Origin of the sequence: Bacillus sp. FSL R5-0443, from assembly GCF_038608285.1 — a bacterium.
Lineage (GTDB): Bacteria > Bacillota > Bacilli > Bacillales > Bacillaceae > Bacillus > Bacillus velezensis.
Genome location: NZ_CP152013.1, coordinates 1,685,570 through 2,146,942 on the forward strand (window position 1 = coordinate 1,685,570; position 461,373 = coordinate 2,146,942).

Sequence of the window (461,373 nt, forward strand, 5' to 3'; positions counted from 1 at the left end):
TAAAATATTGCTTTTCGTTTTGGTCGATGGATGGTATTTAATCGTGAAATCTTTGCTTGACAGCTTTTAGGGTAGGTGCTAATTGTGAGTTCAGAATTTGTAATTTCCATGGCGGAAAAAGCCGTATATGTAACACTAATGATCAGCGGGCCGCTGCTTGCGATCGCGCTGATTGTCGGTTTGCTCGTCAGTATCTTTCAAGCGACAACTCAAATCCAGGAACAGACGCTTGCGTTCATTCCGAAAATCGTGGCGGTGATGCTTGGACTGATCTTTTTCGGTCCTTGGATGCTGTCGACGATTCTTTCGTTCACAACTGATCTGTTCTCTCATCTGAACCGATTTGCAGGGTAGAATCAAATGAATTCCATCATTGATTTATTTCCCGCTTTTTTATTGGTCTTTATCAGAATCTCTGCTTTTTTTGTAACGGTGCCGGTGTTCGGGCATCGGAATCTGCCGGCGGTTCACCGAATCGGCTTTGCTTTTTTTCTTTCGGTGATCTGCTTCAGCACGCTGAAACATGCGCCGGAAATAGAAATAGGGGAACAGTATATGCTGCTTGTCATAAAAGAGGCCGTTGTGGGCTTGAGCCTCGGGCTGATCGCTTTCATGATGATGACAGCCATTCAGATAGCAGGTTCCTTTATTGATTTTCAGATGGGCTTTTCCATCGCCAATGTCATTGATCCGCAATCAGGAACGCAAAGCCCGCTGATCGGACAATTCGTTTATACGCTGGCGCTGTTATTTATGCTCAGCGTAAACGCCCATTATCTTTTATTGGACGGGATTTATTACAGCTTTCAGTATATCCCGCTTGATCAGGCATTTCCGTCGTTTGGAAATGATCACTTTGGACTTTTTATCGCAAAAAGCTTCAATGCCATGTTTATTATCGCTTTTCAAATGTCTGCGCCGGTTGTGGCCAGTCTGTTTTTAGTTGATTTGGCGCTCGGTATCGTGGCGAGAACGGTGCCGCAGCTGAATGTTTTCGTTGTCGGGCTTCCTCTGAAAATAGCTGTGAGCTTTATTATGCTGATCGTTTGTATGGCGGTGATGTTTGTCGTTGTCCGCAACATCTTCAGCCTTACCGTTGAAACCATGCGGAATCTATTGGCATTGGTCGGTGTGACATGATGAGGCTCAGACTGAATCTGCAATTCTTTGCCGGTGAAAAAACGGAGAAAGCCACGCCGAAAAAACGGAAGGATACAAGAAAGAAAGGACAGGTCGCGAAAAGTACGGATGTGAATACAGCCGTTTCTTTACTGATTATCTTTCTTTCGCTGATCGCGCTCGGTCCTTATATGCGGGACAGGCTGCTGTCCTTTATTAAAACGTTTTATACGAAATCGATATCATTACATCTGTCTGCATCTGCCGTGCATGAACTGTTCGTGGATACGGTGAAAGATATCAGCCTCATCCTCGCGCCGATTATGCTGGTCGCGCTTGTGGCAGGTGTCGTGAGCAATTACATGCAGGTGGGTTTTCTGTTTTCTGCGGAAGTCCTCAAGCCTGACTTGAATAAGCTCAGCCCGCTGAAAGGATTTAAGCGGATTTACAGCATGAGGGCGATTGTTGAACTGGTCAAATCCATTTTGAAGATTACTGTGGTCGGTTTTGCCGCCTTTATGGTGCTCTGGCTGCATTATGGCGATATTCTCCGCCTTCCGCTTTTGACTCCTGCGGAAGTGCTCACTTTCGTTTCCAAGCTCACTCTTTGGATGGGGCTTGCGGGATCAGGGGCTTTAATGCTGCTGGCCGGGCTTGATTACTTATATCAGCGTTTTGATTATGAGAAAAATATCAGAATGTCAAAACAGGATATAAAAGATGAATACAAAAAATCGGAGGGTGATCCGATAATCAAGTCCAAAATTAAGCAGAAGCAGCGGGAAATGGCGATGAGGCGGATGATGCAGGAAGTGCCGAAAGCGGATGTCATCATTACCAACCCGACCCATTATGCGATAGCTTTAAAATATGATGAAAAGAAAATGGACGCCCCTTACATTGTTGCCAAAGGGGTCGACCATCTCGCATTAAAAATCAGACAGATCGCCAAAGAACACGATGTCATGACGATTGAAAACAGGCCGCTCGCACGTGCGTTATATGATCAGGTTGACATTGACCAGGCCGTGCCGGAAGAGTTTTTCAAAGTCATTGCGGAAATTTTGGCTTATGTATATAAAACGAAACAAAAAGTATAGTGAATTTCAGATTCAAAAGGAGAGAAAAACAGCATGTCAACAAGAGATTTATCGGTTTTAATAAGTGTTGTCCTCATTGTGGCAATGCTGGTGATTCCATTCCCTCCATGGTTGTTAAGTATTTTGATCATCATTAATATCTCTCTTGCGTTGATCGTGCTTCTCACCACAATGAATATGCAAGAACCGCTGCAATTCTCGATATTCCCGTCATTGCTGCTGTTATTGACGCTGTTTCGGCTTTCGCTCAATGTGTCGACGACACGTTCGATTCTTTCTCACGGAGAAGGGGGAAAGGTTGTTGAGACATTCGGGAATTTCGTTGTCGGCGGAAATGTGCTGGTAGGGCTTGTTGTCTTCATTATCTTGATTATTATTCAGTTTATCGTCATTACAAAAGGCGCCGAGCGGGTATCGGAAGTGGCGGCGAGATTTACGCTCGATGCGATGCCCGGAAAGCAAATGAGTATTGACGCGGATTTAAATGCCGGCATGATTACGGAGCAGGATGCAAAGCACAGACGTGAAAAAGTCGCCCGGGAAGCGGATTTTTACGGCGCTATGGACGGTGCGAGCAAATTCGTCAAAGGGGATGCCATCGCGGGGATCATCATCGTGATGATCAATATTATTTTCGGAATCGTAATCGGCATGCTGCAGCAGGGGATGAGCATACAAGAAGCTGCGTCTCACTTTACAATGCTGACGGTCGGTGACGGTATCGTTTCTCAAATGCCGGCCTTGCTCATTTCAACAGCTACGGGGATTGTCGTGACGAGAGCGGCATCTGAAGGAAACCTCGGTCATGATATTACAGGCCAGTTGTTTGCTTATCCGAAGCTCTTGTATGTAGCCGCGGGAACTGTACTTTTGCTCGGTCTTCTTACACCGATCGGCATTCTGCTGACGGGGCCGATCGCCGGTCTGCTTGCATTCGGCGCTTACATGCTGTCCAAAGCGGATAAGCCGAGCGAAGAAGAGGAAGAAATTCTTGAAGAAGAGGCTCAGGCGGATGAACTGAAAAGCCCGGAAAGCGTTGTGCAGCTTTTACATATTGATCCGATTGAATTTGAGTTCGGATACGGACTCGTGCCGCTTGCAGACGCGGGGCAGGGCGGTGATCTTCTTGACCGCATCGTCATGATCAGACGTCAGCTTGCGCTTGAATTGGGACTTGTCATTCCGGTTGTGCGCATCAGAGATAACATCGCGCTCCAGCCGAATGAATACAGATTGAAAATTAAAGGCAATGAAGTCGCTAAAGGAGAGCTCCTGCTGGATCATTACTTAGCGATGTCACCGACGCCTGAAGATGACGTCATTGAAGGAATTGAAACGATAGAGCCGTCGTTCGGACTTCCCGCAAAATGGATCAGCGAAGCTGCAAAAGATGAAGCGGACATGCTGGGATATACAGTTGTTGATCCGGCGTCAGTCGTATCTACGCATATTACAGAAAAAATTAAGCAGCATGCCCATGAACTGGTCGGCAGACAGGAAACAAAGCAGCTGATCGATCATCTGAAGGAAAATTATCCTGTGCTTGTTGAGGAAGTCACGCCAAATCCTCTTTCTGTCGGCGATATTCAAAAGGTGCTTGCCAAATTGCTGAGAGAAAAAGTTTCAATCAGAAACTTGGTGACCATTTTTGAAACTCTTGCCGATTACGGAAGATTAACGACAGATTCAGACCTTTTGACAGAATACGCGAGACAGTCGCTTGCCAAACAAATCACGGCACAATATGCGAGAGAGCATGAAACGCTGAAGGTCATCACATGCTCAGGCCGGGTGGAAAAAGCGATTGCAGACGGGGTACAGCAGACTGAACAGGGCAATTACCTGTCACTCGACCCTGAGGTTTCAGACAGCATCATCCGTTCTGTCGCTAAAGAGGCCGAGCAGCTTTCCATCCGCCAGGAGTCGGCGATTCTTCTTTGCTCGCCTGCTGTCAGAATGTATGTAAAACAGCTGTTAGAACGGTATTTCCCTGATCTTCCGGTTCTTTCTTATAATGAGCTGGAAGCAAATGTTGAAGTACAAAGCATTGGAGTGGTGGATATTTAATGAAAATAAAAAAATTTACAGCCGCTTCAATGCAGGATGCCGCGAAGCAAATCAAAAAGGAACTCGGCAATGATGCCGTTATTTTACATTCCAAACAAGTAAAGAAACGAAAATGGCTGGGGCTGCGGTCGCAGCAGGCAGTCGAAGTGATAGCGGTTTTAGATCGTGACGTCAGGGAAGCGAGAAAAACGCCGCCGGCTGCCGCTGAAGAAATGAAAAAGACGAAAACGGCGGAGAAAGCTGAGCCTGTTCAGCCGCCGCGTCTTCCGGATCAAAGTATTTCCGGCGAACTGGCGCATTTTAAAGAAGTGCTCCCTGAACCATTAAAAAAAGCCGAGAGACTATTGAAGCAAGCCGGGCTTCCTGATCATACGCAAAACGCCGTACTCAGTGAACTGCTCCGTTCTTCAATTGTTTCCGGAGATTTAACTGAAGATAATGTCAGCTCCAAACTGCAGGATTTGTTAGTGAAAAAACTCCCTTCGGCAGACAGGTGGCAGGAAGGGATTCAATCAAAATACGTCGTGCTTTTCGGTTCAACCGGGGCCGGCAAAACGACTACACTTGCGAAACTCGCGGCCTCATCAATGCTGACAGAGCATAAAAAAATTGCCTTTATGACGACGGATACTTACCGGATTGCCGCGGTCGAGCAGCTGAAGACATATGCGGAGCTGCTTCAGGCTCCTCTTGAAGTATGCTATTCAAAGGAAGAATGTCTGAAGGCGCTGGAAAAATTCGCTGAATATGACCATGTTTTCATTGATACAGCCGGTAGAAACTTTAAAGAAGAGCAGTATATTACGGAATTACAAGAGATGATTCCGTTTGAATCAGGCTTACAATCCTTTCTCGTATTATCGGCATCTGCAAAATATGAAGATATGAAACAGGTGCTGAAACAGTTTTCAGGTGTGCCGGTCAATCAATTCATTTTCACGAAAACGGATGAAACCGCCTCACTCGGCTCCGTGTTTCAAGTGCTGTCGGAATCAAGAATCGGCGCCGCCTATTTGACAAATGGACAGGATGTGCCTGAAGACATCCTATCGGCTTCACCAAAAGAGTTTGTAAGGATGCTTTTGACATGAAACCCGATCAGGCAGAGTCATTAAGAAGGAAAATGAGAGAGCGGCAAATGATCAAGCCGGAGCTTTATGAGAAAAAAGCGAAGACATTAGCCGTCATCAGCGGTAAAGGCGGCGTCGGAAAATCTAATTTAACATTAAACATGGCAGTTGCCCTGCAGGAAAAAGGAAAAAAAGCACTCATCATTGATCTTGACATCGGAATGGGCAACATTGATGTGCTGATCGGCGCTGTTTCTTCCCGCACCATTATTGATGTGATGGAGAATCGGCACGCATTGGCGCAATCACTGTCCTCCGGTCCGAAAGGCCTTCGCTACATATCCGGAGGAACGGGGCTTGAGGCGATCTATCAAGCAGACGGAGAGAAGTGGGCGGCTTTTATGAATGGTCTTTCCGCTGTATTAAGCGATTTTGATTACGTTCTGTTTGATATGGGAGCGGGACTTTCAAAAGAACAGCTGCCGTTTATTTTATCGGCGGAAGACATTCTCGCCGTGACAACGCCTGAGCCGACGGCCATTATGGATGCCTACAGCGCGATCAAACATCTCTTGCTCGCGGATGAACGGCTGACCGTAAACATTGCCGTCAATCGCGCCCGTGCCCAAAAACAGGCGCTGGACACGTACAACCGCCTTTCTCATGCAATTCACACGTTTTTAGGCGCGGAGGTGCGTTTCGCCGGCTCCATACCCGATGACCCGCTAGTAAGTCAAGCCGTCATTGACCAGGTGCCTTTTTTAATAAAAAGTCCTCAAGCAAAAGCCAGCAGGTCCGTCCGTCTTCTGACGGATGTCTTGTTTCAAACGGAAGAAAACAAACCAAGAGAAGAGAAACCGGCATTTATTGAGAGATTATCTTCTTTTTTATTGAGGAGGACTTTACAGTGATTCGTGTGCTTGTCGTTGATGACTCAGCTTTTATGAGAAAGATGATTACCGATTTTCTGGCTGCGGAAGTGCAGATAGAAGTCATCGGGACAGCCAGAAACGGGGAAGAGGCGCTGAAGAAAATAGAGCTTCTCAAGCCTGATGTTGTCACGCTTGATATTGAAATGCCGGTCATGAACGGAACGGACACATTGCGGAAGATCATCAGCATATATAAACTTCCCGTAATCATGGTATCGAGCCAGACACAGCAAGGGAAGGACCAAACGATCAACTGTCTGGAAATGGGCGCTTTTGATTTTATCACCAAGCCTTCCGGAGCGATTTCACTTGATCTTTATAAAATTAAAGAGCAGCTGATTGAGAGGGTGATTGCAGCCGGGCTGTCCTGCGCACAAAAACCTGAGGCGGCAGTGAAAGAGTCTTCTATCCCGGAACGTCCGGCTTTGGCGGGATTTGAAAGACCGAAAGCAAAATCCGCCAAGCAGGCCGTATTCATCGCGACCTCTACAGGCGGACCGCGGGCTCTGCAAAAGGTGATTCCGAAACTGCCGAAGGATTTAAAGGCGCCTGTATTTGTCGTTCAGCACATGCCTGAAGGCTTCACCGCTTCACTTGCAGACAGACTCAACCATTTGTCAGATATTCAGGTCAAAGAAGCGGAAAACGGTGAAGAAGCGAAAGACGGATGGGTGTACATCGCGCCCGGCGGAAAAAATATGACGGTTGCAGAGGAAGGCGGAAGGCTCCGCATCATTCTTGACGTTCATGATACCGAAAGCCGGCATAAACCGTCAGCCGATTATTTGTTTCGGTCGGCAAGCCGCTTATCCGATTACGAAAAGGTAGCCGTCATTATGACCGGCATGGGCAGCGACGGAACCGAGGGCGTAAAAGAAATGCTCAGAACAGGCGGCGTTAAAACGATTGCGGAATCGGACGAATCCTGTGTTGTGTTCGGAATGCCGAAGTCAGCGATAAAGGCGGGCCTCATTCATGAGATTAAACATGTGGAAGATATCGCGGCATCCATCACCGGATGTGTGAAAAAAGAGAGGGTGTGAATCAATTGGATATGAATCAATATTTAGATGTCTTTATTGATGAAAGTAAAGAGCACTTACAGACATGTAACGAAAAGCTGCTGCTGTTGGAAAAAGATCCGGCAGATCTTCAGCTTGTGCATGACATCTTCAGAGCTGCCCATACGCTGAAAGGCATGAGCGCAACGATGGGATATACAGATCTGGCGCATTTAACCCACCTGATGGAAAATGTGCTGGACGCTATCCGCAATGGAGAAATGCCCGTTACATCAGATTGGCTGGACGTGCTGTTTGAAGCGCTTGATCATCTTGAAGAGATGGTGCAGTCCATTATTGACGGAGGAGACGGCAAACGTGATATTTCTGAAGTGAGTGCGAAGCTCGACGTAAATGCGGTGGTGCATGAAACTGCGGCTTCAGCCGAAACAGCAGAACCGCCGGTTTCAAAACAACAGGCTTCAACTGAATGGAATTATGATGAGTTCGAACGGACTGTTATTGAAGAGGCGGAAGAGCAAGGATTCAGCCGCTATGAAATAACGGTTTCCCTGAATGAAAGCTGCATGCTCAAAGCCGTGCGCGTGTACATGATATTTGAAAAGCTGAATGAAGCCGGGGAAGTCGCAAAAACGATACCCGCCGCGGAAGTGCTTGAGACGGAAGATTTCGGAACGGATTTTCAGGTGTGTTTCTTAACAAAGCAGCCTGCTGAAGAAATTAAAGAACTCATCAGCGGCATTTCAGAAGTGGAGAATGTCGAAATTTCTGCCGGTGCGCCGTTAAAAACGGCCGAAAAACCGCAAGCGGCTGAACCGGTGAAGGAAGCTCCGGTTAAAAAGGCTGAGAAACAGCCTAAGCCGCAAGCGAAAACGGAAGAACAGCCGAAGCATCACAGCGGCTCGAAAACGATTCGCGTCAACATTGAAAGACTGGATTCTTCAATGAACCTTTTTGAAGAACTTGTCATTGACCGCGGACGTCTTGAGCAGATCGCCAAAGAGCTTGACCACAATGAGCTGACTGAAACCGTTGAACGCCTGACCAGAATCTCGGGCGACCTTCAGTCTATTATTCTTAATATGCGGATGGTGCCGGTAGAAACCGTCTTTAACCGTTTCCCGAGAATGATCCGCCAGCTTCAAAAAGAATTAAACAAGAAAATCGAATTGTCCATCATCGGAGCTGAAACGGAGCTGGACCGCACGGTGATTGATGAAATCGGCGATCCGCTTGTTCATTTAATCAGAAACAGCATCGATCACGGCATTGAATCGCCTGAAGTACGGGTGAATAAAGGAAAACCGGAATCAGGTCATGTTGTGCTTAAGGCATATCACAGCGGCAACCACGTCTTTATTGAGGTTGAAGATGACGGGGCCGGCCTGAACAGAAAGAAAATTCTTGAAAAAGCGCTCGAGCGGAGTGTAATCACCGAACGTGATGCTGAAACGCTTGAAGATAATGAGATTTACGAGCTTATTTTTGCTCCGGGTTTCTCGACTGCCGATCAAATTTCTGACATTTCAGGGCGGGGCGTCGGCCTGGATGTCGTAAAAAATAAACTCGAATCACTCGGCGGCTCTGTCAGTGTCAAATCCGCGGAAGGTCAAGGTTCTCTTTTCAGTATCCAGCTTCCGCTGACACTTTCAATTATATCCGTTCTTCTCATTAAACTGGAAGAAGAGACGTTTGCGATACCGATTTCTTCTATTATAGAGACGGCTGTTATTGATAAGAAAGATATCCTGCAGACGCATGACAGAGAAGTGATTGATTTCAGAGGCCAAATCGTTCCGATCGTCTATCTGAAAAAAGAATTCGGCATTACGGATTCAAAACAGGATGCCGATCAGTTCCATGTAATCGTCGTGAAAAAGGGCGATAAATCCACTGCTTTTGTCGTGGACTCTTTTATCGGACAGCAGGAAGTCGTACTGAAATCACTCGGCGACTATTTAACAAGCGTCTTTGCGATTTCCGGCGCTACGATTCTCGGAAACGGAGAAGTGGCGCTGATTATTGATTGCAATGCGCTGATCTACTAAAACGACACGAGGAGGTGCCCGAATGACTGCTGAAATCAAAACAGGTGAAAAAATGATTGTGTTTATGATAAACGGGAAAGAATACGCTATCTCAGTTTCCCAGGTGAAATCAATTGAAAAGTGGCAAAAACCGACGAGGGTCCCGGGTGTGGAATCTTATATCCGCGGCGTTATCAATCTGCGCGGAGTGATTACCCCGGTTCTTGATTTAAGAAAACGTCTGAATCAGCCTGAACAGGACATCACAGAAGAGACTCGGATTATCATCATTTCTTATCGTGACGCCGATGTCGGATGGGTCGTGGATGAGGCCAATGACGTCATCACCGTGCATGAAAATGAAATCGAATCCGCGCCTGAAAGCCAGACAAAGGAAACGGATGTGTGGATTAAACAGATCGTCAAGCAAGATAACAGGCTCCTCAATATTATCGATGCGCATGCGGTGCTGGATAAAGGTGCTTCGGCATCTGCGTCCGGAGAGCCTAATGCTTAAAGGGGAAAAGACAACATGAGTAAGTTTGAAGCGATCAAAGAAGAGCAGATGGATATTTTGCGGGAAGTCGGAAATATCGGGGCGGGTCACTCGGCTTCTGCAATGGCTCAGCTGCTGAACAGAAAGATAGACATGGAAGTGCCGTTTGCGACTTTATTGACATTTGATGAGCTTGCTGATTTTTTCGGCGGGGCTGAAACGCCGGTCGCCAGTATCTTTTTAAGAATGGAAGGCGACATGACCGGCTCTATCTTTCTCATCATGCCTTTCCATCAGGCGGAACAGTTTATCAGAGAGCTGATCGGAAATCCGGATTTTGATATTGACCAGTTGGGCGAAGATCATTTGAGTTCTTCTGCTTTACATGAGTTCGGCAATATTTTAGCAGGTTCCTATTTAACGGCATTGGCTGATTTGACAAAGCTTGAGATTTACCCGAGCGTGCCGGAAATCTCACTTGATATGTTCGGCGCGGTTATCAGTGAAGGGCTGATGGAGCTCAGCCAAGTCGGAGAGCATGCCATTGTCGTGGATACTTCTATTTTTGACCAGGGCAGCCGGCAGGAGCTCAAAGCCCACATGTTTATGCTCCCGGACTATGATTCTTTTGAAAAGCTCTTCGTCTCATTGGGTGCGGCTTTATGAGCCGTGCGGAAGCCGCAGTCGTTAAAGTGGGGATTGCGGATGTTCAAGTCGCGCGTTACCCGGATAAAATCCGAACCTCGGGACTCGGTTCATGCGTGGGGCTGGTTTTATACGATAAAGACAAACAAACGGCAGGACTCGTTCACGTCATGCTGCCGGACTCCGGTTTATCAAAAACGGCGGAGCTCAACCGTGCAAAATACGCGGACACCGCCGTTAAGATGACGATTGATATGCTTTTGAAAGCCGGCTGCCGCAAGTTTGCCCTGAAGGCAAAGCTCGCCGGGGGAGCGGAGATGTTTAAGTTTAAAATGACAAACGACCTGATGAAAATCGGTCCGAGGAATGTAGCGGCCATCAAAGAGCAGCTTTCATTGTATAACATTCCGGTCATCAGTGAAGATACGGGCGGCTCAAGCGGCCGGACGATTGAATTTGAGCCAAAGTCCTGCATGCTGCACATTCGAACTGTTAAACAAGGTGAAACAACGATTTAATAAAGGTATGAGGTAGGGGGATAACAATGCAATCCTTGAATTATGAAGATCAGGTGCTTTGGTCGCGCTGGAAAGAGTGGAAAGATCCTAAAGCCGGTGATGATTTAATGCGCCGTTACATGCCGCTGGTCACATATCATGTCGGCAGAATTTCCGTCGGACTGCCGAAATCGGTGCATAAAGACGATCTAATGAGCCTTGGTATGCTTGGTTTATATGATGCCCTGGAAAAATTTGACCCCGGCCGGGATTTAAAATTTGATACCTATGCCTCGTTTAGAATTCGCGGTGCAATCATCGACGGGCTGCGTAAAGAAGATTGGCTGCCCAGAACTTCACGGGAGAAGACAAAAAAAGTCGAAGCGGCGATCGAAAAACTTGAACAGCGCTACCTTCGGAATGTGACGCCTTCAGAGATCGCAGAAGAGCTGGGGATGACGGAGCAGGACGTAGTATCAACGATGAATGAAGGGTTTTTTGCCAATCTCTTATCAATTGATGAAAAGCTTCACGACCAGGATGACGGTGAGAATATTCAAGTGATGATCAGAGATGACAAAAATGTGCCGCCGGAAGAAAAAATCATGAAGGACGAGCTGATCGCTCAGCTTGCGGGCAAAATTCACGAGCTCTCTGAAAAAGAGCAGCTTGTCGTCAGTTTATTCTATAAAGAAGAACTGACTTTGACCGAGATCGGACAAGTCCTGAACCTTTCGACGTCGCGGATTTCACAGATTCATTCAAAGGCGCTGTTTAAATTAAAGCATCTGCTTGAAAAAGTAATTCAATAATGAACTCATGGTTAGCGAGTGAAAAACATGTCAACACTATTATGGCTTTTAAGCTTTGTGCTTCACGGCGTACTGCTTTATGCCGTCATTATTCTGTACACGAGGTTTTCAGCCCTCAAGGAGACGGAGCGCCAGCAGAAGAAGATTCTTGAAGAGACGGAAAACACCCTTGCAGCGTTTCTGCTTGAGCTGAAAGAAGAAAATGAAAGACTCGAAGACGCAAAAAGCCGTCAAGCGCCGGACGCAGAAGACGCCGAACCCCTGGCGGAACCGAAAGAAGAGCCTGATATTCCGGACCACATGGAAAAGCTCATCAGTGCAACGGAACGGGCTGAAAGTGATGAAAACAACGGTGCGCATTCGTTTGAAGAACGTGTTTCAGAATTATATGAACAAGGGCTCACCCCCGCGGAAATCGCCAAACGGATGCAGAGCGGAAAGACAGAAATCGAGCTGTTTTTAAAATTTCGCGGCAAAGCTGTAAAGGATTCTTGATTGTCGCATAAAGCTGTGTTATATTATGTCTTGGTGTTAAATACACACGCTTAACGATTTATGCAGAGGGTGCTGCAAACGGCAGTTCTGCACAAAAATGACCTAAGCGGAGGAAAAAAACCATTTTATTAGGAGGAAATCACATGTCAGTTATTTCTATGAAACAATTGCTTGAAGCTGGTGTTCACTTCGGCCACCAAACACGCCGCTGGAACCCAAAAATGAAGCGTTACATTTTCACGGAGCGTAACGGAATCTACATCATTGACCTTCAAAAAACAGTGAAAAAAGTAGAGGAAGCTTACAACTTCACGAAAAACCTTGCTGCTGAAGGCGGAAAAATCCTTTTCGTCGGCACAAAAAAACAAGCTCAGGATTCTGTTAAAGAAGAAGCTGTACGCTCTGGCATGTACTATGTCAACCAACGCTGGTTGGGCGGTACACTGACAAACTTCGAAACAATCCAAAAACGCATTAAGCGTCTGAAAGACATCGAGAAAATGCAAGAAAACGGTACATTTGAAGTACTTCCGAAAAAAGAAGTTGTTCAATTGAAAAAAGAATTAGAGCGACTTGAAAAATTCCTCGGCGGAATTAAAGACATGAAGGATCTTCCTGATGCATTATTCATCATCGATCCTCGCAAAGAGCGCATCGCTGTTGCGGAAGCTCGCAAATTGAACATTCCTATCATCGGAATCGTAGATACAAACTGTGATCCTGATGAAATTGATGTCGTAATCCCTGCAAACGATGACGCAATCCGCGCTGTCAAACTTCTTACTTCTAAAATGGCAGATGCTATTCTTGAAGCGAAGCAAGGCGAAGAAGAAGCGGAAGCTGCTGAAGAGACTGCACCTGAAACAGAAACGACAACTGCGTAACCTAATCAAAAGGTGATAAGAGGGACTGCCTTTTATCACCTTTTTTCAAGAAAAATGTATCTATACATATCTTGTTTACACATATAAGGAGGAATTCAAATGGCTATTACTGCACAGCAGGTAAAAGAACTGCGTCAAAAAACAGGCGCTGGTATGATGGACTGTAAAAAAGCATTGACTGAAACTGACGGAGATATGGACAAAGCAATCGACCTTCTGAGAGAAAAAGGAATTGCGAAAGCAGCTAAAAAAGCTGACCGTATCGCTGCTGAAGGTTCTACTCTTATTAAAACTGACGGCAACAAAGGCGTTATCTTAGAAGTAAACTCTGAAACTGATTTCGTTGCGAAAAACGAAGGCTTCAAAGAGCTTCTGAACACGCTTGCTGACCACCTTCTTGCAAACGCTCCTGCTGATCTTGAAGAAGCAATGGGTCAAAAGATGGAAAACGGTTCTACTGTTGAAGAATACATCACAAGCAACGTTGCTAAAATCGGAGAGAAAATCACTCTTCGCCGTTTTGCTGTTATTTCAAAAGAAGACAGCGAAGCGTTCGGTGCTTACCTTCACATGGGAGGCCGCATCGGCGTATTATCCGTTCTTAGCGGAACAACTGACGAAGATCTTGCAAAAGACATCGCGATGCATGTTGCAGCGGTAAATCCTCGTTACATTTCCCGCGACCAAGTGTCTGAAGAAGAAGCAAACCATGAGCGTCAGATTCTGACTCAGCAAGCTCTTCAAGAAGGCAAACCGGAAAACATCGTAGCTAAAATGGTTGAAGGCCGTCTGAACAAATTCTTCGAAGAAATTTGCTTATTAGACCAAGCTTTCGTTAAAAACCCAGACGAAAAAGTGAAACAAGTTGTGGCTGCGAAAAACGCATCTGTTAAAACTTACGTCCGCTACGAAGTTGGAGAAGGTATTGAAAAACGCCAAGAAAACTTTGCTGAAGAAGTTATGAACCAAGTGAAAAAATAATGGCGGAAAGCCTTGGCGAATCTTTCGCGGCTTTTCAGGCAGTATAGGGGACACTACTTGTGTTCCCTATTTTTAAAACTATATTTACAAACCTTTTTTTCTCTTGCATAATAGGAAACGGCAATGTTTACACTTGGAGGTTATTATGGAAAAACCAAAATACAATCGTATCGTTTTAAAGCTTAGCGGAGAAGCATTGGCAGGAGAGCAGGGAAACGGCATTAATCCAACTGTCATCCAATCCATCGCTAAACAGGTAAAAGAAATCGCTGAGCTTGACGTCGAAGTGGCCGTAGTCGTAGGCGGCGGCAACTTATGGCGCGGAAAAACGGGCAGTGACTTAGGAATGGACCGTGCGACGGCCGATTATATGGGCATGCTTGCTACTGTCATGAACTCACTTGCCCTGCAGGACAGCCTGGAAACGCTCGGAATTCAGTCCAGAGTGCAGACATCAATTGAAATGCGTCAGGTCGCTGAGCCTTACATCAGAAGAAAAGCCATCCGCCACCTGGAGAAAAAACGCGTTGTTATTTTTGCCGCGGGAACAGGAAACCCTTATTTCTCTACGGACACAACCGCAGCGCTGCGTGCCGCTGAAATCGAAGCGGACGTGATCTTAATGGCGAAAAATAATGTCGACGGTGTGTATAATGCTGATCCGAGAAAAGATGAGTCAGCCGTTAAATACGAAAAATTATCTTATCTCGATGTGTTAAAAGACGGGCTGGAAGTCATGGATTCTACGGCTTCTTCACTATGTATGGATAATGATATTCCGCTGATCGTCTTTTCTATTATGGAAGAAGGAAATATTAAGCGTGCCGTAATCGGCGAATCTATCGGAACGATCGTAAGGGGGAAATAACGTTGTCAAACGAAGTATTAACACAAACAAAAGAACGCATGGAAAAAGCGGTTGCCGCTTATTCACGTGAATTGGCGTCAGTCCGTGCAGGACGTGCCAACCCATCTCTATTGGATAAAGTGACAGTAGAATACTACGGTGCCCAAACACCTTTAAACCAGCTGTCTTCCATCAATGTGCCTGAAGCGCGTATGCTTGTTGTCACACCGTATGACAAAACGGCAATCGGCGATATTGAAAAAGCGATTCTGAAAGCTGATCTTGGCGTAACGCCGACAAGTGACGGCACAATTATCCGCATCGCGATCCCGGCTCTGACGGAAGAAAGACGTAAAGAACTTGTCAAAGTCGTGAAAAAATACGCGGAAGAAGCGAAAGTAGCAGTCCGTAATGTCCGCCGTGACAGCAACGATGACCTCAAAAAACTTGAGAAAAACGGAGACATTACAGAAGACGAGCTTCGTGCTTCCAGTGAAGACGTTCAAAAGCTGACAGATGAATATGTGTCAAAAATTGACAGCGTCACGAAGGACAAAGAAAAAGAAATCATGGAAGTTTAATGAAAAACTATGTACAATAGATAATGTGAAAAGACCCTCTCATGTTTACAGGGGGTTTTTTTGTTAATACTGTTGATTACATTGATCATCAGCAACGCAACCTTTTTGGGTGACGGAGGAATCTCATGCTCAACATACTCAAAAATTGGAAGAATCAGCAGAATGCGGCTTCCAACTTAGAACGGTATACAAAAGAAGACATACTGAAGGGTGAAATTCCCGCACACATTGCCATTATTATGGACGGAAACGGACGCTGGGCGAAGAAGCGCTCACTCCCTCGGATTGCAGGACATCATGAAGGAATGAAAGTGGTAAAAAGGGTGACAAAGCTCGCAAGTCAGCTCGGCGTTAAAGTTCTGACTCTTTATGCGTTTTCAACGGAGAACTGGAAGCGCCCGAAGATGGAAGTCGACTTTTTGATGAAGCTTCCGGAAGAGTTCCTGAATACGTATCTTCCTGAATTAATAGAGGAAAATGTACAGGTGAAAATTATCGGAGATGAATCCGCGCTCCCTTCTCATACGTACAGGGCGATTGAGAAGGCCGTAAAAGATACAGAACAAAATGACGGGCTGATTCTCAATTTCGCTTTGAACTACGGCGGACGCACGGAAATCGTCAATGCGGCAAAAGCACTGGCTGAACAGGTGAAAAGCGGCACGCTGAATATCGAAGACATTGATGAAGCGCTCTTTTCCGGGCATTTAATGACAGAATCAATCCAGGACCCGGAGCTGCTCATCAGAACGAGCGGAGAAATCAGATTGAGCAACTTTATGCTTTGGCAGGTGGCTTACAGTGAATTTGTTTTTACAGATGTCCTGTGGCCCGATTTTAAAGAAGATCACTTTCTGCAGGCAGTGGGAGAATTTCAACAGCGGGGCCGGAGGTTTGGCGGAATTTAGAGGATGGTGGAAATGAAACAAAGATTGTTAACGGGTGTTCTGGCAGCGGCACTATTTTTATTTTTGGTTATTTTCGGAGGATTGCCGTTCACCGTATTTGTTTACGTGATGGGAAGTATAGCGCTTTTTGAGCTTTTGCGGATGAAAAAGCTCAGATTTTTTTCTTTTCCGGGTCTGATCAGCCTCTTGTTGTTATGGCTGTATATGATGCCGGACAAGTATCATTTTTTCGATGCGAAAATGGAAGTAACGATTTTCGCCGTATTGATTCTGCTCAGCTATACGGTGCTCGTGAAAAACACTTTTACGTTTGACGAAGTCGGGTTTATCGTTCTCGCGACGGTATATATCGGACTGTGTTTTCATTATTTTATTGAAATCAGAAACATTGAAACAAACGGGCTTTTGTATATCTTTTATGCCTGCGTTGTCATATGGTCAACGGACTCAGGCGCATATTTCGTCGGAAAGTCGCTCGGGAAGCGGAAGCTGTGGCCCGAAATCAGTCCCAACAAAACGGTGGAAGGGTTTCTCGGCGGTATTGTCATCGCCCTTATTTTTACGGCTGTTTTTCAGCTGTTTGCGCACCTTCCGATTTCATACCCGGTTCTTTTGGTCATCACGCTTGTTCTGTCTGTGTTCGGACAGATCGGGGATTTGGTTGAATCAGCGCTTAAGCGGCACTATGATGTGAAGGATTCGGGAAAAATCCTTCCCGGGCACGGCGGCATTTTAGATCGATTTGACAGCTTTTTGTTTGTCATGCCGTTCTTATACTTTCTGCTTGCGCTTTTTTCATGAGAAAGGCTAATATGAAAATAAGACCGATCTGGACGCATAGAATGGGAGTGGCATTTTGAAGAATATTTGTCTTTTAGGAGCAACAGGATCAATAGGGGAGCAGACGTTAGACGTATTGCGCATGCATCAAGATCAGTTCCGTCTCGTCTCGATGACTTTCGGTAAAAACGCCGAGAAAGCGATCCCGTTGATCAGAACGTTTCAGCCGAAATATGTAGCAGTCGGCGACATGGATACATACCAAAAAGTGAAAGAAGCGTCTTTTTCTCATGACTGTCAAATCGGCATCGGAGAAGAAGGCCTGATTGAAGCGGCAGTCATGGACGAAGTGGATATCGTGGTCAATGCGCTGCTTGGAAGCGTCGGTTTAATCCCGACTTTGAAAGCGATTGAACAGAAAAAAACAATTGCGCTTGCAAATAAGGAAACTCTCGTCACTGCCGGGCATATAGTGAAAGGACACGCAAAACGATACGGTGTTCCTCTTCTTCCGGTCGACAGCGAACATTCCGCTATTTTCCAGGCGCTGCAAGGCGAACAGAGCAAAAATATCGAGCGCCTGGTCATTACGGCATCCGGCGGCAGTTTCAGAGATAAAACACGGCAGGAGCTTGAGTCTGTAACGATTGCCGACGCCCTTAACCACCCGAACTGGTCGATGGGTGCAAAAATTACGATTGACTCGGCTACAATGATGAATAAAGGACTTGAAGTCATTGAGGCGCATTGGCTGTTTGACATTCCGTATGAACAGATTGACGTTGTATTACATAAGGAAAGCATCATTCATTCGATGGTTGAATTTCACGACAGAAGCGTCATCGCCCAGCTCGGAAATCCGGACATGAGGGTGCCGATTCAATATGCGCTGACATATCCGGACCGTCTGCCTCTGCCTGAAACTAAAAGGCTTGAATTATGGGAGATCGGAAACCTCCACTTTGCGAAAGCTGACTTTGAAAGGTTCCGCTGCTTACAATTTGCCTTTGAATCAGGTAAAATAGGGGGAACGATGCCGACGGTTTTAAATGCGGCCAACGAAGAAGCCGTTGCCGCTTTTCTTGCCGGACGGATTTCATTCTTATCGATTGAGGACCTGATTGAAAAAGCATTGGACCGCCACAGCGTAATTCAGGATCCGAGTCTTGCGGATATCCAAGAAGTGGACAAAGACACCCGGGGATACGTTAATTCAATACTCACATAAGGTGGTATGTTCGTGAATACAGTTATCGCGTTTATTATTATTTTCGGAACGCTCGTTTTTTTCCATGAGCTCGGGCATTTATTGCTCGCCCAAAGAGCGGGAATCCTTTGCCGTGAATTTGCGATCGGCTTCGGCCCTAAAATCTTTTCATTTAAAAAGAATGAAACCGTGTATACGATCAGACTCCTTCCGGTCGGCGGGTTCGTCCGCATGGCCGGTGAAGACCCGGAGATGATCGAAGTCAAACCCGGTTATACCGTCGGGCTTCTTTTTAATAAAGATGACGAAGTGGAAAAAGTCATCATTAATCAAAAGGAAAAATATCCCGACGCTTTAATTATCGAGGTGGAGACGGCTGATCTTGAGCACGAAATGAAGATTACCGGGTACGAGCAGGGGAAAGAAGATGAACTGGCGGGCTTTACTGTCAGTCAGACCTCTTTTTTTATCGTAGACGGAGAAGAAGTGCAGATTGCGCCTTACAATCGACAATTCGGGTCTAAACCCGTATGGAAGCGGATTAAGGCGATTGCTGCCGGTCCGATAATGAACTTCATCTTAGCGTATGTCATTCTCGTCATGCTCGGATTCATTCAAGGCGTGCCTTCGAATCAGCCTGAGCTCGGGAAGCTGACAGACAATGGACGCGCAGCGGCTGCCGGTTTAAAAGAAGGCGACTATATCCAGAGCATTAACGGTGAAAAAATGAGGTCATGGACAGACATCGTGACAGCTGTAAAAGAAAATCCCGGGAAAAAAATCGATGTCGCCGTCAAACGGGACGGCAAATCGTTTCATATCTCGGTTACACCTGAAGCTGTAAAAGATGAAAATAAAAAAACAATCGGCCGCTTCGGCTCTTATGCGCCGACTGAAAAAGGCGCGCTTGCAGCGATTGCCTATGGCGCGACATCTACCGTTGATGTCACAAAAGCGATACTGACCAATCTGAGCAAACTTGTGACAGGCCAGTTTAAGCTTGATATGCTTTCGGGTCCTGTCGGCATTTATGATATGACGGATCAAGTTGCAAAAACCGGTATTATCAACCTATTCCAGTTTGCGGCGTTTTTAAGCATCAACCTGGGAATTGTCAACCTGCTGCCGATACCGGCGCTTGACGGCGGGCGGCTGCTGTTTTTATTCATTGAAGCAATCCGCGGCAAGCCGATAAACCGTGACAAGGAAGCATTTGTCGTATTTATCGGCGTAGCTTTCTTAATGCTTCTTATGCTGGTTGTCACATGGAACGATATCCAGCGTTTATTCTTATAATTGACTAGTAAAAAATCAGAGGTGCGAAGACATGAGACAAAGTTTGACGCTTATTCCGACCCTGAGAGAAGTGCCGGCTGATGCTGAAGCAAAAAGCCATAAGCTTCTGCTGAGAGCGGGATTTATCAGACAAAATACGAGCGGGGTTTACAGCTACATGCCCCTGGCTTACAGGGTCATTCAAAACATTCAGAAGATCGTGCGTGAAGAAATGGAAAAAATCAACGCGGTGGAAATGCTGATGCCGGCCCTTCAGCAGGCTGAAACATGGCAGGAATCAGGCAGGTGGTATACGTACGGGCCTGAATTAATGCGTCTGAAAGACCGCCACGGCCGTGAATTTGCTTTAGGCGCGACACATGAAGAAGTCATTACTTCTCTCGTGCGCGATGAGGTGAAATCTTATAAGCGTCTGCCGCTCACTCTTTACCAGATCCAGTCTAAATTCAGAGATGAAAAACGCCCGCGTTTCGGGTTATTGCGCGGACGCGAATTCATCATGAAAGATGCGTATTCTTTCCATGCTTCTGAAGAAAGTCTGGAGGAAACATACCAAAACATGTACGGCGCATACAGCAGCATTTTCGCACGCTGTGAATTAAACGTCCGTCCCGTTATTGCCGACTCGGGCGCGATGGGCGGAAAAGACACGCATGAATTTATGGCTCTTTCTGAAATAGGGGAAGATACCATCGCTTATTCCGATGGATCCTCTTACGCAGCCAATACGGAAATGGCGGAAGTTGTCATGAACAGCGAGCCGTCAGATGAAACCCCCGAGGCATTGGAAAAAATTGATACGCCGAATGTCAAAAGCATTGAAGAGCTCGCTTCGTTCTTGCAGATCGAGCCGAGCGCCTGCATCAAATCAATGCTGTTTAAAGCTGATGACCGATTTGTTCTCGTGTTAGTAAGAGGCGATCATGAGGTCAATGACGTGAAAGTGAAAAACCTTCTGAACGCGGAAGTGGTTGAGCTTGCGTCTCATGAAGAAGTAGCAGAGAAACTTGGCACGGAGCCGGGATTTGCGGGGCCGATCGGCGCTGCCGGCGACATTGAGATTTATGCCGACCAAGCCGTAAAAGTAATGGTAAACGCCGTTAGCGGTGCGAATGAAAAAGACCGTCATTACCGAAACGTAAACATCGAACGTGACGCGTCAGTAAAAGCGTATGCCGATCTTCGAATCATTCAGGAAGGCGATCCGTCACCTGACGGAAAAGGCACGATCCGTTTCGCTGAAGGGATTGAGGTCGGACAAGTCTTTAAACTCGGCACGCGTTACTCTGAAGCGATGAATGCGACATACCTTGATGAAAACGGGCGTGCGCAGCCGATGCTGATGGGATGTTACGGAATCGGCGTGTCCAGAACGCTTTCAGCCATCGCTGAACAGCATCACGACGAAAAAGGCTTGATCTGGCCGAAAAGCGTTGCTCCGTATGATCTTCATATTTTGGCGCTGAATATGAAAAACGAAGCGCAAAAAGAGCTTGCTGAACAGCTTTACGGCAAATTCCAGGCGGAAGGTTATGAGGTATTATACGATGACCGCGCTGAACGCGCAGGCGTGAAATTTGCTGATTCTGATCTGATCGGCCTTCCGATCCGCATCACTGTCGGAAAACGTGCCGACGAAGGCATCGTAGAAGTGAAAATCCGCAAAACCGGTGAATCTGCCGAAGTTTCAGTGGATGAGCTTTCTGAATTTATCAAGACGAAGTAATCACCATAACGAATCATACAAAATCATGTTAAAATAGAGAAAAAAGAAGGTACCTCATCACCTGCGGAGGTACCTTCACTTATGATGTTTTAAGGGAGGGATACTGTCTGAATGGAACAGTTATCAGTAAACAGAAGACAGTTTCAGATTCTTCTGCAGCAGCTTAATATGACAGATGATACCTTCATGACATACTTTGAAGACGGAGAGATTGATAAACTGACAATCCATAAAGCAGAAAAAGCCTGGCATTTCCAATTTCGCTTTAAGGCTCTTTTGCCGTATCAAATATATGATTCATTCATGATGAGGTTAACACAATCGTTTGCTCACATCGCCCGTGTCACATCGTCTGTTCAGGTCATTGATCCTACAGTGACAGAGGAGCTTGTACAGGATTATTGGACACGCTGTATTGAAGAGCTTGAAGGAACCTCGCCGCCGATGGTGGCTCTTTTGAATCAGCAGAAGCCGAAGCTCAAGGGAAACAAACTGATCGTGAAAACAAAAACAGATACAGAAGCATCTGCGCTCAAAAATAAATACAGCGCACTGATTCAGCACAGCTACCGCCAATTCGGCTTTCCGGAACTGCAGCTGGATACCGAAATTTTCGTATCTGACCAAGAAGTCCAGAAATTCCGCGAGCAAAAGCTTGCTGAAGATCAGGAGCGGGCGATGCAGGCGCTTATCGAGATGGAGAAGAAGGAAAAAGAGGGCGATGAGGATCAGGCACCGTCCGGACCGCTTGTCATCGGCTATCAAATTAAAGAGAACGAAGAAATCCGGACGCTTGACAGCATCATGGATGAAGAAAGAAGAATTACGGTGCAGGGGTTTGTGTTTGATGCTGAAACACGCGAGCTGAAAAGCGGACGCACGCTCTGCATTTTCAAAATCACGGACTATACAAACAGCATTTTAGTAAAAATGTTCGCCAGAGAAAAAGAAGACGCCGCTTTGATGAAAACGCTGAAAAAAGGCATGTGGGTGAAGGCGCGGGGAAGCATTCAAAACGATACATTCGTCAGAGACCTCGTCATGATTGCAAATGACGTGAATGAAATAAAAGCCAAAACCCGTGAAGACACCGCTCCTGAAGGCGAAAAACGGGTTGAGCTTCATCTGCATTCTCCGATGAGCCAAATGGATGCTGTAACGGGCATCGGAAAGCTTGTCGAACAGGCGAAAAAATGGGGACATGAAGCGATTGCGTTAACTGATCATGCCGTTGTGCAGTCTTTCCCGGATGCCTATTCCGCCGCGAAAAAACACGGCATTAAAATGATTTACGGAATGGAAGCCAATATCGTAGATGACGGCGTTCCGATCGCATACAATCCAGCTCACCGTCTCCTGGAAGAAGAAACATACGTTGTCTTTGACGTTGAAACGACAGGTCTGTCCGCAGTGTATGACACCATCATTGAGCTTGCCGCAGTCAAAATAAGAGGCGGAGAAATTATCGATAAATTCGAAGCGTTCGCCAATCCGCACCATCCGCTGTCAGCAACGACGATAGAGCTTACCGGGATTACGGACGACATGGTCCGCGACGCTCCCGATGTCGTTGACGTCGTCCGGGATTTTAAAGAATGGATCGGCGATGACGTGCTTGTGGCTCATAACGCCAGCTTTGATATGGGATTTTTAAATGTGGCGTACAAGCGACTTTTGAAAACGGAAAAAGCGAAAAATCCGGTCATTGATACGCTGGAACTCGCGCGTTTCCTGTATCCTGAGTTTAAAAATCACCGCTTAAATACGTTATGTAAGAAGTTTGATATCGAATTAACCCAGCATCACCGAGCGGTTTTTGACGCTGAAGCAACGGGCTACCTGCTGTTGAAAATGCTCAAAGATGCCGCTGAAAAAGACATTTTTTATCATGATCAGCTGAATGAGAATATGGGACAATCCAATGCTTATCAGAGATCAAGGCCTTATCACGCTACATTGCTTGCCGTGAATGAGACCGGTCTTAAAAATCTGTTTAAGCTCGTGTCCATTTCTCATATTCAATATTTCTACAGAGTGCCGCGCATTCCGAGGTCGCAGCTTAATAAATACAGAGAAGGTCTGTTAATCGGCTCTGCCTGTGACAGGGGTGAGGTCTTTGAAGGCATGATGCAAAAATCTCCTGAAGAGGTTGAAGATATCGCATCCTTCTATGATTATCTTGAAGTGCAGCCGCCGGAAGTATACAGACACCTTCTGCAGCTTGAGCTCGTCCGGGATGAAAAAGCGCTGAAAGAAATCATCGCCAACATTACGAAGCTCGGAGAAAAATTGAATAAGCCGGTCGTGGCTACGGGAAATGTCCACTATTTAAACGATGAGGATAAAATTTACCGGAAGATCTTAATATCTTCCCAAGGCGGCGCCAACCCGTTAAACAGACACGAACTGCCTAAAGTGCACTTCAGAACGACAGATGAAATGCTGGAGGCTTTCTCCTTCCTCGGTGCGGAAAAAGCGAAAGAAATCGTGGTTGACAATACGCAGAAAGTCGCTTCGATGATCGATGAGATCAAACCGATCAAAGACGATCTGTACACGCCGAAAATTGACGGGGCCGATGAAGAAATCCGTGAAATGAGCTATCAGCGCGCCAGAAGCATTTACGGTGAAGAGCTTCCCGAAATTGTGGAAGCGAGAATAGAAAAAGAATTAAAAAGTATCATCGGTCATGGATTCGCCGTTATTTATCTCATCTCTCATAAGCTTGTAAAACGGTCTCTGGATGACGGTTATCTCGTCGGCTCCCGGGGGTCCGTCGGTTCATCGCTTGTGGCGACCTTAACGGAAATCACTGAAGTGAACCCGCTCGCTCCGCACTACGTGTGCCCGAGCTGCCGATATTCCGAATTCTTTAATGACGGATCAGTCGGTTCCGGTTTTGACCTTCCGGATAAAAGCTGCCCGTCTTGCGGCACCCCTTTGAAAAAGGACGGACATGATATCCCGTTTGAAACGTTCTTAGGCTTTAAAGGTGACAAAGTACCCGATATCGACTTGAACTTCTCAGGTGAGTATCAGCCCCATGCCCATAACTACACGAAAGTATTGTTCGGTGAAGATAACGTGTATCGCGCGGGAACGATCGGCACCGTCGCGGAAAAGACGGCTTACGGATATGTGAAAGGCTATGCGGGCGATCACAACCTACACATGCGCGGCGCGGAGATCGACCGTCTGGTGCAGGGCTGCACCGGCGTTAAGAGAACGACCGGCCAGCACCCGGGGGGGATTATCGTTGTCCCGGATTACATGGATATTTACGATTTTTCACCGATACAATTCCCGGCAGATGCGACGGGGTCTGAATGGAAAACGACTCATTTTGACTTCCACTCCATTCATGACAACCTGCTGAAGCTTGATATATTAGGGCACGATGATCCGACCGTCATCCGGATGCTTCAGGATTTAAGCGGAATTGATCCGAAGACAATTCCGACAGATGATCCGGAAGTTATGAAGATTTTCCAAGGCACAGAATCGCTCGGCGTTACTGAAGAGCAGATCGGCTGTAAAACGGGGACGCTCGGCATTCCTGAATTCGGGACGCGATTTGTGCGGCAGATGCTTGAGGATACGAAGCCGACGACGTTCTCCGAGCTTGTCCAGATTTCCGGGCTTTCTCACGGAACGGACGTATGGCTCGGCAATGCGCAGGAACTGATACACAACAATACGTGTGAACTTAGCGAAGTGATCGGCTGCCGTGATGACATTATGGTTTACTTGATCTATCAGGGCCTTGAGCCTTCACTGGCCTTTAAAATCATGGAATTCGTCCGTAAAGGCAAAGGCCTGACGCCGGAATGGGAAGAAGAAATGAAAAAGAACAATGTGCCGAACTGGTATATTGATTCATGCAAAAAAATCAAATACATGTTCCCGAAAGCCCACGCCGCCGCATACGTGCTGATGGCGGTGCGGATTGCATACTTTAAAGTGCATCACGCGCTTTTATATTATGCTGCGTATTTTACCGTCCGCGCAGATGACTTTGACATTGATACAATGATTAAAGGCTCGACTGCCATCAGAGCGGTGATGGATGATATCAGCTCTAAAGGGCTTGATGCTTCGCCGAAGGAGAAAAACCTCCTTACCGTGTTAGAGCTTGCGCTTGAAATGTGTGAGCGCGGCTATTCCTTCCAGAAGGTCGATCTATACCGTTCGAGCGCTTCGGAATTTATCATTGACGGCAACAGTCTCATCCCGCCGTTCAACTCAATTCCGGGACTCGGAACCAACGCCGCTCTCAATATTGTGAAAGCGCGGAAGGAAGGGGAGTTCCTTTCAAAAGAGGATCTTCAAAAACGCGGAAAAGTGTCAAAAACCATTTTAGAGTATTTAGACCGTCACGGCTGTCTTGAGTCGCTTCCGGACCAAAATCAGCTGTCTCTGTTTTAAGCTTTGTGCACAGCCTCCGAGCGGAGTTTGATTTGCATTAAATATATGGTTATGGTATAGTTTTATTGGAAATGCTAACGATTACCGAGGCAAAGAGTGGGGAAACCCGCTCTTTTGTATTGAACAGGCAATTTTGCCTCGACATGTCCATCGTTTTCTCAATGCCCCTGCTCTTTTGAAGCAGGGTTTTTATGCAGAGGAACGGCTGATATGATATCGACAGCACAAGGAGGAAAAACATGAGCAAAAAAGTGACTGATACCGTTCAAGAAATGGCTCAGCCCATACTGGATGACCTTCAGCTTGAACTCGTAGACATTGAATTTGTCAAAGAGGGTCAAAACTGGTTCCTTCGCGTGTTTATTGATTCCGAGAACGGTGTTGATATTGAGGAGTGCGCCAAAGTCAGCGAAGCGTTAAGCGAAAAGCTGGATGAGGCCGATCCGATCACCCAGAACTACTTTCTTGAAGTATCTTCTCCTGGAGCCGAGCGTCCATTAAAGAAAAAAGCCGACTTCGAAAAATCACTGGGCAAAAATGTGTACATGAAAACGTACGAACCGATTGACGGTTTAAAAGTGTTTGAAGGCAAATTGGCTGAATTCGATGGACAAACTGTTACAATAGAGATGACGGTCAAAACAAGAAAGAAACGGGTCAATATTCCGTATGAAAAAATAGCTAACGCAAGATTAGCTGTAACATTTTAATGAATGAAGTATTAGTGTTTAAGGGGGGAGACCGCTAACATGAGCAGTGAACTATTAGATGCTCTCACTATTCTTGAAAAAGAAAAAGGCATCAGTAAAGACATTATCATCGAAGCAATTGAAGCTGCCTTAATTTCCGCGTATAAGCGAAATTTTAACCAGGCGCAAAACGTACGGGTCGATCTGAACCGTGAGACGGGCACGATCCGCGTGTTCGCAAGAAAGGATGTCGTAGACGAGGTATACGATTCAAGACTTGAAATCTCGCTTGACGACGCTCAGCACATCCATCCGAACTACCTTGTCGGAGATGTCGTTGAAATAGAAGTAACGCCGAAAGACTTCGGCCGCATTGCTGCGCAGACGGCGAAACAAGTGGTGACGCAGCGTGTCCGTGAAGCTGAGCGCGGCGTGATTTACTCAGAATTTATCGATCGTGAAGAAGACATCATGACGGGAATTGTACAGCGCTTAGACAGCAAGTTTATTTACGTGTCTCTCGGCAAGATTGAAGCGCTGCTGCCCGTCAATGAACAAATGCCGAATGAGAGCTATAAACCGCACGATCGGATTAAAGTATTTATCACAAAAGTCGAAAAAACGACAAAAGGGCCGCAGATCTATGTATCAAGAACGCATCCTGGTCTGTTGAAGCGTCTTTTTGAAATCGAAGTGCCGGAAATTTATGACGGAACGGTCGAACTGAAATCCGTTGCCAGAGAAGCGGGCGACCGCTCTAAAATCTCCGTCCGCACTGATGATCCTGACGTTGATCCGGTCGGTTCATGCGTCGGTCCTAAAGGCCAGCGCGTACAGGCGATCGTCAATGAACTGAAGGGCGAAAAAATTGATATCGTCAACTGGTCTGATGATCCGGTTGAATTTGTTGCCAATGCGCTCAGCCCGTCTAAAGTGCTGGATGTCATCGTCAGCGAAGAAGAAAAAGCCACGACTGTCATCGTTCCTGATTACCAGCTTTCTCTGGCAATCGGAAAAAGAGGGCAAAACGCCCGCTTAGCCGCGAAACTGACAGGCTGGAAAATCGATATCAAAAGTGAAACGGATGCAAGAGACCTTGGCATCTATCCGAGAGAGCATGAAGAAGATGACGATTTAGAGCCGCTCTTTATGGAGCCTGAAACAGCCGAATCGGATGAATAAGAGGTGACTTTAGGTGAATAAGCGAAAAAAAATTCCTCTGCGCAAATGCGTGGTAACGGGGGAAATGAAGCCTAAAAAGGAACTGATCCGAATTGTCCGTTCTAAAGAAGGAGAGATTTCAGTCGATCCGACCGGAAAGAAGAACGGGCGGGGTGCCTATATCACCCTTGAGAAAGAATGCATCTTAGCTGCGAAAAAGAAAAACACATTGCAAAATCAATTTCAATCACAAATCGATGACCAGATTTTCGAAGAATTGCTGGAACTGGCGGAAAAGGTGAAAAAATAACATGTCTGGAATGGAATGGTTTCCCTTGCTGGGTCTGGCCAATCGAGCTCGTAAGGTCGTGTCGGGCGAGGACTTGGTTATAAAAGAAATTAGAAATGCGCGTGCAAAACTTGTTCTGCTGACAGAAGATGCATCTGCGAATACTGCAAAAAAAGTATCCGATAAATGCAATTATTATAAAGTGCCTTATAAAAAAGTCGAAAGCCGCGCTGATCTCGGCCGCTCTATCGGCAAGGAATCACGTGTCGTTGTCGCCGTCACTGACCAAGGTTTTGCGAATAAGCTGATCAGCTTGCTCGATTAATATTTTTGGGGGTGAACGAATGGCTAAAATGAGAGTTTACGAATATGCAAAAGCCATCAATGTTTCAAGCAAGGAAATTTTGACTGCGCTGAAAAACATGGATATAGTAGTAAATAACCATATGGCAATGCTTGAAGAAAAGACCATTAAGCAGCTTGATGCGAAATTTAAAAAAGGCGGCGCCGGCGTTACATCTCAGAAGCCTGCGGAAACGAACAAAAACAAGCCGCAAGGGATTAATCAGCAGCCTGCTGGGAATCAACCAAACAAAATTCGAGACGGAAAGAAGAATGACGTGCAGAATAATCAATTTAACAAAAACAAGAAGAATAACAACAACAAAAACAAAAACAAACGCAATCATAACAACAAAAATCAGTATCAGCAAAAACCGCTGAAGCCGAAAAAAGAGCTTCCTGAGAAAATTACGTTTTCCGGCTCTTTAACAGTCGGAGCTTTAGCCGAGGAACTGGGCAAAGAGCCGTCTGAACTCATTAAAAAACTGATGCTTCTGGGCGTAATGGCTACCATTAACCAGGAGCTTGACAAAGACACAATCGAACTGATCGCATCTGAATACGGTGTAGAAACAGAAGAAGTGATTGTGCTTGAAGAAACTGAGCTTGAAAAATATGAAGAGGCTGACAAAGAAGAAGATCTTCAAATCCGTCCGCCTGTCGTGACGATCATGGGCCACGTTGACCACGGGAAAACGACCCTCCTTGACAGCATCAGAAAAACAAAAGTTGTTGAAGGTGAAGCCGGCGGAATCACCCAGCATATCGGGGCTTACCAGATCGAAGAAAACGGCAAAAAAATCACGTTCTTAGATACTCCGGGACACGCGGCGTTCACAACAATGCGTGCGCGCGGTGCGGAAGTAACTGATATTACCATTTTAGTCGTAGCGGCTGATGACGGCGTTATGCCGCAGACAGTCGAAGCCATCAACCATGCGAAAGCGGCTGAGGTTCCGATTATCGTTGCCGTGAATAAAGTGGATAAAGAAAGCGCGAACCCTGACCGCGTCATGCAGGAGCTGACTGAATACGGACTCGTTCCTGAAGCATGGGGAGGAGAAACGATTTTCGTTCCTCTGTCCGCTCTTACAGGCAAGGGAATTGACGAGCTTGTCGAAATGATTCTGCTTGTCAGTGAAGTGGAAGAGCTGAAAGCCAATCCGAACCGTCAGGCAAAAGGAACGGTTATTGAAGCTGAGCTCGATAAAGGAAGAGGATCTGTCGCGACACTTCTCGTTCAAACGGGAACATTGAATGTCGGAGATCCGATCGTTGTCGGAAATACATTCGGCCGCGTGCGGGCCATGGTCAATGATCTCGGCCGCCGCGTGAAAACAGCCGGACCGTCCACACCTGTAGAAATTACGGGCTTAAACGACGTACCGCAGGCTGGCGATCAATTCCTCGTCTTTAAAGACGAAAAAACAGCCCGTTCTGTCGGTGAAGCACGCGCTTCCAAGCAACTGGAAGAACAGCGCAGCGACAAAGCGAAGCTGAGCCTCGATGATCTGTTTGAACAAATTAAACAAGGCGATGTCAAAGACATCAATTTAATCGTAAAAGCTGACGTTCAAGGTTCAGCCGAAGCGTTAACAGCCGCTCTCCAAAAAATTGAAGTAGAAGGCGTAAAAGTGAAAATCATTCACACAGGTGTCGGTGCGATTACGGAATCAGACATCATTCTCGCATCTGCTTCAAATGCAATCGTTATCGGGTTTAATGTGCGCCCAGACGGAAATGCTAAGAGCACGGCTGAAGCTGAAAATGTAGATATCCGTCTTCACCGTATCATTTACAAAGTCATCGAAGAAATTGAAGCGGCGATGAAAGGAATGCTTGATCCTGAATACGAAGAAAAAGTCATCGGCCAGGTTGAAGTGCGCCAAACATTCAAAGTGTCGAAAATCGGCACGATTGCCGGCGGATATGTAACAGACGGCCACATTACACGTGACAGCGGACTCCGCTTGATCCGTGACGGCGTGGTCATCTTCGAAGGGGAAGTAGACGTTCTGAAACGCTTCAAAGATGATGTGAAAGAAGTTTCACAAGGATATGAATGTGGTATTACAATTAAGAAATACAATGACATTCGCGAAGGCGACATCATTGAAGCGTATGTCATGCAGGAAATCGAAAGAAAGTGATCGGATTTGCGGAATGTGAATGCATCATTTATGATGCGGGATCATTAAAGGAGAAACGAGCCGTTCTGAAGCGGATTATAACGAGGGTTCAGAATAAGTTTAACGTGTCGGTTGCAGAAATCGGCTATCAGGACACTTGGCAGCGGACCAGCTTCGGAATCGCCGTCGTCTCCTCCTCTCACGTTCAGGCGGAAAAGGAGATCCAGCGTGTACTCGCGTTTATTGACTCCTTTCCCGAAATAGAACGGACGATCACTAGAACAGAGTGGTTTTAACTTAGAGGTGATTGAATTGAGTATGAGAGCAAACCGTGTCGGCGAGCAGATGAAAAAAGAGCTCGGGGATATTATCAGCCGAAAGCTGAAAGACCCGAGAATCGGATTTCTCACTGTAACAGACGTACGTGTTTCAGGTGATTTACAAATAGCGAAGGTGTATATCTCCGTTCTCGGCGGAGAGAAAAAGAAAGAGGAGGCGCTGAAAGGGCTTGAGAAAGCGAAAGGATTTATCCGTTCCGAAATCGGCAGCCGAATCAGACTCCGCAAAACGCCTGAGCTTGAATTTGAATTTGATGAATCAATTGAGTACGGCAACCGTATTGAAACATTGATTCACGAACTGCATTCAGATAAACCGTCTGAATAACAAGGAAAGAGGATGGGCGAGTGTCGTCTGTCCTCTTTTCTGCGTTTTACGGGATACAATTGATAACAAAGGAGCGAAAGACAGATGGTTAACGGAGTTCTCCTTTTACATAAACCGGTCGGCATGACTTCTCACGACTGTGTAATGAAAATAAGAAAACTGTTAAAAACAAAGAAAGTCGGACATACGGGAACGCTTGATCCGGAAGTGTCAGGCGTACTGCCGATCTGTGTCGGACGGGCCACAAAGATTGTTGAGTACGTCACCGACAAGTCAAAAACGTACGATGCTGAGATCACTCTCGGCTTCTCCACATCGACCGAAGACCAGACTGGAGAAACGGTCAGCGTAAAACCTGTCAAGGAGCCGCTGAAAGAAGCGGATATCAAAGCCGTTTTAGACGAACTGAAGGGACCGCAGGAGCAAGTGCCGCCGATGTATTCCGCTGTAAAGGTCAACGGGAAAAAGCTCTATGAATACGCCAGGGCGGGTATTGAAGTGGAGCGGCCGAAGCGGAATATCACGATTGAAGATATCGCGCTCACTTCCCCTGTCACTTATAAAGAAGACACAGCATCATTCCGCTTTACAGTCACGTGCTCAAAGGGCACTTACGTGAGAACATTGGCGGTGACAATCGGTGAAAAACTCGGCTATCCCGCGCATATGTCGCATCTCATCCGCACCGCTTCCGGCGATTTCAGCCTTGATGAGTGTTTCACGTTTGAGGAACTTGAACAGCAGGTTTCAGACGGCATGGTTGCAGAGCATGCCGTGCCGATTGAAAGAGCGCTCAATCATTTGCCGAAATGGGTCATAAGTGATACATTAGCTAAGAAAGCTGAAAACGGGTCAGTGTTTGACATCCCGGCGGAATTTTCTGCAATGACAGCTGACGCCCGTATAGCGGTCTGTACTGAAGACGGAGAATGTGTGGCCATTTATATGCCGCATCCTTCAAAAAAAGGACTGCTGAAACCGGCTAAAGTGCTCATGCAAAAAAGCGAACAATAAGAAAAAAGGTGACCGTTCTGTGAAGACGATACATATTTCTCATCCGCATCATTTACAAAAAGAAGAGCAGCCGGCGTCTGTCATGGCGCTCGGCTACTTTGACGGCGTTCATTTGGGACACCGGAAAGTAATCGGAACAGCCAGACAAATTGCCGAAGAAAAAGGCCTGTCGCTGGCCGTTATGACGTTTCATCCCCACCCTTCCCATGTGTTGGGCAGGGACAAAGAGCCAAAGGATCTGATTACGCCGCTTGAAGATAAAATCAGCCAGATCGGGCGTTTAGGCGCTGATGTGCTGTATGTCGTAAAGTTTGATGAAGCGTTTGCGTCTCTGTCTCCAAAACAGTTTGCCGAGGAGTATATTTTAGGGTTAAACGCGCGGCACGCTGTGGGAGGCTTCGATTTTACGTACGGAAAATACGGAAAAGGCACGATGGAGACGCTGCCGGACGATTTAAACGGCAAGGCCGGATGCACGACTGTCGAGAAACAGACCGAGCAGGACAGAAAGATCAGCTCCACTTATATCCGGTCAGCGCTGCAGGATGGTGACGTTGAACTTGCGCACACTCTTCTCGGCCAGCCGTATTTTATCCGGGGCACTGTGATTCACGGAGACAAAAGAGGCCGCACCATCGGTTTTCCGACCGCGAATGTCGGCCTGCACAACAGCTATATCGTGCCGCCGACAGGCGTGTATGCAGTGAAAGCCGAAATAAAAGGCGAGGTGTATGAAGGCGTCTGCAACATCGGCTACAAACCGACCTTTTATGAAAAGCGTCCCGATCAGCCGTCAATTGAAGTTCATTTGTTTAATTTTCAGCAGGATGTATACGGAGAAGACGTTAAAATCGAGTGGTACAAACGAATCCGAAGCGAACGGAAATTTAACGGCATCGAAGAACTGACGGCTCAGATCGGGAAAGACAAACAAGAAGCGATCCGTTTTTTCAGCAAATAACGGAAAAAACATCAAAAGTACACAAATTTTCTTCTAAAAGATTTGCATATGGGCGCGATTTTTAGTATCATATGTTTCGTAGTCTTAAAACCATTGCTTGGCAATCCGAAGTCACCGACGGTTGCTAGGTAACTGGGGCTAATTATGATATGGAGGTGAAACAGGATGGCAATTACTCAAGAGCGTAAAAATCAACTCATCAGTGAGTTCAAAACACACGAATCTGATACTGGATCTCCAGAAGTTCAGATCGCTATCCTAACAGACTCAATTAACAACTTGAACGAGCATTTGCGTACTCACAAGAAAGATCACCACTCACGTCGCGGTCTTCTTAAAATGGTAGGTAAACGTCGTAATCTTCTTACGTATCTGCGTAATAAAGACGTAACTCGTTACCGTGAGTTAATTAACAAACTAGGCTTACGTCGATAATCGTAAAAAGCGGGAGGATTCCCGCTTTTTTATCGTATTAAAGCGAAAAAAATAATGATAAAAAAACAATGAAATCCTTTTACATACTACTTTGACATTGATATGTTCAATTCATTTCGTTCATAATAGGAGTAATTGATTATTTCACACATTAAGAGAGGAGCTCGTAATCGAATGGGACAAGAGAAACATGTCTTTACCATAGATTGGGCCGGCAGACAGCTTACAGTAGAAGCCGGCCAGCTTGCCAAACAGGCAAACGGCGCTGTCATGGTCCGCTACGGCGATACTGCAGTGCTCAGCACAGCAACCGCATCAAAAGAACCGAAACCGCTAGATTTTTTCCCGCTTACCGTTAACTATGAAGAAAGATTATACGCAGTAGGTAAAATTCCGGGCGGTTTTATTAAAAGAGAAGGCCGTCCAAGTGAAAAGGCCGTTTTAGCCAGCCGTCTGATCGACCGTCCGATCCGCCCGCTTTTCGCAGACGGATTCCGTAACGAAGTACAGGTCATCAGCATTGTCATGAGTGTTGATCAGGACTGCTCATCTGAAATGGCTGCAATGTTCGGTTCATCACTCGCTCTTTGCGTTTCCGATATCCCGTTTGAAGGCCCGATCGCGGGTGTGACGGTAGGCCGCATTGACGGGAAATTCGTCATCAATCCGACGGTTGACCAGCTTGAAAAAAGTGATATCAACCTCATCGTTGCAGGCACAAAAGACGCCATCAACATGGTGGAAGCCGGAGCGGATGAAGTACCTGAAGAAATCATGCTTGAGGCGATTATGTTCGGTCACGAAGAAATTAAGCGCCTGATCGCATTCCAAGAAGAAATCGTCGCAGCAGTCGGCAAAGAGAAAACAGAAATCCAACTGTATGAAATTGACGAAGAGCTCAGCGAAAAAGTAAAAAGCCTTGCGGAGCCGGATCTTCTCAGCGCCATTCAGGTTCACGAAAAACATGCTCGCGAAGACGCGATTAATGAAGTGAAAAATGCAGTTGTCGCGAAATTCGAAGAAGAAGAGCATGATGAAGATACGATTAAAAAAGTGAAACAGACACTGTCTAAACTTGTGAAAAACGAAGTGCGCCGTTTGATCACAGAAGAAAAAGTCCGTCCGGACGGCCGCGGCGTTGATCAGATCCGTCCGCTTTCTTCAGAAGTCGGCCTTCTGCCGAGAACGCACGGCTCCGGGCTGTTTACGAGAGGACAGACGCAGGCGCTCAGCGTATGTACATTAGGCGCCCTTGGGGACGTTCAGATTCTTGACGGTTTAGGCGTGGAAGAATCAAAACGCTTTATGCATCATTATAACTTCCCGCAGTTCAGCGTAGGGGAGACAGGCCCGATGCGCGGACCGGGACGCCGTGAGATCGGTCACGGTGCTCTTGGAGAGCGTGCGCTTGAGCCGGTCATTCCGAATGAAAAAGACTTCCCGTATACGGTCCGCCTCGTATCCGAAGTGCTTGAATCAAACGGTTCCACTTCACAGGCCAGCATTTGCGCGAGCACGCTTGCCATGATGGACGCAGGTGTTCCGATTAAAGCCCCTGTTGCGGGTATCGCGATGGGACTTGTGAAATCAGGCGAGTACTATACGGTATTAACGGATATTCAAGGGATGGAAGACGCCCTCGGTGACATGGACTTTAAAGTAGCCGGCACGGAAAAAGGCGTGACAGCGCTGCAAATGGACATTAAAATTGAAGGTCTTTCAAGAGAAATTCTTGAAGAAGCGCTTCAGCAGGCGAAAAAAGGAAGAATGGAAATCTTGAACAGCATGCTCAGCACGCTTGGTGAATCAAGAAAAGAACTTTCTCAATATGCGCCGAAAATTTTAACGATGAACATTAATCCGGATAAAATCCGTGATGTTATCGGACCGAGCGGTAAACAAATCAACAAAATCATTGAAGATACCGGTGTTAAAATTGACATTGAACAAGACGGCACCATCTTTATTTCTTCTACTGATGAAAGCAGCAACCAAAAAGCGAAAAAAATCATCGAAGATCTTGTCAGAGAAGTCGAAGTCGGCCAGCTTTACCTCGGTAAAGTCAAACGGATTGAGAAATTCGGCGCTTTCGTTGAAATCTTCAGCGGAAAAGACGGTCTCGTTCACATCTCTGAACTAGCGCTCGAACGGGTCGGCAAGGTTGAGGATGTTGTGAAAATCGGTGACGAAATCCTTGTGAAGGTAACTGAAATTGACAAACAGGGACGAGTGAATCTGTCGCGTAAAGCAGTGCTGCGCGAAGAGAAAGAAAAAGAACAGGAACAACAACAATCTTAAATGAAAACCTAACAAGGAGCCTGGGAGACCCGGCTTCTTTATTTTGAGAAAGACAACAGACGGGTTCTACCTTGTCCTCCTCATACATAATGTGTGGTGAGGGGGGAAGGACATGTTGAAAAAATTCGTGCCGTTTGCCGTTTTTTTATTTCTTTTTTTTGTTTCGTTTGAAATGTTAAAAAATCCGTATACAGTTGATTACATAGACGCAATGAAAAAAGACGCTGTAACTGTGTCAGCATCAAAAGATCCGCTCTATGAAGAATTACTGCAAAAAGCGTCAGAGTATGAAGTGAAGCCGCAAGACGCGCGGATTGATAAAATATGGAAGAGCATACCGGGATATAACGGTTTAAAAGTCAATGTGGAAAAATCCTATAAACAAATGAAAAAGGACGGAGAATTTCACGAAGACGGCCTTGTCTATGAGCAGGTAAAACCGAAAGTCCATCTTGATTCTCTCGCGCCCGAACCCATTTATAAAGGAAATCCCGACAAACCGATGGTCGCTTTCCTGATAAATGTCGCCTGGGGAAATGAATACGTGGAGCAAATGCTGCCTATTCTGAAGCAGCACCAGGTCAAAGCAACTTTCTTTCTTGAAGGGAAATGGCTGAAAAACAATCAGGAGCTGGGGAAAAAAATAGCGGCAGACGGACATGAAATCGGAAATCATTCATACAATCACCCTGATATGAGCAAACTGACTTCAGGAAGCATTTCCGAACAGCTTGACAAAACCAATGCACAAATCAGCGAGACGCTCGGCATAAAGCCGAAATGGTTTGCGCCGCCAAGCGGCAGCTTCAGAAAAGCTGTGGTCGATCTTGCGGCGGAAAAAGGAATGGGCACCATCATGTGGACCGTGGACACCATTGACTGGCAAAAACCGTCTCCGGCTGTTTTACAAACAAGGGTGTTGAGCAAAATACATAACGGAGCCATGATTTTAATGCATCCGACTGATCCGACTGCGAAAAGCCTGGATACACTGATTGCAAAAATCAAAGAAAAAGGCTACGCGCTCGGCTCAGTGTCTGACTTAATGGATGAAAACAGGCTGATGAAGTAGCAGGCGGCAGTTGCCTGTCTTTGAATAGGAGGAACAGACTTGATAAAACGCTATACATGCCAAAACGGTGTAAGAGTTGTGCTTGAAAATAATCCAACGGTGCGGTCTGTGGCAATCGGCGTATGGATCGGGACGGGATCACGTCATGAAACGCCGGATACAAACGGTATTTCGCACTTTCTTGAGCATATGTTTTTTAAAGGAACAAATACCAGGTCCGCACGTGAAATCGCAGAATCCTTCGATCGGATAGGCGGCCAAGTGAATGCCTTCACTTCAAAAGAATATACGTGCTATTACGCCAAAGTGCTGGATGAGCATGCAAACTACGCACTTGATGTGCTGGCTGATATGTTCTTTCATTCTGCTTTTGACGAAGATGAGCTCAAAAAAGAAAAGAACGTTGTATATGAAGAAATCAAAATGTATGAAGACGCGCCGGATGACATTGTCCACGATCTGCTGAGCAAAGCGACATACGGCAATCATTCGCTCGGCTACCCGATTCTCGGGACGGAGGAAACGCTTTCGTCATTTAACGGCGATTCTCTCAGACAGCATATGGATGACTTTTACACGCCGGACCGCGTCGTCATTTCTGTCGCCGGAAATGTAACGGAACAATTCATTAAAGACGTGGAGAAATGGTTCGGTACATACGAAGCGAAGGGCAAAGCAAGCGGCATCAGCGAGCCTGAGTTTCATTATGAAAAGCTGACCAGAAAAAAAGACACCGAACAGGCGCATCTCTGTCTCGGTTTCAAAGGCCTGAAAGTCGGAGATCCGGACATTTACGATTTGATCGTCTTAAACAATGTGCTGGGCGGAAGCATGAGCAGCCGTCTTTTCCAGGATGTGCGCGAAGATAAAGGACTGGCCTATTCTGTATACAGCTATCACAGTTCCTATGAAGACAGCGGTATGCTGACGATTTACGGAGGCACCGGCGCGAATCAGCTCGGACTTCTGTCTGAAACCATTCAGGAAACGTTATCGGTTCTAAAACGTGACGGTATCACCCCGAAAGAGCTGGAAAACAGCAAAGAGCAAATGAAGGGGAGCTTAATGCTCAGCTTAGAGAGCACAAACAGCAAAATGAGCCGGAACGGGAAAAACGAACTCCTGCTCGGAAAGCATAAGACCATGGATGAAATTATCACTGAATTAAATGCGGTCAGCCTGGAAAGCGTCAACGGCCTCAGCCGCCGCTTATTTACGGATGATTACGCACTATCGCTCATCAGCCCGACCGGCAATATGCCGGCCTCGTCTTAAGCGGAAAAGCAGAAAGCAGTCTGCCTCTATACGGGGCAGGCATTTTTTTTTGCTCCGGGTCATATAGTACAAGGGGGTGGCTATCATGAGGCTCAGTGAACTTTCAGGTAAAGAAATTGTAGACATTAAACGGGCAGAGCGGCTCGGCGTGCTCGGCCAGACCGATTTGGAAATTAATGAGCAGGACGGACAAATTACCGCGCTGTTGATACCGACGGTAAAATGGTTCGGATTGCGAAAACAAGGCCACGACATCCGCGTCCCCTGGAACCATATCCAAAAAATCGGGTCAGACATGATCATTTTAGACGTTCCGGGGGAGATCACGCCTCCCGAAGAGTAGATCTTATTCATTTTTAGCAAGCACCGGCTCATACAGCCGGTGCTTTTTTCATGAAAAAGACGCTGTACATTCACCGCCCTTTCTCTTTGCACATACGATGAAGAGGAGGATGACACTTAAAAGATCCAGTAACTGTAAAGAAGGTGAACGTTTCAGATGTTAACCGGATTGACAATTGCGATCATTGGCGGTGACGCAAGACAGCTTGAGATTATAAGAAAGCTGACAGAACAGCATGCCGATATTTATCTTGCAGGGTTTGACCAATTGGATGACGGTTTTACAGGAACCGTCAAATGCAAAATTGATGAGATTCCCTTTCAAAAAATAGACAGTATCATCCTGCCCGTATCGGCAACGACCGGAGAAGGCGTTGTTTCCACGGTTTTTTCAAATGAAGAAGTGGTATTAAAGCAGAGCTATCTTGAGCGGACACCGGAGCATTGCGTCATTTATTCAGGCATCTCCAACGCGTATCTTGAGGGGATCGCCAGCGAAGCCGGCCGCAAACTTGTGAAATTATTTGAACGGGACGATATCGCGATATTCAACTCGATTCCCACTGTTGAAGGAACAATCATGATGGCGATTCAGCATACGGATTATACCATTCACGGATCAAATGTCGCCGTTCTCGGCATGGGGCGCACCGGTATGACGATCGCCCGGACGTTTGCGGCGTTAGGGGCGAAGGTAAAAGTGGGCGCGCGGAGTTCGGCTCATTTGGCCCGTATAATGGAAATGGGGCTTTCTCCTTTTCAGCTTGAAGAGCTTACTGAACATGTAAATGATATTGATATCTGCATTAACACCGTACCGAGCTTGATTCTGAATCAAAGCGTTTTATCGCGCATGACGCCGAAGACCTTGATTTTGGATTTAGCATCCCGTCCGGGCGGAACGGATTTCAAATATGCTGAAAAACAAGGCATTAAAGCGCTGCTTGCTCCGGGTCTTCCGGGAATTGTGGCCCCGAAAACAGCCGGACAGATTATTGCGAACGTATTGAGCAAGCTTTTGGCAGACTTAAAGAAAGAGGGGAAATAACCATGTCTCTGAAAGGGAAAAGAATCGGATTCGGATTAACCGGCTCGCATTGCACATATGAGGAAGTTTTTCCGCAAATAGAGGCGCTTATCAGTCAAGGAGCTGAAGTCCGGCCGGTCGTGACATCAACCGTTCAATCGACCGATACCCGCTTTGGGGAGGGGGGAGATTGGGTCAGAAAAATTGAAGAAGCAACAGGCTTTGAGGCGATTGATTCCATCGTAAAAGCGGAGCCTCTCGGGCCGAAACTTCCGCTCGACTGCATGGTCATCGCCCCTTTAACCGGAAATTCAATGAGCAAACTCGCAAATGCGATGACTGACAGCCCCGTCCTTATGGCTGCGAAAGCCACGATCCGCAACGGCCGCCCGGTCGTGCTCGGAATTTCGACAAACGACGGACTCGGTTTAAACGGAACGAATTTAATGAGGCTGATGTCCGCAAAAAACATATATTTCATCCCGTTCGGCCAGGACGACCACGTGAAAAAACCGACATCGCTCGTCGCCAGAATGGATCTCCTTCCGATTACGGTAGAAAAAGCTCTTTTGCACCAGCAGGTTCAGCCGGTGCTCGTACACCACCAAGAATAAAAAATCATGATGACAGAAAATCATTCCGGAATAAAAAAATTCGATCAATCCGTGACTATTCTATGGTAAAATAAAACGTAAAATGCAAAGTCAATTCAACAAATGATGCTTAATTGGCGGAAGGAGTTTTACAGATGGGAAGAGGATTACACGTAGCAGTTGTCGGAGCGACGGGAGCCGTAGGACAGCAAATGCTGAAAACACTGGAAGACAGAAACTTTGAAATCGAAACACTCACACTACTATCCTCAAAGCGTTCTGCTGGTACGAAAGTAACGTTTAAAGGCGAAGAATATACAGTGCAGGAAGCTGTTCCTGAAAGCTTCGAAGGCGTTCATATCGCGTTATTCAGCGCCGGCGGAAGCGTATCACAAAGCTTGGCGCCTGAGGCTGTAAAACGGGGAGCCATCGTGATTGACAATACCAGCGCATTCCGTATGGACGAAAATACACCGCTCGTGGTGCCTGAGGTGAACGAAGGTGATCTGCACAAACATAACGGCATTATCGCCAACCCTAACTGTTCAACGATTCAGATGGTGGCTGCGCTTGAACCGATCCGCAAAGCGTACGGATTGAAAAAAGTCATTGTATCTACTTACCAAGCTGTGTCCGGGGCCGGCAATGAAGCGGCGAAGGAATTGTACAGCCAGACAAAGGCGATTTTAAACAATGAACCCGCAGAACCGTCCATTATGCCGGTTAAAGGCGACAAAAAGCATTATCAAATCGCATTTAACGCCATTCCGCAAATTGATAAATTCCAAGATAACGGCTATACGTTTGAGGAAATGAAAATGATTAATGAAACGAAAAAAATCATGCATATGCCGAATCTGGAAGTGGCTGCGACATGTGTCAGACTGCCGATTGAAACAGGGCACTCAGAATCTGTTTACATTGAGCTTGACCGTGATGACGCAACCGTTGAAGATATGAAACAGCTTTTAAAAGAAGCTCCGGGTGTTACGCTTCAGGATGATCCGGCGGAGCAGCTTTACCCGATGCCTGCTGATTGCGTCGGCAAACGCGATGTATTTGTAGGAAGAATCCGGAAAGATTTGGACAGAGCAAACGGTTTTCATTTGTGGGTTGTTTCTGATAACCTGTTAAAAGGCGCCGCTTGGAACTCAGTCCAAATCGCGGAAAGCCTGCAAAAACTGAACCTCGTATAAACAAACGTATTTTCTATAGGCGAACAGAAGAGAGTAAGGCTCTGCCTGCTCTCTTCTGTTACGTCAGACTAATTTGGAGTGAAAATAGTGAAGATCATTGTTCAAAAATTCGGCGGAACATCCGTAAAAGATGACAAAGGCCGCAAGCTTGCGCTAGCACACATTAAAGATGCCATCAGTGAAGGTTATAAAGTTGTTGTTGTCGTATCGGCGATGGGAAGAAAAGGAGACCCGTACGCGACAGATTCTTTAATCGGGCTCCTTTACGGCAGCCAGTCCGACATTTCTCCGAGAGAGCAGGATATGCTTCTGTCTTGCGGAGAAACGATTTCGTCCGTTGTTTTTTCCAGCATGCTGAAGGAAAACGGCATAAAAGCCGCAGCTTTAACAGGAGCCCAGGCCGGCTTTTTAACCAATGCCCAGCATACTGACGCCAAAATTATAGAAATGAAAACAGAGCGGCTTTTCGCTGCACTCGCCAGCCATGACGCCGTCGTTGTCGCAGGATTTCAGGGAGCGACTGAAAAAGGTGACACGACGACGATCGGCAGAGGAGGAAGCGATACTTCAGCAGCGGCGCTCGGAGCGGCGGTTGATGCTGAGTTTATCGACATTTTTACGGACGTGGAAGGCGTTATGACAGCCGATCCGAGAATCGTGGAAAATGCTAAGCCGCTTCCGAACGTCACATATACGGAAATCTGCAACCTTGCCTATCAAGGCGCGAAAGTCATTCATCCGCGCGCGGTGGAAATCGCCATGCAGGCAAAGGTGCCGATCCGCGTGCGCTCCACTTATTCAAAAGACAAAGGCACTTTGGTGACGTCCCATCATTCGTCTAACATCGGCAGCGATGTATTCGAACGGCTGATCACAGGGATCGCCCATGTGAAAGATGTGACGCAATTTAAGGTCCCCGCCAAAATGGGGCAATACAACGTTCAGACTGAAGTCTTTAAAGCAATGGCAAATGCCGGAATCAGCGTAGATTTCTTTAACATTACGCCGAGTGAAATCGTATATACCGTAGCCGGCAGTAAAACGGAAGCCGCGCGCAGCATTTTGGCTGAATTAGGATATGAGCCGACAGTGACGGAGAGCTGTGCGAAAGTGTCAGCGGTCGGCGCCGGGATAATGGGTGTTCCGGGTGTCACGTCAAAAATCGTCTCCGCACTTTCTGATAAAGGCATTCCGATTCTGCAATCTGCCGACAGCCATACGACGATCTGGGTGCTCGTTCATGAAAAAGATATGGTAACGGCCGTAAATGCGCTGCATGAAGTGTTTGAACTTTCAAAGTAAATGTGATTGAATCATGATGAGGTGAAAAAAATGAATGTCGGAAATATATCTACAGCGATGATTACCCCCTTTGACAGTAAAGGGAATGTAGACTTTCAAAAACTGTCTACATTAATCGACTATTTGTTGAAAAACGGCACGGATTCTTTAGTCGTCGCAGGCACGACCGGCGAATCTCCGACACTTTCAACGGAAGAAAAAATTGCACTCTTTGAATTTACAGTCAAAGAAGTGAACGGACGCGTGCCTGTTATTGCGGGTACGGGAAGCAACAATACGAAAGACTCCATTAAACTGACAAAAAAAGCTGAAGAAGCCGGCGTCGATTGCGTTATGCTTGTCACGCCGTATTATAATAAGCCTTCCCAAGAGGGGATGTACCGTCATTTTAAAGCCATTGCGGAAGAAACGTCTCTTCCTGTGATGCTTTACAACGTGCCGGGCAGAACGGTCGCTTCGCTTGCGCCGGAAACGGCCATCAGACTTGCGGAGATACCGAATATCTCTGCGATTAAAGAAGCGAGCGGCGATCTTGATGCCATTACGAAAATCATTGCCGAAACACCGGAAGATTTTTACGTCTATTCAGGTGATGACGGGTTAACGCTTCCTATTCTCGCAGTCGGCGGAAGAGGAGTCGTGTCAGTGGCCAGCCATATCGTAGGTTCTGACATGCAGCAGATGATTAAAAACTATACGAACGGGCAGACGGCAACCGCGGCACTGATTCATCAGAAGCTTCTGCCGATCATGAAGGAGCTCTTTAAAGCGCCTAATCCGGCTCCGGTCAAAACGGCGCTACAGCTGAAAGGCCTTGATGTCGGATCTGTGCGTCTTCCTCTTATCCCGCTGAATGAAGATGAACGTCTGAGCCTGAGCAGCGTCATCAGCGAACTGTAAGAAAAAATTTATACAGTTAAAATACGCGGTCATTCTCATTTTTATCGTGAGTTTGACCGTTTTGTATACATATTGGTTTTCCCTAAACCTTCCGCTTCTTCTTGTTTTCTAAAATTGATATCAGTTATAATAGGAACAAGTGATGATGGACGGGTATGAGACTAGGAGGATACAGATTTTGAAAAAGAAAAATACAGAAAACGTCAGAATTATCGCCCTTGGCGGCGTCGGAGAAATTGGGAAGAACCTATATGTCATTGAAATTGACTCAGACATATTTGTAGTGGATGCAGGGCTGATGCACCCTGAAAATGAAATGCTCGGTATTGATGTCGTCATTCCGGATATTTCCTACTTAGTAGAACGGGCTGACCGCGTGAAGGCCATCTTTCTGACACACGGGCACGATGAAAACATCGGGGGCGTCTTTTATTTATTGAATAAGCTGTCGGTGCCGGTATACGGAACGAAGCTTACGCTTGCATTACTGAGAGAAAAACTCAAGCAGTACGGGCATAATCGAAAAGCTGATTTGCGTGAAGTTCACTCTAAATCAGTCATTACATTTGATTCAACGAAAGTATCGTTCTTTAAAACGATTCACAGTATTCCGGATTCAGTGGGAGTCAGCTTCAAAACATCACTTGGCTCTATTGTATGCACGGGAGACTTTAAATTTGACCAGACGCCTGCTTATCACCAATCATGTGATATTGGCGAAATTGCCAAAATCGGAAACAGCGGCGTGCTCGCCCTGCTTTCTGACAGCGCCAATGCGGAGCGCCCGGGGTATACTCCGTCAGAAGCATATGTAAGCGGTGAAATTTCCGATGCGATGAACAATTCAGAAAACCGTGTCATCATTGCTGTATTCGCGTCTAATATCAACCGGATCCAGCAAGTGATACAGGCTGCCGTCCAGAACGGCCGCAAACTTGCAATCGCCGGAAAAAATCTGCAAAACGTGCTTCAGCTTGGGCGCAAGCTCGGCTATATTGAAGCCGAAGATGAAATGTTTATTCCTGTGCAGGATGTGAAAAAATATCCGAAGCGGGAAGTGGCAATTGTTACAGCCGGAAGCCATGGTGAGCCGCTGGCCGCTCTTACGCGGATGGCCAAGCAGGCGCATAAGCAGCTTAACATTGAAGAAGGAGACACCGTTGTCATTGCATCAACACCGATTCCGGGGCATGAATTGATATATTCCAAAACCGTCAACCTGCTTGCCCGCGCCGGCGCTCAAGTCATTTTCGCCCAAAAACGCGTGCATGTGTCCGGGCACGGTTCGCAGGAAGAATTGAAACTCATGCTTAATTTGCTGAAACCGAAATATTTAATTCCGGTTAACGGTGAATTCAGAATGCAAAAAGCGCATTCCAAAATCGCAGAAGAGATCGGCATGAAACGCAGCGACATTTTCTTGATTGAAAAAGGTGACGTCGTTGAATTCCGCGGCCAGAATGTGAAAATCGGGGATAAAGTCACGTACGGAAACGTGTTGATTGACGGCCTCGGAGTCGGCGACATCGGCAACATCGTGCTGAGAGACCGCCGCTTATTGTCACAAGACGGCATTCTCATCGTCGTAATTTCACTCGATAAGCAGAAAAAGAACCTCGTATCAGGTCCTGAGATCATTACGCGCGGTTTCGTATATGTCAGAGAATCAGAAGGTTTAATTGTACAAGCTACTGAGCTCGTCCGCTCTATCGTAACTGAAGCGACGGAAACATCTGCCGTAGAATGGTCCACGCTGAAACAAGCCATGCGTGATGCGCTGAATCAATTCCTTTATGAAAAAACAAAACGCAAGCCGATGATCATTCCGATCATTATGGAAGTATAATGTATACAAAGCCGGAGCGCATGATGCTCCGGCTTTGTTTTTGTTCATGTCCCGGATGGAAATCATCATCTTTGTTCATAATACAAAGAGACATTCGGAAAGGGTGAAAGATAAAATGGATCATCGTATGGAAAACACCGAAGAACAGCAGCCCGAAAAATCAGATGCGAAAGACAGCATTATGAGCAAAATTCAGCAGCTGGGAGAGACATCTCTGCCGCAAATGTCCCAAGATACCAATATTCACTGCCTGACGATCATCGGCCAAATTGAGGGGCACGTCCAGCTCCCGCCGCAAAATAAAACAACCAAATATGAACACGTCATTCCGCAAATCGTCGCCATTGAGCAAAATCCGAAAATCGAAGGACTTCTGATCATCTTAAACACCGTCGGAGGCGATGTGGAAGCGGGGCTTGCGATTGCGGAAATGCTCGCATCCTTATCAAAACCGACCGTCTCAATCGTACTCGGCGGGGGACACTCGATAGGTGTGCCGATCGCCGTGTCATGTGATCATAGTTTTATCGCGGAAACAGCGACTATGACCATTCACCCCGTTCGGCTTACAGGTCTGGTTATCGGGGTTCCGCAAACATTTGAATACTTGGACAAAATGCAGGAGCGGGTCGTCAACTTTGTGACCCATCATTCAAATATTTCCGAAGAAAAATTCAAAGAGCTGATGTTTTCAAAAGGAAACTTAACCAGGGACATCGGGACGAACGTAGTCGGGAAAGATGCGGCTGATTACGGATTAATTGATGCCGTGGGCGGCGTCGGACAGGCGATAAAAAAGCTGAATCAGCTGATTGAGGAACGAAAGGGCGAGGAAGGAAGGATGATTCAATGATCCTTTATACCGTCATGCCCCAAGAAGTCGTTTACGGTCAGGATATAGAGCAAAGCGTGCATGAACAGGTAGATTACGCCGGCGTGCCGCTGCTAGTTGAGATGAAGGGAAATGAAGCTGAAGTCGTACAGATTTTAAGTACGAACCCGATGGATTTTCTGAATCCGGACATCGCTCCTGGACAAAAAATCAAGCTGAAAATCTAACCGGCATTCAGTCCGTTTCTCGGGGGCAAAATATGCTATAATAGGGGAATCCTACAGAAAAATGCAGCCGGCAAAAGGCTGCTTTTCTTCATGATGTATGATTTTACATTTTTTAACGCAGTAAGGTGATGAGTGTGGCAAAGAAAAAACGGAAATCTAAAAAGAAACAAGAGAGTAAGCTCAATCTAAAATACGAACTAAGCGGACTGCTCTGTGTTGCAATTTCAATTATTGCTGTTTTGCAGCTCGGCGTTGTGGGACAGACATTTGTGTACTTGTTCCGTTTTTTTGCCGGAGAGTGGTTTATTTTATGCTTAATTGCGCTCTTCCTTCTCGGAATTTCGCTGTTTTGGAAAAAGAAGAGTCCAAGCCTTTTAACGAGAAGAAAGGCAGGGCTGTACTGTATTATCGCCAGTATATTGCTGCTGTCTCACGTGCAGCTCTTTAAAAATCTGTCTCATCACGGGTCGATTCGGTCGGCAAGTGTCATCGGCAACACGTGGGAGCTGTTTATGATTGACATGAAACAGCAGGCTGCTTCCCCTGATTTGGGCGGCGGCATGATCGGCGCGGTACTGTTTGCAGCTTCCCACTTTTTATTTGCATCAACGGGTTCACAGATCATGGCGATCGTGCTGATCTTAATGGGGCTGATTCTTGTAACGGGCCGTTCACTGCAGGAAACGCTTAAAAAGTGGACGAGCCCCGTCGGCCGGTTTATCCGCAGTCAATGGCAGGCATTTCTTGAGGATATGAAGACGGTCAGAACGAATATGTCTTCGCCGAAAACAAAATCGGGCAAAAAACAAAAACGGGTTCAAAAGAAAAAAGAAGAGCCTGATCCGGAGGAAGAGGATGAGGAAATCATTTCGCCGATCATCCATTCAGAGCCGATTATTTCAAGCTTTTCAGACCGTCAGGAAGAGCCCTCCGAACCGCTGATTCCGGAAAAAACGCAGGAGGCTGCACAAGCGGCAAAAGATGAGCCTTCCGGCGGCGCTCAAGACAGTGGCGAAACGGCTGCGGCTCCGCCGATGACGTTTACAGAGCTTGAAAATAAAGATTATCAAATGCCTTCATTGGACATACTGGCTGACCCGAAACATACCGGCCAGCAGACCGATAAGAAAAACATTTACGAGAATGCAAGAAAACTCGAACGGACTTTTCAAAGCTTCGGCGTAAAGGCGAAAGTGACGCAGGTTCATCTCGGTCCGGCGGTCACAAAATATGAGGTGTATCCGGACGTCGGGGTCAAAGTCAGTAAAATCGTGAATCTGAGCGATGACCTCGCGCTCGCGCTTGCCGCGAAGGATATCCGGATCGAAGCGCCGATTCCGGGTAAATCGGCAATCGGCATCGAGGTGCCCAATGCTGAAGTTGCGATGGTTTCGTTAAAAGAAGTGCTTGAATCCAAGCTCAATGACAAGCCGGACGCGAAGCTTCTGATCGGCTTGGGACGAAATATTTCCGGGGAAGCCGTGCTTGCCGAACTGAACAAAATGCCCCACCTGCTCGTAGCGGGGGCAACGGGAAGCGGAAAAAGCGTCTGTGTCAACGGTATTATTACGAGCATTCTGATGAGGGCCAAACCGCATGAAGTGAAGATGATGATGATTGACCCGAAAATGGTTGAGCTGAATGTGTATAACGGCATTCCTCATCTGCTTGCGCCGGTCGTGACAGATCCGAAAAAGGCCTCGCAGGCTTTGAAAAAGGTCGTCAATGAGATGGAGCGCCGCTATGAGCTGTTCTCCCATACGGGTACGAGAAATATAGAAGGCTATAACGATCATATTAAGCGGTCAAATGCCGAAGAAGAAGTCAAGCAGCCTGAGCTGCCGTACATCGTCGTCATCGTTGACGAGCTTGCCGATCTGATGATGGTCGCTTCTTCCGACGTGGAAGATTCAATTACGAGACTTTCACAGATGGCGCGGGCGGCGGGAATTCATTTGATTATCGCGACACAGCGGCCTTCAGTCGACGTTATTACCGGTGTTATTAAAGCCAACATCCCGTCAAGAATCGCCTTCAGTGTCTCATCTCAGACCGATTCACGGACGATTTTAGACATGGGCGGCGCTGAAAAGCTTCTGGGGCGCGGAGACATGCTGTTTCTGCCTGTAGGCGCAAATAAGCCGGTGCGTGTGCAAGGGGCATTCTTATCCGATGAAGAGGTTGAGCATGTCGTCGATCATGTCATTACGCAGCAAAAAGCGCAGTACCAAGAAGAGATGATTCCGGAAGAAGTTTCGGAAACACACAGTGAAGTAACGGATGATCTCTATGACGAAGCGGTCGATTTGATTATCGGCATGCAGACGGCATCAGTCTCCATGCTTCAAAGGCGGTTCAGAATCGGATATACGAGAGCTGCCCGTCTGATTGACGCAATGGAAGAACGGGGCGTCGTCGGGCCGTATGAAGGAAGCAAACCGAGGGAAGTACTATTATCTAAGGAACAATATGATGAGCTCTCTTCTTAAAAAGGAGAGAGTTTTCACTGAAAATGATATCACCAAAATCATTCCTATTTATTTTTTTATTAAAACATGATATAGTTGTCCCAATTGTTCAATAATTTATGAAAGTGGTTTACGGAGGGGAAACATGTCTACAAAAGCTGACAATCGTCACTTGTATCTAAAAGTGATTGAGCGAATCAAAGAGGATATACAAAACGGAATTTACACCGAAAAGGAAAAGCTTCCTTCTGAATTTGAGCTTTCAAAATCAATGGGTGTCAGCCGGGCAACTCTGCGTGAAGCTTTGCGTATCCTTGAAGAGGAGCATGTGATTATCAGAAGGCACGGTGTGGGCACTTTCGTCCATACAAAACCGCTGTTTCTTTCAGGTATTGAACAGCTCAACAGCGTGACGAAAACGATTCAGCAGGCGAACATGGTGCCGGGTACGATTTTTTTGTCGTCTCAGGTCATCACGCCGTCTGATGAAGATATCGCTAGATTCCGGCTTGAGCCTGAGCAGGAGCTTTTTTATTTGGAACGCGTGAGAACGGCAAGCGGCACTCCGGTCGTTTACTGTTTAGATACGATTCCGATGCACATTCTGCCGAATTCTTTCTGTCATGAACAGGAGTCTATTTTTGATCTTTTGGAAAAAAACTCCGGGTCTGTGATCAGCTATGCCGTTGCTGATATCGAACCGATCGGATATCACGATACGATTTCACCGGTTTTGGAATGCGAGCCGGAGACGGCGCTTTTATTGCTGAAGCAAACCCACTATAATCAGAATGATGAACCTGTACTGTATTCATTAAATTATTTCCGGGCTGATAAGTTCAGTTTTCATGTTGTAAGAAAACGTTTTTAAGACAGACGCGTCATGTGTCTGTTTTTTTTATTTGCCGTTTCAGTACATACTTTATTTTCTGCAAGGCACAATAAAACAGGAAACAACCAAGTATAGTGAATGGGTGAATAAGTTGAGTAAGAAGAAAAATGGAACGAAAAATATCATTGCTCTGGCTTCTGTACCGCTCGTGATGACACTCGGGAATTCCATGCTGATTCCTGTGCTTCCGATGATTGAAAAGAAGCTGTCCATATCGTCTTTTCAAGTATCGTTAATTATAACGGTCTATTCGATTGTGGCGATTATTTGTATTCCGATTGCCGGATATCTGTCCGATAAATTCGGAAGAAAAAAGGTTCTTCTGCCTTGTCTTCTCATAGCCGGTGCGGGCGGAGCGCTTGCCGCGATAGCTTCCACCGCGTTCAAGCATCCTTATCCCATTATCTTGGCGGGGCGGGTGCTGCAGGGAATCGGTTCGGCAGGGGCGGCTCCTGTAGTGATGCCGTTTATCGGTGATTTATTCAAAGGGGATGATGAGCGGATTACCGCGGGGCTCGGTGATATTGAGACGTCTAACACTGCCGGGAAAGTAATAAGCCCGATTCTCGGTTCGCTCTTGGCTGCATGGTTTTGGTTTATGCCATTTTGGTTCATTCCGTTTTTTTCGCTCATCAGTTTTTTTCTCGTATTGTTTTTGGTGGCAAAGCCGGAGGAACAAAAAGAAGCGCCTTCTATTTCCGAATTTGTGAAAAATGTCGGCCGCATATTTAAGCGTGACGGACGCTGGCTCTTTACGGTTTTTATCATCGGCTGCGTGATTATGTTTTTGCTGTTCGGGGTTCTTTTTTATTTATCAGACTCACTGGAGAAGAAATACGGCATTGACGGTGTGGCTAAAGGAGCGCTTTTGGCAATCCCGCTTTTATTTCTATCCGTCAGTTCATATATATCAGGCAGGAAAATCGGAAAAGACCAAGGCAAAATGAAGTTTTGCATCGTTTTCGGAATGAGTGCCGTGACACTGTCGTTTATCGGCCTATGGTGGAATCACAGTTTTTATTTATTATTTATCTTTTTGTGTGTCAGCGGTATCGGTATCGGAATGGCATTGCCGGCTTTAGACGCTGTCATCACAGAAGGCGTAGACAACGAGGAATCGGGAACCATCACCTCATTTTATAACAGCATGCGGTTTATCGGAGTAGCGGCGGGACCGCCGATCTTTGCTGCCCTGATGTCAAATGCAGGCTGGCTGATTTTTATTTTATCCGCTTTTTGCGGCATTGTGTCTGTATTTTTAGCGCTGTTAAATATCTCATCACAAGCAAAAGAAAAAAAGGAATCATTAAAGACGGTGTAATCTGCACTGTCTTTTTTTTATTTTATTTTGAAGATTGACATGATACCGTCAAGTCGTTATCCTTTTTAATAGTTAAACATATTAACTATCGGAAGGAGGGGGAAAAGGTGCATGAAGAAAAAGTAAAGCAGCTGATTCAGCGTTATTCCGATGTATACCTGCACGTCTTAAAAAAAATTGACAGCATTATCGCTGAAAAAGTGAACAAAGAACTGACATTGGATCAATATTACATCCTCCGCTATATTATGCTCAATCCCGATTGCAAATCAATTGAACTGGCCGCGGTGTGCCACGTCAATAAAAGCGCCATTACATCTATGACGAACCGCCTGTATGAAAAAGGCTACATCAATAGAGAACGCAGCCAAAGCGACCGCCGGAGCATACTTTTAAATGTCACGGAAAAGGGGACGGAAGTATTTCACCGTGTGGAGCGGCGGATTGAGGAACTCGTCCGATCATATATTATGTATTTTGATGAAGACGAGGCGGAGATGTTCGTGAATACATATGAAAAATTATATCGATTGATGATGACTGAGGAGGATCAGCAGACATAATGAAAAACATTATCCGAGCCCGCTGGATCATCGCCGCGGTGTGGGTCGCCGCAACGGTGATATTTATGCTTACAGCGCCTGATATGGCTGAATTGACACGGGAGAAAGGGCAGATTTCCGTACCGGACGGATATTCCTCTTCTTACGCCCATGAATTGCTTGATGAAATGTCTGATTCCGATGCACCGTCTTCTTCTGCCGTCATCGTATTTCACGAAAAAGGCTTAATGACAGACAAAAAAGATCGTCTGGAAGAAGCCGTCAGCACTTTGTCTGAACATAAAAAAGCGCTTCAGATTAAAACGGTGACCTCATACTTCGGGGAGAAAAATGACGACATTAAAAAACAGCTGCTGTCAAAAGACAGACAAACGATGCTCGTTCAGCTGCAGCTTGATACATCCAAAAACGATATCATCGAAATAAAAAATAAAATTGATAAAGAGCTGAAACCGTACGGCGTATCATACGGCATTACAGGCCAATCGCTGATCGACGAAGATGTGTTAAAAAGCTCACAGGACGGCTTGAAAAAGACTGAATATATAACGGTCGCTTTTATTCTGATCGTGCTGATCCTTGTATTTCGGTCAGTGGTCGCTCCGTTCGTGCCGCTTTTATCAGTATTGATATCTTATTTAGTCAGCCAGTCGATTGTCGCATTTTTAGTCGATCAGCTGAATTTTCCGCTCTCAACTTTTACTCAGATTTTTATGGTTGCGATTATGTTCGGGATCGGCACAGACTACTGCATTCTGCTTCTCAGCAGATTTAAAGAAGAACTGTCGCATGGCGCTGATATAAGAGAAGCGATCGTCGTCACCTACAAAACGGCCGGAAAGACGGTTTTGTACAGCGGCGGTGCGGTGCTGATCGGATTTGCCTGCATCGGATTTGCGACATTTAAGCTGTATCAGTCGGCAGCAGCCGTTGCGGTCGGTGTCGCGGTGCTGCTGCTTGCGCTCATGACGATCGTGCCGTTTTTTATGGCTGTTTTAGGAAAAAGCCTGTTTTGGCCTGTTAAGGGCGATATTTCCCATCCTCAAAGCAAAGCATGGGAAACGTCAGGGCGGTTTTCATTTAAAAGGCCGCTCATCAGTCTTGCAATCGTTGCGGTATTCACCGTCCCGCCTATCCTTCTTTACAAAGGGTCGCTGTCTTACAACAGTCTTGACGAAATCGGGGATAAATATGAATCCGTCCGCGCGTTTCATACGATTTCAGACGCCTTCGGCCCGGGAGAACTTCTTCCGGCCACAGTCGTCATCAAAAATGATGAGACATTAAATACCGAAAAACACCTGATTGATATCGAAAAAATCAGCAGAGAACTTGAAAAAACAGAGGGTGTAAAAACGGTCAGAAGCGCCACGCGCCCTGCTGGAAACGGATTGAATCAATTATTTGTCACAAATCAGGCAAAGCAGCTTCAAGAAGGGCTTGATAAAGGCAATACAGGACTTGAAAAAATCACGGACGGATTAGGGCATGCCGCAAAGTCGTTAGCTGATTCACAGCCGCAGATCGAAGAGTCGGGGAAAAGCGTCAATCAGCTTATTGACGGAACATTGTCTCTGAAATCCGGGCTTTCTGATATAGGAGAAAACCTGAATAAACTGCAGGCTGGCGTGAACGAGAATAAAGCCGGCGTCGCCCAGATGAGAAAGCAGATTGAAGAGCAAAAACAAATGCTGACTTCACAGCTCAAACAAAACAGCGGTCTCGCTTCAGAAACGCAAAACGCTTTAAAATTGGTAAAAACCGTCCTGCCGATGAAAGATGAAGCCAGCAGACAGCTTGCCGATTTGAACAAGCAGCTTGCCCGGCTGCCGTTTGCAAAATTGGAAGCGTCAATACCGTCAGTCAAAACCGATCCCTCTTACCAAGAAATCAAATCAGCCTTTACGGGTGTACAGTCAGCCGTTTCCAAGGCAAACGCGGATGCAGAAGCGTTTTCTAAACAGGTCGACAGTCAAAAGGCTCATCTGCAGCAAGCGGAAAAACAATTTGCCCGACTGGCAGCCGCTCAGAAGAAGATTGACACTCAAATTAACGCAATGATCAATGGTCTGACCAGTATTGAAAACGGTCTGCAGCAAGTGTCAGACGGACAGGGGGCTCTCGCGGGACAAATGCCGCGCCTTGAATCGGCGGCAGGACAGCTCGCGGAGGGCCAGAAAAAAATGAAGAGCGGCCTTGGTGATTTTTCTTCCCGGCTCAGCGATCTTTCTTCAGGCCTTAACGATAGTGTAAAAGGGCTTAAGAAAGTATCAAGCGGCATGATGGGGGCGAATGATTACCTAGGTGAGCTTCACAAGGCGTCAGACAAAGAAATGACAGGCTGGTTTGTGCCGAAAGACGCCTTGAAAAACAGTGATTTCACAAGCGTGTTTAATACGTACATGTCAGATGACAGAAAAACGACAGAATTGACCGTCGTTCTTGATAACAATCCTTACTCAAATACGGCCATTCAAGATATTCAAGCGATCAAAGCGAGCGTAAAAAGAGCCATTCCGAACACGGATCTGAAGAATGCTTCCTTCGGCGTTTCGGGAGTCTCCAGCATGAATGCCGATCTGAAGGAAGTATCGGATTCAGACTTCAAACGGACGGCCATGTTTATGCTGGCGGGAATTTTTCTGATTCTCATCGTGATGCTGCGCTCCCTCATTATGCCTGTTTATTTAGTGGCGTCACTCGTACTGACGTATTTCGCATCCATCGGCGTGACGGAATACATCTTTACACACTTCTTCGGGTATCCGGGCGTAAACTGGGCCGTGCCGTTCTTCGGCTTTGTCATTTTGATGGCTCTTGGCGTAGATTATTCCATCTTTTTAATGGACCGCTTTAATGAGCTGAAAAAAGAAGGAACGGAACCCGCAATGATCAGCAGTATGAAAAATATGGGTTCCGTCATCATTTCTGCGGCGATTATTTTAGCGGGAACCTTTGCGGCCATGCTGCCGTCAGGCGTTCTTTCCTTATTACAGATTGCAACCGTGGTATTAACAGGCCTTCTCATGTACGCAATTGTCGTCCTTCCGTTTTTTGTACCGGTCATGGTGAAAATATTCGGAAGTGCCAACTGGTGGCCTTTCAATTTGAAAAAATAACGTTCAATGCCTCTGCCTGTTTTCGGGCAGAGGTTTTTTGTTTCCTTATAAATCCTCCAGTTGATATAATTACATCTGCGCACTCTTTTTTGCGAATGCTGAAATTTGGTCATAATACATACTATGAAAGAATGAACGAAGGAGGTTTCACATGACTTACGTAAATGAAATGAAGTCAAAGCACGGCGGGATCACCGCCCACATCGTAAAGACCGAGAAATTTAAAACCGTTTCGCTGACGTTTAAAATGCTGGCTCCTTTAACGAAAGAGCTCGTAACAAAAAGGGCGCTGTTTCCGCATGTGCTTCTGCGCGGAACAGAAAGCCGCCCGAAAACCGCTGATCTGCGGTCTTATTTTGATGAGCTGTACGGCACATCCGTTTCAGCTGATCTGACAAAAAAGGGAGAACGTCATGTCATTACGTTTAGACTTGAGATTCCTAATGAAAAGTATCTGAAGGACCGCACACCGTTATTGGAAAAAGGCCTTCATCTTTTATCAGAGCTTGTCTTTTCGCCCGCTTTGGAAAACGGCGCCTTCCTGCCCCTTTATGTCACGCAGGAAAAACGGACGCTGAAACAGCGGATTCAAGCCGTATATGATGATAAGATGAGATATTCTAATCTGCGTCTCGTTCAGGAAATGTGCAAAAGCGAACCGTATGCCCTTCACGTCAACGGCGAGTTCGATGATGTTGAACACATTACACCGCAAGATTTGTATGAAGCCTATCAAAAAGCCATACGCGAAGATCAGCTGGACCTGTACGTCATCGGCGATGTTGATACAGATCAGGTGAAAACGGCCGTTGATACGTATTTTAAAACGGAAGAACGGGAGCTGCAGCCTTTTGAAAGAAGCGCGGCGAATGAACAGCCCGATCCGAAGGAAGTCATTGATGAAGAGGACGTCAAGCAGGGCAAGCTGAATATCGGATTCCGGACCAATACGACATATACAGATCCGGATTATCCTGCATTGCAGGTGTTTAACGGGCTGTTCGGAGGTTTCTCTCATTCAAAGCTGTTTATAAATGTCCGTGAAAAAGCGAGCCTCGCCTATTATGCAGCCTCAAGGGTGGAAAGCTTCAAAGGGCTTTTGATGGTCATGTCGGGCATTGAGGTGAAAAATTACAAGCAGGCCGTCACCATCATTGAAGAACAGTTTCAGGCTATGCAAAACGGTGACTTTTCAGAAGATGATATCGCCCAAACGAAAGCCGTTATTAAAAATCAAGTATTAGAAACCATTGATACGGCATACGGCTTAGCGGAATTTCTGTATCAGCAGGCCTCAGCCCAAGTAGAGATACCGATCGAAAGATTCCTTGACAATATCGAGAAAGTGACAAAAGAGGACATTATCAATGTCGGAAAGAACATTAAGCTGGATACGACTTATTTCTTAAAAGGGACGGGGGGAGCATCTTGACTAAACCGATAAACTTCGAACAGCTTCAGGAAACGCTGTATCATGAAAAAATGGCAAACGGCCTTGATGTCTATGTGCTGCCGAAACAGGGCTTTAATAAAACATACGCCGTGTTTACGACAAAGTACGGTTCCATTGACAATCAATTCGTTCCTTTAAATAAGGAAGAAATGGTACACGTCCCTGACGGAATCGCGCATTTTCTGGAGCATAAACTGTTTGAAAAAGCGGACGGCGACGTGTTTCAGGACTTCAGTAAGCAGGGGGCGTCGGCAAATGCCTTTACATCATTTACACGAACCGCTTATCTTTTCTCCAGCACTTCTAATGTGGAGAAAAACTTGGAAACACTCGTAGATTTTGTTCAGGACCCGTATTTCACGGAAAAATCAGTTGAAAAAGAAAAAGGCATCATCGGCCAGGAAATCAATATGTATGATGATAATCCGGATTGGCGGCTGTTTTTCGGCCTTATCGAAAATATGTATAAAGACCACCCCGTGAAAATTGACATTGCCGGAACGGTGGAGAGCATCTCTCATATTACGAAAGATCTGCTGTATGAGTGCTATGAAACGTTTTATCACCCGAGCAATATGCTGCTCTTTATCGTCGGTCCCGTAGATCCTGAAGCGGTCATCAGCCAGGTGCGGGAAAACCAGGAGAAAAAGCCGTTTACAGACCAGCCTGAAATCCAACGTGAAGAAGTTCAGGAGCAGGAAGCGGTTTTCCGCCGGGAGCAGGAATTAAAAATGAACGTGCAAGGCTCAAAATGTCTTGTCGGCTTAAAGGCGAAAGACCCTTATAAAACGGGGCAGGATCTGTTGAAGCACGAGCTCAGCATGAACCTCATGCTTGAATGTCTTTTCGGAAAAAGCTCACCGCATTACGGTGACTTGTACGACAAAGGCTACATTGATGAAACCTTCAGCTTTGATTACACGGCTGAATACGGATTCGGTTTTGCCTCTGTCGGAGGAGATACACCGGAGCCGGATAAGCTCGCTGACGAATTAAAACACATGCTGCTTGATGCAGAATCAGCCGTGACTGCGGAAAAACTTGATCTTGCAAGAAAAAAGAAGATCGGGTCATTCTTAAAAGCGCTCAATTCGCCTGAATATATTGCCAACCAATTCACACGCTACGCCTTTTTAGATATGAGTCTGTTTGATGTCGTAACCGTACTGGAGCAGATTACGCTGGATGACGTAAAGCGGGTCATTAAAGAAGAAATATCAGAAGACAGGCTGACAGTCTGCAAAGTCGTGCCAAAATCATAACAAAAACATCCCTCACGCGCTGAGGGATGTTTTTCTGGGGAAAGAAGGAGTATTGATTGATGAAACAGACAGCGCTCGTAACCGGAGCAAGCGGCGGAATCGGACAAAGTATAAGTGAAGTCCTCGCAAAAAACGGGTATGACGTCCTTTTGCATTATCATTCTAATAAGGAAGCCGCACACAGGCTCGCGGAAAGGCTGAGCGCATCATTCGGCGTAAAAGCCTCCGTTATTCAGGCGGATCTGTCCTCACCGGATGGCGCGGAGACACTCAGCCGTTCCGTTAAGCAGCCTGTGGATGCTCTGATATTAAACAGCGGCAAAAGTCATTTCGGCCTGATTACGGACGTTACGGATGACACGGCGCGGGAGATGGTGCAGCTGCATGTAACGAGTCCGTTTCTTTTGGCGCGTAATCTGATGCCCGGCATGATCCGGAAAAAAAGCGGGGGCATCGTCGCGATCGGTTCCGTCTGGGGAGAAACAGGCGCATCGTGCGAGGTATTATACAGCATGGTCAAGGGAGCGCAGCATTCGTTCGTCAAAGCGCTTGCCAAAGAGCTTGCTCCGAGCGGCGTCCGCGTGAATGCAGTCTCGCCGGGTGCCGTTGATACAAATATGCTTGATCAGTTCACGTCTGATGAAAAAGAAGCGTTGGCAGAGGAAATTCCCGCGGGCCGGCTGGCAAAGCCGGAGGAAATCGCCGAAGCGGCGGCCTTTTTATTATCGGACAAGGCTTCCTATATTACGGGGCATATATTATCCGTAAACGGCGGCTGGCACTGCTGAAAAAAATGTGTGTATAGTTTGCATCTGTACGGACAAAATAATTTTGTAACAACAGATGAAATGGAGGAACCCAACATGTCAGTATTAGAAAACTGGGATAATTGGAAGAATTTCCTTGGCGACAGATTGAACTATGCGCAGGAAAAAGGGATGAGTGATGAAACGATCACTGACCTCGCTACAGAAATCGGCGGTTACCTTGCGAACGAAGTCGACTCGAAAAACCATCAGGAAAAAGTGCTTGCTGATCTTTGGAGCGTTGCTTCTGAAGATGAACAGCGCGCCATCGCAAATATGATGGTGAAGCTTGTTGAAAATAACAGCACTCATTAAGAGGGGGGATTTCTCCTCTCTTTTTTTATGTTTTCCTCTATAGAGCAACATTCTTCTTTCTAATTAGAGAAAAATGTTTTATGATAAAGGAAGGTAAAAATTTGCCACAATGGAGGGGGTATATCATTTGGCAAAGCTCGAATGGTATTTTGAATATGAAATTCAAGTGAACCGCCCCGGCCTGCTCGGGGATATTTCATCTCTTCTCGGGATGCTGTCAATTAATATTGTCACAATTAACGGTGTCGACCTTTCCAGAAGGGGAATGCTGCTCAGATGCCGGCATATAGATCAAATTAAACGATTGGAATCAATTTTAAAAACAATGGAGACCATTAAAGTAACGAAGCTGAGAGAACCGAGGCTTCGCGACCGTCTCGCAGTCCGCCACGGAAGATACATTCAGCGTGATGCCGATGACAAAAAAACCTTCCGTTTTGAAAGGGACGAGCTCGGTCTTCTGGTTGACTTTATGGCCGAGCTGTTTAAAAAAGAAGGGCACAAACTGATCGGAATCCGGGGAATGCCGAGGGTCGGAAAAACGGAGTCCATCGTTGCGTCAAGCGTTTGTGCCAGCAAAAGATGGCTTTTCGTATCATCAACGCTGCTAAAACAAACGATCCGGAGCCAGCTGGTTGCCGATGAATACAGCACGGAAAACGTGTTTATCCTCGACGGCATCGTTTCGACAAGACGGGGATCTGAGCGCCATCTTCAGCTCGTCAGTGAAATTATGCGGCTTCCGGCGACAAAGGTCGTGGAGCACCCCGATATTTTTGTTCAAAATTCGGAGTATACGCTCGATGATTTCGATTATATTATCGAACTCAGAAATGATCCTGACGAAGTTATTACATATGAACATGCAGAAGAACCGCAAATATTTGATCAGACCGGTTTTTCAAGCTTTGATTTTTAATATTGGAAGGTGTTTGTTGTGACAGAATTAGCAATCCGGCTTAAAGAAGCCAGAGAGGAAAAAGGGATGTCATTGGATGAACTCCAGGCGGCGACGAAAATTCAGAAAAGATACTTAACCGCTCTGGAAGAAGGCAATTATGACGTCATTCCCGGCAATTTTTATGTGCGGGCGTTTATCAAGCAATACGCTGAAGCTGTCGGGCTTGATTCAGATCAGTTATTTGAAGAATATAAAAAAGACATCCCTAACACGTACCATGACGATGTGTCGGAAAAAATCTCCGGTCTCGCCATGCAAAGGGAGCTTCCTAAGTCCGCTTCAAAGGCGGCGGAATGGCTTCCGACCGTCCTTGTCGTCATCGGTGTCATTATCGTCATCGCGATCATTTATGCGATTATTCAGCTCGGAATGAGCAAATCCGGGCAGACAGACGGAGATAAGGCAGTCACCCAAAGTGAGAGCAAGTATGAGATTCCTAAGGATTCTGCGCTGAAAAACGACGGCAATACAAATGACGAAGCGCAATCTGACAGCAAAAAAGACAAAAAGGACACAAAAGCGTCAGAGCAGAAAAAGAAAGAAAAAAGCAGTGAAAAGACGGAGATCAAAGCGGCCGGAACGGAAGGCTCGGCTTCTTCATACAACGTCTCCGGGGCAGATAAGTATAAGCTTGAACTGATTGCTTCTGACAGCGCATGGATCCGCGTCCGTGATGACAGCGGCGGTTCTTTAAAAGAAGGAACGCTGCAAAAAGGCGAAACCTTTAAAAAAGACGTCACGGATCAAAAGCAGATTGAAATCCGCACGGGCTATGCCCCTAACCTGAAAATTAAAATCAACGGAGAGGTTCTGTCCTATGAACTCAATCCGCATGATGTGATGGCGCAGACCATCACAATCAAGATGAAAAAATAAAAGGGGAAAAGTCATCTGAACGATTAAGATGACTTTTTCTTCACGTCCGAGTACATATATTGGAGGGGCTTTATGTTTAACTTACCGAATAAAATCACACTGGCAAGAATCGCTTTAATTCCTGTATTTATGATTATCATGCTTGTTCCTTTTCAGTGGGGCAGCGTTCATATAGGGGATGAATCGATTCCGGTCGCGCATCTTACGGGAGCTGTTTTGTTCATTATCGCATCAACGACTGACTGGGTGGATGGCTACTACGCCAGAAAACTGAACCTCGTGACAAATTTCGGGAAATTTTTAGATCCGCTGGCTGACAAACTGCTGGTGTCCGCGGCATTAATTACGCTTGTGCAGTTTGACCTTGCGCCGGCGTGGATGGTCATCATCATCATCAGCCGCGAATTTGCCGTAACGGGATTAAGACTTGTGCTGGCGGGAACGGGGGAAGTTGTAGCCGCCAATATGCTGGGGAAAATTAAAACATGGGCTCAGATCATCGCTGTTGCCGCGCTTTTGCTGCATAATCTTCCGTTTGAGCTCGTTTCTTTCCCGTTCGGCGATATCGCTTTATGGGTGGCCGTGCTGTTCACAGTCATTTCCGGCTGGGATTATTTTGCGAAGAACTGGGATGCGTTAAAAACATCTAACTAAGAAAGAAGGACTTAAAGATGGAAATAGCAAAAAAAGCAGAAATCATTGCAGTCGGCTCGGAGCTTCTGCTAGGCCAGATCGCCAATACGAACGCGCAGTTTATCAGTAAAGAGCTGGCGGAAATTGGTGTAAACGTGTTTTATCATACCGCTGTCGGTGACAATCCGGAGCGGCTTAAGCAAGTCATCCGCATTGCCGAAGAGCGCTCAGACCTGATTATTTTTTCAGGCGGCCTCGGACCGACCAAGGACGATTTGACGAAAGAAACCATTGCAAACACACTGGGGCGCCCGCTCGTTCTGAATGACGAAGCGTTCCGGTCGATCGAAGAATATTTCGCGAAAACAAAACGGACCATGTCGCCGAATAACCGCAAACAGGCGCTCGTCATCGAGGGCTCAGACGTTTTGGCGAATCATTTCGGCATGGCGCCGGGAATGCTTGCAGAGCACGGCTCAAGGCTTTATATGCTGCTTCCCGGGCCGCCGAGCGAGCTGCGTCCGATGTTTGAAAATGAAGCGAAGCCGCTGCTTCTTAAAAAGCTCGGTTCTAATGAGAAAATCGTTTCAACCGTGCTGCGGTTTTTCGGAATCGGTGAATCCCAGCTTGAAGCTGATTTAGAAGATATCATTGATGCGCAGACGAACCCGACGATTGCGCCGCTTGCTGCTGACGGAGAGGTCACGCTGCGTTTAACGGCGAAACATGCTGACGAAAAAGAAACAGAACGGCTTTTAAAAGAAACGGAAGCCGCCATTTTAGAACGTGTCGGTGAATTTTTCTACGGATATGATGATACGTCTCTGGTGAAGGAGCTTTCAAAAGCATGCAGACAAAACAAAATCACGATTTCTTCTGCCGAAAGCTTTACAGGCGGCCTGTTTTCAGAGTGGGTGACTGATTTAAGCGGTGCGTCTCAACTATTTGCAGGGGGTGTTGTCTGTTATTCCGACAGCGTGAAACATCATGTGCTCGGCGTGAAAGCTGAGACGCTCGCAGCAAGCGGAGCGGTCAGCAAAGAGTGTGCGAAAGAGCTTGCAGCCGGTGTGAGAAAGCTGACCGGAAGCGATATCGGCATCAGCTTTACCGGGGTGGCGGGTCCCGACCCGCAGGAAGGGCATGCGCCGGGCCGCGTCTTTATCGGCATTTCGGCAGAAGGAAAAGAAGAGGTGCACGAATTTAACTTTGCCGGCTCAAGAACCGGAATCAGAAAGCGCGCCGCTAAATACGGCTGCCATCTCATTTTGAAAATGCTGGATCAAAAATAAAGTTTTAAAGAGGCGATTTCTCTGATTTTTAAGTTTTACAAGGGAAATTATGCTCTTTTGCAGAAAAGCGAACGCGGAAAAAATCCGAATATGCGTTCGCTTTTTTCTTGGCAAATGCCAGTAAACAAGGTATAGTATATGTAGTGGCAAGATAAAGGAGGAAAAAATAAATGAGTGATCGTCAGGCAGCCTTAGATATGGCTCTTAAGCAAATAGAAAAACAATTCGGCAAAGGTTCCATCATGAAGCTCGGAGAAAAAACAGATACAAGAATTTCAACGGTGCCAAGCGGTTCCCTTGCACTTGATACCGCTCTCGGAATAGGCGGATACCCGCGCGGACGGATTATTGAAGTATACGGACCTGAAAGCTCAGGTAAAACGACTGTAGCGCTTCACGCAATCGCTGAGGTTCAGGAAAAAGGCGGACAGGCAGCATTTATTGATGCTGAGCATGCTCTTGATCCTGTTTACGCGCAAAAGCTCGGTGTCAATATCGAAGAGCTTCTGCTTTCTCAGCCGGATACGGGAGAGCAGGCGCTAGAGATTGCTGAAGCGCTGGTGCGAAGCGGAGCTGTTGATATCGTAGTCGTTGACTCTGTTGCGGCGCTTGTTCCAAAAGCTGAAATTGAAGGTGACATGGGTGATTCACACGTCGGTTTACAGGCGCGTCTTATGTCTCAGGCGCTCCGTAAGCTTTCCGGCGCCATCAATAAATCTAAAACAATCGCAATCTTTATTAACCAGATTCGTGAAAAAGTCGGCGTTATGTTCGGAAATCCGGAGACGACACCGGGCGGCCGCGCGCTGAAATTCTATTCTTCCGTGCGCCTTGAAGTGCGCCGTGCCGAGCAATTAAAGCAGGGCAACGACGTCATGGGGAATAAAACGAGAATTAAAGTCGTAAAAAACAAAGTCGCTCCTCCGTTCCGTACGGCTGAAGTGGACATTATGTACGGTGAAGGAATCTCCAAAGAAGGGGAAATCATCGACCTTGGAACTGAACTGGATATCGTGCAAAAAAGCGGTTCGTGGTATTCTTATGAAGAAGAACGCCTCGGTCAGGGCCGTGAAAACGCCAAGCAGTTCTTAAAAGAAAATAAAGACATCATGCTGATGATTCAGGAACAAATCCGTGAATATTACGGTTTAGACAATAACGGTGTAACGGACAAAGCGGAAGAAGTTCAGGAAGAGATGGAATTAGAAGAATAAAAACACGATCAAAAGAGCGGAATAAGCAATTTCCGCTCTTTTTTTGTGTGTTTCAAAAAAACACTGGCTGTTTCGGAAAATTTTATCTGGAATGTTACAACTTTTTTCACCCTTCACTCGTCTAACATCATGGCGAAAGTTGAAATTATATCTGAGGAGGAAAAAAGATGACGAGCCCCCGCCGCACAAGAATAAATAAAAAAAGAAAGAAGAAGCTGATGAAAACGGGAGGGCTGTTTCTTTTTCTGCTGCTTGTCACTGTTTTTATTATGATCTGGACCGTCACGGCGCATCATCGGGAGAAGGAATCCGTTAAAAGCGCTCCCGCCGCTCAATCTGATACTTCAAAAGACCAGACTCAACAGAAAAAAGAAAAGACGCAAAAAGAGAAAACACCTAAATCAATCGATCACAATAAACAGATCAGCAATTACTTGCAACAGATCGGGTTCAGCGGCACAGCAATGATCGTAAAAGATGGAAAAGTTGTGCTGAAAAAAGGCTTTGGCTATGCGGACCGAAAACAAAAAATTAAAAACAATCCGGAGACATCATATTATATCGGTTCTTCACAAAAAGCGTTAATCGCGACGGCTGTCCTGCAGCTTGAAGAAAAAGGGCTGCTGCAGACGAGTGACCCCGTCAGTACATACTTGCCGAATTTTCCTAACGGCACGCGCATTACATTGAAAAACCTGCTCAATCATACGTCCGGCATAAACGGGCATATTGAGGGTCAGGGACCGATTTCTCCAATTGATTTAATCAAGGATATAGAATACCGCGGAATTAAACGGCAGCCCGGGGTTTGGGATTACAGGGATTCCAACTATTCAGTGCTTGCTTATATCGTATCTCAAGTCAGCGGGGAGTCTTATGAACAATATATAAAAGAACACGTGTTCAAACCGGCCGGAATGAAGCATGCCGGATTTTACAAAACATTTGTCAAAGCCAAATATCCTGCCGTCGGCTACAAAGTCGATGAGAGCGGCAGTCTTGTAACGCCGCACCTTCTGGACTTATCACAGCTGTACGGGGCGGGCGACATGTATATGAGCGCTGAAGATCTCTATAAATTTGATAAAGCGATCGTAAACGGCACGCTCCTTTCAAAAGAAAGCTTCACAAAAATGTTTACAGCAGGAAGCAGTGCCGCTTACGGCATGGGGTTTTACATTGATCCGGGAAGCTATTCCAATCACGGTGTTATGCCCGGTTACAACATTTTGAACAGCTTCAGCCATTCGGCAAGCAAATATGTCATATTACTGTCAAACATTCAGAATAACGCCAAATTAGGACAGGTGAACAATAGAATTTACCAATTGCTTAACCAGCCGGACTAACAGAGCCGTCATTCACGAAAAGCGGATCTAGGTATGGTATGATATATACATGGGCGAAGATCCGAGCTGAAGGCGAATCGTTAAGCTGGCAAGCTTGACAAGTATTTCCGACACAATTACAATGAAGTTGTAACATTTGTTTTTTTAACATGATTGTTAAACCATTTAAACTTGACAAGGGCATGAGAGACTCATTCCCTGTGAAGGTTCTGTATGTTGAGAAAATCAGACAATGTACATGCCGGCACTTATTTAAGCAAAAACCAAGTTCATAGCAAGAGGAGGTGAAAGTATGACCCCAATGACGGTTCTCATCTCCATTTTGCTGACTCTGCTCGGTTTAGTTGTTGGCTACTATGTTCGTAAAACCATTGCCGAAGCAAAGATTGCGGGCGCACGCGGTGCTGCCGAGCAAATCCTTGAAGATGCAAAGCGTGATGCTGAAGCACTGAAAAAAGAAGCTCTGCTTGAAGCAAAGGACGAAATCCATACACTTCGAATAGATGCTGAACAGGAAGTTCGTGAAAGACGAAATGAGCTTCAAAAACAAGAAAACCGTTTACTTCAAAAAGAAGAAAATCTTGACCGTAAACATGAAGGAATTGATAAACGGGAAGCGATGTTGGAGAAGAAAGATCATTCTCTGAATGAACGACAACAACATATTGAAGAGATGGAAAGCAAAGTGGATGAGATGATTCGTATGCAGCAGTCAGAACTCGAACGCATTTCGAGCCTGACACGGGATGAAGCGAAACAAATCATTCTTGATCGGGTTGAAAATGAGCTTTCACATGACATCGCCATCATGACAAAAGAAACCGAAAACCGTGCGAAAGAAGAGGCAGATAAAAAGGCGAAAAACATTCTGTCGCTTGCTTTGCAGCGCTGTGCAGCAGATCATGTTGCCGAAACGACGGTATCGGTCGTCAATCTTCCGAATGATGAGATGAAAGGACGTATCATCGGCCGTGAAGGGCGTAACATTCGTACGCTTGAAACGCTTACAGGTATTGACCTGATTATTGATGACACACCTGAAGCAGTCATTCTTTCCGGATTTGATCCGATCAGACGGGAGACGGCAAGAATCGCTCTTGATAAACTCGTTCAGGATGGCCGTATTCACCCGGCGCGCATTGAAGAAATGGTTGAAAAATCCCGCCGTGAGGTAGATGACTATATCCGGGAAATGGGTGAGCAGACGACGTTTGAAGTCGGCGTTCACGGACTCCACCCGGATCTGATCAAGATCCTCGGCCGGTTGAAATTCCGTACAAGCTACGGGCAGAACGTACTGAAACACTCTATGGAAGTTGCGTTTTTAGCCGGTTTAATGGCTTCCGAGCTTGGAGAAGATGCAAAGCTTGCCAAGCGGGCCGGTCTTCTGCATGACATCGGAAAAGCAATTGACCATGAAGTGGAAGGAAGCCACGTGGAAATCGGAGTGGAGCTTGCGACCAAATATAAAGAGCATCCAGTCGTCATTAACAGTATTGCGTCACACCACGGAGACGAAGAGCCGACTTCCATTATCGCCGTTCTGGTCGCTGCCGCTGATGCACTGTCAGCCGCAAGACCGGGCGCGAGAAGTGAAACGCTCGAAAACTATATCCGCAGACTTGAAAAGCTTGAAGAAATCTCCGAGTCTTACGAAGGTGTTGAAAAATCATTTGCGATTCAGGCAGGCCGTGAAGTTCGCATCATGGTGAAGCCGGACTCCATTAATGATTTAGAAGCCCATCGTTTGGCACGTGATATCCGTAAACGAATTGAGGACGAGCTTGATTATCCGGGCCACATTAAAGTGACCGTAATCAGAGAAACTCGAGCCGTAGAGTATGCAAAATAAAGTGATGCTTAGCGCATCACTTTATTTTTTTGAGTCCCTGAAAAGGAAGGAATGGAATGTATGAGAATTTTATTTATCGGAGATGTTGTCGGTTCCCCGGGCCGCGACATGGTAAAAGAATATGTCCCGAAACTGAAAGCGAAACATAAACCGCATTTTACAATTATTAACGGAGAAAATGCAGCACACGGAAAAGGACTGACAGAAAAGATCTACCACAGCCTGATGGAAGCGGGAGCAGATGCCATTACAATGGGAAACCATACGTGGGATAAAAGAGAGATCTTCGACTTTATTGATGATGTGCCGCATCTTGTCCGGCCGGCGAATTTCCCGGAAGGTACGCCGGGCAAAGGCATTACCTATATTAAATCGAACGGAAAAGAGCTTGCCGTCATTAATTTACAGGGACGGACGTTTCTTCCGCCGCTTGATGATCCGTTTGCTAAAGCGGATGAATTAATAGAAGAAGCGAAAAAGCGCACGCCGTACATTTTTATTGATTTTCACGCCGAAGCGACAAGCGAAAAAATTGCGATCGGCTGGTACACAGACGGAAGAGCCTCTGCCGTGGTAGGCACCCATACACACGTGCAAACGGCAGATAACCGCATTTTGCCGAAAGGAACGGCATATATTACTGATGTAGGCATGACGGGTCCGTACGACGGAATTCTCGGTATGGACAGAGAAACGGTCATCAAGCGGTTTAAAACCAATCTTCCCGTCCGGTTTACGGTGGCGGAAGGTAAAACTACGCTGAGCGGAGTGCTCATTGACATCGACGATCAAACGAAAAAGGCCGTAAATATCGAACGGATATTAATCAATGATGACCATATGTTCTTTGAATAGGTGATCATGTGTTTATTTTATAAAAATATTAAAAGGAAAAGCAGGAATATAGCAACTTCTTAGTGAATATAGTAGAAATGGAAGGTAGCCCGCTATTTTTGAAAAGCATTGTGGGGATGGCTTTTTGGATAGCAACATCTAATAATGATTGTTCTAATGAACACTCACTTATCCATTGTAAAACTAAGGGGGAGCAGAAATGGAAATCTTAAAAGTTTCAGCAAAATCAAGTCCAAATTCAGTAGCAGGCGCGCTTGCCGGTGTATTGAGGGAACGCGGAGCCGCCGAAATTCAAGCAATTGGGGCGGGTGCCTTAAACCAGGCTGTTAAAGCGGTTGCGATTGCCAGAGGCTTTGTCGCGCCAAGCGGCGTAGATTTGATTTGTATTCCGGCTTTTACAGATATACAGATTGACGGAGAAGAAAGAACGGCGATTAAGTTAATCGTCGAACCCCGTTAAAAACAAAAACATGACATTCTCAACCTGCTTGCGTAAGGCGAGCGGGTTGTTTTTATTGTTGTCATATTTTCTCACAATATTATATTGATAGTACGAAGAGATGATAAATGGCTTTATTCATATAATATTCAAAAAAAATCCCGCCCATTTTTCCGGACGGAAGCAGTTGTTTTCTCAGAGTGGACACTGGTGTTTACCTCCTTTTTATATCATGTTACAATCCAGTTATTACAGTGTTTTTTCGAGGAGGAGTGTACATGTTGGGAGGAAAGATGAAAGCTATCGTCAAAAATGAAAACGCTTTCGGAGTAACTCTGAAAGAAATTCCCATACCTTCCATAAATGAGAATGAAGTTCTTATTAAAGTACAGGCCGCATCTATATGCGGTACAGATGTGCATATTTATAATTGGGATCAATGGGCGCAGAAACGAATCAAAACACCTCAAGTATTCGGACATGAATTCAGCGGTATCATAGCGGAAACGGGCAAGCACGTCACAAATGTCAAAATAGGTGACTACGTTTCGGCTGAAACCCACTTCGTCTGCGGTACTTGTGTCCCTTGTTTAACAGGAAAACATCATGTGTGCACCCATACAAAGATCCTCGGCGTAGATACAGCCGGTTCCTTCGCTGAATATGTCAAAGTGCCGGCTCGAAATGTTTGGAAAAATCCCGCTGATATGGACCCCGCCGTCGCTTCTGTTCAAGAGCCGCTTGGCAACGCGGTGCATACGGTGCTGGAAAGCAGCCAGCTTGCGGGCGGTTCCGCTGCAATTATCGGCTGCGGACCGATCGGGCTGATGGCGGTGGCAGTGGCTAAAGCGGCCGGTGCATCCCGTATTGCGGCCATTGATAAAAATGATTACAGGCTGGCTCTTGCGAAGAAATTGGGAGCCACGATCACCATTTCAGCTGATAAGGAAGATCCGCTTGAGGTGATCGACACCTTAACAGGCGGAGAAGGGATCGACCTTGTCTGCGAAATGTCAGGCCACCCGGCAGCTATAGCACAAGGATTAAAGATGGCGGCCAACGGGGGAAGGTTCCATATGCTGAGTCTGCCGGAACGTCCGGTGACGGTTGACCTGACAAATGACGTGGTGTTTAAAGGACTTACCGTCCAAGGCATCACAGGCAGAAAAATGTTTGAAACATGGCGGCAGGTATCGCACCTGCTTGAATCCGGCCTTGTTGATCTGACGCCGGTGATCACGCATCAGTTTCCGCTTGAAGACTTTGAAAAAGGGTTTGACCTGATGAGAAAGGGCCAGTGCGGCAAAGTCATTTTGATTCCATAAGGGGAGGGTTCTATAATGAAAGAATTTGAATTTCTAAAAGCAGAGCTTGATAAAATGAAAGAAAATAAAACGTGGCAGCAAATGAAACAAATTGAAACGAAGCAGGGTCCGTCGGTGGAAGTCAAAGGGGAAAACGTGATACAGCTTTCATCGAACAATTATCTCGGTTTGACGTCGCATCCAAGGCTTGTCGAAGCGGCCAAACGCGCCGCGGAAGAATTCGGAGCGGGTACGGGGTCCGTCCGGACAATCGCCGGAACATTCACAATGCACAATGAGCTGGAGAAAAAATTGGCAAACTTTAAAAAAACAGAAGCGGCACTTGTTTTTCAATCGGGGTTCACAACGAACCAGGGCGTCTTATCAAGCATTCTTACAAAAGAAGATATCGTGATCTCTGACGAACTGAACCATGCTTCCATTATTGACGGGATCAGGCTGACGAAAGCAGATAAAAAGGTGTACCGCCATGTTGATATGGACGATTTGGAAAGGGTGCTGAAAAAATCAATGAATTACCGCATGCGCCTGATCGTCACCGACGGCGTTTTCTCAATGGACGGCAACATCGCTCCTTTGCCTGACATCGTCAAACTTGCGGAGGCGTACGATGCCTTTGTGATGGTCGACGACGCGCATGCTTCCGGCGTACTCGGAAAAAACGGAAGGGGAACGGTTAATCACTTCGGTCTTGACGGAAGAGTCCATATACAGGTGGGCACATTAAGCAAAGCCATCGGAGTGCTTGGCGGTTACGCCGCAGGGTCGCAGGTTCTGATCGATTACCTGCGCCATAAAGGGCGCCCTTTCTTATTCAGCACTTCTCATCCGCCTGCGGTAACGGCCGCATGCATAGAAGCCATTGACGTCCTGCTGGAAGAGCCTGAGCATATGGAAAAGCTGTGGGAGAACACGGCGTATTTCAAAGATAAACTGGTTCAAATGGGGCTGACCCTCACAAAAAGCGAAACACCGATCGTGCCGATATTAATAGGGGAGGAAGAAAAAGCCCAGGCATTATCAGACCTTTTATTGACCCGCGGCGTCTTTGCACAAAGCATCGTGTATCCGACGGTCGCCCAAGGAAAAGCGAGAATCCGCACCATTATTACGGCGGAGCATACAAAAGAGGAGCTTGACCGGGCCCTGGAAGTAATCCGTTCAGCCGCAAAAGAGTTTCAGCTTGTGTAAGGGGGAAATGATTCCCTCTTTTTTATTTCTGATTGATTCTTATTCTCAATAAGGTGTACAATAATAGGCTGGCGGTTGTGCCAAACGCTTTTAACCAGTATACTTGAGGGTGGAAGTTTCGGTTGAAAGGAGACATTCGAACATGAATGAAAAGCAAAAGCAGGAAAGCGGACAAGTGAATCCAGCGGACAAAACATCCGAAAAGGATTACAGCAAGTATTTTGAAGCCGTATATATTCCGCCTTCTTTAAAAGATGCGAAAAAACGGGGCAAAGAATCCGTTCAATATCATAACGATTTTAAAATCTCAGAAGAATTTAAAGGCCTCGGTGAAGGCAGGAAATTTTATATCCGCACGTACGGATGCCAAATGAACGAGCATGATACGGAAGTCATGGCGGGTATTTTTATGGCGCTCGGTTATGAAGCGACAAATTCGGTTGATGACGCGAACGTTATTTTATTAAACACTTGCGCTATCCGGGAAAATGCTGAAAACAAAGTGTTCGGAGAGCTCGGCCATTTAAAGGCGCTCAAAAAAAATAACCCGGACTTGATTCTCGGCGTCTGCGGCTGCATGTCACAGGAAGAATCAGTTGTAAACCGCATCCTTAAGAAGCACCCGTTTGTCGATATGATTTTCGGCACGCACAACATTCACCGTCTGCCGGAACTGTTATCAGAGGCATATTTATCAAAAGAGATGGTCATTGAAGTGTGGTCGAAGGAAGGGGATGTCATTGAAAACCTTCCGAAAGTCCGCAACGGAAAAATTAAAGGCTGGGTCAACATTATGTACGGCTGTGATAAGTTCTGCACATACTGCATCGTACCGTATACCCGCGGAAAAGAACGAAGCCGCCGTCCTGAGGAAATTATCCAGGAAGTCAGAAGACTTGCAAGCGAAGGTTATAAAGAAATCACGCTGCTCGGTCAAAACGTGAATGCGTACGGAAAAGATTTTGAGGATATGACGTACGGACTCGGTGATTTAATGGACGAACTGCGCAAAATTGATATTCCGAGAATCCGATTCACGACGAGTCATCCGCGTGACTTTGATGATCATCTGATCGAAGTGCTCGCCAAAGGCGGCAACCTTCTTGACCATATCCATCTTCCGGTTCAATCAGGAAGCTCAGCGATGTTAAAAATGATGGCGCGCAAATATGACAGAGAACGCTATCTGGAGCTTGTCGGAAAAATTAAAGCGGCGATGCCGAACGCTTCACTGACGACTGATATTATTGTCGGTTTTCCGAATGAAACCGATGAACAATTTGAAGAAACGCTTTCGTTATATCGCGAAGTGGAATTTGACAGCGCATATACGTTTATTTACTCTCCTCGTGAAGGCACGCCGGCAGCGAAGATGAAAGACAATGTTCCGATGAGGGTCAAGAAAGAACGTCTTCAGCGCCTCAATGATTTGGTGAAAGAAATTTCAGCCAAAAAAATGAAGGAATATGAAGGCAGGACCGTCGAAGTATTAGTTGAGGGAGAAAGCAAAAATAACCCTGACATTCTTGCCGGCTATACGGAAAAAAGCAAGCTCGTCAACTTCAAAGGGCCGAAAGACGCCATCGGCAAGATTGTACGCGTCAAAATCGAACAGGCGAAAACATGGTCGCTTGACGGTGTGATGGCAGGAGAAGCAATCGAGGTGAAATAATAATGACGCTTTACTCAAAGAAAGACATTGTACAGCAGGCTAGGAACCTTGCGAAAATGATTTCTGAAACAGAAGAAGTTGATTTTTTCAAACGCGCCGAGGCGCAGATTAACGAAAATGAAAAAGTCTCTGCGATTATTAATCAGATTAAAACCCTGCAAAAGCAAGCCGTTAACCTGAAGCACTACGAAAAGCTTGAAGCGCTGAAACAAGTGGAAAGTAAAATTGACGCCCTGCAGGAAGAGCTTGAAGGGATTCCGATCATTCAGGAATTCAGAGATTCCCAGATTGAGGTCAATGACCTTCTTCAGCTTGTCGCACATACGATCTCAAATCAGGTGACAAACGAAATCATTACATCTACCGGAGGCAACCTGCTGACGGGAGAAACCGGTTCAAAAGTAAAACATTCGAATAACAGCTGTTCTATTTAAACACGGGGCCTTCATCGGCCCGTGTTTTTTTGTTATTTGAGAACTAATTGTAATATGTACTAAATTTTCATCGTCTTATCGTTTTGTCCCATTTTACTGGAAAGTTTTATCATACTTAAAAGTAAAGTTTCTGGGCAGGGCTGCATACAATGAAACAGAAACTTTGTATTTTTATATTTTTATTATAAAAATGCACATGAGACAAATGCCCAGCATAAGATAACACGAAGAAGAACAAGGAGGCCTGCCGGAATGTCTGAATACAGGGAAATTATTACGAAAGCGGTAGTTGCGAAAGGAAGAAAATTCACCCAATGCACCAACACGATCTCACCTGGAGAAAAACCGTCAAGTATATTGGGCGGCTGGATTATCAACCACAAGTACGATGCCGAAAAGATCGGGAAGACTGTAGAAATTGAAGGGTATTATGATATAAACGTCTGGTACTCTTACGCCGATAATACAAAAACGGAAGTTGTAACCGAGAGAGTAAAGTATGTCGATGTGATTAAACTCAGATACAGAGACACAAATTACTTAGATGACGAACACGAAGTCATTGCCAAAGTGCTGCAGCAGCCGAATTGTCTTGAAGTCACCATTTCTCCTAACGGAAATAAAATCGTGGTTCAGGCAGAGAGAGAATTTTTAGCAGAAGTGGTCGGTGAAACGAAAGTCGTCGTCGAAGTCAATCCTGACTGGGAAGAAGACGATGATGATGATTGGGAAGACGATCTTGATGAAGAATTAGAGGACATTAACCCTGAATTTTTAGTCGGAGATCCTGAAGAATAAGTTGAGGCTAGGGGAGTTTAACACCCCAAGTCTCTTTTTTATATATAAAGATATCACTCTTTTGTTTATGTTATAATGGGATTCGGATAAGAGAAGATACATAGTGAGGGATTAAATGATGGCTAGTTACACGCCTATGATACAGCAATACTTGAAGATAAAGGCAGAGCACCAAGATGCCTTTTTATTTTTTCGGCTTGGTGACTTTTATGAAATGTTTTTTGAAGATGCAAAAAAAGCGTCACAAGAGCTTGAAATTACACTGACAAGCAGAGACGGAGGTTCGGCTGATAAAATTCCGATGTGCGGCGTGCCGTATCATTCCGCGGCGGCTTATATTGAACAGCTGATTAAAAAGGGCTATAAAGTGGCGATCTGTGAGCAGACGGAAGATCCGAAGGCGGCTAAAGGCGTTGTAAAAAGAGAAGTCGTCCAGCTGATCACACCGGGAACCGTGATGGATGGAAAAGGCATTCATGAATCGGAAAACAACTTTATCGCTTCCGTTTCCAAATTCCGTGACGGATACGGTCTCGCTTTATCGGACTTAACGACCGGAGAAAACCTGGCCGTATTTATTGAGCGGATTGAAGATGTCATGTCAGAAATTTACTCAGTCGGCGCAAAGGAAATTGTCGTATCGAGCAAGTTTAACGAACATACAGCTGCTCAGCTGAAAGAACGGTGCGGCGCCACGATTTCCATCGAAGACGGGGAAATAACAGAACGCATTGAAATCGCAAAGCACTTGCCGGGCGAAGAGCTGACAGAGACGTTTATGCGTTTATATACGTATTTGCAGAAAACGCAAAAACGGAGCCTGGATCATCTGCAGCCGGTTCAAGTATATGAATTGGAAGAAGCGATGAAAATTGACCTGTATTCAAAACGGAATCTTGAGCTGACGGAAACGATCCGTTCGAAAAGCAAAAAAGGGTCATTGCTTTGGCTTTTAGACGAGACGAAAACAGCGATGGGCGGCCGGCTTCTCAAACAATGGATTGACCGCCCGCTGATCAGGGCATCCCAAATCGAAGAACGCCAGGAAATGGTCGAGACGCTGATCAATCATCTGTTTGAGCGTGAAGATCTGCGAGAGCGCCTGAAGGAAGTATACGATTTAGAACGTCTGGCGGGCCGGGTCGCATTCGGAAACGTCAACGCAAGGGATTTAATCCAGCTGAAAGAATCTTTAAAACAAGTGCCGAGCATCAAAGAGCTTGTAGGGTCTCTTAACCATAAAAAAGCAAAAGAACGCGCCGGCTTGATTGATCCGTGCGGAGATTTGCTTGACCTGTTAGAAGAAGCCCTTCATGAAAACCCGCCGTTATCGTTAAAAGAAGGCAATTTAATTAAAGACGGCTATCATCAGAAGCTCGATGAGTACCGTGACGCCAGCAAAAACGGTAAAGACTGGATTGCCAGACTGGAGCAGCAGGAACGCGCTTATACGGGCATCCGTTCATTAAAGGTCGGTTTCAATAAAGTGTTCGGCTATTATATTGAAGTCACAAAAGCAAACCTTCATCTGCTTGAAGACGGACGGTATGAGCGGAAGCAGACCCTCACAAACGCCGAACGGTACATTACGCCGGAATTGAAGGAAAAAGAAGCGCTTATTTTAGAAGCGGAAAACAACATCTGCGAGCTGGAATATGAGCTTTTTGCCGGACTGCGTGAAAAGGTGAAACAATTTATTCCGCGCTTGCAGCGTCTTGCCAAACAAATGAGTGAGCTGGACGCACTGCAATGCTTTGCTACGATCAGTGAAAACAGGCATTACACAAAGCCCGTCTTTTCTGATAATGAAGTAAAAGTCATTGAAGGGAGACACCCCGTCGTTGAAAAGGTGATGGACAGTCAAGAATACGTGCCGAACAACTGCCTGATGGGCGATTCGCGGGAAATGCTCCTGATTACGGGTCCGAATATGTCAGGTAAAAGCACGTATATGAGACAGATCGCACTTCTATCGATCATGGCTCAGATCGGCTGTTTTGTGCCCGCAAAAGAAGCGGTTCTGCCGATTTTTGATCAAATCTTCACGAGAATCGGGGCAGCGGATGATTTGATTTCCGGACAAAGCACCTTTATGGTGGAAATGCTGGAAGCGAAAAACGCGATTGTGAACGCCACAAAAGACAGCCTGATCCTGTTTGATGAAATCGGCCGCGGGACATCAACGTACGACGGAATGGCGCTGGCACAGGCGATTATTGAGTATGTCCATGATCATATCGGCGCTAAAACACTGTTCAGCACGCATTATCATGAGCTGACGGTGCTTGAAGATAAGCTTCCTCAGCTGAAAAACGTTCATGTGCGCGCAGAGGAATATAACGGAACGGTCGTGTTTCTCCATCAAATCAAAGAAGGAGCCGCAGATAAAAGTTACGGCATTCATGTCGCCCAGCTTGCCGAGCTCCCGGACGATCTGATCAGCCGCGCGCAGGAGATTTTGAAACAGCTTGAGCAGACGGGAGATAAACCGGAGCTTCCGGCGGTATCTGAGAAAAAGTCCGCCGTCAGAGAAGAACCGGCACAGCTGTCCTTTTTTGCTGACGGTGAAAAAGAACAGAAGGCACCGGCTGTTTCTAATAAAGAAAAACAAGTGCTTGAAGCCTTTAAGTCAATCAATATTCTCGATATGACGCCGCTTGAAGCGATGAATGAAATGTACAAGCTGCAAAAAAAATTAAAATAGAAAGAGGTGACGGACTTGGCAAAAGTCATCCAGCTGTCAGATGAACTTTCAAATAAAATAGCGGCCGGCGAGGTGGTCGAACGGCCTGCCTCAGTCGTTAAAGAATTGGTGGAAAACGCCATCGACGCAAACAGCACAGTCATTGAAATCGACATAGAGGAAGCGGGGCTTTCGTCGATTCGGGTGCTCGATAACGGCGAAGGTATGGAAACCGATGATTGCAAGCGGGCTTTCCGCCGCCACGCGACCAGTAAAATCAAAGATGAAAACGACCTGTTCCGGGTGAGAACACTCGGTTTCCGCGGAGAAGCTTTGCCAAGTATCGCGTCTGTTTCTCATCTGGAAATCAAAACGAGCATCGGCGAGGGAGCGGGAACCCATCTCATTCTTCAGGGCGGGAATATCATTTCTGAGCAGAAATCCTCCAGCAGAAAAGGAACGGAGATTATCGTTACCAACCTGTTTTTCAATACACCCGCCAGATTGAAATATATGAAAACCGTGCATACGGAGCTCGGCAATATTACGGATGTTGTCAACCGGATCGCTCTTGCGCATCCGGAAGTATCGATCCGTCTCCGCCATCAGGGGAAAAATCTGCTGCAGACAAACGGTAACGGGGATGTGCGCCATGTGCTGGCCGCAATTTACGGGACGGCGGTTGCGAAAAAAATGATACCGCTCCATGTCAGCTCGCTTGATTTTGAAGTCAAGGGCTACATTGCGCTTCCGGAAATCACGCGTGCATCCAGAAACTACATGTCATCTGTCATTAACGGAAGATACATTAAGAATTTCCCGCTTGTAAAAGCGGTGCATGAGGGCTATCACACACTTCTGCCGATCGGCCGCCATCCGATTACGTTTATCGAAATTACGATGGACCCGATTTTGGTTGATGTCAATGTCCATCCGTCGAAGCTTGAAGTCCGCCTCAGCAAAGAGACGGAGCTGCATGAGCTGATCCGTGACGGGATAAAGGAAGTGTTTCAAAAGCAGCGGCTTATTCCGAGCGCCCAGCTCCCGAAAAAATCAGCGCCGGCGCCGGCCAAAAACGAACAGCAATTTATGACATTCGAGGAAAGCGCGCCTGAGCGGAAACTTCCTGAAAAAACGCCGGAGTCGTCTTACTCACCAATGAAGCTGAGTTCGGTCGTAAAAGAGCCTGAGCCGGTAATAATAGAAGAAGAGATCCTCCCGAATGAAGCGGATCACGGAGTGCCGCCGGAGATCGGTATGCCCGAAACGGCAGCGCCTGTTTCCGATACTCCGGAACCGGAAGCTGTCGCTGAAGAAATACGGGAGGGAAGGGTTCCGGTGATGTATCCGATCGGCCAAATGCACGGGACATATATTTTAGCCCAAAACGAAAACGGCTTGTATATCATTGACCAGCATGCGGCACAAGAACGGATTAAATACGAATATTTCCGGGAGAAAGTCGGGCAGGTCGAGCCTGAAGTGCAGGATATGATCGTGCCGCTCACCTTTCATTACGCGGCAAATGAAGCGCTGATCATTGACCAGCATCAGCATGAGCTTGAAAGCGTCGGAGTATTTTTAGAAGCATTCGGCACCAACAGCTACATCGTTCGCTGCCATCCGGCCTGGTTTCCAAAAGGGGAAGAAGCTGAACTGATTGAAGAAATCATTCAGCAGGTGCTTGACGCCAAACAGATCGATATTAAAAAGCTGCGGGAGGAAGCGGCCATTATGATGAGCTGCAAAGGCTCAATCAAAGCGAACCGCCATTTGCGAAACGACGAAATCAAAGCGCTCTTGGACGATCTGCGCCGAACGACAGACCCGTTCACATGCCCGCACGGCCGGCCGATCATTATCCACCACAGCACGTATGAGATGGAGAAGATGTTTAAACGTGTGATGTAATAACAACGTTTATGTGAGACTAAACCGTTATTTGCCCACAAGCAGCCTTACTAGTTTGAATGACCCAGCCTTTCAGAGATAACTTTTGAGTTTTTTAATTTCTGGCATAATTGTTGCATCGGTATGCCGTCAATCATGAAAATGATTGGTTTAACATCCAGCTGGTTTTCTGTCATATAAAAATTGTTTTTGGAGAGTATTTGGGGTTGGCGATGTAGTATCCTGTGTTTGGTATAACCGTCTATATCGTCAATTGACTGCATTAATAGTAAAATAATTGTAGAAAACGGTTCCTGAAAAATCTGTGAAGAATTTAAATCAAATTGGAATTTGGCGGGTTATACTATCCGCAAGTCAGTCAAGGGGGGCTAGTAATTAGCCCCCCTTTTAGTTCTTCCTGCGGTTTTTTCTATTTTTGATCAAACTGAAAACCACTAAGAGAACCACACCGATAGCAACAATATAAAATGAAATTTCTGCTGCTGCGGTATTAATATTCTTAAGAACAAGGATAAGTCCTATTAAACCTATAGGAATGATGAAAGTTAGAATTTTTATAGCTTTTGGGCTCGGTTCAGCATTACTTTTATGTTCCATAGTTACCTCCGATCTTAGCACTTTAGAAAATAATCACTTTAAAGCTTAACACAGGATAAATTTGTTAAACACCAACAATAGCCCCGTTTAAATGAAAAGCCTAAGAGTTTTAGTAATCCGCCAAGCGGCTGTTGGGTTGCCAGTTCTTTTAGAGCACCCGCATAGCACGCATCTTCAACTGCACCAGTAAAATTGTCGATCATATTAAGAATTATTTCAAAACGCCGATTCCGCCCATAGCAGCTTTAACTTTAGCAGGTATTGCATCCCAATCTGCTCTTAGTGCTTTTGCATCCCAGGGCAATTTACCTTGAGCAGTAAACTCCGACCCATATAACATAGTCTATTTGTCTAATGTTTAATATTTTATATTTACTTTTTACACTTAATGATTTTATGTTAGTTTTGTTTTTGCACAGTAAAAAGCTGCGCGGCGCTTTCGTGAATTGTTGCAGCTAGGGCTGATTTGAAAAGAGTGTAAATTACGCCGTACTTTTCTAAGTTCAATTATGTTAATGTCAACATAACGTTGAATTCGGTGTAAGAACTAAGGTATTCTGATATATTTCGAGAGCCCGTATGGTTTAGTTTATCTTGAAGAAAAGGATTGAAATAATAGTCTTGATTGCGGGTCATTTCTAAAAACTGATTATCCCCTTCGGCCGCTTCGGCAATTGCTTTTCAAAACAAAAGCTCAATTTGTTTTCTTTTTATCCGAAACCCATATTCATCCTTCATTTTCTGAATAAAATTACCTAAAGAATTCATCTAAATTAATATTCTGATTTACTTATATATCAGCATAGCAATTTGTAAAAAAGGTCCAGACTGGTGCTTTTGGCGGGAGCAGAAAGTTTTTTTAACTTTACCGGAAAATCCATGGAAAAACGTGGTGTCATCTGGTAAAGTGGTTACAGTCGGCTGGGCGGCGGCAGCAGTCTGCCCGGATCTTTTAAATGGGAATGGTGACAATGGATCATACATATGAAGTGCATCAAATCAAAACTTATCACCAGATGTGGTCCAACTATTGTTATATTATCGCAGACCGCTCAAAAAAATCTGCGATAGCGGTGGATCCGTCCTGGGAAATCGATAAAATAACCGATAAACTGCATGAATTGGATGTTGATTTATCCGCTATTTTATTAACACATTCGCATTATGACCATGTAAACTTGGCGGAGCCGCTTCAGCAAATCTATCATTCTGATATATACATGTCGTCGGCGGAAATCGATTTCTATCAATTCCGGTGCAGAAACTTAATAGCGCTTGAAGACGGCCAAACCTTTGCGGCCGGAGGGTTTATCATCAGAAGTATACTGACCCCGGGACATACGGCCGGGGGAATGTGCTATTTGCTATCTGATCATCTTTTTACCGGTGACACCGTGTTTACAGAAGGGTGCGGTATATGTGGGGACAGGGGCAGCTCAGCTGAAGATATGTTTCACAGTATACAGAGGATCAAAGCCTCCATTCCGCCGCATGTGCGTGTGTATCCGGGGCACTCCTTCGGGGAGAAGCCGGGTCAAAAAATGGAGAGTCTTTTGAAAAACAATATTTACTTTCAGATTGAAAAAAAAGAACATTTTGTGAATTTCCGCAACAGAAAAAATCAAAAAGGGCTGTTTCATTTTAAGTAATGTGTAATTTAGTTCTATCTAACTAGCTTTTCTTTTGAGGCAAGGAACTTCTGAAATGGAATGGAAGTTATTACTAGATTTCTGGTGATGAATGGCTGAGTAACGGGAGTTTGCGGAAGAGAACGCCGGGCAGGCCGGATGGGACATTCTGCTTACGCCTGTTCCGAAAGCCCTGAGTCCGCCTTTCGACAGGGAAAAATAGGCATTATTCAGGAGTTCGCATAGGATAAATTAACTTGACATGGTATTTTTGTGAAGTTACTATCAACTTGAACATGCTTCTTATCTGAATCCGAGAAAGGATGGCTGAGAAAATGATCACATACTTATTCCCCGGACAAGGTTCTCAAAAGCAGGGAATGGGGAGCTCATTGTTTGATGAATTTAAAGACTTAACGGAGCAGGCTGATGAAACACTCGGATATTCTATGAAACGGCTTTGTCTTGAGAATCCGTATTCCAACCTTCACAAGACGCAGTTCACCCAGCCTGCTTTATATGTTGTAAACGCGTTAAGCTATTTGAAAAAAATCCAAGACAATGACATAAAGCCGGATTATGTGGCCGGCCACAGTTTGGGAGAATATAATGCGCTGTTTGCAGCAGGTGCTTTTGATTTTATTACCGGTCTGCAGCTTGTCCGTAAAAGAGGCGAATTAATGAGTATGGCCACTGACGGAAAAATGGCCGCTGTTATGGGGTTAACTGCAGCTCAAGTGTCAGACGCCCTTCAAACGCACGGATTACATACGATTGATATTGCCAATATGAATTCTCCTTACCAAGTTGTCATATCCGGACGCAAAGAAGACATTGAAAGAGCCAAAAGCGTATTCGAAGGATTAAAAGACGTTACGATGTTTCATCCGTTAAACGTAAGCGGCGCTTTTCACTCGAGATATATGAGTGAAGCAAAACAAGAGTTCGAAAAATTTTTACAGTCATTTCATTTTTCTGCTATATCAATTCCTGTCATTTCTAATGTTCATGCCAGACCTTATGAGCAAGACGGAATCCACTCCGTTCTGGCCGATCAGATCGACCATTCAGTGCGATGGAACGACAGCATCCGCTATCTGCTGGACAAAGGGCGGATGGAATTTGAAGAAGTCGGCCCGGGCCATGTGCTGACAGGACTTATTCACCGCATCAAAAAAGAAACTGAAGCTTCACCCGCCATGTAGCGGAATGCAAGTCAAAATTCTTATCTCACACAATAGTGCCAGCCATACAACATCACGACCACTTCACCTGCACACGACATCACGAAAAACTCACAAATCAATATTTTGAAAAAATAAAGAGCAAAAAGGAGAACAAATGAACCAGCCAATTGTTTTCATGTTTTCTGGACAGGGTTCCCAATACTATCAAATGGGGAAAGAGCTGTTTGCACATAACGCCGCTTTTCGGCAGAAAATGCTTGACTTGGACGATTTTGCAGTCAGCCGTTTCGGTTACTCTGTCCTTAAAGAGATGTATCATACAGGCAATCGTCTGTCTGATCCATTTGACCGCCTTCTTTTCAGCCATCCTGCCATTTTTATGGCTGAGTACGCACTTGCATATGCTTTGGAGCAAAGAGGCATACGTCCCGATTATGTGATCGGAGCAAGCCTCGGAGAGTATGCAGCGGCCGCTGTGTCGGGCGTGCTGAGCGCCGAGGATGCTTTAGATTGCGTGCTGGAACAGGCCCGAATCGTTACGGAAACTTGCCGTAACGGCAGCATGCTTGCGATACTGGGAGATCCGGCTTTATATCAAGATGATCCGCTGCTCGGCGAACATAGTGAATTGGCATCTGTAAACTATCATTCTCACTTTGTCATCTCGGGAGAGCGGGAACATATCAAAAAGATCATGGACGATCTGAGAGAAAAGCAGATTCCTCATCAGCTATTGCCGGTATCTTACGGGTTTCACTCAGCGCTGGTTGATCAGGCGGAACAGCCGTACAAGCGCTTTTTAGCTCGGAAATCAATCCGGACTCCGTTTATACCGTACATCTCCAGTGCGACCGGAGAGGCTGAGACCGATATACAAGCGGACTTTTTCTGGGATATCGTAAGAAAGCCGATTCGATTCCGCGAAGCGCTTCAATTCGCAGACAGCCGCCAAAAAGGATTGTATATTGATGCCGGGCCTTCCGGAACATTGGCCGCATTTGCCAAACAGATTCTTCCTGCAGGATCGGCTGAACGCATCCGTGCCATTATGACGCCGTTTCATAAAGAACAAACACATTTGCAGCAAATAGAAGACAGCATTTTATCACCGCCCGGAAGGAGACTGTAAGATGATCAGCTTTGTTTTTCCAGGCCAAGGCTCGCAAAGAATAGGGATGGGGGAGGACCTGTTCGGCCGCTATCCTGAATTAACCGCAAAGGCCGATCACATTCTCGGATATTCCATTCAGGAGCTGTGCCGGGACGGAGAACGTCTCAATCAGACTCAATTCACTCAGCCGGCGCTCTATGTCGTCAATGCCCTCAGTTATTTGAAAAAAACAGAAGAAACCGGCTTGAAACCGGATTTTACCGCCGGACACAGTTTGGGCGAATATAACGCGTTATACGCTTCGGGCGCCTTTGATTTTGAAGAAGGCTTACAGTTGGTCAAAAAAAGGGGCGAACTGATGAGCCACGCCAAAGGAGGCGGCATGGCAGCGGTGATCGGCCTGACTCATGAGCAGGTGACGGATGTTTTAAGAGAAAATCACTTGGATATGATTGATATCGCCAACATGAACACACCGCAGCAAATTGTCATTTCCGGATATAAAGAAGATATTGAAAAAGCAGCATCCGTTTTTGAAGCCGTAAACGGCGTAAAAATGGTTCACCGCTTAAATGTCAGCGGCGCCTTTCACTCCAGATACATGCTGGAAGCGAAGGAAGAGTTTTCACGGTTTATTGAATCTTTCCATTTTAAGCCGCTGTCCATCCCGGTCATTTCAAATGTGACGGCAAGACCCTATGAGCAGAGAGAGCTGAAAGAGACACTCGCCGGACAAATAACGGGATCGGTGAACTGGACAGACAGCATCCGTTACTTAATGGGAAGAAAGAACATGAGCTTTGAGGAAATCGGTCCCGGAAAAGTGCTGACGGGGCTGATACAAAGAATTACGGCTGAAGCGGAGCCGATAACAGATGAAATCAAAGTCCCGGCTGAGGCTGGAAAAAGCTCAATTACGGCAGCGTCTTTAGGAAATGAAGAGTTTAAGCGCGATTATCAATTGAAATACGCCTACTTGGCCGGCGGCATGTACCGCGGAATTTCTTCGAAGGAAATGGTTGTCAAACTGGCTGAAAAAGGAATGATGGGCTTTTTCGGAACGGGCGGTTTGAACATCGCGCACGTTGAGGACGCCATTTTGTCAATTCAGCATGAGCTTCGTGACGGCGGTTCCTTCGGCATAAATGTTGTACATAATATGAAGCATACAGATTCAGAAGAAAAAATGATTGATCTTTTACTGAAGCATGGGATTCAGAACTTGGAAGCATCAGCGTTTTTAACGGTTACTCCCGCTTTAGTAAGGTTTCGCGCTAAGGGGTTAAAACGCGGTGCCGGCGGACAAATAATAGCGCGTCAGCGGATTATCGCCAAGCTGTCCCGTCCGGAAGTAGCGGAAGCGTTTCTCAGCCCGGCGCCTGATCACATTCTGCAGAAACTTGCAGCCGAAAACAAAATTACCGCTGAAGAAGCAAGTCTGATGAGAGAAATACCCGTTGCGCATGACATCTGCGTAGAGGCTGATTCAGGCGGCCACACTGACGGCGGAGTTGCTTACAGTCTCATGCCGGCGATCATCCGTTTACGAGATGACATGATGAAAAAATACCGATACGGCAAAACCGTCCGCATCGGAGCCGCAGGGGGAATCGGAACGCCCGAGGCTGCCATGGCTGCATTTATGCTCGGCGCTGATTTTATTGTGACCGGATCTATTAACCAATGCACCGTTGAGGCAGCGACGAGCGGCCTCGTAAAGGACCTCCTGCAGCAGATGAATGTGCAGGACACGGCCTACGCGCCGGCCGGCGATATGTTTGAATCAGGCAGCAAGGTGCAGGTATTAAAGAAAGGGCTGTTCTTTCCGACCCGCGCCTCTAAGCTGCATGAACTGTATCAGCGTCACCGCTCAATTGAAGAAATTGATGAAAAGACACTCAGACAAATAGAAGAGAAGTATTTTAAGGCAAGTGTAAGCAGTATTTATGACAAAGTGAAGGCTCATTATTCGAATGAAGACATTTCAAAAGCCGAACGGAATCCGAAACAGAAAATGGCGCTCATATTCAAATGGTATTTCAGGCAAAGTTCTGCTTCGGCGATTAAAGGAGACCCGGATGCCAAGGTAGACTTCCAGATTCATTGCGGCCCGGCATTAGGCGCCTTTAATCAATGGGTGAAAGGTACGGAGCTGGAGTCCTGGAAAAACCGCCATGCCGATGGTATCGGCATGCGGCTTATGGAAGAGACGGCCACGCTTTTGAATCAGAAGTTAGGTTCATTTTTGCAAACGTGTTGACAAGACGAAATGATAGATTGAAAACATGGAATATTCATAAAAGATGAAACAGGGAGGAACTGACAATGAGTAAAGAAAGAATCTTTGAATTGCTGCAGAACACAATCTACGAGGTTTTACCTGATTTAGAAGGCGAACAGCTTTCACAGGAAGACCGGTTAGTTGATCTGGGGGCGGATTCAGTGGACCGCGCCGAAATTATCACGATGATGCTTGAAGAATTATCACTGCAGATCCCGCGTGTTGAGCTGACGGGAGTGTCAAACATCGGCGAATTGGCGGAAAAGCTTTATGAAAAGGTACAGGCTGTCTGATAAAACGGTGAAATCGGAAACTCAAAATTCATATTGGAGGCGAAGTTCATGGCGGCTGCCGGAATAGAAGCGATAAATGTGTTTGGCGGGACAGCATACCTTGATGTCATGCAGCTGGCGGAGTACAGAAACTTAGACCCTGCCAGATTTGAGAATTTACTGATGAAAGAAAAAGCGGTGGCGCTTCCGTACGAAGACCCCGTTACATTCGGCGTTAACGCGGCAAAGCCGATTATCGACCGATTGACAGAGGCTGAAAAAGACAGAATCGAGCTGCTGATTACCTGCTCGGAGTCCGGCATTGACTTCGGAAAATCACTCAGTACATATATTCATGATCACTTAGGCCTCAACCGGAACTGCCGTTTATTTGAACTGAAACAAGCCTGTTATTCAGGAACGGCGGGCTTGCAGATGGCGCTTAACTTTATTTTGTCGCAGACATCCCCCGGAGCGAAGGCGCTTGTCGTCGCGACGGATATTTCCCGGTTTTTAATTGCCGAAGGCGGCGATGCGTTAAGCGAGGATTGGTCTTACGCAGAACCGAGCGCCGGAGCGGGTGCCGTAGCCTTATTGATCGGTGAAAATCCCATCGTATTTCAGGCGGATGCGGGCGCCAACGGCTATTACGGCTATGAGGTGATGGATACATGCCGTCCGATCCCGGACAGTGAAGCCGGTGATGCCGATTTGTCATTGATGTCTTACCTCGATTGCTGTGAACAGACATTTCGCGAGTACAAAAACCGTGTGCCGGGCGCTGACTACAAAGAGACGTTTCACTATCTTGCCTTCCATACACCGTTTGGCGGCATGGTCAAAGGGGCCCACCGGACGATGATGCGCAAGCTTGCAAAAGCGAAAAACGCTGAAATCGAACAGGATTTTCAAACCAGAGTAGAGCCGGGGCTCCGCTACTGCCAAAGAGTCGGAAACATTATGGGGGCAGCCTCTTTACTGGCTCTTGCAAGCACGATTGACCAAGGGGCATTCGACACTTCTAAGCGGATCGGCTGTTTCTCCTACGGCTCCGGATGCTGTTCAGAATTTTACAGCGGCGTTGTGACGCCTGAAGGACAAACGCGGCAGCATTCTTTCAAAATAGAAGAGCATCTGAACAACAGATACAGGCTGTCCATGGAAGAGTATGAAGAACTGTTTAAAGGCAGCGGTTTGGTGAAGTTCGGTACCCGGAATGTCAAATTGGATATGAATATGATTCCGAACATTTTAGACCATCATACCGGAAGCCCTCGTTTGTATTTGGAAGAAATCACGGAATTTCATCGGAAATACAGGTGGATATCGTGACCTATGAGACGATAAACGTCCGTTTTCAGCAAAATGTCTGCTTCATCACCTTTGATCGGCCTGAAGCCAACAATACGATTAATGAGCGTTTAGTGGAGGAATGCCTGCACGTTCTTTCTGAATGTGAAGACTCCGTGACCTCCGTAGTGCTTGAAGGGCAGCCGGAGGTATTTTGTTTCGGGGCGGATTTTGATGAGATGTACCGGAAAATGAGGCAGGGAATGCAGCATGCGGAATCGCAGGAGCCGCTTTACCGTTTGTGGCTGGCATTAAAATCCGGGCCGTACATCACAATCGCCCGCGTCCGCGGAAAAGTAAATGCGGGAGGTGTAGGTTTTGCCGCCGCGTGCGATATCGTCATTGCAGAGGAGAGTGCTTCGTTCAGTTTATCTGAACTGTTATTCGGACTTTATCCGGCCTGCGTTCTGCCGTTTTTAATTCAAAGAATCGGATTTCAAAAGGCGCATTATATGACGATCATGACAAAGCCCGTGCCGGCACGCCAGGCGCTTGAATGGGGACTTTGTGACGTATGCGTCCCGGACTCAGCAACAGAGCTGAGAAAGCATTTGCTGCGTCTTCGCCCGCTGTCGAAAAAAGCAGTCATCCGCTATAAAAAATACATGGATTCCTTAAACGACCTTGTTCATCGTTCGAAATCTATTGCTCTAGCCGAAAATCAAGCGATGTTTTCAGATCCGGATAACCAATCAGCCATCTTCCGTTATGCAGAAACGGGGCGGCTTCCTTGGGAAACGGAGAACAGTTAGGAGGATATCATGCCGAACGCCGCAGTTGAACTGCTCGAAATTGAACCGGATATTATCCAAGTGACAATGCAGGATAAAGCCCATAAAAACGCCTTCTCCAAAGAACTGACGGATGGATTGATGGAAGCATTCACCCGTATAAAAAAATCGTCAGTCTATAAAGCTGTGATTTTAACAGGATACGGCCATTACTTTGCTTCCGGAGGCACACAGGAAGGCCTGCTTAGGATTCAGCAGGGCATCACGAAGTTTACGGAAGACCGCATGTACTCTTTGGCGCTGGAATGTGATATTCCCGTCATTTCCGCCATGCAGGGCCACGGAATCGGAGGCGGGTTTGTCATGGGGCTTTTCAGTGATTTTGTCATTTTAAGCAAAGAAAGCGTGTATACCGCAAACTTTATGAAATACGGTTTCACCCCCGGAATGGGCGCTACCTTTATCGTTCCGGAGAAGCTTGGGGCAAGCCTCGGCCATGAAATGCTGTTAAACGGCGGCCACTACCGCGGCGGTGACCTGGAGAAAAGAGGGGTGCCTTTTCCGGTGCTTCCTCGGCAGGAAGTACTAGACTATGCGCAGGAATTGGCCCGTGAGCTTGCGGAAAAACCGAGAAACTCTTTAATTACATTGAAAAGGCACTTGGTGACGCCGTTTCGCGAGCAGCTTCCGGCCGTCATTGAGAAGGAGTTAATCATGCACGATGAGACGTTTCATGATGATGAAGTGAAAAAACGAATCACGACGATGTACGGAGTATAAGACATACATCTTACATACAGATGAAATGGAGGCAGCTCTATGAAAAGTGATATGAAGGCAAGCGGGTTACTCAAGCCATCTGTCAGCTATGGAAAATCATTGCGGCTTTCAGCGGATCAGCCGATGACGATTCCTGAAGTCCTGCACAAAACCGCCGCGGCAGCGGGAGATCAAAAGGGCATCACATATATACAGCCTGACGGCACCAAAGTGTACCAGACTTACAGCGGCCTGAAAAAGATCGCTCTTTCGATTGTGAAAGGGCTCCGCCAATCAGGAGTGAAGGCTCAGGATGAAGTCATATTACAGCTCAGTGACAATTCCCAGCTGATTCCTGCTTTTTGGGGCTGTGTTTTTTTAGGAGCGATCCCGGTTCCGCTTGCGGCCGCTCCGGCTTATACAGAAATGAACAGCGGGACGCAAAAACTGAAAGACGCCTGGACGCTTTTGAATCGGCCGTATGTCATCACAAGCCGTGACGTGCTGCCGGAGATGACTGAATGGGCGGAGGAGCAGGAGCTTTCCGGGTTTTGCGCTTTGGCGGCAGAAGATCTCAGTGCGCACGAAATGGATACGGACTGTCATCATCCCCGTCCCGAAGATTTGGCGATGCTGCTTTTGACCTCGGGAAGCACGGGCACGCCGAAAGCCGTGATGCTCAGCCATGAAAACATCGTCTGCATGGTCAAAGGAAATATTCAGATGCAGGGCTATACAAGTGAGGATGTCACGTTTAACTGGATGCCTTTTGACCATGTCGGCGGCATCGGAATGCTTCATCTGCGTGATGTTTATCTCGGATGTGAGGAAATCAACATACCGAGCGAATCCATTTTGATGGACCCTTTAAAATGGCTCGATCTGATTGATCATTACCGCGCTTCGGTCACGTGGGCCCCCAATTTTGCCTTTGGACTGCTTGCTGATTTTGCAGAAGAGATTCAAACGCGGAAATGGGACTTATCTTCCATGCGTTACATGCTGAACGGCGGGGAGGCCGCGGTTGCGAAAGTCGGACGCAGAATTATGGAGCTTTTAGAGCCGCACGGTCTGCCGGCTAATGCCATCCGACCCGCATGGGGAATGTCCGAAACGTCTTCAGGCGTTATTTTCTCAGATGAGTTTACACTGGAAAACACGAATGACGACGATCGTTTCGTCGAGATCGGTCTGCCGATCCCGGGATTTAATATGAGAATTACGGATGACCGCAATCAAGTGGTGGAAGAAGGAGAAATCGGCCGCTTCCAAGTGTCGGGTCTGACTGTAACGAGCGGATATTATGAGCGCCCGGACTTAAATGAGAGTGTCTTTACAGAAGACGGCTGGTTTGAAACGGGAGATCTCGGATTTCTGCGTGAAGGCCGCCTGACGATAACGGGGCGCACAAAAGATGCCATCATTATCAACGGTGTGAATTATTACAGCCATGCCATTGAATCAGCCGTTGAGGAATTGCCGGAAATTGAAACGTCATATACAGCGGCATGCGCCGTCCGGCCGAATCAAAGCACGACAGATGAGCTGGCGATTTTCTTTGTGACATCTGTTCCGTTGGATGAGAACCGCATGACGAAGCTTCTTCATCACATTCACCAGCACGTGACACAGAGAATCGGCGTTACCCCTGATTATCTGCTTCCGGTCGCAAAAGAAGACATTCCTAAGACGGCGATCGGGAAAATCCAGCGCACTCAGCTGAAACATTCATTTGAACAAGGGCAATTTGATTCATTACATAATAACAGACAAGAAGGCGGCAATTCAGACACGGCTTCTGCAGAGAAAGAAATTGAACGGGATTTTATCCGTTTTCTGAAAGAGGAACTTTCCATCGCGGATGAGCTCGTTGATCCAAATACACCGTTTCAAAGTCTTGGCGTCAATTCCATCAAGATGATGAAACTCGCCAGATCAATTGAAAAAACGTATCACATCCGGCTGACGGCAAGAGAGCTGCACAAAAACCCGACGATTGGCGCTTTAGCGGCTTATACTGCTGAAAAAGCGGCAAACATGTCAGCGGACCATCATCCCCAAAAAGCCGAACCGCCGGGAGAACGGGAGAGACGGCAAACGGCGCCAGCGCTTTCAGAAGTCCAAAAAGGGCTGTGGACATTGCAGAAAATGTCGCCTGAAACGACTGCATACCATGTCCCGCTCTGTTTCCGATTCACATCCGGAATCGACAAAGAGAAACTGAAACAGGCGTTTCAGCTCGTATTAAAGCAGCATCCGATGCTCAAAAGCGCCGTGAATGAAACAGACGGCGGGTTTTATTTCATAGAAGCGGCAGATCCTTTTGTATTCTCGGAAGAAGATATTTCTGACGTCAATGAATCACAAATATCCGCTCTGATACGGAAAAAAGTGAAAGATCCGTTTGTCAAAGAAGGCGGGCCTTTGCTGCGCGTGCAGCTGCTTTCAAAATCCGCCGAGGAACATTATCTTTTGACGGTCATTCACCACATCGTGTTTGACGGCATTTCATCCATTACATTTATTCACAGTCTGCTGGATCATTATCAGGCGCTGCTGGAGGGAAAAGAAGAGTTTACGGCTGCCGCTCCCGGCATTCATCCCGATTTCGCGGCTTGGGAAAAGCGGTATTTAGCGGGTGAAGAAAGCAAAGCTGCCCGCGCTTACTGGATGAAACAGCTCGGGGGCGATCTGCCTGACCTTCAGCTTCCGCCGATGCGCACGGACAGAAGTGTTCCGGAGTTTACAGAAGATACGCTGACACGCCGTCTTCCCGAACGGCTGCTGAATAATTTAACGGCGTTTGCCGCATCCCGTTCGATTCATTTGTCTACCGTCATGCTGAGCTGTTACATGGTGCTTTTAAGCAAATATACGGATAAGGAAGATATTGTGACAGGCATGCCTGCAATGGTCAGACCCGAAGAACGTTTTGACCGAGTGGTCGGCCATTTCCTCAACATGCTTCCCATACGGAGCAGAGCCGGACGAAAAGAAACGTTTGCTGACTTTGTTCAAAAGGTGCAGGATGCCGTTCTGGACGGACTGGATCACTCCTTTTATCCGTTTCCGAAAATGGTGCGTGATGTGCATGCGAAACCCCGGCAGAACGGTTCGCCTGTTTTCAGCAATGCCTTTTTCTATCAGAACTTTCTGCAGCATTCCAGCTATCAATCGATGCTTGATGAATACAAGGAATTCTCCTGTGAGTTTGTAAAAGACATTCATCAGGAGGGGGAATATGATCTTGTATTTGAAATGTGGGAAGAAGCATCGGGCATGGATCTTACGATTAAATACAGCACCGAATTATTCGACGAAGCAGGGGCGGCCAGACTTTTCAGCCAATTTGTACAGGCTGCTGAAGCTTTGACGGCGAATCCGGATGCGCCGCTTGAGAACGTTTCTCTCATGACAAAAAGAGAGGAGCACATGATTCTTAAGTCTTGGAATGAGACAAGCCGTGAATATCCGGATGCCTGCTTCCATGAATTATTCGAACGTCAGGCGGCAGAAACGCCGGACGCTTGTGCGGTCGTGTATGAACAGCAAAAGCTGACGTACCGTGAGCTTAATGAAAAAAGTACGAAGCTGGCGCTCTATTTGCAGGCGCACGGTGCAGGCCCTGATGATCTCATCGGCATTTATACAGACCGTTCATTGCATATGGCTGTCGGACTTCTCGGCATTTTAAAAGCCGGGGGAGCGTATGTGCCGCTTGATCCTTCTTATCCCGCTGACAGATTGGAATATATGATCGCCGACAGCAGGATTTCAATGTGCCTGACGACAGCTGATTTAGAGCACTCTTTGAACTGGGGAGGCGTGCAGACAACTGCCATTGACCGCGATTGGTCTCATATTGAAAGTACAGCCGCGGAAAGAACGTCGTTGAAGCGGTTAGTGACACCTGACGATCTGGCGTATGTCATTTACACGTCGGGCAGCACGGGCAAACCGAAAGGCGTCATGATTCCGCACCGGGCGCTGACCAATTTCTTACTCTCGATGGCGAATGAACCGGGGCTTTCGTCCGAAGACAAACTGCTTGCCGTCACGACATATTGCTTTGACATCGCGGCACTGGAGCTTTACCTTCCTTTAATCAAAGGAGCGGAGTGCAACATCTGTAAGACAGAAGTCACAAAAGACGCACGGAAGCTGAAAGAGCTGATTCAAGAGTACAAACCGACGATCATGCAGGCGACGCCGTTTACATGGAAAATGCTCTTTCATTCCGGATGGTCAAATGAAGAAAATGTGAAAATCCTTTGCGGCGGGGAGGCGCTTAGCGAACAATTGAAGCAGCAGTTTCTCGATACGAAAAGCGAGGCTTGGAATATGTTCGGGCCGACAGAGACGACAATCTGGTCCGCGGTGCAGCGTATAACGGAAAATGAGAGCGCGCTTACGATCGGGCGCCCGATCGCCAATACCCGCGTGTATATTATGGATTCCGGTCTCAACCCTGTTTTAGAAGGGGTGCCGGGAGAACTTTGTATTGCGGGAGACGGATTGGCAAGAGGGTATTTCAACAAGCCTGAGCTGACAGATAAAGCTTTCGTCAGCCACCGGCTCGAACTGGGATCAAAGCTTTATAAAACAGGCGATATGGCGCGTTTTCTCCCCGGCGGCCGCATTGAATACATGGGACGGATGGATACCCAAGTTAAAATCCGCGGCTACCGGATTGAACCCGGAGATATTGAGAGCAGGCTGAATGCCCATCCGGCCGTACAGGAAAGTGTAGTGGTTGTGAACAATCACTCCGGAAATGAGAAGCTTTGCGCGTTTTATATCCGGAAAAACGGAGAGCCGCTTCCGTCTGCAAAGGAATTGCGCAATCATTTGAAACAAGCGCTGCCGGCCTATATGACGCCAGCTTCGTTTATCCGTCTTGAAGAGCTGCCGCTTACGCCGAACGGAAAAGTGGACCGCAAGCTTCTTGCTGCCCGCGATCTGACGGAAAAGCAGCCGGACACACAAACATTTTCATCATCTCATATCCAGCAGGCGGTGCTGGCGATTTGGCAGGATGTATTGAAAAGCAAAGATATAGAGCTTGATGACCGCTTTTTTGATGCGGGGGGAGATTCGCTTCTTGCCGTGACTGTCACTGACCGGATGACGCAGGAATTGGATTGTGAATTCAGTGTAACGGAGCTGTTTGAATACGCGACGGTAAAAGACATCAGCCGGTATATCGCTGAACAAAAACCGAAAGAAGCCGTTTTGGCTCCTGTGCCGCAAAAGAAAGTGAATGCAGAAGACCGGGAACATCCGGCGGGAGAATTTCCCGATTATTACGAGGACAGCCTTGCGGTTATCGGTATATCCTGTGAGTTTCCGGGAGCGAAAGATCATTATGAATTTTGGAATAACATCAAAGAAGGCAAAGAAAGCATCACCTTCTTTTCAAAAGAAGAGCTCCGCCGATTCGGTATTTCTGAAGAACTGGCTGATCATCCCGGCTTCGTTCCGGCTAAATCAGTTTTAGAGGGGAAAGAAATGTTTGATCCCGGTTTCTTCGGCTTTTCACCGAAAGATGCGGAATATATGGATCCTCAGCTGAGAATGCTTTTGCTCCATTCATGGAAGGCAATCGAGGATGCGGGATATATCTCCAAAGAAATTCCGGAAACAAGCGTGTATATGTCTGCCAGCACGAACTCTTACCGCAGCCTGCTGCCGGAGGAGACGACAGCACAGCTGGAAACGCCGGATGGCTACGTGTCATGGGTGCTTGCCCAAAGCGGTACGATTCCGACGATGATTTCTCATAAACTCGGGTTGAAAGGGCCGAGCTATTTTGTCCATGCCAACTGCTCATCTTCGTTAATCGGCCTGCATTCGGCTTTTCAAAGCCTGCAGTCCGGCGAAGCCAAGTACGCCCTTGTCGGCGGTGCGACCCTTCATACGGAATCAAGCGCCGGATATGTTCATCAGCCGGGGCTGAATTTTTCAAGCGACGGGCATATTAAAGCGTTTGACGCGGATGCTGACGGAATGATCGGCGGTGAAGGGGCCGGCGCCGTGCTCTTGAAAAAAGCGTCTGATGCCGTTAAGGACGGCGACCATATTTATGCGCTGCTTCGCGGAATCGGCGTCAATAACGACGGAGCGGATAAGGTCGGATTTTATGCGCCGAGCGTCAAAGGACAAGCTGAGGTCATTCAGAAGGTCATTGATCAGATGGGCATCCATCCCGAAACGATCGCGTACGTCGAAGCTCACGGCACAGGAACAAAACTCGGCGATCCGATCGAACTGTCCGCACTTCAATCGGTGTACGGCCGATATACAGATAAAAAACAATACTGCGGCATCGGTTCAGTCAAAACAAATCTTGGGCATTTGGATACAGCGGCCGGAATGGCGGGCTGCATCAAGGTTGTCATGAGCTTATATCATCAGGAAATCGCGCCGAGCATCAATTACAAAGAGCCGAACCCGAATCTTCATTTAGAAGACTCTCCGTTTTACGTAGCGGAAGAAAAGAAAGAGTTAACTCGTGAGAACAGAGCGCACCGCATGGCTTTAAGCTCTTTCGGTCTTGGCGGGACAAACACACACGCGATTTTTGAACAATATCCGGATGCATCTGAAGCAGCAGACGCTGCGGGTCCGTTCATCATTCCGTTGTCTGCCAGAAAAAAAGATCGTCTGAAGGAGTACGCAAAACAGCTGCTGGCTTTTCTGGAAAGAAAAACGGACACAGACCTCGCTGATCTTGCCTACACGTTCCAAGTCGGAAGGGAAGCGATGGAAGAGCGCGCGGCCTTTATCACAAGCGGCACTGCGGAGCTGAAGCGGCAGCTTGCCGATTTTATCAATGATAAGCCGGCTGTAACAGGCTGCTTCAGAGGAGAAAAACAGCAGGCGAAAGATATTGCCTGGCTTTCTGATGATGATGACAGCGCTGAACTCATTGAGAAATGGCTTGCGAAAGGAAAAGGATCGAAGCTCTGTGAAATGTGGAGTAAAGGCGTCGCCATTAATTGGCACAAGCTTTACAAAGACGAGCATCCGAAACGAATCAGCGTGCCGGTCTACCCGTTTGCAAAGGAGCCGTACTGGCCGAAAAAAGCAGAAAAGAACACATCTGCCGCACACACCGGAGTCTCAGTTTTACACCCGCTCGTGCAGCAAAATACGTCAGATTTGGCCGTTCAGCGGTTCAGCTCACGGTTTACAGGCTCAGAATTTTTCCTGAAGGATCATGTGGTCAGGGAAAAAGCGGTGCTGCCGGGAGCGGCATATTTGGAAATGTCTTATGAAGCGGTAAAACGGGCGCTTGGCGGCTTATTAAAAGACCAAGACAGAATAACGCTCCATCATACCGTCTGGATGAAGCCGATCGTCGTTCACGAACAAGAGCGCCAAGTCCATATTGCGCTGTTCCCTGAAGAGGACGGCATCATCTCATATGACATTTACAGCGTCAACGCTGACGGCGAAGAAGTGCTGCACAGCCAAGGACGGGCCGAGATCATAAAGGCTGAACGAGAGCCTGAGGCCGACCTTTCTGCCATACAAAACAGGTGCACAGCGGACATTCTTGATCCGGCGGCCTTTTATCGGGAAGGCCGGAGCAGGGGGATGTTCCACGGAAAAGCCTTCCAAGGCATTAAGTCCGCCTTTATCGGCGAGAAAGAAGTGTTTTCGGACATACAGCTTCCGGATTCTGTTTCTCATACGAACGGACAATTTACGCTTCATCCGAGCATCATTGATTCGGCTATTCAGACGGCGACGATCTGCATTATGCAGGAGTTTTCCGGACAAAAGCTGATTCTGCCGTTTGCGTTGGAATATCTTGAAGTCATCAAAGCATGCACGCCGACTATGCGGGCGCATGCACGCTTCAGCGATGGATATCAAACCGGTGATTCCGTGCAGAAAGCCGACATTGACCTGTTCGACGAAACAGGAGCGCTTTGCGTGAAGGTGAGAGGATTCTCTACGAGAGTGCTTGAAGGCGATGCAGAATCGGCTCAGCCGCCATCAGGATCGGAAAAGGTCTTGTTTGCACCGGTCTGGAAAGAAGCCGCCGCATCCGAGAAAGCTTCTGTCCGTGCTGATGAGCATTTGATCATACTTTGTGAAGATGCCTGCCGTATAAAAGATGAAACGGCATTCGGCCTGAAAGACGCCGAACTGCTGATTGCAGAAGGTGAGGGTGAAACAGCCGCTGAACGCTTCCAAAGCTATGCGCAGACAATCGCCGAACACATCCGGCGGATCATCAGCGAAAAAAGGCAGGGCCGCATTCTGATTCAGACCGTTATTTCAGCAGACGGCAGCCAGCAATTGTTTGCGGGGTTAACAGGTTTGTTAAAAACAGCCGAGCTGGAATACGGAAAACTTGACTGTCAGCTCATCGAAATGGAATCAATCGGCGAAATGCCGGCTGTCGCTCAAAAACTGAAAAACGACAGTCATCGGCCGCATGATAAACATATCCGTTATAAAGGAGAAAAACGGTATGTGAAGGCTTGGGAAGAAATGCATCCTGCAGGAGGCGGCACCGTCTGGAAGGACGAAGGTGTATATCTGATTACCGGAGGCGCGGGAAGCCTGGGCTTGATGTTCGCAAAAGAAATCGCAGGTCGCGTAAAACACCCGAAAATCATTCTGACGGGCCGCTCAAATCTGGCAGAAGCCAAACAGCGTGAGCTTGCTATGCTTCAGCACTCAGGCGCAAATGTCGTCTACAAAAAGCTGAATGCGGCAGACCGGCGGGAAAATGAAGCGCTGATCAAAGAGATTACGGCGGAATTCGGAAAGCTTAACGGAATTATTCACGCTGCGGGAGTGATACAAGACCGCTTCCTGCTGCAAAAAACGAAGGAAGAGTTCAGGGAAGTGCTTGATCCGAAAGTCATCGGAACCGCTTATTTAGATGAAGCCAGCAAAGATTGCAATCTTGACTTTTTCGTATTGTTCTCCAGTGTTTCCGGCGTTCTCGGCAATGTCGGGCAGGCTGATTATGCCGCCGGCAACGCGTTTATGGATGCATACGCCGCTTACAGGCAATCCCTTACGGAGAATGGCCTTCGGCACGGAAAAACGGTCGCCTTTAACTGGACGCTGTGGAAAGATGGCGGTATGCAGGCGGGAGACGAGACGGAGAGAATGATGAAAAAAGTTTTCGGCATGGTTCCGCTTCAAAAGGCGTCAGGCCTGGCTGCATTTTATGAAGGAATGGCTCAGGAAAAGCCGCAGCTTTTAGCAGCTGAAGGACACGCAGCAAAATTAAAACAGTCGTTCCTGTCCGTTTCTGAAACTGAAAAGCCGCAGGTGCAGAAAATAGAGCCTGTATCCGCCGTTTCGGGAGACAAATGGCACGGTGCGCTTATCAGATTGGTCAGTTCAATTTTAAAAGTCGGCCAAGACGAGATTGATATTGATACGGAACTGAGTGAATACGGTTTTGATTCTGTATCGTTTACCGTCTTTACGAATCAATTAAATGAAGCGTATCAGCTGGAACTGGCGCCGACGATCTTCTTCGAACACGGGACGATCCGCAGTTTAGCGGAGTATTTGACGGATGAGGCAGAAGCCGGCCTTCCTTCTCAGCCGGAAGAAAAACACGATGCAGAAGAATCTCTTCAAACGCTTCACACCGCTTTGACAGCCATGGTAAGCGGCATTTTAAAAGTTGACCGTGAGGACATTGAGACAGATACGGAATTGAGTGAATACGGTTTTGATTCCGTATCCTTTACCGTCTTTACGAATCAATTAAATGAAGCGTATCAGCTGGAGCTGGCGCCGACGATTTTCTTTGAGTACGGAACGATCAGCGGTCTCGCCGGATATCTGGCAAAAGAGCATCCGGGCCGTTTCGGCGAAAAGAAGAAAGAGTCTCCGAAAAAAGAGCAGCCAAAAGCCCAAAAACCGAAAATGCAGCGGAAAAAGCGCTTCGCAACGGTAATGAACGCTGCGGCAGCGGCACAAGAGCCGCGCCGCTTTGACCCGGTTGCCATTGTCGGAATCAGCGGCCGATTCCCGGGTGCAAAGGATATAGAGGAATTTTGGCGCAATTTGAAAGAAGGAAAGGATTCGATCACAACCATTCCGAAAGAACGCTGGGATTGGCAAGCGTTTGATGGCGACCCGAATCTTGAAGGGAATAAAACGAATATCAAGTGGGGCGGCTTTATCGACGGAATAGCTGAATTTGATCCGCTGTTCTTTGGGATTTCACCGCGGGAAGCCCAATATTTAGATCCGCAGCAGCGGCTGTTATTGACTTATGCATGGCGGGCGATAGAAGATGCGGGCTGTAAGCCGGAAAGCCTTTCCGGTACAAATACGGGCGTCTTTATCGGCACCGGAAATACCGGTTATAAAGATTTGTTCACAAGGGCAGGTCTTGCGCCGGAAGGACATGCGGCGACAGGCAGCATGATTCCTTCCATTGGTCCGAACCGTTTGAGCTATTTGTTAAATCTTCACGGGCCGAGCGAGCCGATTGAAACGGCATGCTCAAGCTCGCTTGTGGCGATTCACCGGGCGGTATCCGCTATAGAAAACGGAGAATGCGACATGGCGATTGCCGGGGGAATCAACACGATTCTGACGGAAGAAGCGCATATCAGCTACAGCAAAGCAGGCATGCTCAGCAAAGACGGAAAATGCAAAACCTTCTCCAAAGATGCTAACGGGTATGTCAGAGGAGAAGGCGCGGGAATTCTGATGCTGAAGAAACTGACAGATGCAGAACGTGACGGCAATCCGATTTACGGCGTGATCCGCGGTACGGCTGAAAACCACGGCGGCCGGGCGAATACGTTAACCTCGCCGAATCCGAAACTGCAGGCTGATTTATTGGTGAAAGCATATCGGAAAGCGGGAGTGGATCCGAGCACCGTCACGTATATTGAAGCGCACGGTACAGGAACGGAATTGGGCGACCCGATTGAAATAAACGGTCTGAAAGCGGCGTTTCACGACCTGGCGAAAACAAATCAAGAGCCTGAAGTCTCCGGTCACCGCTGCGGCATCGGTTCGGTCAAAAGCAATATCGGCCATTTAGAGCTTGCCGCGGGAGTATCAGGCGTCATGAAAGTGCTTTTGCAAATGAAACATAAAACGCTGGTGAAAAGCCTGCATTGCGAGACGATCAATCCGTACATTCAGCTCGATGACAGTCCTTTCTACATCGTGCGGGAAAATCAGGAATGGACGGCAGGAAAAGATAGAAACGGAAATGCCATTCCGCGCCGGGCCGGGGTCAGCTCATTTGGCATCGGCGGGGTCAACGCCCATATCATCATTGAAGAGTATGTCCCGAAAGCAGCCGCTCAGCCTGAGCACAGCCCGGAAAATCCGGCAATCATCCTTTTGTCCGCCAAATCAAAAGAAAAACTGTTTGAACAGGCGCAGCAGCTGCAAAAAGCGATCCGTCAAACGCCGTATACAGATCAAGACTTGGCGGGCGTCGCTTATACGCTGCAAACCGGAAGGGACGAAATGGAAGAGCGCTTGGCCATTCTTGCAGCGACGATGGCGGAATTGGAAACAAAGCTGGAAGCATTTACGAAAAATGAGAAAAACATCGCCGGGCTGTATACCGGCCAGTCTTACCGCAATAAAGATACGTTTGCCTTGTTCACGGCAGATGAAGATATGGACATCGTCATTGACGCCTGGATCAGAAAAGGCAAATTCGCCAAGCTGGCAGAGGTATGGGTGAAAGGCGGTGTGTTGAATTGGAACCGGCTGTATGAAAAGGGTACGCCGCGTTTACTCAGTCTTCCGTCTTATCCGTTCGCAAAAGACACGTATTGGGTGCCTGAGAATCCTGACAAAAAGAAGGTCCATGCAGAGGAACGGATGAAACGTATTCTGAGGAAACAATGGGAACTGAGCCCAATCGAACTGGGTGAACCGTGCGCACGTTCCGTTGCGATTTTGACAGGCGGGGACACGATCAATCTCGCTGAAGAGATCGCAGCGCACATGCCGAATCACCGTATCATCACCGCATCAGACCTTATCGGTGAATATGACTGGCAGGCGTTTGACGGAGTTATCGACCTCCTCGGCGCAGCGAAAGAAGATTCTCAAGACATGGCCGGAATCAAATGGCTTCAGCAATTGATTGAGCATGGGCATAAAGAAGGGATGACACTGCTTTGTGTCACGAAAGACCTTGAGTCATTAAATAAAGAGGCCAATCAAACAACAGGAGCAAAACGGGCCGGTCTGTACAGAATGCTGGCATGCGAGTACGGTCACCTGTCTTCAAGGCATCTCGACCTTGAAGGAGCGCTTTCGGATGACAAACTGGCGAAGCAGATTGCCGATGAGTTTCATGCCCGCACTGATGACGCGGAAGTTTGCCGGAGGGACGGCTTGCGTTACCGCGCTGTATTAAGCGGCTCAGAAAATATGAATATGCAAGGCGAGAGAATTGATTTTCCGGACAACCATGTGCTTCTGATCACCGGAGGGACGAGGGGGATCGGTCTTTTATGCGCACGCCATTTTGCCGAACATTACGGAGTGAAAAAACTGGTGCTTACAGGCCGCGAGACCCTTCCGCCGCGAAGTGAGTGGACGGGCGGACTGAATGGGGTGACGGCTTCTGTAAAAGCGAAAATTGAAGCTGTTCTCGACTTGGAATCCAAAGGTGTACAAGTGAAGGTTTTGTCAGTCCCGTTAGCTGATGAAGCCGGGCTGAGACAGGAACTGAGTCAGATAAAACAGACGCTCGGACCTATCGGCGGCGTGATTCACTGCGCGGGTGTGACCGATAAAGAGACGCTCGCATTCATCAGAAAAACCGATGAAGACATACAGCGCGTGCTCGAGCCGAAAGTAGACGGGCTTCAGGCGTTATACAGTGTGCTCAGCGAAGAGCCGCTGAAGTTTTTCGTCTTGTTCTCTTCCGTGTCAGCTGCGATACCGGCGCTTTCGGCAGGACAGGCCGACTATGCCATGGCCAATGCGTATATGGACTATTTTGCAAACTCATACAAAGAGCAGCTGCCGATCGTAAGCATTCAGTGGCCGAACTGGAAAGAAACCGGAATGGGCGAGGTAACGAACAAAGCTTATAAAGAGAGCGGGCTATACAGCATCACGAATGCAGAAGGACTACAGCTCCTTGACGGCATACTTCTTGAATCAGCAAGGGGCCCGGTGCTGCCGGCCGTTCTGAATCCTAAACTGTGGAAGCCGGAGCGACTCCTGCGGCGGAGCAGGCAGGATCAGCCAATGAGTCCGGCTATGGTAAAACCGGCGGAAAAAACCGCTTATACTGCCGCAGACAACGATCAATTAATAAGGAAAACAGAAGAATGGCTGAAAGAATTATTTTCTGAAGAGCTGCGGATTGACCAGGATCAGCTTGAGACAGACGTATTATTCCAAGATTACGGAGTGGATTCCATTATTCTTGCTCAGCTTCTGCAGCGGATCAATCGGAATCTCTCGGCATCGCTTGACCCGTCCATTCTGTATGAATATCCGACGATTCAATCTTTCGCAAATTGGCTTCTCGAAGGATATACAGAAGTTTTGTCAGAACGATTTGATTTGGCGGCGGCGAAGCCTGTTCTGAAGAAGCCGGCTGAGCCGGTAATTGAAACACAAGCCGTTAAGGTGCAAGAAGAGCCGGCCGGAAAACAGATTCACCGGGAAGATATCGCGGTCGTCGGCATGTCCTGCCGGTTTCCGGGAGCGGCTTCTTTAGAGGCGTACTGGTCGCTTTTGGCTGAAGGCCGTTCGGCTATCCGTCCTGTTCCGGCTGAACGATGGGGGTTGAAGACGCCTTATTACGCGGGAATGCTTGACGGAATCAATCAATTTGATCCGGACTTCTTTTTACTGGCAGAAGAAGATGTAAAGGCAATGGACCCTCAAGCTTTGGCCGCTCTGGAAGAATGCCTTAACCTGTGGTATCACGCGGGCTATACGCCGGATGAGATAAAGGGAGAAGCAATAGGTGTGTATCTCGGCGGACGCAGCCGTCACAGACCGGGTGAAGAGAAACTGCTGGACGCGAAAAACCCGATCGTCGCGCTGGGCCAGAATTATTTGGCCGCAAATCTCTCTCAATACTTTGATATGCGCGGCCCGAGCGTTGTCCTCGATACGGCTTGTTCTTCTGCTTTAGTCGGAATGAATATGGCCGTGCAGGCTCTTGTAACAGGAGAAATAAAAGCGGCTGTCGTCGGCGGGGTGAGCCTGTTTGAATCAGAAGAAACCCATAAATTATTTGAACAGCGCGGCATATTAAGTAAAGCGCAGTCGTTCCATGTATTTGACGAACGCGCCGATGGAGTCGTGCTGGGCGAGGGTGTCGGAATGGTTCTATTAAAAACCGTGTCTCAGGCGATTGAAGACGGAGATTCTATTTATGCCGTAGTGAAGGCGGCATCCGTCAATAATGACGGAAGAACGGCAGGCCCGGCTACGCCGAGTCTGGAAGCGCAAAAATCCGTCATGAAGACGGCTCTTGAAAAAAGCGGAAAACAGCCGGAAGACATTACTCATATTGAAGCGAACGGTTCAGGCACGGTCGTGACGGATCTGTTAGAACTGAAGGCCATTCAATCCGTCTACCGTTCAAAAGACGCCGGCCCGCTCGGAATCGGATCTGTGAAACCGAACATCGGGCACCCGCTTTGCGCGGAAGGAATTGCAAGTTTCATAAAAGTTGTTCTCATGCTGAAAGAAAAGAGCTTTATCCCGTTTTTATCAGGCGAGCATGAAAACACACATTTTGATAGAGAAAAGGCCAATATTCAGTTCAGCCGCACTCTGGCAGACTGGCCGTCACCAATACCGGCGGCAGGAATTAACTGCTTTGCCGACGGCGGAACAAACGCCCACGTCATTGTGGAAGCGTGGCAGGAAGACGAAGGGCGCCGAATCAAGCGCCATCCTTTAACACCGCCTGCATTAAATAAGCGGCTGATTTCGCCGGACAGCAAAGAAGAAACGAACGAAAAAGCTGCGGCAAACATCTGGGATACCTATGAAGTGGAGGTTTAACGTGAAGAACTTCAATAAGCAAATCACTTTATCGCTGAAAAATCCGTTTATTTTACACCATGACGTTTACGGACAAAAAGTCCTTCCGGGATTGGCTTATATTGATATGTTTTATCAGATTTTCAAAGAGCGCGGCTATTCATACGACGGGCTTCAGCTGCGCCATTTATCCATATATCAGCCGCTTATTGCGAAAGAAGACAGCGCCGTCAAGCTTACGGTTGAATGTACAAAGGTAAAAGAAGGGCGCTGGAAACTTACCGCAAAAGGGGCTGAGGTCAGCGGCGGACGAGTACAGCCGGAAGAACGTATTTACGTCAAAGCGGAAATGCACGAGACGGCACCCGCAATTTTCAGTGACACGCTTGATCTTGACTCTGTCAAACGCGGGGCGGAACGCACCATCGATTTAAATGAGCTTTATGCACAATGCAGAAGCCAGGAATTGGTTCACAGCGGATATATGAAAGCAGAAGGAGAAGTGTTTGAGGAGCGGGACGGCGTCACCTTTGATGTATCGCTCGGAAAAGACGCGATGGGACAGGCCGGAGGGTTTTTGTTCCATCCGACTCTTCTTGACGGAAGCGGCGTCGGCGCAAACCTATTGATCTCATCGCTGTTAAATGGGGAAAAGAGGCTGTTTCTGCCTCTTTTCTACGAATCTTTTACAGCTTCCGAACCTTTGCAGGCCGGCTGCATCACGAGAATCAAACGTTCGTCGCTTCGGCAGGAAAAGGAGCTCATTTACATTACACTGGAGTTTTTTAACGCATCCGGCCGGAAAGTAGCCGAGCTGAAAGATTTCACAAGCAAGCTCGTGCGGGATGCCGAGCTGATCAATACAGAACGAAAGACTGCTGAGAAGTCTCCTGAAAAAGCCGGTTTACCGGAAGTTGCGGCATCGCTTGAAGGCGGACACCCGCATGAGGAAGCAGAGCGGTATGTCATGAATCTGATGGCGGAAAAAATCGGCAAGCCGCTTGAACAGATTGATTCTCAAGTCGGCTACTATGAAATGGGGCTGACATCGTCCGGACTGCTTGATGTCGTCGAAACGATCAGCGAAAAAATCGGCGAAACCCTTTCTCCGACTTTGCTGTTTGAATATACGACGGCAGCAGAGCTGGCGGCTTTCCTGACTGAGCAGTACGGGAGCCATTTCAGCGCGCCTCCGGCAAAAATGGCGAAGCCGGTTGAGCCGCAAACAGAAAACAGGCGGAAAAGCAGTGTTCCGCAAGATGAAGATATCGCGATTATCGGCATGGCCGGCCGCTATCCGCAGGCCGAAAATATTCATGAATTCTGGGAAAACCTGAAAGAAGGAAAAAACTGTGTCACCGAAATTCCGGAGTCTCGCTGGGACTGGCGCCGGTTTGAAAATGTAAAGTCGCCTTCCGGAAAGAGCATTTCAAAATGGGGCGGATTTATTGATGATACGGATTGCTTTGATCCCCAATTTTTCCGGATTACGCCGCGGGAAGCTGAAACAATGGACCCTCAGGAACGGCTGTTTTTACAAACATGCTGGGAAACGATTGAGGATGCCGGATATACGCCGAAGTCGCTCGCAGAGGCGCGCGGACGGAATAAGAGACAGCGCGTCGGCGTCTTCGCAGGGGTGATGCATAAGGATTATACGTTGGTCGGGGCTGAAGCTTCTTCTGAAGATCATGTATTCCCGCTTTCTCTTAATTATGCGCAAATCGCAAACAGAGTTTCATATTTTTGCAATTTTCACGGGCCGAGCATGGCGGTCGATACGGTCTGTTCATCTTCGCTGACTGCGGTTCACCTTGCTGCGGAAAGCATTCGGCGCGGGGAATGTGAATCGGCGGTTGCCGGAGGCGTCAACTTGTCGCTGCATCCGAATAAATATCTGACATACGGTTTATGGGACATGTTTTCAACAGACGGAGTTTGTCATACATTCGGGAAAGACGGAGACGGCTATGTACCGGCTGAAGGAATCGGTGCCGTTTTATTAAAACCGCTGCGGGAGGCGGTAAAAGACGGAGACCGGATTTATGCGGTGATAAAGGGCAGTGCCGTCAATCACGTGGGGACAGTGAGCGGAATTTCCGTGCCGAGTCCTGTCGCGCAGGCCGATTTGATTGAAGAATGCCTGGACAAAGCGGGCATCGATCCGCGCACGGTCAGTTATATTGAGGCGCACGGGACGGGAACTTCTCTCGGCGATCCGATTGAGGTTCAAGGCCTTGTCAAGGCGTTCCGCCAGTACACACAGGACAAACAGTTCTGTTCGATCGGATCAGTGAAGTCCAATATCGGCCATGCGGAATCGGCTGCGGGCATCAGCGGCTTAAGCAAAGTTGCCCTGCAGCTTCACCATAAAACTTTGGTGCCGTCTCTTCATTCCGAGGAGCTGAATCCGTATTTAGATTTTGAACAATCACCGTTTTACGTCCAGCATCATACCGAAGAGTGGCAGCAGCCTTCAGTAAAGGAAAACGGAAACGAAACCGTATATCCCCGGCGTGCTGGGATCAGTTCTTTCGGGGCGACAGGTTCAAACGTGCATCTCATTCTGGAGGAATTTATCCCTGAAGAATCACACGGAACAGCGTATGAACCGGCAGAAGAACAGACATTCATTTTCCCGGTTTCAGCCCGGAATGAAGAACGGCTAAAAGAGTATGTTGCGAAGCTGTCTGCATTTATTCATCCCGGCCTGCCGCTTGAGGATGCGGCGTATACACTTCAGATCGGCCGTGAACAGATGGAGGAGCGGGTTGCGTTCACCGCTCAGAATATGACACAGCTCAAAGAGCGGCTGGAAGGCTTTCTGGCGGGTAAAACGGTCAGCGGGTGCTGGCGGAACCGAGCCGATAAAAGCAAACAGGCAGAGCTTGCTCCGGACTTAATACATAAATGGCTTTCTTCCGGAACTCTGGAGATGATTGCCGAAAAGTGGGCCGGCGGAGGAACGATGGATTGGAATCTCTTGTACGGTGAAAACAAACCGAATCGGATCAGCCTGCCGACATATCCGTTTGAAAAAATCCGGTATTGGGTGCCGAAGGCGGAGAAAAGAGAATCGCTGCCGCAAAAAAATGCAGGCATGCTGCATCCGCTCCTGCATGAAAATGTATCAAACATGTCAGGCGTCCGTTTTCGGTCCTCGTTTAGCGGCGGAGAGTTTTTCCTGAAAGATCACGTCGTCAAAAACGAGCGGACGTTACCGGGCGCGGCTTATCTGGAAATGGTCCGGGCGGCCGTTGAACATGCGGCAGAAACGAAGGAAGAAGGAACAGTCCGGCTGAAACATGTCGTATGGATACGTCCGTTTACAGCGGCGGATGAGTCCGCAGAACTGTATCTCCGCCTTTATGACGAAGAAAATGGAGAGATGGGATTTACGGTTTACAGTGAATCGGCTTCCTCGGAAGAAGAGCCCGTACTCTATGCGCAAGGAAGCGTAGCGTTTGTCCGAGCGGGCGAACCGGCCAAAATCGAGATTGACAAATTAAGAGAGTCACGCCGTCTGATCACACCTGACGCTTGCTATCAGGCATACAAACAGATGGGGATTGAATACGGGGATGCTCACAAAGCGGTCACGGAAATCTATGCAAAAGACAGCAAAGTGCTCGCGAAGCTCTCACTCCCGTCATCTATTTCTCATACAAAAGATCAGTTTGTCCTCCATCCGAGCCTTTTGGATGCGGCCTTCCACGCGACAATCGGGTTAATGCTTGACAGAGACGGGACTGACATACGGCCGATGCTGCCGTTTGCTCTCGAACAGATTGATGTGTTGAAAAGCTGTAAAAGCGATATGTGGGTTTCCATTGCGTACAGCGGCGAAAGCAAGCCTGAAGATGCCGTGCAGAAGCTGGATATTGATGTATGTGACGAACAAGGCAATGTATGTGTGAAAATGACTGGTTATTCCGCACGGGAAATTGAAACGGATAAAACAGATACACTATATTTTGAACACGTATGGGAAGAGAAGGCCGCTGTACATGAAGAAGCGCCGATCCATTTCAAAGCCCGTCACGTGATGATATCTGACCGGTTTACGGATCAAATGAACAGCATACAGACGGACTTCAGCTGTCATGTGCTCCGTGATCAGCATAAGAGTGAAGACGAACGGTTTGAAGCTTGTGCGCTTCAGGCGTTCGAAGAAGTGAAGAAAATCCTCGCTTCAAATTCCGGCGGGCGCGAGCTTATACAGATTGTCGTGCCTCAAGAAGCGGATACGCAGCTCCTTTGCGGCTTAACGGGGCTTTTGAAAACAGCGGCGCTTGAAAACCCGAACCTGACCGGCCAGCTGATTGAATTGGAGCCGGACGTCAAGGCAGACATTCTGTCCCGATATGTAAAAGAATGCAGCGCTCATCCTGATGACAAGCATATTCGCTATGAAAACGGCAGGCGCTATACGGCACAATGGCAGGAAACAGGGCTTGAACAGTTCGGCGCCGAAAAGCCGTGGAAGGATAAAGGTGTTTATCTGATCACAGGCGGTGCGGGCGGACTCGGATTTTTATTCGCCAAAGAAATCGCCCGGCATGCAAAAGACGCCGTTCTTATTTTAACGGGGCGTTCTCTGTTGGATAACCGTAAAAAAGCCCAGCTTCAAGAACTGTCCGATCTCGGCGCGCAAGCTGTGTACAAACAAACAGACATAACGGAAAAACAAGAAGTTCAATCGCTCACAGCGGACATCTGTCGGCAGTACGGCGGATTAAACGGTATCATACACAGCGCCGGAACGATAAAAGACAACTATATTCTGAAAAAGCACAAAGATGAAATCCGTGATGTACTGGCGCCGAAAGTCTCCGGGCTGGTTCATCTTGATGAAGCGGCAAAGGACATTGAGCTTGATTTTCTGATTCTTTTCTCTTCCGGAGCCGGAAGCGCCGGAAGCGCGGGCCAGGCTGATTATGCGATGGCCAATGCGTTTATGAACGCCTTCAGTGAAAAAAGAAACCGTAAAAAAGCCCGAAATGAACGCTTTGGACATACCCTTTCAATCTGCTGGCCGCTTTGGAAAGACGGCGGCATGACGGTTGATGCTGAAACGGAAGCCATGCTGACAAAAGAAAGCGGCATGGTCCCTATGCAAACAGAAAACGGCATTCAGGCTTTATACCGCGGGTGGGCGGCAAACACATCCCAAGTCATGGTGACGGAAGGCTACGCCGCAAAAATCCGGGCGTTTCTGAAAAAATCAGCGGATGATCAGCCGGATAAGGGCAGCGAAACGGAAGAAACGGCAGGTCTTACAGCAGGCGGAGAGAGCATGCTTGCAGAAAAAACGGAGCATTTCTTGAAACAAGTGCTTTCGGAAGTGACCAAACTTCCTGTCGGCAAAATTGATGCCAAGGCGCCTATGGAAGATTACGGAATTGATTCGATTATGATTATGCATTTGACGGGCCGGCTGGAAAAGAGCTTCGGTTCATTGTCAAAAACATTGTTTTTCGAGTACCAGAATATCGAATCGCTGGCGCAGTATTTTATGAAAGCACACCGGGACACGCTGCTGGAAGTGACCGGGGTGAAAACAGAAGAAACCCCTGAAGCCAAACCAGCGCTGTCTGAGAAAGCGAAAGTAAAGCCCGTTTTCAAACGGAATGAAGGCAAAAAAGGCTTTGCGCAAGTCCGTCCAGACACGCGAAAAAATCAGCAGCTTACAGAGCGTGAAGATATCGCGATTATCGGTATATCAGGACGATATCCGCAGGCCGAAAATCTTCAGGAATTTTGGAAGAATTTGAGTGAAGGCACTGACTGCATAACCGAAATTCCAAACGATCGATGGGATCACAGTCTTTATTACGACGCTGATAAAGATAAAGAAGGCAAGACGTACGGAAAATGGGGAGGATTTTTGAAAGACGTGGACAAATTTGATCCGCAATTCTTCTCTATTTCGCCCCGTGATGCAAAATTGATGGACCCGCAGGAGCGGTTATTCCTGCAATGTGTCTACGAAACGATGGAAGATGCCGGTTACACGCGCAAAAAGCTCACGGAAAAATCGGGTGATTTGCTTGGCGCTAATGTCGGTGTTTACGTCGGCGTCATGTACGAGGAATATCAGCTTTACGGAGCCGAAGAACAGGCGCGCGGTAAATCGCTTGCGCTGACCGGAAATCCGTCATCAATTGCGAACAGGGCTTCCTATGTATTCGGTTTTAACGGCCCGAGCATGGCTCTGGATACGATGTGCTCTTCTTCTTTAACAGCCATTCATCTGGCATGCCAAAGCTTGCGGAACGGGGAATGCGAAGCAGCATTTGCCGGGGGCGTCAATGTATCCGTTCATCCGAATAAATATTTGATGCTCGGCCAGAACAGATTTTTATCAAGCAAAGGCAGATGTGAAAGTTTCGGAGAAGGCGGGGACGGTTATGTGCCCGGTGAAGGAGTGGGCGCCGTACTCCTTAAGCCGCTTTCTAAAGCAAAAGCGGATGGTGATCATATTTACGGCCTGATCAAAGGAACGGCCGTGAACCATGATGGAAAAACAAACGGGTATTCCGTACCGAATCCGAACGCCCAAGCCGCGGTGATCAAACAGGCGTTAAAAGACGCGGGAACCGATCCGAGGGCGGTCAGCTACATCGAAGCCCACGGCACCGGGACTTCACTCGGCGATCCGATTGAAATCACGGGTCTGACAAAAGCCTTTTCAGAACAAACACAAGATAAACAGTTTTGTGCCATCGGCTCAGCGAAATCCAATATCGGCCACTGTGAAAGCGCCGCGGGCATCGCCGGGCTGACGAAGGTGCTCCTGCAAATGAAGCATAAGCAGCTCGCACCGTCATTGCATTCCCGGACGCTTAACCCGAATATTGATTTTCTCGCTACGCCGTTTAAAGTGCAGCAGACGCTTGAAGAGTGGAAAAGACCGGTCATAAATGAAAACGGAGTAAATAATGAATTGCCGAGAACCGCGGGGCTTTCCTCATTCGGAGCCGGCGGCGTCAACGCTCATATCGTCATCGAAGAATATTCCGCTGATGAGGATAAGGAGACGGCTTTTGCCGCGCCTCATCCGTCGATGATCGTCCTTTCTGCGAAAAATGAGCAACGTCTTCAAAAACGGGCGAAACGTCTTCTTGATGCACTGCGGAGCGGGCGTTACCGGGAAGCGGATCTGAGCCGGATCGCATATACGCTTCAAATCGGCCGTGAACCGATGGAAGAGCGTCTCGGAATGATTGTCAGCAATTTGCGCGAGCTTGAAGAGAAGCTTGACGAATTTACGGGCGGCAAGGAGTCAATTGACCAGCTCTACCGCGGACAAGTCAAACAGAATAAAGACACGATGGCGCTGTTTACGGCTGATGAGGACATGGAAAAAACCATTGAGGCGTGGCTTGAAAAAGGCAAAGCCGCAAAGGTATTAGAGCTTTGGGTGAAGGGCCTTCCGCTGAATTGGGATAAGCTGTATCAAATGGGCAGACCGCAAAAAATCAGTCTTCCGGCCTACCCGTTTGCAAAAGACCGTTATTGGATCGACACATCAGCTGATGCAGCTGTCAAAAGACCGGCCGAAACACAGTCTGCGCCGATCGCACCGGCGGCCGCCCCGGAACCGGTCATTGAAGTAACAACTCTTCACGAGGAGACTGTCAAAGAAAAACCGTCAAACATTACACTGCAGACTTTGAGCGGCGCGAAACCGAAAAGAACCGTACAGCCCGCTTCCCGTCCGGCGGTTTCCGCTGAAAAAGTAAGTGCCGTATTGACCGAAAGTTTGGCAGACGTTTTATATATGGATGCCGACGATATCGACGCAGACGACACATTTATTGATATCGGCATGGATTCAATTACCGGTCTTGAATGGATAAAGTCTGTTAATAAAGCATACGGCACGTCCCTTACGGTGACGAAAGTATATGATTATCCGACAATCCGCCAGTTTGCGGCTTTCTTGCAAAAAGAGCTCGGGACAGAACCGATCCTTGAGGAAGCAACCGAACCGCAGAAAACAGAGGCCGTGAAAAAACCATCAAACATCATGCTGCAGCCTTTAAACGCTCATAAGCAGCATGTGACACAAGCAGAAGCGGATATTCTGGAGGCGATGTCTGAAACGGCAGCTTCCGCCGAACCGGAAGAACCGATTGAAGCGGTGCATGACGAGTTATCAAAAGCACTGGCTGATGTATTGTACATGGAGCGGCATGAAGTAGATATTGATGAGGCCTTTATTGACTTGGGTATGGATTCGATTACCGGTCTTGAATGGATAAAGGCCGTCAATAAACGGTACGGCACGGACTGTAACGTAACGAAAGTGTATGATTATCCGACAATCCGTCAATTTGCCGATTTTCTGCGTACGCAGCCGTCTGTCCGCGGAAGAAAAAAACAGGCGGTTCCCGTACGTACAAAGCCGCTTACGCAACATGCCCCGCAGGAGAAAACACCTGCCGAGCCGGAGAGATTAACGGTTCAAAAGGAACCTGAACCGGTGCAGGCCAAACGGGAGCCTGAAGACGAGATAGCGGACGCGATAGCCATCGTCGGCATGTCGGGCAAGTACCCGGATGCGCCGGACCTAAAGACATATTGGGACAACTTAGCCCGTGCGAAAAACGCCATTCGCGACATCCCGCTTTCCCGCTGGGATGTAAACAAATACTATGATCCGGCCTTAAACAAGAAGGGCAAAGTATACTGCAGATCAATCGGTATGCTTGACGGCATTGAAGAGTTTGATCCGCTGTTCTTTAATATATCTCCGTCTGAAGCGGAACTTATGGACCCGCAGCACCGGATATTTTTACAGGAAGGTTTTAAAGCCTTTGAGGATGCGGGTTACAGCTCAAAAGAATTAAACGGGAAAAATTGCGGCGTTTATTTGGGGATTATGAACAATGAATACGGCATGATGTTAAACAAACATCAGACAGGAGGAAGCGCGACGGGCAACAGTTTCAGCATCGCGGCGGCCCGCCTGCCTTATTATCTCAATTTGAAAGGGCCGGCCATTCCGATCGATACGGCATGCTCTTCATCTCTCGTCGGGACTCATTTGGCGCGTCAGGCGCTGTTGAATCATGAAATTGACATGGCGCTTGTCGGCGGTGTGACCTTGTATTTAACGCCTGAATCATACATCAGCATGTGTGAAGCAGGAATGCTGTCTCCTGACGGCCAATGTAAAGCATTTGATAACAGTGCGAACGGATTTGTGCCTGGCGAAGGCGCGGGGGCGCTCGTTTTGAAGAGGCTGAAAGATGCGGAAGCCGATCAAGACCATATTTACGGAGTCATTATCGGATCTGGAATTAACCAGGACGGAAAAACCAACGGCATTACCGCACCAAGCGCGAAAAGCCAAATGGATTTAGAGCGCCAAGTGTATGAAGCGCACAACATCCACCCTGAGAGCATCACCTATGCGGAAATGCACGGCACCGGCACAAAGCAGGGGGATCCGATTGAATTAGAAGCCCTGTCTTCTGTATTTAAGGAAAAAACGGATCGCAAACAATTTTGCGCCATCGGTTCGGTTAAATCGAATATTGGGCACACGTCGGCGGCGGCAAGTGTAGCAAGCGTCCAGAAGGTTCTGCTGTCGATGAAGCATCAGCAGCTTGTGCCGACCCTTCATTTCAGCACGCCGAATGAACATTTTGATTTCGATGACTCGCCTTTATTTGTCAATACCGAACTCAAACCTTGGGAAACAGGCGGAGCACCGCGGCGGGCCTGTGTCAGCTCATTCGGCTACAGCGGCACAAACGCTCATCTCGTTATCGAAGAGTATCAGCCGAAAGACCGGGGAAGCCGTAAGCCTGATGAGACAAACATTTTTGTGCTGTCGGCGAAAAAAGCGCCCCAGGTAAAAACCTATGCCGAGTCTGTGATCGAATTTGCAAAAGCCAATCAGAATATCAATCTTTCAGATATGGCGTACACGCTTCAAACCGGGCGTGATGCGATGGATTACCGTCTTGCGGTTACAGCCGGTTCGAGAGAAGAACTGATCAGCCGTTTAACCGATTTTGTAAACGGAAATACGGGTGAAGGGATATATGAAGCCCATATCAAAACGGCTAAAAAAGAAATCAAAGCATTTGAAACGGACGATGACCTGAAGCAGCTTGTGAGGTCATGGTTCGATAAGAAAAAATACGCCAAAATAGCGGAATTGTGGGCCAAAGGGCTTCAGATGGACTGGGACAGACTCTATCAAGGCGAAAAACCCCGCAGAATCAGTCTGCCGGCTTATCCGTTTGCGAAGGAGCCGTACTGGCTGCCTGAGCCGAAAGCTGTACCGCAGGAAACAGAAGACCGGCGCGAGGCTGTGCTTTTAGAAAAGCAATGGGTTCCTTGTGAGATCGATTCGGCCGGTGAGAAAAGCGGCAAGACGGTCATGATTCTGGCTGATGCAAGAACAGCGGAGCTAGCCGAAGAGACTGCAAAGCATTTCACTGACTCATTCATTCTCCCGGTCGATTCGGCTGACACTGCAGCTAGCGATTGGAATCACATAGATGGCGCAATCGATCTGACGGGATGCGGAGACGAAGACCCTTCACTGGAAGGGATCAGCCGGCTCCAGACTCTGATTGATACAAGCCGCCGGCAGGCGCGGCCGCTGACGCTGCTATATGTAACAAAAGGCTTGGAGCCATTTCAGCAGAAAACGATTCATCTTGCAGGAGCGGCAAAAAGCGGCCTGTACAGAATGCTTCAAAATGAGTATCAAAACGTGACGTCCAGACACATGGATGCCGATACAGATACGGATCAGCAGACGCTTGCCAAACAGATTGCAGATGAATTTGCGGCGGACAGCACAGAACCGGAAATCTGCCGCCGAAACGGACAGAGATACCGTGCTTTATTCAGGGAGATTCCAAGCGGGAAGCGAGCAGAACATAAGCCCGCACCGTTTCCTGAAGACCATGTGCTTTTCATTACCGGAGGCACGAGGGGACTGGGTCTCTTATGCGCCCGCCATTTCACAGAAAAACACGGCGTGAAAAAAGTAGTGCTGACAGGCAGGGAGCCGATTCCTCCCCGTCATAAACGGTCAGCCGTTAATACGAGGCTGAAAGAGAAGATACGGGCGATTGAAGAGCTTGAAGCAAAAGGAGTGCAAGTGGCGGTGATCAGTCTGAAATTGTCTGATCATGATGCGGCGGCAGCGGAAATTGAAACGATCCGGCGCACGATGGGACCGATCGGCGGCGTCATTCATTGTGCGGGATCTGTTAATTCAGTAAATCCGGCGTTTATCAGAAAGACTGCTGACGATATACAAGAAGTGCTGGAACCGAAAGTCGCAGGGCTTCAAACATTAAGCAGCCTTTTCACAAATGAGCCTTTGCAATTTTTTGTCTTATTTTCTTCAGTATCTGCAGTCGTTCCGGCGCTCGCGGCGGGACAGTCGGATTATGCGATGGCAAATGCGTACATGGATTATTTCGCGGCGGCTCATCAGCATCAATATCCGTTAGTCAGCATTCAATGGCCGAACTGGAAGGAAACCGGATTGGGTGAAGTCCGCACAGAAAGCTTGAAGCAGACCGGGCTGCTGGGACTGTCCAACGCGGAAGGACTTGACTTGCTGGACCGCATTTTATCTGAAAACATCCGCCCGTCCGTTCTGCCGGCTATCATTGATCGGAGCGAATGGCATCCTGACAGGCTGCTCTGTCAAGAGAAAAAACAAAAAGAGACTGAAGCCGTAATAAACGGCAAAGCCGCTGAAAAACATTCAGACAGAGAACTGCTTCTTGATACGAAGACGTGGCTTGTGAAACTGTTTTCCGATGAGCTGAAAATCGCTCCGGAAGAACTGGAAACAGACGAACCGTTTCAGGATTACGGGGTTGATTCGATCATTTTAGCGCAGCTTTTACAGCAAATGAATCAAGCGCTCAAAGAGGACTTAGATCCGTCTGTTTTATATGAACATCCGACGATTGACGCGTTTGCCGAATGGCTTGTATCCAATGGACAGCCGCTGCTTGCTGAAAGGGAGGAACCTGATACAGAAATCTTGGTTCCGGCTGCCGTACAAACGGTTCATACTGAACAAAAGCGTGATGCCGTAACTGAAGACATTGCCGTCGTCGGAATGAGCTGCCGTTTTCCGGGAGCGGAATCGTTAGAACAATATTGGGACTTGCTGAGAAGCGGCAGGTCCGCAATCGGCTCCGTCCCGGCGGAACGTTTCGGATATGCAAATCAATACGTTGCGGGATTGATTGACAATATGGATCACTTTGATTCCGAATTCTTTTTCATTCCGGAAAACGACGCGAAAGCGATGGACCCTCAGGCATTGGCGGTGTTGGAAGAGAGCTTGAAACTTTGGTGCCATGCCGGCTATTCCCGTGAAGAAATCAAGGGTATAGAGGCCGGTGTGTATATCGGAGGCCGAAGCCAGCATCAGCCTGATCCTGAAATTCTTGCGAATACCCGCAACCCGATCGTTGCGGGCGGGCAGAATTATTTAGCGGCAAACGTTTCGCAATTTTTTGATCTGCGCGGGCCGAGCATCGTGCTTGATACGGCTTGTTCATCGGCTTTGACAGGAATGAACATGGCCGTTCAGGCACTGAGAAGCGGCGATATCAAAGCGGCGGTAGTTGGCGGCGTCAGCCTGCTGAACACGGATGCGGCGCACCGGATGTTCCAAGAGCGCGGGCTGTTAAACGAAAAGCCGGCATTTCACGTATTTGACAAGCGTTCAGGCGGAGTTGTCCTCGGTGAAGGCGTCGGCATGGTGCTGTTAAAAACAGTAAGCCAGGCGCAAAAAGACGGCGACACGATACACGCGGTCATTAAGGCTGCCGCCATGAACAATGACGGCAGAACGGCAGGCCCGTCAGCTCCTAATATGCAGGCGCAAAAAGATGTCATGCAAAGCGCGCTTTTCAAAAGCGGCAAAAAGCCGGAAGACATCAGTTATATCGAAGCAAACGGATCGGGTTCCGCTGTAACTGATTTGCTTGAGCTGAAGGCGATTCAAGCCGTATACCGCTCTGGCCAGCATGTTCCGCTCGGCATCGGGTCAATTAAGCCGAACATCGGGCATCCGCTTTGCGCAGAAGGCATCGCAAGCTTCATTAAAGTCGTATTAATGCTGAAGCATAAACAAACGGTTCCGTTCCTCTCAGGAGATGAACCGATGCCGCATTTTGATATAACAAAGACAGATTTTCATTTTCATAAAACAGCCGGCGAATGGGATGCAGCCAGACCGTCAGTAGCCATCAACTGCTTTGCTGACGGCGGAACGAACGCCCACGTCATTCTGGAAGCTTGGGAAGAAAAAGATACCCGAATGAAAAGAAAGCCGCTGCCGGTACCGTCATTAAGACGTAAGGCTCTGGTAAAAGAACCTGACGTACTAGCGGAGAAACAAGAGCTTCCTGCGAAAAAAATGTTTTGGAAAGCATTTAAATGAGAGAGGAGTGGGAAGGAATGATATCGGAAAAAATCAATATCTCACTGGATCATCCCATCATGAAGGGCCATAAGGTCTTTGGTGAAGCGGTATTGCCCGGTCTTGCTTATATCGATTTGATTTATCAGGTTTTTCAGGAACACGGTTATGTATACAATGAGCTCGAATTGATGCACGTTACGATTTATCAGCCTTTAACCGTAAGTGAAACGGCTGCAATCATTCTGACCATTCAATGTTCTGATAGCGGAGATGGAAAGTGGCTCATCTCCCTTTCAGGGCAGAAACAGCAAGGTGACGAGCTGTCAGACAATATACAATATGCGACGGCTGAAATGGTGAAAAGAGACGCTGTGACATTTGACGAAACCATTGATTTCGGCGATGTGAAGCAGTCAGGCAGATCTCTGAATCTTGATGACATGTATAACCGCTGCCTGGATCATGACTTGGTTCATTCCGGCATGATGAAATCGAACGGACGATTGTACGAAACAGAAGGCGGCATGCTGGCTGAGCTTTCTTGTGAAGAAGGAAAGGATTTCTTTTTATTCCATCCGGCCCTTTTGGATGCGAGCGGAATCGGGGCGAGCGGTTTGCTTTCTGAAACAAACCGGCTTCATCTGCCTTTATATTATGAATCGTTCACGGCCGCCGACAGACTGCAATCTGAGTGCACGGCGCGTATCGCCGCTTCCGGCGTCCGTCAGGAAAAAGAACTCACAACGATGACGATCGAGTACTTCAGCCGATCCGGACAAAAGGTGGCGGAGCTTAAAAACATTACGGGAAAAGCGGTTCGGTTCGAAGAAGACGAGAATACAGCCGAACAGAATCAACAGGCTGCAACTGAGCCGGAAAGCGCAGATGAAAAAGACATCATTCTGTTTTTAAAGAAGCTTTTGGCTGATAAGCTTGGGCAGCCTTGGGAGACGCTGGACGTTCTTGCAGGCTACTATGAGCTTGGGCTGGATTCATCTTCTTTGCTTGAGATTGTACAGGATATCAATAAAAAGACGGGTGCGGACCTCGCGCCCACTCTTCTCTTTGAATATACAAATATAAAAGAACTCGCAGCCTATCTGAAAAAGACCGTTTCATTTGAATGTGCGGAACGTGCAGCCGAACCATCACGGTCTGAAGCTGAAGCGCCGGACGCGCCAGAACATCATAAAAACACCGGAGACATCGCGATTATCGGAATGGCCGGCCGCTATCCGAAAGCGAAAAGTGTGGCGGAGTTTTGGGAAAACCTTAAGGCAGGCACGGATTGCATCACTGAAGTTCCGAAGTCCCGATGGGATTGGAAAACATATCAAAACGTAACGTCCCCATCAGGAAAAACAGTATCAAAATGGGGCGGTTTCATTGACGATGCCGACTGCTTCGATCCGCAGTTTTTCAGAATCTCACCGCGTGAGGCGGAAACGATGGACCCGCAGGAGCGCCTGTTTTTAGAAACATGCTGGGAAACGATTGAAGATGCGGGGTATACGCCAGAAACGCTGGGAAATAAAGGGGAAAAACAGCATCCGATCGGCGTATTTGCAGGGGTGATGCATAAAGATTATTCCTTAATCGGCGCAGAACAATTATCTGAAACTGATCCTTTTCCGGTTTCACTGAATTATGCGCAGATCGCCAACAGAGTGTCCTATTATTGTGACTTCCACGGGCCGAGCATCGCGGTGGATACCGTTTGTTCCTCATCATTGACCGCCGTTCATCTGGCCATTGAAAGCATCCGCCGCGGCGAATGTGAGGCCGCGCTTGCGGGAGGGGTGAACTTGTCGCTGCACCCGGCGAAATATCTCAGCTACGGAAGCGTGGGCATGCACTCAAGTGACGGCCGCTGTCGTACATTCGGCGAGGGCGGGGACGGCTACGTTTCCGGAGAAGGAGTCGGTGCTGTATTGCTCAAGCCGCTGGAAAAAGCCGAACAAGACGGCGACCGCATTTACGCGGTCATTAAAGGAAGCGCCGTTAACCACGTCGGGAAAGTAAGCGGAATTACCGTCCCGAGTCCTGCTGCACAGGCAGAAGTCATTAAGGCCTGTCTGAAAAAAGCAGGTATCAGCCCGCGGACCGTAAGTTATGTGGAAGCCCATGGCACGGGTACTTCGTTAGGAGACCCGATTGAAATTGAAGGTCTGTCAAAAGCGTTCAGCCAAGGGACGCAGGATCAGCAATTTTGTTCCATCGGTTCGGTCAAATCAAATATCGGTCACGCAGAATCAGCGGCGGGGATCAGCGGGTTAACAAAAGCGGCGCTGCAGCTTCATCACAAAACGATTGTCAAATCACTGCATTCTGCGGAATTAAATCCTTACCTGAAATTTGAGGAAACTCCTTTTTACGTACAGCAGCAGACTGCTCCGTGGAAGCAGCCGTCAGCTGAAGAAAACGGTAAAGTCACACATTATCCGCGCAGGGCCGGGCTCAGTTCCTTCGGTGCATCAGGTTCGAATGCCCATATCATTTTAGAAGAATACATTCAGCCTGAACAAAAAGCGCCTGCACCTGAAAACGAGGCAGCAAAACTCATCCCGCTGTCAGCAAGAAATAAAGACAGGCTTCTGGCCTATGCGGAAAAACTAGCCCGATCGCTTTCAGAAAAGACGGTGCTGTCTGAACTGGCTTATACAATTCAGACAGGACGTCAAGCAATGGAGGTGAGAGCTGTCTTCCTTGTAAATGACATCCGCGACTTGAAGCAAAAGCTGAATGATTTCGTAAAAGGAAACGAAAACATCCCCGGTTTATGGCGCGGACAAGCTGAGCTGCCGGAGATGAGCGAAGCCGCTCCCGAGACGGACGATCCGAAACGGCTTGCCGCGTTATGGGCAGAAGGGAAAATAATAGATTGGAATAAGCTGTACGCTTCGGGTAAACCGCGTAAAACCAGCGTTCCGACTTATCCGTTTGCAAAAGAACGCTATTGGATTCCGCAGCAGAAAAAACAGGAGAAAAGCCTGTCAGGCACAGTACTGCATCCGCTTTTACAAGAAAATACGTCAGATTTTTCGCAGCAGCGCTTCACGTCTCTTTTTACGGGAGATGAATTTTTCCTATCTGACCATGTCGTCAACGGACAAAAAATACTGCCGGGCGTCGCCTATTTGGAAATGGCCGCAGAGGCGGTCAAAAAGGCTGCTGCCGTGACGGAAAAAGACCATAGCGTCACACTCAGACAGGTTGTTTGGGTCCGGCCGGTCATGATTGAAGACAAACCGAAGGAAATACATATTGCCCTTTACCCAGAAGATAATGGTGAGATTACCTATGAAATATACAGTGAGGCAGAAAACGGCGAAGATCCGGTTATTCACAGCCAGGGTGAAGCGGTCATTACCGAACCGGGAAGCGCCCAGATTGATATCGAGTCTGTCAAAACTTCCTGCAATTTAGGAATCGTGACTGCGGAAGAATGTTACGGTGCTTTTGAGAAGATCGGTCTGGATTACGGAGAGGCATACAGGGGCGTACAGCAATTGCTGATCGGAGAAGACCGATTATTGGCCCGTATTTCACTCCCAGCAGCCGTACATGACAAAAAAGAACAGTATACGCTTCACCCGAGTATGATGGACGCCGCTTTTCACGCTTCCGTCGGTCTGCTTGTCCGATCGATACATGATGATGCAGACAGCCACGAGCTTTCTTTGCCGTTTGCGATGCAGGAAGTGGAAGTGTTCGGACCGTGTCCTGAACATATCTGGTCATATATCCGGTACACAGAAGGCAGCAAAGCAGATGACAACGTAAGAAAATTTGACATTGATATGTGCGATGATGCCGGTACAGTTTATGTCCGGATGAAAGGCGCGTCTGTCCGGGCGCTTGACACAAGCCAAACAGCGGGCGGAGAAACCTCGGAGGCGCCTGTCGGCCATACGATGCTGATTCCGGCTTGGGAGCCTGTTGCGCTTGAAAAAGCCGGGGAAGCAGCGGCGGATAAGCAGACGGCAGTATTCGGAGGAACGGATTCGAGACATACGCGCATAAAAGAACACCTGCCGAACGCTTCCTATTATCCGATCAGAGGTACGGATGATATCACATCTCTTACGCACATGCTTGAAGGACAAAAAGAACTGGAGCAAATCATTTGGCTTGCTCCGCAGGCTGAGAGTGCGGACAGCCTCAAAGAACAGGAAAGAAACGTTCTTCATGTGTTCAAGCTGATGAAAGCATTACTTGCCTTAGGGTACGGAGAAAAACGTTTGGACTGGTGCATCGTCACAGCAAATGCCCAGCCGTTTTCGGATCAAGACAGCGCCGACCCGTCACAAGCCGCAGTCAGCGGACTTGCCGGAACAATGGCGAAAGAATATCCGCATTGGCATATCCGCATGATTGACACAGAAACGGACGGCAGCTGGCCGATCGAAGAGGCGCTCAGTCTTTCTGCCGGGAAAAACGGTCAAATTTGGGCGTACCGCAATCAGCAGCTGTTTGAGCGGCAGCTGATACCGCTTGACAATATGCCGAAAAACGGCACGCTGTACCAAACAGGCGGGGTTTATGCCGTGATCGGAGGCGCGGGGTATCTTGGCGAGGCATGGAGTGAATACATGATCCGCCGCTACAAAGCACGCATCATTTGGATCGGAAGAAGCACACTGAATGATTCCATACAGGCGAAACTCGACCGGCTCAGCGCATTCGGCCCGGCGCCTGAATATGTTTCCGCCGATGCCGCCGACAGTGCTTCCTTAGAGAGGGCTTATCAGTTCATAAAAGAGCGCCACACAAAAATGAATGGAATCATCCACTCGGCAATGGATCTGTCTGAGCAAAGCTTAAATAATATGAAGACAGAAGAGTTCAAATCGGTGCTGCGGGCAAAAGCCGATGTAAGTGTGTCCATGGCGGAGGTATTTGGACGGGAGCCGCTTGACTTTGCGCTCTTCTTCTCCTCGCTTGTGGCATTTATTCATAACGTGAAACAAAGCCATTATGCCGCGGGATGCGCTTTCAGTGACGCATTTGCGAAAGAACTTGATCAGACATGGAATTGTCCGGTCAAAGTGATGAATTGGGGCTATTGGGGCAACAGCGAAGCGGCTGAAGACGGGGATTTTATTCAGCTGATGGATCAGATCGGATTGGGATTGATCGAACCGGACGCTGCAATGGAGGCGCTTGAAACCCTTATGACGCTGCCGGTTGATCAGGCGGCTTTCATTCATACGACAAAACCGGTCGCAGTCGAAGGGATGAGTGAAAGAGAAAAGATTTCCGTTTATCCGCCTCAGCCGCTTGTCTTTTCACAACAGCCGAAGGTCGCTCCGCCCGGCGCACGTCTTGTTAGAGAGGCTGAACATCAGGAGCTCGATGATTATCTGTATCAGCTGTTGATCGCCCAGCTTAAAGAAGCAGACTTGCTGACGCCGCAAAGCCTTAAAGCGTATGAGCCCGAACATGAATACTTTAAAAAATGGCTCAATCAAACGATCGCTTTCCTTCTGGAACATGGCTATCTGGAAGGGAATGCGGATTCATATAAACTGTCGGCGCGAGCCGAAAACACAACCGCCGCGCTATGGCAAAAATGGGAGCGGGAAAAAGAGGAATGGCTCAATAACGCCGATACAAAAGCGATGACTGTTTTAGCCGAGACGATGCTTAAAGCACTGCCGGACATTCTGCGTGAAGACGTGCCGGCGACAGACATCATGTTCCCGCACTCTTCAATGGAACTTGTTGAAGGAATTTATAAGCACAATCAAGTCGCGGATTACTTTAACAGCGCCCTGTCAGATACATTAACGGCTTATGTGAAAGAAAACATCAGCAAACATTCAAAAGCCGAGATCCGCATACTGGAAATCGGAGCGGGCACAGGCGGCACAAGCGCAGGCATATTTGAAAAGCTTAGGCCGTATCAAAACCATATAAAAGAATACTGTTACACCGATGTATCGAAAGCTTTTCTCGTGCATGCGGAGACGGAATACGGCAAACGGAATCCTTATCTGACGTATAAGCTTTTTAACGCAGAAGCGCCGCTTGCCGGCCAGGACATAGAGCCGGGCGCATACGACATCGTCGTTGCGGCCAATGTGCTCCACGCGACGAAAGACATCCGACAGACGCTGAGAAACGCCAAAGCCGTTTTAAAAGACAACGGTTTGCTGCTCTTAAATGAAATGGCGGGAAACAGCCTGTTCCCGCATATTACTTTCGGACTGCTTGAAGGCTGGTGGCTGCATGAAGATTCTGCCCTTCGTATTCCGGGGTGCCCGGGCTTGTATCCGGAAAGCTGGAAGCGCGTGTTAGAAAGTGAAGGCTGGCATTCTGTCTTCTTCCCGGCAGAAGCGGCACATGAATTAAGCCATCAGATTATAGCGGCAAAAAGCAACGGCATTGTTCGCCAAAAAACGCTTAAAGCAGGGGCTGGAAAACGGACCTCTCCGCCAAAAGCAGCACATGCGCCGGAACTTCAGGCGCAAACAACGGTGCAAAAAGGCGACACGTCTTTAACAGAAAAAAGCACCGAGTACTTGAAAACGTTAATCGGAGAAACATTAAAAATTCCGCCGGCTCAAATTGATCCGAAAGCGCCGCTTGAAAAATACGGAATTGATTCTATCGTCGTCGTACAGCTGACAAACGCGTTACGAAATGTATTGGACCAAGTCAGCAGCACTTTATTTTTTGAATATCAGACGATTGAGGCGCTCGTCGCTCACTTAATCAAAACGAAAAAAGACGCGATGATCAAACTGACGGGACAAACGCCTGTTCAGGAAGAACGGAAGGCATCACCAAAACCGCAGGCTGTACAGCTTGCTAAGCCGCTTCACACTGGCTGGCGGCGGAGGGAAAAACGGGCAGCCAAAGAGACCGTCCGGCAAAGTTCGGTTCGCGACGTGGCCATCATCGGTGTTTCAGGACGCTACCCGCAGGCAAAAACAGCGGCTGAGCTTTGGGCTAATATTAAAAAAGGAAAAAACTGCATAGAAGAAATCCCGCGGGAACGCTGGAACTGGCAGGATTACTACGATGAAGAGAAAGGTAAAGAAGGCTCTATTTATACGAAATGGGGCGGCTTCATTGAGGATATGGACAAGTTTGATCCGCTGTTCTTTCAGATTTCTCCTTTGGAAGCGGAGCGAATGGACCCGCAGGAGCGATTATTTTTAGAAACGGCGTATGCGAGTATCGAGGATGCCGGCTATACGCCTGACAACCTGTGCCAGAGCAGAAAAATCGGTGTTTTTGCCGGCGCGATGAACAAAAACTACCCGACAGGCTACGGCTATTGGTCCATTGCCAACAGGGTATCTTACCTTTTTGATTTCCAAGGGCCGAGCATTGCCGTTGATACAGCCTGCTCCTCTTCTTTGACGGCCATTCATCTGGCGCTTGAGAGCATATACAGCGGTTCAAGCGAATGTGCGATTGCCGGGGGCGTAAACATAGTGACCGACCCGATCCATTATATGAATCTGTCAGTCATGAACATGCTTTCCGCAGGCGACACGTGCAAATCGTTCGGAGACCGCGCGGATGGTTTTGTCGACGGAGAAGGGGTAGGAGCGGTCGTATTAAAGCCGTTGGACCGAGCGATTGCCGACAACGATCACATTTACGGTGTGATTAAAGGAAGCACCATTAACAGCGGAGGCAAAACGAACGGATACACCGTTCCGAATCCGAATGCGCAGGCCGCCTTAATAAAAGAAGCTTTCGAAAGGGCAAACGTCCCGGCGCGCACCGTCAGTTATATTGAAGCCCACGGTACGGGGACCGCATTAGGAGATCCGATTGAAATCGCCGGATTAACGAAAGCATTTGAAGAGGATACAACAGACAAACAGTTTTGCGCCATCGGCTCCGCAAAATCAAATATCGGCCATTGTGAAAGCGCCGCGGGCATTGCGGGTCTGACAAAAATATTATTCCAGCTCAAAGACCGACAAATTGCGCCGTCCCTGCACGCGGATCAGCTGAATCCGAATATTGATTTCGCGTATACGCCGTTTGCCGTTCAGCAGGAGCTCGGTGAGTGGAAACGTCCCGTCATCGGCGGCAAAGAGCTACCGAGAAGGGCGGGGTTAAGCAGTTTTGGCGCGGGAGGAGCAAACGCCCACCTCGTCATAGAAGAATATACGGCAGACAAAGAACCTGATGAGACGCCGGCAGATCAGCCCGCCATCATCGTCCTGTCCGCGAAAAACAGCGAACGGCTCACTGAAAAAGCAAAACAGCTCAGAGACGCCATCCGTGAAAAAAGATACAGCGGCCGCGACCTTATGAGCATAGCCTTTACTCTTCAGACGGGCCGGGTGCCGATGGAAGAGCGTCTCGGTTTTATCGTCCATTCACTTCATGAACTTGAGGAAAAACTGAATGGATTTATCGCCGGACAAAACAGCGCCGGACTGCACCGTGACGGCACGGAAGAAAACAAACGGATGCTTGCCGTATTTTCGGCGGATGATGATATGGAAACAATCATAGACGCTTGGATCAGCAAACGGAAATATTCTAAGCTGCTTGAGCTTTGGGTAAAAGGATTGGACATCGATTGGGCGAAATTATACGGAGACCGTCCTCCGGCCCGCATCAGCCTGCCTGCTTATCCGTTTGCGAAAGAACGCTTCTGGCATCAGCAGCCTGTACAAAGCAAGACCGCACCCGTTAAGGCGCCGGCTGATGAAAATGATCCGGCGGAACAATTTGAAGTGATGGCTTTTAGAGAAGTTCTTAAAGAACAGGCTCTGCCGGCTGCCGGAGAAAAGCAAGTCAAAACGGTGATTTCTTTCTTATCTGATCAGAAGAAGCAGCAGGAAGCCGTCTCTGTGATCAAATCGTATGACAGTGGCATTGACGTTATTTTTATCGCTCAGGGAGACCGGTATGAGGCTCTGTCCGCCGGCCGCTGCCAAGTGGTGCGGGAAGATCCGCAATCATATGTGAACGCTTTTGCGGATATTCAAAAAGAGTACGGTGAAGCTTCTGCCATTTTGTATTTATGGGCGCTTGAAGATAAAAGCTGCATCGAAGATTATTCATGTATCGTCCATATTCTCAAAGCAATGGCTGAGACCGGTCTGCAGCCGGAAAGGCTGTTATTGGCGGGGGAATATGCATCCGGTCTGGAAAGGTGCTACTTGGAATCATGGATCGGCTTTGAGCGTTCGCTCGGCATTGTTCTCCCGAAAACAAGTGTTACCGGCCACTTCAGAAAAGCCGGTGCGGCCATAACGGACTGGATGAGGACCATTTGGGACGAGCTGAAAGCTGAAACAGACCAAACCGTTTTCTTGGAAGAGGGAAAACGATATGTCTATCACACCGAACCAACCGGACTAACGAAAGAAAACAGCAGGATCAGAACCGGCGGAACATATCTCATTACAGGCGGATTAGGAGGGCTCGGCTACTTATTTGCCCGCCATCTCGCCCGGAACTACCAGGCAAATGTCATTCTCACGGGGCGGTCGCCGATCAATGAAGAAAAGAAAGGAAAAATGAAAGACCTGGAAAATCTCGGCGCGGGTGTTCTTTACGCCGAAGCCGATGTTTGTGATCCGATCGGAATGGGCGACTGCATCAAGCGCGCGAAAGAACGATTCGGAGCCATTCACGGCGTCATTCATGCGGCGGGCATCGAAAGCAGAACATCCGTCTTTGAAAATGAAATCGGGAATTTCCGCAGTACGCTTGAACCGAAAATAAACGGAAGCCTGCTTCTTGACGAGTGGCTGAAAAACGAAACGCCTGATTTCATCTGCTACTTTTCATCCACATCGGCTGTTTTAGGAGATTTCGGCTGCTGTGATTACGCGGTCGCGAACAGGTTCCAAATGGCGTATGCCCGCTATAAAAACGAACAATCAGAAAGCGGAAACGCTTTTGTCATCAACTGGCCGGTCTGGAAAAACGGCGGAATGGCCGTCGGCGGTGAAGAGACGACGGGCATGTACCTGAAATCAAGCGGCCAGCGCCTGTTAGAAACAGATGAAGGCATTGAGCTGTTTGAGCGCGTTATTTCTCAAGACAACACCCAGTGCCTTATCATTGCCGGTAAAAGAAGCCGTGCCGAACGATTTTTAGGCATACGGCGGGACGATTCATCAAAACCGGAAGCGCTTTTGGAAACCGTGAGCCGCCGCATTCCGGAAGAAAGCACGGAAAAACGGCTCGAAGCGGATTTGAAAGAGCAGATACACAGTCTGCTGAAAATATCCAAAGATAAACTCGTCCTGCATAAAAACTGGGCGGAATTCGGATTTGATTCCATCTATTTAGCCAAATTTGCCGCTCTTTTGACGAGTCATTACGGCATTGAAGTCACTCCGGCGTTATTTTACAGCTATGCCACGCTCGGAGACGTCATCAGCTATTACCTGACAGAACATAAAGAAACGATCGAAACGTTTTACAGAACGGAAGAAACCGAAACAGAAGCCGCCGCTCCGGATAACAAGGAGTATACGGATCAGGAGATCATCGCCATGATGAAACAGGTCTCTGAGGGGACATTAGATTTTAAAAGAGTGCAAGACATCATAGAAGGGAGTAAGACCTATGAATCATAAAGAACTTCTCGATGCCTACAGATCAGGAACGCTCACCATCGCTGAAGTAGAACAAAAGCTTCAGGCTTTCAAGCGGACAACTGCAAAACGTCCGCTTTCTGAAGGCCAGAAAGGTTTGTGGATGCTTCAGAAAATGTTTCCGGAGATGAGCGCATATAACATTCCGTTATGCTTTCGTTTTCAAAAGCTGGATATCGAGACATTCAAAAACGCCCTTTTGTCCGTGCAGCGCCAGCACCCTATTTTGACCAGTGTGATAAAAGAGGAAAACGGCCTTCCGTATCAGATAGAAGATACGGATCGGCATTTTCCGATTGAAGAAATGGATCTTTCTGAATTAAGCGGGCGTGACGCGCTTTCGTTTATTAAAGAAAAAGCAAAAGAACCGTTCTCGCTTGAAACCGGGCCGCTCCTGCGTGTTCAAGTATTCCGGCGGGCGAAGCGGGAGCCGATTGTGTTAATCACCATTCACCATATCATTTTTGACGGCGTCTCTCTTATGACGTTTATGTCGGCGCTGCTGGACGCTTATGTAAAAGCAAGCGAAGGCAAAGAACCTGTCATGCTTCAGCAGGCCGCAGATTATCATGACTTTGTGAAATGGGAAAAAGAGCTGCTGGAAAGCGAAGCGGGAAAAACGCATCTCTCTTATTGGAAAAAGCAGCTGGAAGGACCGCTGCCGGTGCTTGAGCTTCCGTCGGATTATCCGAGATCATCGGTTCAAACTTGCAAAGGGCAGGCGTATCAGCGCTTGCTTCCTGATGAACTGAACCGGCAGATTAAAGTTTGCGCCAAAAAAAATAATGTCAATGAATCCGTTGTGTATCTCGCTATTTTCAAAGGACTGCTCTATCAATATACGAATCAGGAAGATGTCATCGTCGGCATGCCGACGATGGGGCGTTCTGAGGCTCAATTTGAGTCTGTCATCGGATACTTTATTAATATGATCGCGGTCAGAAGCAGGGAGACGGGCGCCAAATCTTTTACGGCGTTTTTGAAGGAGCTGCAGCTGACACTGGCAGAAGGGCTGGACCATGCCGCGTATCCGTTTCCCGCGCTTGTCAAAGAATTGAAGACGGAACGCTCGCCTGCGGTGTCGCCTGTTTTTCAAACCGCGTTTTTCTATCAAAACTTCTTCCGGACGGAAGGAGCGGAAAAGCTGGCGGAACTATATCAATCACTCGGCATTGAAATGATAGAAGACATTCATCAGGAAGGCGAATTTGAGCTTGCGCTTGAAGTCTATAAAAAAGAAACGGGAACCGTCCTGCAATTTCTGTACAACCCGGATGTCTACAGCCCTTCTTTCATCGAACGAATGGCGGAGCATTATATGAAACTGGCAGAAAAGGTGCTTTCTGATCCGGAGATCGCTTTTGAAGCCTGTTCCGGCCTGCTCAATCAAAAACGGGATGAAAGCCGTTCATCCCATCAGCCGAATGAGCGCTGCATTCATGAAGTGTTTGCGGAAAAAGCCGGACGCCACCCTGACAGAGAAGCCGTCACATTCGGTGAAAACAGTCTTACATATCGCGAATTAGATGAACGAAGCACGGCGCTCGCTGTGTACCTGCAAGAAAAGGGCGTCACACCGGAATGCCCGGTCGGCATTTGTACGGAGCGTTCTTTTGAGATGGTCATCGGCATCCTCGCCATTTTAAAAGCGGGAGGCGCGTATGTACCGCTGGACCCGGCTTTTCCAAACGAACGGATGGCCCACGTGTTGACTGACAGCGGCGTGTCAATCGTATTAACGCAGGAAAAGACGCGCGGCATGATTGAACAGTTGGCCATCGGCGGTGTAAGCACGGTGGAAATTGAAAACAGCGGACGTTCTGCGAGCGGGGCAAAACTGACGCCGCGTTCAAAACCGCATCATCTCGCTTATATTCTATATACGTCCGGAAGCACGGGAAAACCGAAAGGCGTCATGGTTGAGCACAGGGCCATCATGAATACGCTGCAGTTTTTGGAAGCTGAGTACCCGGTCGCACAAGAGGATGCCTATCTGTTAAAAACGAATTACGTATTTGACGTTTCGATTTCTGAATTATTCGGCTGGTTTATCGGAAACGGACGGCTTGTCATTTTGCCGCCTGGTGCAGAAAAAAATCCGCAGCTTTGCATGGAATATATCCAAACCCACCAGGTCACGCATCTGAATTTTGCGCCCGCCGTGTTTAATGTATTTCTGGAAACGGTAAAGCGGCATACGGCATTTACAGAAGACGGCCCTGTGAAATATGTGATGGTGGCCGGAGAGGCGTTTCCGAAAGATTTAGTTAAAAAGTCAGTTTCCATCTTCAAACATGCGAGAATTGAAAACATATACGGCCCGACGGAAACATCCATTTATGCCGCTTACTACAGCTGCGGCCAAAAGGAAATCACAAGCAGGAATACGCCGATCGGGAAACCGATTCACAATACGCGGCTTTATATCGTTGATGAAAAGCTCAGCCCCGTCCCTGACGGTGTGGCCGGGGAGCTTTGCGTGGCCGGCGCCGGTCTGGCCAGAGGCTATTACAATCAGCCTGAGCTGACGGCGGCATCATTTATTGATAATCCGTTTAGTGAAGGAGAAAAACTTTACAAGACAGGTGATTTGGCCAGATGGCTGCCTGACGGAAATATAGAATATGCCGGCCGGATTGACAGTCAGGTGAAAATTCGCGGCTTCCGCATCGAATTGGGAGCGATTGAAACGAAATTGAGCGAACATCCGGACATTCTTGATCAGGCGGTTGTGGTTCAGGAAAAGAACGGACATAAAAAGCTGATTGCTTATTATACGGCCCGCTCCGGTCATACGGCAGACGAAAAAGCGCTCCGCAACCATCTTTTATCGAGTCTGCCGGATTATATGGCGCCTGCCCATTTTATCCGCCTGGATGCACTGCCGTTAACACCGAGCGGAAAAGTGAACCGCAAAGACCTAAAACAGCGCAAGGTAATCGTTCACCGGTCTGAAAAGACGGGCAGACTGCCGTTATCAGAAGCGGAAGCGAAAGTGACCGCAATATGGGAAGACCTGCTGAATACGGCGGGCATCAAAATCGAAGACGGCTTTTTCGATGTGGGAGGCGACTCGCTTCTGGCTGTTGCGGCAGCAGAACGCATTAAACAGGAGCTGGAATGCGATTTTACCGTCACCGATTTATTCGAACACTCTACCATTCAGGCGATCAGCCGATTTATTGTTGAAACAAAACAGGCGGCTGAATCAGAGGCGTCCTGCCAAGATGAGAGAGAAAGAGAACAAACACCGCAAAACGGGGTGCCGTCTTACTTTGATGACAGTGTGGCGATAGTGGGGATTTCCTGCCAGTTCCCCGGCGCGAAAAATCATCATGAGTTTTGGAAGCAGTTAAGAGAAGGAAAGGAAAGCGTCCGGTTCTACTCGGAAGAAGAACTTCGGGAAGCCGGCGTGCCTGAAGATTTGATCGAAAATCCCGACTATGTGCCGGCATTATCGACGATAGAAGGAAAAGATCTCTTTGACCCTGAGTTCTTTCACATTTCTCCGAAAGACGCAGAATTTATGGATCCTCAGCTTCGGCTTCTGCTGCTTCATTCTTGGAAAGCCGTCGAGGACGCGGGATATGTATCGAAAGAGATTCCGAAGACAAGCGTTTATATGTCGGCAAGCAATAATTCGTATCGGTCGCTTTTGCCGGAAAAAACGACAGAAGGCCATGAATCTCCCGACGGCTATGTGTCATGGGTGTTAGCGCAGAGCGGCACGATTCCGACGATGGTTTCCCATAAGCTCGGATTAAAAGGGCCAAGCTATTTCGTTCATTCCAATTGCTCATCATCATTAGTCGGTCTTTATTCAGCCTACAAAAGCATAACGAGCGGAGAATCGGAATACGCGCTCGTCGGCGGAGCAACTCTGCATGCAGCGACCGGCATCGGCTATGTGCACCAAAACGGATTGAATTTTTCAAGCGACGGGCATGTCAAAGCATTTGACGCTTCAGCCGACGGTATGGCGGGCGGAGAAGGAGCTGCCGTCATTCTGCTGAAAAAGGCGTCACAAGCCGTTCAGGACGGAGATCACATATACGCCATGCTCAGAGGCATCGGTCTGAACAATGACGGAGCGGATAAAGTCGGTTTTTACGCACCGAGTGTAAAAGGTCAGACTGACGTCATCCAGCATGTTTTAGACAGCACGAATATTCACCCGGAGACGATTTCCTATATCGAAGCGCACGGCACTGGAACGACATTGGGTGATCCGATTGAAATGTCCGCGCTGCAGCAAGTGTATAAACGTTACACGGACCGGGAGCAGTATTGCGGGATCGGCTCCGTAAAAACGAATATCGGACATTTGGATACAGCAGCAGGTCTGGCCGGGTGCATCAAAGTCGCCATGAGTTTATATCATCGGGAGCTGGCGCCTACCATTAATTACACGTCACCGAATCCGAATATCAAATTCAGCGGTTCGCCGTTTTATGTGGCGGATAAGAGAAAACCGCTGCCGGAGAGAGAGACGCCGCACCGCGCAGCGTTAAGCTCATTCGGACTCGGAGGAACAAACGCACACGCCATTTTTGAACAGTATGAAAACAAAACGATCAGCGGATCAAATGACGGACAGCCGCCTTATATCGTTCCGCTGTCCGCGAGAAATAAGCAGCGTCTTACTGCCTATGCATCTTGTTTATCCGGCTTTCTGGATGAAGCCGAAAACGATGTTTCCTTGCATGATCTGGCATTTACGTATCAGACCGGACGTGAAGCGATGGAAGAGAGAGCCGTTTTTATCAGTCATGATCGTCACGATTTGAAGCGTCAGCTGCAGGATTTCATCAACGGCAATGACCAAAACATCTTACGGGGCGAAAAAGTGAGAAGCAGAGAAGTGTCAGCTCAGGAGATGGAAGAGCTTGCGGCATGTCAGACACGGGATGAAAAGCTGAAAGCACTCGCGGCGCTCTGGCTTGAAGGAGCGCGTGTCGATTGGGGCTTATTGTATCCGGATTCCGCGCCGCAAAGAATCAGTGCGCCGACCTACCCGTTCGCAGAGGAGCGCTTCTGGCCGGAAGAAACCGTGAAGCAAACGGATACCAAGCTTTTGCATCCGCTGGTACATCAGAATACATCCGTCTTGCAGGAGCAGCGGTTCAGTTCGGAATTCACGGGAAAAGAGTATTTTATTGCCGAGCATATCATTAAAGGAATGGCGATCGTGCCGGCTGCCGTTACCCTTGAGATGGCACGGGCCGCGGCGGAGAAAAGCATCGGCGGGGCAACAGAGGAATCTCTGGGCCTGCGCTTAAAGAATATTGTATGGGTCCGTCCGGTGATAGCCGATCAGGAGGCTGTCCGTGTCCATATCGGACTTTATGAAGAAGAGGACGGACAGATTCAATACAGAATGTACGGGGATAACGATTCTATCGGTGAAGAAGCTCCTCTTTATAATCAGGGCATCGCTGAAATCATCCGGAAGGAACCGGAGGAAGCGGCGGATATTGAGCAGCTGAAGCGCCGGTGCACACAGGGAACAATCGAATCTCAAGCGTTTTACAAAGGAATGATCGGTGCTGATTACGGGCCGGGTTACAAAGGGGTGCAGCTTGTATACAAAGGCGAAGACCGGCTGCTTGCTAAATTGAAGCTTCCTGAATCCGTCTCTCATACAAAAGCTGATTATATCCTTCATCCGAGTATGATGGACGGTGCGCTTCAGGCCGCCGAATATTTGCAAAACGTGACGAGAGCGCTGCTTGCAGAAAGCGGGGAACCATTCAAAGCCGCATTGCCGTTTGCTTTAGAGGAGCTGGACGTTCTGAATCCGTGCGCTGATGATATGTGGGTGCACGTCACGTTCAGTGCGAACAATAAAGCCGGCGATCCTATCCAAAAAGCCGATATTGATTTATATGACAATAACGGCGGGCTTTGTGTGCGGATGAGAGGTTTCTCAACACGGATCATGGAAGAAAACGCGGGTGCAGGCGATCCTGTCAGCCGTACGGACACATTGCTCGCTGAACCGGTCTGGAAAGAGCAGCCGGAACCGGCCGATCACGAGCCTTCGTATGAAGAGCATATTATTTTCCTTTGTGAGTACGATGAAGCCGTAAAACAGGCCGTGGAAGCAAAGCTTGAACATGCAAGCGTCATTATCTTGGACGATCGTCCCGCATCTATTGCAGAGCGGTATCATTCTTATGCGGGCCAGCTGTTTGACCATATCAAAACCATAATGAAAAGCAAGCCGAAGGGCCGCGTTCTTTTTCAGGCTGTTACGCGGTCAGCAGGCTTACAGCGGGTGTTCTCAGGCATTACCGGCCTCTTCAAAACCGCATGCCTTGAACATTCCAAGCTGATTTGTCAAATGATCGAAGCCGAGGAGAAAGAAAGTGCTGAAGGCATAGCGGAAAAAGCGTCCGAAAACCGTATGCATGCCGAAAGCGTCCATGTGAAATATGAAAACGGCAAGCGCTTTGCCGCTGATTGGGAAGAGATGGATATTTCTCAAGCGGAGCCGGACATTCCGTGGAAAGACGAAGGCGTTTATCTCATTACAGGAGGTGCGGGAGGTTTAGGTCTGATCTTTGCAAAAGAGATCGCAAACCGTACAAAAGACGCCGTCATCATACTAACCGGCCGGTCCGCTCTCAGAGAAAAGCAGATAGACATGCTGGAAACAGTACGTGCTGCCGGCGCTTCTGTTTTCTATGAGCAGACCGATGTCACGGACGAAGCAGAAGTATACCGATTGATCCGCAATATCCGCAAACGGCATGGCAGGCTGGACGGGATTGTTCACAGTGCCGGCATTACAAAAGACAACTACATGGTGAAGAAGACGGCAGAGGAATACCAACACGTTCTCGCTCCGAAAGTGAAGGGCCTTGTGTATCTTGATGAAGCGTCACAACAGGAGAAATTAGATGTCTTTATTGTCTTTTCATCCTTATCAGGTGTGCTTGGAAGCGTCGGCCAGGCTGATTATGCGTCTGCAAATGTCTTTATGGAGATGTATGCCGAGTACCGCCGTTCTTTACAAGCCGCAGGACAAAGATACGGAAAGACGCTTTCTGTCAGCTGGCCGTTATGGAAAGAAGGCGGAATGCAGGCAGGAAAGCAGACGGAAGATATGCTGATGCAGGAGGCGGGAATCGCACCGCTCGGCACAGATGCCGGCATCAAGGCTTTATATCAAGGCTTGATGAGCGGGACAGCCCGGATGACGGTTGTTGAAGGAGATGTGAAACACATGAAAGCAAAACTGTTCCGCAAAGAGAATGGTCATCCGGAAGCAGAGACCGGCGTACGTCATGACATTGATGCTGACAGCCTGCTTGAAAAAGTGAAGCATCTGTTAAAACAGCAGACGGCCTCACTGTTAAAAGTAAACATTGACAAAATTGATCCTCATGAAGAAATGACAAAATACGGGCTGGATTCCATCTCGATGACTGAGTTTACGAACCAGTTAAACAAAACGTACCGGCTTACGTTAACGCCGACGATTTTCTTTGATCATCCGACAATCCATGAATTTGCCGTTCATTTAATCAGTGAATACGAAGAGGAATTTGCCGGACGGTTTGCGGTAAATACAAAAACGGTTCAATCGGCAAGACCGGTAAAAGAGACTCAAATCACGCGCCCGGCCGTTAAGCGACGACGCACTCTGCCTGAGACACTTCCGCAGACAGTGCAGCGGGGCCAAGGGCCGGAACCGATCGCAATCGTAGGCATCAGCGGGATTTTCCCGATGGCAGAAGACATTGAAGCTTTCTGGCAGAACCTGAAAGAAGGCAAAGACTGCATGACCGAGATTCCGAAAGACCGCTGGGACTGGCGGGACTATTACGGGGATCCCGCAAAAGAAGCCAATAAAACAAACGTCAACCAAGGCGGGTTTATTGACGGAATTGCTGAATTTGATCCATTATTTTTCGGGATTTCACCCCGGGAAGCGGAGCAAATGGACCCTCAGCAGCGTCTCTTGCTGACGTACGCGTGGAAAGCGATCGAAGATGCCGGGTATGCGTCAAAGAGTCTCTCAGGCACAAAGACAGGTGTGTTTATCGGGACCGGAAATACCGGCTACGGTTCTCTTTTAGCCAATGCCGATGCGGCGATTGAAGGGTCATCCGCGGCGAATACAAGTCCGTCTGTCGGACCGAACCGTGTCAGCTATACGCTCAATCTGCACGGGCCGAGCGAACCGATTGATACCGCCTGCTCAAGCTCGCTCGTTGCCATACACCATGCCGTTTCTTCAATTGAAGAAGGAACGTGCGACATGGCTTTGGCGGGAGGAATCAATACGATTGTTCTTCCGGATGTGTATATCAGCTTTGACAAAGCGGGCGCGCTGAGTAAAGAAGGAAGATGCAAAACGTTCTCTGATCAGGCTGACGGTTTTGCCCATGGTGAAGGAGCCGGTCTCTTTTTCCTCAAAAAGCTGAAAGCCGCTGAGGCGGATGGGGACCATATTTACGGCGTCATTAAAGGAAGCGCGGTGAATCACGGCGGCCGCGCGGCATCTTTAACAACGCCTAACCCGAAACAACAGGCGGAAGTCATTAAAGCCGCATACAAAAAAGCGGGCATTGATCCGAAAACAGTCTCTTATATCGAAGCGCACGGCACCGGAACAGAACTGGGAGATCCTGTTGAAATTAACGGCCTGAAACAAGCGTTCAGCTCGTTTGCAGACGGAAAAGAGAAAGCGGCCGGCTATTGCGGTTTAGGGTCGGTTAAAACGAATATCGGCCATTTATCCCTTGCCGCAGGAGCAGCGGGCATTATTAAAATTTTGCTGCAGATGAAGCATCGGACATTAGTAAAAAGTCTCCACTGTGAGACGGTAAATCCGTACATTCAGCTTGAAGACAGCCCGTTTTATCTGATGCGGGAGACGATGGAATGGAAGACGCGGACGGACGAACGCGGAAACGAACAGCCTCGCCGCGCGGGCATCAGCTCATTCGGCATCGGAGGCGTAAATGCCCACGTCGTCATCGAAGAATACATCCCAGAAGACAGAGAGGAAGCAGATGATTTTCATATCGACCCATGTCTTTTCGTTCTGTCCGCCAAAAATGAAAAACGCCTGAAAGAGCAGGCAAAACAGCTGAAACGTGCGCTTACTGAAAAACGGTACGATCAATCCTCCCTCGTTTCTATGGCGTATACCCTCCAAATCGGAAGGGACGCCATGGAAGAACGCCTGGCGGTTATTGCCGGATCTGCAGAAGAACTGCAGGAAAAACTGTCACAGTTTATCACTGGAGATAAGCATGCGGATTTGTACAGAGGAAGAATAGACAAAGGCACGCTGCAAATGCTGACGGAAGATGAAGAAATTCAAGAAGCCGTTGAAAAATGGATGGCACGCGGCAAATACGCGAAGCTGCTTGAATTATGGGTCAAAGGGCTGAACGTCGATTGGGCGAAGCTGTATGGAGACCGGCCGCCTAAACGCATGAGCCTGCCGTCGTATCCTTTTGCAAAAGACCGCTATTGGGCGGCAAAAAGCACCGGAAAACACGAAAAAACAAGCACTGTATCTGCCGGAAAACAAGACGCGCTTCATCCGCTTCTGCACAGAAATACTTCAAACCTTGCAGAACAGCGGTTCAGTTCAATCTATACAGGAAAAGAATTTTACCTTGCGGACCATGTTGTAAAAGGCGTACCGATTTTACCGGGAGTGGCACATCTTGAAATGGCGCGCGCAGCAATGGAACAGGCATCTGAAGTTCCTGCCGGACAAGGAAGCGTCAAGCTTAAGAATACGGTTTGGGTGCGGCCGATCACCATTGAAGACGAGCCGGTTCATGTCAACATCCGTCTCATTCCTGAAACGGCAAATGACGTTCAATTCGACATTTACAGCGGCCGGGAAACAGATCAGCCGTCCGTTTACAGCCAAGGGGCAGTATCAGTCCGCCCTGACGCCGAGGCTCCGGTCATTGATCTCCAAAAGCTGAGATCACAATCCGCCGAGACACCGTTTTCTGCAGATGAAGTGTACGATATGTACCGCAAAATCGGTTTTGATTACGGCCCGGCTTTCCGGGGTGTCAAAGCGATTTATACAGGTGATGATTTCGTATTGGGCAGACTGTCACTTGATGCGGCTTGTGCGGACACGGTACAGGAGTATGTCATGCATCCGGGCTTAATGGACTCTGCATTGCAGGCATCAAGCATATTAACCGGAACAAATGATGAAAAACTGATGCTTCCGTTTGCGGTTCAGGAGCTTGAAGTATTCAGCGCATGCGCTGCCGAGATGTGGGTTTACGCCAGACTTTCTGAAGACCACAAAGCCGGCCAGATTGAAAAACGCGATCTTGATATTTGTGATGAAAACGGCAAGGTTTGCGTAAGGCTGAAAGGTTTGTCATTCAGAACGGCTGAAAAAGAACCTGAGAAAAAAGAAAAAGCTCCGGAAACGCTCATGCTTGAGCCGGTATGGACCCGAAGCGATGAAACCGCTACTCAAACGGAACCGGTTTTTGCCCGGCATATCGTGTTGCTTTGTGACACAGACGCCGGATTGAAACAAGCCGTTGAAGCCGCGGGAGCTGAATGTATTGAAATGACCTCCCGGCACGGGAAAGCGGCGGCGCGCTTCCGTGATTATACAGGGCGGATATTGGAGACGCTGCAAAAACTGCTGAAGGAAGAGACGGATGGAGACGTCCTCATCCAGACGGTTCTCTCTAAAACAGATAAGCATCAGCTGCTCTCAGGCATTTCAGCTTTGTTAAAAACAGCCGGCCTGGAACATAAAAAACTGAAAACCCAGCTGATTGAAATAGAACCGGCGGAAAACGGCAGAATCACAGACATCATCAGAGAAAATAAAACACGGGCTGATGACAGCCATATCAAATATGAAAACGGCATCCGATACAGCGCAGATGTCAAAGAAACGGCCGTGTCCGGCGGCAAAATACGCATTCCGTGGAACGACGGAGGCATATATCTCATTACCGGAGGAGCCGGGGGCTTAGGCTTTATTTTCGCAAAAGAAATCGCCCGCAAAGTCAAAGAGCCGACACTGGTTTTGACAGGCCGTTCCGCATTAAGCGAGAATCAGCGGATGCAGCTGCAATCGCTTGAATCACTCGGAGCAAAAGCGGAATACAAGCAGGCTGACGTAACAAACGCTCAAGCTGCGGCAGACTTGGTCAAAACAATTGAAACGGAATATGGCGGCCTTCACGGCATCATTCATAGCGCGGGTGTGATGAAAGATCAGTATATCGCAAAGAAAACAACCGAAGAGTTTTACAGTGTACTGGCCCCTAAAACGGACGGATTTGTCAACCTTGATGAAGCAACCGAGCATTTAGCGCTGGACTTTTTCATCGTTTTCTCATCCATTTCCGGCGTCACCGGGAATGCGGGACAGGCGGATTATGCGGCGGCAAACGCATTTATGGACAGCTATGCGGCATACCGCAACGCACTGGTTACCGCAATGTACCGCCACGGTCACACATTGTCGGTCAATTGGCCGCTGTGGAAAAACGGCGGAATGCAAGTCAATGAAGAAATGGCGAAGCTCACCGAAAAAAGAACCGGTGTAACGCCGATGCGCACTGAGACCGGAATAGAAGCTCTTTACAAAGCATGGAGCACGGGGAAAACAAGCGTGCTCGTCATGGAAGGAAACCGCGCCGTAATGCGGGAAAAGCTGCTTCAAAAGACTCCCGCAGCCGCTTTTGCACCGGTTAAGAAAACGGATGAAACGCCTGCGCCGAAAGACCTGACGGCAAAACTTCAGGAATTGCTGGCAAACGAGGTTTCCGGGCTTCTGAAAATAAACATTGAAGAAATCGATATCGAATTGGAGTTTAATCAATACGGATTTGATTCCATTACGCTGACGGAATTCGCCAACAAGCTGAATGACACTTATCAGCTTGATCTGACACCGACCGTATTTTTTGAATATGCGACGATTCAAGCCTTGGCGCATCATTTAGCAGAAGACTATCAAACACAATTTGCCGGCAGTACACAGCCGAAAGAAGAAAAACAAAGCAGCGTAACTGATGATGGCGGTATCAGACTGGCAGGGAACAAACGATTTGCAAAAACTGCCGTACAGCCTGTTCAGACGGCGGCTGAACATAAGCCGGAACCGATCGCTATTGTCGGCATGAGCGGAGTGTTTCCGAAGGCCGCAAATATTGATGAGTATTGGCGCAACTTAGAAGAGGGAAAAGACTGTATAACAGAGGTGCCGGCGGATCGCTGGGACTGGCGTGAGTATTACGGTGACCCGCTTAATGAAGCCAACAAAACAAATGTAAAGTGGGGCGGATTTATTGACGGAGTTGCGGATTTTGATCCGCTGTTCTTCGGAATTTCACCGCTGGAAGCCGAACAGATGGATCCCCAGCAGCGCTTGTTAATGATGTATGCGTGGAAGGCGATAGAAGATGCGGGATATTCCGCTAAAAGCCTTTCCGGCACGAAAACAGGCCTGTATATCGGCACGGGGAATACCGGATACGGCTCACTGTTTTCCGACCTGGATATCGGCGGTGCGTCAGCCGCGAATATGAGTCCGTCAGCGGGGCCGAACCGCGTCAGCTATATGCTTAATCTGCACGGGCCGAGTGAACCGATCGACACGGCTTGTTCCAGCTCGCTGGTCGCGATTCATCACGCCGTATGCGCCATTGAAAACGGGAACTGCGATATGGCGATCGCCGGCGGCGTGAATACCGTCGTCACACCGCAAGGCCACATCGCTTATGACAAAGCCGGCGCTCTGAGCAAAGAAGGGAAATGTAAAACATTCTCCGACAGGGCGGACGGATTTGCCGTCAGTGAAGGTGCCGGAATTCTGTTTTTGAAAAAGCTGTCAGAAGCGGAAAAAGCGGGCGATCATATCTACGGTGTCATTAAAGGCAGCGCGGTCAATCACGGCGGACGTGCGAACTCCTTGACGACGCCGAATCCGAAAGCCCAGGCGGAAGTCGTCAGAACGGCTTATGACAAAGCAGGCATTGATCCGAGAACAGTCACTTATATTGAAGCGCACGGAACCGGAACGGAGCTTGGCGATCCGGTCGAAATCAACGGCCTGAAATCCGCCTTTCAAAAGCTGTACGAAAAAACAGGCGATTCCGCCGTTTACGCGAGTCACTGCGGTCTGGGATCGGCCAAAACCAATATCGGCCACCTGTCACTGGCAGCCGGTGTCGCGGGTGTGATCAAAGTGCTGATGCAGATGAAGCATAAAACACTTGCAAAAAGCCTCCACAGCGAGGTCATCAACCCGTATATCAAGCTGAAAGACAGTCCGTTTTACATCGTACAGGAAAAAAGAGAATGGACGGCATTGAAAGACGAAAACGGCAATCTTCTGCCGCGCCGTGCGGGAATCAGTTCTTTCGGCATCGGCGGCGTAAACGCCCATGTCGTCATTGAAGAATATATCCCGAAGGAAGAAAGAAAAACAGCTGTTTTCACACACCCTCAAATCTTTGTGCTGTCGGCCAAAGAAGAAGAGCGTCTGCAGGAACAGGCGCAGCAGCTGGCGCAAGCTTCTTTTACGGATGCGGATCTTGCCGATGTTGCTTACACGCTTCAGCAGGGGCGTGATGCCATGGAAGAAAGAGCGGCCATTATCGCTTCCTCGGCTGAAGAACTGCGGGACAAGCTAAAGAGCTGTGCGAAAGGACGTTATGATATAGCGGGCATTTATAAAGGAAAAGCGGGTAAAACCTCCCTGAAATCCATTCTGGCAGGCGCAAACGGGGGAGCGGATATCGAAGAGCTGATAAGCCGCCGAGAGAATGACAAGCTTGCGGAATTATGGGTGCAGGGCGCGGATATCAAATGGGACGGCCTATATTCTGATATCAAGCCTCAACGGATGAGTCTTCCTGCTTACCCGTTTGCGAAAGAGCGGTACTGGATCACGGATAATCGGCCGAAAGCAGAGAAACCGCAAGCTGTGCCGACGTCGCGGGTGCTGCACCCGCTGCTTCACGAAAATGTATCAGATTTAACAGAGCAGCGGTACCGATCCGAATTTACGGGACAAGAGACGATTTTCACCGATCATCTTATTAAAGGCAAGCCGGTTATGCCGGGCGTTGCCTACTTGGAAATGGCTAGGGCGGCGGTTGCTCAGGCACTCAAAGGGCAAAAGGAACGTCCATCTGTCACCCGCCTGAAAAACATCGTTTGGGTTCGGCCGATCGAAGCGGGAAACCGCCCGATTGAAGCGCAGATCAGCCTGAACCCGAGGGAAAACGGTGAAATCGTGTATGACGTTTACACGGATTCACAAACAGAAGCAAGCGGCAGGCAGATACACTGTCAGGGGGCTGCCGGCATTCTCAGCGCCGGGGAGGCTCCGCACCGTGATATAGGCGCACTGAAAGCTCAATGCGGCCTCAGTATACTGACTTCTGAACAGTGTTACGGCTTATTCAGCAAAATCGGCATTGACTACGGTCCCGGACAACAAGGAATTCAGCAGATTCATATCGGAAGCAATCAAGCATTGGCTGAGCTCCGGCTGCCTTCCTTCCTCGAAGAAACGGCAGATCAATACGTTCTTCACCCGTGTATGCTTGATTCAGCTTTGCAAGCGACAATCGGTCTGAAGCTGCACGCAGATGATAACCAGCTGTCACTGCCGTTCGCCCTTGAAGAACTGGACATTTTCAGCCCGTGCACGACAAGCATGTGGGCGTATGTCAGCTCCCGGGGAACGGATGAAAAAATACAGCGTATGGACATTGACTTATGCGATGAGACAGGCCGGGTCTGTGTCAGAATTAAAGGGATTTCTTCCAGAATGATGGAAGGCCCCGCGCCGGAAACATCATTAAATGGAGCAAACCTTCTGGCTCCGGTGTGGGATCTCGCGGAATTCCGTGATCAAAGCCCGGCATATAAGACGGAAGAGGTTGTCTTTATCGCGGGGGATGAGGAAAGCGCGGCTTTTCAATTGCATCATCCTTCTGCGAAACGGCTTCATATCAACCCGGAGGATGAAATAGAGGCTGTTGCGGCTGAACTGAAAGCAACAGGGTCTTTCGGGCATATCGTATGGATCGCTCCTTTTCACAGCGCTGATGACATGGTAAAAGCTCAGGATGCGGGCGTCATTCAGATGTACAGAGTGATTAAGGCCATGCTTGCTTTAGGATATGGAGGCAAGCGAATCAGCTTGACTTCAGTCACAATAAAAACACAGTCCGTACAGCCGGCGGACATTATTGATCCGGCTCATGCAGGCATTCACGGTTTGGTCGGCTCGCTCGCAAAAGAGTATCCGAACTGGCAAACAAGGCTGATTGATGCCGGCTGTCCGGAAGATGTTTCAAAGGCGGAGCTGTTCTCAGCGCCGTTTGATGAGCAAGGCAATACATGGGCGTACCGGAACAATCACTGGTACAAACAGCGCCTTATTCCTGTACAGCAGCCGGTGTCAAGCCGGCCCGCCTACCAAAAAGGCGGCGTTTATGTCGTCATCGGCGGCGCGGGGGGCATCGGCGAGGCATGGAGCGAATATGCCGTGAAAACGTATCAGGCGCGAGTCGTTTGGATCGGCAGACGAAAACATAACAGCGCCATCCAGGAAAAAATCGACAGACTCAGCCAATTCGGCCCGGCTCCGATTTATATTGAAGCTGACGCGGCAAATCCGAATGAGCTCACACGGGCGTATGAAACGATCAAACGCACGCACCCGCAAATTAACGGAATCATCCATTCCGCAATTGTTTTAGAGGATCAGAGCCTGGCAAATATGCCGGAAAGCCGTTTGAAAAGCGTGCTCGCTGCGAAAGTCAATGTCAGCGTGAATATGGCCCGCGTGTTCCGAAATGAGCCGCTGGACTTTGCTTTGTTCTTCTCATCTGTTCAATCATTTGCACGAGCGGCCGGACAAAGCAATTATGCTGCCGGATGCAGTTTCAAAGATGCCTTTGCCGCTCATTTGGCTCAAGTTCGGCCGTATTCGGCGGCAGTGATGAATTGGAGCTACTGGGGCAGTGTCGGAATCGTATCATCTGCCGACTATCAAGAACGGATGAAACAGGCGGGAGTCGGATCAATTGAAGCGCCGGAAGCAATGGCGGCGCTTGAACGATTGCTCGGCGGCCCGTTGAATCAGTTCGTCATGATGAAACAGGCGGAAGAGCCGGAGGAAAAACCGGAAGAAATGATAGAAGTATACCCTGAACATCACGGCTCGGCGATGCAAAAACTGCGAAGCTATCAGCCTAAAGTAACAAGACATGTACAACAATTGAGTTAAGGAGGGGACGGCTTTGCAAAACACTGAAGATCTTCTTTACAAACTATTGGCAGGCCAGCTGAAATCTGTCGGATTTTTTACGGAAAACGAAACGCAGCCTGTCATGCAGGGGTTTTACGGCAGGTGGCTGGAAGAAAGCATCTCCATCTTGGTGCAAAAAGGCTTTTTGAAACAGTCAGGCAGTACGTATGTGTTAACGGGTCCGATAGAGCGTGCGGACGTTCTGTGGCAAGAATGGGATGAAAAGAAAGCTCCTTTACTCAAGGACAGCAGCAAACAGGCGATGATCACCTTAGTGGAGACCGCTCTCAGAGCTTTGCCGGATATTTTATCCGGCAGAGTTTCTGCCACTGATATTCTGTTTCCTGATTCCTCAATGGAATTGGTGGAAGGAATCTATAAAAACAATGAAACGGCAGACTACTTTAATGAGGTGCTCGCTGACACATTGACGGCTTTCATTGAAGAACGCCTGAAAGAAGACCCGAACGCGGAAATCCGGATATTAGAGATCGGAGCGGGGACGGGCGGGACGAGCGCGGCCGTGTTCAAAAGATTAAAAGAGTACAAACATCATATGAAAGAATATTGCTACACCGATCTGTCAAAGGCCTTTTTCATGCATGCTGAAAAAAAATACGGTCCCGACAATCCGTATTTGACTTATAAGCGGTTTAATGTGGAAGAGCCCCCGGCTTTGCAGGGTATAGAGGCGGGCGCATATGACGCGGTAATTGCGGCAAATGTGCTTCACGCGACAAAAAATATTCGGCGGACACTTCGCAATGCCAAAGCGGTGCTTAAAAAGAATGGGATTTTGCTATTAAATGAGATTAGCAGCCATTCGGTTTATTCTCATCTGACATTCGGTCTTTTGGAAGGCTGGTGGCTGTATGAAGACGCCAAACTGCGCATTCCCGGATGCCCGGGGCTGTATCCTGAAGCGTGGCAGTCTGCGCTGGAAAGCGAGGGATATCGGTACGTTACATTTATGGCGGAATCGTCACATCACCTCGGCCAGCAGATCGTGGCGGCAGAAAGCGACGGCGTCATCAGGCAAAAGCAGCCGGACGCGCAGGCGGTTGAAGAAACTGCGGCTTCCAAAGAGCCGGCTGATTTCACAGAACCGTCTTTCTCAGTCACAGACCAGACTGTGCAATTCATAAAAGAAACGTTAGCCAAGTCCATAAAGCTTGCTCCCGAGCGCATTCAGCCTGAGACGAGCTTTGAAAAATACGGCATCGACTCCATTTTGCAGGTGAATTTTATCCGCGAACTGGAAACATTGACGGGCGAGCTGCCGAAAACGGTCTTATTTGAACACACGAATACGAAAGAACTTGCCGAGTATTTGCTGGAAACTTACCCGGATAAGCTGCAACAGGCATTCGGAGCCGAACAAGCGCCTCCTGAAACAAAGCATCCGGAACCTGCAATGAATGAACCGGTGCCGCTTGTCACGGAAACGCGGCGGTTTATCACTGAACAAAAAGAGCCAAAAGCGCCAAAGCCGGAAACAGAAACCGTCACCGTTAATCGTTCTGATCGTGACGACATTGCCATTATCGGCATCAGCGGCCGCTATCCCGAGTCTGAAACCCTCGATGAGCTGTGGGAGCATTTAAAAGCCGGAGACAGCTGTATCACGGAAGCTCCGGAAAACAGATGGAAATCCGGTCTTCTGAAAACAATGGCAAAAGAAACACGAAAAGAAGAACGCAAAACACGGTACGGCGGATTTCTGCAGCATATTGAAGCTTTTGACCATCACTTGTTTGACATCCGGGAAGACCATGTGATGGAGATGACGCCTGAGCTCCGTCTAAGCTTAGAAACCGTATGGGAAACATTTGAAAATGGCGGTTACTCGTTAGAAAGAGTAAACGAATGGCAGGAATCAGACAGCGGCATCGGTGTATTTATGGGCAGTATGTACAATCAATATTTCTGGAATATCCCGTCATTGGAAAAAGCTGCGCTCAGCTCTAACGGAGGGGATTGGCATATCGCCAACCGCATTTCCCACTTTTTCAATTTAACGGGCCCGAGCATGGGCGTTACGACCGCATGCTCCAGCTCACTGAGCGCCATTCATCTCGCCTGTGAAAGCCTGAAGCTTAACAGCTGTTCCATGGCGATTGCCGGAGGGGTCAATCTCACGCTTGAACCGTCTAAATATGATGCGCTCGAACGGGCGAATTTGCTTGAACAGGGAAGTGAAAGCAAAAGCTTCGGAACCGGCACGGGCCTGATGCCGGGAGAAGGAGTCGGGGCGGTGCTCTTGAAGCCGCTCTCCAAAGCGCTTGCCGACAAAGACCATATTTACGGGGTCATTAAAAGCAGCGCGTTGTGCCATAGCGGCGGAAGGCAGATGTACACGGCTCCGGATCCGAAACAGCAGGCGAAGCTCATGGCGGCTTCCATCGACAAGGCCGGAATCAATCCGGAAACAATCAGTTATGTTGAATCAGCGGCAAACGGCTCTGTATTGGGAGACCCGATTGAGGTCATTGCCCTGACAAATGCGTTCGCGCAATATACTGATAAAAAACGTTTTTGCGCGCTTGGATCCGTCAAGTCAAATCTCGGTCATTTAGAGGCGGCTTCCGGCATGTCCCAGCTCGCGAAAGTGCTGCTGCAAATGGAGCGGGAAACATTAGTCCCGACGATTAACGCAAAACCGCAAAATCCGAATATCAACCTTGAACAAACGGCTTTTCACCTGCAGGAAAAAACCGAGTATTGGGAGCGTATGAGGGATGCCGAAACGGGGGACATCATCCCGCGGAGAAGCATGATTAATTCCTTCGGGGCAGGCGGGGCATATGCAAATCTCATCGTAGAAGAATATATCAGCCCGAATTCCGATCAGGCCCGTCACGGCGATGAGGAATATATTTTCCCTGTGTCAGCGAAAACAAAATGGAGTTTTGAAGCCTATCTTGACAGACTGGCGGCCTTTTTAGAAAAGACGCCATCTCTTCATCCGGCCGCCATCGCATCCGCGCTGCAAAAAAGAACGCATCATTCGGAGTATCGGGCGGCATTTACGGCTGCTTCCGTTCAGGAACTGCTGGAAAAGCTGGCCGCTTACCGCATGGATCAGCGGAATCTCAATTTCTCTGAATCTGATATTGGCCGGCGTGCGCGGCAATGGGAAAAAGGAGAGAATATCGCGTTTGATCAGTTGCAGCAAGAGCACGCCGTTCATCTGCCGGCCTACGCTTTTGACCACGGGACTTCTTTTCAATTCGGTGAATCAGAAAACGCTGCCGGCGTTCAGGCGGTATACAGTGATGACGATCCATACGTGAAAGGGCATCAATTCAGCGGAGAACCGGTACTCGTCGGCGCTACATATAACAGTCTGGCAGTCGATCATTTTTGTGATCTTTTTCCTGAAGCGGAAGGAGGACAAATTAAAAAACTGAATTACGTCAGCCCCATTACCGTAAAAAAAGGCGATCGCATCGAGCTGAAAACAGAATCGAAACAAAACGGGGATGGATTTGAACTGAGCATAATGCACCGCAGCCGCACGTCTCCTGATTGGAGCATAGCGGCGTATGCCGAGTGCAGCCCCTATCCGTTTCAAAAGCAGCACGCGAATCTGGCGGCCATTCAGCGCTCTTACCGGGAAGTGGGCCGGATAGATGAGTTATACGGAGACGGAACGGGACCCGTCGTGTGGGGAGAAGAATTTAAAACGATCACCCGCCTGTACAAAGGCTCTGATGCCGTTTTAGCGAAAGTGAACCTGAACAATAGCGACTCACAACAAGCGCATCATTATGCCATAAATCCGTTAATCGCCAACAGTGCTTACTTGGCCTCACTTTCTTTATTGGATCAAACGGAGGCGGAAAGCTATCTGCCGTTCGGCATTAATTCCGTCACCTTCAGCAGCCCTGAAGATCTTACCGATTGCTGGCTGCACATCAAGCTGACCAAACAAACGGGGGAAATGATTCTGATTAACGCAGATGTCATCAGCAGCCGATCGGAAGTGGTGATGCGTTTTGAAGGCTATGCCCTGAAACGGTTCCGCCCGAAAACCGAACAGATGAATCAGCCGGCCCGAACGGCTGTTAAGAATGCGGGGGCACCGATTTCTGCCGGCAGTCTGACAGATGATATCCGCAGCTACGTCCTTGGCAAGCTCGCCAAGATGATGGGTGAACCCGGGCCATCTCTTCGTTCTGACGCGAATATCATGGAATTGGGACTTGATTCAGCGAGCCTGATCGGGCTGACAAAAGAGATCGGCCAAGAGGCGGACATCGATGTGAATCCAACATTGTTTTTCGAGTATCCGACCGCGGAGGAGCTGACCCGCCACTTCGCGTCAGCATATGAGAGCAAGTTTTCTCAATTTCTTGCCGATCATAAGCATTCAGAAGAGGCCAGGGTCACGGAAACAGAAGAGCGCACTTTACCGAAGAAACAGCATACGCCTTGTGATAACGCCGATATCAAGCAAGGAATCGCGATTATCGGTATGTCAGCTCAGTTTCCGCAATCCCCGGATATCCAGTCTTTTTGGGAGCACATCGTAAACGGGGATCACTGTATTACCGAAATTCCGGCGGACCGCTGGGACTGGCGCCGTTACGCCGGTGATGAGAATGACACGAGTCTCAGATGGGGCGGTTTTATTGACGGTGTCGGCGAATTTGACCCGCTCTTTTTCGGAATTTCCCCTAAAGAGGCATCACAAATGGGGCCGGAGCAATTTCTGCTTCTGATGCATACATGGAAGGCAATGGAGGATGCGGGCCTGACAAATAAGGCGTTATCAAGCAGACCGACAGGCGTTTTCGTTGCCGCGGGCAACAGCGATCCGAACAATGGAACAGCCATCCCGTCCATCATTCCGAACAGAATATCATATGCCTTGAATTTACAAGGACCGAGTGAATATTACGAGGCTGCCTGCACGTCAACCCTGGTGGCATTGCACAGGGCGGTTCAATCAATCCGTCATAAAGAATGTGAGCAGGCTGTCGTGGGTGCAGCCAATATTCTGCAGTCGCCGAAGGGCTTTATCGGTTTTGATTCAATGGGGTATTTAAGCAAAAACGGCCGGGCGAAATCGTTCCAAAAAGATGCCGATGGCTTTGTCAGAAGCGAAGGGGCGGGCGTTATCATCATCAAACCGCTTGAGGCGGCAATTGAAGACGGCGATCATATTCACATGGTCATTAAAGGAACAGGAGTGTCTCACGGCGGTAAAGGCATGTCGCTTCACGCGCCGAATCCGGCGGGAATGAAGGCCGCGATGAAAAAAGCGTACGAAGACACCGATGTTGATCCGCAAACCGTCACTTATATTGAAGCGCACGGCATTGCCTCCGAAATGGCAGATGCGCTGGAGTTTAATGCAATCAAAGCGGGTTACGGCGAGTCTGCAAATCAAGAGGAAAGCGCGCCTTGTTATATCAGCACCGTGAAACCTTGCATCGGGCACGGCGAACTCGCTTCCGGACTGGCCGCCCTTATAAAAGTGGCGATGGCCATGAAGCATCATACCATCCCGGGCATTACCGGATTTACAGCTGCAAATGAGCAAATGGCCATTCAGAAAAGCCGCTTCCGTTTCACCGAAGACAATCAGGAATGGACACAGCTCACCGACCATACGGGCAGACCGATCCCGCGCCGGGCCGCAATTAACAGCTATGGCTTCGGCGGCATGAATGCGCATGTCGTTTTGGAACAGTACAGCCCGAGCCATAAAGACAAAGAATCTGTGCATGAACCGCAGCTTATCGTGCTTTCTGCTAAGAGCGAAGGGCGTCTTAAGGCGGCCGCAGGTCAGCTGGCTGATTTTGTGCAAACTGGAGATACTCTGTCATTGCGGGATATTGCTTATACGCTTCAGACCGGCCGTGAGGCGATGAACTGCCGCCTGGCACTCGTTGCCCGCAATCAAGATGAATTGCTGGAAAAACTGAAAGAGTACAGAGCATTTTCCGAAGAAAGCAATGGAATGAAAAGCTTCATTACAGGCAGTCAGCAGACTGGATCAGGAGATATCGGCGTTTTACTGGAAGGGACTCTCGGTACAGTCGTCACGGAGACGCTGTTGGCTGAAAACAATCTCGAAAAACTTGCATTTTGCTGGGTGAAAGGTGCGGATATACCGTGGGACAGACTCCACCAAGGCAAATCTGTTCAAAGAGTGCCGCTTCCGACATATCCTTTTGAAAACCATAAGTATTGGAACGGCGGTAAGCCAGAAGACATCAGCCTTGCACCGGTTTCACAGAATCCTCAGATCCGCTGCGGGAGCGCGGCTGACATTGTGGCAGACATTTTGGGGATGAAGGCAGCGGAAATTGATCAAAATAAGCCGCTGACTGAATACGGCTTCGATTCAATCTCCTCTATTCAGCTGCTGAAAAAACTTGAGGACGGAGACAGCCGCATCAGTCTGGAGGCTCTTCAGAAATGCAGCACTCTTCAGGAGATCGGCATGCTGTTAAAAACGAACCAACCGCAGGAGACGGGCCGAAATTTTCCAGAACTCGTCAAGCTGAATGAAAGAGAAAAAGGCCGTCCTGTTTTTTGGTTTCACGGCGGAACGGGAGGCGTGGAAGCATACCAGCCATTCGCCAAAAAGAGTCAGCGACCTTTTTACGGCATCCAGGCAAGAGGTTTGACAGGGAAAGAGCCGCTGCAAGGAATCGAAGAGACGGCCGCTTCTTATAAGAGAATCATCCAAGCGGTACAGCCGAAAGGCCCTTATGATCTCGGCGGATATTCCTTGGGCGGAATGCTTGCATATGAAACCGCGCGCCTCTTGCAGGAGGAAGGTCATACGGTAAAAAGCGCCGTCATGATCGACACCCCGTACAGTGAAAAATGGAAAGAAAGAAAACCATCTGTTAAGTCAGTCATGCTGCAAACGATCAATACGATGCTTACAGCATATCTTAAGCCTGAAAACCTTGAAGAGGCATTAATCAGCAGAGAAGACATTACCGTCCAGGCTGAGGAAGAAGAAGTATTGAAAGAATTGATCGGCCTTGCCAAAAAGCGCGGTCTGCCAAAATCCGAAGAAGCGATCCGGATGCAGCTGGAGCAAATGATGAAGACGCAGCTCGCTTACGGAATGGAAGAGTATGACATGAAGCCGCTGCCTCATCCGGAAGCGCTGCAATGCTACTACTTCCGTAATAAAAGCGGTTTGTTCCTCGGAGATCTTGAACGTTATCTGACAGCAGAGGAAGAACAAATTCCGTTAGACCATGATGCGTATTGGAAAGAATGGGAACGCCAGATGAAACAGTTTCACCTGCTGGACGTTCACTCTTCCAATCATGTCACGATGCTGTCGGAACCGAAGCCGCAAAACGCCATTAAGGCATTCTGCGAAAAACTGTACGCAAACAAAGGAACGATAAGCGCAAATTTCCTTAAATCTTTCAGAAAAAAGCTGGACGAAACAAATGAGTTGGTAAAACGGTAATAGAGAACGGCCGGAGCAATCCGGCCGCTTTTTTTATCCATATAGAACTAAATTTACTATGTACTAAATTTTCATTGTTATATTGATTTCTGTTTATAAGACATTAAAAAACCCCCGATAAACCGGGGGCGCTATTAAAATCTGACAGGCAATGTTTCAAGCCCTCTCAAAAACACATTTTTTCTCCATGTTACATCCTCGGGCGCGCCTTTCAGCTCTATATTCGGAAACCGTTTTAAAAGCGCGGTAAAGGCAATGGATGCTTCCATCCGGGCGAGCGGAGCCCCGAGACAAAAATGAATGCCGAATCCAAAAGAGATATGACGGTTCGGTGTTCTCGCTATATTTAATGTATCAGGATCATCAAAATATTCCGGGTCCCGATTGGCTGAACCGATGCCGATAAATATCATATCGCCTTTTTTAATAGAAACATCTTTATAAGTGAAATCTTCAATCGCCCATCGATTCGCCATCATGATGACGGGAGAGGTATAACGCAAAAGCTCTTCGACCGCCGTCTGGATATTTTCCGGCTGCCGCTTTATCTTCTCCATCTGGTCTTTGTGCAGAAGAAGCGCCAGGGTGCCGGAGCCGAGAAGGTTAACCGTTGTTTCAAGCCCGGCAACGACTAACAAAAACAGCATGGAATACAGCTCTGATTCACTCAGCTTTTGGCCGTCCTCTTCAGCGTAAATAAGCTTGCTCGTCAAGTCTTCACCCGGATGTTTTCTTTTTCCTTCGATCAGTGTTTTCATATATTGTTTAAATTCTTTGAGAGCCTGGTTGGTCGCATCTTGTCCGCTTTCTGACGTGTCGACCATTGCGTTTGTCCACACTTGAAATTTGGCGCGGTCCTCTTTCGGAATTCCGAGCAGCTCGGAAATGACGATAAACGGAAGCGGTGCGGCGAAATCTCTCATGATATCAGGGTCTGCTTTTGTTTCCATTTCATCCAGCAGCTCTTCTGTGATCTGCTCTATCCCGGTGCGAAGCTGCTCAATCATCCGGGGAGTGAACCCCTGATGCACCAAAGATCGAAGTCGTGAATGATCAGGGGGGTCTTTTGCCAGCATATGCTCTGAGACAAAATCGATATCTTCACTGACATTCAGCTTCGCGATCAGCTCCTTCGGCATGACTCGTTTTACATCTCTCGTAATTCTGCCGTCTTTCAAAAACGCCATACAATCATCATAACGCGTGATGAGCCAAGCCGGAAAGGTGCCTCCGAAACGCTGCAGTTCGAATTTATGTATGGGGTCCTGCTCTCTGAATCTGCTTAAAACCGCAAAAGGGTTTTCGTGAAACTCGGGTGAGTGTGGGTGAAACATTGTTTTTTCCATCTGGATTTCCCCGCCTTCATGTTTTTGAAAAGACATAACAAACAGCCGGTGCCTGCCGACCGGACGGCATTCCTCCTTTTATCTGCCGAAGACACTGATCACAACGGCTCATAAGTATGTCTAAAATATATAAGGAAACAGAAGCCGGTTCAATAGACAAATCGTAAAGCCGCCATTTTCGTTGATTATCAACAAAACAGCAAACTTTTTTTTCCATTTCATCATGTGTGTTAAATCCGGCTAATATACATATTTACGCTTCATATCAACTTCTTAAGGAGGATGTGAATGAATGCGTTTATGAAATGGGCGGCAAGTCTGCTTTTGGTGATCTCTCTTCAGTTCGGCCTTACGGGCGCCGGTATCCATTCGGACAGTGCTGCTCGTGCCGCATCCCGATACGATCAGGTGCTGTATTTCCCGCTGTCAAAATATCCGGAGACGGGAAATCATATAAAAGACGCCATTTCGACAGGTCATTCTGAGATTTGTACAATTGATCGGAACGGAGCGGAGAATAGAAGGAAAGAATCATTGAAAGGAATTCCGACAAAGCCCGGGTTTGACCGTGATGAATGGCCCATGGCAGTCTGCACAGAAGGCGGGGCGGGGGCTGATGTCAGATATGTAACCCCGTCGGATAACCGCGGGGCCGGTTCATGGGTTGGAAATCAAATGAGCGGATATTCCGACGGCACGAGAGTATTATTTATCGTTCAGTAGCTTCTCCGGTTCGCCGGAGTTTTTTTATGCTCTGAAAAAGCGGCACGCCGGCTGGACATATGAAATGGCAAAGAGTAAACTTATATGTTGGAATCAGCATGAGAAAGGATTGGATCACATTGACAGTGACTACATACCGAAATATTGCACTTTTACTTCTTTGTTTAACAGCGGGAATTGTGGATGTGATCGGTTATTTAAGCCTGGGACATATCTTTACCGCCAATATGACGGGGAACATCGTTCTGTTCGGCCTGGCGATCGGCAACTCGTGGCACCTTGCCGTACTCAAATCGTTAACCTCGTTAATCGGATTTATTGCCGGCGTTATTGCCGCGGCCCTGCTTGTGGGCAATAAAAAGAAATCATTCTGGCCCCCTGCGGTAACTGCCGCTTTAGCTATTGAAGGAGCTGTTTTGCTGCTGTTTGCTTTGTTCTCCTGCTTTTTTGCAGATGCCATTTCTGTTTATGTGCTGATTATGCTGCTCAGCTTCGCAATGGGAATGCAGACGACAGCCGCGAGAAAACTTGGTGTAGCGGGGATTTCCACGACCGTATTAACGGGAACGCTCGCTAATTTTTTTGAAGATCTCACCGCAAGGTTTTACAAAGCGGACAAGCGGAAGCAGTTTACAAGAGATGCTGTATTGCGCGCGCTTGCTTTGGTGCTGTATTGCTTTGGGGCGGTCATCGGTGCATTCGCTGAACCGGATTATAAGTTTGCCGTGATCTGGCTCCCGATTATCATTATTTTAGGCATTATGCTTTGCGCATTCACGATGTTCCACGGATATTCAGAAGAAAAAAACCAATAAAAAAACGCCGCTGATTCAGGGCGTTTTTTCTTTTTATTGCTCTTTCCGGGTCCCGATTGTATAAACGGCCCGATCTGTATGTACCTTTAATCCGTCTTGCTCCTTTTGGATGGTGATGTCGCCGAGCAGAGGGATTTCATACGCATCTTGGGGAAGCGGGACATTTCCTTCCTCCGTATAGGTTGTGCCGTGCCCTTTTAAGACGAGTTCTTCGTCCGCTACATAGTCATCGGGATGGTTTGTCCGGCGGACGAGAACATCATCAAGGTGAAGCATGATCTGGTCCATATCAGAAATCTCGTTTCGGCTGTCTGTCAGCTCTCCTTTTCTGATATCAAGCGTTTGTCCGATCTGTTTTTGCAGCCATTCAGACAATTCGGTGTTTGTAAGTGCCATTGTGATTCCTCCTTTTATCTACACCATACTTATTCCCTATTTTTTTAGAAATACACTGCCTTGCATTGATCTTTTTTTCTGACAGCCGGTTCTGAAGCGTTCCGAGTTCCTTCATTATAAATGTTTCATCTGTTCACCTGAAAAACGGAGTCATCTGCCGGTGCAGACGACCCCGTTCTCATGATAAAAAGGTTACTCTTTCGGCACGGCGTTTTCAGCGTTAACTGCGCCCGCTCCGTAAATGTTCGGATCTTCATTTGTCCATTGATCCGGACTTTGTTTGATCAGTGTTTTCACTTCGTCAGGCGAAAGCTGCGGGTTCTGCTGAAGGATTAAGGCGGCAATGCCCGCACAGATCGGAGTGGCCATGGACGTGCCCGACAGACTGAAATACAAGGAGCCTACACGGTTTGATTTCTGTAATTTGTCAAGGTATGAACGCGGAGAACGGAGAGATACGATATCGACCCCGGGCGCAAGAATGTCAGGCTTCTCTTTTCCGTACACCGTCGGGCCGCGGCTTGAGAAAGAAGCGACCGTATCGTCCTCATTGCCGGCCGTATCATTGTCATCATAGGCGCCTACTGTGATGACCTTCTCGCTGACACCGGGGCTTGAAATCGTTTGAGCTTCCGGACCGGAGTTGCCCGCGGCGACGCAGACGACGATTCCTTCATTCCATGCCTTTTCAACGGCCTTGACGAGCGGGTCGTCCGTTTCTTTATCATATCTGAGCGCATCTCCGCCCAGTGACATGCTGATGATTCTGATCGGATTCTTTGTGTGTTCTTTATTATATTGTATGCACCATTCCACACCTTCAATGATATCAGCCAAGGTTCCTGATCCTGATTTGTTTAATACCTTGACTCCGATCAGATCGGCTTCCGGCGCCGGCCCCTGATATTTACCGGAAGATGAAGCGCCGCTGCTTGCGATATCACCGGCGCAATGGGTGCCGTGTCCGTTGTCATCATACGGTTCTGTCTTTTGGTTGACAAAGTCCGCAAATCCGATAACTCTGCCTTCTAAATCGGGATGCTGATAGATTCCGGTATCAATAACGGCGACGGTTACGCCTTTTCCTGTTAATACGGTGCCGTTACGGGTCACTTCTTTTGCATGAGACGATTCAGCTGCCGTATCAAGGAGCGCTTTTACTTCACGGTTTAAATAGATTTTACGGATATCCCGGCATTGCGAAAGAAGCATGTGAAGGGCGGACGGAGTGACTTCGGCGCTGCAGCAATTGATTGTTTGAAACTGCTTTTTTATGGTGCAGCGTTTTTCTTTTGATAAGACCTGTCCTGTGCTGTGAAAACCGGATTCATGGCAGCCCTCTTCAAATTCGATGATGACTGACATTTTCTTTCTGTTTTTCACCTTTTTTTCGAAAAACTTGTGCAAAAAGCAAGGTGTCCATTTGAAAGGTTTATATAACTGTAATACGTTTTCTCTGAGCGGCCAGTCCAGCTTATGAGCATTTGACCGCACCATTTGTACCATTGAGTAACCAAACATATATACTTTTCCTCCCATTCTGGCGATTCTCTCTATACCATATGAACAGGCCGTATGTTCGGTCAGTTTGTTTGTCCTTCAGGAGCGCTGGTTACTTGCGGCTTTTTCAGGAGAAGAAATCGAGTTGGAACGGAACGTTTGTTCGTTTGTAATGAAGCCGGCGGAAGGAGGTATATACATGAACATAATATTGAGACATTCCTTGGAAAAACAGCTTCCGATTGATATTATATATATGAAAAAAGACGGTTCCATTTCAAAACGGACCATTATGATAAAAAAAGGGGATGAGCGGGCTGTAACGGCATTTTGCTGTACAAAAAGGCAGATGAGAACTTTTTTGACGGGCTCCATTCTGTCCTGCGCATTTGCTTCGGGAGGCGGATATTCATTTTTAAAAGCGTATTCTTGATGCCGTCCGTTTCCGGCCGTGAATCTCCCGCCCCTGAAAATTCGGGCGTTCCTCCCTTTTTTTTTGCCCTCTCTCAACCTTTTTTCACTGATGCCCGGCATTTGAGCGCTTGAACCGTGACAATCCATTGATTTTTCGAAACCGGGAAGTTTTTCACTGATGATAATGTTAATAGAATGTTAAGATAAGACCTATTGACAAAAATCCATATAATGAACATGTCATTTTTCAGAAAGGAGCAAAGAAGGAGAGCTGATGAAAAGAATTTTACTTAATGTCATCATTATCGTAGCAATGGTCTTACTAATAAGATGTGCTCATTATGCGTCAGACCCTGATCCCTCGAATTCTTCTGATACATACACAGATTTTAAAGATTTGGCTGAACATGAAGACCCCGATGATTATCATATATCGTACAATAAGCGAAAGGGGAGCCCCGTATTGATCATGTCGCCGCACGGAGGGAGAATTGAGGGCGGGGTGAGCGAGATCGTCCGCTCTTTCAGAGATGATTATTCAACCTATCTGTTTGAGGGATTAAAGACGCATGATAACCAGACTCTTCATATTACGAGCACCAGGTTCGATGAGCCTTCAGCAGTCGAAAGCATTAAGCAGCACCATTATGTTATCGCAGTTCACGGTTATAAAGGCGACGAGAAAAATACTCTTGTCGGAGGAAGCGACCGGAAGCGGGCGAAAAAATTGGTGAGAGCTCTCGAACGAAACGGATTTTCTGCAGAATTGGCAACCTCAAAAACCGGTCTGGCCGGGGTTGACACCGAAAATATCAATAACCAGGCGCAAACCGGGCTGAGCATACAGCTTGAGATCAGCAGAGAACAGCGGGAAGCGTTTTTTGATAATTTTGATTACCGCGAAAGGGAATTCACAAAAACGGAGGAATTTTACCGGTTTGTCCGTACGATAAAAAGAGTGATCAATCAAGAGTATTCGTAAGCTTAAAAAAAGACAAACGAGTGAAAGATGAGTAAACTGAAAAAAAGGAGGTTTGTCCCTTGGCAAAACATCACTTTTATTTAAAAGCAAATTGGCCCGGAAATCGCAATGACGTCGGCGATATTAAAAGCGGCCGGCTGGAAACGGCTGTGTCCATTCCTAAGGAAATGGACGGACCCGGAGAAGGCACAAATCCTGATGAAATGCTGCTTGGAGCGGCCGCTACCTGTTATATTATAACGCTTGCGGCGATGATGGAAAGAAGCGGCCTGGATAAAGAAGATCTGCATATGGAATCTGAAGGAATTGTAGACGTCACGAACGGTGTGTTCACGTACCAGAAAATCATTCACCGTCCGTTTATATTATTAAAGCCGGATGCAGCCGAAACGGACTTTACGCTCGCCAGGAAGTTAGCGCAGAAAGCGGAGTCCTCGTGTATGATTTCACGAGCGGTCCAAGGAAACGTGGAGATGGAGCTTGAGGTTGAAGTAAAAGCTGCCCGCGCTTGACGAGTTCAAACGGTCAGCTCCGGGCCGTTTGATTTTTTTTAGCTTTTTGAGACTTGGAACGGTTCAGCAGGATGACGCCCGTGATGACCAAAACAAGCCCGATCATCATTTTGACTGTCATGGCCTCCTTAAAAACAAAAAAGCCGACAATTGCCGTTAAAGCGGTGCCGACACCTGACCATGTCGCGTATGCGGCGGATAAATCAAGGCTTTTCAATGAGAAGCTCAAAAACATAAAAGAGGCTCCGATTCCGGCAATGACGCCGAGAGCGGGCCACAGGTGCGTAAAACCGTCCGACAGCTTCAGCATCGTGCTCCCGAACACTTCTGATACAATGGCTAATGCCAAGCAAAGTAATCCTTTCATCAGCATGCCTCTCCTTTCTACCAATTCATCAAAATGACACCGGCCAATAAGAAAAAGAGTCCGATGACGGCCTGCTTGTCCAGTTTTTCATGAAACCATTTCGCTCCGATAATGGATGCGAGCACCGTTCCGGCTCCGCTCCATGTTGCATAGGATAAGCTAAGCGGAATGAGATTCAGTGTCAGTGAAAGCATATAAAAGGCCAATGAATAGCCTGCCACTACAAGCGCGCTCGGCAAAAACCGCGTAAATCCGCGGGAGACCTTCAGCATGGCCGCGCCGATTGACTCTGATAAAATAGCAATTGTGAGGAAGATATAACCCAGAATCATATCAAATCCCCCTCTCATCATAATCCTTATGCCTTTTGTTTAAGGCAGTAAAATAAAATAATATCCGAACTTTGCCCGCCAAGTCAAGACATTAGGCCTATATAAAAAGGCCCCCGGGGAGGAGCCTTTTTGATTCGTCAATAGTAATACGGATAACCTCCGTACGGATAGCCGTAGCCGTAACCTCCGTACAAATACGGATTGAACAAAGCGCTTCCGACAAGCCCCCCGACAAGCCCTCCGACAAACGGTCCGCCGTAAAAACCAAACGGCCGTCCGAACCCGCCAAACCAAGGGCGGCCAAACCAAGGCCGGCCAAAACCAAAACCCGGTCGCCCGAAGCCGAAGCCGAATCCGGGACGCCCGAACCCGAATCCCGGCCGTCCGAACCCAAATCCGGGCCGTCCAAACTGTCTCATATCACTATCTGCTTCGTATGTGTATTCTTCATTCATAATTTAGGTACCTCCAAGAATAAATTTGAGATGATAACAGAGTATTCAGCCCACCAATTTTTGATTGGGCGTTTATCAAAAAAATAAAGGAGTGAGCTTTTGTGGGCCTGTATCAGTCCGATTGGTCAAAAAAACCTCCGCACACACACGCATACCGGGCTGTTACGGATGTAGTGCAGGGACATTACCATTTGATCGAAGGCTTTTCGCAGCCGGAGAACGGCAGCAATACAGATGAGCATACACATTTCTATACGGGCATCACCTCGTTTGAAAACGGCCATTTTCATAGGTATTACGGCATTTCCGGCCCTGCCATCCCGAGGGTTGACGGAACACATTACCATGAGCTTTCAGAGACCACCTTTGCCGCCTACAATGAGCCGATTCAGATCCAGTACGGCGGCGTCGTTTACGATCCGCGGGAGGAAGGACGGAAAACGCACCGCCATACGCTCAAAGGAAAAACGAGAGAGGTTGTCGGAAACGAGCCGATCGGGTGGTAGCGGACGTTTAGCGCTCAGGAAAAAGGGCAAAATGGATAGGTGCCTGAAGAAATGAATGCTATAATTAGGGGGAGATTTATAAAAGAGAGTGATACATATTGAAAAATAAAAAACAGCCTGTCGTCATACTTGTCGGACCGACGGCAGTCGGAAAAACAAAACTAAGCATCGGACTCGCGAAAATGCTGAATGCGGAAATCATCAGCGGAGATTCCATGCAGGTATATAAAGGGATGGACATCGGAACGGCCAAAGTCACCGAAGAAGAGACAGAAGGCGTGCCGCATCACCTGATTGATATTTTGGAGCCGTCCGACACTTTTTCAACGGCGGATTATCAAAAATTGGTAAGGGGAAAAATCACCGAGATTGCCGATAGAGGAAAGCTGCCGATGATTGTCGGGGGGACGGGTCTGTACATTCAGTCCGTGCTGTATGACTATACGTTCACGGAAAACTCCGGCGACCCTGTATTCCGGGAGCGCATGGAGAAACTGGCGGCTGAAGAAGGGGCGGAAGCGCTTCATGCCAAGCTTGCGGCAGCCGACCCGGAAGCGGCGGCAGCCATTCATCAAAACAATACGCGAAGAGTCATCCGCGCGCTCGAAATCTTGCATGTATCGGGAAAAACAATGTCAGAGCATCTTAAAACCCAAAAACGGGAGCTGCTTTACAATGCGGTTCTTATCGGTCTTACAATGGACAGAGAAGTGCTGTACGGCCGGATTAACGAGCGCGTTGACCTGATGCTGGAAACCGGCCTTCTTGACGAAGTAAAGCGGCTGTATGATATGAATATACGGGACAGCCAATCGATTCAGGCGATCGGCTATAAAGAGCTGTATGAATATCTTGATGGTAAAGTCCCGCTCCCTCAGGCTGTGGAACAATTAAAACAAAATTCTAGGCGATATGCGAAACGCCAGCTGACCTGGTTTCGCAATAAAATGCCCGTTTCATGGACAGATATGACGCCGCCTGTTGATATTGAGCAGAAAAAAAAGGAAATTTTCGAGTGCATAGCAGGAAAACTGGAAATTTAATCGAAACAGTATTGTATTGAGAACCAAGGAGGACGAAACATGAAACCGATTAATATTCAAGATCAGTTTTTGAATCAAATCCGAAAAGACAATACGTTCGTCACGGTGTTTTTACTCAACGGCTTCCAGCTTCGCGGCCAGGTAAAAGGCTTTGACAACTTTACCGTTTTGCTCGAAACGGAGGGGAAGCAGCAGCTTATTTATAAACATGCCATCTCCACGTTCGCCCCGCAAAAAAACGTCCAGCTTGAGCTTGAATAGACTTTTTGAAAAAGACCATGAACAATGGTCTTTTTCTATGCGCATCTGTATATTGCAGGCTGTATATCGGAAACATAAAAGGGGGTTCGGAAAATCGTGTTCGAAAGTGAAAATGAACTGAGAAGAATCAGGATTACGCTCGTTTGGATCGCTGTTTTTTTGCTGTTTGGAGCTTGCAGCAATCATGAGACGGTGGTGACGGATGATGACGGCGGCTCATCGGATGCCGAACCGCAGACAGAAGGCATGGTGCAGCTGGAACATAATCGTTTCGGCATCGTCGAGGACGGTTACTTAAAAATATACCGCTATGATGAAAAAACGAATAAAATCGAACTGAAAAAAGAAGCGGCGCTGGATGAGCTTGAATAAATTTCACAAGCGTTCGAATTTACAAAGCGGGCCGCACAAGCTACACTAAGTACTGACATTGATCATGCAGAGGGTGAGACGATTGAAACACAAGGTGATAATCAACCATTGGGAAGAAACTTGTGAAGATGATTCCTGCTATGAATATGGAACCAGCATCATCGTTGACGGCAAAGAACTGATCAGAGAGGCTTCCATCACAAGCGCTCTGAAAGCCGTACTGAAAGAAATCGGTGCTGATGTGGAGATTGAAGAAACCGTTGAAAGCGAAAAAAAATGTGATTCTTACAAAAAATAAGAATAAAAGTCTAGACTACTAAGCAGTTTTTTTTCATGTTATGATAGACATCGGCTTACACATGACACCTTGAGTAGGATGAGAGATGATTCTCGTTCTGCTCTCTTTTTTGGGCGTTAATCGGGCCAGAGCCAAAGTCGGCTCTTTCAAAAATATGAATTTTTTATAAATCGATCTCAATATGTTGTGTTTTTCTGAGAGGTTAGTATACTATATATAGTGTTAAGAGATTCATTATTTTTGATAGGTCGTGATAAGGATGGTTCAAATCATATTTGATTCAAAGACAGGGAATGTTCAGCGTTTTGTGAATAAAACAGACTTCCAGCTGATCCGCAAGGTGGACGAAACGGACCACGTGGACACTCCGTTTGTTTTGGTCACCTACACGACAAACTTCGGCCAGGTACCGGCATCAACACAATCATTTCTCGAAAAATACGCCCATCTCTTATTAGGAGTCGCTGCGAGCGGCAACAAAGTATGGGGCGATAACTTTGCAAAAAGCGCCGATACCATTTCAAGACAATATCAGGTGCCGATCTTGCACAAATTTGAACTCAGCGGCACATCTAAAGACGTTGAATTGTTTACTCAGGAGGTAGAAAGAGTTGTCACAAAATCAAGTGCCAAAATGGATCCAGTTAAATAACGAAATCATGATCCAACAAGATGGAAAATTCCAGTTTGATAAAGATAAAGAGGCTGTACATAGCTATTTTGTTGACTATATCAATCAAAACACAGTTTACTTTCACGATTTAAAAGAGAAGCTGGATTATTTGATTGAAAACCAATACTACGAAGAGGAATTCTTAAGCCTTTACTCTTTTGAAGACATTAAAGAAGTGTTTAAGACAGCTTACGCAAAGAAGTTTCGTTTTCCTTCCTTCATGAGTGCGTTTAAATTTTATAATGACTATGCTTTGAAAACGAATGACAAGAAAAGAATTCTCGAGCGTTATGAGGACCGAATCTCAATCGTCGCGCTGTTCTTCGCAAACGGCGACACTGAGAAAGCAAAAGAATATGTAAACCTGATGATCAACCAGGAATATCAGCCGAGCACACCGACATTTTTGAATGCCGGCAGAAAACGCCGCGGAGAACTGGTGAGCTGCTTCTTGCTCGAAGTCAATGATTCCTTAAACGATATTTCACGGGCGATCGATATTTCCATGCAGCTGTCTAAATTAGGCGGCGGGGTTTCTCTTAATCTGTCCAAGCTTCGCGCGAAAGGCGAAGCGATTAAAGATGTTGAAAACGCCACAAAAGGTGTTGTAGGCGTCATGAAGCTTCTTGATAATGCGTTCCGTTACGCTGACCAAATGGGCCAAAGACAAGGCTCAGGCGCGGCGTATTTAAATATTTTCCACCGCGATATCAATGATTTTCTTGATACGAAAAAGATTTCTGCGGATGAAGATGTGCGCGTCAAAACGCTTTCTATCGGTGTCGTCATTCCGGATAAGTTCGTTGAGCTTGCACGTGAGGATAAAGCGGCTTATGTATTCTATCCGCATACGATTTATAAAGAATACGGCCAGCATATGGACGAAATGGACATGACGGCGATGTATGAAGAGCTTGTCGACAACCCGCGTGTCAAAAAAGAAAAAGTGAATGCGCGCAAATTGCTTGAAAAGCTTGCCGTTCTCCGTTCTGAGTCAGGTTATCCGTACATTATGTTCCAGGACAACGTAAACAAAGAGCACGCGAATAACCACGTATCAAAAGTGAAATTCTCGAACCTTTGCTCTGAAGTGCTTCAGGCGTCACAGGTTTCGGCTTACACAGATTATGATGAAGAAGACGAAATCGGCTTGGACATTTCCTGCAACCTTGGTTCATTAAATATTTTGAATGTCATGAAACATAAATCGATTGAGCGCACGGTAAAACTCGCGACGGATTCCCTGACTCATGTATCTGAGACGACGGATATCCGCAACGCGCCGGCAGTCAGACGCGCGAACAAAGCGATGAAATCCATCGGTTTAGGCGCCATGAACCTTCACGGCTACCTGGCCCAAAACGGCATCGCGTATGAAAGCCCGGAAGCACGAGATTTCGCGAATACGTTCTTTATGATGGTGAACTTTTATTCCATTCAGCGTTCAGCTGAGCTTGCGAAAGAAAAAGGCGAAACGTTTGAGCATTATGAAGGCTCCACTTATGCAACGGGAGAATATTTCAATAAATACATCGAAAAAGAGTTCTCACCGGCATACGAAAAAATCGCTGCGCTCTTTGAAGGCATGCACATTCCGACAATCGAAGACTGGAAAGAGCTGAAGGCGTTTGTCGCTGAAAACGGCATGTACCACAGCTACAGACTGTGCATCGCGCCAACAGGTTCCATTTCCTACGTCCAATCCAGCACGGCGTCCGTTATGCCGATCATGGAACGGATCGAAGAAAGAACATACGGAAATTCAAAAACGTATTACCCGATGCCGGGGTTAGCGTCTAATAACTGGTTCTTCTACAAAGAAGCTTATGATATGGACATGTTCAAAGTGGTGGATATGATCGCGACAATCCAGCAGCATATCGATCAGGGAATCAGCTTTACCCTGTTTTTGAAAGATACGATGACAACTCGTGATCTGAACCGTATTGATCTGTATGCCCACCATAGAGGCATCAAAACCATTTACTATGCAAGAACGAAAGATACCGGGCAGGACAGCTGTCTTTCTTGTGTCGTTTGATTAAAGGAGAGTTTACAGTGACAAAAATTTATGACGCAGCAAACTGGTCAAAGCATGAAGATGATTTCACCCAAATGTTTTACAACCAAAACGTAAAGCAGTTTTGGCTTCCGGAAGAGATCGCATTAAACGGCGATCTTCTCACTTGGAAGTATTTGGGTAAAAATGAGCAGGATACGTACATGAAGGTGCTCGCCGGCCTGACACTGCTTGATACAGAGCAGGGGAACACGGGCATGCCGATTGTGGCCGAGCACGTCGAAGGCCATCAGCGAAAAGCGGTTCTTAATTTCATGGCGATGATGGAAAACGCGGTGCACGCAAAATCATATTCAAATATTTTTATGACGCTTGCTCCGACTGAAACGATCAACGAAGTATTTGAATGGGTAAAGCAGAATAAATATTTGCAGAAAAAAGCGCAAATGATTGTCGGGCTTTACAAAGCCATTCAAAAAGATGATGAAATTTCACTGTTCAAAGCGATGGTTGCTTCCGTCTATCTGGAAAGCTTCCTTTTCTACAGCGGTTTCTATTATCCGTTATATTTCTACGGACAAGGAAAACTGATGCAAAGCGGTGAGATCATTAACCTGATCCTTCGTGACGAAGCGATTCACGGCGTGTATGTCGGTCTCCTTGCTCAGGAAATTTATAATAAACAGACAGAAGAGAAAAAAGCAGAGCTTCGTGAATTTGCGATTGACCTTCTGAATCAGTTATATGAAAATGAGCTTGAATATACAGAGGACTTGTACGATCAAGTCGGACTCTCACACGATGTAAAGAAATTCATCCGCTATAACGCCAATAAAGCTTTGATGAACTTAGGGTTCGATCCTTACTTTGAAGAAGAGGATATTAATCCGATCGTATTAAACGGATTAAACACCAAAACAAAATCACATGATTTCTTCTCCATGAAAGGAAACGGCTACAAAAAGGCGACGGTAGAACCGATTAAGGACGAAGATTTTTATTTTGGCCAAGATGAAGAGCAGATATAATATCTGCTCTTTTGGCTTGAATGGAGAGGTAAGACAGGAGGAACGGGCATGAATAAAATGGATGAAATCATCTTGGCTGCACCGCGGAGTGATGTCTTTCAAAACGAAATGCTGACATTTCAGGGAGTCAACAGCGAGGATGAACGTATCGTAAACATTATGGCTCAAATTGAGGCGCATTTTTTTGAAATCAGAAGAGGCGACGCGGAAGAGGACCCGCGATTTAAACAGCCGATTCCGTATGTCGTCATCCGCCGTGACGATGAGGTGTTTGTGTATGAACGGCTCGCGGGCGGAGGGGAATCGCGCCTCCATAATAAGCTTTCTCTCGGCTTCGGCGGACACATGAACCCTATGGAAGGGGCGGCTTCATTTTCGGAAGTGCTGAAACAGAATACCGACCGGGAGCTGGCGGAAGAACTGTACATTCGCGAGGAAGACAAACAAAACATTGTCACACTCGGCCTGATCAATGATGATGAAAACGATGTAGGAAAGGTGCATATCGGCATCCTTTCTGCGCTCCAGTTAGCGTCTGCGGCACAAGTCGAAGTGAAAGAAAAAGATCAAATCGCCGGGCGCTGGATGAAACTGAGCGAACTGAAAGAGGAAAATGTGTATCAGCGTCTTGAAGCTTGGTCTCAGTTTGTCGCCGATATACTTCAATAACAAAAAACCCCCGTTCGGCCCAAAAAAGGGAGAGCGGGGGTTTTTTCATTTAGTCTTGCATAATGAAGGCATCAAATCCGGCTTTTTCGGCCCGCGCTGCCAACGCTTCAGCGTAATCTCTGGAAGAGAATGCGCCGATCTGCACTTTAAATAAGCCGCCTTTTGGAAGCACAATCGCGTCAAAACCTTTAGACTCCGCATCGGCGGCAAGCGCATCAGCATTTGCTTTCACTTTGAATGCGCCGATTTGCACTTTATATAAGTCAGCCTTTTTTTTTAGACCGAAAGCTTGCTCCAAGCCCTTGGCATGTCCTCTTGCAAGGCTTTCAATAAAACTGGCTGTTTTCAGTTTGTTTGCATCAGCTGACGTATCAACAAAACCATTCTCCGTCAAAATCGCCGGCATACTTGTCTCCCGCAGCACATGGAAGTTGGCTGTTTTTTTTCCTCGGTCATTAAAACCCGATGCTTGAATCACTTGCGTGTGGACGGCTGATTGGTAAGTCGAGGTCGGCGCTCCGACACCGGGGTAAATATAGCTTTCGAATCCGGTTCCGCCTCCTGAGTTAATATGAATGGATAAAAAATAATCTGCGCCCCAGCTGTTGGCGGCATCCGTTCTCTCCGTCAGGCTGACCGTCTTATCGCTTGTCCTGCTCATCGTGACAGAAACTCCTTCATACTCATTCGTCAGAATCGTGCGCAAAGCCAGCGCGATCTCCAGCGTGACCGCTTTTTCCTGAAGTCCGTTTCCGGTTGCACCTGAATCAGTTCCGCCATGACCGGGGTCTATAAAAATTTTAACCATTCTCCATCACCTCATTACAGCATATGATGATATTCAAATGGTGCTTGTACGGCTGTCATTCATAAAAAAAATGAGAAATATACCCAACATTTCCCGGAAAATAAAAATAAATGGTTTGTCCTCCCGTTTCTGCTGAATACAATAAGAAATGAAAAATATTTCTCGGGAAAGCGCAGGATTCAACATCATTCCCGAAGAGAACGGAAAAAGTGACAGATAAAGAGGAAAACGGGTCTCATGATGATAGGCGGATGTCACAGAACCGCTTCATCATGAGTAAGATAAAGAGAGAACAGAGAGGTGAGCATGTTGGAGCGCGCTGTAACCTATAAAAATAACGGACAAATTAACATCATTCTTAATGGCCAAAAGCAAGTGCTGACAAATGCGGAAGCTGAGGCGGAATATCAGGCCGCCCTGCAAAAAAATGAAGCCAAGCACAGCATTCTGAAAGAAATTGAAAAAGAAATGAACACATTAGTGGGTATGGAAGAAATGAAACGCAACATTAAAGAAATTTACGCGTGGATATTCGTCAACCAAAAACGGGCCGAACAAGGGCTGAAAGTCGGAAAACAAGCCCTTCATATGATGTTCAAAGGGAACCCCGGCACCGGGAAAACCACCGTCGCGAGACTGATCGGCAAGCTTTTCTTCGAAATGAACGTGCTTTCCAAAGGACATCTGATCGAAGCGGAACGTGCTGATCTGGTCGGTGAATACATCGGACACACGGCGCAAAAAACGAGAGATCTGATTAAAAAATCGCTCGGGGGCATTTTATTCATTGATGAAGCATACTCACTTGCAAGAGGCGGAGAAAAGGATTTCGGTAAAGAGGCGATCGATACGCTTGTCAAGCATATGGAAGACAAACAGCATGAATTTATTCTGATCCTGGCAGGGTACTCGAGAGAAATGACACATTTCCTGTCATTAAATCCCGGCCTGCAATCGCGTTTCCCTATCAGCATCGATTTTCCGGATTACTCTGTCACTCAGCTGATGGACATCGCAAAGCGCATGATAGCAGAGCGGGAGTATCAATTAAGCCAGGAAGCCGAGTGGAAGTTAAAAGATTACTTAATGACAGTGAAAAGCACGACAAGCCCCATTAAATTCAGCAACGGGCGCTTTGTCAGAAACGTGATTGAAAAATCAATCCGCGCTCAGGCCATGAGACTTTTAATGGGAGACCAATACTTAAAAAACGATTTAATGACGATCAAGAGCCAGGATTTACTTATAAAAGATGAGGCGGCAGCTCACGAATAGACCTCTCAGCCGGTTTGAGGGGTCTCTTTTTTATTTCTCTCTTTAAAACCCGCCGGATGTGTGGTATACGCCCTGCGGGTTTGGTATGATAGTACTACTGCCCAATACGACACAGAAAGGAACATCCATTTGAACGAACAGGAAGGAAAAAAAGAAACGGTCATTTTGGTCGGCTGCCAGCTTCCGCACATGACAGATGAGCACTTTGAACATTCCATGGAAGAGCTTGCTTCATTGACAAAAACGGCTGACGGAACGGTGCTGACCCGGATTACGCAAAAACGGAACAGAGCGGATGCCGCTACATATATAGGCAAGGGGAAAGTAGACGAGCTGAAGGCGCTGTGTGAAGAGCTTGAAGCGGATCTGGTCATTTTTAATGATGAACTGTCACCGAGCCAGCTTAAATCACTCGCCACTGCAATTGAAGCGAAGATCATCGACCGCACGCAGCTTATTTTGGATATTTTCGCAAAAAGGGCGAAGACGAGAGAAGGAAAGCTTCAGATCGAATTGGCCCAGCTTCAATACGCGCTGCCGCGTCTGAGCGGACAAGGAATCAATCTCTCAAGACAAGGCGGCGGAATCGGGACGAGAGGGCCCGGTGAGACAAAGCTTGAAACAGACCGGCGCCACATTAGAAACCGCATACACGAAATTAACGTGCAGCTGTCAACGGTTATCCGCCACAGAAGCCGTTATCGGGAGAGACGTAAAAAGAACGGCGTGCTTCAGGCTGCGCTCGTCGGGTATACCAATGCCGGAAAATCAACATGGTTCAATCAATTAACAAGCTCAGACAGCTATGAAGAAGATCTGCTGTTTGCAACACTTGATCCGATGACGAGGAAGATGGCGCTCCCAAGCGGCTACAGTGTCCTTTTGTCTGATACGGTCGGCTTCATTCAGGATCTGCCGACGACGCTGATTGCCGCTTTCCGCTCAACGCTTGAGGAAGTGAAGGAAGCAGACTTGATCATTCATGTCATTGATTCATCCAATGAAGATTATGCCGGGCATGAACAGACGGTCCTCGGTCTGTTAAAAGAGCTTGAGGCAGATGATATTCCGGTGCTGACCGCTTATAACAAACGTGATGAGACACTTCCTGACTTCATCCCGACAGCGGGAGAAGGCCACATCATGATCAGCGCCAGAATCGCCGGGGATGAAGCAAAACTAAAAGCGGAAATCGAAGCTTATTTGCGCCGGGAGCTGATGACGCCGTATGAAGTTCATGTGCCTGCCGCCGAAGGCAAATTGATGTCACGCATCAAATCAGAGACCATGATCGACAGCCTTTATTTTAATGAAGAAAATGAACGCTACGAAGTCTCAGGTTATGTACAGGAAGAACAAAGCATACTCGGAGAACTGAAGAAATTCATGTAAGGAAGGTATACACAACATGTTTGACACACTGACCCACGGCGCTCTTTTACAAAAAACCGCCGAAGAAACAGAAGCGGAAATCTCCGCCGTTCATAAAAGAATAGAAGAAATCAGTGAACGGAATGAATGGAGAGTCCTGCAAAGCTACAGAAAACATAAAGTAAGCGATACGCATTTTACGCCTTCAACCGGATACGGTTATGATGATATCGGACGAGATACACTGGAGAAGATCTATGCTGATGTGTTCGGAGGAGAGGCGGGACTCGTGCGGCCGCAAATCATTTCCGGAACGCATGCGATTTCAATCGCGCTCTTCGGTGTGCTGAGACCCGGGGACGAATTGCTTTATATCACAGGCAAGCCTTACGATACACTCGAGGAAATCGTCGGAGTAAGAGGCGGGGAGTATTCAGGCTCGCTTAAGGAATTTCAAATCGGATACAATGCAGTCGATTTAACATCAGAAGGCAGAGTGGACTTTGAAGCGGTCCGGGCTGCAATCCAGCCGAATACAAAAGTGATCGGCATCCAGCGTTCAAAAGGATATGCGAATCGTCCGTCTTTCAGAATAAATGAAATTGAAGAGATGATTCGTTTCGTAAAGGAAATCAAAGAAGATGTCATTGTTTTTGTGGACAATTGCTACGGAGAATTTGCAGAAGAGCGGGAACCCTGCCACGTCGGAGCGGATCTTATGGCCGGCTCCCTGATCAAAAACCCGGGCGGCGGCCTTGCTAAAACGGGCGGCTATCTTGTAGGGAAAGCCAAGTGGATTGAGGCTTGCTCTTACCGGATGACCTCCCCGGGAATCGGAAGTGAAGCCGGCGCTTCGCTCTATTCACTGCAGGAAATGTATCAAGGTTTCTTTCTCGCTCCGCATGTAGTGGCGCAAAGCTTGAAGGGAGCGGTATTTACCGCCCGTTTTCTTGAAAAGCTCGGCTTTACGTCAAACCCTGCATGGAATGCGCCGAGAACGGATCTGATTCAATCAGTTGAGTTTCAGGACCCTGATAAGATGATCGCTTTTTGCCAGGCGATACAATATGCTTCACCGATTAATGCGCATGTGACGCCTTATCCGAGCTATATGCCGGGTTATGAAGACGATGTCATTATGGCAGCGGGCACTTTCGTACAAGGAGCAAGCATTGAATTATCAGCAGATGGGCCTATCAGACCGCCTTATGTCGCGTATGTCCAAGGAGGATTAACCTACGCGCACGTGAAAAATGCGATTTGCAGCGCCGTAAATGCTTTAATGGAAAAAGAGCTGATTTAGGCCGTTTGCAATTTTCAAAGAATTTGATGTTAAGATTCCTTACATTGTGTTGACACAAAATATAACATCACCTATAATGAGACTAAGATAAGAAAAGGAGGAAATTGAGATGAGTGATAACATTCGCCGCTCAATGCCTTTATTTCCAATTGGGATTGTCATGCAGTTAACAGAACTTTCTGCCCGGCAAATTCGATATTATGAGGAAAATGGATTGATATTTCCAGCGAGAAGCGAAGGAAATAGACGATTATTTTCATTCCATGATGTAGATAAACTGTTAGAAATCAAAAATCTGATTGAACAAGGCGTCAATATGGCGGGGATCAAACAAATTCTGGATAAGGCATCTGCCGAACCGGAAGAAAAATCCGAAAAAACCGCCAAACCGATGAAGCACAATCTGTCTGATGACGAACTCAGAAAGCTTCTGAAAAACGAACTGATGCAGGCAGGCCGTTTCCAGCGGGGAAATACTTTCCGCCAAGGTGACATGTCCCGATTCTTTCATTAATCCGTTAGCAACTGTTTTGCTATATACATTTACCTTTTAGAGGAGGAGTTTTACGAAATGGCAAAGTACACAAGAGAAGACATCGTAAAATTAGTAAATGAGGAAAACGTAAAGTATATCCGCCTTCAATTCACAGACATTCTCGGAACGATTAAAAACGTGGAAATTCCTGTGAGCCAGCTTGAAAAAGCACTTGATAATAAATGCATGTTCGACGGTTCTTCCATCGAAGGTTTCGTCCGTATCGAAGAGTCTGATATGTACTTATATCCTGATCTGAACACATTTGTAATCTTCCCATGGACGGCTGAAAAAGGTAAAGTAGCACGCTTCATCTGTGACATTTACAATCCGGACGGCACGCCGTTCGAAGGTGACCCGCGTAACAACCTCAAACGGATTCTGAAAGAAATGAAAGAACTCGGTTTCAGCGATTTCAATCTTGGACCTGAGCCTGAATTCTTCCTGTTTAAATTAGATGAAAAAGGCGAACCGACGCTTGAATTGAACGATAAAGGCGGATACTTCGACCTGGCTCCGACTGACTTGGGAGAAAACTGCCGCCGCGATATCGTGCTTGAGCTTGAAGAAATGGGCTTTGAAATCGAAGCATCTCACCATGAAGTTGCTCCGGGTCAGCACGAAATCGATTTTAAATATGCCGGTGCCATCCGTTCTTGTGACGACATCCAAACTTTCAAACTGGTTGTCAAAACGATCGCCCGCAAACACGGTCTGCATGCGACATTCATGCCAAAACCGCTGTTCGGCGTAAACGGTTCCGGTATGCACTGCAACCTATCACTCTTTAAAGATAGCGTTAACGCGTTCTTTGATAAAGACGCTGATCTTCAGCTGAGTGAAACAGCAAAACATTTCATTGCCGGTATCGTAAAACACGCGACAAGCTTTACGGCTGTCACAAACCCGACAGTGAACTCTTACAAACGCCTTGTTCCGGGCTATGAAGCACCTTGCTACGTGGCATGGAGCGCGCAAAACAGAAGCCCGCTGATCCGTATCCCGGCTTCCCGCGGCATCAGCACGCGTGTTGAAGTCCGCAGCGTAGACCCGGCGGCAAACCCGTACCTGGCGTTAAGCGTATTGCTTGCAGCAGGCCTTGACGGAATCAAAAACAAACTTGAAGCACCGGCTCCGATTGACCGCAACATCTACGTCATGAGCAAAGAAGAGCGCATGGAAAACGGCATCGTAGATCTTCCGGCGACACTGGCGGAAGCTCTCGACGAATTCAAATCAAACGAAGTCATGGTTGCGGCGCTCGGCGAGCACCTGTTCGAACACTTCATCGAAGCAAAAGAAATCGAATGGGATATGTTCCGCACACAGGTTCATCCGTGGGAGCGCGAACAATACATGTCTCAGTATTAATCTCTCAATCCCTTGGCACTATTGGTGTCAGGGGATTTTTTGGTTTTGGTCATGTGATAGAATTGAAGAATTGGTGGTCAAGTTGGCCACTATTTGACCACCGAAAACACTAAAAAAATTTAAGACATGAGAGAGTTCATATATTCTTCATAACCATCAACTGACGAATTTTCAAGTTTCTCTGAGATATGAGAATACACGTCAGATGTGATGGTTATATTTTTATGCCCCAGTCTTTCTTGTACAAACTTCATTGTTGCACCAGATTCAAGAAGAAGAACAGCGTGTGTATGTCTTAAACCATGTATAGGCATTTTATTAAGCCCAGCCTTTTTAAGAATCCGATTAAGCGCATTGAAGAGGGTGGACTTCGGTAATGGTTTGCCGTCCTCTCTGCAAAAAACAAGGTCTAATTCATGTTCATATACTTCATTAAAAACTATTCTATTATCATTTAAGTATTTCATATGAGCTGTTAATTCTCTCGCCAAAGAATTGCTTATTTTGATACTTCTCTCGGATTCATAAGTTTTCGTTTCTCCAAATCTTTCCTCGCCTTCTTTAACTTGAAAGTCTAAAGATTTGTTAATATGGATGTAATTATTTTTTAAATCAATATCCTTTCTTTGTAATGCAGCAGCTTCTCCCTTACGCATTCCAGTTTCAAGTAGAGTTTTAAAGAAAATGTAGTAAAGATAGTTATCCTGTCTTGCAATTTTGAGGAAGAAGGAGATGTCGTCTGAGTTAATGTACGCCAGTTTTTCTTTTTTCTTAGGTATCTTTGGAATAGTTACTCCTTCACAAGGGTTCTCCTCGAGTTTCTTTAAAGGTTTTACAGCAGTGGATAAAGCATTAAACATTGTCCCGTGAATGATCTCGATCGTTCTCTTGCTATATCCTTGTTCTGCTAAATGATTGATGAATTTTTGGTATCTCAAAGGCTTGATATCTTTAAGCTTAATATCCTTAAAATAGGGCAATATCTTTGTATTAACATTGCGTTCATGAAGGATATATGTGTTTTTCCTAACAGTCCCTTGTTTATATTCAGCGAGCCAATCTTTAAGATAGTGCTTTAAAAGAATGTCACCTCCATTGATTTCTAAATCGCTATTCAATCGCAGTTCTTCCTGTCTTGCTGCTAGTTGTGCTTCTTTTTTTGTTTTAAATCCGCCTTTAGAAACCTCAATTTGTTCATGAGTCAAGGGGTCTTTATGCTTTATTCTGTATTGCCAGGTACTTCCTCTTTTTCTGAAACTGGCCATCTTTACTCCACCTTTCTTACTTAAATTAACATGTCCCATTTTAGCACTTAGTTTTTCGGGGGACAATCAAAAATTTCAGACAATTGAAAGTTAACGTTATCAAAAAATACTATAAGTTTGTGTTTATTTTCTGCTCTTAGTATAAGATAATTGAAATTGTGGTGAATTATGGAGTGAGGGCGAATTTAAAATTTCATGGTCAAAATGGATTTAAACATTCTCGTATAAAGTATAGTGTAGTCATAAGGGGCTGTAACATATGAAAAAGAAGAAAATGATTATTTTTTTCGGGATTGTGGCTATAGCAATAATAGCATTGTCTATAACAATCCCAATGTACATAAACAGGCTAGATACAACTAATTTAGATGCTATTGCTACTAAAGTAAAAGAAAACAAAAAATTAAATAAACATTTTGATTCAGTATGGTTGCGTAAAGTACAGGATACTAAAAATCAATTTGACTTATCTTTAAAAGCTAAACCGGCATTTACTGCTTTATCTGACAAAGAAAAATTGCTTTTAGCTGGAAAGGTGATGGAAGTTGCGCAAGAGAATTCCCATTTAAACGAAATTAAATGTGGAAGGAATAAAACATGTTCTATTAATGAGATTTTTATTTTGCCGAGTGATGAAGACGATAAGACGTCCAGTTATGAAGTTAAATATAGTCCATTAAATCATCCAGAAGAGAACGTTTTAATCGTAAGAGAATACCAAAATGATGACCCTGATTCTCATATGCTTGAAACAAGGGAAGTGAAGTACCAGGAAAACGGGGAAGAAGGCGTAGACACTCTAGATGAAGATTATCAGGAGAAGACAATTGCTATTGGCATGACCAAGCAGGAAGTTATCCAAAACTTAAAGATTGGGGCAGGCCTAAGTCTATTCATAAGACAACGACAGCATCAGGAATAAATGAACAATGGGTTTACGGTATTAGCAGATACCTATATTTCGATAATGGAATATTAACAACAATACAAGAATAAAATTATTAGCCCCTCAATCCAAACATTAAATAAAATGCTCATTTTAACGAAACATTTTAGACCAACTTGCTTATTAGTCTAATTTAAAGTATTCTAATTGATGTATCATAGGGGTTTAACAGCCACTATAGACCACAGAGTCCCTCACACACTCTGTGGTTTTTTGTTTAGATTGAATACACCTCAAATAAAAAAGAAGCCTCAGCGGGCTTCAAATTGATTAATTCTTCTCACATGCAAAGTTGTCATTATCCCGATCCATCTTAGATGTATAAGCAGGATGAGTGCTTGGTACTCCATGCGGATATTTCTTTCTCAGCTCTGTGCAGTTTGCAAAGTGTTCTGTTCCTCCAGCAGAAGGGGAAGCTTGTACAGAGTTAGAAGAGCTGCTTGATGCTGAACTGCTTGAATGTGAACTGTTTGAGCTCGATTTATGTGTCTCGGATTGGTGTGTTGTAACGGACTTTTGAGCCGGCTTAGATACACTTACTGATTTCTTCGGTTTCGTTGCGCAGCCATTAAATCCTTTATCAGTTGCATAGCCATTCTTACTCCAAATCTTCAAGTCTTTATCTTTAGCAACCTGTTCATCTTTCTTATACGTGTCTAAATACTTCGTGTTTGGCTCATATACATAAGCTACTCGAGCTAATCCTTCTTTAAGCAGTGTTTCTTGTACTGATTTGCCATCCACATAAACGTAAGCCAGCATTCTGCCATACTTGTCTGTACGATCTCCTTTATCAAACTCCAGTTGAAGCTTGCCGTTGTTGACTAGCTGTTTGTTTCTTGCTGAAGCATCCTCACCATATGGTTGTACGCAAGAGTTTGGCTTTTTAGTTTCAGGAGTGTCAACCAGCAAATAACGAACTGTTTTGATTTCGCCTTTATAGTTAACTTTAATTGTGTCTCCGTCAACTGTTCTGTTAAGCGTTACATCGACCAGCTTTTTCTTATTTTCAGATGTCTTTTTATCCGACGAATCCTTCTTTGAAGCATTTTCGGCTTTTTCATTCTTGTCATTATTGCTTTTGTCGTTTGCTTGGGTGTCTGCCTTTGTCTCTTTTGCATTCTTTTCTTCTTGCTGCGTTGTTTTAGCTTTATCTGAATCTGTTTTATCTGTAGAAGCAGAATCAGACCCACACGCAGCCAAAGAAAAGCTTAGAGATAATGCGGCAATACCTAACAACCATTTCTTCATTGTAATTCCCCCAAATTTGTTTGTTCTGTCTCTATATCGGACAAACCTTCCTAATTATAAATATAAAACCAAAGATTGTAAATTTGATTTTGTCATTTTAAAACACTCAAATAAAGTTGTGTGGTAAAATTTAGTGGTCTAAACCTTAGAGGAGGGAAAGTTATATGGAAGAAGGGAAGTTAATTCAAATGACTCTTAATGGAATAAAGGAAGCTGTTTCTAAATACGGAACATTCCCTATGTTTCATCATGGAGGGTATGTCATGGAAGATGCTACTTTTCATTTCAAAGATCCTGCTAGTCCTCAAGAAATTAGCGATATAGAACAGAAGCTAGGTGTTACCTTCCCTAATGACTATAAAGAGTTTTTGTTACAGCACAATGGGATGGAAATGTTTGATGGGATTGAAATACTTAGCTTAGAGGGAATCATTGAATATAATGAGGTTCAAGATTTCCCAGAGGGATACGTTTTAATTGGATATCATTTTGATGGAAGATATGTCATAGACACAAACAAATCAAAAAATGGATTAGGTTATATGCTATATCTAGACTCAATTGATGATATTGAAGATGCGATTAACTTAGATTCGAATTTTGAAATATGGTTTGATATGTTAGTGTCTTCTAATGGAACGAAATATTGGGAAGTGAATCCGAATATCCGAGAGTATTATAAACTGGTTTCAGAATAAAAAGACTCCGCATAGGAGTCTTCATCTACACATTCATCTACAATTTTACTTCTTTTTTGTATAAGAAGCCCACCATGGATTTACTTCTTTCCTGTGAAAATTCACATCGATAGGAATTAAATTGCTTGTCTGATTTCCTCCACCGTACTCTCTAGGTAGTTGATGATGAATCTCAAATTTTACCCAAGTTTTTTTGCCGTATTTTTTATCATACCAGTTCCTATATGCTTTGCGTTCTGTAGTTCCCCATTTTACTCTTTTATCGCTAGGCACCCATTTAATAAATGCATTAGATGGAGCTAATATATTTAATCCTGATTGCTTATCTGTGTAATTGGAGGGGAAAAACATTCCCTTCATATTCGTTAGGTATAATCCTTCAGTCCAGGATATCGTTCTAACAGTTGGTTTTTTCCCTGCCCAAGTAGCAATTGCGCCGCCAGTATACTTCCAAAATGTTGTTTTGTTTACATTAATAAATTGATGAACTTCCGATCCCTTTTTCACTTGAGTCCCTACAAAGGTCTTTCTAATAGAATGGGGGCAAGTAAACTGTTTGTTATAATAGCCACTCTTGCATAAACCCTGATGTACTTCTGCTGACGCAGGAGGAATTCCTACTATTTTTGAAATTTCAACTCCGTGCATCACTTTATTAACTTTTCCACCTAAAAAAGTGTGACTGAAATAGATAATACTTTTTGCTTTTTTCTCAACAGTTTTCCGTTGGTTTTCAGAGGTGACTTGTCCAGATGATGTCTGATTACCATCTTTGTCATAAGCTATATAAGTTTGGTATGAACGTTCAACATCCATTCCTTGTTCCTTGGCGATTTTTTGCAGCTTACTTTCTGATCCGGCTAATTCTCTTTTAGATGAATCGGTGTTTTGCGGTTTTTCATTTACTGTTGAGATACGTTTGTTAAGGTCAATGCCAGTTGCATTATTGTCAGTGATTTCTTTGTTTGCCGTTGCCTTTACATCATAGAGGGGATAGCAAGAGAATAATAAAGAGAGAGCTATTACAACTAACCAAATGCTTTTTGACACATACTTCATAATGGTTTTACACTCCTTTTTCTTCTGTTTAAACCTGTTATGAGTATCTGAGGTGTAAATAAATAATATATTTTACAATTAATACCTCCTTTCGTGAGGATAGTATCACCTTTTCCATTTTTTATCAACTGAATTAAGCCTATTTTAAGATTTTGTTAAAGTACAAATCTCCTAAGAAAGAGACCTTCAACAAAACGAAGAAGCTCTCCTTACATGTGATTTAATGTGGTAAAATTTAGATAAGATTGAGTGGGAAGGAGACGGATATGAAAGTATTTGAAGCATCCTCGTTAATTTCAGCAGCTGAAAAGCGAGCAAAAGAATACGATCAGATTAGAGAACAATTTATTAATCTCAGAAAAGCATTTCAAGGAATGGCTGATTTAGATGACAGTGAGTTTTCGGGCAAAGGTGCTGATAACATCAAAGCATTCTTTCAAGACCACGCCGGCGTCACAGACAGCTGGCTTGATCTGATCGACATGAAAATTGCGTTTCTTAACAGTATTTCAGGAAAAGTAACTGATGCGGGACTGTCCGATTCGTTTGTGGAAGAGTCATTTTTAGAACATGAGTTGATTCATGCGAAGAATAAATCAAAAGCCATCATGCAAGAGCAACGTAATGAAATGAGGGATATTCTTAATGAGATAAGTGATATCATTCATCTAGATGTTTTCTCTACAGAGGATGTCGATCAAAAGCTGGATTCAGCAGACAAGAAACGGGACAATACCATACACAAGCTCGGAAAGCTCGATCATGATCTAACGAAGGAATACGCAGAAACCGAGGCAAACGAACATTTCATTCAAGCAGATTTTCAACAGCTCCAAAATGCCACGGGTAAGGGGAAAAATGCAACACCACTTCACTATAACGCCAAGGCGTACAGAGAAAGTGACATACATAAGAAAAAAGGCGAGATTGCAAGACACTCAGACACATATTTAACGTTTAAGAAGGAAGAAGCGAAAGAGCGGGAGATCAAGGAACTGAAGAAAAAGCTCGCTGACGGAGTAACTGATCCGGATGAATATTTGGAAATTGCGAAGAAGATCGGCTATGAAAACCTTGAACCTTCCCAGCAGCAATATGTCATTCAGCTTGAACAAGCAAAACAGCTGGAAGAAGCCGGAGAAGTGACTTGGGATATTTTAAAAGGTGTAGGCATAGGGGCGTATGATATTGTTAAGGATACGGTAGTTGGTGCCAAAGACTTGGCAGTTGGTACTTGGGAATTTTCACAGCTTTCTGATGAGCAGAAGCTATTAAAAATAACTGGTACCATAATTGAAACACCTACTTATGCTAAAATTATTTGGAAAGACTTATCTGATTCTTGGAATGATAAAATGGTCAATGGTGATGCTTATTCGAGAGCGCACTATATAACTTATGCTGTTGGAAGTCTTGTTGGATTAAAAGGTGGGGGCTCTATTCTTAAAGGGTCAAGTAAGTTAGCTACAACTGGAGCAGCCAAGGTTGATAAAGTCTTAGGAGCTGGAGAAAAAGCAGTTACTAATAGCGTAAAGACTGGAATTCATAAAGGGAAAGTCTTCAGTAATTCTTTTTCTATAAATAATAATCAATTGGCATATGCAGGTATCCTTCAGGATATAGAGAATACTCATAATGTTAAAAACACATCAATATTAAAAGAAGCGATAGACGAGAAGAAGAGTGTGCTTTATAAATCAGCTGGTAGCGATGACTTTATAGGAACATTAAAAGGTGAACAGGTTCTTTTGAAAGATGTTAAAGTTAAGGAAATTAGTTACACAAAGAGAAGCCCAGAAGATACAGCAATACTTAGAAGAAAGTTCAACAGTTCTATTAAAAAACAATTTTTAAAAGGTCTATCAAATGACCCTAATAAAGTTAAGAAACTCAAGAAGGCTGGCTTAACAGATAAAGATATAGCCAGAATGAAAGATGGTCTCAACCCTAAGGGATATCAAGTTCACCATAAACTTCCTTTAGATGACGGTGGCACAAACGATATGGATAACTTGATCTTGATCAAAAACGACCCTTACCATAAAGCAATAACTAATGAGCAAAATTCATTAACAAAAGGTTTAACACCAGGAGAAACAAAGAAAATTAATTGGCCTATTCCTAATGGTGAAATATATCCAAGTGAGAAATAAGGAGGCAGTTTTATGTGGATGAATTTATTGGAGGAAATTCGAAAAACTGAAGAAAAGTATGGAGATGAATTGAATTCTCCTGTTACAGACAAAGAATTAAGAAATTTTGAAGAAGCAGTATTAGGTAAGTTCCCTATAAATGAAATTCCTTCAGGATATAAAAAATTTCTTCAAACCGTTAACGGATTAGATTTTAATGGCTTGGTAATCTATGGGCTGGATAAAATATTTTTGGAAGAAGAAAATGATGAAGAAGTTTATGGTTTTATTGAAACAAATGAACAATGGCACGAAAATGACGAACAGAAAAAATACCTGTTTTTTGGTGATTCAGATACAGCTTGGTATTGCTTAGATGTGATTGAGAATGAATATTTGGAGCTTGATAAACCCTCTGGAACGTTGATGAACAAATTTGATGATTTTAACACCATGCTAGCTGATGCATTGAAATTTAGCTTAGACAATTAAATAAAAGTAATACAAAGGTGTGGATATGTTAATCAAAAAGATTGCTTCTACATTAGACTGTCGGTTGTTTGAAGCTGATGGTCTCCCAGTAATAGACGAGAAGCATCAACTACCAAGAGATGTTAGTGAATTTTATGAGCAATGCGGCGGAGCAGTTTTATTCGAAAATGCGGATTATCCAATATATATAGTAAGTCCACATGAGTTTAAATTGGCTAACCCCGTTATTGTTGGAGAACTTTGTGAAGAAGATATTTCATCCGAGTGGTATATTGTTTGTACGGATGGAAAAGGAGAATATCTGACAATTGATTTAAATGAAGATCGTAAAGGTAAGTGTTACGATAGCTTTTTTGATCGACATGGAATTGTTGGTGAAACACAGGTAATAGCCACTTCATTTACTGATTTAATACAGCGATTGCTTGAGAATAAGGGTAGGCACTGGTATTGGTTAAGGGGTGAATTTATATCATTAGGCGATGCGTATGATGGTGTAGAAATTGAATAATCCAATAAACAAAAGTTTTGCAAATCATTTCAATGGTTTCATTTAATGTGTTATAATCAAACTGTAAAATACAGACTGGTTACAGTGTATTTCTTTAATAAGAAATGCATAAAATAAAAAGACCAGGGTGTTGGTAGCACCCCGGCTCTGTACAAAAAGCTACCCATCAAAGGGCTTGCTCAGCAGTTATTCGTGATAGACCTGTCCCTTCAGGATTCCAGTCTCAAGGGAGGTCTATTTTTTATTTATATACGTCAACAGAGCGATTATAAACGACCCAAATGCAAGCATTAACATTAATGCCTGAAATGTTGACATAAGCATCACCCCCTTTCGTAGGGGATGAGCAAGACTCCCTTGAGTGAGCAAACTTAATGTACAGGAATCATTATACACTAATTCCAAATATATGTCTGTGATTGTAGGAGACAAATTACCAAGCTGAAACAGTCAATTGAAAATCAAAGTTTGATGATTAAGACAATATCATGTAACCTTTATTGTATAAGTGCATCTTGGCTCTTATAATTTTAAATTGTTGAAATTAACTAAAGGAGAATCTGGCGTTGGAATTTACTTTAGCTAAACAGGTTTTAAAGTTTTCATTAACAAGTGGCAAAAGGGCAGAAATAAATGTGCCACCAGTGCTCAATAAACAAGACATTAAGATATTAAAAAGCCAATTAAGTGTTATGGAGATGCAAATAAAAATATCTAATGAAGACATGAAAAGAAAAAGGATTAGAAAAACGAAAATAAGCAGGATATAAAAACAGCCCATTATTTACGTGATCCGAAAGAAAAATAGTGCTTCATGCCGTAGTTTTTAAGTGTGAAAATAAATTACTATGTCCCCCCTTACAAGCATACATTGTGATATGTAAGGGGGGATTTTTCTTGCCTAGATACCGAAGAGCTCTTCGCAAGAGAGGGCCTTTGCCTTTTCGGTATGTGCTGCTTCTGTCGTTTGCTTTTTTTATCATGTCGACGGTCATCAGCCTTTGGATGATCAACTCCTCAATCAAACCGGTGCTGATGAACATCGGAGAAATGGAAACAAAACGGGTGGCGACAGAGGTCATTACGGAATCCATTGAGGAATACATGTCTCACAGCGACAATGTGAAAGATATGGTCGATATGAAAACGGATGAAAACGGAAAAGTCACAACGATGGATTTTAATACACAAATGGTCAACAGTATGAAGGCGAAAGTGACAAAGCAGCTTCAGGCTCATCTGAAGGAAGCGGAGTCGAACAATAAGCAGCGTGAAACAGAAAAAGGCGCGAAAACGGCCGATGAAATTATGATCGATATTCCCTTAGGGCAGGTCACGGGAAACAGCATTCTCGGAAATCTGGGGCCGAAAATCCCCGTGCGCTTTAACCTGATCGGTGATGCGTTAACTGATGTGAAAACAAAAATAAAGCCGTACGGCATTAACAATGCCCTGATTGATATCAGTATTTTCGTGGAGATTAAAGTGAAGGTCATTATTCCGTTTGCCAGTAAGACATCGGTCGTGACAAATAATATTCCGGTCTCCATTAAAGCGATTCAAGGAGAGGTGCCGCAGTTTTATAATGGAAGTGGAGGATCAGGTGTGACGCCTTCCATTCAGCTGCCGAATGAAAAACAAGAGAAATCCGGAGCCGATAAAGACAAATAAAGACACACAGCTGCCAGAAAAGAATGCGGCTGTGTGTTTACTTTTCCTGCGGGTTTCTTTTCGTTCCCATGTCTTTTGGAGAGAATTCAATGTCGCGACTACAGCAGACCATAAGGATATTTAATGAATAGTCATTTCCAACAATTACATCGAACTATTGTTCTTATTTATATTGAATAAAGAACATTTGTTCTGTTAATATTAGATCAATAAAGGAGTGATTCAAAATGCTTAGAGATCGAGGGGCGATCAAATGGACTTCCATGATGCTTCCAGAACATTTAACGCAATTAAAACAGGACTTGTTAGATGTTTCGAAAATGGAGAAGCCATCTTTAGATGAACAACAAATTGAGGAGATTGACATCTTGGTTTCTGAAGCAATGGCATTGAATAAAGAACTGAAGTTTAAACTCTTTAAAGAAGGAGTTGCCGAGGATTTAATCGGTACAGTTCAATATCTCAATTACGAACAACACAAATTACATGTAAAAGATCATCACGATCAAACCGTATACATCACCATGAATGACATCATAGGAGTTGCTTACAATGATTGATTACTCACAGTTTCCACGTAAAAATATACTTTGTGTAGATATGAAATCCTTTTATGCTTCGGTTTCAGCTGTAGCAATGGGATTGAATCCAATGACATGTTATCTCGCTGTAGTCGGAAACACGGATAGACAGGGAAGTGTTGTCTTAGCAGCGTCTCCTGCACTTAAAAAAGATTATGGAATCAAGACTGGCTCCCGGTTATTTGAGATTCCAGATGATCCAAGAATTCACATAGTAAACCCGCAAATGAAACTTTTCATCAGAGTTTCAACTGAAATCACTAAATTGTTTTACAGGTTCGTTCCTGAAACATGTGTGCACACGTACTCAATTGATGAATCTTTTTTAGATGCAGGAAAAGAAAATCCTGAAGTCATGGCAGAAGCAATTCAGAGCAGTATGAAGAGAGAGTTCGGCTTAGTTTGTACTGTTGGTATTGGTGACAATATGCTACTGAGTAAGTTAGCTCTTGATTTAGAGAGCAAGAAAACAAAGACTGGGATTGCACGGTGGAGATATGAAGATGTTCCTAAAAAGCTTTGGTGTGTTCATCCGTTATCTGAAATGTGGGGAATAGGAGGGAGGATGGAGAGGAATTTAAACCGGATGGGGATATCAACTGTTGGCCAATTAGCTAAATATCCACTAGAGCTGCTTGAAAAACGCTTCGGCATCATGGGCAATCAGCTTTATTATCATGCCCATGGAATCGACCTTTCTGAAATTGGAGCTCCTTTGATGCAGGGGCAAATAAGCTACGGGAAAAGTCAGATATTGCTTAGAGACTATACGAAGAAAGAGGATATCAAGGCGGTTCTCTTGGAGATTTGTGAAGAGGTTGCACGAAGAGCACGGACACATAATAAAGTAGGGCGTACGATCAGCTTAGGAATTGGTTACAGTAAAGATGAGTTCGGCGGTGGCTTTCACAGAGCTAAAACAATTGATTTACCTACAAATATTACAATGGATATTTATCGTTATTGCTTGATGTTGTTCGATAAGTTCTATACAGGAAAAACAGTAAGAAGTATTTCAGTTACTTTATCCAATATTGAAGACGATGTGAATCAACAATTAAGTCTGTTTGAAAAGGATAATGAGAAGAGAAGGAAGCTTGGATTTGTTATGGACGGGATAAGAAATAAATATGGATCTAAAGCGATCTTGCGAGCTGTTTCATATACACCTGGTGGAACAGCATTGCATAGAGCGGGTTTGACTGGTGGACATAAGTCATAAAAAATACCCCCATAAGGGGGTACCAAAACATTTATGCGGTTTGCCCTCTACGTTCCACTGAGAAGTCACTATGGTGATCAAGAGCAATTTGGATACTGGCTGTGTGACCTCTTCGAGCTTCCTTTAAAACCTTGTGGTCGTCAAGAAAGTGATGTCCAACAATGCCAAGTAAGATAACTAAAAAGATAAAAGCTGATGCAAATTTAAATTTCATAAAGACAATCCCCTCTCTGAATTTGTTTTCGGGCATAAAGCACTTTCTCATAAAAGGCGGTAGCTACTTTATGGTCTTCATTTACATTATAATACATAGCTGCATCAGTCGCTAGGTCTTCCACATCTGAAAGCATAGCTTTTGATTCTAAGTAATCTAAGATTTTAAAAAGTCGGTCTTTGTCATTCCCAACGAATAAACCCATAAGAAAATCAAACATTTTTCCTAATACTTCATCGTTCAATTCCTTTGATAGCATAAGACCTTGTTCACAAACTTGTTTTCCCTCAACCATGTTGAACAATTTAAAGTGCGTTTTTGCCAACATTAGAAGTATGTCTAGTAGTCGGCTAGAATTGTGAAGAGAATTACTTTGATAAATTGAGACGCCTTCTTTAAAATACTCCAATGCCTTCTCCATATTTCCTGTTGTAAATGAGCATAAACCGAGATTGTACAAAGAAGAACCTATTAACCGTGGCATATCAATTTCTTGTGCTTGTTTTAATGCATTCATGAAATGTGGTATTGCTTTTTCTGGATACTCCATGTCTAAATAGTTCAGGCCAATGACAAATGAACATTGAATTACTCTTATTGAGTAAGTTTCGTGCGCTTTGTAGGTTTCTATTGCTTGAACAATATGGTGCATAGACATGTGGGTTTGCTTCATGTGATAGTACACTTCAGCTACCTTATAGTGAAATTCAGCTCGCTCTATTTCATCGGGGACAACGGCTAACTTCTTTTCAGCTCGGTTGTAAAAACTTATTGCCTTAAGATATTCGTATTGTTCAAATTCATACATCCCATGAAAAAAGTTAAAATAATATTCAAGAATTCCTTTTAGATCACTTTGTTTACTTTCGATCTTTTCTAATAAGTCTGAAACTTTTGGGCGTTCTTCATTCATGGTTTTTGGTTCAAGATAATCAAGCATTAATTGATGTCTAAAACACATGAGCGAATAATACAACAATAAATCTTGATCTTCTTCCATATGCTCTATTTCTTGTTCAACTTCATCCTTTAGAATTTCTGCATCTGCAACACTGAACAATCTTATGTATTTGTACCATTCATTGATTTTTAAGCCAACTTTTGAAGAAGAGATCAATTGCTCCAAAAAAATCACCCTCCTAGCATTTCGTCTGATTATGTAATATTTTATCATAATGTAATAAGTTGGGAAGGGTGTTTTGTCTTATTTATCAATTTAGATATGAATTGCGAAAAAAATACCCTCCTCGTTAGAGAAGGGATGTGATCAGTTTGCTGTTGCTTTTAGAGAAGCAAGCCACTCATCTAATGTTCCAGTGAAACCTTGTTGAACGGCTAATTCATATGCTGATTTTCCATCTTTACCGGCAGCGCCAGTAGCACCTTTAACCCCGGTTGCACCTGTAGCTCCAGTGTCGCCTTTTTCACCTTTTAATGATGCTAACCATTCCTCTACAGTTCCTGAAAAACCATTGTCTACTGCAATATCATAAGCAGACTTCCCAGTGACAATTGAGACATTAACCATCGGATTGAAGAAACTCATTTATGCGCCCCCAAAAAGTTATATGTTATTCCTGACTCAGAAATTTTAAAGCTTGTGATAGGTGAATCATGAGCGTCCATTTGAAAGCCTTGCCCAGCTCTTAAATAGATAGGATCACCACCATTGATTGATACGTGGCATTCCTGATCATTCGAAAAGCTGAACTTATAGAAAGAATATTTAATCGTCCAGGTTGCAGGTGGGGAAGGGATCACTTCATGGTTAGATTCTGACTGCTCAAGCATGGGACTCCCGATATATCCAGATCCTATTTGCATGATCAAAAATCATTCCTTTCTTCTTGAAAATGAAAAAAAGGGGAGATAAACTCCCCAAGTTATTTTGGTTCTGTATATTCCATTGCTTGATCACTATCTGAGATACCTGTAGTGGTTGGATCCACTACAATTCCCATGGCAGTTAAAAATGTTAACAGTGCATTAAATTTCTCAGTGAGATCATCACTAAACACAGAAATATCGTATCCAAAAGCAGATGCAATTGCTTGTGCAAACAAAAGAGTTGCAGAGAAGATTGCAACCAGGAATGTTTTCTTTTTAAGTCTTACTTTCCAGTTAATTTTAGTCATTAAATCGTCTCCTTATAAATTAGCTAATTTGGTGATATCAACACCGGCAATCTCTGCGCCAAGCAGTATGAGGATAATTAAAACTAAAATCTTTAATGTCTTGCCAAAAGTTCCTTCTAACAAGCTCTGAAGCCATTTTGTTTGCGACTGATTAACTTGCTGAAATTCATTTCTTAGTCCAGCTATCTCAGTGGTGAACAAATTTTTTGTTTCAACAAGATTTTTTTCTTGATTCTCAACAACAGTGGTAAGCCTAATGAGCGATTCACTTGTTGTTTTTTGTGTTTTCAACATGATTTTTCTATCTTCTGCTTGTTCTTTAAGACGTTCTTTTATATGAGCGACCTCGGTCTTTAAAACTTCATAATTTTCTTTTTCAGCCACAATGCAATCATCCTCCATAAAAAATAGGAGGTAATGTCACATCACCTCCTAAATAATCATTAATACACTTTGAGCTACAATCATCCTCAAAGATATTTAAATATATTTAGATTTTTGATCCAAACTGCCCTGAGATGTAGCCGCGTTTACCTTTATAGATCACTTCCCAGTAACCCTTAGCATTGTTTGAACCTTTCACTGAGCCAGAAATGTTGACGGTATCACCTAGCTCCACAGTGCCGAGGTTCTTCGCTTTGTTTTTATCGGGTCTGTCCATAACGATTGCAGCGCTTTTTACACCGACAATTTTAATTTTGCCTACAGATTTGATACCACTGCTTTTAGGCTTAGAAGTGGATTTAGGCTTTGGGGTTGATTGTCCAAGCTCAGCATCGCTTTTAATATATTTCACATTTACGTATCCGCTGTATGTAGCACCTTTGGAGTTTGTATATTTGATATATCCCCAACCGTTTTGAGTTGATCCCTTTTGATATTGGACAGTGGAGCCTTTAGGAAGAGCGAGTACAATAGAGGAGTTTGCATTGCGTTGGGTTCTCACATTAAGACTGTCAGCGATAACTGTGTTCTTAACATAAGAACCATTTGTTTTAACCACTTTTGTTGGCTTTGAAGATGAGGAAGAAGTATTTCCGCCGAGTGCTTTCAACTCAGCAGCAATAGCAGCTTTAACATCATTCCAACGTCCTTCATCAAGAACTCGATGCGGGCAATACTTGCCAGACCAGTCTTGATGCTTTTTAACTCGATCTACGCCCCAGCCACGTTCTTTAAGGAGTTGTGCAATAAACTTAATAGCCAACGCTTCAGCTTTTCTATAGCGTTCTCCGCCCGACTTGGAGTAGCAAACTTCAACACCGATTGACTTGCGGTTTCCAGTCCCGTATTCACCATCACCACAATGAAAAGCATTTCGGTTTGTTGGGAGTCCTTGAACTACCTCTTTATCGTCTACAGCGAAGTGATATGATACTGTTTCATTATTATTTCTCATATAACTGATCTCATTATTTGCGCTTGCGTCGTTTGCTGTATTGTGGAAAGTAATATACTCAGCTGTCATAGCATAGGGGCCTTTGATTGAATATTTTTCTGGGGATACTAACATTTGTCTCGCTTGAATAGACATATTAAACATCTCTCCTAAAATTAAATTTGAGCACAAAAAAGAGAGAAGGGGACAAATCCCAATCTCTCTTTATCTCACGTATGCTCTTGTTATCTCTGTTTTTGAATGTTGTAAATTGAATAAAATTTATATTTTAACTAGAACATAACCACCTCCTTTAATTTTGAGGGATTACTTAATTAAGCAGATGGCAATGCCATAGCCAAGCTTGTCTGAATATGGGGTTACAATCTCCATAGTCTTCCAAGAGTAAAACCTGTCTTCTGTTTTTGTGCCGATGCCATAATTGCCTTCAATCCGATCTCCAACAGAAACGGTGCTGTCCACCTTCACATAAACCTGTCCAAGCAATCCTACTATATTCCATTCAGGCCGTTCTTCACGAGGGACGTAATCTATTTTTTCAATCCACTCAGGGTTTACTTTAGGCAGTTTCTTAACATCACCGGTTTCTGGGTTGACCACATCTTCATATATGTATCCACCGAACTCATTCTTTAAATATCTACCTTGCCAGTGAATATCAGCTCCGCCTAAAATAGTTCCTGCAGTTTCGGAGATTACTCCGTGTACATCTTCACCTTTTCTCGCTGGGCGAATTTTAGCTCCTTCAAGAGTGACAATTGTTCCTGTCGGAATTGCTTTTCCGTCAAGGCTTTCAAAATACTCAGCGTAATCACTAAAGGTGGCTCCGCCATTCATCTTTCCTGCAGATGTTATATCCCCATTCATGGAGTTTAGCATCCATTTAATATTTGCTCTGGATGGAGTAGCGCCGTATCCGCCAACCACCATATAGCGATCATTTTCACCAAGTTTTACACCGCCAGAAGCGTGGATTTCACGTGATACATTTTGCCCCTCGATATGAGAATCATTGGAGTTGTAAACACCGCTACGAGATCCGTCTACAGAGCTTCCGCCTGATGAGCCAAAAACGTTGGTTCTTGTTCCCTTTGCAACGCATCCTCCGGTAGTGGCTCCAACTAAAGTGGCATCTCCAAGAGCTTGAGGTTCACCCGATGAAGCTAATACTGCACTAGTATTTGTTTTAGCATAGCCAGAAGTCGTAGCCCCGCGTAGACCGCCCTTGAAGTTATTCGGGATAAACGTGTAGGCTTTTCCGGCAATTTTACTGGGGGTAGCATATTGTTCGCACATTGCAGCGCTAATATTGGCTTGTGAGTTAGTGCAGTAAATACCTATTGAACCTGCTTTGTTTGTTCCCGTCATATTAACGTTATTGATATTGACTGAGTCAACTCTACTTCCCACAGCAATACCCACTAAAGCAGACTGGTTAATGGCTACATTCGAGATGTTTACATTGTCTGATTTTTGAGCTCCGCCAATTACATAGATATCGTTACTTGCTGTTGTAAACCCTGAAACAGTAATGTTGCTTAGATTAATATTTTTGCTCTTATATTGAGTAGAGATTACTGTAGTATTCTTGTAATCATATGTCGGGTCACCAATTGCATTGAAGTTTGATACGTTGACATTTCTATAAGCGGAAACAACAAGTGCGCGAGGATTTAAACCTTGATAAAGGTCACTGAAAATAGGATGTTGTGCAGTGCAGTTAACAACATTAATGTCAAATGCACTTGTGGAGATTTTTTCGGAGGCTAGGTGGAAGCCAATATGTCTAAAGTCGAAAGCGCGGATATCATTTTCGGAATAGCAGTTTATTAAGTTTACGTTTCTTGCTGCAGGTGCTCTGTTGTGAGCTTTGACTTCAAAACCCCTGCAATTTTTTCGACTATAACAGTTCACAAGCCACACGTTTTTAGAGCCATCATCAATTTCAAAGCCGTTTGAATTTGAAGCTCCTTTACTATGTGCGGATCCATTAGCGTCATAAGCATAACAGTTAGTGAAGAAGATGTAATCAGAATAGTGAGTTGTGAAGCCATCATCACCATAATTAGTTGCAGTACAATTTTCAATCCAAACATATTTGCTTCCGTTTGGCTGATAATGATCTGCTCCATCGGAAGAAGAATTCCAAACAGGGGAGCTTACATCAAAACCGTGTACGCCTGGATTTCGAGCATTGACGTTTCTAACTCGAACAAATTTAGAGTTAACAATGCCCACACAGTTTGCATTTGTGCCGTTTGTAATGGTGTTATCCTTTTTGTCTAAATTCCAATCGAGGTCTAAGTCTTCAATTAAGATATATTCGTTTCCGTTTGTGTAGTCGCTATTGGTTAACACACAAGATGTTCCGGCAGCAGTTGGGTGAAGCTTGATAATAGACCCTGACCCAACACCGTAAAGTCTGACATAAGAGGGGATATGCAATCCTTGAACCATGTAAACCCCTGCCGGAACAAAAACCTCTCGTTTTCCACTTGCAAAGGCAGTTTTGAAAGCTTCAGTGTCATCAGTAACACCATCACCTTTAGCTCCAAAATCCTGAACATTGACACTTCGTCTGATAAATTCATTTAGGACTTTATCAACAATTGTTGCACCGGATGCAGGGATTTTTGAAATGTCTCCAATAGTGTTTGTGATATCTGTTAAGCCAGAATCGACTGTACTTATTACGTTTTTAATATCCTTAGAAGCTTTATCAAAAGCCTCTTGAATATCGTCTGCAGTATATCTAATATTATTTGATTTTAACCCTATAGCATCAATGGGTATCCATTGCTCTGTTTCTTCGTCCATATAACCCATTGTGTTTACGGGAATTAAGTTGTCGTTCAATATATACTCCTCCTTATCCTTTTCTAATCCAAACCATACTTCCGTCAGGGGGTTCTACAGAAGGTTTTATCCTCATCTTTTTGGGAGCATTGTTCGTTCTCAACCATACTGACCTGATGTTGTAAGGCTCTACATAGCTAGAAACAATGTTGAAACCATCATACTTATCTGAGACGCTAATATTTATCCAGTCAAAACCATCCCATCGATATTCAATGCCTGTTTCTTTTACAGTGACAGTCCAACCAATTTGAGGGGAAGGATAAGTGCTTAATAAATCCTGATAGGTGTACACAAACGGCAAGTAAATCTTCCTAGTGTTCTCAACTACATACTCATAATCTGATGTTGCTTGTCTGCACCAATTTGTTATTTCAACACATCGCTTGGTGACACGTTCACATTCAGCAATACGTTCGTTGATACGAATAATGGCATCTTCAGCATCATCAATTAAGCCTTGAAGTGTTTCAATGACCATATTTCCTTGCCGTTTAATCCAAATTCTTGAGGCAGGGAAAAAAGATGCACCTTCTCCTTGATATGTAAAAGTAAGTGATTTACCTTCATTTGAATCATTGAAAAAGACAACTCCCATAAGGTATTCAACCTTAAAGTAGTTGTCTTCTAATTCACCATCTTCAATTTCTCGCCATTCCTTGCTGTCACCACTAACTTTAACTCTATACTCGGGGTTTGGTATTTCAGTAAGTACGGCTCGACCGTTATAAACGGTTAAAGTTTCACTGTAGCTTAAATAAGGATCATCGATTGAACCTTTCCTTTTCCGAGAAAGGATGGGGTTGTTATAGAGCTGAGGAAAATCCAAACTAAATTCACCGTCCTTTCTTATTGTGTAATTGATTTGAGTACTTCTTCTAAGTATGCGACTCTTTCTTCTAAGCTCTGTAGTCTGCCTTTTGTACCGCCTAATGTTTGTCCTCTGATAATGGATTCGGCTTTCTTACCAATTACATTGTATACAGACTTCTCATCTGAAATTGCATATACAGAATATCCTTGCCACCAATCTTGAGCCTGAAAAACTCTAATCCAAGCTTCAAACCAATTCGCCTGAATTGATTCATTGTATTCTCCTAGGTCACCGAATGCGTTATGGGGTTGTTCAGGAGAGTTACTGTAAGGTGGGATGCCAAGTTCACCAAAGAAGATCGGCTTATTCCATTTATCATAAAATGCTTTGATTTCCTTGAATATATTTTGTCCTCGTCCGTATAACGGTACGCTATAAATAGCATCAATTAACTGATCGATAGATGGATTTCGATTATCAGTCAATTCAAAATAAGCAGCTATGGCAATGATATCAACAAGTCCGAATATAGGATTGTTCAGCTTTTTGTTGTACGCAGCAATCGTTTCGGGAGCCCAGTCAGCAGTTACCCAATAATTTGTCCGGTAGAGTAGCTTACCAGAGAATAAACTCCTAATGCCTGTAATAACTGATTTCCACTTTTCTGTTGAGTCTTCCATATGAACTAAGTTTGAAGCAATGTATAAACCGTCTAATTTAAATTGCTCACATTTTTTAGCGAAGTCTTGAAGGATGTTGTTCCATGCTGCGAACCATTGGTCTAGATCAGAAGGCATCCAATCGGTTTCAGCTATCGTTCCATTTGCGATGAAGGGATAGGGTTCTAAAATAACGTTGTATCCATCATTTTTGAGTTTAGGGATCATATCCCATGCTTCGTTATAAGTGTAGTCAACAACAGTTGGATTTGAATCTGAAGCATCTACTGCATTAATAAGGATAGGAATCGTGACTGTGTTTAAGTTTAAAACAGTTGAGTCATTACTTACATCAGAATAATATTTACGACCAAATGCAGAGACATTTCCGCCTTTCCATTTCAGAGGATTGACCAAAAGGTTATTGAGCTCAATGTTTTGGACACGACTATCATAGTCGGAGAGCTTAGTGTCAACTTGTGCGGCTGTGGTTTCAACAAGCTCAGCTGTTTTTTGATCACTGGAAACCCATTTTTCTCCGTCGTAAGATGAAACAACGCCGGTAACCGTATTAGTCCATAAATCGTTTGCTTCAGGTTCTTCAGGTTCAGTTGAGGAGACAGTGTATTTCGAGCCATTTAGCTTGCCTTTAACTTCTACTGTAGAAGAAGGGAGGTAGGGGTTTTCTGAAGGGAATTTAGGCTGTACAATATCAGATAGTATTCGACCACTACTATCAATGGATGTCTCTACTGTGCGATAGGCTTGGACTCCAAATGTATAGTACTTATTTGAAACTTGACCGGTTAATGTTGCAATTCGTTTATCATAACTAACTGATAAATATTGTTCAGCTGACATCTTTGAACCAAAGAGGTATGTTTCGTCTGATGTGTCAGAGTAGCAATGGATAAGAAAACCATCGATATTGTATTTGTCCTCATCAGAGTCTGGAAAATCCCATTCAATTGATACATCTACAGATCCATTATCATTTACAACATGAGTTATAGCAGTCCCGTCATTACGTATAGTTGGGTTTGCAACGGGTGCAGATATACGATCATTTCGTGCATTGTAATTGGTCAGTAGGGTATCATAATCAATCTTTTTCTTATTGAATTCAGTTGATGCTTTCTTGGCAGTATACAATGAGCGTGCAAAGTCTTGTTCTATCGTAGTAGCTCTTTTTCCATTCGAAAGTGTTACTTGTATACTTTGCTGCTCAAAATCAAAATTCATTCCTGTAAGTGTTGCTTTGACATCAGTTCTAAAATCGTCATTAACTAATCTGATTATATCTCCCAGGTAAATTCTATCCCAAAAATCCTTTTCTTTGGTGACAGTAAATAGGTTCACAATGTTTGTTCTAATGTCTACCGGCGGTGTGTTTTTCTCTCCAAGTTCCTCAAGACCTTTTTCATACAGCTCTGTTTCATCAAAAATGTTGTCATTAGACCAATCTTCTTGACGGATAAAATAAGACAACTTTTTCATTAGCTTTTCACCGAGAAACTTATCCATAGATAACCGATCTTTTAACACTGCTATTTCTTCAGTTATCTTGGAAATCTGATTGGCAGTGGCGGATATTTCAGCTTTCTTTGATGTAACTTCTAGTTGTTTGGCATCTCTTTGCTTGATAAGGTCTTTCGTGTCATCTCCAGCTTTTTTTGCTACTGTGATCTTATCTAAGATTTGTTGTAATTCAATTTTTTCTAGGGTGAAGAGGGTATTCTCCTGTGCCGTTTTTGTTGCTTCAAGATCTTTTTTCTGATTTAAAAGGAGGTAAAAAGAAGAGCCTTCTTTATTTACAAGTTCATTGTAATCTAAAATTGCATGGCACAAATCATCATCCATGTAATCACTATGCTTAATTACATTTCTTTTTTCATCACGTTCAAAAGGGTAGAGGAAATAAGAGAAATCGTCCAAGTAACTCTGGCCAGTAGGATTGACTGAATTAATAACAATTCCATCTTTACCGGTAATGTCTAATCGTGTTACGACTTGATCAATATCAATGGTATCTTCCATATCAATCATGAACCTTTTAGGAGAGAATTGGACACCTTTATACTTGGACACAGTTTCTTTTTTATAAAATGATACTGTGTTGTTCACAGTATCAAATATAGGCACAGCCTCGAAAGTTTCTCCAATGTTCTTTAAAAACTCATATCGGGTAGAGGTAACATCAAATGAGCGGCGTTTTTCATTAAAAGAGGGGTCAATAAAGTCTACAGTAAAGCAAGTTCCTTTGAGACAATCTGTGGCAACTTCCAACAGATTTTTAGAGATGCCTTCATATGATTTGATTTTGCTTTTATGAAGAATGTAGGGAAGCCCTTGAGCTCTAACTTGTATTGTTTGTTCCTCATTTTCTGACTTTGTCAATCCGGTTATTACAAACCATTCAACTCTGTTTAAGAACTCTGCCTTAATGAGATACCAGCCTTTTATGAGTTCTGCCACATGGTTTGGCTTCATCTTGAAATTATATCTTGCTTTAAGTGGGATATTAAAAGTTAGATCGTGGAGTTCATCAAAATTCAAATTTAGAGAGGCGTTAGAGAAATCTACTATATTAGCGACTTTCTTTTTATTTGGTTTTGCTAAAGAAAGCTTGAGATGACCTGGTTTAAAATCGTAAATCAATATAACATCCCCTTACAAATACTTATATCTGTATATAAACCGGATATAACATTCGCCCGTTATTTTAACTCTATTTATCCCTCTTGTTAAAAAAACATACTGCTCATTGACTTGATCATAACACTCATACCCAGTAACACTGGAGGTGATCAGCTCTTTATTGGCATCTACATTGATAACTTCTTGATGTTTAATTGATGTGAATTTTAGAGGTTCTTTATAAGCTGTCAAGTTTTCAATTGTGATGTCTCCGTCACCGATTTTTTTGAATTCAAGAGAGAGTGGGATATCTAAATCCCCTATATTTTTAATTTCTATATTATTAGAGCCTAATGATATGTCATACCAATGTGTAGTCGTTTCTCGTCCATACCTATAAGGAAATACTTTCATTGTCAGCTTCACATATCCGTCATTAGAGCAGTTGTGTACCAAGTCTGTTGCGTTCACTGGCAAAGCAAAATAAATGATATCTAAATTACTACTGAATGAAAGAGGCTTGTAATCTTCTACATTTAGCCAACGTGCAACTCTTCGAATATTTTCCTCATCTAAATGATCTTCTATGTAAAAATTTAAAGGGATTTCATATGGTTCACGTTTAACACTGTCTACATATGGCTCAGAAGCTGATCGTGTATATGTTTCATTTACTGTTCTATTCGCTATGAATGTCTCTTCCAATAGTCCACCATCTGTATTTACATTCACTGCCCCAATTTCATAAGAGGGGATATCATCAAACATAAAATATTGACTTTCTCTAATCATAAAATTCCACCCTTACCAATCAAAAAGCAAGCTGAAGAGCCTGCATTATACAGACTCTTACATGCTTCCATTTAATTTTATAACTTCTTTCTTGATGGTTTCGAACATTGTCCTAGCTCCTGTTTCGCCACCTGTGAGCTTTTCAATATTGAAATTGTTTGTTAGATTCACTGTTTTATCACCAGTAGAGTTAACTGTAGGAGGGAGGTTAGTGGTTTTAACGTTTGGTATCAAACTATTAGATAGGCTCGATTGGTTAATATTCGGAATTATTGATGGAATAGAGGTGATCCCTTTGTTAATCAAGGCTGCTAATTTCCCACCTTGTCCCCATTTAGGTGTTTCATTATTCAAATCGTTATCAGACAGATTGCGAACTTGCTTTACAGTTTCAAGCATATTTTCAGTATCTGTTTTATTTAGGATAAGCTCTTTATCATGAAGGAAGGCGAGCTTACCTGCACCTAGTCCTGTTCCTGTATATCCGCCTGATGCAAAAGAAGATACCTTTTTTCCAGTTTTATTGCCTTTGGTCACAGTATTAAGGGCATTAGAGGCTTCTTTAAGCTTATCGATAAGGTTATTAGAGATGCTTTTCCCGATGGACTCCATATTGCTGTTAATGAACTTAGAGAATTCATTCAGTTGCTTAGCAATATCAGTAATCTTCCCATCCATTAGCTTTTTCTCAAGTTCCTTAAATCCACGCTCATCATTAACGAGATCATCATATTTCTTATTGATTGAATCTTCGTCTTTTTGAAGCTGATCTTGCAACGCTTCTTTTCGTTTGCTGCTTTCACGATCTTTAAGAAACTCATCTAGATCTAACTGTTCCTTTTGTAACTGCTCAGTTAATTCCTTAACCTTTGACTTACCAAACTCTGAGTCATCAAGAGAATACTGATTAATTTGGTCAGTGAGTTTTTGGATACTGTCTTGCTTCTCTTTTAACTGTCTTTGAAATTTAGCTTCATCATCAGTTTTATCAATCTCATCAATCAAGTCTTGCGTAGCTTTTTGGTGCGCTTTTAATTCAATGTCACGCATCTTTTCGTACATCTCTTTATAGATAGAGACAACTTCATCAGCAAGAGATTTGTACACATCTTTGATTGATTTCTTTGTGTTGTAAAGCTCCAGATTGTAATCTTTCTGCTTATCTTTCCAATTTTCAATCTCCTCTGTGATTTGTTTCTGAATATCCGGGAACCCTTTAGCAGCTTTCTTTTGAGCTTCCAACTGTTTGATATACTTTTTCGCTTCAGTCTGTTGCTGCTGAATAAGCTTAATCTGTTGGCTATAATATTTAACCTTGTCTTTATCTTCCTCGGTCATGGATATTTTGTTGCTAACATCTTTAAGCTTGGATTCAGTTTTCTTGGTTGATTTCTCTATACCGTTAAGCGTTTCATCAACTTTAGATTGGATGAGCTGTCCCTGAAGTTCTCTTACTTCTTCTTGAAAGTTGATGAGATCAATCTTAGCTTGTTTTAATTCCTCAGCAAGCTGTGCTCTTTGAGCAGCATTCAAAGTTTTGTTTGTTTTGATTTCTTTTTCAATAAAAGAAACCTTCTGACTCTGAATCTTTTGCTGTTCAGTTAAAGCTTTTTTCTGATCGTTTGTATACTTGCGGAATTCTTTACTGTCGCTTAGGTAATGACTAGCGAGCGCTTTGTCTTTAGCGATTCTTACATCAAAATCACCAATACGCTTGTCATATTCATCAAGTTTCGATTGAACGATCTCATATCTGAGCTCTTGTATCTGATCGTTTACTGAATCAATGTCACCTTGAAGGGAGAGGAGGTCGGATTTAGCTTGCGCTATTGCTTGTTGTCGTTCTGCTTCAGCTTGGGATGCATCTGAAATAGATGTACCGACACCTTTTAAATACTTCTCAGGGTCAACCGTCTTTCCGTTTTCCTCAATTTGAAGATGAAGGTGATTTCCTGTTGAATTGCCCGTACTGCCAACTTTACCGATGGTCTGACCAGCTTTAACAGTTTGACCGGCTTTAACAGAAGGGGTATCAAGCATATGCATATACTTAGCAACTTTTCCATCATCCTGCTGAATGACGACCCAGTTACCGGCAGTCTTACTATAACCAGCAATTTGAACTTTTCCACTCTGAACCGATTTAATTGCGGTTCCAGCTTTCGCTGCGAAGTCGATACCTTTATGTGGAGTTGATCGGTAAGCGCCATCTTGTGCACCATACTTAGAACTTATTCTAAACGCACTGTTTTTCGTGTAGTAGCTTGCAATGGAGGAATTAGCAGAAGTCATTGACTTAGTGTAATTCGACATGATCTTCTGAACATAATTCTGAGTTTCCTTGAAAGGAGGGACTCCACCGTACTTAATTACATTACCAGGCCCTGCGTTATAAGCAGCAAGTGCTTTCTCAACATTGCCACCAAATTTGCTTAGTTGTTGGGCTAAATATTTTGTGCCACCCATAATGCTCTGATAAGGATCATAAACATTGTTTACGCCTAAGCTTTTAGCAGTGGAAGGCATCAACTGCATTAATCCGGCTGCGCCTGCTCCAGAACGAGCTCTTGCATTGAATCCTGATTCTTGTTGGATTACAGCTGCAATTAGAGCTGGATCAACACCGTATTTGCTTGCGGCAGAATTAATGTAGCTGGAGTATTTACCGGAGTAAGACCCGTTACCGGAAGAATAAGAACCACCAGAAGATGAACCAGAGGAAAGGGAAGAGGTAACTATACCGTATTGTGCAATGTTCCCTGACTTAATTTGATCCTTGAGGAGTTTGGCTTGCTCCTGCATAAGCTTTTTCTTTTGTTGAAGAGCTTTAATTTCTTTCTGCAGGGCATTTCGATAACTTTGGGAATACTTTGGATAGTCGTTTACTTGCTTATTGTACTTTTCGACTTCAGCATTAACTTTCTCCAGAGCTTCCTTGTATTTATCAGCCACGTACATGGACGTTTTGGTTTCTTCATTTGCTTTCTCTTGCTCATCTGTCCATTTTTCAAGGGAAGTACCTGATTCTATTAACGCTTGTTTGTTTGTTTCCTGAGTAGACGTAGCTTCTTCGGATGCTGAGATGTAGGATTTAAGAGCAGCTCTAACGCTATCCATTGCAGAGATTTGGCTGTTAGAAAATCCACCCGGTTGCAACATTTTTTCTTCAAGCTTATGTAATTCTTTCTTCGCATCAGCTACATTATTAATTGATTTAACTTCAAGCTGAGACAATTCTGCCTCGGATATATCGAGCTTACGCTCTCTCCGAAGCTTTCTAAGGCTGTCAATTCGTAAAGAATCAGCGTTTAAGGTTTTAATGACATTATTGACTTCAGTTTTCATTAGCTTATTGCTATATTGAACCATGTCATTATAGGCATCAAGCTTAACTTTTCGCTGACGAATTACTTCATCACGGTTAACCTTAATAACACCATTTTCATAACTTATTGCTTTGGCTAATTCTTTATCTTTTTGGATTAGAGCATTAGCTTCATTGGCAGAAATGCTCTTTCCTTCAGCCATTTTTTCTAAAAGTTCATTTAAAGGGGCAACTTGTTCTTTGGTGTTATTAAAAATATCCCCGTTAAGAATGCCTTGAACAGAGTCAAACTGCATTGATTCTGACATGCCTTTGATTACATCTTTAATCTGACTGATATCATTTGCATCAAGTGCTTCTTTGAGCTTTTGACCAAAATCTTCAGCTTCATTACCTGCTTCAGCAAGAGTTTCCCCTAAATCACCAACTTCCGATTTAACAGAAGAAATGGCCTTATCTCCATCTTTAATGTTCTTTTGTGCCTTATCAAAACTCAACTTAAAGATATCAATAGAAGAACCGGATTTTGAATAGGTCTCCAAAAGGGTTTGAAGATCTTTTTTTGCGCTATCAAATGCTTTTTCATCGTTTGAATTCAACGCTGTTTGCATTTTCTCTTGGAGTTTACCCAGTGCAGAAGAGAATTTATCAAGATCATCAGGATTCAAATCATCTTTTAGAGTGAGTTTGCCAACAATGTCATTGATACTCGTCTTTAAAGTGTTGCTGATATCTATAGAACTGTATGCTTGGGCGATTGAGAGCACACTATCTCTAACCTTTGCATTTCCACTTGCGATATCGGACTGCGCTTTAAGCATTCCTTGTTTCGCTTTATCAGCTGCAATTTTATAATCGTCATCATCAGCAAGGAAGTCCCATTTTGGTCTACCTTTATCATTATAATCAGCAATTTGTTTGTACTGCTTCAGTTCATCCTTAGACTTTTTGATTTCTTTAGCAGCGTCTTCGAATGTTTTCTTAGCACTATCTTTAGTTTCCGTCTTTTTAAGTTCAAGATATTCTTTGGTATTTGCAATAGCCTCTTCTAAAGCTTTATTACTTTTTAAAATAGCATTTCCTTGAGAATCATAACCTTGAATTAAAGCGGGGAAGGTCTGAGCCAATTGCTGAGTAACTTGAAGGTATTCTTGTTCTTCGTCTGATGAAAGGGTTCTTGATTCCTTAGCTTTTTGAAGCTCTTTGTACTGTTTGATCAGTTTATCTGTGGAATCTTTGTTGGTTGTAATTGCTTCAACATTAGTCTGTTGACTCTGTTCAAAATCATCTTTAGCTTTTTTTGCATCTGCGAATGATGAAACTATGCTTTCTAAAGCCCAGCCCAACGCAACAAGTGCGCCTCCAACCACTGTAGAAACCAAAAGCCCTCTAAGAGCAGTTTTCAAAACTCTTGATGCAACCGCAGCACGGGTCATACCTGCTTCTAATCCGATGCTAGCTAAAGTTTCTTGTCTCATTGCTTTTGAACCTAATATAAGAGTAGTAGCTAAAGTTCGAGTGTTTTTACTGAGTAACAATGTAGCAGTGCTAATCGTTACAAAAAGAGGGGGGAGAAAACCAACAGTGTTAATTATTCCAGTAGATGCTTTTAACAAAGAACCCAGAGCTTGAGTGAACTCAATCAATCCGTCACTAATAAAGGCATCCGATGAAGCTATAGCCAACTCAGTAAAATTGTTTTGAAGTTTATTTAATCTTGCTTGTAAGCTATCTGCGTATTTCTGTTGTTCGCTCCAAGCGCTACCTGCAGAATTAGAAGCCGTCGTTGCGGCATTTTGGGCAATAGAGAAGTTGTTCATCATTGCATTAAACCTTGAGAGTTGGTAAATGCCTGCTACACCGATTGAGGTATTTTGCTTTTGTGCGTCAGAAAGTGTATCCCATTTTTGTGCAACTTCGCTTATCAACTCACTTGCTGACTTAGCTTCTCCGCCAGCGGTCTTTACCGAAACCCCAATCTGTTCTAGTGCTTTGATTGAGCTATTATTATTCCCGATACGTGCAAAAATGGTCTTTAATGAGTTACCAACAATGTTTCCCGATTCACGGGTAGTACTTGCAATTGCTGTAGTATAGCCAATTAAATCGTTTAATTCAACGCCAAAAGTAGAGGCAGTACTACCTGCTTTTCGAATTGAATTGGCCAGATCAAGAGTGGTTACAGCGTAGTTGTTATCCACTTCATTTAGCTTGTCTGCAATTGAAATGGAATCATTTGCGGCAATATTGAAATTTAACATTGCGGCAGTCAAAGTGTTAACTGTGTCGTCAGGAGTCAAGTCAGAGACGTTTTGTAGTACCTGAGCGGTTTTTGTTAGAGTGGACAGTTCACTTTCATCAAAACCCATACGCCCAAAATCGCCAGTCATTTGCAGAATGTCAGTGATCTTATTTGAAAGAGTGTCACCTAAGTTGATTGACTCTTGAAGAAGCTCATTGTACTTGTAATCAGGCTCATTCATCACACGTCTGATGTTTGTCATTAGAGTATCAATTTCAACAGCCTGGGAGACCATTTCCTTGAGTCCGGATATAGCACCATAGAACAAAGAACCGGAGATTAAATATGTGGACATACTTTTGAAAGCTTGAGTTAGCTCTGCACCAAAAGAAGAGGCTTGACTAGCTGCTGCTTGCGCATTCGAAGCCAATTCCCTGAATTGCATGTTCAAGCTTTGCATTTGAGATCTGATATTGCTTCCGCCGGCACTTACGTTAAGACTATTAACTGCATTCAGGTATTCTTGAATAGCTTGTCTATTTCCGGCACCCATCGTATCGCCGTAGCGAGTATTAAGGTTTTGTACGTTTACCTGCGCTTGGCGTTGATACAGCTCAATAGTTTTTCTGAGTTCATTATTTTTTGCCACAGCAGCAGACTTATCATCGAGCATTTTAATTCTGTTTTGTAATGCTTCAATTTGTTGCGCTGTTTGAGCGGTATTTAATTTCCGCCCAAGGGAAGAGAGGGTGGTGTCAGTTACAATTCCTTGCTGTCTAAGTTTTTCTAAATCCAGTTTTAATTGTTCAATTGCTTTTCGTTGTTGATCATAGTTCGTTGTTACTTTTGATGTAGTAGCGTTTGTTTTTGGGTCAGTTGTATAAGTAATATCATCGAAGCCATTGCGATTCTTTTGAGTAACCTTCGTTGTTTGTCCTTGAGAATTCTTCTGTTCTGTTCTTTTCTGTACCTGACCTAGTTTTTCAGTCGCTTGAGCAAGCCTGTTAACTTCTTGTGTTTGTTCGCGTAATGATTGATTGCGATTGTCAATGGTCTTTGTCTCACGTTGAATGATTTCGCCATTTTTCTTATACTGCTGCGTTAGCTTATCAACAGTGCCATCAGCATTTCTGGTAATAGTTGTAGTTTCTTTAACTGTTTGATTGAAAGATTTGAGATGCTTTTGATAAGTTTCAACTGCAGAGGAGAAGTCGTTGAGTGTCTTTAAAGCAGAGGCATCAATATTTGTCTTTAAATTAAGGGAATTAAGCTTTTTCTCTAAAGATTTAATTTGCTGGTTCAACTGTTCAACAGTCTTAGAGGAGGTATCAGCTTTGGGTGTGAGAATGATCTTTAAATCTTGACTCAAATATAGGTCACATCCTTTCAAGTAGGCTAAATTAACACAAATAAAAAAGCCACTCAAATTATTGAGCGACTGTACTTGTTTTCTTGATAATTACATCCATGACACCTTGCCAATATTCGGCGTTTTTTAAAGCCTGTTGAATTATATTTCCATCTTTTTTGTAGCCTTGAGGTTCATATCCATCATCCTCGCGAGAAGGGAGGAAGTGAATATAGTGAATAGGATTTTTGAGGTTTTCGACCGTAATTTTAAGCGTAATCGACTTCACCATTTCTGTTTGAGTAGAGGAGGCCGACAAACCCCCAATTGCTGCACCGATTCCGCCGCCTAATAATCCTCCAGCAATAATCCCAGATTTGGCAACCTTCGATATCACCTGGTCATCCAGTGAGATTTCTGACTGAATAATTTGGGCAAAAGGGATAACATACTCGTTTATTTCTTCGCCATTAAGCTGGTATACTTTGAGAGTTTCTTTATCTTCATTGTAAGCAATCTTTGTTTTATAAGTGCTAAAGAAATTATCAGGATTATATTCGCTATCGTAGGCTTTTAGCATTTCAGCATTTTTTCTAATCTTTTCAGCAAGAGCTGCGTTTTTTATTCTGTAAGGTTCGAGCGCTAAATAGGCCAATCCTCCAATTATTAAGCAAACCCCCAGAGGTCTCCAACCATCCATCAAACAGAAGAAAAGGCTGAATAAAAAATAGCCACCATAAGCCATAATCTTATAACCCATCCAACCACCACCAGTATTATTTTCCTACATTATATCATGATTTCCAAAAGTGTAGAACCAACAAAGGGGGCAGAAATGAAGCATTAATTCTTCTCTATTTCGGACTTTACTTGTTCCAACAGGCTTCTGTATTGAATTGCGCGTGATCGACAAGTTCTACTACTATCCATACCATAGGTAATGCCATAAAATATCCCTACAGAAAACATAATTCCAATAGTAACCGATGCCATGGTGGGTTTACCTTCGTTAGCATAAGCGAAGTAGTATACAAGATAAGTTACGAATAAGGTGCTTACCGATGTTAAGCCTGGTACAATCTTTGAATTATCGAAATACTCTTCGATATCCTTCATTCTTGCTATAGCTAAAATTAAAGTGTCGAGATCTAAGCCTCTTATTCGTTGAAGTTCAGCTTTTTTATCTTTAGTTGACCAATATCCAAGACGGTCACTAATGTAAGAGGCTATTTCGTTGTTTTTCCATTTAAATAAGACTTCTTCCAAGGATTTTGCTTGTTTTATATAAAAGGTGTCCTTTTTCCAGAAAGGCCACACCTTATAAATCTTTACTTCAATTTGTGATGACGGTAAAGACTCTTTTTCATTCTTTTTGTCAGCCTTAGCTTGTTCAAGAAGGGTTTTAAAGTACGTAGCTGTTGTCATCACTCGTATATCTAATATAACAGCACTTAGCAGTGTGAATACACAAACTATCAAATAAATGAAATAAACTTCGCTTCCAATTGGTAGTGTATTCATAAATATAAATTTAAGTGACCCAAGTGATAAACTTAATATACATAAAATAAACATTGCATATTTGGAATAGAAAAACCCTGATTCAATTCGTGCCATCTTAGCTATTCCAGAAGTAATATCTTTATCACTCAGCTGTTTTAGATATTCAAACTTCTGCCACTGTTGCTCGGAATTGAGACTCTCGTTTGAAGGAAACTCTTTACGGATAAATCTAATTAATTTTCTTAATTTTGGTGTTGTAATCAGCGACTCTATAATTTCGATAAATTCCACCAATATTCACCTCGATAATATTATCGGTTAAATATGGATTTACTTAAGCGATTCTGTGCCAAGGTTTGAAAATGCTATCCATTGAGTGCATGAATTTTAAACATAAGCAAAATCCCTCTTGTTTGAGGAATCTTGATTCTGCATAAAAGAGGGATTTCATAAAGAGTGAACCTAAAGCAAATCAATTGATATGTCACCCAACAAGCTTTTCTTAATCTTCCCGTATTCAAGTTTACCGGTGCTTGCGTTGTAAACAAGAACTTTACCGTCACTGATCTTGGATTCATCAATCTGTTTAGATCCGAATTGGTTCTTATCAGCTTTAGTACCAAGCTGCCTAGTTAATTCAGCAACAGCTTCGTTCAATTCATTAATTTGCTGTTGCATATTCGCAATTGAACTTTGGTGAGGATTGAAGAGACTCATAAGGTTTACGAGAAGATTTGATTCTTTTCTTCTTTAAAATCACGGAGGTCGTAGTGCTTAATTGTTGTAGACACATCATTATGCTGTGCAACATATTTACTCACGAGCTCAATCTTAATTTTCTTAACTTCAAGAAGGTAAGTAATACAGGAGGCCTTAAAGAGGTGAGGGTTAATGCGGCGGCCGAGGATATCAGAAAGAACATCAGAACAAAAGTAGTCAGCCCAACCCTCTGACATTTGTCTTGGTTGGCCACCGTACTGTGTAGTAAATAGATATTCATGGTCATATCCCCGTTGTTCATGCCAAAGCTTCAAATATTCCAGAGCTTCTGTGTTAATCATGTAGTCGAGGGGTTTTCCTTCGCCTTTTCCTTTTCCGAGAACTTTGTGAGCCATGACATAAGATTGGCCTTCAGGTATCTCATAATTCAGGATTTCGGTTTTAAACTGAATGATTTCAGCTCTTCTGGCACCTACATTAAAGGCAGTAGCTAACCAAGCCATCCCCAAATAGTTTTTATCTTCTTCAAGCACTTTCATCATTGTTCTGTATTCATCGTAAGTAACCTTTACTTTTTCATACGTGGTTGTTTTAGGGATGGCAGGGAGACCTCTTGTAAAGTTCCTGAATGATTTGTAATTATCGTCATCTTCAGCAACAACATTTTCAATGTAGTTATTTAAAGAAGATACTCCAGCCTTTTTTAAAGCTATTCCACTTGAAGACATCCCTCTATTTTTCAGGAAGCTTTGATATCTGATGAAATCCCTTTTAGATATTTTGTAAAGCTTCTTCCCATTCAAGGAATTGTGCACCCACCAGAAGAACTGACGAAGAGAGGAGTTGTATTGCTTCCTGGTTTTATCTCGGAATGAGTGGGCGTCAAGAAACTCTTGAGTTAAGCTTCTATGCTCGTCATCAACCTGACCCCACATTTCATCCGTGACTTCGGGCAACTTTTCGGCTCTAGAGCGCATCATGTTTTGTTTTATTTCTCTGGCCATTAATACACCACCGTTATTCTGTTTTAATACCACTTGTATATAAATCTTTTTTCATAGCAGCAACCAATCGCCCATCTTTTAACGATTCAGCGGTATTCTTCATAAATGGGCGAGGTTTTCCATAACCATAACCGTATTTATCTGGATACGTATATCCTTGACCAGTCTCAACAACCGTGGCAACATCCTTACCGTTGTCTTCACGAGTATTGTCTAATGAAATTCCGTTAGATTCGTTTTGAATGACGAAGGAGTCCTTCAAAAGAGACGTACGTTCATATGCAAGAGGGTCGTATGTGTCATATACATCAGATTGCACATGCTCTTGACCCGTTTTAATCATCGCATTTTTTGTGCTGGATTGCTTTTGAACGGCTTGCTTTGCGGCAAATTCAATTAGTGCTGCTATTTCTTTTATGTTCTTGGCCATTATTCAGCCTCTTGTTCATTTTCAATCTCTTCGACCTTATTAAGGATAAGATCATTTATTTCTTCTTGAGATATGTTTGACAGTTTGTCTAAATTCTCTTGCATCATCTTTGTTGCTTCTCTAAATTTCTTCATGCTTTCTTCAGGGAAACTACTAATAATCAATGGGAAAAATTCAGAGTCCACAAGCTTAACAAACCACTTTACTTTGTTTTTGATATCACTTGGAATACCCAAGTCTGTAAATTCTTTAATTAATGAAAAGAATCCCCATTGAACAGGATTTATGCTTTTAAAGTCAATGTTTTTTTCTTGAGCATTTTGTGGATCAGTAATTAATTCAGTAAGCATTTTGGTTAAGCGGGTAGGGGAGAAGTAAGGGTAAATAAAAACATGAACGTCATCAGTTAGTTGCACTCGTTCTTTCTTGTCATATTTACTTACACTTTCTTCGATTAACCCAAGACTTAATTTTTTCGATGCCATCTCATTTCCTCCTTATATATCCTCTGCACACATTAAAAAAGACACCTCAATAGGGGAGAGGTGTCTAAATAAAACTTGTATTTTATTCTGTGTCTGCTTCTTCGTAGTCTTCGCCAGTGATTTCTTTGAACTCTTCTAAAGTGACTAAACCATTCTTTACACCTAATTGTAGCTCTTCTTTTGTCACGTCGTTAAATTCCTGGTAAGCTTCTTTGACTTGATCGACGGTTGCCCATTTCCGACTCAGGGCATTAACCCAATAATTATATGTAGCTATATTATGAACCTCCTTTTAGCTCACTAATGTCTTTTAACATTGTGCTTATTGTTCTGTTGACTTGCAACAAGCTTAGGCGGAGTTGGGATAGGGTTTGTCCTATTATTTCAAAATCGTTAGGTTCAGGGATACTCGGTTTAACGCTATCTTTGTATTCTTCAGTTGCTGATTCAATCCATTTATTTTTCTTGGGATCATATTTGGGCAAGATTATTGTGGGGTCTGGGACAGCAGTTGTACTATTTGGAGGAAGAGCATCGCCTTCAATGAAGTCTTCTCCAGCGTACATAAAGTTCTCATCGTAATAAAGAACATGCATAATATTTTCACCTACTACCATAAAGGAATTCCTATATTAAATGAAACTCTGGAAACACTGTTAATGTCATTAGCGTACAATCCATCAAAACGTAAATCTCCATCTGTTGTGAAGGCAAATCTTGCTGTTCCATATGATCCAATTGTGGGTACTACAAAATCCACCAACTGTGTTGGCTTGGTTGAGAATTTAGCAACTGCAGTTCCAATGGCTGGCAATGTCCCGAAAGATCCTCTTAGCCATAACACGTTGTTTACACTCGAGAATTTGAAAGGGTAAGTGGAGTATTGTGTAGCTCCATTAATAAGTGTAACTGGGTTCCAAGAACCTGATGTACCACTCCATCTGGCTTTGTCATCTAAAGTAACGTGAATATCAGTTTTTGCTTCGTGGGCATCGGTGTACGCTTTCGCTGAGTTGAGTGCGGTAGTAGCTCTTACTTGTGCTCCGTCAGTCGTTTCATGTGTTTGCCATGAAGTCCAAGTTGAATCGCTTTTTCTAAAACGGAAATATGTATGTGTTCCGTAATACGCCTCTAATGCAAATTGTGCAATTGTAGATCCATAGTTCATAACAACTAAATAGACATTGGATAAGTTGGCAGGGGAGTGAAGCCCCTGGTTGGCGATTAAATAAAACCCAGTATTAATCAAATCGTTGTACTCCGTTTTTTCGGAGCTACCCTTGTAGAATATTTTTCCATCATCAGCAGTGAGCTTGAAAAGTTGAGTAGCGTCCCATCTATCCCGATCAGATTTGTTGATATGGACATTAGTGTCATTCAGATGATTATCAAAGTCACTTTTAGTAGCTTGTTTTACATTGTCTACATTCCCAAGTCCAATCTGTTCAGCAGTAACCTTGTGTGGGTTTGATTGATTGTCAGTATGTTCAGCTAAAAAAGACTTTGACCTTTCATCGGAACTGTTCCAATAACTGCGCTCATCCTTTGTGATATGTCTATCCTGGTCTGCATCGTGAGCATCAAAATCCACCTTCGATGCCTGTTGAATATTATCAACCTTAGACAACCCAACTTGACTTTTTGTAACTGCATGGGGATTTTTCTTATCCTCAAGATGGCCATCAAAAGCTACCTTTGTGGCTTGCTCTTCATTGAGTACATTTGATAATCCGACTTGCTCTTTAGTTACATGGTGCGGGTTTTCTGTGTTCTGAGTATGCGACTTTAACTCTGAATTTTGCTTTTCCATGAAATCATCGACTTTGTCAGATAAACGCTTTTCATGATCAGACATATGAGCTTCAGTTCTGTAAAATTGATCTTTAAGATTATTGATTTGTATATTGTTTTGTTTGAGCTGACCTACAAATTTACTGCTGCTCATTAACTCACCGCAATTCCTTTAACCGTAACATCTCCATTTACGGAAACAACCTCAACCATGAATTTGAAAAGCCCCGCAATATCAAAATCCCAGTTTTCATTTGTATTCAATGTCCCCGTACCTAATTGAAAATCAGTTTTGTTTGTTCCAGCAATTTCTGTCTTTTCACCATTTTCATCTACGGCAAAGAATTTTATTTCTCTTGAAGTTGAGGAACCAGAGATCTTAACAGTAATATCCCGATAATGTGATACTACAAATTCTTCACCTTCAGACGGGGCAGTTGTTGCTTCGTGGAATGTAAAGGTTGCTTTATCTGGAATGGTTTTTAAAATATTTTCATCGGTTTCTGTCAACAACTCCACCTCCTAAGTCTGTTTAAAAACTGACTTTTATTTAAAAAGGAGAGGGGAAGTATCCCCCTCAAACTATTTAGCTTCAAATACTCTTACGTCTCTGTCAGTACCGTCATTGATCACATAGACATAAAGCGTTTTGCCAGCAGCAACAGGCACCGAAAAAGGTTTGTCACCGGCTGTCAATGGGATACCTGTATCAGCAGTTACAGTTGAGTTCCCAATGTAAATCGTGCCTTCTGCAGGAGGGTAAATAGTAAGTGCTGTCCTGTCAGTGATACCAGCGGTAACTTTTTGAGCTGTTGAAGTAACAGTGAATTTATCCGTTTTAAAAGAGGAGAAGCCTGGATCTCTTTCATTCAAGGTCACGGAAGGAGGTTGTACTTGAATCCCTTTGATAGCATCCAAGCCAGCTTGAGGGAAGTCAACTTGTAGGGGTTTTTCTTGTGATTTTAGATGAATGTCAGTGATCGGTTTACCATTTCCATCGTCTCTAGCTGAAGTGTAAATGTCTCCGTCTTTATTTAAAAGTGCCAAGATATCAAGCTCCTAACGTTATTTTGTTTCTTGCGTTGTTCCAATGTCTACACTGCTTTTAGATGTCACATCTTCTTGTTCCGTTTTAACTCCTTTTGTCCCATCAGGATTACGCTTAACACGTGCAAAAGTACCGATCTTGCCATTGTCATCAGCTAATGCTCGGTATCCAATTTCAGGTGTGTAGGCTTGTCCAGCTTCTAAAGACATGTCTGCTTCACCAGAGAAATTAACTTTGGGTAACTGGATATAGAGGTCACTGTAAATTTTTGATGTCTTTGGATCGTACTCAAGTGTGTGGATTTCGAAGTAATAGTTCTCAGAGAATTTTTCACCACTAATTTCAACTGTTTCTGCATCAACTTCAATTTGATAGTGAGCTGTTACAACGTTCCCTTTAGTAGCAAACGTTTCGGGAACCGTAATTGTTTTGTCTGAAACAGCAAATTCTTGTTGATCTCCGTCTTCATTTGTAAGTGAGACTTTTGATAAAGGTGTATACGCGATTTTGACTGTGCCAGAATCACTTACAGTAAGACTTTCATCTTCCCATACAGAAATCGTCTCGTTTTCAATTTTTACACCTTGCTGCATTGCCATAAAATCAAGATCAAAGAAAGCATTTTTTACATTACCTGAAACCTCTTTGCTTGAGTTGATGACATAGAGGTCTCTATTTCCCCATCCACCTTTTAAAAAGTCTTGTTGGACTTGTTGGGCGAACTGAGTCATTTGTGTTACAGAAGATGCAACAACCTTATGGTCACTTAGTCTTTTGGTTAGCACCTTACCAACTTCATGGATAACTGTTTGTTTTGCCAAGTGTTTTCCTCCTAATATAAAATGAAAAAGAGACTGAAAATCAGTCTCCGAATAATTGCTCTAAATTTTTGGCATCTGCTGTACTGAGGTGGTGCTTTTCTTCTTTATACATATCTACATGACTATTCCAGTCACCGATTTTCACATCAGTTGCTACAGTAGCGAATAACGCAGAAGTGTTATAATTCATTATTTCGCCCATTCTGTAATATGACAGGTACAATTGATAAATTGTCATATCGGCTACCTCTTGATATGTATAGCCATTAAAAGCAGTCACACAGCTGACGATGTCCTTTAAATCATTTTGAGAATTTTGGAGCTTTAATTGATTATTTAAATCATTAAACTCTTGCAATTCATCATTTTCAACAATTTTCTCTTCAGTCAAACAATGCATCTCTAATATCAATTTTCTAACATTATTAAATGCTTTCTGATCAATAAGCTTTAGTGACTCTTTGTCCACAAATACTTTGCTAAACACTTTAAAATAAGCTTGGTTAAATTCAGGTAAGTAATCATGAACAATTTTGAAGAGGCTGTTCTTCTTCAATTCGATAATTAAATCATTTAATGAACCGTCATTGTTGATTTTTAAAAAGTTTCTAATGATTTCCTTCTTGCTCATTTTCATCATATTTAGCTCACTTATGTACTCTGGATAATCTCTTAAGCGAATAAAGCTGATAGCACCGACATCAGTGTTAATAGGTCTTCCTAAAAAGAAAAAATCCTTTAACACATTCATTTACTTGCTCCAAAAGTGAATATCAATTTGTATCCCAAGTACCCTTCAGGTGCATTTGATATGAGTAGTCTTGTGTATTTAACATTTTTACCGATACCCGCAAAATTTTGATTGAAGAGCATGTCACAAATACGATCAGTAATTTTCAGGTTCCTGAATTCGGTCTCCTCATAAGTGTTAATGTGTGTATAAACATCAATCATCAAGTCTTGATCTAGCAGCATTACACTTTGGCTTGAGGGTTTAGGGATTCCATTGCCAAGATAAACACAAAGCCTGCAAATTGGTTGATCGGTTAAATCATCAGTTTTGGGAGCACGTTTAATTATGGAGCTTAATATCGATGGGGAATCATCAACTGGATCATAATAGCTTTTCAACGTCTGAACGTCAGGGAGAGAAGAGGAGAGAGGGTCATCTTTATAATATAAAAGACGATTCAATTCTGTATCATTCATAATGGTTCTGAATACAGTTGTCATATGTTCGACCATCATACTCATTCACTATCACCTCCAACTTTCTTTTTGGCTATAAGTCTAATTGTTCCGGTGTCTCCATAGACCTTGGAATAGTCTATATCATCAACACGGAATTCCTCACCATAAAAAGAAAGAAAAAGACCCTTCTTTAATTTTTCATGTTTTAAAAAGGGGATGGTGACATGTGCTTGCCCTTCAGGAATATTTATAGCCAATTCTGATCCAATTGTTGAGGTTGTCCGTTCTAAAACACACGGGATGTCAACCTTCTCACCAGGCACTTTAATCTTTATCGGTCTCCCTGTAACTTCATCGATCTTTCCGGAATCAATTAGTTTGTCAGAAGATGTTAGACTAATTGATGAATTACAAAGCCGCATAGTAGCACTGTCATTCATTTTGTTATCGGTAGGGCGTGAATTAACTAACCAGTAACTGCCGTCATACAAAATCAAGTCTCCACGATTTAATAAGCCTAAAACTGTAAGGACTTTTTTTGTTTCACTGTCCTGAGTGGTTTGAATTATCACCTGTTCAGGCTTGCCATTCAATTCAATGTCATAAGTTTCAGGTGAATTTGCTAAGATTTCCTTGAAGATTTCATACTTGTTTGAATTAAACTCTTCGTTTTCCCAGCCACTCAAATAATTTGAAGAAGAGGTTAGATACCAATCTATAGACATCTAATCACCTCAATCAAAATTATTCACTTTCAGTTTGCTCATCTTTTTTTCAATCTCATCGACAAGATCTTCATAGGATCTATTAATCTGAGCTTTAGTATTGGATAAACCTGTCAATTGGATATCTCTTCCTACAATGTTGTTTAATTTTAGAGCCCTATCACGATATCTTCCTAAATAATCTTTGTACATGAGTCTTCCTAAAATTTGAATTTGAGCAGGGGAGAGGGGTTCTTTAAAATCTTTTGTTTCTTTATCAAAACCCAGTTCAGTTAAATCTGTTTCATATTCACCAATAGCGTTCTTGAAAAACTGATACTCAAGTCCATCTGGTAGTATTTCATTTGACTGAAACTTTGAATGGAAAACGTTTATGATTTCATCATAGGTAGTCAAGATTTAACCCCCCTATGATTGAATGTCAAATTTAAATCCAGTGTATTCTTCAATGAACTTAATCTTAGCGTAGTCATTAATCTTTTCTTTTTTAGCCACATCAAACAGCTGAGCTTTTTCAGACTCAAGTAAAATTTCTTTTTGAACATTTTCTTCGAAGGCTTTTTGTGTTTTATACCCCAAGATTTGTTTAATTCGTTCTACAGTAACAATTTCTTGCTTGTCATCTTTATCTTCAGTCTCGAAACCTAAGTGCACACGGGTTTCTTTGTCATCGATATAGATTTTGGCGTGGGTACCTTGCCCGTCAGTTCCGGTAAACAGTGAGGTATTGTCATAAACTTGGGATTGCACTTCTCCAGCTGTAATCTGTCTAATCCCATTGGCTGGCAATCTGAAGTCTCCGTGAGTGTCAATCTTTCGGAAATATAAATCCCATGGACATAGGTTTTTAATTGTGATCTTTTTATCTAAATTAAAAGACATGTAATCCCTCCAAAAATAAAAGGAGGGACACAGCCCTCCTAGATTTTAAATTGTTTAAATTTGTGGCAATTCATATTTGGTGTCTCTGATGAGACCAATTTGATGCTCTTGTCCTTTGGCTACACCAGCTCCAATTTCCATATCAAAACGAGTGATCTCAGTTCCAGTGATGATGTCGTTACCATTCATTGAAGTAAGTCCGCCTTTTTGGAATACTTGAAGAGGAGACTTTTTGCCTTGAGGAATGAAGAAGAGAAGACCTTCAGGAAGATATGTTTTGAAGTTGTCGCCGGCTTTGTTTAATTCAGTAAGATTATAAGAGTTAGGCAATTCTACAACAGAAGAACCTTTATAAGTGTTAAGCAATCCGGTTCTTCGGATTTCATCCATTACAGATTGAGGGAGCTTAGTGCTTGAAGCATCTCCGGCTACAGCCTGGAATCCTGCAAAGTCATTTAACTGAGAAACAACAGAAAAGTCACCAACAATAGAAGGTTGTCCAAATCGGCGAATCTTTGTGATTATATCGTCTACAGATGATTTGGTGATATTTTCAGTTTCAGCAAAGTATTTAACGCCTGTTGCATTTTTAATTGCATTGAACATTTCATTTACTACATAGTACATTGCTTTGTTCATCATATCTGTTTGAACTTGTTCCATGCCTTCTGCTACTTTATCGAGGTTTCCACTTTGAATCTCACGATAGTTAACAGCATAGCCAGAAGAAATGGTTTGAGTTCCAATCGGGTATTCGTTCCAAGTTGTAGTAGCGAACGGTACGTCACCACGGGAAGCTTGGAATTGGCTTCGGATGGATTCATGCGCGTATGTTGTCATCATTGGTTGCTGATCATAGCCAATAGTTCTAAACGTGCCCATAAAATCAAATAGCTTAATTGCTGAAATAAGCTTAGGTTCAATGGCATAACGCACAATTGTGTTGATCTCGGCTTTAGCTACAGGGTTGCCCATAAGAGCTTTGGAAGCTAGTTCCTTCACATGGGTCATAGCAGCATTGGCTTTTGCTCCAAACTTGGAAAGATCTTGACCTGTTGCAGCTGCAGAAAAGATTTCTACAATAGGGGACTTAGCATTCAATTTAGCATTTGCATAATGGTTTGAGTCTTTTTGAACATTGTTTAATTCAACTGTAAACATTAATAATTACCTCCAGAATATTAATTAAGCCTGTACTGTTAGGCACAAACCTTTTCCGCCAAATGTATTTTTCTCTAAGACTTTTAGAGATACTTTAAACTCTGCAACGTCATCTCCAGCTTTAACCCATTTACCTGATTTGTCCGCAGCCGGAACCAATACGTCATCTTTAACAAGCGCATCATAGTCAACTACCACATCTGAGCTGAGTTCAATTGGCAGTCCTTTTAAATCTGCTACATTAAAAGCAAGGACATATTCACCTTTTAGAACTTTGAAGTCTTCTTTATTGCGAATTTCAGGTTTATCAATAATGTTTCCAACCACATACACATCACCTTTTGCAGTTGAAGATGCGCCTGGAGGGAATGCATTACCAGAAGAATCGTTAGGGATTACGACTAGACCAGGGACTAAATCGACACTAGCCTTGCAGCGTGGATTATTTCGTACTTGTTTGTAAGCACCAATTGTTCCAAATTTGAACATTGAGTATTCCTCCTAAATTTTATAAAAGTGTTATTTTATCTTAATAAAGATCATCAATTGTCACTGAACCTTGTTGCCCAGAATCACGAACGTCTGAATAAATATCGAAATTTTTGCTATTAGTCTCAGAGGCTTGTTTCTTTGAGCGTTCAGCGATGAAGGATCGAGCGATTGCTGAGTTGATTTCAGAAATAATTTCGTTTTTAAGCTCGATAGAAGGAGACTTAGAGAACATTTCAATTTTCTCTTTTGCGACATCCTTTTCTTCAGGAGAATATTCCTTTAAAGCTTGGTTAAGCTCTCCTTGCATCTTTTCGGCTACCGCCTTGTTTTTGAATTCCTTTAGGGAATTAAGCTCTTCATCTGCCTTGGCTTTTTCATCCTTGGCTTTTTGCGCTTCTTTTTCTTTTGCATCAGCCTTAGCTTTTTCATCCTTTGCAGCTTTAACAGCAGCATTCAGTTCTTCAGTTTTTTGCTTTAAGTCCTCAGTAAGTTTCTCAACTTTTTGATTTAACTCTCCAATTTCTTTATTCTTATTATCAAGTTTGTTGTTTAACTCAAGGACTACTTCTTCTTGAGATTTTGACATTAAATTATCCTCCTTTTGGTTACTGTTTAATTCAAGTAAAATGGCAGCGTCATCTGCAGGATCGATACCTAAAATTGCATCACCTGTAAAGTCAAACTTCATAGGTATACGTCCTTGCTCTTTCCAGCCACCTTCATATTCAATTGCATCTGAACCTTCCACAGCTGCTATCTCAACCGAGGTTTCAGGGAAATCACCATCAAACATTTTTGATTTTAACCATTGAACAAATTTAGGGTAGCGCTGGTTGTATAGGAAGCCTTCAGCTATTAACACTCTTTTTGGCTCACCATTAACATCTATAGTATCAATGTAAGCATTGGTGGTCGTACCAACCACAGCGCTGTTTTCAAAGAGCGGGGTACCGTCCTTGACTTCTGTTAACCCGTGTCCGAATGGCTCACTGTTTTCATCATCCAAGAACTCTGCGCAAATTGGCATTAACTTGATTGATTCAAGGTTAGCGTTTATGTATTTCTCCAGCCAGGTAATGCCATTCTTGTTAAACTGAGTATTGTTTTCATGAATTTCAAGAACGACCCACTTGATGTATGTCTGACCACTGGTTTTCTTCTGATTGTTAATTTCTAAAATCGTGCTTTTCAAATACTAATCACCTCCTCTCAAGAGCCAGAAGGCGTTCCGTTACTGTTATTTGTCTTCGATTTAATCGTGTTTTCATTTTTCGGATCGTCGATCTCAGGTGCGCCGGCTGACTTGTCGCTATTCTTACTCATTGTGAAAGAGGTCGCATGAACAGGGAACTTTTCATCAAAACCTTCGTCTTTTTCATATTCCATTAGGGATAAGTAAGCATCAGGATTCCATCCAGTCGCGGCTATCCAAGCAATAAGGCTACCTCGACCACTTGTATAAAGATCTTTCATGTTTTGGACTTTTTCTTTCCTGTTAACGTGAGTAAGAGGGAGGTAATAAACCTCAATATAAGAGCGAGGATCTTTGATGATATTGGCGTTTATCACCTTGTTAAACTCACTTTGAATTTGTTCTAACCAGGAGAATATTTGGGAAGAAACCATCTCGATATTGGTTTGTTGAGAAGAGTAGTTACCATCTTGCCCGTTGAGAGCAGAACCGGCAAATCCTAAATTTGTAGTAATTCGCTTAATGAGCTCGTCTTCACCTTTAACCTTCAAGAAATCCACATTGGTTTCTAACTTGTCTAATTTTGTTCCCGAAGCCAAGGAGAAGAACTTAACACCTTTAACGCTTCCTTTAGCAACTAATGCTTTTTTTATATTCTCATGCTGCTGTTCCTGTTGCTTCTGAGATAATGCAGATTTACCTTTTTGATCACCTTCAGGGAAAGTCTGATAAATTAAAGTGCTGTTGAGCTCATCTAAAATGTTCCGTTTAGTGTCAACAAAGTATTCATCATAAACCATATCAATAAATGCAGATAAACCGATTGGGCGTCCCCATTGATCTTCAATGTCGCTGCTTCCTTTAACAGCAATGGTCTTATTGTTATCAAGAACTAGCCATTTTCGATTTTGATCTTTCTTATAAGCCCTATAGCCTTGTCTAATTTCTTCTGGCCATCGTCTAAGCTTGAGCGATCTTCCGTTACTTGTGAACTTGTCAAAATAGGAGACATCAAAAGCTAACTGATAAGAGGAGTTTTTCCTGCCTATAATTTTGCAATAATCGAGAGGAAGGGGGAGAACGGAACAATTAAAGTCGTCAATAGCATTTGATTCAGTTATTGATCCGATCTCATTGTCACTTAGAGTAGTGGGGAAGGAATCATTCACCACAGAATCAAAATAATAAAAACCAGTGCCATATTTGCTGAGTTTTCCTAATGCATCCCTGACAGCACTTTTGTCGCCGATTTTTCTTAAAGCCAGGTTGAATCTTTGTTTGTTCGATTTGAAACTATCCACTTTACTTGATCCCAAAATAACTCTGTCTAAAGTAGGAAGGGCAACCATGTAGTCAATAACGTTTCTATACACGCCATTTGCGTTATAAAGCAATTTAGAGGCATCCCTAATCTGTTTATTATAGGCGTTGTGGTCTTTCAGCCATGATTTAACTTTGTCGTAAGAAATGCCGTTAAATAAATCATTAAAAAACAATGAATCAAGCGGTGTTAAATTTGTATTAAACTCATATGATGGCTGTGGTTCAGGTGTAGTCATTATTCACCTCCTCAATTTCTAATTAAAAAAGAATCCAAATGAATACTCATCATCGGATTCTTCCTTTTCTAAAAATAAAGCTATGTAGTAAAGAGCGTAACTCAATGCACTGTACCTATCTTTATCAATACGTTTAACTACTTGTTCAACGCTAATTGAGTTCTGTGTTTTCTTTAACCTTAAGTTGGCTACTTCATCAATTAATAATTGTGTTTGTATACATGTGGCCTCAACCATAATATCGTCGCTAATAACTTTTTTGCTTTTTATTTCTTCATATGGTCTCAATAATTTCAACTTTCCAGACTCAACATAATCTAAGAAAGTGGTAATAATCTTGTCGTTAATCCCTTGAGATTTGAGGTTATAAACAATAGCAGGGGAGTTTGGAACATCTGGTTTCTGATCAGTATTGATTGTTGCCCAGCATCCCAATTCTTCATTCGTTTCTGGATCTGTAACATCTTCAAGAAGTCTATCCACCAGTCCACTTCCGACTCCATTTCCATCCACAATCACAGCTCTAACCCTTGATATAGATAGATCTTCATTACCTCCATAGTTTTTGAAAACCCTTTTAACCATGATCGATTGCTCTTTAAAATTCAGTCCATTTGGTGGTTCGATTATATTTACAACCTGGACTTGCCTAATTGCATTATTTGAGTTGCGAATAATCTTGAGAACAATTATAGCTGTTTTGTTGTTTGACTTTTCACTTGAGCGGGCAACGTCGACCCCGATAACATATTCATTTAATAAGAAATTCTTATTCTTATCTCTAGGACAAGCTAGTTCTGGGTTTGTAATTGTCCTTGCTTTGATCAACTTGCTAATGTTGATAAGTGCCCCATCACTCGCTCCAACCCATTTAGATTCATAGTTCATTGCAAAAGCAGTCGATGAGGTTGTAGGATCATTTTTCTTCGCAAGTATCTGAGTCCGTGTTTCACCTCTGCCAAAGTGACAAGGCAATTCCCAGCTTGCTCCTAGAACAATTTTCCCTTTTAAATCAGCCATTTCATCAAGCATGTTCAGAATCCTGTTGAATTCGTCTGATCCTCGATAGCCTGACGTTGTTAGGTAATTAATCATTCCGTTCAATTCAAAAGGGTTTACTGTAGCAAGCTTGCCAATTGTTCTTCTGGGTACGTTTACTACTGGTTCAAGTACATCTTTAAATAGCTCGTTATTTAAGAGAGCTGATTCTTCGACATTTAGCCTTCTTCTACGCTGTCCTTTTGTAGACTGTGCATTTGCCAGCACAGAATAAACTCCTCCAGAAGAAAACTTAACCTCAACAGAGTCTTTAGTAAAAGAAGGTCTACCAGCTAATTCATTTTTCATTAAAGGAAACCACTTCATAATTTCATTGTGTTTCTCTTCACTGATTGAAGCTGCATTTTCTCTTGTTTGTGCTGACATGGCTATCGTGATATCAGGAAACCAAATAGCAGTATGGTAAATTGACATTAACTCGAGCATTGTTTTCCCAAATCCACGAGGAAAAACTCCATATGTACTTACAAAACGACTCATACATCTTAGGAAAACCCTTTGATCTAAATCTAGTCTCATGCCGCCTTTTTCTGGCTTAATTAAGTCGTACCATAAATCAGGAAACCATCTTGCCCATTGAACAAATTCAATCCATTTATCTAAATTTCTCTCAAAAGTATCAACCTTATTTTGATTTGCTTGGACAGGGGAGTTAAATTCAGGGTCGCTGTCCAATCTTGAACTTTGTTTGGTGTATTTAAAATTATCTTTTTGGAAGTTCTTTCTCGAAGCCATTATTATAACTCCCGCATTGAAGGATCGTTATCTAATTCCTGTTTCTCATAATCTGATCTACGTTCTTCATAGAAGTTGTAGATATCTTTATAATCAGCAGGTGGAAGACCTTTTAAGTCCCGAACATAATTTAAATAGCACCATAATACTACATCTGGCTTATCTTTCGGCTGAGAAACAAACTTCGGTAAAATAGGGATAATGTCAACTTTCTCTTCAACCATTCTCGCCAGTTGTCCAAATCCATCCAAACCTTGCGATAAATCAGCTTTACTCATTTGAGAAGGTTTTAATTTCCCAGCTTCAGCTGTATCTTTTGCCATTGCAGCCCAGTCTTTAGCTTGTTTAAAATCTCCTTTTGCTTTAGCAAGGGTCTCATATACCTTATTTACGCAGTATTCTCGTAAGCACTCTTCGTGCATTGTGGTGAGTAACTGAAAAGAGGGTTTTAGTTGAAGGAATTTCTTTTCGAAGAGGAGGTAGTCGTCATCGGGATAGCCATATCCGTATTTTTCTTTAAGTTTCTCTAGGTAGTCTGAGTCAATGTCTTGAGACGTTTGGCTCTCTTCTTCATTAGCTGTTACATTTGTTTTATCTTCTTTTGTAAATATACTGTCTTTGTAACCAGTACCGTTAAATTGCTTCAATGAATTAGCCATTGTCATATAAGCGCTAAATGTATCTGTTTTTCTCTTTTCAGCTTGTTCCCAATACAAAGGATCAAATTTAACATCGATCTGTTGTAAGACTGTATATATTGACTCAATATTGTTGTAATCAATGTTTTTCTTCAAGCAAGTCTTGCAAATAGGGACTTTTCCAGTCTTCTCATACAGACTGCTTCGTGAATTATAGAACCCTGACTCTTTGTCCTTTTCTTTCTGACAAGCAGCACAGATCAATTTTTCCTTTTCTTTGGCTTTTCTAGGCATTCATACACCTCCAATATAATTTTTAAAAACACGTTTTATAAAACGCCCAGCAATAGAGAAGTGGGGAGACTTCAATCATCACTGGGCGCTCTTAAAATGTGTTTTTAATTACATAGACAATTTATAATCAAATCGCATCCCCCTAGTAGAGGACGTCTTCTTCAAAAAAGTTATCTCAATTTCCTCTGTAATTATCTGAGCTTGATCTCGACTTATATTGCATCTTACTATAGTTGATTCAGGTACAATATATGCTTTGAAAAATTCAAAAAGCAAACCAGGTTCACCAAGAATCAATAGCTTAGGTTTATCTTTCTGACTGTTTAAGGGGGTATCACCTTTAGATGACCCAAATGCCGGTGAATAATTAACTGCTCCTTGTGAAACAACAACGGAAGGTTCTTTTATACTAATTCCAGGCATTGAACATTTTCCGATAGTTGCTCTTTGCTCAAGACCCATTTTTTCATGCAATTTATCTAAGACAGTTCTAATCTCAAAATCACATTTATAACCAGATTCTCTTAATTTAATAAGCTGTTCAAAATGCTTGTTTAAGTATTTAAAATCTTCATTCGTCATTTTTCGTCTTCATCCTCAATATTTTTTGTATTACTTTAATAAACCTTCAATAGCTCCTAGGCTCACAACTGTCTCATAAGGTGAATAGTGTTTTGCTGCCACACTCATGTTTCTTAAATCATCTATGACAATTCTTTTATTTATAAAAGCTTCTCTATGAGTCTCAATAACATATTTAGGATCAACAAATGGCTTACTTACAGTATTACAAGTCACTTCTTCATAAACAGCAGGAATTGAATCCAACAGATACTTATAATCACACAGCTCTTTCATTAATTGTTCTTTGTTAATATTTCCTGTTCCATCTTCAATGATTTCCTTCCAGAAAGACTCGTAAACATCTTTGTGATCAGCCACTTACACTGCTCCAATCTGAATAAAATTAAAGTTTTATCAATAGTGAATCTTGAAGAATTCGTTATCTAATGGGTTTACTTTAAAAATCAAATCTAAACCTGATACTTCTCCACTAACACCTTTAAGTTCTGCTCTAGAAATAATTTCGACATTGTTAAATTCTAAAGTAACTTTGTGTGATTTTGTTGTTTCAATATGGCGACCAATTGTTTCAGCTAATAATTTGAATTCAGAGCGAGGAGTTTCTTTTAAAACTGAAATATATTGTTTCTTCCCTAACTTTGATTCAAAGGAGGTAGGAGCTTTATATTCACCTAAAAATTTAAGTACATCAAAGTTTAGCAGAGCATTCTTTGCAAAAATCAAATACGTTTCATGTTCATCGCTATAAAAGATTTCAACATCTTGAAGAGTTGTTAAATCAATTAAAGACTCTTCAGTTTTTTTATCATACAAATGAAGGTTATACACTTCGTGCATTGCTAAGTCCACGTATATTTCCTCCCTGATTATCATTTTTAAAGCGAATTATGTATGTAGCCTCAATACCTGCATCATCAAAAACCATAAATTTTTGAGAAGGTTTTGTGCCAAACCTACCTTGCATAGCATAATCATCCGCACCGACAAGCGCTCCATTTACTACAACTGTTGTGCTGCCGTACTCTTTTTCATAATTGTGATGAATATGACCACCAAATATGTAAGAGGGGATGTATCCAAGTAATTGAGGAAGTCGTGTAACACATTGGTCAACACGATCATAATGACCATGGACAAAAACAACTTCTTGATTGTTGATCCTAGCGGGGATAAAACCATCTTGTTCTGGTTCAACAGAGACATTCTTAATATCTCTCAATCTAGCTTCAAGATACCAATTGATAAGGTACTCAAAGTTTTCTTTAATGCCAACATCATTTTTAGAAGGGGAGAGGCGACCATGATTACCAGCTACATTATAAAATTTCACTTCCTGGAATTCACTCGCCAACATAGCTAAAACTTCAGCAAGTGTTTCCGATACATACTTAATTTGTTCAACAGCATCTTCATTAGCTTGGACTCTTGTAGAGACATGAATAAGCCCGCCAATTAAATCGCCGAGATTAGCAACATGCAAAGTAGAAACATGATTTTGCTTACCATACTCAATCACTTTGTTGGTGAGGTGTTCTACACGCTTATTGAAGATTTCTTTGTTGAATTTATTAATGCGGTTGTCGATTTCCATTCCGAAGTGCCAGTCACTGAATAGAGCAAGTCCATGTTTTTCAGTAATAGCAGGTGATGGGAAGGTGAAGCGAAGGGGTCTTTTTGACTCTAGAGATGCAATAGCTTGAACAACATCATCTTTAATTTGTTCAAACCGTGCTTGATTGGCAATGAATTTCCGGAATTCTCTTTTTTGATCTCGTGCTTTGATTGTTTGTTTTTCGGATTCAATACGAATTTTTTCATGCTTTTGTTGAACTTCTTTGTTCATATTCTTTGAGATAAAGTAATCGTGCCAACGCTCAAATTGTTTAAAGTCTTTACGCCATTTACTTTCATCATAGTTGGTTCCCTGATCCTTGTTTAAAAGGGCAGCAATTGTTTTTGTGTCAATGTGATAAGTATCTTTGTTTTTGAAAAGTCTAATATGATAATCAGTGAACGATTCGTCTTTTTCTCGCTGTAATACAGTATCTAAAATAGCTGTCATTCAGTCACCACCTACTCAGGAAGTCCTTCAGTTTCTTGAGGAGCAACATCGCTATCACTTTTTAATGTGAAATCAATTGGTTCCGTTTTGCTTTCAAGCTCTCTTAGGTATTTAGATAGTGAGTGAATGTGTATACCATCACCTTTATGCTCAATAATTTGATCTTCATCTACATTTACAGTGCATTTTTTAAAAGAATATTCTTTTTTACCTTTAGCCAAATTTAAGTTCCTCCAATATGTGTTTTATTTACGTACAATAAGCTCCTTCGGAAGCCCGATGATCCGAAGCATCGGTAACGTCCGAAAAGGGGATATAAAGGAGATGAAAAGATAAGTCGGATAGGCGTTGGGGAAACGCCCGAAGGAGATTATTGATAACTTGCGTACCGGAAGGCTCGTAAGCACATTCCGGATGATTGGTAAAGTAAAACGCAAGCACAAAAAGACCTCGCCACAGGATGCGGAAGCCTCGTTCTGATTGCGTTATTTGTCGTCTACTAATTTAAATCCAGGCTCTAGTACGAGCTTACCGTACATGTCGAGAGATGCGACAAATACTTCGCGACCTCCATGATCTTTTCCAAAATATTCTTCTGTGTCTTCGTTAAGGGTAGCATCGATAATCTCGCCCCACTTATTATATACCGTGTCATCATACATAACTTTAACGCGAATGTTTGTGTCCATCTTTTCGTCCTCCCTTGAGAATTACACGAATTAGCGTTCTTACATGTTATTCATTTACTCACGTAGGTACACAAAAACTCGAAAATAACAAAAGACGTCATTATGACGTCTTCAGGAACTCCTTGTACATCATGGTACATGAGCATAAAAGGCTGGTTATCGCTGTGCGAAATTCAACTGGCTCCTTCTACACATGGCAGATGAGCTATGACAACAACTAATACACGCTTTCTGGAATGTGTTAAAGGTTCCTATTACCTTTACATCTTATATATCAAGTTTTTATGTTGCTTGCCAACGTCCGGCTCTCGTAGTCCGGAAAATGTATCAAGTTTTTATGTTGCTTGCCAACTGCTCAGCAGAGTCTGAGAGCCAAGGGAAAAATAATTTGAGAAGGAAAGACCCTAATAAGCCTTCTCAATGGCATTTTAAATGCTCTTGTCGGGTTACACGCCTTATTGAGAAACAAAGCGTCTCAAACGCTCGCCATTTATTTTGCACAGTTTTCTCTGACCCGTGTAAGGAGGTATGTGCATGGGAAAGGTAAGTCTCCATACAGAACATTGAAGGAGATAAAGTGAAATAAAGTGAACGTGTTGTTAAGTGAAATTGAAAAGGCAAGACCGAAAATAATCCTTTTCTGTGAAATGGGAGCGGTGATCAAGCGCTCAAAAGCCATTTCACTTATTTTACGAGTATAGAAGACTCGCTAACCCGGAATATTTTTATGTGGCCGCATAATAAGCAACAAAGCTTACAAGGGTATTATTTAAAGGGGAGGGAGACGCATCTTCCTTACCTAAGTGCAAGCCGAAGCAATACACCGCAATTTATTTTTTATGCTTATTACTATGACAGGCATTCTTGCTTCAAAAGCGTTTGAGAAACTCATTCGAAAAATCGTTATTGAAGTGAAAAAAGAACTGAATCAGAATCAGTAGATTGCCGTCTACTGAGAAAGAGCCATCTATTGCCGTAGGTGGCTTAAAAGCATTAAAACTTGCCTCTGATATTGAAATTATTCAGAGATCAAACCAATACTTCTCATATATTCTTCTTCAGAAGAGATAAACAATTCAATTTGCTCATCAGTAATTTCAATTCCATTAGCTTTGGAGTTTTTGAGGATTGTCTTCTTTAATTCCTCATAATCAAATTCAACCAAAATTGACCCTCCATCCTGAAAAGTTTAGAGGCTAAGTTGTTGCCTATAGGCATGTTTAGCCCGATAATAGCCATTTACCTGTCTCCTTAAGATACAGGCATCCGAGGTAACCTCAAACCCTCATAAATGACCATTATCCGACTAACCACAATGACCAGGTGTAGCTGTAAAGTCGAATTTAATGCTTTTGTTCGTATGAAAGTGAGAATAGGCATATTTAGAAAAAGCTTAACCCACGGTGGGGCAATACCCCGCTAATATCCACTTATCCGAAACCCTGGCATTCCAAGTCCTCAAACAAATGAATATTAGCCGAGAACTGATATCCCACATATCAGTAAACAGCTTATTATTGACGACACCCCCATGCCATCAATAAAAGAACTCTAATTAATTAACCTGGAGATGAACACATGCGGAAAGAGGAGAGGGCGACAATTTCCTCCATAACATCTAACTCTGCCACTTTTAGGAGCATAAGCTCTATGTGACAAAGCGTGCAGGAAGCTTTCCTGTCGTCCTCATTAATTTTTATTAAGCTTTCACTGCGTCTTTTAGAGCTTTAGCAGCCTTGAAGGCAGGTGCCTTTGTAGCTGGAATATCAATTTCTTCACCCGATTTTGGATTTCTCCCTTTACGAGCTGCACGTTCACGAACTTCAAACGTTCCAACTCCTGGAATCTTGATTGATTCACCTTTTGTAAGTGTTTCAACGATCACATTAAATACTGCTTCTACTTTAGGCGCAGCTTCTTTCTTAGTAACTCCTAATTTTTCTGCAACTTCTCCAACAAATTCTGTTTTGTTCATGTTTTAATTCCTCCTAGTGATTTTGTTTATTTTTGTGTTAAAGTATAATTACGGTAACGTTTGTGATTCTTTTGAAAAATGGGAGACGTACTCACCCTTATATGTGGAAATTAGCTTTCTTTCTCCCTTATGGCGATTATCTCAAAAGGGGCTTTCAGACCAGTCACATCAAGGGTTCAAGGCGCTTTTTTCGTTAAAATTTTTCCGGTAAAATCGCTGTACCCCTTGGGGGAGTAAGGCTCAAGACACTTTCTATTTAGGTAGCAGAGCGATATTTGGTTTTATTCTTATGCCATTTTTCTCTTTGTCGTTCTTTTTCTCTTTTATTAAAACAGCTAGTGCAATATTTTTTGCGGTTAGAAGAGGATTTGATTATTTTTAAACAAGAACTGCATTTAGTTGTATTCTTTAAGTTCTTTCGTAAATTCTCTAGGATTGTATCCCCGAAACATTCCCATAATGTTGATTTGAATTTGCTTTTCTTTTTATATAAATGCTTAACCAGAACATCAGTAACATATTGATCGTCTTCATGAAGCTTCAACAATCTGTCTTTAATGACCTTATAAACATAAAGTTTTTGTCCAGGCTTAATGTCTTCATCATTCATGAGCCATTTTTTGTTCTGATCTAATCGTTTGTATTCACTAATAATTGCATCGTCCAATTTAATATCCTTGTACTTAAGAAGATAATGATAATCGAATTTTCCTGCAACAGCTGCGAAATTAATTCGATCAGAAGGGATGATGGAGTCTAACTTATTTACTGTGCTTTCATTAATTAACTCAACGCTATGTTCTTCTTTATCCTTTGCATTGATGAAGAAGTGGGGCACTTTATTTTTTATGTAATCTCTGATTTTTTCATCAACATGATCAGGACGGGTAGGCATGAATAAGGTTTTTGCAAAATCAATAGTAAAGTTATTTTCCATGCATAACCATTTGATCACATCCAGATTTATATTGTCGCTGTTCCATATCTTAGTGATGTTGTTGCTGTACTCCCCGATATTGATCCCATAAGCAAGAGTTAGTGCTTCATAGATGTTCTTGCTATTAATCTCTTGTTTCTGGGCTACAGACATTTCATAATACAACGGAACGATGTTTTCCATATTACGCTTGGCAATATTGACGATTAACTCATCAGAAATAATTAAGGCCTTATCCCCGTCATTGTCAAACTGCAGCAACTTAGATATCGGATCATGTATGCTTGTGTAAACACCTGGGGTAATGAACCATTTTTCATATTTCTCATCTTTTTTGTTCCACCTAACACCATGCTCTCTGAATAGGTGAGGGGAGCGGAGGATGTCAATATACCCTTCATCATATAAAGAACAATGGACATCACTTCCTGAAAGCAGTCCTTTTGGATTCTGGATGTTCAGAAATAATTTTTCGCAGAAAGCATATAGATCAGGACATAAATATGTATAACGAGCACCATCCACAAGCAATTTTCCTGATTTGGCATCTTTAATCATGCTTTTCTTTTTATTTTTAATGATTTCTTTCGTGTGATCATCGTTAAGAAGTTCTGGATATAGAAGTAAAGCGTCCTGAAGAGCTGTCCGATGTTTCTTTTTCTCCGTAGCTCCAAGAACTCTTAACATGGTTTCTTTATCAGTGCCCAATGTGGTTATCTCTTTTACAGTCTTAGAGCTCATTTGAATTAATTCTTCATCTGAGATATCTGTAAGTGTCTGAAGCATTTGATAAGTGAGTTTACCTTCAACAGAAGGGTCTTCTTCGTTGAGTTTTGCCCCTAAGCATCCATATTTTTTATAATTTAATTGATATTCTTCCCACGATGAATAATACTTCCACATTTTAAACTGGCTTTTAGTGAAGATAATTTGAACATCATCTTTCACTATGTCCCATTCCTTGCCGTATATATCAGTTACTTTAAAAGCTTTGTTTTCCTCAGCAAATTTACGAAAATCAAAAGGGACTAATAAACCCTTTACCCATGGGAGTCTGACCATGAAGCTTTTGCTACTCAGAGTGGGGAGAACCATTCCGCAACCATCCGTATGCTCAATGGGAATGTTCATTGTTTTTCGTGTGATCTCGTAGGTGTCTCGATCAATGTAGTCAACGAGACTCGACACATCAGTTTCTAAGTCGTTAACAATAATCGCTTTATCAATATCAATCTCCCAAGGGCTACTGGCACTGTTAGATAAGGCCATATAGCTATTCCATTTGTTAATGCTGCTCCCACCAAGGGAATTAATCTTTTCAATGCTCAAGCCACAGGTCAAAGCATCCTGATACTTATCGTAAGTGCTTTTTTTTATGAAACATGACTTCTTTGTGCGAATTTGACCGGCACTGCTTGTGAAATAAACGTATTTCTCATTGTTATGTAAAAATCCTTTGTCAATAATGTCTTTCAATACTTCAAAATGATAAGTTTGTACAACCATGATTTCCTCTGAAAGGGTATTTTCTTTAATCCCTAATGTACGGGTCAACACTGAATCAAATAAAGAAATTACTTTATTATCCCTTAAACTGTCAGTTCGAAGTGTTCTTATGTCATTATGTTCTTCGAATGCAGAATAGAGGCACTCTTTAAGGTATGTAATTCTATGTGATATGTATTTCTTATGTTTATTATTTACATTGTCTAATGTTTTAAGATAATCTCTGTATCTATAAGACTTCAAAATCTTATTATGTAATGAATTTTCTTTGTCATTATAAAATGCTGATGTGTCTACGCTGTATATGTGAACTTGCTTAGACAATCCATCTTTTTTTCTTTTCAATCAATCCCCTCCATTTAATACTTATATTTTATTTTTTATATTAATAATCACTCCTTAAATATTTATAAACCAGTCTTTTATATGTAATCGATTCTTTATCAATAGTACCGAAGAGTTTGAAGTCCTCATAAAGCTCACATTCGCTTTGTGTAGCCCAATCATTTTGCACAATTGATTCTAGAAATTCAATTACGTGAGTAGTCATGTATGTTTTCCGCATATCACACCTCCTTGTTCTTGTTTATATTATATACTTATATTTTATTTTTGTCTATGGTTTTCTGAGCCGAAAAATTACTTCAGCTCAATAAGTTCAAAAATTTCTTTGATGTCGCAATCCAAGACTTTTGAAATGACAAGAGCATATGAAAGTGAAGGGGTATACTTACAGAAACCACTCTCATCATTTTTAGACCATCTAGAAATCTGCTGTTTTGTTACACCGGTTTTTTCTGCAAGCCAAACTTTTTGAATACCTCGTTCTTTTAAATAAGGTTCTAAATTGGTTTTTATTTTGTATTTCAATAATAACCATCCTTTCTTATTTAAAAGATACAACACTAATACCTTCATCTCAATCGAGTTATTGATTTTTTAAATGTAATGTTCTTTTTGTAAGCATTAATGATTACAATAGTTGCAGAAAATGATTACTTCGGATATTATCATATTGGGTAATCTTTTATCCAGAAATATCAAGCCTGATCATTTTGTGGAGGGAGTAATTTTGGGGAATTATTTTGAGTTGATAACTTCAAACCTAAATTTTGATGACTTGTCAATTTTGACTTTTCTTTCGGAAAGGGGAGCAGACATTAAAGTTAAAGCAATTTCCAAAATTGAAATCAAAGATATAGCTATTGAAGCAGGTACGCCTTTGACAGAAGCAGCTTTAAGAAAGTCATTATATCGGCTTGAAGCTCTTATGTTTATAAAAATTGTGGCTGGGGCTAGATCCCACAAAGTAATGTTAACTGATTACGGATACGAAGCTTTGAGATATCAATTAGAAGGGGAGAGGGTTTAATGTTTGGATTTATTGGAGTAGGTCAGGCCGGTGGAAGTGTTGCAGATGAAGCAATGAAGAGAGGATTTCATTCTGTTGCAATAAATTATTCACTTTCAGACCTTAATTCATTGGTTAATGTCCAGGATAAGCTTCATCTGGTTGGAACAGAAGGAGTTGGCAAAGAAAGAAGTGTAGCAACGAAACATATGAAAAACAACTGGGAATCTTCTATTGAGTTTATAAAGAACACAATGGAAAAGCCTTCAGTTCAAGTCATTTTTGTTGTTTTCTCTGCAGCTGGTGGAACTGGTTCAGGGGTAGCTCCTATATTATTAGAATTGTTAAACGAATGTCTCACTCATAAAACCATAGTTGCTGTACCAATCCTTCCTGACAACAATGAAGTATTGGTTAACCAGATGAATTCACTGGAGTTACTTGATGACTTATCTATGCCAGAGACATGTGTTTTACCTTTGGATAATCAAATGGTTTTGAGTAAATATGAAGGGAAGATTTCTGAGAGTAGACTATACAAGGAAACAAACAAGATGTTCCTTGATTTAATTGAAGTCTTACTCAATTACACGGACAGAGGATCAAAGATCAGTACATTAGACAGGAAGGATTTAAATCAGCTTTTTGATACACCAGGAATCATGACTATTGCTCAAACAGACCTCACTGAATTTACAAATGAGGGCAAGTATTTTGATAAGCTGCATGAAGACATACAGAAATCATGGAACAATTCGATATTCACTCCAGTTGAGTTTAAAAATGTGATGAGAGCAGGAGTTATTCTGGATGTTCATGAGTTCTTAATGGAGCATATTTCGTATAATGAGCTGTTTAATGTCTTTGATAACAAAATGCCTTTAGACTTATTTAAGGGGCATTATGAAAAGGGGAATAGGGCGATAACCATACTTAGTGGATTAACCTGGATCAATGAACGGATGAAGCAGTTAGACGATCTAATTGAAACAGGGAACACTGAGATGAAAGAAACAATTGTTTATAAAGCTAGAAATCGACGTAGAGAGGATTTATTTAAACCGAAGAAACTGGAGAGCAAGGAATCGAAAAAGACCTCGTATATGGAGGCACTGAAGAGACTAAAGCGCTAATTTTAAAGGGAAGCTACCTTTGAGGTGGCTTTTTTATTTTGATTTTTAATGACCCCCCCCCCGGGCGATCGCGGGCTATAAAAGTGCTTATCGTAAATGAAGATCGGAAAGGGTTATTCCGTTGATATAGCAATGATTTAGAGCTGTCCAAGGGGATAATAGGTGTTTTGTGATCGTAAAACGTAGGCAGGAGATAGGAAAAGTGGTCGTTGAGTTAAAAATCTGATGAAAAAGGGGAGAATGAGGGATGGAAAAACATTGATATTATAGGCTTTTACGATAGCGATTACGATGCGAAATTATGCTGAAAAATGGGGAAATGAAAAAATAAGTTGGGTGTGGAAATGGAAGTGCTAGGGGTACATTTGTTCCTATATTTTGGCCTTTAGATGTTAATATACCCCCATATATTGGTAATGTAATGCGTATATAATATCCGTTATACCTGCATTTGAGGATTTCAGCCGTTTAACTGAGTCTTTATCACGATTACAAACGAAAAACAATATTTATTTTTAAAAATTAAATAAGAGTGTATTTTAAATATGAATGACCATTCATTAAAAATAATCGTGTGTATAACGAGAGGAAGCAAATCGAAGTCTTATTTTTTATTCCTTATCATAATACTATTCCAATTCTAAGCATTAATCACATTCAAGTCTTCCTTCATTCTGTTTTCCACTCTCACATATCCATTACCGCACATCATGCTATATCATTCCTTACTTTATCACCATCATAATTCACCAACATCTCTTCAGAAGCATTCTAATACCTTTCTCAGCCTCCTTATCTCCAACCTAATATCATAAGTCTGTTTAACTCCAAATCCTCATATACCTAATTATATGGACAATACACTATCCGCTAACACGATATAAAAATAAAAAATAAGTATAATAATTGTATCCATTTAGTTTGGGAAATGTTATAATAGATACATAGGGAAAGGAGGTGTACATAAGTGCTTGAGAAAGTGGGTATAGCAATTGCTTTCCTTATTCCTATCACGGTTTTAATCATCAACTGTTTAACGATAGCTGAGAAGATTCAAAACCTGATGAAGAATAAGAAAAGCAAAAAGAAAAAGCGTACACGCAAGCGTCTCCGACCAGAGAGACAACGCAAACGTATACGCCGATAAACCTCTAAAGGGGATTAAGTTCCCCTTTAGTTACTACCCATATTATAACATGGACAAGCACATTGTAAATATGAAACGATTCTCATTATGGTTTACGAACATAACATTTATTGTTTTATTCTTATTGTTCCTCTGCATTAAAGATTACTTCAGCAGCGGAATACAGTCGCTTATTACGATTGTCTTTATAGTAACATGTGTCATCATCGTTTTGTTATGGATCATTTACTTCGTTTTACGCGGAAAGAATGTAGACAAGTCTAACTAACATCACACTATACGGTGCATATTAGAGATGAGCGGGACAAATAAATGGACTGCCACAAATGTACCTGGAGAAATTGCATCTATGTTGTTATTATAAAAAGTGATCAACAGTGCAATAATGATTCATTTTCTAGGCTGGAAGGATACTTTAATGATCTTAAAGAGAGAACTAACAATTGAATTTAAGACATAAGAAGGGGCGGTAAATTGTTTATCGTTCCTTTTTTAAAAAGAAAATATAAGGGGGAGAAATGAAAAAGATTAAAGTGATTGATTCCATTATGGGATCTGGTAAAACAACATACATTATTAAAATGATGAATGAGGCGCCAAAAGATGAACACTTCATATTCATCACACCTTATCTTGACGAGGTAACAAGGATAAAACGGTCATGTACCAATAGAAAGTTTTATGAACCGAAAATACATAGTGAGGAGGGCGAAACACTCTATAAACTGGACTCATTGCACAAACATTTAGCGGATAACAATGACATTGTGACAACTCATGCTTTGTTCAGTATGACTAATGAAACAACTAAAGAATTGATTTATTCGGGCAATTATACACTTGTACTTGATGAAACAATGGAAGTAGTAAAGAAATTAAATATATCTAAAGATGATTTGGATATGCTGTTTCAAAATGAATGGATTAAGAATCAAAACGGAATAATCATATGGAATGATGATCAAGAAAAGAATCTTAATAGGGAGTATAAAGGAGAATTCCAAACGCTTAAACAGTTAGCCAAGAGTAATAATTTAATTCTGCACAATGATTCCGTACTTTTTTGGCAATTCCCAGCTGACATATTTACTCAATTTAAGCAAGTATATAACCTTACATATTTGTTTGATGCGCAGATACAGAAATATTATTATGATATTCATGGAATTGAATATGAACTTTATGCCGTAGTTAAAGACAATCACAGCTACAAATTGATGCGGTACAATAAGCAGTTTGATAAAGCAAAGAAGGATAAACTTAAGAATAAAATTAGAATATATGAAGGTGATTTAAATAAAATCGGTGATGACTATTACGCATTATCAAAAACGTGGTTTGAAAAACGGTCAGTGTTACATAAAAGACTAAAGAATAACATACTTAATTATTATCAAAACATCATTAAATCAAAGTCTAAGGACAATCTATGGACAACGTTTAAATCACATAAGAGCAAGCTAAGTGGTAAAGGATATACAAAAGGGTTTTTAGCCTGTAACATCAAGGCAACAAACGAATACAGCCATAAGAAAACATTAGTTTATTCTATAAATAGATTTGTCAATCCTGCAATTGATGATTACTTTAGATCTAAGGGAATTAATATTAACGAAGATAATTTTGCACTTTCTGAAATGATTCAATGGATATGGAGATCTGCAATAAGAAATGGTCAAAATATCGACATTTATGTTCCTTCATCACGAATGAGAAAGCTGTTAAAAGATTGGCTTGAAAACAAGATATGAATAAAGCGTATGAAAAAAAAAGCAATAAATCGTTTTTGAAACCCTTGATACGTAAGGGTTTGAAGGGGGTCTCTCGTAGAAGAAAAGAGGTAAATAATATAATAAATAAAATAAGAGAATGGGGGTGCTGAAAATTGTTCAAAACGGTTCGTTCCTCACCTGAACAATTTTTGCTCACACCACCCCCAAACCCCCTCATGAGCAACATATATAATAATATAAAAATAAAAAATAAGTATTAAATATGTTGATTTATTAAAGTGATCAAGGTATAATGAAATTAACAAATACAAAAAATAAAAATTGAATTAACAAAATAAAATGCATATTTTAAACAGAATGGGGATGGTAGTATGACAAGATTTAATGGGGTACAACTAACAGATGAATCAATTCAAAAAACAAGAAAATGGTTTGCTGATAATGCTATGGTTTGTATCGAAGAAGTTAAAAGTGGAAAAGTTTATGTGAATGATCGTGAATCTTATTTTGCATGGAGAAATAAAGAAGCTAAAGAATATATGGAAGGTAAACACGACCATACTGTAACATTCTTACAACGTGCATACTTTATACAAACAGGTGAAAGTGTAGCTTTATTACCTTAAAGAAATATGAATAAAATAACAATTCAAAACAGAATGGAGAGGTTAAAAATGAAAGAAGTTAGCCACAACGAATGGATGAATACAGTTAAGAAGTTGAATGAAGAGCAACCAAGTGTTATTGATCTGGTTAATCAGCAAATTGAATCATATGAGAATGATAAAGAGGGCAGGGATGAATAAAATAGTCTGGCAGTTGCCTGTCATCCAAAGCGATCTAACAGATCATGATTGGATTCATCCAAAAGCAAAATACCACGCTTTTATTGGTAACAAGTCTGTTTGTGGAAAGTATGATCAAATTACAGACTGTTTCGAAACAGGCGAAGAATCAAAGTTGATGGCAAATAAGGAATGGGCTTGCAAAGTATGTTTGAAGAAGTTGGGGATTTCTTAAATTAACAGAAAGGAGAAGGCTGAAATGGGAAAAAGATTTCTAGAAAAGCTAGAATCATATGAAAAAGAAGCTTATGAAGGACAGTGCGGTATAGATTGGCTTACAGAATTAGGAGAAAACGTAACGATCTATATTCGTGAATGTGCGAAAACTAATACACGAGCTACAATTGGAGGGCTTGAAAAGCACATTGATGAAGTGGCTAAGAAATTTCTGTATTCTCAATAAAACAACAATTTCAAACAGATAGGAGAGTGGAGAAACTTGACTGAAGAACAAGTAAAACAAGTTGTCAAAGAGAGTATCCGAGAAATGATTGAAGACGAGACAATTAAATTTGACGTATATCTCAGAGGGAAGCAAGTAGATTTATTAATCTTTTTTGACGGCGATCTCATTCAGCAGTCAGATTAACAAGTAAGTATAGGAACAATATTGCCTTGGACTCTGAATAAAACAGCAGTTTAATAGGGAAGGGGAATTATATGCGTGAATTAGAGTTATTGCTCTTAGTGATGTGGGCAGAAAATGGTGTTAACGAAGTTTATAAGTATAAAAATAGAATCAAGGCATTCCGTGAACCGTTGGTTAATATCGAGTTGATTAATGACTTGAGTTGCGGAGGTATGTTTGCGGACATTGACGACGTTGCAAACCACAAGAACGCTTCGTCAGTAGATTATAAAGTAAGTATCGCAACCTTAGTTGAAAATAGGAGATAATAAGATTGGGTCTTTACTGGTAGGCATGAAATGTTTGGCATTCTGGAAGGTCAACAGCAGTTTTTGAATATGTAAAAGAAATTAAGCCATTAATTAGTTAGGCAACTGAGTAGCTAAAGAGAGGGGAAATATAATAGCCATGAAGGTAAAACAATTGATTGATTCATTGCAAGAGATGATAAACAAAGGGGAAATAACAGAGGAAACACAGGTTCTACTCAATACCCATGACGACCGTATGTATCAAGTGCGGAACGCTGAACGATTCGGCGAACATGTGCAAATTGCAGCTGAAACTAAACATGTAATTTATATTAAAGAAAGGTGATTAACATGAAGAAATGGATTAAATTTGACTACGATGATGGAGCGGAAGTTTTTTATAAGATAAATACCCCTGACGCCAACGGAGAGATTACTGTTGATTTTAAAGTGAAACACTCAGAAGAAGATGTAAAAGAGTTTCAATTATACGATGATGAATTAGAGCAAGTGTACAATCAATTACAAGAAATGAAAAAGGAGTTGAAATAGAACTGCATCCAATAACCCTTTAAAAAGGAGAGATGAACAATGGATGAGCTACTAATCAAGTGTGAAGAGTGCGGGTATAGATGGATTGGCGATGACTTTGATGAAGACTGTCCATCATGTGAAAGCGAAAATATTAAAATTATTGGATGAAACGCTAATCTTCCAACCTTAAATAAAAACACCATTTCATGCTAAACAGGATTCGGGCTGCCTACATAAGAACAGCCCTTGCAGTTAGCTCGCAATCCTTGTTTTGACTGGTTTGTTTTTCTTGATATTACGTAATTTAAGAGCGGGTTTTTCCACTATTCTGTACGAAAGAAATGCGATTGCAGCAGTGACAACAATTAGAACTATAATCAGCGGGTAATCTGATAGTGACTTATAAATTCCGGTGTACAAGAAGACGTTGATAATCACCATATGCCATATGAAAATTCCCATGCTGATATCGTCTAACCTGTTTAGCTGCCACAATATCTTCGGCCCATTGTATCCGAACCAGACGATCGCATAGCTCAAAGGGATAAACCATAAAAAGTTCCATAGTGTGCTGTTTATTAAGCTGAGATGTAAAAAGTCAATTTTAAAGAATAAAAATAAAATCACTGAAGATAAGAATAAAACGATATGCTGCGGTAACTTGCTCCATGACTTAGCCCAGAAGATGCCCAAAGTGAAATAAAACATCTGCGGCAGGAAAGAATGTAAGTACAGGTTACCGAACACACTGCCAGGCGCGAACTTTAAAATTATGAAAGAAACTAACACACTGAAGGCGGCAACAGCAAAAGAGCAAAGAAGCATTTTTTTGAATCCGAAACGTTTATAAAACCAATAAATAGCTGGTAACACCAAGTAAAAGCTAATTTGAACAGGAATTGTCCAAAGTGAATCGTTAAGGCGACCTGTGCCAATATGATGGAATATGTCAGGGAAGTATTGAGGGTATAGCACAAGATTGCTCAGAAGCCATATCCAGTAATCTTTTGTAGTGAATACAGTTAATGAAAGAGCTCCTAGAACAATTAACAGTACCGTGGAGGTAATAGCATAGGTGTATATTGCGGGTGCGATCCTGATAATTCGGCTCCAATAAAAATCGGTTATATTGTTTCCTTTAAGCTTGGATCTCTCATAAGAAGTGAAAAGGAAAAATGCGCTTAGAAAAAAGAAGATTGATATACCGGTGTGAAACATTGCTTTACTCTCTGGAGTATAACCAAAGACAGAAATGTTTAGATCTCTTGTAGCATGACCAACTAACACACATAGAGCAGCAAACAGCCTGATAACAAAGAAACAGTTAGAATGTTTTACGTTCATTAAAAGAACCTCTTTCCTATACCATATAGCAAATAAGCAGTAAGGGTGCCTATAAGCAGTGATGATTATATCATAAAAATGGAAGAAATGTTCTTTAAAATGAATATTTTTGTTCTTTATATAATTTTTTGTGTGATTTATGATGATATTGATATATATAGACACACATAGATACTCATAGATACATGTATATCTTGCTGTATCACGGTGAACACAGATAAAGAAGGAGTTTCATTTCCTAGGCTAAGTACCGATATAAATCATGGAAAAGAAGCAGGAAGGAAAATACAGAAAATTATGAGGTAGGTTTGGAGATGTGAATATTTTAATTTTACCCAGGAGGAGGCCTTATTAAATTTAAGTTTGAAAAATAAGAATAAATATAAAATAAATTATTGACTATTTTAAGTAGTCGTTGTATACTTAATTTACAAGATGAAAATAAAATTATCGAATGGGAGAGGTCAACATGACAAAATATAAACTTTTCTATGGCGTGGGCGGTTCAATAAACGATATCACAAGAGATGAAGAAGCTTTTAATTTTGATAGTTATGACGAGGCTATTAATATTGCTAGGCAGCAAGCCTTTGAAGCGTTTGAAGATTACGAAGTGATTTGTAGAGTATTAAGTGTTGAAGAAAGAATGCAACAAGAAGGTTTAACAGAAGAAGAAGCCATTGCTGAGTACGAAGAAGATGTCGAATCTTTTATTGAATATGGCGCAGAAGAAGTAAAATAAAAAGTCTCTGTGATGACATCCTATTATAGACCACCCTCTTTTTAAATGTAGTATAATTTGGAAGAAGGGGGTGGGGAAATGAAAAAGTTAGGTTTGAGCATTGCTGCTGTGTCTTTAACTTGGTGTTTGAGTAGCGGAAGTACTTTGGCCAAGATTACAAAAGATGAACATAAGGTCAGCTTTAAAATGACTGAGAATGAAACGGGCTTTTTTATGGCTGATGACACCAATCTCGAGTATTGGCCAACTAAGTTGGGATACAGGTTCACCATTTACAATGCTGAAGGTTGTACATTAAATTTTAAACTCCAAAGAATTACACTGGCAGGTTATGATTTTACTCTAAGTGAAAAGAATTTCACGGGAAATCATTTGAACTTGAGCGCAGAGGATAAGGTGAATGGTGATGCAAACAGGAATCATTACTTAAGTATCACAAAAGGAACCGGCTGCGGTGACGTCTGGATTAAAGGCTTTTATGGATTCGAACATGATGAGCCGGATGATGATTGGTAAGCTTAATACATAGTCAAGGTATATCCTTGACCTTTTTTATGGATATAATGATAATTTAAAGTGATCATACATAATGAAGTGGGGTAGTTAAATTGATTAAATCAAATCTAAAGCCGATATTAGACGAAAGGAATATCAGTATTCGAAAGCTGTCCAATGATATTGAACATGGTTTTAATACAGTTAGGAAACTTTATCATGACGAAATGGAGCGGTACCCAAGGGATCTGTTGGATAAAGTTTGTACATATTTAGACATTGAGCTGCATGAGCTGTTGATCTACAAAAAAGATTAAAAAGATATTGATCACTTAAAGTGATCATGGTATACTAAAGTTACAAGAACAGTAAATACTTGCAAATTTTCTAGGTCTACATAAAATCGTACTTTCAAAGGGAAGAGGTAAACAAAATGAAAAACGATAATTTTTTTGAAGAGTGGAACACAACAATTAAAAATGTTTTTGGGAATGAGGATGAGAATAATTCCGAATGGTATGACAACGACACGGATACATATTTTAAGATAGGTGACAAAGTTATTTGGCGAGATGACGAAGAAGAAACAATTGGCGTAATTAAATCCATCAAGGAAGAAAAATTTGGGGTAATGTGGTCAGATGGGCAGTATATTGAATATCCTGCTGATCACCAAGATGCAATTAAAAAGGCATAAGGATTATGCCAGACTCCTATGTTAGAAGTACTTAAATTGGGAATGAAACCATTCTTTCATCTTGATTAAAAAAGGAGAGTGCATAATGTATAGATTCATTTCAGAATTGAATTTAGACGACTCGACAATTCAAAGGATGGATGAATCCCAAAGCTTTAAGTACATCGGAAGTTTTTATATGTATGATCCCCAGCAAATCGAATTACAAATCCCAGAAGGAGAATCATCTTCGCTCAGTGATTTAGCCTATTTAAGTTTTAATTCTTATGACTGTGAAAACCAAATGATTGCGGATATGAAAAGGGAATTCACAGAAGAAAAGTTATTAAATATTTTTAATTCTGAGTGTCCAGAAACAGCTTTTAATGACGCTGCTTCAAGAATCATTGAAAAATATAATTAAGGTGGGTTTTAATTGGCTAGTGATAAAGAATGGGTTAAAATAAGCGAACTTTCTGAAGAAGAAAAACAAAGCTTGACTGCCGGTACTGCAGTTCTGCTGCATGATAATTACTATAATGGGTCGTCAGAAAAAGCCTCCTTGATAAGAAAAAAAGGTTCTCAAGGAAGACTAGAAGACAAGTATTACGAATTGAAAGGCCAAATGGTTAGAATTCTTTTCGGAAGCAGAAGCTTAAAAGTCCCTTCTTCTTTATTATCTGTTCCAGTTGCAATCGACAGGGAACAGGAAGTCGAACTAAATCTTTCACCAGTCCAAATTGTTAAAGTTATGAAGTCATTAGAACTGTTACTAGACTTAGACAAGGAAGAATTTAAGTTTAACCGAGATGAGATTGCCCTATTATTGGGACAGCTAAGTGAAAATCTAGATAGTAATGGTATTGATCCTGACAGAGTACTGAACGAGCTGTTCTCAAGGATTGATTTAGTTACAAAAAACCAGTCTTTAAGGGAAAGGTCAGATACTATATGAAGAAAAGATTGCAAGTATTTATATCCTCTACATATACAGATTTAATTGAAGAAAGACAAGCAGCTGTTGAGGCTGTTCTTAATGCAGGTCATATCCCTGCTGGCATGGAGCTGTTCAAATCTGGTGATAAATCTCAAAAAGAGACAATAAAAAAATGGATTGATGAATCAGATGCTTATATGTTAATTCTAGGAGGAAGATACGGAACAATTGATCAGGAATCAGGTAAAAGCTATACACATTGGGAGTATGATTATGCAGAAATTTCCGGGAAGCCCAGATTTTCAATCGTAATTAATGATATCGCTCTTGATGAAAAAGTAAAAGAAAAAGGACAAGATGTTTTAGAAAGAGAGCATCATAAAGAATACCGAGATTTTAAAGATACTGTATTAAGTAAAATATCTAAATTTTATAGTGATATAAAAGATATTAAACTGGCAATATATGAATCACTTAAAGAATTTGAAAAAGACGAAAACTTAGTCGGATGGGTTTCTGGTAGGGATGTTGGAAGGTTGATTGAAATAAAAGAAAAAAATCATACATTACTAAAAGAAAACATGAGCCTCAAGGAAAAAGTGGTGCAATTAGAAGAGAAAATAAAAAAGGATTTAGAGTTTAATGGCTATTCTTATGAAGAGCTGCAGGGATATTTACAAAATGAATTAATTTCTCTTCCTGATGATATAAACATAGCTGTAGGCGAAATCTCAGCCCTGGATTTATTCCTTAAATCAGCAAAAATATTTTCAATTGGCTATGAACACAATTCTAAAACAGGAAAAGTTACTTCTTTTATTCATTATAAATTAACACCTATTTTGCTGAATTTTGGACTTGTAGAAAAATTAAAGGTAGGGACTAAGATAAAATTTCAATTTTCCGAATCCGGACATAAATTTATTCTGAAATTAGAAATGGATAATTTTCAAAGTGAACGCTAATAAAACTACGATTTTAAAGGGAGAGGGAGGACATATGGCAGCCAAAATGATAACTGTATGGTACAAATACGATGATAAAGGCAACGAAGCCAAGCTGAATCATATTGAAGATGGGTGGGTGGACGGAGAATTTCCAAAGCCAATAGATTCGTCATTCACAAATCAAGAAGCATGGAAGAAAAGTACTTGGGAAAGGAAACATGCTTACTTAGATGAACAATATCAAGTATTAAGTGTTCCACCTGCGAATTGGATTAAATAATGAGATAAGAAAAATTATAAATTGAAATGGGCTTGAAGACTATGTATTCAACAAGAGATTGAGATACATAAAGGCACTATCATCTGAGGTTTAAATCATGAATTTAATAATATTCACGGCAAGTATAAAGGCGGATGTTCCAAAGAAGATATATCCATAGCTCTTTTGTTTCTTTGAAAGTAATTCCAGCCCGACTATGATAAAAAGAACTGCAACTAATACCTGAAGAGAAATCAACAGGAATCCACTTTGATTAAACAGAGAATACACGGCTAGTAACAACGCCATAAATGAAATGAGAATTTTTGTAGCTTTTAGCATGCAAACACTCCTAAGGTAATTTGGTTAACCTTATCACGTTGCAGACTTTTTTTGCAGAGGCAAAGGGATCAAGAACAAGCATTATTTTATAGGGGGAGACGAATAAATGATCAAGGTTTATACAAGAGGTCATAAGATACCAGAAAAGATTAAGTCCTGCATCTCTGAATGGAATTATTGGTCTTGGATTGTTGCATCAAATAGTGAAAAGGGCAATAAAAGTGCAAAGCGGCTTATTGAAAAGATTGAATAGGATCCAGACAAAATTGCGGAATATAAAACTGAAGACGGAATTAAAGTATATGTAAGCTACATGGATCCAGTGAAATAAAAAAGAGCATTAAACTAAATGCTCTTCTTCATACCACACCTACGACACTCACGTAAAAACACACCACTTTTCACTGAACTCTTGAACAAAGCATAATCACAGTTGTCACAGCGGCCATATTTAACATCGGGATACTCCTTATAATCATACACAACTGTTACATCGTAGCCATTAGTCTCAAAATCTTTCTCTTCCATTAAATTTCACCTACACAAAGTATTTAACACTACTATAATAACAGACGATGTATATAAGGAGGGTTTTAATTTGATTGGAATAGCGTATTTTTTAATACTCTGGCTTGGTGTCGGCTTTCTGACAGGATTTAAGGCCTTATTCGTTGATCAAGTCTATGATGAAGAATTTAAGCAAGAACTGATTGATTCATTTTCACCAGGTATGGAGCAGAATATGATTGAACTGTTCTTTAAGAATAAAATAAATATCATGGTGTTTTACATATTAATTGGATTGCTGCCACTGACCATAAAAATTGCTGGTCTGCTGAAGAGGAGTTAGCTATGCCGGTTATCGATACCTTTTTTGTTATTCAATTTGAAAATAATGATTACTTCAAGTCATTTAAATTAGATGAAAGTGGTTATAAGACATCTAAGGGGCTTCATGGCGCTTCTAAGTTCACTACAATGTCAGAAGCTTTAGTGATCGCAAACGAGCTGCATACAGAGTTTAAAGCCGCTTCTGCTATAAGACAAATTGAAGTTATTACTAGGTAGGGGGCGTTTTGTTGTACTGGATCGAATGGATTGAGGATGGGGAGAAGAAAAGTATCGTTGCGGACGGATGGATTGAATGGGCAACAATCCTGGAAGACCTTTATCAGCAGCGATTTGAGTATGTTGAATGGAAGAGACTTTAAATTTGCAAATGCAGTCTCCACTATAAAGATTATTATTGCATTATGCTTTTTTAAAATTAACTAAGAGGTGAGATCAATAGATTCTTTGGATTCAATTAAGTACCCACCGCGGAAGGCATATAAATTTATGGAACCTCAATGGTTAGAGAAATTGAAACGAGATAGTAAGTTTTTTATAAATCATCTTAATAACTATCCAGAAGAGGTTTATGGCAATGCCATTGGAGATGACTTAGAAGGTCATGCATCAAAGAACATCTTATTAGAGGATTACACATTGGGTAGTTTAAAGAATAAACGACTCGAGAAAGAATTGAGACCACTTGCACTTGCCTCGCCAGGGTCAAATATCTTTATTAACGATTTTGAATTTGTATCCCGGCATTTTGATGTTAATCAATATGTCTATTGTTTAACTTTTGATTACAGTGAAAAAATTAGAAAAGAGTTTGGCGGGGCAGTCCTTATAATAGAGGATTTTTATGGCTTCTCATATTGGTTAAACAGAAAAATGGAGAAGCGGGGGAATAGTTTAAGTGCTTGGGACAAATGTCAATATGTTGATTCTAGAGCGGTCAAATTTAGTCAAAAAGATCAAGACTTTAGTCTATATCCAGGATTAATTAAAGATAGTAAACATTCGGAACAAAAAGAATTTCGATTCTTATGGAGACGAAATGATGACTTATCAATTACACAACCCATTTTTGATTTATATGTACCAGAAGCATTAAAGTATTGCAGGTTTGAATTTTGAATCACACGCGCCAATTTAAGGAGAGATCAGAATGGTTACAGTAAACGGTACTGAGCAATTAAGAAGGGAACGATATCAGAAACTTGAAAAAGAGTATGAAACATTAAAGTCCGTTTTACTCGAGTTTATAGGTTATGAAAGAGAGTGGTTAATAACAGACTCAAATATGAGTAAGAAAACTAAAGCTGAGTTGCTAGAATATATTGATTATCAAAGAAAGCTAATGAAGGAGATTTATGAAAAGTTAGATGAAGAATCTAAAGCTGAGCTGAAAATTAAAGTTGAAAAAAGCATATGGCCAATTATGCACAATGAGGGTTAATTCTCATGTTAATTCTCATTGTGTCTTTATAAAATACGAATTTTAAACAGATAAAAATAAAAAATAAGTATAAATGATTGACTAAATTGTATTTATTCTGTATTATAAGACTATAAATAAAGGAACATATGAAAAGAGGGGAAATGAATGGAGCTTATAAGAATAGCTATGCGGAAAGATTTAGAAAATGATAAATCACTCATGAGCAAATGGGCTGCGGTAGCCGGTCTTAAAAACCCAAACCCTCTTTACGATTTCCTAAACCATGATGGTAAGACTTTTAGTGAATTTAACTCGATAGTTAACATTGTGAAGAACCACTACCCTGACCGAGAATATGAACTCATGGAAAATTACTGTCTGTTGCTTGACCCAAATACTAAGGCTGCAAGAAGCGCACTGGAATATGCAGACGCTAACAGTTTTAATACTCTAACTGATAAGCTGGTAGAAAAAATGAGCATCGCCTCTAATTTGAAAAGTAAAGAGTACGGAAAAATTTACGAGATACATAGGAAGCTATCAAAAGGAGAAATAGATGTTCTAGAAGCATCAAAAAATATTGGAAAGTACAGAATTAAAACTGATGAAATGAATATTTTTTCAAAAATGATTCCCATGTACGACTATTTAAGTAAAGGGAACTTCTCTCCGATGAAGTCTTTACTGAAGCAAATAGACCTTAATGATATTAAAGAAAATAATTATTTGAAAAAGTCGTTTGAGACTAGAATTTACGTTCTTTTATCTAATATTTATTTAAATGAAAATGAACTTGAATTGTCTAGAGAGTATGCAAAAAAAGCGATTAAATCAACTGATACCAAACGTTTTTTGGTTTTTAGTTATCTAACAATAGGTACGTCCTTTATTTTTTCAGACTATGCCTTAAGCAAGCAGAATTATTTATCTGGCTATGAAATTGCAAAAGGGAACAGTGTTTTTGAAGAATTCTTCAAGAGAAATTTGAGCTTTTTAAATAACTTTTGGAATAAAGAAAATCCATGGATCAACTACGATTCAAATGCAGTGACTGATGTCCAAGAAGTGATTTTTGAACTTATAAACCAAAAAAAATTGGAGAGAGCTTTAACTTTGTTAAAGAGTCTGGAAAGAAAAAAGCAAAACGAAAATGACCTTGGATTTCATTATTACTTAGAGGGTCTTATAACGAATGATAAAGAAGCATTTTATAAATCGGTTGAATATTTTAAACTTTCGCAAGACAAGCTTTTTATTAAAATGCCTCTTATTAAATTGGAGAGTTTGGGTGAGAATCCAAGACTACTAAAAATTATTTCTATGTAAACAAATAACTGAAAGGAGGTGATATTATGAAAAAATTATTTATGGGGATTACAATCGCGGCAGTTCTAATGTTTTCGTATGCATCAGTCAAATTAGCCTCAAATGAACAGGCTTCAGGTGATTACGAAGTGGCAGGCGTTGTTCGGGGAGCTTAGCCATTGACACATAAGGGGATATTTAGTATCATTTACTTAATTTAATAACTTAGAAATGGAAGACGTTTGGCTCTCTCGAGCTAAGCGTCTTTTGTACTTTAAAGACACTCACGAGATTATTTAATTTTTGAAAACTCTAGTGGAACTCCCTATACATACTGAAACCAAATAATGAAAAACAAAATAACTTTTCAAAGCACATTCGAAAAAAGATTAAAAAGAATGTGCTATTTGTCGTTAAAATATCTTTACTTATTAGGATTAATGCATTAAAATGAACTTAGAAATAAAAAGAAAAAATAAGTATTGGTTCGGGAGGAGAAATTATGTCGGCTATAAAGTATTTGCAAAGCAGCATGACATTACATAAAACCTTATATCAGAATAAGTTTGAAAATATTGCACATAACGATTTCTTTGCAAACGAAAAGGAATTAGAAAAAGAAAAAATAAAGAGAGGAGAAATCGTTAGGAAGGAAATGACTAAGGGTTATATGAAATTATTGAGCGTGTGTAAGGAGGGTTAGTACCCATGCAAGTAGTGGATTTAAAGGCTACTAAGAAGAAAATTAGCAGTACTAAGAGCATTGACGAAAACTTTACTAATATGGCTGTTGAGACATATCTAAATAGTATATTGGACATCAGAAAAATCATACTTAACGCAAAGACTCAAAGCGACCTATTTAAAGCAAAAACGGAAGTGAAAGCATTGCTTCAGGACATAGAGCACGTGCTCAGAGGTGGAGATGCACTGTCTAGAACTGCAGAATCTAATCCTCATTATGCTACGCTTATAGCTTTTATGGAGAATTTAAAAACACATATCTCAATTGAATTTGAGCAATTTATTTATAACCCGGAGCTCTAGAGGCGGGCATATCCTTATTATACATAACTTATAAGGAGGATCCTATGTCAAAGCGAATTAAAAAGCTGATGGAAGAACGCAACATCACAATGGAACAGATTGCAAAAGAAACAATGATTAATATTGATAAACTCAAGAAAATCATTAATGAACCGCATGAGGGAGATGTAACTTCCGTTAAGCTGATCGCTTTGGTACTGGATGTTTCCATTGATGATCTTATTGATGATAACGAATTTAAACGGAAGGAGGAACAGGACGATGAGTGCAGAAATTAAACCTATTAAGGAATACAAGGTGTTTGAGGATATTATGAGCTTTCTCTACACCAAAGACATAGCCAGCAGCTCAGGTAACTCAAAGTACCAAACTCAGGATTTAACTGCTGTTTCTAATACACGAAAAAATTATGCATGTGATATAAAGCAATTTTTCAGAATCATAAAAGAAAAAGAAATCGAATATTTGTCTGAAAAAGATTTAGAAATCACTAAAAGCGACCTTGCGGGGTATATAAAACATCTTCAAAGTAAAGGACTTGTAAATAAGAGTATTAAAAGAAAATTAGCATCCTTAAGAATGCTATATAAATACCTTAACCACGATTACAAAGAATTTATTGATTTAAGCGTATTTGACTCTGTTGGAAAGTTGAAAACAGTTGAGAAGAATTGGGGAAGAACAAACAAAGAAGAAGCTGATCTTATAGCCGAAGATATGTATATTAACGAACGTCAAAAACCATTACACAAAAAACTGTGTGTGAAGGCAGCAGCAAGAACTTCTTTTCGTCTTAGCGCATTATTAGTTTTAAGATGGATTGATTTTGAACTTGATCCGACGACCGGTCATTATGTGGTTTCAGTTTTAGACAAGGGCTCTAAAGTGGTGTCTACTGGGATCAATAAATCTTTTTATGAAGAGCTTTTAGAACTAAGAGATGAAAACGCAGTCGACACGGATTATGTTTTTAAAGGTCTATCTGAGCAATCTCTAAGACATTCTCTAAAACGGTCTAAAGAAAGGTTGGGTATACCGCCTGAGAGGGACTTGAAATTTCACTCTTTTAAGGGCGTGGGTATTGACTATGTTTACGAACACACTGGTCACGACATATTAGCTGCGAGGGAGCAAGGTAATCATAGCAGTGTAGCAACCACTGAACGTTATATGAGTAAAAGAAAAGATATATCCAAGGCTGCAGGCGTTATTATGGATGAGGACATTGAAATTGACATTCTTTATGAAGCTAAAAAAGAAGATTTTATTTCTTTTTTTGAAACAGTGGAGCCGTCAATACTGAATAAATTCATTAAATTCCAATCGGAATCAAAAGAGAAATGATTATAATAATTATTATTTATTTTTCTCTTGATAATAAAGTTTCCCTTTGGTAACTTTATTTTAGCAACATAATATGAGGTGATATAATGACGGTAATATTTGACCAATCTGCAAATGAGAAATTGCTCACCGAAATGAGAGACGTGTTTTCTGAAAAAAAACATATACGCTCTTTTATAAATGATGTCCAAATAGGTATGGCGGAGTTCAAAATACCTCCTGGTACAACACAAAAAATAATTAACGAATTAGAAAATCCAGAGTTAGACCTTTCTAAAGAATACATGTATTTTTTAGCTAAATGCCTATTCAAGATTCTTGAATCAGAAAGGTTTAACCCTGCCAATTATTTTACTGAAGCCGATATGCAGGATATTGAAACGCTTTGGGAAGGTGAAGTGGAAGACGAAATTAAACTTCCTTACACCTTTAAAAACGCTGTTAAATACTCAGATAGCAATTTAACATTCCAGATTACTGCTGAAGAGCTTTATCGTCTATTTGAAAATAAGCTACTTCATTATAATCCGAATGCTCAAAGAACAAATAAAACCAAGAAACTTGAAGGAACTGATATTGAAATACCCGTTCCTGAATTAAATAAAAAATCAGTAGATGAAATTAAAGAGTTGTTTAAAGAGGGAAAATTAATAAGTTCAATGTTCACTTTTAATGCACGTGTAGGCAGCGCGGATGAAGGAATTGAGTTAATATATGACGAAGAAAATATGTCTTTAACTGTAACTGAAGGTACAATTTTGGACGTGCTGGACGGGTATCATAGACTTATCGGGATAACCACTGCAATTAGACAACATCCTGAATTAAAGCATTTGCTAAAGCGTGTGTTCAAAGTAGACATATACAATTACACTCAAAAACAGGCTAGAGAGCATTTTGGACAACAGAACACTATAAACCCTGTGAAAAAATCTAAGGTTGCTGAGATGAGCCAGCATTATTTCTCGAATAAGATCGTTAAGTTTATTCAAGATAACAGTCTCATTGGCGATTACATTAAGACTAACAGTGATTGGATCAACCGCGGGCAAAACCTGTTAATTACTTTTTCGGATTTCAAGAAAGCTGTTGAACGCAACTATTCTAAAAAGGATTTTAGCAATCAAGCAGACATCTTGAAAACCGGGAGATACTTAAGTGCCTTTTTTGATGCTATGGCCAATATTTATATTGATGAATTTTTAGGCAGTATTGCAGACGAACGGAAGCGATCTCTTGTTAACGCCAATTTGTTTTTTAACGGCTATGTTCAATTAGCGAAACGATTACAGGAATCAGATGTATTGATTGATGATGTAGAAAATAAGGTCGAAGAGATACTAAAACCAATTGATTTCAGAAAAGACAATCCTCTTTGGAAGGAGCTTGGGGTCATTGATAATAACGGTAATCCGAGAGCTCCTCAAAAAATTTGTGACTTCTTCAGAGAAATAGAGATAGAGCAGCAATTTAATTAGCTTAGGAGATGTTTGATGCAATGTTCAATAGTGATATTAAGGAAAAGTATTTAGATTCTGTTACAGAGGCAGTAGCTCATCAGTTGAGACCCCTGTTCTCAAAATCAGAAATAACGGAAAATCTTTATAAAAAAGATATTTATGATTTCACTTCAGTACAGATTTTAGAGCTAATACGATCATTCGATCAAACAACAATTGGGAGTGTAAAAAGAACATTATCATTATTGTCAATGTATATCGATTGGGCAGCATCTTATAATTTGAGCAAGGGTACTGTAAATTTAGCGAGAACTATATCGAATGAAGAGCTATATGGGTGCTTAGGTGGTAAAAAATTATACATCTCCTATAGTGAACTGGAAGAGATGCAAGAAAAACTGGTCAATTATCAATCGAAAGCAGTTCTAAGATGTTTGTTTGATGGCATCTCGGGCATGGCGCACTCGGAACTTCTTAGTCTTTCACGGCAACAAATTGAAGAAGCGATGTTAAATGGTAACGTTCTAACATTGCATGACATAAAGAATGGCGATCGCAAATTAAAAGTTAGCAGCGATTGTCTCATAATTGCATTAAACGCTTCAAAGGAAACCAAGTATCAATTGAAAAATGGTAGAGGCGAAGGCTGGGCAAAAGAAGTCTCCCTGGTGGACAATGACTATGTAATAAAAACTAAAATAACTCGGGGAAAAAATGAAGGGCAAGCCGGTAGACATATAATCACGAATTTAATTACGGATATCTCAGAATTCTTTAAAATAAACTTTCTTACGCCTAATACAATTGTAAGGTCGGGTCATCTTTATCGAGCGTATCAGCTTTATAAAGAAAGAGGCGTTGTCGATAATGCCGTTAGATACCAGATCATCGATGATTTTAATTTAGTTGTTAGTAATAGATCTAGGGCTGTTTACAGCATGAAAGATTACGTTAATGAAGAAGTGATAAAAAAGCTTTATGCAGAAGAGTTAGGTTTAAAAGAAGAAGAATTAATTTAAATTTTATTTTCCCTGCCCAGCTTAAAGCTGGGTGTTTTGTTATGTTCAAAAATAAAAAATATGCATAATATTAATATTCATATGAAAAATTTCGACATTCGACAAAACTAGACACAATATGCCAAAATAAGTTCTTTCCACCAATGGCAGCATGTAGTAAAATAGTTGTGTAAACCGTATGGTTTACTCAGGAGGAGACCAAGACATTTGTCTTAGTCGAAACTCAATGCCGTTCAACCTTGAATTCATAGAGATCTTCCACATTACAATCTAATGCTTCAGCGATTCTTTTAGCTGTTCTGATAGTCATCTCGACTTTTTTCATCCGGTTATAATCGCTCAATTGCTGCTTTTTGATTCCTGTTATTTCAGCAAGTTCATTAATTGTAATGTCTTTCTTTCTACAAAGTTCAGGTATCAAGCATTGCCCGATCCCAACTTTAATCATTATCGGACATCCTCCTGCTAGTTCTGTTATGGAAAGACATAATACATATCATACCATACGATGACTTCAAATAACCACTAGCGTTACACTCATATTAATTGTATAATGTTATCAAACAAAACAGAACGCTTGTTCCCTTGTAAGGTTGTCGGAGAGAAAAAACATAGTATAGGAGAATGAGGATGGCAGGTTATTTGAACAATGTATCACTACATCTAGAAATTGCACTTAAAAACAAAGCAAAAAACGAAGAGGTTTCTCAAAGCCTTGCTGAAAGACTGTGTGAAAAACTCATGGTCGCCAGGGAAGTATGCTTTCTGCAGGCAGACGGGACAGTTGAGAAATTTAAATTGAATGACATTGATTATGAGGTATCTAATACTGAAGAAGTACTTTAAATAAAAAAAATAGGAAGACTCCATGGAATTACAGCATGTGCATTACAGCAGTGTAGTTGGAGCTTGTAGGTGAACACGTGAAATTGTTTGTTGATCTTCAGGATTACAACACCGTTAATCTCAAACTAACTAAAAAGATTTTGACATCAGAGCAATATCAATTCCTTTTAAACTTTAATGGCAAACATGTAGACGTAACAGTGTCCGTAACACCAGAAAATCTGGTGAAAATAAGGGATCATATCAATGAAATAATATTTAAATTTGCAGAATGAAAAATCAAATTCGGTCATCTGGAAAAAATATGATCGAATTTGATTGACAAAGATTATTTTGTAGCGTAAATTATAGTTAAATATAAAAAATAAGTATATGGTGGTGAGTTAGAAAAGCAATGCTCCTTGATGAAAAGTTGAGTAAATTAAAAGACGCATATGATACACTTCTCATTCACAAAGACAAAAAAGAAATGAGAAGAGTTGTAGGGCTATTTCATTCAATAATCGATTATGCGTATGAAGGTATGTACATAGCAGAGATACAAATTGACCAAGAAGGAGAGGCCAATGATTAGAACAAAAAGCTGTATGAACAATACAATTTCATTAACTGATTTTAATAAAGTAAGTTTAGTTAGAAGAATTATAGAAAAAGAGAAAATTGGTTATGTGTGCGCACATCCGATAAAAGAAAAATACTTTGAATTTGTTGATGCCGGCTCCGATAAGAAGGGAAGCAAATACAAAAGGGAATACATAGGGTATACAAAATTCTTTATTAAAATGAAGTTAGATAAAAATTAAATATAAGTACATAAAATGTAAGTTTTATAGAGATTCAGATAAGGAGGATATATGTTGAAAGAAATAAATATGATTGAACGTTCTTATTGTGGAAGTGGAGGATGTATAAGTTGTCCCTTCTCGCACAGTGAAGAAGCTGAAATGGCTCAAAATTACGGATGTTTGCCCACACCCCAGCAAATTGTAGAGATGAAGGAAAAGAGTGGACATAATTGGGCTTGTCATAGTGATGAGACGGTTTTGTGTGGAGGTTTCGCTAAATACATAAAAAGAAATAGACCTGATTTAAACATCAATGAAGGGCAGTTAATTGCATATGAAACTTGGGATCATGAAGGTGAAGCCAAGGCCATACAGGAAGCAAATTCAAAAGAACTCCAACTGGCTCAGGAAGAGATTCAGCGGCTTACAAAAGAGAACAAAGAACTAAAATTAAAGACCGAGGAACAGAAAGAAAAAAGCGGAATGAATGATACTTATATGGTATATGACACGCAAAGCGAAGATGTACAATTCCACGGCACAATGAAAAGCGCGGGGAAAGATTTTGAGTGCGCTATGGATGGATTAGATAACGGGGAAACAGCTTATATTTTGAAAGTGATCAAAGTGTTTACACCGAAGGGGGCTTCAGAATGAAGACAAGGAAATTAACGATTCCAGCCCGCGATACCAATGGTTTCCTGATCGGGTTCAGGGAAGTTAATGCACTTTGGAAATGCCCTACTTGTGGCGGGGAAATGGGAAATCCTCAGCTCACGCAGCACGCTGAGGACGGATTCTTCGGACAAGTTCATATTTGGAAAAATCCCTGCGGACATGTAGCTCATTATAAAAATCTGAAGATTGTAGGTGATGTGGAATGACGTGGATAGATTTAGTAAGGAAGTACTTTCCCGATGCCAATGATAAGCAGTGTAATTTTATATTGTGGGAAAAAACTGCTTTCCCTTTAGCTTCTGTGGAAACTATTGAAAATCAGTTGCAGGAATATCAAACAAACATGTTTGCAGATAGAAGGAGTAATCGGGTCACTAAGGAGGGTGCTTATGAATGCTGAAGTACAGCGTATTGAATATAAGCTTTGGTACGAAGTTAAGTTCGGTTGGACGCATTTCAGTTTCGGCGCTAATGATGATAAAACTGCATTGAAATATGCAGAGGAATACGCAAAAAATAACTATATCATAAATTATAAAGTGGAAAAAATAACGAATGAGACATTGCTTTGGACTGGGGAGGGCGCCGAATGAGTGGAAAATATCGTGTTTATGATGAAAGAACTAATGAAACCATTTTTCAGTCGGGAGACAATGCAGAATGTGTGAGATTCATCCTCCGTCATTATGATGAATCACATAAAGATTCCGAACACATTTTCATTAATCGGGTCAATGAAAAGAAGGAGGGCGCGGAATGAGAAAGACAAAAATCAAAACAAGCGATAAGGTTGAGGTCACGCGGGAACAGGCGCGGGCGATCAAAGAAGGCATGAAGTTTTATTTAAGAATGGCTGATAATGATCCTCAGAGAGTGAACGATTTAACAAATGGGGATAAAAAAGAATTTGCGCGTCTTCAATTTGTAGGGAAACAATTTGTCATTAATAATGGTGACGTCGAACCGTGGACTGGATTGTTTAAATCACTGAATAGTATGTATGCTGATGATCTGAATCAGGCGATTTTAAAAGGTTATATAGTGAAGGAGGGAGCGGAGTGACGGCATACAAAGATAAATCAATTCAACTTTTCAATCTGATGGATGAGTTGAGTGAACAAGTAAATAACGTCATACATGACGCGGTTACTACTTCCAAAAAGCGAAACAGGCTCGATGTGATAGATCAAGGTGCGAAAGATGCCGAGCGGATCACAAGAGAAATTCAAATGCTTGTCAATTCGATGCGGCGGAAGAAGGAGGAAACAAAATGAAGAAAGATGAATCAGTTTCAGTTATAGACGCAATCAAATGCCCTCATTGCAAGTATTTAATGGACTATGACCCTTATCTTGATGTATGCGATATGTCAGGTGAGTTCGAAATGGATTGTGAGAAGTGCCGCAAGCCTTTTTATGTGAATTTTTGTAGTGCATTTCACTTCTGAAAAAGTGAAGGATGAAAAATGATTATTGAGCTGTCTCATAATATTAACGAACCAAATAAAAGATGCATTTTAAACTAAATTAAAAATAAGTGGAGAGTGAATTAGATGAAAAAAGAAAACAAAAATGAACAAATTGAAGCAACTATTAACGAAAATAACGAAATGGGCGTATTCGAGCACAGAACTATCCGAGAGGATCACATGTACCGGGACGAGATTTTGGATCGAATAAAGGTCGTACCTCTACTTGGGAACTCTACAGAAATTACAGTTGAGATAGCCGCGGAGTATTATATGGTTCCTGTTGATACGATCAAGACCGTCATTAAAAGAAATAGAGATGAATTTAATGATTATGCTGAAATTAGAGTTTTAAAAGGTAAGAGTTTGAAAGAATTTTGTCAGGTTCATGATGAACCTCGCAAAATTATAAGCTCGAAAGTCAGAAGTTTGCAAATTGTTAATCGAAGAGGATTACTTAGATTAGGAATGTTACTTACTGAATCCAAAGTTGGAAAATCAGTTAGACACTATTTGTTAAATGTAGAGGAAGCCACTCCAAAGCAAATTGCTATTTGGGCAGCAAAAAGAGAAATTGCGAGGACAGAACGAAAACAGCTTACCGATGCAATTAAGGAATTTTATGAAGGAAACATGAAGGATGCTCATGCGTATACAAACTTCACTCAACTTGTTTATAAAGTTTGTTTTGATAAAAACAAAAAAGAACTAATGAATGTATATGATTTAGATGATAAAGATTCACTTAGAGATGCAATGACAACTGAGGATCTTAAAAAAGTGGTTCAAGCTGAAAAAACTATCTCAGTTTTGGTGAAATTGGGGAAAGACTACGCGGAAATCAAAGAGGAGCTATTGAAAAATAAGCACAAGTTTCAATAAAAGTAAAATTTCATTGGAATAGAAAGTAAGAGATTTTTTGACACATTACAAGCACATTTGCAGAACTGGCTGCGGCCATACCACTATTATTGATAAATTTTATAAGAGACAGAGAGCGTTTTGTGGAATATGCGGGACTCGTTCAACAATGGAGTACATGGGTGAGGTTGAACTTAAAAACGGTTCCTTGGATTTAGAATTAAGCATTGAAAAGATTAAGCACTATTCAAAGCAACTTGAACGATTGGCAAGCTTTAATGGAGCAGACGGTGAAGAAATGCTAAAGGATAAGTTGTTTGAAATTGATCAGATTTCAACAGATATAAACGAGTGGTGTAAAACCATTTTAGGAGATAGGTAAAATTGAAGTTTTAATCAAGGAGGACTGGGATAACCAAAAATATGAGAAATGAATACGACTGGATAGATAAAAATTATAATACCTACACAGTTGATCAGATATCTGATCGGTATTTAAAGAATATACTTCGATTTCTTTGTAATGGTGGTGGCTATCATAGTTATCTAGATGAAGGTAAAATCACTAGGTTATTTACAGAAGCCACGAGCAGAAAAATAAAACACTCGTTTAAACTTGAAGATGCAATTCAAGCATATAGAGATGAAGAACTCTTTGAACATCTTAGGTATTTAGAATATTTAAGTGATAAAGAATGATAAAAAGACTGTTTTAACGGAAGTGAGAGGTGAGCAGTTAATGAAATTAAGGATAATGAAATGTTCAGATGCAAGCTACTGGTACAGAGATAAGATAGGCATGTATTATGATGTATTAAATAAAGGTGGGATCGCCCACAGCGTACAACATGATTCAAACACAGCTTTTTCAAAAGCCGCAGTTCTTAAAGAAGATGCTATTGTTTTTGAAGATGAAAAGTTTGATAAAGTTCAGCTATTGTTCAGAAAGCTAGATGATCAGCTTAAAAAGATTTGTTTATAGGAGGGCATGCAATGTTAAAAGAAGTTAAGACATTGGTTTTTGATCCAGACATCGTAAAACGTTCAACACCTGTCAGAGTTAGACAGCGGTTTCCAAATGGGAATTGGTCAGAACCAGAACTAGGTTTTGTTCACAATAATAAAGGAGAATCTTTTAGTTTTACCACTTATGATGGACGTTCAAAAACCAATAAATCTGTTAAGGCAAAGGACGTATTTAAAGGAATTGTTGAAGTCGAAATGGGCAGTTGGGCATGAAAACAAAATAAAAGGACTATTTCATTGTAAGGAGGAAGGCACATAGGTTATTTAAAGCACATAATTGATACAGCCTGGTTTAACTTAGTTTGGTTTAGATGGCATCTTGGAGCGGACATAAGCGTATTTGACGGCTGCGGATGGAATACATATAAATATTTAAAGGGTAAAAATAAAATAAATGGAGGTTGTAAGGATGATAAAGAGGAATCTGCTTAGCAACCATGTTGATGAGATTATTGGTGAATATTACGCTGCTAAAGGATATTCAGTCCATAGCATTGAACACCAGGAAAATGGACAACTGATCGTTGTTACGGAACAAGTAGCTGAGGAGAAGGAACAGGCAAAGGTTGATATTGCCTTTGATTTTGTACATAGAAGACCACATAAGAAGAAGTATTTAGCTTAAAAAAGGCAAAGAGTCAAAGCTCTTTACCATCAGGTGTTTTCCTTAACCGGTTCGCAATGTACTTCATTACGTTTACTGCAATCGACACTAATGCAATAATCAATGCTATTTCAAATAAGAGGATGTATCCAAAATTCACATTAAGCTTTTCAAAGTAATCGCTGGTAATAGAGAGGATTTTATAAATCCCTAGCATAAAAATAATAAAGGAAACTCCTAAAATTACAAGTGACTTTTTAGAATAATCTTTAGCGTGTTCAAAATTATAAATCATTATTGATACAAATAACAAACCCGTAGCAATCTTGTGGGATAGCGAATCATCGGCCGAAAATGATTGTACTACTATGCTGATGATTAATCCAGTAATACCGATTGTTTTATTCAAGGAATCACCCACTCGTATGTAAGTTAGGTATGAGTTTACCAATTAAAGGGGATTTTCTCAAGGCAATACACATTAAAGTTAAATTAAAATGCTTTCTCAAGAAAGGGGTGGAAACATGCTTGGTTATCAGAAAGGGAAGCAAGTAAGGTGGCATGAAGATGGGGAGATGGGAATTATATTGTGGACGACAAATCGAGGTTCTGTGGGAGTTAAATGGAGCTCGGGTGAATACGGTGAATACAATTATAAAGTTGATGAGTTACTAATATTAACAGATTAGTATTTTACCCAAAAGTGAACGCATGACAGCAAGAAAAAGGTTTAGTCTAAATGAAATCGTGATTTTAAACAGATAGGAGGAAGCGAATGAATCAAGATATTCAGTTTTTAAAAGAACTTCAGCAAGAGTTGAAAAATCAAGACAGCGACTGTCAAGCTGCACCGCGTTTCTGGACAGTTGGCGATTATGAATGGGTCGAAGTTCGAGAAGAAAACGCAGAACGGTATTCTGTATACCTGCCATATATTGCAGAAGCATATGTTTTAGATGATTATTTAGAAGATTTAAAAGAAGATAGTGAGCTCTCTAAGGAAGCTTTAACAGAGTTGAAAAAGGATGACTTTGATGATCCTATTGAGTGGATTCAAAAATACATTGATGAAGAAGCAGAATTAATTCCAGAAAGAAAGGTTCATATTGTACGGCCGGATACAATGTTTTTGACCAAAGCAGAAGCGAAGGCTCATATCAAATTAAATAGGCATCACTACACTTCAGAAGCTCATACTTACGCAATGACAGCTTGGAGGGCACCGAAAGTAGAGCGGCTGCTTAAAATTCTCGAAACGTTTGATTGGAGTTCAATTACGATATCTAATTAAAAGATAGTTTTCAAAGTGAAAATGGGGGGAGTAACAATGAAAAAATTTGAAGAAATCATTAATCAAAAATCAGTACTCCTGAACGAATGGGAAGGAAAAGAAAAGGTTGACGTTTTGTCAGACTTTGAAGAAAAAGAAACTGATGTAAACATTCTGTTTGCCTCTTATGATGGTGACATTTGTGAAGGGCACGCTTGGGTTCTATTTGAAGAGGAAGGGAAATTGTTCGAGGTTAATGGTTCCCACTGTTCATGCCACGGTTTAGAAGATCAGTGGGAACCTGAAGAGGTTACTCTCAATGTTTTAGAACACAGGTTGTTGAATGGAACATTTGGAGAACCGGATTTTAAGGAAGAGCTATGTGACTTTTTGGGTGTTGAATTTAAATTAAACTCCTAGAAGATCGCTATCTAAAGCAGTAACCATATAGATATCGATCATAGAGAGAATATCAATCTCTATAACGCCTTCTTTCCTCAAAGTCATCGGGATACTCATTCTGCTTTGTCTTGGACTTGAATACAAACCAAATTACAGCAGCTAGCATGTAATCCATGACTTTATCAAAAGTCCAATTTGTGAATAGATCCATTAGAAATTTCATTACCTTTCACCTCCCAAGAATGTCCTATCTCTCTTAGATGGCATGCGTAAGACATGCCTCTATTAATAAAAGAGTGAAAAGCAATATGAAAATCAAAAAGAATTGAAAAAAACATGAAGAAAATTGAGGTGGAGCATATGGGGCAAATATATGCGTGCTTTCTGAACGGTAAGTTGTACGGATGCGGCGACATCGAGTATATGAACGACCTATTCCGCGATTACGTTGTTTATTGCGAGATGTATGGGAGAGACGACTGTACATTCCGGATAACTACGAAGGAGAAAGCTCGTAGAGTATTGATTAACGAAACTATATACGAAAACAATGAAGCATTAAAACGATTGGAGGGTGAATAATTGCGGTTTTGGATTACGTACGGGGCATATGTTTTCTTTTTCGCATATTCGATCACACAGCTTATTACATTTGAGTCGGGTAACTATACCGGCTTGGCAGTATTTTTGATTCCCCTTATACTGTCGTCGTTTATAACAGCATTAGTCGTTTCCCTCGGGTTATTCGGAAGTAGTTCCCATAGCGGATATGGAAATGGAGGAGGAGAATAAATGACGAATATTCTAAATGATTTTGTGGGCTATGATATTTGGTGATTATTAAAGAATAAAAATAAAATAGTTATTTTATAGAAAGAGGGGAAGAGTGCAGATGGCATCAGCAGAGCAATTGAAACGAATGAACGACATAAACGATTTGATTAAGCTTATCGCAAGCATTGATAGATGTATTTTCTACTGTAAGTCAAAGAATCGGATAGCGTATTTCAGGTTTAAGAAAAAACTGTTCTTCGTTGATGATTACACGGGGAGTGATGTTTACCCGTATGAAATGGGATACGGGCGTGCAAACGGCTTTTCGCATGGAGGTAACATGTGGCAACTGGTCAACAGCTTCAGAAAATTCATCATAACAGGGAAATACGGCGAGCTGAGGGATTATAAAGAAATATGGGCTTACAGCTATGAAGGATGTATGAAAATCCGTCAGAAGGCGAAGGAGATCGGTTTCATTGAAAGTGTTGATTACCCCTATAGCTTTGATGAATGGGCAAGTTAAACTAATTGATTCATGTACTAAATTTTCATTTGGATTAAGTTATCTTTGCACTAAGGAATTATGTAACGGAGAGATTAGACTCTCCAGGATTCAAAGGAAGGTATGCGGAGTTTACCGTTTTTAGTCTTAAATCTGTGTTTAACCTTACATGAGATCGGTTCTACAAATACATATTCGTCAGATTCAGACTTTACTTGTTTCATAGAGTGGAATTTACTTTGTTCTGCGTTCGGCATGAATTCCATAAATCCGGCTGCAGTTCCATCAGGATAAGACAGAAGAAATTTTATATCCTCTTTGGTGTAGCCGGTGATAAGCACATCTGTGTAATCGTAGTTAATCACTTTCAGCCAGCTATGAGAACGTTTATTGATTTCATAAGGGGAGTTAGCTTTCTTTAGTACGATCCCCTCAAGATGCTTTTCACTGGCCAGATTAAAATAAGCTAATCCGTTTCCTTTCAGGCCTTCAATTACAAAGACATTATTATGATCAAGGTTAAGGTCTAAAAGTATGTTTTTACGTTCAGTGAGCGGCTTATTAGCGATTGAATGTCCATCAATATAAATTACATCGAATACACAGTAAACCACCTTATGGGCTGATTTCTTAGACATAAAGCGTTCCATTACAGCTTCGAAATCAGGAGAACCGCCTGGGGCAGCAACAATAATTTCACCATCTAAAACAGTTCCATTGGGGATATCGAGATCCAACAGTTCTGGGAACTTGCTTGTTACCTCATTGTTGTGACGAGTATAAAGCTTTATCTGATCATTAAACTTGGAGAGAATCAGTCTAATTCCATCAAATTTCAGCTCGGTAATATAACTATCGTCATCAAATGGTTCTATAATTGAATGCAATAACATTGGCGATACAAACAAAATATCACCTCCTACTTAGAACATAATAGCTAAGCGAAGGTGATATATAAAGCAAAATGACTGTGGTACTTAATGGGATTCAATGAGCTCAGGTGAATTGTTTTTAGGTGAGTTCACTAAAGATGAAACCTGGTATGCTTCCATGTCATCAGCATCATAAGGCTGCAGTAAGCTTTGAAGATAATCAGGATCTGTGTTTTTAGGATTTAGCCATTCCTTTTCATTTTCATCAGTAAGAATAACCGGCATACGATCATGTATGTCCTCCATAAGCTCATTGGGTTTTGTGGTAATAATTGTGCAGGTGTATAAAGGATTGCCTTCTGGTGTGTTCCACTTTTCGTATAAGCCTGCAAAAGCGAAGAGATTGGACGATTTAAGTTTAATCCGCATAGGAATCTTAGTCTTTGGATCAAGGCGTTTCCATTCATAAAAACTGTCAGCTGGTATGATACAACGTTTGCTGACAAGTGGTTTTCTAAAGCTTGGTTTCTCGGACAGAGTTTCAGCACGGGCATTAATCATTTTATAGCCGATCTTTTCGTCTTTAGCCCAAGGAGGGATGAGACCCCATCTAAGTTTGCCCAGCCGATTGTTTGATCCGTCGTTGATGATTGTCAGGATGTTTTGTGAAGGAGCGACATTATAGCTTGGATGGTTTTCGTTTTCAGACAAAAATTGATCTATATTAAACTGTTCGATTATGTCGTCAAACTCAGAAAATAAAGTGAACCTGCCACACATGTTCATCATCCTTTAGGGTTTTTGAATATTGTACAGGCTTGATACACGAAAATCAAAAAGGAGGAATGTGATGAAGCAGCAAACAGTTGAGGTTAAAGAAGTGGATGTGTTAATTAGAGGGATATGGACAAAGAAGAAGTTCACTGATATTAAAAAGGGGCAAACTTTTAAGATTGAGGAAAATGGGAAGGTAACGAAATACATAGCTAGAACAGATCCCTATTGGGATGAGATGTACGAGGCTTACATAATTGATTTATTTAATAAAAATAAAATAAGTGTATAAGAATTAGAGAGAACAGATAGCCTCGATGAAGATAAAACAGAGATTTTATAAGGGTAAAAATAAAATTAAAAAGGGGAAATTTGATGAAGCTAATTGGTATTAAAACAAGTAACTGTTTTTTGGTGTCTGACAATATTGAAGGAAAGAAATATTTTCATAGTCAATTAGATGAATTGTTTTTCGATGGGAAACGAGCAACTGAAACGTATAAATCAGACTGGTTTAAGCTTGATAAGGAGCCAAGTGTTATTGAAAAGCAAATGCCTGCTAAAAAAATCAATCATAGGTATGAATTAAAAGAGGGGTTCCAGGAAACTGATTTGACGCCACAAGTAATTAAAACTTCTTACATAGGTGAAGACAGTGAATACTATGAAGTGAAGGGTCTATATGATTTAAAATTTGAAGAAGTCCCGCAACAGAATCAAAAAATTGAGTTTGAAATGAATGTAATTGAAGAAATTGACGGAGAACTTAAGTTGCAAAGCCATAATTTTAACTTGAATTATAACTTACTGGATAGAATTCAAACTCATCCAATGCTTCTTGAAACAAAGCCGTGTTACTTGTCCCGAGAAGAAAGCTATAAGATTATCAGAAACCATATAAAAGCCAATATAAACCCTAAGTTTGCAAGAATAACGAGTGATTATGATTTCTGTTTAACTGTGGTCAAAGTTTTGGAGCTTTACAAACCTCAAGAGTACGTAGTTGATCTAAATGCAATGTACAAACGTAGAAAGCCTAAACTTGAGAAAAGATTTCAAACCAAGCGGGAGGTTGAAATTTACAATGTTGCACCCAAAGCCTATCAGAGCTATCCAATTGTAGAGCCTTTTAGTGGTAAGGACGTTGAAGATTTAAAGAGTAATATTAAGAAATTTTTAGATGATCTGATGACTAAAATCAACGAGCCCTTAGTCGAATGTGAATGCTGCAAAGGAAGAGGGGTTATTTTGAATGAAAATTAAATTGGACAAAGATTACATGGTAAATGAATTGGGGCTGCCTGAATCCTCAATTTTAGAAGAAATCACTGATACGTCTAGGTGGAGTATTCATTATCGTATTGTGTTTGCATATCAAGACAAGTTTTATGAGACAACTTACAGGGAAGGCGCTACAGAGTTACAAGAGGAGAGACCATGGGAATACGATGACCAGGTTGAGTGTTTTGAAGTTGAGCTTAAGGAAGTTAAGGTTAGAAAATGGGTAAGAAAAGAAACTGAATAAAAACGATATTTTAACCAGTATACAGGGAGGTAATAAAATGAATCTTTATGAAATTATACTGAAGCATTTTGCACCCAAGGGAAGTGAGCGGGGTATCTTTACATACTTGCTTGCTGAATCTGACGAAGAGGTTTATGAATGGTTGAAAGCTGACCCAAGCCTGTCAGACGGCAGGTGGGTTTGTACCCCATATGAAGACAATGAAGCCGACGACGAAATATATGCAATTTATAATAAAGACTATGAAATTATCGGTCATGAAAAGTATAAAGATCGAATGATTCGATTAAAAGGTGAGTTGAATGATGAAGTAGAACTAACCGATCTTTATTATGGAAAAACCTTAGTTGGGTGGAGAATGGTGAAAACAGATATTCCAACGGAACAAATTGAATTGTTAAAGGATTCTGGAGTCAGTATTGAGTCTGCATAAAAGTAATTTTTTTATTTAAGGGGGTGATAACAATGTGAGTTACCTATGTGATTTGAGTTATAAGAATAAAACAAAAATAAAAAGGAGTGGTTATTAATTGTTAAGGATTAAAAACAGAATAGAGGATTTGTTAAAAAAGATTGAAGAGGCAGAGAGGGTCAGCTTTGGGCGGCGTCCCCAACTCTGCATGCATCGTACCACTACGAAGCTATTAAAGTATATCACAGGTAAGAAGACTTTTCCAGTCTTGGTGACTGCTCTGGTTTCATTCTTGAATCCAGTGAGTATTTTAGCAGCGGACAAGTATCGGAACTTTGAAGAGCTTAAAGCGAATGAATCACCGTTCAATTTTAGCGTGTTCTCAAAAGAGCAAGACACTGATGTATTAATTCTTGCTCCCCATGGAGGTGGTATAGAGGGGGGGAACAAGCGAGCTTGCAAAGGAATTAAGCGAAACATACTCTACATATCTTTTTGAAGCTTTAAAGACACCAGGAGCATTTGATTTACATTTAACCAGTACGAATTTTGATGAACCACAAGCACTTGAAATGTTGAAGGAACATGAGTTCACATTGTCACTTCACGGTTATGCAAGTAATGACCAACATGTTTTAGTTGGAGGCACAGATCGGGACAAAGCTGAAGCGATAACAAGCACATTAAATAATGCCGGTTACTCTGCAGAGCTTCTTGATGAGGGTACGAGGCTATCTGGTAGCAGCCCGAACAATGTTGCCAATAAAAATAAAACAGGAAAGAGCATTCAACTTGAATTGAGTACTGGACTGCGAAAATCAATGTTTAACACCTTTTCTCTCAAAGGGCGCTCAGGAACAAGAAATGAGACCTTTTATAACTTCATTGATACTCTGTCACGATTTCTCAATGAAAATGCAGAAGGGAAGGGTTTGACAACATGAACATGGAGCAGCCCTTATACTATTTTGTTGATGCTCTGGATTGGGGAATTGATGATAAAGGGTCAAATGCAATTGAAACAACAGAAGGAATAAACCGAGCTTTAGAGTATGCAAGCTCAAAATCATTCTATAAAGTACATATTCCAAAAGGTACCTATCTAATTGATGCTGTGAATATGTCAAGGCGGTTGCCTGAATTCGGTGGAGGTATTAATGTTCCTTCGAATATTGAGTTAATACTTCATCCAGAGGCTGTATTTAAAGTGCAGCCTAATGATTCTCAAGGCTATTCCTGTTTCTATATCGGTCAAGCGAGTAATGTAACGATTCGAGGCGGTCAAATTATAGGGGATCGATATGAGCACGATTATTCAAAGATCGAATCAGTTAAGAAGACACATGAATGGGGATATGGAATTCATGTTCATGGTAGCAGTAATGTGTTAATTGAAAATGTACAGGTCTCTGACTGTATTGGAGATAACATTTGGATTGCAGCTGATGGGATGATGAACACTTCAGGAACATATACGCCTTCAAAGAATGTAACCGTTCGAAAGTGCACTCTCTTAAGAGGGAGAAGAAATAACCTAGCTACCAATGGTTGTGAAGGTCTTCTTGTAGACGACTGTGATATAGAGGAAGCTGGGGGAGATACAATTGGGCCGCAATTAGGAATTGATTTAGAGGGTTTTGGAGAAAACGGAATTAAATACGATCACCCGTATAAATTAACTGTGCGAAACTGCAGGTTTAAAAACAACGGACGTGGATCGGTTACAGCTCACACAAGTGGTAAGGTAATCATTGAGGGAAACTACAGCGACAATGTTATTTCTTACGGATTCAGCACTGATGTCAGTATTAAAAACAACAAGATTATCAATGATGCAGAGACTAAGAAATACGGAATTGACTCGGTTGGTGTATCAAGTACGGAATCCGGAAACAGAGTTCAAATTGAGGGCAATACGGTAAGAGGGTTTGAAATAGGAATTTGCGCAAGAGGAAAAGGCGTGTCGATATCAAATAATACTCTAGAAGGGATAAAGGCATGTCCAATTGCAACACATCAGGCAGAAGATGTATTAATCACAGATAACAGAATAGAGAACAGTGACTGCATTCAAGTCCAGGTTAGAAACTCAAATGATGTAAGGGTTGTGAACAACAAAGGGAAAGGAACAATCTCAGCATATGCTGTAAAGATAATGGACTCTACCCGGATCAGTCTAATTAATAATGAATTTGTAAATGTGTACGGAGGAATTTATTGCGAAAGGTCTCAGTCAGTTCGTTTAAAGGGGAATGACTTATTGTTAAACGGAAGTGGATACGGCATCTTCTGGGATAAGGACTCTTCTGTCTCGCTGCAACGAAATGAAATTCATGAGCCTAGAAACGTTGCAATTAAAGGTACTCCTGAGAAGTACAGTTGTCAAATTAGTGAGAATCAGATTTATTTCTGTAAAGCATTAATCGCTATTCAACTGACTGGTGGATCAGAACACATGCTGAAGGATAATGAGATTATGTTTAATCGTTCAACAGACCAGGGATATGGAGTGTATTTGGAGAATACGGACAAAGTACGGCTTGTAAGAAACGATGTGCGGGGAATTGGAGGCAAGTTATTATCTCACCCTTATTGCACAGATAAAGCAAAGAATACAACGTTAATTCATAACACATATGATAGTGGAACGCTGAAGACAGCAGAAGGAGATATTGTAGTCTAAATAAAATTGTAGTTTTAAAAGAAAACAAATTAAATAGAAAGTGGTTTATATGGATATTTTTGGGGTAATGTCTGAGTGTAATATAATTAAAACACTCAGAGGAGGAATTAGGTGTGAAAAACAACATTGGTAAAATTGGAGTTGTTGGAACTTTACTCGTAAGTGGTTTGCTTTGTGATTTTGGAGTAGGAGTAAATGCAAAAGAGCTAAATCAAAGTAGGAATGATACTGAAAGCAATGTCTACCACCAACCAATCAATGTACTTAAGACCGCCTCAAATATTAAGAGCCCAGGTTTTTCGACAACTGCGGATGATTGGCAAGATGCCGGAACTACATACGGCGATACCAAGTTTGACAAGTATTCAACTGCTGCAGTCGTTCAAACATTAGGATTTGCATTAAATTTGCCTACAGGGGGATGGTCTTCTTATTTAGCTGGACTAGCTAACATGATTATTCTAGGTGAATATAAAATTGTTTACTTTAAGGATAAGCAAGAATTTAAGATGGCAGGGGCAACTCTCATGACAAAGCACCATGTAACGATTTATGAAGATAAGGATCGAAAGAAAAAAATCGGGAGTGACAGCTTTATCATCACAGACAAAGGTGGCCCAAAAGTTGCTGAAATGTAATGGATAAAAAATAATCCTCCCTTAGGTGGGAGGATTATTATATGCTGTTTATTATGCTGTAAACTAATGCTACAACAAACAATGGATAAGAGATAATGGCAATTAATTTTGAGGATTTACTCTTATTTTTTTCAAATGTGTATATTAGTGCAAACCCTAAAAAGAATATTGTGACAAACCAAGAAGAATAGGACGGGTACAATGCAATAAGTAAGACAATAAGAGTGGATAACGCGAAAGAAGAGTTTAGCGTTATTTTCTGATTATTTTCCAAATGAACCACCTCCATATACGTATTCCCCCATATAAAAACACTTAAACATTATACTTAAAGGAGCTTGATTAAATGATTAACATTTTAAGTAAAGAGCAAGATGAAGCAATCCGGTACTTCAAGAACAAGCTAAACATATCGGAAAAACTGTACATATCCCTAATTAATTTTAATCTGCTTAGAGATAAACACGAAGACTTTGGCAATAGACTATATAAGCTTTATAAAACAGATCCTTATCTGTATATCAGAGCACTTAAAGAAGGTTATGTGGTTGATCAGCCAATTGAATTTAATGAAGCAATTGTGCGGTTCTATAATGGTGAAGAACTTGCTGTAATTCATAAGACTACTGGGAAGAGATCCAATGTAAATGTTAAAATGAAAAAGCTTCCTGATGGGTTTACACTGCAAACAATGAACATGTGGTCTTGGAGTGAAGTTGTTTAATAATCCATTTTAATTGCAGGGTTTCGATAGATAACTGAAGCCTTGCAATCATAAAAAATAAAAAATAAGTATAAAAATCATAGACAAATATAAAAAATAAGGATATAATAAACTCAAGTTAAAGGAAAGGAGGTACAGCCGTGTTAGTACTCGGAATTACTGAGAAAGCTTTGGCTCAATATCGAAAGTCGGTCAAAAATAATCACGCTACTTCATCGGATCAAGTGTTATTAAAGATGATTCGAAATGTCACTTTAGTTAAAGAAACACATCCTAGTCGAGTGAGGAAACGGCTATTTTACACGGAGTATGCATATGGCAATTTAATCATCAAGGTAAATAGAAAAAAGCAGGTCTTTGAAATTTTAAATAAGAAAGACAAAGATGTTGATCAAGTGAATTGGAAATTTCCTAAAAGGAGATACATAGAGTTAAATAAAGAACTTGGGATTAAAGATTGTAAGTTTAGTAAAACTACATATTCAAAGAAAAAATGAATTTAAAAATAAAAAAAGAGGATGATGATTAAATGGCGAAGAAAAAAGATGAAATTAAAATCAATAAAAAACATGGTGGTAAAGAGTTTACCAATAGTTTCAGATTTGTTGGATTAGTGAAGCCGGTAAGAAAAAAAGATCCTGAAACAGACAGTTGGTATGATGTTGATATTTATGAAACGACAGTTACCCAGACTAAAAAGAATCGGAGAGTACTTCAATTCAGTATCGAAACTGCGCCTTATAATGAATTAAAAGTTGAGCTTGCAGGAATGGAACGTGATTTAGTTTATGCGTATAGCTCCAAACATAAAAAAACGGTAGCAGTCCCGTGGGCAGATCGTAACGACAAGACAAAGCTACCTGATGAGACATATCATGTGATTACCCCAGAATGGGATATGGCAGAACAATTTGCAAAAATCGTTAAGCCTGGTATGTGGGCTGAAGTTCAAGGGCAGTACGAATTTGATACTTTTGAAAACGGCAACGGAGAAGAAATTAAATTAGTGAAACGAATTATTAACAGAGTTTTTCCTTTGAAAAATGGAGAAGTTGAAATTAAAGACGTGGAAAGTGGAACTCAGTTTAATGTGTATGACTCAGAACAAGACGGAATCCAACTCGGTAGTGGAAAAGCGAAAGAAGGTGTGGCGAAAGTTAAGGTAGGTTGGCTAGATCCTTCCGGTGGAGACCTATTCATTGCAAAGGTAAAAGACGACGCTGAGGGGCAGCGGTTTAAAGTAAGTTACACTGATGGAGTTGTAGAAACAGACAAAATTAAGGTGTCAAATAATATTCAAAGTGAAGTGAGAGTAGCCGAACCAAACGGCAAATACAGTTATGTGCCTTATGTAAGAGACTTTGGCTCTGAAAATTTTACCGAACATAATAAATTTGAAATGCAGCTAGGGATTAAGAGTACATACCAAGACGAAGAAACTAAAGACACTAAAGTAAATGGAGTTTATCTTGATTATGGAAAAGATCGAAGTGTCCCAAAAGATGTTGATCTAGTTGTCTATTATAAAGAGCCAGAAGAAGGAAAAAAATCTTTTGCAGATGCTTTTGGCGCATTAGAGAGAGGCGCTTTTCTAGTTGTTGAAGGGATCGACAATAACAGAGCGCAATTCACACAAGTCGAAGTTAAAGAGACCGAGGACGAAAACCCTTTTGAAGATGTAGGGGAAAAAGTGGCGTCCTTTGAAACTGTTTCTACTGGGACTCGAAAAGGTTTAGAAATTCTCAACTACATTGGTGGTACATATAAAAGCGGACTGTTGACAGAAGAAGAAATTTCAAATGAGAATGCACCGAACGAAGACCCGTTTGCAGAAGTCGTTGTCAATGACGATGATCTGCCTTTCTAAAAACAAAAATAACTTTGATTAATATAATAAATTAAAAGGAGAGATTAAATGAGCTTTAGAAAAAAAATTAAAAATAACACACCAAAGGTTGAACTTCAATCCATCATGACACTAGTAGCAGGGGGATATAAAACAGGTAAGACACGGCTCTGGAAAGAAGTAACAGAGATGCATTACGCACACCCAGAAGAGGCTCTATTATTGTCCTTTGAGGACGGGTATGAAACTTGGCAACTAAACAATATTGTTCCTTTGCATGAGGAAGGCACAGACAAAAACCTTTGGAAAGTATGGGAGTATTTCAAAAAAGCTGTAGCGCCTGAATTAGTCCAAGAAGCAAAAACAGGAAGAATCGTCAAGCTTATTGGAGTAGATACAGCAGACAGAGCTATTGATGCTTGTACAGCCTGGATTTTGAATGATAGAAAAAGGCTTTATGGTAAAACATTCGAATCGCTTCAGGATATTTCTGAGTCGACTAACGGTAAGGAAAATGGGTGGACAGCTCTTTATGAGGAACTTAAAAAGCCTTTCGATACTTTGAAAAATGCAGGTTATGGATTAATGTTTCTCGCATGGACAAAGGAAAAGGAAACAACCCTTTATGATGGAATGAAGTATAACTCCATTCAACTTATGATGCCTAACTCCGGAAGAAAAGTCTTTGAGTCGCAGGCAAGTCTTATTTGCTGCTTACATAACGAAGTATCCGTGTTGGATAAACAGGGAAATGAGCTTGATGACAATATTAAAGATAAAAAAGGTCGTGATAAAGCAAGTAACTTCCATGACACAAAAGTAATGATGTATTTTAGACCTTCTGAGTATGTTGAAATTGCTGGAGGCCGATACACTGAACTACCAGAAAAGGTTGAATACAGTGCTGAAAACTTCTTGAAGACATTCGAGAATGCAGTGCTAGGACAAATTACAAAGACTGACCGAACTGTCCAGGAAATAAAAAAAGAGGAAGAGTTACTTAGAGAGGAGAAGGTGCAGGAAGCTGCTGAGAAGGCTGAAAGCGACCCTCAGACTTACTTGGACGAAATCACTTCTTTAGTAACTGGTCAAACGCCCTCAGTAAAACATCAATTAGCTGATGCTTACGCGGCAAAGTTTGGCGGACAAAAGAATTATAAGCAATTAACTTCTGTAGAAGATCTTAAAGAAGCTTTAAATATCACTAAAGAAATACTGGAGGCGGCTAACTAAGGGAGAGATTTCTCTCCCTATTTTATAAAGGAGAATTGCTTATGAAAGAAGTAAAATGTCAGTGGTGTGGATCAAAAGGAGTTAAAAATAGTATGTCCTGTGAAGCAAAACCGACTGGGAAACTCAATAAGAATGGATCAGAAAAATATATCAGAAAATACTTTCACGACGATTGCTTTGAGGCATACAAGCAGGATAAGAAATTTAAAGAAAATGAAGCAACAGAATTTGATGAACTCTACAATTACTTATTAAATTTGCATAGATTAGAGCGGTTAGACTCCCGTATGATTGAGCGTATCCAGGATATAAGGAACGGTACAGTTAAATACCAAAATCGAAAGATTAAAAGATATAAAGAGGGCGTTCCATTTGCAAAAATTTTAGAAGCATATAAATTCTCTGAACAACAATTACATAATGTCCACAACTACAAAACGCTTGAAACAAGTTGGCAAGAGTTTACCTATTTCCTGAGTATCGTGATCAATAATTTAAACGAGATGAAAGAAACGAATAGGCGTAGTAAACAACAAAACGATATCCGCACAAACATTATTAACAAACAAATTCAAGTGCAAAGTGAAATCGATATTAAAATTAAACCTAAAATCATAAAAAAAGATGAATTAGATATCTCAAGTTTTTTATAGGAGAGTGTCATGAAGAAACGAAATTACATAGATGAATTTGTTGAACCGTCATATATTCATGAGTCTCTTTTCGTTGGGTATTTGTGGTCAAATCCAATGTTGTATCAAAGATACAGAACACATAAGATCACAAAGGAAACATTTACTGAGCCCATATGGTACTTCTACTTCACTGTTGGATCTCAGATGTTTGAAAATGGAATCAGAGATTTTGACGACAAAACTGTTTATTCATTCTTAGTATCAAGGCCTAAAGAAAAAAATAAAAAGAGCTATTTAGATGCTTACAACGATTTTGGTGGCTATGAATCAGTCGAAGAACTTATGAATGAATGTAAAACCGACAGTCAGAATGAAGAGTATCATTTTAATGAAATTCAAAAATATGAGAGCTTGCGAAAATTACAAGATGCTTCATTGATTGATATTGCAGATGAGAAGTTAATTGAAAAGCTTACGATTATGACGCTTAAACAACTGCAGTTATATGTACAATATAAGTATAAGGAAACATTCGCTCATATCAACTCTGGCGATGTTATCGAGCATGATCTCGTGGATGGGCTCAATGAGACAATTGAAGACTTGGATTCAGGTGAGTCTATGGGATCGCCATTACATGATTCTCCACGATTAAATAGGAAAATTAAAGGATGGAAGGACGGGTCTCTTTACTATTTAGTTCTTTCATCTGGAGTTGGGAAAAGCTCAATTGCAATGGAAAAGTTTATCTTGAGCCTTTTCGAAAACCAAGAAAAAGCAATTCTGGCCATAAACGAGGAGAGTGTTAAGAAGTGGCGTTCATTACTTCTTGCAACCATTTCATCTAAGATCCTAAAAAAACCGATAAACAGAGAAAAGTTGTATGAGGGTAATTTTAAGCAAGAGATGCTAAATAAATTAAATGCAGCAAAAGATTGGGCGTGGGAGCGTGGCCAGGGATTAATTAAAACACTGGAGTTAAAAAAGTATCGTGTAGAGGATATATTAAGCCGAGTTGAACTTTACAGGCCCAAGGGCTATAACAAGCTTATCATCGATACCTTTAAACCTGATCGATCACAAAAAGATATGGCTCGGTGGGAAGCTTTTTCAAACTCAGCTCAAGAACTGCATGATTTGATTAAGGAAGACAACCAGAATGTGGGGACTTTAGCGACAGTACAGCTGAAGTTAGGCAAAGAGACAAGATTCTTGGACTTAGACTCTACGGGAAAGAGTATGGAGATAAACGAAGTAGCTGCAGTTGTAATGATGGGAAGGTTACTTTTCGCAGATGAGTACACAGGTTCTAAAACCAGATATGAATTAAAGCCATATAACTATAAAAAGGATGAGCTGGGGAACTGGTATGAAGAAGAGTACATATTGGATCCAAAGAAGACATATTTAGTTCTATTTCTAGCGAAGAACCGTTTCGGTAGTGAGGAAGAGCAGATTATTTATGAAGTCAATTACAGTATTAACTCTTTCGAAGAAGTTGCGTATGTAAAGGTTCCAAGACTCGGAGGAGCATTCTAAGAAGGTGGCGATTAATGTCCGATCTACAAACCATTAGAGAAAGAATTTATAGAGAAGAACAGATTCAAGAAGTATTAGAAGCACTTGGTTGTTGGGGTATTAGCACTGAACAAGGAGGTAAATTGTTTGTTGCGGGTCTTCCTGATGGCGATAACGAGCGGAGTGTGCAGGTTAAAAACACCGCCTCTTTAACAACAAACATCAGAAGTAAGGGAATATCAGGTTCGATATTTGATGTTATATCTTACATACTTTATGGAGCTACAACTGAAGATGAAAAAAAAGCATGCCTTTCCAAAAGCAAATTTTGGTTATGCAGTAAACTTAATTATTTAGAGTACATAGATGATTTTTATAAAATAACAGCGGAAAAAGAAAAACCGCAGCCTAATAAATGGTTGCACAAACTTCAGAAAGAACGAAATAAAGAAAATAGGAAAATAATAGAGAACGAAATAATGCCACAAAGTGTTTTAGATCAATATGGCATTGTCCCGTATTATGGTTGGTATAAGGAAGGGTTATCGATAAGCACACAAAAACTTTTTGGAGTAGGCATTGATGTAAGATCCGAACGAGTCACTTTTCCAGTACACAATAGGGACGGTCGATTAATCGGGGTTAAAGGACGTTATATTGGAAAAGACGAAGTTATAAAAGATAAATATAAGTATATATACATTAATTCGTGCAATAAGTCAATAGAATTTTACAATTTACATAGAGCTCTACCGTATATAAAGACCTTAAACGAGGTGATTATTGTTGAAGGCGCTAAAACAACATGGTTTTTGAACCAGTGGGGCTATAAAAATTGTATCTCCATAGAGGGGGACAGTATGTCTGATGAGCAAATAAGAATACTTAAAGAGCTGGGTATTGGGATCAAATTTGTATTTGCTTATGACAAAGACAAAGATGCCAAATTCATTGTAAATGAAGTGTCGAGGGTTACTGGCAGGATACGCTATGGAATTTATGATAAGGGTAATCTGTTGTCCGGTAAAGACTCACCAACAGATAAAGGACAAGCTAGTTGGACGGCCTTGTACGATAATAAATATAAAATAACAAGGTAAGAGAGGAAAATAATGAATTATAAACTTATAGGGGAGAACAATTACAAAGAACCAATCTCAACAATAATAAAAAATAGGGATTTTGATTCTGATTTGTTCTTTAATCTGAATGAATCAGCTTTAAACCATTACTCTTTATTAAACAACATGAAAAAAGGTATTGATTGTTTAATCAAGCATATTGAGTTACGGAATAATATTTTTATTCAGGTCGACTCAGATTGCGATGGTTACCTTTCAAGCGCGATTCTTATTAATTATCTTAACCGGGCTTTTCCTACGCTTGATGTAAGATGGAGGCTTCATGAAAAAAAGGAACATGGAGCCTCCCTTGAGACAATTCCAGAAGATACACATTTGCTAATCATTCCAGATGCGGGCAGTAATCAATATGATTTGCATGAAAAGTTACAAGAGCGGGGAATAGATACACTGATCTTAGATCATCACGAATGTGAGAGGGAATCCAATGTTGCTATTGTTATTAATAATCAACTCTCAAGTAAGTACCAAAACAAAAGCTTTTCTGGAGTAGGTATCGTTTATAAATTTTGCCAAGCGTTAGATGATAAATTGGGAATACGTTTGGCAGATGATTTTTTGGATTTAGTTGCAATAGGAAATATTGGAGATGTAATGGACTTAAGGGAACCGGAAACACGGTATTACGTAAAAAAGGGCTTAAAACAAATAAAAAACCCTTTAATACAGGAAATCGTGGATAGGCAAAAATTTTTCTTGAATGGAAATATTAATATTCATTTCACGGGGTTCTCTATTGTCCCGTTCATAAATGCTACTATTCGTTATGCAACCATGGATGAAAAGATAGACATGATGAAGGCATTACTGGGTAGTCAGGAATCTGTTTATTATTCAAGAAAAAAAATATACGAACCGATTGTTAAGTCAGTAGCCAGAAGAATTGCAAATACGAAGAACAGACAGAAAAAATCACTCGAAAAACAAATTAGTAGCCTGATTGATCAGATTTACGTTGAAAAGAAAATAAATGATAAAGTTGTAGTTTTGGACGTTACCGGTGAATTGGAACCTTCATTTACAGGTCTTGTAGCTACACAATTAGCAAAAAAGTTTAAGCGTCCCGTAATTCTAGGAAGGAAAACGAAGGAGGGGAAATTCGGAGGATCTGCTAGAGGGTATGAAAAATGTGGAGTTGAGAACTTTAAACAGGTATTAACTGAATCAGGTCTTTTTAATTTTTGCGAAGGCCATGCAAATGCATTTGGGTTTGAAATTGAACCGGAATATTTTGAAAGCTTAAACATTCAACTAAATAGTTTAATTGATTCAGAAATTGCGCTAGAGGATATCCATGAAGTTGACTTTATTATCCCTGCCCAAGACATGAGCGCTTCGATAATAAAAACTATACATAAATATCGAGATGAATGGGGATCGACACTTAAAGAGCCGTTATTAGCCGTAGAAGGGATCCAAGTTAATAAATCAGATATTCAAGTGCATAAGAATAGAACATCAACATTCGTTATTAAAACTGGCGAATATAAGCTAATTAAGCCGTACTATAAGGGTGATTTCGATGAGATGTTTGATAACGGTGACGAGAACTTTTATATCAACATTGTTGGCAAGTGCAAGGTTAATAAATATGAAGATAGGTTAACCCCTGCTGTTGAAATTGTAGATGTCGAAGTAACAGACAGTTTTTTATTTTAGGTGAAAATGGGGTGAAGCAATGATAATAAAACCAAAGTTAGAAACAGAAGTCACCGAAAAGTATGAGAAACACTGGGTAGAGGACTTTGAACAAATAGAGAGCCTCTTTCTCAAGGATAACCCCAAATTATGTGTACTTGATTCTGAGACGACTGGGTTGCACATAATTAAGGATCGTCCTTTTATGTGGGTTTTTAGTTGGTTGCTGCCCAGGGATAAAAGAACAGCTCAGTTAAAGGGGCGGAGTTTTGCATTTAATTCTGATAGGGACATGTTATTAAAAGTAATTAATCTTACTAAAAGATGCATGATGACAGTAGGTCATAACGTAAAATATGATTTGCATATGCTCATTAATGGAGGAGTTAACGAAGAGGTTGTATATGGCTTAAGAAACATTGTCGATACTATGGGGCTATGCAGGTTAAGTTTTGATGCTGTTTCTGCAAGAGATGGAGGGGATGTATTAGGACTAAAAAAAGTTTCGGAGAAGTATATTGATCCAAGGGCAGCTGAATTTGAAAAAGAGGTAAAAAAAGAGCTTAGAAAAATAAATGATGAAAAACGAAACGTCTTAAAGGAGTTGCTAAAGCCTTACAAGGGTTGGGGATTAGGAAAAATTAAAGAGGCATATAAAGTTAAGAAACGTAATGAAATGGATTACTTTACTAAAGAGAAAAAGCAACGTTGGCTCAAGGTTCCTGAAGAGATTGAGACGGTCTATTTTAAGTGGATGGAAGAGAACCCCTTTGCTGATTATTCTGAGGTAGACAGAAATGTAATGATGGAATATGTTCATAGTGATGGAATATATACATTAGAGTTAGTTGAATTTACATACCCTACAGTATTAAAAAGAAAACAAAAAGCCATTCTTGAACAAGAAAATAAACTAATAATTGAGTTATTAAAAATGGAACGTGTCGGTATGAAAGTAGACATGTCTTATCTTCACACCTGCTTTAAAAAATGTGAGGACGAAATTCAAAAACTATACGAGGAACTGTGGGAGATCGTCGGAGAATATTTCACTGTTTCTCAAGGGACAGTAATTGCTGATTACTTTGAGAAAAAACTTGGAGAGAGACCAGAAACTACTGATAAATCATTTCTTAAAAAGCACAAAGAGGATCGTGTATCTCAATTAATTACAAGACTTAGACGACTTGAAAAGTGGCAATCAACTTATATTTCAAGGATTATTGAAGTAGCGCAATATGATAATCATTTTTATACACAATATGGGCAGTTTAACACCGTGTCTGGAAGGCTAGGATCTGATGCGCAGCAATTTCCTAAAGAAAGAATTCTAACAGAGGAAGGAGAGCATTACGAGAAAGAAAATGGAGAAGGTAAGGCACCGATTGAATATGAACTTTTCTCTCCGAGACGAGCATTTATAGTGGAGGGTGGAAATTACAATAAAATTGCGTACTTCGACTTATCACAAATAGAGTTAAGAGTACAGGCAAACTATACAGTTTTGTTGAAGAGACCTGATTTAAATCTATGTAGAGCATATATGCCTTTTAAATGCACTCATTACATAACTGGTGAAGAGTATCGTTTTGATACGAAAGAAGAAAGAGCGAGGTGGTATGAAAAAAAAGAAGATGGAACATCAGTTTGGCTTCTGGAAAACGGAGAAAGCTGGACTCCTACTGATGTGCATAGCGAAACATCCCATAATACGTTAATGGCACTGGCGTTTAAATGTGTGGACAAGTATAAGCAATATGATCATGAAAAAGAATCTCCAGTTGATGAAAAATCTTTTAAAAAGTTTTGGAGATACATAGGAAAGATGTTTAACTTCATGCGCAACTATGGCGGGGGTGCTAAAAAAGCATCAGAAGCACTTGAAGTCTCAATGGAAATTGCTAATGCCCTTGTCTCAGGTTGGTCAAATACCTTTCCAGAGGTGTCTTATTATCAGAAACAAGTTGCAACTAAGGTGCAAAAGAGTGGCTATGCAACAAATATGTATGGGAGAGTTTATTTCCTTTCAAATACTGATAAAGCATACAAAGTAGGGAACTATAATGTCCAAGGATCATGCGCAGACATGTTAAAACGATATGTTATTAGAATTGGAGAATTTTTGAGAGAAAACAATTGTAAAACCCTTCCCTTAGCCAACATTCATGATGAATTGCAGTTTTTAGTGCACAAGGGTGAGGAATGGATTTTCCCTCATATTAAGAGAATTATGGAAGATGTGGAATGGATGCAAGTGCCCGTGGTGGTTGACTTAGAGATCACAGAAACCACTTGGGCTGATAAAAAGGAAATAGAAATACAGGTATCATAAATTATGAGGAAGTGATGAAAATTTTCAAAAAACTCATAGACAAAAATAAAAAATATGTATATTATAATATTAATAGCATAAAATTAACAGCAACTGTAATGCTCTTGTTTGCTGGGGTAGGGGTAAGTGTAAAGAATATCAACAGTGAAAAAAGTGAAGTTGATGCGAAAGATGAATCGTTACATAATAAAAAGCAAAAAGAATTATTAATTGAAAGACTTACGCATAAAAAGGAGCATAACTGCCAACCACTTCCTAAAACTAAAAGTAGCCTGGATAAACGCATCGAAAGCCAAAAGAAGTACATCAATGCAAAAATAATACAAACAAAAAAGCTCAAGAAGGCGCAACATAGACGATTGCCCATAAAAACTAAAAATAAGTATCCAGTAGGCAAAGAAGATAAAGCTGTAATAAAGGCTACTGAAAAAACACGGAAGTCTTCACATTCATTGCATTCAATAAACGTTGTAGCGACAGCTTACACTGCATTTTGTTCATCTGGGTGCATTGGGAAAACTAGGACAGGCTATGATGTATCAAGCACGTCATATTTCAAAGGGAAGAGGATAATAGCGGTGGATCCTAAAATAATTCCCTTAAACTCATTAGTTGAGGTTAGCTACAAAGGAAACAGCTTTCAAGCCTATGCAATTGATACTGGTGGAGATATAAAAAACAATAGAATTGACATCCTTATGAATACAGAAGATGAAGCAAGGCTATTCGGAAGAAAGGCAGTTAAGGTGAATGTGTTGAAAAATTAATGATCAGGGTGTGGTAAATGTAACCAATGGATGGGATGCTGTAAACTTTTTGAAAGTGTGGACGATGCAATAAGTACATAGAAAAATATTACATAAGAGAGTGTGGGGTACTCATGTTTGCTCTAGATCAGGAAGTATATGTGAAATCAACTGGTGAATTAGGAATTATAGTAGACATTTATCACGAAACAAATAGTGTCGAACTTTGGTATTACGATGGTACATATGATGAACGGAAATTTGATGACATTATAGGAGGTGATAACACACAAAAATCTAACGATTAAAAGTAAAGTATAAGGGGATGATCAGGTATTAGAGGGGATTTGAAAGTCGAAATGTCGTTCACTGATGAATATAGCCAAACAACGAGATTAGAAAGAGTCATTACTTCATGCGCTTTAGATGATCATCAAGATGGTACCCTGGGATTCCTGTTAGATGAATTTAAAAAGTTCTTGTTAAGCTCAGGTATATCCTTTGAAGATGTTTCAAAAATCAAGTTAGAAGATTAATAGTTGGAATCGAAAGGGGGTGGTTAATTGCCGAAGTTTTGGTCTTATCCAGAAGGGTTAAAAGTCATCATAAATGAGAATGCAAAGAACGCTTGTCCTCATCATGTTGGTCGGGAGGGGGAAATTATTGAGTTGCTTCACTCTGCCACATATGATTACGCAGTCAGTGATGAAACAGGTGATATTACATTCTTCAAGGAGCATGAATTAAATCCAGCTAAAGGAGGTTAAATTGTATGTTTAAAAAGGGAGAGAAGGTGATTGCTGGTTTCACAGGAGAGATTGGTGTTGTTGCGCAAGTTGATAAAGGACATGAGCAATTAGAAGTTGAGTATCCAGATGGTTCATATAGAGTGATCGGCTTCAACAGTGTAAGAAGGGTGGAAGATAAATGACGATGTTAATTTTAGAAGGCACTGACTGCTGCTACAAATCAACAGTAGCAGATAAGCTAAGCAAAGAACTCGGATATCCGGTAATAAAAGGATCCAGCTTTGAATTAGCTAAGAGTGGTAATGAGAAGCTGTTTGAACACTTCAACAAGCTGGCCGGTGAGGACAATGTAATTATTGACCGATACATATATTCAAATTTAGTGTATGCGAGAAAATTCAAGGGTTACTCAATCTTAACGGAAGAGCAGCAAAGAGCGATTGAGAAGAAGATTAGAGATAAAGCAAAGGTGATCTACTTACATGCTGATCCGAAAGTTATTAAGCAGCGGATACGTGAACGTGGTGATGAATACATAAATGATCGAGATATTGAGCCGGTCTTAGAATTATACAGAGAAGTAATGAGCGATGCAGGATTATATACATATTCATGGGATACAGAACAGTGGGGTAGCGATGATATTGTAGAGGATTTGATTCAATTATTTGAGTAATTAAAAGAGGGAAGGAGTGAATTAACACTCCTTAGTAAACTAACGCGCTTCTACTGTAATTTTATAAATTACATAATTGTCGTTAATGTCATACGCGTAAACCAATGCTGTGCCTAAAGTTGAATGAGAGGATACGACCCCACTGGAACTAATGCTTATAAGGTTACTTCCAGATACAATTTCCCACCGGGTGTAACCTTTTAATAGAGATACGTTAGAATTCCTAAGCATGTGGAAATCAACCGTACCAAGAGGATCGCCTAGTTGCTTAACTTGGTCAACTGGTTTGACAGGCGTTAGAGCAGAAGCTTGTGATGTGAATGCAGGGAGAGCTAGTGTTGTAAGCGATAGAGCAGAAACAATCAATCCTTTGTAAAACTTTTTCATAAGAATTACCTCCTAGGTTTTGATTGTGGTTACAACTCCAGTCTAGCATGTTAAATATTTGAAATGTGTGAAGTGTTTGTGAAACTGTTTAAAATATCTCTTTTATGGGATGTATGAGGGGGGTGTTTAGTATATGAACTTAATTGTATCAAATGAAATTCAAGCTGGAGATATCGTTGAAATTGATAAGCATTATTATATTGTAAATAAACTTATTTCCTGTGTTGAGTGGCATCCTGATCGAGGGAGATATTACTTACATAGTTTAGAGGGCGGTGAGTATTTTTTCAGCTACCCAACAACATTAAAAGACCTGAGTCTACAGATTAATGAGGTAAATGGGGTCGTATATTCACAAAAAGGATATGGTTTGAAATTAGAAACTATATAAAAGATCAATTTTATTTAGAGTAAAAATAAAATATAAGAGGTGAGTCTGTGGCGAACTATCCAGAAAGCTTAAAAGAGGAAGCCGAAAAAATTAAAGACGAAGTAAGAAGTGGAAAATTAGACGAGGAGAAAATAAAAGCCATTGCAAAGTCTGCAGTTGAGTTTTTAAGATCTCAAGAAAAGAGTCATGCTCATTGTGCAGAAGTTGCTGGAGCGATTGCTGCAAACCTAGATGAGTTTTTTAAGACTTACCTAAAAGCGGATTAATTTAACAGGATTAAAAGAAAGGATAAAGGGATGTTTATTGAAAAGGTACTATGTTAGATGTAAAGATCACAAAGGCGAAAACGCGTCTTTGGTAATTGAAGCAACATCTGTAGAAGAGGCTAAACAAGAGGCATTAGACATACATAAGGTGAAGACTGTTTATAACGTGAGTATTGGCGAAGGAAGAGGGACAAATCATCTTCAGAGAAAGCACTCACCATACATAAAGAATGACAATGGAAAAGTTATAATAATATTCTCATAGAGGAGGTAATAGCAATCAATGAAATCCAAAACGAAATGATTGGTAATGATATTGATAATATTGAATCCTTGCTAGACAGTTTATATGTTTATTTAGAGAACAACATCCGGTATGAAGATAAACACGTATGGGAAAGGACAGATAAAACGCTCTTACAAGCATTTGCAGCACTTAAAAACATCAAAGAAATAATTTGAAAAACAGTAGACAAAAATAAAAAATAAGTATAAAATAAAATTAATAAGAACCTCAAGGATAGGATAAATGAACAGAATATGTGATATCTGTAGCGAATACATAGAAGGCCAAATCATATGCCTCAGAGTAAGTGACTTGAAGACTTATGTAGATTTCAATTGTTGCAATGATTGCGCACAAGAACAATCTAAGCGCATTAAGAACGAATGTAGTGAAATGACTGTTTCAAAAACATTGAATCATTTAAATTTAAAAATAAAATAAGGGTATAAAATATTCCTTTTATCGAGATATGCGTCAAGATGAAGTGTTTTAGAGAGGAGACAATTTAATGGCAACTAATTGGTTTATCAGTGATCCACACTTTGGACATAAAAACATCATTAAATATGAAGGCGATAAACGACCGTTTACAGATACAGAACATATGGACAATGTTATCATTGAGAACTTTAATAACACTGTAAATGAAGGGGATACAGTATTTTGGCTGGGGGATATGTTCTTCTGTAATTCAAAAAGAATTGAGTACATAGTGAGTCGGTTAAAGAAAACCAGAAACATACTTATTAGAGGAAATCATGACAAAGGAATTTCAGATACAAAGTTTAGAAGACTTGGTTTTGATCCACATAGGATGTATCTCTATGAGGATTACATCCTTACCCATGAACCAATTTCTCAGGTGAATATGAACAGATTGATTGGGGAATTTCAACTTTGTTGCAATGTACATGGGCATACGCACAGCAAGGAAACTGGCTTAGAAAATTTAAGTCATGTGTGTATAAGCGTTGAGAATACAGATTTCAAACCTGTAACGATTGATTGGATAAGTAGTAAGCGATGGAATGCGTGCAAGAATTCTTTTTGGAGGAAATAATCAGAAGAAAATATTCATAATTTCCCGGGCAAGCGCAGTATACGACAAATCAAAACAAATAATGAGGAGATTGGGTTAAAAATTCAATTTTTAAAGAGACTTATAAGGAGGTGAATAAGTGGGACGCCATAAAGCAACGATTGAAGGATTGGTTATGAAAGAAAGTTATTACTCACACCGTGCCCCAGGTACAGAGAGGTGGATTACTCAGCCAGTGTGTAAGGTTACTCACACTGAACCAATCTTCGAGGGGCATATAGATATTGAGCCTATAGAAATTGGAGGCAAGGTTTATATCCCCGGACTTAATGAATATGTCATAGTGACTGACAGGCAGCGAAACATACATAACGAATGGACATATCAAACTGACAGAGTGATTAAGACAATTGTAGATGAAAAAAGCTTAAAGGAATGCGAAGAACTTCATGAGGAGCAAGCAAAAAGCAATGATGGTCTAAAACAACGGCCTATAAAAGTATCCTGGTGGAAAAGGTTTTGGGAATTCTGTGTAGCAGGTGAGATATAAATGAAGGAGTTGACTTTCTTCATAAAAGTCTAAATGAAAGTTTTATTTGAAACAAAAGAGGAGATGGAAATCATGGATTACGCAAAAGTCAAAGGGAAAAATGTAGTCATTACTCTACCGATCGATTTGTTAGAAGTGGCATTCAACAATAATCCAAACAACTGGGATGAATCAATTAAGGTTAAATTTAAAAGACAATTTGCTAAAGGGTTTGCTGAAAAGATTAATGAAACCTCAACAAATAGTGAAACCGGGTTAACTGTATTTCAGGAAGCAATTGACGAAATATTTGATGAGATGCTAGAGGAAGCTCCAAATTATATTAAAGTCCCTCAAGAGGATTAACCAGAAAAATAGTTTTTTGCAAAAGGAGAGTCAGATATGATTTTAAAGGAAATCTCTGTTTATAAAGAAAAATTTAATGATTATTTACCGAAGGAAACGAAAATTGTCCTTCACTGCCAGAACATTGAAGCTGTTGAGAATGGGGACAAAATCATAATAAACACTGGTAAGGATTCATTAGCTTTTAAAGTGTTTTGTTTAGACGGAACACATACAGACCCATTGAAAATGAAATTGACAAGCTATGAGGGAGAAACAAAAGTGATCAAGGTTTACTTAGATAAAATTAAATTCAACACAGATGGAGACTTGGCAGTTAAATTAGAGCTTAAAGCACTTAATTCATTAGGGGACGACATAGGCGAACCTGGAATTTATTCATTACATTAAAAGGATGATTTTAAAGAGAAAGGTAGGATGTTCATTATGAATATTGCTAAGGAAGAGTTAGTTGGTCGGTTGTTACTTCGTATGCATGGATACACCATAGAGGAAACAGAAAAGATTCTAAAAGAAGCCGGGGACAAAATGAAAACTGCAGAAAGGAAATGATTTTGATGGATACATACGAAGTAGTCGGTTGCTGGTTTAGACATTATAAAGGCGGTCTGTATAAGGTTATAGGAGAGGTCATTCACACTGAAACAGAAGAAAAGCTGGTTACATATGAAGACCAATACGCTGTTCTTTGGGCAAGACCTAAAGAAATGTTCTTTGGAAAAGTGATTATTGATGGGAAAGAGGCTAAGAGATTCACAAAAATAGATTAAAAGGAGAATTGACTATGGGAATTAAAGCAGCAGTTTTTGAAATAAAAGCAACTTGTTACGCTCATGAAGGGTTTAATGACGAAAGTGAATCTGTTCAAGGGGCTGCGTTAGAACAGCTAGGAAAGGACATCGTAGATCATTTGCTTGAAAACGGTGTTGATGATGTAAAAATCAAAGGTGATTACGTTGAGGAATTGGAAGTTGAGAAGCCCATTATGAAGTATTTCGAAGTGAGTGACCCTTATTATGCGTTAATTAAAGCTTATACAAAAGAAAAGGCAGTGAAGCTATATACAAAAGAAGTTGCTGATGATGACGGAGAATTAAGTGATGAGCTGACTGAAGTTGGGCAAGTTTATGCGGCAATACGACAAGGAAGAGCACTAGGAAATGATGAAGAGCTTATGCCGTTTAAACAGGTTCTTGGAGATATTTCTAATGACGAAGAAATGGTATTACTTATCGAGGGCAATTTACTTTAACGGATAAAAATACAAGGAGGTGAACTCATCTGGGAATAAGTCAAAGACAGGGCAAATATATCATGGAATCGATTAATGAAACAAATTCCATTGCAGAAATAATTGGTCGTGATAAAGCTATCAGTGAAGTGTTGCTTCTATTGAAGGAAAGAGTGTTGCTTCTTCAAAGCCAATACGATTATGAAGAAGTGGAAATAAGATTAAATGAGCTCATGGAGCTGTATGAAAGTATAAATAAACTTCTAAGATTAAGAGAGGATGATGAGGACTGGAATACACTAAACATGGAAATTTAGTAGAAGGCTATATAACATTCAATCTTTATTTTGAGACATTTGAATATAAAGAAGATAGCTTATTAGAACAAGTAAAATTCACCACAGTTAAAGAGTTATTCAACATGATGCAGCCAGACTATATTGAAGAACTAAAGCAAGAAAACGGTGCAGATCAGGTTGAGGTTCATGATATCACTTTTAGTGCTAAAGAGGATGATACGGAAGCTTTCATAACAATGTACGACAACTCAGGAAACTATCGAGTCTCAACAAAATTAGATGTAGATGGCTTAGATAGCGAGTATAAACAAACATTGCAAAGCATTAAAGGCATTGTAGATAAAAAACTCTAAGAGTAAAGAAAAGGAAGTTGAGGATGAATAAAAAATTCGGATTGTACATTAGGGGAGAACTTGTTAAAACTTATGATGATGCGGTTAAAGCTCACAAAGATGCTATTTTTGCTCAAGAAGAAATTGGAGTTCCACATGAGGTGATTCAAATGAATTTACATATGGATGAGGCAATTGAATTCCTCAATAAATATGATAGCAGTTCAAAAAGCGCACAAGATGCTCAGACTTTGTTAAGAAATTTAAGGGCACTATTCCAACAAAACTAGATAAAATCACAGTTTCATAGGAAGGGGAAACAAAATGAGTGCAGCAAGAAAGTGGAGAGATCTAAGAAGCAAATTAATTGGATATAAGGTCTATGGTAAGTTCAGTGATGTTGTTATTGACCATATTCTCAATGATATGGATAAGTTAGACGTAAGACATGACAAAGATAAAAACAAAAAATAAAGAAAAGGGAGTTGTGGAATGGGAGCTGCTAAACAGTTATACGTTAAGCGCAGTCACTTTGTAACCTTGGATGAAGCAAAAGAAAATACGCAAGTACATATGAAGAATGGTGGTTCTTACACTGCTTTAAAAGGAGAGCTGATTGCGACCAATCTAGAAGGGGATCAAATGGTTATCACGCAAGAGCAGAAGGATAACTACATCCCGGTACCAATGTCAGAGCTGTCAGATTTAAAAGCTAAAATGGCTAGGGGATACATGGAAATGGGAGACCTTAACTTAGAAATGTCTGAAGCATTCAATTATGCTGAAAATGAAGCAGAAACAACCACGAATAGCTTAGTTAACGGGGAATATAAAGAATATTGATTATTACATATGAAAGCAAGACAGGTAACGTGAAAAGGTTTGCTCAAGCATTACAAAGGGAGTTAAACTTCGACATCATTGAAATTACAGATGACTTAATTGTCGAGGAAGAATTCATACATATTACATATACGATAGGCTTTGGGGAAGTACCTGAAAGGACTTTGCATTTTATTATTAAGAATAAAAATAAAATAAAAGGAGTTGTTGTGAGTGGTAATAAGGTTTGGGGTGATAACTATGGTTTAGCTGGGGACAAGCTTTCAGCAATGTTCCATGTACCATTGTTATTAAAGTTTGAACTAAGTGGAACAAAACAAGACTTGCAGAAGATTAATCGGGAGGTACAACTTATTGACAAACACAATACCAAAGTGGATCAAGCTCAATAATGAGATCATGATTCAGAAAGACGGGAAGTTTCAATTTGAGAAGGATAAGGAGGCCGTACACAGTTACTTTGTTGATTACATTAATCAAAACACAGTCTTTTTCCATGACTTAAAAGAAAAACTGGATTACCTGATTAAAAACGATTATTACGAAGAAGAATTCTTAAGTAAATACACATTTGAACAGATTAAATCAATTTATAAAATTGCTTACAGTTACAAATTCAGATTCCCATCTTTCATGAGTGCGTTTAAATTTTATAATGACTATGCTTTGAAGACAAATGACAAAATAAAGATTCTGGAAAGATATGAAGATCGCGTTTCAATTGTAGCTTTGTATTGTGCAGATGGTGATTATGAAAAGGCTATTGAGGAAGTACACGTCATGATGAAACAAGAGTATCAGCCGGCAACACCTACTTTTCTTAATGCAGGGCGTAAGCGAAGAGGTGAAATGGTAAGCTGTTTCTTGCTTGAAGTGGGAGACAGTTTGAATGATATTTCACGGGCGATCGATATCTCCATGCAGCTTTCTAAGCTAGGTGGAGGAGTAGCGCTTAATCTAAACAAATTAAGAGCCAAAGGTGAAGCGATTAAAGATGTAGAGAATGCGACTAAAGGTGTCGTAGGTGTTATGAAATTATTGGATAATGCTTTTAGATATGCCGACCAAATGGGTTGATTTGGCCCCTTTCGTCAGAAATGGCGATCGAAAACCTCTTTAATTCATGGGAACTCCTCAGATGGTTTGGGACAATCACAAGCCAAAATAAAGGGGGACAATCATGAGCGAAGCAAGACGACCGCATAACAAGTTAGATATTGATGAGAATTTTATTCGCGAAAATTATAGTTCAATGACTGCCAAAGAAATAGGAGAAAAATTAGGCGTTTCCAGAGAAGCAATTAATCACCGTGTAATAAAGATGGGGCTAAGGAAAACACAAATTCCCTTTGTTTTAATGAAGGGAGAGATAGTTACTCCAATTCCTGATTTCCCTGAGTACGGAATTACAAATCATAGCAGAGCGATTAATTTGAAAAAGAACACTGTTTTAAAGACTAAGATTGATGGTGAAGGATATGTAAAAGTGACCTTATATAAGGAAGGTAAGCAGGTCAGTAAACGAGTACATAGGTTAGTTGCACTCAATTTTATACCTAATCCTGAAAATTTGCCTTATGTAAATCATATCGACGGTAACAAAGCGAATCCAAAGCTCTCAAATTTAGAGTGGGTTACACCAAAAGGAAATGCTCAGCATGCTTTAAAACATGGACTGCTTTTGATTGGAGAAAAAAGCCCAAAGGCTAAAATTACTGAAATTCAAGCACTGTCAATTTTAAATGATTTTAAAAGTGGTAAGTCCATTAAAGAACTCTCTGAAATACATACATATGCGAGTAAAACAATCATTAAAAAAATCTGTTTGCGGCAAAAGTGGAAACACTTAGATCAAACGTCTTGAACGTGCAACGACTAGCCGAAAGGCGTAGGCTGCAAGCTATTGGCAGTCGAAACAGGAGGCACCCTTAGAGGGTGAAGATATAGTCTAACCTTCATGGTAACATGAAGCAGCCGTATGGCGGGGCGTGCTTAGCGAACACGTCTGAATGGTCTGCAAAGACAAGGATCAGGAGCAGTTTATCTAAGCGTGTTCCATCCAGACATTACAGACTTCCTGGATACCAAAAAAATCTCAGCAGATGAAGATGTCCGAGTTAAAACACTGTCTATTGGTGTAGTGCTTCCCGACAAATTCATTGAATTGGCAAGAGAAGATAAGGACTTTTACATGTTCTATCCTCATTCAGTTTACAAAGAATATGGACAGTATCTTGATGAGATGGACATCAATAAAATGTATGATGAGCTTGTTGAAAACCCGAGGGTTAGAAAAGCAAAAGGGAATGCTCGAAAGCTGTTGGAGCAATTGGCCATTCTAAGAAGCGAATCTGGCTATCCTTATATCATGTTTGCTGACAATGTAAATAAAGTGCATCCAAATGAACATATTTCAAAAGTGAAGTTTTCTAATTTGTGTTCTGAAGTCCTCCAAGCATCACAAGTGTCAGTTTATACAGATTACGATCAGGAAGATGAAATTGGATTAGATATTTCATGTAATCTTGGATCCATGAACATTGTAAACGTAATGAGTAACCAATCAATTGCTTCAACTGTCAGAATAGCAATTGACTCACTGACAACTGTCACAAGGAAAACAAACATTGTAAATGCTCCAGCTGTTGCGAGAGCAAATACACTAATGCGATCAATTGGTCTAGGGCAGATGAACCTGCATGGTTTTCTGGCTCAAAATAAAATCGCTTACGAAAGTGAAGAAGCTAAGGATTTTGCAAATACATACTTTATGATGGTTAACTTCTACTCCCTGCAGCGTTCAATGGAAATTGCAAGAGAAACAGGGGAGACGTACTACAAGTTTGATGGATCGACCTACAAATCAGGCGAGTATTTTGATAAGTACGTGACAAATGATTATATCCCTAAATATGAAAAGGTCAAAATCCTGTTTGGAGATCAACATATTCCTAACATTGAAGATTGGATGAAGCTTAAAGAGAATGTTATGAAATATGGCTTGTATCATTCATACAGGCAAGCTGTTGCACCTACTGGAAGCATCTCATATGTTCAATCATCTACGGCCGGTGTAATGCCTATTATGGAGAGAATTGAGGAACGTACATACGGAAACAGTAAGACATATTATCCAATGCCAGGTTTATCGGCTCAGAATTGGTTCTTCTATAAGGAAGCGTACGACATGGATATGTTTAAGGTAGTTGATCTAATTGCAACTATTCAGCAGCACGTCGATCAAGGAATTTCATTTACACTTTTCTTGAAGGATACGATGACGACGAGAGATTTAAACCGGATTGACTTATATGCGCATCATAAAGGAATTAAAACGCTGTATTATGCTCGAACGAAGGACACAGGGCAGGATTCGTGCTTGAGTTGCGTGGTTTAAGCGAGGAGGCGCTGAAAGATGTTGAGTTCATTGGCAGTTTGGTATTTGAGAAAAAGAAAAAAGTCAGTACTGATTGGGTATCACCTAAATGGCGGATTTATTAAAACCCTTAATAAACACGCACTAACTTACGACAATGTATTATTTGATATCGATTATAGGTCTGCTGATGATAGACCTATTATATTGCCTGAAGGGAAATTCACAATTGAACGAGAGTTTATATCTAAGAAGGAGGACTAATAGTTGACGCAATATACAGCAGCAAACTGGTCAAAGCATGAAGATGATTTCACCCAAATGTTTTACAACCAAAACGTAAAGCAGTTTTGGCTTCCGGAAGAGATCGCATTAAACGGCGATCTTCTCACTTGGAAGTATTTGGGTAAAAATGAGCAGGATACGTACATGAAGGTGCTCGCCGGCCTGACACTGCTTGATACAGAGCAGGGGAACACGGGCATGCCGATTGTGGCCGAGCACGTCGAAGGTCATCAGCGAAAAGCAGTTCTTAATTTCATGGCCATGATGGAAAACGCGGTGCACGCGAAGTCTTACAGCAACATCTTTCTAACTTTGGCTACAACTGAGAAGATCAATGAAGTCTTCGAATGGGTCAAAAACAATAAGTTTCTTCAAAAGAAAGCAAGAACAATTGTTTCAATTTATAAAGCAGTTGAGAAAAACGATAAAATTTCCTTATTCAAAGCAATGGTTGCATCTGTGTTTCTGGAGAGTTTCCTTTTCTATTCAGGGTTTTATTACCCACTTTACTTTTATGGGCAAGGGAAGCTCATGCAGAGTGGGGAAATTCTAAATTTGATTATCCGTGACGAAGCCATTAAGTGCTAGTGGCATTTAGCAGTAATGTTAAATGAAAACCTATCTAAAAAGGGGAAGTCTTATGAGCTAAGATAATCCTTTGCTAAATTCTAATCATCATTAAATTCAATATTTAGGAGTGTTGCCTTGTATTATGTCTATATGATAATGAATAAACAAAATAAGAAGATTTATATTGGCTTAACCAAAAATGTTAACAACGCTGACGATAGATTTAAACAACATATTCGCTATTTAAAAGGAAACTATCATCATAATCATAAAATGCAAAGAGACTTTAACTTGCATAAATGCACTGATATGTATACACATCAATTATTATGTAAATGTTCTAGCATAAAACTTGCTGAAAAAATGGAGAAGTTTTTCATTGCATACTATAACAGTAAATATTGTGGATTTAACCTAAATGACGGCGGATTTTCAAATAAAGGGTACAAGCAATCTGATTATGCAAAAAAGGTTGCAAGTGAAGTTCACTCTAAGCTAATTGGAGAAAAAAATCCTTTCTTTGGAAGACGACATTCTGAGAAAACAAAAATGATTATTTCTAAAAAGAACAAAGGGAGAAATAAAGGTATCCCTAAGAGCGATAGTCATATAAAGAAAATGATTGAAAATAATGCTAGAGCAAAAAAAGTCTTTGTTGGCGGTCAAATATACAGCAGTTGTTCGCAAGCTCAATTACATACGGGCATAGATAGGAAAAAAATATCAAAGCTTGCATCAGACGATTCAATAACAAACATATACTTTATAAAATAAAAAACAATTTTAATGATGATTAGGTAAATGCCCAACGACTATTCCATTGGCGGTGGAATTCCGCAACAGAAGTAGGGCGCAAGTGATTGGCGTGGGTGAGAATCCCTTAAATCGAAACGGTAGGAATCCTAAATTAGGATTGTGATATAGTCTGCTCTGCATGGCGACATGCAGCTGTGGTTAGTCCACGCTTTAAGTATAGCGAACTTAAGGGAACATCAAGGACATGGAACATACATCGGTTTATTAGCACAGGAGATATACAAGAAACAAACGCCTAAGAAGCAAAAAGAACTGTTTACATGGGCTTTAAGCTTGCTCCAAGAGCTTTATGAAAATGAATTGGAGTATACAGAAGACGTCTATGATCAGGTTGGCTTAGCTCCAGATGTGAAGAAATTCATCAGATACAATGCGAATAAAGCTTTAAACAATCTGGGCTTTGATCATTGGTTTGAAGAAGAGGATGTTAATCCAATCGTTATTAATGGATTGAGTACTAAAACCAAGTCGCATGACTTCTTTAGCCAAAAAGGGAACGGGTACAAAAAAGCAACGGTGGAGCCATTAAAGGATTCTGATTTCATTTTCGATAACAAAGGAGTTATATCATGAGACTGATTAAATTAGAGCAACCAAATTGCAATCCCTGCAAAATGGTATCCAATTACTTAGAACAAGCAGGAGTTGAATATGAGGAAGTTGATGTAACACAGAATCCGGAAGTGGCAGCGCAATTTGGTGTCATGGGTGTACCGGTAACCGTTCTGCTGAGTGATCAAGGGGAGGAAGTGAAGCGGAGCATTGGATTTAAGCCTGAAGAACTTGATGAGCTATTAAAGAAATTTCAATAAAAGGAGCTGGAAAAATGCATTTCATTGAAAACCAGGAAGACTTAATTGGTAAAGAAATTGCTTATGTTTGGGCAAATAAATTTTGTGAGCAAACAACAATTATTACAAAAGATAAAGGCGTATTCATGGTTTGCCAAGAGTTGGACTGGGAAGGTGGTGACACAGAAACAAGAGTGTTATATGCACATGAGGCTAAGAAAATATTATATCCTCTCAGAAGAGAGCTACATAAAAAAGGAATCATTAAAGAAACTGATTGGGAAGATTATGAAAATGAACTGAAAAAGAAACAGGAAGCTGAAAAAGAGAGATTTCAAAAGCTTCAAGAAGCAAGAGAGCGTGAACAGTATGAGGAGTTGAAAGCAAAGTTTGAACAAAAATGATTTGTTTTTAGAACTTAAAAGACAGTATAAAGAAAATGAAAATGAGCGCTCTAGGTTGCATAAACTTAATGTTGAAATTAGAAAAAGAATTGAAAAAATATGCCCTCATACTGACTTATACAAAGTTGATGATCAAACGATGGGGATATTTGAAGATGGAGACGACCTTGTTAAATACAAATGTAGGGACTGTTTTACATATATTAAGAAACCAAAAGGAGAATGTTAAATGGGGAAAATGGATGAAGTAATTATTGTAGTACCTAAAGACAAAGTATTTGACAATGGAAAGCTGGACTTTCAAGGGATTGAAGCTGATCCAAATGCAATTGATCAAATAATTAAAAACCTTGCTGAGAATATGATCACTATGAGGAGGGGAGATGCCGAGAAGGATCAGAGCTGTAAGCAACCAATCCCCTATGCCGTTTTACAAAAAGGAGACCGAGTATTTGTATACGAGCGCTTAAGGAAAGGCGGGGAAAAGAGGCTTCATGATCAATTATCAATTGGTGTTGGCGGGCACATGAATACAACTGAAGCAACAAATTTTTGGGAAGCCATTGATGAAAACTTAAGGAGAGAGCTTTCAGAAGAATTGTTTATCTCAACTTCTAATTTAAATTTAGAAGTTGTGGGATTTATAAATGATGACTTAAATGAAGTGGGGAAAGTTCATTTAGGCATAATGATTATTGTTAAACTGCCTGAAAATACAGAGGTATTAGTAAGAGAAACAGATCAATTAAAAGGCTTTTGGTTAAATGAACAAGATTTTGATAATCCAGCAGTATTTAATCGTTTAGAATCTTGGTCTAAATACGTCGCTGATATAATTTATTAGTTTAAACCCCTGGCTTTGATCATGATGTAAGTTTGTCCAGTGGAGGGTCTTAGCCAGGGTACAACTTAAAATACTCAAAAAGCTCAACAATTATACCAAACAAAGAGGTTGTTTCAGGAAAAGGTTTTGAAATAATGCATTGATAACAGAGATGTTCATTCCATCAACATCTCTATAAAAGAAGACTTTTATCTAAAACAATAAGGAGGAAAAACATGAGTAAAAGAACTGAATACTTAAATCCAAATAAACAGATTGCCCTCTTTTTTAAAAGAAGTGGTTATTTAGATGATTATCATGGTGACTTAGACAATCTTAAGCTTGGGCATGTGTCTTATGATAAAAGTGTTAACGAAGAATTTGATTATAAAGTGACTGCAAATAGCACACATGATGGGACTCTTTTATTTGAAATTCAAACCATTGAAGAAGCTCTAATTAAATTGATAAATCGAAAAACATATTGTCCAAACACTTTTCCGGTTTATAAGAAAATCGAAGAACTTAAAGACATTAACTATACAATTGGCGACATTGAACTAGAGAATGATTTTTATAGAGCTAAGCAGAAAACAGTAGTCACAATCCCAGTAGTGTGCAGCTATGTGTTTTAAAAAGGAAGAGGCTACATATAGTCAACTTATAGAGAAACGTCGACTAGCCGAAAATGCAGTCGTAATTGTTGGACTTGCACTATTAATTACATTGTTATCCTTGCCCATGTTAGGGATTATTCATTGGCAAGTAACAGTACCGGCATCAATTATCGCTTTATCAGCATGTGTAGACATGTTCCTAAGAAAATTAGTAAGGAGTGGTAAATATAAAAAACGATAAGAAGAGAGATCCAAAAGAAAAGTATGAAGACATGCTCTTCAGAAACGGACTTTGTTTGGGATTTATTCAAAAACATGGGCTTGAAGATAAGTTCTTGGAGCATATGAAACAAGTTGCAACTTATGAAGAAGACCAAAGGTATAGAGTTGCAGCAGTTAATTTTTTGAGTTTATTAGAATCAAATTAAAACAAAAAGGGGAAAAGATATGGAGAATACTTATCATTATTATAAATTAAACAAAGAACTACAGGCTGTAAAAGTTGTCTCTGGATTGCTTGCCAAAGAAAGCGAAGCTTATAGAGAACTGATAAAAATTGAAATTGGAATTTTGGAGGAAAAGAGAGATATTCTTAATGGCAAAGGAAAAATGAACAAACTGGATCAGGAACAAACAACAGACCTGGGAAGACAGCTAACAGATAAGCTCGCTGAAGTTTTAGAAATTGTTGAAAGGTTTAACCATCATGGATAATCACATAGAAAAAATAAAAAATCATCTAAAAGAAATAAACAACCTTGAACAGGGTCTCAAACTTTTCAGTGAAGACGATGAAGAATATATAAGCTTATTAGCTAAGATACAACGGCTGTTTGATTTAATATCAGACGAATCAATGGAGGTCTTTAAAGAACTAACAATACATATAAGAAACACAGGTCAGAAAAGAATACAACGAGGAATTGACCGGCTACCTCATGCAATCAAAGAAAGTGTGAGTGAGGAAATCAAAGACATGAAGAGAGCCGGCGAGCTGTTTGATTAAGCATAGTTATTTATAGGGTAAAAATAAAATAAGGAGATGTATTATAATTACATACTTTACGTTATTACTTGCAGCATACTTGTTTGCACTAAACATTAATGAAATTAGATTAATTACACGAGGAGAACAGAACGTTTACTCAAAAGTTACACATATGCTTTCTAATTCGCCGTATAAAGAACTGAAGAAAAATAAGAACTTAGTGTATGTCATGACATTGTTCAAGGGGATTTCTTTTATTATCCCCTTGGCTACTATTGGATTGATTACGCATGACAACTTGCTAATGTTAGCTTGGACAGCTTTTGCTTTAATTTATACCGGTTTAACAATGTTTAAAATTCTCGATGTTTTGGAAGGTGACTCAAACAATAAACAAAACAAGTGCGTGTACATGCTGTTTGTTTGCGGTAATATTGTCTTCGTGATTAACTTTATTATTAGTTGGTTTAAATAAAGGAGAATAGAAATGAGTCAATTTGATAAGCAGTACAACACAATCATAAATGACATTATTAATAATGGGGTATCAGACGAAGAATTCGATGTCAGAACCAAATGGGACACTGATGGAACACCAGCGCATACATTAAGTGTAATCAGTAAGCAAATGCGCTTTGATAATTCTGAAATACCAATTTTAACGACTAAAAAAGTCGCCTGGAAAACGGCAATCAAGGAATTGCTTTGGATCTGGCAGCATAAATCAAACAATGTTAACGAATTAAACAAGATGGGCGTACATATCTGGGATCAATGGAAACAAGAAGACGGTACAATTGGCAATGCATATGGATATCAGCTTGGTAAGAAGAACAGGGAGCTAAACGGTGAGAAAGTTGACCAGGTTGATTATCTTCTTCATCAGTTGAAAAATAATCCATCATCACGCAGGCATATTACAACGCTTTGGAATCCAGATGAATTAGACTCAATGGCATTGACGCCCTGTGTTTATGGCACTCAATGGCTTGTAAAAGGCGGGAAGGTGCATTTAGAAGTTTTCTGTCGCAGTAATGATCTCGCGCTCGGGAATCCGTTTAATGTGTTCCAGTACAATGTATTACAGCGTATGATTGCTCAAGTTACTGGATATGAGCTTGGTGAGTATATCTTCAATATTGGAGATTGTCATGTATACACTCGCCATATAGACAATTTGAAAATTCAAATGGACAGAGAGCAATATGAAGCACCTGAACTATGGATTAATCCAGACGTAAAGAACTTTTATGATTTCACAATTGACGATTTCAAACTGATTAATTATAAGCATGGAGACAAGCTTTACTTTGAGGTAGCAGTATAATGCTATCTCATATTGCTTGCTGCGACAAATCAATGGCCATTGGGTACGAGAATAATCTTCTTTACCATATTCCTGAAGACATGAAACGTTTTAAAGAACTTACTACAGGAAAGTTGTGTATTCAGGGGAGACTCACATACGAATCAATCGTAAACATTACAGGAAAGCCACTTCAAAACCGAAAGAATATCATACTGACCAAAAATAAGGATTTCAAGCCCGATCACTCTTCATTCGTTTACCATTCGGTTGACGATGTCTTAAAGCTTATACGTGGTCAATTGGATACAAATGAAGAAGTAATGGTTATTGGAGGAGGCGCTATATACGAGGCATTCTTACCACATGCTGATAAGGTTTATTTGACGATTGTTGATTCAGTTGCTGAGAAGGCAGACTCATATTTTCCAAGGTTAAATGATGATTGGAGAGTAATTGAAAAGGATCACAGGAAAGCAATAACATCAAAAGGACAAGATTATTCATTTATTACTTATGAAAATTTCAGAAAAGCATAGACAAAAATGAAATATAAGTATATTATTATTCTATATCCAATAGAGGCGTGTCGTTGTCATAAGTTATAAAAATGAAAAATAAGTATAGAGGTGATTAATTGCAACAAAAAGAGCAAGAATTGTTGTCAAAGAAAGAGCAGTTTGAAATTGATGTTTTAGAAAAGGAAGCAGATTTACTCCGGCTAGAAGTGGAACAAGAAGATTTCAATCTCCACAAAATTGGGGAGATCGGAGTACTTAAAGATTTTCTTTTATACATAAAGAAATACAGAGCAATGTTTACTGTGCAGCATGCAGAAGAATTTAGAAATATGGATGGCCGAATGAAAGAAATCATCAAAGTCCATGATGGACAAGTAATGGTTGATGAAGAAGCATTAGAGGGGTTTATTGAAGAAATTGAGAATCAAATTAATTTAATTGAAAGTTGAGAAGATAAGGAAAGCGGCATGGATGATGCATGGTTCTAGCGCGCCCGGCGGCTGGACGCCGAGAATTAGCGTCCAAGGAGTGCGAAAATAGGTTTTCTGAATGCGAAAACAAATGCCGCTGTAAGAGCGATAACTACTTTATCTTCGGTTGATACTTTCATGAATCGAACCTCCTTTCGGTAACTTAGGTATATTGTACCACATGAATGCGAATGCGCGTTCGGTTTTTATAAAAATTTGGGAGGGATTGCGGAATGGCTGAAACGAAAAAGTATGTACGGATTTTGAAGGCGAAATATGAGTCGAGTTGGTATGTGAATAAGATTGGGGAGTTGTTCGAATTGACTGAGGATACAGGCGCGTTCTACGACGTTAGTGTTCCCGGAAGTGTCCGTCTTGTTAATGTCGAAGACGCTGAGCTTATCATCACTGAAAAGCGTCTGGCCAAAGTTGGCGAGCACGTGTTGATTACGAATCCCTTACCTATAGTAAAGCAAGCGTATGAAGCAGGAGATGTTTTCGAGGTAGCGATCCCGGATGATCCGATACCGGGAGGTGTAAAAGTTTTAGGTTTGCCGAGCTTTATCGACTATAGAGAATACGAAGTCATCGTCAATAACGAAGTTGAAAACGAGGAGGCTGACGGAATGGGAACCGTAAATCAAACGGCTATTGATTGCGCAAACACGGTATTCGAAAAGGTAGGCGAGGATTATATCGGAAGTAAGTCGAGGTTCGGCGATATTCTAATCGGGGCTCCATATTCGGAAGCATTCGTAAAAGCCTACGCAAACGAACGAAAAGATGTCCTCGTGATTCCGCAGACAATTGAATATACTGCGTTTCTCCATAGCGATGACGTACAGGAGTCGGTTAAAGAAGCGCATAAGGATCGATCCCAAGCTCGCCGTGATGAAATCGTTGAGCAGGCGAAGGCGGACGTTGCGAAACTGTCTAATTACGGTGATGGCGTGCAGTATGAAACAGTTTCACCACGCTACGCATCTTGTGACATTGATTTTGTAGTGAATCGCGATAAACGAACGGTTGTTGCGTTATTAAAAGGCGTCATCACCGGGAAGGTCTACGCAAAAGGAATCGCCAAAGCCGCACCTGACGACTGCTTCAACGTTCATATCGGAAAGGCGATTGCGCTAAGACGTGCGCTAGGCTCGACGGTGCCGGACGAATACTTGAACGCGCCGCAGTCGACTGAGGTTCGTGTAGGCGACGTTATAGAAGTTGCATTAGATAGCGGAGAAATAGAGAAAAAGCCCGTTATTTCTTTAAAAGCAGGAAGTCTAAATGCGCATTTGCCGGGGAGGATTATACAGTACCCATCGCATTATGCAAAAATCATCGACGACTCACGTGAAGAGGTGGGTGGTGAGTGACGCATCATAGACGCTTAAAAACAACGGTGTTTAAAAAGTATAGCGGGTACGATTGGACTTGCGATGGATAAAAAAGATATTAGTTATTACGACTAAATTAATATGAAATCTGTATTTTAAAGAGAAGGTGATGCAGTGAAAGAGTCGTTGAAGAATGATTTTCAAGAGTTTATGAGTATTGCAAAAAGCTTTCTTGCTGTTTCTGGAGCAGTCTTTTGGTTATTGATAATTTCACTTGTTTTTGCTGGAGGCATTAAAAGGAGTCACTCATATGTTCACCAAAGGAAGTGAATAAAATGCCAGTAGTGCTATATGGATTTGGAAGAGGGGCATAAAAAGAGAGGGGAACGTTCCCCTCATACATTAATGAAATTGGCCATTCATACTTTGTTGAGCCAGGCGAACCAAACGTTTTGTAATTTCTCCACCTACTGATCCGTTTGCTCGGCTAGTTGTCTCAGGCCCTAAGTTCACACCGAACTCAGATGCAATTTCATACTTCATTTGTTCAAGTGCACCAGCAGCTTGAGGAACAAGTAATTCATTGCTGTTGTTTGATCTGTTTTGTTGAGCCATATGATCATCTCCTAAAGTAGTATGTAAAACAAGCCTGTTCGATTGTATTGTGTGCAGATGTTTTGAAAATATACACATTAATTTGAATAGAGGTGATTTAAATGACTATTGGTCGTGGCTGATGAATTAACATGGACTAAATCATGGGAAAGAAAGGGGATTGCAAAATGAAGCTAATTGATATTGCTAATAAAATTGATAAATCAAAACAAAATGAAAGTGAGGTCGACACGCAGGATATTGGGCGCGAATTAGGTCTCGATAATGTACCATATGTTGAGCAGGACAGGCTAAAGTGCTATTGGGTTGGCAATTGGTATTGTACCGATTCATATGTAGGGTACAGAATCTATTTTCTGGATAATGAGCCCGCCGCCTTTTCTATACAGCTGGGTAGAAAGTATAAAGAGAGTTTTCATTGGTTTACCTTGGAGTTGGCAACAAAAGTGAGGGAGTACCTCTTGAGTCTGATTCAAGAGAAGGAACTGAATATAAGCATTTGTGATATTAATGAAGATATCGGGGACTCGTATAAAATAGAGTTTAACGAACAAATTTTGAATTTTAATAGAGCAAGGTTGAACAATGAAAAAGTGGAGATACTTGAAAAAATTAAACATACATCATTCGGAATTAATACGGAAGTGAAAATAAAGTTACCTGATGGCGAAGAAAAACACGTTGACATTAGCGATCTGGATTTTGACTTCCATATTACTGAATGAAATTCTAATTTTATACAGTGAGGGATACGAATGATAAAGTTTAGCGGTAAATCGGTTGGTTTTGGTAGTGAAGACAATCTTGAAATTATGGGTGACTGTAAGAAAGATAGTATTACTATTAGTCATGAAACGGATGGAGTAGGTGGATTAACAACGATTTACGTAAATGGCAACTATATCTGCGTAGATACAAACTCTTTAAAATGTGAAGCAGTTAATGAATAAAAGTTGATTCTTCTAATTTTATACGGAAGAGAGGGATTGCTATTGTGATTGGAAAAGCACTATACAATAATTCATGGTTTGAAGTTGCAAATATCAACTTTGACTCAGGGCATATCATAATTAAAAACGAAAGTGAAAACTCGTTGGGTTTGAGAATAGGTGAAACACTGACACTTGACCTTGACTACGTCGATGATGTAAAAATTGGACTTTTGCTGTGAATGCATAAAATGTTGATTCTATATAGAAAGGATGATTAAGTGCATTTGGATAAATGGTGGGGTGTTACTCTAAATGGAAACGAGAGAGCTGTTAAAGCTCTAAGTGAGTTAATGGACATCAACAAAACACTGTTCGAGAATTTGTACAAAGTGCACGCAAACACAATTGAAGAACATGTAAACAAATTATATGAACAGATTCCTGAGTATGAGAAGAAGTTCTTGAAGTTTGTCAATGAGCAGTTACCTAATGTGAAGAGGTACTTACAGTTCGAGCTACCTTATAATCCTCAACTAATATCCAGCATAGAATATGAAATTTACATATCCAGTGCCGAAATTGATTGCGAATATCCGTATGATGCTAGGGATTGCATTATTACTTTCTTTCAACGAGTACCAGAAATAATTGATTTGCACAAGGGGGAGTTAAATGAAGAATACAGAGTTTAAGATAGCAAGTTTATTAGAGGAGTATAGACGAATGGATGAGATGCAAAGAGATTTCATCATTCATGAGGGCTACACGGCTATCGAGGAAATCATTAAAGAAGTGAACCAAAGAGGAGTATTTAATGAAGCGGTTATTTACTATGGAACACCTAAACCACAGCTAAGTTTCTCGGATGTTGAATTAGGTTACATGCTTACTTCAATGATGGAATATGCGACAAATCATGTAGGAAATCCAGTTGATGAGGAATGTGAATTTGAAAATAAACTGGCTTACTTTGAGTATAAGGACGTAATTGTTCAAATTTTTGAAGTGTATGGACAAGGTACTGATAGCTGGTTTTTGAAACCAAGTGACGAAACAATTGATAAATTGAACAACACAGCTTACGGAGTGTATTTAAACCAATTTGAGGATTTTATTAATTACACTAAAAATAAAGATAGTGAGAGCAAGCAGCTTTCTTCAAATAGCGCGATCTTAAATGATATTACCGGTGGTTACACAGTCGAAAGGGGTTCTAAGTAGATGATTGTTACTGCATGGGTTTTATTAGTTGTATTTGGGCTTGTGTTTTTAGCAAATGTGGATTCCGAAGGGGATATTAAATTTGCAGTGTATATTGGTGTAATAAAATTTGTTTCAGTTTTCATTGTTGCAATTGCAGCAGGTGTAATATGGGGAGGGTTATTTCAATGAAACTCACAAAAGAAAATATTGATCAGTTAGTTGATGAATGGCATAAGAGCGATACTGATTTAAAATTACACCAGTACTTGGGACTTACATGGGAGCAATATAAGCTCTTGGTAATGGAAGATACTGAAGACATCAAATGAAGATTATGAAGAGCATTTCAAGGGTAGGTAAGATATTTAAATAAAATCGGTCTTTTAATGAAAGGCATAAAGGGAGGAAGCGGTCATGTCAATAGTTAAGAAAGGGGACAAAATTAGAGTAACAAAGGAATCACAAGGTCATTGGGGCCACATTATCTACCCTGTTGGAAGCGAATGGGTAGTCAAAGAGGTAATTGCATCAGACACTGGAACGGTTTTTTGCAAGGGGAATGATTATGGAATACCACAGACACATTATAAGATTATTTAGAATAAAAATAAAATGAGATGATTAGAGGTGGAGGATAATAGCTGAAGTAAATAATACAATTCAAACACTGTACAACAAAATGGAAAGGCAAATGAGCACGGTTAAGGAAGCTCTCGAGAACAAAGAATACGAAAGAGCCCACCGTAACCTAATCAACCTTTCAGATAATAATGAAGAATTGATGCAGGAAATCAGATGGGCTCGAAAAGGGATTAAGATTTAACTTTTCTTCTTTCTTCATGGTTCCATTCGTACAGCTCTTCAATTGAGCAACCAATGGCATCAGCAAAAGTCATGCCTGTAGCTAAGTTCATATTTGCTTTAGCTCCACTTATATAATCGTGGATACGTTGTCTCGGGTATCCTGTGCGTTTGAAAAGGTCATCAACTGTGAGGTCATATTCAAACATTAATTCATTTAAACGAGGGCGCAGGGGCGTCCATTGCTTCATTTCGTACACTTCTTTCAATATTAATTAACATAAAACAGTGTAGCAAAGGTTTATTCTAATTTCAATTTTATTTTCAATATTTTAGGAGAGTGATTGATTGGCAGGTACAAACCAGGGTAAGGTTTTTGAAGCAAATATTGAAAAATCAGCTACGGATCAAAAGCTGTTCTTCTACAGAATTAAAGATGTTAACCCAATGTTTTTAAAAAGGGGAGCTGCAGTATCAAAAAACAAATATGATTGCTTCTTGCACTTTAAGGGGTACTTATTTCCATTAGAACTTAAATCAACAAAAGACAAGTCTATAGCCTTTCGAGAGGAAATCATAAAGCCGCAACAGATTAAACACTTAAAAGAGGCCATGCAATTCCCAAACATAATCCCTGGCTTTTTGTTTCAGTTTAGAGAGCCAGAAAACAAAGTTTATTTCGTACATATTAATGATTTCCTTACATATAAGAACATAGCTGAAAAACAGTTGAAACATACATATAAGAATAAAGTAAACAAAGCCAGCATTCCAATTGCAATTTGTGAAGAGATCGGCACAGAAGTCCGTTCGATGAAGAAAAAAGTTAACTATACATATTACTTGAACAAGCTTTGCGATGATTTGATAAAGAAGGTGAAATAAGTGGGAGGGTTATATGCTAGAAGTTAAGGTGAATGAATCGGAGATTAAAAAATTATACCTTGAAGAATTGGAGAAGCATTTAAATAAGCTAGATAATGAATTGCTTTTCTGGGATACTGATGATTTAATTAAAAATACAAAAATGTGCTGGAATACAATACAGGAGAAATTCTTCTTTGACCCAAGATTTCCCAAAAGAAAAGTGGGGAGAAAGTGGATGTTTCCTGCGAAACAAACAAAAGAATTTCTTCTTGAATGGTTATTGGAACAGCCGACTGAATAGGATCGAATTTTGTTAAATCCCTCTTGAAAAATAGAGGGATTTTTTGATTACCTTTAGTCGGAGGCTTGACCACCAATGACCACCATCATTGACCACCGTTTGACCACTGGAACATTATAATTAATGAAATTTGATGAAAATATGACCTCTAAACAACTTTGTAAACCTTGTTAAATCAACATTTTTGAACCTTGATAATATAAAAAGATATGTTCCGCACACAGGTTCATCCGTGGGAGCGCGAACAATACATGTCTCAGTATTAATCTCTCAATCCCTTGGCACTATTGGTGTCAGGGGATTTTTTGGTTTCTTAACAAGTTTAACATCTTAATATAAATCAAGTATCACCCACAAAACAATAAAAAATTACTCCATAATTTGGAGATATAATCCTCATTCATATGCTACACGAAAAAAAGGTATGTCATCGCTATTGATAAACTCCATATTGTATTCTCGTTTTTTATTTGTTTTGATGATCCATTCGTTTTTATTTTCCAGCTACAGCCAATTGAACCTCTTTTTTGTGAAAAAACCACGCTTAGACTTTTCTTTAAATTTTTGAAGGAATCGGTTGACGCTGGTATCAGCCCGTTTCCTTCAATCAGAGATTCTTTCATATTAAATGAACTGAAGGTTAAGCAGATGGAAAGGCCAAAATTCCCCCTGCCTGACGGTGTTTTCAGAGTCACCAACCCATTAACCAGAGGCACAGCCGTAAAACAAATACAGACAGCGTTGGCGGCTCTTTATTTCTACCCGGATAAGGGGACAAAGAATAACGGTGTTGATGGCGTGTATGGTCCCAAAACAGCAAATGCAGTCAAGCGGTTCCAGTCAGTAAATGGTCTGACTGTTGACGGCATTTATGGGCCTAAGACAAAAGCGAAAATTGAAGAGAAATTGAAGGATAACAGGAGTTAGTAGTATCCTTTATTATTATATTGTGTCAAATTTATGAAGTTTAATTCGAATGGGAGGATTTGTTAAATGAAGGCGGGTATTATTACAGTGACTTAATTTTAAAAGGGGGAAATGTGAAATGAAAAAGTCGTTAGTATCAATGTTTTTTGTTCTGATTTTGATGTTTACTGCTATGGGAAGTGCATCAGCCTATGAATTTAAAGGTGTACTGCCTCTTAATGACAAGGTAAGTGGATCTTTTGCTGATGCCGCTGCTGCTAAAGAAGGACATGAGTGGCAATTCCATCCGGGAGCAGCTACAAAAGTAAAGTTTTATTTGTCTAAAGATAGTACAACAACTCCGTTAAAAGTTAGTATTTACAAAGAAGATACAAATACTGGAAAAGTAACTCTTGTAAATTCTTATGATTCCTCAGAATTATCGAAGTATACTATTGCAGTCAGTAAAAGCTATACTTATAGCATGAGGGTTGCTGGATATAGCACTGCAAAAACTGGCGGATCATACACATTAGAAAGTTCTGTAATTCAGTGAAAAAAAGGGAGCGATGGCTCCCTTTTAAAGTTACTATAAGTTTTTTGAGTCTTTATTAATTCCATCTCCAGTTAATTGCTCCGTCAGGGTAAACAGCAGGAACAATGATTCCTCGTTTGCTGCTGTTCTCGTCAATGATGTACCAATTTTCATCTTCTAACCATTCTTTATCGTAGCGAGTTTCATCAAGTTGTCCTTCTTCATCTATAAGATCATTAAATAGATCCCTGAAAACTTCAATTTCTTTTTCAGGTTTTAGAATTCCATACATCCACATTCCCTCACCGGAAACATCATGAATTTCTCCTAATTTCGTACCTTTAAAATATAAAATCATCTATTTTGACTCCTTTTGATGCAATTTAAAATACTCTTTTGGTATTTCGCCTCTTATTAAATATTCAGTATCCCTTTTTGTCCAACTAAGAGCCCTTTTCTTCCAATAATCTGAATGCTTATCATTCTTAATTAGACGTTCAATTTGTTTCGGAGATAAAATAGCTACTCCTTTTACTTCTCCTGATTGAATGGCCTTTCGCAAAGCCGGCAGATTCAATTCAATAGAATTATCACCGTAATTAGTTATTACATTTTTATTCATTGTGAAATTGGTGTATGGACTATTGGACTTTTGAGCTTCTCTATATCCTCCTAAAATATGTTCTGTTACTGTGACTTGTCTGCCTTTATATATACCTTCTTTATTTATTGGCACAAGATTTCCGGTTTCCGGATCAATATGTGATTTTCCTAAGCCGTTAGCTGCTTTGGTAGAATATAAATCTTTATCCCATGATAGAGGTTTGAAGATTTGCCGGCTCCTGTGCTTGCTTTCAATACTTTTCCCGTTCCAATTGCTCCTACAGGTCCAAGAGCAGCTAGAGCGCTATTAAAACTGTTCTCACGTCTCTCCTCAGAAATCTTATTTCCAAACATATCCCGGCCAGTTATAGCCTCACTAAAACCATTTGCAGATGCAAGTCCATAAAGTCCTTTGCTGTAGTTTTGAAGGGCAGGGAATGTCTTAGGTGTTTTATAGATATCAAGCGCTTTGTCTGCCCTATAAATGGCTTTGCTCGTTGAGTAGAAAGCCTTTCCGCCTTTGGCTAATTTTCCGGCCCACCCGACAATCGGAATATACCCTGCAGCAGCCATTCCCCCGGCTGCGACCCGTTGCCCGACAGTAAGTTTTTCACCTGTAACGGGGTCAACTCCATCAGCCGCCCTTTTATAATTATAATATCCGGTAACTTCACCTGTAAAATCACAAACAACATCCCATGTTTTTTCGTACCAAGGCCTGTTCGCAAGCTCTTCCTGTTCCTTCACAATTCTTCTTTCATCAGCCTGTTGCTTTTTGAACGAAAGATATTCGGACGACTGTTTATGTAATCCTGCTTGCATCTGGTGGATTTCACTTTCCCGGTACGCCTTGGCATTATAGTTGAGCGGGGTGGCGTTTTTGCCTTTCCCTGTCGCATCTTGTAATGCCTGAAAATCTGCCATAATGAACGCCTCATTAGCTTCTAACAGCCCATATTTATTTGAAAGGTTGTTATCCAGCTCACCAATTTTTGGGTTGTATCAGAATTATCTAATTTTTGATCCGCGTTATCGGTTGAAAAGAGATCGAGCGGCAGTATATCTGCGATTTCATCAAGGATACCTTTCATTTCGTTGCGCTGCTCTTGCATAATCGCTTTTGATTTATCAAGTGCGTTTGTCAATTCATGTTCAAGGAAAGATTCTTCCACATAAGAGTCTGAAAGGTCGGCATCTTCAATCATAGCTTCTATGTTTGTGAGAAACGCAATTTTCATATCAATCAATTCCAGCCATTCATCTGTGACGCCAGCGTGATCTTGAAATAAAGCTTTGATGTTATCGGCGCCTTTGCCCGAAAAATCGCTGTCGCCCAGGTCTGCCATGCCTTGGAACGCATTTTTCAGGTTCGTCATTTGGCTGCGCAATTCTTTGTGTTCGTTTGCGCGTTGTTTGGCGGCAGAAAGCAGGGTGGTTGCTTCAATGATTTTCATGATCATATCCTTTCGTGATAAAATGTTATTCAAAATTTTACCACGATGAAACCCGGAGTAAATACATAACAAAACTTCCAAATACAAAATAGTTCTTTTGGTTTGGTTTATTTTTACTTTTAGCCTTTGATTCGAACTTTAAAAAATAGGTTGAATTGCCCTTTCCTCTGATTGGAATTGCGGCATGTCGAAAATTATTTCTATATATTACATATTATGCTAAACATATAATGTTTTTTGAGAAAATTTAGAATATTTGTAGAAAGAGGGGTTTATCGTATGAGTAAACTGGCTTCTGAAAGAGTTGCAAATATATTAAATGATTGGTATATCGCGATAAAACAACAAGACGCTGAGTCTGCTGAGAAATATTTTGAAGAGATCAAACCACTTTTAGATGAAATGGAAGAGGATCAAGAGGTTTTAATGTATTATTCTCTGCTGGAAGAAAGGCATAAAATGCTTTTGTAAGTTAAAGGGGAGGAGCTGCCGCCTCATTCATACTTTAATGAGAACCACGCTGATGAAATCCTAAAAACAGACCATATGATTGAATATTATTTTTATTTATTTGAAGCGCTTTTCGAGTCATATAATAGAAATTTCGAGAGCGCCATAAGTTTATTTAATATCGTTGAAAAAAAGCTTTCATTAATACCGGATGAAATTGAAGCTGCAGAATTTTATTCAAAGGTTGCCTCTATGTACATGATGTTGGGCCAGAACATCCGTTAAATTATATAACCAATGCAATGAATATCTTTAAGAATAATGAAAATTACTTGAAGCAATTTGCGACGTCTTTAATGGTGGTTGCTCATAATTACACTGAATTGGGACAATACGAAAAATCGGAGGAACATTATTTACAAGCAATTAAAGTGGCAAAGAAATTGGAAGATTCATTTTTCGTGGCTATGATTCATCACAATTTAAGCATTACATATTCAGAAGCGAAGCGGCCGCAAGATTGTCTTAATGCCATTAAGCATGCATTAAGAAATAAAGAGTGGTGTGGATTATCGTATTATATAAATTCATTATATATGATCGCAAAAGAGCTGGTGATGATGGGGGAAAACAATAAAGCATCATATTATTTGAAAAAGGGACAGGAAAATCTTAGACAAAAACAAAATAAAATATACGAAGCTAAAATAAATATTATTCATGAGCTTTCACAAAGTCCTTTAAATGAGCGTGTTGATCGGATTCACAGTCATATGAACAGATTAGCAGAACAAAATGACTTTGACAGCATTCGCGATCTAGCTCTAATCACTTCAAAAAAATTTGAAGAAAGGGGATTTTATAAAGAGGCTCTAAAGTTTTCTAATAAAGCTATTTTAGCTGAAAAGAAAATGAAGCAGTTGGAGGGAATTTGATGAAAAAGAGAATTCTTTTTGCGGCATTATCTGTTGCTTGTTTGAACGGGGTAGCTGTTGCGGGTTTTATGGGGTTTTCTAATAAACATGTAGCTGAAAAGCCAGTCGGCACATAATAAAAATCAAGTCTCAATTAAAAGATGGGGGGTCATAATATGACAAAAGGCGTTAAAATAACATTATGGAGCATCTTAGGGATAGTCATCGTGTTAATGATAATGGGAGTTGTCTCTTTTTATCAGACCTCATCTTCATAAAGTGAAAAAATGTAATTAATCCCGTTATATGTACCTTTAGATTACAATAAAAATCTAAAAAGAAATAGATGTGGGCGCCCACAAAGACACCCACAAATATAATATCCTTGATGATTTGTTATTCGAAGACAAATAACAAAACCTTTTTAATTCAACGTTTATCATGCATTATGACATTGAAATATTGTCTAGGTTATAATCCGCACACAGGTTCATCCGTGGGAGCGCGAACAATATATGTCTCAGTATTAATCTCTCAATCCCTTGGCACTATTGGTGTCAGGGGATTTTTTGGTTTTGGTCATAAGATTAAAAGAACAACATTTTTGGTCCTTGACCAAAATATGACCAAAAAAATTGAAGTTATGAATCTAACTCCATAATTGAGGACACGTATTTATTGTAATCCCTTATTCGGTTTAGGATGAAGGCTAAATGAAGCCAATTATGTTCTAAAATTGAACCGGCCATTTTTATTTTCAAAAAGCAGGAGCAGGAAATTCATCAATTTTGATACGAAGTAAACTATAAGGTTTCTGTCGTAAGTCCTTTCCATAATGAAATCTAGCCTGCCGATGTAATTGGTTCACGATGACATATAAGTATTCATCCGGACCAATCGAAAAAGTATCCGGCCATAAAATTCTCGGATCATGTGCGATGGTTTCCATTGTGCCATTCGGCAGCATCTTTCGAATACTATTGTTCTCATAATCTCCGGCATAAATGGCTCCTTTTGCATCTGTAATCATTCCATCAGACGCGCCTTTTTCTCCCCAATACGCCACATGATAAAGTAAATCCATGTCCGGTATATTTCTATCTCTCAGGGCTTCTGTTGAGATCGAGAACAGATGACGGCTGGTCAGTGGACAAAAAAATAATACCTTTCCGTCAGGAGAAATCGCAATACCGTCGGATGCCAGCCTAAATGGGGAAGTTAAACCATCCCTGTTACGATTCATCAAAATTTTGCCTTCTACTTTCGGTATAAAATAGGAATCCGGTGAAGTTGGATTTGCTCCATTTAACCGTCTAAATGCGTTTCCGGTTTCTAAATCCACGACGATAATCGCTCCTGGTCCTTTGGAAGAAGAATCCGTTATATAGGCATAACCTGCAGTTCCAACACGAAAATCAAATCGGACATCATTCAGGTAAGTTGTTGGAAGGACAACATCTTCTGTAAAGGTATAAACTCTGCTGATTGTATTGGTTTTTAAATCAACAGCGACTAATTTTGCCCCGCCTTTAATTGGTTCAGAAAAATTGGGTGCCGCCGTATCTAGTACCCAAAGCGTTCCTCTTCCCTCAGTAACTACACTTTGGACACTGATGAAAGTCATTTTGATATTCTCAGGGTTAACCAAATTGGTTTGTAAATCAGGATAAGGCTGCAATTTATCCCCAACTATCTCCGCCACCGTAAATTTAACATCGTCTCCCCATTTCGGAAAACAAATGAAAATACGACCAGTTTCTGAAACAGTAACACCGGTAGGCATAGCTCCATAAAATGCATAAACCAGTTCTAAATCCCCAAAATATTTTTCAAAAGGCAGCATAGGTTTCATAATATCCTCCTCAACCAATTAAACGGGATATCACTTATATATGATTCGCATTTTTTCAAGTGCATGTTTCTTAATAAGTTTTTCTAAACAAAAGATGATGGAAGTGCTTATCATGTAATAAGTCAGTCAGGTGACACAGGGGGATTTTTACTTAACGTCTGTCGAAGCAGTCGGCAATTACAACATGGTATGTCCTTTGGTCGGTTTTAAATTCTCTGAAAAAAGAGTTGAAAAAGCAGAAAAGATTTTATAATATGAAATCAAGTTAGTTTGTTCGGTCAACAAACTAATAAAACCACTTTAATTGTCCATCATGTAAAGGTCTTAAATGGGAGGGGGATAAGAGGCTCGATTTAATTGGAGGTATATAAAAAGCGAAAGCCAAGCTTTTATCTTGTTCACTGCTATCTGATCACCATTTGGATGTTGAAAATGCTCTGTGAAAGTAAACCGCTGTCATTTTTTGAAAGCGCTTTTATACACCGCTCACTGGCCGATAATTTTAAATAAAATGTTATACCATTTCATCATGTTCCTTATGTAAAGGATCGAAAAGGGGAGAAATCATGCTCAGTGAAAATGTAAAGAAGATCAGCATGGTTGAAAAAGTTGGATATGCGTCTGGAGATTTTGCTTGTAATTTAATTTATGCAACAGTGTCTACGTATCTTTTGTTCTTCTATACAGATGTATTTGGTTTATCGGCAGCAACAGCCGGTACGATGTTTTTAGTGGTTAGAATCATCGACGCTCTCGCTGATCCTTTTATCGGAACAATAGTTGACAGAACAAATAGCAGGTTTGGCCGTTTCAGACCGTATCTTTTATTCGGAGCTTTTCCCTTTGTCATATTGGCAATACTCTGTTTTACAACCCCGGATTTTTCGGATATGGGGAAATTAATATATGCCTATATCACCTATGTCGGCTTATCGCTTACATACACCATGATAAACGTGCCATATGGCGCGTTAACATCTGCAATGACCAGAAATAATCAAGAAGTTGTTAGTATAACGTCTGTCCGTATGTTATTTGCAAATCTTGGAGGACTTGTCGTTGCATTTTTTGTTCCCTTACTGGCTGCTTATTTAAGCGATAATTCCGGCAGCGAATCTCTTGGCTGGCAGCTAACCATGGGTATTATGGGAGTTATAGGCGGGTGCCTTTTAATCTTTTGTTTTAAAAGCACAAAAGAGCGTGTCACGCTTCAAAAATCGGAAGAAAAAATTAAATTTTCGGATATATTTGAGCAATTTCGTGTTAATCGGCCTCTAGTTGTATTAAGTATTTTCTTTATTATTATTTTTGGAGTGAATTCAATCAGTAATTCGGTTGGCATCTATTACGTAACGTATAATTTAGAAAGAGCGGATTTAGTGAAGTGGTACGGTTTGTTGGGAAGTTTGCCTGCTTTGGTCATTTTACCGTTTATTCCAAAGCTTCATCAATTATTAGGGAAGAAGAAATTACTAAACTATGCATTATTACTGAATATGATCGGCCTCTTAGCTTTACTTTTCGTTCCGTCAAGTAATGTATTCCTGATACTTTCCTTTCGATTGCTGGCTGCTGCAGGAAGTCTCACTGCCGGGGGATATATGTGGGCGCTTATTCCTGAAACAATAGAATATGGAGAGTATAAGACCGGGAAAAGAATGGGCGGTCTCATATACGCTATTATCGGATTTTTCTTTAAATTCGGCATGGCCTTGGGAGGGGTTGTACCGGGTTTGGTTCTAGATCAGTTTGGATATGTGGCAAATCAGGTGCAAACGCCGGAGGCATTGACGGGAATTTTAATTACAACAACCATTATTCCCGTGTTCTTACTGGTTCTGGCCATGATTGATATTAATTTCTATAACTTAGATGAGAAAAAATATAAAAGCATGGTTCGAGAATTAGAGAATAGAGACAAAGTTTATTTGGATCATATTGACGATTTCAAAGCTTAAAACATGATGAGTCAACAGAAAATAGCTGAGGAGGAGTTCAAAATGAAGATTATCAATCCAGTACTTAAAGGATTCAACCCCGATCCGAGTATTTGCAGGGTTGGAGAGGATTATTATATCGCTGTATCTACATTTGAGTGGTTTCCGGGAGTCCAGATACACCACTCAAAAGATTTAGTCAATTGGCACTTAGTTGCACATCCATTACAGAGAGTTTCGCAATTAGACATGAAAGGAAATCCTAATTCAGGCGGGGTCTGGGCGCCATGTTTAAGTTACAGCGACGGAAAGTTTTGGCTGATCTATACGGATGTTAAGGTTGTAGATGGCGCCTGGAAAGATTGCCACAATTATTTAGTGACTTGTGACACGATTGATGGTGATTGGGGGGAGCCGATCACATTAAACAGCTCGGGTTTTGATGCTTCTTTGTTCCATGATACGGATGGGAAAAAATATTTATTAAATATGTTATGGGATCAGCGTATTGATCGGCACTCCTTTGGAGGCATTGTCATGCAGGAATATTCTGATGAGGAGCGAAAACTAATCGGCAAACCGAAAGTGATATTTAAAGGAACCGAAAGAAAGCTGACAGAAGCGCCGCACCTTTACCGTATCGGGAACTATTATTATTTATTAACCGCAGAAGGAGGAACGCGGTTCGAACATGCTGCTACAATTGCCCGTTCTGCAAATATTGAGGGCCCATATGAAGTTCATCCCGATAATCCTATCTTAACGTCATGGCATGCGCCGGAAAATCCGCTGCAAAAATGCGGACATGCATCCATTGTACAAACACATACAGGTGAGTGGTATTTAGCTCATTTAACGGGACGTCCCATTCATCCGGACGATGATTCAATTTTTCAGCAGAGGGGATATTGTCCTTTGGGCAGAGAAACTGCTATTCAAAAACTCTATTGGAAAGATGGCTGGCCATATGTAGCAGGCGGAAAAGAAGGGAGCTTGGAGGTGGTTGCGCCTTCTATACCAGAAACAATGTTTGAAGACACGTATCCGGAAGTTGATGAATTTGAGGATGCAACATTAAATATCAATTTTCAAACGTTAAGAATCCCGTTTACGGAGAAATTAGGTTCATTAACTCAAGCGCCAAATCATTTACGATTATATGGCCATGAATCCTTAACTTCGACATTTACTCAGGCATTTGTAGCCAGACGCTGGCAAAGCCTCCATTTTGAAGCGGAAACGGCTGTTGCGTTTTATCCGGAAAATTTTCAGCAAGCTGCTGGTTTGGTGAACTATTACAATACAGAGAATTGGACGGCTCTTCAAGTCACACATGATGAAGAACTTGGTCGTATTCTTGAATTAACGATATGTGATAACTTTTCTTTTTCACAACCTTTAAAAAATAAAATTGTGATTCCTCGTGAAGTCAAGTATGTCTATTTAAAAGTGAATATTGAAAACGAAAAATATTATTATTTGTATTCATTTAACAAAGAAGATTGGCACAAAATCGACATTGCATTAGAATCGAAAAAATTATCAGATGATTACATCCGCGGCGGGGGATTCTTTACAGGAGCTTTTGTAGGGATGCAATGCCAAGATACGAGCGGTCATCATATTTCGGCCGACTTCAGATATTTTCGTTATAAAGAAAAATAATTAGCACATGAAAAAGGAGATTTCTATTTTAGAACTCCTTTTTCATATTAGAAGGTGCCCATGTCAGTATTGATTCAGAAATACTCCTAGAATAAAAAAACCCATCTTTAAAGATGAGCTTAAAACATAGAAGTATGTACATTTCAGTTATGAACCATGTCGAGAAAATGATCGATAACAATGGAGGACATTCCTAGAGCAGGGGCATTTTTTCCTAAGATAGATGGTAATAATTCATAGCTATTGTCTAGTTGGGAATAAACCCTGGATGACACTTCGCTTTTAATTGAATGTAAAACCATAGGATGCGATTCAATGATGCTGTTTCTTAAAATGATGGCTTGCGGATTAAATGTATTTAAAATATTGGTCAGGCCTATTCCTAAATAGAAACCAAAATTCTGTAATGCCTGTAAAGTTCCAACATCATTCAGATGGGCAAGGTCTATGATATCTTGGCTGGACACTTTTTTCTCTTTCGTCTGAAGAGATGTTAATAAAGCCTTCTCTGAAGCATACAATTCCCAGCAGCCTCGGTTTCCGCAGCTGCATTTAGGACCCTTAAAGTCTATTGTCATATGTCCCATTTCTCCAGAGAATCCGCCAACCCCTCTATATAAATGATTGTTGATCATAACGCCGATCCCTATTCCTGTACCGATACTTGCATAAATAATGTTATCGTGATTTTTTGCAGCACCAAATACTTTTTCTCCATATGCGCCGGCATTTGCCTCATTTTCAATAAAAACGGGCACATTGAACTTCTTTTGGATGAAAGATTTTAAGTCAATATCTCTCCAGTTGGCGTTCGGAGCGAAAACAATTTTTTGATTTTTGTCAATCAGCCCGGGCGCGCATATCCCTATACCAATAAGACCGTATGGAGATTGCGGCATTTTTGCAATAAAGTGATGAATCATCTCAATTAAAATATCTTTAGTGATTTCTGGAGAATTGCATTCCAAATGATGGTGTTGATCAAGGACGATCGTCCCTTCAAGATCTGTTAAAATGCCATTAACATAATCCACGCCAACATCTATTCCTACGGAGTATCCTGCTTTTTTATTAAAAACAAGCATGACGGGTCTTCTGCCGCCGCTTGATTGTCCCTGACCTATTTCAAATACGAGGTTTTCTTTCATTAATGTGTTTACCTGTGAGGAAACAGTTGATTTATTTAATCCGGTCATTTCAGATAATTTTGCTCTTGAAATAGGTGAATTTTTAAGTATTTCGTTTAGTAATAACTTTTGGTTAACTTTTTTGACAAAGGCTTGATCAGCGATATCCACTTCATCCACTCCATTTGTATAATCTTTAAATTAAGTTGAACGTTCTGTGTTATCGTGCGAAACGCAGTACATAGCGAATCCAACCTTTATTATATCTAATGTGTTCGTAAAAAACTAAAAAAAATATTGAAAATACTGATGAGGTTATATAAGATGAAAATAAGTTAGTTTGTTTAGACAACAAACTAATGTGCAACATGATATAAAAGCATTTGTATTTGAATGATCATGTTTAGAATTTATTTTTAAGGGGGAAATCACACATGGCTCACTCTCATTCCGGTTCGGTCAACTATTTTGAAAGCGCAAACAAAGTGATTTACGAAGGGAAAGAATCCACGAATCCTTTAGCATTTAAATACTATAATTCTCAAGAAGTAATTGGCGGAAAAACGATGAAAGAGCATTTGCGATTTTCTATTGCCTATTGGCATACATTTACCGCTGACGGCACAGACATTTTTGGCGCAGCTACGATGCAGAGACCGTGGGATCACTATAAAGGCATGGATCTGGCGAGAGCGAGGGTAGATGCAGCGTTTGAGCTGTTTGAAAAACTGGATGCGCCATTTTTTGCTTTTCATGACCGGGATATCGCACCGGAAGGAAGTACGTTAAAAGAGACAAATCAAAATCTGGATTTAATCGTGGATATGATAAAAGACTACATGAGAACCAGCGGCGTTAAGTTATTATGGAATACTGCAAACATGTTTACGAATCCCCGTTTCGTCCATGGTGCGGCGACTTCTTGTAACGCAGATGTATTTGCGTATGCCGCAGCCCAAGTAAAAAAAGGATTAGAAACAGCAAAAGAGCTTGGCGCCGAGAACTATGTATTTTGGGGCGGACGTGAAGGGTACGAAACTTTGTTAAATACCGATTTAAAATTTGAGCTTGATAATATGGCCAGATTTATGCATATGGCAGTGGATTATGCGAAGGAAATCGGGTATACAGGGCAGTTTTTGATTGAACCAAAACCAAAAGAGCCGACCACCCATCAATATGATACGGACGCAGCAACAACCATTGCCTTTTTAAAGCAATATGGCTTAGACAATCATTTTAAATTAAATCTCGAAGCCAATCATGCCACATTAGCCGGGCATACATTCGAACATGAATTACGCATGGCGAGAGTGCATGGCCTTCTTGGCTCTGTTGACGCGAATCAGGGTGATCCGCTTTTAGGCTGGGACACAGATGAATTTCCGACAGATTTATATTCTGCGACATTAGCAATGTACGAAATTCTGCAAAATGGCGGTCTTGGAAGCGGAGGATTAAACTTTGACGCAAAGGTCAGGAGATCTTCTTTTGAGCCTGATGATTTACTATATGCCCATGTTGCAGGGATGGATACATTTGCAAGAGGGTTGAAAGCCGCCCACAAATTAATCGAAGATCGTGTGTTTGAAGATGTGATTCAACACCGTTACCGCAGCTTTACTGAAGGGATTGGGCTTGAAATTGCAGAAGGAAGAGCTGATTTTAAGACACTTGAGCAATATGCGCTGAACAATCAGCCAATTAAAAACGAATCAGGGAGACAGGAGCGGTTAAAAGCGATATTAAATCAATACATTTTACAGGTATAATGAAAAAAGAAGCTCCAGATCCCGCTGTAAAAAGATGCAGGCAGCCAAGTTCCCGGAATTGCCCGTCATGAAGTTACTGTTATGGCGGGTCAATTCAATGGGGATCTATTTAGAGAGGAAGGAGTGAAAAAATGAAGTATGTCATTGGAATAGATCTTGGTACGAGTGCCGTTAAAACCATTTTAGTCAATCAAAACGGCAAGGTTTGTGCAGAAACGTCCAAAAGTTACCCGCTCATCCAAGAGAAGGCGGGATATAGTGAGCAAAATCCTGAAGACTGGGTGCAGCAAACAATTGAAGCATTGGCTGAATTGATTTCGATATCCAACGTTCAAGCCGGGGATATTGACGGGATTAGCTATTCAGGACAAATGCATGGGTTAGTACTGCTTGACCAAGATCGGCGAGTGCTGCGTCATGCGATTCTTTGGAATGATACCAGAACGACGCCTCAATGTAGCAGGATTACCGAGACATTTGGCGATCGTCTGCTTGATATCACAAAAAACCGTGTCCTTGAAGGGTTTACATTACCTAAAATGTTATGGGTGAAGGAACATGAGCCTGAACTTTTTCACAAAACCGCTGTTTTTTTGCTTCCGAAAGACTATGTGAGATTCCGCATGACTGGCGCCATTCACACTGAATACTCCGACGCAGCGGGAACGTTACTTTTACATATGACCCGCAAAGAGTGGAGCGATGAGATTTGCAATCAATTTGATATTTCAGCGGAAATTTGTCCTCCGCTTGTTGAATCCCATGACTGTGTAGGATCGCTGCTTCCGAGCGTTGCGGCGAAGACTGGGCTGTTGGAAAAAACAAAAGTGTACGCCGGGGGAGCAGATAATGCTTGCGGTGCTGTCGGAGCCGGTATTCTTTCTTCCGGAAAAACATTATGCAGTATCGGGACGTCAGGAGTCATACTTTCCTGTGAAGAAGACAAAGAAAGGGACTTTAAAGGGAAAGTGCACTTTTTTAATCATGGAAAGAAGGATTCTTTTTATACGATGGGAGTCACGCTCGCTGCAGGGTACAGCTTGGACTGGTTTAAAAGAACGTTTGCGCCGAACGAATCGTTTGAACAATTATTGCGGGGAGTGGAATCTGTTCCGATAGGAGCAAATGGACTGCTGTACACTCCTTACTTAGTCGGTGAAAGAACGCCGCATGCTGATTCATCTATTCGGGGAAGCTTGATCGGAATGGACGGAGCCCATAAAAGAGAGCACTTTTTGAGGGCGATAATGGAAGGCATCACATTCTCTTTATATGAATCAATTGAACTATTCCGCGAAGCGGGAAAATCAGTTGATACGGTTGTCTCTATTGGCGGGGGAGCTAAAAATGAAACGTGGCTTCAAATGCAAGCTGATATTTTCAATACGAGGGTGGTTAAGTTAGAGAATGAACAAGGTCCCGCCATGGGGGCTGCGATGTTAGCTGCCTTCGGAAGCGGGTGGTTTGACTCTCTTGAAGAATGTGCAGAGCAGTTCATTCATGAAGCAGCTGCATTTTATCCAAAAGAACAAAATGTTCAAAAATATAAAACACTATTCGAGTTGTATAAGAACATTTACGTTCACACAAAAGATCTCAATACAGCTTTAAAGAGCTTTCGACAAAAATGAAGAAAGAACCTCGCCAAATTGGCCAGGTTCTTTTTATATTGCACAAAAACAGACACGGTGATATAATCAGAACACGCGCGCTTTTTGTGTGAAAAGTCATAGTTATCCATCTTATATTATGATTATATCATGCTGAAAAGCTCTTGTCAAATTTTTTTGAAGGGGAGATATAGAATGAGTTCTTTGGTTCTCGGCATTCACGAAATTGAAAAAACACAGCCTTTGCTCGTAGGAGGAAAAGGGTTACATTTAGGGGAATTATCAAAAATTCAAGGAATACAAGTACCGGAAGGATTTTGTGTCACAACCGCAGGATATCAAAAAGCCATTGAACAAAACGAAACGTTACAAGCGCTGTTGGATCAACTGACCATGCTGAAAGCGGAGAATCGCGATCAAATTGGTGAAGTCAGCAAAAAAATCCGGCAAACCATTATCGAAGCAGAAATTCCTTCAGATGTAGTCAACGCAGTTGCTTGCCATCTCTCCCGGTTCGGCGAAGAACATGCCTATGCCGTACGTTCCAGTGCGACAGCTGAGGATTTACCGCATGCCTCTTTTGCCGGTCAACAAGACACCTATTTAAATATTACCGGCGTCGATGCGATCTTGCAGCATATCAGTAAATGTTGGGCGTCCCTATTTACGGATCGCGCTGTCATTTACCGTATGAAAAATGGGTTTGATCACAGCCAAGTTTATTTATCCGTTATCATCCAAAGGATGGTGTTCCCTCAGGCTTCGGGAATTTTATTTACCGCTGATCCGATGACCGGAAACCGAAAACTGCTATCCATCGATGCCGGTTTTGGACTTGGTGAAGCACTGGTCTCCGGCTTAGTCTCTGCCGATTGTTATAAAGTACAGGACGGGCAAATCGTCGATAAGAGAATAGAAACTAAAAAATTGGCTATCTATGGACGAAAAGAAGGCGGAACAGAAACACAGGAGATCGCTCTTGATCAGCAAAAGATTCAAACACTGACTGATGAACAAATTTTACAGCTGGCACGTATCGGGAGACAGATCGAAGCTCATTTCGGCCAGCCGCAAGATATCGAATGGTGTTTGGACCGCGATACTTTTTATATTGTCCAAAGCCGTCCGATCACAACGTTATATCCCGTTCCTGAAGCGAACGATCAAGAAAATCACGTCTATATCTCTGTTGGTCATCAGCAAATGATGACGGATCCCATAAAACCCCTTGGATTGTCTTTTTTTCTGTTGACGACTGCTGCACCCATGCGTAAAGCCGGCGGAAGGCTATTCGTTGATGTCACACATCAACTGGCATCCCCTAATGTCAGAGAAGTTTTCTTAAAAGGCATGGGGCAGCACGATCCGCTCTTAAAAGACGCACTTATGACCATAATAGAGCGAGATGATTTCATTAAGCCGATACCTGATAAAACGGCACCGATTCCCGGCAAAGGCAATGCAGATATGCCGGAACAAGCTGAAAACGATCCGGCAATTGTTTCTGATTTGATTAAGAGCAGTCAAGCATCAATAGAAGAGTTAAAACAAAACATCCAGGCGAAATCAGGATCTGATTTATTTCGTTTTATTTTGGAAGATATCAAGGAATTAAAGAAGATTCTATTTAACCCAAAAAGTTCGGTGTTGATTCGAACTGCAATGGATGCTTCATCATGGATTAACGAAAAAATGAACGAGTGGTTAGGTGAAAAAAACGCAGCAGATACGCTTTCTCAATCTGTACCCCATAATATTACTTCAGAAATGGGGCTTGCGCTATTGGACGTCGCCGATGTGATCCGCCCTTATCCAGAAGTAATTGCCTATTTAGAGAATGTAAAAGATGATCACTTTTTGGATGGGCTGGTGACGTTTGAAGGCGGGCGGGAAACCCGTGACGCTATCTATGCTTATCTCAACAAGTACGGAATGCGATGTGCCGGAGAAATTGATATGACAAGAACTCGATGGAGCGAAAAACCAACTGCACTTGTCCCTATGATTCTTAATAATCTCAAAAACTTTGAGCCAAATGCCAGCCAGCGGAAATTTGAGCAAGGGCGGCAGGAGGCGTTGAAGAAAGAACAAGAGTTATTAGACCGATTGAAGCAATTACCGGATGGTGAACAAAAAGCCAAAGAAACTAAACGAATGATCCGCATCATCCGGAACTTCAGCGGGTTCAGAGAATATCCAAAATACGGCATGATCAGCCGTTACTTCGTTTATAAGCAGGCTTTACTGAAAGAAGCCGAACAACTCGCAGAAGCGGGCGTTATTCATGAAAAAGAAGACATATACTATCTCACTTTTGAAGAACTTCAGGAAGTCGTACGCACACATAAATTGGATTACCAAATCATCAGCACACGAAAAGGCGAGTATAAAGTATATGAAAAACTATCTCCGCCGCGTGTTATCACGTCTGACGGTGAAATCGTTACAGGCGAGTACAAACGAGAAAATCTCCCGGCCGGAGCGATTGCAGGGCTGCCCGTTTCCTCGGGGGTCATAGAGGGGCGGGCACGGGTTATTTTAAACATGGAAGATGCCGATTTGGAAGATGGGGATATATTAGTTACCTCCTATACTGATCCCAGCTGGACACCATTGTTTGTATCCATAAAAGGCCTGGTCACTGAAGTTGGCGGACTGATGACCCATGGAGCGGTTATCGCGCGTGAATACGGCTTACCTGCAGTTGTCGGAGTTGAAAATGCAACTCAATTGATAAAAGATGGGCAGCGAATCCGCGTTCATGGAACAGAAGGCTCTATTGAAATATTATAATAGCGGGGGTGTGCAGCACGTCACCAGATATTTCCCGCATTTTACTAAGAAAAGCCGGAACCTCTTAGAGGAGGAATCTGGTTTTTTTTATGTGAAAATGACTCAATGTGTGAACACCGCATTTTGCGGGTGAGCCCTTCAGTGACTAAATCTTTTTATGAAGGTGAGTAATATCCTTTTTAAGTTCACAACATCTGTAATCCGATGAATTAAAAACGCCTTAGTAACAATTATTTAGGGGCTATGTTCATGAACAAGTCTTTATTCAAAACAAAATGACCTATTGGGTTAATGGCGTTAAAGATGAAGATAAGTCTGGTGTCTTTGAAAGAGAAAAGTCTGCAGAAGATACAACGGACCCATCATCAAACATGCTGAGTGCTAAGTATTGGACGGAATATGTATCAGATTGTTTAGGCGATAAGAATATTAGCCAATGGGCAATCACTGGTTTAGCTATTTTATATGGAACTTCTTGCGAATTGTTGATTTTCGGAATCGTTTTTAAAGAATGGATCACAACGCCTTTTGGATTGTTCGCCTCATTCTTCATAGCGGCAATATTTGGCGCAGGCAGGGGAGGAAACTCTCCCGCTTACCAGAGTAAAAATAAAAAATGTTTATCTCAGATTGGTTTTTTTAAAAAGTAAAAACGCCATAAAACTTCTTATGGCGTCTGTCCGAACTAAGGGATGCAATGTTTGGGAGACGAATATAAATCGTCAATGTGCTAGAAAAGGAATGCAGCACCTACAATGATTAACAAAATGAACAGCACAACGATCAATACGAAAGAGTTTCCGCCATAATTTCCACCGTAGTTCCCCATATTATTGCCACCTCCTGTTGTTAGGATAGTACATAATATGCCGGACGATAAAATTCGACATAGATTTAAGTCTAAATAAGAAAAAATGGATGTTAATGTCTAAAATGAAGAGCTTCTAAAACAATAAAATAATGGGAGGTTAACTGAAAGAGAGAAATGGATGGGACGGTTTGCTGTTTAAAGAGGAGGGATATGGCTAAACATGCAATAAAACTGTGTATGAAAGTGGTGAGCCATGAAGTTACTTCATCATGCAGAGCCACATACGAAGAGGTACAGGGAAATTATAGTAAACGAAAATATTCATCATTTCCCGGGCAAGCGCAGTATACGACAAATCAAAACAAATCACAAAGGGACGGAAGGTACGATACAAGGAGGCTGCTTGCGGGTTTGTGGTGCAGATAAAGTTTCCGTTTCAAAAAGGTCGTATGTTTATTCGAAACTTTACGTTTATTCCTGCAGAATGCTTGTAAAAGAAAGTCGGCAAAACTGCCGACTTTCCTAACGGAATTTAGATCTCAACAGATCTAAAGAAACCATCGACACTATCACCGGTGCCGCTATCATATTTCAGGATGTATTCTCCTTTTTGGTTAACGCTGAATTCCTGAATGAACGTTTTCCCCGCATTTAATGTCGTAGAGGATAAGAGTGTATTCCCATTAGGATAATTAATGGTGAATTTGAAAGATTTGCTGCCGTCATTCGCAACAAAAACTCTGATTTTTCCTGGAGAGCTGCCTTGATAGTTGAATGAAACCTTACCGGTACCGCCAGAAAAAGGCTGACACGCAATATACGGAGCGTCACATGACCAACCAGCAGGTTTCATAACTTTATCTGGATTTGGCAAGGATTTTGCAGAAACATCTGCAGTCCCCAGTAGTGGAATTAACCCAAAAGCAAGAGCGCCGGCAATAATTTTCTTTTTCATTCGTATTCTTCCTCTTAATAGTGAATGTGATACAGCTATAAATTTACAATATTTATAAAATAATTCCTTCTTTTTCAAGTTGGGAGAAGGAGAAAAAATTTAAAGAGGACAAATAAATGTCACAAATTAACAATCCGTACACTGCAGTAAACTGGTCAAAGCATGAAGATGATTTCACTCTAATGATTTACAATCAATATGAAACGCAGAGATTGCATTGAACGGCGGTCTCCTCACTGGAAGTATCTGGAGTTAAAACGGGCGATCGATAACCCTGTGCGGGGACATCAGCGTATCCAGTTCAGAATAAGGAAGAAGCTGCTTGATTAAGTGAGGTATATCATTTAGGCAACGATGACCGGGGCGGCTGCGGATCAACTGAAACGAAGTATATTCCCAGGCAAGTAGTATTTCTTTAACGTGAAACTTTTATAAAGCATTAACGTATTACTTTATAAAGGTAAATAAGGAGGCTTATGAATGGGATTAAAAAATTTCTTTAATACTGAGTTAAAATGCTCTATCTGCGGAAAAACATTAAAATCAGGGGATGAGATAACAGCTTATCTTACACTTCCGAGTGAGAAGAAGGTGCCTGTGGGGAGAATGGATAAAGTGTTAAGCAAACACTCTGATAAGGTCTGCTGTAAAAAGTGCAGTGAGTAGGTTTTTAGTGTTATGAGGAACCTCTGGCGGGTTTCCTCATAACAAATATCAACCAATTAAATTAGAAAAAAGCGAAATTGTGATGATTAAAGTAGATAAAGAACTGAGGGATACCAAAGGGATCATTTTTCGTTTACTTTGCTTTTTTGAAGGTTTGTTTAGCTCGTGGATCACTGCACCCCATAAAAGCATGGATGCTAAAATGATAAGACTCATATGTAACAACACTCCTTTGTTTCTATAAATTTTACCATATATATCACAAGGATGTCGATTGAACGAACATCTCTATAAAAAGAAGATGTTTATCTAAAATTGTTGAGAGATTCAGTGAACTATTATGTAGATTAAATTAGAGAAGTTCGAAAAAGGCCTCAAATTACTCAGTGAAGATGAATATGAAGAGGTTCACAGTTCATATCCTACAATTGCTCAAACGTTCAGTCACATCTGCGCGGTGGATGTTATGTGGCTGCAAGTACTTAAAGGAATAGACATGCAGGAAGCATTGGAAGGTTCTATGGCTTATGCGGAAAGGGCTCATTTATATTCTGCAGATGAATTTGCGGCGTCTTATGAAGAACTGGCTTCACAGTTTGAAGAATGGATGAATAGCCAAACAGATGTAGAAAAAAATGAACTTAAATAATCCTTGGTTAGGTTACAGAGAAACTGCTTACTCAGAAATTTTATTCCATGTTGCCAATCACGGAACTTATCATCGGGGCAGCATAACAACTATGTTAAGACAGCAGGGCTACGCTTCGGCAATGAATGACCTTGTATTATATTGGTATCAGGATTAGTTCAGAGAATACTTGCAAAATGAATAACCGCTGAATGGTCTGTAAAGTTTCTTTTCTGAACTAAATGACATCTGGGTGGGGCGCTGAGCAAGAATAGAGATCAAAGGCTGCCGTATCATTCCCGGCAGCCTTAATGATTAGGAAGTAAAATCGATAACCATGCGGCCGGTCACTTTACCTTGCTCCATTTCTTCAAAAATATCATTCACATCTTCGATCGGGCGTTTTGTCACTTTAGGTACAACTTTACCGTCTGCAGCAAATTGAAAAGCTTCCTTCAGGTCTTCTCTGGTACCTACTAATGAACCTACAACCTGAATTCCATCTAATACGAGACGGGGAATATCTAAATCCATTTTGTCCACCGGTAAACCGACAGCGACTACGCGGGCTCCTGCTTTTACAACATCAATCGCTTGATTGAAAGGGGTTTTAGAGACAGCTGTGATGACCACAGCATCAAGCCCTAAATCGTTAGTCACTTCTTTTGCTTTAGCGACGGGGTCTTCGTTTAAACTGTTTACAACCGCATCAGCGCCTAAGCTCTTAACAAAATTCAATTTTTCATCGCTAATGTCGAAAGCAATCACTTTAGCGTTAAAGACATTTTTTGCATATTGAACAGCCAAGTTGCCTAAACCGCCGACTCCAAATACACCGATCCATTGACCTGGCTTAATTTCACTGACTTTAACGGCTTTATAAGTTGTTACACCTGCACAAGTAATGCTGCTTGCTGCTGCAGGGTCTAAATTTTCCGGCACCTTTATTGCATAATCAACCGCTACGATTGCTTCTTCAGCCATTGCGCCGTCAACTGTATAGCCGGCATTTTTTACATCGCGGCACAAGGTTTCACGGCCAGTTAAGCAATATTCACAGCAGCCGCAGCTTTCAAACATCCAGGCAATAGAGACGCGGTCGCCCTTTTTCAGACTTGCTACACCTTCACCAATCTCAGTTACAATGCCTATTCCCTCATGACCTAAAGTGACGCCAGTAACATCCCCGAAATCAGCATTTTTAACATGTAAGTCAGTATGACATACACCACAGTATTCCATCTTAACTTTGGCTTCACCGTGTCGCAAAGGACGTAATTCTTTTTGTACGATCGCTATACTTTTGTCTTTTGTTGCTACTACTGCTTTCAAATCATACACCCCTTTCGAATATTAGCAGAAAATTTTTACTTATCTTACAATTTAGCACACTGCTCTTATTTTGAAAACCCTTACATTTTTTGCGGACAAGTGTCTCAACAAAAGTTGAGGGAGCCATGCAGGGAGGAATCTATGGATATCATGTGTCATCTCCAAATGCACAGAATTTACATATATACATAAATAGATGCGTTTTCAAAGGAGGCTTTTTTTGAGCGATAAAAAGCTGACGGAAGATAAATTTGACAATCACCGGCTCACTAAGTTTTTGCCCTTTATCAGCCCTAACCCTGTTACATCATGTAATCCGGTTCAAAGATACCTTAAAATCGATAAAACTTCGTTCATAAGTCCGTTTTCCAGCGTGAAAGGAGACGTGAGTTTAAGTAGCGCCAAATGCTGCTATTCGTGCGATTGGTTCAAATACAAATCTTCAAGAGGGAGTCATTTTACATGATTTGTTAAAACAATTTGTTTCAATCAAAGATAAGGCATATTCCATTTATATCGGAAACAATGTAAGTGTCGGACATGATACTCTCATTTATGGCCCTTGTTATCTTGGAAATCACACGTTCATCGGACGAAAAGCAAAATGCGAATATCCTGAATTAAATTGATGCATGAGAATTGGCGCCCCACGATGCAAGGTCAGATAAGTTTTGAGAGTCAGATTTCGGTCAGGGATTCGCAAAGGGAAGAGTTAAAAGCTGTTCATCGGATATTTGTGGGGAAGCTGCAAGAAGGGTCGAAGGTGAGCAGGGCGGCGGATTAAAACTGACCTTCCCTCAAATTTTACCCCAATAGGATTGACAGGAGGATACAATCATAAAAATAAAATGATGCTTCGCGAATGAGCCTAAAAGCGGCTCTTTTATAATCCGTCTTTAACGCTTTAACGTAGAAGTTCAGCACTCGTGGTTCTGCTGGATAAGACAGCTTTTCTTATACAATTAGCATATTGAAGTTACTTATTTTTACATAACTGTTGGAAATGGTCTTTCCATCTGAGATAATAAAATTCATCTTGATTGATACATGGGGGAGTAAGGATGGGCCGTTTTTATCAAGCGGCACGCAAACCATTTTACAAACAAATTCCTCAAGCGGTTTTATAACCGAAGAAATTAGTGCTTTGGATAAACGCTGTAAGAAGGACTCTCTGTTTAAATAAACGAGGTGAAAATCAATGAATGGTATAGAATTCTTAGAATCTGTGTCGCGACTTGGACAACTCATTTTGGTGTTTTCCTGCTACGCCGTTTATTGGAAATTGGGTAAAACGAAAAGGGAGCGAAGACTTACAAAATTCGAAGCTTTGCTTAGGTTCTTTGTAATGTTTGGTCTATCTGCATGGGGGCTGTCGTTTCTTGCTTTGAATTTGTGGTCATAATCTTTCTGCCGATATTTGACTTAATGGGCTGTTACACCACTTTACACTTTCGGGAAACTCACTAGACATCATCTTCTGATACTGTCTTTAGTGATTCAATAAACGATGTAATATTGTATTTAAAATATTATGTGCGAACATTCATCATGAGAATCGGACGTATTCCGAGCGTATTTATGGGGAAATTGACTGTTTTATGATAATGTGTTAATATTATGCAGTAAAATTATTGAACTATTATGTGATTATTAGATTACGGAGGTACATATGAATAGAAAAAGTAGTATGTTAATGAAAATAGTTTCCTCAGTTTCTATCTTGGGCTGTGTAGGTTTTGTAACTGAGTCAGGTTCACAAACTTCTTTTATGAATAACGTAGCTTCTGCTGCGGAAGCAGGCATTCTTCCTAGTGAAAATGCTTCATTATTATCTGAGTCGGGAGATATAAGTCATTATCATTTTGTTAATTCTAGTTCTGTTTTTAATTATGCTGATAACAAATGGGTTTATAAATCATCTACAACACCCATTAAAGATGTTAAATCATTTGATGGCAAAAACCTATATGCTACTGCGGACGATGGTTATTATGCAAAAATACTGAAATGGAATAATAGTTTAAAAGTATGGGATCAACTTGCGAGTTTTAGAGGCGGGCCAATTTTTGATTTAATCAAAACAAGTGATAATAAATTTGCTGCCGGTGGAGGAGAATCACGCAGATATGGGATCAGTTCAACAATTTTCACATCAATTGGCGGTGATGCGAACTGGTCACAGAAAGTCAGTGGTTATAAATCCAAAGAGTCAAGTTACACCACGGGTGGCTACTTAGGTGTCGTGTACACTGGAGTTGCAATTGATGATAAGATTCTTATGTTCGGTAACTCATATGCTACAAACTATATAAGTGAGTCTTCAGATGGTATTAAATTTACCAGAAAAGGAAGTTTTGATGGTGAATATTTTGATGCTATTTACAATGGAGATAAGGTGGTGGCCGTAGGACAACAAGCAGGAGGGACATTTAGCGATTATGGTTTAGTTGCTGTTTCATTTGATAAAGGCGAAAGTTTTCAAACGACGGTACTGGGGTATAATGCTCCTCTGAATTCTGTTACTTATAAAGATGGAGTATACATTACTGTAGGAGATCTTGGATCAATTTATTATTCTGAGGATGCGCACAATTGGACTAAAGCATCTTCCCCTACAGCCAACAAACTAAATGATGTTGAATGGGATTACGTAAATAAACGTTTTGTTGCAGTAGGGGATTCCGGCACTGTTTTATTCTCCTTAGACGGAAAACGATGGATTTCAGTAAACAGTGGAATAAAAAATAATATTACCAATGTTGTTATGATGGAAAACTCATAATGACAAATGAAAAAAGCAATACCTTTTTAGGTATTGCTTTTATTATATTAATTCGACTAATTCTACCACTTAAATCAGCTGTTTAATTCGTGAGGAGAGTTATATATTGAGGTATATTAAGTTACTTAGCTATACTTTTTTTGCAGAACTATGTGCCAAACATAGTATCCTCCCCCTATAACCAAGCTGAATATGTTCCTTAATTAATAATTAGTGGCGTGTTGATAGGCTATTTTAGTTTTGTAATTAGTCTATAAATGCTCTTTAATATTTTGTTACATAATGTATGATAAGGAAGTGGGGGGGATGAATATGAAAAAGATAGGGTTGGGTATCGCAGGAGTTTTTTTAACATGGTGCTTGGGGATCGGAACTGTTTCGGCCAAAATGACAAAAGATGAACATAAGGTCAGCTTTAAAATGACAGAGAATGAAACAGGTTTCTTTATGGCTGACGACAAAAACCTTCATTATTGGCCGACTAAGCTGGGATACAGGTTCACCATCTACAATGCTGACGGGTGTACATTGAATATCAAACTGCAGAGAATTACACTGGCAGGAGATAATTTTACCCTTAGTGAAAAGAATTTCACGGGTAATCATTTGAATTTGAGCGCGGCTGATAAGGTGAATGGTGATGCAAACAGAAATCATTACTTATTGATCACAAAAGGAGCCGGCTGCGGAGATGTGTGGATTAAAGGCTTTTACGGATTCGAACACGATGAGCCGGATGCAGATTGGTGAGCGATACACAGTCAAGGTATTTCCTTGACCTTTTTTAATGGCAAAAAATTTCTGGATATTAAGATAGTGAATTGATGATCTGCCAAAAAAACATAGATCTTTTAAAGTGATGGATATATACTGATTTTAAACAATAGGAAAAAAATGAAAAATATATTTTTATAAAAAGCAGGTGAAATATATGGGAGCGGCGACTTGGAGCAAAAGGCAAAGCTATACTTACACATTGGCTTTTTCAAGTTTGTCGTATGGTTTGATCTTCGGGCTATATATGTTTGTATACTCGGGTTTTGTGCCATTTGCATTGGTTACTGTGGTTATCATTGCTTTTTACGCATTGATTACTTACTTTTTGTTTGCTGTTCCTGTGCAACTATGGCTAAGAAAGAAGCCTAAAAAGTTTAGTTTGGTTCATCTTTTCATTTATACAGCAGTCGCTTTTTTAGCTGTGTTCTTGTTCTGGTACATAGATAATCCGCCAATTGATTTCACAGTTTTCAGAACTTTCATTTATTACATAATGAGCATTGTTGCTGCGTTCATATATTGGTTCTGGGACTCTATATTTCTGAGAAATTACAATACTTCCCAGAAGTAAAGCTGATGTTCTAAAAAAGACCGACTAGCGCCATGCCCAGTCTGCATTGTTCAAATTGAAATTCATGTGATGAATCCAGAAAGCGGGTGAGGAAAAATGGAATACATTGAGTTGACTAGGGACAATATTGATGACAATCATATTTGCTGTGCATTAGGTACGAAACAATATGAGGATGCGGTAAATGAAAAGAAGAGCTGGCTCAAGGATCGGATGATTGATGGCTTGGTGTTCTATCGCCTAAACGAACGGGCAAAAGTTTTTATTGAATATTTACCTGCAGAAGAAGCGTGGGTCCCGGTAAGCGCACCTCATTTTATGTTTATTAATTGTCTTTGGGTCTCAGGTAAATATAAGAATAACGGACATGCGAAACACTTGTTAGAAAAATGTGTGTCAGATGCAAAATCCCGCGGTATGGATGGGATAGTTCATATAGTGGGGAAGAAAAAACTCCCTTATTTAAGTGATAAGCATTTCTTTGAACATATGGGATTTGCTGTGCAAGATGAAGCAGAACCCTATTTTCAGTTGATGTCACTGACGTGGAATAAACATGCATATCCTCCTGTATTTAAAAAACAGGTGAAAAGTAATTCCGTTAATGATGAGGGAATCACAGTATTTTATACACCTCAATGCCCATTTGCAGTCGGATTGTTAAAGGATTTAAAGGAACTGACTGAAAAGAAAGGACTTCATTTTCAGGCCCGGCGAATAACGTCAAAAGATATGGCGCAAAAATCCCCGGCAGTTTGGACGACTTTCAGCGTGTTTTATAATGGGACATTTCTCACTCATGAGATGATGAGCGTGAATAAGTTTGAAAAAATACTTAATAAGCTTTTAATGGCTTAACTTTGTTTTAATTACTATTCCTCGTTTCTATATTCGATACTGAGGGTTTTTCACGAAAATTGTTCAGTACTTTACATCGCGGGCGGCAAATGAATGATTATTGTTTTTGACAAAGATGATAACGTCCATCATTATAGTAAAAATAGATTGAGATAAGTTCTTCAACAAACGAATAAGATCTGTTGAAGAAGTTCTTTTCAAAGATCGATAACAATGAAACAGGAGACTGCAAATGCAAAAAATTGAAACCCTTCGCTTAATTTTAAGAAATTTTACCGAGAGAGATGCGCAAGGTCTGTTGGAATATTCTGCACATCCGAGAGTGAATTGCTTTCTTGATGACAGAATGTCTACGTTAGAAGAAGCTGCCGTAAACGTTCAAAAAAGAAGCCGAGATGACTCTTATATTGCAGTTTGTTTAAAAGACAGTAATGATCTGGTCGGAGAACTATTTTATTTAAAAGAAGAGCCAGATATCTATTCTGTTTGTTGGAATTTCAATGCCCGTTTTGAAGGGAAGGGATACGCAAGTGAAAGTGCGAAGGCTTTCTTTGAGTATCTCTTTATGCAAAAAGAAGCAAGAAGGCTTTATGCATATGTTGAAGATAATAACTGCAGGTCACAAAAATTATGTGAAAGATTAGGAATGCGTAAAGAAGGTTATTTTCTTGAATTTATTTCATTTACTGCACACGAGGATGGAACACCTAAATATGAAAACACTTACCAATACGCATTGCTAAAGAAAGAATGGTTAAAACAAAAACATAGTTAATAGAATTTGTGGGGAAATAATCTCCCCTTTGTCGAAAAAACCTTGCTGAAAGCAGGTTTTTTTGTATTTAAGTTAAATACTTCATTAGGTTACCGATCATACCAATGGATTATGGAATTGAAAAAAGTACTTAGATTAGTAACGATCAAAAAGATTAAGCTTGAAGGTTGGGAAAAACATAAAATTCGTTATAGCAACGTTGTAAAATTGGAGAGAGGATGCAGACAAAGCGGCGAAGCATATCGCATAAAAGGTGTTATCAGATGTATGACCGTTCCTAAAAATAAAACTTATGAAGAAAGGAACTCTAACGTGAAATCAAATTTAGTTTCGTTTCTATTAGCATTGTCAGGATTTATATTCAGTATTTATATGCAGTCAATGGCTTACTGGAGCAATGACTCTATGCTGTGGTATTGGGTCGGTGCGGTTTTGTCGTATCTATTTGCTGCAGGATCAATGGTTACTCTGATTCTTAACAAAAACAAAGACTCAATTCTAACAATAAGTTGTCTCATTTTAATGATTGTAACCGTTATGCTTATTTTAGTCACAACTTTTTGGACGACTTTTATCATTATTGCATGGCAATCTGGGATGTGAGGCTAAGGGGAATATGATCTTCTTAGTATTTTTTTATTCCTGGGATTAGAATCCCTTTTTATTATTCTTTCAAATTAAATGTAACAATTCTAATATTCATACGTTCTAAATGATAAAGGCGGGATGTCATGAAAAAACGTAAAGTCATTAAAACATTGCTGGTTATTATCGCTGTTTTCATAATAGCAGCCGGATTTGCACTGTTTTCTTTAATTTCAGGAGAAAAAGTTAAATATATCGGCTATAGCCAAAGCAAGACTGGGAAGCGTCAATCGAAAAATCAGGCAAGACATCTATCGGCCCTAACTATTTCTTGAATTTGTATTACAGAGGTAATAAAGTGAATGAAAAGAACACGGTGATTAAGAGATTAACATTATTTGTTGACGGCCGGAAATATGGTGAAGATAAAGACTATCATCTTTCAGAATACACCGGAGAGAAATTAGAAGGCGGCGGAACGGGAGAAGACCATATTCAAACGTTTGAATATATGCCGGAACATGAAGTGATCGGTCATGAAATCACTGTTGAAGCAGCATGGAAAACCGATCATGAGTCCTATTCAGAAAAATTCAATCTGAAAAGAATGCATTGGTATGACTGAAAGAATAAAAAGAGGGCGGTATAACCTTCTTTTTGACGCAGAGCCTTTATTTTTGTCTGTTTTTCCTCGATTTGCTGAAGTCGATAAAAGAGGCATTGGAGCCGATAAAATTACTTACTAAGACATACATAAAGAAACCATTAAAAGCTCCCTGCCGGCATCCGTAAAAAAGAATGGATAATGAGATAAGCAATACAGCCGTAAGCAAGTCTGCAGCCAGACCTGTTTTACGGTGAGACTGAAAATATGCTCTTAATCTTCTGGTGTTGTTCAAAGCGGACACCTCTTGATGCTCATGTATAAGAAAATAATACCATTGAAATATATGTAATATCAATGAATAGGGTTGGAACGGAGGGGTTCAAAGTTGGGGCGATCTTGTGTAAAAGAAAGGATCAAGATGAATGTGACCAGCATCCACCCTGATCAATGGGGTTCACAGTGTTCTATTTCATTGTATTCCAATCGGAATAATATTACAAGGGTGAAAAAGAAATAAGCGGAATGTTTTCGGCTTCTTCTGCTTCTGGAGCGGGAAAAGGAAAGTGAGATGTTTGAATGAAAATAAATGATTATCTGAAGGAAAGGTTTCCGACTTTAAAATTAGTGCCCGGCATTTATCATCAATGGGACGTGGGAATTCATTTTTCTCTCGGCGGCAATATGTATCAATTTAATGAAAGCGGTGCTTTGAATCTTGAGTATTTTCAGCTTGTCCATCATCAAACCGCAGCACTTTTCAATGAGCTGTTTGAACATAGCGATGACTTGTTTCTTGTTGCCAACGTGTATAAGCACAAAACTCAAGGTAATCACGCGAGAAAATTAAAGGTTTATCAGCCGTTTCTGAAGTGTAAGGATGATTTATATCGGATTCAAGTGAAGACCTGTCCATGCCCGGTCGAAGAAGAATATGAAATGCAGCAGTTTTCTCTATTATGTAAACGGAAAGATCTGCGTATCCCCAAATTACTTAAGGCAGCCGTCCACGAAGATTTTCCGCTGAAGCCAAGGTTCGGGGGCTGTTCCGTTGGGTATCCCGATGTTTTCTTTGTGAATATGACAAAAGATATTATTTTCTTTGTGTATGATGACAGAGGGTGTGAAGTCATTGCTCTTGATGCCGGAAGAATACGAAAGCTTTATGATCAATATCACGATTGGATTGAATTGGACTGAAAATGAACACATGAATTCGAATCCGCTTGTGCCGGCTTTGTTCTTGCCTAGTCCGGCTGCATGAGTATAATGGCAGAATTGAAGGGTGCCTGAAACTTTTTTTTCTCTCATACCGACCTTCTGCATGTTAAGCTTCTGTATTTATTTTGAACGAATTCCTATTTGTAAAACGGCTGAATAGAATAACATAAAAGCTTTTTTTACACAGTGCAGGAGGAGAGAAATGTGAGGGCTGAACACCGTGATTGTATGGAAATTGGAATTTATTCATTTGCAGAATTATATCCCGATCCTCTGACAGGGAAAACAGTCAGCGCAAAGCAGCGGATAGATGAATTGATGAAGCTGGCGAAACTGGCTGACGATGCAGGGCTTGATGTATTCGGTGTAGGCGAGCATCATCGTCTTGATTATGCGGTATCTTCGCCGCCGGCCATCTTATCAGCGATTTCACAGATCACTGAAAATATTAAGCTGACCAGTGCCACGACTGTATTATCCACCGCAGATCCCGTCCGTTTATTTGAGGATTTTGCAACGCTTGATCTGATTTCAGACGGCCGGGCGGAAATCATTGCGGGACGGGGCGCATTTTTAGACTCGTTTCCTCTTTTCGGTTATGACGTAGGCCATTATAAAGAACTGTTTGAAGAACACATTGACCTTTTTTTAAAATTAAATTCCGGGGAAGAATCGGTTACCTGGAAAGGACGTTACCGGCCGCCGCTGCGCGAGGCAGAAATTTCTCCTCGGCCTTTTCGCGGAAGCATTCCGCTATGGTTAGGTGTTTCGGGGACTCCGGAAAGCGCAGAACGGGCCGGGCGTGCAGGTGCGGGGTTGGCATTAGCTGTACTGAGCGGTGATCCGATGTCATCTAAGCCGCTTGTTGACAAATACCGGGAAGCGGCTTCTAAAGCCGGTCATCCTCCGGAAAATGTGAAGGTTGCCGTAACCGGACATATGTTCATTTCAAAAACGAATGAACAGGCAATACAAGAATTTTATCCGTATCATTCAAATTACTGGTCTCACGTTCATTCATATCACGGGATCGATGAGCCTTTAACGAAGGAAGATTTTGAGCGGGCGTCCGGAAAAGAAACAGCTTTATTTGTGGGAAGCTCACAGCAGATCATTGAAAAAATCATGCATCAATACGAGTTATTCGGACATCAGCGATTTCTCGCGCAAATCGATATAGGAGGTATGCCGTTTAAAAAAGCCGCGGAAAACATCGAACGATTAGCAGCGGAAGTAGCACCGGTTATCCGAAAAGAAACCGGCAAATCCAGCGAATGAAGTTCTGAGCAAAAGGGGCGGGCCGGTCAATCGCGGATTCGACAACAGAATCGGCCCGGCTTTTTCTTTATGATTATAAAAAACAAAGGGAAAAGCGCCAACCTCATTGCTTTTTCCTATCAAGAAAAGGAAGGTCATTTCAACCTCTATCGTGAAGTGTATACACCGAAAGGTTTTTATTAACAAAAGAGGGAGGATGATGCAGTAATGAAGGGTTTAGTCAAAGCTGCAGTTTTAACTGTTACTCTTGGTATTGGAGGCGCTTTCTATTCAAGTGGTGCATCTGCGCACGGGTATATAAAAGAGCCCGTCAGCAGAGCGTACATGGGAGCATTAGAGAAACAAACATTGGGCTGGACGGCCGCTGCGCAGAAATATGGCTCCGTCATTGATAATCCTCAGTCTGTAGAAGGGCCGAAAGGATTTCCGGCTGCTGGTCCGCCGGATGGAAGAATTGCGTCTGCAAATGGGGGATCGGGACAAATTGACTTCGGTTTAGACAAGCAGACTGCAGATTATTGGGTAAAACAAAACATCCGCGGCGGTTTTAACACCTTTACTTGGTACTACACGGCCCCTCATGCGACATCAAAGTGGCACTATTATATCACCAAGAAAAACTGGAATCCGAATAAACCTTTGTCAAGAGATGAATTCGAATTAATCGGAACGGTAAACCACGACGGTTCCAAGGCAGATACGAATCTGACTCATAATATTTTTGTGCCGACTGATCGAAGCGGGTATCATGTCATTTTAGGGGTATGGGACGTTGCGGATACTTCCAATGCCTTCTATAACGTCATCGATGTAAACCTTACACAATAATCTATGAATTACTGATCGGCTGCATGTTGATACATCGGCCGATCTTTTTAGTTTTAATGTGTGAATGAAAAGGGGAAAAACAGCAGAGCGCCATAAACATTTCATTTATGGCGCCGTACGATCATGGAGGTGCTGCTGACATGGATGCGGAGGTACGAGGATTCTTAATAACCGCCGAGGAAAGAAGCCCCAACGATGATTAATAAAATGAATAGCACCACGATTAACGCAAAGGAGCTACCATAACCACCTGAGAATCCCATATAATCTCACCTCCTAAAGAGGATTAATACATATTATGCCGAAATGAAAAGTTTGATAGGGATGCTAGTTTACTTTTTGAAAAAAGTTTTTTTAGTCTATATTTCCTTTACATGACCATCCGTTAAAATGAGTAAAAGGAGGCATCGTACTGCTTCCTGTAATAGAAACGGGTAGGCTCATACATTGAGAAGTTGCGAAGAGGATGCGCAGCTGGCTTGTTTTTTAAAAAATGAAAATGTAACACGCTATTAGGATTGGAACCTTTTGATTCAACGGAACAGGCTGAAGAAATGATTGGTTGGTTTCAAGAGCAGTATCATGAAAAAAGGGAATGTGATGGGGAATCGAGAAAAAAGATGCGAAGGGCATAATCGGAACCATGTATCAAAACGGATTGCCTGATGATACACGCGTATACTCCATTCTGAATGGGAACGTTAACGATCTAAATAGAAGAACTTCAAGTGTTCTGCGGTAAATAAAAAAAGCCGATGAAGGCTTAACATGGATTAGACGCTGTAAAGCATTTTTTTGCTGTGCTTTCTGCAGACGGAGTTTGATTGTAAGAAACGATTCCGATAATCACTAACAAGATGATGAACACCAATATGCTCCACAACACTATTTTTAAAGACTTTGACATGGTATACCCTCACTTTGAAAGACTTTACCGGGGCTGCGATCGGAGCCCGCACTTCAAGTATAGTCGTTATAACGGTGAAAAATGTGCAGTCCAGTTAAAAAAACTTGCGGGCGCTGCCGCAAGTTTTCTCCGTATTAAGGTCTGTGGAATTCAATATGCTGATTATCACGATCGAACCACCCTCTGAATGCCCAATTGATCCAGCCCCCGTCTCCTTTGTTATCGAAGGACCCGTCTTCGAAGACCCAGATTCCGTAAGTAATACCGTCATAAACGGCTGATCCGAAAAATTGAACGCCGTTAAAGCGGTCTTCATATTCTTGATTTAAATTGAACACCATGACGTTGTACTTCTGTCCTGATGCGTAAAATGTTGTTTCCATGACATTTTTTACCCAGCCGGTTCGGTTTTGATCTGACTTAACCGCTTCAGCAATGCGATCTGAAATTCCGAGAACATCTACGTTTACGTTCAGCCCGGCATCAACACCTGCTGCTTTTACGTTTTGGTCTGCTGTTTGGGATAATTTACTTTCTAACGGATTTGCAATGGGTGAAACGTGAGGCGCGTTTGCGTGTTCAGACTGACTGGCTGCTGAGGCACTGGCTGTGAAAGGAATTGTTAGAGATAAAGCTAAGCATGATCCGACTATCGTTCTGGCGATTTTCATGGCTATGACCTCCTGAGGAAATTTTTAAAAATTGTTGCAAATTCATGGTATCGCAGAAAAATTGACCAAGCAAAGAGTAGATTTTCTCAAAAGTCATGTCATTCTATTTGTGTTGTTTTCTGTAAATGAAATACTTTTAATTAGGCGAAAAGGGAAGAAAATAATAGAGTCTTTTTATGTATTGTGATAGGATGACCGGATTTTGGGTGAAAATAGCCCGGAGAAACGCCATAATAAGAAAAACACCCGGAGTTTACCGGGTGTAAAAAGTGTTAATATGTCAAGTTAGCAGCATTTTTTACATTTTTTGCATTTTCTTTTATAAACAACGATGTAATCATAATCAAGATGCTTTTTATCTTGTTTCTTCTTTTTTTGTTCAGGCTGCTTTGGGTGGTGATCATAATGTCCGTTCATATCCATGTCCATATCCATACCCATATCCATACTCATATTCCTCCTTTTTTCATCTGACGGTAGTATTCTATGACAGAAAGCATGGATGGCTTGGACAAATGAAACGGTATGCTGAAAAAGAGGCATCTCATTCGGTATAAAAAACAGGATCATACCCGCCCGATAGAAAAGAGAGGAGATGATCCTGATATTGAGACCCTATTTGATAACCGCAATTGCAATGCCGTACCCTTTTTCAGAACTGTATAAGGCTGTCAGTTTCAATACCTTCCAGCCTTCCGCGGCTTTAGTCCCGATTCCGTTATGAGACGTGATATAATCTCCCGGGCTGACCGTACTGTCGACCCGTACGTAATGCCGGCCGTTGAGTCCGACAATGTGCCATTCGTCTCTGGCCGCGCGTGCTTCATAGTCAGCTTCAAGAGCCGGACTGCAGTCTGGGTTTTGTTTCGGCACGCGTACCGTTTCTCCTGTTTCCTCGTCAGTCACATTTTCGTATATGAAACCGCCGAACTCGTTTGTCAAAAAGCGGCTTTGCCATCCGAAGCTTGCGGCTCCTGAGATAAAAGCGGCTGTTTCTGAAATGACGCCGAGCATGTAATCTCCGACGTGAGCCGATTCAATTTTTTCGCCTTTCACTGTGACGATTGTCCCGGCGGGAATTGTCTGGCCGGTTACACTTTCAAAATATTCTCCGTACCCTGACAGGGAAGAGGTGACAGCTCCGGCGAACGTACCGTGGCCGCCCGCTGAATCCAATTTCCATTTGATGGACTGATGCCCTCCGGCAACCGTGTATGGTTCTTCCAATGTAATGCTTTCTGATGACAGAATCGTTCTGGAGACTTTGCTGCCCGTAATATGGACATTGTTTGAAGCGGCGATAAATGCCCTTGAACCTTCAGAACTTGAACCTCCGGAAGAGCTGATGATCGCATTTCTGTCACCTCTGGCCGTAATATCGCCTGTTCCCGCAATAACGGCGCTTGTCGGGTTGAATGCAAAACCGGAGCTGGTCGCGAGCTGTGCGCCTCCCTTTAAATTGACGGGGATCTGCTCATAAGTCTGTCCTTTTATAGATGCGGCCGCGCTGTAACCTTCCGCTTGCACCCCGAGAATGACGGCCTGACTGTTAGGGGACGTAATTCCGACGGAACCGCCGTCTCCGATCATCGTACCGTTCATAATATTTACGTTATATTGGCCTCCGCCGATTGAGATGCCTTTAGGAGATGACTTGTATATATCAAAATTTAAAATTTTAACATAATCGGTTTTATTTGATCCGCCGGATATATTGATGTCAACACCTGCTTGTGTAAAGCCGCGTATTTTAATGCCGTTGATCGTGATATTTTGACTGCGGTATTGAAGAGCCACTACTGGATTCCCGCCATAGTCGTATGAGGGATCACCAATAGCTGTGAATCCGTTTACATTAACGTTTTTATAGGCAGAGATGACCAGCGCCCTCGGGGTCACACCGTCATAGAGAGCATTGAATACCGGTTCAATCGCGGTGCAATCGGTTAAAGTAACATCATAAGCCGTCGTGCTTTCGGGGTCTGAGGCCTGATGATGGCCGATATGACGAATATCAAATGAACGTACATCACGATACGAAACATGACCGATAATATGAACATTTTGAGAAGCCGGCCACAGGCTGTGCGCCTTTACCTCAATCCCGCGGATATTTCCGCTCGTATAGTTATTTAAAAGCCATACATGTTTAGAGCCGTCGTCAATTTCAATGCCGTTCGAGTTTGCGCTGCCCTCAGCATGCTCTGTGCCGCGGGGGTTTCCGGAATGGCAGTTGGAGATGAAAATATACTCGCTGTAATGGGTGGTAATGCCGTCGTCTCCGGCGCCGTATGCCACACAGTTATCAATCCATATATATCGGCAGCCGTCTTTCGTCCATTCTGTTTCAGGCAAATGATCGTAAGTCGGAGATGTAATATCAATACCATGGAGACCCGCGTTAATCGTTTCAACATTCTTAATCCAGCCGTATTGCACATTAGCAAACGTTAAACAGCTGGAAAACTGTCCTCCGGGGTTCCTGACCCCGCATTGACGATCAGGATTCCAGTCTAAAGTCATGTTCTGGACAAAAATATTACGGTTTCCATTTTCGTAATCATCGTTAGTAATGACCCATTCGTATGCGGGAGTGTCCTCATGAAGCTTAAGCACGGTAATCCCTTGTCCCTCACCGGAAATGGTAGTCCATGAGGGGAGTTTTATCCCTTGAACCAAAAATTCTCCTGCGGGAACATTTACTTTGACCCGGCCGTTCCCGATCGCTCTCCGAAAGGCTTCCGTATTGTCCCGGCCGTCAGGGATCGCTCCGTAGTCCTCCACATTCACTTCCCGGGTGATTTTATTCATAAGCATTTCGTATTCTGTATCAAGCCGTTCTTTTAAAAGTGAGGTGACCATTCCTTCCGCCGTCACCCGGGCATCTGCGATCTCAAGATTATCATCCGTTGCGGAATGCTTAATAAAATTCTGCATCCTTGCTTTGAGATGCTCCAATTCAGAGGGCTGTGCAGGGCGAGACTGCAATGGGGCGTTTAAAGACGGATCAGGAAAGTTTTTAAATTGAACCATTCTAAAGACACCTCTTTCTTTTGATATAAGCGCCTGAGGCAGGGGACAGAAAAGAGTCGTGCGCCCTTTAAGCGCTTATTCTTCAAATTCTTTATTCAGAACGAAATTCCTTTTGAAACCAAGGTGAAATTTTAAAAAAGCTCTGTTGAAAGAACGGATATAAAGCTTTGTATTATTGTAATTGAAGCTGTCATGTGAAAATGGAGGAAAAACTGATAGGAGGGGCCCTCATTTTAGGTTTATTCTCATTGGCTTCGCAGTGCTTCCTCTTCGGCTGTATATACACCAAAATCAACATTCTTATCAGTTAAATGGTATAATGGGGCACGGATTGGTCATCAATACGACTGAAATAGGGAAGCAAAAGGAGCAGCGAACATGACTTTACAAATCAAAATTAAATATTCAGATGATACGCAAACGAGAATCAATAAAATTGAACAGGGCGATTGGATTGATTTGCGGGCAGCTGAAGATATAACAATCAAAAAAGGTGAATTCAAACTTATCCCGCTTGGAGTTGCGATGGAACTGCCGGAAGGATATGAGGCCCATGTCGTTCCGCGTTCAAGTACATATAAGCATTTCGGTATCATTCAGACAAATTCAATGGGAGTCATTGATGAATCTTATAAAGGCGACAATGACTTCTGGTTTTTTCCTGCATTCGCGCTTCGGGATACCGACATTTCCAAGGGGGAGCGGATCTGCCAATTCAGAATCATGAAGAAAATGCCTGAAGTGGAGCTGATCGAAGTAGACAAGCTCGGGAACAATGACCGCGGCGGACTGGGATCAACAGGCACGAAATAAAACGAAAAAAGACTGCTTAACAGCAGTCTTTTTTTTATGGAAACAGCAGTTACATTCAATTTGTTTCGGGGATTCTTGAATTGGGAAATCATACGTCACGTTCGAATTTGACTTCGAAATAAGCGGCCGCTCCGTAACCGTCTATGCCGGAGCAAATATTTGAGCCGGACGCCAGCCCAGCTCAGCATATTGATAAAATGATTTCCCTGCAGTCCTCACTCTCCTCCAAAACTGGAGAAGGGTTTCATTTTTATCATTTAAGCCTTCCGTCTCTTTGAACAGAAAGACTTTTTTAGGTTAAAGGATAGAAGTTGTTTTGATGTTTTTATTCTTCAAGATGAACGGAGGTTTTGTCCAACGTATATAATATTGTGACAAAAGTGTAAACAAAAGAAAGGATGATGTTATGGCAAAAAGGGTTAGAAGAGTAGACCGTAAAGCAGCTGGCAAAGAGGCAGAGCAGAAGAAACCGTCCAAAGTCACCCTGTTCTGCCGTTCGCTTCAAAGGCTGAAGCATTTGTATTGTAACATAAACATACAAATGCCATCAATAACCAAAAAAGGAATTTTAGTTTTAATTTTACCGTTTTTGCTTCTGCCGTTCTTTCGGGCTGATGCCGCTTCAGATATTTACGGCAGTTTCGAGGAATTAAAGCTGAATGAAAATCCTTCCGATTTTTCCATTTCAACGCGAGAGCATGACCCCTCTGTCCTCATATTAGCTATACACGGCGGAGGCATAGAGCCGGGGACCAGTGAGTTAGCCAGAGAAATTGCTGAAAACCGGAGTTTATATTTATTTGAAGGGTTAAAATCAGCCGGTAATGCGGCTCTGCATTTGACAAGTTCGCATTTCGATGAACCTAAGGCCGTGCAAATGGTGAAAGAGCACTCTCATGTCATTTCATTGCACGGTTACGGCAGTGACGATAAAAAGATAAAAATCGGCGGTACGGACAGAGAACGGGCCGAACTTTTGACCGATGTGCTGAAACGGCACGGGTATCCTGCCGTTCTTCTTGGCATAAATGATAAATATGCAGGCGTCAGTCCGAACAACCTTGCCAATCAATCTTCATCCGGATTGAGTATTCAAATCGAAATGAGCACCGGCTTCAGAAAATCACTATTTGACACTTTTACGCTGAAAAGCAGAGCATCCACACAAAATGGGACCTTTTATCAATTCACAAAAACGATTTCTGATTTTATCAGTGACAATTATTAATAAGCACGCCTATTTTGTCGGCGGGGCTTTTTCTTTTGAAATTTATGAAACTTTAAGTTCTTAAGATCGTATACATAATTGACAGGATGAAAGAAAAGAGGTGGGCAAATGAAAGTGATGATCGGGTCTATCATTCTTCTTGTCATCATCGGATTCGGTTTATGGCTGATGCTTAGTCCAATCTTTAAACAAGTGGGAAGCGGAGCCAAAAAATTCAAAAAGTCATGGGAGGAAGAAGATCAGCATGAGCGAAAATAAGCGCGGAAACACAAAAAAAATTATCGGCGGTGTGATTATAGGTGCAGCCCTTTTAATTGCGGGCGTTACAGCGTCACTATTCATTGAAAAAATACCGAATGGTTATGTCGGGGTTGTATACTCACCGAATGGCGGGGTAAAATCCGACACATTGGACCAAGGCTGGCACTTAGTCGGATTATTTAATAAAGTAACGGAATATCCGGTGCGTATGCAGACAGTGAATAATGAAAATATAAAAGTGGCAACCTCAGACGGTAAAAATATAGAAATGGATATCGCTTACAACTATGTCGTGCAGCCTGATAAAGTAGTCGATCTGTTTAACAAATTCGGAGCGGTAGACGTTGAAACGATTGAAAATACATATTTAAAAACAAGGCTGTGGGATGCGGCGCGAAAATCAATCAGCAAATACTCGGTTATTGACACGTACGGGCAAAAATCTGCAGAAGCCGCTGCCGATGTTCAAAAGAGATTTGCTGATGATATGAAGAGTCTTGGATTTTTAATTGATGATCTGACGCTTGGCGTACCGAAGCCGGATAAAGCCACACAGGAAGCTATCGATGCAAGGGTGAAGTCTTCACAGGAACTTGAACGGACACAAACTGAAATTAAAATAGCCGAAGCCGAAGCGAAAAAGAAAAAAATTGAAGCGGAAGGGATCGCTGATTATAACGAAATCATAAAGAAATCAATGTCCGATGAAATGATCAAATATAAATGGATTGAAAAATGGGACGGAAAAACGCCGAAAGCGACAGGCACAGACTCACTGCTGCAGCTGCCGCTGGACGATCAGAAGCAAAAATAAAAAGAGAAGGAGGCGATTGCGCCTCCTTTTTATGTTTTTTCCTGAGGGTCTTTTTCCGGCACTAATTCTTCAGACGCCTCGATTTGATAGCTCCATAGCGTGCTATCCGTCTCTGTTGTGTCCTGATAATCTTCGGGAAGTACATATTGCTGCAAATACCGGTGAAAAAATGCCTCAAAAACAGAAATGCAAAGTGCAGAGATAACCGATGCCGCGGCAGGAGAGACATTAAATCCGCCAATGTTCATAAGGAATATCCATAATATAATGAATGAAATTCCGAAATCAGCTGCAACGGCTGTGAAATTGCTTGTTCTCGGCAGAATCATGCAATCACCCGCAAAATAAGTGATTAAACTTAAGATCACTGTAATAAACAGAACGTTTAAAAAGGTTACTTGGTACATAAGATCCAAAACAATGTACAGTAAAGCAAGTGTGAGCGCCGTTTTAGAAGCGAAAGCAATTACGTGTTTCATTTGAACCACCTTCGTTATTTCGTTTAGTATTCATTGTAAGCAATCCGCAAATTTTTAAACTGGTATATAGTGGTTATAAAGCATACGTTTTAATAAAATGTGAATAGACATCACAGGATTCGCAAGTTAAAATATGTAAAAAGGGGGATGCAAATGAAAAAATACTGGATATGTATTGCTGTTTTTTTATTATGTTTTAGCGGAATACACTCAGCTGAAGCGGCTACCACTGAATTCGGATCAAAAACAAGCTTCACTTTGGAGGGAAATGCAAAAGAGTTTCATATTGAAAATCCGGGGGCTGTAGCTGCCGACGATTACTATTTAGGATATAAGTTCACCATAATGAACAACTCTTCGTGCGGTTTAAGCATGAAACTCCAGCGGATGGCGCTGAACGGGAATTTTTATACATTAAGTTCTAAAAACTACAGCGGCAGCTGGTTAAACCTCAGTGCCCAGGATAAAAAATCAATTGATCCGTATCACAAATACAGAATTCTGGTTGAAAGTTCTTCAAACGTCTGTGGCCCCGTCTATATTAAAGGGTTTTACGGTGTAGAGTATTATCATTTTGATTGAAAATAGATACTCGCTAAAGGCAGCGGGTTTTTTTATATTTAAATATAACTTATTGTACTATGTACTAAATATTCATATATAAATTTTAATGCACCCGTCCAAAAAAAACATAAACAAAAGTAAATTCATCACGCACAAATATACAAAGTTGAAAAAAGAATGAAAAGTTTCTCGAGGGAAACATTATTAGTTGACTTCAAAAGTGTGATGTCGGATAATAAGAATGTAAGTTTTTCCTCCTTAGCAGATTCGTTTCTTAAGCCAGGGCGAATCTGCTTTTTTTTATGCAAAAAAACCCCTTACAGAGGGGTTTTTTACGATAAATGAAGTTTAATAGAATTAATGTACGGCTCTGAATACGCCGATAACTTTCCCCAAAATGCTTACGTTTTGCAGGATAATCGGCTCCATCGTCGGATTTTCCGGCTGCAGCCGCACATAATTGTCTTCTTTATAGAAGCGCTTGACCGTCGCTTCATCATCTTCGGTCATAGCTACGACGATTTCTCCGTTATTGGCCGTGTTCTGCTGTTTGACAATGACGTAATCTTTGTCAAAAATACCGGCGTCAATCATACTTTCTCCCATGATTTCTAACATAAAGACATGTTCGCCCGGAGGAACCATCCGGTCAGGAAGCGGAAAATACTCGTCGATATTTTCAACAGCCGTAATCGGAATACCCGCCGTCACTTTCCCGATGACCGGAACGTTTACGACCTGGCTTTTCGGAATTTGGACTTCTTCTTCATCCAATACCTCAATCGCCCTCGGTTTAGTTGGGTCCCGTCTGATCAGGCCTTTTGTCTCCAGCCGCGCCAAATGGCCGTGCACGGTTGAACTGGAAGCCAGTCCTACTGCTTCTCCTATCTCTCTTACAGAAGGCGGATATCCTTTCGTTTTTACCTCTTCTTTAATAAAACGCAGGATATCAAGCTGCCTTTTTGATAGCTTCGTCATATTTCGCACCTCAAAACGTCGATTTTAAGTAGATTATAGCATGATTTTCCTGACAGTACAAACATAGGTTCGAAAAAAACGATTGACAGAAACGTTTGTTCGTATATACTGAAAGGTATAAAAAGCGAACAAACATTCTTATCGGAGGTTGTTTACATGGCGAAAGAATCTATTATATTTGTCGGACTGTTTACTGCGATTTTAAGTGCCGCTATTTTACTTGTCTCATGTGCGGGAAATGATCAGTCCCTCAGCCAATATGTTAAAATAAAGGTTCAGGACGGCGATACACTCTGGTCACTTGCGGATCATGTAGCAGAAAAGAAACACATTAATAAAGAAGATTTCATTGAATGGGTGACGGAGAATAATCATCTCCAAACTGCTGATATAAAGCCCGGAGACGAACTTATTCTTCCGGTTAAGAAAAAGCATCCGGCCGTATATCAGCTGGCCATTGTCAATTAGAGAGGAAAGAGAGAAATGAAGGCGCTCATTTATGCCCGCGTAAGCACAAACAAAGAACAGCAGCAAACGTCATTAAAAAGACAGGAAGAGGAGCTCAGTGAGATCGCTGCTGCAAACGGCATGGAAGTCGTGAAAGTCATTTCTGAGAAAGCCAGCGGTTACGAAATGGACCGCGACGGAGTATTTGAAATGCTTGATGAAATTAAAAAATCACATATTGACGCGATATTGGTGCAGGACGAAACGAGATTGGGAAGAGGAAACGCCAAGATTGCGCTTTTACATTGCATTTACAGGGAGAACGTAAAAATATATACGACGGCTCATAAAGGTGAACTGGAGCTTTCCGAAGCTGATTCGATGGTACTCGAAATCGTCAGTATTGTTGAGGAATATCAAAGGAAAATTCACAATATGAAAATCCGGCGGGGAATGAAAAGAGCCGTGAAAAACGGCTACAAACCTGAACGGAATCTGAAAAACAGACATGAAAACAGCGGAAAAGAAAAAAAAGAGGTTCCGGTTTCGGAAATTATCAGGCTGAGAGCCAACAAGCTTACCTTTGCAGAAATCGCAGCGACCTTAAGGGGATTCGGCTACGATGTGTCCAAAGCCACGGTTCACCGGCGGTTTCAGGAATATACCGCAGACACAGAAGGCAGCTGACGCGCATCAGTTGTAAAAAAGACTGCGTTTTAGTAGTATATAATCAACACGCGCCAAAGGAGCTTATTATGATTTCTAAAGAAAAAATCGCAAGAATTAATGAATTGGCTCAAAAAGCTAAATCAAACACGATAACGGATGAGGAAAAAGCTGAACAGCAAAAGCTTCGCCAGGAGTATTTGAAAGGATTCCGCTCCTCAATGAAAAATACGTTAAAGAGCGTAAAAGTGATTGATCCGGAAGGCAACGATGTCACCCCTGAAAAATTAAAAAGAGAACAACAGAAAAATAATCTTCATTAAACAGAAAGAATACGGCAATACGTATTCTTTTTTCGTATATACTAATATCAGGATGTGCTTTACGACAATTTTCAACAAGTTTATCTCAAATTTAAGCTGAAAGAGTTGAGAAAAAGTCAGCATCGCTTTATGATGAAAAGGTACAACAATAAGGAAGGGGATTATAATGGATACAATTGAAAAGAAATCAGTTGCCACCATTCGTACACTATCTATAGACGCAATTGAAAAAGCGAATTCCGGACATCCGGGCATGCCGATGGGAGCCGCTCCGATGGCATATACGCTGTGGACGAAATTTATGAATGTAAACCCGCAGAATCCGGGCTGGTTTAACCGCGACCGCTTTGTTTTATCAGCAGGCCACGGTTCAATGCTTTTATACAGCATGCTGCATTTAAGCGGATATGACCTCAGCATTGAAGACTTGAAACAGTTCCGTCAATGGGGAAGCAAAACACCGGGACATCCGGAGTTCGGGCACACAGCCGGAGTAGACGCTACGACCGGGCCGCTTGGGCAGGGTATTGCAATGGCAGTGGGAATGGCAATTGCAGAACGCCATCTGGCTGAGACATATAACCGTGATTCATTCAACGTAGTTGATCATTATACATACAGTATTTGCGGAGACGGCGATTTAATGGAAGGCATTTCTTCCGAAGCCGCTTCTCTTGCAGGCCATCTTGAATTAGGCCGCCTGATCGTATTATACGATTCTAATGACATTTCCTTAGACGGAGATTTAGACCGTTCTTTCTCTGAAAATGTAAAGCAGCGTTTTGAAGCAATGAACTGGGAAGTTCTTTATGTTGAGGATGGAAACAACATCGCTGAATTGACGGCTGCAATTGAAAAAGCGCGCCAGAATGATAAAAAACCGACTTTGATCGAAGTGAAAACGACAATCGGTTTCGGTTCTCCAAACCGCGCGGGCACATCCGGCGTTCACGGCGCTCCGTTAGGACAAGAAGAGAGCAAGCTGACAAAAGAAGCGTATGCTTGGACGTTTGAAGAAGATTTTTATGTTCCGGAAGAAGTATACGGGCATTTCAATCAAGCTGTAAAAGAAGCAGGCTCGAAAAAAGAACAGGAATGGAATGAGCTGTTCGCGGCTTATAAAGAAAAATATCCTGAGCTTGCTGAACAGCTGTCACTCGGAATGAAAGGCGAGCTTCCTAAAGACTGGGATCAGGAAGTTCCCGTTTATGAAAAAGGCAGCAGCCTTGCTTCCCGCGCATCTTCAGGTGAGGTGCTGAACGGGATCGCTAAGAAAATTCCTTTCTTTGTCGGGGGATCTGCTGACCTTGCGGGTTCAAATAAAACGACAATCAAAAATGGAGGAGACTTCACGGCCAAAGACTACGCCGGGAAAAACTTCTGGTTCGGTGTCCGTGAATTTGCGATGGGCGCTGCATTAAACGGAATGGCGCTTCACGGCGGCCTCCGCGTATTCGGCGGCACATTCTTTGTGTTCTCTGATTATTTAAGACCTGCCATTCGCCTGGCGTCATTGATGGGTCTTCCCGTCACTTATGTATTCACGCATGACAGTATTGCCGTAGGAGAGGACGGGCCGACTCACGAACCGATTGAGCAGCTTGCTTCTTTACGCGCACTTCCTAACCTTTCTGTGATCAGACCTGCTGACGGAAATGAAACCGCAGCTGCATGGAAGGTTGCCGTTCAAAGCCAAGATCATCCGACAGCTCTTGTATTGACACGCCAAAACCTGCCGACGATTGATCAGCAGGCTGAAGAAGCGTATGCGGGCGTGGAAAAAGGGGCTTATATCGTTTCCAAAGCCCAAACGGAATCACCGGCCGCTCTTCTTTTAGCGACAGGTTCTGAAGTCGGACTTGCGATCGAAGCTCAAGCGAAACTGGCTGAAGAAAACATTCACGTATCTGTAGTCAGCATGCCGAGCTGGGACCGCTTTGAAAAACAATCGGCCGAGTACAAAAACAGCGTGCTTCCTCCGAATGTGACGAAACGTCTTGCGATCGAAATGGGTTCAAGCTTCGGATGGGGCAAATTTACCGGTCTTGAAGGAGACGTTCTCGCAATTGACCGTTTCGGTGCTTCAGCTCCGGGAGAAACAATTATGAAAGAATACGGGTTTACTGCAGAAAACGTGGTTGACCGCGTGAAAAAACTTTTAAACAAATAACGAGACAAAAGAGGATGAGTCAAATCATCCTCTTTTTCCTGTTTATGCGACAAAAATAGAAGGGGCGGCGTAACAGTAATAGACAATTCTTTCTTTTCTCCTTTTGTATAATAGAAAGCAATAACGAAGCGCTGTAAAAGGGGATGAGGAAATGGAACGTCATTACTATACACACCTGATAAAGGATGAGTTTGCGAACCACTACTTCGGGCGGGAAACGGCTATGTTTGAGTTGTTTCGAGACTATCATTGGACAGACCTGACACCCCAGGAATATCAAATGACAGAAAAGCAAGTTCAATATATAACGGAACCGATTCCGGTGATACATATGCATCAGCGTCTCCAGCTGCATTTAAACCGAATGAGTTACAGCCGTTTGGATTCCATTTACCGGCTTACACTGCCCGGAGAAAAGGGCCGCGCCACCTTCATGATGAAAGACAGTTTAATTGAGATTGCGGCTTCGGGAGATTATGAGGCGGAAACGATTTTCTTTGAGATTCTGCGTAAAATCAGCCCCTGTTTTCTTGCAATGGATTTCAAGACACGGCGCTACGGGTGGTTAAATCCGGTCAGAGAAAGAAATTTTGTCTAAAAACGAGGAAAAAGAGATGTAAATGTTGTATAATAGCCTTTGGTTTAGTACACTTTAAACTAGACAACATGAAGGAGGAAATAAAATGACTTTATGGGTTGGCATCCTAGTGGGCGTTGTCGCATTGCTCATAGGTGTTGCACTCGGGTTTTTTATTGCTCGTAAATATATGATGAGCTATTTGAAAAAGAATCCGCCTATTAATGAACAAATGTTACGCATGATGATGATGCAAATGGGAATGAAACCTTCTCAAAAGAAAATTAATCAAATGATGAAAGCCATGAATAATCAAGCGAAATAATACGTACAGATTATGATATAGAGATACATGGTTATAAAAATAAAAAACCCGGAGAGGGTTTTTTATTTTGGCGTCATGTTTCACCCCAACTGCCGGTGTGCAGTTCTTTTTGGTATTGTATGAGAAGGTGGTCAAGCTCCTGGCTGAGTTCTATCGTAATGTTTGATGTCATTCCGTTTGTCATGACGATTTTAAGCAGCTCTGCCCGTTTTTTTTCAATTTCATTTAATAGATGCTCTCTAATCACAGGGATATATCCTTTCATACATAAATCTTTCACCTGAGTCGCTATTATTATATCCACATTTATACTGTTTTTCAAATAAGAAGGAGTATAATATCTCGATGTCAAATTAAATTATATAAGCTTTTTCTATAAAAAGTAATCCTTCTCGGAAAAGTGTTAAAAAAATGAAATGATTTTGTCATAACTCGAAGGGAGTGTGTCATCGTGAGTTTTAATTACTTTCTGACGTTTGGGGCCGGATTTCTGTCTTTCATTTCTCCATGCTGTCTGCCGTTGTACCCCGCCTTTTTATCTTACATAACTGGTGTCAGTATGGACGAGGTGAAAACAGAAAAGGTGATGCTGCAAAAGCGTGGCCTTGTGCATACACTTTGTTTTTTGCTTGGTTTCTCCGTGATTTTTATCGCATTGGGATATGGAACTTCGTTTATCGGCAGTTTTTTTACCCAATATCATGAAGCGATCCGCCAGTTTGGTGCTATCATGCTGATCCTTTTCGGGCTGATTACTGCCGGTGTGTTTCAGCCGAAATTCATGATGAAAGAGCGGCGCATTCACTTTAAGCGCCGTCCGGAGGGGTTTATCGGTTCGGTTCTGATCGGTCTTGCGTTTGCAGCCGGCTGGTCGCCGTGCAGCGGGCCTATTTTAGGAGCCGTGTTTTCGCTGGCCAATACAAATCCTTCTTCAGCAGTGCCGTATATGTTTTTATATGTTCTCGGATTTGCGATTCCTTTTCTTGTTCTTTCATTTTTTATTACCAGAATGAATTGGATTCGCAAGCATCAGCTGCTTATCATGAAAATCGGCGGCATTCTTATGATTCTGATCGGAGTTATGCTGTTTTTTAACTGGATGAGCTACATTCTGATCGTTCTGTCAAATCTTTTCGGAGGATTTACCGGTCTGTAACGGATTAATAACTTTTGAACTATTATATACCCTTTTGTTTTTGGTACAATAAGACTAGTTAATGTTAAATATGTGGAGGGGAATATGACACGAGTTTTAGTTGTAGATGACGCCAAGTTCATGAGGGTGAAAATCAGAGAGATTCTGGAATCGGCGAATTACACAGTTGCCGGGGAAGCGGCTGACGGTGAGGAAGCCCTGTCAGTATATCAAAAAATCCGTCCCGACCTGGTGACAATGGATATTACCATGCCGGTCAAAAACGGTATACAGGCCCTGCAGGATATTTTAGCTTTTGACCCGAAAGCCCGGATCATTATGTGTACCGCCATGCGGCAGCAGCGGATCGTTCTGGAAGCGATTGAATTAGGCGCTAAAGACTTTATCGTTAAACCGTTTGAAGCATCTAAAGTGCTGGAGGCCGTAGGCCGGGTAACGGGAACGTAAACGTGTTCTCTTTTCAAATTGGTTTTTTTTATGTTTTTGGAGTATAGTATATAGTATCAAACTCCGTGCAAGCAAAGGAATGATAAAGATGATGATTATAGTTTCATCCGTTATTGCAGCGGCCATGGCAATTTCCGTGATGATCGTCAGGATTAAATCCTCCGACAAGCCCGCTTCACCTAAAAAAATAATTCTCCCGCCGATTTTCATGAGTACGGGAGCGCTTATGTTCCTTTTTCCGATTTTCAGAGTGACGGGCGAAGAATTTTTGGAGGCCATTACGCTGGGCGTGATCTTCTCTATTTTTCTGATTAAAACATCTAAATTTGAGATTAAAAATAATGAAATCTATTTAAAACGGTCAAAAGCGTTTGTGTTTATCCTGATTGGTCTCCTGGTTATCAGAATCGCTATGAAATCCATTTTGAGCACGACGATTGATTACGGAGCTTTAAGCGGAATGTTTTGGATTCTGGCTTTCGGAATGATTGTCCCGTGGCGCATCGCGATGTTTTTGTCTTACCGCAAACTTTCGAATGAACTGAAGACCGCTGATATTCAGATGAATTAAAACCTTTCCGTCCGCCGGAAAGGTTTTTTATTTGAGCAGGGCTTGATAAGGAGTAAGATCAATCTGTTTTTCACGGAGATGCTTTTTTAAAAATTGATGATCACGCTTAGGAGTGGCCAGTATGTAACCCCTGATGATTAAATCACGGTTTATTTGTTCAGCTTCCTCCGCTAAGGAAAGTTCACCGATTTTTCCGGCGATTTTCGCTTTGGCTACATCCCGAAAGAGCTCCGGCACGGGGGCGACCAATTCATCCAAAAACGCCTTGTCACCCTCATTCCATAAGTGCCTGCTTTTTTCAATATAATAGTCCTGCCAATCCAGTTCTGACCGGCCGTCTTCTTTCGGTAAGCGTTTTAAAAATTTTCGAAACATAAAAAACCCGCCGATAGACAGCAATCCGATCATCACGATGACCCAAAATAAAATAAACCACATAAACCAGCCTTCCAGCATTGTTCTATCTCCTCCTTACTTTAACCATATTGTAAACGAAGACAGAATAGAAGAACACATGAAAAAAAGAATAGAAAAAATGATAGATGTCCAGTCATTACGGTTGCTAGAACATATTCTATCGTATAGTGATTCTGCTATTTGGCCATGGGAGATTCACTTTGAGGGTATATGACTGATATGACCGGACAAAAAAGCCGCTTCCATTGAGGGATGAAAGCGGCTTTTTTTATGTTATAGAGGAAATTGAAAGGAAAATGAGGCAGGAGTCTCATTTGGCTCCTTGTTCATGGAGACGGTCAGAATATGGTTGGTGAAATCAGTGAAAATATGTTTGTCATTCAGATAAAAAGGAAGCACCATTTGTTTGTTTAACGTCCGTTCAAGCGTTTTAACAGAGAGCATAAATTCATTCCCCGAAAGAGTGACGGTTATCGCTTGCACCTGCTTCAGCATCGTCAGGTCGGCTTCAATGATATATTGACGGCTTGTTTCATATAGATCGATCGGCAGCGTCTCGTCATACCAAGCATACGGGTCCTCGTAAAACTGCCGCAGCCATTCTTCCGTATCATCAAATTCTTCAGCGTTTTTTGAGTGATTCATGGAAGCATCCCTCCATATTAAAAAGCCTTGCTATAACGTATGCAGAAGCTTTGAATGGGTGAATGGCACAAAAAAACAGACCCGGGGTCTGTTTTACATATCGTGGCTTGTATTATGTTTTTGTCTTGTATGGTTGCGGTTTTTCACTTTTTTGCTTCCGCTCAGCGGTTCCGGCTGGCCGGGGTTATGGCCCTTCGGAGCATTTTTATGCATATCTTTACTCGTATTTTTATTTGTCATGTTAAAGCCTCCTTTTTAAGGTGTTCCGGCTATTGGTTTGTTTTTCTTTTTTTATTGTTCTGCCGTTCTTCTTCCGTCAGGACGAGCTGGTCATTTTCTATATAACCCGCGCCTTTGCCTTGGCTTTTCGCATCATTCATGCCGTTAATGACATGATTGGCTTTCCGTTTTACCATGATCATCACCTCAACATTAATATGGCTCTTTACAGCCCGTTGTATGAGGCGGAAAATCGGACAAAATTTACCGAAAATCATGCTGATAAGACGATCTTATTGTATTTAATAAAAACATTGATATTTACTTATGTATGATTTTATACTAAGATGAAATTGTGAGAAAATTGTGATGGAATGTGAACATTCATCTAAAGAACGATCTTGATCATTGAAGGGGGATTTTGGAGAATGACAAATCAGCAAAAAGTCGCAACACAAGACGTTTTCCAAGCAAGAAAAACATTTTCTTCAAATGGGAAAACATACAACTACTATTCATTAAAAGCATTGGAAGACGCAGGGGTCGGCAATGTTTCAAAACTTCCTTATTCTATTAAGGTTCTTTTGGAATCCGTTTTGCGTCAGGTAGACGGACGCGTCATTACAAAAGAACATGTTGAAAATTTAGCAAGATGGGGTACTGCTGAATTAAAAGATATCGATGTGCCGTTTAAACCGTCACGGGTTATTCTACAGGACTTTACCGGCGTTCCGGCCGTAGTTGACCTGGCATCTTTAAGAAAAGCCATGGCTTCTGTCGGCGGAGACCCTGATAAAATCAATCCTGAAATTCCGGTTGACCTGGTCATTGACCACTCCGTACAAGTCGACAAAGCCGGTACGGAAGACGCGTTAGCCATTAATATGGACTTAGAATTCGAAAGAAATGCAGAACGTTATAAATTTTTAAGCTGGGCAAAGAAAGCGTTTAACAATTATCAGGCCGTTCCGCCTGCAACAGGTATCGTTCACCAGGTAAACCTTGAGTTTTTGGCAAGTGTCGTTCATACGAAAGAGGAAGACGGAGAACTTGTGACATATCCTGATACATTGGTGGGAACAGATTCCCATACAACAATGATTAACGGAATCGGCGTCCTCGGCTGGGGTGTCGGCGGTATTGAGGCGGAAGCGGGAATGCTCGGCCAGCCTTCATATTTCCCTGTTCCTGAGGTCATCGGCGCGAAACTTGTCGGAAAATTGCCTAACGGAACGACGGCGACTGACTTGGCGCTGAAAGTCACTCAAGTGCTGCGCGAAAAAGGCGTAGTCAATAAATTTGTTGAATTCTTCGGTCCTGGTGTTGCTGAGCTTCCGCTTGCGGATCGGGCGACTATTGCCAATATGGCGCCGGAATACGGAGCGACTTGCGGATTCTTCCCGGTTGACGAGGAAGCACTTTCTTACCTGCGTCTGACCGGCCGTGAAGAAGAGCAGATCGATATTGTGGAAGCATACTGCCGCAACAACGGTTTATTCTATACGCCTGACGCGGAAGAGCCGATTTTTACAGACGTTGTGGAAATTGATCTGTCAAAAATTGAAGCGAACCTTTCAGGACCGAAACGTCCGCAGGATTTAATCCCGCTTTCCGTTATGCAGGAAACGTTTAAAAAACATCTTGTCAGCCCGGCCGGCAACCAAGGATTCGGAGCGGATGCTGCTGAAGAGAACAAAGAAATTTCATTTAAACTTAACAGCGGCGAAGATGCGGTTATGAAAACGGGGGCGATTGCAATCGCTGCTATTACAAGCTGTACGAATACATCAAACCCTTATGTATTAATCGGTGCCGGATTGGTAGCCAAAAAAGCGGTAGAATTAGGCTTGAAAGTGCCGAATTATGTTAAAACATCACTTGCACCGGGGTCTAAGGTTGTTACTGGATACTTAGTCAACTCAGGCCTGCTTCCTTACATGAAGGAGCTCGGCTTTAACCTCGTAGGGTATGGCTGTACGACATGTATCGGGAACTCCGGCCCGCTTTCTCCAGAGATTGAAGAAGCGGTTGCTAAAAATGATCTCTTGATCACTTCTGTCTTGTCAGGTAACAGAAACTTTGAAGGCCGGATCCATCCGCTTGTCAAAGGAAACTACCTTGCGTCACCTCCGCTTGTTGTCGCATACGCATTAGCAGGCACTGTGAATATCAACCTGAAAACGGATCCGATCGGTGTCGGAAATGACGGACAAAATGTTTATTTCGATGACATCTGGCCGTCCATGGATGAAATCAATTCTCTCGTCAAACAGACTGTTACGCCGGAATTATTCCGCAAAGAGTATGAAACGGTATTTGACGACAACCAGCGCTGGAACGAAATCGAAACGACGGATGAAGCGCTGTACAAGTGGGATCAGGATTCCACTTACATTCAAAACCCGCCGTTCTTTGAGGAAATGTCTGTAGAGCCGGGAAAAGTTGAGCCTTTAAGAGGACTTCGCGTTGTCGGCAAATTCGGCGATTCTGTGACGACTGACCACATTTCTCCGGCCGGAGCGATCGGAAAAGACACACCGGCGGGCAAATACCTGCAGGAAAAAGGCGTTTCTCCTCGTGACTTTAACTCTTACGGCTCACGCCGCGGAAACCATGAAGTCATGATGAGAGGAACATTCGCCAATATCCGCATTAAAAACCAAATCGCACCGGGTACAGAAGGCGGATACACAACACATTGGCCTACCGGGGAAGTGACATCTATTTATGATGCCTGCATGCGGTATAAAGATGATAAAACGGGTCTTGTCGTCCTGGCCGGAAAAGATTACGGAATGGGCTCTTCACGTGACTGGGCTGCAAAAGGAACAAACCTGCTCGGCATCAGAACAGTCATTGCCGAAAGCTTTGAAAGAATTCACAGAAGCAACCTCGTCTTCATGGGTGTGCTGCCGCTTCAGTTCAAACAGGGTGAAAACGCGGATACACTCGGCTTAACCGGTAAGGAAGTCATCGAGGTGGATGTTGATGAATCTGTACGTCCGCGCGACTTGCTGACTGTCAGAGCAATCAGTGAAGACGGTAAGGTAAAAACATTTGAAGTTGTTGTCCGTTTTGACAGTGAAGTGGAAATTGATTACTATCGCCACGGCGGCATTTTACAAATGGTGCTTCGCGATAAAATGAAACAGTAGCAGTATGAACAAAGGAGAGAAAGCAGTCTGCTTTCTCTCTTTTTATGCGGGAGGCCTTGAGATGCTTGCGAAATGGCTGGGCGGAATGTTACTTATCGGGTTGTTAGTGTATGCGGGCTGGAACATTTATTCTGTACAAAAAAGTCCGAAAGAAGGGACGGAAGAAGGGATGAAAGCCCCTGACTTTACACTTGATACCTTGTCAGGAAAAAGTATCTCCCTTTCTGATTATAAAGGAAAAAAAGTGCTCCTCAATTTCTGGGCGACGTGGTGCAAGCCGTGCCGAATGGAAATGCCCGATATGCAGGAGCTGCAGAAAGAATATCCTGATATTGCGGTAGCAGCCGTTAATTTTACATCCTCTGAAAAAAATATACAGGCTGTGAAATCATTTGCTGATCATTATCAGCTGACCTTTCCTATTCTGATTGACAAAAGCGGAATTAACGGAGATTTCAACGTGCTTTCTTATCCGACAACATACATATTAGACGAAAAAGGAACCATTCAGCATATTCGCGTAGGCACGATGACAAAAAAAGAAATGAAAGAAAAACTGGATCTCAAATAGAGGTTCAGTTTTTTTATTGTGAAGGGCTTAGGTTTTGAAAAATTGGAAAAAATGAATGAAAACACGGAGGTGAGAAGATTGAAAAAAATGCGAAAACGTTCTTTTCATGAATTGGTTATGGAAAATAAACGTGAGCTGATGACCAATACGGAATATTTGAATCAGCTTGAAGAAAAGCTGGAGCAGCGGTTCAAACAAAAATAACCTTTAATTTGCAGTCATGTTTGCACCTCCTTTTGCAAAATATACTCTTAAGGAGGGATGAACATGGGCATAAACAAGAAAGACGGCCAGCCGCAATACGCTCCGAGCCACTTAGGGACAAAACCCGTTAAATATAAACGCAACAAAGGGGAAAAGTTTCATGACAAGTCAAACGGACATCCGATTGTCATGCAGACGAAAGGCGAATAACATCATCAAAGGAGAGCAGACATTATGACAAACAATTATCAAAAACCGAATCCGGATGACCGTTCCGATAACGTTGAAAAGCTGCAGGATATGGTGCAGAATACAATTGAAAATATAGAAGAAGCCAAAGAATCAATGGAATTTGCGACAGATGAGGAAAAACAGCGCATTCAAGAGAAGAATGCCAGACGCAATGAAAGCATTGAATCGTTCCGCAGTGAAATCCAGGATGAATCGGCTGCAAGAGAAAACGGCTATCAATCATAATAAAAACCAGGGAAACCTGGTTTTTTTCTCTTTCCGGCTCGTTGTGATAAAATGGGGCTAATCTGATAATAAGGGAGCAGAGAACGTTGCATGTGTCAAAAAAAGAAATAGAAGTGCGTTATGCGGAAACAGATCAAATGGGTATCGTCTATCATGCCAATTACTTAGTCTGGATGGAGGTCGGCAGAACGGCGCTGATTAAGGAACTCGGATTCCTTTACAAGGATATGGAAGATAGAGGAGTGCTGTCCCCTGTATTGGATATCAGCATTTCTTATAAAAAGCCGCTCCGCTACGGAGAAACGGCTGTCGTACATACTTGGATTGAAGAATATAACGGATTTAAAACCGTTTACGGCTACCACATCTATAATCCGGATCAAGAACTTGCCATCAAAGCGACATCCTCTCATATATGCGTTGATAAAGAGAGCTTCAAACCGATTCAGTTTCGCAAGGCTTTTCCTGATTGGCATGCCGCTTACGAAAAGGCAAAAAAATAAGGAGCGGCTGCAGTTATGGCATTTGGAATTACGCGCAAGGAACTGGAAAGATGGAAGCGGGATGTATCGGAAGGCAAAATCGCTTTTTTAACGCATTACTGGCTGGATGACCGTTTTCCGGAGGCTAAGACCGTGACGAAGGCCGGTTCAAGCGATCTCAATAAACTGATCAGATGGGGAGCGGAATACGGGCTGAAGCCGGAGTGGATTCACCATAAAAATGAATTTCCCCACTTTGACCTGCTCGGTGAAACGCAAAGAAGCATATTAGAAAAAGAACGTCTGACTGATCATCTCAAAAGGTTCAGGCTGTAAAAAAAGAACGCATCCGCTGCGTTCTTTTTTCTTACACGTAATCAAATACCGGCTCTTCTGCCTGATCTGAATATGTGACTGACAAATCGTGATTATCAAAGTACCATAAGTCGCTTTCTTCAATAAAAAAGGTAATGCCTTCAACTTCCGTGCTGGTGCCGATGTTCATCGGCCGGTCTTTTAAAATGCCGAGAGAAAAGCCTTTCTGAACGTTGCTGCATCCCCCGTAACGGACAAAGAAACGGACATGGTCGCCTGTTTCCAGATCGAGCTCTTCTTTGTACCAATCCAGCGCGCCTTTCGTTACTTTCATGTTCATCCGGAACACTCCCTTTTTGTTTCTCATATAAAGAAATTATCTCTATTATAAACGCATATGGCATTTTGATGTCAAAATTGAAGTTTCATCAAAACCATTTAATCTTCGGTTCTGTTTTGTTTATAATCCTTTTGATGTTTGCCCTGTGTCTGTAGATAACAAACGCAGTCAAGAGCGTCACTACGACTAATAAATAAGGGTCTTTTACAAACAGACAGTAAATAATCGTATAAATCCCTGTTAACATTGAAGACAGAGAAACAAATTTCGTAAGGAATAAAAATACGAAAAATACTGCAACCATCGTAACGAATAACAGCGGAGCATAAAACAGCAGGACGCCCCCTGATGTGGCTACGGCTTTGCCTCCCTTAAACTTTGCGAACACGGGGAATACATGGCCGATTACTGCTGCCACCCCTGCGAGAAGAGGATGAATGGGGACGTGCAGTAAATATGGGAGCGCCGCGGCCAAGGTGCCTTTTAAAATATCGGCTGCGATGACAACAGATCCCGCTTTAACGCCAAGCGTGCGAAAAGCATTTGTAGCGCCCAAATTGCCGCTTCCGTGTTCTCTAATATCGATCCCTTTCGCAAGTTTGCCTACGATTAAACCTGACGGGATGCTGCCTATTACATAGGCCAAAATAATCAATAAAGCAATCAACATCTACATTTCTCCTTTTCAATGTCCCTTCACTCTATTTTAACACGAGTTGTTACCGTCTGATGACAAGTTTTTTGAGAATTAAGCTGACAAAGCGCTTTTTTTGATTCCGGCGAAGCGGTCATGTACAATATATCAAAAGGAGATGGTAAAGATGCAAAATCCTTCAAAATCAGAGATTAAAGAAATTCTGGATCGGAGCAAACGGATCGCAGTCGTCGGGCTGTCAGACCGTCCCGACCGGACTTCTTACATGGTTTCCAAAGCGATGCAGGATGAAGGGTATGAAATTATTCCCGTCAATCCAACGATTGATGAGGCGCTTGGCGTTAAAGCCGTCGCTTCATTAAAAGACGTGGAGGGACCGATTGATATCGTGAATGTGTTCAGACGCTCTGAGCAGCTTCCCGGCGTCGCTGAAGAATTTTTACAGACGGACGCTCCCGTTTTTTGGGCGCAGCAGGGCCTTGCAAATGAAGAAGCGTATCGCATGATTACAGACAAAGGACGGACGGCTGTTATGGATTTATGTATAAAAGTCGCCCGCGCTGTTATAAAATAGGAACAAAAAAGGCAAAAATCCTTGGAAAATCAGGGGTTTTTGCTTTTTTATTGAAAGAATACTCTTTGCGTATGATGATGAAACAGATACAATAAAGCATGAACAGCTTTTTTAGAAACCCCTTTATACAGGGGTTTACAGTCTGTTTGCGATGGCCGGCATAAAGCTATATAATAGAAAGCGAACTCATGTTCTTATTCGCTGAAAAGGGCACCAGAAAGATGAAAAGCCGTTCGAATGTATGTCTTGCGGCCTAAAAAACGAGCCATTCGCTTAAATATGTTGCGAAATCAAGCATATTGGTTATAATTGTGAGTCCGAGGAGAATTGGACCGAAGCTTGCGCATACTGAAAAACAAAGACATGAAAACATTTAAAAAAGAGAATGATTAAGAGCAGGTTTTTTGAAAGGGGTTTGTACGTTTGGCTAGAAAACAGCAATTTGATTACAACGAAGATGCCATACAGGTGCTTGAAGGCCTGGAAGCCGTCAGAAAACGACCGGGAATGTACATCGGTTCGACGGACGCACGCGGCCTGCACCATCTGGTATATGAGATCGTCGACAATTCCGTCGATGAAGTTCTTGCCGGCTACGGAGATCATATTATCGTAACGATACATAAGGACAACAGCATCTCCGTACAGGACAGAGGACGCGGAATGCCGACCGGGATGCATAAGCTCGGAAAGCCGACGCCGGAAGTTATTTTCACCGTGCTGCATGCCGGGGGGAAATTCGGACAGGGCGGCTATAAAACAAGCGGCGGTCTGCATGGTGTCGGTGCATCTGTCGTAAACGCATTATCGGAGTGGCTGACGGTTACTATTGAGCGTGACGGATATGTGTATAAACAGCGGTTTGAAAACGGCGGCAAGCCCGTGACTTCACTTGAAAAAATCGGAACGACCAAAAAAACAGGAACGCTTACCCATTTTAAACCTGATCCGTCAATGTTCAGCGCAACGGTTTATAATTTTGACACGCTGTCAGAACGTCTGCGCGAATCGGCTTTCTTGTTAAAAGGTTTGAAAATAGAATTAATTGATGAACGGAACGGCGTAAAAGAAGTATTTTATTATGAGAACGGAATTGAAGCATTTGTCGCTTATCTAAACGAGGAAAAAGACGCTTTATGCGAAGTGGTTTCCTTTGAAGGCGAGCATCATGACATTGAAGTCGATTTCGCGTTTCAGTTTAATGACGGGTATTCAGAAAATATGCTGTCATTCGTTAATAACGTCAGAACAAAGGACGGCGGCACCCACGAATCAGGAGCCAAAACGGCAATGACAAGAGCGTTTAACGAGTATGCGCGAAAGGTCGCCCTTTTAAAAGAGAAAGACAAGAACCTTGAAGGCGCCGATATCAGGGAAGGTTTGTCCGCAATCATTTCCGTGCGTATCCCGGAGGAACTGCTGCAATTTGAAGGCCAGACGAAAGGGAAGCTTGGCACAAGTGAGGCGAGATCCGCCGCGGATGCCGTCATTTCCGAGAATCTTGCTTATTTCCTGGAAGAAAACCGCGATACAGCAACCCTGCTTGTCAAAAAAGCGATTAAAGCAAGCCAGGCCCGTGAAGCGGCCCGTAAAGCGAGAGAAGAAGCGAGAAGCGGCAAAAAGCGCAAAAAATCAGAAGCGACGCTGAGCGGAAAACTCACACCGGCCGGTTCCAGAAATCCGGCGAAGAATGAATTGTATCTGGTGGAGGGAGACTCTGCGGGAGGTTCTGCAAAACAGGGAAGAGACCGGAAATTCCAAGCCGTGCTGCCCCTTCGCGGAAAGGTCATCAACACAGAGAAAGCAAAGCTTGCAGACATCTTCAAAAATGAAGAAATCAATACGATTATTCATGCGATCGGAGGCGGTGTCGGCGCAGATTTTGAGATTGACGACATCAATTATGACAAGATCATCATCATGACGGACGCGGATACCGACGGCGCGCACATTCAAGTCTTGCTGTTAACGTTTTTCTACCGCTATATGAAACCTTTAATCGAGCACGGAAAAGTCTTCATCGCCCTTCCGCCTCTTTACAAAGTGAGCAAAGGAAGCGGTAAGAAAGAGATTATTGAATATGCTTGGTCCGACGAAGAAATGGACGGCGTTTTAAAGAAAGTCGGCAAAGGGTATACCATCCAGCGCTATAAAGGTCTGGGAGAAATGAACGCAGACCAGCTCTGGGAAACGACGATGAATCCCGAATCGCGAACGCTCGTCAGAGTCAAGATCGACGATGCGGCACGGGTAGAGCGCCGTGTAACGACATTAATGGGAGACAAAGTAGAACCGAGAAGAAAATGGATTGAAAAAAATGTTGCCTTCGGATTAGATGAGGAAAGCAATATTTTAGAAAATGAAAACTTGTCGGTCGCTGAGGAGGTTTAATAGTGGCACAGCCAGAATTATTTCATGATTTACCGTTAGAAGAAGTAATCGGCGACCGTTTCGGACGCTACAGTAAATACATTATTCAAGACAGGGCGCTGCCCGACGCTCGTGACGGTTTAAAGCCGGTGCAGCGGAGAATTTTATACGCCATGCACGCGGACGGAAATACATTCGATAAAAATTTCCGTAAAGCGGCGAAAACGGTCGGAAACGTTATCGGTAATTATCATCCGCACGGTGACAGCTCTGTTTATGAAGCGATGGTGCGGATGAGCCAGGATTGGAAAGTGCGGAATGTGCTGATTGAGATGCACGGCAACAATGGAAGCATTGACGGTGATCCGCCGGCTGCCATGCGTTATACGGAAGCGAGATTATCTTCTATCGCGTCCGAGCTTTTGCGTGATATTGATAAAAATACGGTTGAATTCGTCCCGAACTTTGATGACACTAGTAAAGAACCGGTTGTTTTGCCCGCCATGTTCCCTAACTTGCTTGTCAACGGATCAACCGGGATTTCAGCGGGCTATGCGACTGATATTCCCCCTCATCATCTGGGTGAGGTCATTGATGCCGTCATTAAACGGATTGAATCTCCGGATTGCACCGTCGATGACTTGATGCAGGTGATTAAAGGGCCTGACTTTCCGACAGGAGGCATTATTCAAGGAGTCGACGGCATTCGGAAGGCTTATGAAACCGGAAAAGGCAAAATTATTATCCGCGGCAAGGCTGAAGTGGAATCCGTAAGAGGCGGACGGGAGCAGATCGTCATTACAGAAATTCCGTATGAAGTAAACAAAGCCAATCTCGTAAAGAAAATGGACGAATACCGCATCGACAAAAAAGTCGAAGGTATTTCTGAAGTCCGGGATGAAACTGACCGCACGGGGCTTCGGGTGGTCGTTGAGTTAAAGAAAGAAGCCGATGCAAAAGGCATTTTGAATTTCTTATATAAAAACACTGATCTGCAGACAACATATAACTTTAATATGGTCGCCATACATAACCGCCGGCCGATGCTGATGAGTCTTACGGCCATCCTGGATGCGTATATTTCCCATCAGAAGGAAGTGGTGACAAACCGCTCCGTCTTTGAATTGCAAAAAGCAAAAGAGCGGCACCACATCGTTGAAGGATTGATGAAGGCACTGTCTGTGTTAGATGAGGTCATAGCCGTCATCCGGGCAAGCAGCGACAAGAAAGATGCGAAACAAAACGTAATGTCTAAATTCGCATTTACGGAGCCGCAGGCCGAAGCGATCGTATCCTTGCAGCTGTATCGTCTGACAAACACGGATATTACGGCGCTAAAAGAGGAAGCGGAAGAGCTCAGCAAGAAAATTCAGGAGCTCGAAGCCATTTTAAGTCATGATAAAAAGCTGTTAAAAGTCATTACAAGCAGCCTGAAAAAATTGAAAAAGACCTATGCTGACAGCAGACGGTCTGTCATTGAAGAAAAGATTGAGGAAATTAAAATCAATCTTGAAGTGATGGTTGCCTCTGAGGACGTATATGTGACAGTCACAAAAGACGGCTATGTAAAACGAACAAGTCAGCGGTCATTTGCCGCTTCTAACGGCCAGGATTTCGGTATGAAGGATACTGACAGGCTGATTCACCAATTTGAAATGAATACAACGGATGTTCTCCTGCTCTTTACCAATAAGGGAAGCTATGTTTATTGTCCGGTTCACCAGCTTCCCGATATCAGGTGGAAAGACATAGGGCAGCACGTAACGAACATCATCACGATTGACCGTGATGAAACCATCGTGAAAGCTATACCGGTAAAAGAATTTGATCCATCTTCATATTTATTGTTTATGACGAAAAACGGCATGGTGAAAAGAACTGAAATGACGCATTACAAAGCGCAGCGTTACTCGAAAGCGCTTGTTGCCCTTAACCTTAAAGGGGACGACGAGCTGATTGATGTTCATGTCACAGACGGCGGCAGCCAGCTGTTTATCGCCACTCGCCTCGGGTATGGTTTATGGTTCGGTGAAGATGAAGTAAATGTAGTCGGTGCCCGTGCGGCCGGCGTAAAGGGCATAAATGTAAAAGACGGTGATACCGTCGTATCAGGACAAATCCTGCATGAGACAGATTCGCTTGTCCTTGTCACACAGCGGGGAGCAATCAAGCGGATGAACCTATCTGAATTCGAAAAAACATCCAGGGCGAAGCGCGGTGTCATCATGCTGCGTGAGCTTAAAAAGAACCCGCATCGCGCAGTCGGCGTATTCGCGTGCGCTTTAGCCGACATGATCGCTGCGGAAACAGAAAAAGGCGAGAGAATCGAAATCGCCGTGAAGTCCTTGCGGGCGAATGACCGATACAGCAACGGCTCCTTCTTTACCGATGAAGATGAGACAGGGCCGGTAACAGATGTATGGCGTATCCCCGCGTCTGATGTTTAAGAGTAAAAATAAAATAAAAAAACCTCCGCTCATTGAGCGGAGGTTTTACTATTTAGCTTTCATGGCTGCCGAATAAGTCAGTGATAGCGTGAACGACTTCGATTCCCTGCCATACAAATAAATTCAATGCAGTGAATGAAAACAACCCTAAAATCACCATTCGTAAGATAAACAACATGTTTAACAACCTCCTCATTTTATGTTACATAGATAGGCGATGTTGAACATGAAGCTCATCGAAATACGAGGACTGATAAAATTTAGCGATTAAAAAGCTTTTCTTTCGCTGTCTTCTCCGGGAAGCGGGGCGTCTCCTGTCTGATATCACGATCAGTGAGACAGAAGCGGCAAAAAGCGCCGTCAAGATATATGAGCCCGTCAGCGATTTTTTCTCATCATCAGCATTTTGGCCGGCCTTCATTTCGTGCATTTCCTGCTGGTCGGCTACCGCTTTAAAATGATGAGCAGTATCGAACGCATGGGGAATGGAGAGCAAATGAAAGCTTGCAATCGCTAAAAATAAAATAGAAGCTTTTAAAAACAAGATTTTTTTCAAATGTTCTCCCCCCTTCATAAGTCTGAATATTTTTATTATAATACCCTAATTTAAATGTAAAGTAAACATATTTATTAAATTTAAAAAATTATTATCCTGGTTAAGTATATACCATTCCATCCATCTTTTCATCTCTTTTTTCTTAAAGACCTATTTGTTATGATATGCACGCATTCCTTATGGCGTGACAACATTTTTCGGGCTGTAAGATAAAAAACGGGGCATGACAGCAAAAGACGTGATGTAGAAACCGAAACATTTTCTTAAAAAAACTTCTCAACCACTGTTGTTGTGATATAATAATACTCGTTGTGTTAAAAGATCTAACATATGCAGCAAAAATGACAGTAAAAGATATGTAAAAGGGAGGTTAAACATGGAGGCTTTCATCAGTGAAATCATAAATGTTCCAAATGATTTTATTTGGAAGTATCTTGTTTATATTTTAGTCGGGATCGGATTGTACTTTACGTTCCGTTTTCGCTTTATTCAATTCCAATACTTTATTGAAATGTTTAGAATCGTCGGGGAGAAGCCGCAAGGAAATAAAGGAGTGTCTTCAATGCAGGCATTCTTTATCTCAGCCGCTTCTCGTGTCGGAACCGGAAACTTGACCGGCGTCGCGCTGGCGATTGCAACAGGCGGTCCAGGCGCAGTATTTTGGATGTGGATCGTAGCGATTGTCGGTATGGCTTCCAGCTTTGTGGAAAGCACCTTGGCGCAGCTGTATAAAGTGCGTTCCGGTGACGAATTCCGCGGCGGTCCGGCATATTACATGGCAAAGGGACTGGGCGCCCGCTGGCTCGGTATTTTATTCGCCGTATTGATTACCGTTTCTTTCGGACTTATCTTTAACGCCGTGCAGTCAAATACGATTTCTGTGGCGTTTGACGAAGCATTCCATGTGAATAAAACAGTTATCGCAATCATTTTAGCTGTATTAACGGCTTTCATTATATTCGGCGGTCTGAAACGTGTTGTTTCCGTTTCGCAATTAATCGTTCCGGTCATGGCGGGTATGTATATTCTGATCGCGCTGTATGTCGTGATTGTAAATATTACAGCGGTACCTGAATTGCTTATGACGATTGTGAAAAATGCGTTCGGTCTTGAGCAGATCGTCGGCGGAAGCTTAGGAAGCATCATTATTATCGGTGCGCAGCGCGGCCTGTTTTCAAACGAAGCGGGTATGGGAAGCGCGCCGAATGCCGCAGCGGCTGCACATGTGTCGCATCCGGCTAAGCAGGGATTAATTCAGACGCTCGGCGTGTTTTTTGATACATTTATTGTTTGTACATCGACTGCCTTTATCATTTTATTGTACAGCTTTACGCCTAAAGGCGACGGCATCCAAGTGACACAAGCCGCATTGCAGCACCACCTCGGCGGATGGGCGCCGACATTTATTGCGATTGCGATGTTTTTATTCGCATTCAGCTCTGTTGTCGGCAACTATTACTATGGTGAAACGAATATTGAATTTATTAAAACAAGCAAAACATGGCTTAATATTTACCGCGTATTCGTTGTAGTGATGGTGGTGTACGGATGTTTGGCTGACTTCCAGATCGTCTGGGACATGGCAAACTTGTTTATGGGACTCTTGGCTCTCATTAACTTAGTGGCAATTTTACTGCTGAGTAATGTAGCCTACAAGATCTATAAGGATTATGCCGCTCAGCGCAAAAAAGGTCTTGATCCTGTATTCAAAGCCGAGAATACCCCGGAGCTCAAGCATATTGAAACATGGGCGGAAGAAGAAGGTACAAGCCCCGAACGTAAGACTGCTAACTGAGGAAACATGCATACAATTTTCAAAAAACCCCTTACATTTTGTTGTGAGGGGTTTTTTCATGTGAAAAATCGGATTATTTTTACTGAAAACAGATTTTTTTGAATTTATTGTATTTTTATCTTGTGTGTGTAAGGGTTTTCATATAAAGTTTTACTAAACCGGTTTACCAAACCGATTTAGTCTTAAAAGAAAGGAGTATTGATGTGGCTTCTGATTATGGCATTTTTACGATCGGTGATGCGATGATCACCTTAAATCCCGCAAGCACAGGACCTTTGCGTTTTGTTACCCATTTTGAACGAAAAGCAGGAGGAGCTGAACTGAATTTTGCGATTGCATGCGCCAGATTGAATCTGCACTCAAAGTGGGTCAGCAGACTGGGGAAGGATGAGTTCGGCAGAGTGATTTATCAGTTTGCCAAAGGAGAAGGAATTGATGTGACTGACGTCTCCTATGTTGAAGGCTTTCCTACATCTTTAAATGTCAAAGAGATCAGAAATGACGGTTCAGGCAAGACGTTTTATTATCGTTTCAATTCACCAATTCTGACCCTTGCACCGGAAGATATAACAGAGAATATGTTTGCCGGCATTCACATCGTTCATCTTACCGGTGTGTTCCTCGCGCTTGATAAGAAAAATCTTGAAATTGCTGAAAGGGTGCTTTCCATCGCCAAAGCAAGAGGGATTCCCGTATCTTTTGATCCGAATATCAGGCTGAAGCTGTGGACGATTGAGGAGGCGCGTGCGGCATTTCATCAAATCTTTCCGCATACTGATATTCTTCTGGCGGGCCGGGACGAAATGAAACAGCTGACAGGTATAGGGGAAAATGAAGCATTAGCCCGGTTTGCAGAGACCTATTCAATCAGTCAGCTTGTCATAAAAGACGGTGAAGCAGGTTCTGCGCTGTATCATGATCATAAGTGGGTTCACAAAGAGGCTTTCCCGGTTGCGCCTGTTGACACGGTAGGAGCGGGTGACGGCTTTAATGCCGGCTACCTGTACAGTTATCTGCATGGTTTTGAACCGGAAAAACGTCTGGAGTTTGCCAATGCGGTCGGTGCGCTCGTCACCACAGTTTCCGGTGATAATGAAGGGCTTCCCTATCTAGAAGAGGTTCTGTCATTTGTAAACAAAGAGACTGTGATTGAACGGTAGCAAGCACAACTTAAAAAGCGGGTGAGAAAATGAAAGCGGTTCTAGTACGGAAAGCATTTGATCTGACGGTGACGGAATGTGAGAAACCGTCTGTTGTCCACGCGGATGATGTTCTTGTCAAGGTGAAGCGGGTCGGAATTTGCGGATCAGATTTGCATATTTATCATGGGACAAATCCGTTAGCGTCCCTGCCGAGAGTAATCGGACATGAAGTCACAGGGGAAGTCGCAAAGACCGGTTCTCATGTTCGGCGTTTCAAGCCGGGTGACCGCGTAGTGGTTGAACCGATATCTTATTGCGGAACATGCTATGCCTGCCGGAAAGGACGTCCGAACGTCTGCAAAGCGCTTTCGGTGTTCGGCGTTCATGAAGATGGCGGGATGCGGGAATATATCGTGGTTCCGGAAAAGCAGCTGCATGCCGTTTCGCCCGATCTGTCCTGGGAGGAAGCGGTCATGGCAGAACCATATACGATCGGCGCCCAGGCCGTTTGGAGAGGCCGTGTCGAGAAGGAAGATACTGTTTTGATTCAGGGGGCGGGACCGATCGGAATCTGCATATTAAAAATGGCAAAGTTCAAAGGCGCTTCCGTCATGATAACCGACTTGAATGATGAACGCTTGGCATTCGCTGAAAAAAACGGTGCGGACGTTACCGTCAACGCGCAAAAAGAAGATCCCGTTTTGCGGGTGAACGAATGGACAAAAAAAGAAGGCGCCAATGTCGTCATTGATGCCGTCTGTCTCCCCTCAACGTTTGAAACGTCCATTGACGCGGTGTCTCCGGCCGGTCATGTGGTTGTGCTTGGTTTTGATGAGAGGACTGCCGGCATTTCTCAGCTTCCGATCACAAAAAAGGAAGTCACGATAACCGGTTCAAGATTGCAGACGAATCAGTTTCCGTACATTACAGACTTACTGAATAAAGGCCTGTTAACGCACGGCGGTCTTATTACACATACATTTTCAGCAGATGACGTCCATCAAGCATTTCAGTTGATCGAACAGCACCCGGGCAAGGTGGGAAAAGCAATCATTACGTTTGATTAAAGGAGGAGCGAGAATGTTGCCTAAGTACGCCATTTACGAAAAACTTCTGCATGCACAAGTGGTGGCTGTCATAAGGGGACAAAACAGCCAAGAGGCGCTTGAAGTTTCAAAAGCGGCCATTTCAGGAGGTATCAGCGCCATTGAGCTTACATACACAACTCCTGAAGTGGAAGATGTCTTTAAGGAACTCCGGCATCAAGATATTCTTCTTGGAGCCGGTTCTGTAATGGATACAGAAACGGCGAGACACGCCATTTTATCAGGCGCCTCATTTATCGTCAGCTCTCATTTTGTAAAAGAGATAGCGTCTCTATGCAACCAGTACAGCGTACCGTATCTTCCGGGATGCATGAGCGTGTCTGATATGGCTTTGGCGCTTGAAGCCGGATGTGATGTGGTAAAGCTGTTTCCCGCTAATTCGTTTGACCCTTCATTTATCAAGTCGGTCAACGGTCCTCTGCCGAATGTCCGCATTATGCCGACCGGGGGTATCTCATTAAACAGCATGAATGACTGGCTATCTGCCGGAGCGGTCGCGGTCGGTGTGGGAAGCGACTTGACAAAAGCTTATCAAAAGGGCGGCTATGAAGCTGCTGTATCCCTCAGCAAAGAATACGTCTGCCGAAAAAACGAATATACGGGGGTGTAACATGAATATCACGTTTCGCTGGTACGGCCAAGGTAATGATACGGTGACTCTTGAACATGTCAGACAAATTCCCGGGGTCAAAGGCATCGTCTGGGCTCTTCACCAGAAGCCCGCGGGCGATGTATGGGAAAAGGAGGACATTGAAGCGGAAGTCAGATACATTCAATCCTATGGGTTTCATGCAGAGGTCGTGGAAAGCGTGAATGTTCATGAAGCCATTAAACTCGGTCATGAAGAACGCGGACAATATATTGAGCACTATAAACAGACCATTCGCAATCTGTCCGAATTCGGCGTGAAAGTCATCTGTTACAATTTCATGCCGATATTTGACTGGACGCGTACCGATATGTTCCGCGCGCTGGAGGATGGGTCAACCGCTTTGTTTTTTGAAAAAGCGAAAGTGGAAAGTCTCCCTCCGGAGGAACTGATCCGCACGGTTGAAGAATCTTCTGATTTGACGCTTCCCGGGTGGGAGCCGGAGAAAATGGCCCGGATCAAGGAACTGTTTGAGGCCTATCAAACGGTTGATGAAAAACAGCTTTGGGCCAATCTGGAGTTCTTTTTACATGGAATCCTTCCTGTAGCGGAGGAACACGGCATTCAAATGGCCATTCATCCGGATGATCCGCCCTGGTCAATTTTTGGCCTGCCCCGTATTATCACCGATGAGAAAAGTTATGAAAAGCTGCGAGAGATTTCAGATTCACCCGCCAATTGTATTACGTTATGCACGGGTTCGATGGGAGCGGATCCCGCCAATGATATGGTGAAGATCGTCAAACACTATGCGGGATCTGCGCCGTTTGCCCATATACGAAATGTGAAAATCTGCGATAACGGTGATTTTACGGAAACTTCGCATCTTACCAGTGATGGGTCCATTGATATTACCGGTGTGGTAAAAGAATTGCACGGCCAAGACTATAAAGGATATGTACGGCCTGATCACGGCCGTCATATCTGGGGCGAACAATGCCGGCCGGGTTATGGTTTATATGATCGTGCTTTAGGAATTATGTACTTGAACGGGCTGTGGGATGCGTTCTCGTCTCATGAGAAAGGGGTGAAGAGATGAAACCGATTCATGAACGTTTATCAGGAAGAACCGCTGTCATAACAGGCGGGAGCGGTGTTCTCTGTTCAGCAATGGCAAAGGAGCTTTCACGGCAGGGGATGAAAATTGCGATCGTCAGCCGGAATGCTGATAAAGCAGAGCGTGCGGCGGGCGAGATTGCTGACGCTGGAGGAATCGCGGTTTCTGTACCGGCTGATGTTTCAGCCCGTGATTCGCTCGAAAAGGCAAAAGACGAGATTATCAGCCGGTTCGGTTCTGTCAATCTTTTAATTAACGGAGCCGGGGGAAACCACCCTGATGCGATCACTGCCAGTGAGACGTATGAAGAGGATGAGCAGGGCACATCATTTTTTGATATGGACGAAACGGGGTTTTCCAGCGTATTTTCAACCAACTTTACCGGTGCATTTCTGGCATCGCAAGTGTTTGGAAAAGACCTACTGAAGGCGGAATGTCCCGCGATTATTAATATTTCTTCTATGAGTGCGTATACACCGATGACAAAGGTGCCCGCCTACAGCGCGGCCAAGGCGGCGATTCAGAATTTTACGATGTGGATGGCTGTTCATTTCGCAAAAAAAGGGCTGCGGGTGAATGCCATCGCTCCGGGTTTCTTTTTGACAACGCAAAACCGTGAGTTGTTATTACAGGAAGATGGAAGTCTGACAGACCGATCCAATAAGATTATGGCACATACACCGATGAAACGTTTCGGGAAACCGGAAGACCTTCTGGGAACGCTTCTGTGGCTTTCGGATGATTCATGCTCAGGCTTTGTCACCGGGGTCACCGTTCCCGTCGACGGAGGTTTTATGGCTTATTCCGGAGTGTGACAGAATCCATGTCCCTGTCAGATTGTAAACCATTTACTTCTGACTTATACTAGTGAAAAATGAAGACAGACGGGGATGAGTCTATGAAAACCATTACAATTTCTGATGTGGCGAAATATGCAAACGTATCTAAAAGCACCGTATCTCAATTTTTAAATCAGCGCTATGACTATATGAGCGAGAAAACGAAACAAAAAATAGAAGCGGCCATTCAAGAGCTGAACTATCAGCCGAATTTCGTCGCCCGCAGCTTAAAACAGAAATCAACATTTACGGTAGGTGTGGTGGTGGCTAATATTCTTCACACTTTTTCCACTCAGGTCATCAGGGCGGTGGAAGACTATTTTCATGAACAAGGATTTCATATTATTGTCTGCAATGCGGATGATGAACCGGAAAAAGAAAAGAAATATATTGAAATGTTGCGGGCTAAGCAGGTGGACGGAATTATTATTTTTCCGACGGGCGAAAATCTCTCTTTATATGAAAAGATGAAACGCGATACGTTTCCGGTCGTGTTTATGGACAGAACCATTAAAGAACTCGGGATTCCGACAGTGATGCTTGATAACCATCATGCAGCCGGTCTTGCCGTTGACCGGTTTATCGAAAGCGGCATTAAGAGAATTGCGATTATTACGACGTCCATTATTCGGGAAATCAGTCCGAGGGTAGAAAGGATTGAAGGGTATAAAAAGGCGCTTGACCGCCACGGAATGATGGTGCGGGACGAATATATCAAAACAGCCGATGCGGCTGATATTTCTATTGTTTTGTCAGAGTTGTTCTCACTTGAGGAGCCTCCGAAAGCGATATTGGCGGCAAACGATATCGTTCTTGTTGAGGTGCTGAAGTATATGAAGGAGCATGATATGATAATTCCGGATAAGGCAGCCGTCATCGGAATTGATGAAGTTCCTTTTGCGGGTTTTTTTACTCCTCCGATTACGACGATCGTCCAGCCTGCGGCAGAAATGGCGCGAAAAGCGGGAAGCCTTCTTCTTCGCCAGATACAAGAAAAAGATGGCGGTGAAAAACGGATTCACCGCTATAAACCGGCGCTGCTCGCAAGGCAATCCGGATAACCGGTTTCATTGCATAAACCGGTTTACTCCGGCAATTTAAATGTCTGAATATTATGAAGTGAGAGGGAGATTTTATGTTCTCAAAGGATAGATCCCCTATTATTCTTCTTTTATTTTCTGCCGGGGTGATTAACTATTTAGACCGCTCAGCGCTGTCTATTGCAGCGCCGTTCATACAGCAGGATCTCACATTGTCTGCAACCCAAATGGGGCTGATTTTCAGCAGTTTTTCTGTCGGATACGCTGTGTTTAACTTTCTCGGCGGTGTTGCATCTGACCGGTATGGGGCTAAATTGACATTGTGTACGGCGATGATCGTTTGGTCTCTTTTCAGCGGAGCGGTTGCGCTTGCTTTCGGATTTGTAAGTCTTTTGATTATCCGTGTTTTATTCGGTATGGGAGAGGGGCCGCTGTCGGCTGCCATAAGCAAAATGGTCAACAATTGGTTTCCTCCGTCTCAGCGCGCCACGGTCATCGGCCTGACAAACAGCGGCACGCCGCTCGGCGGGGCGATTTCCGGCCCGATTGTCGGGATGATTGCTGTGGCGTTCAGCTGGAAAGTTTCCTTTGTCCTGATCATGATCATCGGTTTAGTCTGGGCGGTCATCTGGTTTAAATTTGTCAAAGAACAGCCGGCGCCGACGGAAGACGCCCCGGCAATGAAAGCGGAGATTCAACCGCATGAGCAGCATATCCCGATGACCTTTTATTTGAAACAAAAAACGGTTCTCTTCACGGCTTTTGCCTTTTTCGCCTACAATTACATCTTATTTTTCTTCTTAACATGGTTTCCGAGCTATCTGGTGAAAGAACGCGGTTTAAGTGTTGAATTTATGAGCGTGGTGACTGTTATTCCCTGGATTCTTGGATTTATCGGTTTGGCGGCAGGCGGAATGATTTCTGATTATGTATTCAAAAAAACCGCCGGAAAAGGGGTTTTGTTCTCACGGAAAGTCATTCTTGTCACTTGTCTGTTCGCTTCCGCTGTACTGATCGGATTTGCCGGACTTGTTACCACTACCGTAAGTGCCGTTATTCTCGTTGCTTTATCAGTCTTCTTTTTATATATAACGGGCTCTATCTATTGGGCGGTGATTCATGATGTGGTTGATCAAAGGAATGTCGGATCAGTCGGCGGCTTTATGCATTTTCTTGCAAACACGGCCGGTATTATCGGGCCTGCTTTAACCGGCTTTATCGCTGACAAAAGCGGATCATTCTCCGGGGCGTTTTTGCTTGCAGGCGGATTAGCCGTTTTGGCCTCGGCTGCGGTAATCCGTTTCGTGCGCCCGATTATCATTCAAACCGCTTCTGAAGATAAAAAAGACACGATACCTTATTCATAAGTCAGCAAAGCCACTGAGGCTGTCCTGCAGATAACGGGATGGCCTTTTTGTTCTGCCGCTTGATCTGTTCCTATGATAATATAGGAATTGTTTACAAAAGAAGGGAAGAGGAGGGGCATGAAACAGAAGCCGATATATGTCGAAATCAATATTGCATCTGATATAGAAACGCTTTGGGAATATACGCAAAACCCGCATCTTCATAAGGAATGGGATCTGCGGTTTTCTGACATTACATATCTTCATAGGCTGCCAGATGAACCGCAAAGATTTCTATATGAAACACGAATCGGTTTTGGGCTGAAGGTATCCGGCACGGGCGAATCAATAGGTGACATAAGGCCTCGCTCGTCAGAAAGAGTGTCTTCGCTCGCTTTTGCCTCTGATCATCCGCTGTCACTTATAAAAGAAGGCAGGGGCTACTGGAAGTATATAGAGCGGGATAACGGACAAACCTCATTTTTGACTCAATATCAATATGAAACGGCCCGCGGTCTGCCGGGAAGTTGGATAGACCGGTTTTTATTTCGTCCTCTGCTAAGCTGGGCTACCGCATGGAGCTTTGATGCGTTGCGGCTTTGGATAGAACAAAACAGACATCCGAAGATATCAGTCCGTTTCGGGTTTGTCTATGTCTTTATGTGTCTCGTATTCAGTCTGTATTGGTTTTTTCAAGGCTTTCATGATGGCTGTGCCGATGCAGAGATCGTGAGGGGAGCGCTGGAGACAGGGTTAGGGGTATTATGGCTGCTTCCCATGCGGAGAAAGTGGCTGATTCACACCGGGCAGTCAGTCTTCTTTTGTGTAACGGCACTGCTATATTCGGGCGGCGGATTCGTGATCTCATTAGGGGTGCTTACGATAGCCGCAATGATTCTTAAGCTCAAGCTGCCGAGCGCCTGGCATACAAAACGAAAGAGAGAAGTGAAATGACGGATTCAATGTATGAAAAAGCGATTACTCATTATCAATCACTGCACCCGATGCTGCAGAAACGGTACAGATTTGACGGATCACGCACGTTTTGCGGAGAAGGAATTATGTCAGAAATAAAGGGAGGTTCTTTTCTTGTCAGAATGCTTTTAAAGACAGGTGTTTTTTTCAGATGTTTTTTCTCAGAGAGGGGAAACGATATCCCTTTCACTATCGAAAACAAAAACAGGCAAAATGGCGTGGAATGGAATCGTACCTTTTTCTTTAAAAGCAAAACGCGTTTTTTTGATGCCGTCATGGAATATGATGAGCGGGAAAACAGAATTCTTGATTACTTCGGCAAACCCCGCATCCTACTGTCTGAACTGCATTTAGAAGCGTCTTCAGAAGGAGGGCTTGTTATTACATCCGGAAGGCAGTGGCTCCTGATAGTCGGAAAGAAAATCCCGCTTCCGGCATGGCTGTGCGGCAGTTCAACCGTTTATGAGGCTTATGATGAGGAAATGAATTGCTTCAGCATAAAGGTTCATGTGAAAAACCGGATACTCGGCACGCTTTTCTCTTACCGGGGGACTTTCCGTGAAACAGAGAGGGAAACATGCTGAAGCGTCATCTCATGGTATGCGTGATTTGCTTTTTGGGATTTGCGGCGGCTGAAGCTCCGCATATATCAGCTGCTGAGACGTTTGTTTTAATTTCCGTACTTTTTTTCGTTCCCGCTGTATTCGATTTTGCTTTTCGGCCGTCAAAGACCTTAGAGAATGTGTTATTACGGAGTTATCCTGTTGCCGCTTTATGTGCGGTGCTTGCGCTTGTCACAGACTTCAGTTTTTTTGCCTTTGTGTGGCTCATTTATACGCTTGGGCTGGCACTGTATGCTGTCCGGCGGCTGATGAAAACAAATATTCACAGAACAGAAGAGATGTCTGTTATGGCGGGTTTCATTTATTTGGCCGGGGGCGGATTCTGGTTCTTCGCATATGTCCTTGAGATTCCCGTCATGAATTTCGGCCCGCTTATCGTTCTGCTGACGGCGGTGCACTTTCACTATTCCGCTTTCCTCATTCCGATCTTTAACGGATTGCTCGGCAGGATCATACGGGAGAAACGGGTTCTTTACAGATGGAGCACGGTCATTATTTTGATTTCGCCGATCCTTATTGCCTTGGGGATTACATTTTCAAAGACACTTGATGTGATTGCTGTCGCTCTGTATCTGGCGGGTCTGTATGTAAATGCATATCTCGTCTTTACGGCGCCGTTTGTTACGAAAACAGGCAGGATCTTGATCAGGAGTTCTTCGGCTGTGTTAATGATCACAATTGCTTTTTCTTTGATATATTCGTACGGTGTCTACCGCGAGGAGGCAACGCTCACGATCAGCCAGATGATTTGGATTCACGGGGCCGTCAATGCATTCGGCGTTATCCTGCCGGCTTTGGCGGGGTGGAGGTTGGAAAATCCGAGATCGTTTGATGAGGGCAGCGAAAGAACGTTCAGCCGTATTTACGGGAAGAGAACGATAGGCAAAGACTTTTTGACTGATATTCATGCAGCAAATGACATCCATTATACCGGCCTTCTGGATCAGATGAGAGAACTGCATTCTGAAGACTTTTCAACTCAAAAACTGGCGCCGGCCGTTAATTCCTTTTATGAAGAGACAATTGATTATGATATCATGGCAAAAGTGACGTGGAGCGGATGGTTTCGTCCGTTCGCGCGCGTGTACGAGCCGTTCAGCAGAAGAGCGGGGCAGATTCACCTGTCCATGAATCCGGATTGGTATATCATGCACAGTGGTATTATAGGAGTTGACTCTGACAAAGACGGCAGAAAAAATGTCCGTGCGTGGATCAGAACAAATGAAAAGCAGGAAACCGTTTTTACTGCGCTGTATTCAGCGTACAGGGCAAAAGGGGAAGGATACATGAATATCTCTCTTCCGCTGCCGTATGGCCAAATGACGGGCATTTTAAAGCCTTATGCGCGTAAGCAGAATCTTGTTTTGACAAGCAGACGGCGAAAAAGCGGAGCGGGTGATGAAGGGATTTATCTGCAGACGAAATGGGGGACGTGTCATCTTCCGCTGGCAGAGACATTTCTTATTTCAGCCCAGAGCGAAACCAGCCTGAAGGCCGTTCATCATATGTGGCTGTTCGGACTGAAATTTTTAACTGTGCATTATCGGATCACTCATGCTTCCGCAGGTAACCGAATGGAAGAAAAAAGATGAAGGGTATGCCTACGCTTCCGTGTATCAAACTTGGTTCGGAAACAAGGCTTTTTGGAATACAAAATAAAGAAAACGATAGCAAAGTGATTTTTTAATTTTCCTTCCGGTGTGGTCAAACTTGAATACAAGACAGCACCGGATTTCTTTTTATGGAGGCTGTCCAATGAAGAAAACAATCTACATATTGTTCATTCTGGTTTTGCTCTCAATGAATATGTCAAGCTATCATTACACTCTTAACAAACAAATCTATTACACTTTATTCTCCAATAAAGAAGCATTGATAATCGATTATACTTCAGAATTTAAAAGTGAGGACTTTGTAAAGAGATTGGCCGCCTTCTCAAAAGAAAACAAAGTGAACATTTCTCAATACAATTTCTTGGATGAAAAGAGCTTAAACATCTATTCTACAAGCCCTGAAAATGAACCATCAATACATAACGGCAATAAACTTGTGTCAAATTTTCTAAGAGGCCATTCAGAGCAGAAGATGATCGGCAGCATTTCTTTTCCGCTGTCAACATGGGAAATCAGATATTTTGACTTCAATCAAATAAAGAATATAGGCATAGGAAGCAAATTTTATATTTCATCTAACGATGACAAGGTATTGGAGAAAGCACAAAACCTTTTTGCTGACTATGGTGAAGTAAGTTTTGAAAACATCACTGAGAATACTGCTTTTATGTTTAACAAAACTTTGCTTATGCTGGTGTTGCTTTCTATGCTGATTTTGTTTATTGGTGTCCTTTATTTTGTAATTAAAAATCGCAAACGGCTTCTGCTGCAAAAGTTATGGGGGTATTCCAAAGTTAAAACACTGCTTTCTTACCCAGCAATGTTCTTGAAGCCTCTAATTATAATCATATTTTGCGGTGCAATTATTGTAGCTTTACTAGCTTTTTCTTTCAATTTAAATGACTGGTTGGCTGCATATCTTAGAATTTATATTAGAAACGCGGTGATTGGTGCGCTTATCATGATGGTATACACCATCATTGTTACCCTAATCTTGTATAACAACAGCGACATTAGTGGCTCGATCAAAGGCAGCACACCGATTAAAAAATTCCAATGGTTATCTGTAGGCTTTAAAATTGTTGTCACGATATTGCTCTTCAATATTGTTGCGTTTTCACTTTCTAACGTATTCGATCTCAAACAGCAGCTTGATAATCAATCGTACTGGAAAAAGACACAAAACACTTATAAGACAAGCTTTGCAAATACCGGGATAGACTATAGTGATTTAAAATTAGACAGGGAGAAAAATGTTAGAGTTCGCGCGTTGTATCATCAATTAGAGAAGCATAAAAATGCGTTCGTCATTGATGCACATAACTATGCTGTACAAGGAAAGATGGAAAAAAACCTGTTTATTTTTACACCTTAAATACGACAAAGAAAAATGAAATTTACTCTCCATCTGGACGAAGTATTACAATCAGCCCTAATTATTTAAAGGTGAATCCCATTATCGGCGCTAATGGGGAAGCCATAAGCCAAAAGCAATTAAGGATTGATTCAAATACATTGAACCTGCTTGTTCCACAAAAGTATGAAAAATATAAAGAAAAAATAATAGCTGCATACAGGGATCAGTTTTTCTTTGACAAAGTTGAATTAGATAATATGTATAACAAGGAGATGAATCAACCTTTAAACACCCTTAAAAAAGATGAATTGAAAATCAACATCATTTATACTAAAAATAGGCAGGAGTATTTCACCTTTAATAGTGAGTTTGGGGATGCCGGCAATAAAAATAACATTGTTGATCCAATAGCTGCAATTTTCACGGACAACGTTGATCCATCTGTTATAGGTGCTTACTCAACCTCAAGTTTATTCTTTTCAGATTCTTCAAAAGGCATGGCGTATGACCGCATAGTTCCTTATTTGGAGAAGACCAATACGAGAGATCTAATTGATTCATCAATTTCGGTTTATCAAGAGTTAAGCGACAATATAGCAAGTATTCAGAATCAATTCTTGCAGAATTTAATTGGACTAACACTAACAGTTATCCTCTCCATAGCCTTTCTTGTTGCTTATATTTGGTCGTATTACAGCGCAAATGCATATCGGCTGTACCTTAAAGAGCTTTTTGGATATTCATATTGGGCCAGAAATAAAAATTTAATCATCTTTTCCCTTTTAACCAATTGCCTTATAGGTTTAGGATGCAGTATTTATTACAAAATCTTTGAATTAACAATTTTCATCGCGCTGTTTATTGTAATCGAGCTGCTTATTCTTTATTTTCTGAGTGTCTATTTAAACAGGAAAAACATGAATAAGATCTTAAAAGGAGATAGAATATGATTACACTCAACAACATATCAAAGACGTTTGATGAAAAATCTGTTCTTTCGAATTTCTCTCTTCAGATAAAAGAAAATGAATTTGTTTCAATTGTTGGTAAGAGCGGTTCAGGGAAGACAACCCTTCTAAATATAATAGGCCTTCTTGATACTCCATACTCAGGAGATATTGAGATTTTAGGCTTTCGAAACCCTAAACCTAACGACGTGATGAAACTACGGAGAGAGAACTTAGGGTATATCTTTCAAAATTATGTCCTTATGGACAATGAAACAGTATTAACAAATTTACAACTTTCGACGGCTTATGCAAAAGACTTTAAGAAAGAAAAGTTGACAGAAGCTTTAGAAATGGTTGGTCTGGATAAAAGCTTTTTAAAGAAAAAGGTTTATCAACTGAGTGGCGGAGAGCAACAACGTGTGGCCATCGCAAGAATTATTTTGAAGCCTTGTGATATTATCCTGGCTGATGAACCGACAGGAAACTTAGACGAATATAACAAAAGCATTATTTTGTCTTTATTCCATCAGTTAAAAGGTATGGGGAAAACGATTATTTGTGTTACACATGATCAAGAAATCGCCAATGGGTCTGACAGAGTTATTAATCTTTCATAAGGAGAGGTTTAAATTGAAACACATTACTTTTGCGTTATCAGCAAGCATCCTGGTCATTATTACCGGGGTGGTACACAGAATAATTTTTAGAATGTTTGGTTTACCTTTTGATCAAGCAGTAATCTTCTGGGGCGGATTTGTAGTTGTTTATTTTGTACTAGCTCTGCTTTCTTCTTTACTCTTTAGGAATTTAGGTTCAAACAGCAGAAATTACGAGGCTTAATAAAGGCTTTAATGCTTCCTCACGAAGTATCAAGAAGGGTACATGTTGTTCTAGAAGAAAGGACCGGCCAACACGCCGGTTTTTTTATGTAAGCATATTTGCAAAAAGGATCGCTATCAGAAGCCCTTCGAAAAGTTTCAGAATTCAAGAATGGAAAAGAATCGCCATAATTTTGTATTTTTTCCGAAAATAATACTCTCATCTACAAAATATGACAAATTTCCCTCTTGCAAGGTGATAAAATCAGATTGCCTGCTAAGTGAGTAAGCAGCAGGCAACAAATCAAAAGGGGGCAATAAAAATGTTAAAAAGTAAATTCAAGAAGATAGCAGGAGCTACAGCACTGGTGGGGGCCTTGCTAGTATCTGGAGTACAAGCGGCTGATGCAGCAACTAAACCAGGAAATTTAATCCCAATTCGAAACAAACAATTTGATGATAAGGTTGAAGAATACAGATGGCTTGGTAATGATACTGTTAGAATTTTCTTTAGAGACAGTGAAGGAAAATATTATTGGGAAGATTTTGAGTGTGTAACTACAGAAGGCGGAGTTTGTTACGTATATGAATGAAGAAGTCTTATTCATAGTATATAGCGAAGATAAATCGTAATAAGTCCTATTTTTTCTCATTTTGTCTCAATATCTAAGTATACTTAGGATAATGAGACAAAATTTTTTATTCACTATTCAACTTCCTAGAATATATATTATGTAAACTAGGAATGATGTAGAGAATATAAAAGTGGATCCATATTCTAAGAACATCCCCTTTTTGTAAGGTAATATTAAAAAAACCTCTACGGCCTTAATAAATTAAATTGGTCATAAAGGTTTTTCAGTTTGAGTATTTTAGTCGGTTATGTCACTTGTTGCTGGTCTTCTTGATCAAGTCCACGCCATCGTATGCCAGACTTTCCACACTTGCAGCCTTCTGCAGTATGTAATGATCAAAAAAGTTCTTCGTATAGTCTGTAACAAGATTTCGCATCTCCATGGCATCCCGTTCACCTCTAAGTTCCTTATTCACACTGGTAAACACGATGTCGCAGTAATCTAAATGCGCAGCACGATCAACAGAGAAATAATAGGTATCCATGCTATTGTTAGCGCCAATGATCGCATTCATGTTATAGTTCGGTTCAGAAAACAGCAGCAAAAAGGGTTTCTTAATGTCGCTGCCCTGAAGGCCGAACGCACCGCTATCCAAGCCAATCCCGCAGGCGAACCGTTCGTCGTCCCGGCAAACAATCGCCGTCGTAGGCCCTCCATAAGAATGTCCGACTATGCCCATGCCGATGTCAAGCAACAATCTGCCCTTAAAGATGGAATTCAGCTCTCCAGAGTCCAGTTTGACAAGATAATCGGCTACATACCTTACATCTTCTGCCTGTAATTCACTATACTCTGTTAACTTGTCAAGTATCGGCAGTGTAAGCACGTTTTGGCACATCTCAATGGCAGTTTCATCGTCAGGACGCATCTCCATCTTACCAGCCAACGCCATCATCTCCGGATCTTCAGAAAACGCTATAATGACATCCGAAAAATCCTTTGATACATTAAACAGGCGCCCATCTTTACGCTTATACATCGTGCTATTCTGATGGCCGATGCTTACCACAATATATCCCATACTTGCCAAGTCTGTACAGATCACTGTACCCCATTCTGGAGAACTGCCCCCGCCGCAAACATAAAATAACACTGGATAGCGTTTTTCCTTCCCGGAGAGAGCAAGGTCGTCGTAACATTGGGTCTTGATATCTATAGTGTAAGCATCCTTCAACGCAGTGAGAAGCGGCTGCTCATCAAGCATTTCGCAGACTTCAGGAAACATGTACGTTGATGTAGTCTTCCCTTCGCTGCTGTCGGACGGATAGTACACAAACGCCGTCAGTTCTCTTTTTGTATGATCTGATGCCGTGTACTCAAAATCCATCTGGGTTCGGCCGACAGTATAGCCGCCAATTGGCTCCGGAAACGCGTCATACTTTTTCATTCTCTTGTTCCCCCTTACGTAATAAAAGTGGCGGATGTGAAATACACACATTGCGCTATAAACGCTTTTCAAAACTGTGAAACGATTACATCATATGTTCAGTGAATCATATCTACTCCTTGGCTTTCTTGAGATTGCTAACAACATTTGTACAGGCCCATATACTGTTTCAGAGTTTCATCCGCCACGTAAACCTCCTTGTATTGCTGTTTAAGATGACAAAAGCGGACATCGTTGCTGATGTCCGCCTAAAGCTTAATTAATTGGGTTCTGATCCCCAAATCAGTTTTCCTTGATGATATAATGTGATTTTTTTCGTTGTTTTAAACGTATTTGATTGGAAAAAGGAATAATCGCCGCTTTGTGCATAATTGCTCCAGTCATCATTGTGAAGACGAAGCTCAATATTCCCTGTGCTTGCTCCCGGTGACAGCGTTCCTGTTTTAAACCCCAGTTCCAGATAGGTATCTGCACCTTGCTTAGGTTTATGCAGCGTCACAAATTTGTGGGTCAGATTGCCGCATCCCATCTGCGCGTAGTCACAGTCAAAGTTTTGGCCTTTGTTTTTCGCGTTATACCAGTAACGGGCAGTGACATCTTTTAAATCAACCGTCGCATTGCCGTTATTTTTTATGTGAAGCAGCGGGCGGATTTGATTGCTGTTCACACGCCCATCCCCTGCTTTGTATTGTACAGAAACGCCTTTTTCCTGTGTGGGGTTATCTTGTGCTGGGGTTTCAGGGCCGTACTTCGTTGAATCTTTAGTACCGCGAAGGTTTTCTCTTACGAATGTTCCTGAAGCAGTTAAATCTGTAAGCGGCCAGCCGCCTGTTTTAGATGCTCCTGGCTTTAACGTTGAGGATGATTCCTGCTTATCAGAAAGATTCCAGTTCACCCAGCTGATTTTCTTGCTGTCGAGATAATTCAGCCATTCCCGCGACTGGTCAAGGAATACACCGCCATTTCCAGACGCATCGCTTGTTCCCCATTCCGTCACGAAAATAGGCGCTCCTTTGCTGAGTGCGTAGTTTGCTTTATCCCGTAAAAATTGGCCATGTGTGCCGGCATAAAAATGAAGCGCGTACATGACGTTTGCATCTTTTAACTGGTCATCGGCAGCATCATTCACATCCTGGCTCCATGTACCGGTTCCGACAATGATGATGTTGTCTGGATCATTTTTGCGGATAACGGAAATCACTTCTTCCGCATACGGTTTAATATCACGCTTCCAGTTCACGTCACCGTTTGGTTCGTTTGCAATTTCATAAATGACGTTTGGCGTGTTTCCGTAAAGACTTGACATCTCCTTGAAAAATTCTTTTGCCTTCTCTTTATTTTGGTTTGGGTTGCCGTCATTTAAAATATGCCAGTCAATGATGACATATATCCCAAGTTCTTTTGCCGCTTCAACCGCTTCTTTTACTTTATTTTTCACGGACGGGTTGTCAATATAACCGCCATCTGCCGTATACATCGCCGCGCGGAAAACGGTGATGCCCCAATCGTCTCTCAGCCATTTTAAGCTGTCTTTATTGACGAAATCGCCATACCATTGCAATCCATGTGAACTGATCCCTTTCAGTTGTACCGCTTTGCCATCTCGGTTTACAAGTTGTGTACCTTTTAGGCTAAGCTGACCATTCTTGGCTACTGGCGTTTTTGTCCCTGCTGCTGATGCCGGCGAATGAAGCAAGCCGCCCATTGTCAATACCGCAATCAATAAACACGTAATAAAAATAGAAATTGACCGTTTCATATCTGATCTTTTCCTCCTTCGCATCATTTTGGCTCTTTCTTATGAGCTCGAACTCATTGTAAAAATCTTTCTCATGATTGTCTATCAACCTAATTTCTTGTTTTTGGGAGGTGTAAAAGCCTGTCAATTTTCTCTATCTCTATTGAATAAGACACACCTGACACATATAGAACAAAGAAAACCGGGCTGAATCGGGACTTTACACGTCATTTTTCAATCGAATCGAAAAATCAAATGTATTTCCAACGTAGACACGCTGAATGTGATGAGTCTCAATATGGCATTGAATCTTATGATTGCTGTAAGAAGACGAGTCCTTGTTAATTTAAGGTTGATGTAAGGTTCGGATTAATACGGGTTAAGGTTGGAGTTGTACAATAAGATTGTACTTCAGTGAGGGATTCAGCCAGAAGAATTCCCCCTTCAATAAATCATAGAGGTGAAAAGGTTTGAGAGAAAATAAAATTTTGTCTTCATTATGTTACTTCAGTATATTTTTTGCGCCGTTTCTGTTTCCGATTATCGTCTATTTCTTAGGCCAGGACGATGTGAAATATCATGCGAAAAAATCTTTGTGGACGCATCTGATTCCTTATTTGATTTTTGGAATTGGCATCATCGCTTCAGGTTTACTTGGTATGAATGACATCAAGCACGCCGGGCCTTTCCTGCTTGCGACGTATGCTGTAACATTCCTTGTGGCGATCTATTTTTTCATTTGGAACATTGTCAAAGGAATCAAAGTGTTTTCGGAACAATAGGAAAAAACGGTTCTGTTATTAATCAACAGAACCGTTTTTTTGTATAGCCATTATCATAATTGTATATCTATCGTTGTCCCTTCTCCCGCGGTGCTGTGAATGGTGATGTCCCCTCCGTGCTTTTGGATAATATCCTTTGCTATGGCCATTCCAAGACCAGAGCCTGCATGCGTCGTTTCTGTATTTGTGCCCCTGTAATAGCGATCAAACACTTTTTCCAGCTCCTCTTCTTCTATCCCTTTGCCGTTGTCCTTAATTGTCACATGAGTCCGTTCTTTTTGTTCAAGCTGTACAACGATCTTCACATCAGGATCATTGTGAACGAGGGCATTTAAAATGAGATTCGTGACCGCTCTCCTAATCAATATCGCATCAAGGTTCAGCATCAGCTTTTCCACGTTCGTTTGAAGCTCAATGGACTTATCCGCATATCTAGAATCGTTTAACATATCAATTAACGTTTCCCGCAGCAGCGATACAAGGTTTACCTGCTCTGTATGTAACATCACATCGTTGTTTTTCAGCCTTGTCGTTAAATTTAAATCTTCCATCACATCTTTCATATAGAGGGATTTACTCTCAATGATCTGGGCGTACTCTCTGATCTGTTCGGCTGTGAGATGGTAATTTGGATCTTGGATGATTTCTGCATAGCCTTGAATAGATGCTAATGGTGTTTTAATGTCATGAGAAATATGACTGATCCACTCTTCACGCATTTGCTCTAATTTATCTTTTTCTTTTTTGCTTGAAGATAATTGTTCCGATAAATGATTGACATTATAGAAGACATCTTTATAAATGCCTTTGGATTTCATTTTGATCGTATAATCTCCATTAGCTAACCGCTGGATTCCTTGAATGACACGGCCGAGCGGTTTTGTGAGCTGCCGGCTGAATAGATAGCCAATGAGTAACGCGATCAATGCATCTATTGATAATAATATGATGGTTCCTGCATTGAACTTCGTCACAAATTCCTTGGTATCATATGAGAGGACATATTTTCCGAGAGAGGGATTTTTAAACCCTATAAAGTAACTGTACTCCTTGCCGTTTACTTTTTTCCCGCCGGCGTAAATGGTTGATAATAATCGTTCATCCTTATATTTATGTAAATTTACAATTTCAATAGGCGTATATTTTTTCTTCAGTCCTTTAGGTTCTCTATCATGATAAACATCCTGTCCGTTTTCATCTAATATTTGAATCCATGCATTCTGCTCTTTTAAAGCTTTTTGGCCCTCTTTGTTTACTGTGATACCATTGTTCGATAACGTGACATATTGTCGGAATGATCTTGTGAAAGTTTCCGGTGTACTTTCTTCGTCATGTTGGCTGTTCGCCTGGAAAACGAGCCAAAACATAAAAATAAATAAATTAATGAAAACTGTAATGATGGTCACGATAATGACAGAGACCATATATCTGCCTGTTAATCGCCAATTCATCCTTACGCATCCTTTACAACAAATTTGTAGCCTAACCCTTTCACAGTGACGAGAAAGTCTGGTTTTGATGGGGTGTTTTCTATTTTCTCACGGAGCCTGCGTATATGAACCATCACCGTGTTGTCAGAACCGAAGAAATCTTCTCCCCATACAGCTTGATAGAGTGTTTCTTTACTGATCACCCGATTGGGATGCTGCAGAAAATAGGTCATAAGCATAAGTTCTTTAGGTGTTAACTCAATAGCCGCTCCATTTTTGGTGAGCTCGGCTTGTTGTTGGTTTAATTCAAATGGCCCTTTTTTTATTATGGTTCCGGTTTGAGAAGGCTGTAAGTAAGAGACCCGTCTCAGCTGCGCTTTGACTCGATATGCAACTTCCTTAGGGCTGAAGGGTTTTGTAATGTAGTCGTCCCCGCCGATGGCAAGTCCTACAATTTTATCCGTTTCCTCCCCCTTTGCAGACAAAAAGATAATAGGAACGTGTGAAATGTCTCTTATTTGCTTGCAGATATCATAGCCTTCACCGTCTGGCAGCATGATATCCAATATCACCAGATCGGGATTTTCTTGATGAAATTGAGCCAATCCGTCACGGGCAGTCGAAGCGGTCACTACGCGATCAATGCCTTCTCTTATTAATACGGTTTTGATCAGTTCCAAAATTTCTTTTTCGTCGTCTATGATTAATACTTTGCTGTGAAGCCGTGACATATATTGATCACTCCTTGAAGTCATTGTCATTATTATACCCAATGTCTGTGTATCGTTAAAAAAATCAACACTTCTCTCCCACAGAAAATAAGCCAATTTTCTTTTTTGAGTAAGAAAATTGGCTTATTGCGATGCTGATGCCTTTAACGCTTTACAACAAATGTTGTCACGCTTTGAGCCGGCAGATGGGCCCAAAAATGATTGTCCGTTACTTTGAGATCCGTTCCAGGTTGAAGATTGCTGCTGCTGCTCGTGATCCATCTGGATACTTGCGAAGCAGTTCCATTCTGCAATACGAAGTTTTGGTTGACCCCTGTGGTATTTTTATTAATGGCAACAATCACGACCTTATTGTCTCCTTTATAGGCTGACACGTAAACATTCGGTTCAGGATTTTTCGTTGCATCAATCCTTACATAGCCAGGGCGCACAAATTTTGAGAAATGAGCCATATTGTATCCGCGTTTGCTGATCATCCCATCTTCTTTCATAGGGCCGTATGATCTGCGGATGTACCACCACACATAAGCTTGAAAATCTCCCTCTACCATTGAATGATGAATATGCTCTGAAACACCTAAAGCCTCAGGCCAGCGATCCGCTGAATTGTTGTCACTATTCGGATAGTATACCTCCGTCATCCATAGCTCTTTCCCTCCTCCTTTTTGTTTGAAAAGAGGATAAGGAAACTGACTGACCTGAGTGCCGTACAGGTGGGTTCCGAGGATATCCATATTCCTAAGCGCCTGCGGATCGTTCAAAATGGGGTCCGATATATTTTTCAGGTATTGAAATGATTCCGGCGCAATCACGCGGGCATTAATGGAACCGGCATTCTCTCTCATGAAACGCAGGATTTCTTGGGGCGTCCACCATGTCCATTCGTGAGCGTAATCAGGCTCGTTTTGCATAGAAATCGCATACAGATTCACACCATTACTCTTCATGAAATTAACGAAATCGTTAAGATGCTGCGCGTATGCGGCGTACTTATCGTATCTCAGCCGCTTAGCTGTTGTGTCACCATTATGATTGAAAGTCTCAACCATATCGTTTGGCGGATTCCAAGGGGAAGCAAAAACGATTGCTCCATGTTTGATTGCACTCTTTGCAGTCTCCACTTCCTTGTACCAATTATTTCTATTTTCATCTACATGAATTCTTAAGACCGAAAAACCTAACTGATTCTGTCCATTGCCAAAAGCGGTCTCCCGTTGAGCCGCAGTCAAGTCTCCAATCCAAGCCGGGTGGTTCATTCCTCCAAAACCGCGAATCACTTGTCTATCTGCAGATATATTAACTGTTGCATCACTTGCTGCTGAAACTTCAGTAACTCCCGGTCCTAAGAGCATGACGGACAGCATTGTGAAACATACCAATAATACACAAATTGTTTTTTTTACGCTCGATATCATTTTTTCCTCTCCTTTATATGTCGTTTATGGACTTAGAAAACGTACCTTTGTCTCCCTTTGCTTATCTTTGTGTAAACTGCCAGTAATCGAAATTAAACAAGTTTCCTGTACCAGTTCCCGTAAATACAAAGAATACGTTGTGAACACCTGTTGCGCCGCTTATCGCAGTTTCTATTTCTCTCCAGGATTGCGTTCCGCCTGTGGAAGGGACATTCAAGGTTCCGACAAGCTTACCGTTTGCACTGTCTAGCCGCACTTCTATTTTCCCGCCAAGAGCGGACGCTACATTTGCTTTAAACGTCCTGGCGCCGCCTGAGCCGAAGTCTGCATTTCCAACAGCAATCCAGTCTCCGTTATGAATGTTTGTGACATGTTGATTATTGACCGGGCCGCCGGGTGCTGAGGATGCCTCTGTCAAAATCCGTCCGTTCCAGGCAAACGTTTCCGCTTCTACCCGGTGATATGGATTCAAATTGGTTAGCTGTTTGACACCTGCAAAATTTGCCGCTACCTCTTGCAGGGAGCCATCTGGATTATGCACAAGCTTATTAATATGGGGAGAACGGTATCCTTTGCCGGCCCCGTAAAGAGCGGAGCTGACAGTTTGAGTATGATACACCACATACCACTCGTTTTTAAAATTGAAAACAGCATGGTGATTGTTCCCGCCGCCTCCGAAAAATGCTCCCGGATTTTTCAGAAAGTGCCCTCTATACGAAAAAGAATCCAAAGGACTTGAGCTGGTCATATAGCCGATCTCACCTGGAGGTTTATCGGCCGGGTGCGCGCCCCCGAAATTGATACAATAGGAATAGTAATATTTTCCGTTATACTTATGCATTCCCGAATCTTCAAACATAAAAGGCGCATCAATCGTAGACGCACTTCCGGCAACACTGGTCATATCAGGACCTAATTTCATGACTCTTGCTGTTTTAGGATTGGCCCATTGCCCCTGTGCGGGATTTGAACCGCCCGGAACGCCTCCGCCGGCATATAGGTAACCGGTACCGTCATCATCTACGAATACTGCCGGATCAAAAAGCCATACAACACCGGACATTCCTGGCGTATTTGGTGTTACCAGCGCTTTTCCGATCGGATCTGTCCATGGGCCGGTCGGGCTGTCTGCGGTGAGAACCCCGATACCTCCGCCGCCGTTTGCGAAATAAAGGAAAAATTTATCCTTACCATTGATCTTTTTCACCGCGGCTGACGGGGCCCATGATGCTCCTGCCCATTTGGCAATCCCCCGGCCGCCATTCGCCCCATTGGCACCCGCTGCGGGAATCGTTCCGTGATCTGTCCAGTTCACCATATCCGCTGAAGATATGACGGATATTTTATTCAAATTGGCAAATGAATTATCCTTAATCGTGCCGTCGCTATTATATTCATAGTCATCGCTTGACATATAGATGTAGACTCTTCCGTTATAGGTCAGCGCAAACGGATCTGCGCCCAGATGATGGTCTATAAGCGGATTTGAATTCCCAACATGTTTTGCAATTGGAGTGCTGGCAGCATACGCAGACTTCCCAGTGAAGCAACTCAATAATAAAGCAAGGACCCATAGGCATACCCAACATTTTTTACACATAACTTAACGCTCCTCCTTTTTCTTTAAATTTAGGGAACTTTTACCATTTGAGAACAAATTGCAGTACCGGCAGTAAAAAGCAGACTCCGCAGTTAAGCAACTCAATAATAGAGCTAGTACCTATAAACATACGCTACACTTTTTTCTAATAACTTGACATCCTCCTTTTTCCTTAAAATGTATGATGATTTTTTTACCATTTGATGACAACTGGTCATGGAGAACGCATAACGAGGAAAGCGTTTCAAGCCTATGAGTTTACTCTCTTCTTTTTCGTACAAAATGCCGCTGACTGTCATCCAGCGGCATTTTACACTTGATCATTTACATGTTGTCAAACTTCGTATTTCCCGCAAATGATCCCATTGACAGTTGTTCTTCAAGAACAAGTCCGTGATGATGCCGTTCTTCAATCCGTTTAATAATAGATCGAATGGCTTCCGCATTTTCTTCGATATTGTGAGGTTCAAAGATCGTCACGTGATCTCCTTTTAATTTGTACTCAAGATAATGCTGTGCTGTTGATTGTGTCCAGCCCCTATCATCGGTTACATCGCCGCATAGCAAATGATGGATGTTGGCGTTAACGGCGCCGGAATTGATCACTTCATTGTGGTACGCAAGATAGCCTCTGATTTTATCCTTAATCGAAGGAATGGTTAATATTTCTCTGTAATAGTCCGGAATAATGTCCATATTCAGATGGACGATCTCTTCGATTTCCTCTTCCGATAAATGAGTTACAGAAGTGGTTATTTTAGAATCCAGCATAATCACATCAGATACGGTGCGGCCTCGCTTCTCCAAAGCTTTGGCAGCCTCAAAAGCCAAATTCGATCCCGAAGAGTAACCAAGCAAAACAAAAGGCCCTTGTTCCTGAATGCGTATCATGCTTTCTGCATATCGGTCAACGATTTCTTTCTCATGAGACGGCTCTTCTAAGAAATCAGCAGCATAGACGGTGCTGACGCCGTCAAGTCTTTTCGCCATTTCATTATAAACGAGTCCATATCCGATTAAAGGCGGGAAACAGAACACAGGGATTGAATCTTCCTGGTTCAGCTTGACGAATACGTTATGATCCGTCTCGGATTCGAAAACTGCCGCTTGAATGGCGCGTGCCATTGTTTCGATGGTAGGAAAATCGTATACGGCTTGATAATGCATGTTGAGTCCCATACCGGCGTTAATTTGATCAATGAGCTGCAATACTTTAAGTGAATGGCCGCCAACGTCAAAGAAGTGATCTTTAATCCCGGGGTCAGGCAGAGCTAAAATATCCTTCCATATATCGGCCAGCTGCTTTTCAATTAACGTTCCTGGCGCTGTGTATTCGGTTCCGGTAAGCCTATTTCCCTCAGGAGCCGGCAAAGCTTTTCGATCGATTTTTCCATTAGCAGTTATCGGCATCTTCTCTACTTGTACAAAATAAGCCGGAATCATATACGCAGGCAGTTTGTTCAGCAAATGACGCTTCAGCTGCGCCGTATTTAATGACTCGTCTCCTGACAAGTAAGCACACAGCTGCTTTGAGCCCTCTTTTTCAATCGCGATGACGACCGCTTCTTTGACAGCATCGAGTTGTAATAAAGATGCTTCAATCTCGCCGAGTTCTATCCGGTAGCCTCGGATTTTCACTTGATGATCAATTCGTCCCAAATACTCGATATTTCCGTCCGGCAGCCATCTTGCCAAGTCGCCTGTCCGGTACATCCGCTTCCCTGCTTCAAATGGGTGAGCTGCAAACTTCTCAGCTGTCAGCTCCGGACGGTTCAAATAGCCCCGAGCGAGCCCGTCTCCGGCGATACACAGCTCTCCTGCCACACCGAGCGGCTGGAAATATTCCGATCCGGGCTGTACGATGTACAATTGAATGTTGGAAATCGGTTTACCTATCGGAACGGAGTTAAGCGTTTCTCCCGCTTCACATTCAAAATACGATACATCGATCGTCGCTTCGGTCGGTCCGTATAAATTAATGATTTGAGCCTCGCCCGCCGGTGTGATCATGCGATGAAACCCGGCAACGTGCGCAGGCGTCAAAGCCTCGCCGCTTGCAAATACATATTTTAATGACGCCAGCTTTCTCTTTAATTCCTCGTCGGATTTCTGCTCCATGGACTCAAGAAAAGCATGCAGCATCGCAGGCACAAAATGCATAATGGTGACATTTTTCTGCGCAATCGTATCTAAAATGACGTCAGGGTTCTTTTCTCCTCCGTTTGACAGCAATACCGCTTTAGAACCAGTCATCGACCACCAGAACAATTCCCACACCGATACATCAAAGGTGATTGGGGTTTTTTGCAGAATGACATCCTGCTTATCCAGCGGGTAATGTTCCTGCATCCAAACGAGACGGTTGATTACGGATCGGTGTTCCACCATAACCCCTTTCGGTCGGCCTGTTGATCCCGAAGTATAGATAACATAAGCTAAGTGATTCGGTCCGGCCGTCTGTTTCAAGTTTGAACCATCTTCCCAAGAGAATCGCGGATCTTCCAGGTCAAGCACTTTTCCCGTAAAAGGCACGCTTTTCCTCAAGTGACTCTGTGCTAACAACAGCTTCGTATCCGAATCCTCCAATATATAGTGAATCCGTTCTACCGGATAGCTCGGGTCGATCGGCACATACGCGCCGCCGGCTTTTAAGATTCCGAAGAGTCCTACGATCATTTCCAAGGAACGTTCGGCCATAATCCCGACCGGCTGATCCGGCTGCACGCCTTCTGATTGCAATGTCCGGGCAAGTTGATTCGCTCTTTCATTCAGTTCCCGGTATGTCAGCTGGCTTTCCCCGTATACGACAGCCGTTTGATCAGGCGTACGCTGTGCTTGTTCCTCAAACAATTGATGAAGCGTCTTTTCCTTTGGATAATCTGCTTCCGTATCATTAAATGCCTCTATAAGGAGCGAACGTTCATCTCCCGTAAGTATATCCAAGTCTTGGACGCGAATCGCCTGACTGTTCACCATCTGCTTAATGATTTGCATAAAATGCTCTTCCATCCGCTTGACACTTGCATGATCATAGACGTTGCTATTGTATACAAAATGAATGTCGATTTCTCCAGCCGGCATGACAATGAAATTGAAATCGTAATGGGTATGCTCTTCCATATGGAAATTGATAATGTCCAGCGCGTCACGATTCGGTTTCATATGCTCCATTTGTTTCTCGACCGGATAATTTTCAAATACCATGATATGACTGATCAGCTGCTGCTTTTGTTCGGTTTGAGCCTGAATTTCATACAACGGAAATGTATCATACGCCTGAGAAGCCAATGCCTGCTCCTGGCTCATTTTCAACACTTGTTCCACAGTCATTCCAGGCTGAGCGGTAATACGTACGGGAATGGTGTTGATAAATAAGCCGACCATGGATTCAATACCCGGAATTTCTGCCGGGCGTCCGGATACAACCGACCCGAAAACGACATCCTGACTGTTGTTGTATCTTTGCAGCAATAGCCCCCACGCACTTTGAATGAATGTATTCACGGTGACGTGATGCTTGCTTGCAGTCTGTCTGATTTCTTCTGACAGCTGCTTTCCGAGCCGGCATGCAAGCCTTTGTTTTTGATATTTCTTGGCTTGGTTTGAGACAGGTTCTTTCAGTAAAACGGTTTGTCCTTCATAACCGTCCAAATATTTTTGCCAATAGGCCAAAGCGTTCTGATGATCCTGGTCTTCCAGCCATTCGATATATCGGCTGTACGGGGTGACGGCTTCCCGCTCCGGTTGTCTTCTCTCAAGAAGCTCATAATAGGTTTCAAACACTTCTTTCGTAATAAGAGGCAGACACCAGCCATCCATTAAAATATGATGGAAGCTCCATATCAATCGGACTTGGTCGTCCTCTGTACGAAGGATTGATACGCGCATTAACGCATCTTGGGTAAGGTCGAATCCTCTTGCCTTATCTTTTTGTACAAAGCCGGCAATGAACTCGTTTCGTTGTTTATTCTTCATGCTTCGAATATCTTCAACAGTTATTTCGATCGGTTTTTTTCGGAATACGATCTGTAAAGGCTGATCTTTCCATTCCGTATAAAAATGAGTCCGGAGAATCTCGTGTCTTTCCGCCAGCTGCGACAAACTCATTGTAAATGCCTCAATATCCAAGTCGCCTTTGAGGTCAAAAGCGGCTTGTTCAAAGTAAGCTCTGGAAGCCGAATCGATTAAACTATGGAACAGCATACCTTTCTGCATGGGAGTTAAAGGATATATATTTTCAATGTCGCCGATATGCTGTGTTTGCTTAACAAATTGATCTAATTCCTCGATTGTTATGTCCTTCAGCGAAATATCGCTTGGCGTCAGGTGAATGTGTTCTTGAGCTGCGCAATGTTCGATGACTTCTTTTAGGCTGTTCTTTAAGAGAGCTGCACATGTTTCCATTGTTTCTCTTCGATATTGTTTACCGCTGTAACTGATGGCCAATGACAGCCGACCGTCTGAGATCATGCCGTTAATGTCAAGCGTATAGGCAATGGGGTGCCTGTCGCTCGCAATTTTCCCTCCGGAGTAAGGAGATACCTCGATTCCTCCATTTTCGAAATCTTGATCAAATTGTCCGAGGTAATTGAAGCTGATTTCCGGATGTCCGGTCCATTCTGATGCCTTCGGATGATCGGACAAATATTTCATCAGGCCATATCCTATTCCTTTTTGGGGAATCTGACGCAGCTGTTCTTTCACCGTCCTAATCCGCTGGGAGATGTCCCGGTCCGCCTGGATTTGAAGAGAAACCGGGTATTGGGTTGTGAACCAGCCCACCGTACGTGAAATATCAACGTCTTGAAAAACAGATTCCCTGCCGTGTCCTTCCAGATGAACATGAATTTCTTCATGCCCCGTCCAGCGATGAACAGCCATTCCGAGTCCGGTCAGCAATAAATCATTAATGTCAGTCGTATAGGCACGGTTCGATTTTTTTAATAAACGCTCGGTTTCTTCCTCTGTCCATTGGACGATGATCGTTTCCTGGTCTTCGGCCAGACCGGTCTCCTGCTCATTATCCTTTGGCAATTTGTGTTGCGAGATATGTTTCTGCTCAAGCCAATATTGATTTTTCGCTTCAAATTCCGGGCTTTCTGCATAACGTTTCAATCGTTCAGCCCATAACAGATAGGAATCCGTCTTCTTAGGGAGCGTGATCGCTTCTCCGTTTTGGAGCTGCTCATAAGCTGACGTTATATCCTCAAGTAAAATCCTCCACGATACGCCATCTACAACCAGATGATGAATCGCAATCAGCAAATGATCGCCATCCTGACATTGAAACAATCCCAGTTTCATGAGCGGACCATCGGCTAAATGGATGGATTGCTGAATGTCATTGGCTATCATTTCTATCGTTTCGGCAAGGTTGTTTTCTTCGAGTAAAGAGAATACGTCGAGGCTGAATAATTCTCCTTCACTGATCCCGCAGGTTCTGGCTTCGTATTCATGATCTCCCTGAACATAGACCATGCGCAAAGCATCGTGATGCTCGGCAATCTTCTTCATGACTTTCTGAAGCTTCGATTCGTCCAACCCCTCTTTAAAATAAAGCATGACAGATTGATTATAATGGTGCGGATCAGGGTATTGCCGGGCGAAAAACCAATGCTGAATCGGCGTCAATAAAGTACGGCCTTTGATTTCCCCTTGTTCTGCGATTCGGGTAACGGGCTTAATAAAAGGAGCAAGCCCGGAGATCGTCGGGTGTTTGAACAAGTGTTTGATGTCAAGCTTATACCCGGCTTGATATAAGCTTGAGGTTACCTGAATCGACTTAATCGAATCTCCTCCCAGCTCAAAGAAATGGTCATCGATTCCGACCTGTTCTGCGCCTAATACCGATTCCCACACCCCGGCCAGTATTTTTTCCAGTTCTGTCCGCGGAGCTGTATAAGGATTGCCGGTGAGATTTCCCGTTGGAGCAGGCAGCGCCTGACGATCTATTTTTCCGTTGGAAGTAAGCGGCATCGCTGCCAGCTGTACAAAATAAGCAGGGATCATATAGGACGGAAGCTGCCGGGACAGGTGCTCCCGAATTTCGCCTGCGGTTAAAGAATGCTGTGCGGTATAATAGGCGCACAAGGATGTTTCCCCGTTGGTTTCTTGTGCCGTAACGAGAGCTTCTTGAATCGGCGGTATTTGGAAAAATGCGGATTCGACTTCCCCGATTTCAATGCGGTAACCGCGGATTTTCACCTGGTGGTCGATCCGGCCTAAATATTCGATATTTCCGTCCGGCAGCCGCCTTGCTAAGTCTCCCGTCCGGTACATTTTCACCTCTGGTACAAAGGGGTGCTGCAAAAATCTTTCCGCCGTTAATTCCGCTCTGTTCAAGTATCCTCTGGCGATGCCGTCCCCGCTGATATATATTTCTCCCGGGACGCCGGCCGGCACCGGCTTCATGCTCTTATCCAGCACGAAAATGTTCATGTTGTCCGCGGCGGTTCCGATCGGCACTGATTCCCGTCTGTCGTTTTGCGGATCAAAGGAATAAATCATACAGCCGACGACTGTCTCTGTAGGCCCGTATTCGTTAAAAATTTCGATTTTTCCGCCGAATTTCCCGCTGATGCTACGGGCGAGCCGCGTGCTTAAATTGTCACCGCCGACAATGAATTTCCGAATGGTGCACTCAGCAGGGATATTTATCTCTTTCAATAACTGTAAGTGCGCCGGGGTCAGCTTGATAATATCCGCCCTTGAATCCTGAATAATGGAATCAAGCAAGGCAGTACTGTTTTCTCCTCTGTAGACAATAATGGCATTTCCTGTAATGAGCGGAGTAAAAACAGACGTTATCGTCAGATCAAAAGCGATGGACGAATATAGGGGAAAGTTGTTTTTTTCCCCTTTGACATAGACCCGGCGGGCCCACCAAATATAATTGGTTAAGCCCTGATGCTCAATTGCCACTCCTTTAGGCTTGCCTGTGGAGCCTGACGTATAAATGACATAGGCCAAATCCTTCGTACTGCTGATCGGTTCCAGGTAAGAGCCGTCTTCGTGGTAAGAGCTTTCCTGATCGAGGAAAACCATTGTGCCCGCAAGTTCCAACTGTTTTTGAAGATGGCTCTGCGTCAGGACGATATCAGCTTGGGAGTCTTCTACTATATACTGTATGCGATGCTTCGGATAATCCGGATCAATTGGCACATAGGCCCCTCCCGCTTTTAAAACGGCCAGTATTCCCACGACCAGTTCGATCTCATGTTCGCAGATAATCGCAGTGAGCCGATCCGTCTTTACCCCCTTTTTCCTTAACGTTCGGGCTAATTGATTGGCACGTTCATTGAGCTGACGATATGTGAATTGCTTTTCTCCGTAAATAACGGCTGCTTGATCCGGTGTTCGTTTCATCTGTTCTTCGAATAACTGATAAACCGTCTTATCCCGCGGATATTCAGTTTTCGCAGTTTGATTGTCAACGAGAAGTGAATGTGTCTCCGATTCTGGCAAAATATTCACTTGACCGAGGGGGAGCTCAGGCTGAAATAATATGACAGAAAATAGCCGGTTTAAATGTCCGAGCACCTGCATCATATACTGACGATCATAGACTTGTTCATTAAAACATAACTTTATGTCAATCAAGTCTTCACCCATAGCAAACTGGAATAAAGCATCTGCAGCAGCCGTTTCTATGAAACCATCAGGATGAATTTGCTCTAGCGAAACGACTGTATCGATGATCGGCAAATGATTTGCATTGTAGTTCAGCCTCAGCTGTCCGGCCATTTTATCAAAGGGAACGTCCTGATATAAGATCGCTTCGTCCAGCGTATGTTTCAATTCATGGAAAATTGATTTAAACGTACTGCCGGAATTGATATGCTGTTTGATTAACATGAGCTGGTCTGAACGAAGATCTTCATCAGTTTCGTCTTCAAAGTTTGGAACCCCTGTAATCACGCCTTCTTCCCCCGTGTATTTGTACAAAAGGGATTCAATTCCGATCAGGAGAACCAGATAGACGGCCATTGGCGTTTGGTTCGTCATGGTCAGGATGCGCCGTGATACATCCGCACTCAATGAACTGTGAATACAGTCAGATCCACTTGTTATATCACGCTTTACTGTTGAGTCGGACATTTGAAACGAAGGGAATGCACTAGGACGGTCTTCCGTGTGAAACATTCGGCCCCAGAACAACTCCTGTTGTTTGAATTCTGACACTCATATCCCTCCAGTTGGTTTCATTCCTGTTTTCAGGCGACTGGCGGCAGCCGCGGCATTCATGCCGGGACAGCCACTGCCCCTGTGATTAGAAATCCAATTCGATTGTGCTTGCGAGATGTTTACTTTTGTTTACTTTTTCGCTTAATTGAATGTCTTTTAAAGGAATGGATGGGTTTCTCATAATCGCCGAAAGGATCATGACGTAATCCTTGGCCAATACAGCAATGGTTTTCTTTTTAAACAGTTTCGTACAGTAATCAAAACTGCCCTGAATCTCATCTTGGTCTATTAAGAAGTTCAGCTGTAAATCAAACTTGGCTGCCGTCTCTGTTTGTTCATAAGGCCTGACTGCGAGAGAGTCCACTTCAATATCAGTTTGTTCGGTATTTTGCAGGACAAACATCGTATCAAACAATGGATTGCGGCTTAAGTCCCGTTTCACACCCAGTTTTTCAACTAATTCTTCAAAAGGATACTCTTGATGTTCAAAAGCCTTCAGCATGGTTTCTTTCGTTTCCGTTATATAATCCAAAAATGTCTTTTCCGCCATCGGAGCGGTGCGGATGGCTAATGTATTGACAAACATTCCGATAATGGGTTCCAAATCCGCATGCGGTCTCCCTGCAATAGGTGTACCGACAACGATATCATCCTGACCGCTGTATTTTGCCAGCAGTATGGAATAGGCCGAGAATAGAATCATGTAAGCGGTCGTTCCGGTCAATTCTTCCAGCTGCTTTATCCCTTGGGTGACAGTCTTATCGAGCGTAAAATTGTGCCTTTTCCCATCAAAGCTTCTAACCGGCGGTCTCGCAAAATCTTTCGGCAGCTCGAATGACGGGAGCTCTTCATGAAATACACCAAGCCAATACTCTTCCTGGCTCTTGATTCGTTCTCTTTGTTCTTTTTGATGTTTCCATTCCGTAAAGTCTTTGTACTGAATACGGAGCGGAGCTAACTCTTTGCCGTCATACAATTGAATCAGTTCTTCGACAAAAATATTCATGGAGGCGCCGTCCGTGATAATGTGGTGCATGTCAAACATGAAAATATGCAGGTCTTGTTCTAACTCGATGAGTCCGGCCCTGAGTAATGGAGCTTGGCTGAGATCGAACGGCCGCACGAAGGTCCGGAAACATTCCTCAACCTCGTCGGCTGTTGCTTTGTATCTTTCCATCGAAAACTCCACTTGCGATTTGATCACCTGCACCGGTTCTCCGCGGACCATTTCAAAACCGGTACGCAGCGATTCATGGCGCTGGATCAGTCTTTGGAAAGCGGTTTGCAAGCGATTCATGTTGAGTTTTCCTTCTAATGTAAGAATTCCCGGCATATTGTAGCTCAGTTCTCCGCCTTCTATTTGTGTTGACAGGTAAACCATCTTCTGCACGGACGATACGGGATAGACATCTTTTGCTTTGGCTTTCGGAATATAGTCCGGTCCGTTGGTTTCAGCTTCTGCAATAGCCTGTGCCATTTCTTCAACTGTCGGACATTGAAAGACTTCTCTTAATGAAATGTTTTTGCTGAATTGCTTATGAATTTTGGCGATGAGCGTCATCCCCCGCAACGAGTGGCCGCCCAAATCGAAAAAGTTATCTTTTACACCTATTTCTTTTACCTTCAAAACGTCTTGCCAGATGCATATCAGCTGCTCTTCCATATTCGTCCGCGGAGCAACGTAGTCAGTCCCCGTTTGCAAACCTGCTTCAGGCATCGGTAATGCTCTTCGATTTACTTTTCCATTGCCGGTTAGCGGCAGTTTCTCCAGCTGGATGAAGTATGAAGGGATCATATATCCCGGTATTTGGCCAGCAAGTTTTTCTTTAAGCTGACTGATCGAGAGTGATTGCTCTGCTGTAAAATAGGCATACAAATCGCTTTGGCCATCGGTATTTTCTTTTGCTAGGACAACTGCTTCCTGTACGTGCTTGAGAAGAGCGGCTTCCACCTCACCGAGTTCAACCCGATAACCGCGGATTTTGACTTGATGGTCCCTCCTTCCCGCATATTCAATGTTTCCCTCGGGAAGGTAACGAGCCAGATCGCCTGTTTTATACATCCGTTGATTCGAGTCATATGGGTGCGGAACAAAAGTTTCGAGCGTCAAAGACTCCCTGTTATGATAGCCTCTGGCCAGGCTCATTCCTGAAATACAAAGTTCACCGACGATTCCGACAGGCTGAAGCGTTCCGGCTTCATTCAAAATGAAAATCTCCGTATTTGAAATCGGTTTTCCGATCGGCTGAAGCTCCTGATCTGTATCAGGATCGACGGTATACATGGTCACAACATGCGTCTCCGACGGACCGTAATGATTATGCAATGTGACTTGGTGTCGTGCCAGCATGTCACGCAGCATCCTTGTTGCGATGAGCTGTTCTCCCGCAGCGATGATGTGATCCACGCACTCGGCAAACGGTTCGAAATAGTGTTTCTCTGAGGCAAGGAGCTTAAGGAACGCTGTCGGGAGAAATGCTGTTTGTATCCCGTGCGTTCTGACAAAATCATTGAGCTGCCGTATGTCACGTTTTGCCTCATTGCCGATGATAAAGAGTGTTCCTCCGCTTGAAAGCGCGGAGAACATTTCTTGATAGCAGACATCAAAGCTCATTGCGGCAAATTGCAGCACTCTGTCAAAGCGAAGCTGCGTATGATCCTGCTCATAAGCGAGCAGATTCGTCATCGTCTTGTGCTCCAGCTGAACGCCTTTCGGCTGCCCTGTTGTGCCTGACGTGTAAATAACATACATTAAATCATTTTCCGAGCAGGAAAGATTAAGATTGTCTGTTCTGCCTTGATATAGTAACGGATCATCAAGCAGAAGCACTTCTCCTTCAAAGAGCGGCGGAATAGCGTGACCTGCACAAGTCAAAAGCACATCGGCACCGCTGTCTTTTAGCATAAAAGCCCGCCGTTTTTCGGGAAGCTCCGGATCGATAGGGAGAAATGCTGCGCCGGCCTTTAATATGGCTAAAATGCCGATGATCATATGTGCTGAGCGATCCGTGAGAACGGCAACAACCTGATCAGTGCAGGCACCCTTATCTTGAAGAACGCGCGCCAGCTGATTGGAACGTTCATTCAGCTGACGATAAGTCAGCGTCTGATTTCCAAACATGACGGCTTCATGATCCGGGTTACGCTCAGCCTGCTGCTCAAAAAGCTGATGAATCGTTGTCGGAATTCGTTTTTCCGCAACTGCAGTATCGTTAAAGAGTTGCTGAATGTCTCTTTCCTCTTCCTTGGTCATCATATTTAAACGAGCCAGCTCGGCCTCAGGCTGTTTAATAATCGAATCAACCAGCTGTTCAAAATGCCCCATCATCCGTTCGATCGTTTCCGGTTTAAACAGAGCCGTCAAGTATTCCAGCGTGAACTGAATACCCGCCCCTTCTTCCACAGCAGTTAAAGTTAGATCAAATTTCGCCATCGTATGTCCGTTTGGATATGGTTTGAAAGTGACGTCATTTATCTCTAACTGTTCCTGCTCCGTGTTTTGAAGCACAAACATGGTGTCAAACAATGGATTGCGGCTCAAGTCTCTGGCGATATTCAGTTGATCGATCAGCGCTTCGAACGGATAATCCTGATGTTCATAAGCTTTTAATGCATTCTCCTTCACTTCGGACAGATACTGAGAGAACGTCTTCCCTTTTTCAGGGTAATTTCTCATCGCCAATGTATTGACAAACATTCCGATAATCGGTTCCAAATCGGCGTGCGGTCTTCCCGCTATAGGACTGCCGACAATAATGTCTTCCTGGCCGCTGTATTTTGAAAGCAATAATGTATAAGACGCAAGGAGCACCATATATAAAGTCGATTCAGTTTGGGATGCCAGCTGCTTTAATCCGTCGCTTTTTTGCTTATCAAGCGTAAAATGCATTGTGGCTCCCGCAAAATCCCGTGCCGACGGCCGGATATAATCGGCCGGCAGATGAAGGACAGGAACGTCGCCGCTGTACAGCTCTAACCAATAGGCTTCTTGTTTTTGAATCTGCTGTAATCTCGCTTCGCCGGTCTGCCATACCGCGTAGTCCTTGTACTGGATGCGCAGGGGCGGTAATGTCTCTCCTTCATAAATCCGGATAAATTCTTTGATCAATACGCTCATGGATGTTCCGTCAGAAATAATGTGGTGCATATCAAACATCAGAATTCCGCGGTCAGGTTGAAGTTCAATCAGCCCTACGCGAAGCAGCGGCGGCTCATCCAGGTGAAAAGGACGAATAAATTGGCGGATATAAAGGTCCGCATCATCTTCTTCCCCTTGGTACCACTCTGCTTCAAACGCCGCGTGATCCAAGACATACTGAACAGGTTCTCCGTCAGCCATTTTAAAACCGGTGCGCAAAGATTCATGGCGCAAAATCAGCGTGCGGAAGGCTTGCTGCAGCTTGTCACGATCAAGCTTTCCTTCCACAGTCATCAGTCCCAGCATGTTGTAACTGAGTTCTCCGCCTTCCAAGTGATTCAGGATGTACAACCGTTTTTGTGCTGAGGATACCGGATAATAAGGTCTTTTTTCAATTGCAGGAATCGCGGCATACCCGGTCAGCTCCGTCTTCGTGATCGTCCGTGCGAGCTGTTCAATGGTTGGGAAACGGAAGACGTCCCGCAAAGGAATTTGGACATGCATTTGCTTTTGTATTTTTGCAATCAGCGCCGTTGCCCGCAGGGAGTGTCCGCCGATCTCAAAAAAGTGATCTCTGATCCCCACCTGCTCTAGTCCAAGGACATCCTCCCAAATTGCTGTCAGCTGGATTTCTGCCGAAGTTTGCGGCGGGACGTACTCTATGCCGCTGTCACGCTTTTTGACCGGAGCCGGCAATAACTGGCGATTCAACTTCCCGTTTGGCGTCAGCGGCATCTTATCCAGCTGCACAAAATGAGCGGGGATCATATATCCGGGTAAATGCCGGGCCATTCTTTCGCGAAGTTCACTGATCTGTATTGTCTTATCTGCTGCAAAGTATCCGCACAAGTAATATTCATCATCTGCATCTTTAAGGGCAGCTGCGGCGGCTTCTTGAATATCAGGAACGTTCAGCATCACCGATTCGATTTCACCGAGTTCAATCCGAAAACCTTGAATTTTCACCTGATGATCAATCCGGCCGATATATTCAATATTTCCATCCGGCAGAAGGCGGGCCAGATCACCGGTTCTGTACATTCGGTCCTCCGGTACAAACGGATCGGCAACAAATTTTTCGTCCGTCAGTTCCGGCAGGTTCAAGTAACCCCGCCCGACACCGTCCCCTGCAATATACAGCTCGCCTTGGACGCCCTTCGGCTGCAGCCGTTTTTTTGAATCAAGAATGTACATTCGGTTTCTGCCTAACGGCTTGCCTATAGGGACATAGTTTTGGCTGCGTGCCCAAGCATCGGAAGAACATTCAATGTTGAACAGAGACGCGTCTACGCAAGTCTCCGTAGGCCCATATACATTAGTAATCCCAGGCGCAGCGCCATGCTCGCCGAATAATTGCTTGAGCTTATTTACCGTCGTTTTGGAAAGAGCCTCTCCTCCGATTAAAAGATGCTGAAGCGTGACTCCCTGCAAATCACCTGCAGCTATCAAAAGCTTTAAGTGGGCAGGTGTTCCGTCAGTGATGTCAATCGAATGCTGCCGATAGTAACGGCATAAGGCAGCACCGTCTGACACTATCTCTTTCGGAACAATAAACAAGGTATGGCCTGACAGCAAGGAAGCATACATTTGCTGAACAGAAGCATCGAAATAATATGGAGCGAGCATGGCTATATTTAGCTCCGCATCATAGGCAGAGTATACTTGGCGGCTCAGCCCTTCTATCAGGTGGATGACCTGGCGATGTTCAATTAACGTGCCTTTAGGCTTGCCTGTCGTGCCGGAAGTATAAATGGCATAGGCCAGTTGACTGGACTGATAAGAGAGTGCAAGACTGCTGTCTTTTTCGTGATAGAAATGTTCCTCCATGAGATCGATACATGTTCCTAAGAAGCCGATGTCATCCTGCAGCTTCCCGCAGTAAAGCAATACGCTGATGCTTGAATCATTTAAAATATAACGGATGCGTTCAGACGGAGAATCAGGATCTATCGGCAAATATGCACCGCCCGCTTTTAAAACTCCCAAGATGCCTACAACCATCTCAAGCGAGCGTTCAGTCATAATGCCGACAAGCTGATCCGCCTGCACTCCTTTTGCCTGCAAGGTTCGAGCAAGCTGATTGGCACGCCGGTTCAGTTCTTCGTAGGTGAATTGTTTACCCTCGAATACAACCGCTGTATTGTCCGGAGTACGATGCGCCTGTTCCTCGAACAACTCATGAATCGTTTTTTCACGCGGGTAATGCATGTCATTAGACTGAAAGCGGCTGAGCAGATATTCTTTTTCTTGCTGAGAGAGAAGCTCCAAATCTTCTATTTTGACAGACGGCTGCCGCAATACTTGCTGCATGAGTTTTTCAAAATGACCTCGGAGCCGCTCCACTTCTGATTTTTCATATTCGTTTTCATTAAAACCGAAATGAACGGCCAGCTGTTTGCCAGGTATGACAACCACATTCAAATCATAGTGGGAGTGTTCCTGCATATGAAAATTCGTAATGTTCAGCTCCGTACCATGATGTCCCGTCTCTTCGACTTGCTGCCCTATCGGATAATTTTCAAAGATCATGATATGATCAATTAAGTTTTGCTTTTGTTCCGTTTGGGCCTGAATTTCGTATAAAGGATAGGTATCGTACGATTGGGAAGCCAGCGCGTTTTGTTGAGCCATTTGCATCGTATCAGCAAAAGTGCTGTCCTCATCGCAGCGGATGCGAACCGGAATCGTATTGATGAACAGGCCGATCATCTGTTCCACATCAGGAATTTCCGCCGGCCTTCCCGACACGACACTGCCGAAGACAACGTCTGCGGACCCGCTGTATTTCTGTAATAATATTCCCCATAACGTTTGGATCAACGTATTTAATGTAACCTGATGCTGATTTGCAATCTGCTGTAATTGTTTTGTCTGTTCGTGATCAAATCGGCAGATCAAATTGGCATAAGCGTATTCTTTTTGTTCATGCTGCGCTATTTTATGAAGAAGCGTGGTTTCACCTTTATATCCTTCAAGATACCCGCTCCAGTACCGCTTTGCCGCTCCCTGATCTTGGCGGTCAAGCCACTCGATATAGTCGCTGTAAGGAACTGCCGATAGCGGTTCTGGTTCCCTGCCTTCCTGTAAGGCGCTATAATGATCAAACACTTCCTTCGTGATAAGAGACAGGCACCAGCCATCCATCACAATATGATGGAAGCTCCAAATCAAATGATATTTGCGGTCTTCCATACGGAAAATCGCTATGCGCATCAGCGGATCCCGAGCCAAGTCAAATCCTTTTGCCTTGTCTTCTCTTTGATAGGCTGCGATTGCATCCTCTCTCAGGTGCTCCTCTCTATCACGCAAATCTGCAAAATGAATTTGCGGTGTTTGCGTTTTATAGACAATTTGTAAAGGAGTATCGTTCCAGCCGCTGTAAAAACGGGTTCTGAGCACGGCGTATGTTTCAAATAATCGTTCAAGGCTTGCTTTAAACCAATCAATCTTTAACTCTCCCTGCAAATCGAACGATGCTTGTTCAAAATAAGAACTTGAGGCCTCGTCCAACAGGCTGTGAAAGAGCATTCCTTTCTGCATCGGAGTGAGCGGATACACGTTTTCAACCTCACCTGCATGCGGCAGTTGAATGAGGAGCTGATCCAATTCGTCAATGGACATGCCCTTTAACAAAATATCGCTTGGCGTCAGTTCCGATTGTTCTTTATGAACGCAATGCGTAATGATTGTACGCAGGCGGCTTTGAATCGTTTCCGATAACCGCATGATCGTTTCTTTTGCGTACTGTTTGCTGCTGTAGCTGATCGTAAGCTTCAGCCGGCCCTCGGTGATCATTCCGTTTATATTCAACACATACGGTCTTTCTTGATTTCCGCTTGAGTCTGAACCGCAAGAATAAGAAGATAATTGAACCCCATGCTGCTGTAAATCTTGGTCAAACTGTCCCAGGTAGTTAAAGCTGATCTCAGGATTGAGTTTCGATGGCATTCCGCCGCTTAAGTACCTCGCTATTCCATATCCGATCCCTTTATGCGGAATTTGACGCAATCCTTCTTTGGTCGTCTTGATATAATCAGAGATTTCTTTGCCCGGCTGCGCGTGCAGCACAACCGGATACAGACTTGTAAACCACCCGACCGTGCGGGAGATATCTATATCTTGTATAATCTGTTCTCGGCCGTGTCCCTCTAAATGAATCGGAATTTGTTCCAGTCCTGACCAATGCGATATGGAAAGACCCAGAGAAGTTAAAAGCAAATCGTTTATTTCCGTGTGATAAGCGCGATTCGCTTGTTTTAATAAGAGCTCCGTTTCCTCTTTCGTCCATTCCACAGCTGCTGTTTCACTGTCTTTTGCAGTTGTATGGGTTTCATGAAAATCTTTAGGCAGCGGTTTGACTTCGGTTTGTTCGATCTTTGTCCAATATTCCTGTTCTTGTTTTATGGTTTCACTTTGCGCATATTCTGACAGTCTCTTAGCCCATAATTGGAAAGAGTCTGTTTTTTGCGGGAACTGGATCGTTTGTCCGCGTTCTGCCTGCTCATATCCGCTTGCAAAATCTTCGAGTAAAATACGCCAGGATACTCCGTCAATCAGCAAATGATGGATGGCAATGAGCAGATGATCTCCATTTGCGCATCGAAACAACCCGGCTTTCATTAACGGCCCATCACTTAAACGCATACTGCTTTGTATCTCATCAGCTTTGGCTTCAATTGTACGCCCCGGATCGGAATCTTCTTTCAGATTCAGGACTTCTAAGTGGTACAGCCCGCTTTGGGCGATTTCTTCATTCTGTGCCTCACAGCCATTTTCCGTAGTCCGGAACGTCATGCGGAGCGCATCGTGATGTTCAGCAAGCTTTTGCAGGGTTTGACGAAGCTGCGTTTCCTGAAAACCTTCCGGCGCATGCAGCATGACGGCTTGATTATAATAATGCTGATCTGTTGTTGTTTGTTCGAAAAACCAATGCTGAATAGGAGTCAGGCTGACTTTTCCTTTGACCTCACCTTGATCGGCTATACGCAGATTCTGCTTGATATGCGGACTCAATTCTGCAATTGTTGCATATTGAAACAAGTCTTTGATTTCCATTTTGTATCCTTGCTGATTTAATCTGGAGGATACTTGAATGGATTTAATGGAATCTCCGCCAAGGTCAAAGAAATTATCAAGAATACTGACGTTTTCAGCGCCTAATACCGATTCCCAGGCAGAAACTAATATTTCTTCCGCTTTTGTTCGGGGAGCTTTATACTCTGCTCTGTCCTGCAGCTCGAAATTCGGAGCCGGCAGCCCTTTTCTGTTTATTTTTCCGTTAGAAGTTAAAGGCATTTCATCAAGCTCAATAAAATAAGCCGGAACCATATAACTTGCAAGGGTTTGAGACAATTGTTTCCGGAGCCGGGCTGCCGTTGTTTGCCCGCCGCTCACGTAATATGCACACAATTGTTTAAACCCGTGGACGTCCTCTCTGGCTGTAACGACAGCTTCCTTAATCACTTCTTCTTGAAGCAGTGCCGCCTCGATCTCGCCTAATTCGATACGATAGCCTCTGATTTTCACTTGTTCATCTATTCTGCCCGCATATTCAATGTTTCCGTCCGCCAGCCACTTCGCCAAATCTCCGGTCTTATACATCTTCGCTCCGGGTTCAAACGGGTCATCGACAAATTTCTCTGCCGTTAATTCGGGACGGTTCAAATATCCTCTTGCCACACCGGCGCCGCTGATATAGATCTCTCCCGGCACTCCGATCGGCGCGGGTTTCATATTCTCATCAAGAACGTAAATGCTCGTGTTTGCCGCAGCGGTTCCGATCGGTACTGATTCCCGCCTGTCCTTTGCGGGATCATAACGGTAAATCATGCAGCCGACAACGGTTTCCGTCGGTCCGTACTCATTGCATATTTCAATCCGGCCTTCGAACTGTTCATGAATGCTGCGGGCTAACCGGGTGCTTAAGTTTTCCCCGCCCACAATCATTCTTCGGACAGCCGTTTGATCGGCAATGTTCATTTCTTTCAAAACCTGCAAATGGGCCGGGGTCAATTTAATGATATCCACCCTCGGGTCACGCACAATCGATTCAAGCAGAGCTGTTTTATCCTCTCCGTCATAGACGATGATTGCATTGCCTGTGACAAGCGGCGTGAAAATAGAAGTCACCGTCAGGTCAAAAGAAATTGACGAATACAATGGGAAGTTGGCTTTCTCGCCTTTTACATAAACTTCTTTCGCCCACCAAATATAATTGGTCAAGCCTCCGTGCTCGATTAGTACGCCTTTTGGCCGGCCTGTGGAACCTGACGTATAAATGACATATGCCAAATGGCTCACATCATTTATCGGAGCAAGGTCAGAGCCATTTTGGTGATAAGAACTTTCATCATCAAGTAAAACCGTGGCGCCTTCATAGGCAAGCTGTTTCCTGACGTCCCGCTGCATTAAAACGATTCCGGCTTGGGAGTCATCCAGCATATACCGGATGCGGTCTTGCGGATATTCCGGATCTATAGGGACATAGGCTCCGCCTGATTTTAAAACGGCAAGGATTCCGACCACCGATTCGATGCTGTTTCTTGTGATGATGGCTACAGGCTGATCCGCCTGCACTCCTTTCGCTCTTAACGTTCGCGCCAGGCGGTTGGCCCGCTTATTGAGCTCTCCGTACGTGAGCTGCCTGTCCTTATCAATGACGGCTGCTTGATGGGGCGTACGCTGCGATTGCTCTTCAAATAATTGATGAACCGGCGTCTGCGGAAACGGCGCGGCCGTGTCGTTAAGCGTCTGCAGAAGGGTTCTTCTTTCGCCTTCCGTTAACAATTCCGCTTGATCCACCCGGATATCCGCATCTGTCACGACTTGATGCAGGATTTGCATGAAATGTTCCCGAACCCGCTCTATGCTTGCCCGCTCATACACATTTGCATTGTATTCAAAAGAGATGTTCATCTCGTCGCCCGGTATAACGGTCAAATTAAAATCGTAGTTGGTCTGTTCTTCCATTTGTACGTTGGAAATCGTGATGGATGTTCCGTTTTGGCGGCCTATACTTTCCATATACTGATCAACCGGATAATTTTCGAATATCATTAAATGTGTAATTAAATCTTGCTTTTGCGTTGTACGCGCTTGAATATCGTACAGCGGGTGCGTCTCAAATTGTTGAGACGCTACAGCCCTTTCCTGCGCCTCTTTCATAAGCTCGGCAAACGTTGTCCCGGCTTCACACCGGAACCGGACGGGGATGGTGTTAATGAATAAGCCGATCATGGTTTCCACGTTTGGAATTCCAGCAGGTCTTCCGGATACAACACTTCCAAACACAACGTCCCGGCTGCGGTTATATTTCTGCAGCAAAACCGCCCATGCCGTCTGCAGCAGCGTGTTCAGCGTGACATGATGCTTGCCTGCCGTCCGCTTCATTTTCGAAGTGAGATCAGAGCTTATGTCACACGTCACTTTTTCAGGAACGTATCGTCCGTCTTCCGCTGCATGGTGATCCTTAGGAAGGCCGGTTTGCTCCTCATATCCCTCCAAGTACTGATCCCAATAAGCCGTGGCCTCTTTCGCATCTTGCCGGCCGAGCCATTCAATATATTGACTGTACGGAGTAATTGACGATTGTTCAGGCTGCTTTTGCTGAAGCAAAGCAAAGTAATTCTCGAAAATTTCTTTTGTAATCAGCGGCAGACACCAGCCGTCCATCAAAATATGGTGGAAACTCCAGATAAAACGGTATGTCTTTTCATCCGTACGAAGGATGAATAACCGCATTAACGCGCCTTTTTCTAAGTCGAACCCCCGCATCTTATCTTCTCTGGCATACTGCTGAATCATTGCTTCTTTTTGAGATTCCTTCATCTCTCGTAAGTCATTGAATTGAAAACCGATTTTTTTCGTTTTGAATATGATTTGGAGCGGCTGATCCTTCCAGCCTCTGTAAAAATTCGTGCGGAAAATATCATATTTTTGCGATAAGCCGTCCAAGCTTTTTGAAAATGAATCAATTTCCAGATCTCCATGCAGATCAAACATCGTTTGCTGAAAATAAGCACCAGAATTCGGATCAAATAAGCTGTGAAACAGCATGCCCTTCTGCATCGGCGTTAATGGATAAATATTTTCCGCTTCGCCTAATTCACGCGTCTGCTCCAAAAGCTGTTCCAGTTCGTCGATTGAGATGTCTTTTAACAGGATGTCACTTGGTGTGAGAGAAGTCTGCTGCCGGCTTACGCAATGCGCAATGACTTCTTGCAGACTTTCTTTCAACCCCCGGGCAAATTGCGCCATAGTAGATCTTTCGTATTGTTTGCTGCTGTAGCTCAGTGTCAGTGATAATGTCCCTTCGGCAATCATTCCGTTCAAATCAAGCACGGCCGTTCTCTCTTGGTTTTCGTTCATTGACAACCCTGTGGAAAAAGGCGAGATGCGCAAAGCCTGATGCTTCAGGTCTTGGTCAAATTGTCCCAAATAATTAAACGATATCTCCGGATTCAGCTGCAGGCTGTCGGCTTCCGAGTGCCCGGATATATATTTGATGATGCTGTAATTCATTCCTTTGTCAGGGATACGGCGCAGCCCTTCTTTTACGATCTTGATCCGCTGCGACAGGTTTTTTCCGGCTTCCATCCTCAGGACGACAGGGTACTGGCTTGTGAACCATCCTATCGTGCGGGAAATGTCAGCATCCGGAATAATCGGTTCTCTCCCGTGGCCTTCCAAATTCACGACAATCTCTTCCGTGCCTGTCCACTTGTGAACAGCCAGCCCTAACGAAGTCAGCAGCAGATCGTTGATATCCGTGTTGTAGGCGCGGTTCGCTTGTTTTAATAATTGCTCCGTTTCCTCTTTTGTCCATTGAATCGTCACTTCTTCGCTGTCTCTTAATAACGATCCTTCGCTGATAGTGTCCTTAGGCAATGGCTGAGGCTTTATACTTGAAAGCTCAGTCCAATACGCAATCTCCTCTTCCATATCGGTTTCCGCCGCATATTTGGACAATTGATCGGCCCAGAATGGAAACGAGTCTGTTTTTTGCGGGAGCTGGATCGTTTGTCCGCGTTCTGCCTGCTCATAACCGCTTGCAAAATCTTCGAGCAAAATACGCCAGGATACACCGTCAATCAGCAAATGATGAATTGCAATCAGCAAATGATCTCCGTCCGGACATTGGAACAAACCGAGCTTCATCAATGGCCCTTTGTCTAATACCATGCTGCTTTGAATCTCATTCGCTTTATCGGCAATCGCTTGAGCCGGATCGGTTTCCCCTTTATAATTCATCACTTCCAGATGGTATAGTTCACTTTCATCTGTTCCTGCAATTCGCGGAGCGTATCCATCCGGCGTTTTTTCAAAAATCATCCTCAAGGCATCGTGATGCGACGCGATCCGTTCCATCGTCCGGCGAAGCGGGCCCTCTTTAAAGCCTTCCGCCGAATATAACATGACGGCCTGATTGTAATGGTGTGCATGCGGCATTTTTTGCTCAAAAAACCAATGCTGTATCGGGGTCAGCTTGGTTCCGCCATTCACTTCTCCTTGATCAGCCACCCTGCTGACCGGTGCTACAAACTGACTGAGTTCAGCAATCGAGGGGTGTTTAAACAAATGCTTCATATCAACCTTGTATCCGGCTTGATACAATCTGGATGACACCTGAATTGATTTAATCGAATCTCCGCCAAAATCAAAGAAATTATCCAAAATTCCTATACGTTCTGCCCCTAATACTTCTTGCCAGATAGACGCCAGCAGTTCTTCTATTGTGTTCCGCGGGGCTATGTATTCGTTTTCCGCCCGCGTATTTTCGTCAGCAGCAGGCAAAGCTTTCAGATCAATCTTCCCATTGGAAGTGAGCGGAATGCGTTCCAATGGGATAAAGCGGGAGGGAATCATATAATTCGGCAGTTCCCGGGATAATTCTTCTCTGAACTGCGCAGCGGTCAAAGAAGGCTCGCCGACATAATAGGCATACAATTGTTTGGCCCCGTCTGCGTCTTCCCGCGCGACGACTGCGGCTTCACGAACGTTTTCCAGATTGAACATGGCTGCCTCTACCTCGCCGATCTCAATCCGGTAGCCGCGAATTTTCACTTGATGATCAATCCGCCCTAAATATTCGATTCTTCCATCCGGCAGCCATCTTGCGAGATCCCCCGTTTTATACATCTTTTGACTAGGGACATGCAGATGCTCCACAAATTTTTCCTCCGTCAATTCAGGCCGATTGAGGTAGCCGCGGGCCACTCCCGCTCCTCCGACATACAGCTCTCCCGGTACGCCGATCGGCTGGATTTGATGGTGCGCTCCTAAAATATAAGCTTGATGGTTGGCCACCGGGCTGCCGATTGTGATCTGTTCATCAGCGGACTGAACAGGGTGAAATGAAGATACCACGCTGTTTTCTGTCGGTCCGTATTCATTATTGATCCGAATGCGAGGCTGCAGAGAATGCAGCTTCTCAACTGTATCTGTTTCCAGCTGCTCACCGCCTACAACAACATGCTGAACATGGATGAAGTCCTCTCTGTTCATCTGTTCGATCATCGTTTTCAGAAGACGGGGAGAAGTTGAGAAATGGGTAATTTTTTCTTGTTTTATGGCATTTTGAATGGCGAAAGTTTCTTTATTCTCTTTATTAGGCAAAAGGTGCAAAGTTGCTCCTGAGATGAGCGGGCCGAAGAAATTTAAAATGAACGCATCAAAAACATACGGGTACAAGACAAGCACGCGATCCGCCGGAGAATGCTTGAAAAACGACTTCTTCCACTGAAGCGAGTTCACAATGCCGCCGTGTTCAACCATGACCCCTTTCGGCTTTCCTGTTGTACCCGACGTATAAATGACATAGGCTAAATGGCTGTGTTCCGCTACTGGTGATAACAATGAGCAATCGGCATGGTATGATGCTTCATCATTCAAATCAATCACCGGGCCGTCAAAGGCGAGGCTGTTTTTTAAATGATGCTGAACAAGGAGAACGTCTGCATCCGCATCATGAAGCAAATATTGAAGCCGCTCTTTTGGATATTCAGGATCCAGGGGCACATAAGCGCCCCCTGCCTTCCAAACAGCTATAATGGATACGATCATCTCTAATGAACGATCAGCGAGAATGGCGACTAACGTATCGGGTTGAACCCCGCAATTACGCAATGTTCTTGCCAAACGGCTCGCCTTCTCATTCAGTTCCCTGTACGTCAAATGGTCGTTTTTAAACTTGACGGCCGCATGCTCAGGCGTTCTTTCTGCCTGCTCTTCAAATAATTGATAGACTGTTCTGCTCCCGGAGAAATCTCTGACGGTGTCGTTAAAATCAAACAATAGCTTCTGTTTTTCCGCTTCCGGTAAGATCTCTGCCGTATGGATCGCGGCTTGAGGCTGAAACAGGATCACAGACAGCAGCTGATCCAAATGGGATACAATTTGATTGATATAGCGCTCATCGTACAGATTGCCGTTATAAAAAAGCTTCAAATGAATCCCGTTGTTCTCCAAATTAAAGTGAAACAGCGTATCGGTTGCAGTATCTTCTTTACATTGCAAGGAATGAATTTCGTTAAGCGAAACGACGGTATGAATCAAAGGCATATGCTCGTCATTGTATTGCACGCTCAGATGCCGGGCCATTTTTCTAAACGGCAGGTTTTGATTTTTCAGAGAATCATTAACGGCTTCTTTCAGCTGCCCGAATACGGTTTTAAATGTGCTCTCGTTTGAAAGCGTATTTTTTAAGAGGACAATGTTGTTAACGGCTGACTGGCCGGCTTTTTGCTTCGATACCGTTGGAATGCCAAGAATCAGGCTCGTTCGATCCGTATATTTATATAACAAGCACTCAATACCCGCCAATAAAATCAGATAGGCCGCCATATCGGAATGATTCGCCATTGTCATGATTCTTTGAGATACTTCCGGAGATAAGGAACGGCAGATGCATTTTTCCTGGTAGCCGGTACGGACCAACGACGCTTTATCCGCTGCTTTAAAGTAAGGGAATGCGCTTAGACCGTCTTCTTCATCAAACAGGTTTTCCCAGTACGTTTCTTGAGTTTTAAATACCGACATTGGAGCACCTCATTTTATATATTTTAAAGAAATAATGCTTTTCCCTAAAAGTTCAATTGAATAGAATCAAGCGCGTTCTCTTCTTCCTCATTGCTGCCGCTCAATCCGATATGTTCGATTAGAATGCTTGGCTGTTCCAAAATCGCCGATAGGATGTGTAAGTAGTCGTTTGATAAAACCTCGATTCTGCTTTTCTTAAACAGTTTTTTCGAATATTCAAACAGTCCGTAATAGTTGTCGCGGTCCGCCTGAATCGACAAGGTCAAATCGAATTTGGCAACCGGATGATGAAATGGATACGGCTTGAGTTGAAGGGAATCGAAAGTCAATTCAGCATGATCAAGATTTTGCAGCACAAACATCGTATCGAATAAAGGATTGCGGCTTGAGTCTTTTGGAAGATGCAGATGCTGAATTAATTCTTCAAACGGATAGTCTTGATTTTTATAGGCGTTCAGCATGTTTTCTTTTACTTCATTTAAGTAGGCATCAAATGTTTTACGGCCCGCCGGGTGATTGCGAATGACTAACGTATTGACGAACATTCCCACGACCGGCTCTACATCCAGATGAGTCCGCCCGGCAGATGGCGTTCCTAAGATAATATCTTCTTGTCCGCTGTATTTGGATAAAAGAATCGTATAGGCTGCCAATAAAATCATATACAGTGTTGCTCCTGTGTCTTCTTCCATTTGGCTTAAACGCTGTTTCAAGTGTTCGGGTATAAGAAATTCAAATGATTCGCCTTCGTAATCGCGTATGGCAGGTCGCTCATAATCCGCAGGCATATCTAGTACAGGAATATCACCGTGAAACTGATCCAGCCAATACGCTTCCTGGCTCTTGATGTTCCGTTTCTGAAGGTCCGATTGCTGCCAAACTGCAAAGTCTTTATATTGAATAGAGAGCGGGCCCGGTTCGTTCCCCTCGTAGATTCGGCTTAAATCTTTCATCAGAATATTGACGGACACGCCGTCAGAAATGATATGATGCATATCAACCACAAGCACGTGCCGCGCAGGTTCAATTTCAATCAGTCCGGCCCGCATCAGCGGCGGTTTGGCTAAGTCAAACGCTTTGATGAAATCAAGCACACGGTCTTCCGCTTCTTCTTCGCTTGCTTGAATCCGTTCTATCGTAAAGTCGACGTTCTGATGAATACGCTGTGCCGGCTCGCCTTCATATAAATCAAAGCTGGTCCGCAACGCTTCATGACGCGCGATTAATTTTCGGAAAGCGGCGTTTAACCGTTCGGGATCGATCGTCCCTTCCACATTCATGGCACCCGTCATATTGTAAGTCAGCTCGCCGCCTTCTGTGTGACTTAACAAATACATCCGCCTCTGAGCTGAAGAAACCGGATAATATGGCATTTCCTTTGCAGCCGGAATCGGTACATATCGATTTTTGTCCATGTGTAACGCCTTGTCAGCCAATTGTTCAATGGTAGGAAACTTGAATATGTCTTTGAGAGACAGATTCACATCCAGCTCTTTGTGAATTCTGGCGGCTAAGGCAGCCGCTCGGATGGAGTTGCCTCCGAGATCAAAGAAATTATGTTTGATCCCCGCATGGCTTATTCCGAGCACTTCCTTCCATAAATCTGTCAGTTTGGACTCCGTCTCATTACCCGGCGGAACATATTCAGCTGTCTGCTGCAGACTCGATTCTGGTGCAGGCAGTGCCTTACGGTTTATTTTCCCGTTGGACGTTAACGGCATATGCTCCAGATGGACAAAATAGGACGGAACCATGTAGTCCGGAAGCTTCGATGACAATTGTTCCCTAAGCTGCGCAGCCGCTATAGGCTTGTCGCTTACGTAATACGCGCATAATTGTTTTAAGCCGTCTTTTTCTTCTTTCACTGTAACCGCGGCTTTTTGCACCGCTTCCGCATTATGCATCGCTGCTTCAATTTCACCAAGCTCGATTCGGTGTCCCCTGATTTTGACTTGTTCATCAACGCGCCCAATATATACGAGATTTCCGTCCTTCAATCGCTTAGCCAAATCCCCTGATTTGTACATCTTCGCTCCCGGGACATACGGGTTTTCAACAAATTTCTCTGCCGTTAAATCCGGGCGGTTCCAATACCCTCTGGCAACACCCGGTCCGCTGATATATATTTCGCCGATTACCCCGATGGGAACCAGGTTTCTGCTTGCATCGGCCACATAAATATCCGTGTTGGCAGCCGGAGTGCCGATCGGTACAAATTCCCGCTTGTCCCGTTCTGCGTCGAAGTGATAAATCATACATCCGACGACAGCTTCCGTCGGTCCGTATTCATTGAAAATGTCCAGCCGGCCTTTAAACTGCTCGCTGACACTTTTGGCCAGACGGGTGCTTAAATTTTCTCCGCCGACAATCATTTTCCGTATTGCGGTGCCGCCAGCGATATTCATCTCCTTAATGACGTGCAGATGTGCCGGGGTCAATTTGATCATGTCTATTCTTGAGTCCCGCATAATCTCAGAAAGCACAGCGCTTTTGTTTTCGCTGTCAAAGACAATGATGGTATTTCCCGTAACCAGCGGTGTAAATATCGAGGTCACAGTCAGATCGAAAGAGATGGAAGAGTATAATGGAAAGTTGGTTTTCTCACCTCTTACATAAACCTCTTTCGCCCACCAAATATAATCAGCCAGCCCCTGATGCTCAATGAGTACACCTTTTGGATTTCCCGTCGAACCTGACGTATATATCATATAGGCCAAATCATGCACATCGCTGTCCGATTCAAGATTCGAGTGATCCTCATGGTATGAGTTTTCCTCATCCAAAAGCACAACGTCACCATCATACGGTAATTGATCCAGCAGGCTGCGCTGTGTCAACACAACCTCCGCCCTTGAATCTCTCAGCATATATTGGATCCGATCTTCCGGATATTCAGGATCAATGGGCACGTATGCGCCGCCGGCTTTCAGAACAGCCAAAATTCCGACAATCAGCTCGATCCGATGCGGGCAGATGATGGCAACGAATTGATCCGCTTGTACGCCTTTTGTCCGTAACGTCCGCGCCAATCGGTTCGCCCGTTCATTGAGCTGTCTGTACGTATACCGCTCATTGCCAAAAATAACGGCTTCATGATCGGGACTCTGTTCCGCCTGCATTTCAAACCACCGATATACCGTTTCCTTATGCGGATACGGCGTCTTTGTGCCATTACACTCCGTCAGCAGTTGATGTCGTTCGGTTTCAGACAGCATAGGAACGGAAGACAATGTCACCTCCGGCTGCTCAACAAGGCTGTTTAAAATGGCGGTATAGTGTCTGGTGATCTGTTCAATGGTGTCTTTTGTGAATCGTCCCGGTTTATAATCAAAATGCATCTCTATCTGTTGACCGGCATCTTCGATCGTGAGCATCAAATCATATAAAGAGACCCCTGGATTTCGTTCTTTCACTTTAAATGTACATTCATTGTGCCGGATTTCATGAAATTCAATGTTTTGAAACACAAACATCGTGTTAAACAGAGACTTTCCGGTTGTTTCCCGCTGCACATTTAATTTCTCCACAAGCCGGTCGAATGGATAGTCTTGGTTTTCGAAAGCGTCAAGCGTCTGCCGCTTTACTTCTTCCAGATAATCCGTAAACGTTCTATTGGCGTGCGGCTTCGTCCGGATTCCGATGGTTTGTATGAAAATACCGATGATTTTTTCGATATCCGGATGATTTCTTCCTGAAGCAGGCGTGCCTACGACAATGTCTTCTTGTCCCGTATATTTATGAAGCAGCACATTATAGGCGGCCAGAAGCACTGTATAGAGAGTCGTTTCCGCCTTTTGCGCCAAGTCTTGAAGCGAACGGATGACATCCGGCTGTAAGGAGCATGTCACACGCTGTCCCTCAGAAGACCGTTCTGCCGCTTTGGAACCGTCTGTCGGAAGGTCAAGGATGGGAATTTCGTCTTGAAATTGTTCCAGCCAATATGTCTCCTGCCGCTTCATGGCATCGTCATTCAGCCGTTGGTTTTGCCATTCTGCGAAATCTTTATATTCAAATTCAATGTCCGGTAATGGTTTCTGATGATATAAAGCCAGCAATTCATTTGTAAGGATGTTGACGGAATAACCGTCCGAAATGATATGATGCATATCGATGAGCAGTTCGGCCTGCTCGTTTTCAATCTTGATCAGCTCCGCACGAACTAACGGAGCTTGATCCAGGCGGAACGGTTTTACAAACCGGTCTGAATAGGCATCAAATTCGTCCCGGCTCATTGTCCGGACATGAACGTTAAAATCAACTTCGTTTTCAAGTTTCTGAACGATATCGCCATCTATAATGTCGAAATACGTGCGAAACGCTTCGTGCCGCTGCATCACTTGTTGAAGAGATGAGATCAGGGCTTGCTCATCGTACTTCCCTGTTATTGATATGTGGCCGAACATATTTTGCGCCAGCTGATCCGGTTCCAGTTGGTGCAGGAAATATACTCTTTGCTGTGCCGGCGATGTCGGGTAATACGCTTTTTTCTCGGCAGCCTTCATTGGGAGGTGTACGACTTTCGTTTCGTTCTGAATGAAACGTGCTAATTCCTTAACAGTCTGGTGATTGAAAAATTGTCCGATGGAAACCTTTTGTTGAAATGTCTTCTGAACTTTGGAAAGCATAAGCGTCGCCTGGAGTGAGTTTCCTCCCAGAGCCAGGAAGCGATCTGATCTGCCAACCCGTTCAAGGCCGAAAAGTTCCTCCCAAATCCGCGCCAGCTGCCGCTCCGTTTCATTTACCGGCGCCTCATAGGATTCAGTAAAATTTGCCGTATTGCTTCCTATTGAAGAGACCCGCTTCTGGTGTTCGGCGTAAAGTGCTTGTAAAGCATGCTGTTCTTCATCGGAAAACATTATCATGGCGTTAAGAGGGATTGAATCTCCCTCAACCATTTTTTGCAGCAATTTTGTAAAACCCGCTCCCCACTTTTTCATGATTTCCGGACTGATGACGTTCGTATTAAAGTCGAAATCAAGAACATATTCTTGATGCGCGTCAGTTATGTTAAGAAATAAATCGTACAGGGTGCATTTTACCGGGTATGCAACGGGCTCCGCGTCCGCCTTTCCGAAATGCAGCTTTCGAAAAGGCCTGTCTAAATTAAAGATAATACGCATATCCGGCACTTGATCGTGCGGAAGCTCTCTGGCCACCAGTGTCATCGGGACGGCTTGGTGCCGCATTGCAAGATTCACGCTTTCTTTCATACTGCCAAGATAACCGGATAAAGTGCTTTCTGAAGAAGACGTGTTCTTCACCGGAATCATATTGACGCAATTTCCAATCAGATCATGCTGTTTCATATGCGATTGACCTGCTGCGGGGACCCCGATCACAAGGCCTGACTGTTTGGTAAGCCGGTGCAGAAAAAGATGAAATGCACCCAGCATCGTCACAAATACGCTATTTTTCATCTGAATGCTTAATGACCTTAAAGCCTCGCTCAATGGCCGTCCAAGCCTGACGGTACACCGGTCTCCCTCATACCCGTTCGGATAACGGACAGAAGCTGTGCTCGGCAGAATTGGCTGCTGTATCGGTTCAGAGAAATGACGCCGCCAATAACGGACCCCTTCTTCATACTGGCCGCTGTCAATCTGTGCCTGCTGCCAGTCTAAGTATTGGCGAAACGAAACATCTGCCTCTTTCGGTGAAATCGGTTTTCCTTGTACGATTGCCGCGTAGTTGCTCTCCAGTTCTTGAACAAAAACGGCGATTGACCATCCATCGGCAATGATGTGATGGAACGTGAGCACAATCAGATGTTCATTGTGAGCCGATGTAAGCACATGGATTCTAAACAAAGGCTTTTGTTCATGGAAATGAAACGGCCGCTTGGCATCTTCTGTCAGCCATTTTTGGATTTCCGGCTCCCGATGTTCATGCGGGAGACCGGTAAAATCAATGACAGGTATATCTATATTCATCCGTTCCTGCACTTGCTGCACCTCGTCATCGGGATGAATCACCGTACGTAAAGCTTCATGACGGTCAACGATATGCCGGACGGCTTGTTTTAATGGTGTATGCTGCAGTTCGCCCTTCACTTTCAGCATAATGGACTGGTTTAAAGCGGCGGAAGCTTCATTCCCGTAATGGGATGCCATAACCAACTGCTTTTGTTCAGGTGAAAGCTCGCGCGTCCCGGACTTTTTACGGCCTCCGCCATCAGGGGAATCCGGGCCTTCCGGAATAAATCCGCCTCGGCGAAGATCCTCCACCGTGTCTTTCACCGCTTGAATAATATTTTCGATATCATCCGCGGTATGCGCCGAAGACAAGAAGCAGTTGCGTCCCTCCCATACATAGACCCCTTTATAGTTGAGATGGTAAAAGAACAAGTCATTATCAAGCGATGAGACAAACCGGAATAAAGAACCGAATCGAACCATGCGGATAGGCACTTGCGCTTGTTCGAAGCAGCGATTCAGCTCATCGACCAGGTAGGCTGTTTTTTGATTAAGTTGCTCATACAGATGTTCTCCTTCGGTTTGTAAATGGCGAAGGACGGCTAATGACATCCTCATGGTAAGCGGGTGAGTATTGAAGGTGCCGGCCACAAACGTGCGTTTCGCCTCGTCTTGCGGGTAGGAATCGTCCCCATACTGCCAGGTACCCCCGTCGATCGCATTCATGAACTCAGCTTTTCCGGCAACTACCCCTAACGGCTGTCCGCCGCCGATGATTTTTCCGTAGGTCACTAAATCAGCCTGAATGCCGAACCATTCCTGTGCGCCGCCGAGACCGATCCGAAATCCGGTAATAATTTCATCCATAATCAGAGCTGTTCCGGATTGCTGCGTGATCGCCCGCAATTCTTTCAAAAATGCCCGCGGCTGCAAATCCGGTCTGCGGCTTTGTACCGGTTCTACCAGTACGGCTGCCAATTCATCACCAAGACTGCGGATCACGTCCAGCGAATCGGGATTGTTGTAATGTAAAATAATCAAATCATCCATAAAGCTCTGCGGTATGCCCGGAGCCAGCGGATTCGCAGACGCAGCCCCGCCTTTTGTGCCGGCTACCCCTAATACGCCGTCAAACGTGCCGTGATAAGATCCCGAGAACGCCACGACTTTCTTTCTTCCTGTTGCCGCCCGCGCCAAACGCAGGGCAACCATGACGGCCTCTGTTCCGGAATTATAGAAAGCGACCCTTTCCACTCCGGTACATGTGCGGATCCGGTCGGCAACTTCACCGGCGACATCTGACATCGGGCCGAGCGGAGGCAATGATGAACGGGTTGAATCATCGATAACCTGTGTAATAAAGGAAGGATGATGCCCGAACAGGTTAACCCCGAATCCCATGGTGATATCGATATATTCATTTCCGTCAATATCCCACATTTTAGAACCGTCAGAACGTTCGGCGATAATCGGGTATACGATTTCCTTCCAATACGAACGGAAGCTGGACAAATTGCGGTTGTTTGCATGAGCAAATCGGGTGTTGTCCGTATATTGTTTGGAACCTTTCGTTTTATCGGCGTATTTCTTGATGAAATCTTCTAAGTATTGTTTTTGCCGTGCGGTATAGTGTCCTTGATCATTCAGGTTCTGAGGCTGGAAAGGAACATAGGGTTTCGCTTCTTGAGCCGCTTTCTTTTCTGCAGTGACGGTCGGAGGCCCCTGCTTGACAGAAGGAATTGATTTCTCTTGCGCTTTAGCGTATTCTTTCTCATCAGAATGATGTCCGCTGTTTCTCAACAAATTAAAGCTATTTAATTGAGCTTGCAAGGTATCCTGAATTAATTGATTCTGAGAAGCGATTATTTTTTCGAGCGTATGCTCTTGATGACCATCTCTGCGATCCGATTCAGGCTGCGCTTCTAAAATGACCTGTTTTTCCTGCGCCGGAACATTCTCTTGAGGCGGAGCGGATGCAAAGGACGATGGAACGGTATCAGCCAAGTAATCTATGACATTTTGAAGGTTGGTCAACGTATCAAAAAAACGATCCATCGGGATATCTGCCCCAAATTCGTCCGCGATGGCTTTTTTGACCTGTGACAGCATGATAGAATCCATTCCGAGCCCGATAAAATGAGCATTCAGATCGAGTTCCTCCGCTCTGATCCCTGAAGCGTTGCTGATTACAGTTTTCAGGAAGGATTCAATGTGCGCTTTCGATTGATTGATATTCAATGCTGCTCCTCCTTTCTTTTCGCCCTCGTTTAAGCGCAATTGGTCAGCTTCAGCCCAGCATCGGCTCCGTTCAAACGGATACAGGGGCAATGGCGTCTTTTGTACAGTTTCACCGGAATAAAGCGCGCGCCAATCGATAACGGCTCCTTGCACAAATAATTCGGCTGCGCGATGCAGCCATGTAATCCGTTCATCTTGCGTACGTAAACGCTGCTTAATCAGAGCGGCTGCTTGTTGATTCAGCTCTTCTTTATGAGCAGGCAGCATTTCCTTCATATTCTTGTAACCGATGTATACACCGGGAAGGTTTCTGTCTCCCTGAATCAGGCGGGTCAGCTTATCCGATAGTTCTTGTTTACCGGATACAATCATGGCAATGCCATGATCCAAATGAGCCCTGCCCGTACTTGCTGTATAGCAAATGGACTTTAATGAAGCTTGGCTGTCATCCGATACATATTGCCGGTACTGCTGTGCGAGTTCATAGAGTGATTTTTCAGTATGAGCGGATAAAACAAACAGGTGCGGCCCATGTTCATCCTCGGGTGCATACTCACTTTGAGAAATATATTCTTCCAGTACCACATGAGCGTTCGTTCCGCTAAAACCGAATGAGCTGACTCCGCCTCGCAGCGGCTCATCACCGGATGTGAACGCTGCAGCTTCCTGGTTTACGTAAAATGGTGAAGAGTGAAAATGAATGAGCGGATTAGGTTCATTAAAGTGCGCTAACGGCGGATTTTTCTTGTGATTCAGCATGAGGACAGATTTGATCAGCCCGACGATGCCTGCCGCTTCAAACAAATGACCGATGTTCGATTTAACAGAACCAATCGCACAAAATTGTTTTTTTGCCGTATACTTTTCAAACGCTTTACAAAGCCCGTTAAATTCAACCGGATCGCCGAGCTTCGTTCCGGTGCCATGCGCTTCAATGAAAGACAGTGTTTCAGGAGCAATGCCCGCGTCTTTCCAAGCCGTCTCAATGACTTCAGTCTGAGCTGCCGGATTCGGTGCTGTAATCCCGGCGGTTGTTCCGTCTTGATTCAGCGCGCTTCCCTTGATTACGCCGTAAATATGGTCTCCGTCGCGAACAGCATCCTGCAAAGGTTTTAGCAAGACTGCGGCCGCGCCTTCACCTGTGCCCGTGCCGTCTGAATCTTTGCTGAACGTTTTCGTGTACCCGTCCGAAGATTCCATATCAAGCCCGATACAGATCGGCAAGAGCGATGTCCGGATACCGCCGGCAAGAGCCATTTCACAATCGCCGGATATTAAAGATTTGCATGCCATATGAACGGCGGCAAGCGATGAGGAGCATGCCGTATCCACTGTGACCGCCGGCCCTTTTAAATTTAAGAAATAAGCGATTCGGCTGGCTAGCACGGAAGGGAGATTGCCTACGATATATTGATGAAGTTCCTCCGGATAATTCGCAGAAAGGAGACGTTCATAATCGTAGCCCACCTTCGAGTACCCCGCATATACCCCGACACGGCTCCCGTTCATGCTGCCGCCGGCATAGCCCGCATCTTCAATCGCATGCCATGCAGACTGCAAAAACAGTCTTTGGTTAGGGTCCATAAACTGAGCCGTTTTAGGAGCTAAACCGAAGAACGAGTAATCAAAGCGGTCGATTTCATCTAAATAGCCGCCCTTCACAAACTGACTCTCATTGAACACGCTTTGGATGGACTTTAAATAATCCGCCGCATCTTTCAGCCGGGATTCGGGGTATTCTCGAATGCTGTGCTCACCTTTTTCAAGCAGATTCCAAAAATCACTTTTCGTTGACGCTCCCGGGACATTGAGCGACATCCCGATAATGGCGATATCTTTCGGTGTCACATGGCTTGGTTTCGCGGCCGCGTCCTGCTTGATTTCAGCCCGGCTTTCAGACAGATATGCCGCTAAATCAGTAATAGAAGGATACGTAAAGAGATCTGAAACGGCAAGCTCGCGTCCGAATTTCTGTTCTATGCGCTCGGCAATCTGCGATAACTGTAATGAATTTGCTCCCATATCAAAATAACTGTCAGCGAGGTGAACCTTTTTCCCGTTGAGCACATCGGAAAAGATAGACAGCAATTCCGTTTCTATCTCATGAATGGGTGTCTGTCCGGATGTTTCCGGACTGCTCTCCAAACATTCATTGATGGCGGCAGACTCTGTTGAAAAATTCCCTGCCTCATACTGTCTGGCAAGTTCGTAGCGTTTAACCTTTCCGCTGGTTGTTTTAGGGAGTTTTCGGATCGGAAGGACTTCTTTTATGCTCCAGCCGCCCCGCTTGTACAAATGTTTTTTTATCTCTTTGACAAGCGGTGCGAATTTTTCAGGTGATTTTTTGTAAACAACAAAGAGCACAATTTCTCCGCTTTGCGTCTTTTGATCATATACACCGCAGGCGGCAACCCTTCCTAAGTCAACCTCTTCCATTTCAATCGCGACCCGTTCAATATCGTGCGGGTAGATATTTTTTCCGTTCACGAAAATAATGTCCTTTTCTCTTCCGGTTACGACTAAGTTACCACTTTCACTAATGAATCCGAGGTCTCCCGTTTTTACCCAGCCGTCAGAAGTCAGCGCTTTTTCCGTACTCTCTGGGTTGTTATAATACCCTTGCGTCACATTGTCTCCTTTGATCTGGATATGGCCGATGATTCCGTCTTCTACTCTTTCATTTGTTTCATCGGAGATCCGAAGCTGACAATAGTCAATAGGTTGTCCCACCTCGACGAATGAAGCGCAATTTTGGTCCTCTTTGCTGACTTTTACAGCTCTTTCACCAAGATTTAAATAGTCACGATGCAAATAAACGGGAACGAATTCTTCACCTAATTTAGAGAATGCTGCGCCGACCGACGCTTCCGCTAAACCGTAAACATTCAAAATGGCGGATCTTTTCAGATTGAATGCTGCGCATCTTTTCAAAAATTCGTCACACAGCTCCGGCAATATCGGTTCTGCACCGTTTGCGATGACCTTGATGTGGGATAAATCCCAGTCTGGTTCGTTTTTCAGAAATTTAAGGAAGTAGTTGTACCCGAAATTAGGAGATGATAGAATACTGGCTTTATGTTCATGAGCTTTTTTCATCCAAAGAATAGGTCTGCGAATAAATAACTCTGTAGGCATCAGATTTTGATTGATTCCGGTTATGAAGGGAACAAGGTGGCAGGCGATGAGCCCCATATCATGCGTTAAGGGCATCCATGATAAGAAAGAGTCTTTCGAATGAACGTGTAGGGCAGTGCCAATGGCACACGTGTTATGTATTAAGTTGTGATGCGTTAACATGACTCCTTTTGGATCTCCTGTCGATCCTGAAGAAAATTGGATAAAGGCGAGTTCATCCGCATCAGGTTCATAAAATGAAGCGGGGTAATCGTAGGTTTGATCTTGAATGACGTCAGATTTTTCGTTTAATTGATGATGGAAATTCTGTAAATCGTGTTCTGCAGCGTATTTCTTTATTTTGTCCAATACTTTTTCAGAGGCAATCAGAAACGGATGATTTAATATATTCCAAATGCGCCAGACCTTCAGTTTATGGTCATCATCTTCTCCGATACTGACCGGAACCGGGATCATTCCTCCTAATATACAAGCCCAAAAAGCAACGACAAATGATTTGTTTTCTTGGATTTGAAATACAATTTCCTGCTTCGGCTTAATGCCGAGATGCTGTAAATAGCCAAGATACCCTTGCGCCTCTTCAAACAATTGGCGATAAGAGACAACCGTCTCGTTTTTATCGGATTCGATAAAACGGATCCCGCGATCAGAGATATTGCTTCTTTCCCGAATGACATCTACTAAGGTTTGGAATTGACTGGTATACATAGGTTCCCTCCTGGGCGCTTTATTTTAAAATCCGCAATTCTTCCCAATCCGGAAGCTGTTTAGCCTCGAAAATTAATTTGCATAAATGGATCGAATGTTCGAGCTCTTGTTCTGAGAGCTCATTTTCATGTCTTTCCATTCTCTCTTTCAGCTCTTGGATTTGCGTAAATAATGGCATCGTCATATTGGAATAAGCCGCTGAATCCTTGTTGTAATTTCGCGCAATGACGGATTGAATCATCAATTTATTCAGTTGTTTTTTGCGTAAACGGACAATATGTTTCTTTCTTTCCGCTGGATTGGAAAGCAAGTGAACATCAGATGTCTGTCCTAAGGGATAAGGTACAATGTGATTCGTTGTTTTTCTCAGCAGACCGGCTAAGACATTGTTCGGACCCATTTCGATGACTTCTGTGACTCCGTGTAAAAGCAAGTAATGCATCGATTCCGTCCATCTTACCGGCATCGTTATGTGCTGCTTGAGATGTTCGCTGATCGAATTTCCGCTGCTGTAAGGGCGCGCGGTGACATTTGAAATGATCGGCCATGCGGCATCCCGGAAGGAATACCGGTGTAAAACAGTCTGGAATTGTTCGGAGGCTGATCGTATCATCGAACTGTGAAAAGGCGCACTGACATTCAAATAAGTGTATGCCGCACCCTTTTCCTCCGCCATCTTGATGACACGTTCCACAGCTTGCCGGTGTCCGGAAATCACATGCTGCTGTTCTGAATTCATGCAGGCTACACCTGCCGGAAAGTCTTCCGTCGATACTTTCGAACATATTTCCTGCAACGTTTGGAGAGAGAGCTGTGTCACGGCGGCCATCGTCCCCTGCTGCTGGGGATCCGCATTTTGCATAAGAATTCCCCGCTCCCTTACAAGTGTAACGGCATCCTGAAAAGAAAGGGCGCCGGCACAGACAAGCGCTGAATATTCGCCTAAGCTATGGCCTGCCAGGAAGCGGGGCTCCACCCCTATTTCCTGCATATACACTTGAAAAGCAATCACACTGACCGTTAAAATAGCGGGCTGCGCGTTCATTGTCTTTGTCAATTCATTCATATCTCCGTTAAAACACAGTTTTTTTACATCCAAGGAGATCGCATCGCTCGCTTCTTCAAACAATCTCTTTGCGAGCACAAAATCATTCCAAAATTGTTTGCCCATTCCTACAAATTGAGACCCTTGTCCAGGAAATAAAAAGGCAAGATTGTTCATGAGATTCCTCCGATCATATTGAACAGGGGATACAATATCCTACAAAATATCCCTTTATCTAACATCCTAGCATGATTATAACAAATGTGTATAGAATACTTTCGGAGGAGTTATTGTTCGTTTTCACAAACGAATTAGATATATTTATTCATAAAATAAAACATGGGGGTTTCGCCGAAAATCAGTCTTAAAGAGAGATGATGAAAGCCGGGGTGGAGCCTGTTACCGGCTCTTCTTCACTTCGGACGCGCTCTTCATGTTTCATATGTTTTAGGGCTATTGGCATTATTGTGTCAGAAATTACATATTTTCTGTTTATTGTAAAAATTCATTTGTATATCTGTGAAGGATTGTAAACTGATTGCGCTTAATTATAAATGCGGCGCAGAAATGGATCTGGATGGGGAAAATCCGCAAGGACGAAATACGCCGCAGAACATGCGAATGACCCTGCCCGGATACCGATTGACGCAGTAAATCGGCCTATTGAGTGAACAAGGTTTTCAGGCATAAAAAAACAGCCGTTCAGAGCGGCTGTTTTTTTAAAAAGTATAAGAACTATTGAGCGGTATACCCGCCATCCATGACTACGGCCTGACCTGTGACCCCTTTTGCTTTGTCGCTGGCCAAAAATACGGCGTAATCAGCAATTTCCTTCACTGACAGCAGCCGTTTTTGGGGAACGAGCGGAAAGATGACGTCCTCAAGCACCCGCTCGTACGGTACATTCCTTGTTGCGGAAATGTCCTTTAACTGATTGCGGACAAGCTGAGTGTCCACATATCCCGGACAAAGCGCATTGACGGTAATGCCGTCAGCCGCGCCTTCAAGTGCGCCGACTTTCGTTAAACCGATGACGCCGTGCTTGGCGCTGTTATATGCCGCTTTCCCGTGAAAACCGATCAGCCCGTTGACAGACGCCATATTAATGATTCGACCGAATTGCTGTTTTTTCATAATGGGGAATGCATGCTTCATTGCGATAAATGGCGCAGTCAGCATGAGACGAATGAGCCGTTCAAACTGTTCGGTGGGAAATTCCTCGATGGGCGCGACATGCTGAATGCCCGCATTATTCACAAGGATATCGAGGCGCCCGAATTGTTTCTCGACCGTCTGCAGCATGTCGGCCACTTGCTTTTCATTTGTTACATCGCATGTGATGCTGACTGCTTCACAGCCTTCATCTTTCAGTCTTGCCGCCGCTTCTTTCCCCGCTTGTTCGTTTACATCAGAGATGATGACGGCTGCTCCTTCACGGGCGAATTCTCTTGCAATTTCAAGCCCGATTCCTCCGGCTGCTCCTGTTACAACGGCTGCTTTTTCAATAAGCAATGAATGCATGACGGCACCTCCTTATTTTGGTCTGACCCCGTTTTTTAACGACTGGCTGACAGTAAAATGACCTTCTGTTTTCTCAAAGACCTCCTCCATTGTTACACCTTCCTGCAGTTCGGTGAGCGTCATACGGCCATCATGAAAATCGAATACAGCCAAATCTGTGATCAGCCGATCGACCACCTGCCTGCCGGTTAAAGGCAGCGTACATTCCGTTCTCACTTTAGATTCCCCATATTTATTAACGTGCTCCATAATGACAATAATCCGTTTTGCTCCGTGAACTAGGTCCATTGCGCCGCCCATTCCTTTGATCATTTTTCCGGGGATCATCCAGTTCGCCAAATCTCCCCGTTCGGACACTTCCATCCCGCCGAGGATCGCTACATCAATGTGGCCGCCGCGAATCATGGCAAAGGATTCGGCACTGTCAAAATACGAGGCTCCCTTTACTTCGGTGATGGTTTCTTTTCCCGCGTTGATCAGATCGGGGTCCTCCGTTCCTTCCGCCGGATAAGGCCCGATCCCGAGCAAGCCGTTTTCAGACTGAAGCAGGACGTTATAATCATTCGGTATCTCATTGGCTACAAGCGTCGGCATCCCTATCCCCAAGTTCACATTCATTCCGTCCTTAATTTCCTTTACAGCCCGTTTGATCATTCGTTTTCTGCTATCTCTCATTCTGTCAGCCTCCTTTATCATGCTTGACGGACGGTGCGGCGTTCAATCCGTTTTTCATGAATCCCGCCGAGCAGCACGTGCTGCACAAAAATACCCGGCGTATGAATTTGATCCGGATCAAGCTCTCCGGCATCGACGATTTCTTCAGCCTCTGCAATCGTCACTTTGCCTGCCATTGCAGCGAGCGGATTGAAATTTCTCGCCGTCTTTCTGAACATCAGGTTGCCCAGAGGATCGGCTTTCCAGGCCTTTACGATGGCGGCGTTCCCTGTAATCCCTTTCTCCAGAAGATAGGTGCGTCCGTCAAATGTCTTATGTTCTTTTCCCTCGGCTACTGATGTTCCGACGCCCGCAGGTGTGTAAAACGCCGGAATGCCCGCCCCTCCCGCGCGAATTCTTTCTGCGAGCGTTCCTTGGGGCACCAATTCGACTTCCAGCTCCCCGCTTAAAAACTGCCGTTCAAAGGTTTTGTTTTCTCCCACATAGGATGCGACCATTTTTTTGATCTGCCGGTTTGCAAGCAAGAGGCCTAACCCCCAATCATCAACACCGCAGTTATTACTGACAACGGTCAAGTTTTTTACGCCGCTGTCCCTGATCGCGAGAATTAATTGTTCCGGAATGCCGCACAGGCCGAAGCCTCCTGCGATGAGGGTGTCTCCGTCCTTGATCAGTGCAGCAGCATCTTGATAAGAGTCCATCACTTTTCCTTTTCCCATATTCGTTTCCCCTTTCTGTTTTGGCTACACAAGGCCCGTCAGACTGTAAATGGCGATGATGACAAACACAGCGGCTGTTTTAATGACGGTAATGGCAAAGATATCCCTGTAGGATTGGCGGTGGGTCAACCCGGTGACCGCGAGCAGCGTAATGACGGCGCCATTATGCGGAAGAGTGTCCATCCCGCCGGAGGCCATCGAGATCACCCGGTGCATGACCTCCGGCGGGATGTGGAATGTATTGATTGCTTCTGTATACGCTGCTGACATCGTGCTTAAAGCGATGCCCATTCCTCCTGATGCCGATCCTGTAATCCCGGCAAGCGCAGTGGTCGTCACCGCTCCGTTGACGAGCGGATCAGTAAACGTCTGCGATATGCCGCTGCTGACCATTTTAAAGCCGGGAAGCGCCGCAATGATGCCGCCAAATCCGTATTCGGCTCCTGTATTCATTGACGCCAGCAAGGCACCCCCGATACCCTCATTCAGTCCTTCTTTCAAATTGAAGAGGACTTTTTTCCAATCGAACAAAATCGTGGTCATGATTCCGATGAACAGTGCGAGTTCTACTGACCAGATCGCAGTGACGGAGGAAAGGTCAATCTTCCCGAACGCTTCTAAGCCGAGCGGCGCAAAATCAAATCCGTCAGGGTACCAATGCGGGAGCCACATCGTGAAGCATTTGTTCATGACCCCCACAAGGATAAGCGGAACAAAGGCGAGAACTTGCCGCGCGGGGCTGGGTTCTGCCTCCTGCGGTAAAACAGGCGTATGTGTTTCATTAGCCAGACCTGAGGATTCCTCTGCAGCGGAAACTTCAGATTGAAATCCAGCATAGCCTTCTCCGGCATTAGCCGCTTTTTTGCGCCGGGATTCTAAATAAATCATTCCGGCCGTAAGCACAAATGCTGCACCAATCAGTCCGAGCCAGGGAGCGGCATAAATGTTTGTTTTAAAAAAAGCGGTCGGAATGACATTTTGAATTTGCGGTGTGCCGGGAAGCGCATCCATTGTAAATGTAAAGGCGCCCAATGCAATCGTACCGGGTATCAGACGCTTGGGAATATCAGCTTTAATAAATAGGTTTTTAGCAAACGGATAAATGGCAAACACCGCTACGAAGAGACTGACGCCGCTGTACGTTAAAATCGCACCCATTAAGACGATGGCGAGAATGGCTCTTTTTGCTCCCACAAGCTTGACGATTGTTTTTGCAATCGACTCGGCGAGCCCGGATATTTCAACAACCTTGCCAAAAACGGCCCCTAAAAGAAATACGGGAAAATACAGCTTAATAAATCCTACCATCTTCTCCATAAATATATTCGAGAAGAAAGGAAGTACGAAGCTTGGATCTGTCAGGAGCACGGCAAACAGCGCACAAATCGGGGCGAATAAAATGACTGAAAAGCCCCGGTAAGCCGCAAACATCAGCATGCCTAATGCCAATAAAATAATAACAATGTCCACAAATCCCCCTCTTTTCTGCTTAATATTAGTAAGCGCTTACAAAAAATCGAGAAAATAAAGCAAAAAACATGCCGGTTTTGCACAGTTTCTAAGGCTGAAAAAATGTGCATCATGATGAATGTTCCGTTTTGGCGAAAGAAAGGGAGACTCTTGCTGTATTAGATTGATTGGCTGAGCAGTGAGTTTTTTTAGGGATAGTGAGATGGATCAGAGAGGATTTTTGCTTTATAAATATGTATTCTTTTTTCTTTCATTTATTTCCTGCAAGAGGAACCGATAAAATCCGGCCCTCCTGCATGGTCATTCAGCCAATGACAACCGGGAGCTCTTTGAGCGACCTAAAACCAATGAGCTTGCGGTATTCAAGGCGGTGTGCAGCCAGCCGAAGCTTAGGCATCCGCTCAAACAGTGTGAGAATTGCAATTTGTGCTTCGATGCGCGCTAATGAGGAGCCTATGCAAAAATGGGCGTTCCTTCCGAATGCAAGATGCGGATTCGGTTTTCTTTGGATATCCATTTTGTGAGGTTGATCGAATATGCTTGGATCGCGATTGGCTGCCCCTAAAAGGATATATACCTGCTCTCCTTTTTTTATGGTCTTCCCATTTATTTCGCAGTCTTCTGAGGCGGTGCGTGCCGTCAGCTGCGCGGGGCTGTCGTAGCGCAGACATTCCTCAACTGCAGTTTCAATAAGCGAGGGGTTTTCTCTCAGTGCGCTAAGCTGTTCAGGGTGTTTCAATAAAGTAAACACACCGTTGCTTATGAGGTTTACCGTCGTCTCGTGTCCGGCTATGACAAGTAAGATACATGTCGCGAGCACTTCCTCTTTTGAAAGCTGTTCCTCCATAATAAACCTGCTGATCAAGTCTTGTTGAGGGTGCGCTTCCCGCTTGTGAATCAAATCTCTGAAATATGACGTCAGCCTGCCTGCGGTGTCGCTTGCTCTGACTAACGTCTTTCTTGATCGGGTAAGATCAATGGCCTGAATGACGTCTGCCGTCCATTGTCTGAATTGATATCTCTCCTCTTTCGGCACTCCGAGTATCTCCGCAATGATAAGGCTTGCCAATGGAAAGGCAAACTCTGAAACAAGGTCCGCGGTTTTTTTGATTTGGACTTGATCCAACAAGTCATGAACCGTTTCTTTTATACAAGGGCGAAGTGATTCCGCCGTCTTTGCGGTAAATTCTTTACCGATAAGCATCCGCATCCGCTTATGGTCTGATTGATTTTTAAATAACAGCATATCGTGCTGGATATGCGATAGATTTTGATATTTCGTTGAAGCTTCTGGAAGAGGAATGCGGTTTTTAAACCGAATGTCTTTCAGAATCGCTGCCGCTTCTTTGTACCCGGTGACATACCAGCCCGGATATTTTAATACGGTTCCTTTATAAACAGGATCAATGGATCGCAGTTTGTCATAAAACGGGTAAGGGTCATTCCAAAAACCCGAATCCGCATGGAGAGACGGATGTGCAATCGATAGGTCCGCCGTCATCTTATACCTCCGTATTGCAGGCGGATTGCAGGCCGGCTTTCATTTCTTCAACGGATTCGACTTCAAAACCTAAATCATGGAGCATTTGATGATCCTCTGTTTCTTGCTGCCCTGCTGTCGTTAAGTAATCTCCGACGAAAATCGAATTTGCGGCGTAAAGTCCCAGCGGCTGCAGCGAACGAAGGTTGACTTCCCGGCCTCCTGAGATACGGATTTCTTTTGACGGATTGATAAAACGGAACAAGGCGAGCACTTTCAGGCAATACACCGGATGTAATTCGCTTACCCCTTCTAACGGAGTTCCGTCAATCGCATGCAGAAAATTAACCGGGATGCTGTCGGCGTCAAGCGCTTTTAAGCTGTTCGCCATATCAATGACGTCCTGTTTCGTCTCTTTCATGCCGACGATGACACCAGAACAAGGTGACATCCCCGATTGTTTCGCCGTTTCCACTGTATTGACCCTGTCGTCATACGTGTGGGAGGTCGTAATGTTTGAGTGATTTCTTTGTGATGTATTGATGTTATGATTGTACCGGTCTACTCCTGCCTGTTTCAGCCGCTCTGCCTGTTCCGGCTTCAGCAGACCGAGGCATGCGCAGATTTTTAAACCGTACGTTTCTTTAATTTCTTTGACAGCATCAACAACTTGATCCACTTCTCTGTTTGACGGTCCCCGGCCGCTGGCGACGATACAGTATGTCCCTATATTCAGGTCGTGGGCGCGTTTTGCCCCTTTAAGCAATATATGCTTATCCACCATCCGGTAAGACTCAATCGGCGCTTTTGATATTGAAGATTGTGAACAGTACCCGCAATTTTCCGGACACAGGCCTGATTTTGCATTCATAATCATATTCAGCTTTACTTTTTTTCCGTAAAATCGTTTTCTGATATGAAAAGCGGCATGCATCAGCAATAAAAGATCCTCATCAGGACAATTTAAAATGGCCAGCGCTTCTTGATTCGTTACTTCCGCCCCGTCCAGCACTCTCTCTGCAAGATCCATCCATTGATTCATGTTTATCTCCCCATTTGTGTCAGATTCATGAAAGAGGAAACATCTATATGTTTCTCAATCATGTGTTGAATGTTTTCCGATGAAACGTGATCCAGCTTCGGTGTGATTCCCAAAATCGGAACTTTGCATAATGTTTCAATCATGCTCGGGTTTGTCTTTTCGTCCAGCCCCGGCCTGCTCCTTACGCCGTTGATAATAATGCCGAGAACCTCTATCCCCATGTTTTTCGCATATTCAACGGTTAAATATGTGTGGTTGATGGTTCCGAGATCAGGCCTGGCCACAATCACCGCCGGCAATTCCATGGCTTTTATCAGATCACTGACTAAATAATTTTCACCAAGCGGGACGGAAATGCCGCCTGCCCCCTCAACGATGAAACACTCATGACGATTTTTGATCTTACTCCAGTGGGCCATGACATCCGCCATGCTCACGGATTTCCCCTCAAGCATGGCGGCCGTGTACGGGGCAAGCGGCTCTTTCCATTCAAATGGCGTGATTTCTTCATGAGACAGTGCGGTTTGTGACATGTCTTTCAACAGCGAGGTGTCACTTTCCGGATGAGTCCGAGGCACGCCGCTTAAAAACGGCTTAAACACTCCGATATCCGCCTGTTTCTGCCGGAATGCCGCGGCAAGTCCGCAAGAAACGATGGTTTTTCCGACGCCGGTATCTGTTCCTGTGACAAAAAAACTTCTCATTTGTTTATATTCAGCTCTTTTCTAATGGAATCAAATGCTTCTGTCAGCTCGTCTATATCCTGTAAGCTGCGATCCGCCGTAACGGTCAGCCTGATTCTGCTTTCGCCTTCCGGAACGGCGGGCGGGCGGATGGCCGGGGCGCAGATTCCCTTTTTCTCCAGCAGTGCAGAGGCTGAAACCGCTGTTTTTGCATCACCGATGATAACGGGGATAATCGGTGTATCTCCGCCTCTTACGGTAAAGCCCATATCGGCCAGACGCGTTTTTATCATTTTGACAGACGACTGCAGCTCACGGCGCGTATCGTGCATATCTGATATGATGTCAAATGCCGTATGCGAAGCCGCACAAATTGACGGCGGGAGGGCCGTCTGAAAAATAAACGTCCGCGCCTGATTCAGCAAAAAATCAATGAAAATGTTTGATCCCGCGGCAAAACCGCCTTCCGTTCCTACAGCTTTGCTTAATGTGCCGATGACAACATCAGGACAAACACCGAAATAGTCACTGGTTCCCCCGCCGTTTTCCCCGAGTACACCGGTTGCATGCGCGTCATCTGCTATCACAAATGCCTGGTACTGCTTTGCAAGCGCCATTATGCGGTCAAGAGGCGCGATGGTGCCGTCCATGCTGAAGACGCCGTCTGTGACGATGAAGCGGCGGTTCCGAGCCTGGACGGAGGCAAGTTTTTTCTCAAGATCAGCCATATCAATATGGCGGTACACGATGGTTTCCGCTTTTGATAAACGGCAGCCGTCAACAATGCTCGCATGGTTCAGTTGATCGCTTAAAATGACATCGCCTTGTTGAGGCAGTGAGGCAAGCACGCCGATATTTGCCAAGTAACCGCTTGAAAACAATAAAGCCGCTTCCGTCTGTTTAAAATCCGCGATTGTGTGTTCAAGTTTTTCGTGCCACACAGTATTTCCTGTCGTTAACCGTGAGCCGCCGCTTCCCGCTCCGAACCGGCTCAGCGCCGTTTGCGCGGCTGTGATCAGCCGCTCATCTTTTGACAGGCCTAAATAGTCATTGGACGCCCAGGTCTGCCGCTTTTGCCCTTTGGTTTTGAGAGCGGTTTCCTGTGTTCGCAGCGTCCGATACAGCCCGTCTCTTTTCACCGCATCGAGCCTTCCGAGGAGCCATCCGTCAAAATCCACGGCCGGTCACCTCGGCTATCGCTTCTTTCATAATGGAGATCATGGCTTGTAACTGATCGGTTGTGCTGGCAAGCGGCGGCAGAAAGGCGATGACGTCTCCGAGCGGCCGTGTCAGCATACCAAGCTCTCTCATTTTCAAGGACACCTTGTATCCCATCCGCTTTTCAGGCGGATAAGGCTGTTTTGTCCCCTTATCCTGCACAAGCTCTATGCCGCACATGAAACCGAGCTGGCGGACATCGCCGACATGAGGAAGCTGCTTCAGATCATGAAGAAATTTCGCTGCCGTTTTTGATTTTTCGGCGACTTGTTCAACGATGCGCTCTGATTCGAATAAACGCAGATTTTCAATTGCCGCGGCACAGCCAAGCTGATTTCCTGTATAGGAATGGCCGTGGAAAAATGTTTTCATTTTGTCGTAGTCATCGTAGAAGGCTTCATAAATGGCTTCTGTGGCAAACGTCACAGCGATCGGCAAATAGCCTCCCGTAATGCCTTTCCCTGCCGCCATCAAGTCCGGCTGGACATTTTCATGCTCACAGGCAAACATTTTTCCGGTGCGGCCGAACCCCGTCGCCACTTCGTCAACGATCATTAACACATCATATGCCGTACACAGCTTTCGTACGCCTGCCAGAAAGCCTTCAGGCATGACGATCATCCCGGATGCGCCTTGCACCATCGATTCGATCGTAAGTGCGGCAATCTCTTCGTGATGCTTAGCAAGCAGCTGTTCGAGCGCGTGAAGGCATTCATCCCGGCACTGTACGGGGTCGCCGCTTTCAGATCTGTATACATACGGAATCGGGGCTTTGTAGCTTTCAAACATCAGCGGGCCGTACACATGGTGGAAGAGTTCAATGGAGCCGACGCTGACGGCTCCGATCGTATCGCCGTGATAGCCGTTCTGCATAGAAATAAACGTCTGTTTCTCGGGTCTCCCTATGTTTTTCCAGTATTGAAAGGCCATTTTCAGAGCGATTTCCATTGCTTCCGCTCCGCTGTCGGAGTAAAAAACGCGTGTCAGCTTTTCCGGTGCGATGCCTGTCAGCATCTCGGAAAGTTCTGTTGCGGGAACGTTCGTCATACCCAGCAAGGTTGAATGAGCGATTTTTTCAAGCTGTTTTTGAATCGCTTCATCCATTTCTTTTTTTCGGTGGCCGTGTACATTGAGCCATACTGAAGAAAAGCCGTCATAATATTCTTTGCCGCTGATGTCTTTCAGCATGATCCCGTTTCCGCTTTCAATGATTAACGGATCTTCATCGTAATCTTTCATTTGTGTGAAAGGCAGCCAAAGATGCTTTTTGCTTTTTTCAATCATTGATTGTTTCATCATTTCTCCTCCTGCTGAATGAATACAGGCTGCTTCTCTAAAAAATGGATACAGCTCTCCGTATCTATGGAGCCATCTGTAAAGAAAATCCGGCAGCCGCTTTCATCTCCGGCATTCTTCATCTTGGCAATCCGCTGATATCCCAGCTTCTTTGCGGCAACGTAGCCTGTTATGTAATCAGGGTCATCCGACCAGCACAATTCAGCAATAATCCCCGGATGTGCGCAAACTTTTGCCGCGATGGCATGTGCTTCTTTTATTCGTGAATGTTCCGGCATGTTGTGAGTAAAAGCCCATTTTTGAAAATCACGTGACGGCCAATCCATTCGGGATACCCGCACACCTCTATTTCCTCTGCCGTCAATGCGTTCTCCTGCCCGGATATCAAACAGGACCGCTCCTCTTGCTTCTGCATATTCCGCAATGTTTTCGTACGCTTTCTCTATCATGTGCGGGGGAATCCCCGCCTTTTGCAGAAGCTTGCGGGCGATTGCTTGTCCTTTTTCCGGCGTGTCTGTTTGATGGAAAGCAACCGGCAAAGGGCGGATCGTTTCGATCGGTTCATTAACGCTTTCAAGCTGAATCTGCATAAAATCAGGTATCCCTCTTGAGTGCGAGAAGCCTTTATGTAATAAGCCATCTACCGCTTCCTGTAAACCGCTGTAAGTGATGAGCCGTTCTCCGCCGGAAATGTGTTTTCCGCCCTGCTCATGGGGGGCGTTTCGGGAAGCTCTCATTCTGACGCTGTAATAGGTTTCTTCCCGCATATATTCCCCTCCTTTCTCTTACTTTGAAAATTAATGTTAACCAAAATAATTAAAGGTTAACACTTATACAGAATATTAGTGCCCTTCACGGAATATGTCAACCTAAACTATCAAACTGTTAACTTAATGAGTTTTGCAAAGCCTCATTACGTTTTCATGTTTTGTTCATATTTTAGTAATTGTTTATTCAACACTGTCCGCTAAAGTAATCCATATCAACAAATAGGACAGCGAACCGCATCTTATTATGAGGGGAGGTCACCGTTATGCTGAAAGAAAAAGTAAAGACAGCAGGCCGTTTTTGCACTGTAGGCGTCGGTAATACGCTGATCGATTTTGGTGTCTTCTTTCTTCTCGCCGCTTGTCATGTCCCCTATCTTCCGGCGCAGATCTGCTCCTATTCGGCAGGGATCATCAACAGCTATGTATGGAACCGGAAGTGGACGTTTCGTGTAAAACGCAAGGCTGACGGGAAAGAGATCATGCGATTTCTCATGATTAATCTTGCCGCGTCGGGAATCACCTTTTTGCTGCTTTACGCGTTTCAAAAAGGCGGCTGTTCGCTATTGGTGAGTAAGTTCGCCGCCACTATCGGCGGGATGATGATGAATTTTATCGGAAACCGAATCTGGGTATTTGGAGATTCGCTGAAAAACATACAGGATCAGGAGTGAAGATGAATGAGAAAAAAAGTGAGAAAAGCGGTCATTCCCGCAGCAGGTTTAGGAACGAGATTTCTGCCGGCGACAAAGGCGCAGCCGAAAGAAATGATGCCGATTGTCGACAAACCGGCCATCCAATATATTGTCGAAGAGGCCGCAGCGTCAGGAATTGAAGATATATTGATTATTACAGGGAGAAACAAACGCTCGATTGAAGATCATTTTGACCGGTCGGCGGAATTGGAATTCAATCTGCAGGAAAAAGGCAAGACGGAGACGCTGAAGGAAATGCAGCGGATTGCCGATTTGGCCAATATTCATTACATCCGTCAGAAAGAACCGCTCGGATTAGGACATGCGGTGCTGTGTGCGGAGCATTTTATCGGAGATGAGCCTTTTGCCGTTCTCTTAGGTGATGATATTATGGTATCTGACACTCCCGCTCTTTCACAGCTCATAGACGTCTATAACCAACACGGCACAGAAACGGTCGGCGTACAGCCCGTCGATCCTGCTGATGTCAGCAAATATGGTATTATACAGACGGGGCGGCAGGGCGGTCATGTGTACCAGGTTGAGGATCTGATTGAGAAACCGGCTGTTGAAAAGGCGCCCTCTCATATTGCCGTGATGGGCCGCTACATATTAACCCCTGATATTTTTAAAACGCTGAAGACGATCGGAAGAGGCGCGGCCAACGAAATCCAATTGACAGACGCGCTGCGCGAAGTGTGCCGCACCCGAAGCATTTATGCGCGGGAGCTTGAAGGAAGCCGGTTTGATATAGGAGATAAGTTCGGCTGTTTTAAGGCCGGCACGGAGATCGGGCTTCTGCGGGAAGAAATGAGACCGAAACTTTTAGCTTATTTAGAAGAGGTGTTAAAAAGAGAATCTGAAGAAATCGTGCGTTAAAAAATAATTTGTAACCATTTTGCTTGTCAATCAGTCATATAATTGGGTAAAAAGATAAAGAGGTTGTGAACAGTGTGGGCAATTTTATTAGTGAAATATTATCCTGGCTGACAAGTATGGGCTATTTAGGGATTGCGCTCGGATTAATGATCGAAATCATTCCGAGTGAAATCGTTCTGGCTTACGGAGGATATATGGTGTCAGAAGGCACGATCAGCTTTATCGGCGCCATTGTCGCCGGTGTGATCGGGGGAACGATCGCGCAGTGCTTTATTTACTGGATCGCCCGTTATGGGGGACGGCCGTTTTTGGACAAGTACGGCAAGTACTTACTTCTGAAAAAGCATCATGTTGATGTTGCGGAAAACTGGTTTCGCCGTTACGGCGCCGGCGTTGTGTTCTCGGCGCGGTTTATCCCGGTCGTCAGACATGCGATCTCCATCCCGGCCGGCCTTGCGAAAATGCCTCTTTCCAAGTTTGTCATATTGACGACACTTGCCATTATTCCGTGGTCTGTCATTTTCGTTTATCTCGGGTATCAGCTCGGGGGACAGTGGAAAGACGTAGACAGCTATGCCGGAATGTATACAACTCCGATCATTATATTGGCTCTCGTATTTATTGTTGTTTATTTTGTTGTGAAGAAAATGAGATCAAGACTATGAAAAAAGACTGCATAAGAACGGCTGCGAGCCGGATCTATGCAGTCTTTTTTTTATTTATACCGGGTATACGGGGTGTTTCCGGTGTGTGAATGTCAGTTGTTTGGACATGTAAGCAGTGAGGCGTTTATTGAGTTCTTCCCGCAAGGAATCAGCAGGAACAATGCCGTCAATCACCATTTCAGAGGCAAGCCGGTAAAGGTTAATGTCTTCCTTATATTCATCACGCTTTTCTTGAATAAAAGCCGGTCTTTCTTCAGGGGCTAGCCCGCTGATTTTCTTTGCGTAGACCGCATTCACCGCTGCTTCAGGACCCATTACGGCAATTTGCGCAGTCGGAAGCGCTAAACAGCAGTCCGGTTCAAAAGCAGGCCCCGCCATCGCGTATAATCCGGCACCGTAGGCTTTTCTGACGATAACGGAAAGCTTCGGAACAGTCGCTTCCGCCATTGCGGAGATCATTTTTGCGCCATGCCTGATGATGCCCGCCTGCTCAACCTTCGTTCCGATCATGAATCCGGGAATGTCTGCTAAAAACAGAAGCGGAATATGGAATGCGTCGCACAAAGCGATAAATTTTGCGGCTTTATCCGCCGAATCGAGAAATAAAACCCCGCCTTTAACACGCGGCTGATTGGCGATAATGCCGACCGGCTGTCCGTGAATCCGCGCAAGCCCCGTTATTAATTCCTGCGCAAATAACGGTTTAATCTCAAAAAATGAGTCTTCATCAATGACACGTTCAATTAAATCCATCATGTTGAACGGTGCGTTTTGATGTGCCGGGATGACATCTGAGAGCGGTTTTTCAAAAGCTTTCGGGTTCTTAGATTTGTTGACGGGCGCTTTTTCAGTATAATTTGACGGGAAATAGCTGAGGTATGTCTGTGCCATCATGATTGCTTCCTGTTCCGTCCGGGCGAGGAGATCACCGCAGCCTGATACGGAACAATGCATACGGGCGCCGCCCATTTCTTCAAGCGATACTTTCTCGCCAATCACCATTTCTGCCATACGCGGGGAACCTAAGTACATGGATGCATTGCCCTCAACCATAATGACAATGTCGCAAAAGGCCGGAATGTAAGCGCCGCCCGCAGCGGAAGGGCCGAACAATAAACAGATTTGCGGAATGCGGCCCGACAGCTTTACTTGATTATAAAAGATGCGGCCGGCTCCCCTTCTGCCCGGGAACATGTCGACCTGATCCGTAATTCTCGCACCTGCGGAATCGACTAAGTACAAGAGCGGACACTGAAGCTTTTCCGCCGTCTCCTGAATGCGGATGATTTTTTCCACCGTTTTCGCGCCCCACGAGCCCGCCTTTACGGTTGAGTCGTTTGCCATCACACAAACGGTTCTGCCGCCGATGGTTCCGATCCCGGTAACGACCCCGTCAGCCGGCAGTCCGTCTGACATGCACTCGGCGAAAAAAGCGTCTTCAACGGATATGCCGTCATCGAATAAAAGCTTCAGCCTGTCTCTTACAAAAAGTTTTCCCTTCTTTTCGTTGCTTGCGTGATATTTCGCGGCTCCTCCCTTTTCAATCGTTTTGCTGCGTGTCTGCCGTTCTTTTTCGTAATCCATCCGAGTCCCTCCATGTTTTATTTTCCTTTGTATTCAGGGGGTCTTTTTTCTTTAAAAGCGCGCAGGCCCTCTTCTCTGTCAAGTGTGGGAATGACTTGTTCATATGCTTTTCGTTCGATTTCAAGCCCTGTATTGAGATCTGTCTCCAGACCCTTGTTTATCGCGGATTTTGCTTGTCTGACGGCGATCGGCCCATTAGCGGCGATGCGGCCGGCCAGTGCTTTTGCTTTTTCCATAAGTTCATCGGCTTCACAAACATGCTCGATCAGCTTCATGTCTTTTCCCTCTTCGGCAGAAAGCCTTCGGCCGGTATAGATCAATTCTTTTGCCGCGCCAGGGCCGATAAGCCGGGGCAGTCTCTGCGTTCCGCCCGCTCCGGGAATGATCGCAAGCCCTGTTTCAGGAAGGCCGAGGCCCGCCCGGCTGACGGCGATTCTGATATCGCAGGCGAGAGCGAGTTCAAGGCCTCCTCCGACAGCGGTTCCGTTCAGCGCTGCAATGACCGGCTGCGGGAGAGCTTCAATGGATGCGGCCGTTTCACCGATACGCCTGACGCTTTGCTTAACTTGTTCATGATTCATCCCCGCTCTTTCTTTTAAATCAGCACCGGCGCAAAATGTGTTCCCGGTGCCGGTGAGAATGACACAACGAATGGATGGCGAGTTTTTGATGTCTTCAATCACACGCTGTAAATGATCAATCATTTCTGAAGACAGCGAGTTGGCCGCATGCGGGCGGTTCAGCGTGATCAGACCGATTGTTTCTTGACAGACGGAATACAAGACGCAATCTTCCATGGCTTCTCCTTTCTCATTTCGTTCTGAATGCCTGCAGGTTTCTGCTTGGCAGGTCTTTGCCTATTTTATCCGCGATCCAACCGGCGGCATAAAGAAGTTTATTCATGTCCGTCCCGGTATCAATCCCCATTTGTTCGAGCATATAAATGACGTCTTCTGTGGCAGCGTTTCCTGCTGATCCAGGGGCGTACGGGCAGCCGCCAAGCCCCCCTGAGGAAGTATCAAAGGATGTGATGCCCATATCAAGAGCGGGAATGATATTCGCTAGAGCCGTTCCTCTTGTATCATGGAAATGGAGTGCGATTTTTGAGGCGGGAATTCTCGGCAAAAGGGCTTCAAGCACGGCTATGACCTGCAAGGGGTTTGCCGCGCCGATCGTGTCGCCGAGCGATATTTCATCAACACCCATTTCGAGCAGGGTGTCTGACAGGCGGATGACTTGTTCGACCGGCACGTTCTGTTCGTACGGACAGCCGAACACAGTGGACAGATAAGCTCTCGTCGCCATTTTTTCAGCTTTTGCTTCAGTAATAACCCGCCTGAGCTCTTGAACGGTCCGGTCAATCGGTTTGTTTACGTTTTTTTGGTTATGGGTTTCGCTTGCAGATAAAAATACACATGCCTGATCGATTCCGCCTTCTGCCGCATGCTCCAGTCCGATGAGGTTCGGAACGAGAGCCGCGTAGACCGTATGTTCAGATCTGGCAATGCCTTTTGCGACGTCCAGGCTGTCACGAAGAGCCGGAATCCATCTTGGATGCACGAATGATGTCACTTCGATATAGGGAAGGCCTGTTTTTGACAGCATATTGATCCACTCAATCTTATCTTCTGTATCCACCCACGCCGATTCATTCTGCAAGCCGTCACGCGGTCCTACTTCATTGATGCGGACATGTTTCGGACAGTTCATGCTGCACCTCCCGTTTTATTGAAGTTCAATCAGGACCTCTCCTTCATCAGTGAAATCACCTTCTGATTTTTTCACTTCTTTCACCGTACCCGCTGCATCAGCGATAATCGGAATTTCCATTTTCATAGATTCCAAGATGGCCACTTCCTGTCCTTCTTCAATGACATCACCCGGCTTCACATGAATTTTCCACAGGTTTCCCGCCATCTGAATTTTTATGACGCTCATTTTGACGCCCCCTCGTTCATTGTTTGTAAAAAACCGGTTGTTGCCTCGCCCTTTTCAAACACTTCTGAATGGGCAATTTTTGTCAGCAGCGGAATGTTGGTTTTAATCCCTTCTACATGATATTCGCCAAGGGCGGTTTTCAGTTGTTCAATGGCTTGTTTTCTCGTATTCGCCGTGACGACCATTTTGGCAATCATCGGATCGTAAAACGGAGAAATGACGCTTCCCTTTTCGACGGCGCATTCGTGTCGCACTGACGGGTGTCTTAAAACGGAAAAAGACGAGATGGTACCGGGAGACGGGTAAAAGGTGACCGGATCTTCCGCATAGATCCGCACTTCTATCGCATGACCGCGGTGGTTGATATCTTTCTGCGAGAAAGGCAGCGCCTGCCCAGCGGCAATTTTCAGCTGTTCTTCCACAAGATCCAGTCCTGTAATTTCTTCTGTCACCGGATGCTCCACCTGCAGTCTGGTGTTCATCTCTAAAAAATAGATTTGTTTCTTTTCGTCGACGAGAAATTCTATTGTGCCTGCATTTTGGTAGCCGATCGATTTAGCGGCTTTAACGGCGGTTTCACCGAGTCTTTGTCTTAATGCATCGTCAACAAACGGCGACGGCGCTTCTTCTATCACTTTTTGGTGGCGCCTTTGGACTGAACAGTCACGTTCAAACAGATGAACGGTGTTGCCGAAAGAATCTGCGAGTATCTGAATTTCAATATGACGGGCATTTTCAATGACCTTTTCCATGTACATTGCGCCGTCTCCAAAAAAGGAGGCGGCCCGCTTTTGATTGCCTTCGAACGCTTTGGCCAGCTCTTCTTCTGAATGTACGATCTGCATGCCGATTCCGCCTCCTCCTGCGGACGCTTTCAGCATGACCGGAAAACCGATGGCACGGGCTTCGGCTAAGGCGGAGTGAACATCGGGCAATGGCTCTGAAACACCGGGAACGATCGGGACCTTTGCTTTTTGCATCGTTTTTCGGGCTTCTATCTTGCTGCCCATCTTGGCGATGATATCACCGGGCGGACCGATAAATGTGATTTGTTCCTTCCGGCAGCGTTCGGCGAACAGGCTGTTTTCTGACAGAAGCCCGTAGCCCGGATGAATGGCGTCCGCTCCGGCGGATTTGGCGGCTTCTATGATTCTGTCGATATGTAAATAGCTTTCATTTACTCTCGATTTACCGATCGGATAGGCCTCATCAGCCGCTTTTACATGCAGCGCGTCCCGGTCGGCTTCTGAATACACAGCTGCCGAGGGGATGCCGAGACGTTTGCAGGTGCGGATAATTCGTAAGGCGATTTCTCCTCTGTTGGCAATCAGGACTTTTTTAAACAAATGTGAAGCACTCCTTTTTCATTAAGTTAACTTGAGCTCTTCAATCGTTTTTTCCCGCAGCTTGAATTTCTGAATTTTTCCTGAGGCTGTCATTGGATATTCATCTGTAAACAAAACATACCTGGGGACTTTATAGCGGGCGATATGTTCTTTGCAAAAGGTTCTGATGTCTTCTGCGGAAGCGGTTTGTCCGTCTTTGAGCCTAATCCACGCCGCGGCCTCTTCTCCGTATTTCGGATCAGGAACGCCGACGACCTGAACGTCTGCTACCGCGGGATGCCGATATAACATTTCCTCAATCTCGCGCGGATAGATATTTTCGCCGCCCCTGATCAGCATGTCTTTCAGACGGCCCGTGATTTTGCAGTACCCGTCCTCGTCCATGACCGCCAAATCACCGGTATGCAGCCAGCCGTCTTTGTCTATCGCTTCTTCGGTCGCTTCTTGATTTTTATAATAGCCTTTCATGACATGATATCCGCGGGTGCAGAGCTCTCCTTGTTCGCCCCGGGCGGCTTCTCCGGATGTTCCGGGCCGAACGATTCTGACTTCGATATGAGGAAGCGCGCGCCCCGCTGTTTCCACTCTTCTTTCAAATGAATCATCCGTTCTTGTCTGCGTAATAACAGGTGATGCTTCGGTCTGTCCGTAGGCAATGGTAATGTCGGTCATCCCCATTTTGCCGATCACTTCTCTCATGACTTCCGCCGGGCATGGCGAGCCTGCCATAATCCCGGTTCGGACGTGGGAAAGATCATATTCAGAAAAACGGCTGTCATTTAGGAGGGCGATAAACATCGTCGGTACACCGTGCAGAGCCGTGCAGGCTTCTTGCTCCACCGTTTTCAGAACGGCCGGCGGAGAAAACTGTTCGATCGGAATCATCGCCGCACCCGTGGATACGCATGCCAGCACGCCGAGCACACACCCGAAGCAGTGGAAAAACGGCACGGGAATACATAAACGGTCACTTGAAGTAAGCTTCATGCATTCTGCGATATTGGCCGCGTTATTTACGATATTAAAATGTGAGAGCATGACGCCCTTCGGAAATCCGGTCGTACCTGATGTATATTGCATATGAATGCAATCATCCTTTTTCAGGCTGTCCATCCTTCCGTCAAGCGTCGCATCCGTTACAGCTTCGGCATTATCCAGCAATGAATCCCAACGGTGCATCCCGGGCGGGCTTTTATCACCGATATATAACACCGTCCGTAAAAATGGATAACGTTTCGAACGCAGCCTGCCGCGCTCACAAGTTTTCAGCTCCGGAATCAGCTTATTCACGATTTCAACATAAGATGTCTGCCGGTAGGAATCCATGATTATCAAGGCCGAGACGTCTGAATGTGCCAGCAGGTAATCGAGCTCTGCGATTTGAAAATTGGTATTAATGGTGACCAGAACGGCGCCGATTTTCGCTGTTGCAAATTGCGCCGCGAGCCATTCCGGAATGTTGGATGCCCATATGGCCACATGATCTCCTTTTTCAACTCCCAGCTTCATCAGCCCTTTTGCGGTTTGCCGGCATAACCGGTCAAACTCGGCATACGTATAACGAAGGCCGCGCTCAGGGTAAACAACCGCTTCACGATCCGGAAAAAGCTCCGCGGTCCGCTCAAGCAGCTTTCCGGCTGTTAAATGGATAAGTTCAGCCATATGACCTGCCCCCCTTCCATCCCTGTCTTAGTAAACGTTTTCATTTCACTTCAAAAGCTGTCTTGCGATGACCATTCTTTGAATTTCTGACGTTCCTTCGCCAATCTCCATCAGCTTTGCGTCACGAAGCATACGTTCGACACCGCATTCCTTCATATAACCGGAACCGCCATGAATTTGGATGGCCTGAAGGCACGTTCTGACGGCCATTTCAGAAGCATAGAGCTTGGCGAATGCAGCTTCTTTCGTAAATGGCAGGTTTTGATCCTTCAGCCATGCCGCTTTAAGCACCATCTGTCTGGCAAGGTCAATTTCCATCGCCATATCGGCCAGCTTAAATTGAATGGCTTGAAATGACGATATCGGACTGCCGAACTGCTTGCGTTCCTTCGCATATGACAGCGACGCCTCCAGTGCGCCTTGAGCGATACCGACAGCCAGTGCCGCAATCGAGATCCGCCCGCCGTCTAATGTATATAAAAATTGTTTAAAACCTTTTTCAGGATCACCGAGCAGGTTATCGGCAGGCACCCTGACATCCTCCAGCACAAGCTCGGCCGTATCCGACCCTCTCACACCCATCTTGTCGTACGGATTTGTGATCGTAAATCCCGGTGTGTCTGTCGGGACGATGAGAGCTGAAATGATCGGTTTTCCGGCGGAGTTCTTTCCCGTAACGGCGGTGACAATGACCGTGCGGGCGTAATTTGCGTTTGTGATCCAGCATTTCTCTCCGTTTATCACATAGTCACCGCCCTTTTTCTCGGCTTTTGTCTGGGTTCCGCCGGCATCTGAACCGGCATTCGGCTCCGTCAGCCCGAATGATCCGAGCGCTTTTCCCGAAGCAAGCGGAATAAGATGTTCTTGCTTTTGCTGTTCAGTACCGAAATAGTATAATGGGCTTGCGCCGAGTGACACGGCTGCCGCGTAGCTCAGCCCCGTGCTGCCGCAGGCTTTTCCGATTTCTTCGACCGCTGCTGCATATGAAATGGTATCACCGCCCGCCCCGCCGTATTCTTCCGGAAACGGAATTCCGAGCAGCCCGAGTTCGCCTATTTTTTTAAATGTGTCTATCGGGAAGACGGCTGATTGATCAACCTCATGGGCTTTCGGGGCAATTTCATTTTTGGCGAAATCTCTGACCATTTCGCGCACCATCTGCTGTTCTTTTGTCAGTTGAAAATTCATTAACCTTCCTCCTTCTGCTGCTTTCTACATTTTATTAATGGGGGTCTTTATTCATTCCATCCAAATAAAGTCTGAACATTCGGACTCATCCGCTACAAAAAAACTGACAGCGCCGCAACTGTCAGTTTTATTAATAATGCTATTTAACCGTCCGTTTTGCGGAGGGACGGCTCTCATGGTGAAGCCTGTCAACGGAAGTAACGAAATAGGTGCAGGCTTCTTTCGCCCGAATATCAGTATCTGAAAATGTCTGCGTCCGTGACGATGTTTTTCTGACTGTATCCACTAAATAAGGCTGCTTTCCCTTTTCTGCGCGGTAAATGGCGTAATAAGCCGTTTTTTTACCGTTGGATTTCGCATCTTCGATATAGAGTGTATGGCCTGAAGCGTTCTTCTCCGCCCGTTTGACAGACGGTTTTTTTAAAGCGGAATGTCCGAGCCAAGGCATCTCGGGAATTAATGCGGGCCGGCTGTACATGTCTTTGATCAAACGGTTTTTTACATCGAGCGGATTACGGTTTAAATCCTTTAAACTGAAATGCATGCTGCCTTTTATCCATGCTGATCCCCTGTTAAGAGCAATCTGTCTTCCGTATTCCCCCGGGTCGGCCCAGGCCGGATCAGCGTTGTTGTTGATTTTATAAGCTGCCTGCCCGATATATAAATGCACCGGCCGATTGTTCACTTCTTTTCCCCACCAATCCGCTAAGACGTCATATGCCGCCGCTTTAAATCCGATGCTCCAGTAAATTTGCGGTGCGATGTAATCAATGTATCCTTTTTGGATCCATTCTCTCGTATCAGCATATAAATCATCATAGTTCCGCACCCCTGCGGCCGTTTCGGAGCCTGTCGGGTCATCTGCGGCATTTCTCCATACGCCGAACGGGCTGATTCCGAATTTGACATAAGGTTTTTCTCGTTTGATGGTTTGGTTGATTTCTTTTACAAGCCGGTTGACGTTATCCCGGCGCCAGTCATCAATTGATGCAAAGTGAGCTTTTCCGTACCGTTCGTATTCCGCCTGATCGGGGAATTCCTGTCCGGCAATTTTATAAGGATAAAAATAATCATCCATATGAACCGCATCAATGTCATAACGGCTGACCACCTCTTTGATTCCATCCGTTATAAATTGTCTTACTTCCGGAATGCCCGGATTATAGTACAGCTGTTTTCCGTATGCAGCGACCCAGTCCGGATGCGAACGCGCGGGATGATCATCTGAAAGCGCATTCAAATTTGTGTGATTCATCGTGATCCGGTAAGGATTGAACCAAGCGTGAAATTCAAGATTCCGTTTATGTGTCTCTTCAACTAAAAAAGCAAGCGGATCGTAGCCGGGATTTTTGCCTTGTGTTCCTGTCAGATACTCTGACCAAGGCCCGTAATCTGATGGATAAAAAGCATCAGCCGCAGGCTTAATTTGGACGATAACGGCGTTCATTCCCATCTCCTGAACGTCATCCAGCAGCTTGCTGTATTCTCTTTTTTGCTCTTCCGGTGACAGCCCTTTTTTAGAGGGCCAGTCGATATTGGTGACAGACGCGATCCATACGGCTCTCATTTCTCTCTCCGGCTGAGTGCCGCTTGCTTGTGCGGATACTGAGAATGTAAAGATGCCGGCTGTCAGTACAACGGCCAAAAACCATATCATGCTAAAACGGCAGCTTTTCATGTTTTTCCCCCTCTCTGCTTTACGGTATTCCGAAGCATTCCGGGCGGTGAATCAGAAAGCCTGCTTTGCTCCTCTCAGCCTAAAAGGGAAAGAAAAAAGTCCTAAAGCGAATCAAAACGCTTCAGGACTTTTTATGTTTCATGGCGGCGAGCACGTCAATGACCTTCGTTCCGACGCCGACACACGTTTCAAGAATGGCCTGCGCTCCGGCGATGGACAAAATGAAAATAACCGGATGTGCATAGCGGGGCCAGACCAAGTAGCAGATGCCGATCAATATGGCGCACCAGACGCCCGCACACCAATAACATTGCAGCATATAACCGAATGCGGAGGAAGGGACTTTTTTTTGGACGGCGCGCCCGTTTTGATCGACGGTTTTTTCTTGCTTTATAAAGGGTTTTCTTATGAATTCCGTAATCTTATCAAATACGATCAAATGGGTCAGCCGGTAGCTGGCAAGAATGATCATTACATACGTAAGCCAAGATAGGTTCGTCATGTCAAAGCCTCCAAAAAACTGGTTTGATTCCCCTATCTTGCCCTCTGTCATCCTGAACCATTCTGCCGGATGTTACAGATTCCGCGCCAAGCGTCTTCCGCTGTTTGCAATGATGTCGAGTATGACCTCAGCATTTTGATGTGCAAAGGCGGGTTCAAACATATCTTTATGGGCGCCCCCGCCTTGATATTCCTGATAGAGTCCCGTTGTGGCGCCTTCCCATTTCATCGGCTCGGTCTTATCACTGTGCTCTTCCTTTATACCGGCCTCGATAAAATGGAGGTTTGCCGCAATTTGGCCATCATTTATCAGTTCCGCCCAGTACGTTTGATAGCGCTCTGTCTTTTTGATGACCGCTTCTCTGACGGCTTCCGGGACATTTTCGGCTGTTGCGTTTGTTGGCTGCGGCGGCAGTGCGTCAAGCTTTCTGTACGCGTCTGCGATAATGACGTCGCTGATTTCTAAGCCGCGCTTTTCCATCGCTTTTGCCGCCTCGAATGCCGTATTGCCGCCCGCTGAATATCCGAAGAGGATATAAGGGCCTTCCGGCTGTATTTCCAGCATTTTATCAATGTATTGTTCCATTCTGCTGTCTTCTTCAATAAAGTTAAAACCGTACACAGCAGCCCGTCCGTTTAATGCCGCCGCAAGATCTTTAAAGAAAATGCCGAAACCTGAGATAGGCGGAAAACAGAATATATTGCGGCCTTTCGGCTGGTTCAGTCTGCTGATATGCTGCTCTGCAGCTTCTGACAGTGTGTTTGAATACAGCTTTTCAGCCAATTGTTCAATTGTCGGATATTCAAATATCATTTCAATCGGCACATCCATCTGCTGCCTGGTCTTCAGCTGATGAATCACTTGCAATGCTTTCAAAGAATGGCCGCCCAGCTCAAAGAAGTCATCCTGTATGCCCAGCTCCCCGCAGCCGAGGATCGGCGTCCAAATGTCGATCAGCTCACGCTCTACCCAGTTTCGTGGCGGAACGGCTTTTGATGACGTTTTTTTCCGTTCTGGCGCAGGCAGCCCGCGGCGGTCCACTTTGCCGTTTGCAGTAAGCGGCATACGGTCAAGCTTCATCACATACTGCGGAATCATATAGTCGGGAAGCGACCTGGCCAGCAGGGATTGAATGGCTCTTTCTTCAGCATGCGCGCCCGTATAATACGCACAAAGGGTTGCTTCTTGTCCTTCGTCTGACACGATGACTGCCGCTTCCCTGATTCCATCGATTTCAGTCAAGCGCGCTTCGATTTCGGCCGGCTCAATCCGCTTCCCGCGAATCTTGAATTGGCGGTCGATACGGCTGATGTATCCGATGCTTCCATCAGGCAGCCAGTGTGCCAAGTCGCCTGTTTTGTAGATCTTTTCTTCAGGATGAACCGGGTGGCTGACAAATGCTTCACTTGTTAAGTCAGGCCTGTTTAAATAGCCTTTGGCAACCCCGTCACCGCCGACACAAAGCTCACCGGGCACGCCGATCGGCGCAAGTCCGCCATTTTTATCAATGATATACGCGGTTGAATTGCTGATCGGTTTTCCGATTGGGATCGGCTGAGAAAAATCGTGCCTGATTTCGTAAAAGGTAGAAAATGTTGTATTTTCCGTCGGTCCGTATATGTTATAAAGGCTGAGATTCGGACAGCGGTGTCTGACCTTATTGATGAGCGCCGGGGACAATGCTTCTCCGCCGACATATAAGGTGTGCAACCCAGAAAACATCTCCGGATCTGCCTGGGCGAACTGGTTAAAGAGTGCCGTCGTCAAAAACAGAATCGTAATACGGTTGGAAGAAAGATAATTGCCGAACCTCTCAGGGGCAAGCATTGTCGAGCGGTCAACCACATGAAGACATGCTCCGTTCAAAAGTGCTCCGAAGATTTCAAACGTCACTGCATCAAAACCGATGGACCCTGTCAGAATGAGACGGTCCGACATGCCAGCCGACGTGTAATTGCTGTTTGACACGAGCGATACGACGTTTCGGTTGGAAATCATCACGCCCTTCGGTTTTCCTGTTGAACCGGATGTATACATAATATAGGCAAGGTCATCACGTGCTGTATCGGTATTCAGTTTTCCCGCATCAGGTGTTTGTTTTTCAGTTGCAGCCGGGATAGAGATGATGTGAGAAAAGTCAATGTCAGTCTCAATTCCTTTTTGCACCGTTAACAGCTGTGCTCCGCTCTCAGTGAGCATATCGGCGATCCTGTCGGTTGGCAGTTCTGCATCAAGAGGAAGGTACGTCCCTCCCGCTTTCAATACAGCGAGAACAGCGATGATAAATTCCGGTGAGCGTTCGGCCAGAATCCCGGCAATTCCCTTTGGCGCCAAACCGTTTTCCAGCAGGGTGCGGGCGAATGCAGTTGACCGTTCATCGAGCTCCCGGTACGTCATCGTCAGCCCGCCGGCGTGAAGCGCCTGATGGTCCGGGGTTTTCTTCACCTGTCGGCTGAACAGGCTGATGATGCTTTCATCTCTTTCATAAGTTGTTTTCGTGTCATTAAATTCGCCGATTATTCTTGATTTTTCCTTTTGTCCGAGCATCGGAAGCCGATCAGCCGGAAAATCGGGATTGAAGGCGGCGCCGCGCAGAGCTTCTTCCAAGTGTCCTTTTACGCTCTCTATCCATACTTCGTCATAAACGTTCGCATTGTAGCTGAATTTGATGAGCAGCTCATCGCCAGGCGCTATGATGAGGTTAAAATCGTAACCCGATTGTTCCGAAACGTTGACATTCCCGATCCGGAACGGTGCATCCGATTCCTTTTCCGCGTCTTTCATCTGCTGCTGGATCGGATAATTTTCAAACACGATGATATGGTCAATTAAATCCTGTTTCAGCTCAGTCTGCGATTGGATGTCAGCAAGCGGATGATAGCTGAACGCCTCTGAATCAAGCATTTCTTTCTGCAAGCGGCCCAGCAGTTCTCTAAAGCTTTCGTCACCCGTTTTAATGCGTACCGGCACGGTATTGATAAACAGACCGATCATGCTTTCCACGCCGTCAATGACGGAAGGCCGCCCTGATACGACGGCGCCGAATACGGCATCGTCCGTCCGGTTGTAGCGCTGCAGCATCAGGCCCCATACAGTCTGCATAAGAACCGCGAGCGTAGCGCCCTCTTCTTTGGCGATGGTTTTCAGCTTGTCCGTCAGGTTTTGATCTATAGAAAACAGCAGCTCTTCCTTGCGGTAGCCTTTTTCCTGGGGACGGGCCGATATTTTCGGGAGTCCTGAGGGTGTCTCACAGCCTGCTAAATACCCTTTCCAATATTCAGAAGCCGCGTCTTTGTCCTGATCAGTCAGCCATGTAATATAAGTGCTGTAAGGCTTTGCGGGCGCCAGTGTGATGGGTGAGCCTGTTTCAATCGCCCGGTACATATGCATGAATTCCTGAAGGACGATGCCGAGGCACCAGCCGTCCATAAGGATGTGATGGTGGCTCCAGACGCATACATATTTTTCGTCAGCCGTTTTAAACAAAGAAACACGCATCAGCATATCCTTTTGCAAGTCAAAGCCTTTTAAGCGGTCACGTTCCTTAAATCGCTGTAAATAGATGCTCTGTTCCGCTTCGTCCAAATGTGTAAGATCTTCGCGGTGCAGCCGGAATTCCCGCTCACGCAGCACAACTTGGCGGGGGCCGTTCAGCTGAGCGACATGAGGTAAAAAAACCGTTCTGAAAATATCGTGGCGGCTGATGACAGACTGTACGCTTTGCTCAAACAATTCCGGACGAAGCCGGCCTTTTATGGTGAAGACGGATTGCTCGATATATGCAGCCCCCTCCTTTTGCAGAAAGGAATGAAAAAGCATTCCTTCCTGCATTCGGCTGAGGGGATAAATATTTTGGATATTTTTTGTTTTGTCCATGTGTTCCTCCCGCTCGGTTTAGTGGAAGCTGAGTAAGTCGGCAATATCCTGCAATGCTTCCTCAGTCAGCTCCCGATCATCAAAGTCACTGACGGTCTTCTCCGTATCGGTTTTGCTGAGGCAGTGTTCCGACAGTTTCAGGAGATAATACCGGCAGCTTTCGGACAGCTGTTCGATCGTATCTTGCCGAAAGCGCTCCGTTTCATAGGAAATACTGACGGTCATCCGGCCTTTTGCCGCAATCGCGCTGATTTCAAGTGACTGCTCCCGTTTCCATGTATCTGTCACATCATCTCCGCCTCCCAAAGGAGAAAACTGAAACGCGTCAGGCTGTTCCGTTTCTGCCGGGTTCCCGCCGGGCGCATCGAATTGCCCGAGATAATTAAAGCTGATCTCCGGTGCTTTCCCGAAAGTCATCCCGGCAAGCTTCGGCGGTGTTAAATATTTGAGGACACCGTATCCGTTCCCTTTATCCGGAATGCGCCGCAATGTGTCTTTGACGGTTTTCAATGTGCGAATTTCATATTCTTCAAGAGGTTCATAAGCTCCGCTCCGGAAAAGCACCGGGTAAATGGAAGTGAACCACCCCACTGTCCTGCTGATGTCCGCACCTGCCTGCTCCGATTGGCGTCCGTGTCCTTCAAGGGCGATTTTCAAAGCGTGCCGCGGCGACCATTTTTGAACAGCGAGCACGGCGGAAGCCAAAAGCACATCTTGCGTATCCGTATTGTAGGCGCTGTGCACATCTTTCAACAGGGCGTCCGTTTCACTTTCTGTCAGAGTGAAGGATACCGTGTTCCGTTTTTTTGCAGGAGTTTGAGATAAATCTGCCTGTTCGTAAGGAAGACTTTCTGTTTCATAGTGTTCAATCTCCCGCCAATACTCCGCCTGCTGAAGAAGCTGTTTACTTTCGGCAAAATCGGCCAGCTGCTCCGTATATGTTTTGAATGACATGGTTTTCGGAGGGAGTTTGATTTCCTGTCCAGAGACGGCCTGTTCATAAGCAGAAGCCAAGTCTTCCAATAAAATCCGCCATGATATCCCGTCGACAGCGAGATGATGGACCGTCAGAAACAAGTAATCTTCTGCTTCAGAGCGGAACAGCCCCGCCTGTACCAGCGGCCCGTTCTCTAAATCCATGTTTCTCTGAAGCTCTGCGACGCGGCGTTTTACAAAACGTTCCTTCTCATGCTCATCGCCTTCCATTTCTAATATGGTCAGGCTGTAAAGCTGCTCATCTGCGAGGTCAGCCGGTCTGTTGAAGAGGAGAAGACCTTTCTCTTCGTCTTTTATGCAGACAAGGCGCAAGGCATCATGATGTACGGTAATGGCTTTTAACGTTTTCCTCAGAGCCTCTTCATCTATTGAATTTGCTCTCGTCAGCATGACGGACTGGTTAAAATGATTTGCTTCCTTCATGTCTTGTGTGAAGAACCATTTGTGAATCGGCGACCACTTCACTTCTCCTTCTGCAGGAGCTTGGCTGACCGGCTGCCGCTCTGTACGGACATAAGGCGCCAGCTCCCTAATTGTCGGCCGGCTGAAAATATCTTTTACGGCGATCTGTTTTCCTGCTTGATGTAATCGGGCTGATACTTGCAGGGCTTTGATGGAATCGCCGCCCAGTTCAAAAAATGATTGATCCGCGGCAATGTTTTCAGTTCCGAGCACTTCGCTCCAAATCGCGGACAGCTCTTTTTCCATGTCGCTTTCAGGCTCGGTAAATGCCTGTCCGGTGTGCGCTTTTTTCCGCGGCTCAGGAAGCGCGCGGCGGTCAAGCTTCCCGTTCGGTGTGACAGGCAGGGCTTCAAGTGTTTCAAAGAACGCCGGCACCATATAAGCGGGCATTTCATTTCTGAGCGCCTGCTGCACGGTTTCACTTTCTGTTCCTTCTTCTGTCACGATATAAGCGCATAGTTCCGTTTGGCCTGCTGATGCGGTATGAGCGGTGACGGCTGCTTCTTTGACACCTTTTATGCCTGTTAAGGCGGATTCAATTTCTTTCAGTTCCACCCGGTAGCCTCTGATTTTGACTTGCTCGTCTATTCGGCCGATATATTGCAGCGTGCCGTCCGGCAGCCATTTTGCCAGGTCGCCCGTGCGGTACATGCGCCGGTTCTTCTGGAACGGGTCTTGGACAAAGGCTTGGGCCGTTTGCTTAGGAAGATTGCGGTACCCTCTTGCAAGACCGGAACCCGAGATGCAAAGTTCTCCCGTTACACCGATCGGCTGCGGATGATCTCCGTTTAAAATATAAACGTGTGAATGCTCAATCGGACGGCCGATCGTAATGTTCTCACTTTGTTCTATATGTCTTGCCGCTGTAGTGGCGACGCTGTTTTCCGTCGGGCCGTACTCATTGGCAAGCTCCGTGTGTGGACAAACTGATAAACTGCGGCTGATAATGTTTTGGTCGACAGCTTCTCCCGCTAATGTGACAATTCTGAGAGACTCTGCATCCCCCGGCTCCAGTACGTCAAGCAGTGTACGGTACAGTACGGGAACAATGATCATGTGAGTGATGCGGTAAGATGCAAGATAGTGTTTAATAGCAAGAATATCTCTTGCTTCATCTTCGGCTAAAACGGCCGCTTTCGCACCGGAAATCAGCGGTGTGAACATGCTTGTTACAAACCCGTCAAATGAAAATGAAAAGAGCTGAAGAATCGTATCTTTCTCATTCAGATCATAAAATCCGCTCCGCCATTGAAGGGTTTGGCTGACGGATCGATGTTCGACCATAACCCCTTTCGGCCTGCCTGTCGTTCCCGATGTATAAATGATGTAAGCTAAATCTTCCGGTGCTGATAATGACTGGACCGGCGAAGCATCCTGTTCTTGGATATCCTCCAGTGCGATCACTTCACCGTTAAAACGATCAGGCACTTGTTCTATCGCACCGTGTGCGGTAAGAAGAAGCGCTGTGCCGCTGTCTGAGATGATATATTGCTTGCGTTCCTCCGGATATTCAGGATCTATCGGGACGTAGGCTCCTCCGGCTTTCCAAACCCCGAAGACTGCCGCGACTTGTTCCGGCGATCTTGGTATCACAATGCCGACGGCTGCATCAGGTCCGATCTGCCGTTTTTGCAGAGCTCTGGCGATTTTATTCGACCAGTCATCTAATTCTTTGTATGTGATCAATGTTTCCCCGCTGATAAGGGCCGCGGCATCAGGTGTTTTTCGCGCCTGGGTGATGAACAGTTCATGAACTGTTTTTTCAGGCAGCTGTTGATCCGTCATGCCGTTAAAGTCCGAAAGAATCCGGTTCCGTTCCGGAGCAGTCAGCATGCTGATCGCTTGTAAAGAAGTTTCCGGTTCACGGACAATGTGTTCAAGCATCGTCATAAAGTGGGAAGCCCAGCGTTGCATTGTTTCTCTCCGGAATAAAGACGCCGCATATTCAAACAGAAAATGAATTTGTCCCCCGCCTTCAGAAGCCTGCAGAGTGACATCAAATTTGGAAACCGGACGGGACACGTCCGCAGGCTGAATATGCAAACCGTCCAACAGCAGTTCCTCATGCTCTATATTCTGGACGACAAGCATGGCGTCAAACAGCGGATTGCGGCTTGTGTCCCGCTGCACACCGAGCCGTTCCACTAGCTCTTCAAACGGGTAATCCTGATGCTCATACGCCTCAAGCGCGGCCTGGCGGACTTCCGCCAAGTAATCGGTAAACCGTTTGTCTCCTTTCGGCTCCGTTCTGATGGCGAGCGTGTTGACGAACATGCCGAGAATCGGTTCAAGGTCTTTGTGCGGACGCCCGGCAATCGGCGAGCCGACGATGATGTCTTCCTGCCCGCTCAATCTCGCGAGTAACGTATTGTACGCGGCGAGAAGCACCATATACAAAGTGGAGCCGTGATCCCGGGCGATTCGGTGAAGGCCGGATGCCGTTTCAGCGTCAAGCGTGCACGATACGCTGCCGCCCGCAAAGCTTCTGACAGCCGGACGGGGCTTGTCAGCCGGAAGCTCAAGCACCGGAAGCTCTCCTTCTAGCCGCTTCAGCCAGTAGGCTTCCTGCTTCTGGTACCCTTCTTTCTCCTGAAACGACCGCTGCCAGACGGCATAGTCTTTATATTGAAGGCGCATTGGCGCAAGCGAACGGCCTGCGTACAGCTCGCCGAATTCTTTTATCAAGGTGTTGACGGACACACCGTCAGAAATAATATGATGCATATCCGTTAATAAAAGATGACGTTCGTCCGATTCTTTCACGAGGGCCGCACGGAAAAGCGGCGCTTCCTCCAGACAAAACGGCCGGACGAATGCGTCAGCTGACCCGGCCTCATCCAGCTGAAACGGCACGCTGTCATGGATGCGCTGCACCGGTTCGCCGTCAGGCCCCGTTTCAAAGGACGTTCTAAGCGACTCATGCCGCTCAACAAGCTGCCGGAACGTCTCCTCCAGCCGGCCGCGGTCAAGCGGGCCCGTCAGTTCCAGCACAGCCGGCATATTGTAGCCGACACCGCCGTCTTCAAGCTGTTGGAGCACATACATCCGTTTCTGCGCCGAAGACACCGGGTAGGTGTCCTGTGTTTGCGCAGGCTGAATCGCTTCATACGGGCTTTCTTCCAAGTCCTGAATAACCGAAGCGAGCTCTTCCACCGTCGGCCGGGCGAAGATGTCCTGTAACGGCACCTGAACACCGAACTCTTTGGCGATGCGGGAGACGAGAGCCGTCGCTTTTAACGAATGGCCGCCCCGCTCAAAAAAGTGATCCCGGATGCCGACGGGGCCGTTTTTCAGCACCTCTTCCCAAAGGGCGCAAAGCTTCATTTCCGTGACGTTCCGCGGGGCGGTGTACGCCCGTCTGTCTGCCGCTCCGCCGGGAGCCGGCAGCGCGCGGCGGTCAAGCTTTCCGCTCGGCGTGACCGGCCATTCGCTCATCTCTATAAACTGAGCCGGCATCATGTAGGCCGGAAGGCGTGTCGCAAGCTCCGCCCGCACGTCATCGCTTTCCCGTCCTTCGATATAGGCGTAAAGCGCGGTTTCGCCGTGTTCGGTTCGGGCGGTGACCGCCGCCTCACGAATACCGTCGAAGCGCCGGATCGCCGCTTCGATTTCTCCCGGTTCAATCCGATAGCCGCGGACTTTCACCTGTCCGTCTGAACGTCCGAGCCATTCGACAAGGCCATCTTCTGTCCAGCGTGCGATATCACCCGTCTGATACATGCGTTCTCCCGGGTAAAACGGATCATTGAGAAAACGCTCCTCCGTCAGCTCAGGCCGGTTCAGATAGCCCCGGGCCACCCCTGTCCCCGCGATGTACAGCTCTCCGATACAGCCCGGCGGCAGAAGCCGTTTCTTTTGATTTAAAATATACAGCCGCATGTTATGCCCGGAAATGCCGATCGGAACATTGTGAAATTCTTTTCCTTGCGGCAAATCAAAGTACGCCGCTTCTACTGTCGCTTCCGTCGGACCGTAGGAATTTGTCAATTCCGTTCCCGGCAGAAGGTCATAAAAACGGGAAACCAGGTGCGGGCCCAATTGTTCGCCGCCGGCAAAAACCCTTTTTAAACATGTCTTTTTGATCGGCTGTTTTCTGGAATTTATATATTCCAAGAAAGCATGAAGCATGGATGGCACAAAATGAGCCGCCGTTATGCGGTTATTCTCCAATGCGTTCAGTATCATTTCAGGGTCTTTCTCGCCGCCTTGCGGAAGGAGGAAAACAGAAGCTCCCGCGATCGGCCACCAAAACAGCTCCCAAATCGAAGCGTCGAAAGAGTATGATGTTTTATGCAAAATGATGTCAGAATCACTTAATCCATAACGCGTTTGCAGTGAGTATAAAAAGTTTACGGCTGACCGATGTTCAACCTGCACGCCTTTTGGGCGTCCCGTAGAACCGGATGTATAGATGATATAAGCCAATGAATCAGGTTTTACCGGAACGTTAGGGTTGGCCGCAGCTTCAGGGTTTCCTGTTTGTCCGCTTTTCAGAGAGATCGTTTCTCCCTCAAAAAGATCTGGTGCGAAAAGTTCTGGTTCTGCCAGTAAGAATTTCACGCCGCTGTCTTTCAGTAAAAAGCGAATCCGCTCTTCCGGGTAATCCGGATCAATCGGCAGATATGCACCGCCTGCTTTTAAGACAGCGTAAATGCCGATCAGCATGTCAGGAGAACGCCGGCCCATAATGGCAGTTTTATCCTCCAGCCTTATCCCGCGCTTGATCAGCTGATGCGCAAGCTCGTTTGCCCTTTCGTTCAGTTCCTGATACGTAATCGAAATGTCATCAGTTAAAATTGCCGGACGGTCCGGCGTTTTTTCCGCCTGCTGTTCCAGCAGATCATGAAGAGACTGATGAAGCGGAAACGCTGTTTTCTGCAAGGGGCTGAAATCTTGAAGCAGAGACACTTCTTCTTTTTCTGTCAAGACAGAAATATCGTCTAATTCCAAGCCCGGATCAGCCGCGGCGTTTTCGGCAAGTGTCGTAAAAAATCCCGCCCATTTTTGAATCGTTTTTCTCTTAAACAAATCGGTGCTGTATTCAAACTGGCAGTACAATTCACCGGCGTTTTCAGAGATGTACAGTGATAAGTCAAATTTAGAAATCGGCAGGCTGACGTCTGCCGGCTGCAGTTCAAGTCCGGCTGCCCTAAGCTTCTGCTGTTCCATATTTTGCAGCGCAAATGTTGTGTCAAACAGCGGATTTCGGGACATGTCCCGCGGCACACCGAGCTTATCGACGAGCTCTTCTAACGGGTAATCCTGATGTTCGTAAGCCTCAAGCGCTGTTTGGCGGATTTCCTTTAAATATTCTTTGAATGTCATGCTTCCGTCGGGACGCGTCCTGAAAGTAAGCGTATTGACAAACATGCCCAGAACGGCGTCAAGGTCGGCATGAGGCCTTCCTGCAATCGGAGACCCGACAATCATATCTTCCTGTCCGCTTAAACGGGCTAACAGAACCGTGTACACACCGAGCAGCGTCATATACAGTGTGCATTTGTTTTCTTTCGCCAGCTTTTTCAACTGTGCTGTATGTTTTTCATTGATGACAAATGACACCCGGTCACCGGAAAAGCTCCGCACCGGGGGACGCGGCTTATCAGCCGGCAATTCAAGCACGGGAATCTCACCGGCAAGCCGGTTCAGCCAGTACTCCTCTTGTTTCCGATATGCGGCGCCCGCCATAAATGATTGCTGCCAGACGGCATAATCTTTGTATTGAATCCGTAACGGCGGCAGACTTCTCTCAGCATACAGCTCACTGAATTCACGTATCAAAAGATTGACGGATACGCCGTCTGAAATAATATGATGCATGTCAGCTAAAAGCAGATGCCGGTCTTTTTCTATTTGGACAAATCCCGCCCGGAAAAGGGGCGCTTTGCCGAGATCGAACGGCCGGATAAACGCTTCGGCTGATTGTTCTTTTGTAAATGCAAACGGCACGTCATCATGAATCCTCTGCACAGGCAGGCCGTTTTTTTCTTCAAAGGACGTTCTGAGCGGTTCATGCCGCCGGATCAGTTCCTTGAACACGGCTTCCATCCTGTCTCGGTCAAACGGCCCCCTAACCTCTAAAACGGCTGGAATGTTATAACTGACACCGCCATTTTCAAGCTGGTGAAGGACGTACATCCGTTTTTGGGCGGATGAGACAGGATATGTTTCTTTCATTTCTGTCTTTTCTATGGATGCGAACGGGTTCTCTTCTGCTTCACTGATGATTTTGGCGAGTTCTTCTACAGTCGGATGGCTGAAGACATCACTCAGCGGGATTTGCACACTGCACTCTTTAGCTATTTTTGCAACGAGTGCCGTCGCCTTT

At 43.3% G+C, this 461,373-nt stretch carries 409 protein-coding genes and 12 pseudogenes (2 of these 421 only partly in view); 297 read left to right on the forward strand and 124 right to left on the reverse strand.

Features of this window, described 5'->3' with window-relative positions; genetic code table 11:
- The 71 genes from fliP to mutL form a co-directional block, all read left to right on the forward strand.
- On the forward strand, positions 1–70 hold the end of the coding sequence (gene fliP, locus NYE28_RS08530; protein WP_094031706.1) for a flagellar type III secretion system pore protein FliP. Its footprint begins 596 nt before the window's first position; the window shows 70 of its 666 coding nt (coding positions 597–666); the start codon falls outside the window, past its left edge; its stop codon occupies positions 68–70.
- 14 nt (positions 71–84) lie between these two features.
- Positions 85–354 carry a flagellar biosynthesis protein FliQ gene (gene fliQ, locus NYE28_RS08535; protein WP_003154234.1) on the forward strand — a complete coding sequence of 90 codons (270 nt, stop codon included), beginning with the start codon at positions 85–87 and terminating at the stop codon, positions 352–354.
- Positions 355–360: 6 nt separating this feature from the next.
- Positions 361–1,140: a flagellar biosynthetic protein FliR gene (gene fliR / locus NYE28_RS08540; protein ID WP_003154233.1), complete on the forward strand. Its 780-nt coding sequence runs from the start codon at positions 361–363 to the stop codon at positions 1,138–1,140.
- Positions 1,140–2,219, forward strand: a complete 1,080-nt coding sequence (flhB, locus tag NYE28_RS08545) for a flagellar biosynthesis protein FlhB (RefSeq protein WP_007409787.1) — start codon at positions 1,140–1,142, stop codon at positions 2,217–2,219. The genes fliR and flhB overlap by 1 nt, the downstream gene beginning before the upstream one ends.
- A 33-nt stretch (positions 2,220–2,252) precedes the next feature.
- Positions 2,253–4,286: a flagellar biosynthesis protein FlhA gene (gene flhA / locus NYE28_RS08550; RefSeq protein WP_007409788.1), complete on the forward strand. Its 2,034-nt coding sequence runs from the start codon at positions 2,253–2,255 to the stop codon at positions 4,284–4,286.
- Positions 4,286–5,377: a flagellar biosynthesis protein FlhF gene (flhF, locus tag NYE28_RS08555; protein WP_015417475.1), complete on the forward strand. Its 1,092-nt coding sequence runs from the start codon at positions 4,286–4,288 to the stop codon at positions 5,375–5,377. The genes flhA and flhF overlap by 1 nt, the downstream gene beginning before the upstream one ends.
- Entirely contained in the window at positions 5,374–6,267 is an 894-nt protein-coding gene (locus NYE28_RS08560) for a MinD/ParA family protein (protein WP_076424145.1), read from the forward strand. Before flhF ends, NYE28_RS08560 begins: the two co-directional genes overlap by 4 nt.
- Positions 6,264–7,331, forward strand: coding sequence for a chemotaxis response regulator protein-glutamate methylesterase (locus NYE28_RS08565; RefSeq protein ID WP_015239861.1), 1,068 nt, complete (start codon positions 6,264–6,266; stop codon positions 7,329–7,331). The genes NYE28_RS08560 and NYE28_RS08565 overlap by 4 nt, the downstream gene beginning before the upstream one ends.
- A 5-nt stretch (positions 7,332–7,336) precedes the next feature.
- On the forward strand, positions 7,337–9,358 hold the full coding sequence (gene cheA, locus NYE28_RS08570; RefSeq protein ID WP_099566743.1) for a chemotaxis protein CheA: 2,022 nt from the start codon (positions 7,337–7,339) through the stop codon (positions 9,356–9,358).
- A 22-nt stretch (positions 9,359–9,380) separates the two neighbouring features.
- The gene (gene cheW / locus NYE28_RS08575) at positions 9,381–9,854 is read left to right on the forward strand and encodes a chemotaxis protein CheW (RefSeq protein ID WP_003154225.1); all 474 of its coding nucleotides are present in this window, start codon (positions 9,381–9,383) and stop codon (positions 9,852–9,854) included.
- A 15-nt stretch (positions 9,855–9,869) separates the two neighbouring features.
- Positions 9,870–10,499 carry a CheY-P phosphatase CheC gene (gene cheC / locus NYE28_RS08580; protein ID WP_003154222.1) on the forward strand — a complete coding sequence of 210 codons (630 nt, stop codon included), beginning with the start codon at positions 9,870–9,872 and terminating at the stop codon, positions 10,497–10,499.
- A complete protein-coding gene (cheD, locus tag NYE28_RS08585; RefSeq protein WP_003154219.1) occupies positions 10,496–10,996 on the forward strand; it encodes a chemoreceptor glutamine deamidase CheD in 501 nt (166 codons plus the stop codon). Before cheC ends, cheD begins: the two co-directional genes overlap by 4 nt.
- 26 nt (positions 10,997–11,022) lie before the next feature.
- Positions 11,023–11,787, forward strand: a complete 765-nt coding sequence (gene sigD / locus NYE28_RS08590; protein ID WP_003154217.1) for an RNA polymerase sigma-28 factor SigD — start codon at positions 11,023–11,025, stop codon at positions 11,785–11,787.
- Between the two features lie 27 nt (positions 11,788–11,814).
- Positions 11,815–12,282, forward strand: a complete 468-nt coding sequence (locus tag NYE28_RS08595; protein WP_012117563.1) for a hypothetical protein — start codon at positions 11,815–11,817, stop codon at positions 12,280–12,282.
- A gap of 143 nt (positions 12,283–12,425) precedes the next feature.
- A complete protein-coding gene (gene rpsB, locus NYE28_RS08600) occupies positions 12,426–13,166 on the forward strand; it encodes a 30S ribosomal protein S2 (protein WP_003154215.1) in 741 nt (246 codons plus the stop codon).
- Between the two features lie 99 nt (positions 13,167–13,265).
- Positions 13,266–14,147, forward strand: a complete 882-nt coding sequence (tsf, locus tag NYE28_RS08605) for a translation elongation factor Ts (RefSeq protein ID WP_007611455.1) — start codon at positions 13,266–13,268, stop codon at positions 14,145–14,147.
- Between the two features lie 145 nt (positions 14,148–14,292).
- Complete coding sequence (gene pyrH, locus NYE28_RS08610) at positions 14,293–15,015, forward strand: UMP kinase (protein WP_003154213.1); 723 nt, start codon at positions 14,293–14,295, stop codon at positions 15,013–15,015.
- A 2-nt stretch (positions 15,016–15,017) separates the two neighbouring features.
- Complete coding sequence (gene frr / locus NYE28_RS08615) at positions 15,018–15,575, forward strand: ribosome recycling factor (protein ID WP_003154212.1); 558 nt, start codon at positions 15,018–15,020, stop codon at positions 15,573–15,575.
- A 125-nt stretch (positions 15,576–15,700) separates the two neighbouring features.
- Complete coding sequence (locus NYE28_RS08620) at positions 15,701–16,483, forward strand: isoprenyl transferase (RefSeq protein WP_007611457.1); 783 nt, start codon at positions 15,701–15,703, stop codon at positions 16,481–16,483.
- A 3-nt stretch (positions 16,484–16,486) separates the two neighbouring features.
- Positions 16,487–17,284 (forward strand): phosphatidate cytidylyltransferase, encoded by a 798-nt coding sequence (locus NYE28_RS08625; RefSeq protein WP_007409796.1) that lies wholly within the window; start codon positions 16,487–16,489, stop codon positions 17,282–17,284.
- A 55-nt stretch (positions 17,285–17,339) separates the two neighbouring features.
- Entirely contained in the window at positions 17,340–18,491 is a 1,152-nt protein-coding gene (dxr, locus tag NYE28_RS08630; RefSeq protein ID WP_160223046.1) for a 1-deoxy-D-xylulose-5-phosphate reductoisomerase, read from the forward strand.
- A gap of 6 nt (positions 18,492–18,497) precedes the next feature.
- The gene (rseP, locus tag NYE28_RS08635; RefSeq protein WP_007611459.1) at positions 18,498–19,766 is read left to right on the forward strand and encodes an RIP metalloprotease RseP; all 1,269 of its coding nucleotides are present in this window, start codon (positions 18,498–18,500) and stop codon (positions 19,764–19,766) included.
- 31 nt (positions 19,767–19,797) lie between these two features.
- Positions 19,798–21,492, forward strand: coding sequence for a proline--tRNA ligase (proS, locus tag NYE28_RS08640; protein WP_007611460.1), 1,695 nt, complete (start codon positions 19,798–19,800; stop codon positions 21,490–21,492).
- Between the two features lie 111 nt (positions 21,493–21,603).
- A complete protein-coding gene (locus NYE28_RS08645) occupies positions 21,604–25,917 on the forward strand; it encodes a PolC-type DNA polymerase III (protein WP_160223047.1) in 4,314 nt (1,437 codons plus the stop codon).
- A 239-nt stretch (positions 25,918–26,156) separates the two neighbouring features.
- Positions 26,157–26,627 carry a ribosome maturation factor RimP gene (rimP, locus tag NYE28_RS08650; protein WP_007409801.1) on the forward strand — a complete coding sequence of 157 codons (471 nt, stop codon included), beginning with the start codon at positions 26,157–26,159 and terminating at the stop codon, positions 26,625–26,627.
- Positions 26,628–26,666: 39 nt separating this feature from the next.
- Positions 26,667–27,788 carry a transcription termination factor NusA gene (nusA, locus tag NYE28_RS08655; RefSeq protein WP_003154195.1) on the forward strand — a complete coding sequence of 374 codons (1,122 nt, stop codon included), beginning with the start codon at positions 26,667–26,669 and terminating at the stop codon, positions 27,786–27,788.
- A 13-nt stretch (positions 27,789–27,801) separates the two neighbouring features.
- On the forward strand, positions 27,802–28,077 hold the full coding sequence (rulR, locus tag NYE28_RS08660; RefSeq protein ID WP_003154193.1) for a glucose-induced regulator RulR: 276 nt from the start codon (positions 27,802–27,804) through the stop codon (positions 28,075–28,077).
- Between the two features lies 1 nt (position 28,078).
- Positions 28,079–28,381 (forward strand): YlxQ family RNA-binding protein, encoded by a 303-nt coding sequence (locus tag NYE28_RS08665; protein ID WP_003154192.1) that lies wholly within the window; start codon positions 28,079–28,081, stop codon positions 28,379–28,381.
- A 19-nt stretch (positions 28,382–28,400) separates the two neighbouring features.
- Positions 28,401–30,548 carry a translation initiation factor IF-2 gene (gene infB, locus NYE28_RS08670; protein ID WP_053573443.1) on the forward strand — a complete coding sequence of 716 codons (2,148 nt, stop codon included), beginning with the start codon at positions 28,401–28,403 and terminating at the stop codon, positions 30,546–30,548.
- On the forward strand, positions 30,545–30,823 hold the full coding sequence (locus NYE28_RS08675; protein WP_052827431.1) for a DUF503 domain-containing protein: 279 nt from the start codon (positions 30,545–30,547) through the stop codon (positions 30,821–30,823). Before infB ends, NYE28_RS08675 begins: the two co-directional genes overlap by 4 nt.
- 16 nt (positions 30,824–30,839) lie before the next feature.
- Positions 30,840–31,193: a 30S ribosome-binding factor RbfA gene (gene rbfA, locus NYE28_RS08680; protein WP_003154185.1), complete on the forward strand. Its 354-nt coding sequence runs from the start codon at positions 30,840–30,842 to the stop codon at positions 31,191–31,193.
- Positions 31,194–31,277: 84 nt separating this feature from the next.
- Positions 31,278–32,207, forward strand: a complete 930-nt coding sequence (truB, locus tag NYE28_RS08685; protein ID WP_032874924.1) for a tRNA pseudouridine(55) synthase TruB — start codon at positions 31,278–31,280, stop codon at positions 32,205–32,207.
- Positions 32,208–32,226: 19 nt separating this feature from the next.
- The gene (ribF, locus tag NYE28_RS08690) at positions 32,227–33,168 is read left to right on the forward strand and encodes a bifunctional riboflavin kinase/FAD synthetase (protein WP_064107826.1); all 942 of its coding nucleotides are present in this window, start codon (positions 32,227–32,229) and stop codon (positions 33,166–33,168) included.
- A 165-nt stretch (positions 33,169–33,333) separates the two neighbouring features.
- A complete protein-coding gene (rpsO, locus tag NYE28_RS08695) occupies positions 33,334–33,603 on the forward strand; it encodes a 30S ribosomal protein S15 (protein WP_003154182.1) in 270 nt (89 codons plus the stop codon).
- Positions 33,604–33,777: 174 nt separating this feature from the next.
- Positions 33,778–35,901: a polyribonucleotide nucleotidyltransferase gene (gene pnp, locus NYE28_RS08700; protein ID WP_015239868.1), complete on the forward strand. Its 2,124-nt coding sequence runs from the start codon at positions 33,778–33,780 to the stop codon at positions 35,899–35,901.
- Between the two features lie 112 nt (positions 35,902–36,013).
- Positions 36,014–36,973: a polysaccharide deacetylase family protein gene (locus tag NYE28_RS08705; RefSeq protein WP_012117569.1), complete on the forward strand. Its 960-nt coding sequence runs from the start codon at positions 36,014–36,016 to the stop codon at positions 36,971–36,973.
- A 39-nt stretch (positions 36,974–37,012) separates the two neighbouring features.
- Positions 37,013–38,248 carry a pitrilysin family protein gene (locus NYE28_RS08710; RefSeq protein WP_012117570.1) on the forward strand — a complete coding sequence of 412 codons (1,236 nt, stop codon included), beginning with the start codon at positions 37,013–37,015 and terminating at the stop codon, positions 38,246–38,248.
- 85 nt (positions 38,249–38,333) lie between these two features.
- Positions 38,334–38,591 (forward strand): YlmC/YmxH family sporulation protein, encoded by a 258-nt coding sequence (locus NYE28_RS08715; protein WP_003154176.1) that lies wholly within the window; start codon positions 38,334–38,336, stop codon positions 38,589–38,591.
- Positions 38,592–38,747: 156 nt separating this feature from the next.
- A complete protein-coding gene (gene dpaA / locus NYE28_RS08720; RefSeq protein ID WP_044801435.1) occupies positions 38,748–39,638 on the forward strand; it encodes a dipicolinic acid synthetase subunit A in 891 nt (296 codons plus the stop codon).
- Positions 39,639–39,640: 2 nt separating this feature from the next.
- Complete coding sequence (gene dpaB / locus NYE28_RS08725) at positions 39,641–40,231, forward strand: dipicolinate synthase subunit B (RefSeq protein WP_015239869.1); 591 nt, start codon at positions 39,641–39,643, stop codon at positions 40,229–40,231.
- A 134-nt stretch (positions 40,232–40,365) separates the two neighbouring features.
- Entirely contained in the window at positions 40,366–41,406 is a 1,041-nt protein-coding gene (gene asd / locus NYE28_RS08730; protein ID WP_012117572.1) for an aspartate-semialdehyde dehydrogenase, read from the forward strand.
- An 87-nt stretch (positions 41,407–41,493) separates the two neighbouring features.
- Entirely contained in the window at positions 41,494–42,708 is a 1,215-nt protein-coding gene (dapG, locus tag NYE28_RS08735) for an aspartate kinase (protein WP_003154168.1), read from the forward strand.
- Between the two features lie 30 nt (positions 42,709–42,738).
- Complete coding sequence (gene dapA, locus NYE28_RS08740) at positions 42,739–43,608, forward strand: 4-hydroxy-tetrahydrodipicolinate synthase (RefSeq protein WP_003154166.1); 870 nt, start codon at positions 42,739–42,741, stop codon at positions 43,606–43,608.
- A gap of 178 nt (positions 43,609–43,786) precedes the next feature.
- A complete protein-coding gene (gene rnjB / locus NYE28_RS08745) occupies positions 43,787–45,454 on the forward strand; it encodes a ribonuclease J2 (protein WP_052827433.1) in 1,668 nt (555 codons plus the stop codon).
- A 115-nt stretch (positions 45,455–45,569) separates the two neighbouring features.
- Positions 45,570–46,307, forward strand: a complete 738-nt coding sequence (locus NYE28_RS08750; protein ID WP_003154162.1) for a ClpP family protease — start codon at positions 45,570–45,572, stop codon at positions 46,305–46,307.
- Positions 46,304–46,513, forward strand: coding sequence for a YlzJ-like family protein (locus tag NYE28_RS08755; RefSeq protein ID WP_003154161.1), 210 nt, complete (start codon positions 46,304–46,306; stop codon positions 46,511–46,513). The genes NYE28_RS08750 and NYE28_RS08755 overlap by 4 nt, the downstream gene beginning before the upstream one ends.
- A gap of 134 nt (positions 46,514–46,647) precedes the next feature.
- On the forward strand, positions 46,648–49,002 hold the full coding sequence (locus NYE28_RS08760) for a DNA translocase FtsK (protein WP_160223049.1): 2,355 nt from the start codon (positions 46,648–46,650) through the stop codon (positions 49,000–49,002).
- Positions 49,003–49,126: 124 nt separating this feature from the next.
- Positions 49,127–49,852: a GntR family transcriptional regulator gene (locus tag NYE28_RS08765; protein ID WP_007409813.1), complete on the forward strand. Its 726-nt coding sequence runs from the start codon at positions 49,127–49,129 to the stop codon at positions 49,850–49,852.
- 31 nt (positions 49,853–49,883) lie between these two features.
- The gene (locus NYE28_RS08770) at positions 49,884–51,194 is read left to right on the forward strand and encodes an MFS transporter (RefSeq protein ID WP_205829149.1); all 1,311 of its coding nucleotides are present in this window, start codon (positions 49,884–49,886) and stop codon (positions 51,192–51,194) included.
- A gap of 107 nt (positions 51,195–51,301) precedes the next feature.
- Positions 51,302–51,757, forward strand: a complete 456-nt coding sequence (locus tag NYE28_RS08775) for a MarR family transcriptional regulator (RefSeq protein ID WP_003154157.1) — start codon at positions 51,302–51,304, stop codon at positions 51,755–51,757.
- Positions 51,757–54,876, forward strand: coding sequence for an MMPL family transporter (locus NYE28_RS08780; protein ID WP_160223050.1), 3,120 nt, complete (start codon positions 51,757–51,759; stop codon positions 54,874–54,876). The genes NYE28_RS08775 and NYE28_RS08780 overlap by 1 nt, the downstream gene beginning before the upstream one ends.
- Before the next feature lie 151 nt (positions 54,877–55,027).
- A complete protein-coding gene (locus NYE28_RS08785) occupies positions 55,028–56,308 on the forward strand; it encodes a pitrilysin family protein (RefSeq protein ID WP_015239875.1) in 1,281 nt (426 codons plus the stop codon).
- Positions 56,305–57,591 (forward strand): pitrilysin family protein, encoded by a 1,287-nt coding sequence (locus NYE28_RS08790; RefSeq protein WP_342490382.1) that lies wholly within the window; start codon positions 56,305–56,307, stop codon positions 57,589–57,591. The genes NYE28_RS08785 and NYE28_RS08790 overlap by 4 nt, the downstream gene beginning before the upstream one ends.
- Positions 57,592–57,650: 59 nt before the next feature.
- Positions 57,651–58,379, forward strand: coding sequence for an SDR family oxidoreductase (locus NYE28_RS08795; RefSeq protein ID WP_015239877.1), 729 nt, complete (start codon positions 57,651–57,653; stop codon positions 58,377–58,379).
- Positions 58,380–58,454: 75 nt separating this feature from the next.
- The gene (locus NYE28_RS08800; RefSeq protein WP_003154150.1) at positions 58,455–58,712 is read left to right on the forward strand and encodes a DUF3243 domain-containing protein; all 258 of its coding nucleotides are present in this window, start codon (positions 58,455–58,457) and stop codon (positions 58,710–58,712) included.
- Between the two features lie 127 nt (positions 58,713–58,839).
- Positions 58,840–59,631 carry a YmfK family protein gene (locus tag NYE28_RS08805; RefSeq protein WP_007409819.1) on the forward strand — a complete coding sequence of 264 codons (792 nt, stop codon included), beginning with the start codon at positions 58,840–58,842 and terminating at the stop codon, positions 59,629–59,631.
- Positions 59,632–59,649: 18 nt separating this feature from the next.
- The gene (locus NYE28_RS08810) at positions 59,650–60,549 is read left to right on the forward strand and encodes a RodZ domain-containing protein (protein ID WP_014417801.1); all 900 of its coding nucleotides are present in this window, start codon (positions 59,650–59,652) and stop codon (positions 60,547–60,549) included.
- Between the two features lie 72 nt (positions 60,550–60,621).
- Positions 60,622–61,203, forward strand: a complete 582-nt coding sequence (gene pgsA, locus NYE28_RS08815; RefSeq protein WP_007409821.1) for a CDP-diacylglycerol--glycerol-3-phosphate 3-phosphatidyltransferase — start codon at positions 60,622–60,624, stop codon at positions 61,201–61,203.
- Positions 61,204–61,220: 17 nt separating this feature from the next.
- Positions 61,221–62,471, forward strand: a complete 1,251-nt coding sequence (locus NYE28_RS08820) for a competence/damage-inducible protein A (protein WP_342490383.1) — start codon at positions 61,221–61,223, stop codon at positions 62,469–62,471.
- Between the two features lie 170 nt (positions 62,472–62,641).
- Positions 62,642–63,685: a recombinase RecA gene (gene recA / locus NYE28_RS08825; RefSeq protein WP_003154145.1), complete on the forward strand. Its 1,044-nt coding sequence runs from the start codon at positions 62,642–62,644 to the stop codon at positions 63,683–63,685.
- A gap of 167 nt (positions 63,686–63,852) precedes the next feature.
- Complete coding sequence (locus tag NYE28_RS08830; RefSeq protein WP_059366981.1) at positions 63,853–65,034, forward strand: serine hydrolase domain-containing protein; 1,182 nt, start codon at positions 63,853–63,855, stop codon at positions 65,032–65,034.
- 292 nt (positions 65,035–65,326) lie between these two features.
- Positions 65,327–66,886, forward strand: coding sequence for a ribonuclease Y (gene rny, locus NYE28_RS08835; protein ID WP_003154140.1), 1,560 nt, complete (start codon positions 65,327–65,329; stop codon positions 66,884–66,886).
- 60 nt (positions 66,887–66,946) lie between these two features.
- Complete coding sequence (locus tag NYE28_RS08840; protein WP_003154137.1) at positions 66,947–67,741, forward strand: TIGR00282 family metallophosphoesterase; 795 nt, start codon at positions 66,947–66,949, stop codon at positions 67,739–67,741.
- A 199-nt stretch (positions 67,742–67,940) separates the two neighbouring features.
- Complete coding sequence (gene spoVS, locus NYE28_RS08845) at positions 67,941–68,201, forward strand: stage V sporulation protein SpoVS (RefSeq protein WP_003154135.1); 261 nt, start codon at positions 67,941–67,943, stop codon at positions 68,199–68,201.
- A 257-nt stretch (positions 68,202–68,458) separates the two neighbouring features.
- Positions 68,459–69,505 carry an L-threonine 3-dehydrogenase gene (gene tdh, locus NYE28_RS08850; RefSeq protein WP_342490384.1) on the forward strand — a complete coding sequence of 349 codons (1,047 nt, stop codon included), beginning with the start codon at positions 68,459–68,461 and terminating at the stop codon, positions 69,503–69,505.
- 12 nt (positions 69,506–69,517) lie between these two features.
- On the forward strand, positions 69,518–70,696 hold the full coding sequence (locus NYE28_RS08855; protein ID WP_136396372.1) for a glycine C-acetyltransferase: 1,179 nt from the start codon (positions 69,518–69,520) through the stop codon (positions 70,694–70,696).
- Between the two features lie 142 nt (positions 70,697–70,838).
- Entirely contained in the window at positions 70,839–72,368 is a 1,530-nt protein-coding gene (gene miaB / locus NYE28_RS08860) for a tRNA (N6-isopentenyl adenosine(37)-C2)-methylthiotransferase MiaB (RefSeq protein WP_012117585.1), read from the forward strand.
- A 2-nt stretch (positions 72,369–72,370) separates the two neighbouring features.
- Positions 72,371–72,802 carry a RicAFT regulatory complex protein RicA family protein gene (locus tag NYE28_RS08865; RefSeq protein WP_003154113.1) on the forward strand — a complete coding sequence of 144 codons (432 nt, stop codon included), beginning with the start codon at positions 72,371–72,373 and terminating at the stop codon, positions 72,800–72,802.
- A gap of 252 nt (positions 72,803–73,054) precedes the next feature.
- The gene (gene cotE / locus NYE28_RS08870; protein ID WP_003154111.1) at positions 73,055–73,600 is read left to right on the forward strand and encodes an outer spore coat protein CotE; all 546 of its coding nucleotides are present in this window, start codon (positions 73,055–73,057) and stop codon (positions 73,598–73,600) included.
- Positions 73,601–73,718: 118 nt separating this feature from the next.
- Positions 73,719–76,304, forward strand: a complete 2,586-nt coding sequence (gene mutS / locus NYE28_RS08875; RefSeq protein WP_094031921.1) for a DNA mismatch repair protein MutS — start codon at positions 73,719–73,721, stop codon at positions 76,302–76,304.
- Between the two features lie 15 nt (positions 76,305–76,319).
- Positions 76,320–78,194 (forward strand): DNA mismatch repair endonuclease MutL, encoded by a 1,875-nt coding sequence (gene mutL / locus NYE28_RS08880; RefSeq protein ID WP_342490385.1) that lies wholly within the window; start codon positions 76,320–76,322, stop codon positions 78,192–78,194.
- A gap of 387 nt (positions 78,195–78,581) precedes the next feature.
- Here mutL and NYE28_RS08885 read toward each other — a convergent pair whose 3' ends face one another.
- The gene (locus NYE28_RS08885) at positions 78,582–78,791 is read right to left on the reverse strand and encodes a hypothetical protein (protein WP_094031716.1); all 210 of its coding nucleotides are present in this window, start codon (positions 78,789–78,791) and stop codon (positions 78,582–78,584) included.
- Between the two features lie 971 nt (positions 78,792–79,762).
- Between NYE28_RS08885 and NYE28_RS08890 the strand changes: the two genes are divergently transcribed.
- The 13 genes from NYE28_RS08890 to NYE28_RS08950 all read left to right on the forward strand — a co-directional run bounded on the left by NYE28_RS08890 (position 79,763) and on the right by NYE28_RS08950 (position 150,863).
- A complete protein-coding gene (locus NYE28_RS08890) occupies positions 79,763–80,440 on the forward strand; it encodes an MBL fold metallo-hydrolase (RefSeq protein WP_012117588.1) in 678 nt (225 codons plus the stop codon).
- 314 nt (positions 80,441–80,754) lie between these two features.
- Entirely contained in the window at positions 80,755–81,624 is an 870-nt protein-coding gene (gene fabD / locus NYE28_RS08895) for an ACP S-malonyltransferase (RefSeq protein WP_069007012.1), read from the forward strand.
- 136 nt (positions 81,625–81,760) lie between these two features.
- Positions 81,761–82,735, forward strand: coding sequence for an acyltransferase domain-containing protein (locus NYE28_RS08900; protein WP_326146182.1), 975 nt, complete (start codon positions 81,761–81,763; stop codon positions 82,733–82,735).
- Between the two features lies 1 nt (position 82,736).
- On the forward strand, positions 82,737–84,977 hold the full coding sequence (fabD, locus tag NYE28_RS08905; protein ID WP_326146183.1) for an ACP S-malonyltransferase: 2,241 nt from the start codon (positions 82,737–82,739) through the stop codon (positions 84,975–84,977).
- A gap of 65 nt (positions 84,978–85,042) precedes the next feature.
- Positions 85,043–85,291 carry an acyl carrier protein gene (locus tag NYE28_RS08910; protein ID WP_012117592.1) on the forward strand — a complete coding sequence of 83 codons (249 nt, stop codon included), beginning with the start codon at positions 85,043–85,045 and terminating at the stop codon, positions 85,289–85,291.
- 48 nt (positions 85,292–85,339) lie between these two features.
- On the forward strand, positions 85,340–86,602 hold the full coding sequence (locus NYE28_RS08915) for a hydroxymethylglutaryl-CoA synthase family protein (RefSeq protein ID WP_132106007.1): 1,263 nt from the start codon (positions 85,340–85,342) through the stop codon (positions 86,600–86,602).
- On the forward strand, positions 86,599–87,372 hold the full coding sequence (locus NYE28_RS08920; RefSeq protein ID WP_060674185.1) for an enoyl-CoA hydratase/isomerase: 774 nt from the start codon (positions 86,599–86,601) through the stop codon (positions 87,370–87,372). The genes NYE28_RS08915 and NYE28_RS08920 overlap by 4 nt, the downstream gene beginning before the upstream one ends.
- A 9-nt stretch (positions 87,373–87,381) precedes the next feature.
- The gene (locus NYE28_RS08925; RefSeq protein WP_003154094.1) at positions 87,382–88,131 is read left to right on the forward strand and encodes a polyketide synthase; all 750 of its coding nucleotides are present in this window, start codon (positions 87,382–87,384) and stop codon (positions 88,129–88,131) included.
- Positions 88,132–88,170: 39 nt separating this feature from the next.
- The gene (locus NYE28_RS08930; RefSeq protein WP_342490386.1) at positions 88,171–103,122 is read left to right on the forward strand and encodes an amino acid adenylation domain-containing protein; all 14,952 of its coding nucleotides are present in this window, start codon (positions 88,171–88,173) and stop codon (positions 103,120–103,122) included.
- 1 nt (position 103,123) lies between these two features.
- Positions 103,124–116,548, forward strand: a complete 13,425-nt coding sequence (locus NYE28_RS08935) for a type I polyketide synthase (protein WP_342490387.1) — start codon at positions 103,124–103,126, stop codon at positions 116,546–116,548.
- 17 nt (positions 116,549–116,565) lie between these two features.
- Positions 116,566–127,101 carry an SDR family NAD(P)-dependent oxidoreductase gene (locus tag NYE28_RS08940; protein WP_342490388.1) on the forward strand — a complete coding sequence of 3,512 codons (10,536 nt, stop codon included), beginning with the start codon at positions 116,566–116,568 and terminating at the stop codon, positions 127,099–127,101.
- Positions 127,091–143,392 carry an amino acid adenylation domain-containing protein gene (locus NYE28_RS08945; RefSeq protein ID WP_342490389.1) on the forward strand — a complete coding sequence of 5,434 codons (16,302 nt, stop codon included), beginning with the start codon at positions 127,091–127,093 and terminating at the stop codon, positions 143,390–143,392. Before NYE28_RS08940 ends, NYE28_RS08945 begins: the two co-directional genes overlap by 11 nt.
- 13 nt (positions 143,393–143,405) lie before the next feature.
- Positions 143,406–150,863 carry a beta-ketoacyl synthase N-terminal-like domain-containing protein gene (locus NYE28_RS08950; protein ID WP_337681083.1) on the forward strand — a complete coding sequence of 2,486 codons (7,458 nt, stop codon included), beginning with the start codon at positions 143,406–143,408 and terminating at the stop codon, positions 150,861–150,863.
- 134 nt (positions 150,864–150,997) lie between these two features.
- Here the strand turns inward: NYE28_RS08950 and NYE28_RS08955 are convergent, their stop codons facing one another.
- The gene (locus NYE28_RS08955; RefSeq protein WP_052827455.1) at positions 150,998–152,209 is read right to left on the reverse strand and encodes a cytochrome P450; all 1,212 of its coding nucleotides are present in this window, start codon (positions 152,207–152,209) and stop codon (positions 150,998–151,000) included.
- A 288-nt stretch (positions 152,210–152,497) separates the two neighbouring features.
- Between NYE28_RS08955 and NYE28_RS08960 the strand changes: the two genes are divergently transcribed.
- Entirely contained in the window at positions 152,498–152,932 is a 435-nt protein-coding gene (locus NYE28_RS08960) for a NucA/NucB deoxyribonuclease domain-containing protein (protein WP_160223458.1), read from the forward strand.
- A gap of 59 nt (positions 152,933–152,991) precedes the next feature.
- Positions 152,992–153,747 carry a YoaK family protein gene (locus NYE28_RS08965; RefSeq protein WP_003154084.1) on the forward strand — a complete coding sequence of 252 codons (756 nt, stop codon included), beginning with the start codon at positions 152,992–152,994 and terminating at the stop codon, positions 153,745–153,747.
- A gap of 33 nt (positions 153,748–153,780) precedes the next feature.
- Here NYE28_RS08965 and NYE28_RS08970 read toward each other — a convergent pair whose 3' ends face one another.
- Together NYE28_RS08970 and NYE28_RS08975 are read right to left on the reverse strand one after the other, a co-directional pair.
- Positions 153,781–154,143 carry a hypothetical protein gene (locus NYE28_RS08970; protein WP_007410383.1) on the reverse strand — a complete coding sequence of 121 codons (363 nt, stop codon included), beginning with the start codon at positions 154,141–154,143 and terminating at the stop codon, positions 153,781–153,783.
- A gap of 192 nt (positions 154,144–154,335) precedes the next feature.
- On the reverse strand, positions 154,336–155,664 hold the full coding sequence (locus NYE28_RS08975) for a S8 family peptidase (RefSeq protein ID WP_012117603.1): 1,329 nt from the start codon (positions 155,662–155,664) through the stop codon (positions 154,336–154,338).
- A gap of 178 nt (positions 155,665–155,842) precedes the next feature.
- On the opposite strand from NYE28_RS08975, the gene NYE28_RS08980 reads away from it, so the two are divergent.
- The 3 genes from NYE28_RS08980 to NYE28_RS08990 all read left to right on the forward strand — a co-directional run bounded on the left by NYE28_RS08980 (position 155,843) and on the right by NYE28_RS08990 (position 157,551).
- Positions 155,843–156,076, forward strand: coding sequence for a hypothetical protein (locus NYE28_RS08980; protein ID WP_015239897.1), 234 nt, complete (start codon positions 155,843–155,845; stop codon positions 156,074–156,076).
- A 255-nt stretch (positions 156,077–156,331) separates the two neighbouring features.
- Positions 156,332–157,039 (forward strand): poly-gamma-glutamate hydrolase family protein, encoded by a 708-nt coding sequence (locus tag NYE28_RS08985; RefSeq protein WP_007410381.1) that lies wholly within the window; start codon positions 156,332–156,334, stop codon positions 157,037–157,039.
- Between the two features lie 59 nt (positions 157,040–157,098).
- Positions 157,099–157,551, forward strand: a complete 453-nt coding sequence (locus NYE28_RS08990) for an OsmC family protein (protein ID WP_014305039.1) — start codon at positions 157,099–157,101, stop codon at positions 157,549–157,551.
- Positions 157,552–157,564: 13 nt separating this feature from the next.
- On the opposite strand, the gene NYE28_RS08995 is transcribed toward NYE28_RS08990, so the two are convergent.
- The 3 genes from NYE28_RS08995 to NYE28_RS09005 all read right to left on the reverse strand — a co-directional run bounded on the left by NYE28_RS08995 (position 157,565) and on the right by NYE28_RS09005 (position 158,705).
- A complete protein-coding gene (locus NYE28_RS08995) occupies positions 157,565–157,918 on the reverse strand; it encodes a multidrug efflux SMR transporter (protein WP_007410379.1) in 354 nt (117 codons plus the stop codon).
- A gap of 17 nt (positions 157,919–157,935) precedes the next feature.
- Positions 157,936–158,250, reverse strand: coding sequence for a multidrug efflux SMR transporter (locus NYE28_RS09000; protein WP_007410378.1), 315 nt, complete (start codon positions 158,248–158,250; stop codon positions 157,936–157,938).
- Between the two features lie 137 nt (positions 158,251–158,387).
- The gene (locus tag NYE28_RS09005) at positions 158,388–158,705 is read right to left on the reverse strand and encodes a hypothetical protein (protein WP_032866021.1); all 318 of its coding nucleotides are present in this window, start codon (positions 158,703–158,705) and stop codon (positions 158,388–158,390) included.
- Between the two features lie 101 nt (positions 158,706–158,806).
- Between NYE28_RS09005 and NYE28_RS09010 the strand changes: the two genes are divergently transcribed.
- The 9 genes from NYE28_RS09010 (at position 158,807) to NYE28_RS09050 (ending at position 165,575) form a co-directional block, all read left to right on the forward strand.
- Positions 158,807–159,211, forward strand: a complete 405-nt coding sequence (locus NYE28_RS09010; RefSeq protein WP_327954160.1) for a YmaF family protein — start codon at positions 158,807–158,809, stop codon at positions 159,209–159,211.
- A gap of 98 nt (positions 159,212–159,309) precedes the next feature.
- Positions 159,310–160,254, forward strand: coding sequence for a tRNA (adenosine(37)-N6)-dimethylallyltransferase MiaA (gene miaA / locus NYE28_RS09015; RefSeq protein ID WP_327954159.1), 945 nt, complete (start codon positions 159,310–159,312; stop codon positions 160,252–160,254).
- 39 nt (positions 160,255–160,293) lie between these two features.
- Positions 160,294–160,515 carry an RNA chaperone Hfq gene (gene hfq / locus NYE28_RS09020; protein ID WP_003154064.1) on the forward strand — a complete coding sequence of 74 codons (222 nt, stop codon included), beginning with the start codon at positions 160,294–160,296 and terminating at the stop codon, positions 160,513–160,515.
- Between the two features lie 96 nt (positions 160,516–160,611).
- Positions 160,612–160,887, forward strand: a complete 276-nt coding sequence (locus tag NYE28_RS09025) for a YmzC family protein (protein WP_032871539.1) — start codon at positions 160,612–160,614, stop codon at positions 160,885–160,887.
- 82 nt (positions 160,888–160,969) lie between these two features.
- Positions 160,970–161,185, forward strand: a complete 216-nt coding sequence (locus NYE28_RS09030; RefSeq protein WP_003154062.1) for a hypothetical protein — start codon at positions 160,970–160,972, stop codon at positions 161,183–161,185.
- A gap of 259 nt (positions 161,186–161,444) precedes the next feature.
- Positions 161,445–161,837, forward strand: coding sequence for a class Ib ribonucleoside-diphosphate reductase assembly flavoprotein NrdI (nrdI, locus tag NYE28_RS09035; protein ID WP_003154061.1), 393 nt, complete (start codon positions 161,445–161,447; stop codon positions 161,835–161,837).
- On the forward strand, positions 161,797–163,899 hold the full coding sequence (gene nrdE / locus NYE28_RS09040) for a class 1b ribonucleoside-diphosphate reductase subunit alpha (protein WP_007611605.1): 2,103 nt from the start codon (positions 161,797–161,799) through the stop codon (positions 163,897–163,899). The genes nrdI (NYE28_RS09035) and nrdE (NYE28_RS09040) overlap by 41 nt, the downstream gene beginning before the upstream one ends.
- A 17-nt stretch (positions 163,900–163,916) precedes the next feature.
- The gene (gene nrdF / locus NYE28_RS09045) at positions 163,917–164,906 is read left to right on the forward strand and encodes a class 1b ribonucleoside-diphosphate reductase subunit beta (protein WP_012117608.1); all 990 of its coding nucleotides are present in this window, start codon (positions 163,917–163,919) and stop codon (positions 164,904–164,906) included.
- 48 nt (positions 164,907–164,954) lie between these two features.
- Positions 164,955–165,575: a hypothetical protein gene (locus NYE28_RS09050; protein ID WP_012117609.1), complete on the forward strand. Its 621-nt coding sequence runs from the start codon at positions 164,955–164,957 to the stop codon at positions 165,573–165,575.
- A 49-nt stretch (positions 165,576–165,624) separates the two neighbouring features.
- Here the strand turns inward: NYE28_RS09050 and NYE28_RS09055 are convergent, their stop codons facing one another.
- On the reverse strand, positions 165,625–166,383 hold the full coding sequence (locus NYE28_RS09055; RefSeq protein ID WP_012117610.1) for an N-acetylmuramoyl-L-alanine amidase: 759 nt from the start codon (positions 166,381–166,383) through the stop codon (positions 165,625–165,627).
- Positions 166,384–166,689: 306 nt separating this feature from the next.
- Here NYE28_RS09055 and spoVK point away from each other — a divergent pair, with 306 nt between their 5' ends.
- From spoVK to glnA, 5 genes are all read left to right on the forward strand, one after another.
- Complete coding sequence (spoVK, locus tag NYE28_RS09060) at positions 166,690–167,658, forward strand: stage V sporulation protein K (protein ID WP_015417523.1); 969 nt, start codon at positions 166,690–166,692, stop codon at positions 167,656–167,658.
- Positions 167,659–167,787: 129 nt separating this feature from the next.
- Positions 167,788–169,050 (forward strand): GTPase HflX, encoded by a 1,263-nt coding sequence (hflX, locus tag NYE28_RS09065; RefSeq protein ID WP_015239904.1) that lies wholly within the window; start codon positions 167,788–167,790, stop codon positions 169,048–169,050.
- Between the two features lie 16 nt (positions 169,051–169,066).
- On the forward strand, positions 169,067–170,332 hold the full coding sequence (locus NYE28_RS09070) for an aminotransferase class I/II-fold pyridoxal phosphate-dependent enzyme (protein ID WP_012117612.1): 1,266 nt from the start codon (positions 169,067–169,069) through the stop codon (positions 170,330–170,332).
- A gap of 109 nt (positions 170,333–170,441) precedes the next feature.
- The gene (locus NYE28_RS09075) at positions 170,442–170,846 is read left to right on the forward strand and encodes a MerR family transcriptional regulator (RefSeq protein ID WP_007410366.1); all 405 of its coding nucleotides are present in this window, start codon (positions 170,442–170,444) and stop codon (positions 170,844–170,846) included.
- Between the two features lie 57 nt (positions 170,847–170,903).
- Positions 170,904–172,238, forward strand: coding sequence for a type I glutamate--ammonia ligase (glnA, locus tag NYE28_RS09080; RefSeq protein WP_007410365.1), 1,335 nt, complete (start codon positions 170,904–170,906; stop codon positions 172,236–172,238).
- A gap of 119 nt (positions 172,239–172,357) precedes the next feature.
- On the opposite strand, the gene NYE28_RS09085 is transcribed toward glnA, so the two are convergent.
- Positions 172,358–173,503, reverse strand: a complete 1,146-nt coding sequence (locus NYE28_RS09085; RefSeq protein ID WP_218791645.1) for a site-specific integrase — start codon at positions 173,501–173,503, stop codon at positions 172,358–172,360.
- Positions 173,504–173,762: 259 nt separating this feature from the next.
- On the opposite strand from NYE28_RS09085, the gene NYE28_RS09090 reads away from it, so the two are divergent.
- Positions 173,763–174,425: a hypothetical protein gene (locus tag NYE28_RS09090; protein ID WP_342490390.1), complete on the forward strand. Its 663-nt coding sequence runs from the start codon at positions 173,763–173,765 to the stop codon at positions 174,423–174,425.
- Between the two features lie 294 nt (positions 174,426–174,719).
- On the opposite strand, the gene NYE28_RS09095 is transcribed toward NYE28_RS09090, so the two are convergent.
- Entirely contained in the window at positions 174,720–175,700 is a 981-nt protein-coding gene (locus NYE28_RS09095) for a thermonuclease family protein (protein ID WP_342490391.1), read from the reverse strand.
- A gap of 263 nt (positions 175,701–175,963) precedes the next feature.
- Between NYE28_RS09095 and NYE28_RS09100 the strand changes: the two genes are divergently transcribed.
- A complete protein-coding gene (locus NYE28_RS09100) occupies positions 175,964–176,398 on the forward strand; it encodes an SMI1/KNR4 family protein (RefSeq protein ID WP_076982859.1) in 435 nt (144 codons plus the stop codon).
- A 45-nt stretch (positions 176,399–176,443) separates the two neighbouring features.
- Here the strand turns inward: NYE28_RS09100 and NYE28_RS09105 are convergent, their stop codons facing one another.
- Positions 176,444–177,457 (reverse strand): hypothetical protein, encoded by a 1,014-nt coding sequence (locus tag NYE28_RS09105; RefSeq protein ID WP_342490392.1) that lies wholly within the window; start codon positions 177,455–177,457, stop codon positions 176,444–176,446.
- 266 nt (positions 177,458–177,723) lie between these two features.
- On the opposite strand from NYE28_RS09105, the gene NYE28_RS09110 reads away from it, so the two are divergent.
- From NYE28_RS09110 to NYE28_RS09120, 3 genes are read left to right on the forward strand one after another with little or no spacing between them, the layout of a single operon-like run.
- The gene (locus tag NYE28_RS09110) at positions 177,724–179,610 is read left to right on the forward strand and encodes a T7SS effector LXG polymorphic toxin (protein WP_342490393.1); all 1,887 of its coding nucleotides are present in this window, start codon (positions 177,724–177,726) and stop codon (positions 179,608–179,610) included.
- A gap of 12 nt (positions 179,611–179,622) precedes the next feature.
- Complete coding sequence (locus NYE28_RS09115; RefSeq protein ID WP_064115748.1) at positions 179,623–180,081, forward strand: YrhA family protein; 459 nt, start codon at positions 179,623–179,625, stop codon at positions 180,079–180,081.
- Positions 180,082–180,106: 25 nt separating this feature from the next.
- Positions 180,107–180,592: an SMI1/KNR4 family protein gene (locus NYE28_RS09120; protein ID WP_342490394.1), complete on the forward strand. Its 486-nt coding sequence runs from the start codon at positions 180,107–180,109 to the stop codon at positions 180,590–180,592.
- Between the two features lie 234 nt (positions 180,593–180,826).
- Here the strand turns inward: NYE28_RS09120 and NYE28_RS09125 are convergent, their stop codons facing one another.
- A complete protein-coding gene (locus tag NYE28_RS09125; RefSeq protein ID WP_076982784.1) occupies positions 180,827–180,916 on the reverse strand; it encodes a putative holin-like toxin in 90 nt (29 codons plus the stop codon).
- A 242-nt stretch (positions 180,917–181,158) separates the two neighbouring features.
- On the opposite strand from NYE28_RS09125, the gene NYE28_RS09130 reads away from it, so the two are divergent.
- From NYE28_RS09130 to NYE28_RS09145, 4 genes are all read left to right on the forward strand, one after another.
- Entirely contained in the window at positions 181,159–181,362 is a 204-nt protein-coding gene (locus NYE28_RS09130; protein WP_113766224.1) for a hypothetical protein, read from the forward strand.
- Between the two features lie 127 nt (positions 181,363–181,489).
- Positions 181,490–182,263, forward strand: a complete 774-nt coding sequence (gene yunB / locus NYE28_RS09135) for a sporulation protein YunB (RefSeq protein ID WP_342490395.1) — start codon at positions 181,490–181,492, stop codon at positions 182,261–182,263.
- Positions 182,264–182,490: 227 nt separating this feature from the next.
- Positions 182,491–182,823: a YolD-like family protein gene (locus NYE28_RS09140; protein ID WP_064778347.1), complete on the forward strand. Its 333-nt coding sequence runs from the start codon at positions 182,491–182,493 to the stop codon at positions 182,821–182,823.
- On the forward strand, positions 182,816–184,066 hold the full coding sequence (locus NYE28_RS09145) for a UV damage repair protein UvrX (protein ID WP_342490396.1): 1,251 nt from the start codon (positions 182,816–182,818) through the stop codon (positions 184,064–184,066). Before NYE28_RS09140 ends, NYE28_RS09145 begins: the two co-directional genes overlap by 8 nt.
- A gap of 31 nt (positions 184,067–184,097) precedes the next feature.
- Here the strand turns inward: NYE28_RS09145 and NYE28_RS09150 are convergent, their stop codons facing one another.
- From NYE28_RS09150 to NYE28_RS09370, 45 genes and pseudogenes are all read right to left on the reverse strand, one after another.
- The gene (locus NYE28_RS09150) at positions 184,098–184,280 is read right to left on the reverse strand and encodes a hypothetical protein (RefSeq protein ID WP_021493634.1); all 183 of its coding nucleotides are present in this window, start codon (positions 184,278–184,280) and stop codon (positions 184,098–184,100) included.
- Positions 184,270–185,406: a Rap family tetratricopeptide repeat protein gene (locus tag NYE28_RS09155; RefSeq protein ID WP_342490397.1), complete on the reverse strand. Its 1,137-nt coding sequence runs from the start codon at positions 185,404–185,406 to the stop codon at positions 184,270–184,272. The genes NYE28_RS09150 and NYE28_RS09155 overlap by 11 nt, the downstream gene beginning before the upstream one ends.
- A gap of 141 nt (positions 185,407–185,547) precedes the next feature.
- On the reverse strand, positions 185,548–185,826 hold the full coding sequence (locus tag NYE28_RS09160) for a hypothetical protein (protein WP_225045979.1): 279 nt from the start codon (positions 185,824–185,826) through the stop codon (positions 185,548–185,550).
- Positions 185,827–186,163: 337 nt separating this feature from the next.
- Positions 186,164–186,415, reverse strand: coding sequence for a phage holin (locus tag NYE28_RS09165; protein ID WP_014417851.1), 252 nt, complete (start codon positions 186,413–186,415; stop codon positions 186,164–186,166).
- Positions 186,416–186,427: 12 nt separating this feature from the next.
- A complete protein-coding gene (locus NYE28_RS09170; RefSeq protein WP_342490398.1) occupies positions 186,428–186,799 on the reverse strand; it encodes a hypothetical protein in 372 nt (123 codons plus the stop codon).
- A 106-nt stretch (positions 186,800–186,905) separates the two neighbouring features.
- The gene (locus NYE28_RS09175) at positions 186,906–187,949 is read right to left on the reverse strand and encodes an N-acetylmuramoyl-L-alanine amidase family protein (RefSeq protein ID WP_327942370.1); all 1,044 of its coding nucleotides are present in this window, start codon (positions 187,947–187,949) and stop codon (positions 186,906–186,908) included.
- A gap of 171 nt (positions 187,950–188,120) precedes the next feature.
- Positions 188,121–190,670: a peptidase G2 autoproteolytic cleavage domain-containing protein gene (locus NYE28_RS09180; protein ID WP_342490399.1), complete on the reverse strand. Its 2,550-nt coding sequence runs from the start codon at positions 190,668–190,670 to the stop codon at positions 188,121–188,123.
- 13 nt (positions 190,671–190,683) lie between these two features.
- On the reverse strand, positions 190,684–191,499 hold the full coding sequence (locus NYE28_RS09185) for a hypothetical protein (RefSeq protein ID WP_342490400.1): 816 nt from the start codon (positions 191,497–191,499) through the stop codon (positions 190,684–190,686).
- A 1,145-nt stretch (positions 191,500–192,644) separates the two neighbouring features.
- Positions 192,645–194,801 (reverse strand): annotated as a pseudogene (locus NYE28_RS09190) (phage tail protein); the annotation flags it as partial.
- A 12-nt stretch (positions 194,802–194,813) separates the two neighbouring features.
- Complete coding sequence (locus NYE28_RS09195; protein WP_342490401.1) at positions 194,814–195,572, reverse strand: phage tail domain-containing protein; 759 nt, start codon at positions 195,570–195,572, stop codon at positions 194,814–194,816.
- Between the two features lie 57 nt (positions 195,573–195,629).
- Positions 195,630–202,508 (reverse strand): phage tail tape measure protein, encoded by a 6,879-nt coding sequence (locus tag NYE28_RS09200; RefSeq protein ID WP_342490402.1) that lies wholly within the window; start codon positions 202,506–202,508, stop codon positions 195,630–195,632.
- Between the two features lie 58 nt (positions 202,509–202,566).
- A complete protein-coding gene (locus NYE28_RS09205; RefSeq protein WP_205164292.1) occupies positions 202,567–203,247 on the reverse strand; it encodes an immunity protein in 681 nt (226 codons plus the stop codon).
- Between the two features lie 83 nt (positions 203,248–203,330).
- Positions 203,331–204,281 (reverse strand): hypothetical protein, encoded by a 951-nt coding sequence (locus NYE28_RS09210; RefSeq protein WP_241158056.1) that lies wholly within the window; start codon positions 204,279–204,281, stop codon positions 203,331–203,333.
- A 171-nt stretch (positions 204,282–204,452) separates the two neighbouring features.
- Positions 204,453–204,668: a hypothetical protein gene (locus NYE28_RS09215; RefSeq protein WP_053574394.1), complete on the reverse strand. Its 216-nt coding sequence runs from the start codon at positions 204,666–204,668 to the stop codon at positions 204,453–204,455.
- A gap of 44 nt (positions 204,669–204,712) precedes the next feature.
- Positions 204,713–205,714 carry a site-specific integrase gene (locus tag NYE28_RS09220; RefSeq protein ID WP_014472041.1) on the reverse strand — a complete coding sequence of 334 codons (1,002 nt, stop codon included), beginning with the start codon at positions 205,712–205,714 and terminating at the stop codon, positions 204,713–204,715.
- 13 nt (positions 205,715–205,727) lie between these two features.
- Positions 205,728–206,144, reverse strand: coding sequence for a hypothetical protein (locus tag NYE28_RS09225; protein ID WP_335432223.1), 417 nt, complete (start codon positions 206,142–206,144; stop codon positions 205,728–205,730).
- On the reverse strand, positions 206,144–206,629 hold the full coding sequence (locus NYE28_RS09230) for a hypothetical protein (RefSeq protein WP_342490403.1): 486 nt from the start codon (positions 206,627–206,629) through the stop codon (positions 206,144–206,146). The genes NYE28_RS09225 and NYE28_RS09230 overlap by 1 nt, the downstream gene beginning before the upstream one ends.
- A gap of 82 nt (positions 206,630–206,711) precedes the next feature.
- Positions 206,712–206,906: an XkdX family protein gene (locus NYE28_RS09235; protein ID WP_342490480.1), complete on the reverse strand. Its 195-nt coding sequence runs from the start codon at positions 206,904–206,906 to the stop codon at positions 206,712–206,714.
- A 1-nt stretch (position 206,907) separates the two neighbouring features.
- Complete coding sequence (locus NYE28_RS09240; RefSeq protein WP_262388817.1) at positions 206,908–207,246, reverse strand: hypothetical protein; 339 nt, start codon at positions 207,244–207,246, stop codon at positions 206,908–206,910.
- The gene (locus tag NYE28_RS09245; RefSeq protein ID WP_342490404.1) at positions 207,240–208,574 is read right to left on the reverse strand and encodes a pyocin knob domain-containing protein; all 1,335 of its coding nucleotides are present in this window, start codon (positions 208,572–208,574) and stop codon (positions 207,240–207,242) included. Before NYE28_RS09245 ends, NYE28_RS09240 begins: the two co-directional genes overlap by 7 nt.
- Positions 208,574–208,930, reverse strand: coding sequence for a hypothetical protein (locus NYE28_RS09250; RefSeq protein ID WP_225045989.1), 357 nt, complete (start codon positions 208,928–208,930; stop codon positions 208,574–208,576). Before NYE28_RS09250 ends, NYE28_RS09245 begins: the two co-directional genes overlap by 1 nt.
- A 72-nt stretch (positions 208,931–209,002) precedes the next feature.
- A complete protein-coding gene (locus NYE28_RS09255; protein WP_225045990.1) occupies positions 209,003–209,467 on the reverse strand; it encodes a hypothetical protein in 465 nt (154 codons plus the stop codon).
- 18 nt (positions 209,468–209,485) lie between these two features.
- On the reverse strand, positions 209,486–210,289 hold the full coding sequence (locus NYE28_RS09260; RefSeq protein ID WP_225045991.1) for a hypothetical protein: 804 nt from the start codon (positions 210,287–210,289) through the stop codon (positions 209,486–209,488).
- Positions 210,290–210,329: 40 nt separating this feature from the next.
- A complete protein-coding gene (locus NYE28_RS09265) occupies positions 210,330–211,040 on the reverse strand; it encodes a hypothetical protein (RefSeq protein ID WP_069007082.1) in 711 nt (236 codons plus the stop codon).
- The gene (locus NYE28_RS09270; RefSeq protein WP_342490405.1) at positions 211,037–211,543 is read right to left on the reverse strand and encodes a hypothetical protein; all 507 of its coding nucleotides are present in this window, start codon (positions 211,541–211,543) and stop codon (positions 211,037–211,039) included. Before NYE28_RS09270 ends, NYE28_RS09265 begins: the two co-directional genes overlap by 4 nt.
- Positions 211,540–212,205 (reverse strand): hypothetical protein, encoded by a 666-nt coding sequence (locus NYE28_RS09275; RefSeq protein WP_047474201.1) that lies wholly within the window; start codon positions 212,203–212,205, stop codon positions 211,540–211,542. The genes NYE28_RS09270 and NYE28_RS09275 overlap by 4 nt, the downstream gene beginning before the upstream one ends.
- Positions 212,206–212,214: 9 nt before the next feature.
- Positions 212,215–212,601, reverse strand: coding sequence for a hypothetical protein (locus NYE28_RS09280; protein ID WP_342490406.1), 387 nt, complete (start codon positions 212,599–212,601; stop codon positions 212,215–212,217).
- Between the two features lie 12 nt (positions 212,602–212,613).
- The gene (locus NYE28_RS09285) at positions 212,614–213,087 is read right to left on the reverse strand and encodes a hypothetical protein (protein ID WP_257730885.1); all 474 of its coding nucleotides are present in this window, start codon (positions 213,085–213,087) and stop codon (positions 212,614–212,616) included.
- A gap of 54 nt (positions 213,088–213,141) precedes the next feature.
- A complete protein-coding gene (locus NYE28_RS09290; RefSeq protein ID WP_338706773.1) occupies positions 213,142–214,248 on the reverse strand; it encodes a hypothetical protein in 1,107 nt (368 codons plus the stop codon).
- A gap of 24 nt (positions 214,249–214,272) precedes the next feature.
- The gene (locus tag NYE28_RS09295; protein ID WP_253600113.1) at positions 214,273–214,737 is read right to left on the reverse strand and encodes a hypothetical protein; all 465 of its coding nucleotides are present in this window, start codon (positions 214,735–214,737) and stop codon (positions 214,273–214,275) included.
- A 40-nt stretch (positions 214,738–214,777) separates the two neighbouring features.
- A complete protein-coding gene (locus NYE28_RS09300) occupies positions 214,778–215,932 on the reverse strand; it encodes a hypothetical protein (protein WP_218791665.1) in 1,155 nt (384 codons plus the stop codon).
- 17 nt (positions 215,933–215,949) lie between these two features.
- A complete protein-coding gene (locus tag NYE28_RS09305) occupies positions 215,950–217,491 on the reverse strand; it encodes a hypothetical protein (protein WP_218791666.1) in 1,542 nt (513 codons plus the stop codon).
- 18 nt (positions 217,492–217,509) lie between these two features.
- A complete protein-coding gene (locus NYE28_RS09310) occupies positions 217,510–219,285 on the reverse strand; it encodes a hypothetical protein (RefSeq protein WP_217492945.1) in 1,776 nt (591 codons plus the stop codon).
- Positions 219,286–219,287: 2 nt separating this feature from the next.
- A complete protein-coding gene (locus tag NYE28_RS09315) occupies positions 219,288–220,217 on the reverse strand; it encodes a hypothetical protein (RefSeq protein WP_218791667.1) in 930 nt (309 codons plus the stop codon).
- A gap of 108 nt (positions 220,218–220,325) precedes the next feature.
- Entirely contained in the window at positions 220,326–220,799 is a 474-nt protein-coding gene (locus tag NYE28_RS09320; protein WP_218791668.1) for a hypothetical protein, read from the reverse strand.
- A gap of 30 nt (positions 220,800–220,829) precedes the next feature.
- Positions 220,830–221,159 carry a hypothetical protein gene (locus NYE28_RS09325; RefSeq protein ID WP_342490407.1) on the reverse strand — a complete coding sequence of 110 codons (330 nt, stop codon included), beginning with the start codon at positions 221,157–221,159 and terminating at the stop codon, positions 220,830–220,832.
- A gap of 36 nt (positions 221,160–221,195) precedes the next feature.
- Complete coding sequence (locus NYE28_RS09330; protein WP_342490408.1) at positions 221,196–221,651, reverse strand: hypothetical protein; 456 nt, start codon at positions 221,649–221,651, stop codon at positions 221,196–221,198.
- Complete coding sequence (locus NYE28_RS09335; RefSeq protein WP_342490409.1) at positions 221,623–222,864, reverse strand: metallophosphoesterase family protein; 1,242 nt, start codon at positions 222,862–222,864, stop codon at positions 221,623–221,625. The genes NYE28_RS09330 and NYE28_RS09335 overlap by 29 nt, the downstream gene beginning before the upstream one ends.
- A gap of 11 nt (positions 222,865–222,875) precedes the next feature.
- The gene (locus tag NYE28_RS09340) at positions 222,876–223,085 is read right to left on the reverse strand and encodes a YonK family protein (RefSeq protein WP_342490410.1); all 210 of its coding nucleotides are present in this window, start codon (positions 223,083–223,085) and stop codon (positions 222,876–222,878) included.
- A 264-nt stretch (positions 223,086–223,349) separates the two neighbouring features.
- On the reverse strand, positions 223,350–223,553 hold the full coding sequence (locus NYE28_RS09345; RefSeq protein ID WP_342490411.1) for a hypothetical protein: 204 nt from the start codon (positions 223,551–223,553) through the stop codon (positions 223,350–223,352).
- A gap of 712 nt (positions 223,554–224,265) precedes the next feature.
- Positions 224,266–224,377, reverse strand: a pseudogene (locus NYE28_RS09350) (hypothetical protein); the annotation flags it as partial.
- Between the two features lie 194 nt (positions 224,378–224,571).
- Complete coding sequence (locus NYE28_RS09355; protein WP_342490412.1) at positions 224,572–224,718, reverse strand: hypothetical protein; 147 nt, start codon at positions 224,716–224,718, stop codon at positions 224,572–224,574.
- Between the two features lie 534 nt (positions 224,719–225,252).
- A complete protein-coding gene (locus NYE28_RS09360; protein WP_115997310.1) occupies positions 225,253–225,528 on the reverse strand; it encodes an HU family DNA-binding protein in 276 nt (91 codons plus the stop codon).
- Between the two features lie 256 nt (positions 225,529–225,784).
- Positions 225,785–228,316: a hypothetical protein gene (locus tag NYE28_RS09365; RefSeq protein WP_342490413.1), complete on the reverse strand. Its 2,532-nt coding sequence runs from the start codon at positions 228,314–228,316 to the stop codon at positions 225,785–225,787.
- Between the two features lie 294 nt (positions 228,317–228,610).
- Positions 228,611–228,841, reverse strand: a complete 231-nt coding sequence (locus NYE28_RS09370; protein WP_014472522.1) for a helix-turn-helix transcriptional regulator — start codon at positions 228,839–228,841, stop codon at positions 228,611–228,613.
- Between the two features lie 202 nt (positions 228,842–229,043).
- Here NYE28_RS09370 and NYE28_RS09375 point away from each other — a divergent pair, with 202 nt between their 5' ends.
- The 12 genes from NYE28_RS09375 (at position 229,044) to NYE28_RS09430 (ending at position 235,611) form a co-directional block, all read left to right on the forward strand.
- On the forward strand, positions 229,044–229,343 hold the full coding sequence (locus NYE28_RS09375; RefSeq protein WP_122504336.1) for a hypothetical protein: 300 nt from the start codon (positions 229,044–229,046) through the stop codon (positions 229,341–229,343).
- Positions 229,343–230,455 (forward strand): cell division protein FtsZ, encoded by a 1,113-nt coding sequence (locus NYE28_RS09380; protein WP_342490414.1) that lies wholly within the window; start codon positions 229,343–229,345, stop codon positions 230,453–230,455. The genes NYE28_RS09375 and NYE28_RS09380 overlap by 1 nt, the downstream gene beginning before the upstream one ends.
- A 967-nt stretch (positions 230,456–231,422) precedes the next feature.
- A complete protein-coding gene (locus tag NYE28_RS09385) occupies positions 231,423–231,602 on the forward strand; it encodes a hypothetical protein (RefSeq protein WP_342490415.1) in 180 nt (59 codons plus the stop codon).
- 518 nt (positions 231,603–232,120) lie between these two features.
- On the forward strand, positions 232,121–233,353 hold the full coding sequence (locus NYE28_RS09390) for a hypothetical protein (protein ID WP_342490416.1): 1,233 nt from the start codon (positions 232,121–232,123) through the stop codon (positions 233,351–233,353).
- 353 nt (positions 233,354–233,706) lie between these two features.
- Positions 233,707–233,961 carry a hypothetical protein gene (locus tag NYE28_RS09395; RefSeq protein WP_041338614.1) on the forward strand — a complete coding sequence of 85 codons (255 nt, stop codon included), beginning with the start codon at positions 233,707–233,709 and terminating at the stop codon, positions 233,959–233,961.
- A 48-nt stretch (positions 233,962–234,009) separates the two neighbouring features.
- Complete coding sequence (locus tag NYE28_RS09400) at positions 234,010–234,141, forward strand: hypothetical protein (protein WP_268400779.1); 132 nt, start codon at positions 234,010–234,012, stop codon at positions 234,139–234,141.
- Positions 234,134–234,355, forward strand: a complete 222-nt coding sequence (locus NYE28_RS09405; RefSeq protein ID WP_342490417.1) for a hypothetical protein — start codon at positions 234,134–234,136, stop codon at positions 234,353–234,355. The genes NYE28_RS09400 and NYE28_RS09405 overlap by 8 nt, the downstream gene beginning before the upstream one ends.
- A gap of 24 nt (positions 234,356–234,379) precedes the next feature.
- Positions 234,380–234,583, forward strand: coding sequence for a hypothetical protein (locus NYE28_RS09410; protein WP_041338608.1), 204 nt, complete (start codon positions 234,380–234,382; stop codon positions 234,581–234,583).
- A gap of 36 nt (positions 234,584–234,619) precedes the next feature.
- A complete protein-coding gene (locus NYE28_RS09415) occupies positions 234,620–234,769 on the forward strand; it encodes a hypothetical protein (RefSeq protein ID WP_342490418.1) in 150 nt (49 codons plus the stop codon).
- A gap of 71 nt (positions 234,770–234,840) precedes the next feature.
- On the forward strand, positions 234,841–235,077 hold the full coding sequence (locus NYE28_RS09420; protein ID WP_205164309.1) for a hypothetical protein: 237 nt from the start codon (positions 234,841–234,843) through the stop codon (positions 235,075–235,077).
- Between the two features lie 139 nt (positions 235,078–235,216).
- Positions 235,217–235,405, forward strand: coding sequence for a hypothetical protein (locus NYE28_RS09425; protein WP_253600098.1), 189 nt, complete (start codon positions 235,217–235,219; stop codon positions 235,403–235,405).
- Between the two features lie 5 nt (positions 235,406–235,410).
- Positions 235,411–235,611, forward strand: a complete 201-nt coding sequence (locus NYE28_RS09430; RefSeq protein WP_253600097.1) for a hypothetical protein — start codon at positions 235,411–235,413, stop codon at positions 235,609–235,611.
- Positions 235,612–235,845: 234 nt separating this feature from the next.
- On the opposite strand, the gene NYE28_RS09435 is transcribed toward NYE28_RS09430, so the two are convergent.
- Complete coding sequence (locus NYE28_RS09435; protein WP_342490419.1) at positions 235,846–236,937, reverse strand: acyltransferase; 1,092 nt, start codon at positions 236,935–236,937, stop codon at positions 235,846–235,848.
- 469 nt (positions 236,938–237,406) lie between these two features.
- On the opposite strand from NYE28_RS09435, the gene NYE28_RS09440 reads away from it, so the two are divergent.
- The 8 genes from NYE28_RS09440 to NYE28_RS09475 all read left to right on the forward strand — a co-directional run bounded on the left by NYE28_RS09440 (position 237,407) and on the right by NYE28_RS09475 (position 241,014).
- Positions 237,407–237,679 (forward strand): hypothetical protein, encoded by a 273-nt coding sequence (locus NYE28_RS09440; protein WP_342490420.1) that lies wholly within the window; start codon positions 237,407–237,409, stop codon positions 237,677–237,679.
- A 78-nt stretch (positions 237,680–237,757) separates the two neighbouring features.
- Entirely contained in the window at positions 237,758–238,195 is a 438-nt protein-coding gene (locus NYE28_RS09445; protein WP_095353117.1) for a hypothetical protein, read from the forward strand.
- Positions 238,196–238,287: 92 nt separating this feature from the next.
- Entirely contained in the window at positions 238,288–238,491 is a 204-nt protein-coding gene (locus NYE28_RS09450) for a helix-turn-helix transcriptional regulator (protein WP_280156999.1), read from the forward strand.
- Between the two features lie 116 nt (positions 238,492–238,607).
- Entirely contained in the window at positions 238,608–238,871 is a 264-nt protein-coding gene (locus NYE28_RS09455; RefSeq protein WP_342490421.1) for a hypothetical protein, read from the forward strand.
- An 85-nt stretch (positions 238,872–238,956) separates the two neighbouring features.
- Complete coding sequence (locus tag NYE28_RS09460; RefSeq protein ID WP_327973119.1) at positions 238,957–239,274, forward strand: hypothetical protein; 318 nt, start codon at positions 238,957–238,959, stop codon at positions 239,272–239,274.
- Positions 239,275–239,286: 12 nt separating this feature from the next.
- A complete protein-coding gene (locus NYE28_RS09465; protein WP_327973121.1) occupies positions 239,287–239,805 on the forward strand; it encodes a hypothetical protein in 519 nt (172 codons plus the stop codon).
- Complete coding sequence (locus tag NYE28_RS09470; RefSeq protein WP_327973123.1) at positions 239,802–240,752, forward strand: DUF4062 domain-containing protein; 951 nt, start codon at positions 239,802–239,804, stop codon at positions 240,750–240,752. Before NYE28_RS09465 ends, NYE28_RS09470 begins: the two co-directional genes overlap by 4 nt.
- A 34-nt stretch (positions 240,753–240,786) precedes the next feature.
- Entirely contained in the window at positions 240,787–241,014 is a 228-nt protein-coding gene (locus NYE28_RS09475) for a hypothetical protein (RefSeq protein ID WP_342490422.1), read from the forward strand.
- A 90-nt stretch (positions 241,015–241,104) separates the two neighbouring features.
- On the opposite strand, the gene NYE28_RS09480 is transcribed toward NYE28_RS09475, so the two are convergent.
- A complete protein-coding gene (locus NYE28_RS09480) occupies positions 241,105–241,335 on the reverse strand; it encodes a hypothetical protein (protein ID WP_318001480.1) in 231 nt (76 codons plus the stop codon).
- Positions 241,336–241,680: 345 nt separating this feature from the next.
- Positions 241,681–241,863, reverse strand: a complete 183-nt coding sequence (locus NYE28_RS09485; protein WP_014417903.1) for a hypothetical protein — start codon at positions 241,861–241,863, stop codon at positions 241,681–241,683.
- 70 nt (positions 241,864–241,933) lie between these two features.
- On the opposite strand from NYE28_RS09485, the gene NYE28_RS09490 reads away from it, so the two are divergent.
- The 13 genes from NYE28_RS09490 to NYE28_RS09550 all read left to right on the forward strand — a co-directional run bounded on the left by NYE28_RS09490 (position 241,934) and on the right by NYE28_RS09550 (position 249,782).
- A complete protein-coding gene (locus tag NYE28_RS09490) occupies positions 241,934–242,185 on the forward strand; it encodes a hypothetical protein (protein WP_163113719.1) in 252 nt (83 codons plus the stop codon).
- Positions 242,186–242,187: 2 nt separating this feature from the next.
- The gene (locus NYE28_RS09495; RefSeq protein ID WP_342490423.1) at positions 242,188–242,403 is read left to right on the forward strand and encodes a hypothetical protein; all 216 of its coding nucleotides are present in this window, start codon (positions 242,188–242,190) and stop codon (positions 242,401–242,403) included.
- An 11-nt stretch (positions 242,404–242,414) separates the two neighbouring features.
- Positions 242,415–242,546: a hypothetical protein gene (locus tag NYE28_RS09500; RefSeq protein WP_226565875.1), complete on the forward strand. Its 132-nt coding sequence runs from the start codon at positions 242,415–242,417 to the stop codon at positions 242,544–242,546.
- A gap of 127 nt (positions 242,547–242,673) precedes the next feature.
- Positions 242,674–243,303 (forward strand): hypothetical protein, encoded by a 630-nt coding sequence (locus NYE28_RS09505; RefSeq protein ID WP_327973130.1) that lies wholly within the window; start codon positions 242,674–242,676, stop codon positions 243,301–243,303.
- Positions 243,304–243,334: 31 nt separating this feature from the next.
- Positions 243,335–243,625, forward strand: a complete 291-nt coding sequence (locus NYE28_RS09510; protein WP_327973131.1) for a hypothetical protein — start codon at positions 243,335–243,337, stop codon at positions 243,623–243,625.
- Between the two features lie 147 nt (positions 243,626–243,772).
- Positions 243,773–244,933, forward strand: a complete 1,161-nt coding sequence (locus NYE28_RS09515; protein WP_218791682.1) for an AimR family lysis-lysogeny pheromone receptor — start codon at positions 243,773–243,775, stop codon at positions 244,931–244,933.
- 26 nt (positions 244,934–244,959) lie between these two features.
- Positions 244,960–245,088: a lysogeny pheromone AimP family peptide gene (locus tag NYE28_RS09520; protein WP_142746847.1), complete on the forward strand. Its 129-nt coding sequence runs from the start codon at positions 244,960–244,962 to the stop codon at positions 245,086–245,088.
- A 326-nt stretch (positions 245,089–245,414) separates the two neighbouring features.
- Entirely contained in the window at positions 245,415–245,615 is a 201-nt protein-coding gene (locus tag NYE28_RS09525) for a hypothetical protein (protein WP_224988239.1), read from the forward strand.
- A 5-nt stretch (positions 245,616–245,620) separates the two neighbouring features.
- Complete coding sequence (locus NYE28_RS09530) at positions 245,621–245,959, forward strand: hypothetical protein (RefSeq protein ID WP_342490424.1); 339 nt, start codon at positions 245,621–245,623, stop codon at positions 245,957–245,959.
- A gap of 44 nt (positions 245,960–246,003) precedes the next feature.
- Positions 246,004–246,237: a helix-turn-helix transcriptional regulator gene (locus NYE28_RS09535; protein ID WP_122503942.1), complete on the forward strand. Its 234-nt coding sequence runs from the start codon at positions 246,004–246,006 to the stop codon at positions 246,235–246,237.
- Positions 246,221–247,303, forward strand: a complete 1,083-nt coding sequence (locus NYE28_RS09540; protein WP_218791686.1) for a site-specific integrase — start codon at positions 246,221–246,223, stop codon at positions 247,301–247,303. Before NYE28_RS09535 ends, NYE28_RS09540 begins: the two co-directional genes overlap by 17 nt.
- Before the next feature lie 86 nt (positions 247,304–247,389).
- Complete coding sequence (locus NYE28_RS09545) at positions 247,390–248,781, forward strand: DNA sulfur modification protein DndB (RefSeq protein WP_122503945.1); 1,392 nt, start codon at positions 247,390–247,392, stop codon at positions 248,779–248,781.
- 20 nt (positions 248,782–248,801) lie between these two features.
- Entirely contained in the window at positions 248,802–249,782 is a 981-nt protein-coding gene (locus NYE28_RS09550; RefSeq protein WP_122503947.1) for a hypothetical protein, read from the forward strand.
- Positions 249,783–250,005: 223 nt separating this feature from the next.
- On the opposite strand, the gene NYE28_RS09555 is transcribed toward NYE28_RS09550, so the two are convergent.
- Positions 250,006–250,230, reverse strand: a complete 225-nt coding sequence (locus NYE28_RS09555; RefSeq protein ID WP_122503948.1) for a helix-turn-helix transcriptional regulator — start codon at positions 250,228–250,230, stop codon at positions 250,006–250,008.
- Positions 250,231–250,412: 182 nt separating this feature from the next.
- On the opposite strand from NYE28_RS09555, the gene NYE28_RS09560 reads away from it, so the two are divergent.
- From NYE28_RS09560 to NYE28_RS09640, 17 genes are all read left to right on the forward strand, one after another.
- Positions 250,413–250,628: a YopT family protein gene (locus tag NYE28_RS09560; RefSeq protein WP_326365266.1), complete on the forward strand. Its 216-nt coding sequence runs from the start codon at positions 250,413–250,415 to the stop codon at positions 250,626–250,628.
- Between the two features lie 394 nt (positions 250,629–251,022).
- On the forward strand, positions 251,023–251,202 hold the full coding sequence (locus NYE28_RS09565) for a hypothetical protein (RefSeq protein WP_122503951.1): 180 nt from the start codon (positions 251,023–251,025) through the stop codon (positions 251,200–251,202).
- Positions 251,195–251,431 carry a hypothetical protein gene (locus tag NYE28_RS09570; protein ID WP_342490425.1) on the forward strand — a complete coding sequence of 79 codons (237 nt, stop codon included), beginning with the start codon at positions 251,195–251,197 and terminating at the stop codon, positions 251,429–251,431. Before NYE28_RS09565 ends, NYE28_RS09570 begins: the two co-directional genes overlap by 8 nt.
- A gap of 54 nt (positions 251,432–251,485) precedes the next feature.
- Positions 251,486–252,070, forward strand: coding sequence for a hypothetical protein (locus NYE28_RS09575; RefSeq protein WP_342490426.1), 585 nt, complete (start codon positions 251,486–251,488; stop codon positions 252,068–252,070).
- Entirely contained in the window at positions 252,067–252,297 is a 231-nt protein-coding gene (locus NYE28_RS09580; RefSeq protein ID WP_342490427.1) for a hypothetical protein, read from the forward strand. The genes NYE28_RS09575 and NYE28_RS09580 overlap by 4 nt, the downstream gene beginning before the upstream one ends.
- Positions 252,294–252,491: a hypothetical protein gene (locus NYE28_RS09585; protein ID WP_342490428.1), complete on the forward strand. Its 198-nt coding sequence runs from the start codon at positions 252,294–252,296 to the stop codon at positions 252,489–252,491. The genes NYE28_RS09580 and NYE28_RS09585 overlap by 4 nt, the downstream gene beginning before the upstream one ends.
- A complete protein-coding gene (locus NYE28_RS09590; RefSeq protein ID WP_342490429.1) occupies positions 252,481–252,684 on the forward strand; it encodes a hypothetical protein in 204 nt (67 codons plus the stop codon). Before NYE28_RS09585 ends, NYE28_RS09590 begins: the two co-directional genes overlap by 11 nt.
- Positions 252,681–252,851, forward strand: a complete 171-nt coding sequence (locus NYE28_RS09595; protein ID WP_342490430.1) for a hypothetical protein — start codon at positions 252,681–252,683, stop codon at positions 252,849–252,851. The genes NYE28_RS09590 and NYE28_RS09595 overlap by 4 nt, the downstream gene beginning before the upstream one ends.
- Entirely contained in the window at positions 252,848–253,153 is a 306-nt protein-coding gene (locus tag NYE28_RS09600) for a hypothetical protein (RefSeq protein ID WP_342490431.1), read from the forward strand. The genes NYE28_RS09595 and NYE28_RS09600 overlap by 4 nt, the downstream gene beginning before the upstream one ends.
- Positions 253,150–253,365 carry a hypothetical protein gene (locus tag NYE28_RS09605; protein ID WP_342490432.1) on the forward strand — a complete coding sequence of 72 codons (216 nt, stop codon included), beginning with the start codon at positions 253,150–253,152 and terminating at the stop codon, positions 253,363–253,365. Before NYE28_RS09600 ends, NYE28_RS09605 begins: the two co-directional genes overlap by 4 nt.
- Positions 253,362–253,538, forward strand: a complete 177-nt coding sequence (locus NYE28_RS09610; RefSeq protein WP_342490433.1) for a hypothetical protein — start codon at positions 253,362–253,364, stop codon at positions 253,536–253,538. Before NYE28_RS09605 ends, NYE28_RS09610 begins: the two co-directional genes overlap by 4 nt.
- Before the next feature lie 105 nt (positions 253,539–253,643).
- The gene (locus NYE28_RS09615) at positions 253,644–254,441 is read left to right on the forward strand and encodes a hypothetical protein (protein ID WP_342490434.1); all 798 of its coding nucleotides are present in this window, start codon (positions 253,644–253,646) and stop codon (positions 254,439–254,441) included.
- A gap of 148 nt (positions 254,442–254,589) precedes the next feature.
- Positions 254,590–254,802 carry a hypothetical protein gene (locus NYE28_RS09620; RefSeq protein WP_342490435.1) on the forward strand — a complete coding sequence of 71 codons (213 nt, stop codon included), beginning with the start codon at positions 254,590–254,592 and terminating at the stop codon, positions 254,800–254,802.
- Between the two features lie 41 nt (positions 254,803–254,843).
- The gene (locus NYE28_RS09625; RefSeq protein ID WP_062623445.1) at positions 254,844–255,119 is read left to right on the forward strand and encodes a hypothetical protein; all 276 of its coding nucleotides are present in this window, start codon (positions 254,844–254,846) and stop codon (positions 255,117–255,119) included.
- A gap of 40 nt (positions 255,120–255,159) precedes the next feature.
- Positions 255,160–255,402: a hypothetical protein gene (locus NYE28_RS09630; protein WP_259429518.1), complete on the forward strand. Its 243-nt coding sequence runs from the start codon at positions 255,160–255,162 to the stop codon at positions 255,400–255,402.
- A gap of 11 nt (positions 255,403–255,413) precedes the next feature.
- Positions 255,414–255,659: a hypothetical protein gene (locus NYE28_RS09635; RefSeq protein WP_104843455.1), complete on the forward strand. Its 246-nt coding sequence runs from the start codon at positions 255,414–255,416 to the stop codon at positions 255,657–255,659.
- A gap of 196 nt (positions 255,660–255,855) precedes the next feature.
- Positions 255,856–256,071 (forward strand): hypothetical protein, encoded by a 216-nt coding sequence (locus tag NYE28_RS09640; protein WP_342490436.1) that lies wholly within the window; start codon positions 255,856–255,858, stop codon positions 256,069–256,071.
- Positions 256,072–256,084: 13 nt separating this feature from the next.
- Here the strand turns inward: NYE28_RS09640 and NYE28_RS09645 are convergent, their stop codons facing one another.
- Complete coding sequence (locus NYE28_RS09645; RefSeq protein WP_335432114.1) at positions 256,085–256,459, reverse strand: YoqO family protein; 375 nt, start codon at positions 256,457–256,459, stop codon at positions 256,085–256,087.
- A 366-nt stretch (positions 256,460–256,825) separates the two neighbouring features.
- On the opposite strand from NYE28_RS09645, the gene NYE28_RS09650 reads away from it, so the two are divergent.
- The 3 genes from NYE28_RS09650 (at position 256,826) to NYE28_RS09660 (ending at position 259,022) form a co-directional block, all read left to right on the forward strand.
- A complete protein-coding gene (locus tag NYE28_RS09650) occupies positions 256,826–257,341 on the forward strand; it encodes a hypothetical protein (protein ID WP_020954113.1) in 516 nt (171 codons plus the stop codon).
- A gap of 36 nt (positions 257,342–257,377) precedes the next feature.
- Positions 257,378–257,740: a hypothetical protein gene (locus tag NYE28_RS09655; RefSeq protein ID WP_020954112.1), complete on the forward strand. Its 363-nt coding sequence runs from the start codon at positions 257,378–257,380 to the stop codon at positions 257,738–257,740.
- Positions 257,741–258,614: 874 nt separating this feature from the next.
- Complete coding sequence (locus NYE28_RS09660) at positions 258,615–259,022, forward strand: hypothetical protein (RefSeq protein ID WP_342490437.1); 408 nt, start codon at positions 258,615–258,617, stop codon at positions 259,020–259,022.
- A 74-nt stretch (positions 259,023–259,096) separates the two neighbouring features.
- Here the strand turns inward: NYE28_RS09660 and NYE28_RS09665 are convergent, their stop codons facing one another.
- Positions 259,097–259,909, reverse strand: a complete 813-nt coding sequence (locus tag NYE28_RS09665; protein ID WP_342490438.1) for an ATP-dependent DNA ligase — start codon at positions 259,907–259,909, stop codon at positions 259,097–259,099.
- A 69-nt stretch (positions 259,910–259,978) separates the two neighbouring features.
- On the reverse strand, positions 259,979–260,653 hold the full coding sequence (locus NYE28_RS09670; RefSeq protein WP_342490439.1) for an SOS response-associated peptidase: 675 nt from the start codon (positions 260,651–260,653) through the stop codon (positions 259,979–259,981).
- A 70-nt stretch (positions 260,654–260,723) separates the two neighbouring features.
- Between NYE28_RS09670 and NYE28_RS09675 the strand changes: the two genes are divergently transcribed.
- From NYE28_RS09675 to NYE28_RS09705, 7 genes and pseudogenes are all read left to right on the forward strand, one after another.
- A complete protein-coding gene (locus tag NYE28_RS09675; RefSeq protein ID WP_342490440.1) occupies positions 260,724–260,939 on the forward strand; it encodes a hypothetical protein in 216 nt (71 codons plus the stop codon).
- A gap of 83 nt (positions 260,940–261,022) precedes the next feature.
- Positions 261,023–261,910, forward strand: a complete 888-nt coding sequence (locus NYE28_RS09680; protein WP_095353273.1) for a hypothetical protein — start codon at positions 261,023–261,025, stop codon at positions 261,908–261,910.
- Positions 261,900–262,172 carry a hypothetical protein gene (locus tag NYE28_RS09685; RefSeq protein ID WP_014470192.1) on the forward strand — a complete coding sequence of 91 codons (273 nt, stop codon included), beginning with the start codon at positions 261,900–261,902 and terminating at the stop codon, positions 262,170–262,172. The genes NYE28_RS09680 and NYE28_RS09685 overlap by 11 nt, the downstream gene beginning before the upstream one ends.
- A 37-nt stretch (positions 262,173–262,209) precedes the next feature.
- Positions 262,210–262,605 (forward strand): hypothetical protein, encoded by a 396-nt coding sequence (locus NYE28_RS09690; protein ID WP_342490441.1) that lies wholly within the window; start codon positions 262,210–262,212, stop codon positions 262,603–262,605.
- A gap of 97 nt (positions 262,606–262,702) precedes the next feature.
- Positions 262,703–263,528, forward strand: a pseudogene (locus NYE28_RS09695) (poly-gamma-glutamate hydrolase family protein).
- Positions 263,525–265,267, forward strand: coding sequence for a right-handed parallel beta-helix repeat-containing protein (locus NYE28_RS09700; protein WP_342490442.1), 1,743 nt, complete (start codon positions 263,525–263,527; stop codon positions 265,265–265,267). The pseudogene NYE28_RS09695 and the gene NYE28_RS09700 overlap by 4 nt, the downstream one beginning before the upstream one ends.
- A gap of 113 nt (positions 265,268–265,380) precedes the next feature.
- A complete protein-coding gene (locus NYE28_RS09705; protein ID WP_265463635.1) occupies positions 265,381–265,905 on the forward strand; it encodes a hypothetical protein in 525 nt (174 codons plus the stop codon).
- 37 nt (positions 265,906–265,942) lie between these two features.
- Here the strand turns inward: NYE28_RS09705 and NYE28_RS09710 are convergent, their stop codons facing one another.
- Positions 265,943–266,179 carry a hypothetical protein gene (locus NYE28_RS09710; protein WP_029974402.1) on the reverse strand — a complete coding sequence of 79 codons (237 nt, stop codon included), beginning with the start codon at positions 266,177–266,179 and terminating at the stop codon, positions 265,943–265,945.
- Between the two features lie 72 nt (positions 266,180–266,251).
- Between NYE28_RS09710 and NYE28_RS09715 the strand changes: the two genes are divergently transcribed.
- The 14 genes from NYE28_RS09715 to NYE28_RS09780 all read left to right on the forward strand — a co-directional run bounded on the left by NYE28_RS09715 (position 266,252) and on the right by NYE28_RS09780 (position 279,144).
- A complete protein-coding gene (locus tag NYE28_RS09715; RefSeq protein ID WP_122503976.1) occupies positions 266,252–266,629 on the forward strand; it encodes a hypothetical protein in 378 nt (125 codons plus the stop codon).
- Positions 266,630–266,769: 140 nt separating this feature from the next.
- Complete coding sequence (locus NYE28_RS09720) at positions 266,770–267,126, forward strand: hypothetical protein (RefSeq protein ID WP_122503977.1); 357 nt, start codon at positions 266,770–266,772, stop codon at positions 267,124–267,126.
- 32 nt (positions 267,127–267,158) lie between these two features.
- Positions 267,159–268,496 carry a hypothetical protein gene (locus NYE28_RS09725; protein WP_218791709.1) on the forward strand — a complete coding sequence of 446 codons (1,338 nt, stop codon included), beginning with the start codon at positions 267,159–267,161 and terminating at the stop codon, positions 268,494–268,496.
- A 48-nt stretch (positions 268,497–268,544) separates the two neighbouring features.
- On the forward strand, positions 268,545–269,708 hold the full coding sequence (locus tag NYE28_RS09730; RefSeq protein WP_342490443.1) for an AAA family ATPase: 1,164 nt from the start codon (positions 268,545–268,547) through the stop codon (positions 269,706–269,708).
- Positions 269,709–269,749: 41 nt separating this feature from the next.
- Positions 269,750–270,361 carry a hypothetical protein gene (locus tag NYE28_RS09735; protein ID WP_122503982.1) on the forward strand — a complete coding sequence of 204 codons (612 nt, stop codon included), beginning with the start codon at positions 269,750–269,752 and terminating at the stop codon, positions 270,359–270,361.
- Positions 270,362–270,370: 9 nt separating this feature from the next.
- Positions 270,371–271,882, forward strand: a complete 1,512-nt coding sequence (locus NYE28_RS09740) for a DnaB-like helicase C-terminal domain-containing protein (protein WP_122503984.1) — start codon at positions 270,371–270,373, stop codon at positions 271,880–271,882.
- A 14-nt stretch (positions 271,883–271,896) separates the two neighbouring features.
- Complete coding sequence (locus NYE28_RS09745) at positions 271,897–272,961, forward strand: DNA primase (RefSeq protein WP_342490444.1); 1,065 nt, start codon at positions 271,897–271,899, stop codon at positions 272,959–272,961.
- 12 nt (positions 272,962–272,973) lie between these two features.
- Positions 272,974–274,662, forward strand: a complete 1,689-nt coding sequence (locus NYE28_RS09750; protein WP_342490445.1) for a DHH family phosphoesterase — start codon at positions 272,974–272,976, stop codon at positions 274,660–274,662.
- Between the two features lie 19 nt (positions 274,663–274,681).
- On the forward strand, positions 274,682–276,973 hold the full coding sequence (locus NYE28_RS09755) for a DNA polymerase (protein WP_122503988.1): 2,292 nt from the start codon (positions 274,682–274,684) through the stop codon (positions 276,971–276,973).
- A gap of 14 nt (positions 276,974–276,987) precedes the next feature.
- Positions 276,988–277,740 carry a 3D domain-containing protein gene (locus tag NYE28_RS09760; RefSeq protein ID WP_122503990.1) on the forward strand — a complete coding sequence of 251 codons (753 nt, stop codon included), beginning with the start codon at positions 276,988–276,990 and terminating at the stop codon, positions 277,738–277,740.
- 113 nt (positions 277,741–277,853) lie between these two features.
- Complete coding sequence (locus NYE28_RS09765; protein WP_240034130.1) at positions 277,854–278,027, forward strand: hypothetical protein; 174 nt, start codon at positions 277,854–277,856, stop codon at positions 278,025–278,027.
- A gap of 255 nt (positions 278,028–278,282) precedes the next feature.
- Entirely contained in the window at positions 278,283–278,486 is a 204-nt protein-coding gene (locus tag NYE28_RS09770; RefSeq protein WP_122503991.1) for a YorP family protein, read from the forward strand.
- 5 nt (positions 278,487–278,491) lie between these two features.
- Positions 278,492–278,650 (forward strand): hypothetical protein, encoded by a 159-nt coding sequence (locus NYE28_RS09775; protein ID WP_162992615.1) that lies wholly within the window; start codon positions 278,492–278,494, stop codon positions 278,648–278,650.
- Entirely contained in the window at positions 278,647–279,144 is a 498-nt protein-coding gene (locus NYE28_RS09780; protein ID WP_342490446.1) for an AAA family ATPase, read from the forward strand. Before NYE28_RS09775 ends, NYE28_RS09780 begins: the two co-directional genes overlap by 4 nt.
- A 39-nt stretch (positions 279,145–279,183) precedes the next feature.
- On the opposite strand, the gene NYE28_RS09785 is transcribed toward NYE28_RS09780, so the two are convergent.
- Entirely contained in the window at positions 279,184–279,531 is a 348-nt protein-coding gene (locus tag NYE28_RS09785) for a hypothetical protein (protein WP_342490447.1), read from the reverse strand.
- Positions 279,532–279,664: 133 nt separating this feature from the next.
- Here NYE28_RS09785 and NYE28_RS09790 point away from each other — a divergent pair, with 133 nt between their 5' ends.
- From NYE28_RS09790 to NYE28_RS09960, 35 genes and pseudogenes are all read left to right on the forward strand, one after another.
- A complete protein-coding gene (locus tag NYE28_RS09790) occupies positions 279,665–279,922 on the forward strand; it encodes a hypothetical protein (RefSeq protein ID WP_342490448.1) in 258 nt (85 codons plus the stop codon).
- A gap of 47 nt (positions 279,923–279,969) precedes the next feature.
- Complete coding sequence (locus tag NYE28_RS09795; protein ID WP_326252553.1) at positions 279,970–280,188, forward strand: hypothetical protein; 219 nt, start codon at positions 279,970–279,972, stop codon at positions 280,186–280,188.
- A gap of 794 nt (positions 280,189–280,982) precedes the next feature.
- Positions 280,983–281,534, forward strand: a complete 552-nt coding sequence (locus NYE28_RS09800; RefSeq protein WP_342490449.1) for a metallophosphoesterase — start codon at positions 280,983–280,985, stop codon at positions 281,532–281,534.
- A 118-nt stretch (positions 281,535–281,652) separates the two neighbouring features.
- Complete coding sequence (locus NYE28_RS09805) at positions 281,653–282,063, forward strand: hypothetical protein (RefSeq protein ID WP_341124025.1); 411 nt, start codon at positions 281,653–281,655, stop codon at positions 282,061–282,063.
- Between the two features lie 72 nt (positions 282,064–282,135).
- A complete protein-coding gene (locus NYE28_RS09810) occupies positions 282,136–282,408 on the forward strand; it encodes a hypothetical protein (RefSeq protein ID WP_038458560.1) in 273 nt (90 codons plus the stop codon).
- Between the two features lie 36 nt (positions 282,409–282,444).
- Positions 282,445–282,798, forward strand: coding sequence for a hypothetical protein (locus NYE28_RS09815; protein WP_342490450.1), 354 nt, complete (start codon positions 282,445–282,447; stop codon positions 282,796–282,798).
- 36 nt (positions 282,799–282,834) lie between these two features.
- A complete protein-coding gene (locus NYE28_RS09820; RefSeq protein WP_267543147.1) occupies positions 282,835–282,960 on the forward strand; it encodes a hypothetical protein in 126 nt (41 codons plus the stop codon).
- A gap of 5 nt (positions 282,961–282,965) precedes the next feature.
- The gene (locus tag NYE28_RS09825; protein WP_342490451.1) at positions 282,966–283,178 is read left to right on the forward strand and encodes a DUF1653 domain-containing protein; all 213 of its coding nucleotides are present in this window, start codon (positions 282,966–282,968) and stop codon (positions 283,176–283,178) included.
- Positions 283,179–283,192: 14 nt separating this feature from the next.
- On the forward strand, positions 283,193–283,660 hold the full coding sequence (locus NYE28_RS09830; protein ID WP_342490452.1) for a hypothetical protein: 468 nt from the start codon (positions 283,193–283,195) through the stop codon (positions 283,658–283,660).
- 62 nt (positions 283,661–283,722) lie between these two features.
- Positions 283,723–283,956 carry a hypothetical protein gene (locus tag NYE28_RS09835; RefSeq protein ID WP_342490453.1) on the forward strand — a complete coding sequence of 78 codons (234 nt, stop codon included), beginning with the start codon at positions 283,723–283,725 and terminating at the stop codon, positions 283,954–283,956.
- 104 nt (positions 283,957–284,060) lie between these two features.
- The gene (locus tag NYE28_RS09840) at positions 284,061–284,291 is read left to right on the forward strand and encodes a hypothetical protein (protein WP_268388134.1); all 231 of its coding nucleotides are present in this window, start codon (positions 284,061–284,063) and stop codon (positions 284,289–284,291) included.
- Between the two features lie 23 nt (positions 284,292–284,314).
- Positions 284,315–284,560, forward strand: a complete 246-nt coding sequence (locus tag NYE28_RS09845; protein ID WP_069007297.1) for a hypothetical protein — start codon at positions 284,315–284,317, stop codon at positions 284,558–284,560.
- Positions 284,561–284,594: 34 nt separating this feature from the next.
- Positions 284,595–284,744: a hypothetical protein gene (locus tag NYE28_RS09850; RefSeq protein ID WP_020954075.1), complete on the forward strand. Its 150-nt coding sequence runs from the start codon at positions 284,595–284,597 to the stop codon at positions 284,742–284,744.
- 18 nt (positions 284,745–284,762) lie between these two features.
- Positions 284,763–285,113 (forward strand): hypothetical protein, encoded by a 351-nt coding sequence (locus NYE28_RS09855; RefSeq protein ID WP_069007298.1) that lies wholly within the window; start codon positions 284,763–284,765, stop codon positions 285,111–285,113.
- Positions 285,110–285,505, forward strand: a complete 396-nt coding sequence (gene nrdI / locus NYE28_RS09860) for a class Ib ribonucleoside-diphosphate reductase assembly flavoprotein NrdI (RefSeq protein ID WP_020954073.1) — start codon at positions 285,110–285,112, stop codon at positions 285,503–285,505. Before NYE28_RS09855 ends, nrdI (NYE28_RS09860) begins: the two co-directional genes overlap by 4 nt.
- Positions 285,468–286,187 (forward strand): annotated as a pseudogene (locus NYE28_RS09865) (ribonucleotide reductase N-terminal alpha domain-containing protein); the annotation flags it as partial. The gene nrdI (NYE28_RS09860) and the pseudogene NYE28_RS09865, both read left to right, overlap by 38 nt.
- Before the next feature lie 106 nt (positions 286,188–286,293).
- Positions 286,294–286,977 (forward strand): HNH endonuclease, encoded by a 684-nt coding sequence (locus tag NYE28_RS09870; protein WP_069007300.1) that lies wholly within the window; start codon positions 286,294–286,296, stop codon positions 286,975–286,977.
- Between the two features lie 153 nt (positions 286,978–287,130).
- Positions 287,131–288,510, forward strand: a pseudogene (nrdE, locus tag NYE28_RS09875) (class 1b ribonucleoside-diphosphate reductase subunit alpha); the annotation flags it as partial.
- An 18-nt stretch (positions 288,511–288,528) separates the two neighbouring features.
- Positions 288,529–288,753 carry a hypothetical protein gene (locus NYE28_RS09880; RefSeq protein WP_342490454.1) on the forward strand — a complete coding sequence of 75 codons (225 nt, stop codon included), beginning with the start codon at positions 288,529–288,531 and terminating at the stop codon, positions 288,751–288,753.
- A gap of 3 nt (positions 288,754–288,756) precedes the next feature.
- Positions 288,757–289,353, forward strand: a pseudogene (locus tag NYE28_RS09885) (ribonucleotide-diphosphate reductase subunit beta); the annotation flags it as partial.
- A 126-nt stretch (positions 289,354–289,479) separates the two neighbouring features.
- Complete coding sequence (locus tag NYE28_RS09890) at positions 289,480–290,118, forward strand: GIY-YIG nuclease family protein (RefSeq protein ID WP_342490455.1); 639 nt, start codon at positions 289,480–289,482, stop codon at positions 290,116–290,118.
- Positions 290,119–290,298: 180 nt separating this feature from the next.
- Positions 290,299–290,733, forward strand: a pseudogene (locus NYE28_RS09895) (ribonucleotide-diphosphate reductase subunit beta); the annotation flags it as partial.
- Positions 290,730–290,972, forward strand: a complete 243-nt coding sequence (locus tag NYE28_RS09900; protein WP_342490456.1) for a glutaredoxin domain-containing protein — start codon at positions 290,730–290,732, stop codon at positions 290,970–290,972. The pseudogene NYE28_RS09895 and the gene NYE28_RS09900, both read left to right, overlap by 4 nt.
- 14 nt (positions 290,973–290,986) lie before the next feature.
- A complete protein-coding gene (locus NYE28_RS09905) occupies positions 290,987–291,355 on the forward strand; it encodes a hypothetical protein (protein WP_342490457.1) in 369 nt (122 codons plus the stop codon).
- On the forward strand, positions 291,342–291,584 hold the full coding sequence (locus NYE28_RS09910; RefSeq protein WP_342490458.1) for a hypothetical protein: 243 nt from the start codon (positions 291,342–291,344) through the stop codon (positions 291,582–291,584). The genes NYE28_RS09905 and NYE28_RS09910 overlap by 14 nt, the downstream gene beginning before the upstream one ends.
- Entirely contained in the window at positions 291,585–292,199 is a 615-nt protein-coding gene (locus tag NYE28_RS09915) for a hypothetical protein (protein WP_342490459.1), read from the forward strand.
- 215 nt (positions 292,200–292,414) lie between these two features.
- Positions 292,415–292,813: a hypothetical protein gene (locus NYE28_RS09920; protein ID WP_342490460.1), complete on the forward strand. Its 399-nt coding sequence runs from the start codon at positions 292,415–292,417 to the stop codon at positions 292,811–292,813.
- 254 nt (positions 292,814–293,067) lie between these two features.
- A complete protein-coding gene (locus NYE28_RS09925; protein ID WP_342490481.1) occupies positions 293,068–293,223 on the forward strand; it encodes a hypothetical protein in 156 nt (51 codons plus the stop codon).
- Positions 293,224–293,242: 19 nt separating this feature from the next.
- Positions 293,243–293,509, forward strand: a complete 267-nt coding sequence (locus NYE28_RS09930; protein WP_122504014.1) for a hypothetical protein — start codon at positions 293,243–293,245, stop codon at positions 293,507–293,509.
- The gene (locus tag NYE28_RS09935) at positions 293,502–293,801 is read left to right on the forward strand and encodes a hypothetical protein (RefSeq protein ID WP_342490461.1); all 300 of its coding nucleotides are present in this window, start codon (positions 293,502–293,504) and stop codon (positions 293,799–293,801) included. Before NYE28_RS09930 ends, NYE28_RS09935 begins: the two co-directional genes overlap by 8 nt.
- A 154-nt stretch (positions 293,802–293,955) precedes the next feature.
- The gene (locus NYE28_RS09940) at positions 293,956–294,258 is read left to right on the forward strand and encodes a hypothetical protein (protein ID WP_232603460.1); all 303 of its coding nucleotides are present in this window, start codon (positions 293,956–293,958) and stop codon (positions 294,256–294,258) included.
- Between the two features lie 12 nt (positions 294,259–294,270).
- Entirely contained in the window at positions 294,271–295,110 is an 840-nt protein-coding gene (locus NYE28_RS09945; RefSeq protein ID WP_342490462.1) for a thymidylate synthase, read from the forward strand.
- Complete coding sequence (locus tag NYE28_RS09950; RefSeq protein ID WP_342490463.1) at positions 295,110–295,628, forward strand: dihydrofolate reductase; 519 nt, start codon at positions 295,110–295,112, stop codon at positions 295,626–295,628. Before NYE28_RS09945 ends, NYE28_RS09950 begins: the two co-directional genes overlap by 1 nt.
- Before the next feature lie 98 nt (positions 295,629–295,726).
- Positions 295,727–296,059 carry a hypothetical protein gene (locus NYE28_RS09955; protein WP_265463671.1) on the forward strand — a complete coding sequence of 111 codons (333 nt, stop codon included), beginning with the start codon at positions 295,727–295,729 and terminating at the stop codon, positions 296,057–296,059.
- Between the two features lie 254 nt (positions 296,060–296,313).
- The gene (locus NYE28_RS09960; RefSeq protein WP_342490464.1) at positions 296,314–297,453 is read left to right on the forward strand and encodes a hypothetical protein; all 1,140 of its coding nucleotides are present in this window, start codon (positions 296,314–296,316) and stop codon (positions 297,451–297,453) included.
- A gap of 363 nt (positions 297,454–297,816) precedes the next feature.
- On the opposite strand, the gene NYE28_RS09965 is transcribed toward NYE28_RS09960, so the two are convergent.
- A complete protein-coding gene (locus NYE28_RS09965; RefSeq protein ID WP_042976081.1) occupies positions 297,817–298,029 on the reverse strand; it encodes an alpha/beta-type small acid-soluble spore protein in 213 nt (70 codons plus the stop codon).
- Between the two features lie 167 nt (positions 298,030–298,196).
- Between NYE28_RS09965 and NYE28_RS09970 the strand changes: the two genes are divergently transcribed.
- The 7 genes from NYE28_RS09970 (at position 298,197) to NYE28_RS10000 (ending at position 300,764) form a co-directional block, all read left to right on the forward strand.
- Positions 298,197–298,754: a hypothetical protein gene (locus NYE28_RS09970; RefSeq protein ID WP_342490465.1), complete on the forward strand. Its 558-nt coding sequence runs from the start codon at positions 298,197–298,199 to the stop codon at positions 298,752–298,754.
- Positions 298,755–298,784: 30 nt separating this feature from the next.
- Positions 298,785–298,979: a hypothetical protein gene (locus NYE28_RS09975; protein ID WP_205164359.1), complete on the forward strand. Its 195-nt coding sequence runs from the start codon at positions 298,785–298,787 to the stop codon at positions 298,977–298,979.
- 266 nt (positions 298,980–299,245) lie between these two features.
- Positions 299,246–299,653, forward strand: coding sequence for a hypothetical protein (locus NYE28_RS09980; RefSeq protein ID WP_342490466.1), 408 nt, complete (start codon positions 299,246–299,248; stop codon positions 299,651–299,653).
- On the forward strand, positions 299,634–300,182 hold the full coding sequence (locus NYE28_RS09985; RefSeq protein WP_038458489.1) for a hypothetical protein: 549 nt from the start codon (positions 299,634–299,636) through the stop codon (positions 300,180–300,182). The genes NYE28_RS09980 and NYE28_RS09985 overlap by 20 nt, the downstream gene beginning before the upstream one ends.
- Positions 300,183–300,353, forward strand: a complete 171-nt coding sequence (locus tag NYE28_RS09990) for a hypothetical protein (protein WP_338706621.1) — start codon at positions 300,183–300,185, stop codon at positions 300,351–300,353.
- Positions 300,350–300,493, forward strand: coding sequence for a hypothetical protein (locus NYE28_RS09995; RefSeq protein ID WP_342490467.1), 144 nt, complete (start codon positions 300,350–300,352; stop codon positions 300,491–300,493). The genes NYE28_RS09990 and NYE28_RS09995 overlap by 4 nt, the downstream gene beginning before the upstream one ends.
- 85 nt (positions 300,494–300,578) lie before the next feature.
- Positions 300,579–300,764 carry a hypothetical protein gene (locus NYE28_RS10000; protein WP_342490468.1) on the forward strand — a complete coding sequence of 62 codons (186 nt, stop codon included), beginning with the start codon at positions 300,579–300,581 and terminating at the stop codon, positions 300,762–300,764.
- A gap of 212 nt (positions 300,765–300,976) precedes the next feature.
- On the opposite strand, the gene NYE28_RS10005 is transcribed toward NYE28_RS10000, so the two are convergent.
- The gene (locus NYE28_RS10005) at positions 300,977–301,216 is read right to left on the reverse strand and encodes a helix-turn-helix transcriptional regulator (RefSeq protein WP_014470254.1); all 240 of its coding nucleotides are present in this window, start codon (positions 301,214–301,216) and stop codon (positions 300,977–300,979) included.
- Positions 301,217–301,313: 97 nt separating this feature from the next.
- Here NYE28_RS10005 and NYE28_RS10010 point away from each other — a divergent pair, with 97 nt between their 5' ends.
- From NYE28_RS10010 to NYE28_RS10025, 4 genes and pseudogenes are all read left to right on the forward strand, one after another.
- Complete coding sequence (locus tag NYE28_RS10010; protein ID WP_342490469.1) at positions 301,314–301,850, forward strand: hypothetical protein; 537 nt, start codon at positions 301,314–301,316, stop codon at positions 301,848–301,850.
- 13 nt (positions 301,851–301,863) lie between these two features.
- Complete coding sequence (locus NYE28_RS10015; protein WP_014417981.1) at positions 301,864–302,133, forward strand: hypothetical protein; 270 nt, start codon at positions 301,864–301,866, stop codon at positions 302,131–302,133.
- Between the two features lie 663 nt (positions 302,134–302,796).
- Positions 302,797–303,060: pseudogene (locus tag NYE28_RS10020) on the forward strand (peptidoglycan-binding domain-containing protein); the annotation flags it as partial.
- Between the two features lie 118 nt (positions 303,061–303,178).
- Positions 303,179–303,595, forward strand: coding sequence for a hypothetical protein (locus tag NYE28_RS10025; RefSeq protein ID WP_160223067.1), 417 nt, complete (start codon positions 303,179–303,181; stop codon positions 303,593–303,595).
- Positions 303,596–303,650: 55 nt separating this feature from the next.
- On the opposite strand, the gene NYE28_RS10030 is transcribed toward NYE28_RS10025, so the two are convergent.
- The 3 genes and pseudogenes from NYE28_RS10030 to NYE28_RS10040 form a co-directional block, all read right to left on the reverse strand.
- On the reverse strand, positions 303,651–303,932 hold the full coding sequence (locus tag NYE28_RS10030; RefSeq protein WP_059366950.1) for a hypothetical protein: 282 nt from the start codon (positions 303,930–303,932) through the stop codon (positions 303,651–303,653).
- On the reverse strand, positions 303,933–304,310 hold the full coding sequence (locus NYE28_RS10035) for a hypothetical protein (protein ID WP_160223068.1): 378 nt from the start codon (positions 304,308–304,310) through the stop codon (positions 303,933–303,935). It abuts the gene before it with no gap.
- A 134-nt stretch (positions 304,311–304,444) separates the two neighbouring features.
- Positions 304,445–305,631 (reverse strand): annotated as a pseudogene (locus tag NYE28_RS10040) (T7SS effector LXG polymorphic toxin); the annotation flags it as partial.
- A gap of 279 nt (positions 305,632–305,910) precedes the next feature.
- Here NYE28_RS10040 and NYE28_RS10045 point away from each other — a divergent pair.
- Positions 305,911–306,102, forward strand: coding sequence for a hypothetical protein (locus NYE28_RS10045; RefSeq protein WP_160223069.1), 192 nt, complete (start codon positions 305,911–305,913; stop codon positions 306,100–306,102).
- A 311-nt stretch (positions 306,103–306,413) separates the two neighbouring features.
- On the forward strand, positions 306,414–307,016 hold the full coding sequence (locus NYE28_RS10050; protein ID WP_059366946.1) for a tetratricopeptide repeat protein: 603 nt from the start codon (positions 306,414–306,416) through the stop codon (positions 307,014–307,016).
- Between the two features lie 736 nt (positions 307,017–307,752).
- Here the strand turns inward: NYE28_RS10050 and NYE28_RS10055 are convergent.
- Positions 307,753–308,847 carry an L-dopachrome tautomerase-related protein gene (locus NYE28_RS10055; RefSeq protein WP_151280575.1) on the reverse strand — a complete coding sequence of 365 codons (1,095 nt, stop codon included), beginning with the start codon at positions 308,845–308,847 and terminating at the stop codon, positions 307,753–307,755.
- A gap of 566 nt (positions 308,848–309,413) precedes the next feature.
- Between NYE28_RS10055 and NYE28_RS10060 the strand changes: the two genes are divergently transcribed.
- Complete coding sequence (locus NYE28_RS10060; protein ID WP_007410362.1) at positions 309,414–310,805, forward strand: MFS transporter; 1,392 nt, start codon at positions 309,414–309,416, stop codon at positions 310,803–310,805.
- 42 nt (positions 310,806–310,847) lie between these two features.
- Complete coding sequence (gene xynB, locus NYE28_RS10065; protein ID WP_015239908.1) at positions 310,848–312,449, forward strand: xylan 1,4-beta-xylosidase; 1,602 nt, start codon at positions 310,848–310,850, stop codon at positions 312,447–312,449.
- Between the two features lie 143 nt (positions 312,450–312,592).
- Here the strand turns inward: xynB and NYE28_RS10070 are convergent, their stop codons facing one another.
- Positions 312,593–313,747 (reverse strand): xylose repressor, encoded by a 1,155-nt coding sequence (locus NYE28_RS10070; protein WP_007410360.1) that lies wholly within the window; start codon positions 313,745–313,747, stop codon positions 312,593–312,595.
- A 263-nt stretch (positions 313,748–314,010) separates the two neighbouring features.
- Between NYE28_RS10070 and xylA the strand changes: the two genes are divergently transcribed.
- From xylA to NYE28_RS10090, 4 genes are all read left to right on the forward strand, one after another.
- Positions 314,011–315,348 (forward strand): xylose isomerase, encoded by a 1,338-nt coding sequence (gene xylA, locus NYE28_RS10075; RefSeq protein WP_015239909.1) that lies wholly within the window; start codon positions 314,011–314,013, stop codon positions 315,346–315,348.
- Between the two features lie 131 nt (positions 315,349–315,479).
- The gene (gene xylB / locus NYE28_RS10080) at positions 315,480–316,979 is read left to right on the forward strand and encodes a xylulokinase (RefSeq protein WP_132105981.1); all 1,500 of its coding nucleotides are present in this window, start codon (positions 315,480–315,482) and stop codon (positions 316,977–316,979) included.
- 174 nt (positions 316,980–317,153) lie between these two features.
- The gene (ppsA, locus tag NYE28_RS10085; protein WP_342490470.1) at positions 317,154–319,751 is read left to right on the forward strand and encodes a phosphoenolpyruvate synthase; all 2,598 of its coding nucleotides are present in this window, start codon (positions 317,154–317,156) and stop codon (positions 319,749–319,751) included.
- A 275-nt stretch (positions 319,752–320,026) separates the two neighbouring features.
- Complete coding sequence (locus tag NYE28_RS10090) at positions 320,027–320,401, forward strand: hypothetical protein (protein WP_237562747.1); 375 nt, start codon at positions 320,027–320,029, stop codon at positions 320,399–320,401.
- An 80-nt stretch (positions 320,402–320,481) separates the two neighbouring features.
- Here the strand turns inward: NYE28_RS10090 and NYE28_RS10095 are convergent, their stop codons facing one another.
- Together NYE28_RS10095 and NYE28_RS10100 are read right to left on the reverse strand one after the other, a co-directional pair.
- Positions 320,482–320,580 (reverse strand): YjcZ family sporulation protein, encoded by a 99-nt coding sequence (locus tag NYE28_RS10095; protein WP_072589120.1) that lies wholly within the window; start codon positions 320,578–320,580, stop codon positions 320,482–320,484.
- 514 nt (positions 320,581–321,094) lie between these two features.
- Entirely contained in the window at positions 321,095–321,517 is a 423-nt protein-coding gene (locus NYE28_RS10100; protein ID WP_025284779.1) for a hypothetical protein, read from the reverse strand.
- Positions 321,518–321,997: 480 nt separating this feature from the next.
- Between NYE28_RS10100 and NYE28_RS10105 the strand changes: the two genes are divergently transcribed.
- On the forward strand, positions 321,998–322,183 hold the full coding sequence (locus NYE28_RS10105; protein WP_337681077.1) for a hypothetical protein: 186 nt from the start codon (positions 321,998–322,000) through the stop codon (positions 322,181–322,183).
- 397 nt (positions 322,184–322,580) lie between these two features.
- A pseudogene (locus NYE28_RS10110) lies at positions 322,581–322,989 on the forward strand (DinB family protein); the annotation flags it as partial.
- 137 nt (positions 322,990–323,126) lie between these two features.
- Here the strand turns inward: NYE28_RS10110 and adhP are convergent.
- Complete coding sequence (gene adhP / locus NYE28_RS10115; protein ID WP_327943176.1) at positions 323,127–324,143, reverse strand: alcohol dehydrogenase AdhP; 1,017 nt, start codon at positions 324,141–324,143, stop codon at positions 323,127–323,129.
- A gap of 1,198 nt (positions 324,144–325,341) precedes the next feature.
- Here adhP and NYE28_RS10120 point away from each other — a divergent pair.
- The 8 genes and pseudogenes from NYE28_RS10120 (at position 325,342) to NYE28_RS10155 (ending at position 331,116) form a co-directional block, all read left to right on the forward strand.
- The gene (locus tag NYE28_RS10120) at positions 325,342–325,545 is read left to right on the forward strand and encodes a hypothetical protein (RefSeq protein ID WP_017417852.1); all 204 of its coding nucleotides are present in this window, start codon (positions 325,342–325,344) and stop codon (positions 325,543–325,545) included.
- Positions 325,546–325,812: 267 nt separating this feature from the next.
- Complete coding sequence (locus tag NYE28_RS10125) at positions 325,813–326,925, forward strand: hypothetical protein (protein ID WP_094031731.1); 1,113 nt, start codon at positions 325,813–325,815, stop codon at positions 326,923–326,925.
- 306 nt (positions 326,926–327,231) lie between these two features.
- Entirely contained in the window at positions 327,232–327,675 is a 444-nt protein-coding gene (locus NYE28_RS10130) for a hypothetical protein (RefSeq protein WP_083673799.1), read from the forward strand.
- 181 nt (positions 327,676–327,856) lie between these two features.
- Complete coding sequence (locus tag NYE28_RS10135; RefSeq protein WP_094031732.1) at positions 327,857–328,273, forward strand: UPF0715 family protein; 417 nt, start codon at positions 327,857–327,859, stop codon at positions 328,271–328,273.
- Between the two features lie 96 nt (positions 328,274–328,369).
- On the forward strand, positions 328,370–329,131 hold the full coding sequence (locus NYE28_RS10140; protein ID WP_160223076.1) for an N-acetyltransferase: 762 nt from the start codon (positions 328,370–328,372) through the stop codon (positions 329,129–329,131).
- Between the two features lie 232 nt (positions 329,132–329,363).
- A complete protein-coding gene (locus tag NYE28_RS10145; protein ID WP_160223077.1) occupies positions 329,364–329,906 on the forward strand; it encodes a GNAT family protein in 543 nt (180 codons plus the stop codon).
- 111 nt (positions 329,907–330,017) lie between these two features.
- Complete coding sequence (locus NYE28_RS10150; protein WP_236655718.1) at positions 330,018–330,509, forward strand: DUF3902 family protein; 492 nt, start codon at positions 330,018–330,020, stop codon at positions 330,507–330,509.
- Between the two features lie 128 nt (positions 330,510–330,637).
- A pseudogene (locus NYE28_RS10155) lies at positions 330,638–331,116 on the forward strand (DUF4944 domain-containing protein).
- 46 nt (positions 331,117–331,162) lie between these two features.
- Here NYE28_RS10155 and NYE28_RS10160 read toward each other — a convergent pair.
- The gene (locus NYE28_RS10160) at positions 331,163–331,390 is read right to left on the reverse strand and encodes a hypothetical protein (RefSeq protein ID WP_085342020.1); all 228 of its coding nucleotides are present in this window, start codon (positions 331,388–331,390) and stop codon (positions 331,163–331,165) included.
- Positions 331,391–331,674: 284 nt separating this feature from the next.
- Between NYE28_RS10160 and NYE28_RS10165 the strand changes: the two genes are divergently transcribed.
- From NYE28_RS10165 to NYE28_RS10175, 3 genes are all read left to right on the forward strand, one after another.
- Entirely contained in the window at positions 331,675–332,295 is a 621-nt protein-coding gene (locus NYE28_RS10165) for a DUF3885 domain-containing protein (RefSeq protein ID WP_160223078.1), read from the forward strand.
- Positions 332,296–332,520: 225 nt separating this feature from the next.
- On the forward strand, positions 332,521–333,594 hold the full coding sequence (locus NYE28_RS10170; protein ID WP_012117638.1) for an LLM class flavin-dependent oxidoreductase: 1,074 nt from the start codon (positions 332,521–332,523) through the stop codon (positions 333,592–333,594).
- Positions 333,595–333,801: 207 nt separating this feature from the next.
- Positions 333,802–334,422 (forward strand): lytic polysaccharide monooxygenase, encoded by a 621-nt coding sequence (locus NYE28_RS10175; RefSeq protein WP_342490471.1) that lies wholly within the window; start codon positions 333,802–333,804, stop codon positions 334,420–334,422.
- Positions 334,423–334,586: 164 nt separating this feature from the next.
- Here the strand turns inward: NYE28_RS10175 and NYE28_RS10180 are convergent, their stop codons facing one another.
- The 4 genes from NYE28_RS10180 to NYE28_RS10195 all read right to left on the reverse strand — a co-directional run bounded on the left by NYE28_RS10180 (position 334,587) and on the right by NYE28_RS10195 (position 339,033).
- On the reverse strand, positions 334,587–334,685 hold the full coding sequence (locus tag NYE28_RS10180) for a YjcZ family sporulation protein (RefSeq protein ID WP_003154022.1): 99 nt from the start codon (positions 334,683–334,685) through the stop codon (positions 334,587–334,589).
- Positions 334,686–335,463: 778 nt separating this feature from the next.
- Positions 335,464–336,000 (reverse strand): stress protein, encoded by a 537-nt coding sequence (locus NYE28_RS10185; protein WP_160223079.1) that lies wholly within the window; start codon positions 335,998–336,000, stop codon positions 335,464–335,466.
- Positions 336,001–336,285: 285 nt separating this feature from the next.
- The gene (locus NYE28_RS10190) at positions 336,286–336,447 is read right to left on the reverse strand and encodes a hypothetical protein (protein ID WP_201756957.1); all 162 of its coding nucleotides are present in this window, start codon (positions 336,445–336,447) and stop codon (positions 336,286–336,288) included.
- 168 nt (positions 336,448–336,615) lie between these two features.
- A complete protein-coding gene (locus tag NYE28_RS10195; protein ID WP_342490472.1) occupies positions 336,616–339,033 on the reverse strand; it encodes a peptidase G2 autoproteolytic cleavage domain-containing protein in 2,418 nt (805 codons plus the stop codon).
- Positions 339,034–339,411: 378 nt separating this feature from the next.
- Here NYE28_RS10195 and NYE28_RS10200 point away from each other — a divergent pair, with 378 nt between their 5' ends.
- Entirely contained in the window at positions 339,412–339,846 is a 435-nt protein-coding gene (locus NYE28_RS10200) for a dUTP diphosphatase (protein ID WP_025284785.1), read from the forward strand.
- Positions 339,847–339,934: 88 nt separating this feature from the next.
- Here NYE28_RS10200 and NYE28_RS10205 read toward each other — a convergent pair.
- A pseudogene (locus tag NYE28_RS10205) lies at positions 339,935–340,041 on the reverse strand (DUF4177 domain-containing protein); the annotation flags it as partial.
- Positions 340,042–340,252: 211 nt separating this feature from the next.
- Between NYE28_RS10205 and NYE28_RS10210 the strand changes: the two are divergent.
- From NYE28_RS10210 to NYE28_RS10220, 3 genes are all read left to right on the forward strand, one after another.
- Positions 340,253–341,074 carry a poly-gamma-glutamate hydrolase family protein gene (locus NYE28_RS10210; protein WP_076424209.1) on the forward strand — a complete coding sequence of 274 codons (822 nt, stop codon included), beginning with the start codon at positions 340,253–340,255 and terminating at the stop codon, positions 341,072–341,074.
- Between the two features lie 108 nt (positions 341,075–341,182).
- Entirely contained in the window at positions 341,183–341,332 is a 150-nt protein-coding gene (locus tag NYE28_RS10215) for a hypothetical protein (RefSeq protein ID WP_007410334.1), read from the forward strand.
- Positions 341,319–342,149 (forward strand): prohibitin family protein, encoded by an 831-nt coding sequence (locus tag NYE28_RS10220; RefSeq protein WP_007410333.1) that lies wholly within the window; start codon positions 341,319–341,321, stop codon positions 342,147–342,149. The genes NYE28_RS10215 and NYE28_RS10220 overlap by 14 nt, the downstream gene beginning before the upstream one ends.
- A 29-nt stretch (positions 342,150–342,178) precedes the next feature.
- On the opposite strand, the gene NYE28_RS10225 is transcribed toward NYE28_RS10220, so the two are convergent.
- Entirely contained in the window at positions 342,179–342,628 is a 450-nt protein-coding gene (locus NYE28_RS10225) for a YndM family protein (RefSeq protein WP_052827479.1), read from the reverse strand.
- Positions 342,629–342,781: 153 nt separating this feature from the next.
- On the opposite strand from NYE28_RS10225, the gene NYE28_RS10230 reads away from it, so the two are divergent.
- Positions 342,782–343,210 (forward strand): hypothetical protein, encoded by a 429-nt coding sequence (locus tag NYE28_RS10230; protein ID WP_094031735.1) that lies wholly within the window; start codon positions 342,782–342,784, stop codon positions 343,208–343,210.
- Positions 343,211–343,549: 339 nt separating this feature from the next.
- Here NYE28_RS10230 and lexA read toward each other — a convergent pair whose 3' ends face one another.
- Entirely contained in the window at positions 343,550–344,170 is a 621-nt protein-coding gene (gene lexA / locus NYE28_RS10235) for a transcriptional repressor LexA (protein WP_007611720.1), read from the reverse strand.
- Between the two features lie 156 nt (positions 344,171–344,326).
- Between lexA and yneA the strand changes: the two genes are divergently transcribed.
- The 6 genes from yneA (at position 344,327) to NYE28_RS10265 (ending at position 348,678) form a co-directional block, all read left to right on the forward strand.
- Entirely contained in the window at positions 344,327–344,638 is a 312-nt protein-coding gene (yneA, locus tag NYE28_RS10240) for a cell division suppressor protein YneA (protein ID WP_003154001.1), read from the forward strand.
- A gap of 15 nt (positions 344,639–344,653) precedes the next feature.
- Positions 344,654–345,304 (forward strand): recombinase family protein, encoded by a 651-nt coding sequence (locus NYE28_RS10245; protein ID WP_003153998.1) that lies wholly within the window; start codon positions 344,654–344,656, stop codon positions 345,302–345,304.
- A 68-nt stretch (positions 345,305–345,372) separates the two neighbouring features.
- Complete coding sequence (locus NYE28_RS10250) at positions 345,373–345,606, forward strand: DUF896 domain-containing protein (RefSeq protein ID WP_003153997.1); 234 nt, start codon at positions 345,373–345,375, stop codon at positions 345,604–345,606.
- 166 nt (positions 345,607–345,772) lie between these two features.
- Positions 345,773–347,776, forward strand: coding sequence for a transketolase (gene tkt, locus NYE28_RS10255; RefSeq protein WP_032865999.1), 2,004 nt, complete (start codon positions 345,773–345,775; stop codon positions 347,774–347,776).
- 151 nt (positions 347,777–347,927) lie between these two features.
- The gene (sirA, locus tag NYE28_RS10260) at positions 347,928–348,374 is read left to right on the forward strand and encodes a sporulation inhibitor of replication protein SirA (protein WP_003153995.1); all 447 of its coding nucleotides are present in this window, start codon (positions 347,928–347,930) and stop codon (positions 348,372–348,374) included.
- 85 nt (positions 348,375–348,459) lie between these two features.
- On the forward strand, positions 348,460–348,678 hold the full coding sequence (locus NYE28_RS10265) for a YneF family protein (RefSeq protein ID WP_003153994.1): 219 nt from the start codon (positions 348,460–348,462) through the stop codon (positions 348,676–348,678).
- Between the two features lie 73 nt (positions 348,679–348,751).
- Here NYE28_RS10265 and NYE28_RS10270 read toward each other — a convergent pair whose 3' ends face one another.
- Positions 348,752–348,925: an aspartyl-phosphate phosphatase Spo0E family protein gene (locus NYE28_RS10270; RefSeq protein WP_012117647.1), complete on the reverse strand. Its 174-nt coding sequence runs from the start codon at positions 348,923–348,925 to the stop codon at positions 348,752–348,754.
- 201 nt (positions 348,926–349,126) lie between these two features.
- On the opposite strand from NYE28_RS10270, the gene NYE28_RS10275 reads away from it, so the two are divergent.
- The 3 genes from NYE28_RS10275 (at position 349,127) to NYE28_RS10285 (ending at position 350,852) form a co-directional block, all read left to right on the forward strand.
- Entirely contained in the window at positions 349,127–349,834 is a 708-nt protein-coding gene (locus NYE28_RS10275; protein WP_088056486.1) for a cytochrome c biogenesis protein CcdA, read from the forward strand.
- An 84-nt stretch (positions 349,835–349,918) separates the two neighbouring features.
- Entirely contained in the window at positions 349,919–350,281 is a 363-nt protein-coding gene (locus NYE28_RS10280; protein ID WP_033574804.1) for a response regulator, read from the forward strand.
- A 79-nt stretch (positions 350,282–350,360) separates the two neighbouring features.
- Positions 350,361–350,852, forward strand: coding sequence for a CcdC family protein (locus NYE28_RS10285; protein ID WP_139325315.1), 492 nt, complete (start codon positions 350,361–350,363; stop codon positions 350,850–350,852).
- Positions 350,853–350,879: 27 nt separating this feature from the next.
- On the opposite strand, the gene NYE28_RS10290 is transcribed toward NYE28_RS10285, so the two are convergent.
- The 4 genes from NYE28_RS10290 to sspO form a co-directional block, all read right to left on the reverse strand.
- Complete coding sequence (locus NYE28_RS10290; protein WP_007410325.1) at positions 350,880–351,308, reverse strand: DUF2621 domain-containing protein; 429 nt, start codon at positions 351,306–351,308, stop codon at positions 350,880–350,882.
- Positions 351,309–351,542: 234 nt separating this feature from the next.
- Complete coding sequence (locus NYE28_RS10295; protein WP_015239929.1) at positions 351,543–351,914, reverse strand: Hsp20/alpha crystallin family protein; 372 nt, start codon at positions 351,912–351,914, stop codon at positions 351,543–351,545.
- 93 nt (positions 351,915–352,007) lie between these two features.
- A complete protein-coding gene (locus NYE28_RS10300) occupies positions 352,008–352,154 on the reverse strand; it encodes a small acid-soluble spore protein P (protein ID WP_003153984.1) in 147 nt (48 codons plus the stop codon).
- Between the two features lie 29 nt (positions 352,155–352,183).
- The gene (gene sspO / locus NYE28_RS10305) at positions 352,184–352,330 is read right to left on the reverse strand and encodes an acid-soluble spore protein SspO (protein WP_003153982.1); all 147 of its coding nucleotides are present in this window, start codon (positions 352,328–352,330) and stop codon (positions 352,184–352,186) included.
- Positions 352,331–352,561: 231 nt separating this feature from the next.
- Here sspO and acnA point away from each other — a divergent pair, with 231 nt between their 5' ends.
- The 7 genes from acnA (at position 352,562) to NYE28_RS10340 (ending at position 357,358) form a co-directional block, all read left to right on the forward strand.
- Complete coding sequence (acnA, locus tag NYE28_RS10310; protein WP_342490473.1) at positions 352,562–355,288, forward strand: aconitate hydratase AcnA; 2,727 nt, start codon at positions 352,562–352,564, stop codon at positions 355,286–355,288.
- Between the two features lie 61 nt (positions 355,289–355,349).
- Positions 355,350–355,859 (forward strand): redoxin domain-containing protein, encoded by a 510-nt coding sequence (locus NYE28_RS10315; RefSeq protein ID WP_003153980.1) that lies wholly within the window; start codon positions 355,350–355,352, stop codon positions 355,857–355,859.
- Between the two features lie 78 nt (positions 355,860–355,937).
- The gene (locus NYE28_RS10320) at positions 355,938–356,063 is read left to right on the forward strand and encodes an FbpB family small basic protein (protein ID WP_012117651.1); all 126 of its coding nucleotides are present in this window, start codon (positions 355,938–355,940) and stop codon (positions 356,061–356,063) included.
- A 63-nt stretch (positions 356,064–356,126) separates the two neighbouring features.
- Positions 356,127–356,273, forward strand: a complete 147-nt coding sequence (locus NYE28_RS10325; RefSeq protein WP_003153977.1) for an acid-soluble spore protein N — start codon at positions 356,127–356,129, stop codon at positions 356,271–356,273.
- Between the two features lie 24 nt (positions 356,274–356,297).
- Positions 356,298–356,540: a small acid-soluble spore protein Tlp gene (tlp, locus tag NYE28_RS10330; protein ID WP_007410320.1), complete on the forward strand. Its 243-nt coding sequence runs from the start codon at positions 356,298–356,300 to the stop codon at positions 356,538–356,540.
- A gap of 86 nt (positions 356,541–356,626) precedes the next feature.
- Positions 356,627–357,043 (forward strand): YbgC/FadM family acyl-CoA thioesterase, encoded by a 417-nt coding sequence (locus tag NYE28_RS10335; RefSeq protein ID WP_003153973.1) that lies wholly within the window; start codon positions 356,627–356,629, stop codon positions 357,041–357,043.
- A gap of 15 nt (positions 357,044–357,058) precedes the next feature.
- Entirely contained in the window at positions 357,059–357,358 is a 300-nt protein-coding gene (locus NYE28_RS10340) for a hypothetical protein (RefSeq protein WP_003153968.1), read from the forward strand.
- A 31-nt stretch (positions 357,359–357,389) separates the two neighbouring features.
- Here the strand turns inward: NYE28_RS10340 and NYE28_RS10345 are convergent, their stop codons facing one another.
- Positions 357,390–357,677 carry a HesB/YadR/YfhF family protein gene (locus NYE28_RS10345; protein ID WP_007410318.1) on the reverse strand — a complete coding sequence of 96 codons (288 nt, stop codon included), beginning with the start codon at positions 357,675–357,677 and terminating at the stop codon, positions 357,390–357,392.
- 88 nt (positions 357,678–357,765) lie between these two features.
- Positions 357,766–358,347, reverse strand: coding sequence for a glycerol-3-phosphate 1-O-acyltransferase PlsY (plsY, locus tag NYE28_RS10350; RefSeq protein WP_007410317.1), 582 nt, complete (start codon positions 358,345–358,347; stop codon positions 357,766–357,768).
- Between the two features lie 151 nt (positions 358,348–358,498).
- Here plsY and NYE28_RS10355 point away from each other — a divergent pair, with 151 nt between their 5' ends.
- The 3 genes from NYE28_RS10355 (at position 358,499) to parC (ending at position 363,723) form a co-directional block, all read left to right on the forward strand.
- Positions 358,499–358,906 carry a CoA-binding protein gene (locus NYE28_RS10355; protein WP_007410316.1) on the forward strand — a complete coding sequence of 136 codons (408 nt, stop codon included), beginning with the start codon at positions 358,499–358,501 and terminating at the stop codon, positions 358,904–358,906.
- A gap of 423 nt (positions 358,907–359,329) precedes the next feature.
- Entirely contained in the window at positions 359,330–361,297 is a 1,968-nt protein-coding gene (parE, locus tag NYE28_RS10360) for a DNA topoisomerase IV subunit B (protein WP_007611767.1), read from the forward strand.
- Positions 361,298–361,299: 2 nt separating this feature from the next.
- On the forward strand, positions 361,300–363,723 hold the full coding sequence (gene parC / locus NYE28_RS10365; RefSeq protein ID WP_160223082.1) for a DNA topoisomerase IV subunit A: 2,424 nt from the start codon (positions 361,300–361,302) through the stop codon (positions 363,721–363,723).
- A gap of 52 nt (positions 363,724–363,775) precedes the next feature.
- Here the strand turns inward: parC and NYE28_RS10370 are convergent, their stop codons facing one another.
- Entirely contained in the window at positions 363,776–363,901 is a 126-nt protein-coding gene (locus NYE28_RS10370; RefSeq protein WP_013352436.1) for a hypothetical protein, read from the reverse strand.
- 24 nt (positions 363,902–363,925) lie between these two features.
- On the reverse strand, positions 363,926–364,279 hold the full coding sequence (locus tag NYE28_RS10375) for a hypothetical protein (RefSeq protein WP_003153956.1): 354 nt from the start codon (positions 364,277–364,279) through the stop codon (positions 363,926–363,928).
- Between the two features lie 376 nt (positions 364,280–364,655).
- Between NYE28_RS10375 and NYE28_RS10380 the strand changes: the two genes are divergently transcribed.
- The 16 genes from NYE28_RS10380 (at position 364,656) to NYE28_RS10455 (ending at position 380,182) form a co-directional block, all read left to right on the forward strand.
- The gene (locus NYE28_RS10380) at positions 364,656–366,074 is read left to right on the forward strand and encodes an alanine/glycine:cation symporter family protein (RefSeq protein ID WP_015239933.1); all 1,419 of its coding nucleotides are present in this window, start codon (positions 364,656–364,658) and stop codon (positions 366,072–366,074) included.
- A 203-nt stretch (positions 366,075–366,277) separates the two neighbouring features.
- A complete protein-coding gene (locus NYE28_RS10385; RefSeq protein WP_099566764.1) occupies positions 366,278–367,234 on the forward strand; it encodes a sugar kinase in 957 nt (318 codons plus the stop codon).
- 29 nt (positions 367,235–367,263) lie between these two features.
- Entirely contained in the window at positions 367,264–368,283 is a 1,020-nt protein-coding gene (locus NYE28_RS10390) for a zinc-binding alcohol dehydrogenase family protein (RefSeq protein WP_043021146.1), read from the forward strand.
- Positions 368,284–368,296: 13 nt separating this feature from the next.
- Positions 368,297–368,932, forward strand: coding sequence for a bifunctional 2-keto-4-hydroxyglutarate aldolase/2-keto-3-deoxy-6-phosphogluconate aldolase (locus NYE28_RS10395; protein ID WP_012117658.1), 636 nt, complete (start codon positions 368,297–368,299; stop codon positions 368,930–368,932).
- A 1-nt stretch (position 368,933) separates the two neighbouring features.
- Positions 368,934–370,010, forward strand: coding sequence for a mannonate dehydratase (gene uxuA, locus NYE28_RS10400; protein WP_160223084.1), 1,077 nt, complete (start codon positions 368,934–368,936; stop codon positions 370,008–370,010).
- Entirely contained in the window at positions 370,007–370,843 is an 837-nt protein-coding gene (locus NYE28_RS10405; protein WP_160223085.1) for an SDR family oxidoreductase, read from the forward strand. The genes uxuA and NYE28_RS10405 overlap by 4 nt, the downstream gene beginning before the upstream one ends.
- Positions 370,844–370,926: 83 nt before the next feature.
- Positions 370,927–371,928 (forward strand): substrate-binding domain-containing protein, encoded by a 1,002-nt coding sequence (locus tag NYE28_RS10410; RefSeq protein ID WP_160223086.1) that lies wholly within the window; start codon positions 370,927–370,929, stop codon positions 371,926–371,928.
- A gap of 74 nt (positions 371,929–372,002) precedes the next feature.
- Positions 372,003–373,274, forward strand: a complete 1,272-nt coding sequence (locus tag NYE28_RS10415) for an MFS transporter (protein WP_160223087.1) — start codon at positions 372,003–372,005, stop codon at positions 373,272–373,274.
- A 117-nt stretch (positions 373,275–373,391) separates the two neighbouring features.
- Positions 373,392–374,207: a hypothetical protein gene (locus NYE28_RS10420; RefSeq protein ID WP_160223088.1), complete on the forward strand. Its 816-nt coding sequence runs from the start codon at positions 373,392–373,394 to the stop codon at positions 374,205–374,207.
- Complete coding sequence (locus NYE28_RS10425; protein WP_160223089.1) at positions 374,204–374,812, forward strand: DUF4166 domain-containing protein; 609 nt, start codon at positions 374,204–374,206, stop codon at positions 374,810–374,812. Before NYE28_RS10420 ends, NYE28_RS10425 begins: the two co-directional genes overlap by 4 nt.
- Positions 374,806–376,443 carry a YndJ family protein gene (locus tag NYE28_RS10430; protein ID WP_160223090.1) on the forward strand — a complete coding sequence of 546 codons (1,638 nt, stop codon included), beginning with the start codon at positions 374,806–374,808 and terminating at the stop codon, positions 376,441–376,443. Before NYE28_RS10425 ends, NYE28_RS10430 begins: the two co-directional genes overlap by 7 nt.
- A 163-nt stretch (positions 376,444–376,606) precedes the next feature.
- A complete protein-coding gene (locus NYE28_RS10435) occupies positions 376,607–377,839 on the forward strand; it encodes a hypothetical protein (RefSeq protein WP_342490474.1) in 1,233 nt (410 codons plus the stop codon).
- 140 nt (positions 377,840–377,979) lie between these two features.
- Positions 377,980–378,771: a DUF1430 domain-containing protein gene (locus NYE28_RS10440; protein WP_342490475.1), complete on the forward strand. Its 792-nt coding sequence runs from the start codon at positions 377,980–377,982 to the stop codon at positions 378,769–378,771.
- Positions 378,768–379,388 (forward strand): ABC transporter ATP-binding protein, encoded by a 621-nt coding sequence (locus NYE28_RS10445; RefSeq protein WP_059367392.1) that lies wholly within the window; start codon positions 378,768–378,770, stop codon positions 379,386–379,388. The genes NYE28_RS10440 and NYE28_RS10445 overlap by 4 nt, the downstream gene beginning before the upstream one ends.
- Before the next feature lie 13 nt (positions 379,389–379,401).
- The gene (locus NYE28_RS10450; protein WP_052827494.1) at positions 379,402–379,611 is read left to right on the forward strand and encodes a bacteriocin-like WGxF protein; all 210 of its coding nucleotides are present in this window, start codon (positions 379,402–379,404) and stop codon (positions 379,609–379,611) included.
- A gap of 301 nt (positions 379,612–379,912) precedes the next feature.
- Entirely contained in the window at positions 379,913–380,182 is a 270-nt protein-coding gene (locus NYE28_RS10455; protein WP_052250225.1) for a hypothetical protein, read from the forward strand.
- A 292-nt stretch (positions 380,183–380,474) separates the two neighbouring features.
- On the opposite strand, the gene NYE28_RS10460 is transcribed toward NYE28_RS10455, so the two are convergent.
- Together NYE28_RS10460 and NYE28_RS10465 are read right to left on the reverse strand one after the other, a co-directional pair.
- Positions 380,475–381,611: a hypothetical protein gene (locus NYE28_RS10460; protein ID WP_015239945.1), complete on the reverse strand. Its 1,137-nt coding sequence runs from the start codon at positions 381,609–381,611 to the stop codon at positions 380,475–380,477.
- A 259-nt stretch (positions 381,612–381,870) separates the two neighbouring features.
- Positions 381,871–383,370, reverse strand: coding sequence for a cellulase family glycosylhydrolase (locus tag NYE28_RS10465; protein WP_025284798.1), 1,500 nt, complete (start codon positions 383,368–383,370; stop codon positions 381,871–381,873).
- A 449-nt stretch (positions 383,371–383,819) separates the two neighbouring features.
- On the opposite strand from NYE28_RS10465, the gene NYE28_RS10470 reads away from it, so the two are divergent.
- On the forward strand, positions 383,820–384,131 hold the full coding sequence (locus NYE28_RS10470) for a DUF4870 domain-containing protein (RefSeq protein WP_012117672.1): 312 nt from the start codon (positions 383,820–383,822) through the stop codon (positions 384,129–384,131).
- A gap of 53 nt (positions 384,132–384,184) precedes the next feature.
- Here NYE28_RS10470 and NYE28_RS10475 read toward each other — a convergent pair whose 3' ends face one another.
- From NYE28_RS10475 to NYE28_RS10560, 18 genes are all read right to left on the reverse strand, one after another.
- Positions 384,185–385,582, reverse strand: coding sequence for a HAMP domain-containing sensor histidine kinase (locus tag NYE28_RS10475; RefSeq protein ID WP_052827497.1), 1,398 nt, complete (start codon positions 385,580–385,582; stop codon positions 384,185–384,187).
- Positions 385,583–385,584: 2 nt separating this feature from the next.
- On the reverse strand, positions 385,585–386,292 hold the full coding sequence (locus NYE28_RS10480; RefSeq protein WP_015239948.1) for a response regulator transcription factor: 708 nt from the start codon (positions 386,290–386,292) through the stop codon (positions 385,585–385,587).
- 143 nt (positions 386,293–386,435) lie between these two features.
- Positions 386,436–387,707 carry a glycoside hydrolase family 30 beta sandwich domain-containing protein gene (locus NYE28_RS10485; protein WP_160223094.1) on the reverse strand — a complete coding sequence of 424 codons (1,272 nt, stop codon included), beginning with the start codon at positions 387,705–387,707 and terminating at the stop codon, positions 386,436–386,438.
- A 61-nt stretch (positions 387,708–387,768) separates the two neighbouring features.
- On the reverse strand, positions 387,769–389,307 hold the full coding sequence (locus NYE28_RS10490) for a glycoside hydrolase family 43 protein (RefSeq protein WP_160223095.1): 1,539 nt from the start codon (positions 389,305–389,307) through the stop codon (positions 387,769–387,771).
- 324 nt (positions 389,308–389,631) lie between these two features.
- Complete coding sequence (locus NYE28_RS10495; protein ID WP_160223096.1) at positions 389,632–397,488, reverse strand: non-ribosomal peptide synthetase; 7,857 nt, start codon at positions 397,486–397,488, stop codon at positions 389,632–389,634.
- Between the two features lie 88 nt (positions 397,489–397,576).
- Positions 397,577–413,665 (reverse strand): non-ribosomal peptide synthase/polyketide synthase, encoded by a 16,089-nt coding sequence (locus tag NYE28_RS10500; RefSeq protein WP_342490476.1) that lies wholly within the window; start codon positions 413,663–413,665, stop codon positions 397,577–397,579.
- A 44-nt stretch (positions 413,666–413,709) separates the two neighbouring features.
- Positions 413,710–425,658, reverse strand: coding sequence for a bacillomycin D hybrid PKS/NRPS BamA (bamA, locus tag NYE28_RS10505; RefSeq protein WP_342490477.1), 11,949 nt, complete (start codon positions 425,656–425,658; stop codon positions 413,710–413,712).
- Between the two features lie 19 nt (positions 425,659–425,677).
- Positions 425,678–426,880 carry a bacillomycin D biosynthesis malonyl-CoA transacylase BamD gene (gene bamD, locus NYE28_RS10510; protein WP_342490043.1) on the reverse strand — a complete coding sequence of 401 codons (1,203 nt, stop codon included), beginning with the start codon at positions 426,878–426,880 and terminating at the stop codon, positions 425,678–425,680.
- Between the two features lie 558 nt (positions 426,881–427,438).
- Positions 427,439–428,224 (reverse strand): 3-hydroxybutyrate dehydrogenase, encoded by a 786-nt coding sequence (locus tag NYE28_RS10515; protein ID WP_342490044.1) that lies wholly within the window; start codon positions 428,222–428,224, stop codon positions 427,439–427,441.
- Between the two features lie 12 nt (positions 428,225–428,236).
- The gene (locus NYE28_RS10520) at positions 428,237–428,899 is read right to left on the reverse strand and encodes a CoA transferase subunit B (protein WP_007410136.1); all 663 of its coding nucleotides are present in this window, start codon (positions 428,897–428,899) and stop codon (positions 428,237–428,239) included.
- 17 nt (positions 428,900–428,916) lie between these two features.
- Entirely contained in the window at positions 428,917–429,618 is a 702-nt protein-coding gene (locus NYE28_RS10525; RefSeq protein ID WP_007410135.1) for a CoA transferase subunit A, read from the reverse strand.
- A 24-nt stretch (positions 429,619–429,642) separates the two neighbouring features.
- Positions 429,643–431,088, reverse strand: coding sequence for a GntP family permease (locus tag NYE28_RS10530; protein WP_038463951.1), 1,446 nt, complete (start codon positions 431,086–431,088; stop codon positions 429,643–429,645).
- A gap of 304 nt (positions 431,089–431,392) precedes the next feature.
- Positions 431,393–432,589: a cytochrome P450 gene (locus NYE28_RS10535; protein ID WP_012117684.1), complete on the reverse strand. Its 1,197-nt coding sequence runs from the start codon at positions 432,587–432,589 to the stop codon at positions 431,393–431,395.
- Position 432,590: 1 nt separating this feature from the next.
- A complete protein-coding gene (gene bioB / locus NYE28_RS10540) occupies positions 432,591–433,610 on the reverse strand; it encodes a biotin synthase BioB (RefSeq protein WP_007410132.1) in 1,020 nt (339 codons plus the stop codon).
- A 2-nt stretch (positions 433,611–433,612) separates the two neighbouring features.
- Positions 433,613–434,314, reverse strand: coding sequence for a dethiobiotin synthase (gene bioD / locus NYE28_RS10545; protein ID WP_059367361.1), 702 nt, complete (start codon positions 434,312–434,314; stop codon positions 433,613–433,615).
- Complete coding sequence (bioF, locus tag NYE28_RS10550; RefSeq protein ID WP_094031758.1) at positions 434,311–435,471, reverse strand: 8-amino-7-oxononanoate synthase; 1,161 nt, start codon at positions 435,469–435,471, stop codon at positions 434,311–434,313. Before bioF ends, bioD begins: the two co-directional genes overlap by 4 nt.
- On the reverse strand, positions 435,461–436,807 hold the full coding sequence (gene bioA, locus NYE28_RS10555) for an adenosylmethionine--8-amino-7-oxononanoate transaminase (RefSeq protein WP_085342051.1): 1,347 nt from the start codon (positions 436,805–436,807) through the stop codon (positions 435,461–435,463). Before bioA ends, bioF begins: the two co-directional genes overlap by 11 nt.
- Positions 436,807–437,574: a 6-carboxyhexanoate--CoA ligase gene (locus NYE28_RS10560; protein WP_094031759.1), complete on the reverse strand. Its 768-nt coding sequence runs from the start codon at positions 437,572–437,574 to the stop codon at positions 436,807–436,809. Before NYE28_RS10560 ends, bioA begins: the two co-directional genes overlap by 1 nt.
- Positions 437,575–437,840: 266 nt before the next feature.
- Between NYE28_RS10560 and NYE28_RS10565 the strand changes: the two genes are divergently transcribed.
- The 3 genes from NYE28_RS10565 (at position 437,841) to NYE28_RS10575 (ending at position 439,813) form a co-directional block, all read left to right on the forward strand.
- The gene (locus tag NYE28_RS10565; protein WP_014418060.1) at positions 437,841–438,248 is read left to right on the forward strand and encodes a GtrA family protein; all 408 of its coding nucleotides are present in this window, start codon (positions 437,841–437,843) and stop codon (positions 438,246–438,248) included.
- 6 nt (positions 438,249–438,254) lie between these two features.
- Positions 438,255–439,148: a UTP--glucose-1-phosphate uridylyltransferase GalU gene (galU, locus tag NYE28_RS10570; protein WP_160223464.1), complete on the forward strand. Its 894-nt coding sequence runs from the start codon at positions 438,255–438,257 to the stop codon at positions 439,146–439,148.
- 74 nt (positions 439,149–439,222) lie between these two features.
- A complete protein-coding gene (locus NYE28_RS10575; protein WP_007410125.1) occupies positions 439,223–439,813 on the forward strand; it encodes a DedA family protein in 591 nt (196 codons plus the stop codon).
- A 54-nt stretch (positions 439,814–439,867) separates the two neighbouring features.
- Here the strand turns inward: NYE28_RS10575 and NYE28_RS10580 are convergent, their stop codons facing one another.
- The 11 genes from NYE28_RS10580 to NYE28_RS10630 form a co-directional block, all read right to left on the reverse strand.
- Positions 439,868–441,397 (reverse strand): acyl-CoA carboxylase subunit beta, encoded by a 1,530-nt coding sequence (locus tag NYE28_RS10580; protein ID WP_043021171.1) that lies wholly within the window; start codon positions 441,395–441,397, stop codon positions 439,868–439,870.
- Positions 441,398–441,414: 17 nt separating this feature from the next.
- Positions 441,415–442,194, reverse strand: a complete 780-nt coding sequence (locus tag NYE28_RS10585; RefSeq protein ID WP_014418063.1) for an enoyl-CoA hydratase — start codon at positions 442,192–442,194, stop codon at positions 441,415–441,417.
- 13 nt (positions 442,195–442,207) lie between these two features.
- Positions 442,208–443,107, reverse strand: a complete 900-nt coding sequence (locus NYE28_RS10590; RefSeq protein WP_007410122.1) for a hydroxymethylglutaryl-CoA lyase — start codon at positions 443,105–443,107, stop codon at positions 442,208–442,210.
- A gap of 15 nt (positions 443,108–443,122) precedes the next feature.
- Positions 443,123–443,335: an acetyl-CoA carboxylase biotin carboxyl carrier protein subunit gene (locus tag NYE28_RS10595; protein ID WP_007410121.1), complete on the reverse strand. Its 213-nt coding sequence runs from the start codon at positions 443,333–443,335 to the stop codon at positions 443,123–443,125.
- Positions 443,332–444,681: an acetyl-CoA carboxylase biotin carboxylase subunit gene (locus tag NYE28_RS10600; RefSeq protein ID WP_038463973.1), complete on the reverse strand. Its 1,350-nt coding sequence runs from the start codon at positions 444,679–444,681 to the stop codon at positions 443,332–443,334. The genes NYE28_RS10595 and NYE28_RS10600 overlap by 4 nt, the downstream gene beginning before the upstream one ends.
- A 21-nt stretch (positions 444,682–444,702) precedes the next feature.
- The gene (locus NYE28_RS10605; protein WP_038463976.1) at positions 444,703–446,343 is read right to left on the reverse strand and encodes an AMP-binding protein; all 1,641 of its coding nucleotides are present in this window, start codon (positions 446,341–446,343) and stop codon (positions 444,703–444,705) included.
- Positions 446,344–446,388: 45 nt separating this feature from the next.
- Positions 446,389–447,531: an acyl-CoA dehydrogenase family protein gene (locus tag NYE28_RS10610; RefSeq protein WP_012117696.1), complete on the reverse strand. Its 1,143-nt coding sequence runs from the start codon at positions 447,529–447,531 to the stop codon at positions 446,389–446,391.
- Positions 447,532–447,670: 139 nt separating this feature from the next.
- Entirely contained in the window at positions 447,671–449,209 is a 1,539-nt protein-coding gene (locus tag NYE28_RS10615; RefSeq protein WP_038463979.1) for a family 10 glycosylhydrolase, read from the reverse strand.
- 121 nt (positions 449,210–449,330) lie between these two features.
- Positions 449,331–449,711: a DUF1360 domain-containing protein gene (locus NYE28_RS10620; protein ID WP_007410116.1), complete on the reverse strand. Its 381-nt coding sequence runs from the start codon at positions 449,709–449,711 to the stop codon at positions 449,331–449,333.
- A 72-nt stretch (positions 449,712–449,783) separates the two neighbouring features.
- Positions 449,784–453,587, reverse strand: coding sequence for a non-ribosomal peptide synthetase (locus tag NYE28_RS10625; RefSeq protein WP_038463981.1), 3,804 nt, complete (start codon positions 453,585–453,587; stop codon positions 449,784–449,786).
- A gap of 18 nt (positions 453,588–453,605) precedes the next feature.
- Positions 453,606–461,373: the 3' portion of a non-ribosomal peptide synthetase gene (locus NYE28_RS10630; protein WP_094031761.1), read on the reverse strand. It continues 3,008 nt past the right edge of the window; 7,768 of the gene's 10,776 nt are visible here — the last part of the coding sequence; the start codon falls outside the window, past its right edge; it ends in the stop codon at positions 453,606–453,608.

Coding starts and splice junctions, on each gene's coding strand:
- NYE28_RS09640 (WP_342490436.1), top strand. CDS start 255,856: ATGATAAAGAGGAATCTGCTTAGCAACCATGTTGATGAGATTATTGGT.
- NYE28_RS09600 (WP_342490431.1), top strand. CDS start 252,848: ATGAGAAAGACAAAAATCAAAACAAGCGATAAGGTTGAGGTCACGCGG.
- NYE28_RS09785 (WP_342490447.1), bottom strand. CDS start 279,531: ATGAAAAAGTTTTACAAAGGATTGATTGTTTCTGCTCTATCGCTTACA.
- NYE28_RS09675 (WP_342490440.1), top strand. CDS start 260,724: ATGAAGCAGCAAACAGTTGAGGTTAAAGAAGTGGATGTGTTAATTAGA.
- NYE28_RS09915 (WP_342490459.1), top strand. CDS start 291,585: ATGGGGAAAATGGATGAAGTAATTATTGTAGTACCTAAAGACAAAGTA.
- NYE28_RS10390 (WP_043021146.1), top strand. CDS start 367,264: ATGAAAGCGGTTCTAGTACGGAAAGCATTTGATCTGACGGTGACGGAA.
- fabD (WP_326146183.1), top strand. CDS start 82,737: ATGATCAGCTTTGTTTTTCCAGGCCAAGGCTCGCAAAGAATAGGGATG.
- NYE28_RS09205 (WP_205164292.1), bottom strand. CDS start 203,247: ATGGGTTATAAGATTATGGCTTATGGTGGCTATTTTTTATTCAGCCTT.
- NYE28_RS10230 (WP_094031735.1), top strand. CDS start 342,782: ATGAAAAAATACTGGATATGTATTGCTGTTTTTTTATTATGTTTTAGC.
- NYE28_RS10225 (WP_052827479.1), bottom strand. CDS start 342,628: ATGAAACACGTAATTGCTTTCGCTTCTAAAACGGCGCTCACACTTGCT.
- NYE28_RS08620 (WP_007611457.1), top strand. CDS start 15,701: ATGCTCAACATACTCAAAAATTGGAAGAATCAGCAGAATGCGGCTTCC.
- NYE28_RS09165 (WP_014417851.1), bottom strand. CDS start 186,415: ATGACTAAAATTAACTGGAAAGTAAGACTTAAAAAGAAAACATTCCTG.
- NYE28_RS08995 (WP_007410379.1), bottom strand. CDS start 157,918: ATGAAAGGATTACTTTGCTTGGCATTAGCCATTGTATCAGAAGTGTTC.
- NYE28_RS10125 (WP_094031731.1), top strand. CDS start 325,813: ATGAATAGAAAAAGTAGTATGTTAATGAAAATAGTTTCCTCAGTTTCT.
- tlp (WP_007410320.1), top strand. CDS start 356,298: ATGACAAACAATTATCAAAAACCGAATCCGGATGACCGTTCCGATAAC.
- rny (WP_003154140.1), top strand. CDS start 65,327: ATGACCCCAATGACGGTTCTCATCTCCATTTTGCTGACTCTGCTCGGT.
- NYE28_RS09835 (WP_342490453.1), top strand. CDS start 283,723: ATGGAATCGATTAATGAAACAAATTCCATTGCAGAAATAATTGGTCGT.
- NYE28_RS10515 (WP_342490044.1), bottom strand. CDS start 428,224: ATGCATTCATTGCTTATTGAAAAAGCAGCCGTTGTAACAGGAGCAGCC.
- NYE28_RS09380 (WP_342490414.1), top strand. CDS start 229,343: ATGTTTGGATTTATTGGAGTAGGTCAGGCCGGTGGAAGTGTTGCAGAT.
- NYE28_RS09335 (WP_342490409.1), bottom strand. CDS start 222,864: ATGACAGCTATTTTAGATACTGTATTACAGCGAGAAAAAGACGAATCG.
- infB (WP_053573443.1), top strand. CDS start 28,401: ATGGCTAAAATGAGAGTTTACGAATATGCAAAAGCCATCAATGTTTCA.
- asd (WP_012117572.1), top strand. CDS start 40,366: ATGGGAAGAGGATTACACGTAGCAGTTGTCGGAGCGACGGGAGCCGTA.
- NYE28_RS08970 (WP_007410383.1), bottom strand. CDS start 154,143: ATGGCACTTACAAACACCGAATTGTCTGAATGGCTGCAAAAACAGATC.
- NYE28_RS09480 (WP_318001480.1), bottom strand. CDS start 241,335: ATGCTAAAAGCTACAAAAATTCTCATTTCATTTATGGCGTTGTTACTA.
- NYE28_RS10100 (WP_025284779.1), bottom strand. CDS start 321,517: ATGAAAAAGAAAATTATTGCCGGCGCTCTTGCTTTTGGGTTAATTCCA.
- NYE28_RS08705 (WP_012117569.1), top strand. CDS start 36,014: ATGTTGAAAAAATTCGTGCCGTTTGCCGTTTTTTTATTTCTTTTTTTT.
- spoVS (WP_003154135.1), top strand. CDS start 67,941: ATGGAAATCTTAAAAGTTTCAGCAAAATCAAGTCCAAATTCAGTAGCA.
- NYE28_RS09700 (WP_342490442.1), top strand. CDS start 263,525: ATGAACATGGAGCAGCCCTTATACTATTTTGTTGATGCTCTGGATTGG.
- NYE28_RS08930 (WP_342490386.1), top strand. CDS start 88,171: ATGAAAAGTGATATGAAGGCAAGCGGGTTACTCAAGCCATCTGTCAGC.
- NYE28_RS09855 (WP_069007298.1), top strand. CDS start 284,763: ATGGGAGCTGCTAAACAGTTATACGTTAAGCGCAGTCACTTTGTAACC.
- NYE28_RS08795 (WP_015239877.1), top strand. CDS start 57,651: ATGAAACAGACAGCGCTCGTAACCGGAGCAAGCGGCGGAATCGGACAA.
- NYE28_RS09265 (WP_069007082.1), bottom strand. CDS start 211,040: ATGAATGTGTTAAAGGATTTTTTCTTTTTAGGAAGACCTATTAACACT.
- NYE28_RS09505 (WP_327973130.1), top strand. CDS start 242,674: ATGGAACCTCAATGGTTAGAGAAATTGAAACGAGATAGTAAGTTTTTT.
- NYE28_RS09715 (WP_122503976.1), top strand. CDS start 266,252: ATGATTAACATTTTAAGTAAAGAGCAAGATGAAGCAATCCGGTACTTC.
- fabD (WP_069007012.1), top strand. CDS start 80,755: ATGATCACATACTTATTCCCCGGACAAGGTTCTCAAAAGCAGGGAATG.
- NYE28_RS10485 (WP_160223094.1), bottom strand. CDS start 387,707: ATGATATCGAGCGTAAAAAAAACAATTTGTGTATTATTGGTATGTTTC.
- NYE28_RS09290 (WP_338706773.1), bottom strand. CDS start 214,248: ATGTTTACAGTTGAATTAAACAATGTTCAAAAAGACTCAAACCATTAT.
- NYE28_RS08765 (WP_007409813.1), top strand. CDS start 49,127: ATGTCTACAAAAGCTGACAATCGTCACTTGTATCTAAAAGTGATTGAG.
- NYE28_RS08755 (WP_003154161.1), top strand. CDS start 46,304: ATGATCCTTTATACCGTCATGCCCCAAGAAGTCGTTTACGGTCAGGAT.
- nrdI (WP_003154061.1), top strand. CDS start 161,445: ATGGTTCAAATCATATTTGATTCAAAGACAGGGAATGTTCAGCGTTTT.
- NYE28_RS09960 (WP_342490464.1), top strand. CDS start 296,314: ATGGCTGAAACGAAAAAGTATGTACGGATTTTGAAGGCGAAATATGAG.
- NYE28_RS09150 (WP_021493634.1), bottom strand. CDS start 184,280: ATGAAATTTAAATTTGCATCAGCTTTTATCTTTTTAGTTATCTTACTT.
- NYE28_RS09615 (WP_342490434.1), top strand. CDS start 253,644: ATGAAAAAAGAAAACAAAAATGAACAAATTGAAGCAACTATTAACGAA.
- NYE28_RS09440 (WP_342490420.1), top strand. CDS start 237,407: ATGACAAAATATAAACTTTTCTATGGCGTGGGCGGTTCAATAAACGAT.
- NYE28_RS10420 (WP_160223088.1), top strand. CDS start 373,392: ATGAAACAGAAGCCGATATATGTCGAAATCAATATTGCATCTGATATA.
- NYE28_RS10250 (WP_003153997.1), top strand. CDS start 345,373: ATGATTTCTAAAGAAAAAATCGCAAGAATTAATGAATTGGCTCAAAAA.
- NYE28_RS10005 (WP_014470254.1), bottom strand. CDS start 301,216: ATGAAGCAATGGACGCCCCTGCGCCCTCGTTTAAATGAATTAATGTTT.
- tdh (WP_342490384.1), top strand. CDS start 68,459: ATGTTGGGAGGAAAGATGAAAGCTATCGTCAAAAATGAAAACGCTTTC.
- NYE28_RS10625 (WP_038463981.1), bottom strand. CDS start 453,587: ATGGACAAAACAAAAAATATCCAAAATATTTATCCCCTCAGCCGAATG.
- NYE28_RS09555 (WP_122503948.1), bottom strand. CDS start 250,230: ATGATTAAAGTTGGGATCGGGCAATGCTTGATACCTGAACTTTGTAGA.
- NYE28_RS09475 (WP_342490422.1), top strand. CDS start 240,787: ATGGCAGCCAAAATGATAACTGTATGGTACAAATACGATGATAAAGGC.
- NYE28_RS09635 (WP_104843455.1), top strand. CDS start 255,414: ATGTTAAAAGAAGTTAAGACATTGGTTTTTGATCCAGACATCGTAAAA.
- NYE28_RS10105 (WP_337681077.1), top strand. CDS start 321,998: ATGGGATTAAAAAATTTCTTTAATACTGAGTTAAAATGCTCTATCTGC.
- NYE28_RS10195 (WP_342490472.1), bottom strand. CDS start 339,033: ATGGTTCAATTTAAAAACTTTCCTGATCCGTCTTTAAACGCCCCATTG.
- NYE28_RS10425 (WP_160223089.1), top strand. CDS start 374,204: ATGACGGATTCAATGTATGAAAAAGCGATTACTCATTATCAATCACTG.
- NYE28_RS08625 (WP_007409796.1), top strand. CDS start 16,487: ATGGTGGAAATGAAACAAAGATTGTTAACGGGTGTTCTGGCAGCGGCA.
- NYE28_RS09760 (WP_122503990.1), top strand. CDS start 276,988: ATGAAAATTTTCAAAAAACTCATAGACAAAAATAAAAAATATGTATAT.
- NYE28_RS09800 (WP_342490449.1), top strand. CDS start 280,983: ATGGCAACTAATTGGTTTATCAGTGATCCACACTTTGGACATAAAAAC.
- NYE28_RS10500 (WP_342490476.1), bottom strand. CDS start 413,665: ATGTCGGTATTTAAAACTCAAGAAACGTACTGGGAAAACCTGTTTGAT.
- NYE28_RS09085 (WP_218791645.1), bottom strand. CDS start 173,503: ATGGCCAGTTTCAGAAAAAGAGGAAGTACCTGGCAATACAGAATAAAG.
- NYE28_RS09580 (WP_342490427.1), top strand. CDS start 252,067: ATGAAGACAAGGAAATTAACGATTCCAGCCCGCGATACCAATGGTTTC.
- NYE28_RS10590 (WP_007410122.1), bottom strand. CDS start 443,107: ATGAACTGTCCGAAACATGTCCGCATCAATGAAGTAGGACCGCGTGAC.
- dpaB (WP_015239869.1), top strand. CDS start 39,641: ATGTCTCTGAAAGGGAAAAGAATCGGATTCGGATTAACCGGCTCGCAT.
- nusA (WP_003154195.1), top strand. CDS start 26,667: ATGAGCAGTGAACTATTAGATGCTCTCACTATTCTTGAAAAAGAAAAA.
- NYE28_RS10585 (WP_014418063.1), bottom strand. CDS start 442,194: ATGGAAGATTGCGTCTTGTATTCCGTCTGTCAAGAAACAATCGGTCTG.
- xynB (WP_015239908.1), top strand. CDS start 310,848: ATGAAGATTATCAATCCAGTACTTAAAGGATTCAACCCCGATCCGAGT.
- ppsA (WP_342490470.1), top strand. CDS start 317,154: ATGAGTTCTTTGGTTCTCGGCATTCACGAAATTGAAAAAACACAGCCT.
- NYE28_RS10130 (WP_083673799.1), top strand. CDS start 327,232: ATGAATATGAAAAAGATAGGGTTGGGTATCGCAGGAGTTTTTTTAACA.
- NYE28_RS09400 (WP_268400779.1), top strand. CDS start 234,010: ATGAAAGAAGTTAGCCACAACGAATGGATGAATACAGTTAAGAAGTTG.
- NYE28_RS10370 (WP_013352436.1), bottom strand. CDS start 363,901: ATGTTGTTTATCTTACGAATGGTGATTTTAGGGTTGTTTTCATTCACT.
- NYE28_RS10315 (WP_003153980.1), top strand. CDS start 355,350: ATGCTTGCGAAATGGCTGGGCGGAATGTTACTTATCGGGTTGTTAGTG.
- NYE28_RS10015 (WP_014417981.1), top strand. CDS start 301,864: ATGCTAGAAGTTAAGGTGAATGAATCGGAGATTAAAAAATTATACCTT.
- NYE28_RS08915 (WP_132106007.1), top strand. CDS start 85,340: ATGGCGGCTGCCGGAATAGAAGCGATAAATGTGTTTGGCGGGACAGCA.
- sirA (WP_003153995.1), top strand. CDS start 347,928: ATGGAACGTCATTACTATACACACCTGATAAAGGATGAGTTTGCGAAC.
- NYE28_RS09780 (WP_342490446.1), top strand. CDS start 278,647: ATGACGATGTTAATTTTAGAAGGCACTGACTGCTGCTACAAATCAACA.
- NYE28_RS10615 (WP_038463979.1), bottom strand. CDS start 449,209: ATGAAAAGCTGCCGTTTTAGCATGATATGGTTTTTGGCCGTTGTACTG.
- NYE28_RS09055 (WP_012117610.1), bottom strand. CDS start 166,383: ATGGTTAAAATTTTTATAGACCCCGGTCATGGCGGAACTGATTCAGGT.
- NYE28_RS09100 (WP_076982859.1), top strand. CDS start 175,964: ATGGAAGATGCTACTTTTCATTTCAAAGATCCTGCTAGTCCTCAAGAA.
- NYE28_RS09405 (WP_342490417.1), top strand. CDS start 234,134: ATGAATAAAATAGTCTGGCAGTTGCCTGTCATCCAAAGCGATCTAACA.
- NYE28_RS09930 (WP_122504014.1), top strand. CDS start 293,243: ATGGAGAATACTTATCATTATTATAAATTAAACAAAGAACTACAGGCT.
- NYE28_RS10175 (WP_342490471.1), top strand. CDS start 333,802: ATGAAGGGTTTAGTCAAAGCTGCAGTTTTAACTGTTACTCTTGGTATT.
- tkt (WP_032865999.1), top strand. CDS start 345,773: ATGGATACAATTGAAAAGAAATCAGTTGCCACCATTCGTACACTATCT.
- NYE28_RS09745 (WP_342490444.1), top strand. CDS start 271,897: ATGTCCGATCTACAAACCATTAGAGAAAGAATTTATAGAGAAGAACAG.
- NYE28_RS08830 (WP_059366981.1), top strand. CDS start 63,853: ATGACGAGCCCCCGCCGCACAAGAATAAATAAAAAAAGAAAGAAGAAG.
- NYE28_RS10290 (WP_007410325.1), bottom strand. CDS start 351,308: ATGCTGGAAGGCTGGTTTATGTGGTTTATTTTATTTTGGGTCATCGTG.
- NYE28_RS09510 (WP_327973131.1), top strand. CDS start 243,335: ATGGTTACAGTAAACGGTACTGAGCAATTAAGAAGGGAACGATATCAG.
- NYE28_RS09990 (WP_338706621.1), top strand. CDS start 300,183: ATGATTGTTACTGCATGGGTTTTATTAGTTGTATTTGGGCTTGTGTTT.
- NYE28_RS09395 (WP_041338614.1), top strand. CDS start 233,707: ATGACAAGATTTAATGGGGTACAACTAACAGATGAATCAATTCAAAAA.
- NYE28_RS09425 (WP_253600098.1), top strand. CDS start 235,217: ATGAAGGTAAAACAATTGATTGATTCATTGCAAGAGATGATAAACAAA.
- cheC (WP_003154222.1), top strand. CDS start 9,870: ATGAGTAAGTTTGAAGCGATCAAAGAAGAGCAGATGGATATTTTGCGG.
- NYE28_RS09940 (WP_232603460.1), top strand. CDS start 293,956: ATGCTTTCTAATTCGCCGTATAAAGAACTGAAGAAAAATAAGAACTTA.
- NYE28_RS09595 (WP_342490430.1), top strand. CDS start 252,681: ATGAGTGGAAAATATCGTGTTTATGATGAAAGAACTAATGAAACCATT.
- NYE28_RS09095 (WP_342490391.1), bottom strand. CDS start 175,700: ATGAAGAAATGGTTGTTAGGTATTGCCGCATTATCTCTAAGCTTTTCT.
- NYE28_RS10140 (WP_160223076.1), top strand. CDS start 328,370: ATGGAATACATTGAGTTGACTAGGGACAATATTGATGACAATCATATT.
- NYE28_RS09730 (WP_342490443.1), top strand. CDS start 268,545: ATGAGCTTTAGAAAAAAAATTAAAAATAACACACCAAAGGTTGAACTT.
- flhF (WP_015417475.1), top strand. CDS start 4,286: ATGAAAATAAAAAAATTTACAGCCGCTTCAATGCAGGATGCCGCGAAG.
- NYE28_RS08960 (WP_160223458.1), top strand. CDS start 152,498: ATGAATGCGTTTATGAAATGGGCGGCAAGTCTGCTTTTGGTGATCTCT.
- NYE28_RS09950 (WP_342490463.1), top strand. CDS start 295,110: ATGCTATCTCATATTGCTTGCTGCGACAAATCAATGGCCATTGGGTAC.
- NYE28_RS09670 (WP_342490439.1), bottom strand. CDS start 260,653: ATGTGTGGCAGGTTCACTTTATTTTCTGAGTTTGACGACATAATCGAA.
- NYE28_RS10465 (WP_025284798.1), bottom strand. CDS start 383,370: ATGAAACGGTCAATTTCTATTTTTATTACGTGTTTATTGATTGCGGTA.
- NYE28_RS09215 (WP_053574394.1), bottom strand. CDS start 204,668: ATGCAACAGCAAATTAATGAATTGAACGAAGCTGTTGCTGAATTAACT.
- NYE28_RS09820 (WP_267543147.1), top strand. CDS start 282,835: ATGAATATTGCTAAGGAAGAGTTAGTTGGTCGGTTGTTACTTCGTATG.
- bioA (WP_085342051.1), bottom strand. CDS start 436,807: ATGAAACAATCAATGATTGAAAAAAGCAAAAAGCATCTTTGGCTGCCT.
- NYE28_RS10190 (WP_201756957.1), bottom strand. CDS start 336,447: ATGGATATGGGTATGGATATGGACATGGATATGAACGGACATTATGAT.
- NYE28_RS10280 (WP_033574804.1), top strand. CDS start 349,919: ATGACACGAGTTTTAGTTGTAGATGACGCCAAGTTCATGAGGGTGAAA.
- NYE28_RS09825 (WP_342490451.1), top strand. CDS start 282,966: ATGGATACATACGAAGTAGTCGGTTGCTGGTTTAGACATTATAAAGGC.
- NYE28_RS09995 (WP_342490467.1), top strand. CDS start 300,350: ATGAAACTCACAAAAGAAAATATTGATCAGTTAGTTGATGAATGGCAT.
- NYE28_RS08910 (WP_012117592.1), top strand. CDS start 85,043: ATGAGTAAAGAAAGAATCTTTGAATTGCTGCAGAACACAATCTACGAG.
- NYE28_RS09610 (WP_342490433.1), top strand. CDS start 253,362: ATGAAGAAAGATGAATCAGTTTCAGTTATAGACGCAATCAAATGCCCT.
- NYE28_RS09740 (WP_122503984.1), top strand. CDS start 270,371: ATGAAGAAACGAAATTACATAGATGAATTTGTTGAACCGTCATATATT.
- rimP (WP_007409801.1), top strand. CDS start 26,157: ATGAGCAAAAAAGTGACTGATACCGTTCAAGAAATGGCTCAGCCCATA.
- NYE28_RS09830 (WP_342490452.1), top strand. CDS start 283,193: ATGGGAATTAAAGCAGCAGTTTTTGAAATAAAAGCAACTTGTTACGCT.
- NYE28_RS10000 (WP_342490468.1), top strand. CDS start 300,579: ATGTCAATAGTTAAGAAAGGGGACAAAATTAGAGTAACAAAGGAATCA.
- NYE28_RS09650 (WP_020954113.1), top strand. CDS start 256,826: ATGAATCAAGATATTCAGTTTTTAAAAGAACTTCAGCAAGAGTTGAAA.
- NYE28_RS10135 (WP_094031732.1), top strand. CDS start 327,857: ATGGGAGCGGCGACTTGGAGCAAAAGGCAAAGCTATACTTACACATTG.
- NYE28_RS09245 (WP_342490404.1), bottom strand. CDS start 208,574: ATGAGCAGCAGTAAATTTGTAGGTCAGCTCAAACAAAACAATATACAA.
- NYE28_RS09230 (WP_342490403.1), bottom strand. CDS start 206,629: ATGGCATCGAAAAAATTAAGTCTTGGGTTAATCGAAGAAAGTGTAAGT.
- NYE28_RS09815 (WP_342490450.1), top strand. CDS start 282,445: ATGATTTTAAAGGAAATCTCTGTTTATAAAGAAAAATTTAATGATTAT.
- NYE28_RS08965 (WP_003154084.1), top strand. CDS start 152,992: ATGAAATGGCAAAGAGTAAACTTATATGTTGGAATCAGCATGAGAAAG.
- cheD (WP_003154219.1), top strand. CDS start 10,496: ATGAGCCGTGCGGAAGCCGCAGTCGTTAAAGTGGGGATTGCGGATGTT.
- NYE28_RS08645 (WP_160223047.1), top strand. CDS start 21,604: ATGGAACAGTTATCAGTAAACAGAAGACAGTTTCAGATTCTTCTGCAG.
- NYE28_RS09145 (WP_342490396.1), top strand. CDS start 182,816: ATGATTGATTACTCACAGTTTCCACGTAAAAATATACTTTGTGTAGAT.
- NYE28_RS09090 (WP_342490390.1), top strand. CDS start 173,763: ATGAAAAAGAAGAAAATGATTATTTTTTTCGGGATTGTGGCTATAGCA.
- proS (WP_007611460.1), top strand. CDS start 19,798: ATGAGACAAAGTTTGACGCTTATTCCGACCCTGAGAGAAGTGCCGGCT.
- NYE28_RS09495 (WP_342490423.1), top strand. CDS start 242,188: ATGCCGGTTATCGATACCTTTTTTGTTATTCAATTTGAAAATAATGAT.
- NYE28_RS09120 (WP_342490394.1), top strand. CDS start 180,107: ATGTTAATCAAAAAGATTGCTTCTACATTAGACTGTCGGTTGTTTGAA.
- NYE28_RS10525 (WP_007410135.1), bottom strand. CDS start 429,618: ATGGGAAAAGGAAAAGTGATGGACTCTTATCAAGATGCTGCTGCACTG.
- NYE28_RS09410 (WP_041338608.1), top strand. CDS start 234,380: ATGGGAAAAAGATTTCTAGAAAAGCTAGAATCATATGAAAAAGAAGCT.
- bioD (WP_059367361.1), bottom strand. CDS start 434,314: ATGAGAAGTTTTTTTGTCACAGGAACAGATACCGGCGTCGGAAAAACC.
- NYE28_RS08865 (WP_003154113.1), top strand. CDS start 72,371: ATGACGCTTTACTCAAAGAAAGACATTGTACAGCAGGCTAGGAACCTT.
- truB (WP_032874924.1), top strand. CDS start 31,278: ATGGTTAACGGAGTTCTCCTTTTACATAAACCGGTCGGCATGACTTCT.
- NYE28_RS08975 (WP_012117603.1), bottom strand. CDS start 155,664: ATGTTTGGTTACTCAATGGTACAAATGGTGCGGTCAAATGCTCATAAG.
- pnp (WP_015239868.1), top strand. CDS start 33,778: ATGGGACAAGAGAAACATGTCTTTACCATAGATTGGGCCGGCAGACAG.
- NYE28_RS09485 (WP_014417903.1), bottom strand. CDS start 241,863: ATGGAAGAGAAAGATTTTGAGACTAATGGCTACGATGTAACAGTTGTG.
- NYE28_RS09850 (WP_020954075.1), top strand. CDS start 284,595: ATGAGTGCAGCAAGAAAGTGGAGAGATCTAAGAAGCAAATTAATTGGA.
- NYE28_RS09075 (WP_007410366.1), top strand. CDS start 170,442: ATGAGTGATAACATTCGCCGCTCAATGCCTTTATTTCCAATTGGGATT.
- NYE28_RS09390 (WP_342490416.1), top strand. CDS start 232,121: ATGAAAAAGATTAAAGTGATTGATTCCATTATGGGATCTGGTAAAACA.
- NYE28_RS09625 (WP_062623445.1), top strand. CDS start 254,844: ATGAGAAATGAATACGACTGGATAGATAAAAATTATAATACCTACACA.
- flhB (WP_007409787.1), top strand. CDS start 1,140: ATGAGGCTCAGACTGAATCTGCAATTCTTTGCCGGTGAAAAAACGGAG.
- NYE28_RS10220 (WP_007410333.1), top strand. CDS start 341,319: ATGAGCGAAAATAAGCGCGGAAACACAAAAAAAATTATCGGCGGTGTG.
- NYE28_RS10145 (WP_160223077.1), top strand. CDS start 329,364: ATGCAAAAAATTGAAACCCTTCGCTTAATTTTAAGAAATTTTACCGAG.
- dapA (WP_003154166.1), top strand. CDS start 42,739: ATGAATGTCGGAAATATATCTACAGCGATGATTACCCCCTTTGACAGT.
- galU (WP_160223464.1), top strand. CDS start 438,255: ATGAGAAAAAAAGTGAGAAAAGCGGTCATTCCCGCAGCAGGTTTAGGA.
- sigD (WP_003154217.1), top strand. CDS start 11,023: ATGCAATCCTTGAATTATGAAGATCAGGTGCTTTGGTCGCGCTGGAAA.
- xylB (WP_132105981.1), top strand. CDS start 315,480: ATGAAGTATGTCATTGGAATAGATCTTGGTACGAGTGCCGTTAAAACC.
- NYE28_RS09565 (WP_122503951.1), top strand. CDS start 251,023: ATGCTCCTTGATGAAAAGTTGAGTAAATTAAAAGACGCATATGATACA.
- NYE28_RS08980 (WP_015239897.1), top strand. CDS start 155,843: ATGAACATAATATTGAGACATTCCTTGGAAAAACAGCTTCCGATTGAT.
- NYE28_RS10480 (WP_015239948.1), bottom strand. CDS start 386,292: ATGTCACGGCTTCACAGCAAAGTATTAATCATAGACGACGAAAAAGAA.
- NYE28_RS10340 (WP_003153968.1), top strand. CDS start 357,059: ATGGCATTTGGAATTACGCGCAAGGAACTGGAAAGATGGAAGCGGGAT.
- NYE28_RS10090 (WP_237562747.1), top strand. CDS start 320,027: ATGACCTATTGGGTTAATGGCGTTAAAGATGAAGATAAGTCTGGTGTC.
- NYE28_RS08780 (WP_160223050.1), top strand. CDS start 51,757: ATGAAAAACATTATCCGAGCCCGCTGGATCATCGCCGCGGTGTGGGTC.
- NYE28_RS10055 (WP_151280575.1), bottom strand. CDS start 308,847: ATGAAACCTATGCTGCCTTTTGAAAAATATTTTGGGGATTTAGAACTG.
- NYE28_RS09570 (WP_342490425.1), top strand. CDS start 251,195: ATGATTAGAACAAAAAGCTGTATGAACAATACAATTTCATTAACTGAT.
- NYE28_RS10605 (WP_038463976.1), bottom strand. CDS start 446,343: ATGGCTGAACTTATCCATTTAACAGCCGGAAAGCTGCTTGAGCGGACC.
- hfq (WP_003154064.1), top strand. CDS start 160,294: ATGAAACCGATTAATATTCAAGATCAGTTTTTGAATCAAATCCGAAAA.
- NYE28_RS10355 (WP_007410316.1), top strand. CDS start 358,499: ATGCAAAATCCTTCAAAATCAGAGATTAAAGAAATTCTGGATCGGAGC.
- NYE28_RS10395 (WP_012117658.1), top strand. CDS start 368,297: ATGTTGCCTAAGTACGCCATTTACGAAAAACTTCTGCATGCACAAGTG.
- NYE28_RS09435 (WP_342490419.1), bottom strand. CDS start 236,937: ATGAACGTAAAACATTCTAACTGTTTCTTTGTTATCAGGCTGTTTGCT.
- NYE28_RS09175 (WP_327942370.1), bottom strand. CDS start 187,949: ATGTCTATTCAAGCGAGACAAATGTTAGTATCCCCAGAAAAATATTCA.
- NYE28_RS09140 (WP_064778347.1), top strand. CDS start 182,491: ATGCTTAGAGATCGAGGGGCGATCAAATGGACTTCCATGATGCTTCCA.
- NYE28_RS10620 (WP_007410116.1), bottom strand. CDS start 449,711: ATGACGAACCTATCTTGGCTTACGTATGTAATGATCATTCTTGCCAGC.
- acnA (WP_342490473.1), top strand. CDS start 352,562: ATGACAAATCAGCAAAAAGTCGCAACACAAGACGTTTTCCAAGCAAGA.
- NYE28_RS09530 (WP_342490424.1), top strand. CDS start 245,621: ATGCAAGTAGTGGATTTAAAGGCTACTAAGAAGAAAATTAGCAGTACT.
- NYE28_RS10475 (WP_052827497.1), bottom strand. CDS start 385,582: ATGAATTGGCGATTAACAGGCAGATATATGGTCTCTGTCATTATCGTG.
- NYE28_RS08900 (WP_326146182.1), top strand. CDS start 81,761: ATGAACCAGCCAATTGTTTTCATGTTTTCTGGACAGGGTTCCCAATAC.
- NYE28_RS09620 (WP_342490435.1), top strand. CDS start 254,590: ATGGAGTACATGGGTGAGGTTGAACTTAAAAACGGTTCCTTGGATTTA.
- spoVK (WP_015417523.1), top strand. CDS start 166,690: ATGTTGGAGCGCGCTGTAACCTATAAAAATAACGGACAAATTAACATC.
- NYE28_RS08890 (WP_012117588.1), top strand. CDS start 79,763: ATGGATCATACATATGAAGTGCATCAAATCAAAACTTATCACCAGATG.
- dpaA (WP_044801435.1), top strand. CDS start 38,748: ATGTTAACCGGATTGACAATTGCGATCATTGGCGGTGACGCAAGACAG.
- NYE28_RS09445 (WP_095353117.1), top strand. CDS start 237,758: ATGAAAAAGTTAGGTTTGAGCATTGCTGCTGTGTCTTTAACTTGGTGT.
- NYE28_RS10520 (WP_007410136.1), bottom strand. CDS start 428,899: ATGAGAGATAGCAGAAAACGAATGATCAAACGGGCTGTAAAGGAAATT.
- pgsA (WP_007409821.1), top strand. CDS start 60,622: ATGTTTAACTTACCGAATAAAATCACACTGGCAAGAATCGCTTTAATT.
- NYE28_RS10560 (WP_094031759.1), bottom strand. CDS start 437,574: ATGCGGGAAGAAACCTATTACAGCGTCAGAATGAGAGCTTCCCGAAAC.
- NYE28_RS08955 (WP_052827455.1), bottom strand. CDS start 152,209: ATGGAAAAAACAATGTTTCACCCACACTCACCCGAGTTTCACGAAAAC.
- mutS (WP_094031921.1), top strand. CDS start 73,719: ATGGCTAGTTACACGCCTATGATACAGCAATACTTGAAGATAAAGGCA.
- tsf (WP_007611455.1), top strand. CDS start 13,266: ATGGCTATTACTGCACAGCAGGTAAAAGAACTGCGTCAAAAAACAGGC.
- yneA (WP_003154001.1), top strand. CDS start 344,327: ATGGCGAAAGAATCTATTATATTTGTCGGACTGTTTACTGCGATTTTA.
- NYE28_RS10210 (WP_076424209.1), top strand. CDS start 340,253: ATGGCAAAAAGGGTTAGAAGAGTAGACCGTAAAGCAGCTGGCAAAGAG.
- NYE28_RS09240 (WP_262388817.1), bottom strand. CDS start 207,246: ATGGTAGTAGGTGAAAATATTATGCATGTTCTTTATTACGATGAGAAC.
- NYE28_RS09630 (WP_259429518.1), top strand. CDS start 255,160: ATGAAATTAAGGATAATGAAATGTTCAGATGCAAGCTACTGGTACAGA.
- NYE28_RS09750 (WP_342490445.1), top strand. CDS start 272,974: ATGAATTATAAACTTATAGGGGAGAACAATTACAAAGAACCAATCTCA.
- NYE28_RS09160 (WP_225045979.1), bottom strand. CDS start 185,826: ATGAGTTTCTTCAATCCGATGGTTAATGTCTCAATTGTCACTGGGAAG.
- NYE28_RS09775 (WP_162992615.1), top strand. CDS start 278,492: ATGTTTAAAAAGGGAGAGAAGGTGATTGCTGGTTTCACAGGAGAGATT.
- NYE28_RS09985 (WP_038458489.1), top strand. CDS start 299,634: ATGAAGAATACAGAGTTTAAGATAGCAAGTTTATTAGAGGAGTATAGA.
- NYE28_RS09880 (WP_342490454.1), top strand. CDS start 288,529: ATGTTGAGTTCATTGGCAGTTTGGTATTTGAGAAAAAGAAAAAAGTCA.
- rpsO (WP_003154182.1), top strand. CDS start 33,334: ATGGCAATTACTCAAGAGCGTAAAAATCAACTCATCAGTGAGTTCAAA.
- NYE28_RS09315 (WP_218791667.1), bottom strand. CDS start 220,217: ATGCCTAGAAAAGCCAAAGAAAAGGAAAAATTGATCTGTGCTGCTTGT.
- NYE28_RS10265 (WP_003153994.1), top strand. CDS start 348,460: ATGACTTTATGGGTTGGCATCCTAGTGGGCGTTGTCGCATTGCTCATA.
- NYE28_RS09810 (WP_038458560.1), top strand. CDS start 282,136: ATGGATTACGCAAAAGTCAAAGGGAAAAATGTAGTCATTACTCTACCG.
- NYE28_RS09975 (WP_205164359.1), top strand. CDS start 298,785: ATGATAAAGTTTAGCGGTAAATCGGTTGGTTTTGGTAGTGAAGACAAT.
- NYE28_RS09680 (WP_095353273.1), top strand. CDS start 261,023: ATGAAGCTAATTGGTATTAAAACAAGTAACTGTTTTTTGGTGTCTGAC.
- NYE28_RS09560 (WP_326365266.1), top strand. CDS start 250,413: ATGGCAGGTTATTTGAACAATGTATCACTACATCTAGAAATTGCACTT.
- NYE28_RS09420 (WP_205164309.1), top strand. CDS start 234,841: ATGCGTGAATTAGAGTTATTGCTCTTAGTGATGTGGGCAGAAAATGGT.
- NYE28_RS08940 (WP_342490388.1), top strand. CDS start 116,566: ATGATATCGGAAAAAATCAATATCTCACTGGATCATCCCATCATGAAG.
- NYE28_RS10300 (WP_003153984.1), bottom strand. CDS start 352,154: ATGACAAATAAAAATACGAGTAAAGATATGCATAAAAATGCTCCGAAG.
- NYE28_RS08840 (WP_003154137.1), top strand. CDS start 66,947: ATGAGAATTTTATTTATCGGAGATGTTGTCGGTTCCCCGGGCCGCGAC.
- NYE28_RS09285 (WP_257730885.1), bottom strand. CDS start 213,087: ATGTCTTTTAATTTAGATAAAAAGATCACAATTAAAAACCTATGTCCA.
- NYE28_RS10460 (WP_015239945.1), bottom strand. CDS start 381,611: ATGAAAAAGTATGACGCGTTTCCGGAGCCAATTGGCGGCTATACTGTC.
- NYE28_RS09360 (WP_115997310.1), bottom strand. CDS start 225,528: ATGAACAAAACAGAATTTGTTGGAGAAGTTGCAGAAAAATTAGGAGTT.
- bamA (WP_342490477.1), bottom strand. CDS start 425,658: ATGTATACCAGTCAATTCCAAACCTTAGTAGATGTCATTCGGGAAAGA.
- NYE28_RS09295 (WP_253600113.1), bottom strand. CDS start 214,737: ATGTTCAAATTTGGAACAATTGGTGCTTACAAACAAGTACGAAATAAT.
- NYE28_RS09840 (WP_268388134.1), top strand. CDS start 284,061: ATGATGCAGCCAGACTATATTGAAGAACTAAAGCAAGAAAACGGTGCA.
- NYE28_RS09275 (WP_047474201.1), bottom strand. CDS start 212,205: ATGTCTATAGATTGGTATCTAACCTCTTCTTCAAATTATTTGAGTGGC.
- NYE28_RS09685 (WP_014470192.1), top strand. CDS start 261,900: ATGAAAATTAAATTGGACAAAGATTACATGGTAAATGAATTGGGGCTG.
- NYE28_RS10405 (WP_160223085.1), top strand. CDS start 370,007: ATGAAACCGATTCATGAACGTTTATCAGGAAGAACCGCTGTCATAACA.
- NYE28_RS10430 (WP_160223090.1), top strand. CDS start 374,806: ATGCTGAAGCGTCATCTCATGGTATGCGTGATTTGCTTTTTGGGATTT.
- NYE28_RS09920 (WP_342490460.1), top strand. CDS start 292,415: ATGAGTAAAAGAACTGAATACTTAAATCCAAATAAACAGATTGCCCTC.
- NYE28_RS09905 (WP_342490457.1), top strand. CDS start 290,987: ATGCATTTCATTGAAAACCAGGAAGACTTAATTGGTAAAGAAATTGCT.
- NYE28_RS09470 (WP_327973123.1), top strand. CDS start 239,802: ATGAAGAAAAGATTGCAAGTATTTATATCCTCTACATATACAGATTTA.
- NYE28_RS09005 (WP_032866021.1), bottom strand. CDS start 158,705: ATGAATGAAGAATACACATACGAAGCAGATAGTGATATGAGACAGTTT.
- flhA (WP_007409788.1), top strand. CDS start 2,253: ATGTCAACAAGAGATTTATCGGTTTTAATAAGTGTTGTCCTCATTGTG.
- cotE (WP_003154111.1), top strand. CDS start 73,055: ATGTCTGAATACAGGGAAATTATTACGAAAGCGGTAGTTGCGAAAGGA.
- fliR (WP_003154233.1), top strand. CDS start 361: ATGAATTCCATCATTGATTTATTTCCCGCTTTTTTATTGGTCTTTATC.
- NYE28_RS10445 (WP_059367392.1), top strand. CDS start 378,768: ATGATTACACTCAACAACATATCAAAGACGTTTGATGAAAAATCTGTT.
- NYE28_RS09430 (WP_253600097.1), top strand. CDS start 235,411: ATGAAGAAATGGATTAAATTTGACTACGATGATGGAGCGGAAGTTTTT.
- NYE28_RS08665 (WP_003154192.1), top strand. CDS start 28,079: ATGTCTGGAATGGAATGGTTTCCCTTGCTGGGTCTGGCCAATCGAGCT.
- NYE28_RS10345 (WP_007410318.1), bottom strand. CDS start 357,677: ATGAACATGAAAGTAACGAAAGGCGCGCTGGATTGGTACAAAGAAGAG.
- NYE28_RS09310 (WP_217492945.1), bottom strand. CDS start 219,285: ATGGCTTCGAGAAAGAACTTCCAAAAAGATAATTTTAAATACACCAAA.
- NYE28_RS10455 (WP_052250225.1), top strand. CDS start 379,913: ATGTTAAAAAGTAAATTCAAGAAGATAGCAGGAGCTACAGCACTGGTG.
- NYE28_RS09225 (WP_335432223.1), bottom strand. CDS start 206,144: ATGGCCAAGAACATAAAAGAAATAGCAGCACTAATTGAATTTGCCGCA.
- NYE28_RS08750 (WP_003154162.1), top strand. CDS start 45,570: ATGGATCATCGTATGGAAAACACCGAAGAACAGCAGCCCGAAAAATCA.
- recA (WP_003154145.1), top strand. CDS start 62,642: ATGAGTGATCGTCAGGCAGCCTTAGATATGGCTCTTAAGCAAATAGAA.
- NYE28_RS09345 (WP_342490411.1), bottom strand. CDS start 223,553: ATGGACACAAACATTCGCGTTAAAGTTATGTATGATGACACGGTATAT.
- NYE28_RS09550 (WP_122503947.1), top strand. CDS start 248,802: ATGTTCAATAGTGATATTAAGGAAAAGTATTTAGATTCTGTTACAGAG.
- NYE28_RS09220 (WP_014472041.1), bottom strand. CDS start 205,714: ATGGCCAGAGAAATAAAACAAAACATGATGCGCTCTAGAGCCGAAAAG.
- NYE28_RS09690 (WP_342490441.1), top strand. CDS start 262,210: ATGAATCTTTATGAAATTATACTGAAGCATTTTGCACCCAAGGGAAGT.
- NYE28_RS09105 (WP_342490392.1), bottom strand. CDS start 177,457: ATGAAGTATGTGTCAAAAAGCATTTGGTTAGTTGTAATAGCTCTCTCT.
- NYE28_RS10610 (WP_012117696.1), bottom strand. CDS start 447,531: ATGAATTTTCAACTGACAAAAGAACAGCAGATGGTGCGCGAAATGGTC.
- NYE28_RS10060 (WP_007410362.1), top strand. CDS start 309,414: ATGCTCAGTGAAAATGTAAAGAAGATCAGCATGGTTGAAAAAGTTGGA.
- NYE28_RS08560 (WP_076424145.1), top strand. CDS start 5,374: ATGAAACCCGATCAGGCAGAGTCATTAAGAAGGAAAATGAGAGAGCGG.
- NYE28_RS10180 (WP_003154022.1), bottom strand. CDS start 334,685: ATGGGATTCTCAGGTGGTTATGGTAGCTCCTTTGCGTTAATCGTGGTG.
- NYE28_RS09535 (WP_122503942.1), top strand. CDS start 246,004: ATGTCAAAGCGAATTAAAAAGCTGATGGAAGAACGCAACATCACAATG.
- NYE28_RS10200 (WP_025284785.1), top strand. CDS start 339,412: ATGACTTTACAAATCAAAATTAAATATTCAGATGATACGCAAACGAGA.
- NYE28_RS09270 (WP_342490405.1), bottom strand. CDS start 211,543: ATGAGTATGATGGTCGAACATATGACAACTGTATTCAGAACCATTATG.
- NYE28_RS10165 (WP_160223078.1), top strand. CDS start 331,675: ATGAAAATAAATGATTATCTGAAGGAAAGGTTTCCGACTTTAAAATTA.
- NYE28_RS08595 (WP_012117563.1), top strand. CDS start 11,815: ATGTCAACACTATTATGGCTTTTAAGCTTTGTGCTTCACGGCGTACTG.
- NYE28_RS09925 (WP_342490481.1), top strand. CDS start 293,068: ATGCTCTTCAGAAACGGACTTTGTTTGGGATTTATTCAAAAACATGGG.
- NYE28_RS09515 (WP_218791682.1), top strand. CDS start 243,773: ATGGAGCTTATAAGAATAGCTATGCGGAAAGATTTAGAAAATGATAAA.
- NYE28_RS09070 (WP_012117612.1), top strand. CDS start 169,067: ATGTTTGACACACTGACCCACGGCGCTCTTTTACAAAAAACCGCCGAA.
- NYE28_RS09115 (WP_064115748.1), top strand. CDS start 179,623: ATGTGGATGAATTTATTGGAGGAAATTCGAAAAACTGAAGAAAAGTAT.
- NYE28_RS09125 (WP_076982784.1), bottom strand. CDS start 180,916: ATGCTTATGTCAACATTTCAGGCATTAATGTTAATGCTTGCATTTGGG.
- NYE28_RS10595 (WP_007410121.1), bottom strand. CDS start 443,335: ATGAGCGTCATAAAAATTCAGATGGCGGGAAACCTGTGGAAAATTCAT.
- NYE28_RS10535 (WP_012117684.1), bottom strand. CDS start 432,589: ATGACGGCGGACCTATCGATTGCACATCCGTCTCTCCATGCGGATTCG.
- pyrH (WP_003154213.1), top strand. CDS start 14,293: ATGGAAAAACCAAAATACAATCGTATCGTTTTAAAGCTTAGCGGAGAA.
- NYE28_RS09050 (WP_012117609.1), top strand. CDS start 164,955: ATGAATAAAATGGATGAAATCATCTTGGCTGCACCGCGGAGTGATGTC.
- NYE28_RS09195 (WP_342490401.1), bottom strand. CDS start 195,572: ATGATTAGAGAAAGTCAATATTTTATGTTTGATGATATCCCCTCTTAT.
- NYE28_RS09725 (WP_218791709.1), top strand. CDS start 267,159: ATGGCGAAGAAAAAAGATGAAATTAAAATCAATAAAAAACATGGTGGT.
- NYE28_RS10150 (WP_236655718.1), top strand. CDS start 330,018: ATGGAATTGAAAAAAGTACTTAGATTAGTAACGATCAAAAAGATTAAG.
- NYE28_RS08715 (WP_003154176.1), top strand. CDS start 38,334: ATGAGGCTCAGTGAACTTTCAGGTAAAGAAATTGTAGACATTAAACGG.
- NYE28_RS09735 (WP_122503982.1), top strand. CDS start 269,750: ATGAAAGAAGTAAAATGTCAGTGGTGTGGATCAAAAGGAGTTAAAAAT.
- NYE28_RS09845 (WP_069007297.1), top strand. CDS start 284,315: ATGAATAAAAAATTCGGATTGTACATTAGGGGAGAACTTGTTAAAACT.
- NYE28_RS09520 (WP_142746847.1), top strand. CDS start 244,960: ATGAAAAAATTATTTATGGGGATTACAATCGCGGCAGTTCTAATGTTT.
- cheW (WP_003154225.1), top strand. CDS start 9,381: ATGACTGCTGAAATCAAAACAGGTGAAAAAATGATTGTGTTTATGATA.
- NYE28_RS10565 (WP_014418060.1), top strand. CDS start 437,841: ATGCTGAAAGAAAAAGTAAAGACAGCAGGCCGTTTTTGCACTGTAGGC.
- NYE28_RS10245 (WP_003153998.1), top strand. CDS start 344,654: ATGAAGGCGCTCATTTATGCCCGCGTAAGCACAAACAAAGAACAGCAG.
- NYE28_RS10580 (WP_043021171.1), bottom strand. CDS start 441,397: ATGGATTACGAAAAAGAACGGCAGACACGCAGCAAAACGATTGAAAAG.
- NYE28_RS09110 (WP_342490393.1), top strand. CDS start 177,724: ATGAAAGTATTTGAAGCATCCTCGTTAATTTCAGCAGCTGAAAAGCGA.
- NYE28_RS09655 (WP_020954112.1), top strand. CDS start 257,378: ATGAAAAAATTTGAAGAAATCATTAATCAAAAATCAGTACTCCTGAAC.
- NYE28_RS09790 (WP_342490448.1), top strand. CDS start 279,665: ATGAACTTAATTGTATCAAATGAAATTCAAGCTGGAGATATCGTTGAA.
- NYE28_RS09320 (WP_218791668.1), bottom strand. CDS start 220,799: ATGACGAATGAAGATTTTAAATACTTAAACAAGCATTTTGAACAGCTT.
- NYE28_RS10120 (WP_017417852.1), top strand. CDS start 325,342: ATGAATGGTATAGAATTCTTAGAATCTGTGTCGCGACTTGGACAACTC.
- NYE28_RS09000 (WP_007410378.1), bottom strand. CDS start 158,250: ATGATTCTGGGTTATATCTTCCTCACAATTGCTATTTTATCAGAGTCA.
- sspO (WP_003153982.1), bottom strand. CDS start 352,330: ATGGTAAAACGGAAAGCCAATCATGTCATTAACGGCATGAATGATGCG.
- NYE28_RS09545 (WP_122503945.1), top strand. CDS start 247,390: ATGACGGTAATATTTGACCAATCTGCAAATGAGAAATTGCTCACCGAA.
- NYE28_RS09755 (WP_122503988.1), top strand. CDS start 274,682: ATGATAATAAAACCAAAGTTAGAAACAGAAGTCACCGAAAAGTATGAG.
- NYE28_RS08945 (WP_342490389.1), top strand. CDS start 127,091: ATGAATCATAAAGAACTTCTCGATGCCTACAGATCAGGAACGCTCACC.
- NYE28_RS09765 (WP_240034130.1), top strand. CDS start 277,854: ATGTTTGCTCTAGATCAGGAAGTATATGTGAAATCAACTGGTGAATTA.
- NYE28_RS09305 (WP_218791666.1), bottom strand. CDS start 217,491: ATGACTACACCTGAACCACAGCCATCATATGAGTTTAATACAAATTTA.
- NYE28_RS10325 (WP_003153977.1), top strand. CDS start 356,127: ATGGGCATAAACAAGAAAGACGGCCAGCCGCAATACGCTCCGAGCCAC.
- NYE28_RS09460 (WP_327973119.1), top strand. CDS start 238,957: ATGTATAGATTCATTTCAGAATTGAATTTAGACGACTCGACAATTCAA.
- NYE28_RS10285 (WP_139325315.1), top strand. CDS start 350,361: ATGATAAAGATGATGATTATAGTTTCATCCGTTATTGCAGCGGCCATG.
- NYE28_RS09660 (WP_342490437.1), top strand. CDS start 258,615: ATGGCATCAGCAGAGCAATTGAAACGAATGAACGACATAAACGATTTG.
- NYE28_RS08785 (WP_015239875.1), top strand. CDS start 55,028: ATGACTTACGTAAATGAAATGAAGTCAAAGCACGGCGGGATCACCGCC.
- NYE28_RS09935 (WP_342490461.1), top strand. CDS start 293,502: ATGGATAATCACATAGAAAAAATAAAAAATCATCTAAAAGAAATAAAC.
- NYE28_RS10185 (WP_160223079.1), bottom strand. CDS start 336,000: ATGAAAATCGCCAGAACGATAGTCGGATCATGCTTAGCTTTATCTCTA.
- NYE28_RS10415 (WP_160223087.1), top strand. CDS start 372,003: ATGTTCTCAAAGGATAGATCCCCTATTATTCTTCTTTTATTTTCTGCC.
- NYE28_RS10045 (WP_160223069.1), top strand. CDS start 305,911: ATGAGTAAACTGGCTTCTGAAAGAGTTGCAAATATATTAAATGATTGG.
- NYE28_RS08985 (WP_007410381.1), top strand. CDS start 156,332: ATGAAAAGAATTTTACTTAATGTCATCATTATCGTAGCAATGGTCTTA.
- lexA (WP_007611720.1), bottom strand. CDS start 344,170: ATGACGAAGCTATCAAAAAGGCAGCTTGATATCCTGCGTTTTATTAAA.
- NYE28_RS09540 (WP_218791686.1), top strand. CDS start 246,221: ATGAGTGCAGAAATTAAACCTATTAAGGAATACAAGGTGTTTGAGGAT.
- NYE28_RS10490 (WP_160223095.1), bottom strand. CDS start 389,307: ATGTGTAAAAAATGTTGGGTATGCCTATGGGTCCTTGCTTTATTATTG.
- NYE28_RS09965 (WP_042976081.1), bottom strand. CDS start 298,029: ATGGCTCAACAAAACAGATCAAACAACAGCAATGAATTACTTGTTCCT.
- NYE28_RS10025 (WP_160223067.1), top strand. CDS start 303,179: ATGAAAAAGTCGTTAGTATCAATGTTTTTTGTTCTGATTTTGATGTTT.
- NYE28_RS10295 (WP_015239929.1), bottom strand. CDS start 351,914: ATGAATCACTCAAAAAACGCTGAAGAATTTGATGATACGGAAGAATGG.
- uxuA (WP_160223084.1), top strand. CDS start 368,934: ATGAATATCACGTTTCGCTGGTACGGCCAAGGTAATGATACGGTGACT.
- miaB (WP_012117585.1), top strand. CDS start 70,839: ATGAATGAAAAGCAAAAGCAGGAAAGCGGACAAGTGAATCCAGCGGAC.
- NYE28_RS09945 (WP_342490462.1), top strand. CDS start 294,271: ATGAGTCAATTTGATAAGCAGTACAACACAATCATAAATGACATTATT.
- NYE28_RS09585 (WP_342490428.1), top strand. CDS start 252,294: ATGACGTGGATAGATTTAGTAAGGAAGTACTTTCCCGATGCCAATGAT.
- NYE28_RS08820 (WP_342490383.1), top strand. CDS start 61,221: ATGGAAATAGCAAAAAAAGCAGAAATCATTGCAGTCGGCTCGGAGCTT.
- NYE28_RS08925 (WP_003154094.1), top strand. CDS start 87,382: ATGCCGAACGCCGCAGTTGAACTGCTCGAAATTGAACCGGATATTATC.
- bamD (WP_342490043.1), bottom strand. CDS start 426,880: ATGAACAATCTTGCCTTTTTATTTCCTGGACAAGGGTCTCAATTTGTA.
- plsY (WP_007410317.1), bottom strand. CDS start 358,347: ATGTTGATTGCTTTATTGATTATTTTGGCCTATGTAATAGGCAGCATC.
- NYE28_RS10380 (WP_015239933.1), top strand. CDS start 364,656: ATGGAGGCTTTCATCAGTGAAATCATAAATGTTCCAAATGATTTTATT.
- glnA (WP_007410365.1), top strand. CDS start 170,904: ATGGCAAAGTACACAAGAGAAGACATCGTAAAATTAGTAAATGAGGAA.
- NYE28_RS08800 (WP_003154150.1), top strand. CDS start 58,455: ATGTCAGTATTAGAAAACTGGGATAATTGGAAGAATTTCCTTGGCGAC.
- NYE28_RS10435 (WP_342490474.1), top strand. CDS start 376,607: ATGAAGAAAACAATCTACATATTGTTCATTCTGGTTTTGCTCTCAATG.
- NYE28_RS10095 (WP_072589120.1), bottom strand. CDS start 320,580: ATGGGGAACTACGGTGGAAATTATGGCGGAAACTCTTTCGTATTGATC.
- NYE28_RS08885 (WP_094031716.1), bottom strand. CDS start 78,791: ATGGAACATAAAAGTAATGCTGAACCGAGCCCAAAAGCTATAAAAATT.
- NYE28_RS09870 (WP_069007300.1), top strand. CDS start 286,294: ATGAGCGAAGCAAGACGACCGCATAACAAGTTAGATATTGATGAGAAT.
- NYE28_RS10410 (WP_160223086.1), top strand. CDS start 370,927: ATGAAAACCATTACAATTTCTGATGTGGCGAAATATGCAAACGTATCT.
- bioB (WP_007410132.1), bottom strand. CDS start 433,610: ATGAATCAATGGATGGATCTTGCAGAGAGAGTGCTGGACGGGGCGGAA.
- NYE28_RS10030 (WP_059366950.1), bottom strand. CDS start 303,932: ATGATTTTATATTTTAAAGGTACGAAATTAGGAGAAATTCATGATGTT.
- NYE28_RS09455 (WP_342490421.1), top strand. CDS start 238,608: ATGAAAAACGATAATTTTTTTGAAGAGTGGAACACAACAATTAAAAAT.
- NYE28_RS10215 (WP_007410334.1), top strand. CDS start 341,183: ATGAAAGTGATGATCGGGTCTATCATTCTTCTTGTCATCATCGGATTC.
- NYE28_RS09900 (WP_342490456.1), top strand. CDS start 290,730: ATGAGACTGATTAAATTAGAGCAACCAAATTGCAATCCCTGCAAAATG.
- xylA (WP_015239909.1), top strand. CDS start 314,011: ATGGCTCACTCTCATTCCGGTTCGGTCAACTATTTTGAAAGCGCAAAC.
- NYE28_RS09590 (WP_342490429.1), top strand. CDS start 252,481: ATGAATGCTGAAGTACAGCGTATTGAATATAAGCTTTGGTACGAAGTT.
- rpsB (WP_003154215.1), top strand. CDS start 12,426: ATGTCAGTTATTTCTATGAAACAATTGCTTGAAGCTGGTGTTCACTTC.
- rseP (WP_007611459.1), top strand. CDS start 18,498: ATGTTCGTGAATACAGTTATCGCGTTTATTATTATTTTCGGAACGCTC.
- NYE28_RS09525 (WP_224988239.1), top strand. CDS start 245,415: ATGTCGGCTATAAAGTATTTGCAAAGCAGCATGACATTACATAAAACC.
- NYE28_RS09970 (WP_342490465.1), top strand. CDS start 298,197: ATGAAGCTAATTGATATTGCTAATAAAATTGATAAATCAAAACAAAAT.